Genomic DNA, 460,082 nt, shown 5'->3' on the forward strand with positions numbered 1-460,082 from the left:
GGGGCGAGGCCTGTGGCGTCGGCAGTGACGCGCAGGCGGCGCAGCCGGTCGGCAAGGTCTACGGGTCGGCCCATCGACGTCTCCTTCAGACCCCAGGATACGGGCGACGTCGAGCGACGTCGCCCGGGGAGTTCGGTGAAGTTCACCTTCGGACCCGAACGAGTCCGGTCGGGTCGGTGGAGCCAGGGTTCAGTGTGCGCTCATCGCCAGCAACAGCAGCGCCGCCATCACCGCCGCACCGAGGAGCGTGGCCCAGAGCGCGGCCCGGACCCGGGCCATCGTCAGGTTCCACTCCATCCGCACCACGTCCCGTGCGGAGCTCAGCCACTGCTTGAGCAGGAAACCGGCGGCCACGACGGCCAGCGCGGCGAGCACCGGAACGGCCGGACCGGCGCCCTCGCCGCCCGCTGCGGCGGCCGCGTCGGAGCACCCGGCGAGGGCCGGGAGGGTCAGCAGCGCCGCGCCGAGGGCCGCCGCGCTCCGGGCGCGGCCGTTGTTTACTCGATGGCCGTGGGGAGTTAGGTTGGACATGGCCGGGTCCTCTCTGGAGTCGGTCGAGCGGGCCCGTGGTGCCTGGTCCTTGCCGGGAGAGGGCGCCACGAGCCTTGCGTTTGCCTGAATTTCTTTCCAGCTGCTGCACTTCGGTGAACTTCACTTCTCCTGCCTAATACGCTACGCCGCGACCCTCCCCCCGCTCAAGCGTTCGGACCATCTTGGTCGATGCTTCGGGGCACTGCCGAACCTTGGAAACGGCGAGGATTCCGATAGCAGTCCGGTTTGCCCTACCCGTATACTCAGGAGCCGACCGAAGTTCGGCGAACGAAGGTGGGCCGGTGCAGCCGACTGAAACGCCACCGAACCGCACCCTCGCGGGCTATCTTCGCGACCTCCGCCGCCACCAGTGGCCGGAGCGGCCGCAGCCCGTGACGCAGAAGCAGCTCGCGGAGGCCCTGGGCGGGGCGAAGCCGTTGAGCGTCTCCGTCATCTCCTCCTGGGAACGCGACACCGACCCGGTCACCCCGCCCGAGGCGCGGCTGGCCGGCTACGCCCGGTTCTTCGCCACCCGCCGCTCGATCGAGCAGCGGCCGGCCCGACTGCTCGACGAGGACGAGCTGACGGACGAGGAGAAGGCGGCCGAGGAGGTCCTGCACGCGGAGCTGGGCCGGCTGCGCGACCAGCTGGAGAGCGGCGGCGCCCCGGCGGGCTACACGAGCCCGCAGGACGTGCTGGCGCAGGGCGGCGAGATCCGGCTCAACGCGCGCGACACCATCGGCGGCGGCACCTGGTACTTCGGGCCGGACCCCACCCGGATCGTCATCGTGTGTGCCCGGCTGCCCGAGGACCTGCGGGCGCCCTACGCGCACAAGAGCGACCCGGACTACGTGCGGGCCTACACGTACGCCGACGCGGACTCGGTCATCGAGATCTTCGGGCACCTGCGGGCCGTCAACCCCATCGCCGACGTGCGGATCCGCACCCACGACAAGCTCACCGCGGACGACTACCACAGCCACCTGATCCTGCTCGGCGGCGTCGACTTCAACCCGGTCAGCCGGGAGATGGCCCAGCGCCTCGACCTGCCGGTGCGCCAGCACCCGCGCACCGACAAGGACTACGGCGGCTACTTCGAGGTCGACGGGCACGAGTACAAGCCGGTGATCGACGAGGAGAGCAGCGGCCGCACGCTGCTGGAGGACGTGGCGTACTTCTACCGCGGCCCCAGCCCGATCAACGTGAAGCGCACGGTGACGCTCTGCAACGGCATGTTTGGCCGGGGTACTTACGGGGCAGTCCGCGCGCTCACGGATCGCGGTTTCCGCAACCGCAACGAGGAGTACCTCGAGAAGCGCTTCGGCCCGGCCGAGAGCTTCGGCATCCTGTTCCGTGTCACGGTGATGGCAGGAGAGACAGTGACGCCCGACTGGACCGTCGCGCGCAACCGGTTCCTCGAATGGCCGGACGCGGGATGAGCGGCGGCGGGGCCGGCCCCGGCGGGCAGCGCGACCAACTGCTCGACCACGACGATCTGCTCACCTGCGCCGACGCGCCCGACCTCGGGGGCCGGCGGCCGGACGCCATCATCGTGCCGAGCGCCCGCCCGGCCTCCTCGCTGCTGCACGCGGCCGGGCTGGCCGAGGAGCTCAACACGCCGCTGCTCGTGCTGGCCAGCCGGCAGGCCCACGCGGCCGAGATCGTCCGGGAGATCGAGGACCACGGCATCGTCGCCGACGTCGTGGCGATCGACGTGACGGGCGCGCCCCGGCTCATGCCCGGGCTGGAGACGGCCGGCCTGTTCACCCGCGGGCCGTTCGGGCGCACGACCGACGTGAGCATGAAGCGCAACCTGGCGCTGCTGCTGTCCCGGGCGGCCGGCTGGGACCAGGTGATGTTCCTCGACGACGACATCCAGGTGCCCGACGCGGCCGACCTGCGCCGGGCGGCCGCGCTGCTGCCGACGCACGCGGCGGTCGGGCTGCACATCGACGGCATGCCCGACAACTCGGTCGTCTGCCACGCCCGCCGCGAGCTCGGCGACCGGCAGGGCACGTTTGTCGGCGGTGGGGCGCTGCTCGTGCCGGTCGAGCGCAGCGACGGGGCGTTCTTCCCGCACATCTACAACGAGGACTGGTTCTTCCTGCTCGACGAGGGCGGAATCCGGCCGGTGGCCCGGACCGGGCGGGCCGTCCAGCAGTGGTACGACCCGTTCGTCAACCCCGACCGGGCGCGGGGCGAGGAGCTCGGCGACACGCTGGCCGAGGGCGTCTTCGCCGCGCTGAGCCACGGCAAGCTGGAAGACGCGCTGAAGCCCGACTACTGGGTCGGCTTCCTGGAGGTCCGCCGGCGGCTCATCACCCGGCTGCTCCAGCGGGCCGCGGGCCGCGAGAGCATGGTCACCGCGCTGAAGGCGGCCCGGGGCCGCTCCTACCTCATCGAGCCGCACCTGTGCGCGCGGTTCCTCAAGGCGTGGGAGCGCGACCAGAACGTCTGGCGCCGGGCCGTGGAGGCGCTGAGCACCGGACGCGGAATCGCGGGGGCGATCAGCCACTTCGGCCTCCGCCGATCGGCCACCGTCCGACTCAACCGCACCGGGCCGGCGCCGCGCGAACCCCGCCTCCGCCAGCACCGCAAGCATCTGGACGCCCTTGATCAGGCCCGCGCCCGCGAGCTCGTGGTTACCGGGCGGTAGACACCGCGGCCTATGATTGACCTCTCCCGATTCGCCTGAGGCAGCGCCGCCGGCAGGCAGCCGACGGCGGTTGAGGGTCGAGGTCCGGCTTTGGTGCACATACGCCCGGCGCGCGCCGCGGACCTGCCCCGGCTCGTCGCCGCCCATGGGCAGCACCACTACTTCGAGCAGCGCATCGCCCGGCAGCCGACGCTGGGCATCGTGTTGATCGCCGAGCGCGCCGGCACCGTGGCCGGCAGCGCGTTCCTGCGGCTGGCCCCGGCCGAGGAGTGGGAGCTGCGCGAGCGGCTGCCCAAGGTGCCGATCTTCTCGCACCTCGAGGTGCTGCCCGAGCACCGCGGCAACGGCGTCGGCACGAAGATCCTCGCGGCGGCCGAGGGGCTGGCCCGCGGGCAGCAGCGCCGCCGGATGGTCCTCGGCGTGAAGCCCGACGATCGGACGGCGTTCGACCTGTACTCCCGCAACGGCTACGCGGACTGGGGGCTCGGCGTGATCAACGCCCTCGTCGTGGACTACGACGACCAGGGCCGCCGCACGCACAGCACCGAGCGCTGCCACATCATGATCAAAGACCTCGGGCGCTGAGCGGCCGGCGGGCGGGCGACAGTTGCGGGTTGTCCAAAGGCCCGCAAAAGCGACTTATCCTCGCGTACCGTCGCACCCATGGCGGGAACCGCGTTACTCAAGATCGCAAATGTGAACCCCGCCAGCGTGCGCACCCACACCGACCGGGCGCTCTACGGGTCCATCGGGATCTTCATCGTGCTGTACGGCGTGTACGCGATCGTCGGCGCGGCGAGCTTCGTGGACGCCTCGACGAACTACGCGCACCCCTGGTGGCAGTGGCTTGTCGGGCCGCCGGTCGCCCTGGCCGTCATCGCCTACGACCGGGCCGTCGTCGGCCGGGTCGCGGTCAACTTCGAGCACCTCGACTCGGCCGACCCGCACCAGCTGCTCAAACGGCGGACCTTCGGGCTGTACGCCGGGCGCATCGTGCTGGCCCTGCTGTTCGCTGTCGTCATCACCGAGCCGCTCATGCTGGCCCGCTACAAGGGCGAGATCGACGCCTACCTCGGCACCGTGCACAACCGGCAGCTCATCCAGCTCGAGCAGGGCGGCGCCATCGCGGCCTTCCAGAAGCAGGTCGACGGGCTGCGGGCCCAGGACGCGGCCGACGACACCGCCGTGGCCGACCTGCACAGGCTCGCCGCCGACAAGCGCAAGGAGTCCGCCGCCGTCTACGACCAGGCCCTCGCCGACTCCCGGGCCGACGGCGTGTCCCGGCGGGCCGGCTGCCCGGCCGGCGGCTACTGCGACACGCTCGTGCAGCAGTCCCGCGCGCTCATGGACGAGGCCACCCGCCTCGACGGCGAGGCAGTGGCCCTGCGCACCTCCCAGGACCCCGCCCGCAAGACCCGGGCCGACCAGGTCGCGTCCCTGCTGGCCCAGATCGCCGAGCAGCGGACGGACAATCGCGCCTCGGTCGAGGCCGGGGCCGGCTTCGGCGCCCGCACGACAGCGATGTGGCACCTGGTGACGAGCGACTTCTGGGGCTTCGGCTTCTTCTACCTGGGCGTCGCCGCGCTGCTTGTCTGCCTCGACTGCGCCGCGGTCTGGCTCAAGCTCGTCTCGCACGGCAACGGCTACGAGCGCACCGAGGCCCGCGAGGCCCGCCGCCGCGAGCTGTCCGAGACCAAGCGCCACGAGCAGGAGCTGCTGGTCGCCGAGCAGGCCCGCAGCCTCGCCGGGGACGGGATGCAGACAGTGGTGGCCGAGCGCCGGCTCATGGACGCGGCGGTCAGCCGGGCCACCGAACGGCTCATGGCCGAGCTCGAGGACCAGTCCCGCCTGGTTCGTTAGGGCCTTTCTTCGCACAATGTCTTGCTTTCGCCCCCGGCTCCCAGGGCAGACTGTGCCGGTGCTCCCCCGCCTGCCCGAACGCACGTCGGCGCTGCCGCTCGTGCTGGGCATCGTCCTGGTCCTCGTCGGCGGGGTCGGCGTGGCCCGGATGGTGTGGGACCGGGCCGGCAGCGCCTCGGCCGAGGCGCCCGGCGGCGTGGACCGGCTCGACCGCAACGCCGACCGGGCCGACCGGGCCGCCGACCCGCGGGCCGCCCGCTGCGACGGTGCCCCGCTGACCGCGCCCCGGGAGCTGCGCGGTGTCTGGATCACCACCGTCGAGAACATCGACTGGCCCAGCCGGCCGGGGCTGCCCGCGGACCAGATCAAGCAGGAGTACCTGGGCTGGCTCGACCTCGCGCAGAAGCTGAACCTCAACGCCGTCTTCGTCCACGTGCGCCCCAGCGGTGACGCGCTGTGGCCGTCGGAGTACGCCCCCTGGTCCGAATGGATCACCGGCGTCCGCGGCCAGGGCCCCGGCTTCGACCTGATGCAGTGGATGATCGACGAGACCCACCGCCGCAACCTCGAGTTCCACGCCTGGTTCAACCCGTATCGGGCCAGCCAGCCCGCCCCCGCCGGCGCCGGCCCGGACATCAACGCGCTCGCCCCCGACCACCCGCTGCGCAAGCATCCGGAGTGGGCCGTCGTCTACCCCTCGGCCGGCACCACCGGCAGCCGCCTGCACTTCAACCCCGGCATCCCCGAGGCCCGCCAGTTCGTCGAGGACTCGATGCTGGAGGCGGTCAAGCAGTACGACATCGACGGCGTGCACTTCGACGACTTCTTCTACCAGTATCCGGTGGCCAAGCAGGAGTTCCCGGACGACGGCGCGTTCCAGATCTACGGCCGCGGCAAGAGCAAGGGCGACTGGCGCCGCGACAACGTCAACCTGCTGGTCAAGGAGGTGAGCCAGCGCATCAAGCAGGTCAAGCCGTGGGTCAAGTTCGGCATCAGCCCGTTCGGCATCTGGCGCAACGACGCCACCGACCCCGCCGGCTCCCCGACCCGCGGTCTGCAGAGCTACGACGAGATCTACGCCGACACGCGCCTCTGGGTGCGCGAGCAGTGGCTCGACTACATCGTGCCGCAGCTGTACTGGAACATCGGCTTCGAGGTCGCCGACTACGCCAAGCTCCTGCCCTGGTGGGCCGACGTCGTCAAAACGACGAGGGTGCAGCTGTACATCGGGCAGGCCGACTACCGCGTAGGCCAGCCGGGCCCGTGGTCAGACCCCGGCGAACTCGACCGCGAACTGGCCCTCAACCGCAAGTATCCACAGGTCAGCGGCAGTCTCCACTTCAGCGCGAAGAACCTGCGGGCCGACGCTCTGGGCGCGGTCAGCAAGTACTCCGCACACTTCTACTCCACCCCGGCCCTGCCCCCGCTGATGAAGTGGCTGCCGAACAACGCACCGGCCGCGCCGAGCGTGACGACGGCTGTCGAGGGCGGGGGCGTGAAGGTGACCTGGAAGGGCAAGGGCACCTCCTCGGCCGTCTATCGCGTGGCCGACGGTACCGCCAAACTTGTCGCCACCCGCCGCGGCGGCGACGGCGACTACACCGGCCCGAAGGGCACCTACTGCGTCACCGAGCTGGACCGCTCCTGGAACGAAAGCGCTCCCGCGGGGTGATCACCGCTCATCCGCCCGTTGCCGAGGCTGGCGGCCATGACGAGCTTCATCTCGGACCAGGACTTCACCACCCCCGCCCACGCCCGCACGCTCGAACCGGACAAGCCGGCCCGGACCGCACGCTTTGTGCCCTCGACCGTCATCTTCCTGGCCGCGGTATGGCTCGTCGTCTCGTCGGTGCCCTTCGGCTACATAGGCGCGGGCCGCTACGACATCTTCTGGTGCGACGCCGTCACGGGCGTCACGCTGGCCGTGGTGACCGCCATCCGCCTGCTCAAGCCGGGGGTGGCCGGCTTCACCGCGATCACGGGCGGCCTGGCCGGGTGGCTGCTGATGGCGCCGCTGGTCCTGCAGTACGGCCTGTCGCCCTCGGCCGTGAACGACGTGGCGCTGGGGCTCCTGGTGCTGACCTGCGCGGCCCTCTCCTAGCCCGGAAACGAGGCGGGCCGCCCCCGAAGGGGGCGGCCCGATATCCGTCGCTGGAGGCGATCAGCGCTTGAAGGCGTCGGCAACGTCGTTGCCCGCGTCCTTCACGTGGTCGCCGGCCTGCTTGGCCTTCGCGGCGGCGCGCTCGGCGGCGCCCTCAGCCTGCAGGCTCTCGTTGTCCGTGGCGTCGCCGTACTTCTCCTTGACGGCACCCTTGAGCTCTTCGGCCTTGTGCTCGACCTTGTCCGTGAAACTCATCGCGTATCCCTTCCACGTATTCCAGTCACGCCTTGCTGATTACTGGATGCCCGCCGCGCCGAGTGCGCAAACGTAGGCGTCGCGCCACCGTCGTCACACCCGTCACGAGGAATGACAGGGTGATCCCCAGGCCGGCGGCGGCGAGTGGGTTGTCGGTGAACACGTTGCCGCCCAGATAACCGAGGCCCACCACGTAGACGCTCCACAGGACGGCCCCGATCGCGAACGCGGGCAGCAGCCGGCGCCGGGGAAACCGGGCGTAGCCGCTGACGAGCGCGACGGTGGTGCGTCCGAGGGGGACGAAGCGGCCACCCGCGACGATCGCGCCGCCGTGGCGGTCGAGGAGGCGGGCGACCCAGCTGACGGCCCTGGCGTACCGCTCGCCGCGCAGGAAGCGCTCCACGAACCGCCGGCCGCCGCGGCGGGCCACCTCGTGCATGAGCACGTCGCCGGCGAACACCGCGGACGCCGACGCCAGCAGGACGGCGGCCAGGTGCAGGTGCCCGTTCGCGGCCAGCGCCCCACCCGCGATCACGCTCGTCTCCGCCGGGACGGCCGGGATGAGGCAGTCCAGGACGAGCAGCACAAAGATCAGCAGGTACGCCCAGCCGGCCATCGCTTCCATGCTTCAACCCTGCCGGTGCGCGCCTCCGGAGTCAGCGGTGCCAGCCCGCCGATCGAGCGGGGGGTTTCCCCTACCCCTGAGAGCCGCGGCCGCGTCGGGCAAGATGAGGCCGATGTGGGCGGACTTTCGCGAGCACGTGATCCTGGAGGACGAGGCGATCCTCGTCCTGAACAAGCCCCCGGGCATCTCCGTCATGGGCGAGCGCCACGAGTCCGACCTGGTCCGCCTGGCCGCCGACGCGGGTGAGGAGCTGTTTCCGGCCCACCGCATCGACAAGGTCACGTCGGGCGTCATCCTCTTCGCGAAGAACCTCCCCGCCCACGGCGCCCTGACCCGCCAGTTCAACAAGCGCACGGTCGAGAAGTCGTACCTGGCCGTCGTCTCCCCCGGCGGACTGCCCGAGACCGGCCACATCGACCTGCCGTTGAGCGTCGGGCGCAAGAACCGCGTCCGCATAGCCGCGCCGCGCGAGACCATCACCGAGACCGGCGGCCGCTGGGGCGTGCCGGCGTCGGCGGTGTTCGACACGGTCTCGACGTACCCGTCCCAGACGAGCTTCACCGTGCGCACCCAGACGCCGGACCGCGCCCTGCTGGAGGCCCACCCCCACACCGGCCGCCGCCACCAGATCCGCGTCCACCTGGCCTGGATCGGCCACCCGATCGTGGGCGACCCGCTCTTCGAGAAGCACCCGGAGGGCCGCACCTATCTGCACTCCTGGCGTCTGACCTTCGACCACGCCGGCACCCGCGTGACAGTCGAAGCCCCGATGCCCGCCGACTTCGCCCGCTGACCACCCGGCCGAGCGGCCCTGGCCGACACCTCCGGTCAGCGCAGCGCGGCCCGCTGCTCGGCGGTGAGGCGGTTGGTGCCGGCGACGGCGAGGTAGCGGCCGCCGGGCAGCGGGTGGGGCGCCACCGGATCGGCGAAGTCCGGGCGGTCGGCAGCCAGGGACAGTGCGGCCTCGACCCGCGCCGCCGGCCAGTCCAGGGCGGCCGCCAGCTCCGCGGCCGTGCGGGGGGCGGCCGCGTGCACCAGGGCGGCCAGGACGGTCAGCATGTCGTCGGCGACCGCGGGGTCGTAGTCGGCGGCCATGTCGCGGCTCAGGGTGTCGAAGAAGCGGGCCATGCGCTCCAGGCGGACTCCCGCGGGCGTGGCTGCGCCGTACAGGTCGGCGCCCTCGCGGGCGGCGGCGGCCCATTTGGCGTGGGCCTGGGCGCTGGTGAGCCAGGTCCGGAGCCAGACGTCGTCGTCGATGACGTAGCGCTCGCGGCGGCCCGCGGGGCGTTCGCGGCGGACGATGTCCATGGCCTCCAGGTAGGCGATGGACTTCGAGACCGAGGCGGGGCTCACGTTGAGGCGGGCGACCAGTTCGGCGGCGGTCAGGGCGCCGGTGTCGGTGGTGACGATGGCGGTCAGGACGCGGGCGGCCATGCGGTTCAGGCCGGTCTCGACCATCAGCGCGGCGAAGCGGTCGTCGAAGGCGGCAACCCCCTCCGCCCCGGCGACGGCGGGGCGCGGCGACAGGCTGCGGGCCGGGCGGCGGGCGCGGTGGGCGTCGGCCGCGCGATACGTGCCCTGGCGCAGGTTGCGGCCCACCTCCCGGGAGACGGTCGACGTCGGGCGGCCCAGGCGGCGGGCGATCTCGGCGTAGTCGAGCCCGTCGGCCAGCCCGGCCGCGATGTGCTCGCGCTCCTCGCGCGTCAGGCGGGCTCCCGGCATGGGACCCATCGTTGCATTCAGTCACCCCCCATTGCAACGCTGTGCAATTCATTGCAGTGCGGTGCAACGGGCGCTTGCCTGCGGTACCAGCAAATTTCTAGTTTCAAAAAATGGAAACTAACGTGATCGAGATCGACGGGCTGCGGATGCGGTACGGCGACCGGGACGTGCTCAGCGGTGTCGGCTTCGCGGCGCGGCCGGGCGAGGTGGTGGCGCTGCTCGGGCCCAACGGGGCGGGGAAGAGCACCACCATCGAGATCCTCGAAGGGTTCCGGATTCGCACCGGCGGGAGCGCGGCCGTGCTCGGGACCGACCCGGCGCGGGGGGACGAGCGGTGGCGGGCCCGGGTGGGGATCGTGCTGCAGGCGTGGCGCGACCATGCCAGGTGGCGGGTGCGGGAGCTTGTCGGCCACCAGGCCCGGTACTACCCCGGGCGGGCCTGGGACCCGGATGTGCTCATCGCCGCCGTCGGGCTGACCGGGCAGGCCGGGCAGCGCATCGGGCTGCTCTCCGGCGGGCAGCGGCGGCGGCTGGACCTGGCGCTCGGGCTGATCGGGCGGCCGGAGGTGCTGTTCCTGGACGAGCCCACGGCCGGGCTCGACCCGCACGCGCGGCGCGAGTTCCATCAGCTGATCCAGGACGTGATCGCCGAATACCGCACGACGGTCCTGCTGACCACCCACGACCTGGACGAGGCCGAGCGCCTCGCCGCGCGGATCGTGATCCTCGACGCGGGGCGGGTGATCGCCGACGGTACCGCGGCCGAGCTCGCCCGCATCGCCGGGCCGGACGAGGTGCGCTGGCGGCTCCACGGCGAGCAGCACATCGAGACGACGAGCGACGCCACCGGGTTCGCCTACGAGCTGTTCCGGCGGCACGCGACGGCCGTGGAAAACCTGGAGATCCGCCGCTCGTCGCTGGAGGACACCTACCTCGAACTCGTGCGCCGCGCCGAGGACAAGGCGGCCCGGCCGTGAGCGCCGGGTGGCACCGCGGCCTGATCGAGCTGCGGCAGTCGCTGACCCAGCCCGCCGACCTGTTCAACCACTGCTTCTGGCCCACGCTGATGCTCGTCACCCTCTACTTCCTGCGCGGCCACGCCGCGCTCCTGCCCTCCATCCTCGGCATGAACGCGGCCATGGGCATGGTCACGATGAGCCAGGGGCTGACCGCCGACCGCGAGGACGGCACGCTGCTGCGGGCGCGGGCGACGCCGAACGGGCTGCGGGAGTACCTCATCGGCAAAATCATCAGCGTGAGCGGCGGGCTCGTCGTCGACCTCGCCATCTTCCTGGTGCCGGCGCTGCTCATCGTCGACGCGGCGCCCGCCGTCGACATCGGCACCGCGCTGTGGGTGCTCGGGCTCGGGCTGCTCGCGACGCTGCCGCTCGGGGCCGTGCTCGGGGCGCTGTTCCCGACCGCGCGCGGGCAGGGGCTGCTCACCCTGCCGATCCTGGTCGTCATCGGCATCTCCGGGATCTTCTACCCGATCACCGTCCTGCCCGGTTGGGTGCAGGCGGTGGCGCAGGCGTTCCCGGTGTACTGGCTGGGGCTCGGCATGCGCACCGCGTTCCTCCCGGGCGAGGCGGCGCACCCCGTGGCCACCGCCGCGGTGCTGGGCGCCTGGGCGGTCGCCGGCCTCGCCCTCGCGCCCTGGGTGCTACGCAAACGCCTCATCCGCCAGCATCGCGTGCAGCCGAGCCGCCCCGGCCGGGTCGAGGCTCGGTAGCGACAGCGGCAGCTCCCGCCCGCGGTCCAGCGCGGTCAGCTGGGCCGCGGGCGGCGCGTCGATGAGCTCCACGATCGGCGCCACCGACGCCGCGACCGGGCGCGCGGCGACGGCCGCGAGCAGCCGCAGCCCGCCGCGCAGCACGGGGTTGAGCGGCGAGTGGTCGCCGCTCTTCGTGAAGCCCGGGTGGTAGAGCACGTAGCGGGCTTTCCCGCGGTACCCGGCGCCGAGCAGATCGTTGAGCCGCCCGGCCTGCATCTGCGCCCGCACCATCGAATAGCCGCTGCGCAGCTGCAGGTCGTCCCACGCGATCACACCCTTCGTGACGCCGACCCCGCCGACGTTGACGATGACCGGGGCGGCGGCCGACTCCAGCAGCGGCCGGAGTCCTTCCGCGAGCCGGTGACGAGCCAGAAAATAGAGCCCGAAGGTGTACTCGAAATGCTCCGACGTCTCCCGCCGGGCCGGGCCGACCCGATTGGCGCAGAGCACGAGCGCATCCACCGCCGCGACCCGCGAGCGCAGCTCCGCCACGACTTCACGGACGGCCGCGCCCTCGCTGAGGTCCTTGCGCAAGAAGGTGATGCCGGACGGCAGCGTCCGGCCCTTCAGGGGATTGCTGCCGATCACGTACACGTCGTCGCCGCGCTCGAACCGGGCCAGCGCCGTCGCCCGGCCCATCCCGTCCGTACCGCCGGCGATCACAACCGTTTTGGGGCTCATACGACACATCTCAGTACCCTTGGGCCAGGCGCATAAGGAGGCACTTCAATGTTGGATACGCACACCCGTGTGCCCGTCGCCGAGTACGACGCCTGCCCCGTCACCGGCATCGTGCGCCGCATGGGGGAGCGCTGGACCCTCGTCGTGCTGTCGCTGCTGTCCCGGCGCCGGTACCGCTTCAACGAACTCCACCGCGCGATCGAGGGCATCTCCCAGCGCATGCTGACCCGCACACTGCGGACGCTGGAGAGCGACGGTCTCGTGGAGCGCACGGTGTACCCGACAGTGCCCCCGTCCGTCGAGTACTCCCTCTCGGCGAAGGGGACGGCGCTCATGGCCTCCCTCGCCGGCCTGATCGACTGGGCCGTGGCCCACGGCGGGCCCGCCACACCGGCGCGCCGATAGCCACGGGCGGCCCGCTCACCCTCGGCCGCGGCGGGAATGCTGCCGGCGGCAACATTGTGATCAAGGCGGAACCGGGCAACGACACAATCGAGACCGAGGGCGGCCACGATGTGATTGCGGGGCGGCGGGCCGGCACCATCACCGTCGGCCACCCCGGTGCGACACCACACGAACCTGAGCGCGCGCTGCGAGTCCGGCCCGGACTGGGGCGCGCCCTACATAGAAGGAACGGCCTCCCGGCACCAGCGGGGGGCCGTTTCGCCTTCTCCCGGCCCGGCCGGCGGCATTGCGTGGTGGTCAGGTCGGGGTGGGCAGGCGGCGGGCCTTGGACCTGGTGAGGGCGGTGTCGGCCTCGGCCATGGCCTCGTCGGGGTTGGCGCCCGGGCTGCTTGTGGCGGTGGCTATGTGGGCCCTTGCGGCCAGGCGGCCCACAGTGGTGGGGAACGGCTGGTCGAAGGCGGCGCGCAGGGTGTGGGCCAGGTGGCCGGCCCGGTGGGTGTCCGCGCCGGGCAGGAGGATGGCGAACTCGTCGCTGCCCAGGCGGGCCACGACGGCGCGGTGGGGCGTGGTGCGGGTCTCGGCGTAGGCGGCGTCGCGGAGGCGGTGGGCCACGGCGGTCAGGAGCTCGTCGCCGGTCTGGTGGCCGTGGGTGTCGTTGACGGTGCGGAAGTCGGCCAGGTCGATCAGGAGCACCGCGTAAGGGTCGCTCGCCGCCGCCGCGCGGTGCAGGTGCTGCCACAGCATCGCGCGGTTCGGCAGGCCGGTCAGCGCATCGTGGTACGCGGCGTGGTGCAGGGACTCCTCGTAGACGCGCTGGGCGCTGATGTCCTGCAGGGCGTAGACGGTGCCGGCGCCCGGGTCGATGGGGATCGACTCGATGTGGATGTCGCTTACCGTGCCGTCGGCGCGGGTCAGGCGGGCCTCGCAGGTGTCGGGGCCGTTCAGGGCGAGCGTGCGCAGGTCAACCGGGCGGCCGTCGGCGGTGTGCAGCTGCAGCGCCTCGGCGGCCAGGGGGCGCTCCAGTGGCCAGCCCAGCAGGTCGAGGGCCGGCGGGTTGGCCGACTGGACAGCGCCCGCCGGGTCGGTCACGACGACCGGGAACGGAAAGCGGCGCAGGACCGTGTGGAGCAGGGCGGTCTGGGAGGTGTGCTGGTGTTGCAGGCGGTTCAGCAGCCGGTGCAGGGTGTAGGCGAAGACGGCCATGACGAGCACCGTCGCCAGGCCCGCCAGGGTGATGTGCACCAGGCTGATCGCCGTCACCGCGGCCAGCGCGAGAGCGACAGTCAGCCGCATCGTCCGCAGCACCGACCTTTGCATGCTGCATACATCGGCGCGCACCCGGCCCGCGTCAGTGCGGGCCGGGTGCAGGACGGGAAGTTCAGGGCAGCAGCGGCTGGCCGCTGGAGAAGACGTTCGTCGGGTCGTACGAGCGCTTGACCCGCAGGAGCCGGTCGCGGTCCGCCTGCGCCCAGTTGGCCTGGATCGCCTCGGGGCCGGCGCCGCCGCTGAAGTTCATCAGGCCGCCCGGGACGGTGTCGACGGCCAGGATCCGCTCGATCGCGGCGTCGACGACCGGGGCCAGCTCGGGCAGGCCGAGGCCGATGGCGAACAGGACGTACTGCGCGCCGCGTCCGCTCACCGCGTTGGCGACGGCCGGCGGGCGGGTGAACGCGCCGCCGAGGTGGCGGATCTCGACCATCGGCACCGGGATGTCGACGTCGGGGCCGGCCGCGGCGACGATCCGCTCGACCGTCTCCGGAGTGAGGGCGTCGAGCAGCACGCCGCGCTCGCGGGACGGCATCGGGTCGGTGGGGTCGCGGTGGACGGCGTCGATGGCGGCGTACGGGAGCACGGCGATGTCGTCGATGATCGACGGCGCGGCGGCGCGCATCGGGGCCAGCAGCGCCTCGCCCTCCTCCGGGCGGCCGAGGAAGCAGACGCGCAGGTGGACGGTGAGAGCACCGCGCAGGGGCGGGGGGACCATCGGCGCGTCCGGGAGCCGGAGCAGTGCGACCGAGGTGCTCATCTCCTCGGGGAGGCGGGCCGACCACTGGGAGTACACCTCCAGGATCTTGGAAGCGTGTCGGCCGGGGTAGTAGATGCCGCCGCCGAAGAACTCCGCCGCCGCAACGAGGTCGAACTCGATGGCGGTGACGATGCCGAAGTTGCCCTTGCCGCCCCGGACCGCCCAGAACAGGTCGGCCTCGTGGTCGGCGTCGACCGTGCGCAGCGCGCCGTCCGCGGTGACGATCTCGACCCGGCGCACGTGGTCGGCGGCGAAGCCGTGCTTGCGGCCCAGCGGACCGACACCGCCTCCGAGGGTGTACCCGACCACCCCCACCTGCGACGACGAGCCGCTCAAGGGAGCCAGGCCGTGCGGGGCGGCGGCCGCGATCACCTGGGACCAGCGGGCCCCGGCGGCGGCGCGGGCGACCCGGGCGACCGGGTCCACGCTCACCTCGGCCATGCGGGTCGTGGTGATGAGGATGCCGCCCTTCGCGGGGCGGACCGCGCCGTGCCCGGTGGCCTGGACGGCGACCGGCAGGCCGAGGGTGCCGGCCCAGCGCACCGCCTCGGCCACGTCCTGCGCGCTGGTGGCGCCGACGACGGCCAGGGGCTCGTGGGTGGTGGCGACGTTCCAGGAGAACACCTCGGCCGCGAAGCCTTCGTCGCCGGGGACATATACGGGACCGGCCACGGCCGGGAGGGAGGTCAGTGCAGTGGTCATGCCGTGAACGGTGCGGCGGCCCGGTTGGTCAGGACTTGGAGACCACTAGGTCGGCGACTTGTGCCTCGGATGCGGCGATCAGGTGGGCGGCCCCGAGGCGGCGGTGGGCGGCCAGCGCGGCCTCGGCGTGGACCAGGGCCTTCCCGGGCTCGCCCAGCCGCGCGGCCAGCCCGGCCAGCGCGAACCCGAGGGTGCCCCAGGTGGCGCAGCCGGTGCCGAGTGTCGGGAACCGGTCGGCGTAGGGCTCGATCTCGGCGTACAGCTCCCGGGGGTCCGGTGTGCCGAGCCGGGCGGCCACGAGGGCCCACTGGAAGGCCACGAAGTCCCAGCACCAGAGCTGCTCACGGGCCGTTCCCCAGCGCTCGACAAGCGCCCGCGCCAGCTCCTCGTCACCGGACTCGCACGCGGCCAGGACCGCTGTCGGCCGCAGGAGCTGCAGGTGCGGCTCGTCGGCCCGGCGGATCAGCTCGTCGCGCAGTTCGCCGGCGCGGCCCTGGAAGCGCCGGCTGGTGTACAGCATCGCCAGGCGGATCCACTGCGTGCCCCACAGCGAGGTGTGCTCCTGCAGCGCGAACGCCTCGCCGACCAGCCGCTCCCCGGCCTCCCAGTCGCCCGCCAGCACGGCCCGCCCGGCCTGCGCGTATCGCACCTGCGCCGGCAGCACCGGCGAGCGGATCTCCTCGGCCAGCCGGACGGCCCGGGCCAGGTCGGCGTCGAACCCGGCCACGTCGCCGACGCTGACCTCGGTGATCATCCGGTGCAGCCGGGCCATCACCTCGACGGTCCGCGGCAGGCCGGGGATCGCCAGCAGCTCGTCGGTTGTCGCCCGGCGCTCGGCCAGGCGCTGTGGCACCCAGGCGACGTTCCAGGCGTTGTTCAGGGTCCGCGCGAGCAGCTCCGGGTCGCCGAGCCCGCGGGCCAGGCGCACCGCCTCCGCCGCGTGGGCCTCGCCCTGCTCGCGGTCGGGGTGGTGGTACAACTCCACGGCGAGCGTGCCGAGCAGCACGGCCCGCCGGTAGACGTCATCGGGCCCGAGCCGGTCCAGCTGCTCGCGCAGGATGGCGATCATGCGCTCGTCGACGGTGAGGTACGGCCGCCACGTCCACAGCGTCGCCCCGCCGAACAGCGTCGCCGCGTCCATCGCGAGCTCGTCGTCGCCGAGCGGCCGGGCCAGCGTCAGCGCCTCGTCGAGCACGGCCCGCGTCCCGTCGAGGTCTCCGGCCGCGCGCCGGGCCAGCCCGAGCTGCACGAGCAGCCGGCCGCGCTCCCCCGCCGCGCCGGGCCCCGTCGGGTCGAGGGCACCGAGGGCGGACTCGAGATAACGGGCGGCCTCGTCGTAGGCCAGCTGCGCCATCGCCAGCTCGGCCGCCCGCCGCGCATACCGGACCGCGCGATCGGCCACACCCAGCCGGGCGGCCATCGTGAAGTGGTGCACCAGGCGCCCGAGATGCTCGGGGTCGTCGGGCCGGTCGAACGCCTCGAGCGCCTCACCGACCCGCTTGTGCAGCCGCGCCCGCTGCAGCCGGGTCAGGCTGCCGTAGACGGTGTCCCGGACGAGGGCGTGCGAAAAGCGATAATCCCAGCTGTCCGGTACCTCCAGCAGCATGCCGATCCCGATGACGGGCTCGAGCCCGGCCATGACCTGATCGTGCTCCCGGCCCGTGCCGGCCGCGAGGAGCAGCAGGTCGACGTCGCGCCCGATGACGGCCGCGGTCTCCAGCAGCTCCCGGGCCGGCGCCGGCAGCCGCGACAGCCGCCGGGCGATGACGTCGCGGACACTCTCCGGCACCCCGGCCGCGGCGACGGCCTGGGTGTCGCCCCAGCCGTCCGGATACTCGCTCTCCAGCAGCCGCAGCAGCTCCTTGAGGTAGAACGGGTTGCCGCCGGTGCGCTCCAGGAGGGCGTGCGCGACCGGGCCGGGGCGCTTGACGTACTCGGCGACGTCGGCCTCGGTGAGCGCGGCCAGCCGGATGCGCTCGGCGCCGCGCTCGTTGGCCAGCAGGGCCAGGGTCTCGCGGACCGCCGCCTCGGACGTCTCGGGCCGCAGGGTCGCCAGCACCAGGATCGGTCGCCGGTGCAGGGTGGGCGCCAGGTGGGCCAGCAGTTGCAGCGAGGCCGGGTCGGCCGCGTGGAGGTCGTCGATGACGATCAGCAGGGGCGTGTGGAGCGCCTCCGCGACCTGCTCGTGGAGCTCGAACAGGGCCGTCTCGGGATCCGCGTGGTCGGCAGCCCTCCGGCCGGCCAGGGCGTCGAGCAGGTCCTCGCTGCCGCCGATCGCCCTGAGGATCTGCGTCCAGGGCCAGAAGGCGGGAGTGGCGCTGGCTTCGGCGCAGCGGCTCCAGGCGACGGTGAGGTCGGGCCGGGCCTGCTCGGCCGCGTGCTCGGCCAGGCTTGTCTTGCCGAGGCCGGCCTCGCCGACGATGAGCAGGACGCCGCCGTTGCCCTTGGCCGCCTGGGCGATGCGGTCGGCGATGCGCCGCTGCTCGGCTTGGCGCCCGACGAGCTTGCCCGGGTCGTTGCCGGCTTTTCGGCCCGGGTCGGTGCCCGCGTCCTCGCTACGGGCTGATTGCGCTGTTCGGGCCGCCTGTGCGACAAGCGCGCCCCGCGGACCGGCGAGCTTCGGGTCGTGCTGGAGGATCGCCGTCTCCAGCGCCGTCAGCTCCGGCCCCGGCGGGAGGCCCAGCTCCTCGTCGAGCACGGTCCGGGCCTGGCGGAAGGCGGCGAGCGCTTCGGCTTGGCGGCCCTCGCGATACAGGCCGAGCATGAGCTGGGCCCAGGAGCGCTCACGGAACGGCCGCCGCTCCAGCAGCGCCCGGGCCGACGCGACGGCCGCGGCCGGGCGCCCGGTGCCGAGCTGGATCTCGGCCAGGTCCTCGAGGGCACCGTCGCGCAGCTCGTTGAGCCGCGCGACGGCCGCCGCGGCGAACGTCTCGTCGGCGAAGTCGGCGAGCGCCTCCCCGCTCCAGTTCGCCAGGGCCTGCGTCAGCAACTGCTCGGCCCGCTCCGGATCGCGCTGCGCCCGCGCGGCCTCGACGCCAGTCGTGAAGCGCACCGCGTCGATCCGGTCACCGGCGGCCGCGAGCAGATAGCCGGGCTCCTGGGTGAGCAGGACGGCGGGCGGGGTCCTCGGCGCCCGGTCCGGCTCCAGGGCACGGCGCAGCTGGGAGATGTACGCCTGCAGGGTCCCGGTCGCGCTGGCCGGCACGTCCGCGCCCCAGAGCCCGTCGACGATCCGGTCGACGGAGACCACCCGCCCGGGCTCCAGCAGCAGCATGGCCAGCACCGCCCGCTGCTTGCGGGCCCCCAGCTCGACCGCGCGCCGCTGCGGCGTCCACACCGAGAGCGGCCCCAGGATCCGGAACTCGAGCCGCGTCACGCGGGCCACGATAGTGGCCCGGACTCGCTACCGTAGTCGCCCATGGGGATCAGCCGGCGTAACGCATTGCTGGGCGGGAGCGTCCTTTTGGCGGTAGCGGCCGGCACGGGTCTCGAACTAGTGGATCACGCCGTCCTCCCCGGCAAGGGCAGGTTGGACGAGGCCCTGGGCCGCTGCGACGCGCCGCCTCCCGCCCTGCCCGCGGCCGCGCCACCGCCGCCGACAACCGGCTCGTTCGAGTCCCGCCTGCGCGGCCGGACCGTCGCCTACGCCCTGTCATCGGCTCCGTCCGGCGACCGGCCCCTCGGCGTGTGCCTGGCCCTGCACGGCTTCGGCTCCAACGCGCTCCAGGCGGTGAACACCGGCAACTACCCCCGCCTGCTGGCCGCTTCGTCCGCCCCGTTCGTCCTGGCCGCAGCCGACGGCGGCGACGGATACTGGCACCCGCACGCCACCGACGACCCGCTGGGCATGCTGTTCACGGAGTTCCTGCCGCTGCTGGCTTCCCGGCACGGCCTCCAGGTGGACCGGGTGGCCGTGGCCGGCTGGTCGATGGGCGGCTACGGGGCGCTGCTGTCGGCCCTCACGTACCGCTCGCAGATCCGTTACGTCGTGGCCTCGTCCCCCGCCATCTTCCGCGACTACGCCGACGCCGAGCGGGTCAACCCGGGGGCCTACGACTCCCAGGCCGACTGGGACCGCCACGACGTCACCGCCCGGGCCGCGGAGCTGGCCGGCCTACCGCTCCGGATCGACATCGGAGCCGCCGACCCGTTCGCTCCCGCGGTACGCCGCCTCAGGGACCGCTTGCCGGACCCGTCGGTCGTCACCTTCACCACCGGCTGCCACGATGGCCGCTACTGGGACTCGGTGGGCCCGAGCCAGGTGGAGAGCCTCACAAAGGCACTGGCGTGACAGCACCGCACCGGCCGCCGGGGCGGACTCATCGACGGGCCTGCCGGGCGGCCGTCCGGCCGAGTGCCGCCAGCACGCCGACGAGAGCCAGAGCGACCCAGGTCAGCGGCCCCGGACCGGTCGGCCGGTCGCCCTCTCGCAGCACGCCCATGAAGTTCAGCGGATCGGCGTCATTGATCATCAGGTACCAGAGGAGCGTGTACACGGCCTGAAACACCCGCGGCGCCCCGGTCAGCGTGCCCAGGGCCAGGGCCAGGCCCGGAATGAACAGCGCGCCGGCCGCCCAGGCGAGCAGGCCCGGCCCGTCGCCGCCGAAGCCCATCCGGATCGCCGCGCCGGCCCCGGTCGCCGCCGCCAGCAGGACGCCGGCTGCCCATTCGGCGAGCACGCGGCGGCGCGGCGACGGGTAGGCGTCCAGGATCGCCGCCGCGCCCGAGGTGGCCGGCTGGGTGCCCAGGCGGGACCAGATCAAGATCGGCCATATCCAGGCGATCGCCAGCACGGCGCCGCGCGGGACGGCCAGGCCGGCCAGGGTCAGCGCCGCCGCGCCCAGCCACCACCACAGTGGGGTGCCGGCGATCAGGATCCGGGTCTCGCCGGCCAGCAGGCGCAGCGCACGGGTGCCCCGCCTCGGCGTCATCGTCGGCCTGACCGCGCCGAGCCGAGTTGACCCTGGCGCACGGGTGGCCCGGTCGGGGTGGGCCGGGCTAGCGAAGCGGGTGAACCACAGCGAGGGCAGGACGGCCAGGACCGCGGCCAGGGCGATCAAGGTCAGGCGGGCGGCCACGAACGGCGCGTCCACCGACAGGCCCGGCCAATCGAACACCTTCAACGGCTCCTCGACGTACATCAGGCCCAGCCCGACGTCCCGTGACGCGCCGGCCGGGAGGGTCACCCGGCGCAGGCCCAGGCCACCCAGCGGGGCCTTCGACGACTGGCCGACTATCGCCGACACCATCCAGATGAAGATCCACAGAACGTTGCCCAGGCCGCCGCGGAGCAGCGGAGTGGTCTCGAACAGCACGGCTACGGCGCTCGTCACGACGAGCATCGGGAAGGCGATAAGCACGAACGGCAACGTGAGCGCTACCGGATCCACGGTCCGCGACTCGCCCCGCAGCAGCTGCAGCCCCACAGCGGTGACCGCCAGGACGGCCGTCATCGAGGCCAGGACGCCGACGTTGCTGAGCAGCTTCGCCAGCAGGTATGCGGGAGTGCGCAGTGGTGAAGCGGCGATCAGCTGGCCGACCCCCGTGCGCTCGTCGCGGGCCACGGCGTCGCGCACCAGGTAGAAGCCCACAAGCGTCAGCCACAACGCGCTGGTCAGGGCGGTCACCATCCCGACGTAGCCGCTCGTGTAGCGGCCGCGGTAGCCGCCCATCACCAGGACTGACCAGTGCGAGTCGACGGCCGGCACGGCCAGCAGACCCAGGCCGACGGCCGAGATGAGCATGAGGAGGTACGCCGGGCGCCGCACCCGTTCGCGGAAGTCGGCGAGCGCGGCCGGCAGCACCGAAGTGGCCTGAGCGATCATCGATTCACCGCCCCGACGTACGCGTCCTCGAGGTCGGGTGCGACAGGCTCCGCGTCCGGGAGCGGGCGGGTCGGCGACAGCATGCGCAGCCGTACCCCCGCGGCCGATCGGACCGCCCGGGTCGTCACCAGCCGCTGCTGCAGGTCGGCGGCGGCGGCAACCGGAACCGTCGCCTCCCAGACGTGGCCGGCCACGCTGCGGACGACCTCCTCCGGCGGGCCGTCCAGCCGCAGCCGGCCGGCCTGGAGCACGGCTACGCGCGCCGCGACCGACTCCACGTCGCTGACGATGTGGGTCGAGAGCAGGACGACCCGGGTGGCGGCGAGCGAGCTGAGGAGGTTGCGGAAGCGGACCCGCTCCTCGGGGTCGAGGCCGGCCGTCGGCTCATCGACGATGATGACGCGCGGATCGCCCAGCAGCGCCTGCGCGATGCCTATCCGGCGCAGCATGCCGCCGCTGTATCCGCCGAGCGCCCGCCGCCCCGCCGAGGTGAGGTTCACCAGCTCCAGCAGCTCGTCGATCTGGGTCCGGGAGGTGCGCGCGGAGAGCCCCTTGACCGCGGCCAGGTACGTCAGGAACTCCACCGCGTTCAGATGCGGGTAGACGCCGAAGTCCTGCGGCAGGTACCCGAGTGCCCGCCGCAGCGGGTCGGGCCGGGCCACCGCGTCGGCGCCGTCGAAGCGGACGGTGCCCGTCGTCGGGCGGGTGACGGTGGCGGCGATGCGCAGCAGTGAGGACTTGCCGGCGCCGTTGGGGCCGAGCAGACCGATCAGTCCGGGTGCCAGCCGCAGCGTCAGGCCGTCGACGGCCCGCTTGTGTCCCTTGTAGACCTTCGTGATGTCGAGCAGTTCGAGCATGCCCTCAAGGCTGCTGACCGCCGCCGCCGCGCACATCTGCCGAACGGGAGAGATCGCAGACGACTTCCCAGCGCCCGTCCCGCGGCCCGAAGGTGAGCGTCCCCCCGACGGCGGCCACCCGATCGGCCAGTCCGCGCAGACCGCTACCCCCGCCGGACCGCGCCGGAGCAGCGCCCGCGGTCGGCGGCCGGCCAGCCGTATCCGGCATGTCGGAAACAACCGAGACGACTCCCGTGGCCGACAGCGCGACGGCAACGCCGGCCGACGGTGCAGCGTGGCGGCGAACGTTCGTCAACGCCTCGACGACCACGGAATAGGCGACCGACGCGGCCGCCGGGGACAGCGACACCCCCGGCGCGATCGACAGCGAAGCGGAGGGCCCGAACCGGGTGACGACCGCCGGCACATCGGCGAACGAGTACACCCGCGAGGATCGCAGGGCGGCCACCATCTCGTCCATGGCCGCCAACGCCCGCTGCCCCGCCGCCTCGATCCGCGAATACGACGCGGCCTCGGGAGCCTGCGCCTCGATCACGATCCCGGTCACCTCGTGAGCGACGAGGTCGTGCAGGTCCTGGGCCAGTTCCAGGCGCTGCGCCCGCCGCGCCGCCTCCAGCGCCCGATCCCGGGCCCGCAGGTAGAGCCCGATTGCCGCCGCCGCCACGGCACCGGCGAACGCGGTGGAAACCGTCAGCACCTCACCGTTCAGCGGAAACGACATGCGAAGCGGGAGCACGGTGGCGGCCAGTCCGACGATGAGCCCGGCCCGACGGCCCCGCCGGGTCAGCCGGGCCAGCAGCACCAGCAACGGCAGGAACTCGAAGATGAACCAGAGACCGGGCGGCTGTGGTGGACCTTCGTAGACGAACCGGTAGGCCACGGTGACGGCCGGTGACGCGAATACCAGCCACCACCACGAGGGGCGGATGGCGGCGGCGACCGCGAGCATGGCCGCGATGCTGATGAGCAGGCCGGGCAGCCTGGTGAACGGCAGCCCGCACAGGACCGGCACGATCAGCAGGAGCGGCCAGAGCGCCTTCACGGCGCGACGAGCCCGTTGCTGTGGGCCCATACGGCGATGCCGACCCGATTGCGCACCGCGAGCTTGCGCTGCACGGCGGCGACGTGCGTTTTGACGGTACCGGCGGAGATGAACAGCTGCTCGCCGATCTCGGCATTCGTCAGGCCGGCACCGACCTGCGCGGCGATCTCCAGCTCGCGCTCGGTCAGTCGCCCGGGCGACGAGGGTTTCGGTGCGGACAGGTGCCGCAGGAGCTTCACGGTGATCGAGGGGCTGATCAGGCTCTCGCCGGAGTACGCGGCCCGGACGGCCTCGGTGAGCAGCGCCGGGCCGGAGCGTTTGAGGAGGAACCCGGCGGCGCCGTTGCGCAGGGCCGCGTACACGTACTCGTCCAGGTCGAACGTGGTGACGACGACCACTCGGGTAGGGCCCCCGGCAAGCGCCCGGGTGACCTCCAGCCCGTCCATCCGCGGCATCCGGATGTCGAGGAGGGCGACGTCCGGGCGCACCGCCCGCACCAGCTCCAGCGCCGCGACCCCGTCGGCCGCGTCCGCGACGACCTCGATGTCGGGGGCGGCCGCGAGGATGCGGCGCAGCCCGGCCCGGACCATCTCCTGGTCGTCGGCGATCACCACCCGAATTCCCACGATCAAGCAGCCTAGACTTCAGCGTCGTGAGCGAGCTGTCCCAGACGAGGCGGAACTTCGCGGCGCCCCTGCGCAGGTTCATCGCGACCGAGTCCGGCAGCGCCGGTGTGCTCGTCGCCGCGATCGTCGCCGCGCTGGTGTGGGCGAACGTGGACGAGGCCGGCTACGAGCGGCTGTGGAGCACCGAGCTCGCGCTCAAGGTGGGCTCGTGGGAGCTCGCCGACGACCTGCGCGCCTGGGTCAACAGCGGGCTGATGACGCTGTTCTTCCTGGTCGTCGGGTTGGAGGCGCGGCGCGAGCTGGACCTGGGTGACCTGCGGGACCGGCGGCGGTTCCTGCTGCCGTCGGCGGCCGGGGTGGCCGGGATGGTGCTGCCGGTCGGCATCTACCTGGCGATCAACGCCGGTGGCGTGGGCGCCCACGGCTGGGGTGTGGCCATGTCGACCGACACCGCGCTCGCGCTCGGGCTGCTGGCGTTGGTCGGCAAGGGGGTACCGGAGCAGGCCCGGGTGTTTCTGCTGACGGTCTTCGTCGTCGACGATCTGGTTGCGCTCATCGTGATCGCGGTGGCCTACTCCGAGCACATCGCGGTGATGCCGCTGGTGCTGGCCGCGGCGGTCTTCGGGGTGCTCCTCGGGCTGCGGGCGCTCGGCGTGCGCAGCGGGGCGATCTACGCGCCGTTCTGCATCCTGCTGTGGTACCTCATGCTGCGAAGCGGGGTCGACCCGGTCGTCGCGGGCCTGGCGATCGGGCTGACGGCTACCGCGTACACGCCGGCCCGCGGTGCGCTGGAGGCGGCCAGCGGCCTGTTCAAGCTGTTCCGCGAGCAGCCGACGGCGGAGCTGGCCCGGTCGGCGTCGGTCGGGCTCACCCGGACGCTGTCGCCGAACGACCGGCTGCAGCGCATGTACCACCCGTGGACGAGCTACCTGATCGTGCCGCTGTTCGGCCTGGCCAATGCCGGGATCGCGATCGACGGGGCGTTCCTGGCCCGGGCCTTCACCTCGCCGATCACCCTCGGCGTGCTGGCCGGTTATGTCGTCGGCAAGCCGATTGCCGTCGTGGGTACCTCCTGGGCCGTGACCCGCCTCTCGAGGGGGCGGATCCGGCCCGGGGCGGGGTGGGCGGCGGTCCTCGGCAGCGGCACGATCGCCGGGATCGGCTTCACGGTGTCGCTGCTCATCGCGAGCCTGGCGTTCACCGGCGACGAGCTCGCCGAGGCGAAGGTGGGCGTGCTGGCGGCCGCGGTCGTCGCCTCGCTGCTGACGTTCGTCGTGTATCGCGTGACGGCCCGCCTCCCCAAGCACAAGCGGGCCCGGGCCCTGCTGGGCGACGCCGACGTCCTGCTCGACCTGATCCCGCCCGTGGACGTCGAGGTCGACCACGTCCGGGGTGCCGCCGACGCGTCGGTGACGATCGTCGAATACGGCGACTTCCAGTGCCCCTACTGCGGCCAGGCCGAGCCCGTCGTGCGGGCGCTGCTGTCGGACACCGACCTGCGCTACGTCTGGCGGCACCTGCCCCTGACCGACGTCCACCCGCAGGCCCAGCTGGCCGCGGAGGCCGCCGAGGCGGCGGCCGCGCAGGGTGCCTTCTGGCCCATGCACGACCTGCTGCTGGACCACCAGGACGAGCTCAAGCCGGCGGCCCTTGTCGACTACGCGGAGCGCCTCGGCCTGGACCGCGAGCAGTTCCACGACGACCTGCGCCACCACCGGCACGCGGCCCGCATCGACCAGGACCTGGAGTCCGCCGATCTGAGCGGGGTCAGCGGGACTCCGACCTTCTTCATCAACGGCCAGCGGCACTACGGCGCCTACGACCTGGCCACCCTCACCGAGGCGGTGAAGGTGGCCCGGGCCCGGGCCCTCATCGGCAGGTCCACACGTACACATTCGAGCGATCCCCTACGCCCTTGAGCGCCCAGGTCCCGATGATCGTGTGGCCGTCGTCGCTGATGCTCATGGGCCGCGCGGGGTTCTCCTCCGGGTCGGGGGTGCGGCCGGGGATCGGCGACGAGAACTGCGGCGGCTCCGGCAGCGGCAGCCTGATCTCGGTGCCGCCGGCATACAGCGCCGCCCGGTTGTTCCCGCCGAACACCAGCCAGCCCGACGCGTTCGGTCCGTGGGTGTCGAACCCCCACACGTCCGGCATCACGATCGGCGGCCCGGCCGCGCGCAGGTTCCAGCGCACGAGCGAGTTGCCACTGCGGCCGATCACCCAGCCGTTGCGGATGGCGTCGGCGCCGTACATGGGCCTACCGGCCGGGGCCGCGAGCTCCCGGGCCGGGCCGCCCGGCGACCAGGCCACCGCGACCTCGTGGTTGTCCCGGTTGACGAGCGTGCCGACCACCGTGCCGTCCTCGTCGATGCCGCCCACCTCGGCGAGGTGCGCCGGCTCGTAGCCGGCCGGAATCGGCAGCGCGACCGGCTCGGCGTCCGGGCTCGCCCAGGTCACCGGCCGGCCACCGGACTCGCCGACGATCTGCCCGCGATCGTTGATCCCCGTCGCGAACGCCTCGACGCCGGCCAGCTGCCGCACCGTGCCGTCCCGGTACACCCAGGCGTGCTCGGTGCCGTCGCCGAACCGCAGCCGCCGCCCGACCACCGTGCCGGCCGAGTTGACGTCCGTCGGCTCCCCGGTGCCCGGCCCCAGCTTCACCACGCGGCCGCCGTCCCACAGCACCGCGATCTGGGCCTCGCCGAAGCCGACCATCCCGATCGCGTAACGCCCGGTCGGGTCCGCGCCCATGACCTGCGCGTCGCCAGGGAAGTCGGGCGGCACCTCCAGCGACTCGAGCGTGCAGGCGCGCGGCACCGGCGGCCCGGTCACCTCCGGCGCCGGCCGCGGCCGGTCCCGATCCGGCCTGGTCGCCACCCACACGCCACCGAGCAGCACCAGCACCGCCGCCCCGGCGGCCACGGCCCTCCGGGTCGCCCGCCGCCGCTCACCCTTGGCCACCGCCCGCCGCACGTCCACCCCCACCGGCCCGCGCGGCTGCCCCCGCAGCGGCGTCAGCAGGTCGATCCCGTACCTGTCGTCATCGTCCATCTCACACCGTCCTCTGCAGGTCATCGCCGACCAGCTGCCGCATGGCGGCCAACCCCCGGGCCGTCTGGCTCTTCACCGTGCCGGGCGAGCAGCTCAAGATCGCGGCCACCTCGTCGACCGGAAGGTCACACAGGTAGCGCAGCACCAGCACCGCCTGCTGCCGCCTCGGCACCCTCGCGAGCGCCGCCCGGATCACGAGCCGCGTCTCGACCTCCGGCCCCGCCGCCGGCGCGACCTCAGGCGCCCGCGCGAACAGCCCGATCCGCGCCCATGGCCGCCGCCGCTCGTCGAGGAACGTGCGCACGAGCATCCGCCGGACATACTGGTCAAGGTGCTCGACCGCGCTCACATTCGCCCACCGCAGGTAGAGCTTCTCGATGGTGAGCTGCACGATGTCGTCGGCCCGGTGCTCGTCCCCGCAGAGCAGGAACGCCAGCTGCCGGAGCACCCCGAGCCGCCCGCTGACGTACTCGACGTACTCCTCCTGCGCCTGTCTTCGCATCGCCCTCCCCCATCGGTCGGACTGAAACGAGCCCCACCCGGTGGGAGGTTGCACGGATACGCGATTTCGGTCGATGCCAGTCGTCCCCTAGACTCGGCAGGGTAGGGCCTCGTAGCTCAGGGGATAGAGCACCGCTCTCCTAAAGCGGGTGTCGCGCGTTCGATTCGCGCCGGGGCCACAGTGTTTCCTGGTCGGCCGGGGGAGGCTTCGCCTCCACCCGGACCCCGCACGATCCCCGCCACCCCGCTCCGGCCGCCCGGGTTCGGCCGCGGCCGAGCAAGGTGGGCGTCGGCATCCGGCCTCAGCGTGGCGCCCGGCTCGGCGGTTCGCCGCGGTTTCGGTGCCGGCGCCACGCCACGGTCAGACAGGCGACCATCGACACCGACGCGACAATCGTGAACGGCCATGGCGCCAGGGACGTCGTCTCCCGCAGGAGGAAGCTGCTGCACGGGTCGGAGGCCGAATAGTGCACCAGCGCGCGTCCGCCGACATGGATCTCGCGGGGCGGCGGTTTGGAGCCGGAGTCCACGCGGGACTCGCAGGCCTGACCCGCCGGCGTCGCGAACCGGACGTCATACACCCTCCGGCCCGGCACGTTCGTCGTGATGCCGACGACCTCCGCGTCGACCGTCGCCCCGCGGGCGTCGTCGATCGTCCGCCAGCCGGCCAGCACCAATCCGGCGGCCCAGACGAGGGCCATGATCAACATGACAACGACAGTCGTCTTCCGGCTCGCACGAAACCGGCTGCCACGCACCGTGAAAGCGTAAGCCGACATCGACAGCTCTCGCCGCCGGGCGGATCGGCGGGAGGGCCGTTCGCCATCACAGCTTCCGGCGGCCCGGACTCTGCCCCGTCCGGTCTAGGCAGTGCCTTCAAAAGGAACGCGGGTCGGGCATGATCTGATCTGTGGTCCGTCGATATGAACTCACTGATGGTGAGCGGGCGGCATCGTGTGGAAGGTGCGCTCCGGGGCGCCGTGGCGGGATGTCCCTGCCGGTACGGGTCATGGCAGTCGGTGTACACGCGGTTCCGGCGGTGGGCCTTGGACGGCACGTTCGATCGGATGCTGGCCGGTGCACAGAGCGACGCGGACGCAGCCGGTGACATCAACTGGCTGGTGTCGGTCGACTCCAGCATCGTGCGGGTGCATCAGCACGCCGCCGGCGGCGGCAAAGGGGGCGGGCAGAACCCGGCGAATCAGACACCCATGAGGGCTCGCAACCAGCTCACCGCGGTCATGGACTCGATCCACGTCGCCCGGCGCGGCCGGGGCCGGCCCCGAACCCGCCCCGACCACGTCATCGCCGACAAGGGCTACAGCACCAGCGCCATCCGAGGGTTCCTGCGTTCCCTCGGCATCGGTCACACCATCCCAGAACGAGCCGACCAGCAGGCCAACCGCCGCCGCAGAGGCAGCCGCGGCGGTCGCCCACCAACATTCGACCGGCACAGGTACCGGCACCGCAACGTCGTCGAACGCTGCTTCAACCGACTCAAGCAATGCCGATCCGTAGCCACCCGCTACGACAAGACCACCACGTCCTACCGGGCAACCGTCACCATCGCAGCAATCCTGCGATGGCTATGAACCCTTTGAAGACACTCCCTAACGGGTGGCCTCGCGGTGGAGGAGGGCGGCCTGGACCCGGTTGGTGCAGTCGAGCTTGGTCAGGATGCGGCTCACGTGGGTCTTGACGCTTGGCTCGGTCATGTGCAGGTGGGTGCCGATGTCCGCGTTCGACAGGCCCTCGGCGACCAGGCGCAGGACGTCCGCCTCGCGGGGGCTCAGGGTGCTCAGGCGGCGCGCTGCGGCTCGCCGGTGTTCGGCGCCGGCCGCGCCCGACGGGCCCAGCAGGGTGAGGACCTGGCGGGCCACCGGCGGGGAGAGGTACGCGTCCCCGTTGTGCGCGGAGCGGACGGCGCGGATCAGCTCGTCAGGGGTGCAGGTCTTCAGGACGTAGCCCGACGCGCCCTGGCTCAGGGCCCGCAGCACGCTCGGCTCGTCGCCGAAGGAGGTCAGGATCACCACGGCGGTGCCCGGGCTCAGGGCGGCCATCGCGTCCAGGCCGCTCAGCAGCGGCATCCGTACGTCCAGCAGCGCCACGTCCACGCCCAGCCGCCCGGCCGCGGCGACCGCGGCGGCGCCGTCCGTGACCGCGGCGACGACCTCCAGGTCGGGGGCCGACTCCAGGACCGTCCGGATGCCGGCGAGCATCAGCGGCTCGTCGTCGGCGATCAGGACGCGGATCCGCGCGGTCATCCGGCCACGCCGACCAGCAGGCTCAGGGGTATCAGGCCGAACATGATGCCGGCCAGCGCCAGCCGGACGAACGCGGGCTCGGCAACCTCGGGCCCGGGGATCGCGGGCGGGAAGACGGCCCACAGGCGGAACTGTCCGTCGGTCACCGCGTGGCCGGCCAGGCCGCCGACCAGCTCGGCCCGCTCCATCAGGCCCAGCAGGCCGCGACCCCGGGCCGGCGGGCGACCCGGCGGCACGGGATTGACGACGGACAGGAGCAGAGCGTCGTCCTGCCACTCGAGACGGACCGAGAGCGGCGCGCCGGGGGCGTGCTTGCAGCCGTTCGTGAGGCCCTCCTGCACCAGCCGGTACGCGACCGCCGCCACCCCCTCCGGGACCTCCCGGGGCGCCGGGGACACGGTCAGCTCCACCGGCACCCCGGCGGTGCGGGCGCGCGTCACGAGGTCCTCGACGGCGGCCAGGCCCGCGGACGGGGCGCGGAGGCCGCCGAGCACGTCGTGGAGGTCGCCGGCGGCGCTGCGAGCCGACTCGGCCAGGCGGCGGACGGCCTCCTGCTGCGGCGCCGGGAGTTCGGCCACCTCCAGGGCCGCGGCCTGCACGGACATCAGGCTCAGGCGGTGGCCGAGGGCGTCGTGCATGTCGCGGGCGATCCGCAGCCTCTCGTGTGCGGCGAGCGCCGCGCGCTGCCGGTCCTGCTGCGCCAGGTAGGCCCCGACAAGCAGCGGCAGCAGGGCGAGGACGACCGCGGTGATGATCACGGCGGTCGGGTTCGGGGCGCGGAAGAGCTGCACCCCGATGAAGAGCACAACCGCAGAACACAGTGCGGCGGGGGTACCGCGCGCGCCCCGACCGGCCCGGAACGCGGTATACGGCAGCAGGGTGCCCGCACCGCCGGTGACCAGGGCCGGGAGCAGGGCGGCGGCGAACGCCAGGGCCGGGCGGCGCTGCGACAGGGCCAGCAGCGCGGCCACGACCAGGGCCCACACCGGCAGCAGCCAGGGGCGGACCGGCGCCGGATGCGCGAACGTGAGCAGCGCGCTGTCGAAGCCGACGATGCCGGCCGCCGCGAGGTATCGGCGCATGTCCAGCAGGCTACTGCGACGTTCGTCGCGGCGGAGGCCGACTTTCGGTGACTGCGGGCGGCGGTGCGGCGCCCATAGCGTCCGGCTCGTGATCGTTGTGGAAGAGCTCACGAAGCGCTACGGGTCCACGGTCGCCGTCGACGGGTTGTCGTTCGCGGTCCGGCCGGGATGTGTGACGGGGTTCCTCGGGCCCAACGGGGCGGGGAAGTCGACGACGCTGCGGATGATCCTCGGGCTGGACCGGCCGTCGGGCGGGCGGGCGCTCATCGACGGCCGCGCGTACGCGGGGCTGGACCGGCCCCTGCACACCGTCGGGGCACTGCTGGAGGGGCGCTGCGCGCATCCGGGGCGGCGGGCCCGGGACCACCTGCTGTACCTGGCCCGCAGCAACGGCATCCGCGCCGCGCGGGTCGGCGAGGTCCTGGAGCTCGTCGGGCTCGGCGCGGCCGCGCACCGGCGGGCCGGCGGATTCTCGCTCGGCATGGGGCAGCGGCTCGGGCTGGCCGCGGCGCTGCTCGGCGACCCGCCGATCCTGCTGCTCGACGAGCCGGTCAACGGCCTCGACCCCGAGGGGGTGCACTGGCTGCGGACGCTGCTGCGGGGGTACGCCGCGCAGGGTCGCACGGTCCTCGTGTCGAGCCACCTCATGGCCGAGACCGCGCTGACCGCCGACCGCCTGGTCGTCATCGCCGGGGGCCGGCTCATCGCCGACGCCACCGTCGACGAGTTCGTCGCCGGGGCGCCGTCCCTGGAGGCCGCGTTCCTGAAGGCGGTCGGGCGATGAGCGCGTTCGCGGCCGAGTGGGTCAAGGTGCGCACGCTGCGCTCGACGTTCCTGACGCTCGGCGCGACGGTCGCGGTCGGCGGCGCGCTGGCGTTCGTCGTCGCGGCCGGCATGCGCAACGTCGAGGCCGCACACTTCGACGCCGTGTTCGCCACGTTCTACAGCCTGACCCTGGCCCAGCTCGCGCTCGTCGTGTTCGGGGTGTTCACGGTCGGCGGGGAGTATGCGGGCGGCACCATCCGGCCGACCCTGGCCGCCGTGCCCGACCGGCGCCGCTACTACCTGGCGAAGGTCGCCGTGATCGGGGCCTGCGCGGCGGTGACCTCGGCGCTGACCGTGGGCGTGGCGTTCGCCGTCGGCAGCGTCGAGCTGGGTGCCCGGCGGATGGGCCCGACGCCGGCCCCGATCGCCGGCGCCTTCCTGTATCTGCTGCTCATCACCCTGTTCGCGGCGGGCGTCGCGCAGCTCCTCCGGGGCTCGACGGCGGCACTGGCGGTACTGATGCCGCTGTTTTTTCTCGGATCGCAGGGCCTCGGGAACGTTCCCGGGGTGCGAGCGGTCGCGCAGTTCCTGCCCGATCAGGCCGGCCTCGTGGTGCTGCGCCTCTACGACCGGGACTTCGGGCCGTGGGGTGGGCTGGGGATTCTCGCCCTGTGGACGGCGGCGGCGCTGGTGGGCGGATATCTGACACTTCGCCGCCGGGACGCCTGACAGGGGGCTTAGCCCAGTTTTACGTTCGACTTAGATCTCGGCGGAAATCTTGAGAGAGCGCTCTCCGGCTGGTGGAGTACGAGGCAGTCGCATGCCTGCCACCCCTGGAGGGCCTTCCTCATGCCGACCGCGCGCAACCCGTACCTCGTGCCGCCCCGGCGCCAGCCGAAGCGGCGCCGGACCCTGCTGGCGCTGCTGGCCGTCCCCGTCGCCGGGGCGCTGGCCTTCACCGTCGTGCTGACCGCGACCGCCGGCGCCGAGCAGATCGACACCGCGGGGGTGGTCCAGGCCGAGGCGTGGAGCGCGCAGAGCGGGGCGCGCACCGAGAACACCGGCGACACCGGCGGCGGCCGGAACGTCGGCTGGCTGGCGAGCGGCGACTGGATGCGCTACGACGACGTCGACCTCGGCGCCGCCGGCTCGCTGACCGCCAGCGTGCGGGTCGCCGCGGCCAGCCGGGCGGGCGGGACGATCGAGCTGCGGGCCGGGACCCAGGACGGGGAGCTGCTGGCCGGCATCCCGGTCGGCTACACCGGCGGCTGGCAGAACTGGACCACGAAGGCCGCGGTCAGCACCACGGAGCTGACCGGCCTGCAGACCGTGTTCCTGGTGCTGAAGAGCGCGCAGCCGGCCGACTTCATCAACATCAACTGGCTGCAGTTCAAGCGCACGCCGACGGCCACGATCCCCGGCTCGCCCACCCCGGCGCCGCCATCGTCCCCGGCGTCGCCGTCGTCCCCGGGGGGCGCGGCGGACGGCGGCTGGCCGGCCGTCGACCCGGCCGCGCAGCAGGCGGACACCGCGGCGTTCTTCGCCCGCCGCCCGGCCCCGGTCACCAACAACCCGGTGAAGGTCCCCGAGTTTCACGCCACCTGCACGGTGAGCCACCACGCCGCCGACGACCCGATCGTGCTCCCGGGCCTGGCCGGCGCCTCGCACGACCACACGTTCCTGGGCAACCGGTCCACGAGCGCGACCTCGACGGCCGACTCGCTGCTCGCCGCCGGGACGACGTGCACGCCCGCGCAGGACCACTCCGCGTACTGGATCCCGACGCTGTACCAGAACGGCAAGGTCGTGGACCCGAAGGAGGTGACCGTCTACTACGGCTCCCGCCTCAAGGACCCGAGCCGGACGCAGCCGTTCCCGTTCGGCCTGCGCATGATCACCGGGGACGCCAAGAACCAGAGCGACACCCCCGACAAGCAGGGCAACCACTTCTGGTGCGCGGGTGCCGGCGGCGAGGTCGGGCGCACCGCCGACGGGCAGTATCCGGTCTGCGCGAAGACGGCCGGCCTCGTCCGCCAGGTCACGTTCCCGGACTGCTGGGACGGCGTGCACCTGGACAGCCCCGACCACAAGGCGCACATGGCCAACGGCGACTCCACGGGGGCCTGCCCGGCGAGTCACCCGGTGCCGATCCCGTCGGTGTCGTTCGTGATCGGGTATCCGCTGAACACCGACACGAGCGGCATCACGCTCTCGTCGGGCAACGGCTTCTCGATGCACGCCGACTTCTTCAACGCGTGGGAGCCCGACGCGCTCGCGCAGCGGGTCCGCGACTGCCTCGACCAGGGCTACAAGTGCAACGCCCAGGGCACGTTCTGAGCCCTGCCCCAAGGACCGGAGGAGCCACCCGCCGCCACGGGTGGCTCCTCCAGACCACCCGGCCCGGTGACGCTCCGCGATGACGATCCGCCCCGGCGACGCTCTGCAATGACGGCCCGGCCCCGCGATGTTCCGGCTAGCGGCAAGGTCGAATCGCCCGCGGCCGTGGCACCGTCGCAGGCATGATCCGCTGTGTCATCGTCGACGACTCCGAGCGGTTCCGGGCCAGCGCCCGCCGGCTCCTGGGCGCCCAGGGCATCGCGGTGGTGGCGACCGCCGCGGACAGCCGTCAGGCTCTGCGCGCGGTCGAAGAACAAGACCCGGATGTGGTACTCGTCGACGTCGGCCTCGGCTCGGAGAGCGGCTTCGAGCTCGCCGCCAAGATCCGCGACCGGGCCGTCATCATGGTGTCGAGCCTGGCCCCGGACGACCTGGCCGAGTTGCTGGCGGCCAGCCCGGCGATCGGCTACCTGCCGAAGCACGAGCTGTCGGGCGTGGCGATCACGGTCCTGCTGCGGACGAGGCCGCCTCGAGGAAGGTGAGCACGGCGAGCACCCGGCGGTGCGTCTCGTCGGTCTCGGGCAGGTCGAGCTTCGTCAGGATCGACCTGACGTGCTTCTCGACGGTGCCCTCGGTGACCCACAGCGTCTTGGCCACGCCGGCGTTCGAGCGGCCCTCGGCCATGAGCGCGAGGACCTCGCGCTCCCGGGGGCTGAGCACGTCGAGGGGGTCGCGGCGGCGGTGGGCGGCGACCAGCTCCTGGACGACGGCGGGGTCGACGACGGTGCCGCCGTCGAAGATGCGGTGCAGGGTCTCCACGAAGTCGTCGACGTCGGTGACCCGGCTCTTGAGCAGGTAGCCGATCCGCTCGCCGCTGGCCAGCAGCTCGATCGCGTGCTCGACCTCCACGAACGCCGACAGCACCAGGATCGCCACCCGCGGGAACCGGCGGCGGATCTCCCGGGCCGCGGCCAGCCCTTCCGTGCTGTGGGCCGGCGGCATGCGGATGTCGACGACGGCGATGTCCGGCGTGGCCTTCTCGACCAGCTCCAGCAGATGCGGGCCGTCGTCGGCGAGCCCGGTCACGGCGAACCCGTGCCGGTCCAGGAGGCTCGCCAGCCCCTCGCGCAGCAGCACGTCGTCGTCCGCGATCACCACCGACTGCCGCACCGTCTCGAATGCCATCAAATCCAACATATCCCCGCAGACGTGGGTAGACACCACCCATGCGCGGGGGGATGACCGGCCGGCTCGCGGCCACCAGTGCGCTGTTCGCCGTCATGATCTCCGCGGCGTTCGCGGCAATCCTGGTGTCCGTGTATCAGCTGCGCTCGTCGGTCACGGTCGTCACCCGGGCCGAGCGGGCGGTCTCGGCGTCGAACACCCTCGAACGGCTGGTGCTCGACGTGGAGGCGGGCCGCCGCGGATACGCCCTCACCCACGACCGGGCACTGCTCGATCCCTGGGTGCGGGCCCAGCGCCAGATCCCGCAGCGCCAGCAGGAGCTCGCCGCGGCGGTCGCGGGCAGCCCGGTCCAGGCCGCGCGGATGACCCGGCTCAACAGCAACGTCACCGCATACCTCGACAACTACGCCGACCCCGCGATCGCCGGCGACGAGGCCGGCGGCCCGACGAACATCGACTCGAAGTCCATCATGGACGGTCAGCGGCAGATCGCCGCGCTGCGCGCCGAGTTCGACGAGTTCATCAACACCCAGCGGCTGGCGGTGGACCAGATGCACGCCGCGGCGAACCGGGCCGGGCAGCAGGCCCTGATGGCGGGCGTGGCCGGGCTGGCGGTGGCGCTCGTCGCGGTCGCGATCCTCACCCGTTCGCTGGCGGTCATGGTGGTGCGGCCGCTGCACCGGATGGTCATGGCGGCCGACCGGGTCGCCGGGGGTGACCTGCAGGTGCGGGTAGCGACAGCGGCCCCCGCGGAGGTGGGCGCGCTCCAGCGCACGTTCAACGCGATGGTCGCCGCGCTCGACCGCAACCGGACGCAGCTCGGTGCGGTGGCGGCCGAGCAGGCGGCGCTGCGCCGGGTGGCCACCGTCGCGGCCCGCGGCCGATCGGCCGAGGAGGTGTTCGCCGCCGTGACCGAGGAGGCCGGGAAGCTCTTCGGGGCCGACGCCGCCGTCCTGCTGCGGTTCGAGGCCGACAGCAACGCCACGATCGTGGCCAGCTGGAGCCACGACCCCGCGCACCGCGTCGGCCTGGGCCGGGTGCAGGTGGCCGACGGCGGTGTCGCGGGCCGCGTGCTGCGCTCCGGGCGGCCGATCCGCATGGCGGGCGAGCACAGCGCCGACTTCCTGCGGCAGGAGTTCGGCGACGCCACCATCCGCTCGGCGATCGGGGCGCCGGTCCTGGTCGCCGGGCGCACGTGGGGCGCCCTGAAGGCCCTGTCGAGGTGCTCGAGGTCCCTGGAGCAGCACGACGCCGAGCGGGCCGCCGAGTTCACCGAGCTGGTGGCCAGCGCGATCGCCACCACCCAGGCCCGGGCCGACCTCACCGCGTCGCGGGCCCGGGTGGTGGCGGCCACGGACGAGAGCCGCCGGCGCATCGAGCGCGACCTGCATGACGGTACCCAGCAAAGGCTCATCGCTCTGCTCTTGGCGCTGCGGGCGACCGAGACCCAGGTCGGCGGGGGTCTGCACGACCGCCTGCACGGCATCGGCAGCGACCTGTCGGACGCCATCGACGAGCTGCGGGAGCTGGCCCGCGGCATCCACCCGTCGATCCTGTCGGAGGGCGGCCTGGGCCCGGCCATCCGCTCCCTGGCCCGGCGCTCGCCCGTGCCGGTGGAGGTGCGCCTCGACCTGCCGGCCCGGCTGGACGCCTCGGTCGAGATCGGCGTGTACTACGTGGTCGCCGAGGCCCTCACCAACGCCGTCCGCCACGCGCACGCCTCGGTGATCTCGATCCGCGCGGCGATCGGCGACGCCCGGCTGGCGCTCTCCGTCGAGGACGACGGTGTCGGCGGGGCCGACCCCGCCAACAGCATCGGCACCGGCCTGACCGGCCTCGGCGACCGGGTGGCCGCGCTCGGCGGCACCATGCAGATCGCCAGCCGCCCCGGCGCGGGCACCACGCTGACGATCACGATCCCCCTGGTCGCTCCTCCAGAAGGGTGAGGCGTGATGACCCCGCTATGGCGGCTGGCCGGTATCGCCGACTGCGGGTTTTCCGACCACGCAAACCCCGCTGGCCGCGAGGCCGCGGACACCCGTCCGCGGGCACGGTGGAACAGTCCTTCACACCCCCTTGAACAGGTGATCCACCATGACGACTCGCCCGGTCGACCCGGTGCTGTGCATGGCACTGTTCGTCTCCGACACTCCGTGCTTCTCCGACCCCGGCACGGACACCGTCCGCGCCACCGTGCACTCGACGCTCGACCGCCTCGGCCCCGACGAGTGCTACGCCCGCGCCGCCGAGGTGTTCGGCGACCGCCCCGAGGTGGCCTTGAACCGCATCCGATGGGCCCGCTCGCTGTGCTCGCGCGCCTTCGCCATCGCCGCGGCCCGCTAGTTCTCGAGTTTCCTGATGAGCGCGGCCAGCTCGTCCAGCTCTTCCGGGGCGAGGGCCAGCATCTCGGCCGGCGGGCGGCCGTGGATCTCCTCGGCCCGGGCGGCCTCGCGGCGGCCCTGGTCGGTGGGGATCACGAGCTTGGCCCGGCGGTCGGACGGGTGGGGCTCGCGGCGCACGAGGCCGCGCTTCTCCAGGTCGTCGACGACCACCGTCATGTACGGGGCGTCCGTCTGCAGCAGCGCGGCCAGCTCGCGCATCGTCATCGGCTGCCCGGCCAGCCGGCGCAGCGCCTTGATCCGCAGGTAGCTCATATCGAGGGCCTCGCTCACCTCCTTGCGCCGGTCGTGGCGCTCGAACACGAGGGTCAGCATGGCCTTCCAGACCGCGGCGGCCTTGGCGTCGTCTGTTTCAGGCATCGACCAGCTCCGCTTCCGGTTGGCGGCTGAGGGCTCGGGGGCTGGTTGTGAGGGTACCGATGAGCAGAATGGCGGCGCCGCACCCGGCGACGATCCACCAGCCGACGTGGCTGGCCGGGCTGAAGCCGTCGGCCATCGGGCGGCCGTGCAGCCCGGCCGTCACCACGGCGCCCAGGACCGCGATGCCCAGCACCGAGCCGAACTGGCGGCTGGTCGACGCGAACGCCGCGGCCACGCCGGCCTGGGCCATCGGCAGCCCCGAGACCGCCGTCACCGTGATCGGCGGGTTGACCATGGCAAACCCGATGCCGAACGCGACGTACGCGGCGACGACCTGCCACAGCGGCGTGTGCGCCGTGAGCCCGGTCAGCAGCAGCCCGCTGGTCAGGATGCCGGCCCCGCCGACGAGCAGCGACGGGCGCGGCCCGCGGGCGCCGACGAGCCGGCCGGAGAGGGGCCCCAGCACGACCGTGATCGCGGCGATGGGCAGGGTCAGCAGGCCGGCGTGCAGTGGTGACAGGTGCCTGACGTCCTGCAGGTACAGCGTGTTGAGCAGCAGGAACCCGGCCAGCGCCCCGAACGCGGCGACGGCGATCGAGGTGGCTCCGGCGAACGGCGGGCTGCGGAACAGGGTGATGTCGACAAGCGGCTCGGGGCGGCGCGGCTCGACCACGAGCAGGGCGACGAGCGCGACAAGGGCGACGGCACCGGCGATCCACTCGTGCTCGATGATGGCGAAGGTCGCGCTTGCGAGGAGTACCAGGACGATGATCTGTCCCGGCACGTCGACCCGCCGCGGCTTCGGCGCCCGCGACTCGGGTACGAACAGCGCCGTCAGCACGATCGCCGCGATCCCGATCGGCACGTTGATCCAGAAGATGGTCCGCCAGCCGACGGTCTGCACCAGCAGACCGCCGACGACCGGCCCGAGCGCCATGCTGATGCCCACGACCCCGGCCCACACGCCGATGGCCCGGGCCCGCTCCCGCCGGTCGGTGAAGACGTTTGTGATGATCGACATGGCCACCGGGTTGAGCATCGACCCGCCCACCGCCTGCACCACCCGGAACGCGATGAGCCACTCCAGCGACGGCGCCAGCCCGCACAGCAGCGACCCCAGCGAGAAGACCACCAGCCCGAGCTGAAAGATCCGCCGCCGCCCGAGCCGGTCGGCCGTCGAGCCGCCCATGATCAGGAGGCTGGCGAGCACGAGGGTGTACGCGTCGATCGCCCACTGCAGCCCGGACAGCGGCGCATCCAGGTCCCGCCCGATCGCCGGCACGGCAATGTTCACGATCGTGTTGTCGAGCCCGACGATGAGCAGGCTCATGCAGCAGATACCCAGAATGAGCAGGCGCCGGCCACGTGTTTGTACAACCATAATAGTTATGTTCGTACAACGAAGTGTCCGGCGCCATCGGTAGCGGCTTTTTGCGGCTCAGATCACCTCTCCGAGCGCCCGCCGCTCAATTGGTCGCCCCGTTGGCGGGCGGCCCGTTCTGCTGGCCCTGAGGCCCGCCCCCGCCCTGGTTGAGCGTGGAGTCGTTGATCGCGGTGGCCGTGGCCGTGTCGCCGCTGACGGTCCCGACGACCGTCACGGTGTCGCCCGTCTTGACGTCCGCGACCTGGTCGTTGCCGTTGTCGACGCTCGTGGACCCGTTGATGACGAACGTGGTCGCGTGGCCGTCGGCGCTCTTGGCGGTGATCGAGGTGGCACTGATGGCGGTGACGGTTCCGGTCTGGAGGCGCTTTGTCGCGTACCCGCCATTGCCGTCGGAGGCCGTGAAGTCCCCGTAGAGCGCGCCGGAAAGCCCAGCACCCGCGCCCATGCCACCGCCGCCGAAGTTCCCCATGCCCCCGGGCCCGCCCTGCCCGTTACCGCCGGGCCCGCCCTGCTGCGCCGTAGCGCCGGCGGAGGCACCACCGGCCGCCTTGATCACCGCAAACCCACCCCCGCCGATCACCAGCGCCGCCACCACGCCCACGACGACGGTCTTCACCTTGGACGACTTCGCCACCGGCACCGCCGCGGGCGCCACCTCGACCGGCTGGACCTCACCGGCCCAGACGGGGGCGGCGGCGGGCGGCTGCTTGTCGGTCATCTGGCTGCTCATGGCGCGGCTCCTGAGGTCCGGCGGCCCGCTCGGGGGGAACCGCTCTGGGGGCAACGATCGCGACAGTCCCTGTCACGCCGCCGCGCGGACCTTGGCAACCACCTGTGAGCCACGAGCCGGCCTCACGCCGACGTCGCACACGCCTTTGCCGGACCTCGCGCCGGCGGTGATGACCTTCCGGCGGGCCCTGTCCTGGCTCATTACTGGGGCTAGACGAGTAAGTCCTAACGGCCCCCGGAGGTCGACGAGCGGCAGGTCCCGGTCTGCTGATCGTCGCGGACAAGGGCTATGTGTCCGCGGAGCTGGACCGATGGCTGGCCAAGCGAGGAGTGCGGCTGCAGCGCCCGTCGTACCGCTCGGTCAACGACACGTTGAAAGGCCAGCTCGACCTCGAACTGCACGGCGGCCGCAGCATCGAAGGCGTCGCAGCCCGCGTCGCTCAACGCCTCCTGGCCATGACCGCCGCAATCTGGCACAGCCGCGCCATCGGACAATTCATGACCAGGTCACTGATCGCCTTAGAGAGTGTTGGGTTACTCGGTGACTACTGAGGGTCTTGGTTGAGTTCGTCTTGAAGACGTCGGGCCGCTTCGGTCTCGATAGGGCCTTGCGGCTCGATGTCCTCGCCGGCCAGGCGGGCGGCCATCAGCCGGATCATCGCAACCTTGATCATCGCTTCGGCGTGCGCAGGTTTGCGCTCGTAATCGCGGGCCAACCGTCTGCACCGTCCCAACCAGGCGAAGGTCCGTTCCACCACCCATCGGCGGGGCAGTACCTGGAAGCCTCGCACATCGGCGTTACGCGGCACGATCACCAGCTCGACACCAGCGTGGTCCCGCGCCCAGCCCAGCAGGCCCCGATCGACACGGTTCGCGTAGCCGGCGTCGGCCCAGACCAGCCCGAGCAACGGAAACACCGTGGTGATCCCGGTCAGGACGAGCTTGGCCCCGGCCCGTTCCTGTACCGAGGCGGCGTGCACCACCGCCCGGAGCAGGAGCCCGCCGGTGTCCACGAGCAGGTGCCGTTTGCGGCCCCGGGTACGTTTCCCGGCGTCCCAGCCGATCGCGTCCCCGCCTTCGTGGCTGTGCGCGGTCTGCGAGTCCAGCACCGCCGCCGACGGCTGCCGATCACGGCCTTCGGCCACCCGGACCAGATCACGCAACCGGTCATGCACCCGATCCCAGGTGCCGTCCGCGCTCCAGCAGCGAAACCAGCGATACGCGGCGTCCCACGGCGCCAGATCATGCGGCACATGCCGCAACGGCCGTCCGCCCCGGCGCGGATCCCGTTGCGGGAACAACGGTTCCAAGACGCTCCACTGACCATCGGTCAGCGACGACTCATACACCGGCTTACAGACACAACGACACACCCGTGATCTTCGCTGACAAAGTCAGCGAAGATCACATTGAGGTATCACAACACTCTCTTAGACCACTGACCAGACTTCGGACTTAATCGTCTAGGACTGTGACCGCGCTGGGCTCCGATAAAGTCGGGCACTCCGTGCCGCGACTTATCGGATTTATCGCCCGACGACCTTTAAACGCGATTTGTAGAATTTCGCGGTCAGAATCGGCGATCGAGGAGAGTCAGCGACGTGGTCATGGGGCGGCCTACCGTGCGCCGCCAGGGCGTGACGGTCGTGCCGATGTGACGTTGCTGGCGCAGAAGGCGGTCCGCCGCCGCGACTGGCTCAACCGCGCGCTTCGTGGCCGTCTGCGCCGCGACCGCCGCCACCACTGTGGTCCTGGCCGGCACCGACCTAAGCATCACGGCGGGGTGAGGGTGCTGCTGGCGTTCGGATCGGACAGTCCGGTGACGTCGCTTGAGCAGCGTCGGCACGCCCCCGTAGCGTGCACAGCGCCGGCCGGAGCGCCGCCCTCGCGCCGGCACCTGCACGGCGTGACGACCGCGGTGGTGCACAAGCGCGATGGGCAGCGCCGGCGGGACGGTCGCAACGGCGGTGCTGAACTGGCTGTCAGGCTGGGACGAGTTCGCGGTCGGGCTCCGGCGCCTGGCGGCTCCGGCTCTTGCGTACTGCGGCGAGCCCCACGAGGAGCAGCCCGAACACCGCCCACGCGGTGAGCACCCAGACGTGCTCCGCGGAGCCCGCGCCGTCGAAGAAGGCCGTGCTGCGCAGGAGGGAGCCGGCCGCGCCCGGTGGCAGGTACTGCCCCAACGTCCCCCAGCCCGCGGGCAGCATCTCGGGCGCGCTCGTCAGCCCGGACAGCGGATTGCCCAGCAGCATCATGGTGGCCGCGCCGAGCGCCAGCCCCCGCATGCCCAGCAGCGACTCCAGCCCGAGGATCGCCAGCGCCGTGGCCGCTATCGACAGCGCGACGACGCCGCTGTTGAGCCAGTAGTCACCGTCGAGGGAGCCCAGCCAGTACTGCAGGATCGCCACGAGCGCGAGCCCACCCGTCACCGCGAACGCCAGCGCACCCGCGACCCGCCGCCCCGTGCCGACGATCAGGCTGGTGAGCAGCCCGGCCGCGATGATCCCGCCGAGCACCAGCGGCAACGAGCCGGCCGCCAGCCCCGCGCCGCGCGGATCGTCGACGGGGAGCGGCACTAGGTCGCGGACCACGACGTCCGACTGGCCCGCCGAGAGCCCCTGGGCCACCTGCTGCAGGGCCTGCGCCACCGCGGGACTCGCCGCGGACGCGACGATCAGCTGGGGCTTGCCGCTGCTGAGGTCGATGGCTCCGTACACCTGGCGGTCCCGGATCAACCGCTCCGCCGCCGCCGTGTCGTCGACCACCTGAACGTCGAACGCCCCGGGCCGCTTGGCCTCGAGCTGCTTGACGACCTGGGCGGCGGCCGGCGCCGGCCCGGCCACGGCGAGCGGGATGTCATGCACGCCGGCCCGGGTGGCCGGCCACGCGAACGCCACCATGATGACGCTGAGCAGCGCGGTGAGCAGCAGTACAGCCCCGGCCACCCGCCCCCAGCCCGACGAACCCCGTTGCTCCTGAGCGGCCATGTCCATCTCCTAAAAAGAACGTCCGTTCGCTCTCTTTAGGGTCGACTCCCCTCGGGCTCGCGTCAAGAACGAGCGTTCGTTTTTAACTGCGACCCGCCTCACCTGCGGCCGGTTCGGCGATCGCGCCGGCAATACCGTGCATTGCCGACCGGTCATCGCCAGCCGCCGCCGGCGGTTCCGGTCAGCGCTTGCCCTCGCGCCTGGCCGCGGTGCGGGCCATCAGCGCCTGGTACCACCGGCGGCCCTTCTCGCCGCAGTTGGCGTTGATGGCGTCGCGCAGTTCGCCGGTGGCCCGGTTGAGGCGCTGGACGTCCTGGAGGTAGCGCTCCCGGTGGGCCTGAATGGCCGCGCGGTCCAGGTGCAGTCCGTCCAGGACGGCGCGCAGGGTGGGGACCTGCCGGCCGCCGCGGGCCCGATCGGCGTCGATGTGCCGATGGGTGTCGCGGATGCTGTCGGAGATCGCCTGCTCGGTGTTGCGGGCGCTGTCCATCGTGGCGTAGGCGAGGTCGGCGGCCTGCCGGGACTGGCTGTGCAGGCCGGTCAGTTCTTCGAAGTCCCGCTGCTGCTGGGCCTGCCGCATCCGGGCGGCGATCTTGCGCTCCTGCTCCAGGACCCGGGCCCGGAGCCGCTGCTGCTCGGCCTCCCACTGCACACCCAGCCGCCGCTGCAGGATGGCCCTCGTCTGCGCCTGGTTCGGCTTGGCCGGCTTGGCCGGCCGCACCGGCTGCTGCTGCGGCACGTGCGGTGGCTGAATGGGCCGCGCCGGTGGCGCCTGACGATTGCGCGGCCGGCGTTTTCGCGGCCGGCTCTTTTGCCGGATCTGGTTGCGGGCCAGGATCGGGCCGAAGATGATGGCGGCTCCGAGCAGCAGCATGACGAACGTGTTGAAGCTCATCGCGTCCGCAGCCCCGCCAGGTTGCCGAGGAGGGCGGCCACCGGATCCTGCTGGTGTATCTGCATCGTGCTCAGCGTCCGGGCCAGCGACTCGGTGGTCACGGCCGCGATCTCGGTGAACCGCGATCGGGAGCCCATGAGCCGGGTCGACTCGCGCAGCGCCGCGCGGATCTCCGCCTGCGCCGCCTCGGCGCTGCGCAGCCGCCGCCGCTGCTGAGCAAACACCTGGTCATCGTGGTGCCGCTGCCGGGCGATCGCCGCGAGCCGCACCCGCAGGTCGGCGTCGACGCGCTGGATCTGCGCCGCGTAGTGCCGGTCGATCTCGTGCCGGCGGATCGTGCCCTCCGACCGGATGGCCTGCATCGCGGTGTCGAAGTCGATCTCCAGCTGACGGAGGCTGACCGCGGCCTGGCGAATATCGGCTCGCTCGTCGGCCCGAATCCGTTCTCGTTCGACCCGGACCAAACGCTGCGAGTGCCGGTCGGCCACCCGTTCCTGCCCCTTTACCTGCGCCATGTGCAGTTCGTGGGAATTGCGATCCCGGCGCGACTGAGCCTGCAGGCGCTGGGATTCGACACGGGCGGCCATGACCTTGGACACGAGGCGCGACAATCCGACGAGCGGGTGGATGATCCCGGCGAAATCGGCGACGGTCTCGGTGAATGACGGGCCGTCGCCTTCATATCGCACCAGCTCCGCTGCCATGCCGAAGCCCCGCCCTGAGCGACGAACAAAGCGGTGCCGACGCTATCCGTGGCGCGGCCCGATCCGCTGCGGTCCATACGCCATTTCTCTACGGCCGTTCGGAGTACCACGGGCGGGATTGATCGATTTGACCGGCGGCTAGACAGCGGCGGGGGCGGGGGCGAGCTTCGACTCGGCCGGTGGAAGGGTGAAGGTGAAGCGGGAGCCGCCGGCCGGGTTGTCGGTGACGCTGATGCTGCCGCCGTGGCGTTCGACTATTCGCTTGCAGATGGCCAGCCCCAGGCCCGTGCCCGCGTAGCCGCTGGAGCGGTGGGCCCGGTGGAAGTTGGTGAAGATGGCGTCGTGGTGGCCCGGGGGGATGCCTATGCCGTTGTCGGTCAACTCGACCCGCACCAGGGCGTCCTCGTCGACGGTCGAGGAGATCGTGATCCTCGGGATCGTGCCCGGGGCTGTGTACTTCACCGCGTTGCCGATCAGATTGTCGAGGAGCTGGCGCAGGAGGACCGGGTCGGCTCTCACGTCGTCCAGGTGGCCCAGGGTGAACTCCGGGGTCGGGGTGCCGGCGGCGGCGGCCAGATCGGTGCGGGCGTTCGTCACCTCGTCGACCAGGTCGCGCAGTGCGACGTCGACCGGGGCTATCGCCGCGTTTCTGGCCGTGGTGTAGGCCAGCAGGTCGTTGATCAGGTGGCGCATTCTGGACGACGCTCTCGTGATTCTCGCCAGACTGTCGCCCGCGTCGCGAACCGCCGGGTCGTCCTTCGGCATGGTCTCCAGCGTGTCGGCCAGGTTCTCCGCCCAGCCGTCGATAGTCGTCAGGGGGTTGAGCAGGTCGTGGGCCACCACGCCGGCGAAGGAGGAGAGTTCGTCGCGGTGGCGGCGATCGGCGGTGACGTCGTGGAAGACGATTACCGCGCCGGCCTCGTCGGGCAGTGGGGTGGCGCTGATGCTCAGGATGCGGCCCTCGGGTATCCCGGCGTTGCGGACCAGCACCTCCTGGCCCCGGACCTCCTCGCCGGCCAGTGCCTGCGTGTGCGCCATCTCCTGCGGCGGCAGCGGAGAGCCGTCGGGCAGCGTGATGCCGTAGTAGTCGGGCCGGGCGACAGTGCCGTCGGCGCTCGTCACACCGCCGAGGAGGGACACCGCGGCCGGGTTGCGCATCGCCCAGGTGAGGTCTGGACGTACCACCGAAACGCCCTCGCTCATCGAGTTGACGATTGTCGTCACCAGGCGGGCCTGAGCCTCCGCCTCGCGGGTCGCGGCGGCCAGGCGGTCCATGAGCTCGGTGCGCTCGTCCCGGCCCAGGGCGATCGAGAGGCCTACGACGGCGATCAGGCCGACGAACCCTTGGGCGAGGAGCGCGCGGACGGGGTGCGAGGGCACCGCGGCGAACGGGCCGTTGCCGTGCAGGGTGAACAGGACGGCGATCGCGCCCAGGCTCAGGTCGTGCAGGACCACGAACGTGGTGTGCAGGCGCAGCGCGGCCCAGACCGTGACCGTCAGCAGCGGGAACGCGAGGGGCAGGTGGGAGACGCCGAAGCCGGCGCCGTAGGCGGTGAGGGAGCAGACGACGAGGGCCGCGTACTCGAACAGGCGCCCCGGTCGCGCGCGCTTCAAGGGCCAGCCGGTCGAGTGGTGGTACCCCAGCCGAAAACCGACGGCGCTGATGAGCAGGATGCTCACCACGTTGCGCAGCAGCCACACGGCCCCGTCGGACCACCGGTATTGGCCTGTCGTCAGCCAGACCGCGACCGGGCCGACAAGCGCGCCGGCCGCGGCCCCGGCGCAGGTGGCGACCAGCAGCCGCCACAGGTCGGCCGAGCGGGCCAGCAGCTCATCGCCGCCGGCGCCCCACAGGTGTGGGCACAGCCGCTCGAAGGTGCGCATGAACACGGCGGCCTGGACGAGGTTGGCGACCACGAACCAGAGGGCGAGGACGAGCGGCGCACCGGTGGCGACGTTGACGGCGACGGTGATCAGGGCGAGCGCGACCGGGTCGAGCCAGCGGATGCGGGCCTTGCGCTGGGTGGCGAACCACACGATGGAGACGCCCGCCGCCGGCCAGACCAGGCTCAGGCTGGAGCCCTCCATGATGGTCAGGCGGCCGGCGATGGTCGCCAGCAGATACAGGGCGGCCCAGACGGTGGTCCGCAGGAGTGAAGCGGTCATCCGGCGCCCTGCAGGGTCCGCTCCAGCCCGGCGCGCAGGGACTCGGCGGTGAAGGGCTTGCGGACGTACTCCGCGCCGGTCTCATGGGCCCGCGCCGCGACGGCACCGTCCCACAGCACGGTGAGGAACATCGCCGGCAGGTCGGCCCGGTGCGTGCGCAGGTGCCGCAGGAGCTCGATGCCGTCCATGCCGGGCAGGTCGACGTCGAGGATCGCGGCCTCGGGCAGCCCGTGCCGGGCCACGGCGGCCAGCGCGTCCGCACCGTTCTCGGCGGCGAGGACGTCGTGGCCGTCGGCCCGCAGCCGCTTCACGATCAGATCGCGGACGTCGGGCTCGTCGTCCACCACGAGCAACCGGGCCATCGCTACCTCCCGCCTCTTCGCCGACCAATCGGCAGCGAAGAGGCGGGGCTTACTGCTTTAGCCCTGGACGGGGAGAATGCCCTGCAGGTGGCGGCCGTTGGTCCGGCGGCCCGCGTCGACGTCGTTCTTCCAGGTGCGCACGTAGTTGGAGGCGGTCAGGCGCTCCACGTCGTCCAGATCGAGCAGGTCGCCGACCATCGTGGTCAGGGCGACGACGTCGCGACGGTCGTTCGGCGGGACGTTGTCGTGCAGGATCTGGTGCACCTGGTTGCGCAGGGACCCCTCGCGTATCACGGTCGGCGGGGTCAGCGTCGGCTCTTCGGCGATGTCCAGGACGTCGCCCGTCTCGTGGGTCACCGGCGCGGTCCGGGCCCGGCGCGGGCGCGGCGCGGCGGGCGTGGCCGGGAGGATGCCCTCCAGGTCGGCCCGCAGGCCGCCGAGCGGCGACGGCGCCGTGACCGGCTCCGGCTGGGGGACCTCGACGGTCGCGGCGGCCCGGGCGACAGCCTCGCGGGCGGCCCGGCGCTGCTCCTCCTCCGGGGCCGGGCGGACGGCGGCCGCCGGTAGCGCCTGCTGCTCCTCGGTGTCCAGGACCGGGAGCGGCTCCGGCTCGGGCAGCGCCGGCGCGGGCGGGGGTGGGGGCGGCGGCGGGGTGTTGGTCATCGCGGCCAGCCGGGCGGGGGCCAGGTCGGCGGCGATGAGCGCGGTCAGGCCCTCGTAGTCGGCGCCGTCGGCCAGGCGGACCGCGATCTCGTCGAGGTCGTAGACGGCGACCGCGATGTCGGCGGTGCTCGGGTCGACGGCCGAACGGATCTTGCGGTGCAGGACCTTGGCGATCGCCGACGTGCGCTGCTCCTTGCGCTTCTCCGCCTTCGCCGCGGCGATCGACGAGTAGAGCCCCAGCGACGGGTCGGCCTTGGCCAGGTTCTTGGCCCGCAGCGTCAGCCACGGGTGGCGCAGCCAGTGCCCGACCACCTCGTACGCGGGGGTGGTCGGCGGCAGGTCGCCCTTCGCCCGCAGCCGGTCGCGGCGCTGGTTCTCCGTGTGCATCAGCCACACCAGATAGCCCAGCGCCGACATGCCCGCGAAGAACCCGGCCATCAGCTTGTTGTCGTGCGCCATCCAGTTGAACGCGACGGCGAACGCGGCGATCGCGGCCGACAGGACCCGCGAGGCGGTGGCCTTCTCCCCCAGCCGGCGGCGCACGTCGGCGTTGGCGAGCACGACGATGCCGCCCAGCTCCAGCGCGCCGACCGCCGGGATCGCCCAGATCAGCGGGATGCCGAGCGCCTCGACCGCGCCGGAGACCTGCCCGGCCAGGGCGACGATCAGCACGACGAAGTAGAAGAGCTGACGCATGATCGAGGTCTGCCGGACCGTCTTGTGCAGATCAGCGTCGTACTCGTTGATGCCCGGCGTGCTCACCGGCTTCTCCCGTCGTCGTCCGCGGGGAGCAAGGGATAGCCCCGAGCCGCTAGGAACTCGGCCAGCGCGAGGTCCACGGAGCTCTGCACCGTGGTGTTGTGGTCGACCACGAACCGCTGCAGCGTCTGCTCGATCTCCACCCGCACCCGGGTGTTGAGCTGCACACGCTCGAACCGTGGCCGCTGCGGCGGCATCGCCACCGCCCTGTCCGTAAGGTCCACATCCACTCCCGCTAGCCGATTGCTAGCGCGCACGCTAGCAAAGCAACGGTCGATCTCTCGAATCCGACACGCCAAACACACGTTCGAATGCCGAAAGCCATTACGAACGTTGCGGTGCGGAGGTTCAGACTTACTTTAGGTAGTCATCCGGCCGCATTCTTGGCTCTGGGCGGCACCGGAACAGTTCGGTAATCTCACCGGCATGCGGCGCCGGACACTCACGCTCCTGGTTGCGGCGCTCATGATCGTCGGCGGCCTGACGACTCCGGCGGCCGCCGCGCCGGGCGACCCGACGGGCGCGCCGAACGAGGGTACCGACCTCACGCTCGGTGAGAAGCTCGACGCCGCCAACACGGAGTGGCTGCAGGCCCAGGCCGTGCTCGACGCGTCGAAGAAGCGCCAGGCCGACCTGGCGCTGCAGATGGAGTCGATGCAGAAGGAGCTGGAGCCGGTCCGGGCCAGCGTGAACGTCATCGCGGCCGCGGCCTACCGCACCGGCGGTGACATCCGGCTCTCCGCGGCGCTCGTCAACAGCGACTCCACCGAGCAGTTCATGGATCGCGTCCTGCTCGTGAGGATGGTCGCGCAGTACAGCGACAAGCAGATCGCCCGTCTGACGAAGCTGGAGAAGGATCTCGCGGCGGCCAAGAAGGCGGCCGACGAGGAGGTCGCCAAGCAGCAGGCGCAGGCCGCGATCCAGGCCAAGAAGAAGGCGGACGCCGAGGCCGCCCTGGCCAAGATGCGCGGCAAGGCCGACGGCTACGTCAACGTCAACTCACCGCTGGCCAACCCGGCCCCGCGCAACGCCGACGGCAGCTGGCCGGCCGAGAACTGCATCATCGACGACCCGACCACGACGGGCTGCATCACGCCGCGAATGCTGCACGCCGCCCAGGAGGCGCGCAAGGCCGGCTTCACGCACTTCTACTCGTGCTTCCGCCCGTCCGGGCCGTATGAGCATCCGAAGGGCCGGGCCTGCGACTTCTCGGCCGCCGCGGACGGCTTCGGGGGCACCGCTACCGGCGCCGACAAGACCTACGGCACCAACCTGGCCGCCTACTTCGTGAAGAACGCGTCGGCGCTCGGGGTGCTCTACGTCATCTGGTTCCGGCAGGTCTGGACCCCCGCCGCCGGCTGGCACGCCTACAGCGGCGGCAACGGGGATCCGTCGAGCGACCACACGAACCACGTGCACCTGTCGGTGCTCTAGGGCCGCCGGACCGACCAGCCGAAGGGGTCCTCGAGCCGGCCGCGCTGGATGCCGACGAGGGTGTCGCGGATCGAGGCGGTGACCGGGCCCTCCGCGGCGCCGGCGATCGTGAACTCGCCGTCGCGCGAGCGGGCCCGGCCGATCGCGGTGATCACGACGCCGGTACCGCAGGCGAAGGTCTCCCGCAGCGCCCCGCTCTCGGCGTCGGCCCGCCACTCGTCGACCGAGTAGGGCCGCTCCTCCACGGTCCAGCCGTTGTGCCGGGCCAGCCGGATCACCGAGTCGCGGGTCACGCCGGGCAGGATCGACCCGTTCAGCGGCGGGGTCACCAGATGGGAGTTCTCGTAGACGAAGAACAGGTTCATGCTCCCGGACTCCTCGATCCAGCGCTGCTCGACCGCGTCGAGGAACACCGTCTGGTCGCAGCCCGCGTCCTGGGCCTGGGCCTGCGCGCGCAGGCTCACCGCATAGTTGGCGGCCGCCTTCACGTGGCCCGTCCCGCCCGGCGCGGCCCGTGAGTAGTCTTGCGAGATCCAGACCGTGACCGGCTTCGCGCCACCGGAGAAGTAGGCGCCCGAGGGCGAGGCGATGACGGCGAAGAGGTACTCCGACGACGGCCGCACGCCCAGGAAGGGGTCCGTGGCGATCATGAACGGCCGGATGTAGAGGCTCTGCCCCTCGCCCGACGGCACCCAGTCCCGGTCGGCCTCGACAAGGGTCCAGACGGCCTTCAGGAACAGCTCCTCCGGCAGCGCCGGCATGGCCAGCCGCTCGGCTGTCGCGTTGAGCCGGCGGGCGTTGGCCTCGGGCCGGAAGAGCCCGATCTCGCCGCTGGGCAGGGCGTAGGCCTTCAGGCCCTCGAAGAGCTCCTGGCTGTAGTGCAGCGCGGCGGTGGCCGGGGAGAGCGAAAGCGGCCCGAACGGGATCAGACGGGCATCGTGCCAGCCGTCCTCACCAAACTTGATCGTGATCATGTGGTCGGTGAAGACCCGGCCGAACCCGGGGTCGGCGAGCAGCGCGGCACGCTCCTCCGCCGGGCGGCGGCGCGCCGGGACGATGTCGAATTCGAGCATTCCGCCAATGTAGGCGGTACCTGAACGATCCCTAAGCTTTGTCCCGGGGACTGGTCGGTAACAACCACCTAGAACAGATTGGCCGGCGGCGGCGGGGACGAGACGGCCGTCGCGTCGGTGACGGCCCTGGCCCCGGCCACGAGATCGGTGAGGTCGGCCCCGGCGACCAGGCGGGCCGGGAACGCGTCGCCGGCGCCGGCCCGCGCGAGGGGTGCCTGCGGGATGCGCCCCGGCTCGGCCGCGGCCACCAGGATCACGTTGCCGAACCGGCGGCCGCGCAGGACCGAGGGCTCGGCGAGCAGGACGACCTCGCCGTAGACCCGGCGCAGGGTCGCGACCTGCCCGCGGGCGAAGGCCAGCCCGGCGCCGTCGGCCAGGTTGGCCACGTGGACGCCGCCGGGGCGCAGCAGGCGAGCGGTCGCGCCGGCGAACTCCAGGGACGTGAGGTGGGCCGGGACCCGGGCACCGCCGAACACGTCGACGATCACCAGGTCGAAGCGGGCCGCACCGTAGCCCTCGACGGCGGCGCGGGCGTCGACGGCGCGCACGCGGATGTCGGCTCCTCGGGGTAGGGGGAGCTCTCGGCGTACGAAATCGATGAGGGCCTGATCCAGCTCCACGACGCGCTGGCTGGAGCCGGGGCGGGTCGCGGCGATGTACCGCGGCAGGGTCAGCGCCCCGCCGCCGAGGTGCAGCACCGACAGCGGCGTGCCGGCGGGGGCCATGGCGTCGATGACCGAGGCGATGCGGCGCATGTACTCGAAATCCAGCTGACGTGGGTCGCCGAGGTCCAGTGCGGACTGCGGATATCCGTCCAGCAGCAGCGTCCACCGCCCGGGCCGGCCGTCGTCCGGGCACAGCTCGGCGACTCCCCCGTCGACCTGCTGAGCGATTCCTGTCGCCCGCCTCCGCCCACCCACGCCGCAATCTTGCATCACCGGTCCTGAGACAACGCTCAGCGTGCGCCCGGTTTGTTATGCGCGCAGGTCTAGCATGCCGGGTATGTCCCGCATCCAGTCTCGCTCCGGTCTGCTCGTCGCCGCCCTGACGGCGGTGCTCGTGGCGGTCACCGGCTGCTCCGGTAACGACGACGACAAGAAGGATTCGGCCCCGGCCGTCGATTCGAACCTGCCGGCGGCGGACGGGCTGCTCAAGGACGCGTCGGCCGCCATGACCGACATCAAATCGACAAAGTTCCTGATCACCGCGGACGGCTCGATCGCCGGGCTGCCTCTCAAGCGCGCCGAGGGCGTGCTGACCAAGGACGGCAGCGCCCAGGGCACCGCGCAGGTCGAGGCGCTCGGAGCCACGACCGACCTCACCTTCACGATCGTCGGGCAGACGATGTACCTCAAGGGGCCGACAGGCGAATACCAGCAGCTCCCGCTGTCCATGGCGGCCACGGTCTACGACCCGTCGGCGATCCTCGACCCGCAGCGGGGCATCGCCAAGGTGCTCAGCACCGCGACCGAGGGCAAGACCGAGGCCGCGGAGAACGTCCAGGGGCAGAGCACCTACCGGGTCGCGGCCAAGTTCCCGGCCGAGAACCTCTCCAAGATCGTGCCCGGCGTGACCGGCCAGGTGCCCGGCAAGGTGTGGATCGCCAAAACGGACAAGCGGGTGCTGAAGGCCACGTTCGACCTGCCCGGCTCCGGCGACGCCAAGGGCGGGTCGGTCACGGTGACGTTCACCGAGTTCGACGCGGCCGTCACGATCACTGCGCCGAAGTAGCGCCGGGTGTCCGTCACCGAGCTTTCCGCGCCGACCGGGCAGCGGCGACGGCTGGCCATCGGGGTCGGCGGGGCCACGGTGCTCCTGGCCGCCCTCGACGCCTACGTGGTCGTCGGCGTGCTTACCGACATCCTCGACGCGCTGCACATCGCGACCAACCGGCTGGAGAAGGTCACGCCCGTCGTGACCGGGTTCCTGCTCGGGTACATCGCCGGGATGCCGCTGCTGGGCTCCCTGTCCGACCGGTTCGGTCGGCGGGCGGTGCTCATCTGGTGCCTGGTGGGGTTCGCCGCCGGGTCCGCGCTGACCGCCGCCTCCGGTGACTCGATCTGGCTGCTGACCGGCGGCCGGACGGTCCAGGGGCTGGCCGGAGGGGCGCTGCTGCCGGTGACGCTCGCGCTGGCCGGCGACCTGTGGGCCGAGCGGCGCCGGGCCGGCGTGCTCGGGGTCGTCGGGGCGGCGCAGGAGCTCGGAAGCGTGCTCGGGCCGCTCTACGGTGTCGGGGTCGCCGCGCTGCTGGGCTCGTGGCGGGGCATCTTCTGGCTCAACCTCCCGCTCGCGGCGGTCGCCATCGCGCTCGTCTGGGTGGCGCTGCCGAAAGCCGCGGCGACCGCGAAGACGCCTGTCGACGTCGTCGGCGGCCTCCTGCTGGCCGGCACGCTCGGCGCGGCCGTGGTGGCGCTCTACAACCCGGACCCGGAGCGCGCGGTGCTGCCGCCGTGGGGCTGGTGGGCGCTGGCCGGGGCCGGGCTGGGCGCGGTGCTGTTCGCGGGCTGGGAGGCGCGGGCCCGGACCCGGCTGATCGACCTGCGCGGCGCGCGGCCACGGCCGTTCTTCGCCGCGCTGGGCGCCAGCTTCTGCGCCGGCGCGGCACTCATGGTCACGCTCGTCGACGTCGAACTGGTGGCGCAGACGCTGCTCGGGCGCAGCGGGGTGCAGGGCACGCTGGTGCTTACCCGGTTCCTGGTCGCGCTGCCGGTCGGCGCGGTGCTCGGCGGGTGGCTGGTGGCCCGGCTCGGCGAGCGGGTGGTCGCGGTGACCGGGCTGGTCGTGGCGGCCGCCGGGTATGTGCTGATCGCGGGCTGGCCCGCGGACGTGCTGAGCCGGCAGTACCTCGGGCTCCTGCCCCGCCTGGACACCGACCTGGTGATCGCCGGGTTCGGCCTCGGGCTGGTGATCGGGCCGCTCTCGTCGGCGATCCTGCGCTCGACGCCGCCGGCCCAGCACGGCGTGGCGTCCTCGGCGGTGGTCGTGGCCCGGATGATGGGCATGCTTATCGGCGTGGCCGCGCTCACCGCGTGGGGCCTGCACCGCTTCCACGAGCTCACCGCGAAGCTGAACTTCCCGCTGGTGTTCGGCAAGGCCCCGGACGAGCAGCGCCGCCTGCTCGACGCCTACAAGGAGGCGCTGCAGGCGGCGCTGCGCACGGAGTATCGGGAGATCTTCATCGCGACCGCGGTGATCTGCGCCGTGGGGGCGCTGTGCTCGGTGCTCCTGCCGGGGCGCGTCAAGGCTTAGACGAGCCCACCGGCCCGGGCCAGGGCGCAGATGGAGATCAGCCGGAGGGCGGGCCACTCGAGGTGGGCCCAGTCGATGTCACCGGTCGGCGGGAGCTGCCACTGCGCCTCGATGAGGGCGTCGCGCACGCCTGTCGCGTAGCCGGCGAGCGCGACGGCGCCGGGGCCGTGCTCGGGGTCGCCGAGGGCGTCGCGCACGCAGGCAGCGTGCTGGTCGATCGTCGCCTGCAGTCCGGCCGACTCGCGGGCCGCGGCCAGGCCGGCCGCGCCGAGCCACGTCATCAGCCCGTTGAGCGTCGATCGGGCGGCGCTGCGGGTGGCCTCGGCGTGGTCGCCGTAGGCGCCGGTGCCGGCTGCGGTGTAGCTCGTGTCGTTGGACATGCCACCGACTTCGGCCGCGGCGGGACCGCCTGAAACCGGCGAACCGGCCCGCACCCCATCAGACCCACTCCGCTACCGAACCGTACAAACGTCGCATCACGCCAATCCGGCTCTCCCGACCATGAAGATGCGTCATATTCGGACTTAGCAGGCAAAGGGGAGGCCCGGGCCGCACCCCGGACCTCCCGTACTGAGTCCACTGTGGAGAGAGAGGAGCGGACTCAGTTGTACGTGCGGGCCTTGGACTCATCCGGCATGAGCACCCACAGCACGATGTAGATGACGAACTGCGGGCCCGGCAGCAGGCACGAGAGCACGAAGATCAGACGCATCATGTTCGGGGAGATGCCGAAGCGGCGGGCGAGGCCCGAGCAGACGCCGGCGATCCAGCGATTGTCACGGGGCCTGTAGAGACTGGACATTGCACTGGCTCCTTCGTCGATGTGTACCTCAACGGTAGAAATGCCCGCGCCGGCCGCCCTCCAACCTTTGGGCGAAATCCGGGGTGCCGACCACTAGGGAAGATGCACCGAGGCCGAGTCCGTGGTAGCCGGTCGGTTGCTCGGGGTTGCATGGCGGTTCAGCAGCTCAGACGGGGTGTGACGGGCCCGATACCCATTGCGTCAGACATCACTGTCCCCGCAACGGAAGGCCTCGAACAGTGACCCGATTCGCCCGCCGCGCCACCACGATCGCCGCCGCGCTCATCGCGGCGCCCCTCGGCTTCGCGCTCGTCACGACCACCGGACCACAGGCCTTCGCGGCCGGCGCGCCCGTCACGGCCAGTGTCGCCCACGTCGCCGAGGCCGTGGGGGCCAGCGCCGCGGACGATGCGGCCGCCAAGGCGTCGTACACCGCCAAGAAGAAAAAGAAGAAGAAGTCGGTCGCGAAGAAGAAGCCGGTGACGACGCCGACCACGACCCCGACGACCGCACCCGTCACCACCTCGCCGAGCACTGTCGAGACCGAGGTCGTGACGCTCACGAACAACTTCCGCACGGCCAACGGCTGCGGCGCGCTGCGCATCGACACCCGCCTGGTCACGGCGGCCCGCGACCACAGCGCCGACATGGTGACGAAGAACTTCTTCGACCACACCGGCTCGAACGGCAGCAACTTCGTGCAGCGCGAAGAGGCCGCGGGCTACACCAAGGGCGGGGCCTCGGCCGAGAACATCGCGTGGGGCTACCGCACCGCGCAGGACGTGGTGAACGGCTGGATCAACAGCCCCGGGCACCGCGCCAACATGCTCAACTGCCAGAGCGTCGCGGTCGGCGTCGGCCTGGCCTACAAGGCCGACGGCACCCCGTACTGGACCCAGGACTTCGGTCGCGTCTGACCAACCGAACGGCCCCACATCGACAACCCGTGACATTCGGGATAGTCCTGCGGGTCACCGACCGTGTAGAAAGCACGGGTGACCACCACCCTGTCAGGCGACACAGTCCTCGTCGGTGGAGACCGAGCCGGCCGGCGGCGGCTTCGTAAATTGCTGCTGCTGGCGAGCGCCACCCTGGTGCTCGCCGGCTGCGGCGACGACAAGGCGGCCGCACCACCGGACGCGAAGTCCAACGCGGCCGCCTACGACTCCGTGGACGTGTGCTCCCTCGCCGGCGACGACCAGTACAAGGCCGCTCTGGGCGAGGCCGCCGCCGGCAAGGAGCGGCGCGACACCGACAGCCTCAAGGCGTGTGCCGTCGACGGATCATCCGGCGCGTTCTACATCTTCCTGAGCGTCATGCGCCCCTCGATGGGCGCGGGCGAGCAGGTCAGCTTCGACAAGGCGGCCGTGCAGGGCGCCAAGGACGTCGACGCCAACACGTTCTCGTTCTTCGATGACGGCCAGGCGTACGTCGAGACCTCCGACGGGGCCCTGGTGCTGCGCGCGTCGTTCGTGTATTACGTCGACAGCGGGAAGATCACCGATGGACCGGGCGTCGTCAACCGCCTACACACGCTGCTAGGACAGATGACACAAAAAGTCTAGGCGGGGTTCACGGGCCGTCCCTAGCGTCCCGACCCATGAAGAATCTTCGACGTGTTGGCCTCGGCGTGGGCGTCGGCGCGCTGGCGCTCACGCTTGCCGCGCCGTCCGCCTCCGCATCCGGCTCCGCCGACTTCGGCCACGGGGGCTTCGGGACGGCCACGCTCACCGGCTGGGCCGCGCTGCCGGCGGCGACGTTCGTCTCCGCCAGCGACCCGTCCGGCGCGCTGCTGGGCGGCACCCCGTCCAACGGTGTCACCCCGCCCTTCGACGACCAGCCGATCCAGGGCTTCAGCGGCATCGTCAAGAACGGCGACGGCACGTTCGACGTCATCTCCGACAACGGCTACGGCAACAAGGCCAACAGCGGCGACTTCGTGCTGCGCATCCACCACCTCGCGCCCGACTACAGCACGAAGACCGTGGACGTGCTCGGCGGCATCAACCTGACCGACCCGAACCGCTATGTGCCGTTCGCGCTCACCCGGCCGGACCGGGTCCTGACCGGCGCCGACTTCGACATCGAGTCCATCCAGCGGGTCAAGGACGGCTCGTACTGGATCGGCGACGAGTTCGGCCCCTACCTGCTGCACTTCGACCGGGCCGGACGCCTCCTGCAGGCCCCGATCCCGCTGCCCGGCGTGCGCGCCCCGGAGAACCCGGAGGGCAGCCCGAACCTGAACAGCAGCAAGGGCTTCGAGGGCATGGCCCAGTCGCCCGACGGGCGCACCCTCTACCCGCTGCTGGAGGGCACCGTGGCCGGCGACCCGGCCGGCACCCTGCGGTTCAACGAGTTCAGCCTGGTCAAGCAGCAGTACACGGGCAAGGTCTACACGTATCAGCTCGAGGACCCGGCCAACTCGATCGGCGACGCCATCGCCGTCGACGACGACCGCTTCCTGATCATCGAGCGCGACAACGGCCAGGGCGCCACGGCCAAGTTCAAGAAGATCTACATGGCCGACAAGCGGGACCGCAACCGCGACGGCAAGATGGACAAGACCGTTGTCGCGGACCTCATGCACATCGCCGACCCGCGGCACCTGTTCGGCCCGGCCGACGTCTTCACGTTCCCGTTCCAGACCATCGAGGACGTCGTGATCCTCGACGACCGCACGCTGGGCGTCGTGAACGACAACAACTTCCCGTTCTCCAGCGGCCGCACGCCGGGCCGGCCGGACGACGACGAGTTCATCACCATCCGCCTGACCGACAACCTGCACGCGGACAAGCGCTTCCTGAAATGACGCCGCCCGGCGCGGCCGGTGAAAGTTACGGGACGAGGCTGCACACGGCGAGCAGGCGCAGCATGGCCCACGACGGCTTCGACCAGTCGTCGAGCGGGTCCTCGGCGTCGCGGGCCGCGTCGCGGATGGCGGCCGAGTAACCGGCCAGCGCAACCGGGTCCAGCAGCGCTCCACCGAGGGAGTCACGGATGGCGGCCGCATGCTGATCCACGCGGGCCAGCAGGTCCGGCCGGGCGGCAACCGCCGCTCGGCCGGGGCGGCCGATAGTGGCGTTGAGCTCGGCGAGTCCGGCCCGTGCGATCCACGCGCGCCGGCCGGCGGTCAGCTCATCGAAGGGGGCGCTCACGTCGCGACGATAAGCCGAGGCGGCGAGCTTGCCCAGCCCTGACATGCGGCCCGGGAAGCGGGAACGACCCAGGACTGCCCGAACCGCCACGTTCATCTGGGTGAACAGCTGGGTAACTGCGCCCTTATGGCCGATCGCGACGAGACCCCGGATGAGCGGTTCGACCGGAACTGGAACGAGCTGCTCCAGGAGCTGCGGGTCGCCCAGACGGGCGTGCAGATCCTGTTCGCGTTCCTGTTGACGCTGCCGTTCAACCAGCGGTGGACGGTGGTGACGGACACGCAGAAGGCCACCTATGTCGCCACGCTGCTCTGCACGGCGGTCGCCACGCTGTGCCTGATCGCCCCGGTCAGCCACCACCGCATTCTCTTCCGGCGCGGCCGCAAGAAGGAGCTGGTGGCCACCAGCTCCAACCTGGCCGGCGTCGGCCTGTGGTTTCTGTGGCTGTCGATTGTCGGCGCCGTTTTCCTCATCTTCGAGGTCGTCGTGGGCACGTCCTGGGCGATCGGTGTCGCCGTCGCATTCGCTGCAGCTTTCATCGGGATCTGGTACATAATGCCCACCATGAAGCGTTGAAGCGCTTCGGTATTGACACCCCCGACGGCCTCCGGCAGCGTGGGAACGCTCCCATCCAGCGAGCACAACCTTCCGCCAAAAGAGGTGTCTGTGCAGCGCAAATTTGCCATTGCCGTCGCCGCGGCGCTGCTTCTCTCGCCCGTCGCGGCATCATCCGCCAATGCGGCCGACCCAGCCGAACAGATCGTCAACGGTACCTTCGACAGCGGCACCGATCCCTGGTGGTGGACCGGTAACTCACCGGGCTCCGTGGTCGACGGCCGCCTATGTGCGCCGATTCCCGCGGGGACGACGAACCCGTGGGACGCCATCATCGGGCAGAACCAGATCCGGCTCCAGGCCGGGGAGTCGTACAAGCTGCAGTTCGACGCCAGCGCGAGCGTCCCCGTGACCGTCCGCGCGAACGTGCAGCTGGCCGACCCGCCGTACACCCAGGAGATCTCCGAGGCCCCGCAGCTCACGCCGGCGCCCCAGACGTTCAGCTACACCTTCACCGCGGCCGCCGACACCGCCGCCGGCCAGGTCGCGTTCCAGGTCGGCGGCAGCGCCGCGGCCTACACGTTCTGCGTCGACAACGTCTCGCTGCAGGGAGGGGCACCGCCGCCCGTGTACGTGCCGGACACCGGCCCGCGAGTGCGGGTCAACCAGGTCGGCTACCTCGCCAACGGCCCCAAGCAGGCCACCGTCGTCACCGAGGCGACGGCGGCCCTGCCGTGGCAGCTGAAGAACGCCGCCGGGACCGTGGTCGCCAGCGGCAGCACGACGCCGCGCGGAGTCGACGCGACGAGCGGGCAGAACGTGCAGACGGCCGACTTCTCGCAGTACAAGACCCAGGGCAAGGGCTTCACGCTCACCGCCGACGGTGAGACGAGCGTGCCGTTCGACATCGGCGCCAACGCCGCCTACGAGCAGCTGCGCACCGACGCCCTCTCCTGGTTCTACGTGCAGCGCAGCGGCATCGAGATCTCCGACGCCATCGCGCCGGGCTACGGCCGCAAGGCCGGGCACCTCGGGGTCGCGCCCAACCAGGGCGACACCGACGTGCCGTGCCAGGCCGGGGTCTGCGACTACCGGCTCGACGTGCGCGGCGGCTGGTACGACGCCGGTGACCACGGCAAGTACGTCGTCAACGGCGGCATCGCGGTGGCCCAGCTCATGAGCACCTTCGAGCGGTCAAAGGTCGCCGCCAGCGGCAAGCCCGGCCAGCTCGCCGACGGCACCCTGCGCCTGCCGGAGCACGGCAACCAGGTGCCCGACGTGCTCGACGAGGCCCGCTGGGAGCTGGAGTTCCTGCTGCGCATGCAGGTGCCCGCGGGGCAGCCGCTGGCCGGCATGGTCCACCACAAGATCCACGACCAGAACTGGACGGGCCTGCCGCTCGACCCGGCGGCCGACCCGCAGCCGCGCGAGCTGCACCCGCCGTCGACCGCGGCCACGCTCAACCTCGCGGCCACGGCGGCGCAGGGCGCCCGGCTGTTCGCGCCGTACGACAAGGCGTTCGCGGCGAAGCTGCTGACCGCGGCGAGGACCGCCTACGCGGCGGCGCTGGCCCACCCGGCGATCTACGCGCTGGGCAGTGACAGCACCGGCGGCGGCGCCTACGACGACGCCGACGTGACGGACGAGTTCTACTGGGCCGCGGCCGAGCTGTACATCAGCACCGGCGAGAAGACCTACCGCGACGCCGTCACCGCGTCGCAGTGGCACACCGCTGACATCTTCAAGCCCGAGGGCTTCAGCTGGGGCTACACCGCCGCGCTGGGCCGGCTCGACCTGGCCACCGTCCCCAATGGACTGCCGGACCGCGACCGGGTGCGCAAGTCGGTGGTCGACGGCGCCAAGGGTTACCTGGCGGCCGTGCGGGCCAACCCCTACGGCATCGCGTACGCGCCGGGCACCGGCAAGTACGAGTGGGGCTCCAACAGCGCCGTGCTCAACAACCTCGTCGTCATCGCCACGGCCTACGACCTGACCGGGTCGGGCGAGTTCCGCGACGGCGTCGTGAGCGGCATTGACTACATCCTGGGCCGCAACGCGCTCAACCAGTCGTACGTGACGGGCTTCGGCGAGCGCAACTCGCACAACCAGCACACCCGGATCTACGGCCACCAGCTCAACGCGGCCCTGCCGAACCCGCCGTCCGGCTCCCTCGCCGGCGGGCCGAACTCCTACCTGCAGGACCCGCTCGCGCAGAAGCTCCTCACCGGCTGCGCGCCGCAGTTCTGCTACGTGGACGACATCAACTCGTACTCCACCAACGAGATCGCCATCAACTGGAACTCGACGCTCTCGTGGGTCGCCTCGTTCCTGGCCGACCAGGGCGAGGGCGGCGCGCCGGCGGCGTCGGGGTGCTCGGTGCAGTACAGCACGGTGATCAACCTCGGTGGCGTCTTCATCGCCCAGGCCACGATCAAGAACACGGGCCGGCAGACGCTGAACGACGTCAAGGTGCGCTTCGCCTACACCGGCACGCAGAAGGTCGAGCTGGCGGTGAACGGCACGGCGAGCCAGACGGCGGCCGACGTGGTGCTGACGCCGCGCGACGCCCGGCTGAAGCCCGGTGAGCAGACCACGGTCCTGCTTGTCGGGACGGTCCCGTGGGGTCCGAACGCCGCTCCGGCGACGTTCCGCTGCTAAAGGCTCCAAACGATCAAAGGCCCCTTGTCCGTACTCCCAGAGGCTGGGCGTCGGGCAAGGGGCCTTTCGTCTGCGCCGGTGCCGCCCGGCGGCGCTCAGCGCCCGGCGAGCAGCTCCGCCACGGCCCGCCCCGACGCCGCAGTGGCACCGAAGGTGGCGATGTGCACGTCACCCAGCGGCGCGGCCGGGACGCCCATCTCGACGACCACCGCCTCTGGACGTACCGCCAACGCTGCCTGCAGCGCCTGGGTCATCCAGGCGTAGCGGTGCGGGTCGCGCACGACCAGGACGAGAGGGCGACCCTGGGACGCCTCCAGGGCGGCGGGCAGGCCGTCGGGCGACGAGAGGCGGGCGCCGGTCGTGGCCGGGACCAGCTCGGCCAGCGGGGCCAGCAGCCCCCAGGGCGTCTCGGGCGCGATGGCCAGGTTGAGCTCGGGCTGGAACTCGAGGACGTACGCGGGGACGCCCAGCGGGAACAGCGCGTCGGGCGCGGAGATGCGCAGCGCGCGGCGGGCGGCGGAGAGGCCGACGGCCGTCGCGCGGGGATCGGGGGCGGTCTTCGGGGCGGCGGCCGACCAGGCGGCCAGGCGGGCGACCCGGGCGGCCGCGTCGGCCAGGCGCTCCTCGGCCAGGTCACCGGCGACCACCGCGGCACAGATCGCGTCGCGCAGCGCGGCCGCGGTCTCCTCGTCGGCGTGCTCACCGCCCACGCAGATGGCGTCGGCCCCGGCCGCCAGGGCGAGGACCGTGGCGTTGGCCAGCCCGTAGCGCCCGGCCACGGCCCGCATCTCGATGGCGTCGGTGACGATGAGGCCGTCGAAGCCCAGCTCGCCGCGCAGGAGGTCGGTCATGATCCGCCGGCTCAGGGTGGCCGGCAGCTCCGGGTCGAGCGACGGCACCCGCAGATGCGCGCTCATCACCGCCTGCACGCCCGCGGCGATCGCGGCGCGGAACGGCACGAGCTCGATCGCGTCGAGCTCGGCCCGGCCGGCCTGGATCAGGGGCACGTCGAGGTGCGAGTCGACGTTGGTGTTGCCGTGGCCGGGGAAGTGCTTGGCGCACGCGGCGACGCCGGCCTCCTGCAGCCCGGCGATCCAGGCCGCGGTGTGGCGGGCCACCCGCTCGGGCTCGGCACCGAACGCGCGCGAGCCGATGACCGGGTTGCCCGGGTCGTTGTTGACGTCCGCGTCGGGCGCGTAGTCGAAGGTGATGCCGGCCGCGGCCAGGTCGCGCCCGATGTGCCCGGCGACCTCGCGGGTCAGGGCCGAGTCGTCGATGGCGCCGAGGGCCAGGTTGCCGGGCCAGGGGCTGCCGGTGTGCGCGTCGATGCGGGTGACGTCGCCGGCCTCCTCGTCGATGGCGACGATGACGTCCGGCTTCTCCGCCCGCAGGGCCGCGGTCAGCTCGGCCACTTGGTCGCGGTCGACCACGTTGCGCGCGTAAAGCGCGACGCCGCCAAGCCCTTCGGCGAGGCGGCGGCGTAGCCACCGTGGCGGCTCCTTGCCCACGAATCCCGGCTGCAGCACGGCGTTCGCCATGCCGGCCAGATCTGCCCCCGTACGTGCATCCATGCCCGTGACCCCACCCTTTCGCTGTCAGGCGACACAGGCCTCGTCGATGAGACGTCGTCGGCCGGCGGCGGCTGCCTGGCGAGAATGGTCACATCACGACGGAGAAATAGTCAAGAAACCTTCCAGTAGTTAACAGGTAAGTGCCAGCCGCAATCACCCGTGCGGGCGGATGGTCCACACCACCGTCATGGTCGTCGTCACGGCGCCGTCGGCCCGGGTGATCTCGATGTGCACAGGGAACTCGGGGCGCTCGCCGGCGGTCAGTTCGGCGACGACGTCGGCGACCGGGCGGCCCAGGGTGGCGGCGGCGCGGACCGGGCCGCGGGCCAGCTTGGCGTAGGCGATGTCGGAGCGGACCGCGAGCGGGGTGCCCAGGTTGAGGTACGGGCCGAACGCGCCCATCACCACGGCGCCGGAGGCGGTCTCGCCGAGGGCGAACAGGGCGCCCGCGTGCGGCCCGGCCACGTGGTTGTGCAGCCGCTCCTCGTCCGGCAGGGTGGCCACCGCCCGGACCCGGTCGCCGTCCAGGTCCAGGTCGGTGATCTCGATGCCGAGCGTCCGCGCGAACGGTACGGCCGCGATGAGGTTCGCGGCAACGGCCTTCGTGTCGATCGTCATGACCCGATGTTACCGGCGAGTAGGGGTTCGCCGGCTCAGGTGAACAGCCGACCGATCGAGCGGACGATCTCGACGTAGAAGTTGCCCTCGATCTTGCGGAAGATCTCGAACGGCTCGTCCGGCGAGCCGAAGAACGGCCGCAGCGTCCAGGCCAGCTGGGTGCCGACGAAGCCGAACAGCAGGATCCAGACGTTGAGCAGCGCCATGCTGGCCGGCCGCTCCCCGGGGGCGAGCTGCTCCTGACGCTGGGGCAGCGGGCGTGGCGCCAGCTGGTGGATGACGGGGTACATCGGCCGGCCGTCGGGACCCACCATGATCTGCGGCTGGGGCGGCGCCACGATGGTGGAGACCAGACCGTTGGCGGCCGGAGCGGGAGCCGGAGCCGGAGCGGGGACCGCGGAGACCGGCGAGACGGACTCCACCGACCCGTCGGCGGGGGCCGGAGCCGGCGCCGAGAGCGCGGCCAGGGCGGCCGCCTCCTCGCGGTCCTTGCGCTCCTGCTCCTGCCGCCGGGCTACGGCCAGGGCGGTGGTGTGCTCGTTGAGCGCGCGCATGCCGCTGGTCAGGAAGCGCAGGCCGACGAACGCGGTCAGGGTGAGGATCGCGACGTTGAGCACCTTGTAGAAGTCGTAGCTGTACGCGGTGATCAGGAAGAAGAGGCTGATCGGCGCGAACGCCAGCGACAGCACCGACATCACGGTGATCGTGACCATGACGAGCGACAATGCCTGCTTCACCTGCAGCCGGGCCCCGAAGACCAGGTTGAACAGGTACAGCGTGGGAAGACAGATCGCCAGGGTGGCCAGGAACAGCAGCGGGAGCTTCACCGCCGAGATCCCCGCCATCGCGACACTGTGGGAGGCGCCGAGCACAGCTCCGTAGCAGGCCAGGGCCACTACGGAGCTGTACAGCATCTGCCTCGTCAGCTTGCCGAGCTCCCGCTCTTCACCGATCTGCCGCCAGATTCCGTCGCGATCGCGCAGAATCCGCTCGATGATGAGCAGTCCAGAACTGGATTCGCCATAGGCTGCCATCGGCGCAGGCTAAGCGACACTTAATACTCAGCGCCACCCCACGTCGATACGTTGTCCTCTTTCGTCGAAAAAGTGCAGTGCTTCCATGCGCACAGCGACGGTCAAGGGGTGACCGTGCGTGACATTCGGGTAGGGCGCCAGGCGCACGGCGAGCTCCGCCGGGCGCCGGTGGTGCCGGCCCGGGTCACTCAGGACGCTCTCGCGGTTCTGCGGGCGGCGCTGGGTGCCGCCGCGGCCGTTGACGCCGGCCCCGACGAGCTCGTCCTCGCCGCCCCGACCGGTGAGCTTGCTGACGAACCGCTTCAGGCCGCCGCCGTTGATCGGGACGTCGGTCGGCGGCTTGCCGATCTCGTCGACGATGACCGCCGTCGCGCCGATGTCGAGGAAGGCCAGCGACTCGTGGCCGTGGTGCTCCAGGTAGCGGATGCGGCCCCGTAACACGTCGCCCGTGGTCGAGTCGGGCACCGGTGTCAACGCCTCCGCCCGGACTCCGATGACGATGCGCTCGCCGTGGAAGTGGGCGACCTGGCGCGAGCGCAGGTCGTTCCAGGGAAGGTGCAGGACCTGGTCGCCCATGTGCAGGGCGATGTGGCGGTCGAGGTGCACGTACACCTCGGCCTCGAGCAGGTTCATCCGCGGGCTGCCCAGGAAGGCGGCCACGTAGAGCGTGGCCGGGCGCCCGTAGACCTGCGTCGGCGTGCCCACGTCCTGCAGGACGCCCTTGCGCAGGATCGCGACCCGGTCGGCCATGGTGAGCGCCTCGGCCTGGTCGTGCGTCACGTAGATGGTGGTGACGCCGAGCTCCCGCACGAGGCCGGAGATCTCGGCCCGCAGCTCGGCGCGCAGGCCGCTGTCGAGGTTCGACAGCGGCTCGTCCATGAGGAACAGCTTCGGGCGCCGCACGATGGCCCGCCCCATCGCCACGCGCTGCCGCTGCCCACCGGAGAGCTGCCCGGGCTTGCGCGCGAGCACGTCTCCGATGCCCAGCGCACTGGCCACCTCGGCCACCTGCTCCGCGCGCGGCTCCGGCTCGATGCCGGACAGCCGCAGCGGGAAGCCGATGTTCTCGCCGACCGTCATGTGCGGGTAGAGGGCGAAGTCCTGGAAGACCATCGCGACCCCCCGCTCTCGCGGCGGCAGGTCGTTGGCCAGTTCCCCGTCCATGATGATCGCGCCCGAGGTGGGGTCCTCGAGCCCGGCCACCATTCGCAGCAGCGTCGACTTGCCGCAGCCGCTCGGACCGAGCAGGACCATGAACTCGCCCTGCCCAACATCAAGGTTCACTCGGTCGACGGCGACCGTGCCGTCGGCGAACACCTTCATCACATCTTTGAGTGCGACGGTAGCCACCGTCACCTCCACCCCAGGTCAGCAGTTCGCGGTTCGGCCAGGTACCCCGAGTCAAATACTGTGATGAGGCACACGCAAGTTGGTCCATCGGGTAAATGACCAGTGTTCGCCGCGTTACCGCGTGATTACCGAGGTGCAATGTCCCTGCTCACGGCCGTGTCAGCCGGCGGGAAAATTCACGGTGACCGAAGTGTAGCCCAGGGCGGTGAGAAACTGCTGCAGCATCTTGCGGGTGTTGTCCTCGGCCCGTTTCTGCAGGCCGGCGTCCTTGGCCGCGTCGCCGATCTTCGACTCGGCCAGCTTGTAGACCTCCTGGAGCCGGTTGGGGTCGGAGCTGAAAGCGTCGCCGATCCGGTTGAAAGCGCCGCGCTCCTCCTCGTAGACGTAGCTCTTGTCGTTGTCGATCCGGACCGGCCGCAGCTGCGGGGCGGGCAGGTTGATCTCGGCCGAGCGGCGGTCCTCCGACTCCTTGACCGCGCCCTGGCCGATCGACGTGAAGTCGACGTACACCTCGACCGAGCCGGCCGCGACGAACAGGATGCGCTCGTTGAGCAGGAAGTCCGGAATGTACTTGCGGTCCTTCTGCACATCGACGATGACCTGGAAGTTGCCCTCGGCCGCGACGAACTGGTTGAGGTCCTGCACGGACTTGAGCAGCGCCGGGCCGGAGCGGTCGGTCTGCTCCTGGGCGAACGGGTTCTTCAGCCCGGGGAACAGCCCGATCGTCTTGGCGCCCAGCACGAGGGCGACGACCAGGCCGATGGCCGCGACGAGCCAGAACAGCCCGCGCATCGCGCCGCTGCCCTGCTTCACGATCACCGGCTGGGGTGGCTCGGCGGCGCGGGGCGGATCGATGGGGTCACCGATCTGCAGGCTCTTTCCAGGACCAGAGGTGACCTCGGGATATTCGGAAGTCTTCGACTCGTCGTTGTCGGCCATCGCTGACTCCTGGATCGGAGGATCTCGTACTGACAACGTTAAGGGTGTCAGTAAAGGCCCGCGAGTCGATCAGTGCCCCGCGCTCAGGCGAACGCGGCGAGCCCGGTCAGGTGCTGACCGATCACGAGCTGATGGATCTCCGACGTGCCCTCGTAGGTGAGCACCGTCTCGAGGTTCGCGGCGTGGCGCATCACCGGATACTCGGCCGAGATGCCGTTCGCGCCAAGGATCGTGCGGCACTGGCGGGCGATCGCGAGGGCCTCGCGGACGTTGTTGAGCTTGCCCACGCTCACCTGCTCGGGCCGCAGCTTCCCGGCGTCGGCGAGGCGGCCCAGGTGGACGGCGAGGAGGTACCCCTTCTGCAGCTCCACCGCCGCGTCGGCCAGCTTGGCCTGGGTCAGCTGGAATCCGGCGATCGGCCGGCCGAACTGCTCGCGCGCCCCGGCGTAGTCGATGGCCGTGTGAAGGCTGTCGCGCGCCGCCCCCAGCGCGCCCCAGACGATGCCGTAGCGGGCCTCGGTCAGGCAGGACAGCGGCGCCTTCAGGCCGCGCGCCAGGGGCAGCTGAGCCGATGCGGGCAGCCGGACCTCGTCGAGGAAGATCTGGCCGGTGCAGGAGGCCCGCAGGGAGAGCTTGTGGTGGACCTCCCGGGCGGTGAAGCCGGGCGTCTGCGTGGGCACCGCGAAGCCGCTTATCCCGTCGTCGGTGCGGGCCCACACCACTGCCACGTCGGCGACCGGGGCGTTGGTGATCCACATCTTGCCGCCGGAGAGCACCCAGTCGTCGCCGTCGCGCCGGGCCCGGGTCGCCATCGAGGCCGGGTCGGAGCCGTGGTCGGGCTCGGTGAGCCCGAAGCACCCGATCGCGTCGCCGGCCGCCATGCGGGGCAGCCACTCGGACTTCTGCTCCTCGGAGCCGTACTTCCAGATCGCGTACATCGCCAGCGAGCCCTGCACCGACACGAGGCTGCGCACGCCGGAGTCGCCGGCCTCCAGCTCCAGGCAGGCCAGCCCGTAGGCCACGGCGCTCGCCCCGGCGCACCCGTAGCCCTCGAGGTGCATGCCCAGCAGCCCGACCTTGGCCAGCTCCCGGGCCAGCTCGCGGACGGGCACCGCCCCCCGCTCGTACCACTCGGCCACGTGGGGACGGACGTGATCGTCGACGATCTGCCGCACGACGGCCCGGATCGCCAGCTCCTCCTCGGAGTGCAGTCCGTCGAGGTCGAGCAGGTCGAGGGGGCGCGCCGGCGTAGTCGTCACGCCCCCCAGAATATGCACAGCGCCTGCGTGTAAGCCCTAAGCCTGCAGGACTCTCGCGTGGATCGAGGTCCGCTGCTGCAGGGCCGCGCGCAGGGCGCGGTGCAGCCCGTCCTCCAGGTAGAGCCCGCCGTCCCACTGCACGACGTGCGGGAACAGGTCGCCGTAGAACGTCGAGTCCTCGGCCAGCAGGTGGTCGAGCTTGAGCTCACGCTTGGTGGTGATGAGCTGGTCGAGGCGCACGGGTCGCGGTGGGATCTCGGCCCACTGTTTCAGCGTCAGCCCATGCTCCGGATACGGCCGACCGTCTTTGACCGCCTTGAAGATCATGAACGCGTCACCCCCCTGACCGTGCCAGGGTACCGACTGGGTGCGACAAGATTTGCGTCACGAGGCGGCTCGGTCACCCCAGTTGCCGCGGTGCGTGACGCTCGGTGACTCGCGCCGGCCCCGCTTGAGGGATGGCGAGCGCTTGTCCTCGGCGCGGTACCCGATGGTCATGGCCCCGATGGGGGTGTACGCCTCGGGGACGCCGAACTCGGCCCGGAACTGCGCGACGCGGTCCGGGGTGATGCCGAAGAAGCACGCGCCGAGGCCCTCGTCGACCGCTCCGAGCAGCACCAGCAGGCTGGCCATCCCGGTGTCGATGTGCCAGTAGGGCACCGGCCACCGGGCCTCGTCGCGGTCGGTCCAGCCCTTGTCCGGCTGGGCGTAGCGGTCCAGGTAGGCGTCCCGGTGACTCAGCGGCACGATGATCACGGGCGCCCGGGTCATGCCCTCCATCCACGTCCCGGGCAGCTCCTCCTCGGGCGCGGTGGCGCTCCAGAAGCGCTGGACGTCGGCCGGCGTGTCGAGCAGCAGGAACTCCCAGCCCTGGGAGAAGCCCGCCGACGGGGCGTGCGTGGCGTAGCCGAGCAGCTTCTCGACGAGTTCCGCCGGCACCGGACGGTCGGGGTCGTAGTTGCGCACCATCCGCCGCCGGCGGATCACCTCGGAGAGTTCCACCGGAAAAGCCTAGATCGTCAGTGGGCGCGGATGCCCCAGGTGCCGCGCCAGGTCGTGCCGGGCTCGAGGACTATCACGTCGCGGCCGGAGCGGAAGGCGTCCGGCGGGCAGGTCATCGGCTCGATGGCCAGGGCCTTGCGCAGCCGCTCGGGGGGCAGGGTGTCGGAGGAGTACACCTGCCACCAGGTGAAGGCGGAGTCGGCCCAGACGGTCACGCCGCGCCCGTCGGGTGCGGCGATGTCGACCTGCGAGCCGCCGTCGGCGTTGGTGTCCACCTCGCCGAAGGCGGTGTCGAGCACCGTGGCGCCGAGCCGGCGGCTCTCCACGAAGTCGAACTCGGTGCCCGTCACCGCGGCCGCACCGATCGGCAGGAGCCGGGCGTCGACGAGCACCCGGCTGCGGGCCGGCACGCGCAGGGTCAGGTCGTCCACGGGCACGCCGGGCACGAGGACGTAGGGGTGCGTGGCCAGGCCGAACGGGACCGGGGTGCCGCCGGTGTTCGTCACCTCGTGCTCGGCCCGCAGCCCGGCCTCGCTCACCGACCAGCGGGTCTGCAGCCGCAGCGGCCACGGGTAGCCGGCCTGCGGGACCAGGTCGTGGGCGACGGTGATGCTGTCCTCGGTCGCGTCGACGGCGGTCCAGCGGACCCAGTTGACCAGGCCGTGGATGGCGTTGTGCCGGTCCGGCTCGGTGAGCGGCAGCTGCAGGTGCTCGCCGCCGAACGTGTACTGCCCGTCGCGGATGCGGTTCGGCCACGGGGCCAGGACGTGCCCGGCCGAGCCGACCGCGTGCTCGTGCTCCGCGTAGCCGGAGACGACGTCGCGACCGTCAGCGGTGAAAGTGCGCACGCCTCCGCCCACCTCGACGATGACGGCCTCTTGGCCGCCGGAGCGAATCGTCCACTGTGTACCGGAGGGCGCATGCTTGAGCTGCGCGGCGGCGGCGGTTTCCATGGTGAGTGACAATATCGTCACGGCGTCTTGTCGGTGTAGCGGAGGAGCACCGGGAAGGCGGCCCCGAGCAGCACGGCGACGACCGCGGCGGCGATTCCGCCGGCGACCCACGAGAACGTCGCGTCCGTCCAGTCGGCCACCGATCCGGCCCGAAGGTCACCGAGACGTGGACCTCCGGCCACGACGGCGAAGAAGACGCCCTGCAGCCGGCCGCGCATCTCGTCCGGCGCGCCGAGGAGCACCGTCTGGCGGTACACCCCGCTGATCATGTCGGCCGCCCCCGCCAAGGCCATGAAAGCTACACAGGCCCACAGCCACGGCACCGCTCCCGCCGCCGCGACCGCCAGCCCCCAGCCGACCACGGCGCCCACGAGCGCGATGCCCCGCCGGCGCACGCGGTTGATCCAGCCCGATGTCAGCCCGGCCAGCACGGCGCCGATCGCGATGGAGGAGTACAGCCAGCCGAGCGACGACTCCCCGAAGCGCTGGTCGGCGACCACCGGGAACAGCGCCTTGGGCATGGCCAGCACCATCGCGGCGATGTCGATGGCGAACGTGAGCAGGATCAGCCGGTGCCCGGCCAGGAAGCGCAGCCCGATCCCGATGTCCCGCAGTCCGGCGGAATGCTTGTCGCCGGTGGGTGGCAGGGCGGGCAGGCGCAGGGTGGCCCAGAGCACGACGGTGAACATGATCGCGTCGACGAGGTAGGCCGCCGAGAAGCCGAACGCGGGGATGACCAGGCCGGCGCCGACCGGGCCGCCGATCGCCGCCGCGTTGGAGATCGTGAAGCCGAGCGTGTTGGCCGAGGCCACCTCCTCCGGGCCGACAAGCGACGGGATGATGGCCTGGCGCACCGGGCTGTTGATGCCGAACGCGGCCGACTGCGCCGCGATGAGCCCGAGCATCAGCCAGGCGTTGTCCAGGTGCAGCACGGCCTGCGCCAGCAGCCCCAGCGTGGTGAGCCACATCATGGTGGAGCTGACCAGCAGCACCTTGCGCCGGTCGAACGCGTCGGCGATCGCGCCGCCCCAGATCGAGAACACGATGAGCGGCACCAGGCCCACGAAGCTGGCCACGCCGACCCAGAGTGCGGACTTCGTGATGGCGTAGACCTGCACGGGTACCGCAACCGCCGTGAACTGCACCCCGAAGAAGGACACCGCGTTGCCGATGAAGATCCGGCGGTAGGCACTGTGGCGAAGCGGCCGCACATCGATCGCGTGGCGCCGCAGCCAGCCCTTCGGCTCTTCCCGCTGCGCCGCGTCCTCGACCGCCGTCACGGAGCCAGCCGCTCGATCTTGCCGTCCGCGGTGTAGCGCAGCCTGTCGTGCAGGCGATTCTGCCGGCCCTGCCAAAACTCGACCTCGTCCGGCTCGACCCGGAACCCGCCCCAGTGCGGCGGGGGCTCGATGGCGCCGTCGCCGAAGCGCCGCTCCGCCTCCGCCAGCCGCTGCTCGAGGTCGGCCCGGCTGCCGATCACTGACGACTGCGGGCTCGCCCAGGCGCCGAGCTGGGCGCCGCGGGGCCGCACCGCGAAGTACTCCGCCGTCTCTTCCCGCGACACCTTCGCCACCGATCCGCTGACGATGACCTGGCGTTTGAGGTGGTACCAGGGGAAGACGAGCGTGGCTCGCGGGTTCCCGGCCAGATCGTTGCCCTTGCGGGACTCGTAGTTCGTGAAGAACGTGAACCCGCGCTGGTCATAGCCCTTGAGCAGGACCGTGCGGGCGGACGGGCGACCGTCGGCGGAGGCGGTCGCGAGCAGCATCGCATTGGGCTCCGGCAGGCCGGCGTCCATCGCGTCGCCGAACCAGGTGGCGAACTGGTCGAGCCAGTTGTCGGCGAGCGTGGTTTCATCGAACTCACCCGAATACTCGGTGCGCATCCGTGACAAATCTTGCGGTGATGTGCTGGGTCTCACGCTCACATCCTTCCTCCGCGAGTCGATTTTGCGTGAAGATGTGTCGTACAGGACACATCTGAGCCACCGTTCAGGCGGCAGCCGCCACGCCGACCAAGCGACACAAGTCTTGTCTAAGCGGACGCAGTCTGCCCGCGCCGCGAAGATGTGTGGGAGTTCGACACCCCGATCTGATCAGGAGTGCATGATGTCCGATTTCAAGCCGGGACTCGAGGGCGTGATCGCCTTCGAATCCGAAATCGCGGAGCCCGACAAGGAAGGCGGCGCGCTGCGGTATCGCGGCGTCGACATCGAGGATCTCATCGGCCAGGTGTCCTTCGGCAACGTTTGGGCATTGCTCGTCGACGGAAAGTTCGGCCCCGGCCTGCCGCCGGCCGAGCCGTTCCCGGTCCCCGTGCACTCCGGCGACATCCGCGTCGACGTGCAGTCCGCGGTCGCCATGCTCGCGCCGTACTGGGGCCTGGGCCAGCTGCTGGACATCGAGACCCCGCAGGCTCGCGAGGACCTGGCCCGGGTAAGCGTCACCGCACTGTCGTTCGTCGCGCAGGCGGCCCGCGGCCTCGGGCTGCCGGCCGTGCCGCAGAAAGAGATCGACAAGGCCGAGACGATCGTCGAGCGGTTCATGCGCCGCTGGCGGGGCGACCCGGACCCGCGCCACGTCAAGGCCGTCGACGCCTACTTCATCTCGGCCGCCGAGCACGGCATGAACGCCTCCACGTTCACCGCCCGCGTGGTCGCCTCCACCGGCGCCGACGCCGCGGCCTGCATCTCCTCCGGCATCGGAGCCCTGTCCGGCCCGCTGCACGGCGGCGCGCCGTCGCGGGTGCTCGGCATGATCGAGGCGGTCGAGCGCAGCGGTGACGCGGAAGGCTACGTGAAGAGCGTCCTGGACCGCGGCGAGCGGCTGATGGGGTTCGGCCACCGGGTGTACCGGGCCGAGGACCCGCGTGCCCGCGTGCTGCGGCGCACGGCCAAGGAGCTCAGCGCGCCCCGCTTCGAGGTCGCCGAGGCCCTGGAGAAGGCCGCGCTGGAGGAGCTGCACGCCCGCCGGCCCGACCGCGTGCTGGCCACCAACGTGGAGTTCTGGTCGGCCGTCGTCCTCGACTTCGCCGAGGTGCCGGCCCACATGTTCACCTCGATGTTCACCTGCGCCCGGGTGGCGGGCTGGAGCGCCCACATCCTGGAGCAGAAGGAGCTCGGCCGGCTGGTCCGCCCGTCGGCGAAGTACGTCGGCCCGGCCCCGCGCAAGCCCCAGGACGTCGAGGGCTGGGAGAAGATCCCGCACGGGGTCTGAAACGCAACGCTGTGTGACGCTCGTTAATTTTCGCGGGGCGGCGGCGGGAGAGATGGCAGGATCCGCGAGGTACCCGCCCGCCCGCCGCACCCCGGAGTACTCACATGGCTGAAATCCGCATCCCCGACGAGATCAAGCCCAAGGACGGACGCTTCGGCTCCGGTCCGAGCAAGGTGCGGCCCGAGGCGGTGCAGGCTCTCGCCGGGGTCGCCTCCACCTGGATGGGCACCAGCCACCGGCAGAAGCCGGTCCGCGACCAGGTCGCCCGGCTGCGCCGCGGCCTCGCCGAGCTGTTCAGCCTGCCGGAGGGCTACGAGGTGGTCCTCGGCAACGGGGGCAGCACCGCGTTCTGGGAGATCGCGGTCTTCGGCCTGATCCGCGACCGGGCGCAGTTCGCGAGCTTCGGGGAGTTCGGCGCCAAGTTCGCGTCGGCCGCCAAGAAGGCCCCGTTCCTCGGCGAGCCGACCGTGATCAAGGCGGACCCGGGCACCGGCGCCCTCCTGCACGCCGAAGCGGGTGTGGACGCGTACTGCTCGCCGCACAACGAGACCTCGACGGGCGTCGCGGTGCCGGTGCGGCGGCTGGGCGGTACCGATAAAGGCGCCCTGCACCTGACCGACGCAACCTCGGGCGCCGGCGGGCTCGACGTCGACGTGAGCCAGACCGACGTCTACTACTTCGCGCCGCAGAAGGGGTTCGGCTCCGACGGCGGGCTGTGGATCGCGCTCATGTCGCCGGCCGCCATCGCGCGGGCGGCGGAGATCAAGGAGTCCGGCCGGTACATCCCCGACTTCTTCGACCTGCAGACGGCCATCGACAACTCCCGGCTGGAGCAGACCTACAACACCCCGGCCCTCGCCACGATCTTCATCGCCGCCGAGCAGGTCGACTGGATGCTGGCCGGCGGCGGCCTGTCCTTCGCGGCCAAGCGCAGCGCCGAGTCGGCCGCGCACCTCTACGGCTGGGCCGAGCGCTCCGCGGTCGCCACCCCGTTCGTCACCGACCCGGCGGTGCGCTCCAACGTCGTCGGGACCATCGACTTCGCCGACTCCGTCGACGCGGGCGCGGTGGCCAAGGTGCTTCGCGCGAACGGGATCGTCGACACCGACCCCTACCGCAAGCTGGGCCGCAACCAGCTGCGCGTCGCGATGTTCCCCGGCGTCGACCCGGCCGACGTCGAGGCGCTGACCGTCTGCATCGACTACGTCATCGAACGTCTCTGATCAGCTTTTTGTCGGCGCGGCGTGCGTCTTTCCAGCTACGGTTGTCGTACTGTGACTGGAAGGCGCCGGCCGATGGCGCCTGAAGCGGGTGGGACGGAGGCACGCGATGCGGCCTGTGCGATTCGTCGCCCTCTCGGAGGACGGGCAGGCGTTCGTCCTGGCCGACGAGGTCGGGCGGCTCCTGGCGCTGCCGATCGATGAGCGTGTCCAGGGCGCCCTGCGCCCCGACCACAGCCACCCGACGAGCGTTCCCGAGACCGGCTCCTCGCAGCTCGCACCGCGCGACATCCAGGCCCGCATCCGCTCCGGCGAGTCGGCCGAGGAGGTCGCGCGGGTCGCCGGCGTCCCGGTGGACCGGGTCCTGCGCTACGCCGGCCCGGTGCTGCAGGAGCGGGCCATGCTCGCCCAGCACGCCCGGCGCACCCGGCTGAAGACGTCCGACCGCGGCTCCTCGCTGGCCGAGGTCGTCGACTCGCGCCTCAGCCAGCACGGGATCGACACCGAGAAGATCTCCTGGGACGCGTACCGCCGCGAGGACGGCACGTGGCGCATCACCGCGACCTGGCCCAGCGGCAAGGCGACCGCGCAGGCCGTGTGGGAGCTCGACAAGGCCCGGCAGCTGGTCGCGCCGCACGACGACATGGCGCAGTACCTGTGCACCGAGCGCGCCCCGGCCGGCCTGGAGCCGCCGGCGCCCGAGCGGGCCACGCCCAGCCGCGGCGAGACGAGCCGCGGTGACCTCGGGATGCGCTCCGACTCCGGCCGCGGCGGCGGGCACGAGCCGATCCGGCCCATCACGCCCGAGCGCCGCCCCGGCGGCCGCACGCTCGGCAACGACCCGATCCGGGCCGGCCGCGACGCGCTGCTGGCCTCGCTTGACCGGCCGCTGGGTTCGCAGCCCGGCGAGGAGCAGGCCCCGGTCGTGACGCCGCCGGCGAAGCACGAGAACCGGGCCCGTGGTGCCGCCGCGCTTATCGGCCGTTCGCCGTTCGACGAGGACTCCGACCAGGCGAAGGAGATTCCGGCGGTACCGTCGCTGGCCGTGCTGCGCCCGCGCCGTAACACGGTGTCGGCGGCGGCCGCGGTCGAGCAGCCGTCGGCCGCGGCGGAGAAGCCGCGCAAGCGCCTGCCCAGCTGGGACGACGTGCTGTTCGGCGGCGCCCCGGCGGCCCGCGAGACGTCCTGAGGGGTATCCGCAGGGACTGTTTGGGCCTGCTGTACCGGGATAGGTTGATGTACATGGAGTACACCAACCTCGGGCGCACCGGGCTCTCCGTGAGCCGCCTCTGCCTGGGCACCATGAACTTCGGGCCGAAGACCACCGAGCCGGACAGCTTCGCGATCATGGACCGCGCGCTGGAGCACGGCATCAACTTCTTCGACACCGCGAACGTGTACGGCTGGAAGACCGGCGAAGGCGTCACCGAAACGATCATCGGCAACTGGTTCGCCCAGGGCAGCGGCCGGCGCGAGAAGGTCGTCCTGGCGACGAAGGTCTACGGCAAGATGCAGGAGTGGCCCAACGGCCAGGGCCTCTCCGCGCGGCACATCATCGCCGAGGCCAACGCCTCGCTGCGCCGCCTGCAGACCGACTACATCGACCTGTATCAGATGCACCACATCTCCCGGACCACGCCCTGGGAGGAGATCTGGCAGGCGATGGAGGTGCTCGTCGCGCAGGGCAAGGTCCTGTACGTGGGCTCGTCCAACTTCGCCGGCTGGCACATCGCGGCCGCGCAGGAGTCGGCGAAGGCCCGCCACTTCCTGGGCCTCGTCGCCGAGCAGTGCATCTACAACCTCATGGCCCGCACGGTCGAGCTCGAGGTGCTCCCGGCCGCCAAGCAGTACGGCCTCGGCATCATCCCGTGGTCTCCGCTGCACGGCGGCCTGCTCAGCGGCGCGCTGGCCAAGGCCGCGGCGGGCACGGCCGGCCGCTCCGCCGAGGGCCGCTCGGCCGAGGACCTGGAGAAGCACCGCGCGGCCATCGAGGAGTTCGAGAAGCTTGCCGCGTCGATCGGCGGGGACCCGGCGAACGTGGCCCTGGCCTGGCTGCTGGCCCAGGAGACGGTGACCGCCCCGATCATCGGCCCGCGCACGCTGTCCCAGCTGGACAGCACGCTGGGGGCGCTCGAGCTCTCCCTCGACCAGGCCACGCTCGACCGCCTCGACGAACTCTTCCCGCCGGTCGGCAAGGGCGGCCCCGGCCCGGAGGCGTGGGCCTGGTAGCCGGTCTCGTCGCAGTCGCTACCGCAGTTGGACCGCGGCCAGGACGTCATACTCCGGCTGCGGTCCAAGGCGACTGCGCATCAGGTGTACTTCCTGCAGGCGCCACTGCGGCGAACGGTACTCGGCGAGCAGCCGCAGATCGTGCGCCAGCTCCTCGGCGCTCAGAATGTCCGACGGCCGCGCGATCGTCACGTGCGGCTGCCAGTCCCGCCGGTCATAGGGCAGCCGCCGCCGCTTCAGCGCCTTCCTGGCCTGCTCGCCGAGCCGTTTGAGCCCGGCTCCCCCGTCGTCGGTCTCGATGCCGGTGACGAGGTGGCGAAACCGGCCCCGCCCCAGCGTCCTGCCGCCCGTGATGTGCACCGCGGGCGCCGGGACCTCGGCCAGCTCGCCGAGCGCGTCGACGGCCGCGTTCTCGTCCTCGACCTCGCCGAGGAACGCCACGGTGAGATGCCACCGTTCGGGCGGGGCGAGCCGGACCGACCGCTCGCGCGGCCGGGCCACGGCCAGCCGGTCGACGACTGCCTGGAAATGTTCGCGGATCTCGATCGGCGGATAGGCCGCCATGAACAACCTCAACCTCTGCTCTTTCTTTCGCCGCCAGACCGCGGCGTCATCCGTGTCGGGCCGGCGTTACTTCTGCTGGGCGCCGGCGTTGCGCAGCACCAGGCCGGCCCGCTGCAGCTCCCCCTCGACCCGGAGCCGCTCGACCTCCAGATCGATGCCGGTGAGCTCATCCAGATGCTCTTCGACGCTGAGCTGGGCACACGCGACGTGCAGCCCCTCGTCGTACGCCTCCTGCACCGCCACGAACCACACCCGCGACCGGGTGGCCACGCTTTCCCGCAGCCGGTTGAGCCGGCGCAGATCGCCCGCGACCTGCTCGATCGGCGGCCCGACCACCTGCAGCTGCGGCTCCACCATCGCGTCGTCGATCTCCTGCCGCACCCGCCGCCGCTCCAGCCAGCGCCCGATCCGGGTCCTGCTCTCGTGCTGCTGTTCGAGCTCCGACGGCCGCGGTGCGGGGATCGTCGGGTCCTCCCACCGCTGCCCGAACTGCGTCTCCCGCGACCACCTGTCGAGCCGCGCCCACCGCTGATCCCGGGCGAGTCGCTCCTCGTCGAGCCTGCGCTGCCGAGCCGCCAACCGCCGCCTGACGGGCCGGGGCAGCAGCCACCGCACCCGCCCCCACACCTTGGCCGCTACCTCATCGGCCGACATGAGCAGCACACACACGAGGCACGGAGCAACGGCGATAAGCCCGATGACTCCGGCCACCAGCAGTCCGTGCAGGACGCCCACGATCTGAGACTAAGCTCACATCGAAACGATCGCCACCGATTTCCGCACGTTCCCTGCGCCAACCTTCGCCGGACCCGCCGCGCAGCCTCGGCCGCGCCTACGTTGCGGCCGCCCGTCTTCTGCGGCTCCGAGCGGATCTTTCAGGCGCCGACGAGCGGCGTTGCGGGGACGAGGCCCTCGGCGGCGGCCCGGTTGAGCAGCGCGTCGACGGCGGCGTGGCCGTCGGGGCCGAGGGAGGAGGTGAACTCGTTGACGTACAGGGCGATGTGCTGGTCGACGACCGACTGCTCCATCTCCTGGGCGTGCTCGAGCACGAACTCCCGGCTGGCCCGGGGGTTTTCCCAGGCCAGGCGGACCGACTCCTTGATCCAGGCGGTGGCCTGCTCCGGATCGACGCGGTCGCGGTGGGCCAGGATCGCACCGAGCGGGATCGGCAGCCCGGTGTCGGTCTCCCACCATTCGCCGAGGTCGGCAAGCGCGTGCAGCCCGTACCGCTGATAGGTGAACCGAGCCTCGTGAATGACGAGCCCCGCATCGAACCGCCCCGCCGCCACCGCCGGCATGATCTCGGCAAACGGCACAACCGTGATCTCGGCCGGCGGCTCCCCGGCCGACCAGAGCCGCATCAGCAGGTACGCCGTGGTCCGATCCCCCGGCACCGCCACCCGCCTCCCACCGAGCGACGTGATCGACTGATCCTTGACCAGCACGAGCGGCCCACACCCCCGCCCGAGCGCCCCACCGCAGGGCAGCAGCGTGTACTTGTCGAGCAGCCAGGGCAGCGCCGCGTAACTCACTTTCACCAGGTCAAACTCCCCACCGAGCGCCGCCGTGTTCGTGACGTCGACATCAGCGAACGTCACCTCGAACCGGGGCGCCCCGGCCACCAACCCGTGCGTGAGCGCATGGAACACGAACGTGTCATTGGGACACGGCGAAAAGGCCAGTGAAAGCGTCACAAACCCGAATCTAGCCCGCACGCCGACCCCCGCACCCCGAGTCCCGAATCCCTTGCTGTGACACTTCCGACTCTCAACCCCCACCCAAGATCCCTAACCCTTCCCCCGCCATGCCGAGGAACCGCAGCCAAACCACCGAGGACCAAACCACCAACGCCCGGGCCCTCCGCACGCCGACCAGCGACCGCGCCCGCACGACGGACAGCGACGCAAGCCCCCACCGCCGGGGCGACACACTTGAACCCGCAGCGGCGAATAGCGGCACGAGCCCGACCGCAGCCGAACGACGGCCGGGCCGTGGTCGCGGGGATCACCTCCGCAAACCCCGGTCGCGCCGTCCTCGTCAGGGTCCAATGGGACGGCCCAGGGGCGCTGCCGACCAAGCTCCCGCCGCACTTCAGCAGCCGATCGCGGCCGACTGGGTCGTCCCCGCTCAGATGCACAACAAGGGCCTTCGACCCCCACCGACCCGACCGCATTCCGAACCCGCCGAACGAGCCGCCCAACCGCGCGTTGAGCCGTCCACCCGCCACCAAAGCCCCCGAACCTTGCCGCACTCCAGCAGCCGAGTCGCGGCCGACAGCCACGCCGAACCCGGCACACCGCTGCGCGCCCACGGCGCCCACTCCACCCCCGCAGAATCCGGCTGACCACGAGCGGGAACGAGCGGGCGCTCGGCTGAACCGCACGCGCACGCCGAACCGACCGCGCCAGGCCGGACCGCTCAGCAGCCGGACCGCAGCCGACAGCCACGTTGGGCCGGCACCAAGCTGACCACGGGCGGGAGCGAGCGAGCGCTCAGCTGGCCGGACATGCACACCAAACCGACCGCGCTGGGCCAAGACGGCGCCGGGCCGCGACCGCGGGCCAGCTGAGACCGGGCCGCGCTGGGCCGGGACCGCGGGCCGGGCCGGGCTGGTCTCGCAGGCCGGGCCGGTCTCGCAGGCCGGGCCGGGCTGGGTCGGGCTGGGCTGGGCTGGGCTGGGCTGGGCTGGGCTGGGACCGCGGGCCGGGCTGGTCTCGCAGGCCGGGCCGGGCTGGGTCGGGCTGGGCTGGGCTGGGCTGGGCTGGGCTGGGCTGGGACCGCGGGCCGGGCCGGTCTCGCAGGCCGGGCCGGGCTGGGTCGGGCTGGGCTGGGCTGGGCTGGGCTGGGACCGCGGGCCGGGCCGGTCTCGCAGGCCGGGCCGGGCTGGGCTGGTCGGGCTGGGCTGGTCGGGCTGGGCTGGGCTGGGCTGGTCGGGCTGGGCTGGGCTGGGAGCGCGGGCCGGGCTGGTCTCGTTGGGCGGAGCGGTCAGCGGGCGACCAGGGCCCCGAACACGTCGCGCAGCGTGGCCAGGGCCTGGGGGATTCGCCAGGCGGCTCGGTCGCGGGGGCCGACGGCGTTGGAGATGGTGCGGATCTCGCCGAAGGTCGCTCCCGGCCACAGGCGCGCGGCGGTTCCGACGCCGAAGCCCTCCATTGCCTCCGCGACGGCGTCGGGGTGGCGTTTCTGAACGAGTTCTTTGGAGTGGGCCGTCCCGGTCACCGTCGACACCGTCAGCACCGGACCTCCGACGGCCTCGGGGAGCGCCTGGCGGAACGTGCGTAGCAGGCCCGGGTCGGCGTCGATCCGGGACGAGCCGAATCCCAGGTCGTCGACGCTCTGGAAGCCGTCGGGCCCTTCGGCCCCCAGGTCGGCCGCGATGGACTCGGTCGCGACGACCAGGCCGCCGATCTCGACCCGGCCGGCGAACCCGCCCGCGATGCCGGCGGAGATCACTACGTCGAACGGCGCGCCCTCCTGCATCGCGATGCTCATGTGCTGGGCCGTCACCGCCGCCGCTGCGGCCGGGCCCACCCCGCAGGCGGTCACGACCACCGCCGCGCCGGACTCGAGTGCGTCGGGCCCCTGCTCGCCGAGCCCCAGGCCGTCCAGCACGCTCGCCCGCTCCGCCTCGACCGCTGTCACGATCAGCGCTCGCGAGTATCCCAGCAGCGACCTCATCGCTCGTCGTCCTCCAGCCGCGTCGTCGGGTCGGTCCCCGACGGCCGATACAGCGTGTACCCCGGCGGTGCCAGCGGCGAACCGTCCTCCACGTCCACCGCTGGCATTTTCTTCGTCTGCCCCGGCCCCCCGGCCCCCGACGAACCCGCCGATCCACCGGACGGCGCCGGCTGCGGTGGAGCCATCGGCGCAGCGGTCGCCGATGCCCCGGCTTCACGCCGCCGCCCGAACCCGAACCGCCGCCGTCCGCTCTCCTCGGCCGCCCGCGCGGGCTGCGGCACGGTCGGCGCGTCCGACCCGCCCGGGGCTCTCGGTGCCGTCGTCGCCCCCGGACCGGCACCCGCGGCCGGACCGCCGCCGGAGGAAGGGGCCGGCGGTGGCGTGGAAGGAGCAGCCGGCGCGACCACCGTCGTAGCCTCGGCGTCAGGTACATCCGCCGGCGCCCCCCGCAGCCTCTCCTTCCGCAGCGCCAGCGCGGAGTACAGCGCCCGCACGGCACCCAGCGTCACGAACCCGGCGGCCAGGATCAGGCCCCAGGCCGAGTGGAACGGGAAGAGCCCGAACGCCCCGCCCAGCACCCACGCGATCATGAGCAGCGTCTCGGAGTGGGCGAACGCGCTGGCCCGGACCTGCTCGTCGATCCGCTCCTGGATCGAGGCGTCGACGGCCAGCTTGGCCAGTCCGCTGGCGACCGCCGTGAACAGGCACAGCAGCGCCACCGTGCCGAGCGAGTTGCGATCGGCGGCCAGGACGGCGACGAATGCGACGAGCACCAGCCCGATCGCCTGCAGCAGCGCGGGGCGGTGGATGCGCAGCCGGGTCCCGATCGCCGTGGCGAGGAAGGTGCCCACGCCCAGCGCCCCGGCCGCCATGACCACCGCCGCCTGCTGGGACAGCTGCCAGGCCAGCAGGCGTACCGGGAGCGAGCCCTCCTTGATCGCGAAGGCCAGGTACAAGGTCAGGAAGCCGTAGAGCGCCCGCAGCGTGGCACTGCCGACGAGCGCGGACGTCACCACCCGCCCGCTGAGCACCTTGATCGGGCGGCGGCCCATCGCCCCTCGCAGCACGCCCGGGACCGTCTCCGGCGGGTCGGAGTCGGCGCGGGCCGGCAGCCGCAGCGCGGTGACCATGCCGAACACGAAGACGAGGATCGACAGCCGCAGCGGCCACTGCGGGCCCCACTGGCCGGCGAGCAGCCCGAGCGGCAGGGCGACGGCCCCGGCGATCGTCCCGAACACCGACGCCCGCGCCCCCGCCTCCGACAGCCCCAGACCGGGCGGCAGCACCCGGGGCACGGCGGCGCTGCGGGCCACCCCGTATGCGCGGGACAGCACGAGCATCCCGAACGCGGCCGGGTACAGCAGCCAGCTCGCAAGGTGATCGGAGAGCAGGAAGGCCAGGGCGGCCCGCCCGAGCATGGTCACCGCAAGCGCATAGCGGCGGCCGTGCCGGAACCTGTCGAGCAGCGGCCCGATGACCGGGGCGAGCAGCGCGAACGGCAGCATCGTGACGAGCAGATAGAGGGCTACGCGGCCGCGGGCCTCCCCGGCCGGTACCGAGAAGAAGACCGTACCGGCCAGGCCCAGGGTGACCAGGGCGTCGCCCGCGCACGAGGCCGCGTGCAGGTCGAGCAGGCGCAGCATGCCGGCCTCGCCACCCGCGCCGCGCTCGCGAACGCGCAGGATGTTGCGCCCGAGGTATCGACCAGCCCGCGTCGTGCCGACCGTCGCGACCCGGGCCGCGCGGGCGGTGGTCACCACGGTCTGGGCCACCCCTCGAATCACCGACATGCCACCATCTTGGACCACGGGTACGACAAAATTCCGAGCGCGCCGGGGCGCCGTGTCGGGTCGGCGTGGCGATGAGCAAGAATGGGGTCGTGACTGCCTCGACTGCGCCCACGCGAGGAAGCGGCCGTGCCGCGAAGCCCGACCAGGTCCTGACCGACGCGGTCGAGGTCGCGCTGCAGGGCCTGGACGTCGTCGACCCTGAGCACATCGGTGCGCATTTGGGCGTTGTGGCAGAAGGCGAACGCCTGGTCACCCACTTCTTCGAGTGCGGGCTGCCCGGGTACCGCGGCTGGCGCTGGGCCGTCACCGTCACCCGCATCCCGCGCAGCAAGCAGGTCACGATCTGCGAGACCGCCCTGCTCCCTGGCGCCGACGCACTGCGCGCCCCCCAGTGGGTGCCATGGCAGGAGCGCCTGCAGCCCGGCGACCTGGGCGTGGGCGATCTGCTCCCGACCCCCGCCGACGACATCCGCCTGGCCCCCGGCTATGTGCTCTCCGACGACCCGGGCGTCGAGGAGGTCAGCTGGGAGCTCGGCCTCGGCCGGCCCCGCGTGCTGTCGCGGGAGGGGCGCCTGGACGCGGCCCAGCGCTGGTACGACGGCGACCGCGGCCCCAACGCGCCCATCTCCGTCGCCGCCCCCTCGGCCGCCCGCTGCGGCTCGTGCGGCTTCTACATGCAGCTGGCCGGCTCGATGCGGCAGGCGTTCGGCGTGTGCGGCAACGAGTACGCGCCCGACGACGCCCAGGTCGTCTCGGTCGACCACGGCTGCGGCGCGCACTCCGAGGTCCTGGTCGAGCAGGTCCAGGCGGTCGACGAGCTGCCGACGGTGTTCGACGACAGCGAGGTCGAGGCGGTCGCGGTGAGCCGGGCCGCGGGCTCGGTCGACAGCGATGAGCCGGCCGAGCCCTACGGGCACGGATAACCCCCAAAAGCCCGGCAAAGCCGGTCAAAAGAGGAAGACCCTTTTACTCGGGTCCGCGATGGCTTGCGACCGCCGCTCCCGTCAGCGCCTGCTCTGGGTCGGTCAATGCGAAGCCCACCGAGCCAGAGTGGGCGAAGCGGTCGGCGCTGGAGCGCCTTCCCTTCCGGGTCCGCGATTCCTCGCTTCAGGGCAGCGCCGCATAGAGATCCACGCCGTTGCCGTCGGGATCGTGGACGACTGCGTACCGCTGCCCCCAGAACGCGTCCCACGGCTCCTTGTGGCCCTCATAGCCGGCCGCCAGCAGCTCGGAGTACACCCGGTCGACCTCGGCCGGCGAGTCGCACTCGAAGGCGAGCCCCATGCGGCCCCCGCCGACCGGTGGCACCCACTCGGGATCGAACGAGTGGATCGTCTCGATGGTGTCCCAGGCCAGCTTGAGGCCGTTGGCCAGCACGTACTCCACGTGCGGCGCCTTGTCCTGCGCCTCCGGCACGTCCAGGCCAAGACGGCGGTAGAAAGCCAGCGCGCGCGGCATGTCGGCGACGACGATGCCCACCACATTCAGTCGAAGTCCCATGGGCTCCAACCTAGGGAGCGGCCGACGCGTCCGTCTTGAACGAATCGGACGTCCCGATGCCCGCCCGCGCCCGGCGCCGGCGGCGGTTGCGGTCGTGGATCAACATGAACGACAGGCCCGGAATGCCCCAGATCGCGCCCGCGACCGCGATGCCGAACCAGTTGCCGTGGCCGTGCGCGGCCAGCTCGTCGCGGAACGGCAGCATGACCAGCGCGGTAATGATCCACAGCACGATGCCCCCGATGGCGAACGGCACCATCGGCGGGTCGAGCGGCTTCGGAGGGGTGGGCGGCGCGGTCACGCCGCAAACGGTACCCGCCGGATACCCGTCCGGGTGACCGAACCCACAGGTCGTTAGCCAGGCTTATTAGATAAGCTAACAATCGTGATGGTACGCGTGCCCAAACTCGCCGCCGCCCAGCTCGCGGCCGCACTCCGGGACAGCATCACCCGCCTCAACCGCCGGCTGCGCCAGGCCCGGCCCATGGGCGATCTGACAATTACGCAGCTGTCGGCGCTGACCAGTCTTGAACTGTCCGGCGCGTTGACTCCGCGCGAACTGGCCGAGATTGAGCGGGTACAACCGCCGACTTTGACGAAAATCGTCGCAAAACTCGAGGATCGCGGGCTCGTGCAGCGGTCCCCGCACCCGACCGACGGGCGGCAGGTCATCCTCGCCGCCAGCGAGTCGGGCCGCGCCGTCGTCGCCGAGCACCGTCGCACCCGCGACGAGTGGCTGGCCAAACAGCTCACGGCCCTGACGCCGGAAGAGCGGGATGTCCTGACCAAGGCCGCCGAGATACTGGGGAGGATCGGACGCAGCGCATGAGAGGCAGCACGTTCGGCTCACTGAAGGTCCGCAACTACCGTCTGTTCACCATCGGCCAGCTGATCAAGCTGATGGGCACCTGGATGCTCTTCACCGCGCAGGACTGGCTGGTCCTGCAGCTGTCCGACGATTCGGCCTCGGCTCTCGGCGTCGTCACCGCGCTGCAGTTCGCGCCGGTGCTGCTGCTCACGCTGTATGGCGGCCAGCTCGCCGACCGCTTCGACAAGCGCCGCCTGCTGCTCTTCGCGAACGCCGCCTCGGCCGTCGTCGCCACCCTGCTCGGCGTGCTCGTCGTCACCGGCGTGGTGACCCTGTGGTGGGTCTTCATCACCGCCGGCCTGTTCGGCGCCATCAGCGCCATCGAGACCCCGGTCCGCCAGTCGTTCGTCTCCGAGCTGGTCGGCAAGGATCTGCTGCCCAACGCGCTGTCGCTCTCGTCGGCGACGTTCAACACCGCCCGCATCGTCGGCCCCGCGATCGCGGGCGTCGTGATCGCCGCCCTGCACGACCGGACGGGCCCGATCTTCCTGCTCACGGCGGTACTGTGCACGGCCCCGCTGATCTCGCTGGTCCGGATGACAGCGGCCGAGCTGTTCCGCGTCGAGCGCGACGCGATCGCGGCGAGCCAGGCCCGGACGATCGACGGGCTGCGGTACGTGCGCGAGCGCCCCGACCTCAGCCTCACCATCCTCCTCGTGTTCCTCGTGAGCCTCTTCGGCTTCAACTTCCAGCTGACGCTCGCGGTGCTGGCGAAGGTCGAGTTCCACGTCGACGCGAAGTACTTCGGCCTGCTCTCGACAGCCATCGCGCTCGGTGCCCTGGCCGGCGCTCTGGCCAGCTCGCGGCGCCGGAACCGGCCCTCGGTGTACCGCGTCCTGACCGCCGCCATCCTGTTCGCCGGCTTCGAGTCCCTGGTCGGCGTGGCCCCGACCTTCGCGGTCGCCGTCGGCCTGCTCGTCCCCACCGGCTTCTTCATGATCTACTTCGCGCAGGCCGCCAACCAGCGCGTCCAGCTCGGCGTCGACGCGGCTTTCCGAGGCCGCGTGATGGCGCTGTACGTGCTGGTCTTCCTGGGCAGCACCCCGGTCGGCTCCCTGATCATCGGCTGGTGCGCCGAGCGCTTCGGCCCTCGCTCGGGCCTGTGGACGGGCGGACTCATCTCGCTCGTCGCCGCGGTACTGCTCGGCATCATGCAACTGCGCCGCACCGGCGGTCGCATTCACGTCGCTCTGCGTCCGCGCCTGCACGTTCACGTGCACGAACGCAGCTCGGGCGTGCCGGCCGTACGTCCGGCTGTGCGCTGAGATCTTACGATCGCAACGGGGTGGTGCGAGCACGGGGATTTTTGTCGTACCCATGTGGTTGAGTCACGGACATGGAGCGATCGCGACTGCTGCAGTGCCTGTCCGCCGACTACATGCGCCTCCGCGAGGTGGCCGGCTCGGGCCTGACCGCTAAAGTGCCCAGCTGCCCCGGCTGGACCGTGGCCGATCTGGTCCGCCACGTGGGTCAGGTGTATCTGCACAAGGCCGAGGTCATGCGCATCGGCTCCTGGCCCGACCCGTGGCCGCCCGAGGAGGTCCGGATCGAAAGCCCGATCGCCCTGCTCGACCGCGGCTACGGCGCCCTGACCCACGAGTTCTCCCGGCGCGGCGTCGACTCCCCGGCCACCACCTGGCACCGCCCCGACCAGACGGTCAAGTTCTGGATGCGCCGCATGGCCCAGGAGACCGTCATCCACCGCATCGACGCCGAGCTGGCCCACAAGATCGACTCTGCCCCGATCCCCGACGACCTGGCCGCCGACGGCGTGGCCGAGGTCCTCGAGCTCTTCGTCGGCTACGGCTCGACCGCCTGGCCGGACGACTTCAACCAGGTCCTGGCCGACGCGAAGGGCCACACCATCCGCGTCGACCTCCTCTCACCGGACGCCACCTCGTGGCTCATCCGCGCCGACACCGACCGCGTCCACGTCACCAGGTCCACGCCGGACCCCGCCCCCACCGACCCCGCTCCCGCGGCAACCGTAGCGGGCGATCCGGCGCCGTTGCTGCGGTGGCTTTGGGCACGCGAATCCAACTCAACGACCGATGTGCATTCACCGATCGAGGTGAAGGGTGACGAGGAGGCCCTGACCGAACTCCGCACCTTACTGAGGGCCGGCACCCAGTAACACCCCAGCCGTTCCGGGCGGGCCCCCGGGACACCAGCAGTGAGGCCGGGCCAGGCGCGACGAGGGGGCGCCGCCTGCCCCGGCCTCACCAGCCGTTCCCTGTCGCCCTCACCGACTCATCAGCACGCCGCGACTAGGCCCACTGCGAATCACCCGCCCTCGCGACCAGGCCCGCCGCGAACCGCCTCGGCCAGGGCCGCTGCGAACCGCCCGGCTAGGCCCACCGCAGACCGCCCGACTCGCCGTGACCAGGGCCGCCGCGAGTCAACGACCGCCGTGACCAGGTCCGCCGCGAACCGCCCCGGCCAAAACCGCCGCACACCGCCCGGCCAGGACCGACGCGGACCGCCCGGCCAGGACCGACGCGGACCGCCGTGACCAGGCCCGCTGCGAACTGCCCGGCCAGGCCCACCGCGAACCGCCCGACTCGCCATGACCAGGGCCACCGCAAACCGCCCTCGCCAGGCCCGCCGCGAACCGCCCGCTCCGCTGCGACAGGGTCCATCGCGAACCGCCCGGGCCAGGCCCACCGCAGACCGCCCGACCGCCATGACCAGGGCCGCCGCAAACCGCCCCTGCCAGGCCCGCCACGGACCGCCCGGCCGCCGTGGCCAGGGCCGTCCGGCCGCCGTGACCAGGCCCGCCGCAGGCCGCCCAACCGCCGCGGTCACACCCGCCCGGCCAGGCCCACAGCGAAGCGCCCGGCCAGGCCCGCCGGAAACCACCCAAACGCCGCGGCCGAGCCCCGCTGCGAACCGTCCGACGGCCACGGCCAGGGCCCCCGGGAGCCGCCCACCACACCGCGGCCCGGCCGCCGCGGCGTGGGCCTCGGCCACAACGGGCAGCCGATGGGCGCCCTTACGCCATCTCCTCCTGACTTTTGTGAAGTAGATTGCAATTGACTGTCGCACTTAAATGATAGTTACTGTCAAAATATGGATGCTGTCACTTCCAGCCCCCGTCGGTGGTGGGCGCTTGTCGCGATCGTGCTCAGTGTGCTCACGGTCGGGTTCGATACCACGATCCTCAATGTGGCGCTGCCGACGCTTGCCACCGCGCTTGACGCCGGCAACGACGACTTGCAGTGGATCGTGAACGCGTACGTTCTGGTTTTCGCCGGCCTCCTGCTGCCAATGGGCGCGCTCGGCGATCGGTACGGGCGTAAGCGGCTGCTCATGGGCGGGTTGGCGATGTTTGCCGGGTCCTCGCTCATCGCCGTGTTCGCCAACGACTCGGCGCAGGTCATCGCGGCTAGGGCGCTGATGGGGGTCGGCGGGGCGATTCTCACGCCGTTGACCATGGCGGTGCTGCCGGTGCTGTTCGACGACCGGGATCGGGGTAAGGCGATCTCGCTGCTCACCATGGGGATGGGGCTCGGGCTGCCGCTCGGGCCGATCATCGGGGGGTACCTGCTCGAGCACTTCTGGTGGGGCTCGATCTTCGTGATCAACATTCCGGTCGCGCTCATTGCGCTGGTGGCGGTCGGGTTCTTGGTGCCGGAGTCACGTGCGGCGGTGGCCAAGCGGGTCGACCTGCTCGGGGCGGGCCTGTCGACGCTGGGGCTTGTCGCCCTCGTGTACGGCGTGATCGAGGCGCCCACCCGCGGCTGGACGGACCTCTGGGTCCTGGTGGGGCTCGTCGGCGGCGTGGTGCTCCTCGCGGTCTTCGTGCTGGTGGAGCGGGCGGGCGCCGCGCCGATGATCGATCTGCGGCTGTTTCGCAGGCCGCGCTTCGCGTGGGGTACCGCCGCGGGGACCCTTGCCTCGTTTGCGCTCTTCGGCGTGCTGTTCATCGTCCCGCAGTACCTCCAGGCGGTCCGCGGCGACGACGCGCTGGGCGTGGGCCTGCGCCTGCTGCCGCTTATCGGCGGCCTGTTCGTGGGTGCGCCCCTCGGTGAACGCATCGCGAGCGTCACCGCGACCCGGCTCCCGGTCGCGGCCGGACTGCTGATTGGCGCCGTCGGGCTCGGGCTGGGCGCCCGGACCGGGGTCGGCGACGGGTACGGCCCCGTCGCCACCTGGCTGGCCGTCGCCGGCGCGGGCATCGGGCTGGCCATCACACCGGCGATGGACGCGGTGATGGGCGCACTGCCCCGCGACGAAGCCGGCTCCGGTACCGCGATCACGATGACGTTCCGCCAGGTCGCCGGGGCTCTGGGCGTCGCGCTGCTGGGCAGCCTCACCAGCGCCGTCTACCGCGACCACCTCGGCGCCGCCCCGGAGGCCGCGAAGCGCTCGGTCGCCGCGGGTGTGGCGCTGGCCGCGCGGACCGGCGACGCGGGGCTGGCCCTGGCCGCCCGGACCGCGTTCGTCGACGCCATGGGGACGGTTCTGCTGGTCTGCGCCGCGATCGGGCTCGCCGGGGCCGTCCTGATCGCGTTGTTCCTGCCCAATGCCGAGCGGCGGCCCGGTGCGGAAGAATCGGTGGATGAGCTCACCCGGGTTGCGTGAACGCAAGAAGCAGAAGACCCGCTGGGCGATCCAGGAGCACGCCGTGCGCCTGTTCGTCCAGCAGGGGTACGACGCGACCACTGTGGAGCAGATCGCGGAGGCGGCCGAGATCTCCCCGAGCACGTTCTTCAGGTACTTCAAGACCAAGGAAGACGTGATCATCCAGGACCGCTACGACGAGCTGATGGCCGAGCAGATCCGCACCGCCCCGGCCGAGCTGAGCCCGCTGGAGGTCCTGCGCCGAGCGTTCGCCCGGTCGTTCCAGGCGATCTCCGACGAGGAGGCCGACCAGGCCCTGCAGCGGGCCCGCCTCCAGCTGAGCGTCCCGGCGCTGCGGATGCGAGCCCTGGACAACCTTCAGGACTCGATCCGCTACCTGGCCGCCCCGCTGGCCGAGCGCCTGGGCCGACCGGCGGACGACTTCCGCTGCCAGGCGTATGTCGGCGCCTGCGTGGGCGCGCTGATGAACGCCCTGATGGCCTGGGTCCGTGAGGGCGGCGACGCCAAGCAGGCCCTCGCCCTGATCAACGAGGCCATCTCGGTGCTGGAGGAAGGCCCGTAAAGGACTTCCGCGGCCCGGCCCGGACGCACATCAACCAGGGGGCAAAGGACGCAGACACATCCCCTGCCCCCGGAACCGAAAAGCCTGGAGCTCCTAGGCGAGCACGTCGTCAGCGTCGGTGATCGTGTAGGCGTAGCCCTGCTCGGCCAGGAACCGCTGCCGGTGTGCGGCGTATTCGGTGTCGATCGTGTCGCGGGCCACGACTGTGTAGAAGTGCGCCTGGCGACCGTCCGACTTGGGGCGCAGCACCCGGCCCAGTCGCTGGGCCTCCTCCTGGCGCGACCCGAACGTCCCGGACACCTGGATGGCCACCGCCGCTTCCGGCAGGTCGATCGAGAAGTTGCCGACCTTCGAGATGACAAGCGTCTTCAGCTCACCGGTCCGGAACTGGTCGAACAGCTTCTCGCGCTCGCGGTTGGTGGTCGCGCCCTGGATGATCGGGGCCTGGAGGTAGTCGCCGAGTTGGTGCAGCTGGTCGATGTAGCCGCCGATCACCAGGATCTGGTCGTCCTTGTGCCGGTTGACCAGGGCGCGCACCACCGGCAGCTTCGTGCGGGCCGTTGCCGCCACCCGGTAGCGCTCCTCCGGCTCCGCCACCGCGTAGGCCATCCGCTCCTCGTCGGTGAGCGTGACCCGGACCTCGACGCACTCGGCCGGGGCGATCCAGCCCTGCGCCTCGATGTCCTTCCAGGGCGCGTCGTAGCGCTTTGGGCCGATCAGGGAGAACACGTCGCCCTCGCGGCCGTCTTCACGGACCAGTGTCGCGGTCAGGCCGAGGCGGCGGCGGGCCTGCAGGTCGGCGGTGAAGCGGAAGATCGGGGCCGGCAGCAGGTGGACCTCGTCGTAGACGACCAGGCCCCAGTCGCGGGCGTTGAACAGGTCCAGGTGGGCGAACTGGCCGCCGCGGCGGGTCGTCAGCACCTGGTAGGTGGCGATCGTGACGGGGCGGATCTCTTTGCGCTCGCCGGAGTATTCCCCGATCTCCTCCTCGGTCAGGCTCGTGCGGGCGATCAGCTCGCGCTTCCACTGCCTTCCCGCCACGGTGTTGGTAACCAGGATCAGGGTCGTCGCCTTGGCCTGGGCCATCGCGGCCGCGCCGACGAGCGTCTTGCCGGCACCGCAGGGCAGGACGACGACGCCGGAGCCGCCGGCCCAGAAGGACTCGACCGCCTCGGCCTGGTAGGAGCGCAGGACCCAGCCGTCCTCGGCCAGGTCGATGGTGTGGGCCTCGCCGTCGACGTAGCCGGCGAGGTCCTCGGCCGGCCAGCCCAGCTTCAGCAGCGCCTGCTTGAGGCGGCCGCGCTCGGAGGCGTGCACGATGATCGTGTCGGGGTCGAGCTGGGCGCCGAGCATGCCGGCGAGCTTCTTGCTCTTGGACACCTCGATCAGCACCGCCCGGTCGGAGGCGCGCAGGACCAGGCCGTGGACGGGGTCGTTGACCAGCTGGAGCCGCCCGTAGCGGTCCATCGTCTCGGCGATGTCGACAAGCAGCGCGTGCGGCACCGGGTAGCGGGAGTAGCGCAGGAGCGAGTCGACAACGCCCTCGGCGTCGTGGCCCGCGGCGCGCGCGTTCCACAGGCCGAGCGGAGTGAGGCGGTAGGTGTGCACGTGCTCGGGCGAGCGCTCGAGCTCGGCGAACGGTGCGATGGCCATGCGGCACGCCTGGGCGTCGGGGTGGTCGACCTCGAGCAGGAGCGTCTTGTCGGACTGGACGATCAGTGGACCTTCAGGCACCGGACCAGTGTCGCATGCAGGTATGACACTTCCCGCATACTGGGAAAGATTCACACCCATGCAACCCCGCCACCCGTTGTGTGCGTTCTCTGCTTACGGGTCGGACGCGCGTGTCCGTGATCGCTCGCAGCCGGAGCCGGGGCAGCCGAAGGTGGCGGCCGGCATCGGCGGGGGGTGGGCGGTCGAATCAGTTCGGGGGCGGGCACGCCGTCCGGTCCGGCCAAGGGGGATTCTCCCGGAGTTCACCCGGCCGCAGCGCACCTACCATCGATGCATGGAGGTGCTCTCCACCCGGGCCAAGTGCACCATTGCGGTGATCGCAGTAGCCGCCGTGACCTGGTTCCTCGTCTCCTGGCTCGTGCTCGGCAGCCCGCTGACGGACGCGATCGGTGAGACGGCGGGCAGCCTGGCCGCGCTGATGCTCATCGTCTCCATCGTCGGCACCGCCAGAGCGACACGTGAGCCTTAGCGGTGCTCGCCGGTCGGCTGTCGCTAAGCCTCCGACTCCGGCACGGCGCCGGTGATGCGGTGCAGGGCGAACGTGTGCAGCATCTCGGTGCGCTCGTCCTCCGCGCGCAGGTAGCCCGAGCCCATCGACACCGGCCGGACCAGGCGGGACGCGGTGGCGCCGTGGGCGTCGACGTAGCCGACCCAGACCCGCGTCTTGTCGCGCAGCGCCTGCTGCAGCACCTCGAGAGCCTCGGTGTGCGACGCGCCTGACGCCCCGTTGGCCCGGACTGTCACCGGCGCCCGCCGCGCGGCCCGAGCCGCCGCGTCACCCCGGCGGATCTGGTCGACGACCCCGGCCAGCCGGGGCGCGGACAGCCGCACGGCCGCCGTCGGGTCCTCCACACCGCGCGCCGCCCACGTCGGGCGGGGCGCACCGCGGCGGGCCTTCGGCCGGGCCAGCACCGCGGCGCCCGTCGAGTCCTCCTGCACCGGCGGGTAGCCGGCCTCGCGCAGCGCCTCCAGCAGCCGGTTCGGCGTGTGGCGGCAGGCCAGCACGGTCGGGGCCAGGCGGCGCAGGCCGAGCTGCTGCAGCCGCCGGTCGGCCAGCACCTCGGCGATCAACGACTCGTCGTCACTGCGCACGTAGGAGTTCGCCGAGCCGATCCGCATGCCGCCGTGGCGCCTGGCGATGTCGTCGATGAGGTACGTCAGCGTCTGCGGCACGGGCGTCCGCGACCGCCGGGCGAGCAGCGCGTGCAGGTCGGCCGCGGAGTATCCGGCGTCGAGGCTGCGGCGGACGGTCTCCGCTGTGATGCGGTACACGCTCGCCGACTCCTGCTGCCCGAGCAGCTCGAGCTCGCCGGCGAGTGTCGGCTCGGGCGGGCCGGGGACGATCACGGACAGGTCGGCCTGCAGCAGGACGTGGTCGACGGGGGCCGGCAGGAGCGTGTCGAGCAGGGCAGCCGAGCCGGAGAGGGCGTACCCCTCCGGCGACCCGATCCCCAGCGGGTCCTCAGGGTCGGGCGCCTCCGCGGCGAGCTCGGCCAGCAGCAGGCGGCCGAAGCCGGTCACCCCGCCGAAGCCGGTCAGCCCCACGAACGCGGCCTCGGCCAGGCTCGCCTCGATGCCCGCCGACGTGCCCCGGGAGATGCGCCGCGGCGCGCGCCAGCTCAGCGTGGCCACCACCGCCGCCGGGTCGGCCGTCTCGCCGGGGGCCAGGTCGGCGAGCACCTGCAGTGCGGCCCGGCGCTGGGCCGGGGCGCCGGGGCGGGACAGCTCGGGCGCGAGGGCGTTGATGGGCCGGTCGCGGTCGTCGCGCTGGCCGACGAGGGCCGGCGCGCGGGTCATGGTCAGCCAGGCCACGGCCAGCCGGTGCCAGCGGGCGGCGATCCCGAAGGCGCGCCAGGCGTCATAGGCGACGGTGGGCAGGAAGACGCTCTCCACCCGCTTGTTGTCGACGATCTCCTCGCCGATCAGGCCGGCCGCGGTGACGATCTCCACCAGGAGCGCCGCCTGCTGCTCGTCGATGCCGACAATCTTCGCGTATCGGCGCAGTTCGCGCACGCCGAGGCCGCCTGAGCGGAGTACACCCGGAGGCTCCTGACCGATCGCCTCGACGAGAGCCTCGGCGTTGCGGACCAGCTCCAGCACCTGCCCCGCACCCGCCCGGTCCAGCTGGGCCGGGTCGCGCCGCGGCGTCTCCATCGGCGGCGGGTCGGGGTGCAGCTGCCCGAGCGGCCCGGCCTCGCGCCGCAGCACCAGAGAGACCTCGACCGGCAGCTCCACCGCGTCGCGGCCGACGACCGCGAGCAGGTGGCGGTCGACCAGCCAGCGGACCGGGGAGTCGGAGCCGGGCTGGAGGCTGGCCGCGGCGACCGTGCCGACCGGCGGGCCGGCGGCGAGGCGGTCGAGCACGGCCCGCGCGGCCGGTGACGCGGCCAGCAGCGTGCGGCGCAGCCCGGCGGCGTCGGCGACAAGCGCGCCGGCCAGCGGGTCGAGCTCCTCGGCGGGGCGGCCCAGGCCGGCCGGGTAGGGCGAGCACACCTCGTCGACGGCGCCCACGATCCGCACCGCCGCGTCGGGCCCGAAGACGACCGCGTAGGCCCGCAGCCGGTCGATGGCCGCGCGGACGCGGGCCGCCTCGACGCCGGACTGGGCGGTGAGCGCGAGCACGGACTCGACCGACGAGCTGTGGCCGACCCGGGTGTAGCGCAGCGCGTCGAGGATCTCCAGCGTGAACTGGTCGAGCGCGTCGAGCGCCCGGGCCACGGCCACCCGCGACTGGGCCCGGTGGGCCAGCGCGGAGAAGTCCGCAGGCGGGGGGATGACCAGGTCAGGGCGCAGGCGGATGAGCGCCGTCAGCTCCTCGTCGGGCAGGGCGCGCAGAAAATCGGCCAGCGAAGTCGTCGTCATCTCGCCTCATACGCTAACCGCCCGGTACGACAAAAGAGGGCGGGCCCGGCGGGCCCGCCCTCCATCACTTGCGCGGTGTTACTTCAGGCCGTTGCTCACAGCCGTGATCAGCTCGCCGTTGCTGGTGTCACCGGAGAGCTCCCAGAAGAACGCGCCGCCGAGGCTCTGCTGCTTGGCGTACGTCATCTTGCCGGAGATCGTGGACGGCGTGTCGTAGCTCCACCAGTTGTTGCCGCACTTGGCGTAGGCGGTGCCGCCGACGGTACCGGTGGCGGGGCAGCTGTTCTTCAGGACCTTGTAGTCCTCGATGCCGGCCTCGTAGGTGCCGGGAGCGGCGCCGGTGGCCGTGCCGCCGGGGGCGTCCTGCGTCACACCGGTCCAGCCGCGGCCGTAGAAGCCGACGCCCAGGAGCAGCTTGCTGGACGGGATGCCCTTGCTCTTGAGCTTCTGGATCGCCGCGTCGGAGCAGAAGCCGGCCGTCGGGATGCCCGAGTAGCAGGTCAGCGGCGAGTGCGGGGCGGTCGGGCCCTGCGCGTTGAACGCACCGAAGTAGTCGTAGGTCATCGGCATGAACCAGTCGAGGTTCGCGGCCGCACCGGCGTAGTCGGTCAGGTCGATCTTGCCGCCGTTGCTGCCGTCCGCGGTGATGGCCGAGGTGATGAGCTTCGACGAGCCGAACTTGGCGCGCAGCGCGGCGATCACGCTCTTGTAGGCGTTCGGGCCGGAGCCGTCACACTGCAGGCCACAGGCGTTCGGGTACTCCCAGTCGATGTCCATGCCGTCGAAGACACCGGCCCAGCGCGGGTCGTTGACCAGGCTGTAGCAGGAGTCCGCGAACGCCGTCGGGTTCTGCGCGGCCTGCGTGAAGCCGGCCGACCAGGTCCAGCCGCCGAACGACCAGATGACCTTGAGGCCCGGATGCATCGCCTTGAGCTTCTTCAGCTGGTTGAACGAGCCCCGCAGCGGCTGGTCCCAGGTGTCGGCGACGCCGTCAACCGAGTCGGCCGCGGTGTACGCCTTGTCGTAGTCCGCGTAGCTGTCACCGATCGAGCAGCGCCCGCCGGTCGTGTTGCCGAACGCGTAAAGGATGTGGGTGAGCTTGGCGGCCGAGCCGCTCGTCTCGATGTTCTTCACCTGGTAGTTGCGCCCGTAGACGCCCCACTCCGCGAAGTAGCCGACGACCTTCTTGCCACCGGTGGCCGGCGGCGTGCTGGTGGTGGGCGGCGGGGTCGTCGGCGGCTTGGTCGTGCTCGTCGGCGAGGTGGTCACCGGCGGCGTCGTCGGGGGCTTCTGGGTGGTCGGCGGCGCCGTGGTCGGGGAGCCCCCGCTACAGCTCACGCCGTTGATCGTGCAGTTGGTCGGCGGCTTGGCGCCGGAGCCGTTCATGCCCCAGCTGAAGGTCGCGCCGGCGGCCAGCGTGTTGGCCCACGACTTGTTCTTGGCGACGTAGTGCTGACCCGTGCGGGTCACGTCGGCGTCCCAGAAACTGGTGATCTGACCGCCCGCGGGCAGGTCGAACTCGAGCGTCCACCCGTTGACCGTGCTCGAAGTACCATTCGTGATCTTGTAGGTGGCACCCCAGCCCGTGCCCCAGTCCTGGTCGACCGTGAACGTCGCACTCAGGTTTCCGGCGGCATTGGCGGTGCTCGTGACAATCGGAACGACAGCCCCGGCCACCGCCAGAGCGGCGGCGACGATGAGGCCGTTGCGGACGGATCGTTTCATCGCGTCTCCTGGATGGTCTCTTAGGAAACTTTCCTAAAAGTTGTGATGACGGTAGTGGCCTGGATCTCACTCGTCAATAGGAGATCGTCGGGTTGTTTCGATGGCATACCTACTGTGACCTGGGCATCCTTAAAGGTGTCTCAACAACCGGTTGTCATTGGCTTTGACCTTGACATGACGCTTCTCGACACCCGCCCCGGCATCCACGCAGCGTTTCGAGCGCTCACCGAGCGCACGGGCGTCCACGTCGACGCTGACCTGGCCGTAAGCCGCCTGGGCCCTCCCCTGCGCCAGGAAATCGCCGAGTGGTTCCCACCCGACCAGGTCGAAGAAGCGGTCCGGATCTATCGGGCGCTCTACCCGGACTACGCCATAACTCCTTCAATCCCTTTGCCAGGAGCAAAAGCAGCATTGGCCGCTGTACTGCAAGTGCCTGCGGAAATCGCCATAATCACCTCGAAATTGGGCCGACTGGCCGAGCTCCATCTGGCCCATTCGGGCATTACGGCCGACCACCTCTACGGCGACGTCTTCCACGCCGGAAAAGCCCAGGTCCTGCGCGACATCGGCGCCGCACTGTATGTGGGCGACCACGTGGCCGACATGCAGGCCGGCACCCTGGCCGGCATCCCCGTTGTGGGCGTCACCACAGGCCCCTGCTCGGCCGCCGAACTCCAGGCCGCCGGCGCCACGGCGGTCTTCGCCGATCTGCGCCCTTTCCCGGCGTTTCTCCAAGGCATGATCTCGGTTGGCCGGGCCGATTCGGGTGACTAGATTTGGTGTGCAATCCCGGGTGCGCGCACGATCGCCGCAAGCCGGGGGGACGGGTCCGACACTGGGGAGCAGGGCAGCGTGCCGACGGGTCGAGTGAAGTGGTACGACCAGGAGAAGGGTTTCGGGTTCCTCACCAGCGACGACGGGGGAGACGTCTTCGTACACAAGGCGGCCCTGCCGTCGAACGTGGGTGAGCTGAAGACCGGCCAGCGGGTGGAGTTCGGGGTGGTGGAGAGCCGCAAGGGCAGCCAGGCCCTCCAGGTCAAACTCCTGGAAGCCCCGCCATCGGTCGTCGAGGCCCGAGCCGTAGCCAGCCGCCGCCCGCCGGAAGAGCTGCACGGCCTGATCGAAGACATGATCAAAGTCCTGGAGGCCAAGGTCCAGCCCGACCTCCAACGCGGCCGCTTCCCGGACCGCAAGACCGCCCGAACCGTAGCCGAGGCCGTCCACCTGGTCGCTCGGGAGCTCGAGGTCTGATCGCCTCGTGGAGGAAGGCTTCGCCTCCACCGAGGTTTCCGCACAATCGACGCCGACGGAGACCGGCCACCCGGCCAGTTTTCACCGCGCACCGGCGAAACCTCTATGCCGTCGAAGGGCAGGCACGCTGGGAGACCAGCCGGCCTGCCCTTTGCCGTACGGTGCCATCCCCCAGGGCCGCAATCCCCTGACTGCCGCCAAAGCCAGCCACGAGCGCCGCCCACCCCGGACGCACAACGGGGCAACACGAGCATGGGCGCATTCACGGGGCACGGCGCACACGGGACGCCCGGACGCCCGGACGCGAGCACAGGACCGCAGACCCGCGGACGCGGACACAGGACCCGGGCACGAGACGCGGGCAGAGGACGCGGGCACGAGACGCGGGCAGAGGACGCGGGCACGGTCGTTGTTGGGGAATGCGCACGCGCAGAGCACAAGCCAGAATCGACGCGCGGACACGAGCCGCGGCCGGCACGGGCACGGGCACGGACGCGGACGCGGACGACAGGCACGGCGCGACGCAGGGCACGGATGCGGGGCGCACGGACGCAAGGCATGGACACGAGCGCTGAGCGCGGCACCGGCACTGGGCGCGGCACGTGCACGGACGCGGACGCGCGGACGCGGCACGCGCGGACGCGGCACGCGCGGACGCGGCACGCGGGCGGTGGGCGCCGCACAAGCACGGACGCGGACGACGGGCGCGGCATGGACTTGGCACGTGGCACGGTGGACGCGGCACGGGCACGGCTCGGAGGCCGGGCACGGACGCGGCGCAAACGCGGACACGGAATCGGCGCGGACGCGGGCGCTCTGCGCGGCGCGAGCGCAGAGGCAGCACGACACTGGCACGGACGGGGACGCGCGCGGACGCCGGGCGCGGATGCAGCACGACACTGGCACGGGCGCGCGGACGCGGGGCGCGCGGAGGCCGAGCGCCGGGCCTTGGACGCGAGACGCGCGGACGCGAGACGCGCGGACGCGAGACGCGCGGACGCGAGACGCGCGGACGCGAGACGCGCGGACGCGAGACGCGCGGACGCGAGACGCGCGGACGCGAGACGCGCGGACGCGAGACGCGCGGACGCGAGACGCGCGGACGCGAGACGCGCGGACGCGAGACGCGCGGACGCGAGACGCGCGGACGCGAGACGCGCGGACGCGAGACGCGCGGACGCGAGACGCGCGGACGCGAGACGCGCGGACGCGAGACGCGCGGACGCGAGACGCGCGGACGCGAGACGCGCGGACGCGAGACGCACGGGCGCGAGACGCACGGGCGCGAGACGCGCAGACGGGGAACGCGCAGACGCGGGCGCCGTGCCTTGGACACGAACGCCGGGTGCGGGGTGCGACATGGGCGCCGGGCGGGCAGAAGCGCGCACTCGGGCCGCGAACTGCGTGCTACCGCGGTCGCGAGCCAGCGCACGGCGCTCGACGCAGGCACCGCGCGCGGACGCGAGGCGCACGGCGCACAAACCCGAGACGGAAGACGCACGGGCGCGAGACGCGCGGACGCGAGATGCACGGACGCGAGATGCACGGACGCGAGACGCACCGACACGCGGGCGCGGACGCGAGACGCACGGACACGAGACGCGGGCATGGGCCGGGGCCGCGAGGCGCGCGGACTCGAGACGCGCGGAGGCAGACGCGGAGGCACGGGCAGGGGCGAGGCATGGACGTGAGCGCAAAACGCAGACCAGCATCGGCGCAGAGCACGAGCAGGGCCGCGAGACACGGACCTGCGGGCAGAAGGTGACGGAAGTGGGTGGTTGCTCGGCGGTGTGAGGGTTGTCCGGACGTGGTGTGGGCGGGGGGCAGCAGGTCAGGGCCTAGCTGGCGGTTCGGAGTTCCTTCGAGAGCAGCTCCGCGATCTGGGCGGTGTTCAAAGCCGCCCCCTTGCGCAGGTTGTCGCCCGTCACGAAGAAGTCCAGCGCCCGCGGGTCGTCCACCGAGCGGCGGATGCGGCCAACCCAGGACGGGTCGGTGCCCACGGCGTCGATGGGCATCGGGAACTCGCCGGCGGCTGGGTCGTCGACCAGGATGACGCCTGGGGCGTGGCGTAGGACCTCGCGGGCGCCCTCGGCGTCGACTTCGATGCCGAAGACGGCGTGTACGGCGACCGAGTGGCCGGTTACGACAGGTACGCGGACGCAGGTGGCGGAGACTTTCAGGTCCGGCAGGCCCAGGATCTTGCGGGACTCGTTGCGGAGTTTGAGCTCCTCCGAGGACCAGCCGGCCTCGCGCAGGGAGCCGGCCCACGGTACGACGTTCAGCGCCAGCGGGGCCGGGAACGGGCCCAGGTCGTCGCCGACGGCTCGGCGGACGTTGCCTGAGCGCGAGCCCAGGGTGCGGTCGCCGCTGACTCGGGAAAGCTGGTCGAGCAGCGTGTCGACGCCGTCCTGGCCGGCGCCGGAGACGGCCTGGTAGGAGGCCAGGACCAGCTCCTTGAGGCCGTACTCCCGGTGCAGCGGAGCCAGCGCGACGATCATCGTGAGCGTGGTGCAGTTCGGGTTGGCGATGATGCCCTTGGGGCGGTTGCGCACCTGCTCGGGGTTGATCTCGGGCACGACCAGCGGCACGTCGGGGTCCATGCGGAAGGCGGCCGAGTTGTCGACGGCGATGGCGCCGCGCCCGACGGCGATCGGGGCCCACTCCGCGGAGACGTCGTCGGGCACGTCGAACATGGCGACGTCGATCCCGTCGAACGCCTCGGGCGTGAGCTCGTGGACGGGCAGTTCCTCGCCGCGGACGGTGAGCCTCCGGCCGGCCGAGCGCTTGGACGCCACGAGCCGGATCTCGCCCCACACGTTCTTGCGCGACGACAGCAGCTCGCACATCACGGAGCCGACGGCTCCGGTGGCCCCGACAACGGCAAGGCTCGGCAGACCGTCGACACCCTGAAGGTCCATAAGGGGACGAACCTACCTTCCGGTCCCCGCGTAGACCACGGCTTCTTCGTCTCCACCCAGCTCGAAAGCGTCGTGGATCGCCCGGACGGCGACATCCAGGTCGGTGTCGCGGCAGACGACCGAGACCCGGATCTCCGAGGTGGAGATCATCTCGATGTTGACGCCGGCCTCGGCCAGGGCGGCGAAGAGCTTGGCCGCGACGCCCGGGTTGGAGCGCATGCCCGCGCCGATCAGGGAGACCTTGCCGATGTGGTCGTCGAACAGGATGTTCTTGAAGTCGACAGTCGACTTGATCCGCTCTAAAGCCGCCTTGGCCGCGGCGCCGTCGGTCTTCGGCAGCGTGAAGGAGATGTCGGTGCGCCCGGTGCTCTCCGTCGACACGTTCTGCACGATCATGTCGATGTTGGTCTCCGCACCCGCCACGGTCTCGAAGATCCTCGCGGCGACACCAGGCTGGTCCGGTACCCCCACGATCGTGATTTTCGCCTCGCTCCGGTCGTGTGCGACGCCGGTGATGAGTGCTTGCTCCACGGAAAGGTCCTCCATCGATCCGGTGACCATGGTGCCGTTGGCGGTTGAGTACGAGGAGCGGACGTGGATCGGCAGCGAGAACCGCCGCGCGTACTCCACGCTGCGCAGGTGCAGCACCTTGGCGCCGCACGCGGCCAGTTCGAGCATCTCCTCGTAGGTGATCTGCTTGATGTGCCGGGCGTTCTTGGCGACCCGCGGGTCGGCCGTGAAGATGCCGTCGACGTCGGTGTAGATCTCGCAGACGTCGGAGTGCAGCGCCGCGGCCAGGGCCACCGCGGTGGTGTCCGAGCCGCCCCGGCCGAGGGTGGTGATGTCCTTGGTGTCCTGGGAGACGCCCTGGAAGCCGGCCACGATCGCGATCGCGCCCTCGTCGAGCGCGCTGCGCAGGCGGCCGGGGGTCACGTCGATGATCCGGGCCCGCCCGTGCGTCGACGTGGTGATCACGCCGGCCTGGCTGCCGGTGTAGGAGCGGGCCTCGTACCCGAGGTTGTTGATCGCCATCGCCAGCAGGGCCATGGAGATCCGCTCGCCGGCGGTCAGCAGCATGTCCAGCTCGCGGCCGGCCGGGACCGGGCTGACCTGGGAGGCGAGGTCGAGGAGCTCGTCGGTGGTGTCGCCCATCGCGGACACGACCACGACGACCTCGTTGCCGGCTTTCCGCGTGTCGACGATCCGCTCGGCGACGCGCTTGATGCGCTCGGCGTTGGCGACGGAGGAACCGCCATACTTCTGCACGATCAGCGCCACGCCGCCGCACTCCTAACCGAGGTCGTCACCGCTCACCAGGTCAACGCAGCCGAGCGTACCGGGGTTGGAAACCACTCGGGAGTGGCGTTCCACGATCCGGCGGCCCGGCCGGGCGAGAATACGCGGGTGCGGGAGCGTCGGGTCGGCCATCATGTGATCACTGTGACCACCGGCACGGCCCTGTCCGTGCTGACTGTGCTGCTCCTGGCCGGGTGCGGCTCCGGCGGCACCCCCGATCCGGGCCCGACGACACCCGACGGCACGCCGGTGGCGGCCCAGCCCGACCCGCGGGGACTGCTCGCGGCGCGGGTGGCGGTGGCCAAGGACCAGCGGTACGTGGCCGCGTACACGCTCACCGTCCCCGGGAAGGGGCCCCGCTCGGTCCTGGTGTCAATCGCGACCGACCGGACCTGGCGGGTCGACATCCAGGGTGGTGCCCTCGGGGGTACCGCCGACGTCGCCATCGCCGGCCGCCCGGAGGGCGTGTACCAGTGTCCGATCAACCCGGCCTCGAGCTGCGTGAAGGTCGCCGCGGCCGGGAAGAAGCTGCCGCCGGCTATCGATCCGCGCGTGCAGTACGTCTTCGTGGGCTGGCTCGACGTACTCCTGGACCGGCAGATTCCGCTGACCGTCAACCCGGCCGAGCCGCTGGCCGGCACCTCGGCGCCCTGCTTCGCGGTCGAGCCGGGCGTCACCGCGATCGCCCCGCCGATCGACCCCGGCACCTTCTGCTACAACGACAACGGCATCCTCACCGCGGCCAAGCTGCCTCTCGGGCAGCTCATGCTCACCGGCGAAGTGGTGGCCGCCCCGTCGACGATCTCCCTGCCGGGACCCGTGGCCGACGATGCGCCGCTGGGGACCGCGACCCCGCCTCCATCGCCGCCGAGCGCCTCGGTGTCGGCGTCCGCTCCCCGTTAGGTCTCAAAGACCGAGACCCGATTTGGCGGTACTCGCTGAAGGCGTACTGTGACTCTTGACATGTGGCAGACGCTTCTTCTTCGTCGCCGCGACGAGGCCCATCAGGCCGGCACCTCGTCGCGGGGATGATGCGCGTCTGCGCTCCTGCCGGTCTGCCTTGACCAGACCTTCCGCGCGTTCGAGCGCGACAACCCAGGAGCCGCGAGAGCATGTCCGAGATCGCCCGCCAGACCGCCAGCCGCATGCCCATTCACCGCTACCGGCCTTTCTCTGAACAGTTCCCGATCCCGCTGACCGACAGGCAATGGCCGGGTCAAGAGGTCACTGTCGCGCCCCGCTGGTGTGCGGTGGACCTGCGCGACGGCAACCAGGCCCTGATCGACCCGATGTCGGTCGAGCGCAAGCGGCGGATGTTCAACCTGCTGGTCCGCATGGGCTACAAGGAGATCGAGGTCGGCTTCCCGTCCGCCTCGCAGACCGACTTCGACTTCGTACGCGCCCTCATCGAGCAGGACATGATCCCCGAGGACGTCACGATCCAGGTTCTGACCCAGTGCCGGGACACCCTGATCGAGCGGACGTTCCAGTCGCTGATCGGCGCCCGCCGGGCCATCGTGCACTTCTACAACTCGACGTCGACGCTGCAGCGGCGCGTGGTGTTCGGGCTGGACAAGGCCGGGATCACCGACATCGCGACCTCGGCCGCGCGGCTGTGCCAGAAGTACGCCGAGGCGATCACTCCGGACACCGAGATCTTCTACGAGTACTCCCCCGAGTCCTACACCGGCACGGAGCTGGACTACGCGCTGGAGGTGTGCAGCGCCGTCATCGAGGTCATGCAGCCGACGGCCGACCGGCCGCTGATCGTCAACCTGCCGGCGACGGTGGAGATGGCCAGCCCCAACGTGTACGCCGACTCCATCGAGTGGATGTCGCGCAACCTGCCCCGGCGCGAGGCGGTCGTGCTGTCGCTGCATCCGCACAACGACCGCGGCACCGCCGTGGCCGCCGCCGAGCTGGGGCTCCTGGCCGGCGCCGACCGGGTCGAGGGCTGCCTGTTCGGCAACGGCGAGCGCACCGGCAACGTCGACCTGGTGACCCTGGGCCTGAACCTGTTCTCGCAGGGCATCGACCCTCAGATCGACTTCTCCGACATCGACGAGATCAAGCGCACCGTCGAGTACTGCAACCAGCTGCCGGTTCACGAGCGCCACCCGTACGCCGGTGACCTGGTCTACACCGCGTTCTCGGGCTCGCACCAGGATGCGATCAAGAAGGGCTTCGAGGCCCTGAACCGCGACGCGGCCGCCGCCGGGGTCGACGTCGACCAGTTCACGTGGGGCGTGCCCTACCTGCCGGTCGACCCGAAGGACCTGGGCCGCTCCTACGAGGCCGTGATCAGGGTCAACTCGCAGTCCGGCAAGGGCGGCGTGGCGTACGTGATGAAGTCCGAGCACCACCTGGACCTCCCGCGCCGGCTGCAGATCGAGTTCTCCGGCGTCGTGCAGCGGCACACCGACGACGAGGGCGGCGAGGTCAGCCCGCAGCAGATGTGGCAGTTCTTCTCCGGCGAGTACTTCTCCGACCGCCGCTTCACCCTGACCTCCTACGAGGCCAACACCGCCGACGGCAAGGTCTCGCTGGCCGCGGAGATCACTGTGGACGGCGAGGCGCGCAGCGTGGCCGCGACCGGTAACGGCCCGATCGACGCGTTCGTGCACGCGCTGGGCGACGTCGGCGTGGACGTGCGGGTGCTGGACTACGCCGAGCACGCGCTCACCTCGGGTGAGGGTGCGCAGGCCGCCGCGTATGTCGAGTGCTCCGTCGACGGGGAGACGTTCTGGGGTGTCGGCGTCGACGCGAACATCGTGACCGCGTCGCTGCGCGCCGTCCTGAGCGCGGCCAACCGCGGTTAGTCGGCAATCGGACCCGCCCGTGGTGATCGACACGGGCGGGTCCTCCAACACTTGTTCGCATCGATGGCGCACAGTAGTGGCGTGCGCCCCTCCAAGAACGGCAAAGCCGTCCTCATCGCTCTCGCGCTCGCCACGGTGCTCACCGGCGCCGGCAGCTGCGACGTCTCCTCCACCCCCGGCGCGGCCGAGGGTTCCACCGGCACCGGCTCCAATACGGGGACCGGCGGCGGGAGTGGCGCCGGGAAAGCGTCGCTGGACACGTTGACCGTAGCGGCGGCCAGCTCGATGTCCGGGTACAGCCGCGAGAAATTCACGCATTGGATCAGCCAGGGGAACGGCTGCGACACTCGTGACGTCGTATTGAAGCGCGACGGCAAGAACGTCAAGGCCACCGCCGACTGCAAGATCACCGCCGGCGCCTGGCACAGCCCCTACGACGACAAGGACCTGACCGACCCGCAGGCCCTGGACATCGACCACATGGTGCCGCTCGCGGCCGCGTGGCGCTCCGGCGCCGGGAAGTGGACCGATGACCAGCGCAAGGACTTCGCCAACGACCTGACCCGGCCCCAGCTGTTCGCGGTGAGTCTCCAGTCGAACCGATCCAAGGGCGACCAGGACCCGTCGACGTGGAAGCCGCCGAACCACGCGTTCTGGTGCACGTACGCGACGGATTGGGTAACAGTGAAGGCCTACTACAAGTTGTCCGTGACCCAGGCCGAGAAGACGGCGCTCGCGGACATGCTGGCGACCTGCTGATGCGCTTTTGGAGGAACCGGATGCCGGAGACGACGGAAACACCCGCTACTGCGACTCCGGTTCCTCCCCCTGCGCCGGCCGCCTCGGACCCCGCTCCGGCGGCCCCTGCTCCGGCGGCCCCTGCTCCCGCGACCCCGGCCGCGGCGGACGCCCCCTTGCGGACCGACATCGTGGCCGGCCCGGGCGGGGTCATGACCGACGAGGTGGGTGTCGTCACCGGAGAGTTGACCCTGGAGTCCTCGGTGGGTGCCGACGGGTCCTTCGTCGTCAAGGTCCAATACAAAGACGCTGATGAGTGGTACCACGTGACGGGCGCGAAGGGCACCCTGAAGGATCCGGCCGACCTGGCCGCCGTGCACGCGGTAGTGGTCGGCGTGCTGAACCGGCCCGAGGGCTAAACCGCCCGGCGGCCCTCGAAGGCGCGCCCCAGCGTGATCTCGTCGGCGTATTCGAGGTCACCGCCGACGGGTAGGCCGCTGGCCAGCCGGGTCACGTTCAGGCCCATGGGCTTGACGAGCAGGGCGAGGTACGTGGCCGTGGCCTCGCCCTCGGTGTTGGGGTCGGTCGCGAGGATGAGCTCCTTGCACGTCCCCTCGGCCAGCCGGGTCATCAGCTCGCGGATCCGCAGGCTGTCGGGGCCGATGCCCTCGAGCGGGTTGATCGCGCCGCCGAGCACGTGATAGCGCCCGCGGAACTCCCCCGTGCGCTCGATCGCCACGACGTCCTTCGGCTCCTCGACGACGCAGAACACGTCGTCGCTGCGGCGCGGGTCGCGGCAGATCCGGCAGAGCTCGGCCTCGGCCACGTTGAAGCAGCGGGTGCAGAACCGGACGAGTTCCTTCACCCGCTGGAGGGCCTGCGCGAGCCGCTTGACGTCCGCAGGGTCGGCCGAGAGCACGTGGAACGCGATGCGCTGCGCGCTCTTCGGCCCGACCCCGGGCAGGCGCCCAAGCTCGTCGATCAGGTCTTGAATGGCGCCTTCGTACATTTAGAAACCGGGCAGCCCGAGGCCGCCGCCCAGACCTCCGAGGCCGGCGGTCAGCGGGCCCATCTTCTCCTCGGTCAGCTCGCGCGCCGCCTGTGCGGCGTTGTGCAGCGCCGCGACGATCAGGTCTTCGAGCGTCTCGACGTCGTCCGCGTCGACCGCCTTGGGGTCGATCTTGATGGACACGACCTCGCCGCTGCCCTTGACCGTGGCGGTGACGAGCCCACCGCCGGCCGTCCCGGTGAGCTCGGCCTCGGCCAGCTCCGCCTGCGCGGCGACCATCTGCTGCTGCATCTTCTGCGCCTGCTTCATCATCTGCTGCAGGTTGGGCTGTCCACCGGGCCGCACAGGGCGCTCCTTCGATTCGTGGTGAGCGGTCGTCACACCTCGGACCAGCTTAGGCCCTGCCCCGGCGCGCAGCCCGCCGCGCCGCCCCGGCGGCGGGGATCGCTGCGGCGTCCGGTCGATGTCCGGCCACGGGTCGTCCGTCAGGGTCTGCCGGTCAGGGTCTATTCGGTAGGGGCTTGTCGTTCAGAGCTCGTCAGCCGGTCGAGACCACGGAAATTCCATTTGCGCCGATCGGTCCGGCTCCGCGACGCTAGGGTGGCGTTCACCAGTACGAACCACCCTGAGTGACAGCAGTCGCACGGCGGGTGGGAGTTGCGCAGGTTGCGATATGGCACCTTGTGGCCTGGCGATCTGTGACGCAGCCGACTCATACTGTTTGACGAGGCTAAGGGGGGAACCGATGCCGATCGTCTTCTACAAAGATCACGATATCGTCATCACCGACGATGTCTACGCGGTCTGGAAACCCGAGCCCCAGGTGTATGACCTGGAGGCCCTCGAGGACCTGCACATCGAGCACTGCGCACGCCCCGGCCGGGTGGCCGCGCTCGCCGCCGGCGCCCTGGCCACCGCGGGGGCGGCGGCCGCATTGACGATCACCGACGGCGCCGGCCAGTTCATGATCGCCGCGGCCGTCCTGTCCGTGCCGCCGCTCACCGGGCGCGCCATCCGAATCCTCACGCCGGTCGTCTGGCTCCTGAAGGCCAACTACGCCGGCGCCGGGGTCACCCTATTCTCATCGACAAACGTGATTTCCATACTGCGCGTCCACCGCAGCCTGATGCGAGCCTTCGCCGCCAACGCCGCGAGCGTCGAGCGGCTGGACCGGACGGGCTACGCCGACGCCTACAGGAGGCTGAACTCCCTGCTCTGAGCGCCCTGCACACGGACAAGCCCGCGGGACTGTGGTCCCGCGGGCGAAGCTCGTCGCCCGGTTTGCCAGATATGTGCATTCATGGGCCAACTTCGCATACTCGCGTGTCGTGTTTCAACACGCTACGTATGCTGAAGGTTCACGTCCTAGGGTTAGAAGGAGGCCGACCCGATGGCCGAGAACAGCAGGGCCCTCGTTTGGCGCAAGTCCCGTTTTTGCGGAAGCCAGTCCTGTGTCGAGGTTGCGCACGGTCTTGGCGCGGTGTTGATCCGGGATTCGAAAGACCCGGAGGCGGCGCCATTGCAATTCCAACCGGACGCCTGGCGGGACTTCATCGCCGGCCTGCGCAACGAAACCCTGTCCGACTGAGCGCGACCACCAATAGGGTGAGATCACGTCCCATTGTGCCGGTGCCCGACGGTGCGGCCCGCCGCACCGCATTTGGCCAATCGGGCGGCCGGTCCGGACGGATCACCTACTGCCGGTCGCTCTAGCCGCGGTCCATTTCGCCGCGCTTGACGCCGTGCAGAAACTCCCGCCACGGTCCGGCCTCGAAGAAGAGGACGGCGCCGTCCGGATTCTTTCCGTCGCGAACGTGCACGCTGTTCGCGGTAGCGACCTCGACACACGTCGAGTTGCCGCAGTAGCTGCTGCGGCGAAAGACGCGAGGCATGGCCGGTTCGTGCATGGTCCACCTGTTTTCTGACAGGGAGGCAGCCGCCTTGCGGTCAGCCTCCGGATCGGGTCCTCCGGCACCGGGCCGGAGATCCTTCATCGGCGCGAATTGCGGGTCCGCCTGGGGAAGAACCCCTTGAGGGGAGCTACGCGGCCCTGGCAATCCGTTCAGCCGATTCGACTTCCCCGATCGAGGCGTCCCACATCCGATCCCAGCCCTCGCGATGACGCGCGATTCGAGGCGGATCGTCGACAATTTCGTCGATGGTATAGCTCTCTCGGTACAGCACGGCGTGGTTGTCGTCCTCGCTCGACAGGTACAGCAGATCGTATTGGCCAAATGCTGGATATGGGCTCTCGAGCGGATGAATCCGAACGCTGAGCCAGCCTTCGGCAATCGCCGAACTGACCGCTGACAGCGTCTCACCGAGAGCTTCCGCTCCACCGTATTGGCGCAGAAGTACCGACTCGTCGAACAATGCATAAAGCTGTGGCCGCGGTGACCGGTCGCGCAGCGCCTTGCGGCGTGCGGCCCGGATCGCGGATCGGGTTGCGATTTCCTTGTCAGACAACTCGTCGGCGAACACACTGGTGACGGCCAGGGCGTAAGCCTCGCCCTGGAGCCAGCCGGGGATGACCGCCGGTGCGAAGCTGCGGATCACCGTCGCCTCGGCCTCGAAGCTGATCAGCTGGCGCATCGCCGGGGTGAGCATCCCCTGGTATCGCTGATCGTCCCACCACTGCTTCTTCTGCTTCGACGCCTTCGCGGCATGAATGAGGTCTTCAACTGTCTGGCGGTCCCTGATGCCGAGGTGGGAGAGGAGCGGCCGGAGGTCGTTGGCCGAGATCGTGACCTCGCCCGACTCGATCCGCATCACCTTGGAGAGGGACCACTCCATGGCCTCCGCCACCTGGGACTGCGTGAATCCCTGGGCGAGACGGGCGTCCTTGATCGCCAGCCGAACCCTCCGGCGCGCGACCGCGGGCGTGTCACCCGGACTCATCGTGTCCCTCATTGGACGTATGCCTAGTAGCCATATCGCTGGTCGTGGTTCACCCTACTGTGCCGGTGGGCTTTGCGGGTCCAGACATGAAAAGACGCGAGTGCTGACATACCCCACGTTGTCGCGAAATATGGTCGCCCGTTCGGGTGGCCCGATCGGGCCGGAACTAGTGTAAGACCAACCTGCGATACGGCTGACGGGTATATGGCGGATTCGCCGGATCGTTACCTACCTGACAGTAGGCTGACAACCCGGCGAATCCGGTGCGCGCTGTATAGATCGGCCGGGCGACTCTGCCCTCGCCGAACGTTCCAGGCAGTGACCTTGGGGACAACCCGAACGCGGCCCGGCGGCGGCTCAGAGGTTAGGGCTCCGCCCAAGGATCACGCTTCCGCCGGCGGCTTCAGGCTTCGGCCGACGTCGCGTAGTGGGCCCGCCACTCCAGGGCGCGGATCAGCGCGCGGCGCACCTGACCGAAGGTCTGACGGTCGCTGGTGTGGAAGAGGCGCACGTCGTGCACGCCGTACTGTGCGCGGATCTCCTGGGCCGGGCGGGTCCGGCCGGAGCGCGGGTGCTGCAGGACGTAGACGCCCTCGAGAAAGTCCAGGCGATACTGGACGTGGGCCGGGCGCAGGATCACGAAGTGATCCATGGTCACGACCAGCTCGGGGCTCTCGTAGAAATTGCGCATTTCCCTTCCCCTCGTCTTGCGAGCGGGGCCGGAACTGCGGCAAGGATGACACCGGATATCGATGTGGCCTCTCCGCGTGACCGGAAGGCGGTAGTGGCTGAAACAGCGCCCGGTGTCCGCCGGGCGCTGCTGCGTTTCGCCACTTGCCCCCTCGTGGCTCTCCTTCGATGGTCCCATGGCTGCCTACCTAGGCGCCAGCTCACAACCTGCCATATCGCAGATTGCCGAAAGGCTGGTTGCCGGCGCCTCAAATCGGCAGCGGGTCGGTCCGGTTCTCCAGGGCGCGGATGAGCGCCCGCCGGACGCTGCCGAACGTGGCCCGGTTGGTGGTGTAGAAGATGCGCACGTCGACCGCGCCGATGCGTGCGCGGATCTCGTGACCCGCCCGGAAGCCGGCACCCCGGCCGTGCTTGACGATGTACGGCGAGCGGATCTCCTCGAGCCGGAAGCGCTGCTCCCCGGGCCGCAGGAGGACCACGTGCGTGCTGGTGATCAGGATGTCCGAGCTTCGATAGAACATCGCCGCCCCCTCCAACAGCGTGCCTGTACTTGAGATGGTCGCATGGGTATGCACGCGGGAATAGGCGTCAACCTGCCATATCGCAGATGGCGACATGACCTCTGCCCATCCGGTGGATGGCGTTCCGGGATCGCTCACGTGGCACGCGGAGGGCGGCCTTCAGGTCACCACGATTTCGAGAAGATCGGCACCGCCCGGACGCCGAAGTCACTCGTTGGAGTCGTCCGATGACGAATCCATGGGCCCTACGGCTGTGAGACGCGCGCCACACGCGAGCACCGGCCGGAGCCGACAGTGCCGCAAAAGCCGAACGCCGGGCTCCCCTGATCGGGCGGCCCGGCGTTTTGCCTGGTGGAACGGCGGAGGATACGAGATTCGAACTCGTGAGGGTTTTATCCCAACACGCTTTCCAAGCGTGCGCCCTAGGCCTCTAGGCGAATCCTCCGTGCGCCAGGATACCCATGACCGACGGGGTTCGTGCACCGGGTATTGTTGTCGGCAAGCCGCTCGTGCGGCGACACCTCATGAACCTCCCCAGGGCCGGAAGGCAGCAAGGATAAGTGAGCTCTGTCGGGTGCACGAGCGGTGTCTTCTTGCCCGGACAGGTAGGCGACGCGGACCTCGGCGGGTAGGTGACGCAGACCTCGGCGGGCGCCGGCTTCCCTCGAAAAAGTGTCGGTGCCCGGGAGTACGGTGGTCCCGGCTCTACTCGGAACGGAGGACCGCTGGTGGCGCTCGCGCTCTACCGCAAGTACCGGCCCCGGACGTTTGCCGAGGTCATCGGCCAGGAGCACGTCACCGAGCCGCTGTCGCAGGCGCTGCGCTCCGGCCGGCTCAACCACGCGTACCTCTTCTCCGGCCCCCGCGGCTGCGGCAAGACCAGTAGCGCGCGCATCCTGGCCCGGTCGCTCAACTGCGAGCAGGGCCCGACCCCGGAGCCGTGCGGCGAGTGCCAGTCCTGCCGCGACCTCGCGCCCGACGGCTCCGGCTCGATCGACGTCATCGAGATCGACGCGGCCAGCCACGGTGGTGTCGACGACGCCCGCGACCTGCGTGAGCGGGCGTTCTTCGCGCCGGTGTCGAGCCGCTTCAAGGTGTACGTCATCGACGAGGCCCACATGGTGTCCTCGGCCGGCTTCAATGCGCTGCTGAAACTGGTTGAAGAGCCGCCGGAGTACGTCAAGTTCGTCTTCGCCACCACCGAGCCGGAGAAGGTCCTCGGGACGATCAAGTCCCGGACCCACCACTACCCCTTCCGGCTGATTCCTCCGGGCGTCCTGCGGCCCTACCTGGAGCAGCTGACTATCTCCGAGGGCGTGCAGGTCGAGCCCGCCGTCTTCCCGCTGGTGGTGAGGGCCGGGGCCGGCTCCGCCCGTGACAGCCTCTCCGTGCTCGACCAGCTGATCGCGGGGGCGGGCGAAGGCGGCGTGACCTACAACCGTGCGGTCGCTCTCCTCGGCGTCACCGACGTGGCCCTCATCGACGAGATGTGCGAGTCCCTGGCCGCCGACGACGGCCGCGGCGCCTACGGCGTGATCGACCGCGTCGTCGAGGCCGGCCACGACCCGCGCCGCTTCGCCTCCGATCTCCTGGAGCGCCTGCGCGACCTGATCGTCCTGCAGCAGGTGCCGGACGCGGTCGCCAAGGGCCTGCTGGACGCCCCCCAGGACCAGCTCGAACGCATGGGCGCCCAGGCGTCGCAGCTGGGCCAGGCGACCCTGTCCCGCTACGCCGACATCGTGCACAACGGCCTGACCGAGATGCGCGGCACCACTGCACCGCGGCTGCTGCTGGAGCTGATCACGGCCCGCATGCTCCTGCCGGGCGCGGACGACTCGAGCTCGGCGCTGCTGCAGCGACTGGAGCGGATGGAGCGGCGCCTCCAGGCCGGGGGCGTCCCGGCCGCTTCCCCGCCGATCACCGCTGCGCCGATTGCCTCTGCCCCGGTTGCCTCTGCGCCGATCGCTTCTGCGCCGGCGCCGATGGCCGCTCCCGCCGAGCCGGTCCGGGCGCCGGCCGAGGGCGGCAACCGCGGGATGGACTACATCCGGGAGGCCCGGCCGAGCAGCGCTCCGGCGGCTCCCGCTCCGGTTTCGCCAGCCCCCGCCCCGGCACCGTCGTCCTGGGCGCAGGGCGCGCCGGCGCCCGTCTCCGCGCCTCCGGTCTCGGCTCCGCCTGCTGCCGCTCCCCCGATCTCGGCACTTCCGACTTCGGCACCTCCGGCCTCGGCGCCTCCCGTGGCCGCGGCACCGCCGGTCGGCGGTGGCGGTGGACTGGACGCCGACGCGATCCGGCGGGTGTGGCCGGACCTGCTGGCCCTGGTGAACGACAAGAGCAAGAAGGCCGGCGCGATCATCCGCGAGGCGACAGTGCAGGCCGTCGAGGGCACCACGCTGGTGCTCGGCTTCAAGTACTCGACCCACGCCGACATGCTCAACGCCTCCCCGGACGTGCTGCTCAAGGCGCTCCAGGAGCTGTTGGGCGGCCGCTGGCAGGTGCGCTGCGAGGTCGGCGGCCAGCCGGGCGGCGGGGGCGGCGGCAACCGGCCCGCGCCGCCGAAGCCCACACCGCAGCCCGCGGGCCCGTCGTCCTCCCCGCCACCTTCTCCGACGTCGGGCGGGCCGGGGAACGGGGGCGGTGGCCAGTCCTACGGTCCACCGCAGCAGGCCCGGCCGCAGAGCGCTCCACAGCCGGTCGCTTCCGCGGTCACGTCGTCCTCCCGGGCTCCGGCGGCTCCGTCCGCGTTATCGGGCCCGTCGGCTGGGCCCGGCTCATCGGGCTCGTTCGCCCCGTCCGGCCCGGCGGCGTCGTCGAGCCCGTCGGCTTCGTCGGAGTCTTTCGATGGGGACGATGGGTGGCCGGTGGCGGCGGTTCCGGGCGGGGCGGTGAGCGCCGCTTCTTCGGCGTCCGCGGCATCCGCCACCCCGGTGGCCTCGGACTGGCCGACTCCGGCCATCCCCGGCAGCTCGGCTCCGACATCGTCCGGGGCGCCGGCCGCGCAGCCGGCCGCGAACGCGGCCGGCTCGGGTCATGCGGCAGCCTCTGCGCCTCCCGCCGTATCCGCGCCGCCGGCCTTCACTCCTCCGGTCGCCGCCGCGGCCCCGATCACCGCTCCACCCGCCCCGGCCGTTGCACCGCCGCCGACGGCGACCGCCCCGTCCAGTTCGTCCACATATGCCGGGAACGCCAGCTCCACTCCGGGCGGCAGCGCGTCAAGCGCCATCGAGAAGGCGCGAGCGGCCGCCAGCCGGGCCGCAGCCGCCGCCGGTGGTGCCGCCCGTCGCGGCGCGGGCGCCAATGCCGGTCCCGCGACACCGCCCGCGGCTCGATCGGTGGCTGCTCCAAGCTCTTCAGCGGGCGGCGGAGCCTGGGAGGGCACGGGCGCGGACGAGCCGCCGTTCGACCCCGAGTACGACGCACCGGTCGCCGCCGATCCCCGCTTCCCCGGCCTCGACCCGGGCGACGAACTCCTGGACGACGCCTCGGAGGTCCGCGAGACAAGCGAGGAAGCCGCCCTGCGCCTGCTGATGGAGACCCTCGGCGCCGAGAAGATCGGCGAGACCACCGGCGGCTGACCCGGCCCTCTGTGATCTTGCAGCCCCGGAACCTGCGCGCTTCAACCCGCGCTCCTCGGCCTGCGCGCCCGGGCCCGGCAAGCCACGAACCGGCGGGCCATCGACCTGCGGGCCATCGACTTGCGGGCCTTGCACCTGTGCGCCCGGGTCTGCGGGCTTCTGGACCTGCGAGCCCGCCGTCTTGTGGCCTGTTGGCTGCGGCACTTGGGCTCGCGAACCTGCGGCGCGGGGATGTCCCGGCTTGCGCGCAGGTTCGCAAGCCTGCGGTGCGTCGGCCGCGCGATCGTGAACCCGATGGCACGCGGCTTGTCAGCTTGCGGCTCGGGCCCGCGGGCTGCGGTCTTTCGGCCCGATGGCCCCGCGCTGGCTCGGCGGACGCGGGGTCGGGGGTTCGCAGCTCGTGGCGGGTGGGCCGGCCGGGTCAGGCGCGGGTGGCGCGGTGTGGGGAAATTACGGTTCGCGTGCGGGTTAGGGTGGCGAACGGGTTGGCGAACTGGAGGACAAGTGTGGCCAGTTCCGCTCCCGGGCGGCACTGAATGATGAGGAGTTGGTCGCCTCGGCGGACGTCCCAGAATGTGTCGCCGTGTACGCCGGCCGTGATGATGCCGTTGAGGTGCAGCGTGTGCCGGCCGGTAGGGAGTGGTGGCGCCTCGGAGCGGGGCGCGATGCGGATCGAGGCGACCGCGGCGAGCGGCACCTCGATGCGGTCGCGCCTGGTCCAAAGGCGGTCCAGGCCCTGCGGTTCGATGACGAGTGCGCTTTCGGTAACCGTCAGCTGGAGATTCGTCGGGACCTTCATCAAAGCTAGCAAACCCGCGGCCAGAACGATCGGGACCGCCGCGAGCACCAGTGCGGAGCTCATGGAAACCGAATGTACGCGCGTCGACGTCAGCGCCCGGCACTTTCGCGCAAACCGAGCCGGAAACCGAGGCCGGACTGGCCGAAAGCCGGGCCGATTCCGGGTCGTGACCATCCACGAAGATCTGAACGGACGAATTCCAACGGGCGACGAGAGGGTGGGATTGATTGATGCGCACCATTGACTGGATTGACGGGGCCGTCGTCCTGGTGGACCAGACCCGACTGCCGGGCGAGGAGGTCTACCTGCGCCTGGACACCGTTGCGGAGCTGGTCGAGGCGATTCAGCGGCTGCGTGTGCGCGGGGCGCCGGCCATCGGGGTCGCGGGGGCGCTGGGCGTTGCGCTCGCGGCGAAACAGTATGCCGACCCGGCCGAACTCGCCGCGGCAGTACACCTTCTGGAAACGGCCCGGCCGACGGCGGTGAATCTGGCTCGGGGAGTGCGCCGGGTGGCGGCGCTGCTGCCGTCCTTCGATGCGGCGCTCGGTGAGGCGCTGCGAATCCGCGACGAGGAAATCGCCAGTTCGAAAGCGATGGCGCGGCTCGGGGCCGACCTCGTCGAGAAGCTCTGCGGACCGGACGCCCGGCTGCTGACGCATTGCAACACGGGCGGCCTGGCCACCGTCGTGGAGGGCACGGCATTGTCGGTCGTCTTTGAGTTGTACCGCCGCGAATCCCTCGGCGGCGTCATTGCCAGCGAGACCCGCCCGCTGCTGCAGGGTGCTCGCCTCACCACCTGGGAGCTGCGACGCGCGGGCATTGCCCACCGGCTCGCCGTCGACTCCGCCGGGCCGTTCCTGATGGCCCGGGGCGAGGTCGATGCGGTGATTCTCGGCGCCGACCGGATCTGCGCGAACGGCGACGTGGTGAACAAGGTCGGCTCCTACGCCCACGCGCTCGGCGCGAAGGCGGCCGGCATTCCGTTCATCTGCGTGGCCCCGGAGTCGACTGTCGATCTCTCGACCCCGTCCGGCGCGGAGGTGGAGATCGAGGACCGCGGCTCGGCCGAGGTTGCGGGCACCACCGCGCCCGAAGGAACCGAGGCGATCAACCCGGCCTTCGACGTCACCCCGGCCCACCTGGTCACCGCGATCGTGACGGACGAGCGCGTGTTCTCGGGCCGCGCGGACGGCGCCCCGGCCGGCTGAGCGCGGCGCGCTGCGTTCGTGGTGCGACCCCGGGCCGGCCGGCGACCGCGGCCCCCGACGACACCGGCGGGCGGCGAGCGGGCTCTCAGGCGGGGCGGACGGCGCGGATTGTCTTGCGGTCGGCGGAGACGGACTCGATCCAGCCGCCGACTCGCCCGAGCCGCAGCAGTACGTCGGCGCGGGCGGGTAGGTCGGCCGACTCGCCCGGCTCCGGGGGCCAGGACAGCCGCGCGGTGTGGCCGGGGGTGAGCCACGGGGTGAGCGCGCCTATCGGGTCGGCGCCGTCGAGCGCGGCCCGGGCGGCGGCCAGGTCGGCCAGCACGGCGTCCAGGGCGCGGCCGACCGCCGGCGCGTTGCCCCCGCACATCGCGGCGGTGAGCTCGGGGCGGGAGGCGGCGACACGGGTACCGTCGCGGAACGAGCCGGCGCCCAGGGTCCCGGCCAAAGGGTCGTTGGAGATCAGGGCGGCCACGGCCGCGGCGACCAGATGCGGCACGTGGGAGATCGCGGCGGTGGCGGCGTCGTGCTCGTCCGCGGTGGCGGGAACGACGCGGGCGCCGAGGCCGGTGACGAGGGCGGCCAGGTCGACCCAGTCCCGGAGCCCGGCGCCGTCCTCGGAGAGGCACAGCACCCAGGCGCAGCTGTTGAACAGCCGGGGATCGGCCGCGGTGAAGCCCGACGTCTCCCGGCCGGCCATCGGGTGGCCGCCGATGAACGTGGCGAGCGCCTGCCCGCCGGTGCGCAGCCGGTCCGCGGCCAGGTCGCGGACGGGGCCCTTGACGGAGGTGACGTCGGTGACGACGCCGACGTACCCGAGCGAGGCCAGCTCGTCGAAGACCGCTCCCACGGCCGGCAGCGGCACCGCGACCACGGCCAGCTGGGCGTCGCGGACGGCGTCGGAGATGGAGCCGGTCACGTGCCAGCGGGCGTTGGCGGGGGCCTGGGCCGCGGCCGTGCGGGCGGTGGCCCTGGTCGCCGGATCGGCGTCGTAGCCGCTCACCCGGTGCCCGTGCACCGCGAGCGCCCGCAGGAGCGAACCGCCGATCAGGCCGAGGCCGATCACCGCCACGTTCAACGTCGCATCACGCACTGCGGAACTCTCGCACACAACCCGGTCCCCCGTCCGGTTCGGGACGCTCGCCGGACGACTCACCCTGACCTATTTACGGCTTTTGGAATACTGCATCCCCGGCACATCTTGCGTGAGATCCGGGAGCTGATGGCGGTCGCCGGAGCGAAGCGGATGACAGCGGCGAAGCGGTGATCATGGGGAGCTGGAAACGGCTCGCCGCCCCCGGCCGACGCTGCGGGCTATTCTGCAAATGTGAGCGAGTCGCAGTGGAAGGAGCCCGGGGGTCCCGCGGTGAGCCAGGCCCAGGCGACCGCCGCGCCAGGGCCCGGGCCGTGGCCGGGTGCCATCGGCCCGCCCGTGGTCGGGCCGCCGCCGCGCCTGAGCGCACAGATGCCGGCGTCGCGTCCGCCCACGCCGGCCGCGACCATGGGCACCTGGCAGGGTGCGCTGCGTCCGCCGGTGTTCCGGGTCAGTCAACCGCGGCCGACGTACCGTGAACCCTTGCCTGTCCGCGGTCAATCCGTCGCCATCGGCGGTGCGGCCGGAGCCGCCTGGATGCTGCTGTTCGGGCTCATCTTCAACGGCTCGGCCCGCTCGTACGTCTGGGCGAGCCTCATCGCCGGCCTGGTCGGCTGGGGCGCGGCCGCAGTGCTGGCTCGCTTCGGCGATCGCGGTGTCGCTGTCGGCGTGGCCGCCTCGACAGGTGTCGCGGTGGCGATCGCGGGCATTCTCGTTGCGTACCGTCTCGCCGGTGGTGACTGGCTGCTCTGGTAGCCGGGCGCCTCTTGACGAGCGATGCGGCGAGGATCACTCTCGCAGCATGGCTTTGAGGCTGCAGCGGCTCGATCCCGAGCGGCGGCGCCGGCGGCTCAGGCTGCTGGTCGAGATCGCGGACGCCAAGGCGCTGCGCGAGCGGCTCCACCGCCGGCTGCGCGCCGATCGCCTGCGCGAGCTCATCGCCACCCGCCGACGCATCACGGGCTGAGCCGGCGCGACCGGCCGCGACCGGCGAAAGGCAAAGTTAAGACGACTCGCCGAGGCGAAGTCGGGGGCCCTTTGCCATCAACAGGCAACCCGCTCGAATAGTGTTCACGCGTACCGACGAGCACTGACCGGGGGGACCGTGTCGCACTTCGCTGCCGCTGTCACGCGCGGCGCTAAGGGCTGGGCCGCAGCCGAGCTCGACCTCAGTGGCGTTGCCGACATCGAAGAGATCACCGATCGCCTGCGGGACACCGATCCCGAGGCGGCCGTTTCGCTGCTCTTCATCGAGTCCGACGATGCGTACCTGGTGATCCTCCGCCTCGACGAGGGTGAGGATCTGCGGGTCTTCGGCTCCGATCAGGTCTTCGCCGAGGAGTCGCGCTTGGGCGCGATCCTCCTGGGTGACCTCGAGGAGCAGGTACCCGAGATCATCGACGCCGACGACGACGAGTCAGAGGACGACGAGGAGGAGGACGAGCGCCCCAAGGTCGAGGCCGACATCGAGCCGGCCGGCGACCCGGAGCTGCTCGCCGACCTCGGCATGCCCGGCGGGCGGCTCCTCGAGCTGTGCGCCCAGGAAGGCATGCTCCCGGCCGACCTCACCGCCGAGATCTGCCAGGCCATCGGGGCCGGCGACGAGATCGAGGAACTCCGCGAGGTCTGATGCGCGGCCGGTCACTGTGAAGCACCGCTGGGAGCCGGCCATGCGCCGCGCCCTCGAGGTGGCCGCCGCGGCCGGGGACGACGTCCCGATCGGGGCGGTGCTGCTCGGCCCCGACGAGGCCGAGCTCGGCGCCGCCCACAACGAGCGCGAGCTCACCGGCGACCCGACGGCGCACGCCGAGATGCTGGCCCTGCGCCGAGCGGCCGGGGCCGGCGGCTGGCGCCTGGAGCACTGCACCCTGGTCGTCACCGTCGAGCCCTGCACCATGTGCGCGGGCGCGATAGTGCTGGCCCGGGTCGGCCGGGTCGTGTTCGGGGCGTGGGAGCCCAAGACGGGCGCCGCCGGCTCACTGTGGGACATGCTGCGCGACCGACGCCTCACCCACCGCCCCGAGGTGATCGCCGGAGTGCTGGAGGCCGAGGCGTCAGCGCTGCTGCGCGACTTCTTCCGCACCCACCGCCAGTAGCGGCTCGGCGGTACGGCGGGCATCATCGGTCCACGGAGCCGGCCGCAGCGTCCGCGGATCAAGCTTCACGTTGACCCGGCGCCCCTCGGCATGCACCGTGCCGCCGTCCGGGGACAGGATCCGGAAGCCGTAGACGGCGCTACTTTCGCCCAGGTTTTCAAGCCAGAAATGCACGCCTATCTCTCCGGTACCGCGAACAGGCGCCCGATACGAGATGCAGTACTCAGCCACGGCGTGCACAGCGTCCGGAGTGCTCGGCCGCCCACCCGCGAACGAAACCCCACGCTCGCCCCACCACCGCGACAGCGCCCGCTCAAGAAACACGGCGTACCGCGAGTTGTGCACGATCCCCATCGGATCGAGATCATCGAAGTGCACGGTGAAGGGTTCGACATGGCCGGGCCTGCATTCGATGGACATCACGCCTCCGGGAGAAGTTGAGGAGCGGAACCGACACTGCGCAGCCTGCCCACAGCGGCCGTGTGCGCAGGCACCACAGCGACCAGCCACGCCCCGCACCGGACACGACCGCCACCACACGCTGAGGAGCAAAGCTCAGACCCCGCAGCCGAACCAGCGCCGCGATGCGCGCAGGCGCAGCCGTGCACGCGGGCGCAGCCGTGCGCGCAGCCACCAGCCGCGGCCCGATCAGAACCGCCGGCCCACCGTCGCCCCGCACGACTGGCATCACGCCTCCGGAAGCAGCTGAGGAGCGGGGCTCAGACTGCGCAGCCGGACCAGCGCAGCCGTGCGGGCATGCGCGTAGACCCTCGTCGCAGCCAGCAGCCGCGACTCGTAGACGGCGGCCGTACCGTGCGCGTTGAGCTCGAAGGACAGCTGCTGCGGGTCGGTGTCCGGGCGCAGTTCGCCGAGCTCGACCGCCTCGGTGATCAGCCGCTCCAGCAGCACGTGCCAGCGCTCCAACGCCGCGGCCAGCCGCTCGTGCACGACGCCGGGCCGGGCCACGAACTCGAACTGGGCCAGGCAGAAGAAGCAGCCGCCGGGCAGCTCACCCGAGGCGATGTCGGCCAGCCGGTGCTCGTGCAGCGCCCACAGCCGCCGGATTCCCCGCGGCTCGTGCAGCGCCGGCCGCACGACGCGGTCGGTGAACCGGGCCTCGGCGTGCGCGGCCGCGGCCAGCTGCAGGTCCTCCTTGGTGCGCCAGTGCGCGAACAGGCCGGACTTGCTCACCCCGAGCCGCTCGGCCAACTGGTTGAACGACAGCCCGTCGAGGCCGGACTCGGTGGCCAGCACGACGGCGGCATCGAGTACGGCGTGGCGGGCCCGCTCTCCGCGGGCCAGGCGGCCGTCAATCACGCCCTGACGGTACCAACTAAACGTGCGATCGGTCGGTTGGTTTTATTGTGGGCAGCGTCACGCACACCCAGAGTCCTCCCTCCTCACGCGCCTCCGCTTGGACCGATCCGCCGTGCGCGACGGCGACCGACCGGACGATCGACAGCCCCAGCCCGGTGCCCTCGGCCGAATCGGTTCGGGAGCGCCGGCGGCGGAACGGCTCAAAGAGCCCTTCGATCTCGTACTGCTGGATCACGACCCCCGTGTTCTCCACCACGAGCCGCGCCCAGTCTTCGCTCTGCAGCGTCGCCACCCAGACCTTCCCGCCCGGGACGTTGTACTTGATCGCGTTGTCGACGAGGTTCTGCGCGATCCTCTCGAGCAGCACCGGGTCCCCGGCCACGGTCGCCGTCTGCAGGTCGGCGACGACGTCCTTGCCGGCCACCACGTGCCGGGCGACTGCCGCGAGGTCGACCGGATCGTGCACGGTGAGCGGCTGCTCGGAGGCGACGAGCGTGAGCAGCCCGTCGATGAGCCGCTCGTGACGCGCGTTGACCGTCAGCAGCGTCTCGCCGAGGAGGATCAGCTCGTGCGGCGGGTTGGGCCGGGCGAGGGCCACCTCGATGAGCGTCCGGTTGATCGCCAGCGGCGTCCGCAGCTCGTGCGAGGCGTTGGCGGCGAACCGGCGCTGCCCGTCGAACGCCTTGTCGAGCCGCTCCATCATCGTGTCGAAGGAGTCGGCGAGCTCCTTGATCTCGTCCTTCGGCCCGCCGAGCGCGATTCGCTCGTGCAGGCTGCCGCCGGCCACCCGCCGGGCCGTCTCGGTGATCTGCCCGACCGGGCGCAGCGCCCGCTCGGCCATCATCCAGCCGAATCCGACCCCGATCAGCGTCATCACGCCCAGCGCGATCGAGCCCTGGGTGATGACCGCGTTGAGGGTTTCCTGCTCGATCCGCTTCTGTCGCTCCTGCAACTGCTGGACGAGGTTGAGGAAGTTCTGCTGATCAGCGCCCAGCAGAGCCTTGGTTTCGGCCGGTAGGTCCGCGACGGAGGTCTGGCCGGAGTTGCGTTGCTGGATGTTCTGCTTGACGAGGATGTAGGTCAGGCCGAGCAGCAGCGTGCCGCCGGCCAGGAACAGTGCGCCGAACAGTGCGGTCAGGCGAACCCGGATACCCATACGCTTCATCGGATTCGGTACCCCACTCCGGCCATCGTCTCGATCACGGCCGGCTCGCCCAGCTTGCGGCGCAGCGACGCTATCGCCACCCGCACCACGGTGGTGAACGGGTCGGTGTGCTCGTCCCAGGCCCGCTCCAGCAGCTGCTCCGCCGAGATCCACGCACCCTCGGCCCGCAGCAGCTCCTCGAGCACCACGAACTCCTTGCGGCCCAGATTCACGTAGTGCCCGTCCCGGAAGACCTCCCGCCGGTTGGGGTCCAGCCGCAGGTCGCCGCGCTCCAGCACCAGCGGAGCGGCCGGACGGGCCCGGCGGGCCAGAGCGCGGACCCGGGCCACCAGCTCCGTGAACGCGAACGGCTTGCCCAGATAGTCGTCGGCGCCGAGCTCGAGCCCGGCGACCCGCTGGGCCACGGCGGACGACGCGGTCAGCATCAGGATCCGCGTATGAGGAAGGGCGGCGGTGACGTGCTTGCACACGTCGTCGCCGCCGACGACTGGCAGGTCGCGATCGAGGACCAGCACGTCGTACTCGTTCACGCCCAGCCGCTGCAGCGCACCGTCGCCGTCGTAGGCCACGTCGACCGCGAACGACTCACGGCGCAGCCCCTCGGCGACCGCGTCGGCGAGCAGCTGCTCGTCCTCGACCACCAGAACTCGCATGCGTCAATCGTGCCGTGTCCGATGTGAGCCGGGCGTTAGCGATTGCGCTAACGCCCGGCTAACGCCGGCCCGGTTTGACTGGCCGCCATGAGAAAGCTCGCGGTCATCCTCTCCTGCCTGTTGCTCTTCGGCTGCTCGTCCAAGCCGTCCGGACCGTCGATCGCCTCGGCCGACAACGGCAGCGCGAAGCCCTCGGTCTCGGCGACGATCGACAAGGCCGAGGCCAACCGCCAGTTCGCCAAGTGCATGCGGGAGCACGGTATCGACATGCCCGACCCCGGCCCCGACGGCAACATCCAGTTCGATGCGAACGCGGCCGGCGGGGATCGCAACAAAGCGGTAGCGGCCACGTCGGCATGCCAGCATTACCTGCCGAACGGCGGCACGCTCGAGAACCTCTCGCCCCAGCAGCTGGAGACTGCGCGCGCATTCGCCAAATGCATGCGCGAGCACGGTGTCGACATGCCCGACCCGGACCCGAACACCGGCATGTCGGCCATCCTGAACAGCGGCATCGACTTCAACTCGCCCACGTTCAAGGCCGCCACCGAAGCGTGCAAGAGCGTGGTCGGCCGGTGAGGCGCCTGCTCTGGGCCGGACTGGCGGTCGTGGTGTGCGGCGGCGCCTTCTGGGCCTACACCGGGTTCAACCGCAGCACGGCTCCGGCCGCCGACCCGCCGCCCCCGCACACGGCGACGATCGCCAAGGGGACGCTAACCGCGACCGAGCAGGTCGACGGCACCCTCGGCTTCGGCGACCCGGTGACGGTCAACGGCCGCCTGCCGGGCACGGTCACCGCACTGCCGGCCGAGGGGTCCACGATTCACCGGGGCGAGGTGATGTACCGCGCCGACGGCCGCCCGATCGTGCTCTTCTACGCCGCCGCCCCGTTCTACCGCGCGTTGCGGGCGGGCGACGAGGGTGAGGACGTGCGGGCGTTCGAGGCCAACCTCGCCGCGCTGGGATACCGGGGCTTCACCGCCGACGACTCCTACACGGGCGCCACCGCCGACGCCGTGCGCGACTGGCAGGAAGCGCTCGGCCTGCCCGAGACCGGGACCATCGAGCTCGGGCGGGTCGTCGTCGCGCCCGATGCGGTGCGTGTGGGCGAGGTCAAGGCGCACCTCGGCGACAGCGCGACCGGCCCGATCCTGCAGTGGACCGGCTCGACCCGGCTGGTCACCGTCCAGCTCGACGTGACCGAGCAGCGGCTCGCCGCGGTCGGGGCCGAAGCCACCGTGAAGCTGCCGGACGACAGTGAGGTACCGGGGAAGATTTCGGCTATTGGAGCGGTGGCAACGGCAACCGTCCAGAACAATCAGACGAAGGTCACCGTCGACGTCACTGTCACTGTCGCCGACCAGGGAAGGCTCGGCACGTATGACGCGGCGCCGGTCCGGGTCACGCTGGTGTCGGAGCAGCGCAAGGACGTGCTGACCGTGCCGGTGAACGCGTTGGTGGCGCTGGCGGAGGGCGGATACGGCCTGCAGATCGTCACCGACGGCGCCACGCGCACGGTGGCGGTGAAGACCGGGCTGTTCGCCTCCGGCCGTGTCGAGGTGTCCGGCCCCGACCTGGCGGCGGGCCTGACCGTCGGAGTCGCCGGATGATCGCGCTGCAGAACGTCCGGAAGGTGTACTCCGGGCCGGTCGTCGCGCTCGACGACGTCTCCCTGACCATCGCGGCCGGCTCGCTGGTCGCCATCGTCGGCCCGTCCGGTTCGGGCAAGTCGACGCTGCTGCATCTGATCGGCGCGCTGGACGTACCGACAAGTGGCACCGTCTCGATCGACGGCCGCGACGTCGCCGGGCTCTCGGATGCGGGCCTCTCCCGCCTGCGGGCCACGACGATCGGCTTCGTGTTCCAGCAGTTCCACCTCTCGCCCGGGATGTCGGCCCTGGACAACGTGGCCGACGGGCTGCTCTATGCGGGCGTGGGGCTGGCCGAGCGGCGCCGTCTCGGGAAGGCGGCCCTGGAGCGCGTCGGCCTCGGGCACCGGCTGACGCACCGGCCGCACCAACTCTCGGGCGGCGAGCGGCAGCGGGTGGCCATCGCCCGGGCGGTGCTCGGCGACCCGCCCCTGATCCTGGCCGATGAGCCGACAGGCAACCTCGACAGCGCATCCGGGGCCGCCGTCATGAGCCTGTTGCACGATCTCCACGGCGCGGGCACCACCGTCGTGGTGATCACGCACGACCGGGACATCGCGGCCTCGCTGCCGCGGCAGATCACGATGCTCGACGGGCGGCTGACATGAAGTTCTCGGACGTCTGGCGCCTCGGCGGGATCGGCCTGCGCACGCGGCCCCTGCGGGTGGTGCTCTCCGCACTGGGCATCGCCATCGGCATCGCGGCCATGGTGGCGGTCGTCGGCATCTCGGCCTCCTCCCGGGCCGAGGTGGACCGCCGCCTGGCCGCACTCGGCACCAACCTGCTCACCGCAGGGCCCGGCAAGTCGTTCTTCGGCGACGCCTCCCACCTGCCCGAGGACGCCGAGGCCATGGTGGCGCGCATCGGGCCGGTCACCGGGGTATCGGCGACGGGCCGGGTGGCCTCGGCGCACGTGTATCGCAGCGACCGCATCCCGTCCACGGAGTCCGGCGGCATCGCGGTGCTCGCGGCCCGGAGCACGCTGCCGGCGACCGTCGGGGCGACAATCCACTCCGGCACCTGGCTGGCCGCGCCGACCTACCCGACCGTCGTGCTCGGCGCGCGGGCGGCCGGAATTCTGGGCCTCACCGACGGCCTGGGCCTGAACGTGTGGCTCGGCGGGCACTGGTTCACGGTGGTGGGGATCCTGGATCCGGTACCGCTCGCCCCCGAACTGGACTCGGCGGTCCTCATCGGCTGGCCGGTCGCCGCGTCGGTGCTGGGCTTCGACGGGTACGCGACGACTATCTACAGCCGCATCCGGGACGACGCCGTGGAGTCGGTGGCCGGGGTCCTGGCCGCGACCGCCAACCCCGAGGCGCCCAACGAGGTGCAGGTCTCCCGGCCGTCGGATGCGCTCGCGGCGAAGGCGGCGGCGGACCAGGCGTACACCGGGCTGCTCCTGGGCCTGGGCGCCGTCGCGCTGCTGGTCGGCGGGGTCGGGGTCGCGAACACGATGGTCATCTCCGTCCTGGAGCGCCGCCCCGAGATCGGCCTGCGCCGGGCCCTGGGTGCGACCCGTTCCCACGTCCGCCTGCAGTTCCTCGCGGAGTCGCTGCTCCTGGCCGGCCTCGGCGGCGCGGCAGGCGTGCTGCTGGGCTTCCTGGTGACGTCGCTCTACGCCGCCGCCCGCTCCTGGCCGGCAGTGCTGCCGCTGTGGGCCCTGGCCGGCGCCTTCCTGGCCACGCTGGCGATCGGCGCGATAGCCGGCCTGTACCCGGCCATGCGCGCCGCCCGGATGTCCCCGACCGCGGCCCTCAGCTGATGGCCGCCGCAGCTGACGGCCGCCAGCAGCGCGACTTCACCCACCTCGCACGACCACCGACCCGTAGGGCAACCTCGGCCACTCGCCGCGGGCCGCCAGCCCGACCTGGCCACGCGGACCCGCTCGCGGGGACTACTCGCCCCGCACCCGGCCGCCTGGGCTGCGAGTCTGCATGCGGCCATGTGGACCGCTGGGCGTACCTGGGTGCGGGCGCGGGCCGGAAGTCGTTGGGCGGGGTGGTCAGCTGATGATCGTCTTCAGGGCCACCTCGACCATCTGGCTGAAGGTCTGCTCGCGCTCCTGGGCGGTGGTCCGCTCGCCGGTCTTGATGTGGTCGGACACCGTGAGCAGTGTCAACGCGCGCGCTCCGAAGCGGGCCGCGATGGTGTAGAGCGCCGCGGACTCCATCTCCACGGCGAGCACGCCGTAGTCGGCCAGCCGGTCGTAGAGGTCGGGGCGGTCCGTGTAGAACGCGTCGGCGGCCAGAATCGGCCCGACCCGCATCTCGATGCCCTTCTCCGCGGCCACGTCAACCGCCGTCCGCAGGAGCCCGAAGTCGGCCACGGGCGCGTAGTCGATCAGCCCGTCGAAGCGCACGCGGTTCATGTTCGAGTCCGTACTCGAACCGATCGCCGCCACGACGTCGCGCAGCTTCAGCTCGTCGCGGATCGCGCCGCAGCTGCCGACCCGGATGAGCGCCTTGACCCCGTAGTCGTTGATCAGCTCGTGCGCGTAAATGCTGGCCGACGGCATCCCCATGCCGGAGCCCTGCACCGACACCGCGACACCCTCGTACGTGCCGGTGAACCCGAGCATGTTGCGGACGGTGGAGTAGCAGTAGGAGTCCTTGAGGTATGTCTCGGCGATCCACTTCGCCCGGAGGGGGTCTCCGGGCAGCAGGACCCGCTCAGCAATCTGCCCGGCCTCAGCGCCGATGTGCGTGCTCATACAGAAGATCCTGCCAAACGGCGAGCCCCTGTGCGGACGCCCGGTGGCAGTCAGGTAACCTCTTCGGCGGTGGCGTGTCCGAGTGGCCTAAGGAGCACGCCTCGAAAGCGTGTGAGGGTGCAAGCCCTCCCGGGGTTCGAATCCCCGCGCCACCGCACTTTGGCCAGCGAGAACGCCCGGGCGTCCGAGCAGGACGAAACCGGGCGTTCGTCGTTTATGTCCGCTTTCCCCAGCACGGTGGCGCTCAGCGTCCGGTTGGGCTGACGCGGCAACGCCCGGCCCCCGCGTCGCTGGGGTCGGGCGTCGGCTCGCGGGCGTCAACGGGTGGGCTCGAGGGTGGCGCGCAGGGACGGGCGCAGGAGCGTTGTGGCCAGGGCCAGCAGGACCAGGCCCTGGGCGGACTGTTCGAGGCGGAACCACAGCGGGAACGGGCTGTCCGGGAGCAGGGCCAGGGCGGCGATGCCGAGGGAGCCGGCGATCGAGACCCACAGCAGCCGGCGGTACGCGCCGCGGTGGCCCCGGCGTAGCTGGGCGGCCCAGCGCAGGCTCAGGAAGGACAGGGCGAGGATGCCCGCGGCGCGGATCCAGACGACGCCGTTCACCGCGGGCGGGTCGACGGCGTAGAGGAGGGCACAGGCGGTCAGGAGGGCGGCGGAGAGGGCGGTGAACAGCTGCATGAGGCGGAGCGGCGTGGAAGTCATGCCATAGACGCTATGGAGCACGGGGGTCCGCCAGTATCCGTCTGGGCCCAGCATCGGGTGGGGCCAGGCCCACCTTCGGCTAGCGTGGGGGCATGCCGTCAGCGCGTGATCCGATTGCCGACCTGCGGCGCATTGCGTTCCTGCTCGAGCGGGCCCACGAGAAGACCTATCGGGTGCGGGCGTTCCGGGGTGCGGCGGCGACGCTCGGGAAGCTGGCCGAGGGGGAGCTGGCCACGCGGGCGCAGGCGGGGACGCTCACTGACATCCAGGGGATCGGGGACGTGACCGCGCGGTGCGTGGTCGAGTCGCTCAACGGGGAGGAGCCCGTCTACCTGCGGCGGCTCGAGGCGACGGCGGGGCAGGACCTGGACGCCGAGACGGCGGGGCTGCTGCACCGGCTGCGCGGGGACTGCCACTCGCACTCCGACTGGAGCGACGGCGGGTCGCCGATCGACGAGATGGCGATGGCCGCCGCGCAGATCGGGCACGAGTACCTCGTGCTCACCGACCACTCGCCGCGGCTCACCGTGGCCCGGGGGCTCAGTGCCGAGCGGCTCGAGGAGCAGCTCGGCGTGGTCGCCGACGTCAACGCCGGGTTCCGGCAGCTCGGCATGTCGTTCCGGCTGCTGACCGGCATCGAGGTCGACATTCTCGCCGACGGGTCGCTGGATCAGACCGACGAGCTGCTCGACCGGCTCGACGTCGTTGTCGCGTCCGTGCACAGCAACCTCAAGGACGAGCCCGAGGTGATGACCCGGCGGATGGTGAACGCCCTGGCCAACCCCCGGATGGACATCCTCGGGCACTGCACCGGGCGGCTCATCACGGGCGGGCGGGGGACGCGGGCCGAGTCACGGTTCGACGCCGAGGCGGTGTTCGCGGCCGCGGTCGAGCACGACAAGGCGATCGAGATCAACTCGCGGCCGGAGCGGCTGGACCCGCCGAAGCGGCTGCTACGCGTTGCTCTTGAGGCGGGGTGCCGGTTCACCATCGACACCGACGCGCACGCTCCCGGGCAGCTCGACTGGCTCGCCAACGGGTGTGCCCGGGCCATCGCCTGCGGCGTCCCGGCCGACCGGATCCTCAACACCCTGCCCGCCGACGACCTGCTGGCCTGGGCGGCGTCGCACAAATAGGCCCTGTGAGATGCCGACGCCGCCGAGCACGATCAGGCCGCCGACCGGCTGGTGCCAGGTCAGGTGCTCGCCGAGGAAGAGTACGCCGGCGATGGCGGCCACGAACGGCGGGAAGTACGTGACCATCGAGCCCGTCGTCACCCCGGCGGTCTGCACCACGTGGAAGTTGAGAGCGAACGCGAGGCCGGTGCCGAGCACGCCCAGCGCCAGGATCGCGATCCACACGCGCGGGCTCATGCCACCCAGAGCGGCGGGACGCCCGGCGATCAGCGGGGCGGCGATGACCAGGTGCAGCGTCGACATCAGCAGCTGGCCGGCCGAGAGCTGGAACGCGGAGATCTCGAAGTGCTGCAGGAGCCACCGCGTGTAGTTGAACGCGATCCCGTAGCAGGTGACCGCCGCGAGCAGCATGAGCTGGCCGGTCAACGACGCTCCACCCACTCCCTCCCATACGCCGAGCACGACGAGTACCCCCAAAAAGCCTGTCAGCAGTCCCCAGATCTGGCGTCGGGCCGGGCGCTGCAAGCGAACGGCGACAAGCGTGACAAGCAGCGTCGTGAGCGGCGCGGTGCCGTTCCAGATGCCGGCCAGCACCGACGGCACCCGCTGCTCGGCGTAACCGAACAGGACGAACGGGACGGTGGACGCGAAGATCGCGAACACGAACAGGTGCATCCAGAGGCGCAGACCGCGGGCCGGTGGCAGCCGGCGAACGGCGAGGAAGAGCACGAGCGTGAGTGCGCCGAGGGCGATGCGGTACAGCGCGATGTACGCCGGGGCGAGGTCCGTCAGCGCATCCTTGATGAACATGAAGCTCGTGCCCCAGATCAGGGCGACGGCGGCGAAAGCGGGTAACCAGCGCTTCACGTCAGGAGCGGGGCTCGTCATGGGCCTTACTGTGCACCCGGCCGGGGCCGGTTGTCGCGCGGGATTCGGACGTCGGAAGGGTGGCCGGGCCACGCGTTTGCAATTGGCCTTCGGCGGTACCGCACCGATCCGGTTCGTACCGTAGGGTCGGCGCGTGGGTTCTATCGATGACATCGCCAACAGGTATGTCGAGCAGTGGGCGCCCCTCGACCCGATCGGGGCGACATTCGTCGGCGTGGCCGGCCACGACCACGAGATGAGCGATCTGTCGCCCGACGGGTTCGCGGCGCTCGCCGACCTCGACCGGGCCACGCTCGCCGCGCTCGCCGCCGAGACACCGGGCAGCGAGACCGAGCGCGTGGCCAAGGAGGCCATGCAGGAGCGGCTCGGGCTGGCCCTGGAGCGCTACGAGGCCGGTGACCTCACCAGCGACGTCAACGTGATCTCGAGTGCGCTGCACGGGGTGCGCAGCTCGTTCGACCTGATGCCGACGACCGGCGACGAGGCGGCACTCAACATCCTCAAGCGTTTGGCGGCTGTACCGCTGGCGCTCGCCCAATGGCGCGAAACACTCATGCACGAGGCCCAGCGCGGCCACGTCGCCCCGGCCCGGCAGATCATCGAGGTCGCCAAGCAGTGCGAGGTGTGGGCCGACCTCGAAGGGGACAACTTCTACCCGGACCTGGCCGCGCGGATCGGCACCGAGAACCCGGCGCTCGCGGCCGAGCTCGCCGTCAACGCCGAGGCCGCCCGGGCCGCGACCGTGGAGACCGGCGAGTTCCTGCGCCGCGACCTCGCGCCGCTGGGCCGGCCGAAGGAGGCCGCGGGCCGGGAGCGTTACCAGCTCGCCTCCCGCTACTTCCTGGGCGCGACGGTGGACCTCGACGAGGCCTACGCCTGGGGCTTCGACGAGCTGGCCCGCCTCGAGTCGGAGATGCGAACCGTCGCCGACAAGATCGTGCCGGGCGGCTCGGTCGACGAGGCGGTCGCCGCGCTCGACAGCGACCCGGCCCGGGTGATCCGGGGCAAGGAGGCGTTCCGGGACTGGATGCAGCAGCTCGCCGACGCCACCGTGCGCGAGCTCAACGGCCGCCACTTCGACATCCCGGAGCAGGTGCAGCCGATCGAGTGCATGCTCGCCCCGACCTCGGACGGCGGCATCTACTACACGGGCCCGAGCGAGGACTTCACCCGCCCCGGCCGCATGTGGTGGGCCGTCCCGCAGGGCGTCGACAGCTTCTCGACCTGGCGTGAGGTCACAACCGTCTACCACGAGGGTGTACCCGGCCATCACCTGCAGATCGCCCAGACGTACGTCCGCGCCGAGCTGCTCAACCGCTGGCGCCGGGTGCTCGCCTGGTCGTCCGGGCACGGCGAGGGCTGGGCGCTCTACGCGGAGCGGCTGATGGACGAGCTCGGCTACCTCGCCGACCCCGGCGACAAGCTCGGCATGCTCGACGGCCAGGCGTTCCGGGCCACCCGGGTCATCGTCGACATCGGCATGCACCTGGAGCTGGAGATCCCGCGCGACAACCCGTTCGGCTTCGCGCCCGGCCAGCGGTGGACGCCGGAGCTGGGCTGGGAGTTCCTGCGCGCGCACTGCCGCGTGGAGGAGAAGAGCCTGCGCTTCGAGCTCAACCGCTACCTCGGCTGGCCCGGCCAGGCCCCCTCCTACAAGCTCGGCGAGCGCGCCTGGCTGGCCGCCCGGGCCGACGCCCAGGCCCGCAAGGGCGCGGCGTTCGACCTGAGGTCCTTCCACCGCGACGCGCTCAACCTGGGCTCGCTGGGCCTCGACCCGCTCCGGGCGGCCCTGGCCCGCATCTAGGAGGCTCGGGCGTATCCCAGGAGCAGCGCGTCCTTGAGGGCGGCGGGCTCCTGGGACTCGCCGAGCTTCTGCATCGTCGCGTCATAGATCGTCGTCAGGCCGTTGCCGTGCACGAGCACGAGCCCTCCAGCCGTGAAGCACACGCTCGACTCCTGGCTGACGACGGCTTTGCCGGTTGTCGTGTCCACGATCGCAAACGTCGAGAGTGCCCGGCTCGGGTCGGTGCCGGACCAGCCCACCGTGATGTACCGCCCGTCCGCCGAGACCCCGCGAGCCCCCCAGCCGTCATGGTGCTCGGCCTCCGCGGCCGGGGGCTTGTACGTGTAGACCCGCTTCTGCTGCCCGTTTGTCACCAGGCGCTGGCTGCCGACCTGCTTGGCCGTCCACTTGCCGTCGGCCGAGGCGGCGTCGAACTGCTCGCCGGCGGGCAGCTTGGTCTTGCTGCCGGCCGGGATGTTCGCCATGAACGCCCCGCCGTCCTTGCTGCTGAAGTACAGCTGGTCGTCGCCCTTCCACCGCAGTGCGCCGGCCCCGAGGCAGACGGCGCCGGCGCTGAGGGTCTGCACGTTCTTGCCGTCGACGCCGGCCACCTTGAGCGTGCCGCTGAAGCTGTCGCCGCTGCCCTCGGCCCAGGCGATCCGCTTGCCGCCCGGCGAGACGGTGAGGGTCTGCGAGACGCAGCGGGCCTCGTCGTTCTCGTCGATGGGAATGCGCGCCGTGACCGTGTCCCGGCCCTTGCTGTAGGCATGGACCTCGCCGCCCCGCAGATACCAGCGCGTGCCCGCCTCCACGTCGGCCACCTGGTAGCGGGCGGCGGCCGTGGAGCGGTCCTCACTCGGCGCCGTCTGTGCGGCGCTCGTTGTCGTCGTCGACGCCGAGTCGGCCGGCAGCGGCGCCGTGGCCTCGGGCGGGCGCAGCGCATAGACGATGCCTGCCGCCCCCGCCAGCACAACCAGCACGGCCGCCCCCGTCGCCAACGCGGCCCGCCGGTTGCGCATCTTCCGCGACGTCTGCCGCGCCCGAGCGGTCAGATCCACGTTGACCACCTCGTCGGCCAGGTCCGCCAGGTCGTACCGCAGCCGGTTCATCGAACTGCCCCTTCCAGGCGGTAGATCTCGCGGAGCTTGGCCAGAGCCTTGGACGTCTGGCTCTTGACGGTCCCGACACTGACGCCGAGCAGGTGGGCGGCCTCGGTTTCGGTGCAGTCCTCGAAGTACCGCAGCACCAGCACTGCCCGTTGTTTTGCCGACAGCTTCAGCAGCGCCGCCCGCAGCACCATCCGGACGGCGGACTGGTCCGCGTGATCGACCCCTCCGCGCGGCTCGGGCAGCTCACCGGGCATGGCCTCCGCCCGGTGCCGACGCCACCAGGACACCTGGAGGTGATACATGGTTCTGCGGGTGTACGCCTCCACGTTGCCCCGGTCGCGCAGCCGTCCCCAGGCCCGATGCGTCCGCGCCAGCGCCGACTGCACCAGATCCTCGGCGAGGTGCTGGTCTCCGGTCAGCAGGTACGCGGATCGCAGGAGTGCGGCGCTACGAGATCGCACGAACGAGTCGAACTCATCCATGTGGGGTTGGTCCTCGGGGGTAGGCGGTGCGTGCGCGAACAGACGCACACCAAGACGCGATTCGCGGCCGGACCGTTGCCGCCGTTGCCGAGAAATTTTCGGCCGAGTGCCGCAGGCGCGCAGCCGGGCCCGGTCGCGTGGACCGGACCCGGCTGCGGGGTGGCTATCTGGCGTACTGGATGTCCAGGTCCGGGGCGGTCAGGACGTTCGACTGGACGTAGACCAGCTCGATCTCGCACTTCGTGTAGAAGCCCGGTAGCGGGATCGGGGGCGGCGGGAACGACGGCGTGAAGGTGAGGGGGATCAGGCCGAGGACGTTCGCGGAGAACTTCGACGTGTAGAACTTCACGTCACCCTCCACCGTCAGCTTGGAACTCCTCGTGATGAGGAGCTTCGGGCCACCCGGGGTGTCGAGCTGAAACGGCGTGGAGATCGAGTTCTTCATCGAGAAGGCCAGGACCTTCACCGTCGTGCCGTCCTTGCGGGGCAGGTCGGCCACGCCGTCGTAGGTCAGGGAGTCCATCGTCATCACGTCGGCCCGCAGGATCGAGGGCTGGTTGGCGACGTGGGGCTGGCCGGCGGCCAGCTTGGCCTTCTTGTCGTTCGGGGTCGGGGAGGCGCTGGTCAGGCCGCAGGCCGGGGTCGACGACGGCTTGCCCGACGCCGGCGCCTTGGTGGTGGCCGGCGCGGCGGTGGTGGCGGCCGGGGGTGGGGGTGTGGACGAGCTCGACGGGGCGGCCGCGGTGGTCGCCTTCTTGTCGCCACCGGTGAAGAGGTCGTGCAGCCAGTCCAGGATGCCGGGCTTCTCCTCCGCGGTGGCGGTCGGCGTCGGGCTGGGGGGCGGTGAGGCCGGCGGCGGGGCGGGCTGGGTCTTCGTGGCCGGCGGCGACGCCGGGGACGCCGGGCGGGCCGACGACGAGGACGGGCAGGTCGCCGGGGCGGCGTAGGCCTCGCCGCCCCGGTTGGACAGCGTGGCGAAGACGGACAGGGCCAGGAACAGGGCCATCAGGAGCGGGCCCAAGTGACGGCGCTTCGGCAGGTCACCTGGGCCAGACAGTGGGGGGAGCTGCTCATCGGCGCTTCCAGCACCGGTCCCCTCGTGGTGGGCGTGCAGCGGGCTTACCTGGTTCGTCGGTATCTCGTCGCGCAGCACGCCCGACGGCGGGCGGTCGTAGTCCGCGGCCGGCGAGGCGTCAGCGGTGGTGGAGGACCAGTACGAGGAGGTCATCATGTCGTCGAGAGGGGCGTCCTCGTAGTACGTGTCCTCCGCCGCGGCGGGCGGCTCGGCGACCGCCGGCTCGGCCTCGGCGGGCGGCGGGGACCAGGCGACCGCGAGGCCGCCACCCACCAGGCCCAGGACCGTGCCGAGGAAGAAGCCGCCGAGGTTGAGACCGATCAGGGAGTACAGCGCCGTGACCGTGCCGAGAATGCCGTAGAACAGCCGCTGCGACGGGCTCACCCAGGTCAGGGCCCCGCACAGCAGCATGATGAGCGGCAGGACGTAGGACAGGAAGCCGGTCGGTCCGAAGTGGACCTCCAGGGCCAGCTTCAGATTGCCGCTGAGAAAGAGCTCCAGACCCGACAGGATCAGGAACAACCCGCCCCAGAATGGCCGCTGGGCGCGCCATCCGCCAAAGGTCACCGGGTCCTCCAAGAACAGGGGCCCGCGGGTGTTACCCCGCGGGCCCGGAAAACGCTTGTTAGAAGCACTCTTCGGCGTTCGGCCCCGTCGAGAGGCTCAGGTCGAGGCCGGTCAGCTTGAACGTGCCGGCGGTGGTGGACCAGGCGACCTGCTTGAGGCCGGTGATGACGACGCCGTCGGCCTGCTGGGCGAAGCTGCCCTGGAGGCCCTTGGCGTTCACGCCGCCCTTGCTGAGGTCGGACGCGTCGATGCCGATCTGGATGTTGTCGAACGTGGCGTCGCCCTTGAGCGACGTCAGGTCGATCAGCAGGTCGGTCGCCTCGGCCGGGGCCTTCGGGTCCTTACCGGCGTGGATCACCATCGTGACCGGCAGGTTCGGGACCTTCACCGACTGGCAGAGGTTGAAGAGCTTGGCCTTGGCGATGCCGGAGACGGCCACCGCGTGGTTCTTCGGGTCGGCCGGGTTGCGCGGGTCACCGCCCTTTTCCGTGGCGAAGCCGCCGTACTGGACGAAGCCGGTGCCCTCGAGGCGGTCGGCGGACACCTTGAACTGGCTGCCGGAGACGTTGAACGACGCGGCGATCGCGCCCGTCGCCTGGCCGAAGACGATGGCGCCGGCGATGAAGCTGGCCGGCACGACGACGGTCGCGAAGCGCTTCCACCGTGTGCCGCCCTTCACCGTGCTGCCCTGAGCTACGGTCACGTAGGGCTCCCTTTGGTCGCGGGGTTGCCTCGGCGGTGCCGGTCTCTGGTGCTGCCGGGGGGTGTCCAGGGCCGGGCGAGGCGTGCGGAAGATGTTGCCCCGTCCCCCTCAGGTGGACAAGGGCACTCGTTACTGGCCGGTAACTGGCCGGGGCCCAATTTCCCTACGGTGCGTGACGAATCTCCGGATCGACCGCCGGGCAAAGCCTTCAAAGCGGACACCAGATAACTGTGATCACTACCACACGTAGCAATATCACGGTCTTATAACGAAAAACTCCGGAGGTTCTTTTCTACCCGACCCGTCGACCTTACGAAGATCGTCGATCGGACGAGTTGCACCGCCCAGTAATACGTGCCGGTAGATGTTGACACTTCTCGTTGGAACATGAGTGGATGTGTTGGTCCGTGGGGGTCCATGTGCCCTCACGGATCGGCTACGGCCGCCACCGTTGCCTCGAGGAGATTGCATGCGTCTCTCCAGACGGGTCGCGCTCGCGCTCGCCCCGATCGTCGCCACCACCGGCCTGCTCGTCGCCTCCGCCCAGCCGGCCAGCGCCTGGACCCCCAAAACCCCGCCGATGACCACGCCGTGGACCAACTCGGTGTCCACGACCAACCCGCTGCCGGAGTACCCGCGTCCGCAGCTGACCCGGGCCGACTGGCAGAACCTGAACGGAATCTGGGACTTCGCCACCACCGGCAGCGGGCAGACGACCCCGCCGGGCTCGTTCGGCGAGCAGATCCGCGTCCCGTATCCGGTCGAGTCGGCGCTCTCCGGCGTCCAGCGGAAGATCACCGAGAACGACCGGATGTGGTACCGCCGCACCTTCACCGTCCCCGCCGGCTGGAGCGGCCGCCGGGTGCAGCTCAACTTCGGCGCCGTCGACTGGCAGACGACTGTCTGGGTCAACGGCACCCAGGCGGGCGCGGTGCACAGCGGTGGCTACGACGCCTTCACCTACGACATCACCTCCCTGCTCAACGGCGGGACGAACACGATAGTCGTCGGCGTCTACGACCCCACCGACGCCGGCAGTCAGGCCGTGGGCAAGCAGCGGCGCAACGACGTCCTGCCGCACGCCGGCGGCGGCATCTTCTACACCGGCGCCTCCGGCATCTGGCAGACGGTGTGGCTGGAGCCGACGCCGACCGCCCGGATCACCCGGGTCGACCTGGTGCCGGACCTCGCCGGCAACACGCTGTCAGTGAACGCGCTCGGCGCCGGCCTGTCCGGCCAGACCGTGACCGCTACCGTCTCCACGGGCGGCACGACCGTCGGCACCGCCAGCGGCAGCGCCGGGGCCGCGTTCAGCGTGCCGGTGCCCAACGCGCACCGGTGGACCCCGAACGACCCCTTCCTCTACGACGTGAAGGTCGAGCTCAAGAGCGGCTCGACGGTCGTGGACTCGGTCGGCAGCTACGCCGGCATGCGCTCGATCGCGATCGGGAGCGTCAACGGCAAGCTGCGCATCCTGCTCAACGGTCAGTTCGTGTTCCAGAGCGGCACCCTCGACCAGGGCTACTGGCCCGACGGCATCTACACCGCGCCGACCGACGCCGCACTGCGCTCCGACCTGCAGGCCCACAAGGACCTCGGCTTCAACATGGTGCGCAAGCACATCAAGGTCGAGCCGCAGCGCTGGTTCTACGCCGCCGACCAGCTCGGCCTGCTGGTGTGGCAGGACATGCCGGCCATGCCGACGGGCAAGGACCCGAGCGCGGCCGCGCGCACCCAGTGGGAGGCCGAGTACGACCGGATCATCGACCAGCACCGCAGCTCCCCCTCGCTCGTCATGTGGGTCGACGAGAACGAGGGCTGGGGCCAGTACGACCAGGCCCGCATCGCGAGCCACGTCAAGGCGTACGACCCGTCCCGCCTCGTCGACAACATGAGCGGCATCAACTGCTGCGGCTCGGTCGACGGCGGCAACGGCGACGTGCTCGACAACCACATCTACGTCGGCCCGGGCGCGACCCGCTCGTCCGGCACCCGGGCCGCGGTCCTCGGCGAGTTCGGCGGCCTCGGCCAGCGGGTCGCCGGCCACGAGTGGTCGCCCGGCAACGGCTTCTCCTACGAGGACCAGCCGAGCACGGCCCGGCTCAACGATCGGCTGAACGGGCTCTACGAGCAGATCCGCACCGGCGGGATGCCCCAGGGACTCTCCGCCTCGGTGTACACCGAGATCACCGACGTGGAGAACGAGGTGAACGGCCTGCTCACCTATGACCGGCAGGTCGTGAAGGTGGACGCGGCCCGGCTCCGGGCGAGCAATCAGGCGCTCATCAACGCCTCGTCCAGCCCGGTCGGCACGGCCACGCTGCAAACGGGCGTCTACAAGTCGCTGCGGGCGACGACCGCCTGCTGCACGACCCGCTACGCGCGGCATCGGGACAGCCTCGGGTACACCGACGTCGTCGACGCCAACAGCACGGCCCTGCTGAAGCAGGACGCCACCTGGCGGGTCGTGCCGGGCCTGGCCGACTCGTCGTGCTACTCGTTCGAGTCGCGCAACTACCCGGGCCGATACCTGCGGCACCAGGCGTTCCGCGTGCGTTTGGACACCAACGACAACTCCTCCCTGTTCAAGGCCGACGCGACCTTCTGCGCGCAGCAGGGCAACGGCGGCGTGCGGCTGACGGCCTGGAACTTCCCCGGGCAGTACCTGCGGCACTACAGCGCCGAGCTCTGGCTGGCGACACCCGGCGGCCCATCGGCCTACGACGGTGCCGGGCTCTTCGTGGAGGACACCACGTGGAGCGTCGACGCCCCTTGGGCTCCATGACCGGCCCCATAACTGGATAGTGCGTGGCCGGCTCCGTTTCGTGCAGCGGAGCCGGCCACTTTCTTGCAACCGGGCTCCACCCGGCCCGAACGAAGGCGGGGGCCGGCCGCGCCGATCTAGGCGGCACCGGAACCCCCCGTTAGGAGCACGGATGCGCCTTCTCAAATCGGCCCTCGGCCTCGCCCTTGCCGCGACCGGCGGCACTGTCGCCGCCGCGCAGCCCGCACTTGCCGACACCGCCGGCCTCCCCCACGCCGTCGGCGGCTTCGCGGCCCCCACGACCCGGGTGAACGCCAAGACCCCGAGCATGCGCGCGATGGACGTGCTCCCGGACAGCGCCTCGCTCGTGACAAACCTGCCCCCGGTCGGTGACCAGGGGCAGATCTCCTCATGCGTCGCGTGGACGATCGCGCACTCGATCATGGGGTACTACGCCAAGCGCGACGGCGGCACGGGCGCCCCCTACGCCCCGCTGTACCTCTACATGCGCTCGGTCGCGAAGGGCGGCGCCCCGAACGCCGGCCTCAACCCGGCCGCGACGCTGCAGGAGGCGACCGCGAACGGCGTCGACACCCAGGACGACTACATCCAGGGCATCTACGGCTACCAGACCGCCCCGACCGCGGCCGAGATCGCCAACGCGGCGAACTACAAGCTTTCCGGCTGGACCACGCTGTGGACCGGCGACAGGCAGGGCGACAAGGCCAAGACCGCGATCAAGACCGCCATCGCCGCCGGCTCACCGGTCGCGATCGGCATGCCGGTCTTCAAGGACTTCATGTACCTCAGGGGCGACACGCTGTACAACACGATCACCGGCTCCAGCCTCGGCGGCCACATGATCACGGCGTACGCGTACGACGCCGACGGCATCTGGATCCGCAACCAGTGGGGCACCGGCTGGGGTGCGAGCGGCGACGCCCACCTGTCGTGGTCGTTCGTCACGACCGACGTCCAGGCGGCCTACACCGTCGGCGGCGTGAAGACCCCGGAGAAGGCGGTCGTCCCGGCCCCGGCCGTCACCTCGCTGTCGGTCGTGCGCGGCCCGGTCGCCGGCGGCACCCAGGTCGTGGTGAACGGGGCCAACCTCGCCTCCGCCACCGCCGTCACGTTCGGCGGCGTGGCCGCCAAGTTCACCAAGGCCGAGGCGAACGGCGTCACCACGCTCACCGCCACCGCGCCCGCCCACACCAAGGGCATCGTCGACGTGACGGTCACCAACGCGACGGGGACCAGCGCGCTCAACGCCCTGGCGAAGTACACGTATGTTCCGGCCGCTCCGGCGGTCACGAAGCTGTCGGCCTCCTCGTCCTCGACCGCGGGCGGCGACGTCATCACCGTCACCGGCACCGACTTCACCGAGGCCAGTGTCGTGAAGCTGGGCGCGGCCGCCGTGGCCGGCTTCAAGGTCGTCGCGCCGACCACGCTCACCTTCCCGGTCCCGGCCGGGCTGGCCGCGGGTGGCTACGACGTCACCGTCACCACGCCCTACGGCACCAGCACCGCCGTCCCGGCCGGCCGTCTCACGCTCGTCGCCCCGCCGGCACCGACCGTCAGCGCGCTCAGCGTCAACAGCGGCTCGACGATCGCGCCCACCACCGTCACGGTCACCGGCACCGGCTTCGGCTCGCTGAAGGCCGTCACCGCCGGCGGCGTGGCCGTGCCCTTCACCAGGCTCTCCGACACGCAGCTCACGGTGACGATGCCGATCCACGCGGCCGGCAAGGTCACGCTCAAGCTGACGAACGCGGGCGGTTCGTTCGAGGCCAACGCGCTGCCCTTCACCTACGTCGCCCCGGCCGTACCCACCGTGGCCACGCTGTCGCCGAACGCGGGCGGCACCAAGATTTCCACCACCGTCACGCTCACCGGCGCCAACCTCGGCGGCGCGACAAAGGTGACGGTCAACGGCGCCGTCGTGTCCTTCACGAAGATCTCCGACACCCAGCTGAAGATCGTCCTCCCGCCGCACGCGGCCGGCGCGGCGACCGTGCAGGTGACGACGCCGGGCGGCACGAGTGCCGCCGCGGCCGCGGCCACCTTCACCTACAAGGTCTGACCCTCTGCTCACCCGCCCCGTCCCCCATTGCGGGGGACGGGGCGTTTTCCATTGCATCCCCCGGACGGGGCAGCGGCGTCATACCAGTGGCGGTTAGCTTCTATGCCGGGGGTTGCGGATGCGACGGATCTTGCTTGTGCTGGCGGCGCTCGGCCTTCTGGCCGGGTGTACCGAGGCGGCCTCGAACGATCCACCACCCGGCCTCGCCGACCGCGGCACGCAGGTCACGACGGCCAAGCCGAAGCGCCAGGACCTCACCAACAGGGTCAGCCTGAGCGGCAAGGTCACCCTCAACCCGACGTTCGGGCTCGTCGCCCCGATCGACGGCGAGGTCCGCTACCTGGACGTCAAATCCGCGTCCGGCACGCCGACCAAGCCGACAAAGGTCGCCAACATCTGGGTCAGCGGCAAGGCCACCCCGGTCGAGGTCCCGGCCGGTGCGGTGTTCGCGGGCCGCCTGGTCGACGACCGCTCCAAGGTCACCGCCGGGATGCCGATCGTCTCGGCCCGCCAGACCGGCTACGGCATCGTCGCCGACATCGACGGCACCCAGGCTTACCAGGTCTCCGACCAGCTGCAGTCGGTCCAGGCCCAGATCAAGAGCGGACCCGGACCCTTCCCTTGTACTGTCCTGGGCACGCTTGCCGCGCTTCCCAGCGGGACGATCCCCGAGCCGAAGGCCCCAGCCGTGAACCCGTCGAGCAGCGCGCCCCCGGTCGCGCAGCCGACGCAGGGGCAGCCCCAGCAGCCGTCGGAGGCGACCGGGATGCGCCTGGTGTGCGTGGGCCCGGCCGACGCCAAGCTCATCAACGGCGCCGCCGCCACCGTCGAGATCATCACCGCCAAGGTCACCGGTGCGCTCGTCCTGCCGGTCGAGGCGGTCGCCGGCTCGCAGGGCAAGGGCAAGGTCGAGGTGATCAAGGACGACCAGACCCGGGAGATCCGCGACGTCGTGCTCGGCCTGACCGACGGCAAGGTCATCGAGATCAAGTCGGGCCTCACCGAGGCCGAGACGGTGGCGATACCCGGGCCGAGCATCCCGGACGCCAAGGGCGGCGGCCAGCAGCCGGGGATGGGCAAATGACCGACGCTCCCCTCACGCCCGCGCCGATCATCGCGCTGAGCGGGATCACCAAGACGCTCAAGGGCCAGAAGCAGCCGCGCACGATCCTCGACGGCGTCGACCTGACCGTCGGCGAGGGCGAGAGCGTGGCAATCCTCGGCCGCTCGGGGTCGGGCAAGAGCACCCTCCTGAGCCTCATCGGGCTCTTCGACCGACCGGACGCGGGGACCTACGTCATGGACGGCCGCGACCTGGCCCGCATCTCCGAGCGCCGGGCCGCCCGCCTGCGCAGCGCCGAGTTCGGGTTCGTCTTCCAGCGTTTCTTCCTGCTCAAGCACCTCACGGCGGCCCAGAACGTGGCGATGGCGCTCGTCAACGGCCAGGGCTGGCTGCCGCGGCGCAAGCGGCGGGCCCGGACCCTGGAGGCCCTCGATCAGGTCGGCATCGCGCACCTGGCCAAGAGCCGCCCGGCCCGCCTCTCCGGCGGCGAGCAGCAGCGGGTCGCCATCGCCCGGGCCCTCGTCCGCGGCCCCCGGATGCTGCTGGCCGACGAGCCGACAGGCGCGCTCGACACCGAGACCGGCAACCTGGTCATCGAGGTCATGCGGGCCGCCACCGACCGCGGCTGCGGGCTCATCCTGGTGACCCACGACCAGGCCCACGCGGCCAAGATGCAGCGCGTCCTGCGCCTCGAGGACGGCGTGCTGAAACCGGCGGCTCCAAACCCGGCGGTGGTACCGGCATGATGCGCCTCTCGGGCCGGCTCCGCTCGGCGCTCATCATCGGCTTCCAGGGCATCCGCGCCCGCAAGATGCGCACGTTCCTGTCGATGATCTCCCTGTTCCTGGGCGTCCTGGCCGTCGTCACCGTCCAGGCGTCGGCCGTGACCGTGCGCACCCTGCGCCTGGCCGACATCGAGCTCCAGGCGGGCCGCGACGGCACCCGCACGATGTTCGTCCCGCCGGTCGGCGACTCGGCCAAAATCACCGCCGACACGATCAAGGGCAAGCCGGGCGTGGCCGCCTCCTACTCCCTGCAGGCGATCATCGGCGAGCCCAAGGTCCGCCCGATCAACCCGGGCGCCCAGCCGTTCGAGCACCTCGACGAGGCCGCCTACGGCCCCGAGGGGTACGACGGCCCCCGCTTCGCCATGAGCTGCGACGAGTCGGGCAACTGCCGCCCCATCGCCATCCAGGGCGCGGGCACTCCCGCCCCCAAGGGCGCCGCGATCGAGGTGAGCCTGGTCGCCATGATCAATGACATCCGCGACTTCCGGCCCTTCCGCCCGGTCGCCGGCGCCTGGCTGAGCTTCGACGGCGAGCCCTCGTACTCCCCCCGGCTGGTCATCAACAAGGCGGCCGCGGTGGGCTTCTCGAAGTACAGCATCCCGGCGGAGATGCGCCTGGACGACGCCATCGCCAACCCCACGCCCCGCATCATCGGCGTGGTCGACGACGGCAACTCCCAGCCGACCGCCTACGCCCGCGCCGACGAGATCGACAACTGGCTGAAGCCGCCGGAGCCGGTCGACAACCCCCAGCCCGGCGCCGCCCCCGACGCCAAGGCCATGAACGCGGTCTCCGGCAGCGGCCTCCAGGTCGACTTCGCCCCCGGCCACGCCGACCTGGAGGCCCTCCTCACCCGCAAACTCCTGGCCGCCGGCGTGCCGCGCGAGACCCTGAACATCAACACGGTCGACGTCCGCAAGCACATCGAGAAGGAACTGGCCATCCTCAACTACGTCTTCCTGGGCATGGCCGGCCTGGTACTCCTGATCGGCGTGGCCGGCATCCTGAACGTGGGCCTGGCCACGGTGGGCGAGCGGGTGGAGGAGTTCGCCCTGCGCCGAGCCGTGGGCACCCCAAGGGTCCTCCTGGCCGGCATAGTCCTGGCCGAAACCCTGCTGACAGGCCTGCTCACCTCAGCCGCCGCCATCGGCGCCGCAGTGGCCGGCCTGAACCTGGCCCGCCGCGTCCTGGGCGGTCAGATCATCCAGCTCCAGGAGATGACCTTCCCCTGGGAGGCCGGCGTAGCCGGCGTAATCGCCGGCCTGGTAGCCGGCCTGCTGGGCGGCCTGATCCCAGCCATACGAGCCGCCCGAATCCCAATAGCCACCGTAATGCGCGCCTGACTCACGCCCCTTTCTTGCCCGCGGAGGCCGGCAAACCCGAACAGCCGCCGGCCTCCACGGGCCACCTCCACCGCGCCGTCAACTCCCCGGCCCGCACGCAGATCCACGACGGCCCGCCGCCCGACCGCACCGCGCCCACCGGCAAGACCTGAGCGGCCGCGGCAGCCACTGACCGCCGCCGCCGACAACCAATACGCCGCACAACACCACCACCGCGCACACCCAACACCGCCGCCGACGCCCCCGCACGCCGCCGCGCACACCCGACACCGCACGACACCACCGCCGCCCACGCACGCCGCCGCGCACGTTACTGGCCAGCGCCGTCGACACCAATACGCCGCACAACACCACCGCCGCGCACACCCGGCGACCCCACCAAAGCCCTCGGCGCCCTCTCCGAAGACATCGCCGCCGCGCACGCAACCCCCACCGACCGACGCCGTCGACTGCCAATACGCCGCACAACACCACCGCCGCGCATACCCGACGCCACCGTCGAAGCCGCATGACGCCACCGACGCGCACGCACGCCGCCGCTGCGCACGCACGCCGCCGCCGCCGCTGCGCACGCACGCCGCCGCCGCGCACGCCACTGGCCGGCGCCGTCGACTGCCAATCGGCGCACGACACTACCGCCACGCACATCCGACGCCGCCGCGGACGGAAGCCGACGTGCACGGCGCCGCCTACGCGCACGCTGTGGACCGGACGGGTCTGCTTCCGGATTCGAGGTGCTTCAGGCCGGGGTCACGGGGCTCGCCGGGTCAGCCCCCATTCGTACGCGACCACCACCAGCTGAGCGCGATCGTGCACGCCGAGCTTGGTCATGGCCCGGTTGACGTGGGTCTTGGCGGTGTGCGGGCTGACGAAGAGCAGCGCCGCGATCTCCTCGTTGGACATCCCGGTGGCGACCAGCCCGACGACCTCGCGCTCGCGTTCGGTGAGCAGGCCGATGAGCCGCACATCGCCCCGCAGCACCGCCCCCGAACGCCCACCCCCACCCTGCCCCGAGCCGATGACCGCTCCCCCACCACCCGGACCCGCACCGGCACCGGCACCGGCACCGATGGAGTCGACCCGAGCGGTGGTGGAGGATCCGGCCGCCGTAACGGCTCCCCGAGCGGCGGCAGTGGCTCCGCCGGCGCGAACGCCGGACCCAGCGGCGGTGGCCGCAGCTCCTGGGTTGGCTACAGCTCCAGGTAAGCCCGTGGCTCCAGGCAAGCCCGTGGCTCCAGGCATGGCACTGGCTCCAAGCGCGGCGGTGGCCCCAAGCGGCACCGTAGCTCCCGGCAAGCCAGTAGCTCCCGGCGCGGCAGTGGTTCGAGACGCGGCAGTGGTTCCAGGCGCGGCGGTGTCGGGTGCGGAGGTGGTGGTGGCTATCGGCTCGGCGAGGAAGCGGGCGATCAGGCTGCGGGTGGCGGCCGGGGAGAGGAGGGAGTCGCCTCGGTGGACGGTACGGATGGCGGCCAGCAGTTCGTCGGGCTCCGCCCCCTTGCCGAGGAACCCGCTGGCGCCGGCCCGCAGCGCCTCGAACACGTATTCGTCGACCTCGAAGGTGGTCAGGATCAGCACTCTCACGCCGGCCAGGTCCGGGTCGCCGACGATCAGCCGGGTGGCGGCCAGCCCGTCCAGGTCCGGCATCCGGATGTCCATGAGCACGACATCGGCCCGCGTGCTCCGGGCCAGCTCCACCGCCCGCCGCCCCGTCGCCGCCTCCCCCACCACCACAACGTCGGCCGCCGCTTCGACGAACACCTTGAACCCGCTGCGGATCAACGCCTGATCGTCGGCCAGCACCACCCGGATCGGTGCGCTCACAGCCCCACCCCACGATCCACCACCGGCGCACCGATCGGCAGCACGGCCTCGACCCGAAACCCACCATCCGGCCGCGGCCCCGACACCAGGCTCCCGCCGAGCGCCAGGACCCGTTCCCGCATCCCGACCAGCCCCAGCCCGCCCACCTCCACCCGATCCACGTGGTGAGCCCGCGCCGTCCGATCAGCGCGATCGACGGCTGGTGGTTGCGGCGGGCCGTTGTCGATGCGGATGCGCAGGGCGCCCGGCTCGTAGAGCAGCGCAACGTGAACCGGCGCCGATGGGGCATGTTTGCAGGCGTTCGTCAGGGCCTCCTGCACCACGCGGTACGCCGTCAGGTCGATCGGCACGGGCAGGACCGCCTCGACGATCGAGGTGTCCGGCGCCGCCGAGACGGAGGTGTCGATGGACTGGCCGGCCGCCCGGTGCGAGGCCAGCAGCTCGGGCAGCCCCGACAGGCCGGGTAGTGGGTCAAGCGGCGCCACGAGCTCGCCGGGCCGGCGTAGCAGGCCGATGGTGTCGCTCAGCTCGGCGAGAGCGATCCGGCCCGCGCTGCGGACGTTGCCCAGTGCCTCGCGGGCGCGCGCCGGCTGGGAGTCGAGCAGGTGGGCGGCCACGCCGGCCTGGACGGTGATGAGCGCCAACTGGTGGCCGACCGCGTCGTGCAGGTCGCGGGCTATTCGCAGGCGCTCCTCGGTGACGCGGCGCAGGGCCTCGGCCTCGCGGGCCTGTTCGGCGCGGTCGGCGCGGGCCTCCACCTCGGCCAGGTATTCGCGGCGGCTGCGGGCCCCGTCGCCCGCCGCGACCGCCAGCCCGCCCAGCGCGGCCAGGGCCAGGTTTTCCACGCCCAGCCACGAGGCGGGTTTGACGAGCATGTGCAGGCCGGCGAAGGCCAGGACGGCCAGGACGCCGATGATCAGGGCGCGGCGGCGGACCTGCGACTCGGCCACCGTGTAAAGGGCGATCAGCGGGGCGGTCAGGATCAGCGTGCCGTTGGTGCTGCTGTGGTTGAGCACCAGGTAGCCCTCCGCCGCGACCGAGCTCACCAGGAACACGGTCAGCGGGTGGCGGCGGCGCAGGGCCAGGGAGCCGCAGGCCACGATCACGGCGGTCAGCGCGGCCGGCTCGACCGGGATGGCCGTCGGGGAGCCGTGGGTGGTGGCCAGCACCACGAGACCCACCACGATCCCGATCACCAGGTCGACTCGCATGCCCCTGACGCTAGTCCGGGGGTACGACAAAAAAGTCCTCCAGCCGCGGTATTCGGATGCCGCGGCCGGATGACGACGGCGGGTCCGCGACCGCGAAGAGTGGTCCGGCATGACACAAGTGCAGTTCCGGGGGCTCACCAAGCGGTACGGCGATCGCACCGCCGTCGACGCCCTCACCTTCGACGTCCCGGCCGGCGCGGTGACCGGCTTCCTCGGGCCGAACGGCGCCGGCAAGACGACCACGCTGCGCATGCTGGTGGGGCTGGCCCGGCCGACGACCGGGGAGGCGCTCATCGACGGCCGGCGCTACACGCAGCTGTCGCAGCCTCGCCGGACGGTCGGCGCGCTGCTGGAGGCCAACGGCTTCCACCCGGGCCGGCGCGGCCGTGACCACCTGCTGATCCTGGCGGAAGAAGCCAAACTGCCAAAAGCCCGAGTCGATGCAGTACTCGATGAGGTAGGGCTGACCGACGCGAAGCACCAGCGCATCCGCACGTACTCGCTCGGGATGCGCCAGCGCCTGGGGCTGGCCGGTGCCCTGCTTGGCGACCCGGGGCTGCTGGTGCTCGACGAGCCCGCGAACGGCCTGGACCCGGCCGGCATGGCCTGGCTGCGCGCACTCCTGCGGCGCCGGGCGGCGGAGGGGAGCACCGTGCTCATCGCCAGTCACGTGCTGGCCGAGGTGGCACAGACGGCGGACCGGATCGTCATAGTCCACAATGGACAACTGCGCCACGCGGGACCCGTGGAGCCGGATCTGGAGAGCACGTTCCTGAGCATGACCGGGGCGGAGACGGGGGCCGGCCATGCGGGCTGAGATCCGGAAGCTCACGACGGTACGGACACCGCTGCTGCTGCTCCTGGCCGCCCTCGCGCTCGTGGCCACCGGCGCCGGGAGCCGGATCGCGAAGCACCCCGAGGACGCAGTGGGAGCCGCGGCCCACGCCGGGCTCGCCGCGCTGTTCCCGCTCATGCTCGGGATCATGGCGATGGCCGGCGAGTATCGGCACCGCACCATCGCCGACACGTACCTCGCCACGCCCGGGCGGACAGTTGTCCTGCTGCGGAAGTTCACGTTGTACACGTTCATCGGAGCCGGCTTCGGCGTCCTCGGTGCCGGCATCGCCGCGATCATCGCCGACAACGTGCCGTTCAAGGTGCTGGCCGGCGTCGTGGCCTGGAACGCACTGTTCGCGGCGATCGGCGTCGGGCTCGGCGCGCTGGTGCGCAGCCAGGTCGGGGCGATCGCGGGGGCGCTGGCCTGGCTCGCGCTCATCGAGGGGGTCGCGGCGGAGCTGGTGGGCGCGGACGCGGCCCGGTGGCTGCCGTTCCGGGCGGCCATGTCGCTCGGTGGCATGGACGCCGGGCTGGGCCAGGGCACGGCGGCGGCGGTGCTCGGTGCCTATGCGCTGGCGTTCGTCGTCGGGGCTTTCGCAGTACAGATGCGGGATCTGCCTTAATCGGACCTGGCCGCGTCGTAACGCTCCTGGGCGAGTGTGATCTGCGGCATCTCGGCCTCGACGAGCTCGATGAGCTCCGAGAGCTTGGCGGCGATCTTGGCCCCGGCGTCGGTAAGGCTGTATTCGACCCGGGGCGGGATCGTGCTGCGCACCTCCCGCACCACCAGACCGTCACGCTCGAGGGCGTGCAGCGTCTGGGACAGCATCTTCTCGCTCACCCCGTCGACGCGGCGGCGCAGCTCGTTGAAGCGGTGGGTGCCCTCGTGCAGCGCGGCCAGGGTGAGACCGCCCCAGCGGCCGCTGATGTTCTCCATCACAGGCCGTGAGGTGCAGTTGCGCGCGAACACGTCGAACACCAACGGGTCGTTGGCCATGCCCACACGATAACTCAGAGATCGCACTTTCGCTGGGGTTGCACTTTCCAAAAGTTAGTGCCTACGATTCAGAAATGACGATCACCGTAACCGGCGCGACCGGACACCTTGGCCAGCTGATCCTGAGCGAGCTGCAGGGGCAGGACGTGCGCGCGGTCGCCCGCCGGCCCGAGGCGCTCAGCGGCGTCGAGGCCCGCCTCGGCGACTACGACCGCCCCGAGACCCTGGTCAACGCGTTCGCCGGCACCGACGTCCTCGTGTTCGTGTCCGCGAGCGAGGCCGGCAAGCGCCTGCCGCAGCACCGCGCCGTCGTCGACGCGGCCATCGAGGCCAAGGTCGGCCGGATCGTGTACACGAGCATCACGCACGCCGACACCAACCCGATCCCGCTGGCCCCCGAGCACAAGGCGACCGAGGAGCTCATCAGGGACTCCGGCATCCCGTTCACGTTCCTGCGCAACAACTGGTACCTCGAGAACTACACCGGCAACCTGGCCGGCACCCTCGAGCACGGCGCGGTGCTCGGCGCCGCGGGTGACGGCCGCATCGCCGCCGCGACCCGGGCCGACTACGCCGCGGCCGCCGCCGTCGTGGCGACCACCGAGGGCCACGAGGGCCGGGCGTACGAGCTCGGCGGCGACCGGGCCTTCACGCTCAGCGAGCTGGCGGCGGCGATCGCGGAGCGCTTCGGCAAGCCTGTCGTGTACCGCAACCTGCCCGTCGACGACTACGCGGCCGCGCTGGAGAGCTTCGGCGTCCCGGCCGGCTTCGCGCGGGTCCTGGCCGACGTCGACGTGACCATCGAGCACGGCTCGCTCGACGTGGTGACCGGCGACCTGAGCCGGCTCATCGGCCGCCCGACCACGACGCTTGCCGAGTTCCTGCAGAAGCTCTGAGCCGCCGCTCGAGCGCCCGCGTCCTGGCACGCGGACGCTCGATCACGCTTGCTCGCCCGCGTCCTGGCACGCGGACGCTCGATCACGCTTGCTCGCCCGCCGCCTCAGCGCGGGTTTTCGATCAGGTCGGCGACGCGGACGAGGGGGCCGAACCGGGCGGGGATGCCGTCCGGTTCGGCCAGCCGTCCGCTCTCGACCACCATGAGGTCGCCGCCGTACAGGCTCCACTCCGGCAGCCGCCCCGAGAGCTGCTCGGCCACCAGGTCCCGGCCGAACACCGTCCGCACCGTCTCGGGCCGGGCAGCGCGGATGCGGAACGCGCTGTCGAACGGCTCGTACCCGAGCGCCGTGGCCCGGTCCCCGAACAGCGTCCGCCCGAACCGTGACACGGCCCCGCGCCGATGCACCGAGAGCTCCGGCCAGGAGCCGCGGACCCGGACCACCCAGACGATGAAGTGATGCGTCTGGCTGCTGGTCGAGGTGCTGCCGTCCGGCCCCGAGGTGGTGCTCGTCGTCGTGTACGAGTATTCGGCTACGGACACCGCCCGCCCGCCGACGACGCCGCTGAGGGCCAGGCTCACCCCGCGCTTGTTGTGCCCGGGCAGCCGCCGCCACCACTCGTTCACCGGCCGCGGCACGTACTGCCAGCGGTGCTGCACCGCCCAGACCTCGAGCCGCTCCCGCCGCTCCCGCTCCCGCCGCCGCGACACCACGGCCGCCAGCACGAGCAGCACGAACACCGCTGCGATGCAGACGAGCCCGGCCACGATCACCGACGAGTCCATGCCCCCACGCTAAGCAGGGCCATCAACCTCCGCCCGCCTCGGCGAACGGCCGGACTCCAGGTAGGGAAATGACCCACGGCCGCGCCGCCCTCGGGTGAGAGCTGGGAAAGGAGCCGGGCCCCCGGCGAACGAGTCATCGGGGGCCCGGCGCGCCGTTCCGGTACGGCCTAGACCGGAGCGGCGAGCACAGCGGCCAGCGCCTCCGCCGTCGCGGCGTGCGTTGCCAGCAGCGGCAGCGGTTTCGCGGCGCCCGGCGCGGACGCGATGGGCTGCCAGGTTACCGGTAGATCCAGGGCCGAGGCCAATGCGTCGGTCGTCGCCGGGTGCGCGGCCAGGAACGCCGCGACCGGACCGGCCGCCGCCGCCGCCGAAGGAGCCGCGACCACCGGAGCGCCCGACGCCTTCGAATGCCACGGCGGCACGAACGAGTCCACCGCGGCCAGCGTGCCCGGGAACGTGCGGCCCGCCTCGCGGATCAGGACGGGGACGAGCTCCGCTGCCTGCTCGCGCAGCGTGGTGATGAGCGTCGGCAGCCAGGGCAGCAGGACCGGGTCCGGGAGCTTGCCGAAGGCGTTCGACATGAACTCGACCACGAACGGCGTGAGCTTCGGCACCGGGTCCAGGGCCTGGATGAACCCGCTCAGGTACTTCGGCACCGACGGCACCACCAGCGGGTTGCCCAGCAGCTCGGCCCCGCGGGCCCGCAGGTCGGCCAGCGGCAGCAGGCCCAGCTGATGGTGGGCCGACCACAGCAGCGCCAGCTTCGCCGGGGACTCCGGATGCGACTGGCGCACCGCGATCTCCAGCTGGGCCCGGTCGCAGCCCAGCGCCAGGGCGAGGCCCTCCATGGTGAACAGGAAGCCGAGCATCGCCGCGACCTGGCGCACGCCCGTCTCGTCGTCGACGAAGGCGGTCGGCAGCAGGGTGCAGTAGTGCGCGTAGCCGGCGGTGACGAACGACTCGGCCCAGGCCGGCAGGTCGGGCTCGGTGGCCCGGTAGTGCGCCAGCAGCCGGCGGATGCGCTTGAGCACCTCCGGCGCCTCGTCGACGGTGCGCTCGGCCGCGAGCAGCTCGACCGCGCGGGCGCCGAGCTCGTCGGTGAAGCGGCGGCTGCCGAGGAACAGGATCGAGTCCTCGACCGCCCGCAGCGCCACCGCGGCCGTGGCGTCGGCCGCCCACACCGACCGGCGCAGCCGCTGCTCCACTACCTGCTCGACGGTGACGCCCTCGTAGCCGAGCTCGATGATGTATCGCTGGTGCTTGCCGATCGCCAGGTCCCAGCTCTCCTGGATCGACTTCTCGCCGAGCCGCCGGCTGCCCATGATCGGGCGGACGGCGCCGTCCGGCAGCAGGTAACGCAGCATCCACAGCAGGTGCGATGCGGGCCCGAGCTCGGGCCGCCCCGCCAGGTCGAGCAGCGCCCGCTGCACTGTCGACTTGGTCAGGTCCAGCCCGATCGGGGACAGCCGGTCGTAGACGTCGCGGGCCAGCGGTGGCAGCGCCTCGTATCCCACCTGCCCCACCCGGTCGCCGCCGAGCAGGATCTCGCAGAGCCGCCGCACGTCCCGCCGCCCCGGCACCGCGTCCTTCTCGATGCAGGTGACCGCGGCGTCCTGGAAGTCGTAGGGCGTCGGCCGGGCCCGGTTGCGCATCCCGGCCAGCAGGATCGACGTCTCGAACACTGCGATCGCGTCGGCCGTGCTGGACAGGTATCCGTTGCGCCGGGCCAGCCGCACGATGTCGACGCACCAGCCGAGCAGCTCGTCCTCGTCGAGCCCGTCGAGCACGGGCGGGCTGGCCAGGAACCCGGTCAGCCTGTCGGCGACCGGCTCGGCGGCCATCGCGCCGGCGGTGTTGGCCACCGCCTTGCGCTTGCGGCTGCCCTTCTGCCCCTCCAGTTGGAAGGGCGTGAGCCGGGTCCGGGCGAGGGCCTTCTGCCAGGTCGCCGCCGCGATCGACACGGAGCCCGAGGCCAGCCCGAACTGCGCCTCGATCGCCGAGTGGCTGGACGGGATCAGCCCGTAGAGCCACTTGGTCTCGGTGCGCGGGCTGATCTCGAAGTCGGGGACGCCCTCGGCGGTGCCGAACTCCGCGACCCGGCTGGCCGCGTGGAAGGCGCCGCACACGTAGAGACAGTCGGCCCGGTCGACCCCGGTGCGGGCGAGATGCTCGCGCATCCGCGTCCACATGTACCGCTCCCGGTCCTCGTCGACGCTGAGCCGCCGGGTGCCGGACGGGGCAAGCCGGCGGAACAGGCTGCCGATGAGGACCATGACCTGCCGATACGTCTCGTAGTCGGCGCCGGCCAGCGGCTGCTCGACGTACTGGTCCCACCACTCCGACCAGTGCCGCACCTTGCCGTGGTGCAGCAGATGCTCCTCGAGCTCGGCGAAGCGCGGGCGCAGGTCGCCGATCTCGATGCCGACCGCGTCACCGTGCAGGTCGGTGTCCTCGGCCTCCTCGGCGTCCCCGGCAGCGGCGGTGTCCGCCTCCTCGCGCGGCTGCCACTGGAAGACGTGGTCCGTGGAGCGGTCGACGAGCACGAGCTCGACGCCGGGGGTCTCCAGGGCGTAGGCGATCGCCTGGTATTCCGCCGACGCCTCGGTGATCGGCGCGACGATGCTCAGCGGCCCCCACTCCTGCGGAAACCCGTCAAGTTGCGACGCGAACGCCTGCAGCGCGACGGGCAGCCGGCAGTTGCGCAGCTCGGTCAGCAGCGGGCCGAGGTCCTCGCACAGCTCCAGGTAGATCACCTTCGGCTGCTTCTCGCGCAGGCGGCGGACCATGGCCAAGCCCGACGCCGGCGAGTGGTGACAGACCGGGAAGATCTCCAGCTCCTCGCGCAGCGCCCGGTCGACGTCATCGACGATCCCGGCCAGGATCTCCGGCACCACTCCCGGCCCGGTGGCGAAGGCGGTGGCCGCCTCCACCAGCTGGGTCCGCAGCGCCCCGAACGGCTGTGGCTCGCTCATGACAGGGTGGCGATCGCCTGCCGGCCGCCCTCGAGGAACGCCGGCCACTCGCCGCCGTCCTCCTTGCTGCGCGGCTCGACGACCCCGTGCCAGTACTTGTTGAGGATCGCCAGGTCCTCCGGGCTGCGCCGGGCCAGGGAGCCGACGAGCGACCCGGCGAGCGTCTCGGCCTTCAGGCTGCGGTCGCCGAAGAACGTGCTGTGCAGGATCGCGTCTTCGAGCACGCCGATCTGCTCGGCCGTGGACAGCGCCGACTCGAGCTTCTCGTCGTCGCTTGTCGCCGAGGCGGCCGCGGCCCGCAGGTCGGCGAAGCTCTGCAGCAGGATGTCGAGCAGGTTCGGCGGCACGTCGAGGTCGATCTGGTGGCGGCGCAGCAGCTCGGTGGTGCGGAAGCGGACGATCTCCGCCTCGCTCTTCTTGTTTGTCACCACCGGGATCCGCACGAAGTTGAACCGCCGTTTGAGTGCCGAGGACAGGTCGTTGACGCCCCGGTCGCGGCTGTTGGCGGTGGCGATGATCGAGAAGCCGGGCTGGGCGAAGACGATGTTGTCGTCCTCGAGCTCGGGGATGGAGACGTACTTCTCCGACAGGATCGAGATCAGCGCGTCCTGCACGTCACTTGTCGAGCGGGTCAGCTCCTCGAACCGCCCGATGACGCCCTTCTCCATCGCTGTCATGATCGGCGACGGGATCATGGAGGCCCGGGACTGGCCCTTGGCGATGACCATGGAGACGTTCCACGAATACTTGATGTGGTCCTCGGTCGTGCCGGCCGTGCCCTGCACCACAAGCGTCGAGTTGCGCGAGATGGCCGCCGCGAGGAGCTCGGCGAGCCAGCTCTTGCCGGTGCCGGGGTCGCCGATGAGCAGCAGACCGCGGTCGGAGGCGAGTGTCACGATGCTGCGCTCGACGAAGCTGCGGTCGCCGAACCACTTCGGGGAGATCTCGCGGTCGAGGCCGTCGGCCCGTTCGGAGCCGAGCACGAAGAGCCGGACCATGCGCGGGCTGAGCCGCCACGAGAACGGCTTGGGGCCGTCGTCGACCGACTCCAGCCAGTCGAGCTCCTCGGCGTACTTGACCTCGGCGGGGGCGCGAAGCATTTCAGTCATGAGCGGGGTCTCCTAGGCGAGGAAGCTCTTGAGCTCGGACACGAGTTTGCGGACGTGGCCGGACAGCACCGGCGTGCCCAGATCCTTGAAGCGCTGGCGGAACCACGGGTTGACGCTCTGCTCGCCGCCGCTGCCGACCGAGCCGACCGGAATGAACTTCACGCCGGAGCGGTACACGGACTGGATCATGTCGAAGAGCGGCTGGGAGCGGTCGAACTCGTAGAAGTCGGAGATCCAGACCATCACCGTGTTGCGCGGGTCGGTGATCTTCGGCTGGGCCATGGCCATCGCGACCGGCCCGTCGTTGCCGCCGCCGAGCTTGGTGCGCAGCAGCACCTCGAACGGGTCGTGCACCCATGGCGTCAGGTCGAGCGCCCGCGTGTCGTACGCGATCAGGTGCACGTCCACCTTGGGCAGCCCGGCGAAGATCGAGGCCAGGATTGTGCAGTTGACCATGGCGTTGACCATCGAGCCGGACTGGTCGACGACGACGATGAGCTTCGCCGGCGTGGTCCGCTTCGCGGTCTGCTTGTAGAAGAGCCGGTCGACGTAGAGCCGCTCGTCCTCGGGGCTCCAGTTCGTCAGGTTCTTCCAGATCGTGCGCTCGATATCGAGGTTGCGGAACACCCGCTTCGGCGGCACCGACCTGTCGATCTCGCCGACGCTCGTCTGCTGGACCTGGGTGCGCAGGACCGCGGCCACCTCGTCGACGAACTTGCGGATCAGGGCCTTGGCGTTGGCCAGCGCCACGCCGGACAGGTTGCTCTTGTCCCGCAGGAGCTGCTCGATGAGCGACATGCTCGGGGTCAGCTGCTTGGCCAGCGCCGGGTTGGCGAGCACCTCCCGCAGGTGCATCCGCTTGATCAGGTCGCCCTCGATGCCGCCCAGCACCCCGCCGAGCCCGCCCGCGTTGGGCTTGCCGCGCAGCTCGCCCGGGTCCAGGCCGAGCGCCTTCTCGAACCAGCCGGCGTCGGCCTGCCAGTTGCTCAGCTGGGTCGCGCTGACGTTGCCGTGCCCGGTGTTGAAGACGTTGATGAGCAGCTTCGACACCAGCGCGGCCCGCCGCACCTCCAGGCCGTCGCCGGCCGCTGTCTCGTTGGCCAGCAGCCCTTCGAACTCGGCCGCGAGCTCGGGATGGCGCTGCACCAGGTTGTCGACCGACACTCCGGGGTCGAGCAGCGCCGGCGGCAGCCCGATGTCGTCGACGATCGCGACGCTCGCGGACTCCAGCGACATCTGCTCGTCGGCCTCGAACAGCCGCCCGAGCATCCGCCAGTACAGAACCTGGCGCCGGTTCTCCGCGGCGCTCATCTGCTCCGGAGTGGTCGTCTGTTCCGGGGTGGTCGTCTGCTCCGGGGTGGTCATTTGCGCAGCAACCTTCCGGCCCGCTCACGCAGCACCTCGACCGCCTCGCCGGCCGCCTTGGCCAGCTTGGCGTCGGTGGGGCCGAGCGCCCAGTCGGCGGTATGCGCGGCGACCGCCTTCTTCTTGACAGTCGCCTGCACGCCGAGCGGCTGCACCGTCCAGGCGCCGTCGTCCCACCGCAGCAGCCCGATGCAGGCGGTCGCGGCCCGGACCGTCGCCGGGGTCAGCGGCCCACAGGCCGGCAGCCGGGTCGTGTCGAGCGTGATCGCGGAGACGTCCTCGACGAGCACCGGCTCGGCGATGCGGGCCGGGTGCCGCTCCAGCGGCGGCGTGGCCGGGGCGACAGCGGTGGCGAGGTGCACGCGGGCGGTGGTGAACGGATCGGCCTCGTCGCCCGGCCGGGCCTGCGCGTCGCGCCAGATCAGGTCGCCGCCGGCCAGCAGCGGCATGTCGGTGACGTCGAGGGCGCGGTGCTCGGCCAGCGCGGTCAGCAGCATCGGGTGCCCGCTGAGCAGGCGCCAGATCGCCGGGCCGACGATCGTGTCGACCTTCGCGGCGGAGACGCTCGCCCGCACCAGGCGGGTGGCGCCGCCGGCCTCCAGCACGCCATGGACCTGCACCTGCACCGCGGTGGGGTGCTCGTGCACGTCGACGCCGAGCGGGAACAGCCGCCCGGTGACCGGCTCGGCCTGGGCCGCCTTCTGCGCCCGGCCGCCGTCGCGGGCCAGCAGCAGCGCGCGGCTCCACAGATCGGCCCAGCGCCGGATCGGCACGTGCGCCATCGTCGCGATCGGGCTCCCGGCCCGCAGCTCCGCGGCGAGCCCGTCGAGCAGCACCGCGAGGCGGCGCAGCTCCGGCTCGGCGAGTGCGGCCTCGACGGCCTGGCCGGCCGCGGCGACCAGGTCGTGGTCGACGCCCCGCCAGCCGGTGATCGCGAGCTCGCGCAGCCAGGACCGGGCGCCGCCGAGCAGGTGGGTGGCGGCCGCGGCCGGCCCCGGTTCGCCCAGCCACTCGGCCCGGGTGCGCCCGAGAGCGGCGTCGGCCCGGGCGAGCAGCGCGTCGTGGACCGCGCCGAAGAGCGCGATGCGGGCCGCGGCCAGCGCGAAGAGGTGGTCGTCGGCGACGGAGCCGGCCACGATCTTGTCGACCGCCTCGGCGACGGGCTCGCGCAGCGGGCTGCCGGCGAACGCACCGGCCAGGGCGCTCAGCGCGGCGGCCCGGTCCTCGTCGATGCGCGCGAACCCGTGCAGGAGCCCGTCGTCGACGGCGCCCGCGGCCGCGAGCGCGTCGGCGATGCCGTCGTCGCCGGGCGCGTCCGTGAAGAGTGTGGTCAGCATCAGCGCTCCCCGGCCGGCGCGACGGACGGGAACCAGTGCAGCTCCGGGATCGGCTCGTCGCTGCCCGGGAGCTCCAGATAGGCCAGGTGGCGCAGGAATCCGCTGAACACCGTCGCGGCGGGCGTCGGCTCGTGGTGCGCCTTCAGCCCGTGCAGCAGGGAGGTGTGCTCGTCGACCTCGATGCGCAGGTAACGCGCCACGCGCTCGCGCCCGTACTGCAGCTCGGCCTCGTCCAGCAGCGCCTGCAGGTGCTTGCACGGGAACGCGCCGCGCAGGCCGCCGCACGGCCGGTTGTTGTTGGTGCTGCAGCTGAGCCCGTGGGTGCTGGCGCCGATCGAGGAGACGTAGACCCGCTCGATGTCCGATCCGCTCGACACCACGCCCTGCAGGCGGCCGTCGGTCAGCTCGACGAACGGGACCTTGGCCAGTTTGCGGGGCTGTACGGGCGGTATCACGACCGCCGTCGAGCGCGTTTCGACGCTCAAGACCATCAACCTCCAGCATCTGCGATGATCGGGTGTCCCCGACGCCAGAAGTTGTATCGCATGGGTACGACAAAAAATCGTCAGCCCTGCTCAACCGCCATTTTCAGGCAGCGCGGGACGTCGTCGGCGTGGTAGGGCCACTCGCTCGGTTCGATGTTCTCCACGAAGGTGCTGTAGATGACGGCGCCGTAGAGCGCCGACAGCGGCTGCAGCAGTCGCACCGCCCGCACCGGATCGCTGCCCGGCACGGCCTGCCGCCAGAGTGCGGCCCAGTGCTCGGTGAGCTGCTCGGACTCGTGCGGTGTAAGCCCTGCGCTCAGACTGAGCACGTCGAAGCCCGGATTGCCGAGGAACGAGTCACCCCAGTCCAGGGCGGCAGGTGGTACGGACGCCGAAAAACGGACGTTGCCCGGATGGAAGTCGGCGTGGACCAGGCTGTCGGGCAGCCCGCACGCCTCCAGCTCGGCGAATTGGTTCGGCAGCCGCTCCAGCAGCGCCTCCAGGCCGGGAATCTCCTCGAGCCAGGGCAGCGCGGCCGCGACCATCTGGTCGGCCAGCAGCGGCCCACGACGGTCCCGCACCCCGCGCGCGGCCAGGGCATCCACGTCTTGGATCGCGCGCCGCTGCAGCCCGTGCAGCAGGTCCGCCATGCCGTATCGCACGCTCAGCGGCGCGCCGAACCCGTCCTCGCCGGGCAGGTGCCCGATCAACTGCCGGCCGGTGCCATCGGCGGCGATAAGCGGCGGCGCGGAGCCCGGCGCGACAGCGTTGAGCCACTCCAACACCACGCTTTCGGCCCGCAGAAACGGCGGCAGGTGCTTGAGCCAGACCGTCCCGCGCGCCGTTTCCAGCCGCCACAGGCCCGACAGGTTCCAGGTTTTTCTTTGCCTGACCGCATCGGGGGTACCGTAGCCCGCCGCGACGAGCGCCTCACGCGCCCACGCGAGCGAGGCGGCCGGGCCGCCCACTTCGGCGTAGGGCGCCCGCAGCGGATGCGGCTCCAGGCGGAACGACGTGGGAGCGAGGGCCGGATCGCCGCCGTCGAGCTGCGCGAGGTAGGTCACCACGCCCCCGACGTGCCCCGGCCCGTCGGCGCTCAGGAACCGCAGCACGCTGATCTCGGCACCGAGCGCGCGGGCCCCGTCGATCAGGTCCTCCGTCTCGGGCCAGAACGGGATCCGCACGTCGAACGGCGGCAGCTGCCCGAGCACCGCGCCGTCCCCGTCCACCAGGACGAGGACGGCGGTGCGCGTCGGCAGGCTCACAGCGATCGGGCCAGCCGGTCCGCGAGCAGCCGGGTGAAGCGCGACGGGTCGGCGAGCTCGCCGCCCTCGGCCAGCAACGCCATGCCGTACAGCAGTTCCGCGGTTTCGGTGAGCGCCGGCGCGGTGGAGTCGGCGGTGAACGCGTCACGCAGTCCGGTGACGAGCGGGTGCCCCGGATTGAGCTCCAGAATCCGCTTGGTGTGCGGCATTTCCTGACCCATTGCCCGGTACATCTTCTCGAGCGTCGGCGTGATGTCGTGGGCATCGCCGACAATGCACGCGGCCGAGGTCGTCAGGCGCGTGGACAGCCGGACCTCCTTGACGTCCGCCTCCAGCGCCGTGGTGAGCCAGGAAAGCAGCGGCGCGAACTCCTCGGTGCGCTCTTCGGGCACATCCTCCGCGCCGAGGTCGACCTGACCCTTCGCAACGGACTGGAGATTCTTCCCGTCGTACTGCGAGACCTGCTCCACCCACACCTCGTCGACCGGGTCCGTGAGAATGAGCACCTCATACCCCTTGGCCAGGAACGCCTCGAGGTGCGGCGAATGCTCGACCGTCGCGCGGCTCTCACCGGTCATGAAGTAGATGTCGGTCTGCCCCTCCTTCATGCGCTCGACGTAGTCGCGCAGCGAGGTCGGCTCGTCCGGGGAATGGGTCGACGGCAGGCGCAGGAGATCGAGCAGCGTCTCGCGGTTGTCGGCGTCGTCGAGCAGACCTTCCTTGAGCGCGCGGCCGAACTCGTTCCAGAACGTGGCGTAACGCTCCGCGGGCAGATCCTTGAGCGTCGACAGCACCTTCTTCACGAGGCGCCGCTGGACGACCTGGATCTGGCGGTCCTGCTGCAGGATCTCGCGGGAGATGTTGAGCGAGAGGTCGTGCGCGTCGACGACGCCCTTCACGAAGCGCAGGTAGCGCGGCGTGAGCGCCTCGCAGTCGTCCATGATGAAGACGCGCTTGACGTACAACTGGACGCCGCGGTGTCCGTCGCGCATGAAGAGATCGAACGGCGCGCGGGCCGGGATGAAGAGCAGGGCCTCGTATTCGAAGGTGCCCTCACCCTTCATGTGAATGGTCTCGAGCGGGTCGGTCCAGTCGTGGCTGACGTGCTTGTAGAACTCGTTGTACTCCTCCTGGGCGACCTCGCTGCGCGGCCGGGCCCAGAGCGCCTTCATCGAGTTGAGCGGGGCGGGCGCCGCCTGCTCGCCCTCTTTCTGCTCACCCTCGTCTTTGGTTTCGCCGCTGACGAGCCGGATGGGCCAGGCGATGAAGTCGGAGTACTTCTTGACGATCTCGCGGACTTTCCATTCCGCCGTGTAGTCGAAGAGCTGGTCCTCGCTGTCCTCGGGCTTCAGGTGCAGCGTCACCGCCGTTCCCTGCGGCGCCTCGTCGAGGGTCTCGATCTCGTACGTGCCCTCGCCCGCCGACTCCCACCGCGTGCCCTGGCTCTCGCCGGCCCGCCGGGTCACGAGCGTCACCCGGTCGGCGACCATGAACGTCGAGTAGAACCCGACGCCGAACTGCCCGATCAGCTCGGCCCGCTGCGTCTGCTCGGCCGATTCGCGCAGCTGCTTGAGCAGCTCGGCGGTCCCCGACTTGGCGATCGTGCCGATGAGCGACACGACATCGTCGTGCGACATGCCGATGCCGTTGTCCCTGACGGTGAGGGTGCGCTGATCCTTGTCGATCTCCAGCTGAATGTGCAGGTCGCTGGTGTCGACGTCCAGCTCCTTGTTCACCAGCGACTCCAGGCGCAGCTTGTCCAGCGCGTCCGAGGCATTCGAGATCAGCTCACGCAGGAAGATGTCCTTGTTGGAGTAGATCGAATGGACCATCAGCTGCAGCAGCTGGCGCGTCTCGGCCTGGAACTCCAGCGTCTCGCTCACTTCGGCTCCTTCATCGAATGCATTGGCGCCGAAAAGAATACTGGGAACGGCTCAGGCGAGGGCGCGCTGCATGGCGGCGACGTTCTGATACTCGCGCCAGCGGGTGATCCGGCCGTCCTTCGCGGTCAGCACGACCACGAACCCGGCCGTCGAACGCGCGCCGTCCTTGAGGGAGGTACCGGACAGCTCGTACTCCACGACGATCGTCCCCGGGTCGGCCGTGTCGTGCACCGCGATGGTCCGGCACCCGTCGATCCGGCCCGGGAACGCCGCGCGCTGCGGCCGGGCGAAGTCGAGGAAGTCCTGCCTGCTCTCGAACCGGCCGCGGGCACCCGGCGGCGCGAACGGCATCTCGATGACGACATCATCGGCGAACTGGTCACCGGTCACCTCGCCGGGCCGGGTCATCCATTCGTCAGCCATCCGCTCGAACAGTTCACGCGGGCTCGGGTCCATCGGCGATTCGCCTCCTAATATGAGTACAAACTCAGCTTCTGCAAGATAATGAGTGGAGACTCACTTTGTCCAGACCGATGCGCGCGGACGCGCAACGCAACCGCGCGCGCATCCTGGCGGCGGCCGACGCGGTGTTCGCCGAGGGCGGAGCGACGGCGTCCACCGAGGAGGTGGCCCGCCGGGCCGGGGTGGCGATCGGCACCGTGTTCCGCCACTTCCCCACGAAGGACGACCTGGTGCGCGCCCTGCTCAAACGGCTGCTGGAGGAGCTGACCGCGGCCGCGGCCGATCTCGACGGCCGGCCGGGCGGGCTCCTGGCGTTGTTCGAGCTGATCGTGGAGCGCACGGCGGCGAACCGGACGGTGGTGGAAGTGCTGGCGGCGGAGGTACCGCTGGCCGGCCCGCTCGGCACCCTCAGCGCCGCCGCCGACCGGCTTTTGCAGCAGGGTCAGGCCGCCGGTGAGCTGCGCGAGTCCGTGCGGATCGACGCCGTGATGGCCCTGCTCGCCGGCGTCACCCAGGCCGCGCTGAGCAGCCCGCCGGACCTGCGCCGGCGCGCGCTCGACATCGTCTTCACCGGGCTTCGTCGAACCCCGTCAGCAGCGCCTCCACCGCAAACGCGAACCGTGTGAAGTCGTCGCCGCCGGCGTTCGTGGTCGCGGCGGCGAGCAGCAGCGGGTGACGCTCCGCATCGAGCGTCGGGGGTGCCGTCTCACCGATGGCGACCTCGGCCGCGGTATGGCTGATCACGAACAGCGTCAGGGTGTTGATGGCGTCGAGGGCGGTACCCAGGCGAAAACCGGCTCCGGTGAGCACCTGCAACCCGGTCTCGACCGCGTCGAGCGTGGCCGGGGTGGCGGCCGGCCGCACGATCACCGGCAGGACGCCGGGGTGCTCCAGCAGCAGCATGCGCAGCTCGTGCGCGTAAGCCCGCAGGTGCTCACGCCAGTCGTCACCGGCCGCGGCCGGCGTCGCCGCGGTGAAGACGCGCTCGACGAGCCCGTCGATGAGCGCGTCCTTGTTGGGGACGTAGTGGTACAGCGTCATGGCCTCCACGCCCAGCTCCGCCCCGAGCGCGCGCATGGTCAATCCGCCGAGCCCGACCCGGTCGACGAGCTCGAGGGCCTTGTCGAGTACCTGCGCGCGGGTGATCCCGGCGCGCTCTCCACGCTGGCGCTTCGCGGCCACGGGCGTGCCTTCCCGTCGGTGGGGTTGCGCTTTCTTACTTCGTAAGACTACCCTGGGCCCAGCAAACATACGTTGTAAGAATGAGGAGGATCGTCGTGAGCGCAGTGATCGAGGCCAACAAGCAGGTGGTGGCCGGGTTCTTCGCGGCGGTGAACGAGCGGCGGGTGGGCGACTGGCCGCAGTACATGGCCGAGGACGTCGTGGACCACAACAAGGTGATCTTCGGCGAGGAGGACCGGCCGGGGGCGGCGTTCGAGGCGTTCCGGCAGCAGCTGGAGGCGTTCGGCTCGGGCGGGATGTATCCGCAGCAGCTCATCGCCGAAGGCGACACCGTGGTGGCGCGGCTGATCGTCCGGGGCACACACACCGGATCTCACCCGCGGATGCCGGAGCCCACCGGGCGGTCGTGCGAGGTGGAGCAGATCTGGATCCTTACCGTGCGTGACGGAAAGATCTCCGAGATGCGGGCGGTAAGCGATCGTTTAGGGATGTTCCTGCAGCTCGGCTGGGACTGGCCGACGGTTTGACGCGATGGTCAGCGGCCCTGGTGGCCGGCGACGGTACCGATGACGATGCTCAGGGCGAGGAACGCGATGAGGCCGAAGAGGCTCTGCCAGACCCGGCGGTGGCCGAAGTTGAGGGTCCAGCCCAAACCGAGGCGCTTGGGGACGAAGAGGTTGGGGTCGTCCGGGTTGGCGTAGATGATCCCGCCGTACCAGTAGCGCTCGTCGTCGTGCCGCTGCTGCGGCCGGTTGCGAGTGCTGATGGGCGCGCCGCGGCGGTTCAGGGGAATGACGACGACGGCCAGTGCACAGATCGCGACGATCAACGCGATCGCGAGCAGCTCGGCAACCACCGGTTGAGTCATCGTCCAAGTTTCCCACTCGGCAGCAAGATGGTCGAGCGCTGCACCGAACCGCGACCCAGTTCGCACGAAATCATCAGGAACAAGAAGCTAGCGAATCGGTAACGAGGGGGGTTTGCTTCACCCGACCAGGGCCTTACACCGGGTAAAGGGAAAACCGCAATTCGTGACCGATGCGTACCACTGGGGCTCACCTCCGGGTAAGCGCCCGGCCAGCCGCCCGCCGCGCTGGCGCGCTCGCCATGTTCGCCGCCATTCGCGCCGCCCCGCCTGATCCGGCCACAGTCCGCACGCCAACGCCAACGCCAACGGCTTAGACGTATTCGCCCTCGCCGCTGTGGCTGTGCCCGCTTTCGCCCCCGCCGCTGTGCCCGCTTTCGCCCTTACTCGCCCTCGCCGCCGCGCTTGCCTCGCCCTCGTCGCTGTGCCGCTTTCGCCCTCGCCGCCGCGCTCTGCCGCCCTCGCCGCTGTGCGCTTTCGCCTCGCCGCCGCGCTTGCCCGCCCTCGCCGCTATGCCGCCCTCGCCGTCGCGTCCGCCCTCGCACTTGCCGTCGCGTCCGCCCTCGGCCTCGCCGTCGCACTCGCGTCCGTCATCGCCGTGCCGTGGTTCGGGGCTGTGTGACTTTGTTGGCGTCGTGAATTCCTGGCGTCGGGCGGTATGGCTGGTCCTTGGGCCTGGCGGGGCTGGGCTGCGTCGTGACCTGTTGGCGTCGGGCGGTATGGCTAGTCCTTGGCCTGGCGGGGCTGGGCTGCGTCGTGACCTGCTGGCGTCGGGCGGTATGGCTAGTCCTTGGCCTGGCGGGGCTGGGCTGCGTCGTGACCTACTGGCGTCGGGCGGTATGGCTGGTCCTTGGCCTGGCGGGGGTGGCCTGTGTCGGGCGGGGGCTGGGCTGTGTTTCGGGCGGCGCGGGGTGGTTCCGGTCTGGGCGCGGTGCCAGCTGCAGGACGCGGTGCCGGCTGCAAGAGAGGTGCGGTGCCGGCCACAGGAGAGGCGCGGTGCTGGCTACCGAAGACCTGCTCGTTGGGCCTGTAGGTGGGCTCGTTCTGCCTCGTTGGAGGTCAAGGCGGCGGCCCTCGTGTAGGCGGCTGCGGCCTCGTCGAGGCGGCCGGTTCGGCGTAGGAGGTCGGCTCGTACGGCGTGGTAGACGTGGTAGTTCGGCAGCGGTAGGTCCTCGATGAGCCTTAAAGCTGCCGCGGGGCCTGCTACTTCGGCTACGGCTACCGCGCGGTTCAACTGCACCACCGGGGACGGGGCGTAGAGGAGCAGCTGGTCGTACAGCTGGACTATCTGCGGCCAGTCCGTTGACTGCGCGGAGGGGGCGTCGGTGTGGACTGCGTTGATGGCGGCCTGGAGTTGATACGGGCCTGGGTTGGCGCGGCGCAGGCACTCCCGGACCAGGCGGTGGCCCTCGGCTATTGCCTGCCGGTCCCACATCGAGCGGTCCTGGGCCGGGAGCGGGATGAGGTGGCCGGAGGCGTCTGTCCTCGCCGGGCGCCTTGCGTCGGACAGGATCATCAGGGCGAGCAGGCCCGTCGCCTCGGGCTCGTCGGGCATCAGGGTGCGGAGCATGCGGGTCAGGCGGATGGCCTCGGCGCACAGGTCGTCGCGGATCAGGGGGCCGGTGCTGGCCGCGTAGCCCTCGTTGAAGATCAGGTACAGGACGGCCAGGACGGCGGCGAGGCGGTTCGGGAGGTCGGCTTCACGGGGGATGCGGTACGGGATGCCGGCTTCCCGGATTTTGGTCTTCGCTCTCACCAGGCGCTGGGCCAGCGTTGCCTCGGGGACCAGGAGTGCTCTGGCGATTTCCGGTGTCGTCAGGCCGCCCAGCAGGCGGAGCGTCAGCGCCACCTGGGCGTGCCGGGCCAGGGCGGGGTGGCAGGCGGTGAAGATCAGGCGGAGGCGGTCGTCGGGGGGCTCCGCGGGAGCGTTGTACAGCAAGTCGGCCTCCGCCTGCTTCTCCGCGCGCTTGGCCTCCCGGCGGAGGCGGTCGATCGCGTGGTTGCGGGCCGTGGTGATGATCCAGCCCGCCGGGCTGGGTGGGGTGCCGTCCTCGGGCCAGCGCTGGAGGGCGGCAGTGAACGCCTCCTGGACCGCCTCCTCGGCGAGGTCGATGTCGCCGAGGGTGCGGACCAGGACGGAGACGGCCCGGCCGTACTCCTCGCGGAAGACTCGCTCGATCGCCGGGCCGTTCACCACCGGAACGGGCGCACCTCGATCGGGAGGGTGGTCGCCTCGGCGGTGCGGCGGCCCCACTCGAGGGCCTCGTCCAGGTCCTCGCACTGGATGATCATGATGCCGCCCACGTGCTCCTTGCCCTCGACGAAGGGGCCGTCGGTGATCAGGACCTCGTCGTTCTTGGGGCGCAAGGTAGTGGCGCTGGCCGGCGGGAACAGGCCGCCGCTGAAGAGCCAGACGCCGGCCTCCTTCGCGGCGCGTTCGTTCTCGGCGACGCGGGCCATGATCTTCTCCATCTCCGGCGGCGCGGGCGGCTCACCGAAGCTGGGCTCGACGACCGTGAGCAGGTACTGCTTCATGTTGACCTCCAGGGAAGCGCTGACGTGTACCGCCTACACGAACGGGCCCGGCCCCCGATCGACACAGCGCGCGGCAAACCGCCGAAAAAAGTCAGTGCGCGCTCGAACCCGCCCACAGGTTGACGCCGGACTCGGTGGCGTACCTGTCGATCTCGGCCAGCTCGTCCGCCGAGAACTCCGGGTTGTCCAGCGCGGCCACGTTGTCCTCCAGCTGGGCGATGCTGCTGACGCCGATGAGCGTCGACGTGACCCGGGGGTCGCGCAGCGTCCAGGCCAGTGCCATCTGGGCCAGGCTCTGCCCGCGCCCGGCGGCGATGTCACGCAGGGAGCGGATCTTGCCCAGGTTCTTCTCGGTCAGCCACTCCGGCGACAGGGAGCTGTTCTCGGCGGCCCGGGAGTCCGCGGGCACGCCGTTGAGGTAGCGGTCGGTGAGCATGCCCTGGGCGAGCGGCGAGAACGTGATGCAGCCCATGCCCTCCTCGGCGAGCACGTCGAGCAGGCCGTCCTCGATCCAGCGGTTGATCATCGAGTAGGAGGGCTGGTGGATGAGGGCCGGCGTGCCGAGCTCGCGCAGGATCCGGGCCGCCTCCGCCGTCTTCGCGGGCGAGTACGACGAGACGCCCACGTAGAGCGCCTTGCCCGCCCGCACCGCCGCGTCGAGCGCGCCCATGGTCTCTTCCAGCGGAGTTTCGGGGTCGAAGCGGTGGGAGTAGAAGATGTCGACGTAGTCCAGGCCCATCCGCTTGAGGCTCTGATCGAGGCTGGCCGTCAGGTACTTCCGCGAACCCCAGTCGCCATAGGGGCCCGGCCACATGTCGTAGCCCGCCTTCGAGGAGATGACGAGCTCATCGCGGTACCCACGGAAATCGCTCTTCAAGATCCGGCCGAAGTTCTCCTCGGCGGAGCCGTAGGGCGGGCCATAGTTGTTGGCCAGGTCGAAGTGCGTGATGCCCAGGTCGAAGGCGCGGCGCGCGAGGGCGCGATGGTTGTCCAGCGGCCGGTCGTGGCCGAAGTTGTGCCACAGCCCGAGGGAGACGGCGGGCAGCTTCAGGCCGCTGCGGCCGGTCCGGCGGTACTGCATGCGCTGGTAACGCGAGTCGTCGGCGCTATAGGTCACCAACCCACACTAGGGCCGCGTCAGCCGATCGTCCGGACGATGTTGCCTTCCTGGTCGCGGATCTCGGTGGGGACGATCTCGACCACCAGCGGCTCGGCGCCGGGGGCCAGCCGCGTGCCGGCGACGGGTACGAGCACCTGGAGCAGGCCGTCGAGGGCCTCGCTGGTGAGGACGACGTCGAGGTGGTTGACCGCGTCCTCCGCGGTGCCGACGAAGAAGTTGCCCGACGAGAACTCGGCGCTGCTGCCCGGCCCGTCGAGGCGCAGCGAGCGGCCGAACGGCAGCCGGCCGAGCAGCGTCTCCGCCACCCGCGGGGCCACGTGCGCGCCGATGACCAGGCGAATCAGGTCACCGTCGGGGCGCCAGCCGAACTCGGCGAGGGCGAGGGTCGCGGTGGATGAGCCCTCGAGCTGCCGGCCCTCGAGGACCGCGTCGGCGACGTCGAGATCGTCGGTGATCGAGGCCCGGTCGAGGTCGGTGACAAGCAGCGGCAGCCGGGCCGCGAGCAGCTGGAGGAAGCCGACGACGCTCCACGCCTGGGTGGCCGCGTACTCGTCCGCGGTGATGCCCACGACCTGCAGAAACTGCACCGCACCGTTGGGCGTCTCGATCGCGGCCAGCTCCGGGTCCTCCGTGAACACGACGGCCCGGATGAGCGTCTCGCGGTCGAGCGCGATGGGGCCGTTGAGGTCCATGTGGTGGTTGGGCTCGAACCAGTTGCCTGTCGAGAACACGTATCGGGCGAGGTTCTGCAGGAAGTTCGCGGCCCAGATCGGCGGCTCGGCCTCGTCGGGGTGCCGGCGGATGCGGAACGTGAACTCGAAGCCCCAGCCGGAGTCCTCCGGATTGTCGGACTGCTTGCCGTAGAGCTCGCTCATACCGAACGTGACGGCATGCCAGTGCGGCACCGGATCCGTCCGCGGGTAGAAGCTGATGCCGTCAAGCGGGTCGGGCCCGCCGAGCGCCCACTTGATGATCGTGCCGAGGTGGCGGGCCCGGACGCCCGGATACAGCCGCGCCAGCGCCGCATCGATGGCGTCCCAGCCGGGCGTTTCGGAGGTCATGTCGTGATTAAACCCGCTCGATGAAGATCCGGCATGCCCGCGATCAAGGCAAGAACCGTCAAGGCCGAAGCTTCTACTCGGGTCCGCGCGCATGACGGTCCGAGCCTCCCGCGAGACACCGGTCGGCGCCGGGGCGCCTCCCTGCAGCGTCCGCGAAACTTCCGGTCCAGATCCACGAACCCGGCGCCGGGGGCGCCTGAGGCCGGCCTCCGCGGAGGTTGCTGTCTAGATCCCGAGGCGGGCCGCCACGGTGGCGGCGGACGGGTGGCCGAGGCGCTCGTAGATCGCGTGGGCCCGGCGCCACAGGCCGATGGCGGGCGCGCCGTCGAGGGCGTCGCCGAGGCGGGTGGCGGTGTGGGCCTCGTCGAGGCGGTCGCCGAGCTCGGTGAACCGGTCGAGAGCCGCCCGCAGCCGCTCCAGCGAACGATCCCGCTCCCCCAGGGCCGCGTGCACCCGGCCGAGGTGGGCGAGGGCGGCCGCCACCTCGCGCCGGTCGCCGCGCCCGCCGTGCAGGGCCAGCGCCTCCTCGCCGTGCGCCACCGCCTCCACCGCCCGCCCGGCCAGCGCATAGTGCCAGGCGGCCGCGGCGTGGGCGGCGGCCCGCCCGGGAACGTCGCCGGCCCGGCGGAACAGCGCGAGGGCCAGCTCGTCGTGGACGATCGCCTCGGCGAAGCGGGCCATCGACTCCAGCAGCGCGGCGAGGTCCTGCCGGCACCGGGCCGCGGCCGCCGGGTCGCCCTGGGCGAGGAAGCAGTCGGCCGCCTCCCGCAGCCGCCGGAGAGCCGCCTCGTGCTGGCCGGTCCGCAGGTACGCCGCCGACTGCGCGCGCTTGGCCCGGGCCAGCAGCGCCGGATCGCCCAGGTGCTCGGCGGCCCGGATGGCGACCCCCTGCGCGGCGATGCGCTCGTCCCAGCGCCCCTCGGCGTCCAGCTGCCCGTCGACCTCGTCGGCGATGCGCCAGGCGTCGCGGTACCGCCGGCGCCGCATGGCCAGCCCCAGGATCGCGAACTCCGACCCGTGCTCGACCAGCCGGTCCTGCAGGGTCTTGCGCTCTTTGGCCGGGGTACGGCCGGCCGCGTGCTCCCGCACCAGGGCGGGCATCGCGAAACGCCCGGCCCGGACCGCCCCGACGAGCTGCGCGCGCACCAGCTCGGCCAGCGCGTCGGCACCGGAGCGTCCGATGAGGATGGTGGCGTCAGCCGCGCTGAAGTCGGGCCCCGGATGCGCCCCGAACCCGCGAAGCAGCTCCCGCGCGGCCGGGCCGAGCCGCGCGTAGGTCCACGCGAGCGCGCCGACCTCGGCCACCGCATCGCCCACGGCCCCGAGCCGGAACTCCGGCTGCAGCGCCACCCGCGCCGAAACGATCGCCAGCGCCAGCGGCGACCGCCCGCAGGCCGTGATGATCCGATCAGCCCCCTCCGGCTCGCCGCCGACCCGCTCGACCCCGACCCGCGTCGCCAGCATCGCCCGCGCCTCGGTCCGATCGATCACATCCAGCGAAACCGCCCCAACACCGTCCACTTCGGACAGCAGTGCGGGCGACACGGGACCGGTCGGCGGCCCCGTACCGTCCTCGCCGGCCGCGGCCGCGAGCCCGGTGAGCGGGGCCCGGGCGGTGACGAGCGCGATGCTGTCCCCGGCGGCCGGGAGCAGCGGGCGGACCTGGTCGGCGTCGGCGGCGTCGTCCAGGAGGAGCAGTACACCGCGGCGGGCGGTCAGGCTGCGGTAGAGGCCCGTGCGGGCGGCCATGCCGAGCGGCAGGTCGGCCGGGGCCACGCCGAGGGCGGCCAGCACCATGCGCAGCGCGTCGGCCGGGGGCAGCGGGCCGGTCGGGTCGCAGCCGCGCAGGTTCAGCAGGAGCGCGCCGCCGGGAAAGCGGTCGGCGATTCGATGTCCATAGTGGACGGCCAGCGCGGTCTTCCCGACGCCGCCGGCGCCGGTGAGGACGACCGCTCGCACGCCCGGCACCAGCCGGTCCAGGCGGGCGATCGCGCCCGCGCGCCCGGCGAACCCGATCGGCGCCGGCGGCAGCGGCAATCCGGGCCCGGCCGCACCCGCGGGAGCCGCTCCGGACGGGGCCGGACCCGCGGCGGGAGGTCGGGGCGGAGCCGAGCCCACGGCGAACGAGCCGGACGGGGATGCATCCGCGGCGAGCGGTCCGAGCGGGGCCGGGCCCACGGCGGGCAGCAGTGATCGGGCGGGAACGCGCTCGGCGAGGGCCTCGATCCGCGAACGCGCCGAGGCGAAGGCGCCGCACTCGGCGGGGGTGGCACCCAGCAGTCGCAGGAGCGCGTCGAGGCGCTCGGCCGGGGGTAGTGCGCGGCCGTCGAAGTAGGCGCCGATGGCGGCGGACGGCCAGCCGGTGCGCGCGGCCAGCTCACCGACGCCCAGCGGGGACGAGCGGACGCGGCGCGCCTGCCGGCGGCGCAGGTCGCGCAGGAGCCCCGAGAGCTCGTCCAGGGTGGAGACACCCGACGGATCTACCACGCCCGGAAGCCTGCCACAGGCAAACAACTTCAGCCTGCCAGAACACGACGCCCCGCTCTGCTTTGACGCAGAGCGGGGCACCGGATGACGCAGCGTCAGCCGCGGTGGAAGTTTCAGGCGCAGAGCGTGTCGATGTCCTTGCCCGCCGCTTCCAGGTCGGTCGCGAGCTTGTTGATGTCGGCCGTGGAGTTGAGCTTGGCCAGGTAGTCCGGGGAGCCGAACATCTGGATCGCGGCCGCGCCCTTGTCGAGGGCGGCCTGCACCTTCGGGTCCGCGGCCTCGGCCTTGAGGTCGGTGATCTGCTTGGCGATGCCGTCGGCGAGCTCCTTGGCCTTCGCCGCGGCCGCGGTCTCGGCCGCCTTGTTGCCGCTCTGCCGGGCCTGGATCATGAGCCCGAGCTGCACGCCGATCGGCTTGAACGCGTCAGCGGTCACGATCGAGTCGAACTTGGTGCAGACCTGCTTCGTGTTCGCCTTGAGGTCGACCGTGGGGCTCGGCGAGGCGGTGGCGGTGGTCGCCGCGGTCGTGGGCGCGGCCGCGGTCTTGTCGTCGCTGCTGTCACCGCAGGCCGCGGACGTGCCGACCAGGGCCGCCAGGATGGCAACGGTCATCAGACGTCGCACTGTGGAGGTCTCCTCACATGAGTTGGCAGTGGGCGGACGGTGGATCGTAACCGACAGAATCCGCCCATACTGTCGTACATCCGCACCTACATTCGCTCGGGTGCCTCGATGCCCAGGAGATCGAGGCCGGTCGCCAGCACGCGGGCGGTCAGCCGGCACAGCGCGAGCCGGCCGGCGCGAACGGGCTCCGGCGCGCGCAGCACCTGACACTGCTCGAAGAACGCGGTGAAGGCCACCGCGACATCGTGCAGGTGCGCGGTGAGCCGATGGAGCTCGAGCGTCTCACCCGCCCGCGCGACCGCGCCGGGGAAGGCGAGCAGTTCCAGCGCGAGCGCGTGCTCGGCCGGGTGCGCGATGACGAACTCGCCGTCCGCGCCGTCGATCCCGCCCCGGCGGAAGATCGACGCGACGCGGACGTGGGCGTACTGCAGGTACGGCGCCGTGTCGCCGTTGGTCGCCAGCATCCGGTCGTAGTCGAACGTGTAGCCCTTGATCCGGTCGCTGGAGAGGTCGGCGTACTTCAGCGCCCCGATCCCGATGGTGGCGCCGCCGGCCCGCTCGACGGCCTCGGTGAGCAGCTCGGTGAGCTTCACCGCACCGCCGGTCCGGCTGCGCAGCATCTTGCCGTCGGCGCCGAGCACCGAGCCGAACGCGACGTGCTCGGCCCGCACCGGCGGGGCCAGCCAGCCGGCCGCGCGGGCGACCGCGAAGACCATCTCCAGGTGCTGGCGCTGGGGCGCACCGACGACGTACAGGAGGCGCGTCGCCTTGAGCTCGTCGATCCGGTACCGCAGCGCGGCGAGGTCGGTCGCGGCGTACCCGTATCCGCCGTCGCGCTTGCGGACGATCAGCGGCAGCGGCGCCCCGTCGCGGGTCGTGAAGCCCTCCGGGAACGCGCACAGGGCCCCGTCGCTCTCCCGCAGCAGCCCGAGCGCGAGCAGGTCGTCGACCACGCCGTCGAGTGCATCGTTGTAGCCGCTCTCCCCGGCGAAGTCACCGTCCTGCAGGCGGACTCCCAGCTGGTCGTAGAGGCCCTGGAAGTACGACTTCGAGGTTTGCACTATGGAGCGCCACAGCGCGATGGTCTGCGGGTCTCCGGTCTGCAGCAGCACCACCCGCCGGCGGGCGCGCTCCTGGAACGCGGGGTCGGCCTCGAACTTGCGGCGCGCGGCCGTGTACAGGGTGGCGAAGTCGAGCTCGCCGCCGTCGGCGAGGTGCTCGACGAGCATGCCGAAGTTGGTGCCCCAGTCGCCGAGGTGGTTCTGCCGGATGACGGTGTGTCCCAGGTACTCCAGCACCCGCACCGCAGCGTCCCCGATGACAGTCGAGCGCAGGTGTCCGACGTGCATCTCCTTGGCCGCGTTCGGCCCCGAGTAGTCGACGACGACCGTCTCGGGCTCCACAGTGGACACCCCGAGCCGGTCGTCGGCCGCGGCCGCGGCGAGCCACTCGGCAAGCGCCGCATCGCTGAGCGTGAGGTTGATGAACCCGGGCCCGACCACTGTCACGTCGGAGCAGAGATCGGCCAGGTCGACCGCCTCGACGACGGCGGCGGCGACGGCCCGGGCGCCCGGCTGCCCGAGCGCCCCATCGGCCTGGAAATCGGCGTGCCGGGATCGCCGCAGGACAGGGTCGAGAGTCGATCCGGTCACGGTCCCGAAGGCGGCCGCGAGTCTGTCCCGCAGCACTTCGCCGATGTCAGCCATGCCCCTGGACGGTACCGACCAGCTCCGGCCCGCGCTCCTGGATTTCCACGCCGGAGCGACCGGGCGCCCACAGGAACACGATCGCCGCGACCTCGCACACCAGCGACAGGGCCTGGAGCACGACGATCGGCACCGCGTAACCGGGCATCTGCGCGATGACGCCCGGCAGCGTGGCGTGCGCGACGATCTGGATACCGAGCACGACCGTGAGGATGCGCCGCGCCTTGGGCCGCCCGCCGCGCAGCTTGTAGGCCCGCAGCGGCAGCAGCACCGCCAGCACGAGGTGCGGCACGATGGCCCCCGCGCCGGCCGGACCGAGCGCCAGGAGCGTCACCCCAATGGCCAGGACGTGCAGCGCGGCGATGGCGAGGACGGCGACGAGGGTGCGGTTCACGTTCTTCTCGGTCATGCCGATGACGGTATGGAACCGCACCCTCCACCACGCCTGCCCGCCGTCACCACCGCGCCATGACGGATGTCATGCGCTCACCACTGCTGTGGGGCCGGGGTCTTCAGGGTGGCGTTGATGCGGTTGAAGAAGTTCGTGGTGGCGATCCACAGCACGACCGCGATCAGCTCCTCCTCGGTGAAGTGCTGCGCGGCGGCGTCCCAGATGGCATCCGGCACGGCGTCGCCGCGATCGGCCAGGCGGGTGGCGGCCTCGGTGAGGGCGAGGGCGGCGCGCTCGGCGTCGGTGTAGTACGGGGTCTCGCGCCACGCGGCGACCGAGAAGAGGCGCTCGTCGGACTCGCCGTGCTTGCGCATGCTGCGGGCGCCGGAGTCCACGCACGGGCTGCAGCCGTTGATCTGGCTGGCCCGCAGGTGGACGAGCTCCAGGACGGCCGGGGCCACGCCGGACCCGTGGGCCGCCTTGTACAGCAGGTTCACGGCCTTCGGGACGTCGGTCGCCAGGACACCGGGGTTTGTCAGTCGAGCCTGCATGATGCTGTCTCCGATCGTTTGTCACAACGGCGTCGTTTGCTTCGTCGCGCTGTTGACGCCCCAGGCCGGGGTGCTGTGACATATGTGGCGCAGGCCACAAAAGGAGCAACATGAGTGACGAGGCGCTGGCGCGGGAGTTCGAGGCGCAGCGGCCCCGGCTGAAGGCCGTGGCGCACCGCATGCTCGGCTCGGCCGGCGAGGCGGACGACGCGGTCCAGGAGGCGTGGCTGCGGCTCACCCGCCAGCAGGACAGCAAGGACAACCTCGCCGCCTGGCTGACCACCGTCGTCGGGCGGATCTGCCTCGACATGCTGCGGGCCCGGGCCGGCCGGCGCGAGGACCCGCTGCCGATCACCGCGGAGCCGGTCGCGGCGGCCGACCCGGAGCAGGAGGCGCTGCTGGCCGACTCGGTCGGGCTGGCGCTGCTGGTGGTGCTGGAGACGTTGACGCCGAGCGAGCGGCTGGCGTTCGTGCTGCACGACCTGTTCGCGGTCTCGTTCGACGACATCGCCGTCGTGGTGGGCCGCAGCCCGGCCGCCGCCCGGCAGCTGGCCAGCCGGGCCCGCCGCCGGGTACAGATGCGGGAGCCGGTGGCCGGCGGCGAGCGGCCGGAAGCGGTCGTCGAGGCGTTCCTCGCCGCCTCCCGGGGCGGTGACCTGGGGGCTCTCCTGAAGCTGCTCGACCCCGACGTCGTCATGCGGGCCGACGAGACCGCGGCCCGCATGGGTGGCAGCGGCGAGACCCGCGGGGCCGAGGTCGTGGCCGCGTTCTTCAACGGGCGCGCGCGGGGAGCCCGGCCGGGCGGTGGACCGGTCGCCCTGGTCTTCGCGGGCCGGCGGGTCAAGCTGGCCCTGGTGTTCGCCATCACCGGCGGCCGCATCACCGCCATCGACGCGATCGCCGACCCTGCGGACCTGGCCGAACTCAGAAGCTCCTGAGCGCCGTGCGACCACCCGCCCGGCCATCGATCGTTTTCGAAGTGGAGGGGCAACCGCGCCGGCCGATCTCTGGAACACTCGCGCTCGCCCGATCATCGATCATGGGAGTGCTCATGCTGCTCCGCCGGATGGCGGTAGTCGCGATTGCGCTGGCCGTGGCGGTCCCCACGGGACCGGCCGCCTTCGCCGCGCCGCCCGCCGAAAGCAAAATCATCAATCAGAACCCGCCGAAGCCCGACCGCTCACCGGGCAGTCACGAGCCCAGCTTCGACCCGCACGCGGTGTTGGTGCAGTTCAAGCCGGGCGCGTCCGCGGCGGCCACGGACCGCGCGGTGAAAAGTCGCAATGCGCAGATGGCGGGAGCCGTCGCCGGGACCCGCTTCGTCCGGGTGACCGGTCAGGCTGCGGCCCCGGACCTGCTGCACGCGCTCAGCCAGGACCCGGCGGTCGCGGCCGTGTCGCTCGACTACAAGCGCCGGGCCAGCCGGTTGCCCAACGACCCCCTGTACATCAGCAACCAGGCGGCCTACCTGCACGAGATCGAGCTGGACTACGCCTGGAACCGGTCGATCGGCTCGACCGACCAGGTCATCGCCGTGATCGACTCCGGCGTCGACGGCACCCACCCGGACCTCGCCGGACGCGTCCTGGCCGGCTACAACGCCATCACCAACACCGGCACGGCCGTCGGCGCCAACAGCGACGACAACGGCCACGGCACGATGGTGTCCGGCGTCGCCGCCGCCAACACCGACAACGGCATCGGCATCGCCGGCGTGGCCTGGAACGCCCGGGTCATGCCGGTCAAGGTGCTCGACTCGGCCGGCACCGGCAACGACTCGGACATCGCCGAGGGCATCACCTGGGCGGCCGACCACGGCGCGAAGATCATCAACCTGTCCCTGGGCGGCCCCGGCGACAGCGCCGTTCTGCACGACGCCGTCACCTACGCCACCAACAAGGGTGCGATCCTGGTCGTGGCGGCCGGCAACACCGGGGACGACACCGTGCAGTACCCGGCGGCTTACCCGGAGGTGCTGGCGGTCGCCGCGACCGACAGCTCCGCGCGGATCTCCGACTTCAGCACCCGGGGCGACTGGGTCGACGTGGCCGCGCCGGGCTTCCGCATCGTCTCCACCGGCCCGAACCACAACTACTACTTCGCCAGCGGCACGTCGTTCGCGGCGCCGATGGTCTCCGGCGTCGCCGCGCTCATGCGGGCCAACAACCCGGCGCTGACCCCGGCCCAGGTGATGGCGACCATCAGGGCGAAGGCCCAGGAGGCCGGTCCGCGCGGCCTCGACCCGTATTACGGCACCGGCGTCCTGGACGCCTCCGCCTCCGTCGGTGGTGTCATCCACGGGGGCTCGTTCCCGGTGTTCCCGCTCGGCGCCAACGAGCCGAACGACGTCCCGGCCCGGGCCACGGCGTTCACCAACTCCGTCACCGGCACGATCGCCGTCGAGGGTGACGTCGACTGGTACCGGTTCGACAACGCCACCGCGCGCTCGGTGGCCGTGCGGGTGACGCCGCCCGCGTACGACTCCGCCTGGTCGCGAAACCTCGACCCGGTGGTGGAGGTCTACGACCAGGACCTGCGGCTGGTCGGCGCGGCCGACGACGGGGCGGCCGGCGATCCGGAGAACGTCAACCTGAGCCTCGGCGTAGGCGCCTACTACGTCGCCGTGCGCAACTACAACGGTTCGGCGGACGACTTCCGGACCTACACACTGGCGGTCGTAGCGGCGACCGCATCGGCAGCGACGCCCGGGGCGCCGGTGGCGGTCAGGTCCACCGGGATCGCCGACTTCGCCACCGGGGTCGCCCTGGACGCGAAGCCGACAGTGACGTTCGGGCGGACGGTGGACCCGGCGACGGTGAAGCTGCTCCACGGCGTCACCGGCCAGGTGGTACCGACGACGACGGCCTTCGACGCCGGCACGAACACGGCGACGCTGACGCCGGCCGCGGCGCTGCAGGACAACACGCCATACCGGCTGGTGGTCGAGGGGCTGTTCACGTCGACGTTCAAGACCGTCGACATCGCCCCGGCGCCGGTCACCAACCTGCAGGCGGACAGCGCCACGGGAGTGGTCTCGTGGACCGCGCCGGCGATCACCGACCTGAAACGGGTGATCGTGCGGTCGATGGCCGGTCCGACCGGCGGGACCTCGCTCTACGCGGGCACCGGGACCAGCTTCACCCCGGCGAACCTCAAGCCGGGGACCGCGTACACCCTGCAGGCGTTCACCGAGGACAACTCCGGCAAGATCACCGCCGGGCCGTCGGTGTCGTTGACGGTAAACGCGTACAAGTTGAAGGTCGACTTCGACGGCGACGGCAACACCGACGTCGCCGGGATCGACGCCAACAGCGACATCAAGCTGTATGCGGGTGACGGCACGGGCAAGCTTGACGGCTTCGACGATTACATGTGGCCGCCCGGCGGTCTCTGGGGCGGGTTCAAGCACATTGTCGCGGCCGATTTCGACGGCGACGGCAAAGTGGACATCGCCGGGATCGACGCGAACAACGACATCAAGCTCTACACCGGCGACGGCGCCGGCAAGCTCGTCGGCAACGGCAGCTACATGTGGCCGACAGGTGGCCTGTGGGGCGGGTTCAAGAAGATCGTCGCCGGCGACTTCAACGGTGACGGGAAGGTCGACATCGCCGGGATCGACGCCAACAGCGACCTGAAGCTCTACACCGGTGACGGCACCGGCAAGCTCACGGGCACCGGCTCGGCGATGTGGCCGCTCGGCGGGCTGTGGGGTGGCTTCAAGCACATCGAGGCGGCCGACTTCAACAACGACGGCAAGACCGACATCGCCGGCATCGACGCCAACAACGACATCAAGGTGTACTTCGGGGACGGCGCCGCGAAGCTCACCGGTGTCGAGATGGCGATGTGGCCGCTCGGCGGCCTGTGGGCCGGCTTCAAGCACATCGTGGCCGGCGACTTCAACAACGATGGCAACGCCGACATCGCCGGGATCGATGCGAACAACGACATCAAGTACTACACCGGCGACGGGTCCGGGAAGCTGGTCGGCAACGGCTTCGGAATGTGGCCGACCGGCGGGCTCTGGGTCGGGTTCAAGCACCTGACCTGACGCCGCGACCAGCCCTTGGCAATTCCTGGTTTTCGAACAGCAAACGCAAAGCGGGCCCGTGCCGGATGGCACGGGCCCGCCTGTTCGTCGGGTGGGATCAGGTGAGCTGTTTGAAACCCACCCAGAGGCCGCCCTGCGGCCACATCGGGAAACCATTGCCGACGAGTTTGCCGGTGCCGTCGCCGGTGTAGTACTTGATGTCGTTGTTGGCGTCGATGCCGGCGATGTCGGCTTTGCCGTCGTTGTTGAAGTCGCCGGCGACGATCCACTTGAACCCGGCCCACAGGCCGCCGGTCGGCCACATCGCGGCGCCGTTGCCGACGAGTTTGCCGGTGCCGTCGCCGGTGTAGTACTTGATGTCGTTGTTGGCGTCGATGCCGGTGACGTCGGTCTTGCCGTCGGTGTTGAAGTCGGCCGCCTCGATGTGCTTGAAGCTGTTCCACAGCCCGCCGGTCGGCCACATGTAGGAGCCGTTCCCGACGAGCTTGCCCGTGCCGTCGCCGGTGTAGAGCTTCAGGTCACTGAACGCGTCGATGCCGGCGATGTCGACTTTGCCGTCACCGTTGAAGTCCCCGGCGACGATCTTCTTGAATCCGCCCCACAGCCCACCGGTCGGCCACATGTACGAGCCGTTGCCGACGAGTTTCCCGGCGCCGTCGCCGGTGTAGAGCTTGATGTCGTTGTTCGCGTCGATCCCCGCGATGTCGACCTTCCCGTCGCCGTTGAAGTCCGCGGCCACGATGTGCTTGAACCCGTTCCACAACCCACCGGCCGGCCACATATAGCCGTCGTTGCCGACCAGCTTGCCGGTGCCGTCACCCTTGTACAGCTTGATGTCGCTGTTCGCGTCGATCCCGGCCACGTCGGTGTTGCCGTCACCGTTGAAGTCGACCTTCAACTTGTACGCGTTCACGGTCAACGACACCGACGGACCCGCGGTCACCTTCCCCGAGCGGTCCCGCGTGAACGCCCGCACCGTGTAGGCCGTGCCCGGCTTCAGGTTCGCCGCCGTGAAACTCGTCCCGGCCCCCGCGTACAGCCCGAACCCGTCCGTCACCGAACTCGGCGCGGTCGTGCCCGCCGCGGCCCGGACAACCACCTGGTCCAGGTCCGTGACGGCCGGAGCCGTCCAGGAGACGACCGCCGTGGCGCCGTCGGCCTGCAGACCGGTCACCGCCGCCGGAGCGTTGTCCACCGTCCGGAACGTCGTTGAGAACCCGCCCGCGGCCACCACGCGGTACGGCGTGTTGTCCTGCAGCGCCGCACTCGGCGAGATCGTCACCGTCTTCGTGCCGGCGTCATAGGTCGTCGCGGCCGGCACTGTGGCTCCCGTGACGCCGTTGACCAGGTGGGCCGACGACGTGTCGGCGGCCCGGGCGAACGTCACAGTCGGCTTCGCGTCGAGGGCGACCCCGGTCGTGAAGTCGGCGATGCTCGTCGACTTCACCCACGCCTGCTCCCCGCCCGGCGTCACACCGCCCGCGCCGCGGACCACGAGGAGCCCGTAGTAGTTGTCGGCTACCACCGCGTCGGTCCGGCCGTCACCGTTCACGTCGCCAAGCGTCAGGCCCTGCGCGTCGTACATGGCCCCTGAGGTCGGAAGACTCACGGGGACCGGCGCGTCGAGCGTGCCGTCCGACTTCTGCGGGCTGACGCTCAGCGCGTTCCAGCCCAGGTGCACGGCGACGACGTCATTGCGCCCGTCGCCGGTCATGTCGGCCGCCTCGACCGCCGAGGGGATGTCCAGGATCGGGTAGATCACGGGGGTGTCGAGCCCGCCCGTGGCGTTCTGCTTGAACACGTTGAGCCGGGAGACGGGGCGGTTGCCGCCGAGCGTGGCCACGATGTCGGCCTTGTTGTCGCCGGTCACGTCCGCGACCTCGATGCCGCTGATCGCCCACGAGTCGTGCAGCGTGTCGTGGTTGGTGCGGGTCCAGCCGGTGGCGTTGTGGTGGTAGACGTTCACCTGATAGCCGGTGTAACCGACGACATCGAGCCGGCCGTCGCCGTCGACGTCGCCGACCTCGACCTCCGGGCTGGTGGTGTCCGTCGACACGGCCGACGACGTGAAGGTGCCGGCCGGCCCCTGGGTGAGCAGCGCGATGCTGGCGCCGCCATTGGCGACCAGGTCGGTGTCGCCGTCGCCGTCCATGTCGACCGCGACGATCTCCGACGAGCTGGTGCCGGCCAGGACGCCCTGGTCAGCGAGCGTGCCGTTCGCCGACTGGGTGAAGATCTGGATGCCCGCGTACGTGGCCAGCGCCACGTCCTTGCGGCCGTCGCCGTTCGCGTCGAGCACGGCGATCGAGCCGCCGCCGCCGGTCGCCAGCTGCGTCGGGTACTTGACGGGCGCGGCGAGCGTGCCGTCCGCGTTCTGCGCGTAGACCCACAGCTTGTAGTTGGTGGTGGCGTCGCCGTTGTCGAGCGTCGACACCAGCACGTCGTTGCGGCCGTCGCCCGTCACGTCGCCGATCGCCACGGCCTGCGCCCGGGCCCCCGTCGTGTAGGTCTGCGCCGGCTGGAACTGCTGTGCGGCCGGGCCGTCGGTGAGCGCCAGCGTGTAGGGCCGCGTGTCGGCGGCGCCGTTGTAGCTGCGCACGGCGATGTAGTAGCTGCCGGCGCCCATGACGAAGTCGAGCTTCTCGGCGACTGTCGGGTCCGCGCTGTCGGCCGTGCCGACGAGCTTCAGGTCCTTGTCGTAGACGGCCAGGACCGGGTCGAAGTTCTGCCCGAGGTCGGGGTTGAAGGCCGGCGGCGTCACCTTCACGGTGACCGAGCGCACGCCGGTGGAGTCGAAGCGGTACCAGTCCACGTCGCCCTCGACGCCGATGATGCCGGTGGTCGAGCCCGTGAACGCGGTGGCCCGGGCCGGGACGTCGTTCGGCTCGTTCGGACCCGCCGACGGCTGGGTGAACTCGGTCGTCCAGGCGCCGCCGGTCGCGGCGTAGGCGTCGAGGACGCCGGCGCCGTAGTACGGGTCCAGGCCGCGCGGGCCGGCGTCGCGGGCGGTGCCCTTGATTGTCGCGATCAGCTGGGCCGGGGTCAGCGCCGGGTTGTTGGTGCGCATGAGCGCCGCGACGCCGGACACGATCGGAGCCGCGAACGACGTGCCGTCGCCGATGAAGTACTCGTTCGCCCCCTGCGGCACCCCGGTGGAGACGATGCCGAAGCCGGGGGCGGCCACGTCGACCCAGTCGCCGTAGGTGCTGAAGTCGGTGACCTTCCCGGCGCCGTCGGTCGCGGCGACCGCCAGGACCTCGGGGTAGGCCGCCGGGTACTGCACCGTGCTGTTGCCGTCGTTACCGGCCGCGACGACGAGGAGCGCGCCCTTGTTCGTGGCGTAGGTGACGGCGTCGTGGAGGACCTGGGCGTCGCCGGGGCCGCCGAGGGAGAGGTTGATGACCTTGGCGCCGTGGTCGGCGGCCCAGATGATGCCCTCGGCGATGTCCGAGTCGTAGCCGTTGCCGTTGTTGTCGAGCACCTTGACCGGCAGGACGCGGGCGTTCCAGGCCGCGCCCGCGACCCCGACGCCGTTGTTCGTGCCGGCGGCGGCGATGCCGGCCACCATCGTGCCGTGGCCGTAGTCGTCGCTGTTGACCCCGGCCCCGATGTTCGCGTTCGTGATCGCGTTGTAGCCGGCCAGGACACGGCCGCTCAGGTCCGGGTGCTGCCCGTCGACACCGGAGTCGACAACGGCGATGACCTGGTCGGCCCCGCCCATCGAGCGGTCCCACGCCTGCGGCAGGCGCACCGTGTTGAGGTAGTTCTGCAGACCCTGGGTGTAGCCGGGGTCGTTCGGCGTCGTGCTGGCCGTGCGCTTGTAGTCGAGCGAAACGCTCGCGACGGCGGGGTCCTTGCGCAATTCGCGCAGCAGGTCGGGCGCCGCACCGGTGGTCTTCACCTTTGTGTAGCGGGTTCCCGTCACATTTCCGGACATTTGTGCATTGCGGCTTTTCACCGCCCGGTCCGTGCTGGCCGCGGAGGCATTCGGTTTGAATTGCACCAAAACGGCGTGCGGGTCATAAGCCGCATCTTTGGGGCCGCGCGAGCGGTCCAATTCGGGGAGGTGTTGAGGGGTGAGCGTGTGATCGGCGTTCGGTGCCGCGGAAACCGCCGAACCGGTCAGGTTCAGCGCCGCGGCACCGAGAACGCACGCCACAACCACCGCGCGACGGAGCAGCATGGAAACAGAAACCCCCATGATCAGATGATCGGGCGGGGGTATTCTGCCAGATAAATCAGCCCTGTTGCTGGGTGGGGCGGACCAGCATTTCATTGACTGCCACATGGCGGGGGCGCGTCACAATGTATGCGATTGTGTCCGCAATGTCCGGCGCCTGCAGCCGCTCGACGCCTTCAAAACGCTGCGTAATGGTTTCGTATACCTCGGGCCGATTGTGGCCGGCCAGCTCGGTCTCCACGGCGCCCGGCTCGACCAGGGAGATGCGCACGAAGCGGCCGGTGACCTCCTGGCGCAGCGCCTCGCTGAACGCGCCCACCGCGTGCTTCGTGGCGTTGTAGACGCCGCTGCCGCTGCGGGCCACGCGGCCCGCCACGGAGCTGACGTTCACCATGTCGGCCACCTGGCGCGGCCCCTCCGCCGCGGCCGTCAACAGGTGCGGCAGGGCGGCCTTTGCGCAGTACAGCAGGCCCATGATGTTGACCGAGACCATCGTCTCCCACTCCTCGACGGGCGCGTCGAGCGCCGGGCCGAGCAGCATCACCCCCGCGTTGTTGACGAGCGTGTCCAGGCGGCCCAGCTCGTCGACGGTGCGGCCGACGGCCGCCTCGGCCTGGGCCCGGTCGGTGACGTCGGCCTCGATGACGAGTGCGTGGCCGCCCGCGGCCCCGATGCGCTCGGCCAGGTCGGTCAGGCGGTCGGCCCGGCGGGCGGCGATGGCCACGGCGGCGCCGCGCTCGGCGAGTGCGAGCGCGGCCGCCTCGCCGATGCCGCTGGAGGCGCCGGTGACGAGCGCCACAGTTCCCTGCAAAGTCCCCATGCCCTCACGCTACCCACTCAGCGAGAGGTATCCGTCCTCAAGGTTCGGTTCCAGGGCGCGGGCCTGCGGGTCGGGTGGCCCCGGCGCCACGATGCGGTAGCGCATCCCGTCCTCGTCGGGCAGCGCCGACACCACTGTCCCCTCGGCCGGCGGGGGACCCGCGGTGGTGACGGACCAGACCCGGCCCTGCGCGCGCTGGGTGAGCTCGGCGACGGTACCGCGGAACCTGAGCCTTCCCTTGGCCAGCACGGCGACTTCCCGGCAGGTCTGCGCGATGTCGTCGACGATGTGCGTGCTGAGCAGGACGGTACGGCGGCCGGCGAACTGGGACAGCAGGTTGCGGAAGCGGATCCGCTCCTCGGGGTCGAGGCCGGCGGTCGGCTCGTCCACGATCAGCAGCTGCGGGTCGGCCAGCAGCGCCTGGGCGATGCCGACCCGCTGGCGCATGCCGCCGGAGAAGCCGCGCAGGCGCCGGTCGGCCTCGGCGGTCAGCGCGACCACCTCGAGGAGCTCGCCGACCCGCCGCCGCCGGACCGCCCGGTCGTCGAGGCCCTTGAGCAGGGCCACGTAGTCGAGGAACTGCCGGGCCGTCAGGTCCGGATACACGCCCAGGTCCTGCGGCAGGTAGCCGAGCTCGCGCTGCACGGCCGTCCGCCCTGCGCCGGTGGCCAGATCGTGGCCGCCGACGGTGACCCGGCCGGCCGTCGGGCGGGCGATCCCGGCCAGGATGCGCATGAGCGTGGTCTTGCCGGCGCCGTTCGCGCCCAGCAGCCCGAACATGCCGGTCGGCACCTCCAGGTCCAGCCCGTCGAGCGCGGCGACGCCACGCGAGTACCGCTTCACCAGGCCGGAAATTTCGATCTTCACGAAGACTCCATTCAGCGCAGCCGGCGGGCCCGCAGCGCCGCGCCCCCGTAGAGGGCGGCGACGGCCAGGGCCAGCAGCACGGCGATCGACAACAGTGCGGTGAGCGGCGTCGGCTCCGGCCGCAGGAAGTTCAGGGCGGCGCCGGGGACCGGGCCGGCAAGCGTCTGGTCGCCCTCGATGCCCCGGAAGCCGAGAAGCCCGGTGAACGCGTAGCCGCCGAGCGGGTGGACGAGCGTCCCGGCGAGCGTCGGCATCAGCTCCGGCCCGGCCAGATTGCCCCAGAGCCAGTAGCCGACGAAGAGGACGCGAAAGAGCGGAGCAGGCATTGTCACGGGTACCGCCAGTGCAAACCCGCCCACGAAGAGCAGCCCCGGCACCAGCACCGCGCCGCCGGCCGCCAAGGCCCAGAGGAGCGCTTCCGGCGCGCCGGTGTTCACGGCGTAGGCGGCGGAGAACCCGAAGTACACCAGAAAGATGGGAATCGCCGTCGCCGCGGCCGTGCCGAGGTACTTGCCGGCCAGGCGCACGCCGGGGCCGGTCGGCGTCGCGTCCAGGATCGGCGCCACCCGCAGCCGGTCGTCGCGGACCAGCCGGTCGGCCAGCAGGCACCCGAAGCCGATCGCCAGCAGCGCGTGGACCTGCAGCGCCAGGCCGAACACGGCGGTACGGGCCAGCGGCGGGCGCTCGCCGGGGTCGAACAGGTCACGCAGCAGGCTGCCGCCGATCAGGATGAACAGCAGGATGGACAGCGCCGGCACGATCCAGACCGAGCGCTTGCGGACCTGCATCCGAAACTCGTAGCGCAGGCACGCCCAGAACGTGGTCATTCGTCTTCCTCCCCGATCAGCCGCTCCGAGCGGCGCAGCACGGTGAAGGCCACGGCGGTGAGGACCGCGCCGGTGGCGAGCAGCGTGAGGCGGTTCGCTGTCCACTCGTCCGGCTTCGCGCCGCGGGTGGTCGCGAAGAGGTACAAGAGGCGCCCGGGCAGATGCTCTTGCGCGGGGCCGGCGAAGCACTGCTGGATCGTCCAGAGCGTGGTCACAAGCGCGCCGGCCGCCGCCGGGCTGCGCAGCAGCGCACCCGCCGCGAAGCCGAGCCCGCTCAGCCCGGCGGTCGGGGCGGCCCAGATCAGCTGGCCGACGAGCGGGCCGTGGCTGGCCGGCCAGCGGTCCCACCAGCCGGTCGCGATCAACACGGCCGCGCTCAGCAGCGCGATCGCCGCGGTCCAGCCGAGGGTGACGGCCATCCGCCGCAGGAGCGTGACACGGTACGGCGTCGGCGCGGTCAGCTGGATCTCCGTCGCCGGATCCCGGCCGACGAGCGACGCGCACGCGACCCCGGCGGCCAGCGGCACCGCCATCTCCAGGCCACCGAGCAGGATCCGGGCCGTCGTCGACTCGCCGGGCAGGGGGCTGGCCAGCGCGGCGGCGACGCCGAGGGCGACGGCGATCGGCGGGCCGAGCAGCGCCGCCCAGCCGGCCCGGCGGGCCTCGTACCGCCACAGGCTAAGTGGTCTCACATGGGGTTGGTTGCACGCCAGCCGTCGCGGGGTTCACCGCGCCCGGCAACGATCACGGCGACGACCGCGAGGCCCGCGCCGATCGCGAGCACCGCCGCGTTCGTCGACCAGGCGGCCACGATGTATCGCGCCGGCCGGCCGTCGGCCGCGAGCACCCCGCCGGCCATCACGCGCACGACCCACAGCCCGACGACCGCCCCGAGCGCCACGTCCGGCCCGAACCGCACGGCGAGCAGCAGGCTCAGCGAGGACAGCAGCACCATCGGCCCGAGCCAGGCCCCGACGAGCCCGTCGAGCGCGGCCGAGGCGCCGAGCGCGAGCACCAGGTTGTAGCCGAACACGAGCGCTATGCGCACGAGCAGCAGCCGCCTCCCGGACGTCGGCGTGGCCGCGACCAGCTCGGCCGCCGGGTCGAGCCGCGACCGGTAGGTGCCCGCGATGCCCGCGGCGGCCACGATCGGCGCGACGAGCGCGAGCACCATGTCGGCCCCGACGCCGTTGGCCCGCTGCAGCAGGACCGTCGCCACCCCGAGCGCCATCACCAGCGCCGAGGCCACCGGCACGGGGAACCGGATCAGCCGGGCCTCGGCCACGAGCAGCGCGGCGAGGTGCCGCAGCCGTCGGCGGCGGCCCCGCACCAGCGGCTCCGCGAGCGCGCTGCGGGTCAGCACGGCCCGCACCAGGTGCTGCGGGTCGGGCCCGGGCGCGGCCGGGGTGAGCGCGTCGGCGATGGCCCGCCAGGCGGCTCGGTCGTCGTTCACCTGGGCACCTCCTGGGCGTTGAGCGCGGCCGCGACGGCGGACCGGGCGTGGTACAGCCGGCTCTTGACCGTGCCGACGGGGATGCCGAGCACCTCGGCCACGTCGGCGAGCGGCAGCCCGGCCACGAACACCAGCGCGATCACGTCCCGATGGTGCGCGGGCAGCCGGTCGATGGCCGCGGCCACCGGCGTGCCCCCGGCCGCCGCGATCGCCAGCTCCTCCGGCCCGGCGCCGCCGTCGGGCCGCTCGGTCAGCTCGATCCCGGAGGGTGCGGGGGCACCTCGCCCGCGCAGCCGGTTGTGGGCCTGCCGCCGCGCGATCCCGAACAGCCAGGTCGACACCTTGGCCCGCCCCGCGAACGTCCCCGCCGACCGCCAGACCGCGAGCATCGTGTCCTGGAGGATCTCCTCGGCGACCATCCGGTCTCCGGCGAGCCGGTGCAAATAGCCGAAAAGCCCGCGTTCGTACCGCGAGTAGAGCCGCCCGAGCGCGCCGGCGTCCCCGGCCGCGATCAGCCGCACCAGGGATTCGTCGCCGCCGGCCTCCATGCCCGATGAGTAGCAGCCCACCCGGCCCGCGGTTCACTGCGCCACAGCGCGGACTCAGGATGTCTGGCACACTCTCCCTCGCCCGATCACTCGATCATGGGGGTAACTCTTTCCATGCTGCTCCGCCGCGCGGTGGCTGTGGCGTGCGTGCTGGGTGCCGCGGCGCTGAACCCGCTGGGTTCGCCCGCCTCGGCCGCACCGCCCGCCGACCACAAACTCACCCCTCAGCACCTTCCGAAGCCGGACCGCTCGCGCGACCCCAAGGCCCTCTCGTTCGACCCGCACTCCGTGCTCGTGCAGTTCAAGCCGGGCGCCTCGGCCGCTTCCACCGACCGGGCCGTCACGAGTCGCAACGCCAAGGTTGCCGGTGCCGTCGCCGGCACCCGGTTCACGCGTGTCACGACCGCCGGCGCGGCCACCGACCTCGCCCGCGAGCTGGGCAAGGACCCCTCGGTCGCCAGCGTGTCGCTCAACTACCGGCGCCAGGCCAGCACGACACCGAACGACCCCGGCTACACCTACGGCGACCAGAGCTACCTGAACACCGTCCGGATGCCGCTGGCCTGGGACCGCTCGACCGGCTCAGCCGACCAGATCATCGCCGTGGTCGACACCGGCGTCGACGGGCAGCACCCCGACCTCGCCGGGCGGGTGCTCGCCGGCTACAACGCCATCACCAGGACCGCCATCGCGGCCGGGGCGAACAGCGACGACTACGGCCACGGCTCGATGGTCGCCGGCATCGCCGCCGCCGACACCAACAACGGCATCGGCGTCGCCGGGGTCGACTGGAACGCCCGCATCCTGCCCGTCAAGGTGCTCGACCAGGACGGCAACGGCTACGACGCCGACATCGCGGCCGGCATCGTCTGGGCCGCCGACCACGGCGCCAAGGTCATCAACCTGTCCCTGGGCGGGCCCGGTGACACGCCGATCCTGCACGACGCCGTCACCTACGCCACCGGCAAGGGCTCGCTGCTCGTGGTCGCGGCGGGCAACTCGGCCGACAGCGAGCCGCAGTATCCGGCGGCCTACCCGGAGGTCCTCGCGGTCGCCGCGACCGACGCCAACGGGAAGCTCACCGACTTCAGCACCTACGGCGACTGGGTCGACGTGGCCGCCCCCGGCTTCGGCATCGTCTCGACGAGCGTGCCGCAGAACGGGTACGAGTACTTCATCGGCGACGGCACCTCGTTCGCGGCGCCGATCGTCTCCGGCGTGGCCGCGCTCATGCGCGCCAACAACCCGGCGCTGACCCCGGCCCAGCTCCTCGCGACCATCAAGGGCACCGCCCGCGACGCCGGCCCCCGGGGCTTCGACAAGTACTTCGGCAACGGTGTCCTCGACGCCTACGCCGCCCTCGGTGGCGGCTGGGCGCCGGAGTTCCCGCAGGCGTCGCTCGGCGCCGGCGAGCCCAACGACGTGCCGGCCCGGGCCACCGCGTTCACGGCGCCGGTCACGGGCACCATCGGCATCGAGGGCGACGTCGACTGGTACCGCTTCGACTCCACCGGCATCCGATCGGCGACGGTCACGGTGACCTCGCCGTCCTACGACTTCGACCGCGCGCAGAACATCGACGCGGTCCTGGCCGTGTACGACAAGGACCTGAAGCTTGTCGGCCAGGGCGACGACCCGGCCTCCGGCTCGGCCTCGGTAAGCCTCACGCTCGGCGCCGGCACCTACTACGTCGCCGTGCGCAACCGCGGCGGCGACGCCGACGACCGCCCCTACACGCTCGCCGTCACCGACGGGCCGGGCACCCCGCAGCAGTTCCAGCCGTGGCAGGCGACAGCGACCGGCTCGCGCCCCCAGGTCGTGACCGTCGGCGACGTGACGGGCGACGGCCGCAACGACGTGGTCCTGGCGACCGGCTACTACTTCGACCCGGACAACGACTACAAACTCTTCGTGTTCGCGCAGAACGTGGACGGCACGCTTGCCGCGCCGGTGAAGTACACGACGCAGCTGCAGTCGCCGCTCGACAGCCCCGCACTGGCGCTGCTCGACACGAACGGCGACGGCCGCAAGGACGTGGCCCTGACCAGCAACGCGGGCCTGCAGCTCTTCCGCCAGACCGCGGCCGGGGCGCTCACCGACGCCGGTCTCGTGGCCGGCACCGCCGGTGCGACGCGCGTCACGGCGGCCGACATCGACGCCGACGGCGACGCCGACCTGATCGTGGCCGACACCGCCGGCAGCCAGCTGCTCACCCAGGGCCCGGCGGGCACCTTCACGGCGTCGTCCGTGTCGGCGAACGGCAGTGCCGAGTATGAGGTCGGCGACGTCGACGGCGACGGCCGGACCGACATCGTGAGCTTCTCGAGCACGGCGGTGATCGTCTACCACAACACCGCCACCGGCTGGACGGAGACCGACCACGCCGCCGTCCACGGCACTTCGAACGTCGGCGGCGTCGAGGTCGCGGACCTGACGGGCGACGGCAAGGCCGACATCGCCGCGACGGTCACCGGCAACCTCCAGGACGCCAAGGTCAACGTCTTCAAGCAGAACGCGGCGGGCGGGCTCGACGCGCCTGTCACCTACGCCACGGTGGACCTCCCGCAGGCGGTCGAGGCGGCCGACATCACCGGCGACGGCCGGACCGACCTCGTCACCGCGCACCCGGGCTTCAACAAGGTGAGCGTCCTGCCCCAGACCACCGGCGGCCAGCTCGGCACCCCGATCACCGCGTTCGTCCCGTTCCAGGGCAGCGACACCCAGGCCCTGGCGCTCGGCGACGTCAACGGCGACAACCGGATCGACGCGGTCGTCGTGGACCCCAACTCCGGGCTCGAGGTGCTGCGCAGCGCCTTCGGGCCGACGCCGGGCGGCGAGGCGGCGTGGGTGAAGTCCACGAGCATCGCCGACTTCGCCACCGGGGTCGCCCTCGACGCGAAGCCGACGATCACGTTCGCCCGGACGGTGGACACGTCGACGGTGAAGCTGGTGCACGGGGTCACGGGTCAGGCCGTGCCGGCGACGGTTTCGTACGACGCCGGGACCGCGACGGCGACGATCACGCCGGCCGCCGCGCTCCAGGACAACACCGCCTACCGGGTCGTCGTCGGGAACGTGTTCTCCTCGACGTTCCGGACGGTCGACACGGCTCCGGCCGCGGTGACCGGCCTGCAGGCCGACGGCGCCACGGCGGTCGTCTCCTGGACGGCTCCGGCGATCACGGATCTGGACCAGGTAATCGTGCGGGCCGGGACGACGCTGCCGGACTCCGTGACGGCTGGGATCGGCCTGTATGCGGGGGCCGGGACCAGCTTCACCGCGGCGAACCTCAAGCCCGGCGTCGCGTACACCGTGCGGGCGTTCACGCGGGACCGGTCGGGGAAGATCACGGCGGGTCCGTCGGTGTCGTTGACGGTGAACGCGTACAAGTTGAAGGTCGACTTCAACGGTGACGGGAACACCGACGTGGCCGGGATCGACGCGAACAGCGACATCAAGTTGTACAAGGGTGACGGCACGGGCAAGCTCGTCGGCAACGACGGCTATATGTGGCCGGCCGGTGGGTTGTGGAACGGGTTCAAGCACATCGTGGCCGCGGACTTCAACGGCGACGGGAAGGTCGACATCGCGGGGATCGACGCGAACAACGACATCAAGCTCTACACCGGCGACGGCGCCGGGAAACTCGTCGGCAACGGCTCGTACATGTGGCCGACCGGTGGGCTGTGGGGCGGATTCAAGAAGATCGTCGCCGGGGACTTCAACGGTGACGGGAAGGTCGACATCGCGGGGATCGACGCGAACAGTGACCTGAAGCTGTACACGGGTGACGGGGCCGGGAAGCTGACCGGCACCGGGACGGCGATGTGGCCGCTCGGCGGGCTGTGGGGCGGGTTCAAGCACATCGAGGCGGCCGACTTCAACACCGACGGCAAGACCGACGTCACCGGCATCGACGCCAACAACGACATCAAGTACTACACCGGCGACGGCACCGGCAAACTCGTCGGCAACGGCGCCGCGATGTGGCCGACCGGCGGCCTGTGGGCCGGGTTCAAGTGGATCGTCGCCGGCGACTTCAACAACGACGGCAAAGCCGACATCGCCGGCATCGACGCCAACAACGACATCAAGTACTACACCGGCGACGGCACCGGCAAACTCGTCGGCAACGGCTTCGCCATGTGGCCGCAGGGCGGCCTCTGGGTCGGCTTCAAACAGCTGACCTGATCTCTTCCAGCAGCGTGCGGGCCCGTACCAGTCGGTGCGGGCCCGCGCCGTTGCCCGACCAGTCGATCATTGGGGTATCCATGCTGCTCCGCCGTACGGTCGCGGTGGCCTGCGTGCTGGGCGCCGCGGCGCTGAACCCGCTGGGCTCGCCCGCGTCCGCCGCGCCGCCCGCCGAACACAAGCTCGCGACCAAGGACTTTCCCGGGCCGGGCCGCGAGGACCTCGCCTACGACCCGCACGCGGTGCTGGTGCAGTTCAAGCCGGGCACGACCGCCGCGTCCTCGGACCGTGCGGTCAAGAGCCGCAATGCCCAGGTTTCGGGTACCGTCGCCGGCGCCCGTTTCGTGAAGGTGACCACGGCCGGGACCGCCACCGACCTGCTCCGGGACCTGAGCCGGGACCCGGCGGTGGCGAGTGCCTCGCTCGACTACCGGCGCCGGGCCAGCACGACACCGAACGATCCCGGCTACACCGAGGGCGCCCAGGACTACCTGAACACGGTCCGGCTGCCGCAGGCGTGGGACCGCACGACCGGCTCGGCCGACCAGATCATCGCCGTTGTCGACTCCGGCGTCGACGGGCAGCACCCCGACCTGACCGGCCGCGTCCTGGCCGGCTACAACGCCATCACCGGCACGACCATCGCGGCCGGGGCCAACAGCGACGACTACGGCCACGGCACCATGGTCGCCGGCATCGCCGCCGCACGCACCGACAACCTGGAGGGCGTCGCCGGTGTCGCCTGGAACTCCCGCATCCTGCCGGTCAAGGTGCTCAACGCGAGCGGCGAGGGCTACGACTCCTCCATCGCCGCCGGCATCGTCTGGGCGGCCGACCACGGCGCGAAGGTCGTCAACCTGTCGCTCGGGGGCCCCGGTGACTCCGCGGTCGTGCACGACGCCGTCATCTACGCCACCAACAAGGGCGCGCTCGTCGTGGCCTCGGCCGGCAACGACGGCGACGCCGGCAACGCGACGAACTATCCGGCGGCGTTCCCGGAGGTCCTGGCGGTCGCCGCGACCGACGGCGCCGGGAAGGTCACCGACTTCAGCACCTACGGCGACTGGGTCGACGTGGCCGCCCCCGGCTTCGACATCGTCTCCACCGGCCTGCCGGACGGCGACGTCGAGTACTACATCGGCGCCGGCACGTCATTCGCCGCCCCGATCGTGTCCGGCGTGGCCGCGCTCATGCGCAGCACCAACCCGGCCCTGACCCCGGCCCAGCTGATGGCCACCATCAAGGGCACCGCCCGCGACGCCGGCCCGCGCGGCCTGGACCCGTACTACGGCGCCGGCGTCCTCGACGCCTACGCCGCCGTGGGCGGCCCGTGGGCCCCGCAGTTCCCGCCGCCGAACCCGGGCACCGACGAGCCCAACGACGTCCCGGCCCGGGCCACCCCGTTCGCGGACTCGATCGCCGGCACGATCGGCGCCGAGGGCGACGTCGACTGGTACCGCTACGACTCCATCTCCCGGCGCAAGGCGTCGGTGCGGGTGACGCCGGCCGCGTTCGACGCGAGCCTCCCGCAGCACCTCGACCCGGTGCTGGAGGTGTACGACCAGGACCTCCGGCTGATCGGCACCGCCTTCAACCCCGACCCGGCCGTCGCCACACAGGTCGACTTCGAGATCGGCGCCGGCCCCTACTACCTGGCCGTGCGCAACCACAACGGCGCCGCGGACGCCCGGCCCTACACGCTCGCGGTCACGCTCGGAGCGGACGCCCAGTTCGGCCCGGCGCAGACGGTCTCGCCGGGCTCCCGGGCCCAGTCCGTGGCCATCGGCGACGTCACCGGCGACGGCCGCGACGACGTGATCCTGGCGACGAACGCCTGGTCGGGCTCGGCGAACAACTACAGGCTGTTCGTCTACCCGCAGAACACCGACGGCACGCTCGGCGCACCCGCGATGTATCCGACGCAGCTCGAGTACATCTCCACCGCCCCGATCGCGGTGCTCGACGCGAACGGCGACGGGCGCAAGGACGTGGCCCTGGGCACGGTGCCGGGCGTCGAGCTCTTCACCCAGACGGCGGCCGGCGCGCTGACGGACAGCGGCCTGGTGCCCGGCACCGGCGGCGTGCAGTTCCTCACGGCCGCCGACATGGACGGCGACGGCGACGGCGACCTCGTCGCATCCTTCGGCCTCGGCGTGCAGCTGCTCACCCAGGAGCCGGCCGGGACCTTCACCGCCTCCACCGTGACGCTCGACGCCGGCCTGACCGAGGACATCGCGGTCGGTGACGTCGACGGCGACGGCCGGCCGGATGTCGTCGGCTTCGGCCACACGGCGATAAACGTCTACCACCACACGGCGACCAGGTGGATCCGCACCGATCACAACGCGGTCCAGGCCGACCAGGAGCACATCGCGAGCGTGGCGGTCGCGGACGTGACCGGGGACGGCCGGGCCGACGTCATCGCCGGCGTCGGCGCGGCGGTCGAGGTGTTCGCCCAGACCGCCGCCGGTGGGCTCGCCGTGCCGGCGGTCCACCGCTCCGTGAGCGGCGCCGGCCGGGTCGAGGCGGCCGACTTCAACGGCGACGGCCGGGCCGACGTCATGGTCCGGGCCGGGGGCGGGTTCGGCGTGCTGCATCAGAGGGCCGACGGCTCGCTCGGTCCCATCGCCCTCACGTCCGGGGTGAACTCCGACGGATCGGGGCCCAACGACACGGCGGTGGGCGACGTCGACGGCGACAACCGCATCGACGTGGCGATCGCCGCGGGCACCTACGGGCTGGGCGTGATCCGCAGCGCCGCCCCCGGCCCGGCGGCAAGCGGGGAGCAGGCGTACGTCCGTTCGACAGGCGTCGCCGACTTCGCCACCGGCGTCGCCCTGGACGCCCGGCCGACGGTGACGTTCGCGCGGGCGGTCGACGCTTCAGCGGTGCGGCTGGTGCACGGGGTCACCGGGCAGCCCGTGGCGGCGACGGTGGCGTTCGACGCGCGCACCGGCACCGTGACGGTGACGCCGGCGGCCGCGCTGCAGGACAACACCGCATACCGGCTCGTCGTGGACGGCGCGGGCTTCTCGTCGACGTTCCGCACCGTCGACACCGACCCGGCAGCGGTCACGAACCTCCAGGCCAACGGCGCGAGCGCGGCGATCTCCTGGACGGCCCCCGCCATCACGGACCTGGACCAGGTGATCGTCCGGGCCGCGGCCGGCTCGGCGGCGCCGTCATCGGTGACCGCCGGGATCGGCCTGTACGCCGGTAGCGGGACGGGTTTCACGGCGGCGAACCTGACGCCGGGTACCGCGTACACCGTGCGGGCGTTCACGAAGGACCGCTCGGGCAAGGTGACGGCCGGGCCTTCGGTGTCGCTGACGGTCTCGGCGTACAAACTCCGGGTCGATTTCAACGGTGACGGGAACACCGACGTCGCCGGGATCGACGCCAACAGCGACATCAAGCTCTACAGGGGCGACGGCACCGGCAAGCTCGTCGGCAACGACGGCTACATGTGGCCGGCCGGCGGTCTGTGGAACGGGTTCCGGCATATCGTCGCGGCGGATTTCAACGGTGACGGCCGGGTGGACATCGCGGGAATTGACGCGAACAACGACATCAAGCTCTACACCGGCGACGGCACCGGCAAGCTCGTCGGGAACGGCTCCTACATGTGGCCGACCGGTGGGCTGTGGGGCGGGTTCAAGAAGATCTTCGCCGGAGACTTCAACAACGACGGCAAGGTCGACATCGCGGGCATCGACGCGAACAGTGACCTGAAGTACTACACCGGCGACGGCACCGGCAAGCTCGTCGGGAACGGGGCGCCGATGTGGGTGAGCGGCGGGCTGTGGGCCGGGTTCCGGCACATGGAGGCGGCCGACTTCAACAATGACGGCCGGACCGACATCGCCGGAATTGATGCGAACAACGACATCAAGGTGTACTTCGGCGACGGTGCCGGGCACCTCAACGGCATCGAGCAGCCGATGTGGCCGACCGGCGGGCTGTGGGCCGGGTTCCGGTACATCGTGGCCGGGGACTTCAACAACGACGGCAAGGCGGACATCGCCGGGATCGACGCCAACAGCGACATCAGGTACTACACCGGCGACGGCACCGGCAAACTCGTCGGCGCCGGCAATGCGATGTGGCCGACCGGCGGGCTCTGGGCCGGGTTCAAACAGCTCACCTGACGCCATAAAAGCCAGCAAAGCGGACCCGTGCCGATCGGTGCGGGTCCGCTTTGTCGCCCGGGGTGTTCTGCCCCATTGATCTCTGGCACACTCGCCCTGACCCGATCACTCGATCATGGGGGTAATCCTTTCCATGCTGCTCCGCCGCTCGGTGGCTGTGGCGTGCCTGCTCGGTGTGGCCGCGTTGAACCCCTCCGGTTCACCCGCTGCCGCCGCACCGGCTGCCGATCACAAACTCACCCTTCAGCACCTTCCGAAACCGGACCGCTCGCACGAGTACAAAGACGCCCAGTTCGACCCGCACGCCGTGCTGGTGCAGTTCAAGCCCGACGCGTCAGCGGCGAATACGGACCGGGCCGTCAAGAGCCGAAACGCGCATCTGGCGGGTACCGTCGCCGGCACGCGCTACGCGAAGGTCACCACGCCCGGCTCGGCCACCGACCTGCTGCGCGACCTGGGCAAGGACCCCTCGGTCGCCGGCGTTTCCCTCGACTACCGGCGCACGGCCAGCACGACACCGAACGACCCCGGCTACACCTACGGCGACCAGGACTACCTGAAGACGGTCCGCCTGCCGCAGGCGTGGGACCGCTCGATGGGCGGGGCCGACCAGGTCATCGCCGTTGTCGACTCCGGCGTCGACGGCTCCCACCCCGACCTCGGCGGCCGGACCGTCGGCGGCTACAACGCCATCGCGAAGACCACGACGGCGGCGAGCGCCAACACCGACGACTACGGCCACGGCACGATGGTCGCCGGCATCGCCGCCGCCAACACCAACAACGGTGACGGCATCGCGGGCGCGGCCTGGAACGCGCGGATCATGTCCGTCAAGGTCCTCGACAGCCAGGGCCACGGCTTCGACTCCGACATCGCCGCCGGCATCGTCTGGGCGGCCGACCACGGCGCGAAGATCATCAACCTGTCCCTGGGCGGTCCTGGGGACGCGACGGTGCTGCACGACGCCGTCACCTACGCCACCAACAAGGGCTCACTCCTGGTGGTCGCGGCCGGCAACACCGGGGGCAACGCCCCGCAGTACCCGGCGGCGTACCCCGAGGTGCTCACGGTCGCCGCGACCGACTGGGCCGCGAAGCTCGTCGACTTCAGCTCCTGGGGCGACTGGGTCGACGTGGCCGCGCCCGGCTTGAGCATCGTCTCGACCTACCCGGGCCAGCGGTACGCGGTCGGCGACGGCACCTCGTTCGCCGCGCCGATCGTGTCCGGCGTGGCGGCGCTCATGCGCGCCAACAACCCCGCGCTCACCCCGGCCCAGCTGATCGCCACCATCAAGGCGACGGCCCGGGACAGCGGCCCGCGCGGCCTCGACCCCTACTACGGCGCGGGCGTGCTCGACGCGTACGCCGCCACGGGCGGCCCCTGGGCGGCGGAGTTCGCGCAGCCGTCGCTCGGCGCCGGCGAGCCGAACGACGTCCCGGCCCGGGCGACCTCGGTCACGACCACTGCCACCGGCACCTTCGGCATCGAGGGCGACGTGGACTGGTACCGCTTCGACCCCACCGGCGAGCGCACCGTGACAGTCACCGTGACACCGCCGGCGTTCGACGCCAACCGCGGGCAGAACATGGACACGGTCCTGGCCGTGTACGACAAGGACCTCAAGCTGGTCGGCCAGGCGGACAGCCCGGACCCGGCAGTGGCCGAGCAGGTCACCCTCACCGTCGGCGCGGGCGCGTACTACGTGGCCGTCCGCAACTACAACGGTGCCGCCGACGATCGGCCCTACACGGTGGCCATCGCCGACGCGCCGAGCACCCAGTTCCAGCCGGCGCAGTCGACCGCGACGGGCTCCTGGGCGCAGACGGTGGCGATCGGGGACGTGACGGGCGACGGCCGCAACGACGTCGTCCTCGCCACGACGTACTACTTCGACGAGATCAACGACTACAAGCTGTTCGTCTACGCGCAGAACGCCAACGGGACGTTCGCCGCTCCCGCGAAGTACTCGACGCGGCTGGCCTACGGCAACATCGCCGGCCTCGCGGTGCTCGACACGAACGGTGACGGCCGCAAGGACGTGGCGGTCGGCACCGCCGCCGGCGTGCAGATCTTCCGGCAGACGTCGACGGGCACGCTGAGCGACACCGGCCTCGTGGCCGGCACCGAGGGCGCCAGCCGGCTCGCCACGGGCGACCTGGACGGCGACGGCGACGCCGACCTGGTCGTGACCGACACGGCGGGCATCACGCTGCTCACCCAGGGAGCGGGCGGCGCGTTCACCGCATCGTCCGTCTCGGCCGAGGGCGGCCTGGAGCTCGAGGTCGGTGACGTCGACGGCGACGGCCGCAACGACGTGGTCGGCTTCATCGGCACCACCGTGAACGTCTACCACAACACGACGACGGGCTGGACCCGCACCAACCACGAGACCATCCACGGCGACGACTTCGCCCCGATCGCCGGCATCGAGGTCGCCGACGTGACAGGCGACAACAAGGCCGACATCATCGCCACGGTGGGCTACAACCCGCCCTCGGCCCGGGTCAACGTGTTCAAGCAGAACGCCTCGGGCGGGCTCGACACGCCCGCGGTCTACCTCATCCCCGCGGACTCGCCCGGGCCGGTCGAGGCGGCCGACGTGAACGGCGACGGCCGCCTCGACGTCGTCACCGTGCACGGCGGCACCCAGCTGAGCGTGCTCCGGCAGAACACCGACGGCACCCTCGCCCCGGCCGTCTTCTCGCCGGTGCCGTACGCGACGCGCCTGGACGCCCAGGGTCTCGCCCTCGGTGACATCGACGGCGACAACCGCATCGACGCGGTCATGGCCAACTACAACTCCGGGCTCGTCGTGCTCCGGGCCGGGACCGGCCCGACGCCGGGTGGGGCGCAGGCGGCGGTCCGGGCGACGGGCATCGCCGACTTCGCCACCGGGGTCGCGCTTGACGCCAAGCCCACGGTGACGTTCGCCCGGGTGGTGGACACGTCGAAGGTGAAGCTCCTCAACGGGGCCACCGGGCAGGTCGTGCCGGCCGCGGTGTCGTACAACAGCGGCACCGCCACGGCGACGGTGACGCCCTCGGCGGCGCTGCTGGACAACACGCCGTACCGGCTGGTCGTCGAGGGTGAGTTCTCGTCCACGTTCCGGACGGTCGACACGGCCCCGGCCGCGGTCACCAACCTCCAGGCCAACGGCACCACAGCGGTCGTCTCCTGGACGGCTCCGGCCGTCACCGACCTGGACCAGGTAATCGTGCGGGCGGCGGCCGGTGCCACCGCTCCGGACTCGGTCACCGCCGGCTTCGGGCTGTACGCCGGCACCGGCACGAGCTTCACCGCGGCGAACCTCAAGCCCGGCGTCGCGTACACGGTGCGGGCGTTCACGCGGGACCGCTCGGGCAAGGTGACCGCGGGTCCGTCGGTGTCGTTGACCGTCAACGCGTACAAGTTGAAGGTCGACTTCAACGGTGACGGGAACACCGACGTGGCCGGGATCGACGCGAACAGTGACATCAAGCTGTACAAGGGTGACGGCACCGGCAAGCTCGTCGGCAACGACGGGTACATGTGGCCGGCCGGTGGGTTGTGGAACGGGTTCAAGCACATCGTGGCCGCGGACTTCAACGGCGACGGGAAGGTCGACATCGCGGGTATCGACGCGAACAACGACATCAAGCTCTACACCGGCGACGGCGCCGGGAAACTCGTCGGCAACGGCTCCTACATGTGGCCGACCGGTGGGCTGTGGGGCGGGTTCAAGAAGATCGTCGCCGGGGACTTCAACAACGACGGCAAAGTCGACATCGCCGGCATCGACGCGTTCAGTGACCTGAAGCTCTACACCGGTGACGGCACGGGCAAGCTCGTCGGGAACGGCTCCTACATGTGGCCGACCGGCGGGCTGTGGAACAGCTTCAAGCACATCGAGGCGGCCGACTTCAACACCGACGGCAAGACCGACGTCACCGGCATCGACGCCAACAACGACATCAAGTACTACACCGGCGACGGCACCGGCAAACTCGTCGGCACCGGCGCCGCGATGTGGCCGACCGGCGGCTTGTGGGCCGGGTTCAAGTGGATCGTCGCCGGGGACTTCAACAACGACGGCAAAGCCGACATCGCCGGCATCGACGCCAACAACGACATCAAGTACTACACCGGCGACGGCACCGGCAAACTCGTCGGCAATGGTTTCCCGATGTGGCCGCAGGGCGGCCTCTGGGTGGGTTTCAAACAGCTGACCTGACCTTGCGTCGGTAAAGCGGATGCGGGCCCGTGCCAATCGGCACGGGCCCGTTTCGTGAGTAATCAAAAATCTGGCAGACTCTCATTCGCCCGAACATCGATCATGGGGGTATTGATGCTGCTTCGCCGCATGGCGGCGGTGGCGAGCGTCCTGGCCGCGGTGACCCCGCTGGGCCCGGCCGCGTTCGCCGGACCGCCCGCCGGGGACCGGCTCGACGTGCGGAGTCTGCCGCGGCCGCAGCGCTCGTCCGGCGATCTCGGGCCGGTCTTCGACCCGCACGCGGTGCTTGTGCAGTTCAAGCCGGACGCGTCCGCGACGGCCGTGGATCGCGCGGTCAAGGGTCGCAATGCGCAAATGGCGGGAAACGTGGCCGGCACCCGATTCGTCAAGGTGACGACCGCCGGTCCGGCCGCCGATCTCGCCCGCGAAATCGCCAAAGATCCCGCGGTTTCCGGCGTTTCCCTGAATTACCGGCGAAAAGCGAACTCGACCCCCAATGATCCGGGATATACGTTCAATGACCAGGATTACCTGAACACGGTCCGGCTCCCGCAGGCGTGGGACCGGTCGATGGGCTCGTCCGACCAGGTCATCGCCGTGGTCGACGGCGGCGTCGACGGCACCCACCCCGACCTCGTCGGCCGGGTCCTGGCCGGCTACGACGCCATCGCCAACACGGCAATCGCGGCCGGGGCCAACAGCGACGGCAACGGGCACGGCACGATGGTGGCCGGCATCGCGGGGGCGAACACCAACAACGGGGCCGGCATCACGAGCGTGGCCTGGAACGCCCGGATCATGCCGGTGAAGGTGCTCGACGCGGCAGGCAGCGGCTACGACTCGGACATCGCCGAGGGCGTCGCCTGGGCGGCCGACCACGGCGCGAGGATCATCAACATGTCGCTGGGCGGGCCCGGGGACTCCCAGGTGCTGCACGACGCGGTCACCTACGCCACGAACAAGGGCGCGCTCATCGTGGCGTCGGCCGGCAACGACTTCGACGACACGGTCCAGTATCCGGCGGCCTACCCGGAGGTCTTGGCGGTCGCCGGGACCGACGCGAGCGGGAAGGTCACCGACTTCAGCTCGCGCGGCGACTGGGTCGACGTGGCCGCGCCGGCCTTCGGCATCGTCTCCACCGGCGCCGACCACGGCTACTTCAAGGGCAACGGCACCTCCTACTCGGCGCCGATCGTGGCCGGCGTGGCCGCACTCATGCGCGCGAACAACGCGGCCCTGACCCCGGCCCAGCTCATCGCCACCATCAAGGCCACGGCCCGCGACGCCGGCCCCCGCGGCCTCGACCCGTATTACGGTGCCGGGCTGCTTGACGCCTTCGCCGCCGTCGGTGGTGCCTGGGCGCCCGAGCTCCCGCTGCCCGCGCTCGGGGCCAACGAGCCAAACGACGTCCCGGCCCGGGCGACGGTGTTCACGGGCTCGGCCACCGGCACGATCGGCGTCGAGGGCGACGTCGACTGGTACCGCTTCGACTCCACCGCCGCCCAGTCGGTGAGCGTGCGCGTGACCCCGGCCGGCAACGACGTGAACTTCGCGCAGAACCTCGACGCGCTCGTCGAGGTCTACGACCACGACCTGCGCGTGGTCGGCACGGCGAACGCCGCGACGAGCGGCGGCGTGGAGAACGTCTACGTCACGCTCGGCGTCGGCACGTACTACGTCGCCGTGCGCAACTCCAACGGCGCGGCGGACATCCGCACCTACACGGTCGCGGTGGTGGCCGTGCCGAGCACCGTCCTCGCCGACTTCTACGATCTGCCGGTGCCGGCCGGGCTCAAGACCGTGGCCGCCGGCGACGTCACCGGAGACGGGCGCACCGACGTCGTCGCGGTGACCGGCACCACCGCCCAGTCCGCCGACGCCCGGAAGCTGCTCGTCTTCGCCCAGGGCCGATACGGCGCGCTCGCCCGGCCGGCGATGTACCCGACCCAGCTGCAGTCCACCGACGTGGGCAACGGCCTCGCGCTGCTCGACACGAACGGCGACGGCCGCCGCGACGTGGCTCTGGCCACCGCGGCCGGCGTGCAGCTCTTCCGGCAGGCGGCGGACGGCCGGCTGACCGACAACGGGCTGCTGGCCGGGACCGCCGGCGCCTGGCACCTGGCCGCGGCCGACATGGACGGCGACGGCGACACCGACCTGGTCGTGATCGGCTCCGCGGGCATCCTCCTGCTGAGCCAGGACCCGGCCGGCACCTTCACCGCGTCGACAGTGGCGACGGGCACCGCCCAGGACGAGGAGGTCGAGGTCGGTGACGTCGACGGCGACGGCCGGCCCGACATCGTCAGGCCCCGCAGCGGCGTGGTGAACGTCTTCCACAACAGCGCTTCCGGCTGGAGCCGCACCGATCACAGCCCGGCCACGACGGGCCCGGCCATCGCCGGGGTCGAGGTCGCGGACGTGACGGGCGACGGCCGGGCCGACATCGTGGCCACGATGAACGTCAACGGGGCCGGCGCGAAGGTCGACGTGTTCGCGCAGGACGGCGCCGGCGGGCTCGCGGCCGCGGTGGAGTACGCGACGGCGGCCTCGCCCATGGCCGTCGAGGCGGCCGACCTGACCGGCGACGGCCGCAGCGACGTCATCGCCGTGCACGGGTCCGGCTCGGGCAAGGTGAGCCTGCTGAGCCAGAAGGCCGACGGCACGCTCGACGCGGCCGCGGCCTTCACCACGCCGGCCGTCGGCGCCTACGACCCGCAGGGCCTGGTCCTGGCCGACGTCAACGGCGACAACCGGCCCGACGTGGTCACGGCCGACGTGGGCCGCGGGCTGCGCGTGCTCTACGACACGGCCGGCTTCGCGCAGGGCGGCGAGACGGAGTGGGTGAAGTCGCTCGGGATCGCCGACTTCGCCACCGGGGTCGCGCTCGACGCGGTGCCGACGATCACATTCGCCCGGGCCGTCGACCCGGCGAAGGTCAAGCTCGTGAGCGGGGCCACGGGGCAGGTCGTGCCGGCCGCGGTGACCTACGACGCCGGGACCTTCACGGCGACGGTGACGCCTTCGGCCGCGCTGCTGGACAACACCGGCTACCGGCTGGTCGTCGAGGGTGTGTTCACGTCCACGTTCCGCACTGTCGACACGGTCCCCGCCGCGGTGACGAACCTTCAGGCCAACGGCGGGACCGCGGTGGTCTCCTGGACGGCGCCGGCCGTCACGGACCTCGACCAGGTGGTGATCCGGGCCGCGGCCGGCGCGACGGCGCCGAGTTCGGTCACCGCCGGGATCGGGCTGTACGCCGGCGCGGGGACGAGCTTCACGGCGGCGAACCTGACGCCGGGCACCGCGTACACGGTGCGGGCCTTCACCCGCGACCGCTCGGGCAAGATCACCGCGGGGCCCTCGGCTTCGTTGACCGTCAGCGCGTACAGACAACGGGTCGATTTCAACGGGGACAGCTTCACCGACATCGCCGGCATCGACGCCAACAACGACATCAAGCTCTACACCGGCGACGGTACGGGAAAGCTCACCAACGGCGGCGCGATGTGGGCGACCGGCGGTCTGTGGGCCGGGTTCAAACACATCGTCGCCGGAGACTTCAACAACGACGGCAAAGTGGACATCGCGGGGATCGACGCGAACAACGACATCCGGCTCTACACCGGCAACGGGACCGGCCAGCTCGTCGGCACCGGTGCCGCGATGTGGCCGACCGGCGGCCTCTGGGCCGGGTTCAAGAAGATCGTGGCCGGCGACTTCAACGGCGACGGCAAGGTCGACATCGCCGGCATCGACGCGAACAACGACCTGAAGCTGTACCTGGGCAACGGCGCCGGCAGCCTCGTCGGGCCGGGCTCGGCCATGTGGCCGACCGGCGGTTTATGGGCCGGGTTCAAGCACATCGAGGCGGCCGACTTCAACGGCGACGGCAAGGCCGACATCGCCGGAATAGACGCCAACAACGACATCAAGCTCTACACCGGCAACGGGGCCGGGCTGCTCGTCGGCACCGGCTCGGCGATGTGGCCGACGGGCGGTCTGTGGGCCGGCTTCAAGTACATCGTGGCCGGCGACTTCACGAATGACGGCAAGGCCGACATCGCCGGGATCGACGCCAACAACGACCTGAAGTACTACACCGGCGACGGCACCGGCCAGCTCGTCGGCTCCGGCAACGCGATGTGGCCGCCGGGCGGGATGTGGGTCGGCTTCAAGCAATTGACGTGAAGTGCGAAGGGCCCGGGCCGATCGGCCCGGGCCCTTCCTGGTTCTGCGGTGCGAATCGGATGGCGGCTCAGGTCAGGTGCTTGAAGCCGTTCCACAGGCCGCCCGGCGGCCACATTGCCCAGCCCGGGGCGACCAGGGAGCCGGCGCCGTTGCCGGGGTACACCTTGATGTCGCTGTTCGCGTCGATGCCCGCGATGTCGGCGTTGCCGTCGTTGTTGAAGTCACCGGCGACGATGTACTTGAAGCCGGCCCACAGGCCGCCGGTCGGCCACATCGCCGCGCCGGTGCCGACGAGCAGCCCGGCACCGTTGCCGGTGTAGTACTTGATGTCGTTGTTCGCGTCGATGCCGGCGACGTCCACCTTGCCGTCGTTGTTGAAGTCGCCCGCCTCGATGTGCTTGAAGCCGGCCCACAGGCCGCCGGTCGGCCACATCGCCGAGCCCGGCCCGACGAGGCTGCCGGAGCCGTTGCCCGGGTACAGCTTGATGTCGCTGTTCGCGTCGATGCCCGCGATGTCCGTCTTGCCGTCGTTGTTGAAGTCGCCCGCGACGAGCTTCTTGAACCCGGCCCACAGGCCACCCGTCGGCCACATCGCGTTGCCGTTGCCGACGAGCTGCCCGGCACCGTTGCCGGTGTAGTACTTGATGTCGCTGTTCGCGTCGATCCCGGCGATGTCGACCTTGCCGTCGCCGTTGAAGTCGCCGGCGACGATGAACTTGAACCCGGCCCACAGGCCGCCGGTCGGCCACATCGCGCCGCCCTCGGCCAGGTGGCCGGTCCCGTCACCGGTGTACAGCTTGATGTCGTTGTTCGCGTCGATCCCGGCCACGTCGGTGAAGCCGTCACCGTTGAAGTCGACGCGGGCGCGGTACGCCGTCACCGTCAGCGGCACTGTCGGACCGGCGGTGACGGTGCCGCTCCAGTCCTTGGTGAACGCCTGGAGGGTGTACGCGGTGCCGGGGATCAGGTTCGCCGCCACGATGCTCGTCCCGGTGCCGGCGTAGATGCCGATGCCGGCGGTCGCCGAGCCCGGCGCGGTGGTCCCCGGCACTGCCCGGACGATTACCTGCTGCAGGTCCGTGACCGGCGGGATCGTCCAGGACACGACGCCCGTGGCGCCGTTGGCCTGCAGGTTGGTCACTGCCGGCGGCGCCGTGTCGACGGTGCGGAACGTCGACGTGAACGGCGTGCCGTCGACGACGAGGCGATACGGCGTGTTGTCCAGCAGGGCCGCCGCGGGGGTAAGCGTCGCGGTGTTGCTCGGCGCGTCGAACGACACCGTGGCCGGCACCGTCTGGCCCGTGACGCCGTCGACCAGCCGCACGGCCGAGGCGTCCACCGTCCGGGCGAACGTGACCGACGGCTGGGCGTTCAGCGCCACACCCGTCGCGAAGTCGGCGATGCCTGTCGTCTTCACCCACGCCGCGTCGGTGCCCGGCGTCGGGCTGGCCGACCCGGTCGCGGACTCCACCGCGACGGTGTAGTTGCGGCTGTCGGCGGCGCCGTTGTAGCTGCGCACCTTGACGTAGTAGGTGCCGACGCCGACCGTGAGGTTGACGATCTCGGTGGCCGCCGGGTCGTTGCTGTCGGCCGCGCCCACGAGCTTCAGGTCCTGGTTGTAGACCTCGACGACCGGGTCGAAGTTCTGCGGCCAGTTGACGTTGTACGCCGCGGGGGTCACGCGAACGTTCACCGCGCGCTGGGTGGTGGAGTCGTAGCGGTACCAGTCGACGTCGCCTTCAATGCCGATCTGCCCGCTGATCGAGCTCGTGAACGCCGTGGCCCGGGCCGGGACGTCGTTGGGCTCGTTCGGACCCGCGCTCCTCTGCCCGACCAGCCGCGGGTCGTTGCCGCCCACGGCCCGGTAGGCGTCGAGGACACCGGCGCCGTAGTACGGGTCAAGGCCCTGCGGGCCGCCGTTCTCGTCGGCCGTCGCCTTGATCCGGCTGATGACCTCGGCCGACGTGAGCGCCGGGAAGTTGGTGCGCACGAGCGCGGCCACGCCCGAGACGAGCGGCGCACTGAACGACGTGCCGTCGCCGCTGAAGTACTGCTGGGCCGGGTAGGTGGAGATGATGCCCCAGCCGGGTGCGGCCACGTCGACCCAGTCGCCGTAGGAGCTGAAGTCGGTCAGCTTGCCGGCGCCGTCGGTCGCGGCGACCGCGAGGGCCTCCGGGTAGGCGGCCGGGTACTGCAGCGTGTCGTTGCCGTCGTTGCCGGCCGCGACGACGACCACCACGCCCTTGTTCGCCGCGTAGGTGACAGCGGTGTGCAGGGCCGCGTTGTCCCCGGGCCCGCCGAGCGACAGGTTGATGATCTTCGCGCCGTGGTCGGCCGCCCAGGTGATGCCCTCGGCGATGTTGGAGTCGGTGCCGTCACCGTTGCTGTCGAGCACCTTGACCGGCAGGACGCGGGCGTCCCAGGCCGCACCGGCGACGCCGATCCCGTTGTTGGTGGCGGCCGCGGCGATCCCGGCCACCATCGTGCCGTGCCCGTTGTCGTCGCTGTTGGTGTTGGCGGCGATCGCCGTGTGGGTGATCGCGTTGTACCCGGCCAGCACGCGCCCGGTCAGGTCCTGGTGCGTCCCGTCGACGCCGGTGTCGAGCACGGCGATGACCTGGTCGGCCGAGCCGTGCGAGCGGTCCCAGGCGGCCTGCATGTGGATCTGGGTCATGTAGGCGGCCTGGCCGCTGCCCCCGAATGCGGGGTCGTTCGGCGTCGTGTAGCTGGCCTTGCGCCGGTAGTCGAGCGAGGCGCTCGCGACCGCCGGGTCCTTCTGCAGCTCGGCGAGCAGGTCGGCGGCCGAGCCGGCGGTCGTCACCCGGACGAACCGGGTCCCCGGCACTGACCCCGCCACCTGCGCGTTGCGGCTCTTGACCGCCCGGTCGGTGCTGGCCGCCGAGGCGTCCGGCTTGAACTGGACAAGCACCGCGTGCGGGTCGAACGCCGGCTGGCGGCTGACGTGCGAGCGGTCCAGTGCGGGCAGCTTCTTGACGGGGAGTTTGTCCTCGGTGGGCGGCGCGGCCGACGCGGCTGATCCCAGCGGGACCGCCACAGCCAGCACGCACGCCGCAACCACCGTACGGCGGAGCAGCATGAATACCCCAATGATCGATTGATCAGGCGAGGGAGAGTCTGCCAGAGATCGACGGCGCGCGACGCCCCGCCCGCGCATCCATCGGCGAGACCGGTGGCGGCGCTGTCGATTCGTCGGGCGGCAGGCGAGGTCGCCCGCCGCTGGTCGGAGGTCGGGTCAAGCGGTGAACGGGTCACGCCAGGGTCGGCGCGACTTCCCGGACGCGATCCTCGGCTTCGGGCTGATCCGGACCGCCGGCCGGGGTGGCGGCGAGCAGCGCGGCTTCGACCCGGCGGTTGCTGGTCATGGACGCCGTGACGGCGGTCATGGTGAGCAGAAGGCCGGCTGCGGTGTAGAGCGGGGTGCGCACGTCGAACGCGGAGGCCAGCCAGCCGCCGAGGAAGGCGCCGAGCGGGGCGGCGCACATGGCGAGCATGCGGGAGGTGGAGGCGACCCGGCCCATCAGGTGGGCGGGGACGATCGCCTGGCGCAGGGAGGGTGCGAGCACCATCGTGGCGCCCATGCCCGCGCCGCAGACGGCGAGCGCGAGGCCGGCGACGTACGGGTTCGGGGCGGCGGCCAGGCCCAGGATGGCGAGCCCCTCGACGGCGGCGGTGACGGTCAGTGCGGTGCCGGTGCCGAGTCGCCGGCCGAGGGTGGAGGCGATGCCCGCGCCCAGCAGGCCGCCGGTGGCCTCGGCCGTCAGGAGCAGGCCGAAGCCGTAGGTGTCGATGCCGAGGCGGTCGTGGGCGAAGAGGGCGAGGACCGTCTCGATGGCGACGAAGGCGATGTTCCCGACCGCTGGGCGCAGCGCGAGCCCGAGCAGCACCCGGTCCCGAAAGACGTACGAGGCGCCGGCCCGCGCCTGCCGCAGCAGCGACTCCCGGGCCGGCGTCGCGGGCCGGGGCACGGCCGGAAGTGACCGGACGAGCAGCGCGGAGAGCGCGAACGACACCGCGTCGGCGAGCAGCGGGACCGCTCGCCCGAGCGCGAGCAGGGCGCTGCCCGCGGGCGGCCCCACGAAACCGGACATGGCGGTCTGGGCTCCGCGCAGGCGGGAGTTGGCTCGCTCCAGGAGCACGGGCTTGCGGTCCAGCAGGTCCGGCAGGTAGGCCGTGGCGGCCGTGTCGAAGAAGAGGCCGCCGACGCCGAGCAGGAAGGCGACGACCGCGAGCAGCGGGATGCTCAGCACGTCGAGCGCGGCCGCCGCGGCCGGTATCGCGAGCAGCAGCGCACGCGCGGCGTCCGTGACCCACATCGTGTGCCGGCGGTCCCAGCGGTCCACCAGCGCACCGCCGAGCACCCCGAACAGCAGCCACGGCAGTGTCCCGGCGGCCGTGACGACGGCGAGGGCCATCGGGTCGCGCGTCAGCGTCAGCGCGAGCAGCGGCAGCGCGGCGTGTGTCACCCCGTCGCCGAGCGATGAGATCGTCTGTGCGCTCCACAGCCGCCCGAACCCGGTCGGCAGCTTGCGAGTGTCCGCGCTCATTCGGCGCCCCCTTCGGCCTGCTCACGCCACGCCGGGTGGAACAGCGCGAAGACGAGCGACGCGTCGGGCAGCGCCGGGTCGGACAGCTTCCGGTACTCGTCGGCAAGCGCGTGCAGCCGCGCCCCCAGCTCCGCGAACTGTTCCTCGGTGAGCCGCAGATGCGCCATCCGCACGTGCCGGACGCCATCCGCCGGCGACGCCTCCAGGTCCGCCACGGCGTGGCGCATCAGCACGTCCGGCCCGCCCTCGCCCGGGTCGGGCAGCTCGATCGACCGGGCGGCCATCGCGTAGTACCGCTCGACGACCCCTCGCACCTTCCGCGTCCGGACCACCTTCACCAGGCCGGCCCGTTCGAGCAGCCGCACGTGATAGCTGGAGCTGCCCTTGGCCAGCCCCACCCGCTCGGCGATCTGCGTGATCGTTGCCGGCTCGAAGCGGAGCACGGCCATGATGCGGTGCCGCGTGAGATTGGAGACGGCACGCAGCTGCTCGTCGGTCGTGACGTGGAACGTCTCGGGCAGATCCTCGGTGGGCATGCACTCAATGGTCAACGATTCTTGACCATTGCGCAAGAGGGTGCGGTGCGCGTCTTCACAGCGGCGCTCAGAACTCGGCGCAGGCGACCGGTGACAGGCGCATATGGCGGGCGGCGCCGGCGCGGGCCCCGGCAAACGAAGGTCGGCCCCCTTCCGGTCCACTGTGGACGAGAACGAACGGCGGCCTGAGCGCCGTTCTAACAGTCGTCTCAGATTCGGTCGATATGAAAGTCGGGACCGGATAAGCGATGCGACCGTATGTGGGAGGCTAGTGATGGCAGGCGATGCAGCACCGTCCGGAGAAGCACCGGCCGGCCGGTTGGCCGGCCGGTGGGTGCCGTGGCTGGTGATCGGCTTGTGGGTGGCGCTGGCGGCGGTCATGGTGCCGCTGAGCGGAAGGTTGAGCTCGGTCACCAAAGACAGGGCCGTGGACGCCTTGCCCGCCAGTGCCGAGTCCACCAAGGTGGCGGCGTTGGAGGACAAGCTTCCCGGTGGTGAAGAGAACACGTTCGTCTTCGTGTACCACCGTGCTGGCGGCTTGACCGCCGACGACAGTGCGGCGGTCGAGCGTCATTACAACACCTTGGCCAAGCAGTACCCGCCGAAGGTGGCGCCGCCGGCCGGCGAGAACGACGCGGGTGCGCCGACGCAACGCTCCGACGACGGCAAGGCGATGGTGTTCACCCTCAACGTGAGCACGACCTACGGCGAACCAGCGGTCCTCATCGGCCCGATGCGTGACGCCGCGAAGGATCGCCCCGCCGGCCTGGACCTCGACGTCACCGGCCCGGCCGGGATCGACGCCGATATGGACGCCGTCTTCGACGGCATCGACGTGCAGGTCTTCCTTACGACCATCATCGTGGTCACCGTCCTGCTCATCCTCACCTACCGCAGCCCGGTGTTGTGGATCATCCCGCTGGTGGCCGTGGGGGTGGCCGCGCTGACCGCGATGGCGACCGTCTACCTGCTCGTCAAGGGCTTCGGCATCGTGATCAACAGCCAGAACTCGGCGCTGCTGACGATCCTGGTGTTCGGCGTCGGCACGGACTACGCGCTGCTGCTCATCGCTCGATATCGGGAGGCACTGCACCACCACGAGAACGTCCGGGTCGCGATGGTCCACGCACTGCGCGGCGCGGCGCCGGCCATCATCGCGTCCGCGGCCACCGTGGTCGCCGGCATGCTTTGCCTGCTCGCCGCGGACCTGAACGAAACCCGCGGGCTGGGCCCGATCGGTGCCGCCGGCATCCTCTGCGCCCTGGTGGCCATGCTGACGCTGTTCCCGGCGGTACTCGTGGTGCTCGGCCGGCGGATCTTCTGGCCGGCCATCCCACACTTCAACACGGCAATGCAGGAGAAGCCGGGGCCGTGGGGACGGCTCGGCACCGCGATCAGTCGCCGCCGGTGGGTGGCGACGCTCGCTTCGCTCGGAGTCCTTGGCGTGCTCACCGTCGGGCTGGCGGGCAACACAAGCATCCTGCGGGAGCAGGACCAGTTCCTGTCCACGCCGGAGTCGGTCACCGGCTTCACCGTTTTGCGTCAGCACTTCCCGGAACTCGGCGGCCAGCCGATGACGGTCTTCACGCGGGCGGCGTACCAGGAGCGAGTCCTCAACGTCGTCAAGGGCGTCCCCGGTGTGGCCCAGGCCCACCCGGGTGAGACCAAGGAGGGCTGGGTCGACATCTCCGTGTACCCGACCGACGCGCCGGACACCACCGCGGAGTACGACACGATCAAGCGGGTACGCACCGCCGTGCACACGGTGAACGGGGCGGAAGCGATCGTCGGCGGGCCGAGTGCGGAGCACCTCGACACCGACATGACCACCAGGCGCGACCAGAAGGTGGTGATCCCGCTGGTGCTCGCCGTCGTCCTCATCATCCTCGGGCTGCTGCTGCGCGCAATCGTCGCCCCGCTGGTGCTGATGGCCACCGTGGTCGTCTCATTCGCCGCAGCCTTCGGCGGCAGCGTGTTCGTCTTCGACACGATCCTCGGGTTCAAGGGCATCGACTATTCGGTGCCGTTGCTGGCCTTCATGTTCCTGGTGGCGCTCGGCGTCGACTACAACATCTTCCTGACCCACCGGGCCCGGGAGGAGGCCGTGCGCCTTGGCACCAGAGACGGCATGCTCAAAGCCCTCTCCGCCACCGGCGGCGTGATCACCTCGGCCGGCCTGGTCCTGGCGGCCACGTTCGCGGTCCTCGTCTCACTTCCGCTGGTGATGCTGGTCGAGCTCGGGTTCCTGGTCGCCTTCGGCGTGCTGCTCGACGCCCTGCTGGTGCGGTCGGTCCTGGTGCCCGCCCTCACCCTGCTGATCGGCCGACGCATCTGGGCGCCGAGCCGGCTGTCCCGTCCAACGGCGCAGCCGCCGACCGCGCAGCAGTCGCTCGCCGACGACGGGGAGCCCGCGCTGCAACGGTGAACGCAGCGGTACTGACGAGATCCGGGACGGGCCTGCGCCCGTCCCGGATCTTCATCGTGACCTGGCGGCCCTGTCCGGCGCCGCCCGCTGCGGCGGACCCGGCGCCGGGCCGGGTCAGCGCACCGCGGTGTCGTCCCCGGCGGCGCGGCGCGCGATCGGAGCGGCCGGGGCCGCGGCGGCCGGAAGGTCGACCCGGAGCAGCGCGCCGCCGCGGGCGGAGCGCGCGACGGTGGCCCGGCCGCCGTGGGCGTCGACGACCCGCTGCACGATCGACAGGCCCAGACCGGACCCGGGCAACGCCCGGGCGCTGTCGGCCCGGTAGAACCTGTCGAACACCCGCGGCACGTCGGCGGCGTCGATGCCCGGCCCGGCGTCGTCCACCTCGAGCACCGCCGACGCGCCCTCGGCGCGGAGCCGGACCTGGATCGGCTGGTCGGCGGGAGACCACTTGCCGGCGTTGTCGATGAGATTGAGCACCGCCCGCTGGAGCGCGGCGGGGCGCCCGCGCACCCACACGGAGGTCAGGTCGAGCGCGACCTCGATGTCGGGCCCGCGGGAACTCGCCCGGGTCGCAGCGGCCCCCACCACGTCGGCGAGATCGAGCAGCTCGGTGCTCTCGTCGCTGACGTCACCCCGCGCCAGGTCGGTCAGCTCGGCGGCCAGGGTGCTCAACTCGGCCACCTGCGCGCCGAGATCGTTGAGCAGCCGGGTCCGGCTCTCCGCCGGCAGTGCACTGTCCAGGGTGCCGCGCCGATCGAGCCGGATCAGCAGCTCGACGTTGAGGCGCAGGCTGGTGAGCGGGGTCTTCAGCTCGTGCGCGGCGTCTTCGGCGAGCAGCCGCTGGGCCAGCCGGGAGTCCCGGAGCGCGGCGAGCATGTCGTTGATCGACTGGATCAGCCGCCGGATCTCCCCACCGCCCTCGTCCGGAATGCCGGCGTCGAGGTCCCGGGTGTGCGCGACACGGACCGCGGCGGCGGTCAGCCGGTCGATCGGCGCCAGCCCGGTCCGCGCCACGGCCCGCCCGACAAGGGCGCCCCCGGCCACGCAGAGCAGCCCGATCAGCAGCATGCCCAACCCGAACTGGTTGACCGGGGTGTCGTCGGCGACCCGGGCCACCTGGACCGCCCCGTCGCCGGCCCGCAGCGTGTAGACGATATAGCCGTCCTCGTCGCTGTCGTCCGACTCCATCAGGTCGGCCGACCCGCCCTGGGCCACCCGCCTGGCCTGCTCGCTGACCGGAGGCAGCGCGGGTTGGCCGGCCGGCGTCCGGGTCGAACCGTCGGGCAGGATGACCCGCACCAGCCGACCGGACCCGGGATACGGCGGCAGCTGGACCTGCGCCAGACCGGCGCGCTCCGCGTCCGCCGCCAGGACGCGGGAGTCTGCGCGCAGCTGATGCTCCGCGGCGCCCCGCAGCTCTCCGCCCAGCAGCTCGCTGGCCACCTGGAAGGCCACGAACACGCTTACCGCGATGGCCGTCGCCGCAATCACCGTCAGCCGGGTCCGCAGGGACTGCCGGCGCCACCATCGGGTCAGCCGGCGCGGTTCCCGGCCGGCGCGCCTGCTCACGGAGGAGTCTCCCGCAACGTGTATCCCAGGCCCCGCAGCGTGTAGATCAATCGCGGCTCACCCTCGGCCTCCATCTTGCGGCGCAGGTAGCTCACGTACACCTGAAGGTTGTTGGCGGTGGCGCTCATGTCGAAGCCCCAGATCGCCTCGAACAACGCGTCGCGGGTCAACACCCGCGTCGCATTGCGCACGAGGACCTCCAAGAGGGAGAACTCGGTGCGGGTCAGCCGCAGCGGCCGCTCGCCCCGCCACGCCTCGAACCTGTCGGGATCGAGCCGGACGTCGGCGAACGACAGGACCTGCGACTCGCCGTCGCCCGCCGCGCGCCGACGCAGCAAGGCCCGCACCCGGGCCAGCAACTCCTCGGTGGCGAACGGCTTGGGCAGGTAGTCGTCGGCGCCCGCGTCAAGCCCCGCGACACGGTCGGAGACCTGGTCACGAGCGGTAAGCATCAGCACCGGCAGATCCCGGCCCGCCGCCCGCAACCGCCGGCAGGTCTCCAACCCGCCGAGGCGCGGCATCATGATGTCCAGGATCAGCAGATCCATTGCGTCGCCGCCGAGTCCTTCGAGCACGGCGAGACCGTTGGCGACGGTGCTGGTGTCGTAACCCTCGACCTGGAGCACCCGCTCCAGCGACTCACGGATCGCCGCGTCATCGTCCGCAATCATGACCCGCACGCCGCCCGCCTCCTCCAGTTGAAGCCTTTCCTGCCACCATCGCCGATGAACCTGAGAACAGGATTAGCGCCGCCACCGGGACCGACGCCGTGACCGGCACGGCGGGCCGGCGCCCACCCCGCCGTCGCCGTATGGGCTGCCGGTGGTTCGCCGGCCGGCGCCCTGGCGCACCCGCAGAAGATTCAAGACCAAGGCCCGCAAGCCCCCCGGCCGCGGTCCACCCACGTCGGGCACACCGGACAGACGACAATGGCGCCCGGCCCGCGTTTCCGCAGACCAGACGCCAGTCGATGAAGCGCGCCCGAAGGGACTCGAACCCCTAACCTTCTGATCCGTAGTCAGATGATCCGCGTAGTCTCCTACTTATTTACCTTCTCACGAAAGCATGCTGTTTCGCAAGGGGTCCGTGCTCGAACGGTGCGGCGCGTATCCGCAGGTCCACGCGATCTCAGATTCCGCCGGCATGACCAGGCTCGCTATCCCCGGGTGTCCGTGCTGGTTTGGTGCGGATCGTGCTCGACAATCGCGCTACGTCCGATCACATCAGGAACACAACGTGATCCCGCACCGACCCCGTGGTCGGCCCGGCCGCCCCCGCTCGGTGCAGCTCTGTGCGGACGGACCAACAGGTGTGTTCCACCCATGCCGGTGACCGCCGACGACATGCAAGGCGACCGCATCCCGGACCCGTTGTCCGCGTTGGACCAACCGGAGGCTTTGGACATGTGCTGCAGGTGGAGCGTGAAGATCGCCCGTCGCGCCGGTACGGTTGAGACGTGACCCGACAGGACGGCGCCGAGCGGCGACCTTGGGGCTCGCTCGAGGCGGACGTGCTCGCCGCGCTGCGTGACGCCGACGAGCCACTCACCCCGGCCCAGGTGCTGAAGCGCTTGGACAATGCCGTGGCGTACAACACCGTCCAGACGATCCTCACCCGCCTGTTGGAGAAGGGTCTGGCGCAGCGCGGTCCGAGCCCGCACGGCGGACGCGGGCACATGTACTGGCCCACCCATGGCACCGCAACCGCGATCGCGCAGCAGATGCGGGCACTGCTCGACGGTCCCGGCGACCGCCGCGCCGTGCTGCGCGAATTTACCGCCGAGCTCGATCCGGCCGACGCGGCCGTGCTCCGTAGGCTCCTCGCCGGGGTAGACGATCAAGCGTGATCTGGCTCGTCTACCTGCCTCTGGTGCTGCCGGTACTGTTGATTCCGGCTGCGCGCCGTGCCATTGCCGCGAGCCGCCCGGAGGCGGCCGCTCGGGTCCTCACCGGGGCGGCGCTGCTCATCGCCGCCTGCTCGAGCGTCTGTCTCGGCCTGCTCGGCGCCACGCTGTTCGATGACCTGCCGGTGTCGGAGCGGCACGAAGACCACGCAGCGGCGCTCGGCCGGGTGCTGCCCGAGCCGGTCCCGGACTGGTTGGCGCTCATTGCGGCGCTACTGCTGGTGTGGTGCGCCGTTCGGCTGGTGCGCGAGGCATGGCGCAGAGACCAGGCCGCCTCCGTGCTGCACGGGGCGGGGCGCCCGACAGCCGGTCTCCTGGTCGCCGATTGGTCGGCCGCCCGCGCTGTGGCGGTGCCGCCACGGCGGGGGCGCAAGGGTCACATCATGGTGACTACCGGTCTGCTGCAGCTTCTCGACTCGCGGGAACGCGCCGTCGTGTTCGCGCACGAGCAGGCTCACCTGCGGCGGCAGCATCATCGCGTGGCGGCACTGGCTTCTGCCGCGGCGGCCGTCAACCCGCTGCTGCGGCCGATCCCGGCGGCGGTGGACGTCCTCATCGAGCGCAGCGCCGACGAAGACGCGGCCCGTGACATCGGCGATCGTCTGCTGGTGGCTCGCACGATCGGCAAGGTCGCCCTCGGCGACGACGCCGCCGGACGGGACGAAGGCGGCCTGCGGTTCAGCGGTTCGTCCGTTATCCGCCGTGTGACGGCACTGCTCACGCCACCGTCGGACCGGGCCACGCCGTTGCTGGCGCTCGCCGCCGCGGGTCTTGCCGTCGTCGCCACCGGTGCCGCGATCGTCGAGTTCATCGAACTCGCTCGGGCCTGGATGCCTCCGCACTGACCTGTTCAACGGTGCGGCACCGTACGCCATGTTCCGCCGCCGGCCGGGTCCTCACGGGATCGCGACCGTCCGCCGAGAGGGCTTCGCAACCGACCGCCATGGGGCGTGGCGGCGACGTGATCGTGTGCGGCTCCTGCGACACGTGTTCCGTGGCCAAACGACGCGGTTCCGCGGATGACCACGCCTCTCCGCGCGTGCGGCTGGGCCCGCTCAGCGACGGATGAGGGTAAGGGCGCGGTGCCACGGCTTGGCGCCGCCGCCGGTCGGATCTTGTTGTGGCGGTCCGTCCGCGGTGACGGCGCGCAGGTCGGGACAGCGGCGACGGAGTCGGTCCTCCAGCTGGTGGCGCAGCGTGGACTCGGCGGCCGGGCAGCCGTGGCAGGCGCCGGTGAGCCGGACCGTGACCACGCCGTCGTGCACGGTCACGAGCTCGATGGCGCCGCCGTGGGAGCGGGCGAGGTCGCCGACGGCTCCGTCGATGAGTTCCCGGGCGGTGGCGTGCAGGACGTCGTCGGCGGTCGCGGCCCGGCCGGCCGGGAGCCAGCCGCCGCGGTCGGCCAGTGCGGCGTGCAGCGCGGAGCGGATCCGGGCGCCGTCGCGGGTCCAGTCCCGTCCGGTGCCGAGCACTGTCACGATGGCGTCGGGTTCGACGTGCACCTCGGCGAGCGTGCCGTCGGTGAGCAGGCCGGCGAGCGGATCCGGGACGGCTGCGGCGGGCCCTGTGAAGGTCAGGACGCCGGCCGGGGTCATCCAGCGCAACCGGTCGGGCTCTCCCGGGCAGGACTGCGGGTGGATCGGGATCATCGTCACGGCCAGGCCAGCGCGGTCACCGTGTGGGCGAGGTACGCCATCACCCAGGCGAGGCCGGTGAGGTAGGTGAAGGCGATGGCCGGCCACTTCCAGCCGCCGGTCTCCCGTCGCATAATCCCGACGGTGGCCATGCACTGCAGCGCGAACGCGAAGTACACCAGCAGGGCGGCGATCGTCGGCGGCGTGAACACCGGCCGGCCGTCGTCGTGGGTCATCGCGCGCAGTGCCTGGGCCGGGTCGTCGGGGTTTTCGGCGGCGGCCACCTGCCCGAGGGTGGCGACGAACGTCTCACGCGCGGCCTGCGCGGAGAGGATGCCGATGTTGATCCGCCAGTCGAAGCCGAGCGGCGCGAAGACCGGTTCGACGAAATGCCCGACGCTCGCGGCATAGCTGTGCTCGGCGGTGTACGCCGACACAGCAGTGCGGTCGTTCCGGTCGACGCCGTGTGCGCGCAGCTCGGCCGGCGAGTGCAGCGGCAGGTTGAGCAGCAGCCACAGCGCAAGCGTGGTCAGCGCGATGATGGTGGTGCATTTGCGCAGGAACGACCGGGCCGAGTGCCACATCGCGGTGAGCACGCTGCGCACCGATGGCAGCCGGTACGGCGGCATCTCCATGTAGAACGGCAGCATCGCGCCGCGGCGGTCGCCGAGCTTCTTGAACGCCCACGCGGCGAGCATCGCCGACACCGATCCCAGCAGGTACAGGCCGAACATGACCAGGCCCTGCGCCCCGAACGGCCCGAACCGGCTCGCGGGGCTCACCAGCAGACCGATCAGCAGCACGTACACCGGCAGGCGGGCCGAGCAGGTCATCAGCGGTGCGGCCATCATCGTGGCCAGCCGGTCCCGGGCCGAGGGTAGTGTCCGGGTGGCCATGATCCCCGGGATCGCGCAGGCGAACGAGGACAGCAGCGCGACGAACGCGCGGCCTTCCAGACCGGCCTTGGCCATCACCCGGTCCATCAGCAGCGCCGCCCGCGACATGTAGCCCACGCCCTCGAGCAGCGAGATCATGAGGAACAGCAGCATGATCTGGGGCACGAAGACGAGCACCGCGCCGATACCGCCGATGACCGCCTCACCGATCAGCCCGGCCAGCCACGCGTTGCCGATGCGCGCGGTGGCCTCGCCGGACAGCCAGCCGAAGAAGGTCTCCACGTACCCCTGCAGCGGCGCGGTGAGGCCGAACAGGATCTGGAAGAACGCCACCATCACCGCGAAGAACACCACAGTGCCCCAGACCGGGTGCAGCAGCACCGCATCCACCCGCTGGGTGATCCGGTGCCGGTCCGGCGCCCGGTACCCGGCGAAGGCCAGCACGGACTCGGCCCACGCGTCGAACTCGGCGGCCACGGTGGGCGGCGCGAGCGCCGGGATCGGCCAGGACCGCCACTCGTCGAGGCGTTCGCGGAGCCGGTCGACGCCCCGGCCCCGGTTGCCGATCGCGGCCACGACCGGCACGCCGAGCGCCTGCTCCAAAGCGTCGACGTCGAGGTGGCCGGCGCGGGCCTGCAGCTCGTCGGTGAACGTCACCACCACGCACGTCGGCAGACCCCGGCCGAGCACCTGCGCCACGAACCGCAGCGACCGGCGCAGCGTCGTCGCGTCGGCCATGACCAGGAGCGCGTCCGGTGGCGGCGCACCGTCGAGCCGCCCGTCGAGCACGTCGACCATGACCTGTTCGTCGGGGCTGATCGGCTCCAGGCTGTAGGCCCCGGGCAGGTCCTCGATCACATACCGGTGGGCTCCCGAGCGGCTGGTGCCGACGAACCTGGAGACCGTCACCCCGGGATAGTTGCCGGTCTTGGCGTGCAGCCCGGTCAGGGCATTGAAGATGCTCGTCTTACCGGCGTTCGGGCTGCCGACCAGGGCGACGCGCGGCACCCCGGCCTCAGCCGCGGCGGCACCGCCGGGGCCATGGCACCCCGGCTCCGTCACTGGACCTCCCGGGCCAGCACGTACGCCGCCTGCTCGCGGCGCAGACACAGCTCGTAGTCCTTCACCCGGTAGACAACCGGATCGCGCAGCGGTGCCCGCCGAACCACCTCCACCGTGGTACCGCCGGTCAGCCCGAGATCCTCGAGGCGGCGCGCGACCAGGGGAGGCGCGTCAGCGGTCATGCCGACCACCACAGCGCGCCGGCCGGGTGTGAGATCGGCCAGCACACGGCAGTCGGCGGCCTGACCGTCGCGGGTCGCGAGCAGGGCTGCCGCCGGTATTCCTCGAGCCATCCACCCACCATAAGGTAAGGCTTACTTTATTTACCACCCGGTACGCACCGACGCTCGGGGTCACGCGACGACGAGCCAGATAAGGCTGCCAAGGCTGGTGACACCTTGCAGGAGGCCGACGACGATCGCCTCGGGATAGGTCAGCTGGTGCACGCCGGGCATCCTGTCGCAAGCGGTGCTGAGCACGGGAACATCAGGAACCCCCGCGGCGGGCGCGGGCCCGCCCACGGAGCAGCTCAACCGCGATCGGCACGACGGACAGCACGACGATCCCGATGAGGATGAGTTCGATGTTGGACTTCACGAAGGTGACCTGTCCGAGAAAGTAGCCCAGCACCGTGACGCCGGTGCCCCACAGCGACCCGCCGATGACGTTGTAGAGGCTGAACGTGCGGTAGTGCATGCGTGAGGCGCCGGCGACGATCGGGGTGAAGGTCCGCACGATCGGCACGAAGCGGGCAAGGACGATGGACCGCGGGCCGTAGCGGGCGAAGAACTCCGTGGCCCGGGCGAGATTCTCCTGCCGGAACAGCCGGGAGTTCGGACGGCGGAACAGCGTCGGCCCGACTCGTCGGCCGAAGGCGTAGCCGACCTGGTCACCGGCGACCGCGGCGACCACGATCAGCAGGATCACCAGCCACAGCGGCAGGTGGAGGTATCGGCCGCCCGCCACCAGCAGCCCGGTGGTGAACAGCAGTGAGTCGCCGGGCAGGAAGAACCCGATCAGCAGGCCCGATTCGGCGAACACGATCGCGAGGATGCCGATCATCCCGAAGGTGGAGATGAGCCATTCGGGATCCAGGAACTGCACAGGCGCTCCTCGCTTCGGGGGTGCGGCCGTGGTGTCAGCGGAGACACCGCGGTACACCTACATATTGTAGGAGTACGTTGGTGCCGGTGCACAACAACCTGCTCGGGCGCGCGGTGCCGACGGCGACCGCGGTGCTGTTCGTCGTCCTGACCGGACTGGTCACGATGCGATCTGCACCGCTGGTACGGCTCGATACCCACGTCAGCGACGCCGCACACGCCCTGGCGCTCGGACACCCGGCGTGGCGGGCCGCGATGTCGGCTGTCACCCACACCGCGGACAGCGCCGTCATCTGGGTGCTGGCGCTGCTGGCGCTGCTCGTCCTGCTGGCGCGCCGGGACCGCTCCGCCATCGTCCTGCTCGTCGCGACCGCCGCGGCCGCGACGGTCGTACGGCACGGGGTCCTCTGGCTGGTGCACCGGCCCCGGCCCGCTGACCGGCTCACTGCCGCCAGCGGGTTCTCGTACCCGTCCGGTCACACGACATCGTCGGCCGTCGCGGCCGGCCTCGTCATCGTGCTCGGCTGGAGGCTGCTGCCGAACCGCTGGTCACGTCTGACCTTGGCCGGCGTCGCCGGCGGATGGGCCGTGCTGGTCGGCGTCAGCCGGGTCGCACTGGTCGCGCACTGGCCGACCGACGTGATCGGCGGCTGGCTGCTCGCCACCACGGTGATCGTCACGGCCACGCTGCTGTGGCGCCGGCCCGCAGGGGTGCAGGGCGACGCCAGTCCGCCGAACGACCCCGGCTGACGCAGGCGTCCGCCGGGATTCACGGCCACCGCAGAGAGCGCCCACCACCAGCCGGTGGCGTGCGAGGTCAGCGACGGCTCAGGACAAGGGCAGCGGCGTGGCCTGCGCGGCCGCGCCGAGCGGCGGCAGGCCATAGGCGTCCTCGATGGTGCGCAGCACCGCGTAGTGGTCCACGCGCTGTGTTCGGTCACCGGGGCGGACGCCCGCACCGAGGACCAGGGTCGGGATGTGGTTGCCGTCTGTGCCGTTGTCCTCGTCGAAGGTCAGGATCAGCAGGCTGTTGTGCGACTCGGCCCAATCTGCGTAGGAGCCGAGTGTCTGCCGCATCCACCGGTCCGCGTCGGCCTTAGGGCAGTTGTGCATGTCGTGGCACAGGTCGGGGACGACGAACGCAACCGTTGGCAGCTGCCCCCACCGTGAGGGCAGGTCGCGCAGCGGGCGGTTCAAGTCCGCCGGCACGTCGGCGAAGTCGACCCACGGGTTGTGGCGGCGGACGTATGTACCGGCCGAGCAGCCGGTGAATCCTGTCGACGGCAGTGCCTCCGCGTACCCGGTGAAGGTCAGGCCGGCGTCGAGGAGCTGGCGGCCCAGGTTCGGCGCGTCGAACGGGTGGCGGATGCAGGCGTTGTCGGTGACGCCCTGGGTGGAGCCGGAGAACAGCGCGAGATAGTTGGGCTGGCTCGGATGGGTCTCGCCATAGGCGGCGGTGAAGTTCGCGCCGCGCCGTGCCAGCGCTGTTATGTAGGGCGTCCTGCGGTGCCCGATGACGGCGTCGTACCGCTTGTTCTCCATCACCACCACGACGACGTGATCCGGCCGCTGCGCCGCGGTCGACGCGGTGGCATTGAGCGGCGCGGACGCGGCGACCGGTGAGGCGAGCAGGGGCGCAGTAGCGGCCACGGCCGCCCAGATCCATCGCATTCCTACATGTTGTAGGATATGGCGAATTCGCAGGTCGTGGCGCGCCAGCACGTCATCCGATGGGCGACGCATGTGGTCCGGCCGACTGGAAGCTCCGCCATCAGGTCCTCCACTGCACTCGAAGGGTTCAGCGACCTTTCAGGGTAATTCACGTACGTTTCACCCTAATTCTGGGGATTTGACGTCCTACGACCGTCGTGAGGAAGAGCTGTGTCCATTACCGCTGACAGGCCGGCGAGTACGCGCGGGTGGCAGACCAAGGTGCCTGCGATCACCGCCACCTTCTGGGTCATCAAGGTGCTGTCCACCACGATCGGGGAGACGTTCGCGGACTACCTCGCCGTGAATGTCGGGCTGGGTCCCGCCGTGACCGACGCGATCATGTTCGTCCTGCTCGTGGCCGCGCTCGTCGTGCAGCTGCGCACCCGCAGCTACACGCCGTGGATCTACTGGCTCTGCGTGGTGCTGGTCAGCATCGTCGGCACGCAGATCACCGACTTCTGCACCGACACACTCGGTGTGCCGCTCGCCGCAAGCACCGCCGCGTTCGCGGTCCTGCTCGCCGTGGTGTTCACGATCTGGTACCGCCAGGAGCGCACCCTCGCGATCACCTCGATCAACACACCCCGCCGCGAGGGCTTCTACTGGGCGGCGATCCTGACCACCTTCGCGCTGGGCACCGCCGCCGGCGACTTCGCCACCGAGGCGCTCAACCTCGGCTTCCGCAACGGTGCGCTCATCTTCGGCGGCCTGATTCTGGCCACCTGGATCGCGTCGCGCCTCGGCGTCGGCCAGGTGCTGACGTTCTGGATCGCCTACGTCCTCACCCGGCCGCTCGGCGCTTCCCTCGGCGACCTGCTGACCCAGGACAAGGACCTCGGCGGCCTCGCCCTGGGCGCGAGCATCACCAGCGCGCTGTTCCTCGCCGCCATCGTCGTGCTCGTGGCCCGGGAGCAGGTGCTGGTCGGCCGCCACGGGGTCGTGGAGAAGGGAGCCGGCCCAAGGGGCGGGCGGGGTAAGGATCTGGCATGGGCGAGCGCCATCACGATGGCCGTCGCTGTCGCCGGTTTCGCGTTCAGCCTGGCCCAGGGGTCGCCGCCGGTTACGGACCCGCAGGCCGACGCCGTCCAGACCGCGGTCACGGCCGGCGGGACGGGCGCCTCCGTCGCAGCGCAGCCGGTACATCCGAAAACCAAGCTGGGCAATCTCAGCCGATTCGCGGTGATCGTCGCCGACGTGCAGGACAAGATCACCCAGAACGATCTCACGGGCGCCAAGACCCGGGTCAAGGACCTCGAGGTGGCCTGGGACGACGCCGAGGCGGGGCTCAAACCGCGTGACGCCGGCAAGTGGCACCAGCTCGATGACCAGATCGACGCCGTCCTCACCGCCTTGCGGGCGTCGAACCCGAGGCAGGCGGACTGCACTGCCGCGGTGAACAGGCTGATGCAGACCCTGAACTCGTTCGACGGCCGTTGATGCGGCTCAGGTGACAGCCGGCCGGTCGAGGTTCCGTCCGGCCTGCAGGGTCGCCGCGGCCAGCAGCGCGAGCGCCGCGCTGACCCACACGCCGCCGGTGACGGCGGTGTGCACCGCGACGAGCGCGCCCTGCGCGGCGGCCAGAGCCGCACCCGCACCGGCCAGCAGCAACGCACTGCGCAGCCGGCGCTTCGTCGGTACGACACAGCTGGGCAGGACGCGGGCGACCAGTGTGCAGGTACGCAAGGCGACGTAGGCGAGGGCGCACCAGTAGTAGGCCACCAGGGCAACGTCACCGACCCTGCCCGGATGCTCGACCGCGCCGCTGTTGGCCAGCATCACCATGCCGAGCATCAGCACGACCGGCAGCGCCATGGTGCGGGCCGTGAGCGCTGCCAGAACCCGGGCCGTATGCCAGGTCAACGGCGGCAGCGGCGCGGCGATCAGCGCACCGGCGGTGAGCGTTGCCAGGCACAGCAGGGTCAGCTGCGGGGGCGGTGCCGGCTCGGCGGCCCGCAACAGCAGCGTCGCGGCAGCGGTCACGGCGAAGACGGCAACGGCGAGCACCCGGCGGGTCTGCCCGGCGGCGGTCTCCGGCCAGTCACCCGGGTGCAGCCAGAGCCGAACCGCACCCACGACCGCGTCGGGCCAGGTGCGTGCTCCCCGCTCGGCAACCTCCCGGCCGATCTCCGCGCCCCACCGCTCGCGCACGGCCGGCGGATACAACGCCACGATGATTCGCGAGGCGCTCATGCGGTCACCTCCGCTTCGCTCCGGACCGCTCATGCCGGCTCCGCCCCGAGTGCCCGCAGACCGGCCCGCGCCACCCGGGAGAGCTGCTCGAGCTCGGCCCGCAGCGACTCGCGGCCCGCGTCGGTGATCCGCATGATGCGCTGCCGTTCCTGACCGTCGTCCTCGGCGACCGGCTCGACGAGGCCGCGGGCCTCCAGCCGGGTCAGCGCCCCGTAGAGGCTGCCAGGGCCCAGCTTGCGGCCCGTGAGCGTCTCGATCGCCGCATTGATGGCGTACCCGTGGCGCGGCCCGTCCGCCAGGACGGTGAGCACCACCAGCTGCGCGTCGGTGCTGTACATCGGCCTCCCGTTCGACAAGCGGCAGAATACTCCGCACCGCGATACTACTTGCCTCGTACTACGAGGTGCGTACTATGGCGCCATGAAGTTCACCGCCGTCCTGGCGGCACTCGCCACGGCCGTCGCCTTCGAGGCGCAGGCGGTGCTGGCCACCCAGGACAAGACCGTGCGGGCTGTCAGCCCCTGGCAGGACGACCCCTACGACGCGTTCGTATCGTTCGCACTGGTCGCCGTGCCGCCGCTGGTGGTGGTCATCGCCGGGCGCCTGCCGTTGTGGCGGGCACCCGGCGGCCCGGACCGGCAGCAGCAGACCGCCCGGGCGGCCGGCGCGCTGACCGGCCTGGTCGGGCTGACGCTTGCCGCCGAGTGGGCCGCCGTCGGGGCCTGCGCACACAGCGCCGTCTGGAGCGGCCGGACGACCGCACTGATCGCCGGGCTGGCCGGGCAGACGATCCTGACGGCGGCCGTGGCCGGCACACTGTGGCTGCGGCGCGCCCCTCGTGGCACCGCCCGTGGCTGGCGCCATGACTGGCTCGGCGATGTCGTCCTGCTCGCCGGACGGGTGCCGCTCGCTCGGCGCTGGGCGACGCCGCACGTGGCCGTGTGGGTCCGCGGTCACACCACCGGCGTGTTTGCCGCCGCCAGTCTGCTGGCCGGGATCGGCGTCATCGGCGCGCAGGCGCTCGGCGAGGGCTGGACCGATCCGCTACTCATCGGCTGGGCGGTGACGGTGGTCGCGACGAGCATGTTCGCCTTCAGCGTCGCCACCAACGCCGTCGCCGGCTTCATCACCCGCCCGGCCCGGACCCGCACCGCCCGCACGGCGGAGGCGGCGGTGCTCGCCGGCAGCGTGGCGCTGTCGTTGATGACCGCGATCCGCGATTCCGTGTGGACCGCGGTCACCGGCCGGCCGGTCGGGTCCGTGCTCGGCCTCGTCTGCCTCACCGTCGGCGCCGGGCTGGCCGCGTCGGCGCTCACGGCCGCCGTGCTGGTGGCCCGTTCGAACGGAGATACCGGATGATCGAGGTCGCGTCGCTGACGAAACGCTACGGCCGCCGCACGGCCGTCGAGCGGCTCAGCTTCACGGTCCAAGCAGGTCAGGTCTGCGCCCTGCTCGGCCCGAACGGCGCCGGCAAGACCTCGACCATGCGGGTCCTCGTCGGGCTGTCCACGCCGAGCGAGGGCCGGGTCAGCGTCCTCGGCGAGCCGGTCGGGCTCGGGGTCGCGGTGCTGGGCCGCGTCGGCGTGCTCATCGACGGGCCGGCGTTCGTACCGCACCTGAGCGGTCTGGCCAACCTGCGGCTGCTCTGGTCGGCCACCCGGCGGGCCTGGCCGCCGCCCGCGCTCGACGAGGCCCTCGAGCTCGCCGGTCTCGGCACCGCCCTGCAGGAGAAGGTGAAGCGGTACTCCATGGGCATGAAACAACGCCTGATGCTCGCCCAGGCGTTGATGCGCGCGCCCGACCTGCTCGTGCTCGACGAGCCCGCGAACGGCCTCGACCCGGCCGAGGTCCGGGCGCTGCGCGGGTACCTGGCTCGGTTCGCCGAGCGCGGCGCGGCGGTGCTCATCTCCAGCCACCAACTCGCCGAGGTCCAGCAGGTCGCCACCCACGCGGTGGTCATGGACCGCGGCAGACTCGTCGCCGCCGGCCAGCTCGGCACCCTCCTCGGCGCAGCCGACACCCTGCGCTTCGAGGCCGACCCCCTCGACCGCGCCGTCGCCGTCCTGCGGGCCGTGCCCGGGGTCACCGCCGTCACGGCCCGCGGCGGGTACGCCGAGGTCACCGCGCCGGGCGTGCCGTCCAGCGACCTGGTGCACGCGTTGGTCACCGCCGGAGTCCGGGTCGGCGCTGTCCACCGGGCTGGCCGGTCCCTGGAAGACGCCTTCCTGGCCATGACCATCACGGGAGAAGCCGATGCTGCGCGTTGAACTGCGAACCCAGATCCTGCGGCTGCGGACCCTCATCGCCCTGGGCTGCGTGGCCGCCGTGCCGGTCGCCGCGGGCCTGGCCACCGCCACGTCCGCCGGTCACCGGTACAACAACCAGGACGGCCTGTTCGGCGCGTCCACCTACTCCGCGCTCAACCACGCCATGGCCAGCCTGCAGTTCACCGGCCCCCTGCTGCTGCCCATCGTGGTGGCGACGCTGGCCGCCGCCATCGCCTCGGCCGACCGGGACTGGGGCATCCTGCGCTACCTGTACGTCGCCCCGGTCACCCGGACCCGCCTGCTGATCGGCAAACTGACCGCCGTCACGATCGCCGCCGTCACGGCCGTCGGCGGCAACGTCCTCGCCGGGGTGCTCACCGGGCTCGCCGTCTTCGGCTGGCACCCGTTCCACATCATCGACGCACCCGACCTGCCCACCGCAGCCGCGCTCGGCCGCGCCCTGGCCGCCACCGCCTACCTCACGCTGTGCATGCTCAGCATCGCCGCGATCGCCTTCGCGCTCGGCGTGCTCCTGCCACGCGGCGCCGAGGCCGTCGCGATCACCATCGGATTCCTGGTTGCGGCCAGCATCCTCAACGGCCAGGCCGACCCCGACGGCGGCGTCCTGCACACCATCGCGGTCGCCCTGCCGGTGCACTACTGGCAGAGCTGGCCCCAACTGCTCGAACGAGCCGGCTCCCCCGACGTGACGTCGCTGCCCAGCATGGCCACCGGGGCGGTGGCCCAAGTCGCCACCATCGCCGTCAGCGTGGCCCTCGCCGTGCTGGTACTGCGCCACCGCGACCCGGCCGCCTGAGCGTCCGCCGCCCCGGTCCCCGTTTCCACCCGTTGCCCTACACGTTGTAGGTACAGCACCACCGCAACGATCGGGGACCGGCTTGGCCAGCAACTACGCGCGGGTGTTCCAGAACACCGACGCGGTCGAGAAGTACGAACACGTCACCTACGCGCCCGGCAGCTACGCCTCCAGCATCAACGCACGGCAGCGGGCCTATCTGCGGGACCTGGTCCGCCGGGCATTCCCGGCCCGGCCGCCGGTGCAGCACGACTTCGCCTGCGGCACCGGCCGGGCGATCCGCAGCCTGCACGGCCTCGTCCGGGCCGCCCACGGCTACGACACCTCCGTTGACATGCTCGCCAAGGCCGCCGAGCTCGGCACCCAGGCGACGCTCCACCCGATTCCGGCCGACGGCCCGCCGCCGCTGCCAGCGTCCGCCGAGCAACCGGCCCTGGTCACCATGTTCCGGCTTCTCCTCAACGTCGACCCGGCGGTCCGCGACCGGGCCCTCACCTTCGCCACGCGCGCGCTACCCGACGCCGACGCCGGGCTGCTGGTACTCGAAAACCACGGCAACGCCCGCTCACTGCGCCATCTACGAGCCCGCCGGCACCGAGGCAGCCGCTGGTTCGCGGAACTGTCGCATCAGGAACTCGACCGGCTCCTGCACCAGCACGGCTTCGAGATCATCGAGCGGCGCGGCTTCACGATGCTGACCCAGGGCTGGTACGAACGACGGGGGCTGCGCCCGATCGCCCGCAGCGTCGACGCGGCGGCCCGGCTCCTGCCCGGCACCGACGACTACGCCGTCAACGTCGTCTACGTCGCTCAACGCATCGCCCAGCTCCGATCGTGGCAATAGCGGCAGGCGGCGCCCTCTTTCTCGTGGCTGGGCGGCGCGTCGCCGCTCGCAGCGGCGGGACACCCAGCACAGGTACCCTGAGGACGATGCCGACGGTGGTCAATCTCAAGCCGAGATGGCGACGTCCGGCCGCCGCCCTGTCCACGCTGCTCTGCCTCGTCGCCGGGTGCAGCCCCGCAGCACCGCCGGCCACGAGGACGCCGACGGTCACGCCGTCCGCCGTCACGCCGCCGGCCGCGGCGACGCCGGGGCCCGGGCACGTGGTCGTGGCGGTGTTCGAGAACAAGGCCTCCCAGCAGCTGGCCGGCAACCCCGACGCGCCCTACTTCAACGCGCTCATCGCCGGGTCCGCCGTGTTCGACGACGCGCACGGCGTCGCGCACCCCAGCCAGCCGAACTACCTCGCGCTCTTCTCCGGCTCGACCCACGGCGTGACCGACGACCATTGCCCTGTGCGGGCCGGCTCCGCACCCAACCTCGCCCAGCAGCTCCTCACCGCCGGGTACACCTTCACGGGCTTCTCCGAGGACCTGCCCGCTCCTGGGTACCGCGGCTGCTCCAGCGGCCGGTACGCCGCCAAACACAACCCCTGGGCGGACTTCGACAACATCCCGGCCCAGACCAACCAGCCATACACAGCCTGGCCAGCCGATTTCGCCCGGCTGCCGACCGTTGCGTTCGTGATCCCCAACCTCTGCAACGACATGCACGACTGCTCCATCGCCACCGGCGACGTCTGGGCCCACCAGCACCTGGAGCCCTACCGTCAGTGGGCGCAGGCCCATGACAGCTGGCTCATCGTGACCTTCGACGAGGACGACGGCGGCTCCGCCAACCGCATCCTGACCCTCGTCAGCGGCGCCGGCATCACCCCCGGCCCGCGTACCGGCACCGTGGACCACTACTCCGTCCTGCGCACCATCGAAGACCGGTACGAGCTGGAGCCGATCGGCCTGGCCGCCGGCGCCACACCGCTCCCGGGGCTACACTGACGCCGCACCAACCCCGACGACCTGCCGTTGCCGTGGCGGCCGAGACCGGCGGGTAGCGGTCAGGCGGTAGCCGGCCCATCGTCGAGGCGGTCGGTGCCGGGCAGTGTGATGGTGATCGAGGTGCCCTGTCCGGGTGTGCTGCGTAGGTGCATGCTGCCGTGGTGGCGGGCGATGATCTGTTGCGTGATGGTCAGGCCGAGGCCGATACCCGGAACGTGGTGGTGGCGGGCGTGGGCGCCGCGGTAGAACGGCGTGCCGAGCTGAGCGAGTTCGTCGGCGGGGATGCCGACGCCGTGGTCGATGACGGTCAGGTGCGGCTGCGGGGTAGCGCTGACCTGGACTTCGATAGCGGTTGGGGTTGGGCTGAACAGCTCGGCGTTGGTCAGGATGTTGTCGACAGCGATGTGCAGCTGTGCTGTGTTGCCGTGGACCGGCACCGGCTCGGCTGGTAGGTCCAGGTGGACCGGGTGGGCGGTTCCTGCGCGGCGGGCGCAGCTGGCGCGGACCAGGCCGGCCAGGTCGAGCAGTTCCATGTTGGTGTGATCGCTGGTGGCGGCGGCATCGGCGGCGAGGATGAGCTGGTCGACGGTGCGGCACAGGCGTCGGACGTTGCGGTTGATCGGCTCGAGCAGCGGCCGGTAGCGGGGCGCGAGCGCGTCGGGGTCATCGGCGATGACTTCCAGGTAGCCCTGGATCGTGGTGACCGGTGTGCGGATCTCGTGGGAGATCTGGGCGACAAGGTTCTGTCGATACCGGGTGGCCTGGGCGATCAGCGGTTCGGCGTCCTGGAGGGTTTGCCGCACCTGCAGTTCTTGGTCGAGGTGGGCGGCGATGGCGGCCAGGATCGCCAGCACCCGGTCGTGGTCCTGGGCGATGGTGGTGTTCAGCACGCACAGGGTGCCCACCGGTGTCCCGTCGGTGTGCAGCGGTACACCGACGAAGCTGCGGATGCCCGGCGACCCGACCACCAGCGGGTGGGTGCGGAAGCGCGGGTCCCGGTGCGCGTCGGCGATGACCACCGGCGCGTCGGTGGTGACGACGAGGTCGCAGAAGGTGCCCTTGCGCGGCAGCGGTTGGGTGGCGTCGACGCCGACCGCGGCCAGGGTGTGCAGCCATTGGTCGTCGAGCATTCGCACAGCGGCGATCGGTGTCCGGCAGGCGTCGGCGAGCAGGGTGACCGTGTCGTGCAGGCGCATCGACATGCTCGCTGCGGCGCAGCGGCGGACCGCGTCACGGCGGGACTGGGTGGTGCCGGTCAACGCGGTAGCCATCGAATCCACCTGAGGGTACGTCGCGGGGAAGTGGGCGGCTCACGTGCTCGTCACGGTGCCATGACTGAGCATCGACCGACCGTGGGCCATCGGGAGTCGCTGGTCGGATGCCAGTTCGGTGCAATCCCCCGAGATGGTCGACCCGAGTCCGTACCGGCGAGTGCGCGCGATTGGCTTCGTCGGTGGGCATCGACGCGCTCGTACGCGCCAGCCGCGTCGCCGGCAGCTGCATCGGTACGGTCGGGCTACGCCGAATCGTCAGCTCCGGTCTGCAAGGGGGCAACGGTCGACGACGACCATAGCGGCGGCGCGGCTGAGGCGGCAGTCGGCGAGGCGGTTCCAGTCTGAGGAGCCGCAACGCTATGTCCACCAGATGGTAACGACCTGTTGATCCGCCTGCCCGACGCGAGCGGACCACCTGGGGCGGCATGCTCGTCAGGCAGGTCATAGGACGTCGGGAGTGCAGGTATGGCAAGGTTCGGTCGTTCGTTGCCGCGGGCGCGGCGGGCTAGCGTGGCATTCGCGCTGGCGGTACTGGCGTTCGCCGGAACCGTTGTCGTGGCGGGGTCGCCGGCGAGTGCGGCGGAGACGGGCTCGTCGGTGCTGGACGGCGCGGTGCTGCGGCCGAACGGGGCCAAGTGGAACGTCGAGTCCGGGGCGTACACCATGGCGGACATCAACGCCATCACCGGTGCGCAGCAGGTGTGGGGCATGACCGACAGCGCCGGGCGGAAACTCACCGGCGCCGGGGTGGGTGTCGCCCTCATCGACTCGGGGATCGCGCCGGTTGCCGGGCTCGCCGACCCGGCGAAGGTGGCCAACGGGCCGGATCTGTCGTTCGAGTCGCAGACGCCGGGCCTGCGCTTCCGGGATACATTCGGTCACGGCACGCACATGGCCGGCATCATCGCCGGCCGGGACCCCGCCACCCCGGACACCGCGCTCACCGACCCGTCCCGGTTCGCTGGCGTCGCCCCCGGCGCGCACCTGGTCAACCTCAAGGTCGCCGCGGCCGACGGCGCCGCCGACGTGTCACAGGTGATCGCCGCGATCGACTGGGCGGTCGCGCACCGCGACGACCCCGGCCTGAACATCCGCGTCATCAACCTGTCCTACGGCACCGCCTCGACTCAGGACCCGCGCGTCGACCCGCTGTCGTACGCGGTCGAGGCGGCGTGGCGCAACGGCATCGTCGTGGTCGTCGCGGGCGGCAACGACGGCCCGGCCGCGACCCGGCTGACCATGCCGGCCCAGAACCCGTATGTGATCGCGGTCGGCGGCGCCGACCCGCAGCGCAAGGTCGACACGAAGGACGACACCGTCGGCGCGTTCAGCAGCCGCGGCAACGCCATCCGCCACGCCGACCTGCTCGCGCCCGGCCGGTCGGTCGCCTCGCTGCGTGACCCCGGCTCGACCATCGACGTCGCCTACCCGACCGGGCTGCTCACCGGCGATACCGCCGGGCGGTTCTTCCGCGGCAGCGGCACCTCCCAGGCCGCCGCCGTCACCTCCGGCGCCGCCGCGCTGCTACTGCAGCAGCGCCCGAACCTGACCCCCGACCAGGTGAAGAAGCTGCTCACCAGCACGGCCACGCCGCTCAAGGGCGCCGACCCGGTCAGTGCCGGCGCCGGCGAACTGGACATCGCCGCCGCCGCCCGGGCCGCAACCCCGCTCACCGCCCAGACGTTCCCGGCCGCGACCGGCACCGGCTCCCTCGAGCTCGCCCGCGGCGGCTCGCACGTCGCCGACCCGGTCAACGACATCGAACTCACCGGTGAACAGGACATCATGGGCCGCGCCTGGAACCCGGCCACCTGGGCCCCGGCGGCCCTGGCCGGCACCGCGTGGAACGGCGGCACCTGGAACGGCAGTACCTGGACCGGCGCCGCCTGGACGGGCACACCGGCCACCGGCCTCACCTGGACCGCAGCGAACTGGACCGGCCGGACCTGGTCCGGGCAGTCCTGGTCAGGCCGGACCTGGAGCGATGCCGTCTGGGACGGCCGGACCTGGAGCGGCCGGACCTGGAGCGGGCGAACATGGTCGGGCCGCACCTGGAGCGGCACCGCCTGGACCTAGACCTCCGCACCGGCGCCGTCGGCAACCACCCGGCATGGCCGCTGTGGCGTGACGCCTGGGGCCGGTCACGGGTGTGCCGGGTCAGCTTCGGGGATGTAGGCGGCGGCGATGGGAGTGCGGACCGTCCAGCCCAGGCTGCGGTAGAGGTCGCGGCCCTGATCGGTGGCGACGAGGATGCCGTGGTGCAGGCCGAGCTCGGCGGCACGGTGGCTGAGGGCATGCATGACGGTGCGGCCGAGGCCGCGCCGGCGGTGCGCAGGGGCGGTCTCGACCTGGTCAATGATCCCGGCGTGGCCGACAGGTGCGAGCCGGCCCGAAGCGGCGACCTCGCCGGCGGCGTCGAGCACCGAGGCGACCACGACGTGCTCGCACACGGCGGTGCGGACGGTGTACGGCGCCGGGGGTGCTGCGGGGCCGGCGGTGAATCGGGTCGTCATGAGATGGCCGGTGTCGGCCATGGTCCAGGCAGCGGGCAGTGCAGTGCGCAGGTCCGCCGGGCCGGCCGCGAGTTTGATCCAGGTTCCTGGTGCGGCGTGGCGCCGGGCCAGGTCGGCCAGCGACGCGTTGGTGTGGGCGGTCAGGACGTAGCGGACGCGATGTCCCACGCGTCCGACGTGCAGGCGCCAGCCACCGGGGACCGCGGTTGGGCTCGGCACGGCGCGTGAGACGGCCCACCCGTGCACCCAGGCTGCGAGCAAATCGGGCAGGTCATCAACGGCCGGCACGGTGACATCGGTGCCAACAGTCATGATTACGCGTTCTTTCCGCTCGGGGCGCGGCCGCAGTGACCGGCCGGCGAGGCAGGCCGCGGCCGTGCCGGGCCGGTGGGGCCAGGCCGGGGGCCTGTGCCGTGTGCGCTCCTGCAATCAGGTCATGGTTCCGCTGCCCGGTCTTGGCCCGTACCAGCGCCACGGCCAGACCGGCCAACAGCCAGGACCCGCTTGGTCGGGCTGGGTGGTCGAGGACCCGCGAGCGGGACCTCGGCGCCGGCGAGGTCCCCGCGGTGCTGGGCGGCGATGACGCAGGCTGGCTGGGCGTGGTCGAACCGCCTGCCCGCGGCCGGGGTCCATCGGGCGTCCCGCCGCCCACCCGCCGACCACATCGAGGACGCGCCAGTTAGCGCGGCCCCAGGGGCCGCCGGTCTCCGGCGCGATCACCGCCAAGACCGGCATCCTGACGACCGCACTCCACGTTCCCGCACCGCTGACTCCGCGGCGGATTCCCCGCGTTGCGGCGCTCAAGCACGCCGACGATCACCCCGTAACCTGCCGGGCAGGGAGCACCCGTTACCTGCTGACCGTCGCTACGCCGGTTCGGTCGGCCTCGGGCTGAGTCGCGCGGTCCAGCGGTCCTCGATCCGGCCGAACTTCCATACGGCGATCGCGACGGCCCAGGCGAGCACGAACAGGCCGACGATGGCGTAGCCGGCGTAGTCGAGGGGGATGTCGGCGATGGCGGCGAGGGGGCCGGTGGTGATGCCGGCCTGGTCGGCGAGGACGCCGATGAGTTCGATGGTCCCGATGATCAGGGCGACGGCCACGGAGATCGAGGTGATGGTGATGTTGTAGAAGACCTTGCGGACGGGTTTGGCGAACGCCCAGCCGTAGGCGGCGTTCATGAATACCCCGTCGATGGTGTCCATGAGGCACATGCCGGCGGCGAACAGGATCGGCAGGACGAGGATGGCGTAGAACGGCAGGTTGAACGCGGCGGCGCCGCCGGCGAGGACGAGGAGGCCGACTTCGGTGGCGGTGTCGAAGCCGAGGCCGAACAGCACCCCGATCGGGTAGATGTGCCACGGCTTGCGGACCGATTTGGTGAGGCCGCCGAGGATGCGGTTCATGAACCCGCGCTTGTTGAGCTGGTCTTCGAGTTCCTGTTCGTCGTAGTAGCCGGCCCGCATCCGGCGGAACACGCGGATGATGCCGAGCAGGACGACCAGGTTGAGGATGCCGAGGATCCACAGGAATACCCCGGACACCGACGCGCCGATGACGCCGGTGACCGAGTGCAGTTCGGAGTCGTCGTTCTCGACCTGCCCGGCGAGGGTCTTCACCCCGACGGAGAGCAGGAACGCCAGGGTGAACACGATGGTGGAGTGGCCGAGGGAGAACCAGAACCCCACGGACAGCGGTTTGCGGGCGTCGGGGATGCCGGTGTTGTCGGCCATGAGCTTGCGGGTGGTGTTGTCGACGGCGGCGATGTGGTCGGCGTCGAAGGCGTGGCGCAGGCCGAAGGTGTAGGCGAGGATGCCGACGCCGACGGTGAAGACGGGGTGGTCGCCGCCGAGCTGGAAGTGTTCGGGGGCGACGAGGCCGAACAGCACGCCGAAGCCGATGACGTGCAGCAGGGCGATGAACGCGGCCATGCCGGACAGGGAGCGCCAGTCGTGGGGGTTGAGGCTGCGGCGGAACCGGGTCGGGCCGGAGCCGTCCACGGCCATGGTGTCGGGGGCACTCATGGGAGACCTTCTTCACGAGTAAAGGTGATCGGCAGGAGCACCGGCGCTCCACTGTTGCAACTTACTGGCAAATACAGCACAGTGGCAGTGGTGGAGCGTGACGATCGTGGCCGGGTCCGCGTCGAGGTGCTGATCGTGGGGGCTCGCGACGGGGCGGTGTGGTACCGCCCGGTCGCGGGTGAGCTGCCCGCAGGCGTGCATCCTGATGCTGCGGCGACGGGGTTGGCCGCTGCACCGTTGAGCGCTCGGGCGGTGGTGGTGCCGGCCGGGCAGGGCGGCGTCCAGTGCGATGGTCCTCAGCCTGTCTGGGCGCCGCCCCCTCTGACGATTCTGCACTCCACCTCCTGGCGCTACACCGACGGCGTGGTCGTGCTCACCTACGTCGCGGTCCTCGACGGCGAGCCTGCGCCAGGCGCGGTCCGGCTCGGCCCGCATGGCATCGCTCGCTCGGCTGACCCGACCGCGCCGAGCCCGGCGCAGGTGTGCCTGGACGCGGTCGCCACCCACGCCGCTCGGCACCTTGCCTGGCTGCGCGTCGGCGACGAAGCCGTGGCGACCGCCCTGGCCGGGCATCCCGCCCTGTGGCGGGCCCTGGACGGCTACGAGCCGGCCTTGGCCGGCGGGCTCGGCGTCACTGAGCCGGTCCCGGTCCGGTAGCCGGCGGCGCGGCGAGGGCCTGCTCGACGAGGAGGCTGAGCTCGCGGACGAGGTCGTCCATCGACTGGCCGGTCTGCGCCCGGACCAGGCCAAGGGCCAGCTCGGCGAGCAGCGCGAACGCCTGGGCCTGCTCGGCCGGCGTGGTGAAGGCCGCGAGGAGGGCCTCGGCGCCGTCGAGGTCACCGCGCGCTTTCGCGGCGATGACCCCGGCGGCACGTTGGACCGCCTCGGCCGCGCGGGCCGGGGACGGTGCACCCATCCGGCTACGCGGCCGGGTTCGCGGTCGCGGCGGCGTAGCGGGCCTGCACATCAGCCCAGTTGACCAGGTTCCACAGCCGGTCGACGTAGTCCGGGCGGACGTTCTTGTACTGCAGGTAGTAGGCGTGCTCCCACGCGTCGAACACCAGCAGCGGCGTGGAGCCCTGCCCGACGTTGCCGTGGTGGTCGTAGACCTGCTCCACGAGCAGCCGCCGGCCGAGCGGCTCCCACGCCAAGACACCCCAGCCGGAGCCCTGCACCGACTTCGTCGCCGCGGACAGCTGCCCGGCGAACGCCTCGAACGATCCGAAGTGCTCGGTGATGGCGTCGGCGAGGTCGCCGTCGGGGCGGTCACCGCCGTCCGGGGACAGGTTGTTCCAGAAGATCGAATGCAGGACATGTCCGGACAGGTTGAATGCCAGGGTCTTCTCCACCCCCACGAGGGCGGCGAAGTCGCCACGCTCCCGCAGCTCGGCGAGCTGGTCGAGCGCGTCGTTGCTGCCCTTGACGTAGGCGGCGTGGTGCTTGTCGTGGTGCAGCTCCAGGATCTGCCCCGACATCGCGGGCTCGAGGGCGCCGTAGTCGTAGGGCAGATCGGGCAGCGTATAGCCGGCCATGCGCAGTCCTCCCGAGGGTTCTGCAACTTGTTTGTTTCTGCCACCATATTGCAATAAGACTCGAGCTGGAGGTGGAGGGAGGGTGATGCGGACCGCAGACGAGCGCATCGCCGCCGCGCTGAGCGCCCTGCGCGCCGCTGGCGGCCGGGCGACCAGCGCCCGCGGAGCGGTCCTGCGCGTCCTGGCCGCCGCGACCCACCTCAGCGCCGCCGAGGTCCATGCCCGGCTCACCGCCGACGGCCTCCCGGCCGACCTGTCCACGGTGCACCGGGTGCTCGCCGCCCTCACCGACATCGGCGTGGTCCACGTCGTGCCGATCGGCGGCGTCCTCACCTACGGTCTTGCCGACCGGCCGCACCATCACACCGTGTGCCGCCGCTGCGGCACCGTCCGCCGGCTCCCCCGGGCAGCCGTCGCCGCGGTCATCGCGGCCGCCACCGCCGACGGGACGTTCACCACCGACAGCGACGGCCGCGACGGCGGCGTCGTCGTCTACGGCAACTGCACCGCCTGCCCGACGCGACCCGCCCGATGAGCACCCAACCCACCCAGCTCGCCCGCCCTCTGCTCCCGGGCGGCCGGTCAGGCCGGCTGTTGACGGCATCGAACCTGGTCTTCACGCTCGGCAGCGGCATGTACCTCACCGCCGGCGTGCTGTACTTCACCGAGGCCGCCCGACTCCCCGCCGGTCAGGTCGGGTTCGGCCTCGCCGGGCTCGTCCCCCTCGTCCTGGGCATCGTGGTCGGGCACCTCGCCTCGCCGGGACGGCGGTACCACTCGCCGTCCGGCACGCCACTCGCAGGCCCAGCCCCGCTGCACGCCAGCTGGAAACTGTGACCACACCGTGCAACGGGACCGGGGGGTGCACCTGCCGGATCAGCGGCGGTCGGGACACCGTAGGTGTCAACCAGCGCCTCCTGACTGCCGGGGTACCGAGGTGCAGCGCATACAATCAGGCAGTGCACACACGGCAGACGGCGTCGTCTACCTGGGGCAAAGTCCCGGCTACCTGAGGCTGTCAGCGCTTCCGCAAAATTGACCCCGTGCGAGTTGGCGGGTTCCAAGACCGCCCGGGGGTCAGTCTTCCGGGAGCGCCGACAGAAGCAGGTCGACACTGGATCCGGCATCGCGTTCTACCTATAAACACCGAAGCTTGCGTAGGCTCGGCACCGCCCGCCTGGATCTGCGCGAAGGGTCCCGACCCATCTGTCGCTCGTCTGGGTGACGTGCATCTGCCGTGGCCCACGCACCCTGGATGCCACAACGGCTTCAACGAAGGGCGCGGTCATGGCGGACACAGGTGTGATCTTCAAACGGTGCGGATGCCGCAACGACGCCAACCGCCGACTTGAACGGGCCTGTCCGCGGCTCTCCGAGCGTGGGCACGGTTCCTGGTACTTCCACTGCTCCGCCACGAACCTGCTCGGCCGCCCCGAACGCGCCCGCCGGGGCGGCTACCGGTCGCAGGCCGCGGCCCGCCGCGCCCGCGACGAGTGGCTGGCCACCACCGGCGAAGACCGCACCGCCCGGTCCTGGACAGTGGAACGTTGGCTGCGGTACTGGCTGTCCAGCCGCACCAGCATCCGCCCGACCACCAAACTGCACTACACCCGCGACGTCGAACGCGTCCTCATCCCGCACCTCGGCCGGCTGTGCCTGGCCGACCTCGACGCCCGCCGGCTCCGCACCATCTTCACCGAGATCGCCCAAACCACGAACACCAAAGGCCAACCGCAGTCAGCCTCGGCCATGCAGCACCTGCGCACCACCCTGCGCGCCGCGCTCAACCTTGCAGTCCGCGAAGGCGTCATCGCCACCAACCCGGCCCGACACATCGAGGTTCCCTCCTACCGCAAACCCCATGCCAAGGTCTGGACCGACGGCCGCGTCGCCGAATGGCAACGCACTGGCGAACGACCTTCCGTCGCGGTGTGGACAGCCGACCAACTCGCCACGTTCCTGCACGGTGTCACCAACGACGCGTTGTTCGCCCTGTGGTGGCTCACCGCCCTGCGCGGCCTGCGCCGAGGGGAGGCGTGCGGGCTGCGCTGGTCCGAGCTCGACCTCGACCACGGCGTGCTGTTCGTCGTCCGCAACCGCACCACCGCCGGCTACCAGGTTGTGGAGGGCGAACCGAAGACCGCCGCCGGACGCCGGGCCGTCGCCCTCGACCGGCGCACCGTGAAAGTGCTCCGCGAGCACCGCCGCCGCCAGACCCAGCAGCGGGAACGGCGGCTCGCCGCCGGGAAGGTGTGGCACGACTCCGGGTACGTGTTCGTCGGCAAGGAGGGCAACCCGATCCACCCCAGCTATGCCAGCGGACGGTTCCGGCTCCTCGTCAAACGCGCCGGCATCCCACCCGTACGGCTGCACGACCTCCGCCACGGCGCCGCGTCCCTCGCCCACGAGGCGGGCGCGGACCTCAAGACGCTGCAGGACCTGCTCGGACACTCCAGCATCGTGATCACCGCCGACACCTACACCAGCGTGCTACCCCTCGCCCAGCGCAAATGCGCCGACGCCACCGCGAAGCTAGTCCTCGCCGCCGACCGCCGCACCCGGGAGAAGATCCGCGGCAAGAGCCGACGGAACCGACGCCACCAGCGACCCGCGAAAGGTGTGCCGACCCCGGCACGGCCCGCCAACGACAAGAAGCCGCAGGTCACACCACCGACGACCGGAACGGCATCACGGACCGTCACGACACCACCATCGCACCCGCGTGACACCCACCGTCCACAGAGGACAGAAACGACAAGAGGCCTGAACCGCATTCCCGCAGGTCAGGCCTCTGACGATCTTGCGCGCCCGAAGGGACTCGAACCCCTAACCTTCTGATCCGTAGATCCGGAACACATCGGAGCACGCAGCTGGGCCGGGTGGGCGGCCACGACACCTATGGCCGAGGATGCCGAGCCTGTGGGCGGCTACTCGAGGACGATCCGGAGAACGGTGTTTTTGTCGGTTTCGCTGAGCGCGGCGAAGGTAGCGAGGACGAACCGGGCGGCGAGTTCGTGGGAGGACGCTTTGGCGTAGGCGTCGCGGAGGATGGTGATTGTGATCGGTAGCGGGTCGGCGGCCGGCGGTTGGTCGGGGTCGTCGGTGTCGGCAAGTGCCTGTCGGGTCGCGGCCACCAGGTGTGCGACTTGGTAACCGTGGCTGGCGGCGGTTTCGATGGTGGCGGCGAGCAGGCACGCAGCGACCCCGGTGGCGGCATCGGGCCTGCCCAGCAGGACGGTGGCGCCGCGTGCAGCTGCGTAGAGCCAGTCCGGCAATGACGTGGGAGCGTGGGTGCGCGCCTGGGCGATGAGGCGCCGGTAGAACGTCAGAGCGCGCAGGGGGTCGGCCCAGACCGCTGGCCGGGCGAGTGCGGCTCCGACGGCGGCGGGGCGCCAGCTGTCATCTTCGGCGAGTTCGAACAGGCGCGGTTCGTTGAGCGGCAGCTGGCCAATTCGGGCCTTGATCAGCCGTCGGAGACAGCCTTCGTGCTGGTCGTCGGTGATCGCGCCGACGGCGCGGAGACGACGGAGGACGGCGACGGTGGAGGTGGCAGGGATACCCATGCCGCGGGCGAGGGCCCGAACGACCGGGTCGTCGCTCCAGAGCGCGGCATGTTGGACTCGGGCAAGGTCAAGGGCCGACGTCCAGATTCGGTCCTCGGCCTCATCGAAGGTCCGCTCGGGCGGAGTGCTGAGGCGGGTGAGCGCCTCGACTGCCGTATGCAGTCGGTCTGCCTCCTCAGCGAGTCGGTCCGCCTCCGCTTCGGAGCCCTCGTTGAACTGGAGGTGATCGTGTTGGCTGTCATAGCGCATGGACCGGGTGGACCGAAACGCCAGGGTGTCCTTGGCGGCCAGTGTGTCGAGCATCACGTCGTCGGTGGTGATGACGCGAGTGAAGCGGCTCATCGCGGTTGCGCGGATGTCGTCTGGCAGCGTGAGCAGGACGGCGACTGCCGGCGTGTCGATGATGATGTCGTGGTCCTCGGCCGTCGTCGCCGCCTCGACGCATGCGTCGAACTCGGCCTGTTCGGGGACGTGAGCGGCCAGGACGCCGTCGCCGCGACGGAGACAGATCTCCGCGTAGCTGCGTCCAGCTACGGTGGCGAGCAATCCGAGCGGTAGCTGGCCGCGGGCCAGTCCCTGCACGATGCGCCGCCACACCTCTTGCTCATCGTCGCCGCGCCGCATGATGGTGATCATGTCGGCTCGGAGCTGATCAAGGTCACCTGCGCGAAGCCGTCGCAGGTGCGGGCTGTTGGGCCAGCGCTGGAAGAACTGTTCGGACTCGGCGGCGAGCTGCTGGCGGAGTTGTTCGGGCAGTTCCACGGGCTCGGGCCGGGGCAGCATCAGATTCGTCAACGCCATTGCAACGAATCGCTCGTCGTCGTTGAACCGGCGCAGCAGGCGTAGGCAGCCGGCGACGGTTTCCACCGGCTGGCCGCGTCGGCGGTAGAGCTGAATCCAGGCTCGGGCGTCGGTCGTGCTGGACGGGTCGAGCGGCTCGGGCGCGTCATGCAGCACGCGCCACGCTTCGTTGACGTCACCGCGGTTGAGCAGGGTCCGGATCAGGGCCCAGCGGGACGTGGTGTCTTCGGGATGGATCTGCAGCACGGTGCGCAGCAGGTGGCTGACCCGGTCGAGCCGGCCGGCGTTGCTGGCAAGTTGCGCGGCCAGCCGCAGTGCATCGGCTCGGCCGCTCCAGTCCGGCTCCGCGGTAGCCAGCAGGGTATCGAGTTCGCGTTCGGCATCGGCGGCGCGGCCGGCGCGAGCCAGGACCTCGGCAGCCGAGTGGCGCAGTGACCGGTCGCCGAAATGATCGGCGGCGTCACGCAGGGTCTGGACCTGATCGTCGATCCGGCCGACCGCCTGGTATGCCTGGGCCAGGCTGAGGGCGGCGGCCACGGACGAACGCCGCCGCTCCCGTAGCTGCCCGATCGCCGCCCCCGCCCGCCCGGCGCCGAGCTCGGCCATGGCTCGAAGCTCGACCGCCTCGCCCGGGTGCCGCTGCGCGAAATCGGGGTATCGGGCCACACCGTCGGCACCGGTCTGCGCGAGACCGAGCAGGGCTTGGGCGAGTTGCTCGTCGTCGCCAGCCTGCTCAGCCGCGCGCCACCAATGCGGCTCGGGGTCCTGACCGGTGGCTTCAGCAAGGTATGCGTCGATGCGGGTGCGGGCGTGCCCTTCAGGAACGAGTTCGGCCCGTTCCCGAGCGAGGTCGAGCTGGCCGAACTGGATCGCGGCGAGCGCGACCAACGAACAGACCTCTGGCGCGGCAGCCTCCTCGGCGGTGACGTCCCCACCGGGGGCGCCGAGCTCCAGAACCCGCCGTAGGTCCATGAGCAGCACGCTGGCGTGGCAGGCGAACGCGACCGCCTCGGCGCTGTCGGCCCGGTAGGTGCGCCGTTCGTCCCGGGCGCGGATCGCCAACGTCCGGGCTTCACGCAGATCGGCGTCCCAGTTCGGCGACTCGCCACGTCGCGCACGCAGGATCAGCAGCCGGGCCCGGGCGACGGCCAGACCGGCGGTCCACTGCTCGCGCAGCGCCTCGGCGAGGACCTGCAGCCCTCGGTCGATCATCTGACGGTACAGGTCGGCATCTGGTGCCGCCGGGGCGGCGAGTCGCAGGCGGAGGACGGCTCGCAGGCTACGGTCGCTGGGCTCATCCGGAGTCCAGGCATCAGCGATGCCCGCCGCGGTGTCCCGTTGACCGTTCAGCTCTGCTCTGACCGCAGCGGTGAACGGCTCATCGTCGGCGGATGCCGCCGACATCGCCGCGAGTGCGGTCTCCCGGGCGTCGTCGTTGCCGTTCTCGTCGTAGATCATGGCGGCTCGGGCCAGCCAGAAGCCACGGCGCGGCGCACCTTCGTCAGCTGCGGCGGTGAACAGGTCCGCCGCCAGCAGACCGGCCCCGTAAGATGCGGCCAATTCACCGGCGGCGAGTCGGACCTGCCACGACGCCGTGTCGAGCCAGGCCGGCCGGTGAACCTGCCATTGCCGCAGTACAGTCGCGGGTCGGGCGTCGATCGTGGTCACCGCGCTGATCAGCCGCCAGGCCATGGCCTGGTCGTCGCGCCACGCCGCGAGCAGCGGGGGGCCGCAGATCACCGGGAGCTGCCGCAGCCGCTCATAGAGCTGGTTGTCGGTGACGCCCGCCGCGGGCCGACCCGAAGCCGGGGTGGGGCTGGCGATGTGCAGCACCGGTGCCACGTCGCGCACCAGCATGTCGTAGGTGACGACCGCAGCGTTCTGCGCGTACTCGGCCGACAGCTCCCGAAGCCGACGCCACAGCGCGCTGGCCCGTGCCGCGTCACCGGCCAGCGACACCAGCATGCTCACCACGACGGTACGGTCGGCCTGATCGTCGCCCTCCAGCCGCAACTCGATGATGCGCAGGGCCGTGAGCAGCTGCCAGGTCAGCGTCTCCTGCGCGGCAGTGTCGGCGAGGGCGATCCCGCACTGGGCGGCAGCGGCCTTGACCGCGTCGTCGAGGTGCTGCAGCCGGGTCCGGACCTTGCCGTTGGTCGCGCGCGGTGCCGCCACTGCTTGGCGGAAAGCGATGCCGTTGGGCTGCTTGCGCGCCAATGTGGCCAGCTGGCCCACCTCGCCCGCGCCGGTGTGGGGTGCCGCGACGGCCAGCCCGAGCCGTTGCCGGTCAGCGGCGAGTTCAACGTGGCGGGCGTTGACCATCCGCAGGTAGTCGGTCAGCAGCGTAACGAAGGAGGTGTTGCCGCCGGCGATAGTCGGCGCGCGCCGGACCCCGATGTACAAGGTGCGGGAACTCCCGAGGCAGTCGCCGACGACGACGAGATCGTCGACGGTGCTAGTGGCGCCCTGCTGGAACCGGACCTCGCCAACGGTGAACTCGTCACCCAGCCCGACCACGGGATGCCGCAACAGCAGCGCGGCGAGCAACACCGCGCCATATGCGTGTTCCAGGGTGGTGCCACCCCCGCCTGTGGAGTACGGGCTGGCGTACCCGCCGCCGGTCGCCTCCACCAGCTCAGGCCACCCTTCCCATCGCTTCCGTCCGCCAGGCTCCCGGCGGAGCCGCGCTGATGCTTCATCATCGCTTACGCGTACGACAGCTCACGGATGCAGGCGTCGCGCCTGGCTTGGCCTCGCACGTGGTCGCCTCAGGGCTGCTGCGGTACTCGGCGCGTGTCCTCAGCATGCCGGAAGCGTTCTCGTTCGTCGGCGCCGGCATCTCGCATCACCGGTCGCCCGGACGTCGTCTGACCTGGCGGGTACGAACGGTGGTCGGACTCGAAACGGGTGGGCGAACCCGGATGGGTGAAGCGGTAGGCATCGACCCGCTCAGCTGGCGGTTGACGGACCTGCACAGCAACAGGCTGTACACCGCCGCCGAACCTGACGCGGTAGAACCGCTGGTCCGCCGCGGGCACCGCTACCCGGCGTGATCGATCGGATCCCCGTTGCCGACAGCCGGCACCGCGCTGGACACTGGCGCTGCCGCACCAACCGCGGCCACACCTCTGCGCCGCAGTCCCGGCGTTCCTCGAACAGGAACCTCGTCCCCGCGGAGGCTAGTAGCTCTCGCTGCCACGGCGTCGCGGTGCGGGTGCGACGATGGGCGACGCGTCGGTGCACACCGGCGGGGAGCGTGGTTCGGCGGGCGTGGGAGGTTTGGTGACGACGTACGCGCTCGATCTGCAGGCGGGGTCGCTTCTTGCGGTCTGGGCGTCTGGCGTCGGTCACCACGCCACGACGGTCTGCCAGCTGGGGCCGGTGGTGCCGGAGCTGGCCGCGCAGATGTGTGAGGCGTCGACCCGGCTGTCCACGACGTTGTGGGACACCTACCAGCGGCCCGCTCCGCATGATGCGGACGACACCGACGAACGTGAGCTGCTGGAACGCGAGCGTGGCGACGGCTTCGCCGGAGTCCTCGCCGCGATCACCGCACCGAACCTGCCGGACGAGCACGGGCTGCTGATGGTGTCCTACGACCCGATGCTGGAGTACGCGCACACCGTCGGCCGAGCGCTGCACGCGATCGCCGACCCCGAGATCACGGCGGCGGTGACTGCCGACGTGCGAGCTGAGATCGACGCGGTCGCCCGCGCCGGCCTCGGCGACCTGTCCGGTCGGGCGGTCCAGGCCGTCGCGCTGGACCGTCTCGACCCGTCACCGCTCCAGGTCGCCGCCGCCGACCGGCTTCTGCACGAGCAGCCGCTGGGCTGCGACGAGCTCTACACCACCATCGACCCGGCCGCGGCGTGCGTGGCCGCCACCCACTGGCTGGTCGCCGCAGCGCAGGTCACCGCCGAGGCCGCCGACGTCGAGCCAGCCGCGGTGTTCAGCGTCGCCGACGACATCGAGGCGGTGTCGGTGGAGGTGCCCTCCTACATGGTCGACGTGGTCGTCGACCGTTCAGCTACACCGCGGGAGGTCGTCATCGGGCTCCTTGCCGAGGCCGACGCGGTCCGCCACGGCCGCGTCCCAGACCCGACCGGGCTGCTGCAGCGGGTCGACGCCGCCCGCGAGCAGATCCGCCGCATCGACGTCGGCCACCGCGAACAGGCACTGTCCGCGCTGCTGGAGAGGCTGACCCCGCTCGATCCGCAACGTCCAGCACATGACCTGCTCGAGCACCTGCTCAACGGGGTGCGAGCCTGCCTGCTGGTCTACCGGGAAGAAGCCATCGACGCATCGGCAGCACCTCCCGACCGCGATGACGACGAAGGCGACGACGATGAGTTCGACCGGATGATCGCGGCAGCGACTGCGGCGTTTACCGCCGCAGTTCGCGACCGCGCCGCACGGGACCGTGACCGGCTCATCCGGTAACGCGGCCCGCCAGTGCCGCCGCCCGTTTACGTGGCCATCAGCAGACGCCCGCGAGTTGCGAGGCGCAGCAGCGCTTCCACCCCGGTCGACCGCTGCTGCGCAAATGTGATTGCCCGCACCAGCGAGAATTGAGCCGTGGAACAGCGCCGGTTCGGGTCAGACTTCGTCGCCGCGCACCAAGCCGCGCATGGCGGGCGCCGGCGGGAGCAGCGGCAGTTGACCTATGACATTGCCGTCGACGCTGACTTCGCCCACTGGCGCACCTGGTATGACGAACAGTTCGCCCTGCTGCCGCCAACGCTGGGGGACGCGCTGGCCCGACGCCTGTGGTTGGACGAGCACTTCTTTCCGGTGACGTTCGAACTCGCCGCTGGCGCCGCGATCCGGGCCAGTGGTTACACCGCGGTCTACGAGCAGGACCACGGTGGCCTCACTCCTGACTGGACCGCTCTCACACCCGACGGCCAGGTTGCGTTCCTGCTCGAGGTGCACACCGATCAGCCGACGAAGGAGACGTTCGGCCGCATCCGTGGTTGGCAGGCGCTCGAGCGCCGCATCGCGGAGATCCCGGTCGGGGTGGTACTGATCCTGCAGGGAAGCCGCCACGTGGCGCTGCGGCCGCCCGACTCAGGAACTGCGAAGAAGATCGCTCGTGAACTGCGCTCAAGGCTTCTCGGCTCGCCGGGCATCGCCCGGATCCACTCGCACGGCTACACCTTCAACGTGATGGCCAACAGGTTCGGGCCACTCGCATCGGCGAAGGGCCTCTATGCGCAGTTCGCGGCACCAAGCGGTGTCGCAGGGCCTGTCGACACCAGTCGTCTTACCCGCGCTGTCGAGGAGAAGGTGAGCAAGTACGCCGCGCTGGCCGACCGGTACGACGTGCCGCTCGTCGTCGCCGCCGGTGCACATCGCTTCACCAGCGTCGATCTCGATGACCTCGACGCCGTACTCAACGGCGATCCCACGATCAGTTTCCACTTCAACATCGGTGACGGCTACCTCGGCAGCACCTCGGTCAACCCGGCGAGTCCGGCCCACTGGGTCATGCCGCCCAATCTCGCCGGACTGATCTGGCTGCACAACCAGCCGCCGTTCGGTGCCACCGCACGTCCCAATCCGTCCGGAAATCGCAGCATGCCCATCGCCCTGCGCGAACTGGCCGCCATCGCGGTGAACTCCGGGTAGGTGCGCCCGTTCTGTTGGCGTCCAAGGGTTCGGTCCTCAGATCGGGGATCGACAAGGGTCCCGACCGGACAGCGGGTGCTGTCGCCGTGCCGCAGCCTGCCGTCGGGGCTTGCGTGAGGACAGAGTGCGTGCTGATGGACTATGCGAGAAGTTGACCTTGGACCGCTGTGATGTTCGCGCGGGCGGCTTCCGAGAAGTCGTCACCGAGTTCGAACCCCAACGCCCGGCGTCCCGACGCTAGTGCGACTGTCAGCGAGCGGCCAGTTCCGCAGAACGGGTCGAGTACGAGGCCATCCGGCGGGCACGAGCTGATGATTCGCGGCCTGATCAGCTCCGGCGGGAAGGTCGCTGAATGCCCGTCCGAGCCGGACCGGACGTTCACGGTCACCACGTCGCGACCGCCCTCTTCCAAGGGCGTCGTGTCGTAGTAGTAGCTGGGTCGGCCTTCTTTGGCTCGCTTCACGAAGTGAAAGAAGTGTTCATGAGCCAGCCGGAGGCGGTCCTTCTCCGGTCGCGGCGGCACGTTGGGTTTGTGCCAAATGAGATCATTGCGAACGATCCACCGCTTCTGCTGCATAGCGATCGCGAACCGCGCCGGCACCAGCAGCAGCTGCTTTTCTTGGCGGTGCCCCCCCATGGGGGTCTTTCGCCGCTGACGCGGGTTTCCGCCCAGTCCTTGCCGGCCGTTCATGCGGATGCTCGACCAGCGGGCGAAGTAGGTGTCGCCGATATTCACCCACATGCTCCCTCGGGCCTTCAGGGCAGCTGCGCCCCGCTGAAGGATCTCGACGAGGTGATCGACGTACCACTCGGGTAGGGGTTCGAGTCCGAGCATTCCGCCGTGGAGGCGGTACCAGTCGTAGCTGGGCGTCTCCAACTGGTCGTTACCCTCGGCAATCCACTCCTTGAGGATGTCTTCATTGTGATCTTGCCCGTAGGTGCGGAGGCCCCAGTACGGCGGCGACGTGATGATCAAATCAACTGACTCGTCCGGGAGCTTCGCCATCAGGTCGTAGGCGTCGCCCTGCCAGACCTCGCCAGAGACCTCATCCAGATGATCTGGTTTGTCCGCTTCGGGCTCCGCTGTCATGCCGCCGATTGTATGGTCGCCGGCCCGGAAGATCGCGGAGGGAGCACCAGCGAACTCTGCGCTTCGAGCCTGACCAGCGTCACACACCACCCCCTCCCTGCCCTCGGACGTGGCTGGATGACTACCGCGGCCGGACCGGCGAGCGGGCTCGCCCGCTGCTTGCGAAACCCTGGCTGTTCGCCGCGTCGAAATTGAGCCTTCTTCGCTCTTCATGCTGATCGTTGCCCACCTGTCTGCCTAGATCGATGCGGCATGAATGTGCTGGCCTTTTGCGACGACGTCAAGCGCACTGCGCAGACCTGCCGTTGCACTGCACCGCTGGCGACTTCGCCCCCGACGACCCGCACTCGACGGACGATCGGCAGCCCCAGTACTGGCGCCCGGCCTACCTGGCAGGCTGGCGTGAAGTGGGGTTGGTGAGAGCCGTTCGCCGGCAGCTTGCAGCGCAACGGGACATCTCCGTCCTGCAATCGTCTCGCGTACTCTTGCGCAGTGACCCAAGCGGACCCCGAGGCAGCGCCAGTCCTGGAGATCCAGCCGGACTATGCCGAGCTCCAGCGGCCACATGTTGCGGAGTGGTTTGGCCACCGGGTCTTCCCGGTCGTCTCTGCCTCTCGTACGGCGCTTCGCGACCAGACGGAGAAGCGGTGCCCGTTCCTGTCCAAAGCGTTTCACGAAGACCGGCAGTGCATCAAAGTCAACAAGGACGGCACGGGGCCGTCCCAGGGTGTCTGCACCATCAGCACGACCAGCAACGGCTCGCGGCAAGATTGGCTGGTATGCCCGGTACGGGCGTTGGACCAGGACCTGCTCCGTCCGATTGTCCGGCACCTGTACGCCGTGGCGCCGAACGACGAGATCATGTTGACCGCCGCATCCGGCTTGCAGAAGGCCGATGTGGCCGCGTCCGTCATTGCCGCCGTACGCCAAGGCCGGCAGCGCGTCTTCGTATATTTCGAAGCGAAGGCCGGCGGTGAGATCCAGTTCAAGGCGACCGCAGCGTCCCCGCTCATGTCGCTGGACACCACGGTCATCGAGTTGGTTGCACCTGCCGCCAACTCGACCGACCGCATGCCCTTCGCGCTGGGCCGCTACGCCGCGGTTGAGCTGCAGACCGCCGACATGCACGGCACATACGCCAAAGCGGTGCAAGCGCTGCGGAGCGCGCTCGACCTGCACCCGGCGCAGTTCCACCGCCAGCTGGCCGAAAATCCGGAGTGGCCCCGCCGGAAGATCGAAGGACCCAACATCGCCAACGTCTTCAAACGCACCTTCTACCAGATCGTCTTCAAGTTCCAGGTCACGAATCAAGATGATTCAGCAGGGAGCGTCCTGGCGCTGCCGCAGCCGGTTTGGGACTCGTGGCGGAAATTCCTGGGCGATCCGCAGATTTCCCGGAATCTTGACGGGACAGGCACTCTGCTCGACGATCCTTCCGCGGAGCCACGGAGTTGGATCTACGTCTTCGACGTTGCTGACCGGCCGGGACCCGGCGGTGGGGCGACTCCCGTCGAAGTTCGCGACCGCATTCGTACAGACGGGGCGACGCTGGCGCGGTTAGCGCTCGTCGTGTCTCCTGCCAGGGCGGTAGAGTTCGAAGTCCACCGCGGGGTCGTCACGATCGCAAGGGACCGGCTGCGGAAGATGCTTCCGGTCCACCTCAGAACGGTCGACACGCAGGCTGATCTGCTTTCCGGCTTGGAGTAGAGCTACGGGGTACTGACAGCAGTACCAACCGGCCGGGCGGGTTCCGCCGTCAGCTCCATGCCCGCTGCTCAGCTTTTCCGGCCCGCTGGCGACGTTGCGGTGGCGGGCAGGTGCAGCAGGTCAGCACGTACGGCGGCGAGGACACCGGCGTCGGTGTCGTCTTGGCCGTGGTGTTCGCCGCAGGGGCAGAACGTCCACGCGCCGTCCTGGAGTTGGTCGCGCAGGACTTCCAGGGTCGCGCGGGACCAAGCGGCTACGTCGGCGCCGACCGTGACGAAGGGGGTGTCGGGCGGGGCGTCGCGGATGGCCAGCCCGAGACCCGACACGGCCTCGCCGGCACGGCGGAGGTCCAGCACGGGCTGTGGCCGCTGCTGGTCGCCGTTGATCGCGGCGTAGATCACCGCTTGGCCGAGCGCGGCGAGCAGCCGGGCGGCGACCCGCACCGCGAGATGCTCCGGCGGCCCAGTGGGCGCAGCCCGTTGCTGCACCTCGGCCATCATCGCCGTCGCGGTGGCCCGGCCCCAGTCCTCGTCGATGTAGCTGCGCAGCACAGTCTGCGGAGTGATCCGCAGTTGGGCGGCGATGGCGTCGATCCGCTGCTGCAGTTCTTCGGCCACCACGGCCTGGTCGACGCTGCCGCCGAGGGCGTCGACGGTGGCAATGAAGTCGTCGACGAGCCTGGCGAACTTGCCTCGTCGGGCCATGCGGTCCTCCAGATTGGCGGTTCCCCAGTGTGGCACCACCTTCAACATCCAGGACACTACGAGGGCATGCTGGCCGCCGGAACGGATCGCTGCGATCCGGGCCGGCTGGCCGAGAGCCGCGGCGGGCGCCAGGCAGCGTACGGTGCGCAGACGGTGCGATCAGGCACATGGGGCCAGGAAGGGACGAGCCGTGGCAAGAGCACGGGGAAGCGGCAAGCGACCGGGCATCCGCTCGCTCAGCGTGGCTGACCGGGTGATCGTGCTCGGCCGTGCCGCTCGGCTGGTTAACCAGGTCAACGAGGGCCGGGCAGGCTGTATCGAGGGCGTGGCGCTGCTGGACCGCGTCGCTCGGCTGGTCGAGGTCCGGGCGGAGCCGCTCGCGGTGGCGGTCGCCGCGCAGGGCCCTGCCGGCACCTGTGTCCTCGGCGACGCCGTCCGCGACATGGTCCCGCTCGCCGACGGCGGCCGGGTGGTGCGCGGGCCGCACTTCGACCCGGCCCGGTGGAACGGCGCCGGTCACCTGGTCCTGTACGCCGCGCAGGCTGGCTGGTGGTTCGACCCGACGCTAGACCAAGTGAGCCGGATGACCGGCCTGCCCGGCGGCACCCTGATGCAGCAGATCACGCCCGAGGAGATCAGCAGCGGCGACCTGCCGTTCGAGATCGGCGGCGGGCAGGTGCTCTACCGGGTGGTGCGGGCCGACACGACCTGGCAGGCGGCGTACAACGCCGAATACGCCCGCCTCGGCGGCATCGCGCGAGCGGCGACTCAGCGGGCGCTGGAGTTGGAGGGCTTCGACGAGGACCTGATCTGAGCTGCGGCAAGTTCGTCGCTGCTGGTGACCGGTCGCTCTCGTCGGCCTCCGATCGGTTCGGGACTGTAGACCTTGACCCGCCAGCGGGCCTGCTCGCGTCGATCCGGGTCCCAGGTCGGCAGCGGCGCCAGGTGCCGGCTGAGGGCGTAGATCGCCACGGTGGCGGTCCGCGCGTCCGCCTCACAGCTGTAGCGGTGCATTACGTGCCCACCGTCGCTGGCGCGCCGCCGGCAGTCCGCAAGCTCGAGCGTCCACACGCCGGAGCCGTCCATCGTCTCTTCCAGCCGGATGAACAGGTGCCGGACCGGGTCACGGTCGTTCCCAGTGATCAACCAGCCGGCCTCACGCAGCTGCGGGATACCCACCATCCGACCACAGTATCGAACACAGGTTCGACTGCGGCATCGTTTCGGGGCGTCACCTATCGGCCGATCCGGGGTGACTGTCCACGCTAAATGACGGATCTCGTCCATCAGAGTTGGCGGATCGGCCAGCTGGTAGAAGCTAGATCGAGCCGTCCGGCTGCGGGGTGAAAGCCAGTCTGCAACCCGCGATCAAGTCCGGGAGTCAGGCCGCAACCAGCAGCTGTACCCTCAATGGGGTCAGATGGCCATCGATACGACGTCTTCCCGTTCAGCCGCCGTAGCCCACCGCAAGCACGGAAAGGTGACACGATGAACAGCGACGCGGCTGAGCCGTTGATGCCGCGGGACATCGAATTGTTGAGACTGGCCGCCGACGTGCGGGTCGTGCCCGAGACGCTGGTGCTGCCCTCGGGTCGCGTACTCGGCGGAGCCGAGCTACAGGACCTCCTTGCCTTCTACGGCCCGGCGCCCGGCCAAGCCTTTTGGTCCGCCGAGCGGAGGCGGCGCTATGAGCAGGATCTCGCAGACCTTGAGAATCCCGTGGAGGCACTCCGCAAGGCCCGACGACGGTACTGGACAGGGACCGCAATGCCGATGATCGGCACGATCGCAGGCGTGCCTGTCGTGGCGGCGATGGTCGTTTGGCTGGCACCGGAGTATGTCGAGGCGTACGCCCGATGGCCGGGGCTTCTGGTTCTGGTCGGTTGCATCGGCCTCTTCGGGTTCGCGGCTTGGTTCAGCGGTAACACGGTCTACAGGACCCTTGGATCCTATCGACGGCTCCTGGAGCATGGCCTCGACCAGCAGCGGACAAGCCCAAACAACCCGTAGCCGACACGCGCGCAGCCTTGGGTGTGAACGAGGTCATCGTCGCGATCAAGGCACACGAACACCCCAGTACGAGCCGTGACCGTACGACGATCGGGACGACGTCTCCACGTTCTCGCCGTAGCGTGTCGCCGGCTGCTCGCGCACCGTGCGGGTCGCCCGGATCGCCGGCAACGCACACCGATGCCGCCACCGAGGTCGGTACGGTGAACGGGACGCACTCGGCAACCGGCCGACGCATGAAGGCACCTGTGGATTCCACGTCGAGTTCATTGCCGGCGGAACAGCACGGGCGGAAGGCGGGCATTTGTGAGCAGACGCAAAGGCACCGGCGCGCGGCGAGTCGGCAATCCCGCGAACCGCCCCGGCGGCGGCCCACGCGTCGGTCCTGCCACCAGCTCAGGCCCTGCCTCTGAACTCAAGCAACTCGGTGCCCAGTTCGCAGCCGTGACCGGTGCTGCGATGCAGCCGGTGCAGATCGCGTGCGGCGTGGTCCACGCGACATGGCGCGCCGCGCTCGAACCCTGGCACGCCCGACTGATCCACGATCACGAGATGGCTTACCTCAACATCGCTACGACCATCCACGTCACTTCGCACTGCGACCTAGACGCCATCGCATGGGACGCGATCGGAGCCGTGCTGCAGGACCCGGACCGCGATGCGCTGCCCGGCCGGACCGCTGGCGCACTGCTCGGTGACAACTGGTCGGCGTTCACCGCCGACCTCGCCGACCTGATCGACGACGCTCGGGCCAAGCCGCCGCTGGCGATGGCTGCCTGGGCCCACCTCATGTGCGGCGACTGGTGGGGCATGCCCGGCTTTGACGAGCAGGTCGACGCCGTCGTCCGCTCCGGCCGGGTCACCCGGTTTCCCGGCACCGGTGAGGCGTTGGCGCGCCTGCTGCGCGACGACCCGCTTGCGGTGCCGCTGCAGGTGTGGCAGGAGATCGTTCCGGAAGGCAACGGCTTGCGCTGGTCCGACCATCAGTCCGGGTAGCCCGGAATCGCATCCGACTACAGGAGCGCGGCGAGTCCCGATCGGTTGTATACCCTTGGGTCAGCCACGGGCGCCGACGCGATGGTGCGGCAGGCCGCGTACGGAGGGGTCGTCTCAGGTCAACCGGTCCGCCAGGTCGGGGACAGGTCGTCGAGTGCGGTGATGCGTTCGGTGGGCATCCGGCCGTCGCGAAGAGCGCGCCGCTGCTGAGCTAGCCACCGGCCGAGCGGGTACCCGTCGCCGGTGCGGTACGCGCTCGGCACGTGCAGATGGCCGTGGGTCTGGTGGTAGCGGCGGGCGGCGGCCACGCCGACGTTGAAGCGGTGTGTGCGGTTGTTCCAGATCATGCCGACGGCTTCCAGCGCGGCGATGCGGTCGGCGGCGAGGCTGCCGCGCTTGTAGAGCATGCGTTGGGCGACGATGAATTGGCCGAGGCGGTAGCCGTCGGCCTCGGTGTGCTCGTCGGGGACCTGCAGGTGGTGGTGGCGGGCGTGGTAGGCGGTCGCGGCGGTGATGCCGCGCTGCCACATCGCCTCGTACGGGTGCCATTCGATGCCGAGCGCTTCGAGGACGGTGGCGCGGTCGGCGGGGATCCGCCCGGCGGTGTACTGCTTGCGCTGCATTCGGATCCAGGACCCGAGCGGGTACCCGTCGGCGGTGACGTGGTCCGGCGGGACTCGCAGGTGGCCTTCACGGGCGCGGTAGGCGGTGGCGTGGTCGAGACCGGCCTGCCAGCGGGTCCCAGCGCATGCCGAGGGAGTCCAGGGCGGTGATGCGGGTAGCGGGCAGAACGCCTTGGCGGCGGGCTTTGCGTTGGTGGTGCAGCCACCGGCCGAGCGGGTAGCCGGTGTCGGTGACGTGCTCGACGAGGACGTCGAGGTGGCCGTGGGCGGCGTGGTAGGCGGTGGCCGCGCCGTAGCCTTCCCACCAGGGTGAGGTGGTCGCGGTGACGAGCCGGACGGTGAGATGTTGTAGGTACTGCTCGACGTCATAGCTGTCCGGCACCCTGACCACAATCTTGTCCGGCAACCTCCACCGGTCGGCGTCGCCGTATTGGCGTCGCAGGTCCAAGGCGGCGGCGAGGGTCTCGTCGTGGGCCCGCATTGCGCGTACGACGTCCCAGACGGTGTGGTAGCCGGCCAGGTCGGCCTCTGCGGCGGCGTGCGCGTCGGCGGTGGGTGTGTCGGCGGCGAGGACCGGCACCAGGATGGTCGCGATGCCGCTGCCGGCCGGGTTGCGGCGTAGCGCCCGTCCGACGGCCTGGACGATGTCGGTCGGCGAGGTCTTCGGGTGGGCGAACACGACCGAGTCGACGGCGGGGACGTCGACGCCTTCGCCGAGGCAGCGGGCGTTGGACACCACGCTCCACCCGCTGCCGGGTGGGTCGGCGAGGTCGGTCAGCACCGCTCGGCGGTAGGCGGTGTCGTGGCGGCCGTCGATGTGGTGGCAGGTCAGCGGCCGGTCGGGCCGGATGCCGTCCGGCATGGCGGCGAGGATCTCGGGCATCGCGTCGGTGAACGCGCGGGAGGTGGCGATGCGTGGGTGGTAGACGATCGTGCGGCGGAGGTCGAACTCCGTCGCGGCGCGGGCCAGCGCGGTGACGACCATCGCCATCCGCAACGGCCCGTCCTCGCCCTCGGTGCCGTCGACGGTGACGCGGGACCGGCCGGTGCCGGTGAGCGTGCGCAGCACGGGCAGCAGTTCGGCCCGGGTGACCGCGACGATCGCGATCCGGTAGTCGTCCAGCCAGCCATCGGCAATGGCCTGGGCGAACGGGTAGCGGGCCAGCACCGGTCCGAACACGGCGGGGTCGTCCATGGACAGCACCGCTTCGCTGTCGCCGGTGTCGCCGAGGCGTGGGGTGGCGGTCAGGTACAGGCGGCGATGGGCCGGCAGCGTGGTGTCGCTGTGCAGCAGGGCGGTGTGTTTGCTGTCGCGGCCGGCGGTGTGGTGGGCCTCGTCGACGACGAGGATGTCGGCGCTGCGACCGGCGCGGCGCAGCCCGTCTCCGAGATGCCCTGCGGACACCTGGGTGGTGACGATCAGCCGCCGGCCAGGTGCGGGTTCGGCGAGCCAGGCGGCGATCCTGTCGGGGTCGGTGGTGGTTGCGGCCGGAAGGTCTGCGGCTAGCACGGCGGGGTCGGTGACGCCGTCGTCGCCGCACACCGCCAGGACGCGGTCGGTCGCGGTGTGCCAGGCGTGCAAGGTCTGGGCGAGCAGCGTGATGGTCGGGCAGGCCACGACCGCGATGCCGTCGGCCGGGCACACACGCATCGCGATGTGCGCGGCGGCGATCGTCTTGCCGGTGCCGCACGCGGCGATGATCTGTCCCCGCCCGCCCACGGCCAGGGCGGCGGAAGCCGCACCGACCGCGGGGATCTGCCATCCCTGCGCGTCCGGCAACCCGGTGATGTCCCGTTGCATCGCGCCGCCACCTTCGCCACCTCATCGGCCCGTGTCGCCACCTGGCGCGCCGCCATCCGCACCCCATGTCAGGGGCGCTGCGATAGGGCGTCACGCGCACATGTACGGCGGATCGGGCCACACACGTCATCGATCGGCTTGCATGGAACCGTGGTTGCGGGCAGGGTCCAAGTCGTCGGGTACATCGCGTCGGTGTGGCGGCGCGACCGGCGCCGCTATGCGTGACTGGGCTGCGCCCTCGCGTCGCGCTGGCGCGGTGAAACGGGTGGCCGGTCCCAGCTGCGGCGGGTCGTTCCTCGCCGGTCCCGACACGATCTGGATCTGGCGTCGGGGTTCGCGGCGTCGGTGGGTTCGTTGGACGGCGAAGACCGGCACCACCCCCGTGGGTGCCAGTCTTCGCGAGAGGCTTAGGCGTGCGCGTCGTGCTGGCGGTCGGCGTTGGGCGATCTGCCTACTGGGTGGGCCGGGGGTCGGGCTGCACGGCAGTGGCGATGGCGGCCAGGATCGCCTGTTCGTCGCCACTGTCGACGTGCAGGACCGCGTGCAGGACGATGCGCTGCACGGCGGGAGGCACGTCGGGGGTGAGCCGGACCATCCAGGTCGGGTCGCCGTCGTCGTTGCGCCAGCGCAGTCGCGCTTCCAGGTGGCGGATCTCGTCGATGGTGGCCAGGACACCGCCGCCGTCCGGGTGGGCGTAGGTGATGATGCCGTCGACGGCGTCACCGGCGGTGTAGCCGAGTGCGGCGAGGTCGTCGATGAGGGCGCCGTACGGGTCGTCGGTGGTGGGGTCGTCGGGGTCGATCCTCGTAGCGATCACAAGCGGTCCTTCCGTCGCGCCGACACCGTCGTGTGCCGGCTGCGACGAATGAAGCGACGACTTCCACCGCGAAGCCAAGTCAACCCTCGTGCCGCCTTGACGTGTGGTACCCGCCCCGGCCCGTGGGACGGCCGGGACTCTGCCGCAAGTCGGCGCGGCGGTGACGCGTTGGCTCAGGTGACCCGCAGCAGCGCCCGGACGCGGTCGTGGTGGAGGTGCAGGGCGGCGAGCCGGTCGGTGCGGACCGCCCCGTGTGGCAGGGCGCGGTGCATGCGGACCTCACGGCAGTACAGCAGGGCGGCGTTGACGGCGAAGGCGGCGTCGATGCCGGTGGCTGCGGCCCGGTCGGTGATGGCGTGGGCGAGGGTGGGTGCGGCGTGCGCGCCGACGGTGTACAGCACCGCGAGATCCCAGCCGGGCAGGTACCGGCCGGCGTGTTCCCAGTCGACGAGGCTGACGGTGCCGCGGTCGAGGAGCACGTTGGCCGGGAGCGGATCGCCGTGCGCTCCGACCAGATGCCCACCGGACCGGGTGAGCATCTGTGCGAGTGCGGTGTGCTCGGTGTCGTCGAGCAGGCCGGTGTCGTGCTCGTCGGCGAGGCGGGCCGGGTAGTCCACGGGGTCGGGCAGCGGCAGTTGCGGTTGCCAGGCGGCGACGCGGTCGAGGGTGTCCAGGAGCCGGTCGACGGCGGCTGATGGCAGGTCGGTGTTGAGGTGGCGGTGGTCGTGCAGGCGTTCGCCGGGGAGCTGGGTGAGGACGGTGAGCCGGTCGTCGTAGCCGAGGAGCCGGGGTGCAGGTACCGGTGGCGGGTCGGTGTCGAAGCGGCGGTAGACGGCGAGTTCTTGGTCGCGTCGGGCGACCCAATAGGCGTCGTCGGTGGTGCACAGCTTGGCCACGACCGGGGCGCCGTCGCGGATGCCGGCGGCGACGATGGCCTTGTCGGTGTGGTGCAGCCGGGCGGTGAGCCGTACGCCGGCGCGGTCGGCGCGGTGCCGCAACTCAGTCCAGTCGTCCTCGACCGCGGGGTCCGCGAGGCGGTCTGGGTCGGTGCTGCTCGTCATCCGGTGATGATGACGGCCGTCACCGCGCCGGCGGCCAGGAACGGCCCGAACGGGATGTGCCGGTTTCCGCCGCCGCGGCGGTACTGCACGATCGCTGAGGGCAGGCCGAGCAGGTAGGGCAGCATGGCGGTGAGTAGGAGGGTGTTCCAGCCGGTGGCGGCGGCGAGGCCGCCGGTGAGGGCGGCCAGGCGGACGTCGCCCATGCCGGGGCCAGCCGGGGTGAGGACGGCCAGAGCGAGGTAGGTGCCGCCGACGAGGGCGGCGCCGGTGAGCGCGGCCAGGATCGGGCCGGGGTCGTGGCCGGCGGCGGCTCCGATGAGCAGGAGTACGGACGCTGCGGCTGCGGTGGCGGCGATGGCCGAGGTGGGGAGGCGGCGGGTTTCGAGGTCGGCGATGGTGAGTAGCAGGCCGGCCTGGAGGAACAGCAGCCACGCCGCCAGTAGGCAGGCGGCCGGCACCGGCGTGGTGGGCAGTCGCCAGACCAGCACGGTCCCGGTCAGGCCGGCGACGCCGGCAGCGGTGAGGCTGCGCCGCCAGGGTCCGCCCACGGCGGTATTGACGGCGTGTGGTGTTCGGGTCAGGTGGTCGGCGAGGCGGGGCGTCCACACCGCTGCCGTCGCGCTGGCAAGACCAACGGCGGCGAGCAGGCCGGGATGGGTGGCGCTCATCGCGGTCGCGCCGGGAACAGCGACCGGGCAGGGCCCTGGTCGAACGGCCCTGCCCGGTGGTGGCTGGTGGTCTCTGGTGTGAGTGACCGCGTTGCAGCCAGAGCACGCTCCAGGACCCAGCCCGGGGAGCTGCCGCACGGCGTTGCCGCAGAGGCAAGAGGCGAGTGACGGAAACAGCTGAGCGTCCCGGACCGCCCTACCGGAGGTTGCCCTCCATTCGGGTAGTGACGGCACGGTAGCGTCGCTTCACGGCCGATGGCAAGTCGTCGGCTGGGCAGTCTGAACCCGGTCCGGGCTGGGGTTCCGTGTCGACCAGCCGACGGAAGCCCGCTGTGGCAGGCGGCGCGAGGCGGTGGCCTGTCCGCGGTGCCGCGCGCCGACCGCGTCAGATGCGGTCGGCGATGCCGCGACGGGTTGACCGGCATGTCAGCGGTCCGGTTGAGGGTCGGCCGTGGGTGGCAAGTACCGGCGCACCGTCCGCTCGGACCGTCCGATGCGGGCGCCGATGTCACGCGGGTGCAGCCCGGGTTCGCGCTGATGCCAGTACGCGACCGCGGCTGCGGTCTCCTGCGGCACCGAGTCGCCGTCCGTGCCGTCCTCATCCCCGCCCCCATCCTCTCCGCCGAGCTCGTCGCCGGGGTCGTTAGGCCCACCGCCTTCCCCGTTCCGAGCGTCGCCGTCGTGCCGGTCATCGGAACGCTCGACGTCTTCGGTGCGAACGGCGGCGACCCCATCGGCTGCATCGGCCGGCTCGGCGAACTGCGTCGTGCCGCCGGGCAGTCCGCCGGCCAGCGGTGTGCGGGCGAACCAGGCGTTCGCGGCGCCAGCACCTGCTGCCGGCTGCCACGGATGTCCACCGATAGCGGCGTCCGGGGCCGGACCGGCATCGGTACGCACCAGCCGCAGATGCTGCGCGGTGATTGCCGACGGGTGGTGCGGCGCCGGCAAGGGCTGCGGAGGTTGCGGCTCGGTGAGGTGCGGATCGGCGTCCGGCGGTGTCCGCAGCACGGCGGAAGCCTGTTCCGGGTGCAGTAGCACCGGGCTCGCCGCTGCCGGCGCGTCGGCGCCAGGGGCGCGGACGTTGGAAGCGGCGGCCGGTGCCGCAGCCCGTGCCGGCGTGCCGGCCGCGGGCGGCAAGGTCACCGGCACGGCGTGCGGGTCCGCGAACGGTGGCGCCGGTTCGGCGGCGGCCGGCACGGCGGGGATTTCGGCGCCGGTTCGGGCGCGCCGCCACCAGGGTCGGGGACGGCGTCGTGGTGCGGCGGGTACGGCGGCCAGTCGGGCCGGGGTGAGATCGTCGGAGATGAGGGCGGTCAGGCCGTCGTAGTCGGCTTGGTCGGCGAGCCGGTCGGCGATGTGGTCGAGGTCGTACACGTGCACGGCGATGTCGGCCGTGACCGGGTCGACCGCTGCCCGGATCTTGCGGTGCAGCACTGTGGAGATGGCGGCGCGGCGGCGTTCGGCGCGCAGCTGTTCGCGGGCAGCGGTGAGTGAGCCGTACAGGCCGAGGGTGGGGTCGACTTTGGCGAGGGACCGGGCACGGCGGGTGAGCCACGGGTGGGCCAGCCAGTGCCCGACAATCTCGTAGGCGGGGGTCGTGGGTGGAAGGTCGCCGAGGGCGCGGAGCCGGTCGCGGCGGGAGTTCTCGGCGTGCGTGGCCCACACCAGGTAGCCCAGCAGTGACATGCCGGCGAAGAACCCGCCGGCGAGGTGGTTGGTGTGGGCGAGCCAGTTGAAGGTGACCGCACCGGCGGCGATGGCGGCAGACAGGACCCGGGAGCCGAGGGCGCGTTCGCCGAGGCGTCGACGGACGTCGGCGTTGGCGAGCACCACGACACCGCCGAGTTCGAGGGCGGCGACGGCCGGGATCGCGGCCATCAGCGGGATGTGCAGCGCCTGCACGGCGCCGGTGACCTGCCCGGCCAACGCCACGAGCAGGACGACCACGTAGAAGCCGCGGCGCAGATGTCCGGACTGGCGGACCGCCTTTTGCAGCTGCGCGTCCACTCCCGGCACAGCGGCGCCTGCCGTGGCGCGCGCCGCACCCGGGGGTGTCGGAGCGGTGAGCGGCCTGGCCGCGCCGTTGACGGTGGCGGCGTTGACGGTGCTGGACTTCGGTTCGGTTTCGCTGGGGTGGTGCACGAAGGTGGTCATCAGGCGGCGGCGTCCTCACCGGGGTCGGCGGCGGGACGGGGTCCGGTACGCCGGGGCGGGGCCTGCAGTCGCGCGATGAGCTGGTCGGCCAGCGCAGTGGTCTCCTCGGCCGGTTCGGTGTCGATCTCGGCCAGGCGTTGGGTGAGGGTGCGCCGCAGCCGGCGGACTGCCTCGATGTCGCGGCGGGCGGCGTGGGCGCGCATCGCCGCCTGGTACAGCGCCTCGGTGTAGGGGCTGTGCGTCAGGGCCGTTTCGAGGATGTCAGCGGCCTCGGTGGGTTGGTCGGTCAGGGCGTCGGCGAGGGCGAGGACGGCGTCGAGGACCTGCTGGCGGGCGGCCTCCCGGTACGGCTCCAGCCACTCGTAGCCGCTGTCCTCGGCGAGGTCGCCGCGGTACTCGTCCACGGCCCGACGCCACGCGGCGACCTTCACGGCCGGATCGGTGGCCTGTTCCGCCTCACGCAGGGCATGCTGCATCCGCCACAGGTCCACGTCGAGCAGGTCCCGGTTGAGGGTGTACCGCTCGCGGAGACGGGGCACGTACTCGCCGGCGCCGCCGGTGCGGCGCAGCACGTCGCGCAGGGCGGACACGTAGGTGTGCAGCCGGTGCGGCGCGCGTTTGGCCGCCGCGTCGGGCAGCACGTCGTCGAGGATCGCCTCGTAGTGGATCTGCCCGTCGTGGACGGCGAGGTAGACCAGCACCTCCATCGACTTGCGGCGGGTCCCGCCCTTGCTGGTGTCCATGTCGACGATCTCCGGCTGGCCGAGCACCCGCACCCGCACCACCCGCGGCGGACGGCCCTTCGGCTGCCCGCTGTCCGAGCTGTCGAGGTCCGCCGCGGCGGTGCCGGCTTCGGCGGGGGCCTCCGCAGGCTCGTCCTTGGCCTCCGGCTCGTCCTGTACCTCCGGCTCGTCCTGCGGCCTCGGCGCCACCGGTGTCTCCGGCTCGTCTGGCGCATCCGACCGGTGATCCGGTCCCGGGTCGACCGGTACGTCTTGCAGGTCCGGCCGGGCTTGCGGATCCTGCTCGCGCGGGGTGTCCGGGTCGTCGGCGCCGGCCGCCACCTCGTTGGTCGCAGCGCCTGACGGGGCGTCGGGGTGGGCGGGGGCGGGGTGCGACCGCCCGTTGGACGCGTCCGGCGGGCCGGGCGGTAGATCCGGGGCACGCAGGCTCGGGACCGGCAGGCTCGGGGGTGGCGCGTCGGACGAAGAGGTCGACGCGGGGTCGGGTTGCTCCGCGATGAGGATGGCGCCACCGGAGGCTGCAGGTTGGGCTGCGGCAGTGCCCGATACGACAGGTGCGGGCTGCGGTTCCGTGGGGGCGGGGGCGGGGGGCAAGCCGGTGTGGGATTCGGCGAGTAGCGCGATCAGGTCGGCGGTCTCGGCGGGGGTGAGGACGGCGAGGCGGCCGATGTCGCCGGGGTGGTGCCCGTGGCGCGCGTGGTCGCCGTCGCGGGGGCGGGTGGTGCCGTCGGCGTTGACGACGACGGTGTTGCCGTCGGGCCAGACGCCGAGGAGCACGCCGTGGATGTCGAGGCGCTGGCCTTGGGCGAGCAGGGCGGCGATGCGTGCGCGGGCGTGGCCGGTGGTGGCGTCGGCGAGCAGCAGCAGCGGCTCGACGGGTTCTTCGAGCGGGTCGGCGGCGCGCAGTTCGGCGACGGTGTCGACCTCGTGCCTGTAGACCAGGCGGGTGCGGTTCAGGGTCTGCGCCTCGAGCAGTTCGAGGGCCTCGTCGAGACCACCGGTGATGGTCAGCCGCGGCGTGTCGGGCAGGCCGACCGCGGCGGCGCCGAGGAGAGTGGCCGCGGTCGCTGACGGCATCACCACGTGGGTGCGGGCGTCGGGTTCGTCGACCCCGCCGGCGGCGAGGGCGGCGGCGAGGAAGCCGCGGGCGGCGTCTTCTGCGCGAGGGCCGGTCAGGCCGAGCCCGGCTGGCGGCCAGACCGCCATGACCGGGTTGGTCAACGCGGGCACCACCGGCACCGGTTCGGGTTCAGGCTCGCTGCCGACTTCATCGTCATCGGCGTCGGGGTGCGGCCCGCTATCCGCCTCGATGTCGTCGTCGATCAGGTCCCGTACGTACAGCCTGTCGCCGTCGTCGTACGAGGAGTCATCGTCCTCGTCGTCCTCGTCGTCCTCATGGTCGTAATCGTCCTCGTCGAGGTCGAGGTCGAACCTGGGCAGCGCGGTGATGGGGTCGACGGCAGCTTCGGGTCCGGCGAACCCGTCGTCGCCGTCGAGGTGGCGGTGGGGTGTTTCGGGGTCGTCGCTGAACAGGCCGAGGTCGTCGTTCGCCGACTGGGGTTGCGGGACTGCTCGGCGCAACCGCTCGCGCAGTCCGCGGCGCACGCCGGTGACGACCGGGGGCATCGGGGCGAGGTCCGGGTCGTCCAGCCGTGGCTGCGCCGTCGGTGGGCGGGGCGTGTACCGGCGGCGGCGGTGTGCCCAGACGAGCGCGGCGGCGGCGATGACAGCGAGGGCGAGGCCGACGTCGAGCCAGCTTCCGGACAGCAGCGCCACCCCACCGTCGGTGTCGTCTCGGCCGTCGTCTGCGGTGGGCGCGGCGGTGCCGTCGCTGCCGGCCGGCGCCGGGGCCGTACTAGCGGCCCCGGAAGCGGCCGGGCCGCTGGTTGAGGCGCCGGGCGGGTCGAATACTCCGTCGTCGCCTGGCGCATGGGTGCCGGGTGCGGCGGTCGACGGCGGGATCGTCGACGGCGCTGTGCTTGGCGGGGCGGTGCTTGGGGGCGCGGTGCTTGGGGGCGCGGTGCTGGGTGGTGCGGCCGGCTGCCCGGGGTCTTCTCCTGCGCCGGGTGGCGATTGGCTGCCGGGCGGTGGAGCGGGCTGGGCGCCGGGCGGCGGGGTGGCGTCATCGGGCAGTACGAGGACCCAGGTCGGTTCGATGTGGTCGCCGCCGCGCATGCGGCCGTGGTCGTCGTAGCGGTCGGCGTTGAGCTTGTAGATCTCGGGCCAGCGGTGCGGGTCGCCGAGCCACGCCTCGGCGATCTCCCACAGCGTGTCGCCACGCTGGACGGTGACGGTGTACTGCTGCCCGCCGGCGGTGAGGGTGAGCGGGCCGGTGTGTGCCACGGCGGCGAACCGGGGCAGGCCGGCGGAGGGGTTGCTCGTGCGCAGGGTCGCAGCACTCGTGTTGGCGGTGGGAGCGGCGACTGAACCGGTATCGGCAGCGATGGTGACCACGAGGGAGGTCGCTGATCCCGTGCCGCTGGCGCCGTTCGGCTGGGTGGTGATGTTCAGCCAGGGCAGTGTGCCGGCCGCGGGGTCGGCCGTGTCCGGGCTGGCTGTGGTGTTGGTGGGTGCGGCGGCGGGCACGGTTTGGCTGACCGCCGGGGGCGGCGCGGCGACGATCGCGACCGACGCCGCCGCGGGGGCGGTGGACAGCCCGGCGATGAGCAGCGCGGCGAGGGCCTGCATCGGGGAGATGACCCGCACGTGACGGGCGGGTCGGCCGCGCCGCACGGCGACGACCTCGCCGATGAGGCTGTAGCAGAACGCGGCCCAGGCCAGCCACAACGCGACCGCGAGGAGGTTGATCACGGCGGTGTCGGGGAAGCCGCCGGTGAGCAGTGCCGACCAGCCGGCCCAGTCGGTCGGGACGGTGGACGGCAGCGGCCAGCCAACGAATCCGGTCAGGGCGATGGGCAGTCCGGCGACCAAGGCGAGCAGGGCCAGGGCACTGGCGAGCTGGATCACGGCCCGGCCGAGCCGGTGCGTGAGCATCACGGGCGCTCCAAACAGATGGCTGGGCGGGTGGTCAGGCCGGTGGGCCGGTGGTGGGTGTGGCTGACGCGGTCGAGGTGACGGTGACGGTGTCGTAGCCGAACCTCGCCAGCATTGGGGTGGCCTGGTGGCTGGTCGCGACGACGGTGATCTTCGCGGTGGTGACCTCGACGGTGCCGGTCGCGCCAGCTCCGGCGAGGAACTGTTTGGCGGCCTGGGCGGCCTTGGCCGGGTCGAGGCGCAGTTGTCCGGTGGCGCGGTAGGTGGCGGTGTCGATCTGCTGGGCGCCGGCGCGAGCGGCGGACTGGGCCAGGTCGAAGCCGGTGGCGCGGGCGGCGAACAGGGCGCCGCCACCGATGAGGGCGGCGACGAACATCACCACGAGCAGGCCGATGAACAGCATGGTCACGCTGATCGCTCCGCTGTCGCCGCGCACCCGCTCGTCCCAGCGTGCCTGCGTGTGGGCATTCCCGCCGCGGCCTAGGGAGTCCGGGGATCGACCGACATCTGAACTTGGCGAGCTTGGTCCGGCTGTGCGCGGGCATCGCCGGCCGGGGTGGGCACGGGCGACGGTGCGGGCCCCCGGCTGGCGGTCGTCGGTGCGGAGCTGACGTGGACGGTTCATCACCTTGCTGAACGGGTCGGGCTGGTCTCCGCGGAGCCTGTCGGGCTGTGCGGGACGGTCGGCGCGACGCGGTGCCGCGGTGGCGCCGTCGCCGGCACCGCTGGGCCGGTGCTGGTCGTTGTAGGGCATGCGCGGGGGGCTGCCTCGCTCGGCGCTCGGCGTCACGACCGGCCTCCGCCGCTGTTCGGTGCACCGTTGGCGTCGGACGGCAGCCCGAGGGACAGGTTGCGGTAGACGTCGACGGGGCTGCTCGAGGTGGCCGAGAGGGTGATCTGGCCGGGGACGTCGACGCCGGTCAGGCCGTGGGTGGTGACGGTGCATCCGACGGTCACGGTGAGTTGGCCGCCGCGGTGGAATTGGCTGGTGTCCACCGTGACGGCGACGGTGGCGCAGTGCCCGGCGAGGTTGGCGGTTGCCGCGCCTTGCGCAGCGGTGCTGGCGGCGGCCGGGCTGCGGGTGATCGAGCCGGCGCGGGCGGCAGCGGTTGCGGCGGCGTGGACGTCAACGTTGGCTCGGGCGAGGTTGAGCGCGCCGATGACGAGGAACAGCAGCAAGACCACCAGCGGCACGGACAGGGCGAGCTCGACGGAGATCGAGCCGCGGTCGTCGGCCGGACCGGAGGCAGTGCGGGCGCGGCCACGGCGGCCGGAGCGTCGGCTCGGTCGACGGCTGTGCGGGCTGGTCGCGCGGTTCAGGGTGCCGCCCATGGTGCTGCTCATGGTGTGGTGAACCGTTCGGTCGGAAGTTGCACGGTGACGACGATCGGGATCGGCAGTCCTTGCGCGGTCCCGGCGATCGTGACGGTGGTGGTCTGCGCGGTGCGGGTGACGGTGACGGTGGGGTCGCCGACGAAGGTGCCGCCGAGGTCGGCGAGGAGTTCCTCGGCGTCGGTCTGCCCGGCCGCGGCGGTGCCGCCGACCACGCGGGTGGTCTGAGCCGCGTGGTCGGCGGCGGCGTGCGCGGCGAGATATCCCATGCCCCAGAAGAACACCTGCGTGAGGATCACGATGATCGCCACGATCAGCGGCACGGCGAGGGCGAACTCGACGGCGACCGCGCCGCGGTCGCCGTCGAGCCGGGCACGCAGCCGTGACCGCCGGCTGGCGGCGACCGGGGCGCTGCTGCTGGTGGGCATGGGATCGTTCACCCGAAGAACCAGGCGGCGACGATCGCGTCGATGCCGAGCTGGTAGGCGCCGAACAGGGCGATGATGACGGCGGCGGCCAGGCCGATGCCGATGGCGTACTCGGTCGCGTGGCTGCCGCGCTGCGGGTTGGCCCGCAGCTCCGCCAGCCGGTGCCGAACACCGGCATCGAGCGCGGCGCTGCCGGGCTTGATCGTGGATGTGGACATGGACGTGCCTCCTGCGGTTCTGGTCAGCGACCAACCGGGTTGGTCGTCGACGGTTGTTGGTCGTTCCCATCTCGCCGCGGCTGCTGCCGCAGCGAGGTCACGGCGACGCGACGGGCGCGCCGGCCGAGCCTGTTGGAGTGCCTGTGGATGAGCCTGTGGATGGCGGTGTGGACAAGTGAGGGGATCGCCTGGCCAGCGCTGTGGACGATGGTCATGTGCCGACTCCGATCGCGGCGATGGCCGGGTAGATCAAGAACAGCAAGAACACGAAGGTGAGAGCCATGAGCGGGATGCTCATGCGTTCGGTGGCGGACTCGGCGTGGGCTTCCATCTCGGCGGTGAGTCGCTCGGTAAGCGCCTCCCCGCGCTGCAGCAGCGCCTCACGGATCCGGGTCCCCTCGCCCGCCGCTAGCTGGAGGGTGCCGGCGAGCTGTTCGAGCTGGATGACTCCGGTGGTCTCGCCGAGCTCGCGCAACGGCTCCCACAGCGGCCGGCGTTCCACCCGGGCGGTCGTCAACGCGTCGCGGATGCGGCGGGCGGCCCATCCTTCGGCGATGCTGGATGCGTCGGTGAGCGCCTGTTCGATCCCGGCACCGGCGGCGAGAGCTGGCGGAACGACGTCGAGGAGGGCGCCGAGGGTGTGCCGCATGAGCAGCCGCCGCGCCTCCGCCTCCTCCCGGATCGACAGCTCCGACACCGCGAACGCGCCTGCACCGAGGAGCAGGCCGAGCCACAGCGGGACGGTGTAGGTGATGGTGGCGCCCAGGGCGTTGAGCGCGCCGACGGTAGCGGTTGGGGCGAGCAGCCCCAGCCCGGCCAGGCCGACCTGCCCGGCCAGGAACGCCGTCGGGTCACGTTCCAGGATCGCCAGATCCTTGCGGGCCCGTTCACGGGGCAGGCCGAGCTGGACCAGCGGGGCGGCGAGGCTGTGCAGCAGCCGGGCTCGGCCGACCGGCCTGGCCGGCGGGGGCTGGCGCAGCGTCGCGATCGCCACCGCCAGGGACGGCCGGGCCGGCACGAGCGCCCACAGCAGCACCGCCACACCCAGGCCGACACCTGCGCCGGCGTACAGCAGCCCGGTCACGACGGGACCTCCTCAGCGGTACCTGTCAAGATCCTCGGCAGGTCGGGGATTCGGCCGGTGCGCACCATCCACGCCAGCGCCGCGGCGAACAACGCGCCGAGCACCGCCAGGGCGAGCTGCCCGACGGCGGTGCCGTACGGGGCGAGGAAGTCTGACGCGAAGATCATCAGCAGGACGACGGTGCCGAGGACGACCGCGACGACGATGCGGGTCGAGGTGCGGGTGCGTGACCGGCCGGTCGCCACCCGCAGCCGGGACGACGCTTGCCGGCGGGCGGCGCGGCCGACGCCGGACAGGCCGGTGGCGATGTCGCGGGCCTGGTACTGGGCGGCCTGCAGCAACACGTTGACGACCATGTCGGCGGTAGGGTCGGCCAAGTCCTTCGCGAACGCGCGTAGCGCGTCGGGCAGCCGGACCCCTGCCCGCAGTGCCGCGGCAAGCCCGGACAGCTCGGGCCGGATCTCGGCCGGGGCCACGGCGGCGGTTTGCAAGATGGCCTGCTCGATGCCGGCGGCGGCGCGCAACGTGCCGGCGAGGTCCTCGGCCCAGGCGGCGATCGCCTCGACCCGGGACAGGGTCCGGCGGGCGTCCCGGTCAGCGCCGAGGACCGCCGGCAGCGTCCACGCCCCGATCCCGGCCAGCAGCGCCGCGATCGGCCAGCGGGTCGCCGCACCGACCGCCGCAGCGGCGGCCAGCGCCGCGGCGAGGCGGGCGGCGGACACGCCCGTGCGGGCGCGGCGCTGTTCGGCGCGGCCGGGCCGATCCGGCCGGACCGGGGCCCGTAGGCCGGTGACGATCAGCAGCAGCGCGGCGCCGGCACCGGCGCCGAGCAACGCGTACAACGCGGCCATCGCGTCCTCACCAGCCCGGGATCGCGTCGGGGTTGAACCCGGCCGCGACGAGTTCGTCGAGGGTGTCGGTGCGCAGCGGCGCCGCCGGCACCGCCCGCCGGTCCGGGCCGGGCTTGAACACCTCGTTCGAGATCACCTCGACGCCTTCGGAGTGCAGCACCTCCCGGATCGACGATACGACCCGCTGCCCGTCGACCGACCAGGTCAGATGCACCACGAAGTGCACCGCCCCGGCGACGAGCGGCGCCGAGGATTCGAACGGCAGCCGTTCCGCCGACTGCGCCGCGTAGGTCATGAGCCGGGAGAACGCCTGCCTCGACGACGAGGTGTGAATCGTGGCCAGGGAACCGTCGTTGCCCTGCGACATGGCGTTGAGCAGCGCGACGACCTCGCCGCCGCGGGCCTCACCGACGACGAGCCGATCCGGGGACATCCGCAGCGCCTGCCGGACCAGCTCGGCCTGGTCGACGCCGCCGACACCTTCGATGTTCGGCTCGCGGGCCTGCAACGCCACACAGTCCGGGTGGGACGGGTCGAGGTCGAGGGCGAGCTCGTCGGTGTCCTCGATCGTGATCAGCCGCTCGTACTCCGGGATGGCCTTCGCCATCGCGCGTAGGAACGTTGTCTTGCCCGAGTCGGTGCCGCCGCAGATGATCACGTTCTTGCGGGCGAGGACCATCGCGGTGAGCAGGTCCCGCATGCCGAGGTCCATCGCCCCGTGCCGGCGGGCCAGGTCGTCGAGGGTGACGTTGAGCAGGGTGTGCCTTCGGATAGACACCGACGGATGCCTGCCCAGCAGGGTGGCGAACAGCCGTGAGCCGTCAGGAAGCCGGACACTGACGCGGGGTACGCCGCGGTCGAAGCGGCGTTCGTCGGCGCCGGCGCGGGCGGCGATGTCGCGCACGAGCGCGACGAGTTCGTCTGCGGTGGAGGTGATCGCCGGCATCTGGGACTTGGTCCCGTCGCTGTGCCGGCACCACACCACTGGCCCGTTGATGAAGATATTCGTGATGCTCGGATCGGCCAGCAGCGGTTCCAGGCCGCCGAGGCCGGTCAGCGCGTCCCGCACCGCCTGGGCGATCTGCGCCTCCACCGGCGGATCGAGGGGCATCCGCCCGTCGGCGAGCTGGGTGCGGGCGTGCTCGTTGAGCGCCGCGGCGATCAGTTCGTCGACGCGCTGCTCCCGCTCCGCGCCGGACAGCCGGGCGCCGGTCGCGGCAAGCTGCGCCGCGACCTGCTGCCGCAGCTGGTCGATCAGCTGGTGGTGCGGTGTCCCTGCCTGCCAGCCATCGGCGTGCGCCGCGCCGTTGCCGGCCGCGATCGTCGGGGCGGTCACGGCCGCACCTGCACCGGCTCGGGCCGCTGAACCGGCCCCGACTGCTGCTCCGCTGGCCGCGGTTCCATTCGCTGCTGTGCCCGAGGCTGGTGCGCGGCGGCCTGGATCACCGGCGGCACCGCAGCGACCGGTGGAGCGTAGTGGGCCCGGACCGCAGGATCGGTGGACATGATGGACCCGACCGGTTCGGCGGCGAGGATCGACGCTGGCTGCGCCGTGGTCAACGTCAACGCGACGCCGCGCACCGCCCGCGCCAGCCGCAGCCGCCGCCACGCCGGCGCTCGCAGCCGTCCCGCCAGGGCGCCGGCGCCGAGCTGGCTGTCGGGCAGCTCCCACAGCACCGGCACCCCGAGATCGCGGGCGATCTCCCGCCCGGGATAGCCACCGGCGCCGGTGCGCACCAGCCACAACCGGCCCGTCACCACCGACCGCACCCAACCCAGCCGGGCCTCCACCTGCGTCTGCGCTGCGAGCTCACCGTCGGCCAGCACCAGCACGTGGTCGGCGACGCCGAGCAGCCCGGCCGCCGGACTGGACTGCTCGAGGCGTCCGACATCGACGAGGACCGGCTGCTGCTCAGCCAACCGGCGCAGCGCCTGCAAGCCCCGTGTGGCGAGGGTGAACGTCGACGCCGCGACCGTCTCACCCGCCGGGGCGAGCACCACATCGGCGCCGACCGCCAGTCGCTGCGTGAACGGGGCCAGGGAGGCCAGGGTGCCGGTGTGCGCCTGCGCCGCCAGCCCGGTCAGGCCCGGCTCCGGGCTGTGCCCGAACCGGGCGGCCAGGTCTCCGCCGGCAGGGTCGGCCTCGACGAGCACCGCGTCCGGCTCCGGCCACAAGGCCGCCAGCCCCACCGCCAGGGTCGTCACTCCGGGAGCGCCTTTCACCGAACTGATCACAATCAGCATCGCGTTCACCGCCCCACGCCGCGCTGCACAAGCGCCGCCTCACCGGAGGTCGAGGCGACCGTGACCGCGTCGGCGGCCGACAGGAGCAGCGACACCACGCTCACGCCTGACTGGTCCGCCGCCTCGCTCACCGACACCACCGTCGCGTCGGCCCGCACCACCTGCGGCCCGCTACCGGTCCCGGAGCCGCCTGTAGCGCCGCCGGCGGCGCCACCTCCGCCGGGCGCGGTCGACGGAATCACGATCACCGTCACCTGCGTCCCGGCCGTCAGTCCGGCGGGTGCCCGGCCCGGCTTGAGCCCGACCGCGATCACCGACTGCCCCGCTGGCGGCCATGCCACGTCGCCGAGCTGCTGCGCCGAGACCAGCACACCGGCCTGCAGCGGCATCGCCGCCGTCCGGCCGACGACCGTGCCGCGCTGCGCGGCCGGCACCGTCGCCACCTGCGCCTCGGCAGCGACCCGCACCACGGTCAAGTCCGCGTCGGTGATCGTCTGCCCGGCCGCGACGGGTCGGGCCGTGGCCAGCACCGGCAGCCGCGTGTCGATCCGGTTCGCCACCGCCGCGCCCGCCAAGGCGCAGCCGACAATCAGCAGCACACCGAGCAGGACCCGCGGCACGCTGACCCGCCGTCGAAGCACCGGTCCCCGCACCGTCGGCACCGATGCCTGGGCGCCATTCACCGTCTCGGTACGCCGCTGCGTACCGAGTGTCGTCGAAGCCATCTTCGGTTTGCTCCTATGGATTGGTGTTGAGCGCTTGGGACTCCGTCACCTCAAGCGCCACCGTCGACGTCGTCACCAGGTCCGGCACCGTGCCGGTCTGACCGCCACCGGCCCACGAGATCTGCCAGGTCACTGTTGCTGTCAAGCTGTAGCTGCCGGGCCGCGTATAGGTGTGTCCGCACGTCGGTGACGGCTTCTCCGGATCCGTCCCGCGTGTCCACTCGGTGCCCCGACCCGCACAGGTCACCGACGCGCCCTCACCAGTGGAGAACACCAACTTCGCCGGCTTCGCTGTCGCCGTGACCGACAGGCCAGGCACCGACGCCGTCGCCGACTTCGCACCCCACGACGACGCGTCCAGCCACAACCACGTCGGCAGATACGCCAGCTGCTTCGCCGGCGGCGAAGGGTTCACCCGGATCGCCGGCAGCGGCAGGTTCAGCTCCCTCACCGCCCGCGCAGCAAGGACCGCCGGATCCGGCACCACCCCACCGGCAAAGATCCGGAACCGGGTCAGCGTCGCCGACGGCGGATACCCGCACGAGCCGATATACCAACGGTCCGGCGGCGTCACCGGCCCACCCAACGCCTCCGCCGCCCGCAACTCCTGACCCACCGCGGGCCGGTAGTAGCAGCCGTCATCGGCCAGGTCGCCATACCCGGGAACACTGCACGGGATCTCAGTACCGGTCAGCGGGTTGTGGCACACCCGCGGGCCGTTGCCTTTTCCTGGACCACCAGGACCGCCAGGGTCAGCTGGATCTTCGACCTCGACCTTGCATTTCGGATCGTTCGGAGTCTTCGAACAATCCACGGGGTCGATGCCGCCCGCCTGAGCAGGTGGCGTGAAGGAAGCCGTCAGCGCCACGGCCAAGCCAAGGGCGGCCAGCGAGCGACGGAGCGTCAGCATGTTCCCACCTCACGCGCTCCGAAGCTGGTGACCTTCCAAGTGCCGTCGGGCTGCCTCTGCACGGTGGCCTTCGTCAGGCGGCGCCCGCCTGGCTTGTCACTGAAGGCTGGTCCCGGCGACGCCCGGAGGAGTTTGGAGCCGCTGTCGTCAAGGCAGTCCTCAAGGTCGACCGATGTTGGCTGGTTCGCAGGTGCAGCCCCAACAACGCGCGGTGAAGTGACGATCTGGCCCTCGCCTTTCAACCCTTGGTCCTTCACCGACTGCAGGCCAGAGGTGAGGTTCTTCAACGCGTCGCCGGTGGCGTACTTCGCCAGCTCGGAACTCGCGGGGTCCGGAACGGCCAGCGCCGTCTGGTAGGCGCGCCACATGCCGCGGTAGGTGTCCAAGGCGGTGCGACCGATCGACGCCGGATCGGTGGCGGCCGGCGCGGTCGTGGACGGTGCGGTCACGGAAGGTGGACCAGAGGTGTTCGGCGTGTCCTTCTTCTGGGTACCGCACCCCGCAACGAACTCGACCCTTACGCGCACATTGACAGAACTCGCCGACATTTTGGCGCCTACAAGACAGTCGGATCCAGTTCCGGCCGGTACTGGCGAGCCGCGGCAATAGCCCCGATCTGCGCACTCTTCACGCGTGGTTGCAGGTCACGGCCTTTTAACGGGCATGAGAAAGGTACTCACGTCCGTCTACACTTCCCCCGGGGGACATCGACATACGGGATGCCGACGGGGGGAGGCATGGGTGGACTACGGCGCGATCTACGGCGCTCTCGAGTTTCTAGCCCACCGCTGGACGATGGAGATCTTGGCGTCACTAGCGGACAAGCCGAAAGGCTTCAACGATCTCCAACGATCGGTCAACGTCGCGCACCCGACGTCGTTCAACATCGCATTGCAGCGCCTAGTTGATCATGGACTGGTTCGCAAGCCGAGCAGACGAGGGCAGTCTTACGCCCTGACACCAGCCGGCGAACGCGCGTTGCCTCTGGTGATTCGATTCGTCGAGGAGCTCGGCCTCTGGTCAGAAGACGAGGTCAGCCATGACCGCCAAGCGCAGGGCTCATCGTGAATTCCGTCGGCTCTCTGCCGTTGGCTAATGTCGGTTGGTGGGCGGGCTGCCGACCATGCGCGGGTCATGGTCCGCGTTCCGCTCGTATGGAGTTGTCCACCGGCGCAAAGCTGAAAAGCGTCGCGTAAGCGGAGGCCGGGCAGCGGGTGGTATGGGTAACCGGTCGTCGTACCAACGCAGGTCATCCCCCACCGCCACGCTGACTTGCGCAGCGCTGGACCGGACACGGCATGGGGCACGGTTGCTGTAGGTTCCGCAGTTGCGGTTGTCAGTGGCAGAGTTGCGACCTGGGCGTCCAAGGTTGCCAGCCAGCCAACGATGGCTCGGGCGCCCAGGATCGAGCAGCAGCCGTTAGCCGCTTGTCGTGACGGTGCATCTCAACCGCTCCCAGCGAGGGCCCGCCGTCACAGAAGCGCGCCGACGCACCCGATCTCCGCTCTGCCCGAGCCGCCGGCAATCAGCCCGTCGGCACAAACGCCACGACGCCGAACTTCCCACTTCCCCTTGCGGGTGCAAACACCGGGTCACAGGGAGCATTCGGCTCCTGGCGGCAGGCTCAAGGCCGAGGTCGGCGGAGAATCCGCGGTCAGGACTCAGCCCTCCAGCTAACTCAGCCCTGTGGAGGTGTGTGATATCCTCGGAGCATGGCGGATACAGCCCAGCCCGCGTACCTGACCGTCTACCGAAAGTTGCGCACCAGCATCGCCGCTGGCGAGTGGAGCATCGACTCAGCCATCCCATCCATCTCAGAGCTGCAGGTCCGGTACGGAGTGCGGTCGCTGAACACCATTCGCCGCGCCCAGCAAATGCTCGTCGGCGAGGGGGTGCTTCGCACCGTCAGCGGTGTTGGCGCGTTCGTTGTCAAGATCCCGGAACAGGACCGCAGCCCCGCCGACATGATCACCGAGGCCAAAGACCTGCTCCGCCGGGCGATCGCCTTGCTTGACGCAGCCACTGACGACTAGCCACACACGCGTCCGACAAGGGAGGCACCGATGGCCACCATTCAGCCGTCCGCACTCACCGCCATCCGATCCGCAGCCGCCGAATACATCGCCGCCCTACGTCTTGAAGCCGCCGGCGGAGACGTGACATGGCGCGGTGGCCGAACGCGCGGCCACGATGTACTCGTCACTTCCGACGACGGGCACCTGCTCGTAGACGCGAAGCTGCTCACGCCAACCAACGGTGCCGCCCGCCGCCACGGATACAACTACCAGGTTTTCCGGCGGGGACACCTCCCATGGGGCACCGACGGCCGTACGCACCTCGCATTGGTAACGCTTCCCGAGCAACGTCCCACCGTCGCCTTCACCGGTGCCGAAGTCCGCTTCACCGTCCCGGTCGCCGGCGCAAGCACGCGACTCGTGCCAGTGGCCGAGATGAACGAATGCCTGCAACCGCAACCCTTGGACTGGCTTTGGCTCGACGACACATGGCTGGCGGAACGACTCCAACTCTGAGACACAGGCTCAGCAACACCTTCAGCACCTCGTAGTCCGACCCGACGACGGCGGCGGCGTTGGACGGGTATGTGGTGCGGGTGGGGGCGCGTGTCGAGCCGCAGCAGGTAGATCGACATTGCTGGCGTGGCAACGAAAAAGAGCTTCAACTTCTTACTCTGTACCGATGAGGCGCCGGATCGGCATCCGTCGCCTCATCGGGTGTCGTCGTCCTGCCGTCCGTTGCCGTTCATGCTGGAGATCTGCCGGCGGCTGGCAGCGTTGCTCGACTCGATGATCTCGTAGGCCGGTTAGCAGGTCCCGATCAGTGGCTGACTGTCGAGCCCGAGGCTGTAGCCAGGTTCCCACGGCAACCGGCCGTTCGGGTCGGGCCAAACGACCTGTTGCAGCCGGACCTGGTCGGCGCCGTACCGAGCGATCGCGGCGCTGGGGATGATCTGGTCGGTGGGGGTGCCGTCGATGATGACGGCGTCGAACCCGGCGATGAGATCGGCCACGCGGGTGTTGTGGGCGATGGTGCCCGCGCCGTGGTGGACCCTTCCGGCTATCTCGTTGAGCAGGTGCTGGGCGGTGTCGGGGTGCAGACCGGTGATGACGAACTCCGGTGCGATTCGGGCTGTTAGTCCGACGGTGTAGGAGTAGGGGGCGACGGTGTCGGCGTCGTCCTCGGTGGGCAGGATGTGCATCACTGCCCATCCGACCCGTTGGATGATCTCGGTCTGGCGGCGCACGAAGTCTTCGAGGCCAGGCATGGTGCAAGTCTCCTTCACAGTTGGCGCGATCATAGGTTGCCCCGCGTTGCGGTCCGGTCCGATCGATCTCGCGGGCGTGGGATGAATGCGCTGGATGGCAAACGGACGGCCGCGGCGCCGTGGGCAAGAGGCGACGCGGCCGGACGGAGGATCGGGGCTCTGGTTCACAGTCCGAGCGGCGTCGGGTCAAGCGGCGGCGAGTGCTTCGCCGGGTACGCGTCTGGGGAGTTGGGTGCGCCACCGGTTGACTGCCGCGGTAGCGGTTTGGGTGAACCAGCCGGTGAACCGTCCGGCGTTCGGCGGAGGAACGGCGGCTTGGCCGATGGCCCGGCCGGGGTGTGGGTTCGGGACCACCGTGGGCGGGGACGCGGTGGCCTGGGTGGTCTGCGGCAGGGCTGGCCGATGCGCTGCCGTGGGTCGCCGCGCGGCGCGCAGTGCTCGCTGCGCCTGGACTGCGGCGTCACAGGGTCCACGTTGGCCGGCGCAGCGCAGGTTGGCGCAGTCGCCGTCCGGGCCGCGCTGGTGTTCGACGGCGACGTCGAACGCCAGCTGCCACAGCAGCACGTCGGTGACGTCGTCCGGGACGGCCACGTTGGCGGACGGGCGGATGCGGGCTGCGATGGCGAGCATGGAGGGCATGGCGTCGACTCCCCGATGTTGGTCCGATGAGCTGGGCAGCCGTCCATCGCCGGTCGCTGGTGCCGGTACCGGCCGGGCGGCTATGCCGATCGACGCTCGACTTTCCCTCGCAGGTCAAGTCATCGCGGATGTGGTGGCTGTTCGGCGGCCGGCTTCCAGTGGCTCAGTCGGCGCTGTTCTCGGTCGTCGTGCTGGCCGGCTCGCCGGGTGGGGGCACTTCGACGAAGCCGAACAGGCGGGCGATCACCTGCAGCCGCCAGGTGGTGTAGCGGTCGGCGAAGCCGCGGCAAATCGCCGGCTGCACCTCGGGATGCTCGCCGTACGGGAGTGTCGCGTGGCAGATCACGTAGCTGCCTTCGGTGACCGCTTCGTCGACAATCTGCTTGAGCCGGCCGGGGGCGAGGTGCATGCGGTTGCCGGGATGGAAGATGCAGGTGCCGCACTGCCGGGCGAGCAGGCGGGACTTGCCGAGGACGGGGTCGCCGACGCTGAGCGGCGGCGGTCCGTCATCGGGTTCGGGCACGGACGTCATGATGACTCCTGGAGAGGTACCACACGGCAGCGCGGCCGTCCCGCTGGTGCGAGGACGGCCGCGCAAGCGGTGCGGATCAGCTGGTGGCAGGGCGTCGCCGCCCGTCTGGACCGGGCAACCGGTGCAGCCACACGCGGACGGTGTCGATGTCCGAGCGGCGTAGGCCGGTACGCGGGTTGACCGGCACGAGCAGGGTCGGCGCGCCGCGGCGGGTGCGGTATTCGGCATGGTCGGGGTCCTTGCCGCCGAACGCGTCGTCGAGTACGGCGACCGGACGGTCGCCGACGGCTTGGTAGAGGTCGAACAGTTTGTGTTGGTGGCCCCAGCGGACGCCGGCGGCGGTGACGTCGATGACGGCGAGGTCGGTTGGCAGGCCGAGCCGTGCCGCGATCCAGGTGGCGGCGAGGTGCCGCCAGCTGGTGCACCAGACGAGTTCGGCTCCGGCGGTGACGAGTTCGGTCAGCCAGTTGCCGTGGTCGGGATGCAGCCACACGGTGCCTTCGGTGTGCTGCCCGTCCGGGCCGGGGCCGGTGTAGTGGTGCGGCTGGTAGCCGGCGGCAGCCGCGACGGCGGGGACGTCCGGGTTGAGCACACCGTCGACGTCGACGGCGACCACCGGCCGCAGCGCGGCCGGTGGTGCGATCGAGGCCGCGGCGGTCGCGGTGGTCATGGCAGCGTCGGCGTCGCGGGTGGGATCGGCTGGAGCGCGACGACGTGCTGTTCCACGGTCCCGCTGGTGGGCCGCCACCGCTCGGCCGTGTCGCGGTTGGGGAACGGGCCGATGACGGCGAGCCGGTCTCGTTCGCGGTCGATGAGCACAAGCGCGACGGCGCGGGCGCCGTCGCCGTCGTAGGCCGCGGCCGTGACGGGGTTCGGGGGCAGGTCGATCCAGGCGGTCTCGGGTAGATCGGCGCTGGCCGGGGCGTGCAGCGGCACGGTTCCGGTGGCCTGGAGCGCGGTGCCGGTGACGGCGAGGTGCGTGCCGTAGTCGGTGACGGCGGCGACGCCATCGGCCGGGCCGTGGACGGTGAGTTCGCCGGTGGTGGACAGCGCGAGCAGCACATGCGGGTCGCGGACTTCCAGGGAGTCGAGGACGGCGACGGTGAACGTGTCGCCGGTGTGCAGGTCGACGAGGCTGACCATGACGGGCCGATCGTCGGGGCGGGTCCAGGTGACCACGTCGAAGTGGTCGGCGGCGACGGTGGTGAACCGCTGCCAGGCGTGGTTGTCGGTGTCGAACGGCGATCCAGCGTCGATGCTGGTGCCGGTGCCGTAGCGCATGAGTGGCTCCTTCGATGCGTGCGTGCCGGTGGCCCCGGGTGAGCTCCGGGGCGGATGCATGCACGCTTGGCTGCGCGGTGAGGTCAAGTTGCCGGCACCGCACCGTCCCTGCCCGGTGCGCCTGTAGGGCGGGTTGCGTGCGTGGCGGTCGCGGTGCCGGGCACTTGTGGTTCAGCAGCTCGCCAGGCCGAAGAACAGCCATCCGTCGGGCCGGGTCTGGGCCTGCAGGTCGGCGGGGCTGCGGCGCACGGTGAGTTCGGCGACGCCGCCGGTGTAGCCGGGCCGTCGGCCGGCACGGTTGCGGGTGGCGGTGATCAGGTGCCCGGCGGTGACGGTCTCGCCGGGGGTGATCAGGCCGCGGGTACGGGCGATGCCGGTGATGCGGTCCAGTTCGGCTGGGTCGAGGAGATAGCTGGTGCCGCTGCCGGTGAGGTCGTCGACGCGGACGGTGCGGGTGGGCTGGCGGACGGGGATCGCGCCGGCCGGTCCCCACTTGTCGGCGATGCGCGGGTCGTCGTTCTCCATGAGCGTCCCGGCGAGTCGTTCCGCCTCGTCGAGATCGGTGATCGTGTAGGTGATGACGACGTAGGAGTCCTTCTCGGCGATGGTGCCGCTGTAGCCGCCGTGGCCGTGCTCGAACGCGGCGTCGCTGCGGGCGGTGTTGAACGCGGTGCTGGCGTCTTCGCCGTCGGCGTAGGTTTCAAAGGCCCAGGTGCCCATGCGGGTGTTCTCCTGTCGTCTCGGTCTGTTCAGCGGTGTGGGTGCTGGCGGCGGTCGGGCCGTCGCCGGGGTGCGCGGGCGTCGACGCCGGTATGCGCGGGTCGGCGTCGGGGGTGGTGCAGGCGCGGATGAGCGCGGCAAGGAACCGGGCGGGGGTGCTGCCGGAGGCGGTGATGTGCCATGGCGGGCTGCCGTCGTGGCCGGTGCTGTGCAGCGTGAAGCTGCCGTCTACGGCGAGGTCGGCGTGGACGGTGTCGCCAGCGACGACGGCCTGGTAGCGGCGGGCGGCGCGGTGTTCGGTGAGTTCGGCGAGGAATTCGGCGTCGACGAGCGCGGCGAGCACCGCAGTGCGGCGGTCTGCCTGGCCGCCGCTGTGCCAGGTGATGTCGGCGGTGACGGGTGTGGTCATGCCGACGGCGTGGAGAGCCTCGCAGGCGTCGCTGACATCTGCGGCTGCCTCCTCGCGCTGCTCGCGCATCCGTCCGCGCAGTTGCAGCAGCGTGAGCAGCTGCAGCAGGTCTCCTTCGTGGTTGTCGATCGGGCCGTCGCCGATGACTTCGAGCAGGAACGACAGGGGCGCGTCGAGGAGGTGCCAGAGGTGGGTGGCGGCGGCGGAGCGGGCGGTGGCTTCGATGAGCGTGGTGACGAGGGAACCGAGCCTGGGATCGGTGGGGTCCAGGGCGTCGGGCCCGATGTGCCAGCCGGCCGATGTGGTGTGGGCGTCGAGGTGGTGCTGCAGCGGGAATCGCAGCGGGTCGGTGTGTTCGGGCATGCGTGTGCTCCAGGTTCTGGAGTCGGGCGCGCAGCGCTGCCCCGGCCGCAGCCGGGGCAGCGCTGCGGCGCAGATCAACAGTGGTGGTTGTTCAGGTCACCGGTGCCGGCTCGTGTCCTCACGGATCGCTGACCCAGCCGGCTCTGGCCGATGGGGTTCGTGGACGGGGCCGGGTTCCGGGCGGTGTCAGCGCCTGGTTGCGTGGATGAGGAAGCAGTCCGGTGCGGCTGGGTTGTCGTGGCGGTAGTCGCCGAGCCGGGTGTCGTAGTGGGCGGGTTGGCCGCAGTCGGTGCAGCGCATCGGCGCCGGAGTGTCCAGGTCGGTGCCGTCGTCGGCCTGGGTGGTGGTGTGGTCGTGGCCCGGGAAGCGGCAGGTGCCGTGCGTGCACCAGGGGCGGCCGGGTGCGCGCAGCGCGGCGGTGACGGCGTCCTGGACGGCGACGGTGAGCTCGATGGTGGCTTCGGTGCCGTCGTACGGGACGCCGGCGTCGATGAGGAAGTCGTTGGCGTCGCAGTGGTCGTGCAGGTCGGTGAAGGACCGCACGGTGGCGGGCAGGATGCCTTCGGCGATGCTGTCGTCGACGGCGGTGAGGATCTGTCCCGCCCAGCCCGCGATCCGTGGATCGGTTGCTGACATTGGGGTTGCTGCTCCTGTCGTCTGGGTCGCTGTTACGCCGTGGTGAGGGCGGTGACGGCGGCGTCGGCGATGACGTTGATCGCCGTGACCGGGTTGGTGACGGCGACGGTCGTGGTGTGGGTGTAGGTGTGGCAGCCGTCGCTGTCGTTGGGGTGCAGCCACAGCACCGCGCATCCGCTGCGGTGCAGGGTGGTGATGAGGCGTTGCGCGGGCTCGGTGCCCTGGACGAACCGGCCGTCGGAGACCACGGCGAGCATCCGCACGGTGCTGCGGTGGCGCAGGCTGAGCAGCTGGTCGGCGAGTTTGACCGCCTCGGTGAACCGTTCGTAGCCGTCGTCGGCCTGCATCTGCTGGACCTGGGCGGGCTTGTGGTGTGGCGGGACGAGCAGCGTCACCGCTTCGCCGAAGGCGAGGGTGGTGACGGTGGCGTCGGTGCGTCGGGCAGCGTTGGCGAGGATCCACGCCGCCGAGGACATCGGCTCGGCGAATGCCCACATCGAGGCGGACACGTCGACGAGGACGGCGAGGTGCAGCTTCGGTTTGTGCGGTGGCAGGGTGGCCCGTTGCTGCCACGGCTGGGCGGTGGGCAGCTGCCCGGCGGCGCGTTGGGCGTCGGCGGTGATCGCGGCGCGGGCCCGCAGCCGCCCGGGCGGGATCGCCGACGGGCGGGTGCCCGGTTCGACGCTGCTGGTCCGCGCCGTGCGGAGCCGGGCGGCGAGCGCGTTGGCCGCCTGCCGTTCCTCGGTGGTCGGGTCCCGCAGCGTCCATGAGGCCGGGGCGCCGTGACGTTCGGCGATGCGCTGCTCGGTGTAGGCGGCCGGGGTGAGCCCGGCCGCTGCGGCGAGGATCCCGCCGATCGCGGCGGCGAGTGCCCCGGCGAATGCACCGTCGTCCGCGACCGGGGTCGCCGGCTGGGCGGCGGGGTCGATGCCGAGCAGCCGGCACCATCGCCACGCCAGCTCGATCATCGTTTCGGCGTCGGTGTCGGCGACGGCGTGGGCTTCCCGCCAGATCTCGCGCAGCTGCGCCAGCCGTGTGCGGCCGAGGATGCCGGTGACCGCAGCGCGGACGGCTTTGACGTCCTTGGCGGTGAGGATGCGCGCATCGACGCGGGCCAGCAGCAGCCCGGCGGCGTAGGCGGCGTGCCAGGGGTCGTCGACCGGGGCGTCGTCCTCGTTGACCAGGACGTTGACCATGTGCCGCAGCCAGCGCCGGTCGCCGCGGCGGCGGGCGCGTTGGCGCCCTTCGGCCCTCGACTCCTCGAGCACCATGGCGATGTCGGCGACGACGGGCGGGGTGCCGGGCGGCGCCGTCCAGAGGCTGTGGGCGGCGTGGCCGGCTTCGTGGACGAGGGCGCCGTAGCCGGTGGGGACGAGCTTCTTGTGTGCGGCGCGGCGCGGGTTGGCGATGTCGGGGGCGCCGATGTGGGCGGCGTCGACCTCGATCCGGCGGAAGTGCGGGTAGAAGCAGGCCGGTGCGCCGCCGCCGGCGCCGGGGGCGACGACGACGGTCAGGTCGGTCCGACCGGTCAGTTTCACGGCTTCACGGGTCCATGCCTGGTCCCACTCGGCCCAATCCGGGTGAGTCTCGGCGAGTCCGGCTGGGCGCACATGGCTGCTGGGATGTGGCACTGTGGTTCCTCCTTCGATGCTGGTGTTGGTGGTCTCGTTGGTTCGCCTCAGCGCTGTTTGCCGAGGGTCAGTGGCGCGACCGGGGTGCCGAACGCGGCGGTCAGGGCGGCGATGACGGCGGGACGGTCGTCGAGCGGGGCGCGGCCGGCGAGGTTGGCCACGGCGGTGGGCAGGCCGAGGGTCTTGCGGACGCGGGTGAAGCCGAGCAGCTCGCGCAGTTGCGGCGCCCAGGTGACCTTCCCGGCCTCGGCGTCGGCGTTGAGGGCGACAGCGGCGATGATCGCCGCAGCGGGGACGCCGAGGTGCTTGGCGAGGTCCCAGTCGGTGGTGACTTCGATGTGCACGTCGAAGCGGCTCGCGAGGGCCTCGGTGAGGACGGCGCCGTGGACGCCGGGGTTATGCCCGGCGATGACGTAGAACCCGTCGACGGCTTCGGCGCGTTCGTTGCGGTAGCCGGGGATGTGGATGACGCGGCGGCCGTCCATCGCCGGGTACAGCACGGCGAGGACCTTGGGCGGGATGAGGGTGGCGTCGTCGATGAGCAGCGCCCGGCCTTGGCGCATCGCCTGCACGAGCGGGCCGTAGACGAACTCGTACCCGCCGTCGGGCAGCGGGATGAAGTTGCCGAGGAAGTCCTCCACGACGGTGTCGCCGGTGCCGGTGATGGTGAGCAGGTCCGAGAAGGCGGCCTCGACCATGGCTGTCTTGCCGGTGCCGGGCGGTCCGTACAGCAGCACCGGGATCCGCTTGTCCCGCAGCCGGCGCAGCACGTCCACGTCGGTGGCGCCGGCCAGTTTGCGGGGGAAGTACTGCTCGCCGTTGGGGCGGGTGACCGGCCCGCGCCGCCCGGACCGGCCTGCCCCGCTTCCGCCGCCGGTGGCGACGCGGGGCGCGGAGGGCGGCATGGTACCGGCGGCGTCGATGCCGGCCTGGGTGATCCGGAACCGGTGCGGACCGGTCTCGTGGGTGGCGTGGCCGGCAGCGGTCATCTTTTTGAGCACCTCGGACACCGCGCCGGACGACGGGACACCGAGGGCGTTCTTGATCGCGCCCGGTTGGTGGAACTCGTCGGGGTGCTCGACCAGGTACATGGCGACCAGGGGGTACAGGTAGCCGGGCCGGCTTCCTGTCGGCTCGGAGCTCGGGTCGGCCGCGGGAGCTGCGGCGGGCTCGGCAGCGTCGGCGGCCGGTGCCGTTGGTGGTTCCGGCGTGGCCGGGCTCGGGGTTGGTGTGGTCATGGCGTGCCTCGATTCGCAGGAGAAGGAGGCCCGCGCACCCGTCTCCGGATGCGCGGGCGGATGGATCCGCGCAGCGGAGACGGGTGTGGTGTTCGCCGTGCCGTCCTTGGCCGGGTTGGCTTGGAGCGGACGGCGGGTGACCACACCCGGTGGTGCGTGCAACAGCGGGGGCTCGGCCTGCCCCGCAGGTCCAGGCCGCTCGTGCGGTTCGGCGCCGTCGGGTTGCCCCTCGCTGCTGGCGGTTGCCCACCTCACGCGGGGTGCGGCAGGCGGTGGATCAGCAGGTCCGGGTCGGCGGACACGGGCTAGTGGCGCAGGTGCACCTCGATGGAGGGGCGGCGGGAGACGGTGACGGTCAGGCCGAAGGCGCTGCCGTCGGACATCTCCAACCAGATGCCGCGGTCGAGGGTCAGCACACCGGCGTCGGGGTAGGTACGCGCGGTGACGGTCACCGGCTCGCCGGTGTCGTCGACCAGCACGGGCAGGTCGGCGTCGACGCAGAGCTGCTCGAGCGTGTCGTCGCTGAGCAGCCGGCTCACGAGCGCCTCAATGAGCTGCTCGTAGCTGAGTTCGTCGCCGGTGTTGGGGTCGATGGAGTCGCAGGTGTCGGCGTCATCGCGCCGGTCGTGGTGGTGCCGCATGGCACGTTTCCCTTCAAGTTCTGGTCGTGGTCGTGGTTCGGGTGGTGGCGCCACGCGGCCGTCGCCTCGCCCAAGCCCCAGCTGGGCGCCGGCGCGCGGCGCGGCCGGTGACGGTTCAATGGGTCGGGTCGACCCAGAGGTGGACTCCGGCAGGACAGGTGCGGTCGTGCACGGCGAGGAGGGTGTCGGTGACCGGGTCGGTGAGCCGGGTCAGGCGCAGGGCCAGCCATACCGCGGTGGGCCCGTCGCCGCCGACGACGGTGGTGAACGTGTCCGGATGCGCGGCGCGGAGGGTGTCGAACGCTGTCCGCTCGGCCGTGGTCTGCCAGGGCCTCGTGGCGTCCCAGCGGGTGAAGTGACCGAGGTCGAGGTACCGGGCCCCGTACACCGACAGGACCCCGCCGGAGAACTGCGGGCCGAACGCCACCAGCGGCAGATCCGGGATGTCGCTGCGCTGCTGGCGCACGGTCAGCGGGATCCGCCCGTCGAGGCGCCACCAGCCGTCGGGCATCCAGTCCCGGCCCTCGTCGAGGGTGTAGTCGTCGTCGATCACGCCGACGGCTCCTGCCCGCTCGGCCTCGCGCCGGGGGTGGAGGCGCCGGGCTGCGGCGGCCAGGGTTTGGGGTGGGCCCGCTGGCCGAACATCGGGTCGGAGCCGTCCCACGAGCCGCAGACCGTGCAGGTGATCGCGGTGTCGAGGCCGTAGCCGACCATCGACGGCATCTCCCAGAAGTCGACCTCGCCAACGGCGCCGCACATGCCGCAGCGCAGGCCGGTTCCGTCGGCGCCGTACGGTTCGAACACCGACTCCGCGCCGCTCCAGCCGTCGTCGGCGCACAGTGACGCTGTCCAGGGCAGCTGCGGGTGGGCGATCGGCCACCAGCCGTCGGCGTCGGCAGTGACCGGCCTTCGTTCGCCGAGGTCGTCGACCAGCCACGGCCGACCGTCCTCGAACACGGTGGTGACCATCCGGTGCAGGCGATGGCTGCACAGCGTGTCGGCCAGCAGCTGGTACATGACTTCGGTACTGAACCGGGCGGGTGCGCCGCCGTGCACCTGGTAGCCGGGGCAGGTCTGGCCCCGGTACCTGCTCTGGTCCGGGCCCTGAGGGCCGTGCGAGATGATCGCGTCGCGCCAGGTCGCTGACGCGGGCGGCGCACTGTCCCGCACGGCTCGGGTGGTGACGGCGCCCAGCCCGACGTTGTCGATGTCGATGGTGAACCATGCGTGTCCGGCGTGCGCGGCGCGGCGCAGCACGTCGCGCAGCGGCTCGACGGTCAGCGCCGTTCGCGCCTGCAGCGGCAGCCGGAGCATCCGGACCGCAGTTGGGGTGGTGGGGGCGCCCGCGGCATCCGCGGTTGCCGTGTCAACGGCGCCGTCTGTAGCGGTGCCGCTCGTGCCGGCTGCCGTGCGATCGGTGGCGACGGGGTGCTCGGCGACGGGGTGCTCGGCGGTCGGGTTGTCGATGTGGGTCGCCGCTACCGGCGGAGTCGCCGCCAGCATCGGGATGCCGTTGCTGGCCAGCAACGGGCTAGGACCGTCCCGCAGGACGAGCGCCGGTTGGAGCACACCGGGCTGGGTGTGGGTGTCCTCGGCACGGGTGAGGGCGTGTTCGGCGTGCAGCACCGTGGCGTACAGGTCGAACCAGAGACGTCGGAACATGCGTGGTGCTCGCTTTCCGGTGGGCCGGCCTGGCTGCGCCCGCCTGGGCGAGCGGCAGCCAGGCACGGCGGGGAGATGTTCAGGCAGGCGACGCCGTCGCGGATGCGGACCGCTGCAGCGTCTGGTCAGCGTTTGATGAGCGTCTTGGTCGCCGGGTTGTGACCGCGGGATGGTGCCGCCGGGGCGGTCACGCCATGTCCGGTCGGCTTCCGGGTCGGCGGGCAGGTCGGAGGGTGGGAACGGCTGGCGGTTCGTCGGCCAGGCCGCCCGCGATCGGTGTGTCGACGTCGTTGACGTCGTATCCGTCGACGATGTCGGCGTCGTCGAGGAAGTTCTCGACCAGGTCCCGTGCGGTGTCGACCGCGTCGTCGCTGTCGGTGGCGGGGACGGTCACGGTCATCGCGACGAGGAGGTTGACCGTCCAGTACCGCGGCAGCGGCTCCAGTCCGAGCCGTTCGAGCAGATCGTTGGTGACGTCGAGGTCGAAGTTGCCGGCGGCGACGCCGTCGCGGACGTGCTGGCGGACGTGTGCTGCCTGGGCCTCGATTTCGGCGAGGCGTGCCTCCGCGGCTTCGGCCCGCTGTCGGCAGGTACACGGCGGCGCGGTGGCAGCCGCCGGTGAGGCGGTGGTGTCGACGGCGTCCGGCGACAGCTGCCCGGTCGTTGCCGGGTCCGCCGTCAGACGGGGGAACAATCCGGTGGACAGCAGGTGGGCAGGTCCGTCGGTGGACAGCACGGCGAGGGTGTCCGCAAACGGGTCGATCAGGTAGACCCACCGGGCGGGGAGCTCCCCCAGCCGGGTGACCGACAGTGTGGTGGGCGGCTCGACGTCGTCCTCGCCGCGGATGGTGCCGACCCCGGCGACCGGCGTGTCACCGGCGGCGCAGGTGCGCTCGGCGGTGGTGGCGGCGTCGAGGCGGGTCCAGTGGTGCTCGAGCAGCGCGGCCGCGGTCGCGGCGGCGTCGCCGGCGAAGGTGCGCTGCCGGATGGCGTGGATCGCGGGAACGACGGTCTCGGGTGCCGCGTCCGCGTCGATGCGGCGCAGGTGCAGCATGGTTGGGTCGGTCGGATCGGGCCGGCCGACATAGGCTCCGTTGTGCATGACGGATGACTCCTTATCGAGCGCGTTTGACTGGTCGCTGGTGCCGGTGACGGAGTCCGGGAAGGTCCGGGACACGTCGACGGTTGGGCGGCTCGGCCGCTGGGATTGTCAGCGGGCCGCCGGGTTCGGCCGGCAGAAGGCGGCGAGCTGGCCGGCGGTGAACACCGGCACCGGCGGGTCGTCGGTCCAACTGCCGGCGAGAGGGCGCGGCAGGATGACGGTGCCGGCGTCGGGGTCGTGGCTGATCGGGGTGACGAGCAGGGCGTGGCCGTCGGTGAGCAGCCACACGTGGTGGCTGGTGACGCCGTCGGTGGGGGCGAGGACGCCGATCCGGCCGCCGATCCCGCCGCTGACCCCGGTGCTGAGCGCGCGCAGCGCCGCGGCGAGGACCGGCAGCGGGTAGCGCTGCAGGGTGGGGTGGCAGGCGTGCAGGGCGGCCTCGGTGGCCCACTCCACGATCGGTGGGGTGCCGTTGCGCAGGTGCCGCGCGTCGGCGCCGGGGTTCGGTTCACCGGCGAGAATCCACGGCAGGATGTGCGGGCCCACGACGAACCGGCCGCCCGTGTCCGCCTCAGCGCCAGAATCGGTGTCCGCGGCGATGGTGTGCTGCTGGGGATGGCCGGTACCGGCAAACCAGGTCACCGTCAACCGGGCGCCGTCCAGGCGCAGCTGCGGCAGTCCGGAGCCGGGCCGCCGCTCGGCGTACCAGGCGTCGGTGTCGGCGACGACCCCGGCGAGGGTGCCGGCGTCCAGGCGGGCGACGATGACGCCCCGGTGGTACTCGACGGTGCAGATCTGGGCGTCCCAGGCAGCGGACCAGCCGTCGAGGGACACCCAGGCCGACCGCCATCGGTGGACGTGCCGGGCGGTGGCGGCGTCGCCGGTGGTGGCGATCGTCGCGGGGAGCGGTTCGGGCCGGGTCAGGCGCAGCGGGTGGTGGCTGTGGCGCAGCCAGCGGCCGTGGACGGTCGCCTCGTACACCACGACCGTGTCGTCGCGCGCGTCGAGCAGGTACAGCCACTGCGCCGTCCCGGCTTGCAACGGCTCGCCGAGCCGGACGTGGAACGGTGCCGGCGGATCGGCGTAGACGACGCCGAGCGGGGTGTGGGTGAGGGCGCCGGCGAACGTCGCCTCGGCGGTGGCGCTGGTCGGCACGTCGATGCCGAGCTGTAGCCAGCCGTGGGTGAGCAGCCGCTGGACCATTGACGTGGTCTCGCCGTCGAACGCGACGGAGTGGACTTCGCGCAGCAGCGGCAGCATCTGCTCGGGTGAGTGCCCGGCGGATACTGGCACGACGGTGACGGTGCGCCCGTCCGGGTGTGGGCTGCCCAGTAGGCAGGATGTGGACATCAGCTGGTCCTCCTTGTGAAGGGGTTGAGGCCGGCGGAAGCCCTGGCGGCCTGGGTTGTGGTGGGTGTCGTGGCCCGGGCCGGGGTCAGTGGCCGTCGGCGAGCTGGTTGAGGCGGTGCAGTGCGGTCAGGACGCCGTTTGCGGCGATGCGCCGGCCGGTGCGATCGCCGGTGTTGATCTCGGGGCCGGGGGCGCCGCGGCGGCGGATGAGTTCCCAGGTGTGGCCGTGGCTGTCCAGGGCGGCGATGACGCGGACCTCGGTGCGTTGCCCGGGCAGGTCGGCGGCGAGATCAGCGGTGAGGTCGCGGTGCCGGTCGCCGGGCCGGATCCCGCGCTGCCAGCCCTCGAAGCACAGCCCGAACCCGACAAGTCGGCGGCCGTCGCGGTGCAGCCATTCGCGCAGCCAGGGCCGCATGGCGGGTGCGGTGAGTTCGTCGGGCAGACCGAGCAGCACGTCGAGCGGGTGCAGGTTGACCGCAGGTGCGGCGGGGTCGGGTCGGTGCCAGGTCTGCGCCGTGACCAGGGTGGTGTCGACCTCAACCATCCGACCCATCGGCACGTCCGCACCGCGGGGACGCAGGATGGCGGATGCACCGGGCGAGGCCTGCTGCAGCCGCGGACGGTGGAAGATCCCGAGCAGCGCCGGCGGCTGGTCCCAACCGTGCGGGGCGAGTTGGCCTTCCAGCCGGGTCAGGACGGCGGTGACGGCGTGGCGCAGCGTCGTCGGACGCCCGGTCCGAGGGCGAGGCCGAGGTCCGGTCCGAGGTTCGGTGCGCGCGCTGTCGGGGTGGTGGATCGTCAACGGGTACTCCTTTCGTGCCGGTTCGGGGATGCCGCAGCACCCCGACCGGCGGTTACTGTGGGTGAACGGCAGGCGGGCGGCGCCAACCGTGTCGATCGACGCTTGGCGGCCCGCGTGGCATCAAGTCACTCCGGCCGATTGGCGCGGAAGTACTTGCGGCTCAAGGGGATGTGGTCGGCTCCAGGCCGAGTGGGGCGCCGACAGCGGCTTGCCACCACACCGGGTCCTTGGCACTGGCGGAGCTGTGGTCGTGGCTACCGTCAGTCGTCACATGGACCTCGTAGTGCAGGTGCGGTCCGGACGAGTGCCCGGAGGTGCCGACGACGCCGATGACCTGGCCGACGGCGACCGGTTGGCCTTCGGCGACCATCGGGTGGGTGAGCATGTGGCAGTACCGGGTGACCACGCCGCCGGGGTGATCGATGTCGACGTACCAGCCGCAGCCGCGGGTGAGGTCGGGGTCGCCGTCGCGGTCGCAGCCCCATGGCTGCCCGGTGCGCACGTCGGTGGCGTTGCACCGCACCCGGCTGACGGTGCCGGCGGACGCGGCGTGGATCGGGGTGCCGCGGTTGGCCATCAGGTCGACACCGTCGTGCGTCGGCCGGTCCGCGGTGCGGAACCCGGAGCCGGGTTTGGCCTTGACCGGCTGGGTCCAGCCTTCCGCGCTGATGGTGATGCCGCAGGCGGCAAGGCCCCCGGTGAGCCCGGTGAGGGTCTGCACGATGGTGACCGCGTCGGGTTCCCACCGTGCGTACGCGTCGGGCAGGGCGCTGATCTGTACGGCCTGGGCGGCCTCGGTCAATGGCAGGGTCTGCCAGTTGGGGATCGTGACGAGCTTGTCGTAGAACTTCCCGGCCGCGTAGACGGGGTCCATGAGCTGTTCGACGGTGCCCCAGCCTTGCGAGGGGCGTTGCTGGAACAGCCCGACCGAGTCCCGGTCCCCGCCGGACGTGTTGTGCAGGCTCGATTCCTGCATGGCGGTCGCGATGGCGATCACCCAGGCTCGGGCCGGCAGCTGCCGCTGCACGCCGACGGAGATGATGGTGGCGGCGTTGCCGACCTGGGTGCTGTCCCACGGGCCGACCGCCGGGAACGGCCCGCTCGGCGCGGACGGTGCCGGCTGGCCGGCAGGCTGGCTCGCTGGCTGCACCGGGGCGCAGTTCGCCGAGGCGCTGCCGCCGGTGAACACCACACCGGCCAGCCCGGCACAGGCAAGGACGATGCCGCAGACGAGCGCGGCGGCGAACGCGAGCACGCGGCCGGTCATGACGGCCCCGAGGTGGCCGGTGGTCCGCCGGTGCGCATCCGCGCACGGGATCGGCAGGCGACGCGCCCGCGGGCTCGCGGTTGGCTGGGGCCGGTGACGTGGCCGGCGGCCGGCGCACCGCAGTGCGAGCCGACGGGGAGATGGACGTGGAGATTACGGACTCGGCGGTGCATCAGGGGTTTGCCCTTTCGGTGATGGCACGGGAAGGCGAGCGCAGCGCCCAGCGCGTTGGGGTTGCCGGGGTTGGCGATCCAGCCGGTGCTGGGCGCCGCGCGGTACGGCTTCGGGTTGCGGTTGGCGGTTCAGGTGTTGAGGAGGTGGTGGCTGACGAGGCCGCCGTCGCCGCTGTGGACGGCGACGCTGTCGCCGGCCGGGTCGAGCAGGTACAGCCACGCCGCGTCGAGCAGGTCGAGATGCGCCAGCGGCACGACCATCACCGGGTCGCTGCCGACCGGGTCGCCGCCGGCCGAGGTGTCCGTGGTGTCCGTGGTGTCGAGGCCGAACGGGGTGTGGGTGATCCCGACACCGGCGATGACCCGTCGTCCGTGGACGACCGGCTGATCACCGCCCGCGGCGACCCTGGCTGCGGTCGGCGACGCCGACGCAGCGGCGGAGATGGCCGGGATGCCCGGGTCGAGGTAGTGCCAGTCGTGGGCGAGCAGTCGCGCGGCGAGGCGGACGGTGTCGCGGCCGGCGGCGGTCCAGAGCCGGCGCAGGACGGGCAGCATGACGCGCGGGTGCCCGCCGGCGTCGACGCTGCGGGCCTGCAGCAGGCCAGGCCGGTCCAGGTCGCGCACCCCGATCAGGCAGTCGCTGTCGACGTACTGCGCCCGCACCGTCCGGCGCGGCTCGGCTGACAGCGGGCGGCCGGCCCAAGCAGCGGCGCCGTGATCGTGGTCGTGCTGTGCGGGGACGAGGTCCGGGGTCGGCGCGACGACGCGGGGTGGTGCGCCGTACCGGCCGGCGGTGCTGTGCACGGACGGGCCCGCCGCGGTGCCGGCTTCCCAGGCCGGGTTGGTGGTGCGGTAGGTGGCCGGGCGGGTCGTGCGATACGACGCGGGCGTTCGGGTGTCACTGCGGCCGTGGGCTGACATGACGAGGTCCTCCGTGGATCGGAACGTGACAGTCGGAAAAGGGGTCGCGTGGACATGGCGACGACCGCGCCGCCGCCAAGGCGGTGACGCGGTCGTCGGGCATCAGTCCGGCTGGCCGCCGGAGATCGGTGGGCGGGCCGCGGGGCCCGCTGATCAGGTGGTGGCGGCGCCGCCGCCGGTGGGTGGCTGGTCGGTGTCTGCGGCATTGGTCAGGTGCCGCCACGACCGGCCGTTCCAGTACTGCCAGGTCACCCCGCGCGGGTCTCGGCGGGACGCACGCAGCCGGTCCTGCAGAGCGAGGTACGTCTCCGGCGTGCCCGGCGCGGGGTGAATCCGCTCGAGGTGCAGGATCGTGCCGGTGTCGTCGAGGAGCCGGGCCAGCGTGCCTCCGGCGGCGACCGCCTCGGCCGTCTCCGCGGCGAGCAGCGTCTCCTCGGCGAGGGCGTCGAGGACCGCGGCCTCGGTCATCGGTTCGCCGCAGTGGCGCGCCGCCGCCACGAACGCCCGCCAACCCTCGGCGTCGAATCCAGCGGTCGTCGCGGTCAGCTGGGCCGCCGCAGCGGCGTTGGTGAACACGCTGATCTCGACGACCGTGGCGACCCGTTCCGCGCCGTGGCGCAGCTGCCCGGCGAGCCCTTTGCCTGGGCCGGTGCCGGCCAGGCCGCCGATCGTGTACGGCTGCGGTCCGACCCGGGTGGAGGGGGCGTGGGTGAGCAGGATCCATTCCTGGCTCGCGTCCCCGTCGGGCAGGTCCCCGACGATGCGAGCGCAGTCGTACGGGTCGACGGCCTCCCAGGTCCACGACCAGCCCATCACCACGTACCGGCCCTGCTCGTCCGGTGCGATCCGTTCGAACGCAGTCGGGTCGTCCTGGCGGGTGGTGGAGTCCGCGACGATGACGTCGCCGTCCCACCACAGCCGCGTGTACGCCTCGTCGGTCTGCCGGTCCAGGTCCGTCTGCGGCACGCCGGCCGCGGCGAGTTCGGCGCGGTAGGCGTCGCGGACCTGCTGCTGGTCGGCGACGATCGCCTCCGCGACATCTTTGGTGCAGCCGAACACGGCCCAGCCGTTCCACCGGTCGATGAGGGTGCCGACGTAGCCGGCGGTCAGCGGATGGGCCGCCATGACGCCGGCGTCGTTCCAGTCGCCGGAGAACACCCCGACACTGCCGAACGTGACGTGGTCCGGGTGCAGGTGCGACAGGTCCCGGTCGTCTCCCGTCGGGTGCAGCCGGCGCCGGCACGCGGCGGCGATGATGTCGGTGACCGCGGTGGCGTACCCGTCGCAGTAGGCGTCTTGCGCCTGCCGCCACTGCTCGCCCGTCAGCGATGTGGACCGACCGAGCTCGTCTGCGAGGTGATGCCGGATGGTGCTGGTGCCGAGCCAGTTGGCGTCCGCGGCGGGAAAGGTGTCGAGGACCGCGGCGTCCTCGTCGTCGATGCCGTCGAGGATCCGACGGGCCGATGCGGCGGTGTCGCCGCTGGCGCGTCCGCCGATCGCGTCCTGCAGCCACCATTCGGCGGCCGACGTCCCGTCGGCGATGCCGACCGTTCGCACAGCGTCCAACAGACTGGGCCAGACGTCGCCGCCAGGAGTGGCGGGGTCTGCCGGTTGGGCAGGGATGTCCGGGTCAGCCTGGTCGGCGGAGACAGCGGTGGGGACAGCGGTGATGGCGTCGCCGTCGTCGAGCAGCATGGACAGGGTGGAGCCGCTGTCCCAGGTGACGTCGACACGACGCTGGCCGGCGTCGTAGCGGCGGACGGTGCCCTCGTCGCCGGGGCGCAGTTCGGTGTGCGGGTCGCTGGTGTGGACCAGCGCGACGCGCTGGCCGGGTTCGTACTGCATCAGTTCCTCCACTGGGGATGGCCGGCGGATCGCCGGCGCGGAACGGGATGGGATCGGGTGCCCGCGGCCCGGACGAGCCGGCGCGGGGACGTGGCGGTGCACCCGGGCCGCTGGTGCGCGGCCCGGGTGCGCGGAAGTCGGGGCCTGCCTGGACAGCAGGCTGTGCGGTGGTCCGGCTCCGCGGGCGCTGCAGTCGCGGCGGCATCGGCCGTGACCCTCGACGCCTGGACCGCGCAGTTGTCGTGCGGCGGTGCGGAACCTGGTTGGTTGGTTGGTTGGGTGCGGTCAGTCGGTCTGCTCGTCGTGGTCGAGGTGCAGGCGTTGCCGCTCGAGGGCGATCAACGCGCGGGCGGGTGCCTGCCAGCTGTCGTCGCCCATCGGGGCGGGTGTCGTGCCGGCGGCGAGGGCCTGCAGCGCGGGGATCTGCGTGGCGTAGGCACCGCCGAGGGCCTGCAGGTCGGCGCAGGCGCGCTCGACGTGGTCGCGGACCTGCTTCGCCCACCGGCCGGGCCGGCCCCACTGGTCGCGGCGGCGGCCGTGCAGCGGCCCTTCGCACAGGTTGGACGCCAGCCACACCACCGGCGGGTGCACGCCGACCGCTTCGGCGAGCAGCGCGACCTTCTCGTAGTCCCAGGCGGTGCTCACGCCCTGGTTGCGGCGGAACCCGGCTGCTCTTGGGCGGATGAGGAGGTTCCAGTACACGGTGCGGACCGCGGTGGAGGCGACCAGGTCGCGCTCGTCGGTGAACCCGCCGGCGGTCAGGGCGTCCGGCAGCCGGTCGGTGAGCAGGTGCGCCAGCTCCCGGCGGCTGACCGGCACGGCCGGGTCATCCGCGGAGGTCAGCCGGACCCGCCGCCCGGAGCCGACCGGCGGGGATGGCATGGCCGGCTCGGGCAGGGCGCCGCCGTCGGCGACGTCGGCCAGCAGGGCGAGCAGCAGCCCGCCGAACTCGGTGAGCATGTGCTCGAAGCCGCGGCTGCGGTCGCTGTAGTCCTGGCTGGGGATCCACCGGCCGCCGCCGCGGTGCCGGACCCGGTGGGCCGCCTCGTGGAACAGCACCGCCAGGGTCCGGTGCCGGTCGGTGAGGACGTCACGATGGACGGCGACGTCGCCGTTGCGCGGGGTGTAGAACCCGTCCGAGCAGGGGGACTCGTCGCTGTCGCTGTAGACGCGGACCCGGTCCAGGGCGAACGGCCCGATCACCCGGCAGACCAGTGCCTTGCCGGCGGTGAGCAGGCCGCGTTCGGCTGGGTTGAGGTCCCGGTCCGGGATCCAGGTGGTCTTGTCGTGGTTGCGTTCGTAGTGCCGCTGCTGCCGTACCCGGGCGACCTCGACGCCGAGCAGCGTCATGAGGACGTGTTCCTGGTAGGCCGGCAGGCCGCTGGCCGTCACGCGGATGTAGTCCATGTCCTGCAGGTCCAGCACCGCCTCTTCCTGCCGGGCGCTGGCGTAGAACGCGTTGGCCGGCAGGTGTGTCCGTCCCCACGTCCGCCATGCGGCGCGGGGCCGGGCGGCTTCGACTCTGGCGAAGAACTGCTCGGGTTCGCGGAGTTTCCCGCCGGCGAGGGCGTGGGTGGCGAACCGGTCGACCACCGCCTGATCCTCGCTGGCGCCCAGGATGGCTTGGACCGCGTCGCGCAGTGCGCCGGCTTCGATGACGGTCCGGTCCCTGTTCTGCAGACCTTTGTCGTCCAACGGCAGGTCGTAGGAGGCGAGCAGGCCCGGCATGGTGGACACGAGGACACCGCCGATCCACACCCGGCCCGGTGTGCCGGTGAGCACCGCGGCGCCCGGCGCCGCGGGTGGCCGGTAGCCGGGTTCGCTCAGCGCCCGGAACCGTCCGACCGCCTCGTCCGCCAACTCCTGCGGGCATTCGACGGTGAAGACGGTGCCGTGGGCGCGGTCGTTGCGGTGCAGGTGGTAGACGAGGACCTCCGCGCCCTGCCCGGACCGCGACGGGATCAGCCCCTCGAGCAGCCGGCGCCGCTCGACGGTCGGGACGAACCCGTAGCCGACGGTCTCGCAGCGCACCGCGCCGATCTCGGAGCTGCGGGCCAGGACCAGGCAGGCGAGTTTCTTGCCCTCACCGAACTGACCGATCTGCTGCGCCGACTTGGTGGAGTGGCCCAGGATCATGCCCTCCTCCGGGATGCCCGGGCCCTGGTCGGTGATGGTGAGGACCCCGTCGGCCCATCCGATGGTGGCGTCGCGGTCTTCGTCGAGGGCGTTGGCGATGAGCTCACACAGCGCGCGGACCGCTGTCCAGGACTTCACGTAGTCCGGCGAGATGGGGTAGGTGAGGATGTCGACGGTGGCGCCGACCGCGCCGATCGCGTCGGCGGTGGCGCTGGTGTCGGGCTGTTCCGGTTCGGTGTGTCCGTCGGGCCGGTCACCGCTGGTCATGGGATGTCTCCTTCGAGGTGGTGTGGGCGCTGCCGGGTGGCGACGCCGTGGTTGGTTGCGGGCATGGCTGCGCCACGGACCGGCGGTGTGCCGGTCCGTGGCGGTGGTGCGGGAACTGGGGTCTGGATGGGTTGTCCGAGCCGCCTGTGCCGGGCTCAGCGGGCGAGGACGGCGACCTTCTCGCCGAGCAGCAGCGGCGCGCCGTCGGGGCCTTTGATGTGGGTCTGGACCCACACCCGGTACGGCTGGCCCTGTTTGTCGATCAGACGGCGCCAGTGACCGCGGACGAAGAACCGCACGCGGTAGTGCCACTTCGCCTCGCCGTCGGCCGGTGCGACGGTGGGGCTGGTGCGGCGCAGCATCACCACCCGCGTCTCGTGCACGATCGACGCCCGCATGGCGCGGCGTCGGGCCGGCCGGTCGGCGGGGGTCTTCGGTGCGACGGTGATCGGCTGGGCCTGGATGCGCCAGAACGCGTACAGCACGGACGCGACGACGTCTGTGCGGCGCCCGTCGTCGGTGATGACGTACCGGCCTTCCGGGGTGCTCTGCCAGTCAAGGTCGTGCTCGTCGACGGGGGCTGTGTCCGGCGGGGCCGGGACCGGCCGGGCGACCGGCAGTTGGGCGATGTCGTTGAGCAGGTACGGGCCGAGGCCGGTGCGGACCTGCTGGTTACGGGCGAGGTCGCGGCGCACTGCTGCGGCGGCCGGGTCGTCGGGGTCATCGACGGGGCTGTAGGAGCAGATGAGCCAGAACCGGTCGCCGCTGACGGTGCTCAACGACGCCCAGGTGATCGCCCCGATCGCGGCCACCACGCCGGTCGGGCGGCGGTGGTAAATCGGTTCGGGCAGGAACAGCACCCCGTGGTCGCACGGGGCGGACTCGGCGGTGAGCAGGTCGCCGGTGAGGTCGAGGGCTTCGCCGGCGGCGGCGACGACCGCGGTCATCGCCGGGGCGAGGACGAAGCTTTCCCCGACGCTCCAGGCGGCCTTGGCGCCGCGGGCGACGGCGTCGACGACCGAGGCGACCGCGGCCTGCGGGTCGTCGCTGCCGGGGGCGTCGGCGGCGGCGAAGCGGCCCGCGAACAGTTCCTGCAGGTAGGCGCGGTCGACCTTGCCGCCGGCGGCCTCGGTCATGCGGATGCGCAGGTCGACGGCGGTGCGGGCGTAGTCGGTGAGGGTGTTGACGTGGTGGAAGGACAACGGACGCCTCCGGACCGGGGTCGGCCGGCGGCATCACGCCACCGGCAGCGGGCTTTCGGGCTGCGTGTCGCCGGTGGTGCGGCAGGGTCGAAGTCGGACGGTCGTTCGGGAGTTCGGCGCTTCGTGCTGGATCGCGATGCGGTCCTCGCGGACCTGGACGCGTTGGTGCATAACGTGTTTTGGCCGGCGACGCGCAGATCGACGCTTGCCTTCCGACGGAGGTCAAGTCGTCGTCGCGGTCACAGCGCACAGGGCCGCCGTTGTGCGTGGGTGCGGCAGTTGGTCGGCGCCGTTGCGGCGCGGGGAAGTCAGCCGCCGATGGCGGGTGTCGCGGTGGTGTGTTCGACGGCTGCGGCGAGCAGGGCGGTGAGGCCGGCGTAGGTGGCCGGGGTGTCCACCGGGTCGGGTTCGTCGTCGACCAGGACGGTCGCGTGCGCGCTCGGAAGGAGGACGGCTTGGTACACCCGGCCGTCGACGTCGACGGCGTCGATGCGTCGCACCATCAGGATCGGGTCGCTGCCGCCCGCCGCGCCGAGGTCGACGTCGGTGTGGACGTCGTCGTAGGCGATGGCGCAGGCCACCAGCCGCATGCCCGGCTGTGGAGGGGTGAACACGCCGGTGAGCCTGTCGGCGGCGCGGCGTTGGATGAGCGCAGACAGTTCGTCCGGCCGCAGCGCTGCGCCGTGATCGGACGGCGCGAGGGCTGCGGCGAGGTCGGGCAGCAGGTCGATCAGGCCGCGGCGGTAGCTGCCGACGAGCACTGGGTGGATCGCGACCGCGACCCCGGCGAGGCAGCGGGTGCCGGGCGGCGCGTCAACCGCGTCGCCGTCGTGCAGGACCAGCAGCGTGTAGGGCGGCTCACCGTCCTCGATGTCGGTGGTGCCGCCCGCGGGGTCGCTCGTCGCGATGCTGTCGGGCCGTGCTGCGGGGATCCGCGGCGCGGTGGGTGCGCAGGGATCGGCGGCGCTGACCAGCCAGCTGGTGAGCGCGCGGATGGTGTCGGGCGTCAACATGATGCTCCAGGTGGGCTATGGGGCCGGGCGGCTGGCGGAGGGTCGGCTACTGGGGGCCGGTGCGCGACAGCCGAAGGGTGAAGGTGTCTTCGTTGGGCACGTCGATGACGAGGTAGCGGTAGCCGCTGGTGGCGGCAGCCCGCATGGCCTGCAGCAGGGTGGAGCCGGTGCCGGCGGCACGGGCGCCGTAGTGCTCGTGCAGGTGCAGGTGCTCGACGAAGTCGTCGCCGCCGAGGTCGCTGTGGTGCCGGTCGTCGCTGTTCAGGTCGTCTTCGCCCCACCCGTCGGCGTAGACGACCTCGTGGCGGCTGGTGTCGTCTGCCGGGTCGACACGCAGGCCGGGGATGCCGCCGGACATCAGGTAGACGCCCAGGTCGGCGACCCACAGCAGTGCACCCGGGCAGGCGGCTCCGTCCTCGGATTCGGTGAACGACAGGCTGTGCTCGGCTGCTGCGGCGGCGTGTTCGGCCAGCCGCAGCGCGGCGGGCAGGTCGAAGTAGAGCGTGGTCATGTCGGAAGGGCTCCTTCGGACGCGCGGGCCGCCGCCCGGCTCCACGACGGTGGAGGCTTCGGCGGCGGCCCGGATCCAGACGTTGGTTCGGAACGTGAGGTCGGGGAACGTGGCGTGGATGAGCTCGCGGGTCAGCGGCGGTCGCGGCACCGGCCGTGTGGTTCGGTGGCCTCGGTGACCGGCTCGTAGCGGTAGACGGGTCTGGCTCCACGTTTGGCCCGGTACATCGCCGTGTCGGCCTCACCGAGCAGGTCGCGGGTGCTCACGCCGAGCCGGTTGGTGGTGTAGCCGACGCTCGCGGAGACGGCCACGGTGACGCCCTTCTGCAGGGCGATCGGTGTGGCGGCGATGACCGTCGCCGCCAGCTGCGCGGCCCGGTAGGTGGCGTCCGCGTCGCCGCGGACGAGCAGCGCGAACTCGTCGCCGGAAAGCCGAGCGGCCAGCCGGACCGGGTCGGGCTGTCCAGCGAGCCGGTGTCCGACTGCGGTGAGCAGGTCATTGCCGGCGTCGTGGCCGTGCACGTCGTTGACCTGCTTGAACTTGTCGAGGTCGAGCAGGACCAGCCCGAACGCCTGGCCGCCGCGTTGGACGTCGTCGACGGCGGCGAGGAACGCCCGCCGGTTGGGCAGGCCGGTGGTGTCGTCGTGGTGAGCCTGGTGTCGTGCGGTGCGCAGGGCGCGGAGCAGCCGCCACAGCGGTACTGCGGCGAGCAGCAGCCCGGCGAGCACGCCGGCGGCTGCTGCGGCGGACAGAGCGGCGAGAGTGGACACTGGTGACGCTCCTTCGTTGCGGGAGCGCCGAGGGTGGGCGTGGCAGGCGCGAAACTTCCGACGCCCGCCCTCGGGCACTCAGGAGAACCGGAGGGCTGCCGGCTCAGCCGACGATCGCCGGGTCCACGGCCCCAGCCGGGGTCTCGGACTCGGTGTCGAACGCGGTGTCGGTCTGCGTCTCGGCGGTGGTCTCCTGCGCGGTGGGCGCGGCAGCGCCGGCGGTTCCGGGCATGAGCTGGAAGCTGGCCGGCTTCTCGACCGCCAGGATCGCCTGGTTCCGGGCGACGAGGCGCTGGGCGGCGAGCACGACCGCGCCGGGGCTAGCCGGGGGGAACCCGGTGCCCTCCTCCGCCTTGTTGATCAGCTTGCACAGTTCGCCGACCTTGTACACCAGGTCCGGTCGGGCCTGCAGGATCGCCAGCACCGCCGTGTCCAGGCTGCCGCTGGGCCGCCGGACCTTGCCGGTCGCGGCGTCACCCGTCGGCGCGGCGGCCGGGGCGGCGGCATCGTCCGCGAGGGCCGGTCCGTCGTCGTCGGTCGCCGAAGCCGGTGCGGTGCCGTCGGCGGCGCTTTCGTCAGTGGCCCCGTCAGTGGCCCCGTCAGTGGCCTCGTCGGTGGCCTCGTCGGTGGCCTCGTCGGTGGCCTCGCGCAGCGTCCGCTCGGCCGTGTCGGCTTCATTCTCGCCTGCTGACTCCGGGCCGGGGGCGCCGTCGGGGGCACCGTCGCCGACGCCGCTGTCGGCGCTGTCGGCGCTGTCGTCTGCGGCGGCCGGTTCGTCGACGGTCGGGGTTTCGGCGGCCGGGGTTTCGGCGGCCTCGTCGGGTGCGCTCGATGCCGTCGGGGTCGTGTCCTGCTCGGTGCGGCGGTCCGCGTCGTCTGCGGGCTCGGTGATCGTGGCTGTGTCCTGCGGCAGGGTGCTGTCGGCGCCGTCGGCGGCGGTGCCGTTGTTGCTGCTGGTGGCTGCGGGGTGGGCGCGGCCTGCGGCGGTGAGTCGCCACACCGTCTGGCCGTTGTCGGCCTTGTCGGGCTCGGCCAGGCCGTGGTCGTTGAGCTTGCGCAGCTTCGGGGTGGTGGTGGAGTAGCCGATGCCGATGTGGGTGGCCAGGCCGGCAGCGGTCGCCTCGCCGAGGTCGGTGAGGGCGGCGAGGATCTGCTGGGACTTCTCATCCAGCGGCGGCACGTCGCCGGTCCCGGCAGCGGGGCCGGTGTTGTGGTCGCGGCCGGTGTTGGTGCGCTTGGGCATGTCAGCCTGCTTTCTCCTGCGTGGCAGGGGTTTGCGGGTGTGGGCGCGTCTTGATGGACGCTTGACCGGCGTGGACAAGCAAGTCCGTGCCGGGAACGTGGTGCGTACGGGCCGCCGGGAGGTCGGCGGCTGTCATCCGGCGTTGTCGTTGCCGGTCGGGGTGACGGCGATCCGTCCGTCGGGTAGCCGGCACGCCACGATCAGACCGGCGCGCAGCGCGTCGATCAGGACGGTGTCCAAGGCGACGGATCCCTTCGCAGCCTCGGTATGGTCGCCGGTGACGAGCATGGCGATCGCGTCGTCGACGTCGAGTTGTTCGGCTCCGGCTGGAAGGTCGGGCGGTTGCACCCGTCGTGCTCCTCTCGGTAGTAGGTCACGTGCCCGGCGGGCAGGTACGCGGGCCGGGGTGTGTGGACGCCGAAAGCGCCCCGCCACCACGGATCGGTGACGGGGCGTGCGGTGTGGATGTTGGTCGGCCGCAAACCGGTCAGGCCGAGCTGGCCACGGCAATGCACAGTGCGTGCAGGCTGCGCAGGGCTCGGTGTTCCAGCCAGCGGACCGCGCCGACGGTGCGGCCCATGCGGGCGGCGACCTCGGTGCGGCTGTGCCCGTCCAGGAAGCGCAGTTGCACGGCGCGGCGCTCGTCTGGGGTGAGCTGTGCCAGGGCGTCGGCGAACCCGCCGCTGCGGGTGTTGCTGCGGCTGACGGCGGCGATGGTGCGCCGGTCGACCGGCCCCGTCGCCGGTTCGTTCGCGGCAGCGTTGGTGCGGTCGGTGTAGAGCGTGTGGGCGGCGCGCAGGTAGCGCCGCTGGGACCAGCTGTGGTTCGTCATCGCCCGGGCGGCGAGGGAGTACATCGACCCGATCAGGTCCGGGTCGACGCGGTACGGCTCGGCCAGGGCGAGGCAGTACGCGTCCTGCACGAGGTCGTCGACCAGGTCGAGGTCGCGGCGGTAGACGCGGGCGGCGACGAACGCCGTCACCCGCTCCACCGTCGAGCGGTACAGGGCGGCGAAGGCGTCACGGTCGCCGGCCCGGACGCGGGCGGCCAGCACGACGTCAGCCTCGGTGACCGGTCGCCGGAACCGGCCGGCGAAGGTCGACGTCTGCAGGTCGGTGACGGGCGCGTTCGATGGCGTGCTGGACTCGGCGGTGCTGATGGTGGCCATGTGCGGATTCCCTTTCGGCAGCGGCCCATCGCGGGCCGGGAACGGAATCCGGGCACGGCCGTGCGGCCGTGCCCGGAACAGATGCGCGGGTGCGCGGGTGGCCGGGCATCGGCCAGAGGTCGTGCGGTTGGGCGCGCGGCTCAGCGGCCGGCGTCGCGCCAGGTGAGGTCAGGCGGGGTCACGGCCGGGAGCGGCTGTCACCGTGTGGGGCGGCAGCTGGGCAGCGCCGGGCTTGCTCGTCCGGGGCTGTGCGTCGCCTACGCGGCGATGCGGTGCGGCCGGCCGCAGTCAAGCGGTCGCCGATCAGTCGACGACGTAGATGGCGTTGCCGTCGGCGTCGCGGGCTTGGCGCAGCTGCAGCGGCGACACCGGCTGGAGCCATTCGCGACGCTGGTTGCGCCACTCGAGCCCGTCACCTCCGAGGGCCGCCATGGCGAGCCGGTCCGGCCAGAATCCGTCGATGATGACGAATGCCTGATTGGGCGGGGTGTCGCGGTGCACGTCGTCGTCGCAGCGCACGGTGACAATTTCACCGGGATCGAGTGGCCGGTCGGTGGCCGGCGTCTCGGGTGCGCGTTCGGGTTGATCTGGTGTGGTCATGGCTGCCCTTCCGGCGGTGATGGAGCCGGGCGCGGCCAGATGGCCGGCCCGGAAGTTGGTGCGGGTGGCCGGGCAACGGCCGGGTCGTGCGGTGCGGGTGCGCTCAGCGGCGACGCAGTCGCGCGACGTGTGGGGTGATCCGGAGCCGCACCTGGGTGCGCAGCGGCAGCCGCGCATCGACGACCTGCCAGCGCCACAGATACGCGCCGACGGCGTAGAGGCCGTCGCGGTCGGGGTGGCAGCGGTCGACTTCGACGTAGCCGACCTGGGTGCCCTCGTCGGTCTCCTCGAGCAGGACGAGGACATCGCCGTCGAGGCGCAGCACCGGCAGCTCACCGGGCATGAGCCCGGCGCGCACGACGGTGCTGAAACCGGCGATCATGGCGGTGACGGCGTCGCGATCGAACCGGGCGATCGCCGACCCCTGGTCGGTGGTGTAGCGGTCGGCGACCAGGGCCGGGTACCGCAGCGGCAGCAGCCCGGTGGGGTATTCGACGACGGCCGGTCGCCAGCGGGCACCGGCCGGGACGAGTTCGGTGCGGTGGTCGGTAATGCGGACCGCGTCGGCGAAACGCAGCGGCGGGGCGTTGCGGTCGAGCGCGACCCAGTGCTGCTCCAGCCAGCTCGCGGCCCGCAGCATGTCGATCAGGGGCCGTTGATCGCCGCTGGTGTGGCGCGTCGGCAGGTAGCCCAGCACGCGCCGGCTGGTCGGGTTCGCTGCGTCTGCGGTGGGTCGCCAGGTTCGGGCATGGACGGTGTGTTCGGTGCCGGTTCGGTCGTACCAACCGGGCACGCCGTTGGAGGTCAGGACGGCATGGTCGTCGGTGCCGGTCAGGATGAGCGCTGGGCCGTCGGGGCCGAACGCGGTGACCTGTGCCCGGGTGACTCGGTGCTCGGCGCAGCCGTCTGCGTGGCTGGCCAGGCGCAGGACGTCCTCAAGGCGAAACCACCAGTGATCGTTCATCGGGAACTCCTTCATGGGGGCGGCCGGACGGCCGGTGATGGACAGGACATGGGCGGACGGAGGCTGGGACGAGGGCGGGTGAAAGGGGCAAAGGGCGGCCGTTCGCCGGCCGGGCTTGGACGCGCGCCCCGGCCCGAGGCGCCGGGCAGGACGGGGGTTCAACCGCAGGCGGGCGCTTGGAGCTCGCCGCCGGGGTGGCGGCGGGCGACTCCAAGCACGACGTTGTCGGCGGAGAGGGTGAGGGTGAACAGGTCGTGGTTGGTGGCTGTCGCGCGGAGCCGGCGCAGGACCGGTTCGGGGATCGGGAGTGCGGTCAGCAGTTCGCCGGACACGCCGGTCATTGCGTCGCGGGCTGTCGGCGGGGTGCCGGGTCCGTAGCCGTCGGCGTAGACGGCGCGGATGCCGTAGGCGTGCGGCTCGCCTGCTGCGGCGTCGAGCTGCGGCAGGCCGTTGGACAGCAGATAGATGCCGTCGTCGGCGGCGAGCAGCAGCGCCGGTCCAGGCGGTTCGCCGGCGGCCGGTGGTGCGCTGGACGGTGCCGCGGCGGCGTGCTCGGCGAGGACGAGCACCTCGTCGAGCGGGAAGATCAGTTCGGGCATGGGCAGGGTTTCCTCCGTGTCTGGGTGTTCGCCGGTCGAGCGGCGAAGGCGGGTGGGCGCCGCGCAGCGGCGGGCGTGGGCGGCACGTTGGGGTGGACCGCTCAACGTGCGCCGAGCGCCTTCGGGCTGCAGTGGTTGGACCGATCGGTTGGTGGAGCCGGTCGGGCAGCACACGCGTTGCGTCCCCCGGGTACAGGGATGCGGGTTGCGTGGGCTGGCCCGGCCGGGTCCGTGGTGCGGGTTGGTGTTCAGAGGGCGACGGCGAGCAGCCGCTGGGTCTCGTCGATGCCGGCGAGGTAGCGGGTTGCCTGCTCGAGGTAGGTCACCCGGTGGGCGAACGCGTCACTGGCCGGGGCCAGCCGGGTGCCGTCGGCGGTGATGACCGTGTCGGCGGCGAGCGCCGTGGTGGCGCAGTAGTGCTGGTAGGCCACCGGGCCGGCCTGGAACATCTCCAGTTCGCGGAGATTGAGTTGGCCGGCGCCGAAGGTGACGGCGTTGTGCATCCGCATCGCGATGACGCGGGGTTGGTTGTTGTACCGGTTGATGGCGTCGGCCATCGGCAGCTTCGCCGGGTCGGCGAGGTGCTGCTGCAGCAGTTGCGGCCACGGCATCGCCGGGCGGGTGCCCTGCACGACGCGGGACCACACCTGGTAGCGCACCCCTGCGCCGAGTCCGGCGGCGTGGCGCATACCGGCCAGGTCGAGGAACCTCGCGGGTCCTCCGGCGCAGTAGATCGGCTGGCCCTTGCGGGCGTCGACGAGCTGGCTGCGCTGCCACATCCACATGCTGGGGGTGGCCCAGAAGCGGGGTGACAGGGTGCCGGTGACACCGAAGTGCTTGTCGAGCTGGCGGCTGTTGAGCGCCTCGCTGGGCAGCTCGTCCGGCACGCAGACGATCATGACCTTGACGGTCGGGGTCGGCGTGGCCGGGACAGTGCTGGTGGCACTGGCGACCGGGTTGGCGGTCGAGCTGCTGGCCGGGTTCGCGGCGGTGGTCGAGTTCGCCGGGATGGCGCGCTTCTTGGACATGAGGGGTGCCTCCTTGAGGTTTGGGCGCCGGATGGCGCGCGGAAGTGGCCGGCCCACGGGGTGCATGGGTCGGCTTGGGTGAACGGGTTGGGTTGGTGGGCGCTTGGGTGCGGCGCCGCGATGTGGTGCAGATGAAGCGGTGGAACGAGGTGGTCCTGGATGGTGCTGGGTGGTTGGTGCGACCTGGGTCGCCGCATCGGGTGCGGGTACCGACCGGCCGGTGAAGGCGGGTGGGTGACAGGCACCGGTCTGGTGCGGCGAGGGTCCGAGGTGGGACCGAACCGGGTGGAGCGATATATGAGGTGTGATGTATTGCCGTGAACGGTAGCGACCTCCGCTCACAGACCAGCTCGGCCGAGGTACGGCCCCGGCAGCGGGGTTGACGTGCGCTGTGAGCGGTTTGTGAGCGGACGGCCGCGTCGTGCGTGGTGCCGCTGTGAGACGACACCACGCTCACAAAGGATCTTGTGGGTGCCTGTGCCTGGCCGCGGCCACGCACGGGCCGGTCAGGGCCAGGCGGCGACCGGCTACGGGCTGGGCCGAAGGTCGGCCCGTTGACCTGCGCTGTGAGTGCGTGCTGTCAGTCGCGGTGACGGCCGGGGTTGGTGCCGGTGCGGGGGCCGTGGTCGGAGGGCAGTTCGTGCAGCCGCCGGCGCCGGCCGGGGCTGGCGGGCAGGTCGGCGGCGAGGGTCCAGACCCGCCCGGCCGGGTCGGGGCCGTGCACGGCGGTGGCGACCGGCATCGGTGTGCGGACGCCGGTGAGCAGGCGCAGCACGTTGGCCTCCCGTTCGGCGGACGGCAGCCACAGCAGGACCGGGTAGCGGGGGCCGAACTCGGCGAGGCGGGCGTAGCCGCGCAGCTTCGCGACCACCCTCGGCAGGTCCTCGGTGCCGCGGTCGTGCTCGAGGAAGAACCCGACGCTGCGCGTGCCGGTGTGGTCGCGGGCCTGCCAGATGCCGTGCCCGTCGGGGCGGATGTTCGCCTGGGCGTAGACGTCGGTGGCGTGCTGCTCGGACCACCAGCGCACCAGCCGCGCGTCTGGTGTGCCCAGCGCGCTGCTGTGGCGGGCGGTGGTGAGCAGGTCGATGAAGAACTGGTTGACGCCGAGCAGGTGCGCCGCGGTTGCCGACACGGCGATCCGCCGGGCCAGTTCGATTGAGGTGCGCGGCGCCTTGGTGTGCCTGCCGTCGGGGTCGATGTAGGCGTCGGGGTGCAACTGCAGCCCGACCGGGCCGAGGGTGTACAGGTACGGCACGGCGGTGTTCTCGGCGTTCGGATACGCGAAGCGGTGCACCACCCCGAGGCGGTGCAGCGTCGTCAGGCGTCGCTGCGCGACCCGCCGGCTGTCGAAGAACGCCGCCGCGATCTGCGGCGTGGACAGCAGGTAGTGCTCGGCCAGCAGGGCCAGCAGCGCCCGGTCGCGGGGCACGATCCGCCGGAACACGGCCAGGGACTCAGACATCGACGACACCACCATCGGCGGGCACGTCGTCCGGGTCCGAACCGAAGCGCACAGCACCCGGACGCGAAGCGCCGGAACGCATGGAAGCGAGCTCACCGCGAGAGAGAGCCGGGAGCAAGGTGGAGAAGCCGTGGCTGGTCGGACCGAGCACGTGAGCGCCGCCATCGGAGGAACCAGACGAGCAGCCGGGGAACGAGCGCACGGAATCGGAAAGCACGTCGGACAACGGATTAGGCGCGGAACCAGGAACAGAACGACAAACGGAATGGGAACGGATCGAGTGAGAACGGTCGTCGGACGACATGGGTACTGGTACTCCTAGGGGAGAAGGAATCCCTCGTTTGCGAGGGGTGTCTGGCAGGTCAAGGGAGCCGGACCGGCCGCTGTCAGGCGCACGTGCTGCACTGACAGCGCAGGTCAGGCATGGTTCGTGGTGTCGTGGCGGGACGCGGGAACGTCCCCCACCGCGATCAGGTCGACGACCACCTGTGCGACACCCGCTGACAGCGAGGTGTCGCACTGGGACGTCCGGCGCCGGCGACGCGCTGCGGGGGCGGTGACGGTCAGGCTCTGGACTGCTTGGGCCGGCCCTGCCGACCCTGCTGGCGCTCGCCACCGCTCTTGCCCCCGTTGCCGCCTGGCTGCTTGGGTTGGGACAGCCGCTCGACAAGTTCGTCGATGGCGCTGGTGTCCTGGACGGGCACCGCCGCGGCGGCGGCCTGCCGCAGGGCGAGCGCCTCCCCCACTTCCGGTTTCGGCGGCCTGGTGCGCATCGTGAACGCCGGCGTCTGCCGCCCGTTCACGACCAGCCGCGCGGCGGCCGTGTACGCGTCGAGGTGGGACAGGTCGTGCTCGTCGAGCTCCGGCAGCGTGTGCCGGCCCAGCACCCTGGCGTCTTCCGGCGCCACCGTGAAATAAATCTTGTTACGGGCGTTCGACGACGCTGCGGCGAGGAGGTCTTTCGGGAACTGCGCGAGGTCCTGGTGGGCCAGCACCAACGAAAGCCGGTACTTGCGGGCTTCGGCAAGCATCGTGTCCAGCGAATTGGCCAGGGTGAGGAAGTTCTGCGCCTCGTCGATGATCAGCGTGGCGTCGCGACGCCGGTCGGGGGCGATGGTGGCGCGGGCGGTGGCGGCCTGCCACACCTGCGCCAGGACGAGGGAGCCGAGCAGCCGGGTGGTGTCCTCGCCGAGCTGTCCTTTCGGGATGCGCACCAGCAGCGCGCCGCCGTCGAGGACCTTGCCCATGTCGAAGCTCGAGCGCGGGAACCGCATCGTCTTCTTCACGAAGTCGCGCAGCAGGAACGCCCGCAGCCGGGCCAGCACGGGGCCGATGACCTGGGAGCGCAGCGCGGGGTTGAGCTCGTCGTACCACTGCCAGAAACCGCTCAAGCCGGCCGGGTCGTCGAGGTCGACCGTCATCGCCGACCGGAACTGGGCGCTGTTGAGCAGCGGCGGGATGTGCTGCAGGGTCACGTTCGCGTGCCGCAGCAGGGTCAGGCAGGCGACCCGCATGACGTCGTCCATCCGCGGCCCCCACGCTTTGGCGAAGATGTTGCCGAAGATGGACACGAGGTTGTCCACGACGAGGTCGGGGTCGTCGCCTTCGAGGGGGTTGAGGCAGGGCGGGTTCGGCTGGTCCGGGTCATAGATCACAAGCCGGTCGCCGACGCTCGCGGGGAGCCGGTCGAGGATGTCGGTGACCATGTCCCCGTGCGGGTCGATGACAACCGTCCCGCGGCCCGCCTTGATCTCGTCAACGGCCATGTTGACCAGCAGGGTGGTCTTGCCGGAGCCGGTGGAGCCGACGACGTGCAGGTGGTAGCGGCTGTCGGTGACGGACAGGCCGACACCGTGGCCGCCGACCTCGGCGTCGCCGAGGACCTTGATCCCGCGCCCACCGCCGGGGACGGCGACCGGGGCGGGCATCGGCTTGGCCCGGGCGCGGTCCAGGCCGGGCACCGCGAGGTCGCGCGGGAGGGCGGCGAGGGCGGCGAGTTCGCCGCCGTTGACGAGGAACCCGGCGCCGAGGCGCCGGGCGGCGACCACGGCGACCGGCTGCGCCATCCGGGCCCGGTGGGCCAGGCGGTTGCGGGCTGCGTACACGGCGAACGACGAGGCGACCGCGTCGGCGATCCCGCGCAGCCTCCCCTCCGGTGTGGATCCGCCACGCTCACTGGTGCTGGCCAGGCAGTAGCGGATCCCAGCGGTCCACAGCGGCTGCGCGGTCTTGTCGAGGATCGCGCGGACGTCGCGTTCGACGCCGGGATCCCGCCGTGACGCCGCCGGGGCGCTGCCGCCGCCGGTGCGCGGGGTGCGGGAGAGCCGGCCGGGCATGAACTCCTCGAGCAGCCACAGCGCCGGCGCCGCGGGGTTGACGACCGGCGTCGCCGTCTTGCCGTCGCGCAGCCGCCCGGCCGCCCGCCGGGCCCGCGCCGCCCGCCGCGGCGGGGCCGGGCGGGCGAGGACCTGCACACAGGCGTGCTCGCCGGGGCGCAGTTGCGCGCCCGCGGCCATGAGCGCGCGGAGCGGGTCGGCGTCGAAGTCGGTGTTGAACGGCAGCCACTCCGCCGCCTGCGGCAGCAGGTGCCCGCCGGTGGCCGGTGCCGCCTCCAGCGGGATCGGCGGCGGGGCGTCGGGTTCGGTGGTGCAGGCCGCACCGGGCCAGGCGGCCCGGATCGCGGCCTCGACCGCGCCGAGCGGGACGGTGCCCGGCACCCACACCTGGATGCGCAGCTGCCGGCCGGTCCAGGTGTACTGCCACACCACGTGCGGGTTGCCGTACACCAGCCGCCGCTTGCGGGAGGGCGTCAGGACGCCGTGCAGGTTCGCCCACAGCGCGGCGGCGCTGTGTTCATCGACCTCAGGCGGGGGCGCGATCGTGATCAGCCGGGCGTCGGCGGCGTGGTAACCGTGCCGCCACCCGTCGAGCAGGTTCCGGCCGGCCACCCAGACGACGAGGAGCGTGGCGGCGACGGCGAGCAGCCACGGCCGCCCGGCGGCCCAATGGACCGCGTCGATCAGCCACGCCGCGACCGGGGAGGGTGGAGAAACGAAACCGGCGCCCGGCCCGGATGGGCTGGGCGCCGGTGACGGCGACGCGAGGAGCACGATGTCGGGTGGCGGGCTCACAGCAGGTCCTCCTCGTCGTCGAGGTCGAGCAGCTCGCTCGGCTTCGTCGTGGCGAGGGTGTGCTCGGACGGCGATGCGATCGACTCGAACGCCGTGCGGTTCGTCCCCGAGATCAACAGGCCGTGACCGGTCCGGGCGGACAGCAGCATCCGCCGCTCTCCGACCGTGAGCCCGAACGCGTCACCGACGGCGTCGATCGCCTGCGGGGCCTGCTTGAGCAGGATCTGTGTGGCCGCGTTGGACACCACGGCCATGCCGAGGTCGGTGCCGAGGACGTCGGCGACGTCCTGGGTGATCACCGACAGGCCGGCGTTGCGCTTGCGGCCGGCCTTGGACATGGTGAACAGGAACCGGGCGCCTTCGCCGTCGCGCATGAGCAGCCACGCCTCGTCGACGACGACCAGGCGGCGCACGGCGAGGCGGCGGCTGCCGGGGGCGTCGACGCTGCGCCAGATCGAGTCCAGCGCGAGGAGCGTGCCGACGGTGCGCAGCTCGTCAGGCAGGTGCCGCAGCGACCACACCACGAGGTGCCCGTTGGGGCGGGTGGTGGTCGGGCCGTTGAACAGGTCGGCGAACGACCCGTCGACCCACGGCGCCAGCCGGGCGGCGAGCTGCGTCGCCGCCGGGTCGCCGTCGGCGCGGAGCGCGGCGGCGAGGTCGGCCAGCAGCGGGGCGGGCCGGTGGTGGGTGGCCGGGTCCGGGGTGATCCCGGCATTCCGGTAGGTGGCGAGGATCGCCCGGTCGAGGGCGGCGCGTTCCTGCGGCGGGGGCTGGTGCCCGAGCAGCACGCTGATGAGGGTGTGCAGGAACAGGCCGCGGCGGGTGAGGACGTCCGGGCGGGTGTCCCCGACCGGCAGGTCCAGGGGGTTGATCTTGACGCCGGGCTGGCCGAGCCGGACGACGGTGCCGCCGACGGCGTCGGCGAGGCGCAGGTACTCGTCTTCGGGGTCGACGATCGACACGACGACGCCCTGGTAGAGGTTGCGCAGGACGTCGAGTTTGACGAAGTAGCTTTTGCCGGCGCCGCTTCTGGCGAGGACGACGCTGTTGTGGTTCTCCTGCGCCCACCGGTCCCACCACACGATCCCGGAGCTGTCCGGGTTGAGTCCGTACAGGACACCGCCGGTCCGGAGCTCGTCGCCGGGCAGCGGCGCCGGCAGGTCCGCGGAGGCGAGGGGGAACGCCGCTGCGAGGGCCTGGGTGTCCATGGTGCGCAGCATCTGCAGGCTGTCCGTGGCCAGGGGCAGGGTGGTGGTCCAGCCGGGCAGGTGCCGCCACGTCGCGGGCTGCACCTCGATGAGCGTGGACGCGGCGGCGGCTTTCACCTGCGCGCACGCGTCGAGGAGCTCGGTCTCGGTGCGGGCGTGCACGGTCAGGTACAGCCCGACCCGGAACAGCTTCGCCGCGCCCCGGGCGAGGCGTTCGGCGAGGTCGGCGGCATCTTCGGCGGCGGCTTCGACATAGGGGTCGGTGAGCTTGCCCTTCTCGGCGTCGGCGCGGCGGGACGATTCGAAACGGGCGCGCTGGGTGCGCAGCCGTTTCGCCGCGACCGGCGCCGGCAGCGGGTCGATGTGCAGGGCGAGGTCGAGCCGGCCGGGCCAGGACAGGAGGGGTTCGAGCCAGGCGGGGCCGACCTCTGCGGGGTAGCCGGTGACGACGAGGGTGGCGGCGTAGCCGTCCCCGACGCGCAGCATCCGCGGGGTGACCTCGACTGAGGCGGGCGCGACGGCCGCCGCCAGTCCCGCGGTGGGCGGGGTGGCGGCGGCCGGCGCCTTCGGGGTGCGGGTCCGCAGTTTCATGACGGTGGCTTTCTGAGGGTCTTGGGTGCGGCCTTCTTGGTGGCCTTCTTGACCGGCTTGGTGGCCGGGGTTGCGGTGATGACCGCGTCGGGGGCGGCGAGCCCGCCCGGCCGCGGTGGCCGGTACGGGTCCGCGGCCGCGGCGAGCGCAGCGGTCACCGCCGGCCCGTCGAGGGCGCGGGTGGTGACGCCGAGGCCGGACAGCGCGCGGACGGTCTCGTCGGCGCGGCGGCGTGCGGCGTGCTCGCCGCGCTCGCCGGAGCTCGCGCGGGTGACGATGAGGACCTGTCGGCGCAGCGGATCCCGCCGCTCGGCGAGCTCCGCGAGGAATTGGGCGTGGTCGGTGCACGCCGACGCGAGCGCGGGGTGCGGCAGCCGGTCGGCGGCTTGGGCCGCCGTACGGGCGGAGGAGGCGAGGTCGACCGGCTGCGCGGACACGACGATCTGGGTCGGCGTGGCGAGGCTGTTGAGCCACCGGCCGAACGTGTCGATCAGCGCCGCCTGCTCGTCGGCGGTGCGCAGGGCGAGGTTGACGCTGGTCGCGGCGACCATCGCTGCCTTGGCGCCGCCAAGGCTGATCTGCCCGTCGTCGCCGATCGCGTCGGCGGGCAGTTTCAGCGGCGCGGGCAGCATCACCTTCGTCGGTGGGGCCTGCACCCAGTCGGGGACCTTGGCGGTGGTGTCGGTCGTGGTCAGCGCCCGTGGGCTGCGGGAGTGCCGCAGCCCGGCGAGGATCCACAGGTCCATCGGCAGCCCGTCGCGGCGGCCGACGGCCAGGCCGAATACGACGCCGCCGAGGACGACGGCGCAGCCGAGGAGTACCGGGATCGGCAGGAGGGTGTGCAGGGCGTTCCAGGCGCCGTAGCCGATGAGTGCGGCGACGGCGAGGATGGCCAGTTGCCGGAACGTCAGGCCGTAGACCACTTTGTCGGGGGCGTCGACGTCTGCCGGCATGCGGGCGCGGACGACCTCTTCGTCGCGGCGGCTCATCGGGCCACCGCCCTGACCGCCTTGCCGAGACCGGGGACGTTGCGGGTGATCTGCTGCACGATCACGACCCGCACGATCGTGCCGAGCATGTTCGGTCGCTGTCCGCCTGCGGACAGGAAGCGGCGCATCAGGCCGGGGATCTTCACCGTGGTCCACAGCAGGACCATCACGATGAACAGGTTCATCATGCCGCCGGGTTCGAGCGTGCCGATCCCGAAGACGGGCAGGAAGTGCTCGCTGTCCAGCAGCATCCATTGCCCGGCGTAGAGGGTCATGCCTTGCCCGACGGGGATGGCGAGGGTGACGCCGTAGGAGCGCCACCACAGCCGGGCGGCCGGATCGGTCTGCGGCAGGGCGTGGCAGGCCAACGCCAGCGGTGCGATGACGGTCAGGATCAGCACGGCCGCGAACCGGGTGATCATCGAGAAGGCGGTCGAGCCGAGCAGGATCAGGATGATGACCGCGCAGACGCAGAACAGCATGCCGGCGCTCTTGTCGCGGGCGGCGAGCATGTGGGTCTTGATCGCGCCGATCGCTGAGGGGCGCAGCTCGCCGTCGCCGGCGAGGTCGTCCTGCACGAGTGCGGCGGTGAGCGCGTTGGCGAGTTCGATCATCTTGGCGCACCACAGCTGGCTGAAGTGCGAGGCGATGAACCCGACGATGCAGCGGGGTACGAGGTCTTTGGCGGTGTAGCGGGCGCGTTCGTCGCCGCCGGCGGTCATGGTGAGCACGCCGGCGGCGACGAAGAACAGCACGAAACAGATGTCGACGATCAGGACCGACCGGCCGGTCAGGGCCTGCACCTGCGGCAACGTCGTGACGTCCGGGGTCTTCAGCAGCGCGTTGGTGATCACGCCGATGAGCCCGTCGAAGCAGGCCAGGATCGCCTTGGCGAACCAGTCGATGATGCCGTCCAGGAGCCAGCCCATAGTTCGATCAGCCCCCGACGATGCCCTTGACGACCTCGAGCAGGATCGGCGCGAGGACGGCCAGGCCGTAGCCGATCAGCGCGTTCTTCAGCGCGCCCTTGGCCTTGTCGACCTGGGCGGGGTCACCGCCGGCGGTCGCCCAGTACACGCCCGCGAGGACGAGGAACAGGGTGGCGACCGCAGCCAGGATCCCCATGACCCAGGTCTGCAGGTTGGCGATGACGACGGGCAGCGTGTTCGCCGCCAGGACGACCGGGGCGCCGGGGTCGGCCGACGCGGCCGACGGCACTGCAAGCAGCGCGATCGCCGCCCCGGCGACGGTCGCGGTGGCGGCCAGCGCCCGCACGACGGTGCGGTGGCCGCGCTGGACGTGCTGGTCAGCGGTCGCACGTACCGCGTTCTGCGGCGCGGCGACGGACAGGGGCGTGGACAGTGCGGTGAGCGGCTCGGACGCGATGACGCTCGACGCGTCGACGGAGAAGTTGGCGGCCGGGCGGGTGGAGGGGTTGGTGGAGTGCGGGTTGTGGGCACGCGGGCGTGCCCGCTGGATGCGGGACATGGTTGGGGTCACCTCCCGCCCCGCACGCCGACGCGGGCCGGCGCGTACGCGCGGGCCGGGGTCAGGGCGTGCGGGGCGATTGCTCGAAGCAGCGGACGGATGAGGCCGCCGCCGAGCGGGATCCCGATGTGGTGCGAGTGCCGGTGGGTGCAGCCGCGACGCGCTCGGGGCAGAGCGCGTCCTCCCTTACGGGTCGGGGTGGGATGAGGTGTCAGCGCATCACGATGGCGCGGCACCCGGGTGCGTGCGGCTGGCACGGGCACCCGCGACCGGGGATCGCCCGGCGGCGGGCAGAACCCCGATGGCGAAGGCGGGCCGCGGAAGCGGTCCGGCCGGAGGAGTCCTGCACCCCCCTATCCGGGTTTGTGTGCGGTGGCGAACGCCCCCTGCCGCTCACAGCCGCTCACAAACGGCTCACAGCACCGGCGGCCCGCCGCTCACAGCACCCGCCCACTCACACCGCGACCGATGGCGACTTGTCCGGGGGTGGAGCGCACGGCGTCGCTGCCACACCTGCACCCGGAGCGCAGCGACGCGACGCACAGACAGCGAGCGGGCCGTGCCGCCGCACCCGGGTCAGGGGTGTGGCGGCACGGCCCGTAGTGACTGGTATCTCGACCGTGCGGCGTGTGCTGCTGGCCGGCCGGCGTCAGCAGGCGGCGGCGAGCTGCATCGGCGCAGCGCTGGACACGGGGCTGGGCACGGGGCTGGGTGTGCGGTTCGGGTCGGCGGCGACGGCGGTGCGGGTTGCCTGGCGGTGTTCGGCCTGGCGGGCCAGGGCCTGCTGGGCCTGCGGGGAGGCGGTGCCGGTGAGGATGCCGTCGGCGAGTGCGCGGGTGAGGCGTTCGTCGACGCGGCGCAGCCGCATCCGCAGCGCGTCGACGGTCACGTCGAGGCGGGCGGCGATCGGCTCGATCGCTCGCCGGCCGAGCCGGGTGTCGATGTAGGGCTGTTCGTCGCCGGGGTCGAGCAGGCCGAGCTCGACGGCGCGGCGAACGAGGAGGTCGGGGTGGCCCCAGGGGCGGTGCGGGGTACGGGGGCCGGCCGGGATGGCGTCGATGTCGTCGACGAGGACGACGTCGCGCTGCTGGGCGACCAGGGCCAGTCCGGCGCGCTGGGCGGCGCGGCGCAGGCCGGCGTACGGGGCGGGTCTCGCCGTGTCGACGGTGTCGCGCAGGGCAGTGAGGAAACCGGTGAGGACTTCGGCGTCGACGTCGTCGGGGTCGCCGCGCCAGCCGCCGGCGACCAGGTCGGCGGCGGCGCGGACCAGGGCGGGCAGGGCGAGAGCGGTCGCGGCGACGACCCAGGCCGGGCCGTCGAGGCGGGCGCGGGTGATCAGCTCCCGCCAGACCGCGTCCAGGGCCGGCCAGTCCCGGCGGTGTTCGGCGAGCCAGGTCCGCAGGTCGGCGAGGTTGATCGGGCCGGCCGGGACGCCGAGGGCCGGGTCGAGGTGGGACAGGTCGATGCGCAGCGGATGCGGCTCGCTGGTCAGCGCGGTGAACGCGGCGTCGACGCACGCGAACGGCGACGACGGCCACGCCCCGCCGTCGCTGGCGGCGTCCGCGATGTCATCGGCGGCAGTGCCAGCGGTGCCGGCGAGCGGCGCCGTGCCGATGTCATCGGGCACGTCGCGGCTGGTGTCACGGTCGGCGCGGTGGGCGGCGGTGGCGGACACAGTCATGTCACAGCTCCTATGACAGTGAAGTTCGTGGATTGACACCGGCGACATGTCACGGCGGCGTCCGAGAGCGCCAGTACGCCAGACGGCGCTCACGTGGCGCCCACAGTGCTGCTCAGGACACGTGCGGACCGCCGTCGGCCGTCGTGTCACCGGCACGGCGGCGGTCGTGTCACACGATCTTTGACATCGACTGTGATCGTTGACATTTCGTCGTGTCACAGCACCCGAACTGCGCATTGACACGCCGGAAGGGCTGTGACACGGGGGCGGCGGTGACCGTGTCACGGCAGCGGCGGCGCCCGCGCCGTCTGGCCAGGCGTCGCACGCGGTGGACTGCCGCGCCGCTCACAGTCCCTCACAACCCGCCCACAGCCGCGACGGCGGGGAGCCCGCCGGGATTGGGCGTCATGCCGGACGCGGCGTTGTGACAGTGAAGATCACCGATTGACACTCCATCCAATGACAGCGACGAATGTCGATTGACACTGCCGATGTCAACGATGCCCGTCGATGACACGACCGCGGCGCCGCGGTCGACGCCCCGCCGTTCCATAGCGCCGTCATCGGCTCGATCCTGACGATGTGACGCCCGAACACCGGCGACCTGTCGCTTTCCCGGACCAGCCAACCGCGCGGCCAACGCGCCGATCCGGCCCAGGGGGCGGTGGGGCGCGACGCGCCTTTTCGGTCCGGCTCAAGGCGCGGGGTCGCGAGCGGCTGCGACAGCTGTGTGTGCGAGCGCCGGGCCGCTGGTGATCCTGGGCGTCGCCGGTGTGAGCGGGTTGTGTGCGGCTGTGTGCGGGCGGGGCTTGACAGAAACGGCCGCTGTGAGCGCCGCCGTGCCGTTGCCCGTCACGTTCGGTTGCTGTGAGCGTGCGCAGCGCTGCTGTGTGTGGGGTGTCGGTCACTGTGAGCGGCTGTGATCGGGAGGGGGCGTTCGCCACGGCTCACAGATCCGGATAGGGGGTTGTCAGCGCTTCCCGGCGCGGCGCGGAGCCGACAGTCACATGACGACGCACCCGCCGCACCACTCCAACCACCCCACCAACTCCGAACCCGCCACCGGGCCCGACGTCGAGCGCGACGCCGCATTCGACGGTGACGACGACGGCCGCCCGCTGGTCGACCTGGTCGCCGGTGACCCGCCGGTGCCGATCAGCGTGTGGCGCACCGCCCGCGCCGGCGGCGACCACGGCGCGTCCATCCCGGCCCGGCTGGCGCGGCGGCTCGTGGCCGCCTACAGCCGGACGGGCGAGGCCGTCGTCGACCTGACCGACGACCACGCCCTCACCACCGCCTGCGGCGCCGGCGACCGGCGCCACCACCGCGCGTGGTTCACCGACGTCGCGTCCCTCATCATCGGCCCCGCCACCACCGGCGAAGGCGCGCACGACGGCGTCGACGACGAGACCGACACCGACATCAAGGCCGCGACCGGTCGGCCGCTGCACCACGGCGCCAGCCCGGGCCGGTCCGTGCGCACCGGCCCGGCCGGTGACGAACCCGGCATCGACGACATCGGCGAGCTCGCCGATGTCGAGCCGGTGTGGGCGCTGGCCGACTGGTTCGGTGACGACCTCACCGACCCGGACCTGCCGCCCGCCGACGGTTCGGTCGCGCCCGTCGCGCCGGTCCCGGACGGTGTGTCGCTGTCCGGGCAGACCAGCCTGGTCGTCGCCAGCTGGCCCCTCGACCCAGACCCGGCCGCCGGCCGGGTCCGGCTGGCCTGGCTGCTGACCGCCTGCCGTGAACTGCTGCGGCCCGGCGGCTGCCTCGTCCTCGTCGTCGCCGTGCCCGCCGGGCACCCGGCCGCAACGACGGGGGATGCGGCAGGTCGCGGCGTGACCCCGGAGGACTTCTCCCCGATCGTCGACGCCGCGGCCCGCACCGGGCTGGGGTACCTGCAGCACATCGTCGCCGTCTCCGCCGACATCGGCGGCGAGCACGGCGACACGTTCGTCTACCACGTCGACGACGAGGAGCTGCTCGCCCTGTCGAAGGCCCGCGCGCAGTCCGAGGGCCAGACCTGGGCGGTGGCGCATCTGCGGGTGCACGCCGACCTGCTGGTCTTCACTCCCAGCCAGGTCCCGCCGGCCCGCACCCGCCGCCGCACCACCCGCTCTGGCGGGGACGGCAGCAGCGACGGTGGCGGGAAGGGTCGCGAGGGTGGTGGCCGACGTGGCTAAGACCCGCACCGTCATCGCCGCCGCCGACCCGGACGAGCCCGGCCGCGACCACCCCGAGCACCGTGGGGAGCCCTCCGGCGCCCCGGCCGACGGCACGGCCGACCTTGCCGCGCTGCACGCCGCTGCCGCCGCCGCGGCGCGGTTGTCGGTGTGGGCGACGGCGCAGCGCACCGGTCCGGTGCAGCGCCGCGGCCGGTATGTGCCGGACTCGACCGCGCATCCGGCGCGGATGCTGCCGGCGATCGCCGCGCACGCCATCGACGCCTACACCGACCCGGGCGACCTCGTGCTGGACCCGATGTGCGGGATCGGGACCACCCTCGTCGAGGCGGTCCACGCCGGCCGGGACGCGCTCGGGATCGAGTACGAGTCGCGGTGGTCCGACATCGCCGACGCCAACCTGCGTCACGCCCGTGAGCAGGGCGCGCCGGGACGCGGCGGGGTGATTCGCGGTGACGCCACCGCGCTGCTGTCCCTCGTCCCGGCCGCCCTGGCCGGGCAGGTCGCCCTCGTGGTGACGTCGCCGCCGTACGGGCCGACCGTGCACGGGCACGTCGCCGTCGGTGACGAGCTCGACATCCGCGACAACCGCTACAACGACGGCACCGACAAGGGCAACCTCGCCTACCGCGACCTGACCGGCCTCGCCGACGGGTTCGCGGAGATCCTGCGCGGCTGCGCGGTGCTGCTGCGCCCGGGCGGGACCGTCGTGGTTACGGCCAGGCCGTGGCGCAAGCGCGGCGAGCTGGTCGACCTGCCCTCGGCGGTGATCGGCGCCGGGATCCGCGCCGGCCTGGTGCCGACCGAGCGGTGCGTGGCACTGCTCACCGCGGTCCGCGACGGGCAGCTCGTCGCCCGGCCATCGTTCTTCCAGCTGCAGTCGGTGCGGCGGGCGCGGGCGGCGGGCACGCCGATGCACCTCATCGCGCACGAGGACGTGCTCATCTTCGCCAAGCCGGACGCCGCACCGAACGACGGCGACGGCGACCGAACGTCCGCTTCGGACGATCCCGGAGGGCGCCGATGACCGTCCGCCACCGCTACCTGTCGCTCGGGGCCGGGGTGCAGAGCTCGGCCGTGTTGCTGCTCGCCGCGCGTGGCGAGATCCCGCCGTTCACCGCGGCGGTGTTCGCCGACACGGGCTGGGAGCCCTCCGCCGTCTACAAACAGCTGGACCGCCTGGAGCGGATCGCCGTCCCGGCCGGGATTCCGGTCGTTCGGGTGTCGGCCGGCAACATCCGCGCCGACGCACTTGACCCCGCCCACCGCTTCGCCTCCATGCCCCTGTTCACCCTCGGGCCGGGTGGCGAACGGGGTATGGCGCGCCGGCAATGCACCTCCGAGTACAAGATCAAACCGATCAAGGCGGAGGTACGCCGACGGCTCGGCTACCCGCACCCCGCGCGGGTGCCGACCGGTGTCGTCGCCGAGATCGCCATCGGCATCTCGGTCGATGAGGTCCATCGGGCGCGCGACGCCGACGTCGCCTACATGCGCAACGTCTTCCCGCTGCTCGACCTCGGCTGGCGGCGCGGCGACTGCGTGACCTACCTCGAGCAGCACGGTCTGTCCGGTGTCGGCAAGAGCAGTTGCCTCGGTTGCCCTTTCCACGATGATCATTTCTGGGCGTCGCTGTGGGCCGGCAGCCCGGCCGAGTGGGCCGACGCCGTCGCGTTCGACGCCGCGATCCGGCACGGCTCGGCCCGGGCCAACGCCGACGGGCACCCGCTGCGCGGGCAGTTCTTTCTGCACCGGCAGCGGGTGCCGCTCGACCAGGTCGTCCTGCGACCGAAATCGGCCATCAGCGACACCGGCGACGGTGATGGTGACGCTCCGGGGTGCGGGCCGTGGACCTGCCCGCACCCCAGCGACTCCGCCACCGAACCGGCCACCGAGGCCCCCGCCGAGCCGCTCGCTGGCCGAAGCGATGGGCGCGACGGCGTGCGGGAGGTGGCGTGAGTGCCTATCCCACCGGCGCCGCGTCCGGCCACAACCGCACAGCCCGAGTCCCCGGCGCCGCCGGCGAGTATCACGGCGGGCCGCGGATCGGGTCGTTGTGCACCGGCTACGGCGGGCTCGACCTCGCCGTCGAATGGGTCCTCGGCGGCCAGCTCGCCTGGTACGCCGAAACCGACCCGCACGCCCGCACCGTCCTCACCGCCCGCTGGCCCGACGTCGCCAACCTCGGCGACATCCGCACCGTCGACTGGGCCACGGTCGAACCGGTCGAGATCCTCACCGCCGGGTTTCCGTGCCAGGACATCTCGAATGCAGGGAAGCGCGCCGGGATCACCGGCGAACACTCCAGCGTCTGGACCGCCGTCGCTGACGCCGTTCGCCACCTTCGACCACCACTCGTGTTCGTGGAGAACGTCGCCGCGCTCCTCCGCCGAGGCTTCGACGTCGTCCAGGCCGACCTGGCCGAGATCGGGTACGACACGCGCTGGCAGTGCCTACGCGCGTCCGACATCGGCGCCGCCCACCGCCGCGACCGGCTGTTCCTGCTGGCCGCCGACCAGCACCGGCTCAGACCAGGTGCCGGCAAGGGTGCCGACGTTGCCGACGCCCTGCGCCCGTGACGGGCGCGGTGTCGGCCTACCGTACGGGCTGCCCGACCTGATCGAGCCCGGCGGTACCCGCCATCACCTGCTGCCTACCCCGACCGCGGTGCCGTACGGCACCAACCAGTCGCCGTCAGCGGGCGCGGCTGTTCGACCCAGTCTGGACAGCCTCGCCCGCGGGCAGTTGTTGCCGACCCCGACGGTGGCGGACAGCCGATCCTCGGCCAACGCCACCGCCGGGCGGACCGTCCCGCTCGTCGGGCACGCCGGCCGGACGTTGACCGACGCGGCGCGGCTGCTGCCCACCCCACGGGCCACCGACGGCAGCAAAGGCTGCCCAGGGCAGCGCGGCTCGCACGGCGATCTCACCCTGCCGTCGACCGCGGTGCGGTTCCTGCCCACACCTCGCGCCTCCGACGGCCACGGCGCCAACCACCACGGCGACGGCGGGGAAGACCTGACCACCACCATCGCCGGGCTGGCCACCGAACCATCGGCGCAGCTCGGCATGCTCGACGAAGGGCGCTGGGGCGAGTACGCCACCGCCGTCGCCCGCTGGGAACTGCTGCTCGGCCGGCCGGTGCCGGACCCGTCGCAGCCCGGCAGGCACGGCAAACCCGTGCTTGCGCCGCCGTTCGTCGAGTGGCTGATGGGGCTGCCCGAGCTGTGGGTCACCGACCCGCAGCTCGGGCTGCCCCGCACCCGCGCCCTGCGGGTCCTCGGCAACGGCGTTGTCCCGCAGCAGGCCGCCGCCGCGCTGTGCCTGCTACTGGACACCCAACGCTGGGCGGTGCCGGCATGAGCACCGGCCCGATGACGTCGCCGTCCGACGGCGATGCTGCGTTGTCCGGGTACGAGTACCGGCGCGCCGCCCCGGCGGCGCTGTATCTGGGCGACGCCGCCGAGGTGCTCGCCGCGATGCCGGACGCCAGCGTCGAGTGCGTCGTCACCTCACCGCCGTTCTGGCAGCTGCGGGACTACGGCACCGGCCGCTGGAGCGGCGGCGACCCCGGCTGCCCGCATCGGGTCCGAACGCCCGCGGCCGGGACGCGATGCCCGGCCTGCCAGGCGGTGTGGACCGATCCGCAGTACGGCCTGGAGGCCACCGTCGAGGACTACGTCGCGCGGCTGGTCGCCGTGTTCGACCAGGTGTGGCGCGTCCTCACCCCGACCGGCACGGTCTGGCTCAACCTCGGCGACAGCTACGCCACCGGCGCTCGCCGTACCCGCCCCCGCGTCGATGACGCGGGGGTGGGCGGCGGACCGCTTCGTGGTGCGGCTGCTGGTGGTGAGCTGGCGGCGAAGAACCTCAACGGGGTGCCCTGGCGGGTGGCGTTCGCGCTGCAACGTTCCGGCTGGTGGCTGCGCAACGCGATCATCTGGTCGAAGCCGAACCCGATGCCGGAGTCGGTACGGGACCGGCTGACCGCCAGCCACGAACTGCTGTTCCTGCTGACCCGCTCGCAGCGGTACTTCTTCGACCTCGATCCGATCCGGGTGCCGCTCGCGCGGCCCCACGCCGCTGACGGCAGCCGGGTCTTCGGCGGCGCCCGCAAAGGCGCCACCGGCGGGGTCGGGTCGACCGCCCGCCGCCGCGGCAGCCGCTACGGCAAGCACAATCCCGGCGGCAAGCAGCCGGACGGCACGCAACCGGCCAAGGCCAGCGGCAGCAACCTGGTGCCGCTCGGGCACGCCCACACCGCCGCCAACGTCCGGGGCCGCAACCCCGGCGACGTGTGGACGATCGCGACCCGCCCGTACCACGGCGCACACGTCGCGCCGTTTCCGATCGACCTGCCGCTGCGGGCGATCGCCGCCGGCTGCCCCGCCGGTGGCGTCGTGCTGGACCCGTTCTCCGGCGCGGGCACCACCGGTCTCGCCGCCCTGCAGCTGGGCCGCCGCTACCTCGGCGTCGACGTCAACCCGGCGTTCCACGACGAAGCATGGCGGCGGCTCCGCCCGCACCTGCCGCCCGACGACAGGCCGAGCTGATGGGCGACACGAACCTTGGTACGGAGATCAGTACGGAGATCAGCACGGACACCGTCACCCACGCCGTTACGCGCACCGTCGAAGACTCCGTCGCGGTGGCCCGGCTGCGGCTGCGGCTGGTGCCGGTCACCTTCGCCCAGGCATGCGCATTCGTCGAGGCCCACCATCGCCACTATCGCCCGCCCCGCGGACACAAGTTCTCCGTGGGCGTCGCCATCGGCGACCAGCTCGTCGGGGTGGCGATGGTGGGCCGGCCGGTCGCCCGGCTGCTCGATGACGGCCACACCCTCGAGGTGGTCCGAATGACCACCGACGAGACGCCCAATGCGTGCTCGAAGTTGTACGCCGCCGCCTGGACCGCGGCCAAAGCCCTCGGCTACCGCCGCCTGATCACCTACACCCAGACGGGCGAGTCCGGCGCGAGCCTCCGCGCCGCCGGCTGGCACATCGTCGCGCAGCTACCACCCGCACCGGGCTGGTCCAGACCCAGCCGCCCCCGCACCGACCACGGCACCGCCGGCATCGCCCGCCAGCGGTGGCACGCACCGACTTGATCACGCCGCTCGATCGCGGCCCGTTTCCCGAGGTCCCCCGCGCGCCTCGTGCTGTATCCGCAGCGCCGGCGCGCGGGCGTGGCGACCGCCACCAGCTGGACCTTCCTCGACGGCTACGGCGACGCTGAGGGGGACGGGGGGCACTACCTCGACTTCTGCTTCGACGAGGATCCCAGCGTCCTCGGCGTTGGCATGGACCGAGATGGTCGCCCACGTCCTGCCGAGACCACTTGACCGGCTACACCGCACTCGCGACACCACCGCATCCCAATCGGATCTTCCAGTAGGCCACTGCGTCGTCGGCGCGGTGGCCTACTGGCGCATTCACTGCCCTGAAAGGACTTCGTCCGTGACTACGACCTCCCGCCCATACGCCGCCGATCCGGCCAGCGCCACAGTGCGCGGGTCCCACCGCAGTGCACCGGCAATGGTGGCGCCGGTCCTGGCCTTCGTCGCCACCGTCGTGGCCGCCAACGTCCTGACCGCCGTCTTCGGGTTGGTCCCCGTCGGCTTCGGGCTGACGGCGACCGCCGGGACCGCTGCCGCCGGGGTGACCCTGCTGGCCCGCGACTGGGTCCATGACGTTGCCGGCGGCCCTGCGGTCCTGGTGTGCATCGCCGCCGGGGCGCTGCTCAGCGCCGGACTGGCCGGGCCGCGCCTCGCGCTGGCGTCGGCGACCGCGTTCGCGGTGTCGGAGCTGGCCGACCTGGCGGTGTACCAGCCGCTGCGCCGCCGTGGCCTCGTCCGGGCGGTGCTGGCGTCCAACGCCGTCGGCGCCCCGCTGGACACCATCGTGTTCCTCACCCTGGCCGGCCTGCCGGTCTGGGCGGCGCTGCCCGGCCAGCTGTGGGTCAAGGCGTTGACCACCGCCATCCCCGTCGCCGTCGTCTGGACCGCCCGTGCGGTACTACGCCACCGCCTCCGGCCCGGCGGTTCGTGAGGCGATGCGGGCCGGGCTGCTCGGGCAGATCGCGACCCCGGCCGCCGGGAACCGGGTCGAGCCCGGCGTCGACTGGATCGCCGACAACGCCGCGTTCACCGGTCGGTACCCGGGCGACGAGGCGTATCTGGCGTGGCTTTCCGCCCGCGCCGTCCACCGCGGACGGTGCGCGCTGGCGACCGCACCCGACGTCGTCGCCGACGCCGCGGCGACTTGGACCCGGTCCCGGCCCGTCCTGCCCCGCATCCGCGCGCTCGGCTTCCCGGCGGCGCTCGTCGCTCAGGACGGCCTCGAACATCTCGACATCGACTGGTCGCTGTTCGACGCAGTGTTCATCGGCGGGACGACGGCGTGGAAACTCGGCCCGGCCGCCGCCGAAGTCGCCTCCCACGCCCGCTCCCTCGGCCTGCAGGTCCACGTCGGTCGCGTCAACAGCCTGCGCCGGTTGCGGTACGCCGCAGCGATCGGCGCGCACTCCGCCGACGGCACGCACCTCGCGTACGGGCCGCGGCGGAACCTTCCGCAGCTGCTGGGCTGGCTCGAGCAGGTCAATGCCGAAGCACCGGACCAGTCCGGGCCGCGCTGACGGTCTACGGCTCGCGGCGCCGGTCCGCCATCCGGGCGTACACCTCACCGACGGCTTCCGCGCCTGCGGCGTCGAGCTCCGCCCGCCGGCGCAGATACACCAACCAGCGGACCAGGGTCAGCAACAGCCCCACCAGCGAGACAGTGACGGCGAACGAGCCGACGACCCACAACGTCCGGATCAGCCACGCCGGCGCTGCCGTCCCGTCGGCCACCTGCAAGATCAACACCGTCGTCACCGCCGCGGCCAACACGACGGCCAGCCCGGTCCCGAAATACATCGCCGAGCGCGCCAGGTCGGCGCGGATGTGCGCCGTGTGGTCCGGGCGGTACACCTTCCCAGCCATATCGGCAGCATGGCACACCCGCAGCCGACCATGTCACCCCGTCGACGGCGCAGCCCCGTCGACCCTCGTCCATCCCCATCACCGCTGAATGGAGTGGCCTCGTGACCACGACCCCTTCCTTCCACAACTTGCCGACGACACCCCCCGCACCGCCGCAGCCGTCGACGCCCGCCCGCCGCGACGACGGGCCGTGGACCGCGGAGCGCATCCGCGAACTCGGCGTCGTCACCGACCTCCCGACCGCGGCGAAGGTGTTCGGGCTCGGCCGTGCCCTGGCCTATCAGCTCGCCCGCGACGGGCAGTTCCCGGTCCCGGTGCTACGCGTCGGCAACCGCTACCGCGTCGCGGTCGCCGCCATCCTCGCCGCGCTGCACCTGCCCACCGCACCGGACACCGTCACCGACCCGGTCACCGAGCCGGACCGGTCCGGCGGATCGGGTTCGGTGGACGACTTGATCGTGCCGCCGCAGTCGAGCGTCGATCACCACGACGAAATCAGACGCTCCGGCCCGCAGCCGCTGCGGGCCGCACCGACCCGAGGAGTTCCGTGAACACCATCCCAGAGGGATCCGTCTACAAACGCTGCGGATGCAAGGACGCCAACGGCAAGATGCTGAACGGAAAATGCCCGAAGTTGCGCCGCGCCGGCGGCGGGTGGCACCCCACCCACGGCAGCTGGGCGTACCAGATCGAACTGCCGACACGGCCCGGCGAGAAGCGGCGGCCGTTCCGCCGCGGCGGGTTCGACGGCCGTGATGACGCCAACGCCATGCGCGATCACGTCAAGGCCCTGCTCGACCTCGCCAAGGGCGACTGGAACGTCGCCTTCCAGATCAGCGACCTGATCTGGAACACCGGCCGGGGCGAGGCGCTGCCCGACCCGGCCACAATCACCGCCCGCCTGCGCGCCGGGGTACCCGCGTCGGCGGCGACGACCACCGGCGACTACCTGACCCAGTGGATCGACGGGCGGCGCGGGCTGTCCCCGCACACCATGCGTAGCTACCGCGACCACATCACCAACTACCTCGTCCCGCACCTCGGCGCCGTGCCCATCCAGGCCCTCGCCGACCGGCACATCACCGCCATGTTCACCAACCTCGACCAACGCAACGCCGACATCGTCGCCGCGAAAGCCAGCCCCGACCCCGCCGTCCGCGCCACCGTCAACGGCGTTCGGCCGATGGGACCGGCCAGCATGCAGCGGCTGCTCGCCACGCTGCGCAAGGCCCTCAACGACTGCGTACGCAAGGCCAAGCTCATCCCCACCAACCCCGCGATCGGCATCGAGCTACCGTCCGGGAAGCCGCCGACACCCAAGGTGTGGACGCCGAAGGCCGTTGAGCGGTGGCGCACCACCGGCGAGCGCCCGAGCCCGGTGATGGTGTGGACCCCGGCCCAGGCCGGAGAGTTTCTCGACCACGCCGAGTCGCACGACATCATGCTCTACGCGATGTTCGTGCTCATCCTGCACCGCGGCCTGCGCCGCGGTGAGGCGATCGGGCTGCGCGACTTCGACGTCGACCTCGACGACGCCCACCTCACCGTGGCCGAGCAGATCACCGCGGTCGGATACAAGCCGGTCACCAAGGACGTCAAGAGCGACGCCGGGGAACGGGTCATGCCGCTCGGCCCCTCCACCATCACCGTCCTACGCGAGTACCTGACCCGCCGCAGCGGTTGGCAGCAGGTGTGCGGCGACGACTGGCCCGACACCGGCCGGTTCTTCGTCCGCCCCGACGGCCAGCCGTGGCACCCGGACACCGTCAGCAAGCGCTTCGACGCCCTCGTCGACGCCAGCGGACTGCCGCCGGTCCGGCTGCACGACCTGCGCCACTGCGCCGCCACCTTCCTGCGCGCCGGGGGCGCCGACATCAAAGAGGTCCAGGAGACGCTCGGCCACGCCAACGCCGCGCTCACCTCGGACACCTACACCTCCGTGCTGCTGGAGTTCCAACGCGCCCACGCCGACACCGTCGGCGACCTCATCCCCCGCAAACCCCGCGCCGCCTGAACCCGGCGTCGCGAACGACCCGCGCTCCGCAGCGGCGTCCGCCCCGCGCACGAAGACCGGCCCCTCTCACGCAAGGTGGGAGGGGCCGGTTTCGTCGTCCAGGCCTACCCCGCCACCGTTCGGAACTGTTCAACCCTCTGACTGCAGGCCGTGACACTGCCGCGGTCGGCATCGCGAGCAAACGACGAAAGTCGATATTGCACGATCGGGTAGGATTTGGATTGGTTCGTCAACATTGGAGGGTACGTGTTCGAACGCAAGATCAGCTACCCGGTGTACTACGTGCCGTTCGACACCCCGTACCCCGAGGACGTCGAGCTCGGCGCCGGCTGGTTGGAAGCGCAGCCGGGCGAACGCTGTCTCCTGGTCGCGTCCGGCAGCCCGTCGGCGGGTACGGCGCTGGGCCGGCTGGCCGCCTCGACGCGCACGGTCAGCCTGTCGCAGCGTCGGGGAGCGTCCGCCCGGGGTGCGGTACTCGCGCCGCAGCCGACCGAGACGGTGATCGGGGCGCTGATCGACGAGTTCGTCAACAAGGTCACCGCGTTGTGCGTGATCGAGAACGGGGACGAGTTCTGCGAGGCGTGGCTCGCCGACCTGGGCGCCACCCACGTCACGACCGGCGAGGCACATCCGCCGGCCGAGCCGCTGCACGCCGTCGCGGTCTACGCGATGACGAAGGTCGCCAGGGCGGTCAACCACAACAACGCCCTGCTCCAGGCCGAGGACAAGTCCTACGCCGTGCTCACGCTGCAGGAGCTGCACCGCGGCGGCTACCTGCCCGACCCGACCCGACTCGCGGCGTGGGCCGCGGCCAACGGCTTCACCGGCGCCGAGATCGGGAACCTGCGCGACTACGCCGCCACCGTCCACGCCGGTCGGACGTTCCGGCTGCGCGAGACGCGCGGACCGCAGGAAGGCGCCCGCACGCAGTGGGAGGCAGCGGTTGCGGGCGAGGCGACCGCCGCACAGTCGTAACCTGCCGCCCAGGTCGTGCTGACGCTGCCGCCAGGCAGGAGCGGGCCCGGGTCGGCTCCCTGCTGCCCGCGCATCGGGAGCCGGGCCGACGGTCCGCGCTCGGCGCGGGTGTTCAGGTCACGATGCGGTAGCCGGCGTCCAGCAGCAGGTAGCTGCGGTCGGTGGCCCAGGGGACGGTGCTGCCGGACCGGGTGACGGTGAGTGCCTGGGGTCGCCAGGTGTTCGGGTCGAGAATGAGCACTGCTCGGTCGACGGAGTCGCTGTCGTAGTGGTGGTCGCCGGACACGGCGATGCCGGGGCGGCCGGCCTGGTCGACCGCCGGCCCGTCGAGGTGCAGTCCCGGCGTGGTGCACAGCACGGCGAGCGCGGCGGCGTGCTGCGTGATGGTGGGCAGCAGGCGGCGGTAGCGCGACTCGATGCCCTGCAGCAGGTAGGTCAGGCGCCGGTCGTCCGGATCCCACATCGCCACCTGCTCGGCCAGTTCGGCGGGGTCGGTGGACCATCCGTTGGCGGCGATCCACAGCGGATCGGTCCGGTCCGGTGGCGGCCTGCGGACGGCGGGGTCGGCGCTCCATCCGCGGTATACGTGCGGGTCGTCGAGGTTCCACCGGTAGGTCAGGTGCCGCACGGTCGCCCCGTCGGCGGCTTGCCACGTCGCGACGTCGCTCTGCTGCAGCGGGTAGTACCACGGTCCCGTCGAGCGGTTTCGCCACGGGTGCTGGTCGTACTGGAGGTATCGCACGACGAAGTAGGTGTACCGGCCGGGCCGCAGCCAGACCGGCTCACCGCCGAGCACCGGCCCACCCGCCGGTAGTTGCAGGCTCACCGCCGCCAGGGGGCCAGCTCCCGCCGCGGCGGGCTGACGCAGCAGCGGCGACGCCGAGCCGGTCCCGCGCAGCGTCGAGGCGGCCCACTGGCACATCGAGGGTATCGGCCGCATCTGGGCCAGGGTCCGCGCCGCCGCGGAGGCCGCGGGTGTCGACGGTGCCGGCACGACCGGCGGCACCACAGCGACGGCACCAACCACGGTGGCCACACACAGACACCACCGCCGGCTCACGCCCGCCGGCCTACGGCGACGCAACCCGAGTCGCAGGAAGTGGGTCATAGCGACAGGCATGGATCACTCCAGGATGAGGAAGCGGGGGGAACGCGTCGGTCGCACGGCCGGTGCCGAGGGCCGCCTCGTCGCGCGGAACGGCGGTCGGGACCGTTGAGCGGCAGACGTCACGCTGCAGAGGGCCTCGGCCCGCCGAACGACATCCCCGCCCGGCAAGCAGGAGCACAACGCGGAACGGTGGCTGTACAGCGGCTCGACGCGTCATGGCGGCGCTCCTGGCGGGTGCCGGTCGTCCGGCGGGGCCAGTCGCTCGGGCACGTCACGCCTGACGTCCGTCCCGAGCGGGCCGAGGTGCTCGAGTGCTCGACCCGGTTGCCTGGGAACCGGACCGGCGCGGCGGGGCCGGCCGGGCTGGTAGCGGCGGCCGGTGATCTGCCAGTTCATGCCGAGGGCGTCGGCGGCGGCGATCTGGTCGGCGGTGAGCCGGCCCTCGTCGTGGTCCTTGCGCATCTTGAGCATGAACCGGGACAGCACGACCCCGTCGTGGCGGTCGCCGGTACGCGCTCGCAGGTGCCCCTCCCGGGCGTGGAACCGTTCCAGCGCGGCGAATTGCTCCCACCACTGCTGCTCCCGCAGATTCCAGATCATGCCCATGGCGTCGAGCCGGGCCCGGTTGGCGGCGGTGAGGCGCCCCTCGCGGACGTCGACCCGCCGCATCGTCAGCCAGTGGTGTACGTCGATGCCGTCGATGATCGTGCCGTTCGGTGCCCGAAGGTGGCCGTGCTCGCGGTGGAACGCCTGCGCGGCGGCGAACCCCTCCGCCCAGGTGGCCTTCGTCTTCCAGATCATGCCGATCGCGGTGAGCGCAGCAGCCCTGGCCGGTGTCAGGGTTCCGCGTTGGTAATCACCGCGGCGTCGCAGCAGCCAGGCGGCGAGGTCGACGCCGTCGCGATGGTGTCCGGTCGGCACGTTGAGGTGGCCGTGTTCGCGGTGGAAGGCGGTCGCGGCGGCCAGTCCTTGCTGCCAGGCCGTCTCGTACGGGTCCAGGTCCAGACCGAGGTTGGTCAGCAGCTGGCGGCGGTCGGCGGGTAGGTGCCCGGCTTTGGCGGCGGCGCGTTGTTGGCCGATCCAGCGGGCCAGCCAGATGTCGTGTTCGCGGTGGCCGGTCGGGACGCGGACGTGACCGTGCCGGGTGTGGAACGCGTGCAGGGCGGTGTAGCCGACCAGCCAGTCCGAGGTGGTGCCTTCCAGGATCCGCAGCGTGATGTGCTGGACCAGGTCCTCGGTGGCGTAGCCGTCGGGCAGGCGGAGCAGGACGCGGGCCGGAAGTTCGGCCCGGCCGGTGCACGCACTGCGGCGGCGCGTGTCGAGCTCGTCGCCGAGGACCTCGTCGTGGGCGCGTAGAGCCCGCAGGATCTGGCACACCGTCTCCCAAGCGCCGAGGTCGGCGTCCGTGGTGCCGCTGTCCGACGTGCGGTGCTGCCCGTCGGGTACGAGATCGGGCAGCAGGATGGGCAGCAGGATGGTGGCTGTGCCGGAGCCGCCGACGCTGCGGCGCAGCGCCCGGCCGACGGCCTGGATGACCTCGATCGTGGCGCGGCGCTGTCCGGCGAACGCGACCCCGTCGACGGCGGGCACGTCAACGCCGGTACTCAGGCAGCGCACGTTCGACACGACCGTCCATCCGTCCTGTGGCGGGGCGGTGAGGTGCTCGAGGTGGATGCGCCGTTGCGCGACGGTCTGTTGCCCGTCGACGTGGCCGGTCGTGAGCGGGCCAGGTGGCAGTTCCCCGCCGGCCGCCTCGACGGCCCGCACGGTCGTGGGCAGGGTCCGGGCGAACTCGCGGCTGGCCTCGATGCCGGTGTCGAAGACGAGCATCCGGCGCAGCCCGAACTCGGCTGCCGCCCGGATCAGCGCCAGTTGCAGCACCACGGTGCGGGTCGTGGCGAGACCGTCGTCGTTGAGGGCTTCGCGGCCGGTGGCGTGCAGCAGCTGCATCACCTCGCGGTTGGTGATGCCGACGGCGACGATGCGGTAGTCGTCGAGCCACCCGTCGGCGATGGCCCGGGCGGTGCTGTAGCGGGACAGGACCGGCCCGAATACCTTCTGGTCGTCCATCGACAGCAGCGCCGCATCGTCGACCCGGCCGCGCCGATCGGTGCCCAGGATGCGCGGTGTCGCGGTCATGTACAGCCGCCGCCGTGCCGGGAACCGATCGTCGTCGTGGATCGCGGCGACGTCGGTGTCGACCCGTCCGGTCGTTTCGTGTGCCTCATCGATGACGAGCAGCTCAGACACGGTCCCCGCGGCGGCGAGCGCGGCACCGACCAGGTGCGCCGAGACGTGCGTCGTCAGGATCAGTCGCCGCCCGGGAGCAGACCGGCGCAGGAACGCGACGATCACGGCCGTGTCCGTGGTGACGTCGCAGGCCAGTTGCGCGGTTACGCGAACGGCGGCGTCTCGGACCGTTGCGTCGCTGCACACCGCGAGCAGGTCCTGCGCCGCGCCGGTGTGGGCCCACACCGCCAGGGTCTGCGCGATCAGCCCCAGTGACGGACAGGCGATGACCACCGGCCCGTCCTGGACGAGCTCGACCGCGGCGTGGACCGCGACGAGGGTCTTGCCCGTGCCGCACGCCGACAGGTACTGGCCTCGCCCGCCGGTGCGGAGCGCGCTGACGGCTGCCGCCCCTCCAGCCGTCTGATAGTCCCGGAGGTCGGGCAGCCGAGGACGTTCCCGCCGATCTGTCGTGCCGGTGGCCGACCGCACGGCATCGGCTGGTGCAAGGGAGGGTGCCGCGGTCACCGGCCTGCCCTCCAATCGGCGGTACGTGGGGTGCAGGCTCCGAACCGCCGAACGAACGTGATCTCGATGGGTGTCACCAAGCTCCTTCAGGCGAACGCCCGCTCATCGCCGTGGTCCTTTACACGCGCTGGTCGTCAGGCAGCACGCACGCGACGGGTCGCGCGCAGGCCCTCGGTGCGCATCGTGCGCAGGCTCGGTCCGGTCCCGACCGGCGTCGCGTCCGAGCCGGTCGGCGGCCGGACCGAGCCTTGCGTCAGTGCTCGTCCCAGGTGCGCGGGTCAGGCGACGATGTACGGCCTGAGCAGGTTCATCCGGGTGGCGTCGGGTGCGCCGAAGGTTTGCACCGGTGGGCAGGTGCACGGCTGGAGCTTTGGCTTGACGATCATCGTGGCGATCCAGATCTGGAACGGGTGGTAGGTGATGTCGGTGTAGACATCCGGCCCGTTGCAGGGGTCGGCTTCGCTGGTCTCTCGGCTCGCGATCCCGACGGACGCCCATCTGCGCGCGTTGTAGTGGCCGCCGGCGGTGGGCTGCAGTGCTGGGCCGCCGGAGTCGCCGAAGCACGCGCCGGCGCCGAGGCACAGTTCACCTGCGCCGATGAACCCGCCAGCGCAGGAGGTGGTGGGCAGGCGGGTGGTGTCGCGCTGCTGCAGGAGGGTCGGGATCGTGGTTCCCGGCGGCGGTGGGTACGCGGTCAGGCCCCAGCCGATGAGCCGCCGCGGCGTGGTGTCGGCCTGCCGGAAAGCGACGGGCATGAGCCGTGCCGGTACCGGGCCGGTCAGCTCGACGAGGGCGAGGTCGGACACCGGCGCACCGGCTTGTGCGCCCCACATCCAGTCCGGGTGGAGGTAGACCTGCTTGCCGGTGACGACGACACCGCCGGTGGTGCGGTCGTTGGAACCGATGCGGGCGGTGACGTTTCCGCCAGGTGCGGCGACGGGCGTCGGCGCCACCCGCTGGTCGGAGACGCAGTGCGCCGCGGTCAGCAGCAGGCGAGGGGTGATGAGCGCGGCGCCGCACTTGGCGGTGCCCAGGCCCGGGTACTCGACGGACAGCGCCGCCATGCCGGGATAGACCTGGGTGGCGTCGCGCCCGCCGACGATCGCAGCGGCTGGCGCGGACCCGGCGGCGACAACGACGCCGAGGGTCACCGCCATGATCGTCGACCGTGTGAGGAGTTTCATCGAGACCTTTCTCTTCCGTGGTGTGGTGTTGCGGCCCGGCACCGCTTGGTGGTGCCGGGTGTCGAGGGGCGGGCGTCGGCGCGGCCGGCTCACGCCCTGTCCGCCGCCGGCAGGTTGCGCTGGTCCGGGCCGGAGCCACGAACGGGTGTGTGCCGAGGGCTGGCGTCGCGCCGAAGTGCGCTCGATCGTCCGCTGCGGTTCAGCTACCGGATCCGGGCGAGCAGGCCGTAGCAGCCGGTCTGTTCCGGCGGGATGACCTGGTCGTCGGGTCCGTCGGGCCGCCACTGGCTGACCGGTACGATTCCCGGCTCGACGAGTTCGAGGCCGGCAACGAGCGCTTCGACCTCCTCGCGGGTCCGGGCCCGGTACGGTCCATGGGCGCCGCTGGCGGCCATCGCGGCCAGCATCGCCGTGGTGTCCGGGTCGAAGAAGTCGCTGGTTGCATGGGACAGCGCGACGTAGCTGCCGGCGGGCATCGCTTCGATCAGCGCCCTGATCTGCCGCCTGGGTTCGTCGGCGTCGGTGAGGAAGTGCAGGACGGCGATGAGGAGCAGCCCGACGGGCTCGTCCCAGCGCACTGTCGCGCGCAGCTGCGAATCTTGGAGCAGGGCGGCGGCGTTGCGCAGGTCCGCGTCGACGTAGACGGTCTGCCCGTCCGGGTGACCGGTGAGCAACGCCCGTGCGTGGACCAGGACGAGGGGATCGTTGTCGACGTAGACGATGCGGGCGGCAGGGTGGATACGCTGCGCGATCTCGTGGGTGTTGTCGGCGGTCGGCAGGCCGGTGCCGATGTCGAGGAACTGCGTGATGCCGAGGTCCCTGACCAGGTGCGTGACGACACGCTGCAGGAAGGCCCGGTTCTCCCGCGCGGCCACGGCGACGTGCGGGAACACCTTCGTCACCTCATCGCCGGAGTCGCGGTCAGCGGCGAAGTTGTCCTTGCCGCCGAGCCAGTAGTTGTACCGGCGGGCCGGATGCGGACGCGTCGAGTCGATTGCCGAGGTCTCGGACGCGCGGGTGTCCGCGGCCGGCGCACCCGGCCGTGCACTGTTCTGCGCCAACGAGTCGGCCGACGGAGGATCAGTCGGCGAAGCGGTGGTGTCCGGTTGGGTCATGATCCGTTCCGTTCAGCAGGTCGTGTGAGGTCGCGGGGTGGGTCTCGGATCGCCGTCGTAGCGGGTCAGGGCAGGAGGTCACGCCAGACGGCGGCTCGGTCGGGCGGGTGCAGGACGGCGGAGGCGTCCGTCGCGGCGCAACGGCCCGACGGGCAGCAGCAGATGGCGGCTCGCGCGCCGGGAGCGGTGATCGGACGTCGCCGTCCTCGCACATCGGGGGTGCGTGGTCCGGGCTGCGCCGCGGTCGGCCCGTCAGTCGTCGCCGCCGAGTCCGATGCGGTCGGGTGCTGGCCTCGCCGGTGTCGGCGCCGCAGAACGGGCCAGGGTGCGCAGCGGGTGGGATGCCGGCGGCGGGGCGTGCCGCTGGGCCGGTACGCGGCCGGTGTGACCGCTGCTGGCGAGGTTGCTGCGGCCGTGGCAGCGGACGTCGAGCCGGGCGGCTGGGTGCATGCCGGTGCGGCGGCGACGGTCAGGTTGGTGCTGTAGACCAGCGCGATCCGGACGCAATACTCGCGGGTGCGGTGCAGCCCCGTGAACTGGTGTTCGGTGGTGCCGGCCGGCGTCGTGGTGTCGGCGACGGCACCGCCGTCGGAGCGGGTGAGGCGCAGCAGCGCCGGGCTGCTGGCGGTCGGGTCACGCCAGGCCACGGTGAGGGTGGTTGGCGGGTTGCGAACGAGCCGGATCTGCTGCGGCGCCGCCGGCGAGGCAGCCGCCGATCTCGCCGATGCGCTCGGTGCGGAACTCGCCGGCGGTTGGCCGCCGGTCGGTCCGGCTGCGGTGGGCGTGGCCGGATGCGCCCGCCGGTCGTCGACCGCCGCGCCCGGCACGCTCCAGGCACTGGCGGCGAGGGCCACGACGGAGACCACGACGAGGGCAGCGACGGCGATCATCGCCCGGGTGTGCCACCGCGGTCGTTGGCGCCGCTGTGGGTCCGGCGCGGCGGGTGGGGGCACCGCCCGCTGTCCTGGGCTGTCTGGCCCGCGGTCGCGGGTCGGCGCCGCACGCCCGGCCGGGTCGTGTCTGGGCTTCGATGCCGTGGCGGGCGTGGTGTAGCTGGTGAGCAGGCGCTCGACGTGGGCGGTCAGGGGGTGGTCCGGACCGAAGACGCTATGGGCCTCGGCGGCGGCGTCGTCGAGGACGTCGGCCGCAGCGGCGGGGGTGCCGAGCCGGTCGTGCAGCGCGGCGAGGTGCAGGCTGTAGCGGGCGGCGACCGCGGTGTGCTGGCGGGTCGGGCCGTGCAGCGCGGCGACGGCGGCGCTCAGCAGCGGCACGGCCCGGCCCGGGTCGCCGCGGTCGGCGATGAGCTGGGCGCGGTCGGCGCGGGCCAGGCGCACGGCCCACCCGGCCAGGTCGGCGTCGTCGGTGGCGCCGCCGAGGACGACGCGGTAGAGCCGGTCGGCGTCGTCGAGGCGGCCCTGGGCGTGCAGAATCCGGCCGAGGACGCCGGTGGCGCGGAGCGCCGCCGGGTGGCGCGGGCCGTAGGTGGCGGCGAGGTCGTCGACGAGGTGCCGGGCCAGCCGGTAGGCGGTGTCGAGGTCACCGTTGCGGCACAGCAGGTCGGCGTGGCGCCAGGTGACGACCGCGGCCAGCAACGGGTCGGTGACGGCGCTTGCGCTGGAGCCGTCGCTGGGGCTGTCGAGCTGCTGCCGGGCCCAGCCGAGCACGTCTGCAGCGGCGGCCAGGTCGCCGGCGGCGTCGTGCTCGGCGGCCCTGGACAGCAGCGCCCGGATCTCCTCGTCGACGCTCACGCCGGCCGTCCCTCGGCGACGCCGGAGGCGAGCCGGCCGGGGATGTGCGGGGCCGCCAGGGCCAGCATCCCGCGACCGCCGCCGCGGGTCCGGCGTCGCCGCGGTGGGGTGATGCCGGTCAGGCCGGCGGTGTGCAGCAGCGTGCGGAACTGCCGGCGGGTGCGCAGGTACAGCGGCTGGCTGGTGCCGGCGTACAGACGGGTCAGCGAGGCGGCCGTGGCGGCGGGCTGGTCGTCGGTGACCAGGTGCGAGATCACCAGCCGGCTGCCCGCGGGCAGCCGGCTGCTCAGCACGGCGAGCAGCCGGCTCGCGGCGGTGTCGGGCAGGTGGTGCAGCACGCCGAGGCACAGCGCCAGGACCGGTTCCCGCAGGGTGAGGGTCTGTCCGGCCAGGTCGAGCAGCGTCTCGGGGTGGCCGGGGTCGGCGTGCACGACCGTGACGTCGGGCCGGTCGGCGTGCACGAGCCGCTGCTGCTCCACGGCGACCGGGTCGGCGTCGACAGCAACGACCCGCACACCGGGCGGGATGTGGCGGTGGTCGACGCCGGCCACAGCGTTCGGGACCGCCATGCCGGCACCCAGCTCGAGGATCTCGCTGACGCCGCCGGCGATGGCGCGCAGCACGAGATGGCGGCGGAAGGTCCATTCGGCGTGCAGGGCGGTCCGCAGCTGCGGTGCGGCGCGCAGGATCGCCGCGCCGACCGTCCGGTCGTCGGCGAAGGTGTGCGCGCCGCCGCGGAGGAAGTCGAGGATCCGGGCCGGGCTGGGCCGCTCGTCGAGGACGGGCCCGTCGCCGCGGACGGCGGCGCCGACCAGCCGCTCGCGAGCGGTGCCGATCGGGCTGATCGGGCGGGTCGCTGTCATGCCGGTGCCGATCCGGTGCGGGCACCCGCTCGGGGCGGGCGCAGCATGATCCAGCACGGGTGGGCACCGGCGACGACTGCCTGCTGGGCGGGCCGGTAGCCGTGGCGCTCAAGCAGGCGAACGGTCGGCTCGTCGAAGGCGTACGCGGTGGCGGCGGCGCCGGCCCGGTCGTCGGCGGCGTGGCGGTGGGCCAGTAGGGCGCTGGCGCGGCCGATGCGGCGGATCCCGGGTTCGACGGCGACGAGCAGGAGCTGCCAGAACGCGTCTCCGGCCGTCGCCTGCGGCTCGCCTGGTCGCCCGACCGGTGGCAGGGTCGCGGCCAGGGTGGTGATGCGGTGGATGTAGGCGGTGTCGGGAGCGAACCCGCCCGACGCGCCGAGCGGCGGCCAACCGCCAGCGGCGGGCTGCTGCAGCCACACCGCGACCGCGGAGCGGTCGTCGCACCAGTCGACGGCTCCGCAGGCGATGGCGTGCCGGGCGACGGCGGTGATGTCGGCGCGGAGCTGGTACTCGGTCGCGTCGCCGAGCAGCCACTGCCGTAGCGGATGCCCGGCCGTGGCGGCGAGGATGGTGTAGCCGACGAGTTCGGCCTCGCCGGGCAGTGCGGTGCAGATCTGCGGGACGTTCATCGGCTGCTCCGGGCTGCGACGCCGAGCGCCTGGTCGAGCCGGGTGCGGACGGCCGGGTCGTCGACGGTGGTGGCCGGGGTGTCCAGGACGATCCGCCCGCGGTCAAGGACCAGCACGTGCTCGGCGGTGTGCAGGGCGAACGGCTGGTGCTGTTCGGCGAGCAGGACGGTGACGCCGCCGGCGGCGATCTGCCCGATGGCGGTGGCGAGGTCCGCGACGACAGCGGGGGCGAGCCCTTCAGTGGGTTCGTCGAGCAGCAGCAGTCGGGGCCGGCCGAGCAGGGCGCGGGCCAGGGCGAGCATCTGTTGTTCGCCGCCGGAGAGCCGGGCAGCGGGCTGTGCCAGCCGGGCGGCGAGGGGCGGGAACATGCCGAGGAGGTCGTCGCGGGTCCATGTCGGTGCTGCACTGGTGTCGGTGCTGCGGCGTCGGGCCGTGGCGGCGGCGAGGGTGAGGTGCTCGCTGACGGTGAGGTCGAACAGGCGCCTGCCTTGCGGAACGATGCCGATTCCGGCTCGCGCGGCCTGATCGGGCCGCCCGGGCAGGGGTGTCGCGTCGAGGTGGACTTGGCTATTCGGGTGGCGCGGGTGTAGGCCGGCGACGGCGTTGAGCATGGTGGTTTTGCCGGCGCCGTTGCGGCCGAGGACCGCCACGACCGCCCCGGCCGGCACGTCGAAGGTGATGTCGTGCAGGACGGCCGCGCCCTGGTAGCCGGCGCGCAGGCCGCGAACCTGCAGCAGTGATGGTGGTGTGCGGCGGTTGGTGATGGCCGCGGCGGTGGCTGTGCGAGGGGCCGGTTCGTCGCCGCGGGCGGCGGTGACGGGTGCGGTGAGGTAGGCGGCGTGCACGTCCGGGTCGGTCCGCACGGCGTGGACCGGACCGGTGGTCAGGTGCCGGCCGTGGTGCAGGACGGTGACGGTGTCGGCGAGGTCCCAGACGAGGTCGAGGTGGTGGTCGATGAGCAGCACGGTGAGGTCGGCGGGCAGCGCCCGGATGGTGGCGGTGAGCCGGGTGACCTCCTGCGGGTCCAGGCCGGCTGAGGGTTCGTCGAGCAGCAGCAGTCGTGGCTGGGCGGCGACGGCGACGGTGAGTTCCAGCCGGCGGCGCAGTCCGTACGGCAGCTCGCCCGCCGGTGTTGCGGCATGCTCGCTCAGGTCGGCGGCGTCCAAGACGGCGGCGGCCTCGTCGCGGCGGCGGCCCGGCCGCGGACCTTGCAGGCGGCGGGTGAGGGCGAGTTCGACGTTGGCGGCGGCAGTCAGCGTGTCCACGACGGCGGGGTGCTGGAAGGTGCGCCCGACACCGAGGCGGGCGCGGGCGGCGGCACCGCTCGCGGTCACGTCGACGCCGTCGAAGGTGATCCTGCCGTTGGTGGGGCGGACGGTGCCCGCGATGAGGTGGAACAGGGTGCTCTTGCCGGCGCCGTTGGCGCCGATGATCGCGTGCCGGGCCCCGGCCGGGATGGTGAGGTCGAGCTCGTGCAGGGCCAGCAGGCCGCCGTAGCGTCGGCTTACCCGGTCCAGGTGCAGCAGCGGCACGGTCACGGCCACCACCTGCGCAGGACCCCGGGCCGGTGCGTGGCTGCGGTGCCTGCGGTGCGCAGCAACGGCCGGGTGTACGCGACGGCCAGGAACAGCACGCCGAGCAGCGCGACGCCGTGGCCGCTGGTCATCCCGCCGAGCAGATCCCGGGTCGCGACGATGACGGCGGCGCCGGCCACCGCACCGGTCATGGTGCCGGCACCGATCGCGGCGGCGAGCAGGCTCAACGCCGCGACGTCGAAGCCCATGTCGGCCGGGGACACGTACCGGTTGACGGCGACGAGCAGCGCCCCGGCGCCCCCAGCCAGGGCGCCGGCGCTGGTGTAGCCGGTGGCGAGCTCGGCGGTGACCGGATGCCCGAGCGCGGCCATCCGAGGTTCGTGCCCGGCGCAGCCGCGCAGTACCAGGCCGAGCCGGGAGCGCAGCAGCACCGCCACGGCGGCACCGGCCAGCAGCAGCACGGCCAGGACGTACCAGTAGACGCCGGCGGCGCCGGTCACCGCGCCGACGCCCGGCAGCTTGACGGGTGGGGTGTGCAGGCCGTCGTCGCCGCCGGTCAGCGACCGCCATTGCGCCGCACCGGTCGCGGTGAGGCTCTGCACCGCGAACGTCGTCATCAGCAACGCGGTCGCGCGGGTGCGCAGCACCAGCGGCGCGGTGACCGCCGCCGCGACCGCGCCGGCGGCGGTCGCGGCGGCGAGCTGCACCAGCGCATCGCCGACCCCGGCCCGGGCGAGCAGCGCGGCGGTGTAGGCGCCGATGCCGAGGTAGGCCGCCTGCCCGAACGCGGGCAGGCCGGCGACCCCGACGAGCAGTTGCGTGGACAGGGCGAGGACGGCGAAGACGACCGCGGTCGAGGCGAGAGCGACGGTGTAGGCGTCGGCGACCCACGGCAACCCGACGGCGGCTGCCACCACGAGGCTCAACGCGCCGACCCGTGCCCGGCCCACCCGCCCGGCGCCGGCCCGCGGGCGGTCGGTGGAGTGTGCGGTGGCGGCCGGGGCGTTCACGCGGTCCTCGCGGCGGGTGCGGCGGCGCCACGGCCGCGGATCAGCAGCACGATGAGCAGCGCGCCGAACAGCACGAACGGCGCGGCCTGCGGCGCGGCGAGGACCCCGACGGTCTGCACCTGCCCGACGAGCAACGCTGCGGCCAGCGTGTGCGGCATCGAGCCAGCACCGCCGAGGACCACGACGATGAGGGACAGGATGAGCACGGTCGTGTCGACGCCGGGAGCGGGACCGAGCAGCGGCGCGCCGAGGACCCCGGCGGTGACGGCGAGCGCTCCCCCCGCGGCGAGCGCGGCGACGCGGACGGCGCCGGTGCGGATGCCGGTCGCGGCGGCCATGGCGGGGTCGGTGACGGTCGCACGGAGCATCAGCCCCGCCGTCGTGTGCCGCAACGTCAGGTGCAGTACGACCGCGATCCCGGCGGCGACGGCGATGAACACCAGCCGGTAGATCGGATAGCCGTGTCCGGCGACGTCGACCCGGCCGGTGAGCACCTGCGGCGGATCGGTGGGCAGCGGCACCGCCCCGAACACGGTGGTGAACCCGTCCGCGGCCAGGAACGCGATCCCGAGCGTCACGAGGGCCTGGTCGAGGTGGTCGCCGCGGCGCAGCGGGCGCAGCAACCCGGCCAGGACGGCGCCGCCGCTCGCCCCGGCCGCCGCACCGACCGCGACCGCGGCGAGTAGCCCCGCCATGCTTCCGTCGGTGAGCAGATACGCCAGGTACGCCCCGGCCAGGTACAGCGTGCCGTGCGCGAGGTTGAGCACGTCCATCACGCCGAAGATCAGCGCGAGGCCGGCGGCCACCGTGAACAGCAGCAGCCCGAACGCGACCCCGTCCAGCCCGGTCACCGCGACCGTCCCCATCTGCCTCGCACCTCCGTTCCCTGTCGCCTCATGCGTGCCGTGCCCTGTGCCGTGCCCTGTGCCGTGGTCCGTGCCGTGGCTGTGTGCGGTCGTGTCGCGGGGTCAGCGCTCCGGGCGGCGACCGACGGCGGTGACCATCGGGTAGGACCAGGCGAAGGTGGCCGGGTCCTGCATCCCGTCGCGGAGTACGGCGAGCTGCTCGGCGGTCACACCACGGCCGAGCAGTGCGGCCTCCATCTGTCGGCTGTTGCTCGCGTGCAGCAGGCAACCCGCAGTGCCGCCCTGCCACAGCTCGTTGTGGACGCGGGCGGTCACGTCGACGAGGCCGGCGTCGGTCATCGCGAGGGGGATGCGGTTGGCCCACTCCGCGGAGGCGCCGTTGTCCACCGCCAGACCCACGAGCGCCGTCTGGAACGCCAGGAACGCCGCAGCGACCTCGGCGGTGGACCGCAGCAGCATCTCGTCCAGGCGGCGGCAGTCCCAGTCCGACACGACCAGCACCCCGCCCGGCTTGAGCGCCGCCGCAGCCCGCCGCAGCACCTCCTCACGCTGTGGCAGGTGCATGAGCAGCAGCCGGGCGTGGACCAGGTCGTAGAGCTCCTTGCCGAGGTCAGCGACGGTGAGGTCGGCCTTGACGACGTTGATCAGGTCGTGGGTGCGGATGTGCCTCGGGTCTTGGTCGACGGCGACGACGAGCCCGGACGGGCTGACCTGGTCAGCCAGCCAGGTCGCGACGGTGCCGCCGCCGGCGCCGAGGTCCAGGCAGGCCCAGCCGGCCTCGACGCCCTGCAGCGCCAGCACGTCGGTGGTGTGCGCGTCGAGGATCTCGGCGAGGAGCCGGACCTGCTGCGCGGCGTCGGGGGTGGCGTTGTCGAAGGTGTAGCGGCCCGGCGGGACCGTGGGCGCGCCGGACATCGTGGTCATGGTCATGGCTGGTCTCCGAAACGGTGAGAGGGACGGTGAGCGTTGAAGGGATTCAGCTGCCGAGCGTGGTCAGGTTCTGCACGACGACGTTGGCGCGGGCCCGGCCGTCGTTCTGCACCTCGCGCAGGTACCAGGGCTGGATCGGCGAGTGCGCGGTCCCGAACCGCCAGCTGCCGCGCGGGGAGTCGATCGCGCCGAGCTTGCCGATCGCGGTGTTGATGCTCTGGCTGGTCGGCGTGTCACCGGCAGCGGCGATGGCAAGGTCGAACACGAGCGCGGCGTCGTAGCCGGTGACGTTGTAGATGTTCGGCGCGGCCGAGTACTTGGCCTGAAACGCCGGTGCGAAGGACCGGTTGGCGGCGTTGTCGACGTTGGCGGCGTAGTTCAGGACGGTCCGCACCCCGTCGGCGGCCGGGCCCTGCGCGGCCAGGACGGCGCCTTCGGTGAGGAACCCGGCCGCGTACAGCGGCACCTTGCCCTTGAGCCCGGCCTGTTCGTACTGCTTGACGAAGTCGACAGCGGCGGTACCGGCGTAGAAGCAGTACACCGCCTTCGCCCCGCTGGTCTGGACCTTGTTCAGGTAGGGCAGGAAGTTCGTGGTCGCCGGCCACGGCGTCCAGGCCGGTTTGCCGTCGTCGTTGGCGAGCTTGCCGCCGGCGCCGGTGTAGGCGTCGACGAACCCGCCGATCTGGTCGTGCCCGCCGACGTAGTCCGGGCCGATCACGTACACCGTCCCGTCGACGGCGGTCCGCAGATGCTGCGCGATCGCCTGCCCGGTCTCCCGCGACAGCCAGCTGGTGTGCCAGATGTAGCTCAGGTCCGTCAGCGTCGACGGACGGCCGCCGGTGCCGACGAACGGCACCTTCCGCTCGGTGACCAGCGTTTTGATCGACTCGACGGAGTCGGCGGTGCCGGTCCCGGCGATCGCGACGACCCGGTCCTTGTCCAGCAGCTTCTTCGCCGAGTTGATCGCGGTCTGCTTGCCTTCGGCCTCGTCGGCGGTGACGACCTCGACGGCGTGCCCGCCGAGCTTGCCGCCGTGGGTGTCGAGGTAGAACTGCCAGCCGCGGCCGATGTCGTCACCGATCGACTTGTACGGCCCGGACTGCGGCAGGATCAGCCCGAGTTTCAGCGGACCGCCGGTGGGCTGCTGGTCGCCGGAGGCGGCCGAGCCGGAACAGCCGGCCGCCGCGGTCAGGGCCAGTACGGCAGCCGCCGCCAGGATGCGGGTACGCAGTTGGTGTCGTCGCAGGGTCACGGTGCTCCTTCGAAGGGTTCGCGGTGCAGGTCGGTCAGGAGGGCACGCCGGCGGCGTGCCGGGGATTGCGGCGGGCGAGGACGTGCTCGACCAGCGCGATCAGCGTGTCGCGGACCTGGCCGCGGTCTCGGGCGTCGCAGTGCAGCACCGGCACATCAGCGCTGATGTCGAGCGCTTCGCGCAGTTCGTCGTCGCTGAAGGCGGGAGCGTCGGGGAAGGTGTTGAACGCCACCGCGAAGGCGATGCCCCGATGGGTGAAGAAGTCGACGGCGGCGAAGGAGTCCTCGATGCGGCGGGTGTCGGCCAGGACGACCGCGCCGACCGCACCCTGGACCAGCTCGTCCCACATGAACCAGAACCGGTCCTGCCCGGGGGTGCCGAACAGATACAGGATCAGGTCGTCGTCGATGCTGATCCGGCCGAAGTCCATCGCGACCGTGGTCGTGGTCTTGTCCGGCACCGCGGCCGTGTCATCGACGCCGACACTGGCGCCGGTCAGCACGGCCTCGGTCGTCAACGGGGTGATCTCCGAGACCGCCGCGACGAACGTGGTTTTGCCCGCCCCGAACCCGCCGGCGATGACGATCTTCGCCGACGTCACCCGCCGCGTGCCGGTAACGGTGCTGGTCATGTGCTGCGCTGGGCTGGTCATGCTCGCTGCGGCACCCGCTGCTGCGGTGTGAGCACGGCGCCGACCCGGTTGATCAGCATCGCCATCTCGTAGGCGATCTGCCCCATCTCGGCGTCCTTGGCGGCCAGCACGGTCAGGATCGAACCGTCGCCGATCGCCATGACCACGATCCGGCCACCGGCCATGTCGACCACGACCTGCTCGACCGGATTGGCTTGCATCAGCTTGGCGATGCCACGGGTCAGCGACTCGATCCCGGTGGTGAACGCGGCGACCTGCTCAGCGGAGTCCTTCTCCAGGCTTTGGCTCCTGGCCAGGCACAACCCGTCCGACGAGACGGCGACCGCGTGCGCGACACCGTGCACTGCGGCGAGCTGGTCGAGCAGGAACCCCCACTCGTGTCGCGGCGCGTCCGGCGCCCCGGCGCGGGAATGGCTGGCATAGGGATGGGTCATCGTGCTGCCTCCTGGACGTGGATCTGGCCATGGACCCGGTGGCTGCGCCGCCCGGCGGCGACCAGCCCGGTCTGAAACGCGCTGACCTGCCGGCGGACCGCCTCCGGGTCGCGCCGCAACGGTTCGGGCTGCCCGGCCGCCGCCAGCGCTGGGATGAGCCGCTGCCCGGACCGGCGAACCGGCAGCCCGTTCGCTGTCGTCCGCTCCGGTACGGCACGGGCGGCCTGCGCCGCCGCCGTCGACGCGGCCTGCCAGTCCGGCGGCACGAGGGAGGACACGACACCGCCGTGACCGCTGGTGACGAACCACGACCGCACCTCGTCGTAGATCGCCAGAGACGGCGTCGCCGCAGCGGAACTCATCGGTGGAGCAACCGGCGCTGCCTCCATCGGCGGCCACGCTGCCGGAGGCGGCCCCTGCGGGCGGCGCGGACCGACCGCCGGCAACTCCCTGGTCGCGCCGGCCTCGACCGCTGGCGGCACTGCCGAGGGCGGCGGAAGGACCCTTGAGGTCGCGGTGGTGAACAGGGCGGACGGGACGGTGATGTCGACGGTCGTGCCCCGCCCTTCCGAGCGCACGCCGACGCCGATGCCGTGCCGCTGGGCGATGCGTCCCACGACCGGCAGGCCCATCTGCTGCGCGGTCCGCGGATCGGTCAGATCCGGCCGGGCCACCCGCTGCCGTACCGCGGGCAGGTCCTCCACCCGGATGCCGATCCCGTCGTCGCGGATCTGGATGTGCAGCCGGTCGCCGACCCGTCGCCCTTCGATCACGACGTGTGTCTCCGGAGGGGAGAACTTGGCGGCGTTGTCCAGGACCTCGGCCAGCAGATGCACCAGGTCCGGCGCGACGTCCGCGGCGATCTTCACGCCGTCGTCGGCGGCGAGCAGGTCCACCCGCTGGTAGTCGTCGATCTCGCTCATCGCCGCGCGGAGCAGGTCCTGCAGCGGCACGGCGCGCGGCATGCTGCGGCCCGCGCTGGTGCCCGACAGCACCTGCAGGCTCGCGATCAGCCGACGGATCAAGGTGGCGACATGGTCGAGCTCGAACAGCTGGGCGAGGCGGTCCGGGTCGGTCTCGTCTTTCTCCAGCCGGTCCAGACTGGCGATCATCCGATCGACCCGCTGCTGCAACCGCCACGACAGCGCCTCGAAGATCGACGCGACCGACGCTCGGATCGCCACCTGCTCACCAGCGATGCGCACCGCCGCCTCGACGACCGTGTTGAACGCCGCCGCGACCTGGCCGACCTCGTCGCGGCCGTCCACCGGCAGCGGCTCCGCCGCCCGCCGCATCGCTTCCCGCGCCGCAGCCGGGTCCGATCCACCGGACTCCACCACACTCACCATGCGTGGCAGCCGATGCCCGGCGACGGCCTCCGCGCCGGCCCGCAGCCGTGACAGCGACGCCGCCAGGGACCGCGCCACCCACCACGCCAATGCCAAGACCACGACCAGCGCGGCCAGCACGACCGCGCCGAGCAGCACGATCGAGCGACGCTGCTGATCACGCTCGGCGGTGACCGCGGCGAGCAGCTCGGCGTCCAGACCCGCTTCGACGGTGTGCATCGCGGCCATCCGGGCACCGACCGTTTCGGCCCACCCCGTCGCGTCGACCTCCAGCCGCAGTGCCTCACCCGGCCCGGCCCGCACCATCGAACCCTGCAGCCGCTCCGCCCGCAGCACCTGCTCACCGCCGACCTGGGCGGTCAACGCGCCTCGCCAGCCGGGCGGGGCCAGATCGCGGAACGCCTGTGTTGACTCCACGAACCCGGCGTCGGCCGCCAGCACCTCCTGCTGCCCGGCCGGGGTCAACGCGCCGGCATCCACGGCCCGGACCCCGGCAACCTGCAGCAACCCGAGCGACTCCACGGCCTGCGACAACGCCGCGCTCGCCCGTAGGCTGTTCGCGGTTGCGGCGTCCACGCCGGTCAGGCTCAGCCCCTGCCGATACGCGATCAGGTCCGCGACGATCGCCCGGTACCGGAACAGCGCAAGGCTCGCCCGCACATCCGGCGCCGCCTGCACCTGCTGCCGCAGCCCGGCCAACGCCGCCAGCTGCGTCTCCACCCGGTCGACGGGACCGGCGAGCCCGGCCGGGATCCGCACCGACGCCCGAGCCGTCCGGAACCGGCCCACAGCCGTGTCCGTGGCCACGGCCCGCTGTCGATACGCCTCCAGCGCCGCCGGCCCACCGCCGCGGGTGAAGACCAGCGCCGCGCCCGCCCGCTCCAGCTGCAACTGCCCGGCCAGCTCTCCGGCGATCCCGCCCAGCGCCACCACCTGCCGGGCCTGATCAGCGCGCATCGCCCCGGACGCCACGCTCGCCGCGATCACACCGGACAACGCCAGCACCGCCGTGACCGGCAGCATCAGGATCAAGGTCAGCTTGACCCGGATCCGGCGATCCCGCAGCCGCCACCCCCGCCGCCGGGACACCGCGGTCGGCTGGTGGTGCGTCATCGCACACCCGCCAGCAGCCGACCCACGCCATCGACATCGCTGTCGGGAATGGCCATCGTGGCCCCCGGGCGAACGGCCGCTGTTCCGTCAGGAACCGGCAGTCCGCACGACCGCGCGTCATGCCGGGCCGTCCACCGCTGCACCCACGCCCCGCTGCTCGCCACCATCAGCCGTCGAGCAAAAGGCCGAACCCAGCACGTGCCACGCCCGCCCGTTCGGCACGCCAGTTCGACGCAGCCGCTACCGGTTGCCGGATCAGGGCGATGCCGCTCGACCAGCTCGGCGCCGTGCAGCCACAGCGCCGTGTCCACGACATCGGCGGACGGATCTGCAAATGCTGCGTCGGACACGGCCGTGCGCATCAGAACAACCTCTTCCGGATCGGCATGATCACTTGTTGGGGCGGCGACGTGCAGGACGGCCGCGGCACCGTCGAGCCGGTCACCGGCGCGTGCCCCAGGCGCACCGAGGGCTGCCCACGTCAGGTGCTGGGGCGCCGATCGGCGGGCTTCGCTGGCACCGGAGGGCCACGAGAGTCCGTTAGGCCGGCGTCTGCAGCGCCGAACGGCGGGATCGCACAGCACACGCGCCACAGCGCTGGAACCGACCGTGCACGGCGCGCACGGCCCATCGGGACCGGCCGTGCGCCGGCCGGTGGGGGACGACGTGATGGTGGAGCCGCCCACCGCATGCCTCCCGTACTGAGTCTGTGGTGATGTCCCGGCCGGGACGTCACAACGTGCTGGCGCGGCCCCCTCAGACCGCTTGCCGGACCGCTCGGCACGCGGCCTGGCTCGTGACGACCGCTCGCTGATGTCCGGGCCGTCGGTGTGGTGCTCGGGCACCGCCTGTTGCTCGCCGCAGCACCTGCCGTGCGGCGTGCGCGGTGGCCGATCCACGCCCGAGTCAGGCCCGAGCGGGCCATGAACCGACGACGCCCGTGCACACTCGCCGATGTCTATTTGGTCGGCGCGGCCGTCGGCGCGCCAGAGGTCGGCGCGGTACAAGCGGCGGGGCGCGGGCTTGTACCGCGTGTGAGCGCCACGCGCGGTACGCCTGGTCAGTGGCGGACGCGTCCGCGTCGCGGCAGGTCGCGAAGCCTGCGGCCAGCGCGAGAGCCCACGATCGTCGCGGCGGTCAGCCACCCGGTCGATCCGGGCAGCGAGGGCCCGGTGCGAGCGTTGCTCGGCACAAGTGCCAGCGAGGGGAATGTCCGGCTCTTGGCGCCGCCTCGTCGGGTCTGCCGGTACGTGGCCGGCTGCAGTGGTCGTCGTCCGTACGGCATGCAGTTGCCCACCCGCGTCGAGTGCTGCGTCGGCAGCACGAGCAAACGCCTCGGTGGCTCGCCGGTAGCCGTTCTCGACCAGGTTGACCAGCGACCGCGAATACATGATCTGCTGCGCCAGCGCCGTCTGCGACAGCCCGCGGGCCAACCGCCACGTTCGCAGCGCCGCGGCGAATCTCGCCGCTCCCGGCTCGGACGGTGTCCTGGACGGCGTCGTGGACGGCGCGGCGTGCGTAATGGCGCATCCCGTTGTGTCCAACGCATCCACCTCCTCACGGCCATGAACCGCAGCCCCGGCCACCCGGTGGTCGGCCGGTGGCGTCGCGCGGAACACTGGTGACCGTATGTACGGCGATGGATGGGTGCAGGCACGGTGAGGGAGGGACACTGCCAGTGCCCCTCGACCGCCTATGGGCGGGTTACGGTGTCAGACCGGCCGCTTCGAGCAGCGGGTCGAGGTCGGCGCGGATCGACGGAGTGCCGCGGGCGCCGAGCTGCCGCAGGGTCTCCCGGGCGATCGGGTTGAACCGCAGCTCGTCCCGCGAGTCGCGCAGCACGCGGCCCATCATGTGCACAGCGGCAACAGGGTTGTCGCGACGGACATAGCAGCGAGCGGCGTCGATATGGAAGGTGAGGCGGCGCTCCACCGACGCGGCGTTGCGGGCGTCGGTCCGTTCGACGAGGTCGAGGGCTTCGCGGGTCCGACCGAGTTCGATTGCAGTCGATATCCGGTGCAGGGCCACGTTGGTCGGCCCGAACACCATCCGGTGATGGTTCGTCTCGCCGGTGCGAGCAGCGATCGCCGCCGCGGTGTCCAGCAGGTTCCACGCATCCTGGGCATCGTCCTCACGAGCGGCCTCCGTCGCCCCGAGCAGGTGTAGGCCACCGAAGACCGCGAGCCGGCCCGGGGCGGGAGCGTCGCCGAGCTGCGCGCCGAGGTGCGTGATCGCGGTACGGACGACACTGCGTGCCTGCTCGGTCTTGCCCTGCGCGGACAGGATCATGGCAAGGTTCCACGCCGCCGCGCCGGTCAGATCGGGGTCATCGGCGTCGAGGGCGCAGGTGACGGCTCGGTCGGCGACGACCCAGGACAGGTCGTACTCGCCGACCCGTTTGGTCCACGTCCGGGCCAGCTGGTAGACGGTGCTGGCCAGGGCGAGCGCCTCCCGGCGCTGCTCGCCGGCTGACGTGTTGACCTGCGCCTGGGCGAGGCGGATCACCTCGGTGAGATACTGCCCGACCGCGTCGTAGCGGAAGCTCGACGGCTCCTGCCAGGTACCCCAAGCGCGGCCGACGAGGCGCCGCAACGGCTCCAACCCCACCGGTTCGGTGCCGTGGCCGCGTTCGAGGACGGCGGTGCGGACGCTGTCAGCCGCCGCATGGCCGCGCCGGGCGTCGGGCAGCATCGACATCGGCACCCCGGTCAGGTCCCGCAGATCAGCGACGCGGAGGATCTGGGCGAACAGCACCAGTTGCGCGAAGCGGGTCACGGTCCGCGCGCCGGACTCGATCTTCTTCATCATCGACAGCGAGATACCGGCCAGCCCGGCGAGTTCTTCCTGGGTGAGGCCTCGGCGCATCCGGTGCTGGGCGATGCGCTGCCCGATCGCCCACTCGTCGATCTCCATACCGTCACCCCACCGCCCGTCTGGACCGGTTGTACCCGTGCAGGTTCGGCGCAGCCTGGCAGACTCGAAGGATGATCGCTTCTGGGTCCGGCCGTCGGCTGATCCTCTGGGATATCGACCATACGCTCATCGAAACCCGTGGGCTGGGCTCCGAGCTGTACGCAAACGCGTTCCGCACCGCCACCGGTAGCCCGATGGTGCACAAGGCGGAGGTGACCGGGCAGACGGAGCCGTCGATCCTGACTGCGACCCTGCGCCTGCACGGCATCGCCGAGGACGAGCCGCACCTGTCCCGGTACGAGGCGGCGCTGCCGGCCGAATACGACCGGCGCCGCGCCGACCTGGCCGAACGTGGACGGGTCCTGCCCGGCGCGCAGCAGATCCTCGCCGCGCTCGCCGGCCGGCCCGAGCTGGTGCAGTCGGTGCTGACCGGCAACCTCCGCGAGGTCGCCCGGATCAAGCTCGAGGTATTCGACCTGGACCGCTACGTCGACCTCGACGCCGGCGCCTACGGCGACGACGACACCGACCGGCCCAAGCTCGTCGCCGTCGCCCAGCGTCGGGCGTCGGCGAAGTACGGCACCGTATTCGACCGCGACAACACGGTTGTGATCGGCGACAGCAGCCACGACATCAACACCGGCCTGACCGGTGGCGCCCACGCCGTCGGCGTCGCCTCGGGCGGCGAGTCCGTCGAGCAGCTGCTCGCCGCCGGTGCCGTCACCGCGTGGCCGGACCTCACCGACACCGACGCGATCGAGGCGTTCCTGCTGTCCTTCCCGGTATGACGCAGCAGCCTCCCTGGGTGAACGCCGGCCGCGCTGCAGCGCCGGCCGACGTACCCGACGGTGCTGGTTTCGAGGCGCTGATCTTCGACTGGGACGGCACGCTCGTGGACTCCCGCGAGGTCTGCTACCGCGGTCTCGCACAAGCACTCGACGGGGTCGGTGTCACCCTCGACCCCGGCTGGTACTGGCCGCGGCAGGCGATCGCGTCACCGGACCTGCTGGTGCTGTGGGAGCAGCAGTTCGGGCCGTTGCCCGCACCGATCGAGGCGATCATCGCCCGGTGCCGGGCGAACGTCATCGCCGCTGCCGCGCAGCTTGTCGTCGTCGACACCTACGTGCAGATCGCTCGGGCCGCACGCGACCGTGGCCAGCGCACCGCGATCGGCTCCAACGCCTCCACCGACACGATCACGGCCGGGCTCACCGCGACCGGCCTCGCCGACCTGTTCGACGCCGTCGTCACCTGGAGCGACGTGCCGGCTGGCCGGGGCAAGCCCGCGCCGGACATCTTCCTGCTCGCCGCCCAGCGACTGCAGACGCCTCCAGGCCGCTGCCTGGTCTACGAGGACGCGGACGCCGGTGTCGCGGCGGCCCTGGCCGCCGGAATGACCGCCTACAACGTGCGGACCGGGCGACTGCTGCACCCGTGATCGTCCGGCCGTCCCGGACGCTCACGGGTACACCGCACCCCTCGCACAGGTGTACCAGCCGATCAAGGCCGACGCGCCCATGTATCCACATACGTTGCGAGAGTGACGCCCCTACCGTGCATCACTTCACAGATCCGCCGCACCCAGATCCGTCCATCGATCGCCGCCGGCACCCCGGCTCGAGCGCATCGCGGTGCGTCGCCAGCGACTGATCGGCTCAGCGCAGCTTGCCCGGTCGGACTCCCGACCGGAGCTCCTGGACGGGGCACCGGTCATGGATGAGATCGCCGCGTTCAGGGTGCGGTTCCCGGCCGAGGTCGTCGAGGAGTTCCTCCGGCGAGCGGCAGCGGTGCTGGAGACCGGCCAGCTGATCCCCGGGACGAACAACGCCGAGTTCGAACTCCGGTTCGCGGAACTGGTCGGCGCCGAGCATGCGGTGACAGTGTCCTCGGGTACAGCTGCGCTGGAGATCGCACTTCGAGTCGCGGCGGTCGAGGGCCGGCCGGTGCTGGTGCCCGCGAACACCAACTATGCGACCGCAGAGGCGGTGCTGCGGGCCGGGTGCCGCCCGGTGTTGTACGACGCGGGCCTGTACCCGGACCTCGCGGCGATCGGCGCCGCCTGGACACCCGAGATCGCGGCGGTCGTGGTGGTGCACATCGGTGGCTACCTCACCCCGGAGCTCGTGCGGATCCGGCGCTGGTGCGACGAGCGCGACGTCCTGCTGATCGAGGACGCCTCGCACGCGCACGGCGCCGCGGTGGACGGGCGCCGGGCCGGCACGTTCGGGCACCTGGCGGCGTTCTCGCTGTTCGCGACGAAGGTCCTGACCACGGCCGAGGGCGGGGTGCTGACCACCGGGTCCGGCGTGCGGGCGGCGGCGGCGCGCCGGTACCGCGACCAGGGCAAGGCCGACGACGGGCTGCACAACGTGGTGTTCGGCAGCGCGTGGCGGATGTCGGAGCTGCACGCCGCGCTCGGCGTCGCCCAGCTCCTCGGGTTCGAGGCAATCCTTACCCGGCTCGACCGGCTCGTCAGCCGATACCTCGACGGCATCGACCATCCGGCAGTGCTTGTGCCGCGGCTGCCGGGAGCTCGCTGCAGCGGCCACAAGTTCATCGTCACCACCAGCGGCGCCGCGGCTCGGGAGTCGTTGCGCGCCCATCTGCGGGCGTGCGGTGTACAGCCGGGCAAAGGCGTCTACGACGTGCCGTTGCATCGGCAGCCCGCCCTGCGCCTGACAGACCAAGGGCCGTTTGCCGCAGCGGAGCACTTCGCGGCATCGCACGTGTGCCTGCCGCTGTGGCACGGGCTCACCGACAACGAAGCTGACCGGGTCGTCGAGGCCGTCAACGGGTGGCGCTATGACGGCTGACACCGGCCCGTGGGCCCCGGCGACGCTGCTGGCGGCGTACCTGGCGCGGGTGGACTGGGCGCAGGTCGCGGTGCTGGACACCCCTCGCTACGCCCCGGACTACCTGCCCGCCGCAGTCGCCGACCAGATGCCGTGGGACCGCTTCCGTGACCTCGCACCCACGATCGCGCAGACGCCGGTAGCGGGCACCGCGCTTGAGGCGCTCGTGGTGCCGAAGACGGTCACCTGGAGCGACCGGGACATCAACATCTTCGTCGGTGCCCCCGCCACTCCGGATGCTCCCAACGCTGTGCCGCTGCGGTCGATGCTCGACCTGGGCGCGGCGGCGTTCATCGCGGTGTTCGGCTGGCACATCGTGGTCGCCCGGCGGGTCTCGGCGGCGCTCGGCCGTGACGTGTACGTCACCCACGGGTTCAACCCGACCGATACCGCCCCGGACGCGCACTCGGTCGCAGCGAAGTTCCACACCCACATCCACGTCCCCGACCTGACACATCGGCGCCCGGTGCGCCCAGCCGAACTGACCCACTTCGAACGCCTCGCCTTGATCGAACCGTGCGCGAGCATCGCGACTGACCTTGTCCGGCACTGCCTCACGACCTGCGGCTCAGCGGACACGTCGGTGGTGTGCCGGTGGACCGTCACGGGCGGGTTCGGTCATGTCAGCATCAGCACGCCGCTGGATGGGCGCCTTGACGAGGATCTCTGCTGTCTGCACGCCGTCCTCGCCGTGCTCCACGACCGCTACCACGAACTCGTCGGCGTGTTCACCGACGGGCAGGTGGAGCAGGCCACCGGCCACTGCCGGTTCGTGCCAGTGGCGCCGGCTGAGCGGCTGCGGCGGCTCGATGCGTTCGAGGCCATCTGCCAAGTCAGGTGGTCTGCGGAGTCGCTGGCAGTCCTGCGCCACCTTGCCAACCGGCTCGTCCCCGCCACGGCTCGCGATACACCACGCTCCACTCGGATCCGATCTGCCGCCCAGGCGTGGCTGGCGAAGGGACTGTCCGGCGCGCTCAACCTCGTGGTCCCCGCCGACGGGTCAACGCTGCGGATCGACTTCGCCCCACGGGTGATCAGCACCTCCGGCGCGACCAAGGTGATCTCCGTGGGACCGACGCTGATCCGCAAGGCCCAAGGCGCCGCGACCGCCGGTCAGCGTCAGCGGCTGCGTGACTTCGAACAGCTCGTCGTCGCCGCGACCAGCGGCACACCAGACATCCCATCGCAGGGAAGGAGTCCGTCATCAGCAACCTCGTCATCCCCGGCGCGGCCGGGTTCATCGGCGTGAACCTGCTGCACCGCCTGCAGACCCGCCCCGACGTCCTCGACCGGTTCGCCACGATCGTGCTGGTCGACCCGCTGCAGTACGGCGAGCAGAAGATCCCGCCGCACGTGCTCGCCGACCCGCGGTACCGGTTCGTGCAGGGCTCGATCTACGACCCGGCCGTCGCCGACGACGTCATCGCAGCCGGTGACACGGTGCTGCACCTGGTCGCGCAGGTCAACAGCTTCACCGCGCCCCAGACCACGACGGTCGACGACCCGCCTCGGTATCTGCATCACCTCGCCGACCGGCGAATCGCCCGGCTGCTGTTCCTGTCCACCGCCGACATCTACGGCGACAACGACGCCGACGACCTCCAGGAGGACGCCCCGGTCCGGCCGAGCACCATCTACGCCGCGGCGAAGGCCGCGTTCGAGGCGTACCTGTCCGCCGTCCACGCCATGCGCGGCCTGCCCTACGTGGCGTTCCGGCCGGTCACCATCTACGGGCCGCAGCAATACCCCGGCTGGCTCATCCCCAGGGTCATCACCCAGGCCCTGGCTGGGCAGCCGATCACGCTCACCGGCGACGGCTCCGTCCGCCGCGACTGGATCTTCGTCAGCGACGTCTGCGACCTGCTCCTCGCCGCCCTGCGCTACGACGGCGACGACATCAACGGGCAGGTGTTCAACGTCGGCACCGGCACGGAGACCGACGTACTGACGCTGACCCGGCAGATCCTCGCCAGCGTCGGCGCCGACGAATCCTTGATCCGGTTCGTGTCGGACCGGCCGGGCGACATCCGCCGTCAGGTCGCCACCGCCGCTCGGGCGCGGCAGACGTTCGGCTGGGCACCGGTGGTGCCGCTCGCTGACGGGTTGGCCGACACGATCGCCTGGTACCGGGAGCACCCCGCGCCGCCAGCCGCCTGACCCAGGCAACCTCTGGCGACCTGGCACCTCCACGAGCACCCCTGCGCGGATCACCGAGCTGGAAGGGCACGACGCGATGTACATCCTCGGCATCCACGGCAACCTGGGCAAAGCCGAACACGACCCCGCAGCGGTCCTGCTCCGCGATGGCGACATCGTCGCCGCCGCGGAGGAGGAACGCTTCGCCCGGTTCAAGCATGCGATCGGGCTGATGCCCGACGCCGCGATCCGGTTCTGCCTCCAGCAGGCGAAGATCAGCATGCGGGAGGTGGACGTCGTCGCGTTCCCCCGGGCGACATGGGCGGACTTCCCGCCCCGCCTGGAGGCGTATCTGCGATACACGTTCGGCTGGGCCCCGCCGGTGGTCTACGTCGATCATCACACCGCGCATGCCGCGTCGGCGTACCTGATCTCCGGGTTCGACGACGCCCTCGTCGTCACCGCCGACCAGGCCGGGGACGGCACCTCCTGCGCGGCGTTCCGCGCTCGCGGGCGCGAACTGGAGCTGCTGGAGGCGGTGCCGTTCCCGGACTCGATCGGCCTGTTCGCCGCCCTCGTCACCCAGTATCTGGGGTTCCGCAGCAACCACGACGAGTACAAGGTCATGGGTCTCGCCCCGTACGGCAACCCGACCATGGACCTCACCCGACTGCTGCACCACGTCGACGGACGACCGCGCCTCGACCCGCACGCACTGCACCCGACGGTCCTGCAGCGGCATCCGGTCTTCCACACCGACCAGCTGCCGATGTTCGCCACCGACGAGTTGCCCGGCCTGCCACCACGGCGGCTGCCCGACGGGGAGCTCACCGCCGCGCACCGCGACCTCGCTGCGTCCGCCCAACACAGCATCACCGCCGCGCTGCTGGGCTTCGTCGACCGGCACCGCACCGGCACCGACCGGCGGCTGTGCCTGGCCGGGGGCGTCGCTGAGAACTCCGTCGCCGCCGGCGCACTCGCCGCCGCGGGCGGGTTCGACGAGGTGTACATGACGCCGGCCTGCGGCGACGCCGGCACCGCCCTCGGCGCCGCACTGCTCGTCGCCGCCCAGCACGGCCACCGGCCCGCCCGTCTCACCCACAGTCAGCTCGGCCCGTCCTTCACCGACGGGCAGATCGCCGACGTGCTGCGCGAGTGCGGGGTGCCCTACGTCGAGACCGCCGACCCAGCCGCCACCGCCGCGGACCTGATCGCGCAGCAGCAGATCGTCGCCTGGTTCCAAGGCCGAATGGAGTTCGGGCCCCGCGCCCTCGGTGCCCGTAGCCTGCTCGCCGACCCGTCCACCGACGCCATGCGCGCCCAGGTCAACCGCATCAAACGCCGCGAGCAGTTCCGTCCGTTCGGCCCCTCCGTCCTCGCCGAACACATCCCCACGCTGTTCCCCGCCACGGTCGTGGCGCCGTTCATGTCGTTCACCCTGCCCACCACGAACCCGACGCCGATCATCGCCGCGACCCACGTCGACGGCACCAGCCGCCCCCACACCGTGCCCGACGACGGCACCCTCTACCGGCGCCTCGTCGAACACGTCCACGCCCGCACCGGCACCCCGGCAGTGCTCAACACCAGCCTCAACAGCGGCTGGGAACCCATCGTCACCAGCCCCGAACAGGCCTTGGCGTTCCTGTACTCCAGCACCGCTGACGCCCTCGTCATCGGCCCGTTCCTCGTCACCAAACACCGCGCCACGATCAACAACACGAGCAAGGAGCGCCGGTGACCAGCTACGACACCATCGTCATCGGCGGCGGCGTCGCCGGCCTGCTCACCGCCCTGCGCCTGGCTCGCGCCGGGCAGGCCGTCGCGCTGTTGGAGGCCGACCAGCTCGGCTCCGGCGCCACCTGCGCCAACCACGGCATGCTGCACTCCGGCGCCCTCTACGCCCGCCGCCACCCGCACGTCGTCGCCAACTGCCGCCAAGCCCAGGCCGCCTTCACCACCCTGCTCCCCGCCGCCGAATTGCCGACGCAGCCCGCCGTCTACGTCGTCCACCGCGCCGACGCCGACGGCTTCCGCAGCCACCTCGACCAGCACGGCATCGCACACCAGCCGGGCGCCACCCACGACCTCGCCACCGACGCCAATGGCGCCAGTGGCGGCAACGCCTACCAGCTGGTACAGGTCGCCGAGCGGGTCTTCTCGTCCTGGCGGATCGTCACGATCCTGGCCGGCCAAGCCCTGGCCGCCAGCGTCACCGTGTGCACCGGTGTCACCGTCCAACAGATCAACCACGAGTCCGGCAAGGTCACCGGCGTCGCCCTGTCCACCGGCGAGCGTCTCGCCGGCCGCACGGTCGTGGTCGCTGCCGGCATCGGCACCGCCACGCTGCTGCGCGCCTGCGGCAGTCGCGACAGCGAGCTGCTCAAGTCCCGGCTCGACATGATGATCCATCTACCTGCCACCACGATCCGCCAGGGTCTGATCTTCACCGAGCTGCACCGGCCGGTCCTCATGCCCGCCCGCGACGGCGGCACCCTCACCTCATACTTCGGCGGCACCCAACCCGACATCACCGGCCGCCGCGCGTACGCCGTCGACCTGGACAAGGCCACCGCACTGCTCGAGCAGACCCGCCGCGCCTGCGCCGACGGCGTCGTCGACCCCACCGGCGCCGTCGCCTACGTCGCCGGCAAGACCGACTACATCGGCACCGCCCACGCCGAACACGGCCGGATCAACCCCGGCTTCCACGTCATCCACCACGAACACACCGACGGCATCCACGGCCTGCACACCGTCATCACCGGCAAGATGACCCTCGCCTTCCACGCCAGCAAAGCCGCCGCGGACGCCATCCTCGGCACCGACCTACCGCTGCTGCTCACCCCAGCCACCACGGTCGACGTCCCGCAGGCACTGGTAGCGGTCGAGCCATGGGCTCCGACCGCCCACCGGTAAAGTCAGTCCTTGTGCAAGATCCCGAACGGCCGATCATCACCACCGCCACGCGGCAGGTGTACGCCAGCCGCTGGTGGCAGGTCGAGGAACACGACGTCGTCCACGCCGACGGCACACCCGGCATGTTCAACGTCCTGCACTGCGGCGACGGCGTCACCATCCTCGCCGTCACCAGCGACGGCGACCTGTGCCTCATCCGCGAGTACAAGTACGCCATCGGCCGGCACATCCTGCAGCTCCCCAGCGGCGGCGTCGACGACGGCGAACAGCCGCTGCAGGCGGCGATGCGCGAACTGCTCGAGGAGACCGGCCTGGCCGCCGCCACGTGGACCTCGGCGGGGATCGTGCACCCATACCCGACCAACGTCGCGGCGACCGTCCACCTGTTCATCGCCCACGACGCCCGGCCCGTCCAGGACCCCGAACCGGGCATCGACCTGCTCCGAGTCGACCGCGACACCGCGCTCGACCTGATCACCAAGCACGAGGTCACCCACGCCGCTTCGCTGGCGTGCCTGCTGACCTACCTTCTGCGCGAACGAGTGCATCCGCCAGCCGGCGGCGGCTGAGCCGAGAGGGTCAGCGGCCGAGGACCTGATACTTCGCCTCGGTGGCCTCCTTCTGCGGCTTCCACCACCACTCATTGGCCCGGTACCAGTCGATCGTCGCCGCCAGCCCGGCCTTGAAGTCGCCGTACACCGGCGCCCAGCCCAGCTCGGTGCGCAGCTTCGTCGTGTTGTTCGAGTACCGCAGGTCGTGCCCGGGCCGGTCCGGAACGTGGTCGTAGGCGTCCGGTGCCTCGCCCATCAGCTCCAGAATCAGCTCCAGGATCTGCTTGTTCGACCGCTCGTCACCTGACCCGATCAGGTACGTCTCGCCCAGCCGGCCGCGGGACAGGATCGCGTGCACGGCGGCGTTGTGATCGTCGACGTGGGTCCACTCCCGTACGTTCACCCCTTCGCCGTACAGCTTCGGCCGCTGCCCGGTCAGCACGTTGGTGATCTGCCGCGGGATGAACTTCTCCACATGCTGGTACGAGCCGTAGTTGTTCGCGCAGTTCGACAGCGTCGCCTGCACCCCGAACGAGCGGGCCCACGCCCGCACCAACATGTCCGAACTGGCCTTCGACGCCGAGTACGGACTCGACGGGTCATACGGCGTGTCCTCGGCGAACTGATCGGCGCTGTCCAGCGGCAGGTCACCGAACACCTCGTCGGTGGAGATGTGGTGGAACCGGCCGCCGTGCCGACGCAGCGCCTCCAGCAGCGTGAACGTGCCGATGATGTTGCTGCGGATGAACGGCTCCGGATCGTGCAGCGAGTTGTCCACGTGCGACTCCGCCGCGAAGTGCACGATCACGTCCGACTCCGCGACGATGCCGTCGACGACGCCGGCGTCGCAGATGTCGCCGTGCACGAACCGCACCTGGTCCTGCACCGGCGCAAGCGTCGTCCGGTCACCCGCGTAGGTCAGCGCGTCGAGCACGACGACCTCGTACTCCGGATGGTGCCGAGTGGTGTAGTGAACAAAGTTCGCACCGATAAATCCGGCACCGCCGGTGACCAGCATCCGCGTCATGCTCACGCATCCTACGGAAGGGGGCCGTTGGGTTCCGCCTCCAACTGCATGGTCACCCGGTACAGTTCCGGCGCAACTGGCTTGTGCCTATAAGGCTTGAAGCGCTCGGCACCAAAGAGCCAACGCCAGGACGTGATGTTTGCGCGTGATCGTACTGTCGGCAGCAGTCCCAAGACCTAGGGCACGGTGGCGCCGAGGGGATGATGAACGATGCTGACCGCCCGGATCGCCTACGATGCGCTGCCAGCTGGTGTCAAGGCCGCGATCGAGGAGGTCATTGGTCCGGTCGAAGCTACGGTGTCAGCCAACGGTGGGTTCAACAGCGCCGTCGCAGCAAGGCTGTGCACCGCTACAGGTGACGTCTTCTGTAAGGCCCTGCCCGCCGACCACCGTTGGGTGTGGACCCAGCGCCGTGAAGCCGACATAGCTCCATACGTGATCGGGCTGGCGCCCGACCTCGTCGCCCGGCTCGCCGTCGACGGCTGGGACGTCCTGCTTTTCGAAGCCCTCGATGGTCATCACGCCGACTACAGCCCCGGCTCACGCGACCTACCCGCTGTTGTGGCGCTTCTGGAAGCTGCCGCGAGCACACCCTGTCCGCCGATCGAGCTCCGCGATGCCGTCGACCGACTCCGCAGCTACGTCAATGACCCAGCCGACCTGGACCAATTCGCCGGGACTGCGCTGCTACACACCGACCTCAACAACGCCAATCTGATCGTTCACGCCGATCAGGCCCGGCTCGTCGACTGGGGCTGGGCCACGCGCGGCGCGCCATGGCTCGACGCAGCGTACTGGGTGCTGTGGCTCGTCGCGGCCGGACACCACCCGGCGCGGGCCGAGCACTGGGCCGGCAAGGTCTCTACGTGGGCCACCGCACCGAAGGTAGGACTGCGGGCGTTCGCCGATGCGCAGGCCAGACTCTGGACAAAGATCAACGATAGGAGCCCTGGCGACACGTGGACCGCCCGCATCGCCGCCGCTTCTCGACGCTGGATCGCCTACCGCCGCAACCTGTCCTGACCACCGCTTGGACACACCAGGCCGTAGACGTCGGTGCGAGTTGCTGAGGGCCGGCGTACGGAATGCGCGGCGACGTACCCGGGACGCAGGGTTGGCTGATCCTGAAGTCGCATCGGACCTACCGACTACTGAGTCGGCACCAGTAGTCCCTAGGGCCCAAATCGGGTTGGTACAGAAGTCGGTCAGCAGCGATGTACCCGACGTGAGTGGGCCAAAGGTTCACGGACGCGAATATGTTGCGGGGACGACTGAGGCGGGTGCGCTCCGACACTGACGGTCGCATCCTGGCGAGAGGAGTCCGAGATGCAGGGCAATCGGCCGGGCCTGTCCCTGACCGGCGGGCTGGCGCAGCAGCCGGTGGAGGGTGCGGGCCGGTTCGAACTCGACGTGCGCATCGTCGAGTCCGGCGAGCTGGATCGGGTGCTGCTGGCCAGCACCGACGACGGTTGCGACACCCAGAAGCAAGGCGACTGCTGAGACCGGAGCTCGCCCGGACCGGGCCACCCGGCCGGGCGAGCCCCATCGCATTGCGGTGTTGGTGTCCATCATCGAGTTCGGGGAGTCGGGCATGCACCGTCGGTGGTATCAGTCCCGTGACACCGCGCTTCTGCGGGCCAGCACGCACTTGCCGGATGCCGGTGGCGGAGAGCCGTGGCCTGCTGCGGGAAATGCGGATCGACTCGAGGTATGGGTCGGGTGGCTGGGCAAGGTTTGGCAGGACCGTCGGATCGTGGAATCGGTCGCCGTGTCGAGTCCGGTGTTCGCCGAGCAGATCACGGCCGCGGTCGACGGCGGCGGGAAGAGCGACGCGGCGCGGGTACGACGGCTCGCGGTGTCGCTGGGACGATACCTGGCACGAATGCGCGGGCGGGCGACACCATTCGGGTTGTTCGCCGGTGTCACCCCGCTCGGCTTCGCTGCCACGGGGTCGCTCCTGGGGTCCGAGGCACACCGGACCTGGGTACGTGCCGACGCCGCGTGGCTGGCTGAGGTCGTTACCCGGTTGGAGGCATACCCGCAGCTACTGGCGCGGCTGAGTGTCGTGGGCAATGGCCTCGCGGAGATCCGCGGTGGGCGCGTGACCATTCCGGGAACGCGGGTGGCCCAGGCGCGGTTCGGTGCGGGCCGCCATGAGGTGTCGGTGATATACAGCGCGGCGGTGCGAGATGTGCTGCGGGCCGCGACCGCCCCGGTGGTCGTCGCCGACCTGGTCCGCGCGGTGTTTCCGGCCGATGCCGCGGCAGCCTCGGCGATGCTGCAACAGTTGGTGGCGCATGGCGTGCTGATCACCAACCTCCGCCCGCCGTCCACGACCGTCGACGGCCTGGCTCATGTTCTTGACCAGCTCGCCGGCGTGGACGCCGATGGTATCGAGGAGGTTGAGGCCTTGATGTCGGCGCTGCGCGAGGCCCGTACCGCCGTCCGGATGCTGTGCCAGACGCATTGGCTCGACGGGGGCGGCCGGCATGCGGTTGCTGCGCGGCTGCGGCGGATCGCCGAGGTGCCGCAGCCGCTGATGACGGACGTGCGGCTGGACTGCACGGCGACGCTGCCGCGTCGGGTGGCGACCGAAGCGGCAGCCGCTGCTAGCGCACTGACGCGGCTGGCGCCGCACCCCGAAGGCGACCCTGCATGGTGTGCGTACCGGCAGCGGTTCCTGGACCGCTTTGGTCTCGGTGCGGTCGTGCCGCTGCTCGACATGGTCGACCCGGTCCGTGGGATTGGATTCCCTGACCACTTCGTCGAGCCCGCAAACTCGGCTCCGACGGCTCGGTCGGGGCAACTCGCCGCGCCGGCGGGGCTGACGGTGCGGAATGAGCGTCTGCTGGTGCTGGCTCAGCTGGCCGTCCTCGACGGTGCCGACGAAGTGGTGCTCAACGAGACCGCGATCGACGCGGTCACCGCAGATGGGCCGGCGCCTCGGCCGGTGCCGCATCTTGATCTGTGCTTCGACCTGCGGGCGGCGTCGCTGCCGGATGTGGGGGTGGGCCGGTTCGCGCTCGGGGTTACCGGGATCGGCCGGACCGCTCTGGCCACCGGCGGCCGGTTCTTCGACATCGTCCACGAGGTCCCCGCCGCCGTGGATTTGCCGGTTGTCGTCCTGAACGGCGAACCGGTGCAACTATCGTTTCCTGCGCTGGACGCACGCGGCGGCAACGTGCTGCGGGCGCCGCGACTGCTGCCGCAGGTGCTGCCGGTCGGTGAACATCGCGAACGTGACACGGACATAGACCTACGCGACCTTGCGGTCACCGGCGATCCGGACCGGTTGTGCCTGTTGTCGCTGTCCCGCCGTCGGGTCATCGAACCGGTGCTCGCCAACGCCGCCGCACGGCACGCCATGGCGCCGTTGGTGCGTCTACTGGCCGAACTGCCTACTGCATGGTGCACACCGATGTCGCTGCTGGACTGGGGCGCTGCCGACGTGCTGCCGTTCCGGCCGCGGCTGCGCTACGGCCGGAGCATCCTCTCCCCGGCCCGGTGGCGGATCAGCCCTGCCGATCTGCCCGCGGCGACCGCCGCCGAACCGGTGTGGGAGAAGGCGCTCGATCGGCTGCGGGAACGGCTGCAGCTGCCGGCGTGGGTATACGTGGGAACGGGAGACCAACGGCTGCGACTGCACCTGGACGAGCCTATGGACCGGGCGCTGCTGCGCGGCCACCTGCACCGCACCGCCGACCAGCCCGTGCTCACGGAGGCACCTACTCCCGAGGATCACCGCTGGTTCGGCGGCCGGGCCCACGAGATCCTCCTGCCCCTGGCCACCACGCTGCCACCGGCGCCACCACCAGTCGTGCTCCGCGGGCATGCTGACCTGCATCCGTTCCGTCAGGTGCAGGACATCCTCCCGGGCGACACGATCCTGTCCGCGAAGCTCTACGGCCCCGCGGAGCTGGCTGGCGCGATCCTCACCGAACACCTGCCACGGCTGCTCGCCGCCTGGTCGTCCCCACCCTTGTGGTGGTTCATCCGGTACGAGGACCCGGCACCCCATCTGCGACTACGGCTGCACCGGGTCGAGTACGGGCTGGCCGCCGAGCGGATCGGTGCGTGGGCAGCCGACCTGCGCCGGCTAGGTCTCCTCGCCGATCTGGCGCTGGTCACCTATCGCCCGGAGACCGGCCGGTTCGGCACCGGCGAAGCGATGGCCGCCGCCGAGGCGTTCTTCGCCGCCGACTCCGCCGCCGCCGTCGCCGAACTGGCCGCGGGCCGTCGGCTCGACGAGTCGTACCGGCAGGCGCTGACCGCAGCGAGCCTTGTCGACCTCGCAGCCGCGGTCAGCGGCGGCGAGGCCAACGGACTCCGATGGCTGCTGGACCATCCAGACCTCGCCGCCTCGCAGGGCCGCACCGACCGTATCGCCCTGGCACACACCATCACCCTCACCGATGCGAATACCGGCCCAGCGGCGCTTGCCGCCTTCGTCGGCGGTGCCGAGGTCCTTGAGATGTGGCAGGCTCGGCGGGATGCCGCCGCGGCCTACGCCGCCCAGCTGGAGCATCCCGCCACACACGTCACATCGGCGTCGGTGTTGACGGCGCTGCTGCACCTGCACCATGTCCGAGTCCACGGCATCACCCCGGCCTTGGAGGCCCGGACTCACCGCCTGGCCCGCGCTGCGGCACTCGCCCGCACCGCCCGGACCGGCGACGCCGGCCGCAGCAGGACGGCGTCATGACCGCACCGACGGTCGACCCGGGCGAGCGCGACCGCGCGGCGGCGGCGTGCGAGCGCCTCAGCGTCGCGCTGGCCGAACCGGCCAGGCCGGTCACCGGCGACGATGCGCGCGGCCGGCGGTGGCACGGCCAGTCGCTGTACCGTGGTGCGGCGGGCACCGCCGTCCTGCACGGCGTCCGTGCGCAGACCGGCGACGACCCGCCGGCACGGGTTCGCACCTGGCTGACGGAGGCGACCCGTGAGGACGTCAGTGCCGCATCCACCGCAGGGCTTTGGTTCGGCGCACCCGCGGTCGGGTTCGCCGTTGCCACCGCCGCGCCGGGGCTGTGCCCGGCCACCCTGCAGCAGCTCGACACCGCCGTCGCCCGTCTCATCGGCGCCCGGCTGGACGCCGCTGAGGCCCGCATCGTGGCTGGTCGACGCCCGCCCCTCGCCGAGTTCGACCTCGTCCGCGGACTGACCGGTCTCGGCGCCTACCTTCTGCATCGCACCCACTCCGATAGCCGGCCCGACCGACAGCCCAGCAGACCGGATCATGGCGTGGACGGCGACCTGGCTCGGCGGGTCGTCGCCTACCTGGTCCAGCTCACCGAGCCGCTGCCGCGGGCCGTCGATGAGTTCGGCGCTGACGTGCCGGGCTGGTGGAGCGGCGCGGTCCCGTCCGGAGAGACCGCGCACCGCTACCCGGGCGGCCACATCGATCTCGGCATCGCCCACGGCATCAGCGGACCGCTCGCCTTCCTCGCACTGGCGATGCGTCGCGGGCTCACGGTCCCCGGCCAGGCCGAGGCGATCGACCGCGTCTGCCGCTTCCTGGACCACTGGCGCCAGAACAGCCCGGCCGGAGCATGGTGGCCCGAACGCATCGGCCGCAACGAACTGCACCACGGGCGCCCGCGGCAGACAGGGCCGGCGCGACCGTCCTGGTGCTACGGCACGCCAGGCATCGCCCGAGCCTGCCAGCTCGCCGCAGTCGTCCTCGGCGACACCGCCCGCCAGCAGGCGGCCGAACGCGCCCTCGCCGACTGCCTCGACGACCCCGGCCAGCTCCGCAACGTCCTCGACGCGCGGCTGTGTCACGGCTGGGCCGGCATCGCCGCCACCGCCTGGCACGCCGCGCACGACGCTGCCACCGACCGCATCGCCGGCTACCTGCCACGTCTGCTGAGCAAGCTCACCGCGCTCGCCGAGCAGATCCCCGCACCGAGCCAGCCAGCCCGGGAAGGGCTGATCGACGGCGACGCCGGCATCGCCCTCACTCTGCAATCCATGATCACCACCACCGCGTCGGTCAGCTGGCCGACGTGCCTCCTGCTGGCCTGACCGCTACGAGTGACACCACCAGATGATGGGACACCGCACCGTGACAGCACACGCCGACGCCAACGGCTGGCGGCAGCTCAACCTCACCTTCGACACGTGGCAGACCGCCGAACGCACCGCCGCCGCCCAGCTCGGGCCGCTGCTACACAGCGCTGAGCACGACGACGTGCTGGGCCAGTGGTGGTTCGTCCGGAAGGGCCCGGCGTGGCGGCTACGGCTGCGCCCAGTACCGAGCACCGACACCAGCCGTGTCGCAGACCTCATCCAGCGCCTCACCGACGTCGCCGCCGTCACCGGCCTGCGCGCCTGGGCCGAGGTCATCTACGAACCAGAGGCCCACCGCTTCGGCGGAGCCGCCGGGATGGACCTCGCCCACACCCTGTTCCACGCCGACAGCCGGCACCTGCTCCAGTACCTCGCGGGCGCCGACCGAGACCACCGCATCGACCACCGCCGCGAACTCAGCCTGGTGCTGGCGACCCGGCTCATGCGCGCCGCCGCGCAAGACTGGTACGAGCAAGGCGACATCTGGCGCGCCGTCGCCGACCACCGCGCCGCCGCATCCGATGACGCCGGCGAACCGGTCCCGGCCCAACTCGCCGCCGTGCGGCAGCTCATCCTGGCCATCTCCGACACCGACACCAGCCCGCTGCATGCAGCGCCCGGCTGGCCGACCGCGTTCGAGCAGGCAGGCATCGCGCTGGCCGGCCTCTCCGAACGCGGCGGGCTCACTCGCGGCATCCGCGCAATCCTCACCGACCACGTGCTGTTCCTGTTCAACCGGCACGGAGTCGCCGCACCCGACCAGCAAACCCTCGCCAGCGCCGCTCGCCAGGTTGTCTTCGAGCGTGAACCGGCCGGTGATCAACCCACCACAGCCGACAGCGCCGCTACAGTCGCCCCGGTGACCACCACCGCAGCAGAAGCCAGCGGACCCGCCGAGCCCGCCGACGCTCGGCTGAGGGCGGCGCTCGCCGACGACATTCGCCGCCGCGGCACGTTCCGCACCCCGCCCGTCGAGGCAGCGTTCCGGACGGTCCACCGGCATCTATTCCTGCCCGGCGTCCCGCTCGATGTCGCCTACGGCACCAACCCGGTCGTCACGAAACGCGACACCGACGGTGCGTCGCTGTCCTCGGCGTCCAAACCGAACCTCGTCGCCGCGATGCTCGAACAGCTCCAGGCCCAGCCCGGACAGCGGGTGCTGGAAATCGGCGCCGCGACGGGCATCAACGCCGCCCTGCTCGCCGAACTCGTCGGACCGACCGGCACCGTCGTCACGATCGAACTCGACGAGGACCTCGCCGCCGGCGCCCGCGCCGCGCTCGACCGCGCCGGCTACCCCCACGTCACCGTCATCTGCGGCGACGGCACCCTCGGCCACCGACCCGCGGCCCCATACCAGCGGATCATCGTCACCGCAGAAGCGTCCGACATCACCGACGCCTGGTGGGACCAGCTCGCACCCGACGGACGCATCGTCGCCCCCATCCGCCTGCACGGCAGCGGCCTCACCCGCTCCCTCGGCTTCGCCCTCGACGACCACGGCGTGCTAACCAGCACCCACGCCGAAGTGTGCGGGTTCGTCCCCATGCGCGGCGCGACCACCACCGCCAACAGCCACGTCTCGCTAGCCGCCGGCGTCGCCCTGCGCACCGACCCCGACGACCAGCCCGATCACCCGTCCCTCAGCTACGCCCTCAACCATTCCGCCCACGCCCACCGCACCGGCATCCAGGTCCACGATGACCAACCCGCCCAGCATCTCGACCTGTGGCTGCTCACCCACACGACACATCCGTTCGGGCGGTTGTCGGTCACCGCCACCGCCCGCGGCCTCGCCGACCCCGCCCGCCGTTGGGCCGGCGCCGGCATCTACCGCGGCGGCACCATCGCCTACATCACCGCCTACCCCGTCACCGACACCCTCGATGAACTCGGCGTCACCGCCCACGGGCCCGACGCGGAGAAACTCGCCGCCGACCTCACCGACCTGCTGCACGAATGGGACCAGCACAGGGCCGCCCAGCCGACCGTCACCGCCCACCGGCGCACCAACACCGACCCTGCACCCGTGCCAGAGCCTGCCGGCCCGGGCGAGGTCGTCCGACCGGACACCCGGTTCAGCATCCGCTGGTAACTCTCCAGTCGCATCGCCGGGCCGCCAGCCTCAACACACCGGCGGCGGCCCGACGGAAAGGGCAGATCCATGACCGCCGGCCCGCCGCTGCCCGCCCGCCTCGGACCGCTCGACGACCTAATGGCCCGACACTTCCCATTACTGCCGCGTACCCGCCCGTCCTGCCGCCCCCTGCCATCCCGCGTCGCGCACGTCGAACACCTCGTCCAGCAAGCCGCCGGGCAGCCGCCCGCCGATGCGCTGCTCCGAGCTGCGGAGGCACACAACTTCGCCGCGTTGATCGCCAGCGACTGCGGCATGCCTGACCTCGCCCGAACCCTCTGCCTGCGCCAGTATGCGACGATCCGCGCCAACGCACCGGTGAGCATCGTCGCTGCCAAACTTGCCCTGCAACCCCTGGTCAACCTCGGCCGCCTGCATACCCGCGACGGCGACGGCGACGCCGCCCACCGCGTGTTCCAGACGCTGTTCACCACGGTCCGCGACCGCCGCCACGCCGACCTCGACGCTCTGCATTTCGACGCGCGCGCTCTCGTCGTCGATGCCGATCACGCCGAGCTCACCCAATGGCTGTGGGCGGTCGTGCTCGCCGATGGCAGCCGAGCGCTCGCCCGCGCCGGCCGGTGGCGCGAAGCCCGCGACGTTGCCGCAGCCCACCACGGCATCGGCGAGCGTCTGCTCGACGGCCGCCAGGTCGCGGTCATCGACGCGTATACCCGTGGCGACCCGGACGCTCAGGCCATGCTCGAGGCCAGCACCACACCAACGGCCTGGGAGCGCGCCGTCGCGAGCTGCCTCACCGCCGCATGGCACCTCAGGACCGGTCACCTCACCACCGACAACGTCGCTGCGGCGACCGACTCCTACCGCCAGGCCGTCGCTAGTGACGTCGACGCGACGTTCGCCGTCCGACTCGGCCTGGCGATCGCATCCCTCGCAGCCGACCACCCCGCCCCAGCGGCCGTCATCGCACACCTCGAGCACACCGCGATCAGCACCGGCGACGCCTACATTGCCCGCGACGTCCTGGGCGCGGCCCACGCCGCGTCGCTTACCCTCGGAGCAACCCACCACTTGACCACGGTCGTGGAGCACGCCGGACTGGACGTCGGTGGCATGCCTGAGCCGCTACTAACCCAGCTCACCAACGCCACTGACGCCGCCGAACACGCCATCGCAGCGGCCGTCGCCGTCGGCGATCGGCCGCCTCGCTCGTCGCACAACTGACCGTCGCCGGTGGGTGAGGAGAAACAGTGGATATCCGGACGGCCCAAGCACTCGCCTGGGAGAACAAGAAGGCCAAGGGATTCAACATCACCGACGTCGCCTACGAGTTCGGTCTGCTGCACGGCGAGATCGCCGAAGCGTTCAACGCCTGGCGTCGGCAGCATCCGGACCTCGATGACGAGCTCGCCGACGTCGCGATCTACCTGTTCGGCCTCGCGGAGATGAACGGCATCGACCTACAGTCAGCGATCGAACGCAAGCTTGCGACCAATGCCGCACGCCGGTATGCGCCAGACCCTGCCACCGGGGTCATGAACAGGGTTACCAGCTGAACGGCCCGACACCCAACCAGCCACAGGCTACGCCAGGCGCCAACAGGTCCCAGGGAGGTCAAGACTGCCGACGCACGCAACCCGCGGCGATCTGCAGCAGGCCTCGCCGCATCGCATGCGGCCCGATCGAATGGTTGAACGTGGCAAGCACGGAGGGGCGCGAGTGGTCCAGCATCCGGACTTCACCGCTGCCAGTTCGATGCGGTTGACCATCCGCACCAGCGCCTCATCCACATGCGTGCGACGTCCGACTTGGCATGGCAGCCGTACGGCTGGCCGGCGACCAGTCGCCGCCCTGCGCATTTTCGGCCGACCGGCCGGCACCGTGTCGTTGGCCGCCGAGCCGTATGACGTCACCAGATGGGCGACCTCGCCGCTGCCCGTCGCCGCCCCGACCTGACCCTGAACGGCGACTGGACCGAGCAGTTCGACAACGGTGGTCCAACCCTGCGCGGCGGTCGCATAGCCAAGTTCCGCCAGTGCGTCGACGATCATTGCGGCGAAGCGGGCGGCGAGCACAGCAGCCGATCTGTGCGGCGCGTCAGCCACCGGCCCGTGGAGCAGGTCGATGCACGCCTCGAGGGCGACGGCGGCAGCACGGACTCGGTCCTGCGCTGCGATGATCAAGTCACCGCCATCAGGCAGTCTCACATCCCTGTGCGGCAGACCGTCCAGTCGCGCTGGCGCCCCGTCCAGGCTCACGCCTGCGATGACTTCGCGCATCAGATGGTCGAGGAGCTTCGCCATCGCTGGAATGTCTCGGTGTTGCGATGCCGGCGCGCTGAACTCCGGATCGGCTCGCGCTGCTCCTGGTGACTGCGGTTGGTGACGGGCTTGCTGCCGCTGCGGGTCGGTGGCGCGCTGGTGTTGCAGCAGGGTGAAGCTGTTTCGTAGCGCACCATCAGTGCCAAGCGCGGCCTCGGCGCGCTCGACGAAGTTCGCGGTAGGCCGGCGTTCACCACGTTCGATTAAGCCGACGTATTCGCGGCTGAAGAAGGTCACGGCGCCGAGCTCGCGTTGGCTCCAGTTGCGCCGGTGACGCCACTGCCGCAGAAGGGCACCGAAGGGCACCACGTCGGTGTTCTGGCTTGCCCCGTGTTTCACGGTGGTCGCCACGAACCTCCTCCTGACAGTGCCGGTCTCCTGCTGATCTCCTGCTGACAGCCTCGCGGCGTTCGCCCAGCACGCTTCGGCCAACGCTAGAAGGCGGTTGCGGGGTAGGTCCACAATGTTGCGAACTGTTGCGAGTTAGTCCAACTCGCGGAGTACAGCGTTGATGATCGTGCGGGCGCGGCGACCGTAGACAGCGGCGGATTGCAGCCGGTCGAACATGCGACCGTATAGGTCGATTTCCTGAGGGCGGGTGACCTCGATACTGGCCGTGGGTGTCTCGAGCGCGACGAGGGTGTCGTCGAAGATCCAGAAGCCGGTGGATGCCACACCGGAGCGTTCGACCATCAGCGGGATGATGCCGACAGACACGCTGGGCAATGACATCACCGCGAGGAGCCGGTCGAGCTGGCCGGCCTGCACCTCGGCGTCGCCGAACCAGGTCCGCAGCGCCTGTTCCTCGAGCACGACGGCAAAGCGTCGGCCGCGCTCGTAGATCACCCGCTGGCGTTCCATCCGGACTGCGACGGCGGCGTCGAGGTCGTTGGGCGTCTGCAGGAAGTCGATCCAGAACGACAGCATCGCAGCGCAGTAGTCGGCCGTCTGGAACAGCCCCGGAACGACGTTGTGCTCGTAGACGCGAAACAGGGTGGTCTGCTCGTATAGGCCGATCGTGTGCGCCCCGAGCACCCGCTTCAGTCCGGACCGGCCCTGCCTGCGGAACTCCTGATAGGCCGACTCGACCGCCCGCAGGCTCGCCAGCAGGTCCGGGACGTGCGCCTGCGCGCCGCACGCCCGGCACCACCGTTCGATGTCGCCGGGCGTCGGCGACTGCACCCCGTTCTCGATCTTGCTGACGCGGGTGAAGTGCTGGCCGGTGGCCGCCGCCAGCGCGCGCCCGGTGAGGCCCGCCTCCTTGCGGATTTCCCGCAAGGAGGCGCCGAGGGCCTCCTGGGCCTGCCGGGCGGCGCTAGACGGGCTGGTAGTCACGGTGTGGGATGGCCAGTTTCCACACCGCCGCGAACGCCGACCGACACAGCTCGACATCCGCTGCATCGGTCGAGGTCACAAACTGCGCGTTGAGCCCTTCGCCGGTGTAGAGCAGGAAGATCACCAGGCGGCCGTCAAGCAGATAGAAGTCGTTGCCCGGGATGCCGATCGAGGACACCAACCGCCGGGGTACCCAGCGGATGTCTTCGCCGGCGTCGACCATCGGATGGGCGATGCTGTACGACCACCGTTGATAGGCGCTCAGCGGCTCGGAGACGATGCGTGCCCGCCGCACGGTCGCCCCTGCAGCGACGTGTGAGCGGAGAGTGTTGCACCAGTCCGCCAGCCAGGTCAGGTCGTCCGGTTGCCCCTTGGCCCACCGGTCCATGTACGGCAGCTCCGTCTGGGTGCCGTACGCGTCGCGCGTCTCCAGGTGCAGCGACTCTCGTTCGAAGGTGCGCAGCAGGTCGCCGAACTCGGCCTCAGTGATCGTCGGCACGGCCCTCCCTTGGCGACGCGGTGAAGAACTGCAGCATGCGGTCCGGAATCTCGACGCAGGTCTCCCCGTCCGGGATGTCCATGGCGGCGAGCGCGTCGCCGTCGGTGACCACCCAGCCCTGGACGACCCAACTGCCACGATCGGTGCGGTACACGGTCGGCGAACCTGTCGGGTTGGAGTCCGGATCCTTTCCGACGAACGTTAGGCGCATGGTCAGCTCCTGTCCTCGGCAGTTGCGAATTGTTGCGATGACAATGCTGATCGTTGCCGCCCGGAGGTAAGACAGTCAATGAAGTTGCGTGTTGTTGCGAGCCTCCGACACGGCATCCCGGCATGTCACCGTGCAGACGAACGCCAGCGGTGACAGCCGACTCAGGACAGGGCAAGGCAGGGGCGTGAACCACGTTTCTGGGCTCGCATCCGCCGCGGTTCCGGCTATCGTGCCGTCGCTTCGGGCGATCGGCTACGACGACCTCAACGCGGGGCATCACCACTTCATTTGTGCACCTGGAGACCCGCGACGCGTACGGCACTGAAACGGAGCTGCCGCACATGGCGGCGTGGCGCCGCGGCGAGCCCGACGACGACTTGTGGCTGTCGTGGTGGCTGCAGATGCTGCGCGGTCACCGGACCGCCGGTCGCAGCTGCCGCCGTGCCAGGGTGGTGTCAGAGCCGTTGAGTGAGTACCAGTAGTGGACCTTCAGTCACGTCGACCGGTTCGTCGAGGCCGGTGAAGACGTCCGCTACGTCTCCCGGCGCCGGTTGATCGACATCCTGCTGCCCGGCAGTGGAGACTTCTACGTGTTCGACGAGCAGCTCGCACTGTTTCTGCACTATGCGGGTAGCGGCACCAACAACGCATTCGAGGTCACCGAGGACCCGATGACCGTCCGGCGGTGCCGGGATGCGTTCGCCGCTGCATGGTCTCGCGGCGTTCCGGCTGGCGAGTACCGGTTGTAGCAACCCGGAATACCACCGCCGCCGTCGGCATCCGCGCATGCCAGCCGTTGCTCGACAGCACATTCCATTGCAACCGGTTACGTCGAAGACCCGCTGCCGTGGTGCTGCGGCAAGACCGCAGGCGACAGCCCGGTCTGCGATGTGAACGACAGCCAGTGGCAGATGGTGCGGTTAGTGGGCCGGCTGCCGGACGGTCAGCCGGCGGAGTGGTGCTGTGTGTCCGCTACCTGCGGTAGCCACGCGACGGCGGTGCCGCGGAAGGACTGGTTGACCGGTACAAGGCAGGGATCGTCTTGGTCGTCCAGCGCGCTGAGGTTGATCCCGATGGTGGTGTCGTTATAGTCGAAGGCAGCGATGTGGCTGCCGCAGGTAGAGCAGAAGCCGCGCTTAGTCTCTCCGGGAAATGTGTCGTACCAGGTCGGCTCGCCGCCGTCGCCGGTCCAGCGCAGTCCTTCGAGCGGGAAGCCGACCCACGACTGTACGGGTCCGCCAGCGCGTTTCTGGCAATGTGGGCAGCTACAAAGGTGCGGGTAGTCGGGCTCGCCGGTGACGACGAACCGGATCCTGCCGCACAGGCAACCGCCGGTGCGGCCGGCAGTGCCAACGGCGATGTCAGACATCTCGACGGACCCTTCGGCCGATGGGGAATGAAGCGTCAGTGTGCCAGCCACCGTCGGGGCGCCGGTGTTGTTGACGGCGCCTGCGCGCGGCGTGTCGAGCCTGGTGCAGTCACGCGAGTGTCGTTCGTTGCACCGTACGACTGCGCCAAGTCCTGATCCCTAACCGACCACCGATCCGCGTTCACCAGGGAGCACGCGAATGCCCGCATTGCATCACCTTGCCCTCACCGTAAGGGACGTCGGGGCGAGCGCCGCCTTCTACGACCCGTTCCTCACGCAACTCGGCTACCAGCGCAGTGGCGGCATCGAAAGTCCCCTTGTTTACCTTGGTGACGGTCCGGAGATTCTTGTCTACGTGGCCGAAGGCGACGGCGTCAGCCGGGCTCGGCATCAGCACGGCGCTCCCGGACTGCAGCACCTCGCGTTCAAGGTCGGCGATGCCGCGGCCGTCGACGCAGCGCACCGTGCAGCAGCAGGCGCCGGCGGCGCCGTCGTCCACCCGCCCCGCTTCTATCCCGAGTACGCCGACGGCTACTACGCGGTGTTCGTCGAGGACCTTGATGGGTCACGGTTCGAGGTCGCCTATATCCCGAGCAACTGACCCCAGCAGCGCGCGTTCGTCCGGGCTGGGCAGTCGGGACACACGCAGGGCGCCGTGCAATGCCCAGTCGGCCTCGTTGTGTCAAGGTCGGCGGTCAAGTACGCCAGGAAGGGCCACACCGACCGGGCCGCACCGCTGTCTCCGCGTTCATCAAAGCGTCGGATTGTCAGCTATGGCCCCGGGCGACGTCCTGATGGCGTGTTACGGTCCGCGGAGACCGTCGGTTCGGAGGCCGCCGTGTATCGACCGCATGCTTTCCCTGTGTCGGTCAAGGGCGTCTGCGTCCGGGCTGGCCAGGTCCTGTTGCTGCGCAACGAACGGGATGAGTGGGAGCTGCCTGGCGGCAAGCTCGAACTTGGCGAAGACCCGATGGCGTGCGTGACGCGGGAGATCTCCGAGGAGACCGGTTGGACGGTCACCGTCAGGACGATCCTGGACTGCTGGCTGTACCACATCCGCGACGGCGTCGATGTGCTGATCGTGACTTATGGATGCCGTGTCGACGCCGACTCGCCGGTCCAGGTCAGCAGCGAACACAAGGAAGCTCGCCTCTTCAGCCACGATGAAGTCGCTGCGCTGCGCATGCCGTCCGGATATCGCCGCTCGATCGACGACTGGTTCACCCGCCTCGACGCTGCGGTGCACGGCTAGGGGGACCCGCCGTGCGCTGCCGAGCCTGCGCAACGCACTGGACGAATCAGCGCCGGAGGCGCTGTGCGCGACCTGCCGCCTCCCGGAGCTTGCGAACCCGTTCCGGTGCCCGATGCGTTGCAGGCGAGGGCGGGTCTCGTGGTCCCCCGATTGGGTGATGACTGGTGACGCCAGGGCGGTACAAGCGGACGGTGGCGAAATGTACCCGTGTACGTCTGCCCTCTCCGGCGACGAGCCGAATACGTTCGTTCAGTGGTGTCGACGCATTGGCTCAGCATGCAGGGGCAGAGTCGTCAAGGAGAGCAGCCGTGACCCAATCGCCGCACTCACGCCCGGTGATGCACGGGTCGGAGGTGACAGCGAATGCCCAGGCGCGAGACGCGTGGCTGGCGGCCCTGACGGAGTTGCTGCCTCGGCATCTGTTTGTGGCAGGGGTGTGGCTCGTCGGGTCACTCGGACGAGGTGGGGACGACGGCTACAGCGACGTCGATCTCGTCGTCGCGGTCGACTCGACCGTCCCCGCGGCGGTGCTGGCGGACCCGGCAACGTTGCTGCGGGTGCCGGACACGGTGCTGCTGTACACCCGGCCGAAGCCGCGCAACGCACCCGCCGGCGGGGCCTACGAGGCGGTCTGCATCCGGCTGGCTGGCTTGCCGGTCCTGGTCGACCTGTACCTGTGGCCGGCCGCGACCGCGGCGGTCCCGGACGGCGCCCGGATTCTCTATGCCCGCACCGAACCGCCGCGCAGCGACCTGGCGTTCATGACGCTGCTGGACCGGCACCGCAGCGGCGACACTACGGGCGCCGACCCGGACCACCCGGCGACAGTCCTGTTGTTGGTCCAACTCGCCGCCAAGTACCAAGCCCGCGGTGACGTGTCTCGCCGCGACGGCATCCACCAGCAGCTACACCTTCCCACCGGCGGCACCCTGGCTGTGCTGCGCGACGTGCTCGACCAGCGCATCGACCTCGCCCGCTGGCCGGCGTTCCAACCTGCAGTCGCAGCGGTGCACCGCTTGCTCGACATCGTCGAGTCCGCTCATCGCCCCGATCGCCCAACCATCGACCCGACTGTGGAAAGGACGCCGAGCCGGTGACCGACCTCGCCACTGCACCGACCGCCGACATCTTGCGTCACCAGCTCGCCGACGCCCTGGTCGCGGCGGGCGCGATCACCTCCCCGGACGTGGAGCGGGCGGTACGGACCGTACCGCGGGAGGTGTTCGCCCCGCCCGGCACGAGCCTGGCCGACGCGTACGCCGACGACGTGGTGATCACGAAACGTCGTGCGGACGGCCAGCCGACCAGCTCGGTCTCGGCACCGTGGCTCCAGGCGCGGATGATCGAACAAGCCGGGGTAGGCCCGGGATCGAGAGTCCTCGAGGTGGGCTCGGGCGGGTACAACGCGGCGCTACTCGCCGAGGTCGTCGGCCCGACGGGTGCGGTGACCAGCGTCGACATCGACCTAGACGTGATCGGCTGGGCACGGCGCGGGCTCGACGCCGCCGGCTACCCGCAGGTGGCGACAGTCGTCGGCGACGGTGAGCACGGCCACCTGCCGGGCGCGCCGTACGACGCGATCATCGTCACCGTGGAGACCGCCGACATCCCACCGGCCTGGCGCGAGCAGCTCGCCCCGACCGGGGTGCTCGTAGCGCCGGTGCGGATGCGGGGCCTCACCCGCAGCGTGGCCTTCACCCGGGACGGCACCGGCGACAGCGCTGGCTCCGGTGACGGTCTGGTGGCCCGGTCGCTGCTCATGTGCGGGTTCGTGCCGATGCAGGGGCAGGGCAGCATCCCGGAGCAGCACCTCGACCTCACCGGCGGGGGCGGGGACGGTGGTGACGGCGTCGTCGTCCTACGCGTCGACGACGACACCACCACGGTCGACCCGGGCGCTCTCGCCGAGGCGCTCCGCGGTCCGCGGTCCGACGTGTGGTCCGGGATCACGCTGCCGGGCAACACGTCGTTCGAGACGCTACTGCTGTGGCTGACCGGCCAGCCGGTGCCGTACGGGCGGCTGTTCGTCGACCGCGACCGGGCGAAGGTCCACTTCGATGGGTTGCTCGCCCCATTTGCCAACGTCAGCCCGGCGTTCCTCACCGCTGACAGCCTGGCCTACCTCGTGTTGCGCAAGCTTGACAGCACCGTTCCCGGGGCGCAGCCGCCGGGGGAGTCGCGGTGGGAGTTCGGGGCGCACGGCTTCGGCCCCGACGCCACGCTGGTCGCCACCATGCTGTGCGATGCGGTCCGGGCCTGGGACCGCCACGCCCCCGACCCGCACATCGCCGTCCACCCCGCCAGCGCCGCGACGGACGCTGCGAGCGTCGCCGCCTCGGACGGCGCGGTGCGGCTGCTGGTGCCGCGCCGGCATGCCACGATCGTCGTCAGCTGGTCGGCGCCCGCACTGACGTCGGCTGCCACAGCATGACCCAGCCACTCACGGCAGTGTCGGGCTGCACCACGCCGGGTGTGGGAGCCCCGATGCTGCTGGTGATCCGCGGGAATTCAGCCAGTGGCAAGACCGCCGCCGCGCGGGAGGCGCGTCGCCGGGCTGGCCGGGGCACCGCCCTGATCGAGCAGGACCACTGGAGGCGGGTGGTGCTGCGCGAACACGGCGGCCTCGGCGACGACGCGGTGGCGCCGGGGTTCATCGACGTGTCGGTCCGGCATCTGCTCCGCGCCGGCTACCACGTGATCGTCGAGGGCATCCTGCACACCGGCGGCTACGGCCCAATGCTGCGCCAGCTGATCACCGACCACCCCGGCCCGAGTCACGTCTTCTATCTCGACGTCAGCTTCGAGGAGACCGTCCGGCGCCATCACGGCCGGGCCGAGCCGATCCCGGTCACCGCCGACGACATGGCCGGGTGGTACAAGGCGCTCGACGTCCTCGGGGTGGATGGGGAAATGGTCCTCGACGAGGACTCGACCCTCGAGCAGACCGTCGCCGCCATTCTGGACGTCAGCGGCCTGGCCATCGCCGCGTCGTTGACGCCGTGCCCGGCCCGTTGCCCGCGCTGCGCCGCGAAGCAGGCCGCCGGAGGCGGTGTGCTCGCCGTGCTGGGCGTCGAACGGTCCGGCGAGCTGGGCGGGGCCGGTGGTCCGGTGTGCTGATCGCGCCGATGAGTGTGGAGATGATCGACGACGTCGAGCGGCTCATGGGTCTGGGTGTCCCATACGTGCGGGCGCGGGGTGGGTCGGACTATTGGCTGTACGCGACGTTGTTCTCCGCGACGTGCCCGGTCGCGGTCGACGACGGGGTGCTCGCCGGTGCGGCGGTGGCGATGCGCAGCCAGGACGACCCCGGCGACGTGTACGTGCAGGACGTGATGGTCCACCCCGGTCACCGCCGGCGGGGTATCGCCACCGGCCTGCTGGGTGTGGTGACCGGGCAGGCACGGCGCTGGGGTGCCCGCCGGCTGTACCTGACATCGGAGCCGGGAAACACGGCCGCCGACGCGACCTGGCGGCGGCTCGGGTTCACCAACCTGCCCGGCGACACCACCACCGACGCCGGTATCCAGGTGGTCTCGGACTTCAAGGGCTGCGGCCGGCACCGCGCCGTGTACCAGCGCGACCTTGTGGCCGGCGCGATAGCGGGGCGGCGGAACGGAGACCCAGGTGAGTGAACCAGTGATGCCCCCGCGGCCCGGCGACCGCGGCGTCGTGCACGACCTCGTGGCTGGTGTCGTGCCGGTGGACGAACGGAGACCCAGGTGAGTGAACCAGTGATGCCCCCGCGGCCCGGCGACCGCGGCGTCGTGCACGACCTCGTGGCTGGTGTCGTGCCGGTGGACGAGCGGGAGGCCGCCGACCGCGCCGACATCCTCGCCTGGATCGCCTCCGGGGCCGGGCTGTACCGGCGGACACCGCCGGCGGACCCGCCGAAACACCTGGTCACCTACTTCCTGCCCTACCACGCCGGCACCGACGCGGTGTTCCTCGTCGAGCACCGCAAAGCAGGCCTCCTCTTGCCGCCTGGCGGGCACGTCGAGTCGGACGAACCGCCATGGGACACCGTTGTGCGTGAGGCGCAGGAGGAGCTCGGCGTCGTCGCCCGGCCGCACCCGCTCACCCCGGATCGGCGTCCGCTGTTCGTCACCGTCACCCCGACGGTCGGCCCGCACAGCCACCTCGACGCGACGCTCTGGTGGCTTCTCGACCTCGACCCGGCCCAGCGCATCGCTGCAGACCCGGGCGAGTTCAGTGGCTGGGGCTGGCATCCTCGCCGCGAGGTCGCCGGCTGGCCGGCCGGGCGGACCGACCCGGAACTGGGGCGGTTCCTGTCCAAGGTCGAGCACCTGACCACCCGGACCGGCCAAGGTGCGGTGACGCGATGACCGGAAGTCAGCCTCGCACCGCTGCCGCCCTGAGCGTGCCGTACGCGAGCCCGGTGGACTGCAAGCTGCTGTACACCAACGGCGATCGGGTGCTGTTGGCTTTGCGGAACGGCACCGGCTACGCCGACGGGCAATGGAACCTGCCGTCCGGCAAGCTCGACGCCGGTGAGATGGTCGACGCCGCGGTGTGCCGCGAAGCGGACGAAGAGGTCGGCCTGCACCTGGACCGGGCGGAAATGCGGCTGTCGGTGCTGCTGCACTGGCGCAACCCGGAAGGTCAGTACCGGCTCGGAGTGTTCTTCCACGTCGAGGCCGCCCCCGACCGGCACGGGGTGCCGGTCAACGCCGAGCCGCACAAGTGCGCCGCCATCGGCTGGTACCCGATGGACGCCCTGCCAGCGAACACCGTGCGCTACACCGCCGCCGGCGTGCACCTGCACCGCCACGGCATCCCGTTCGCCGCCGCCGTATGGCCGGCCACCGACCTGCTCGGCGACCTGCCGTGAACAGCCGCCGGCCAGCCCCAGTGGCAGCGGCATGGGACGCCGGATACCGCATCGGTCCGGGGCGGGAGGGCTGAGCTGTGCAGCGGATCGCGATCGTGGGTGCGGGCGGGGCTGGTAAGACCGTGCTGGCCAACCAGCTCACCGCCCTACTCGCCCTGCCGGTCACGCATCTGGACGCGCTGCGCTACGACGCGGACTGGAATGTCGTGCCGGAGCGGGAGTTCGTCGACGCGCAACGCGCCGTCGTGGCCGGCGATCGGTGGATCGTCGACGGAAACTCGACCGCGAGCATGCCGGTCCGGTTCGCCCGAGCCGACACGATCATCTTCCTGAATCTGCCGCCGCTGCTCTGCCTGTGGAGCATCCTGCGGCGACGGCTGCGCTACCACGGCGGCCGGCATCCCGACGGTGTGCACGACCGCATCACCGTCGGGTCGCTGCGGTTCGTGCTGACCTTCCGCCGCCGCTTCGCACCCGCCGTGCGGGCGCACATCGCCGCGCACGGCCAGCGCGCGGTGCTCATCGAGGTCACCAGCCGCCGCCAGGTCAACCTCCTCCTCGCCCGCCTCGACGGCCCGGCACGCAATGGAGGCACCGATGACGGTTGACCACGGCACCGCCCGCCCTGCCGGGCACGGCAGGCAGACGCGGCCGGGCGAGGACCCGCCGGGCCGGCCGGGTTCCGGCGCTGGCGCACCCACGTCCACCGTGCCCGCACCGCCGCCGGTGTCATGGCGTGGTGATCTGCGCCGGCTGTGGACGGCGTACTCCGTCAGCGAGCTGGGCAGCGCGGTTGGCGCCGGAGCGTTGCCGCTGATCGCGATCGTCGTCCTGGACGTGCCGGCGTGGCAGGTGTCGATGCTGGCGGTGGCGGCCGGGCTCACGAGCGCGGCCGTCGCGGTGCCGCTCGCGCCGTGGATCGAGGTCCACCGCAAACGCCCGGTCATGATCGCCACGGACCTGGCCCGGTTCGCGGCCTTGGTCACCGTGCCGGTCGCGGCGTGGCTCGGGGTGCTCACGTACGCCCAGCTGTGTGTGGTCGCCGCGGTGCAGACCGGCGGCGCGATCGTGTTCGCCGCCGCCGGCGGTGCGCACCTTAAGCGGCTCGTTCCCGAACCGCACCGGGCGCAGGCGAACAGCCGGTTCGAGACCAGCCTGTGGTCGGCCACCACGGTCGGGCCGCCGATCGGCGGGCTGCTCGTGTCGTGGCTCGGCGCGACCGTGTCCGTCGCCGTCGACGCGGCAACGTTCCTGCTCTCGGCGATCGGTGTCCGCCGGCTGCGCAGCCGCGAACCCGCCCCGCTGCCACCCGCCGCTGGGCGTCGGTGGCTCGGCGAGGTGACCGGTGGATGGCGGTACATCGCCGCCCACCACGACCTGCACCTGCTGTTCTGGAACGCCATGGCCTTCGGCGGTCTGATCATGGCCGCCGCCCCGTTGACCACCGTGTTGATGCTGCGCGACCTCGGGTTCACGCCATGGCAGTACGGCCTCGCTCTGGGTGTGCCGGGCGTCGGTGGGATCGCCGGTTCACTCCTCGTCGGCCCGCTGACCCTCCGCCTCGGCCTCGACGCCCGGACGGTGCTGCTGACCTCTGGGGTGGCGCGGACGGTATGGCTCGGCTTCGTCGCGCTCGCCCCGCCCGGCACAGCCGGCCTGGTGGTGATCATCGCAGCGGACACCCTGCTGCTGTTCTGCGCCGGCGTGTTCAACCCGACCTTCGTCACCTACCGGATGCGCGTCACCGCCGACACACACATGACCCGCGTCGCCACTGCCTGGTCGGTCAGCTCCAAGACCGTCCAACCCGCCTGCATCGCCGCGGCAGGGCTCCTCGCCACCGTCACGTCCGCCCGGACCGCGATCGCCGTCGCCGCGGTCGCTGTCGTCGCCTCCACCGGGCTGCTGCCCTGGCGCACCGCAACCGGCGGGGCCGGCGATGCTTGACCGATACGCGGCTGACCCCGCCGTGCGGGCGGCGACGTTCGTCGTGCTCGATTTCGAAGGCGCCACCCCAGCCGGGTACCCGGCCGAGCCGACCGAGGTCGGCGCGGTCCTGCTTCGCCTGCGACAGGAGCCCGCGGGGCATTGGGACCTCGCCGAGGCCGGCCGGTTCGAGTCGCTGATTCGGCCCCCGGACCATGCGCCGGTCACCGCGTTCGACACCCGCCAGACCGGCATCACCGCGGCGATGGTCGCCGGTCAGGCCGACGCCGCGACGGTACTGGCCAGGTTCGACGCGACGCTCACCCGCCCGCCGTACGTGACCGTGGCACACCACGCCCGGACCGAGGCCGGCATTCTGCGCCGCTACGCCACCGCCTGCCCCGCGCTCGCCGCCGCACCGATGCTCGACACGCTGCGGCTGGCCCGTCACGCCCATCCCGGGCTGGCGAACTATCAGCTCGACACCCTTCTAGCCCAGCTCGGCGTCCCGACCCCGCCGGACCGGCACCGCGCACTGCCTGACGCGGTCGTGACCGCCGCCGTCCTGCAGGCGCTGCTCGCCGACGGCGCCCGACGCCTGCGCTGGGCCACCCTGGCCCAACTGCAAGCCCTCGCCGGACTCGCACCACCCCACCTGGCCGCGGAACAGGCCACGCTGTTCTGAGCACGCGCCACACCCCGCCTCGACCCGATGCCGGCACGGCCTACGGAAGGAGACACCGATGGTGGACGACGAGTGGCGGCGATGGCCACAGGACTGGACCGCACGCAAGGCCGGCGACGGCTGCCAGCTGTGCGATTTCCTCCGCACCGAGGACCCCGCCTGGGGCCTGCCGGTCTACACCGGGCAGGTCGCGAACGGCTACCTGTGGGCGCGTGGGCAGATCACCGGCTACTGCGTCATCATCTGGCGCGGCGGGCACATCTGCGAACCGACCGACCTCACTCCTGCCGACGCGAGCCGGTACTTCGACGACATCTTCGCAGTCGGCCGCGCCCTGATCAGGCTGCTCGGACCGGCGAAAATGAACTACGAGACGCTCGGCAACGCGGTACCGCACCTGCACACCCACGTCGTGCCGCGCGGCCTGGACGACCCGAACCCGGGCGGGCCGCTGCCGTGGACCTACCTCGACGACGGTCACCAACCCGCCGGCCCGTTGCACGCCCTCGCCGACGACCTGCGCCGGCTCTTGCCCGCCGGCGCGACATGACTGGCGCCGACCGGATCCGCATCGCCGCCGTCCAGACCGAGGTCACCACCGATCCCGCCGTCAACGGCCGCGCCGTCCGCGACGCCCTGCGCCAGGCCGCCGACGGTGGTGCCCGGCTCGCTCACCTCTGCGAGGGCGCGCTCAGCGGTTACGTCGGTCAGGACAAGCCTCACTTCGACGGCTGGCACATCGACTGGGCACCCGTCCACGACGAACTCCACGCCGTCACCCAGCTCGCCGGCGAGCTCGGTATGTGGGTGGTCATCGGCGGCAACCACCGCCTGACCGGCGAACGGTGGCCGCACAACAGCCTGTGGTTCATCAACGACCGCGGCGAGCTCGTCGACCGCTACGACAAACGGTGGTGCTCCAACACTGAGGTCACCCGCTTCTACACTCCCGGCACAGAGGTTCGCACGTTCGACGTGGACGGGTTCCGGTTCGGCTGCCTGCTGTGCATCGAGGTCAACTTCCCCGAACTGTGGCTGCAGCAGCAGGCCCTGGACGTCGAATGCGTGCTGTTCTCCACCTTCTCCGAAGACCCGATCTTCGACGTCCTCGCCCGCGGACACGCCGCCGCGAACGGGTTCTGGGTCAGCGTCGCCGTACCAGCCCAGCACGCAGACGCGATGCCGTCCGGCGTCATTGGCCCGCATGGCTACCGCATCACCAGCGCCGAGTCTGGTCAGCGTCCCGCCGTCGTCTGCGTCGACCTCGACCGCACCGACCCGGACCTCGACATCGCCCTGCACAAGGCCCGACCGTGGCGGCGCGTCGCCCGCTCCGGCACGCTCTACCCCACTGCACCCGCCGACGACCCACGCAGCATTGACCGGACCGTCATCTGACCGCCCTCACGCTCCGAGGAAGCTGCCGTGCCGGGCCCCGTCACCCCAACTGCGGCCCGGTCGTCGCACCGACCCACCTCGAGCCCTACTCGGTCCCCGACGCGTTCGGTTGATCCTGACGGTCTGCGCGGATCACCCGTAGACGACGGCGCTGCGGAACCATAGCCAGTCGGGCATCCCGACCGGCTCCATGCCGAGGATGGTCAGCGCGGCGATTAGGGTGTCGTCCCAGTCCAGGTCCGGGTCGCCGACCGAGAACGTGTACGGATCGGGGTGGTAGTCCTCGCCGCTGTGCTGCGCGACGCTCTCCGCGTCGCGGTCGAACAGCGAGTCAGCGACGACGAGGACGAACTGGTCGGCCGTAACCCGATCGAGGGAACGGACCTCGGCGTCGGCGGGCAGGTTGTGGCCGAGCTGCGGGGGGCCGCTGGCCTCGCGGGTCCAGCCGGGTGGGGAGACCTCCAACGCCTCCTCAAAGCTGAATGGCAGCTCACCCACAACGTGACCCACGATCGGGGATCCGCGTTCGGCGCCGGCCACCATCGTCTCGAAGAACGACGACAGGTCGCCGACCGGCCGCTCAGCCGGATATCCGAGTTTGGCGCGGGCTGCTGTCGTCGCGCAGCGTGCGAACTGGCGCGTCGGATCGGTCTCGTCGTACCAGTCGGTGCGCAGCTCGTCGCCCGGCTTGAACCCATGCAGGTTCCAGGCTCGAGGGCCGCCGAGCCGGTACCCGTAGGCGCTGATCGTGCGGACCTGCTCCACCGGCATGTCCGCCACGGTATCGACGCCGCTGTCGGCTGTCGATGGCGCAGTCATCCGAACGGCCGACCCCGAAGGTTGCAGGCAGGACCCATGACTCGCGACCGGCCGCCACAACCTCGTCCCAAGCACGCCACCGTCTGGCCGACGGTCAACCTGTTGGGTCTTCTCCGGGAGATGGCGCAGGCGCGGCCAGCTGCGGTCAGCCGACTGGCTGGATGTAGGCGCGCACGAACCAGTCCCGGACGGTCGCCCGGTGCAGGTGCCCTGCGACGACGACACCGTCACCGCCGAGCGTGACATGCACGTGGACCTTGCCGTCGACAATTTCGCCGGTCCCGCTGAGTTCGAACGGCTGGTCGTAGTCGGTCAGGATGTCCTTGAGGGCGTTACCCTTCGGCATGACCGAGACGGTGCATTGCTGCACCGCGCCAATGAGGGTGAGCGCCGCGTCGGTAACGCCCCGCGCGATGACCTGCCGGGTGATCGACTCCAAGACTTCCTCGCCGCGGCCGATATGAACGATGAACACCGTCGCTCCCAAGGCCGACACCAGCGGACAGGGCGAAGACTACCGGCACGACGTCAACCGCTGGGCTCCCTGCGGCACCGTCGAGCGGAAGCGTGGCGGTGGCGGGACAGGCGGTGCGCGTCCGCTGCATCCCAGCCCGTTCCGGCCTTCGGGTACTCGCGCGGGCTCGACTCCGCTCGGACCCTTGCCGTCGCAGGTAGCACGATGGACGGGCATCGAGGTCGGCCGCATCGTTGGCCTCAACGTCTGCGCTGCGACACGGTGGAGCGCATCGTGGACCGCCGCTGCGGATGCGCCCTGTGTGGGTGCCATGTTCTCGATCGGCACGTGCGCTGAGCGGTGCTCAAGGGTGTCGGCCAAGCCGTACCATTCTTCCGCTCGGCGGTGCTGGTCGAGCATCAGCAGCGCGTCTGCGGTGAGCGCCGCGAACTGCCGTGCGACGGCCACCGCCCTTCGTGCCTGTCCGCTGGGCAACGATCGCTGCAACAGCGCACCGGCTTCCGCGCAGCCGAGCGCGGCAGCAGACGCCACTGCGGCCCAACCTGTGCCATCGCCGGCGTCCGCCGCGAGGCGGGCCCACCGCTGCTCGAGGCTCGCGATTTCGGCGTCGGCGTCGAGGAGGCCGAGTTCGTCCTTCAAGACGCGGTGGAGGTCGTCGAATGCCAGCCACCCGGACTCCGGCTGCTCGCTGCAGGGCGCACGGCGGGCTGCAGCACGAAACCGGCCGGCCACAATGGCGATCTTGCCTCCGCGTCGCTGCACGCGGCGGGTCTCGACGCGCTGCCGCGCGTCGTGTTCGAGTTCCCGTTCGAGTTGTGCGAACGCACCACGTAGCGCACCGTCCGCTTCCAAGGCGGTCTCAGCCCGCTCGACAAACGTCGCGGTCGGCTTGCGCAGGCCGCGTTCGACCATGGCAACGTGCTCACGGCTGAAGAACACTGCGGCGCCGAGCGTCTGCTGGGTCCACTGTTTCCGCTGCCGCCACGAGCGCAGGACGGCGCCGAAGGCGACGGCTGCGGGTGACAGCGCCTCCACAGCGACTCCTTCCCAAACGGTCAGCACCCGCACAAGGGCAACGGCGATCGACGCCGGCCTTGGCGGCACCTATGGTGGCTTCGACAGGGCGGAGGGACATGTCGTGCGCCTCCGCCCCTGCCAGTAGCCTCACAGTCACGGACCGGAGCGCCTAGTACTCCAACGTCACTTCGCGGCTGGGTGCGGCGTGGCGTGGGCATGAAGACGGCCACCGCGGTGATCATCGATGGTTTGTGAAGACAAAAGAAGATCAAGCGGTGGCCGCGTGCCACAGCGTAGACCCTGAGCGGTGGGGTGCGCTGCTCGACACTGGCATGGCCCGCATCGCCGGCCGGTTCGCCCGAGCCGAGGTCCGCCGGACCGCGGCGGCGTTCGTCGCGGGTCTGCTCTCCACGGTAGAACGCAAGACCTGCTGGTCCTTGGCCGAGCACGCCGGGCATCCGGATCCGCAGCCGATGCAACGGTTGCTGCGTAAGGCGGTGTGGGACGCCGACGCCGTCCGAGACGACACCCGCGACCTGCTGCTCGAACAGGTCAGTCACGCCGACGGCGTGCTGATCGTCGATGAGACCGGCTTCGTCAAGAAAGGCCGATCCTCGGTCGGGGTCCAGCGGCAGTACACCGGTACCGCGGGCCGGATCGAGAACAGCCAGGTCGCGGTGTTCCTGGCCTACGCCTCCCCGCGCGGTCGTGGTCTGATCGACCGGCGGCTCTACCTGCCCGAAGCCAACTGGTGTAACCAGCCAGACCGGCGCGCCCGAGCCGGCGTGCCCGACGACACCGTGTTCGCCACCAAACCGGCCCTGGCCCGGCAGATGCTCACTGCCGCGTCCGTCGCCGGCGTTGCAGCCAGCTGGGTCACCGCTGATGAGGTCTACGGCGCCGACCCCGACCTGCGCGCCGACCTCGAAGCCCGTGGTGTCGGCTACGTCCTGGCGATCGGCTGCGACCGGCGAGTCCGCATCAACCACGGCCGCACCATCATCCGCGCCGACACCCTGACCGCCCGTGTCCCCGCCGGCAGCTGGCAGACACACAGCTGCGGCCCGGGCGCGAAAGGACCACGCACCTACCAGTGGGCCTGGATCACCACCGCCACCCATCCCGGCGAGCATCGCTGGCTGCTCGTGCGCCGCAACCCGCACACCGGCGAAGTCGCGTTCTACCTGTGCTGGTCACCCCGGCCGGTGCCGCTGCGCGTGCTGGTCCGGGTCGCGGGCAGCCGATGGAGCGTCGAAGAACTTTTCCAGACCGGCAAGAACGAGATCGGCCTGGACCACTACCAGGTCCAGACCTGGACCAGCTGGCACCGGTTCATCACCCTGGCCATGCTCGCCCTCGCCCTGCTCACCACGCTCGTCCCAGCACCCGAGCCGGTCACCGAACCCGACCTGCAAAGCCCCACGATCGCGCTCACCGTGCCCGAGACCCGCCGCCTCCTCAACGCCCTGACCCTCCACCGACCCATCGATCCCAGCCACGCCCTGCGCTGGTCACTTTGGCGACGAACCGTCCAAGCCCGCGCCCGCCGATCCCACTACCAGCGCAGACTCACACGCAACGGCTGAAGTGACGTTGGAGTACTAGTAGTCGATACGTTTCGGAAGGTTTCAACTCATGGAAACGCCGGAAACGCTGCCCGAGATGCTGCGACGACTGCGTACAGCATCGGGCCGGAGCGCGGCCTCCATCGGGGTGAAGGTCAATCTCAGCCGTTCGGCATACTCCAACGTCGAAGCCGGTAGGCGCCAATTCACGCGTGACCGCGTGGAGATCCTCGACCGTCTGTATGGCTGCGACGGTGCCCTGACGAGAGCATGGGAGAACGACAACGTGAGGCGGCGCAACCTGCTGGCCGTGGGCGCGGCGATGGCCATGCCGGGTATCGCCGGTGGACTACGGCTACCGCCGCTGAGCCCGCAGCGCGTCACACCGGATGACCTCACCCAGATCGACGCGGTCGCGCACGCGCTCGTCACCTGGGACAACGCGTTCGGCGGAGGGCAGGCGCTGGCGGCCGGTCAAGCACAACTGGAATGGGCCGCGGCGCTGCTCGACGCCGAGTGCGACCCTTCCCTGCGGGAGGCGCTGTTCGTCGGTGTGGGTCGGCTGTCATCGCTGGCCGGGTTCATGGCGTTCGACGCGTTCGCGCACCAGCGGGCGCGGGAGCTGTTCACGTTCGCGTTCGACTGCGCCCGGCAGACCTCCGACTTCCACCTGCGGGCGTTTGTGTTGTCCTCGATGGCGCGGCAGGCGGTGTGGTGCGGCAGGCCGCACGACGCGATCGCCACCCTTGACCAGGCCACCAGCTTCGCAGACCGCCTCACCGCGACCGAACGCACCGATCTGCTGACGGTGCGGTCCCGAGCGCTCGGCAAGCTGGGGCCGGCCTATGCGGAGGCGGCCCTGCGGACCGTCGGGGAAGCCGACGAGCAGTTCACGCAGTCACGCCCTGACCTCGATCCCACCTGGATCGCGTTCTACGACACAGCCCAGCACCACGGCGACACGGCCCATGCCCTGTTCGACGTCGCGATCCACGGCCGCAGCACCGAAGCGGTATCGCGGTTCGACTATGCCGTCAGCAACCATCAGCCGGGCTATACACGCTCCCGCACCATCTCGCTGATCAAGCAAGCCACGCTGATGATGGCGACCGGGGATCCGCGGCAGGCGGCCAGCGTAGGCCAAGGCGCGGTACAGCCGGCAGCACGGTTGAAATCTCAGCGGGCCCGCACCGACTTGATCGCGTTGCGCAGCAAGGCCGAGGTCCATGTCGTGATCCCCGAGGTGGGTGAGCTGGTCGAGCGCATCGACGAAGCCATCGGACATGACGCCGGCAGCCGATAGCGCGGCGCGGTCGGCCCTCGATGCCGCCGGCGCCATCGCCGGTGTCGACACCGTTGGTGCCACGCTGATCCGCGCCAGCGAGAACGTGCTGTACCGGCTTGCCGGTGGTGTCGTCGCCCGCGTCGCACGACCGGGACAGGAGGACGCGGCTGCCAAGGAAGTCGCCGTGTCACGATGGCTCACCTCCATCAGGTTCCCGGTCGTGGAACTGGTGCCCGGTGTTGACGAGCCGGTGGTCGTCGAGCAGCGGGCGGTCACGTTCTGGCGTGAGCTTCCACCCCACCGGCCTGGCACGCCGGCGCAGGTCGGCGCAACGCTGCGGCAGCTGCATGGCCTCGCCATGCCACCTGATCTGCAGCTGCCGACGCTCGACCCACTCGTACGCCTCGACAGCCGTATCCGCGCCGCCCGTCTCCTCGACAGCGACGACCGTCGATGGCTTTGGGAGCATCTAGACGAACTCGCCGACGCCTGGGCCGCTTTGCCGTCCGGCCTGCCGTGGTGCGCAGTTCACGGCGATGCGTGGGGCGGCAACATCGTCGCCACCGACAGCGGGGTTGTCGTGCTCGACCTTGAACGATTCGCTTACGGCCCGCCCGAATGGGATTTGACCGCGATCGCCGTCGACTTCGAGAACTTCGGCGACATGTCCGCCCAGCAGTGGCGCGACGTCTGCGACGGGTACGGCCTGGACGTCACCACGTGGGCTGGCTACGAAACGCTCCGCGCGATCCGGGAGCTGCGGAAGGTTACCTTCGCGTTCCAGATCGCCGACGCCGACCCGCACGCCGAACCACAGGCGCGGTATCGCCTCGCCTGCGTGCAAGGCCAGGCCGGTCCCCGCCCATGGCACTGGAAAGGGGTCGCCTGAGGCCTCCACAGCAGCACCCCAACCATCTCGATCCGACAAACCCCGCCGACCCCGCCGACCGATCTCGCTAGGGAGCAGGCATGGCAGCCGAGTCATACACCGTGGAATCCATCGCCCACGTCGTCGGCGGCCGGGTTGAACCCACCGACGACTTCTGGGGCGGCACGCCAGCGATCATCAGGATCGACGACACCCGGTTCACGGCCGATGCCACGAAAGGCTTGGACGAGTTCTCCCACTTGGAGATCGTGTTCCGGTTCCACCTCACCGACCCGACCGACCTCAATCTGGGCGCCCGCCGCCCCCGCGACAACCCCGACTGGCCCGAGGTCGGCATCTTCGGCCACCGCAACATGCGCCGGATCAACTGGCTCGGCGTCTCCCGCTGTCGGCTGATCAAGGTCGACGGCCTCGACCTACACGTCGAAGAACTCGACGCCGTCGACGGCACCCCAGTCCTCGACATCAAGCCCTGGTTCGTCGAGTTCGGTCCACGCGGACCGGTCCACCAAGCAAGCTGGACCACCCAGATGCTGGGCAGGTACTTCGAGCGCCCCGAATAGGTGCGCGCGGATAATGTGGCGCGCATGAGCACGGAAGCCGATCTGGCGAGCGTATGGACGATCCACGGCGAACGCGTCATCGATGACAGTCGGCGCGCGGTGCTGAGCGTCGCCGATGTGGAATTGCCCGACGGCGTGCGGTTCGAGCAGTACGTCCTTCGCGTGCCACCGGCGGCGATGGTCGTCGTACTCGACGACGATGAGCGGGTGCTGATGATGTGGCGGCACCGCTTCATCGTCAACCGGTGGGTCTGGGAACTGCCCGGCGGCTACCTCGACCCTGCCGAGGACCCGATGGCGTGCGCGGCGCGGGAAGTCGAGGAAGAGACTGGATGGCGACCGCTGCGTATGCAACGGCTCGTCACGTTCCAGCCGATGATCGGCACGATCGATCAGGAGAACGTCGTGTTCCTTGCCCGCGGTGCCGAGAACGCCGAGTCGGCCCCGGACATCAATGAGGTCGCACGGATCGGCTGGATCCCGCTGGCCGGGGTACGCCAGCACATTGAAAGCGGCGCCATCATCGGCGCCGGGTCGGTGTCCGGCCTGCTAGCGGCGCTGCTACTCAAGGCCGAAGGTAAGCTCTAGGTGGGTTGCAGCATCGGCTCGAACCCGGTCGGTGAAGTCATGGACCGCTCGTAGGCCCGCATGTTTGGCGAGCCGGATCGCCAGGTCGGTCGGGTAGTCGCGGGTCCGTGACGAATGCAAACCTTCGGCCCGTCGGCAGCCTGTATCCCTACCTTGCTCGCCTCCTCGGCTCGCCGGTCTCGGCGTGCGCGACGGCGAGCAGTACGACGTTGAACTGCAGAACCACACGGCTATGCCGGCCCCGCCCCAAGCACCACGACGACACCATCGCCTACTGCCTGTTCATCCGGAGGAACAGCCGTGACCCAGCCACCGCGTCACTCCGTCAGCGTCGCTGCGGTGGTCACGGACAGACACAACCGCGTACTCGTCATCCAGCGACGCGACAACGGCGCCTGGCAGCTGCCGGGCGGCATTCTCGAACTCGACGAGTCTCCCCAGACCGGCGTCCGTCGTGAGGTACGCGAGGAGACCGGCGTGGACGTCGAATCCGAACGGCTGACCGGGATCTACAAGAACATGGCCCTCGGTGTGGTCGCGCTCGTCTTCCGCGCCCGCCTTATCGCCGGCACCCCGACCGAAACGGACGAGTCCGCGGCCGTTGCTTGGTGGACCGCCGACCAGGTGGTCGCGGATATGAGCGAGGTCTTCGCCGTGCGTATCCTCGACGCACTTCGCTCGGACCCCACGCCAGCGGTCCGCAATCATGACGGAACGCGACTTCTCAACGACTCCGCCATCACGGGACCCGCGGACAGCCCCGGCTCCACGAACGCGGATCTATAGCCGCCAACCGTGCTCACAACCTCCGACACCGGATCACCGTCAGGGCATAACGCCCAAATCGTCACGCTCGACGTCTCGGCGAACCCACCGCGCAGGGGTGGCCCAACCGAAATGATCTTGCTTACTCGCCAAATCCGACGACAACACGGAACACGCCATCGCCCAGCACTACTTCACCGTCGCCCCGGAGGCGCCGCCGAAGCTGACCACCCGCCGGCAGCTGGGCACGTCCGTCCTTACCGGTCACGCCAGGCAAGCGGCGACACGGTGACAGCCGCCACGGCCACACGACGGGCGGTCTCGGTCTTGAGGTCGTCGCGCGCTGAGTCGATCCAGCCGTCGACGCGATGGACGCCGGTGTTGCGATACTCCAGAGCTTGGAGCAGCATCTCCAGCTTGTCGGCGTCCTTGGCGCAAAGTGCCTCTAGGGTTTGCCGTGACTCGTACTCCTCGACCGCGCCGCGGACCGCCGCCTGGGTACGTTCGGGCAGGTGCGCTGTTTGGTCGGCGGTGATCCGACGTGGGTTGGGTGTGTCCATGTAAGTGGTGGCGGTGTGTGGCAGGTCGCCGGTACGGGTCTCCTGGCTGTCGTGCCACAACGCGAGGAATGCTGCGCGGGCGGGATCGCCGCCCTCTTCGGCTGCGATCATGGCGGCGAGCTGGGCGGTGCGCATGGTGTGCTCAGCTACCGACTCGGGGTCCCGTACACCGGCGTGCCACCAACCGGAACGCCGGATACGTTTCAACAGTCCGAGCTCGTATCCGAAGGCGGCGAGCGCTTCGGCGTCGTCCGGCAACAGCGTGGCCCTATCTCCTGGTCTACCGGTCTGCGTTACGGACCGCGTATTGCAGTCCGGCGCCACCTTCGAGTGCCACAAGCGTAGGCCAGCGGCGGGCAAGCCGCGGGACTGCGTCGCTACTGCAGTTATCGTCGGTCACTGCTGTGACGAGACGACGGGAAGCGGTAAATTCGGGCGCCTTCCGAATTGACCGGGCGAGCAGCGGACGCGGCCACCACGCCGTCAGTTCGGGCTGCTGGCACCAGCTCAGCTGTGACTCTGACCAGAATTGTCATCGGCGGTGAAGCGTCCGCCGCAGGCTTCTGCGTTGCGGCACCTGCCAAGTTGGCGGCCCTGCGCTCCTGGTAAACGGCGAACTCAAGGAGCCTGCCTAGCGACCCGCCGGTGTCCAGGATCCGGTCGCAGGCGGCGATGAGATCCGCGCTGGCGTTGCGGTGGGCAGTCTCCACTTTCTGCATCAGCTCACGACTGACAAATACGAGGGCAGCAAGCTGACTGGTCGACAGGCCGCGCGCCTGCCGCCAGTGCCGCAACTCCGCCCCGAGCAGGTGCCGCGGTGAAGCGTTCGCCGTCAACGCCGTAGAACTCACGATCGCCCTCCCTCAAGCACCGACCGCTTTCCCACGCGACCAGACCTGGCACACTGGCCGAGCAGTGATCGAGGACTGCTAGTCGGATCGTTGCCGAACTTCGTCGACACCTCCGCGCCCCCTCCTCCTTGATCGGTGGGATGGGTACTGGACGCCGTGCACCCCGCCGCTCTGCCACCTACCACCACGGCGTGCGTGATCCCCCTGATCACCACCCGCGGTGTGTAGCCACTTCGATGCCCTTCTTGAACGGAGCGCGCACCTCACAAGCGAGCGAGCTGCTCACTTGTGCGGCACGCGCTCCGCCGTCGCCCGCCACCACGGCGTCTCAGCGGTCACGTAGTAGCGGGGGGTCACGAAGTGGCATATGCCAGTTCAAGGCAGTCTGGCATATGCCACTTGTGATCGCAATGACGGACGCGATCCCACTCGGACCGTCTTACGCGATTGGGTACGTAGCATCGAAGGCCCATCGGCCGGGCGGATACACGGCTTCGGTGAACTCGAGCGGGCGGTCGTCGGCGTCGTAGACCAAGTGGTGGACCACCAGCACAGCCGCCGGCTCGTCGAGCCGCAATCGGGTGCGCTCCTCGGCAGTGGCCAATCGCGCACTCATCTCGTCGCGGGCGTAGCGTGCCTGCCGGCCGGTCGACTGCTCGACATAGACCAGCGTGCCGGGCCGGATTCGCTGGCGCTCCAGCAGCAGCGGTGCGAGTTGGCCGACCGCCGCCGGGTACCAGGCCGTTGAGATCTCGACCGGATGATCATCGGCATAGATGATCCGTTGGCGACGAGCAGCCTCACCGCCGGCCGCAATCCCCAACGCGGCGGCGACGTTGGCCGGAACGGGAGCGATTTCGGCAGCGATGATCTCGGCGCGTTCGTTCGGCGGGTAGATGAAGCCGGTTTCTTGAGCCCGCGAGTAGCGCTCCCGGGCCAGCCGGTTCGGTTGGCCCTGCTGGCGCACGAACGTTCCCGAGCCCTTCCGCGACTCAACGAAGCCCTGGTTCCGCAACGCCTCCAGCGCGCGGGCCGCCGTTGGCCGGGCAACCTCCCAGTCCACGGCGATCTGACGTTCCGATGGCACCTCGGCGCCGGGCGGGAGGTCACCACGAAGAATCTGATCACGGATGTAGTTCGCGATCTGGAGATACTTCGGCAGGACACGCTGCAACTCGGGCATATGAACTCTCTGTAACTGGCCTATTCCATTAGCCACCAGCGACCAAGATACCCATACGCTGACACGATGGGAACGCTCATGATCGCCGCAGGCGGCGGTGGCGATGCTATTGCAGCAGCCGTGCTGGGCGCCGCCACCGCGATTGACCCTGTAGGCATCGCCACGATGGCATGGGACCGCCTGCTCGTCGATCCGCTTCCCGGCCCTCGATGCGCCGCAGACTTCCGGGAACTGACCCGACGCCCCGGATACGACGTCGTAACAGTGAGCACTCACCCCATAGCGCCAGCTGGATCGGCCCTGCCCCGCCTCTCCGGAGAACTCGACGTACCGATCGTGCTGCTCGATCCGACTCCCGGCGCCGTAGGCATGCGTGAACAGCTTTCGAGTGCCGCCCGCGACCTCGGAGCCGAGGCCGTAACTCTGGTCGACGTGGGCGGCGACCTCATCGGTAGACCCGGCGACGCCGGTCTTCGTAGTCCCCTGGCAGACGCGTTGACAGCAGCAGCCTGCACGGACCTTCCCGCTAGAGCTTGGATAGCCGGTCCCGGTCTCGACGGTGAATTACCTGAACGAGTCGTTCTCGAACGGATCGGCGATCGCCCGCCGCGGGTGTTGCTCACCGCCGAGCACTGGAAGGACTTCTTGTCCATCCTCTCGTGGCATCCGTCCGAGGCCACCGCTCTACTGGCGGCGGCATCCCTCGGCGTTCGCGGCGCTGTAGAGATCCGCGGCGCCGGCCTGCTGGTGCCCCTCACGGACCTCAGCGCCGCCGTGTTCGAGTTGCCACTTGGCGAGGTGGCAGAGATCAATCCACTTATCCGTCCCCTCAGTGGATCAACCAGCCTGGCGCAAGCGGAGCAACGTGCACGGGATGTGCTCGGCTCGACCGAACTGGACGAGGAGCGATCAAAGGCCGCTCGACTCCAGCGACAGCGACCGGCCATTCCTGACGTACCGGCAGCGTTGCGCGCGTTCGAAGCCGAGGCACGCGACCGTGGTGCGGACTACGTCACGTTCCGCCGCCTCGGCGAGATGCTCGGCCAGCCCGACATGACCGCGTTACGAACGCTGCGCGCAGAGCCGGGCAGGGCGGGAGCGGCCACAAGCGTGTTGTGGGACCTTCGCCCGCGTCACGGTACCGGCCTCCAGCATCCAGACGAAGATCCACGAGCGAAGGAAGCCGGGTGATCGGCACCGCCGCTCGGAGTCGGCGCCATCGCTACGCGAGCGGCTTCCACCCGGCCTGGCGGTGGTGGGCAGACGAGCACCACCGGCCAGTAGGTGATCGGCGGACAACCCTCCGTCCCACCAGATCGACCCGTTCGGCGGATCGTTGACGATCTTCAGGTCGTGGGAATCCGAAGCCGGTCAGATGGCGACCGGCCCCCGGCAGCGGCCGTCAGACGGGCGCCGCCACAGTCAAGATCGAAAACCAGGCAGCACGGATCAACGCCCACCAGCACACACCGGCCCAGACGCTTCCGAAACAGCCGATCACATTTGGAACACAACAGGTCCATAGTGGACGGATGCCAAGAGGCGGTTGATCTACGTTTCCGCAGGTCAACCGCCTCTTGATGTTGCGCGCCCGAAGGGACTCGAACCCCTAACCTTCTGATCCGTAGTCAGATGCTCTATCCGTTGAGCTACGGGCGCTTGGTGCTCGCCTAGTGTACACACCCGCCACACCAGGTTTTGCGCGGAGGCTCCGGGATTCGAACCCGGGATGGGCTTTAAGACCCAAACCGCATTAGCAGTGCGGCGCCATAGACCGAACTAGGCGAAGCCTCCAGCAATCCCCGTCACCGGGGACCGCCGTCCGAGGATACAGGCAGGCTATGTACCCGGGCAAAGCGGGTACACCCATTGGCGGGTCGAGTGGTGGCCGGGCGCGACTGGCACAGAACGGGTGCTCAGGGCGGTTGGCCATTACGCTCGTGCAGATGGGAGAGGACGTGACTCCGCCGCCGCGTCGGAAAGAGCCTACGAGCCAGGAGCCGGATTCGGTACCGCCCAAAGGCCGGGCCCTCGGCGATACGGCTCTGCGGTTCGAGCCGCCGCCGCAGGATGCCCTGGAAGAGGAGGCGGCCAAGGCACCACCGCGTCCGCGCACGCCCGCTCCGATCACACCGTTCGCCCCGGCCCAGCCCACGGCGGCCGAGACCCCACTCCCGAAGGCCACACCCCCGGCGCAGCAGCAGGCCGCCCCACCAGCCCAGAAGAAGGCCGCTCCACCGGCGCAGAAGACCACCGCCCCACCCGCCCAGAAGGCCGCCGCGCCCCCGGTGCAGAAGAAGGTCGCGCCCCCGGTGCAGAAAGCCGCACCCGCCGCCGAACCGCTCCAGAAGGCCGCACCAGCCAAAAAGCTCGCCAAAAAGGCCGCCCCGCCGCCCGAGCCGAAGCCGGAGCCGCAGCCCGAGCCAGCGCCGCCCGCGGTGGCCATCGAGCCGCCCGCGCCCGAGCCGCCCGCCGTGATCGAGCCGCCCACCGCGCCCGAGCCGGCCCCCGCAGCGATCGAGCCGCAGCCTGCGAAAAAGACCGCAGCCAGGAAGGCCCCAGCCCAGAAAGCCCCAGCCCAGAAGGCACCGGCCAAGAAGGCCGTGGCGAGCAAGACAGCAGCCAAGAAGGCCGAGCCGGCCTCGGCAACACCACCCGAGCCGGTCAAGAAGGCGGCAAAGGCGGCCAAGAAGGCCGCCCCCGCCAAGAAAACCGCAGTGACAAAGGCCACTCCCCCGGCCGCCACCACACCCGAACCCGAGCCGATCATCGAGCCACCACGCCCGGTGATCGCCGCAGAACCCCCGGTAGCAAGCCCGGAACCCGCCGCTTCCGTTTCATTTGCTGAACAAAGTGACGAAACGAACGGCATCAACCCCGCCTACCTGCCGGAAACGCTTGCCGTCGCCGCCGTCGACCACCTCAGCGCCGCCGCCAAGCGCCGCGTCGGCTGGTACCGCCTCACCTACCCCGACGTCGACGGCGAGGCGATCTCCAGGGCGATCACCCGCGAGTTCGTCCGCCGCGCCCGCCGCCAGGGGTTCGCCGCCGGCCTCGCCGGGCCCACCGGGCTGGTGGTGGAGGCGGCCGGCGTCGCCTGGCTGCAGGCCAAGCTCGTGCTGCACCTCGCCGCCGCGTTCGGCCACGACCCAGGCGACCGCCGCCGCGCGGCCGAACTGCTGGTCCTGCAGCGCGTCCACGCCACGGTGGAGACGGCCGAGGCGGCGGTGCGGGCGGCCGAGCGGGCGGGCGGGCGGCGGGCCGATCCGCGGGTCGGGGTCGAGCGGGTCACGACGCCGCTGGCCCGGATGGTCGGGGCCGGGCTGCTGCGGGCGGCCGCGACCCGGCTGGCCCGGCGGGTGGTGCCCGGCGCGGGGCTCATCGTGGGCTCCGTCACGGCGGCCCGCAGTACGGAACGTTTGGCCGCGCGAGCCGTGCGTTACTACCGAGGAATGCAATCCTGACGGTCCGATTACGGCCCAGACCGACCCTGAACGCAGAGTGGCGCACCCGGGGTAGAACTACTTGTACGGGGAGTGAGGAGTGCCATCGTTGTGGGCTCGAATAGCGTTGTGGACAGCAACCCGAAACGAACTGGCAACGTCTTGGTCACTGTGGAAGCCGAACCGGGCCAAGACGGGGGACGCCAACGTGAACTGCGCTTATGTATAGTCCCACCCTGTGTCGCTCCCCTCTGGCGCTATCGAATCTGACGCCGCCGACGTGAACGATATCGACATCTACGGATTGCATACCGGGCGAGATCCGGTGAACGGCGAGGCCGGCCCCAAGGCCGTCGCCGCTCCCGCCGTGCCGGTGGACAGCCCCAAGGCGGCTGTCGGCGCACCCGTGCTCGACGACAGCCCGACCGACGAGCGTCCGGCGCCGCCGGTGCCGTCCGCGGCCAAGGACGTCGAGCCCGACGGGGACAACGACGACGAGCCGGCCGAGACACCCAAGTGGCGCGCGTGGATGCGCCCGTGGATGGAGCCGTGGGTGCGCTCGCTGCGGGCGGCGCTCGGGGTGTGGTTCGGCGCGATCGCGGCGTACCTCTTCGTGACGTTCTTCGCCTGGCGCTTCGTGCCCAAGCACATTCCGCCGGTGCACGACCTGATGGGCACCTGGTACAAGTACGACACCGTCTTCTACGTCCGCATCGCCGAAGACGGCTACCTGTGGAGCAAGTTCGCCCCGGCGTTCTATCCGCTCTATCCGGCGCTCATCAAGGCGCTGAACCCGATCTTCCCCGGTGGCGGCCTGCCCGCCGGCCTGTTCATCAGCATCATGTTCGGGCTTGTCGCGCTCGTGATGCTGCACCGCCTGGTCGACCACGAGTTCGGTGAGAAGGTGGCCAGCCGCACGACGTTCTACATCGTCGCGTTCCCGGCCGGCTTCTTCCTGTTCGCGGCCTACAACGAGTCGCTCTACCTGGCGCTGGTGCTCATCTCGCTCTACGCCGCGCGCAAGGGCAACTTCTGGGTCGCCAACGTCGCCGCCGCGTTCGCCGGCTCGACGCGGCTCTTCGGGCTGCTGCTGGCCGCGCCGCTGATCTACGAGTACATGCGGCAGCGGGGCTGGAGCCTCCGTAAGATCCGTTGGGACGCGCTGAGCTTCGGGCTCATCCCGAGCGGCGTCGTCGCCTTCGCGATCTTCCTGGAGCGCACGACCGGCGACTGGCTGGCCTTCAGCCACGCTCAGGACGGCTGGAAGCGCAAGTACGACTGGCCCGGCGTGCCGATGTGGAAGACGCTGAAGCTGCTCAACGACAAGCCGTTCCTGCAGGACTGGCGGCTGCTGCAGCTGGTCAACCTGGCCGTGGTGGCCGGCGCGATCATCCTGCTGCTGCTCGCGCTGCGCCGCCGCAGCCGGCTGAGCTTCCGCCCGGACCAGTACTACCTGCTGGTCTACGCGGCGGTGCCGATCCTGCTGTTCATCTCGACCGAGACCGGCTGGCCCAACTACCTGATGTCGGCCACCCGCATCGGCCTGGAGTGGTTCCCGGCCTTCATCATCCTGGGCATGATGGGCCGCAGCCGGGCGTTCGAGCGGTTCTACCTGCTGCTGGCGATCATGGCCCAGGGCATGTTCCTGGCCCCGATGCTGCTCAACATCCAGTTCACCGCGTAACGCGGGCAACTGCGCACGTCAGCGGGACCGCACGTCGAAGGGCCGTTCGTGGCCGGCCAGAGGCCACCCGCGAACGGCCCTCTCGCTACGGGATCGTCGGCCGCTGCGGCCCGATCGCCACGGTGGTCCACGCCCTCGCGGCAGTACCGTCGCCGAATTCGACAAGGCCCAGGTAGCGCTTCGTCGGATCAAGTCCCTGCCATGCCACATCGAAGTGCAGGGCGTCGTTCGGCGCCACCGGCCGCTGCTTCGGCGAGACTGTCAGGTTGCCGGTCAGCGGGGCGCCGACCACGAACAGGTGCGCCTTCACCACCTGGTCGGTGAGCGTCGGGGGCAGTCCGAACTGCACGACGTACACCTGGAAAGTCCCGGAACCGCCGTTGAGCGGCACCTCCTCGTCGGACGTCGTGCCGTCGCTGCGGCCGACGAGCTCGCCGTCCTGGTAGACGTAGAGGTCCAGGTCGGTGCCCGGCGCGACATCGGCGTCGTACGTGGCCAGCCGGGCCAGCTTCACCGCCGGCGGCAGCGTGAACTCGAAGCTGAAGATCGCCGGTGACAGCCCGGGCGCCGACGGCACGAACGCGGCCGTCGCACCGATCAGCTTCTGGCTGTGCTCGCTCGAGGCCGCGAGACCGTACGGGTGGGCCGTGACGATCCCGCTGTACCCCGAGACCAGGTCGATCCCCGCGTGGCCGGCCGCCCCGGTGCCGGTGATCTCGCCCGGGCCGGTCAGCGCCACCGGGCGAACCGCGATCGGAGAGCGCACAGCGTGGCCTCGCAGGTCGGTCCAGGTCAGGGCGCCGAAGGTGTACTGCCGGTATGTCGCATCGGTCCGCTTCACCGACACCTTGAACGTGGCCGAGCCACCGGCGGGGACGGTGATCGTCGGTGGGCTGACCTCGACGGTGGTGCCGGGCGGTGGCGTGACCGTGGCAACGTACACACTCGGCAGGTCGGTGACGTTGGTGACGGTCCGCGTCACGGTCTGGTCACCGGGCAGCGAGCCGATCCCGATCGACGGGTAGTTCAGATCGCTCGGATCGATCGCGCCGACCACCGGGCACCAGTCGCTGGCCAGCTGCATCTGGTCGATCCCACAGGCGTACCGCGCCCAGTCCGCCGCCCCCGAGTCGTAGACCAGGCCCGGGTCGAACGCGCGGGCCGGGCGGACCTGGCCGGAGCCGTCGTCGAACGGGTTGGCCGGGTGGGCGCCGCGCTGGATGGCCCCGCCCGTGTTGTCCACGTTGCCGGCGGTCGTCATCATCGCCGACTTCAGCGCGGCCGGCGACCACTGCGGGTGCCGGGCCAGCAGCAGCGCGGCGATCCCGGCGATGTGCGGGCTGGACATCGAGGTGCCGCTCTCGCCGTCCCACATGTTGCCGTGGTGCCCGGCCGGGGAGACGCCGGCGACGATGTCGACACCGGGCGCGGTCAGGTCGGGCTTGATGAGGTCCCCGTCGCCGGCGTCGGCCGGGCCGGACGAGGAGAACGCGGCCACGGCGGGGGCGCGGGCCACGGTGGTCGTGGTCGCGGAGAGCGCCGCGTGCGGGTTCGCGCCGCGGACGTACTCCTTGATCGCCGCCCCGGTCACCTCGTCCACGTGGACCGTGGGGATGACGTGGTAGTCGGCGTTCAGGGAGTTTTCGCTCGGGTTGTAGAGCACCATCCCGACCCCGCCGGCGTCGCGCACGGCGATGCTCTTGTCGGTGCGCGGGTTCACGCCCCGCTTGCAGAGCACGATCCGGCCCTTGACCTTCACCGGGTCCAGCGCGCCCGGGTAGCACAGCTCGACCCGGTCGGCCGCGGCCCCGGCCAGGCCGGCGTTCACCGAGTCGACGAGCGGCGCGTCCGGCACCGCGTCGCCCTGGCCGATCCCCTGGTAGGTCCGGCCGTTGCCGAGCGTCACGCTCTTGATCGCGCCGCGGTCGTGCGAGCTCGCGGCGACGGTGGTCACCCAGGGCGCGTTGTGCGCGACGGTGGACGCGTCCGGGCCCTCGTTGCCGGCCGACGCGGCGATGAACACGCCCGCCGCGGCCGCGTTGTAGAAGGCCAGGCTGACCGGGTCGACGACCAGCCGGGTGGAGCCGGAGACCGAGTAGTTGATGACGTCGGCGCCGTCGGCGACCGCGTCGTCGATCGCGGCGAGCAGGTCGACGGTGCCGCCCGAGCCCTCCCCGTCCTCCTGCCGCCACAGCGCCTTGTACACCGCGATCCGGGCGCCCGGGGCCATGCCGGAGACGCTGCCGACGGGCTTGCCGTTGATCGTCGCCGCCACGTCGTAGTCGCCGGCCGCCGTGGTCGCAGTGTGGGTGCCGTGGCCGTCGTAGTCCCGCGGCGAGCGGAACTCCCCGCTCCAGCCGCCGAAGCCGCTGCTGTCGTAGAAGCGCGCGCCGATCACCTTGTTGTTGCAGGTCACCTGCTGCTGCGGCGTCCCCGTGCCGGCCACGCAGGTGCCCTTCCACTTGGCGTCGATGACGGCCTGGTCGGGGCGCGGCTCGGGCAGCCCGGCCAGGCTGGGGTTCTCCGGCCAGAATCCGGTGTCGATGTCGGCGATGATCATGCCCTCGCCGGCCCGGGTGGGGTCGCCGAACTGCTTCGCCCACACGCCGTCGGCCCCGGCCAGCCCCAGGAACGCCGGCGTGCTGATGGTGTCGGCGGTGTGCCGCTCGTTCTTCCAGATCCGGGCCACGCCGGGCGTGCGCTCGACCTTCTCGCGCTGCGCGGCGGTGAGCGCGGCCGCGAACCCGTTGAACACGGTGTCGTAGTCCCGCACGGTCCGGCCGATGCCGGCCCGGCGCAGGACCGACTCCCGGTTGGCGCGCACGGCGGCCCGGGCGCTCTCGGTCCGCCGTGCCGGATCGCCCGAGAGCTGCACGATATAGAGCGTCGTGTCGGATTTTGCCAGAGCCTGCGTCGGTACTGCGAAGACGCCGGACAGCACCAGAGCGATGACGAGAACGATTCGACCCACAGGCTCAGGCTAATTGTCCTTATTTGCTCGAGTTCAGGAATCCGAGATGATCCTTGAGCAGCGCGTATCCGACGAACGACACGATGTCGAGGATCGAGTGCGCGATGATCAACGGCATCACGCGCTGCGTCCGGCGGAAGAAGTACCCGAACACCAGACCCATCACGAAGTTGCCGACGAACCCGCCGAAGCCCTGGTAGAGGTGGTACGACCCGCGGATCACCGCGCTCGTGACGACCGCCGACCACCAGCCCCACTGCATGTCGCGCAGGCGGGTCAGGAGGTACGCGATCATCACGACCTCCTCGAGCACCCCGTTCTCGACCGCCGAGAGGACAAGCACCGGCACCGACCACCAGTGGTCGCCGAGCGCCTCGGGCACGATCTGGGCGCTTACCCCGAGCCGGCGGGCCACCCACACGAGCCCGAGCCCGGGCAGCCCGATGAGCGCGGCCAGCCCCACGCCGCTGAGCAGGTCGAACCCGGGACGCCGCCCGTCGAGCCCCACCGCGAGGTCCTCGTGCGCACGCCGCAGCAGGTGTACCGCGAGCAGCGCCGGCACCACCCCGAGGCCGATGTTCGCCAGCTGATACAGCAGGTCGAGCCACGGCCGGTCGGCGACGACCGTCGGGTTGAGGGTCGCGGTCTGCTCGGACAGCGGCTTGACGTAGGTCAGCCGGTTGATGATGTTCAGGATCGCGTAGATCGCCGAGCTGCCGAGCGAGACGCCGAGCACGAGCAGGATCTCGGCCCTGATCCCACGCTTCTCGATCACGCGGGCAACTGTACTTACCCCGAGGGCGGGCGGGCGGCCACCGCACCTGGGCCGCCCACCCGCTCAGACATCACCGAAGGCGTCGTACTTGATGCGAATCGCCGGGACCTGCATCTCGGCGAGGGTTCGGAGGGTCGACTTCACCATTGTCGGCGAGCCGGAGACGAAGAAGTCGTGGTCGCGCCAGGGCCCGTAGCGGGCCACGATGTCGGAGACGTTGCCGTGCTCGCCGGGGAAGTCGGGGTCGTCGCTGGTGGCCGCCACGACCGAGAGCCACGGGTATCGGGCGGCCAGCCGGTTGAGGCAGGCCAGGTCGTAGAGGTCGTCGCGGTCCTTGGCGCCGAAGAAGACGTGCACCCACCGGGTCCGGTTGGCCCGGGTCATCTCCTCGATGAGCGCCTTGATCGGCGCCAGCCCGGTGCCGCCGGCGACGCAGACGATGTCCCGGGTCGAGCGGCGGTCGAGCGTCATCTGGCCCATCGGTGCGCCCAGGCGGATCATGTCGCCCGGCCGCACCCGCCGGACCAGCGCCGACGACACCCAGCCGGCCCCCACCGCGCGGACGTGGAAGTCGAGCGAGCCGTCCTTGCGCGGCGCGTTGGCCGCCGAGTACACGCGCCACAGCCGCGGCTGGTACTTGGTTTCGACGCTGAGGTACTGCCCCGCGCGGTACTCCAGCGGCTGCATCGGCTTGACGGTCATGACAGCGATGTCCCGGCTGCGCCGCTCGTGGTAGAGCACCTCCGCGTGCCAGTACGGCGGGTTGCTCAGGTCGGCCTCGGCGCCGGCGATCATTTTGTCGGCGATCACGGCGTAGGCGTCGCTCCACGCCTGGTCGAACTCGATCGACCACTGGTCACCGGCGAAGGTGCGCAGCGCCTCCATCAGCGCCGAGCCGACGACCTCGTAGTGCTCGGGCTGGACGTGGAACTTGCGGTGGTCCCGGCCGAGCGACTGAAGGTACTCCTCGAAGTGCTCCGGATCGTCGACCGTCTGCACGGCCGTCACGATGGCGCCCAGGAGCCGGGAGCGCTGGACGTCCATCTGCACCGGAAACAGGTCCCGCAGCTGCGGGTTGTTGAGGAACATGCGCGCGTAGAAGTAGCTGGCGAGCTTGTCCTGGTGCTCCTCGACGAGGGTCCAACTCTCCTTCAGTAATCGCGACAGATTGCTCATCGGTGCCCTTCGCGGTCAAACGTAGGTGCGGTCCGCGAATCAGCGTCACTACCTGCGAAGACCACGCGACGCACTGCCTGTGCGACCTGGCGTGTGCGGGCGCGAAATCCCCCGCGACGCGCCGGTGCGAAGCACTGGACATGCCCCGTCACATCCTCCGAACGGCGGCGTCGCACCGGCTGTCCGGCTGGTCCTGGGCCGCACGGCGCACGGTGGGCCACAGGCGTTCAGAACCCGGAGGTGCCCGTGCCGACAGTCCCTATTGCCAAACCGCACGCGGCGGATCGATCAGTCCTCGCCGCTCTCGACGAACGGATGCAAAGCTTCATCCGCCGCCAGGAGATGATGTTCGTCGCCACCGGTGACCCCGACGACGGCCATGACTGCACCTTCGTCACAGGCGGTGCGGGCTTCGTCCGGATACTGAGCGTGAATCGTCTCGCGTGGCCCGAGTTCGACGACGCGAGCCTTTCCACCGCGGTCGCCGACATTGCGCACGACCCGCGAATGAGCCTGTTGTTCGTCGACTTCGCCCGCGGCGCGATAGGTCTGCACGTCAACGGCCTGGCGAAGGTACTCGACGACGACGCCATGCGCCGGGCCTACCGCAAGCTGAACCTCGACCCCTCCTTCGACCTGGTAGCCGAGCGCCGGCCGGCCCGCTGGATCACCGTTTACGTAGCGGAGGCATACCTGTCGGCGGCCGGCGAACTGGACTGACGACCACGAAACTAAACGTTACCTAATCCCATAAGAATCGCACGATTCATTCACGTTCAACGAGACCTAAAGGGGTTCACACCCGGCTCACCGCCGCTCACACTGAGTGGATGGCGCTGAGCCGGGCCGACGCATTTCCGCAAGTGCACCCGTACGATTCTTGCCGCCGCGGTCCCGCCAGACCGCGGCTTTTGCACAACTGGCTCGCGTCCATTCACGTGGCGATTGCAGCAACCCGCCCATGAAGGAGCAGCGATGACCAGCGACGTGGCAGCCGACCGCACGACCGCGCCCGCCCCCGTGCCCCTCCGCCCGACCGGCACCCCCCGGCCCAGCGAGGTCATGGCGGCGCTCGGCATTGTGCAGTTGGGCGACCCGATGCTCACGACCGGGACCCGCCCGTTCGACCTGCCACGTGAGCGGGACGAGGCCCTGCGCATCCTGGACCGGCTCACTGCCACGGCCGACGCCGTCGAGCGGGTCCACGACTTCGTCGGCGGTCAGATGGGCCTGGCCGCCCCGCAGATCGGCGAGTCCCGGTCGATCGCCATCTTCCGCTCGGCCGGCGTCCCGCAGCTGGCGCTGATCAACCCGCAGGTGATCGAGGTCGGTCCGGCGTCGCACTCGGACTGGGCCGAGGACACGGAGGGCTGCCTCAGCTTCTTCGACTTCCGCTGCACGTTCCGCCGCCCCCGGACCGCGGTGATCAGCTACCTCACTCCCGCCGGCGACGAGGCCGTGGCCCGCTTCACCCACGGCCGCCTGGCCCGCGACGTCCTGCACGAGGTCGACCACCTGTACGGCGTCCTCTGCGTCGACCACATCGAGTCCGGCGCACCCGGCCTCTCGGTGGCCTGACCGCGCGGATCGATCCCGGCACCGCGATCGGCGGGTCAGACGTGCGCGTGCACCACGCCGAACTCGGCCGCGCGGCCGTCCGGGCGATGCGGCCGGATGCGCTCGCCGTGCCCGGCGTTGGCCCCGAGCGCGGCGTGGTCGGCGAAGGCGTCGACGCGGTGCAGGGCGGCGCGGTCGTGCAGCACGGCGCGCAGTTCGGAGACGCCGACGTAGAACAGCGACGGGGCCCAGGTGTGGGCGAGGTCGCTGCGCATCATGGGGGCGATGTTGAGCACCGCGCACCCGGCGACGTGGGCGCTCGCCACGCCGACCGCCGAGTCCTCCACGGCGACGCAGCCGGCCGGCCCGAGACCGAGGGCGTCCATCGCGGCGAGGTACGGCGCGGGGTCGGGCTTGGGCCGGTGGCCGTCGTCGCCGCAGACGACCGCGTCGAAGGTGCCGGGCCCGGCCTCCGCGAGCACGTATTCGACGAGCTCGCGGTAGGTCGACGTGACGAGCGCCACCTTGAGGCCGGCGGCGCGCACCGAGGCCAGCAGCGAGCGGGCGCCCGGAAGCCAGTGCACGCCGCGGGCGTAGGACTCGCGCACCCGCCGCTGCACCCAGTCGACGTCGGCCTGGACGTCGTAACCCACCCAGCCGTACTGCTGATGGATGCGCCGCATCGCCACCGTCGCATCGAGCCCGCTCAGGCTCCGCAGCAGCTCATCGGTGACCTCGGCGCGGCGGGAGCGCACCAGGGCGGTGTTCGCGGCGGCCCATACGGGCTCGCTGTCGATGAGCGTGCCGTCGAGGTCGAATAAGACCGCTTCCGCCACGCGGGCAATCGTAGCGACGCCTCTTGACGGTTCTCACGCGGCGTGCACGTTTTTCACGCGCTCGGTGTACAGAACGTAGTCAATTCCTCAGCATTATGTTTCAAACGCACAGAGGGTAGGTGTTCGCTTACCGGAATACAGCGTGCGCTTCAGAGCCGCTTTGGCCGTGCCGAAGGGCCGCCGCCAGCCCTCCGGTCCGGTTACGCGGAGAGCTGGCGAGCGGTGGGCGGTGCAAACGGCGGATCGGGCCAGTCGTCGGCGTCCTCGACCGCCCCCTCCGGCCGGCTGCCGCGGAAGCGCCACTCCAGCCGGTAGTAGTCGTGCAGCGTGGCCGCCTCCGTGTGCCAGGAGAAGACCGCGCGGCCGTCCTCGGACAGCTCCTGGGTGATCGGCGTGCGCAGCGGGACCTCCTCGGCCGACAGGGAGGTCTGGACGCCCCACACGACCGGGCGCATCCGGGCCGGGAACTCGACCTCCACCGTGAGGTGGCGGGTCGGCAGGCGGATGGCGCGCTCGAAGAAGTTGCCCCACTTGTCGATGCCGATGTGCCACGAGTAGGCGATCGTCGTGCGCTGGCCCGGGTACAGCGGAAACCGCCCTTGCGCATTCTCGAAGAGCAGCCAGAGCTCCTTGAGCGTGTCGCGGTCGGTCTTGGTCCGCCACTCCATCGGCTCACCGGCGCAGGAGGCGACCAGAGACAGCTCGTCGAGCGACATCGGGTGGTCGTGGTGGTGGCGATTGGACCGCGCCGGGTCGTCGGGGTAGCGGTCGACGGAGATGCGCACGAGGTACCGCGTGATCGGCTCCGTGCCGGCGTTGTACAGCGCACGGCGGACCGTGCAGCGGTACTTCCCGTCGACATAGGACAGCCGCGCGGTCTCGCGTTCGACGACGAGGCCCGTGCCCGGTGGCAGCCACTGGTCCGGCACCGGCGGATCGCGCCCCGGCACCCCGACCCGGCTGCGCGCGGTCGCCCGCAGCTCGTCGTACTCCTTGTAGCGCTGCCAGACGGAGCCGCCGCTCTGGAGGATCGCCTCGGCGCGGCGCGCGAAGTCCTCGGTGGGGCGGTGCCGACCGGCTTCCACGTGGCTGACGTAGGAGGCGTCGAAGCCCATGGCCGCGGCGAGCTGCTTTTTGGACATGCCGCGCTCAACGCGCCACCGCGCGAACTCTGCGACGAACGCCTCCGCCGCCCGTTGCACGGGAGAAGGGTCGCTCGTGGTCATGTCCGGTCCAGCCCTACAGGGAGACGGCCCCTGTCCGGTAAGTGTCCCCGAGTCCTCCGGTCGACCAGGTCAGGGGGACAGATTCCTGACAAAATGGTTGACACCACCGCCGGATCGGTGTTGATCAACCCGTTTCGGTCACTGACCGCTCCCAAGGCTGTAACGCAATGTCACAATTAGGCTGCGGCCGAAGTCCGACACGGCCACCCTGGTTAGCCTTACCTATCTCGCGTATCGTGGGCGCTTGGCAGGCACTTCTGGGGGTACGTCATGGTGGTGAGCACCAAGAGCAGGCGCGGACCGCACGCCGCAGCGCGGTGTTCGGCCACCCTGCCCACTGCCGGAAACGGCGACCCAACGTGACCGCCCTCATCAGCCGCGAGGGTGTCGAACCCCTCCGCCCGGTCGTCGCGACGCTCACCGCGCTGCAGAATCGGCACGGCAAAGATTCACTCCAGGGGCTGGCGCCCGGTCTGGTGGCCGACGACGGCCCGCAGTGGCGCCTCGCCGCGGATCTGGACGTAGCCGATCTTCTGGACACCGCGGCGGGCCGCTGGAGCGCCCAGCCGCACGCCGCCGCGGCACTCGCCTGGAAGTGCTACTCATACTGGTGCTCCCTGCCGGCCGTGCTCGGCTTCGCCGCCTCCCGCCGGGTCCCGCTGATGACCCCGGACCACGTCCTGGTCCGCTACCAGGAGCCGCGCCCCTTCCTGACGCTGGCCCTGCGCGCCCCGGTGACCGCCGTCCTGGCCACCGACCCGATCGTGGCGACCGACGCCCCGGGCCTGCTGATCGTGGAGGACGAGCGCGAGCTGCTGGGCGTCCTGCGCCGCTCGCTCGTCGTCGCCCACCTCGACCCGCTGCTCGACGAGTTCCGCCGGCACGCCCGCATCGGCCGCCGGACGCTGTGGGGCTCGGTCGCCTCCGGCATCGCCTACGGCCTGTCCCGAGCCGCCGACTCCCTTCCGGGCCCGACCCTGGACATCGCCAACCGCCTGCTGGCCGCTCTGGACGCCGAGGACCTGGTCGACCTGACCCCGCGCGCGGGCGGCGGCGTCGACATCCAGCGCCGGACCTGCTGCCTGGCCTTCACGCTGCCGACGCCGAAGGTGTGCACGACCTGCTGTATCCGCGCCCACTGAGGTCGTGTTTCACGGTCAGCGCGCCGTGGGTACACCATCTAGGTTGAATCACATCAGTGAACCGATCTCCACCACGCACGCCGGCCGGGTCCGGCCCGGCGATCACCTCTGCCTGCCGTTCGCCAGCGACGCCCAGCAACAGGAAGTCGTCTCGGCGTTCATCGCGGACGGGCTGCGCCGGGGTGAGCGCGTGCTGTACTTCGCGGATCGCACGCCGCCGGACGTCATCGACGCCTGGCTGGACCCGCGGGGTGTCGACGGGGCGCTCGCCATCGCCCGCGGCCAGCTCGAGGTGCGGGTCGTCGGCGACGACCGGCCCGAGCAGTTCGGCATCCGCGACGCCGTGCGCGACGCGCGAGCGGCCGGGTTCCAAGGGCTGCGGCTCACCGGCGAGATGAGCTGGGCGCTGCGGGAAAAGCGCGGCTCCACGGCGCGGGTGCACGAGTACGAGAGCGGCGTCGCCTCCACCGTGACCGACGTCAAGGATCTGGCCGCCGTGTGCCAGTACGACGAGCGGCTCTTCGAGCGCACCGAGCTGACCGGGCTCGTGTCCGTGCACCACGGCGTGCTCTGCATCGACCCGCTGCACGACGACCGGCAGCTGCGGATCGTGCCCACGTACTCCCCGCGCGGCCTGCGGATCGCCGGCGTCGTCGACGACGGGACCGCACTGCCGCTGGCCGCCGCCCTGGCCGAGGCGGAGGGCTGGAGCAGCGGCGAGCCGTTGCTCGTGCTCGACCTGGCCGAGCTGAGCTTCATCGACGTGGCCGGCATCCGGACGCTCGTGCGGTTCGCCGAATCGGTCGCGCCCGAGCGGCGGGTGCGGATCAAGGACATGCCGGCCTCCATGCGCAAGGTCCTGCACCTCACGCGCTGGTCGCTCGAGGACGTGGACGAGTCGCCGTGAAACTCATCCATCAGGCGCTGGTCTTCGACTCGGCCGCCCAGTTCCTGGATGCGGCGGTCCCGTTCGTGACCGAGGGGGTGCGTCGGCGAGACTCCGTCGTCGCGGTCACCACCGGCGAGAACGAGGCGCTGCTGCGGGAGCAGATCGGGGCGGACGCCGAGCAGATCACGTTCCTGACCCTCTCTGATTGGTACGACTCGCCCGGCCGGACGCTCAACGCCCACCACCGGCGCATCGACGCGCTGTCCGGCACCACGGGCATCCTGCGCGTGCTCGGCGAGCCGGTCTGGAACGGGCTCGACCCACTGGAGACGTCGGAGTGGGGGCGGTACGAGTCCGTCATGAACGTCGCGCTGGCCGGAGCCCGGGCGTGGATCATGTGCGGGTATGACAGCCGCAGCCTGCCCGCCGCGATCGTCGACGACGCCCGGCGGACCCATCCGGCGCTGGCGGTCGGGGCACGCAGTGAAGTCAGCAACGCCTACGCCGATCCGGCCTCCTATTACGCGGAGCGCAACGGGCCGCTCCTGGACCGTCCGGCGCTGGGCGTCGAACGGCTCCACGATTTCATCGAGATGGCCGCGGTGCGCAAATTCATCGCCGACCACGCCGTGCGTCTCGGCCTGCCGCCGGACCGGCTCGACGACTTCACGCTCGCGGTGAACGAGATTGCGACGAATGCGATCCGGCACGGTGCCGGCCGCGGCGAGGTGTGGCTCTGGGCCACCGATCACCGCGTCATCTGCGAGATCAGCGACGCCGGTGGCGGGCCGAAGAGCGACGACCTGTCGAATGGCTTTTTCGGCTTCCTGCGCACCGATCCGCAGGCCGGCCGCGGCCACGGGCTGTGGATCGCCCGGCAGATCTGCGACCTTCTGGAAATGCGCAGCGGAGAAAGCGGTACGACCGTGCGACTCCATATGCGCCGCGAATAGGCGGGCGACGGCACCCCGCGCGGACGCCGCCGCCCACCTCATCCTTCTCGTGGCCACCCCCAGCGCACGAGATGCAATCCGCTATCTGCACCACCCCTTTCAACCGCCATTTCGTCGTCGCATCACCTTGGCACCGGTGCGGATTCGGACACCATCAGCGAAGTTGTTCACTTCCGGCGGGCGTACGGCGTACCCCATTGGATGGACGAGCGCCCGGCTTGAGTAGTTGAATTCGATGCGATGAGCGATTCAACGGGCCCCTACGCGGCCGACTTCGAGCTGGACGGCCCACCCGAGGCCGAGTTCAATCCGGGCATCGCGCAGCGAATGGCGCACAAGACAGTGGCCGCGGGCGCCCTGATCAGGGATCCGGCCGGACGATTGCTCTTCGTGGTGCCCAACTACAAGCCGTTCCTGGACATCCCGGGCGGGATCGTCGAGCCCGGCGAGTCGCCGTCGGCCGCCTGCGCGCGTGAGGTCGCCGAGGAGATCGGGCTCGAGCTGACCCCGGGCCGGCTACTGGTGGTCGACTGGACGCCGGGGCGCGGACCGTGGAGTGATCAGGTGCAGTTCGTGTTCGACGGTGGTGTGCTCGATCCGGCCGCGGTGATTCGTCCGGCTGCAAACGAATTGACCGGCTTCCGCTGGGCCACGCTGGAGGAGGCCCGGCCCGATCTGCGGCCGTCCGTCCACCGCCGGTTCGCACTCGCATCGAGGGCTATCAGCGCAGGTCAGACCTTCCACGCCGAGTTCGGGCACTTACTCAATCCGGCTTGATCGCATACTCACCTACTAATAGGGGAATCCGGACGGTCGCCGTACCCAGACTGTTCGTGGTCTAACGATTCTGTCGTCGTCCCCGCACACTCTGTGTTGTGAACAGTCAAGAGAGCCGCATCGGCCACGTTGCCAGGCACCGGGCTGCCGGCCCGGCAACCCGGATGCTGCGCAAGGTGCGCTGGCTCCGGGTGACGCACCGGCGGGAGTCGGCACCGATGAGCTTCGAGCTCGACGCCGCCTGCCGCGCCGCCACACCCGACATCAGATAACTGCCACGGGGAACCCTTGCACATGATGCGACGACACACGAAGGTTCTGCGCCGGATGGACGAGGACGAGTACATCCCGCGGCACGCCGCGGACCTCCGCAACACCCGCAACGATCTCGACCTGCGCGACCGCTCCGAGCTGGAGCCGTCAGCGCGCGAGGCCGGGGACTCCGCCGAGGATGCCTGAGCCCTCGGAGTCGAAGCGCCCGCACAGGGCAGAAACCCCGGAGGGGCGGCACCTGGCCGCCCCTCCGAAACGCATTGTGCAGAACCGTCCGATCGGACCGACCTAGTCGTCGAGCCAGTCCAGCGAGCGCCGGTTGCCGTTGCCGCCGGCGCCGCGACCCGGGGCGCGGGCGTCGTCGTAGTCGCCGCCGCCGTTGTTGCTCGGGCCGTAGCCGCCACGCTGGTCGTAGTCGCCACCGGCAGCGCCACCGCCGGCGGGGGCACTCCCACCCGGGCCGTAGCCGTTGCCGGCCCGCGGGGGCTCCGGGACGCGCTCGTAGCCGTCGCGCTCGTAGCCCGACGCCGGCTCGTAGCCGGCGCCGCCGCCGCTCGGGCCGTATCCGCCGCGACCCGCATAGGGCCCGTCGTAGTCGCCGCCGCCGGCCGGGGGACCGTAGCCACCGCGGTCGTCGTACCCGCCGCCACCGGCCTGGGGACCATAGCCGCCGCGATCGTCGTAGCCACCCCCACCGGCCTGGGGACCGTCGTAGCCGTTGCCGGCCTGGGGACCGTAGCCACCGCGGTCGCCGTAGCCACCGCCGGCCTGCGGGCCGTCGTAGCCGCCGCCACCGGCCTGCGGGCCGTAGCCGCCCCGCTCGTCGTAGCCACCGCCGGCCTTGGGGCCGTCGTAACCGCCACCGGCCTGGGGGCCGTCGTAGCCGCCGCGGTCGCCGCCGGCGAAGCCGCCGAGGGTCGTGGGCGGGCCGCCGCGGTCGTCATAGCCGCCGCGGTCGCGCGGGCCGCCGCCGTAGTTGTTGCCGCCCGTCGACGGACCGTCATAGCCGTTCGCGCCGCCGTAGCCGCCCTGGCCGCCGGCGCCACCCGGGCCGGCGCCGGGGCCGTAGCCACCGGTCGGCGGGTTGTTGTTGTAGCCGTTCGCGCCGCCACCGTAGTTGTTGCCACCGGTACCGGGCTCGTAACGCTGCGTCGAGTCGGCGTAGCCGTTCGCGCCGCCGTCACCGTTGTTGTAGTCCGGGGCGTACGGGTCGACAGCGGGGCCGGGGGCCGGGCGGCCGTAGCCGTTGCCACCGCCGCCGTTGTACCCGCCGCTGGCGAAGCCGGCACGGTCGTCGTAGCCGCCCGCCGACGGGTAGCCGCCGGGGGCCGGCAGCGGCGCGCCGTAGGGGTCCGGCGGGACGTCGTCGAAGCCGCCGCGGGTGGGCCTGACGATCGCTGTGGCGTCGTTGCTGCCGCCGCGGCTGATCATCGTGGGGGCGCCCATGGCGCCGACCATCGTCGGGTCGGTGCCCGGGCCGACGTACGCCGGGCGCGGACCCGGGCCGCGGCGCGGGGCCGGCTCGTCCACGTTCTCGTCGTCGTCGTCGTCGCCGCGGCGGCGCAGGAGCATCACGATCGCCACGATGCCGAAGCCGACGAGCAGGACGCCGAGCGCGATCAGGATCCAGGAGACCCCGCCGCCGCTGTCGTTGGAGGCGTTGTTCGTCTTCGTGTTCCCCGGGTCGACCCCGCCCGCCGACTGACCCTGCACGATCGCCGGGTCGCCCGCCGTGGGCGGGGGCACCGGCGTGGCGCTGTCGGCCAGCAGTGTCAGGCCCAGCTTCACGCTCGCGGGCTTGCCGGCCGCGGCCGTGATGGTCTTGTCGAAGTTGTCGTAGCCGTTGGCTCCGGCCGTCAGCTTCAGCGTCCCCGGCGCGATCGGGTTGGCGTCGGTGGGGGTGAAGCGGAAGAAACCCTTGTCGTCCTGCGTCGAGGTCTGCCGGGTCTTGCCGGCGTTGTCCTCGAGCACGACCGTCGCGCCCTTGATCCCCTTGCCGGTGGTCGAGTCGGTGACGTTGCCGGTGACCTCGGTGACCGTCTGCGGCGCGGCCTGCGTCGTCGTCGGCGGCGCGACGACGGCCTGCGCCTTGAGGACCGCCTGGAAGTTCTTGGTGTCGGAGCCGCCGTCGGTGAGGATCACCTGCCCGCCACCGGACTTCTGCTGACCGGCCGGGATCGAACTCTGCGCCGGCGGCGCGATGCCGATCGGGAGGTTCTTCGTCTGCCCGGCGCCGAGGCCGGCGTCGATGTCGCACTCGACGTGGGTCCCGCTGCCGGTGCAGCCGTTCGGCTTGCTGGCGACAGTCAGGCCGAGATCGCCCGGAATGTCGATGGTGAGCGAGATCTTCAACGCGGGCAGGTCACCCTGGTTCTTGACCTGAACATTGACGGTCTGCGCACTGCCGCCTACCGTCAGTGTCACATCTCCCGCGCCGGCGATCACGACCTCGGGCCCGGCCGCGTGTGCTGGTGCCGCCAGGCCGATCAGAGCGCCCGCAGCTAGAACAGCCACCGTCCCCGCTCTGAACAGCAGGGCTCGTCGGTGCGCAGTCACGTCCACACCCCTCCGGATCTTGACCTTCACCCGAGCTTCGCCGCCGAGCATGTCTGTCTATGGTCCAGCATGCGAGCGAGACTCGCCTTGCATGGTGCGCCGCAGCAAACTATGCCCTGTCCGAAGGGGTCGGCGAAACCCGGAGAGTGTTGCGAGCCGCCGGGGGCCGGTCGTATCGTCCGCTTATGTCCTCTGCGCACCGATATTCCGGCACGGTGCAAAGCGTCCTTGATGCCCTGAATGACGGTACCGCTCCGGACCGGATCGCCGTCCGCGACGCCGTCCGAGAACTCCTCGCCCACCTGCGGACACGCGCACCCGGACGTTCGGTGGAGGTCCGGATTCCGCCATACGGCGCGATTCAGTGCATCGAGGGGCCGAGACATACGAGAGGTACGCCACCAAACGTCGTCGAGACCGACCCGGTCACGTGGATCGAGATCGCCACGGGTCGGAAATCGTGGCACGAAGCCGTCACGGCCGGGAAGATTCGAGCCAGTGGCATTCGGGCGGATTTATCCGACTATCTACCGTTGTAACCAGGGCGAACCACCGGCCGGAGTTCTCACCAACGGGCTTCGATATGTCGCTCTGCGTCATGCCCGCAACCTCGCGTACACTGGCTCCGCGACGGCGACCCAGCGTGTGGCGCCGACCAGCCCGCCGAGCGGTCACCATCCGTCCGGCGCGCGTCAACCTCAGAGCCACCCCCCTCACACACTTCAGCCACCCCAAGGCAACTGCGACGACAGGAGCGGCAAGTGCCCCGAGGCGATGGCCGGTTGAGCCACGAGCTCGACCCCCAGCGTCCAGGTCCCCAGGACAAGTGCGGTGTGTTCGGCGTCTGGGCGCCGGGCGAAGAGGTCGCCAAGATGACCTACTACGGGCTGTATGCACTACAGCACCGTGGTCAGGAGGCGGCCGGCATCGCGGTGTCCGACGGATCCGGTGTGGTGGTCTACAAGGATCTCGGCCTGGTGTCCCAGGTCTTCGACGAGCCGACGCTGGCCAGCCTGCGCGGCCACATCGCGATCGGCCACGCGCGCTACTCGACCACCGGCGGATCGACCTGGGAAAACGCCCAGCCGACGCTGCGCTCGACGCGGGCCGGCGGCGACCGGGCCGGCACCACGATCGCGCTGGCGCACAACGGCAACCTGGTCAACACCGCCGAGCTGGCCCGCCGGGTCGCCGAGCTGCCCGACGTCGAGCCGGACGCGATCAACTCCACCAACGACACCGCCCTGGTGACGGCGCTGCTGGCGGCTCGCCCCGACCTCTCCGTCGAGGCCGCCGCACTCGAGGTGCTGCCGACCCTGCGCGGCGCGTTCAGCTTCGTCTTCATGGACGAGGACACCCTGTATGCGGCGCGTGACGTCAACGGCGTCCGCCCGCTGGTGCTCGGGCGCCTCGAGCGCGGCTGGGTCGTGGCCAGCGAGACCGCGGCCCTGGACATCTGCGGTGCCAGCGTGGTCCGCGAGGTCGAGCCGGGCGAGCTCATCGCGATCGACGAGCACGGGCTGCGCTCCAGCCGGTTCGGCACCCCGGACCCGAAGGGCTGCCTGTTCGAGTACGTCTACCTGGCCCGCCCCGACACCAACATCGCGGGGCGCAACCTGCACGCGGCCCGGGTCGAGCTCGGCCGCACGCTGGCCCGCGAGCACCACGTCGAGGCCGACCTGGTGATCCCGGTCCCCGAGTCCGGCACGCCCGCCGCGATCGGCTACGCCCAGGAGTCGGGCATCCCGTTCGGCCACGGGCTGGTCAAGAACGCCTACGTCGGGCGCACCTTCATCCAGCCGTCGCAGACGATCCGCCAGCTGGGCATCCGGCTCAAGCTCAACCCCCTGCGCGACAACGTGCGGGGCAAGCGCCTGGTCGTCGTCGACGACTCGATCGTGCGCGGCAACACCCAGCGCGCGATCGTGCGCATGCTGCGGGAGTCCGGGGCCATCGAGGTGCACGTGCGGATCTCCTCGCCGCCCGTGAAGTGGCCCTGCTTCTACGGCATCGACTTCGCCACCCGGGCCGAGCTGCTGGCCAATGGGCTCGACCTCGAAGGCATCCGCCGCTCGATCGGCGCGGACTCGCTCGGCTACGTGTCGCTGCCGGGCCTGATCGCCGCCACCGAGCAGCCGGCCACCCGGCTCTGCAGTGCCTGCTTCGACGGGCACTACCCGATCGAGCTCCCGGCCGACAACGTGATCGGCAAGCACGTGCTGGAAGGTGTCGCGCGCGCCGCGGGGGCCGCGCCGACCACGACTGACGGTGTCCAGATCACCGCCAGTGTCGGTGGAGCTGACGCACTGTTGCGTCCGTGACCGCCACCCGTCAGAGCAAAGCCGCCGCAGAGGCAATTCAAAGGGGAGAAAGTGACGCACGTGGATGAGCGCGCCGACAAGACCGGACAGTCCGGTCAGGGCAGCACCCCCGAGCGGCAGCTGTGGTCGGCCGGCAATGGCCGGAGCCGCCGCAAGACCGTGACCTACGCGGATGCGGGTGTTTCGATCCACGCCGGCGAGAAGGCCGTCGAGCTGCTCCGCACCAAGGTGCACCGGACGCACCGGCCCGAGGTGATGGGTGACATCGGCGGGTTCGCCGGGCTGTTCCGGCTCGACCTGAAGAAGTACAAGAGCCCGATTCTGGCGTCTTCGACTGACGGCGTCGGCACCAAGCTGGCGATCGCCCAGGCGATGGGGATCCACGACACCGTCGGCATCGACCTCGTCGCGATGGTGGTCGACGACCTGGTCGCGTGCGGGGCCGAGCCGCTGTTCCTGCTCGACTACATCGCCTGTGGCGAGGTCGTGCCGGACCGGGTGGCCGAGATCGGCGCCGGCATCGCCGACGGCTGCCGCTACGCCGGGTGCGCCCTGCTGGGCGGCGAGACGGCCGAGCACCCGGGCGTGATGCGGCCGGACGAGTACGACATCTCGGGCACCGGCGTCGGCGTCGTGGAAGAGGACGCCATCCTGGGCCGGGACCGGGTCGAGGTCGGCGACGCGGTGATCGCGCTGCGCTCGACGGGCCTGCACTCCAACGGCTACTCGCTCGTCCGCCACGTGCTCCTGGGCGCCGGGCGGATGCGGCTGGACAGCGTCATCGACGAGTTCGGCTCGCAGCGCACGCTCGGCGAGGAGCTGCTCACCCCGACCCGGATCTACGCGAAGGACTGCCTCGACCTGATCAAGGAGAGCGACATCCACGCGTACGCCCACGTCACCGGCGGCGGCATCCCCGGTAACCTCGTCCGGGTCCTCCCCGAGCACGTCGACGCCGTTGTGGACCGCTCCACCTGGCGCCCCCAGCCCATCTTCGAGCTGGTCCGCACGAAGGGCCGCATCGAGGACATGGAGATGGAGAGCACCTTCAACATGGGCATCGGCATGATGACGGTGGTCTCGGCCGAGGACGCCGACCGCACGCTGGCCTTCCTGGCCGGGCGCGGCCTCGACGCCTGGCAGGTCGGCGAGGTCATCGAGGGCACCGGCACCGTGCAGATGGTCGGCTCGCACACCCGCGGCTGAAGCTAGCGAAGGGGCGGCCCGGCCGCCCCTTTACCAATACGTGCAACCGGGGCTTACCGCGGCGCAGTGATGGACCTAGGCTGGAGCGACACGTCCCTACGCCTAAAAGGAGGACGGGGCGGTGTCGTGGAGCGGCATGCAAGGCATCGCGCCGGTCCCCGGCTATGTCGTGATGCAGCCGACGACGCTGTGCAATCTTGACTGCACCTACTGCTACCTGCCCTTCCGCTCACGCAACGACCGCATGAGCCCGGCCGTGGCCGCGGCGGTCGCCGAGTCCGTGAACCCCTGGGCCGCGGCTTCCGACGGGCGATTCTCGGTCGTCTGGCACGCCGGGGAGCCCATGGCCGCGGGGCGGGCCGGGCTTGCCGAGCTGATGGCCCCCTTCGCCGGCGTCGAGCACCACGTGCAGACCAATGCAACGCTCATCGACGACGCCTGGTGCACGTTCTTCGCCGACCACGGCGTCCGCGTCAGTGTGAGCGTCGACGGTCCCGCCGAGCGCAACGGGCAGCGCATCAACAAGAGCGGTTCTCCCGTGTACCGCCAGATCATGCACGGCATCGAAGCGCTCCACCGGCACGGGGTGCCGTTCTCGGCACTCTGCGTGGTGAGCGATCCGCGGCCGGGGCTGGCGGCGGAGCTGTACGGGTACTTCCTCGATCTCGGCTGTGAGGTGCTCGGCATCAACATCGAGGAGCAGGAGGGCGTGAACGCCCGGGCCAACGCCTTCGCCGACGACGCCGTCCGCGCCTTCTGGGCCGAGCTCGTCGCGGCCTGGCGGGTCGACCCGCGAATCCACGTGCGCGAGATCGAGTGGACGCTCCGATACGCCGAGGCCGTGCTCACGGACCGGGCCGACGGCCTCCTGCCCGCCACCCTCGACCCGATCCCGACGATCGCCGCCGACGGCCGGGTCTTCCTGCTCTCACCGGAGCTGGCCGGCTTCACCGACCCTCACTACGGCGACTTCTCCTCGGGCAGCGTCCTGACCACCCCGCTGGCGTCGATCCTGGCCCGGGCGGCGACCTCGGCCCCGTGGATCGGCGAGTATCTGGACGGGGTCGAGTCCTGCCGCCGCACCTGCCCATACTTCGGCTTCTGCGGCGGCGCCCACGCGGCCAACCGCTACTTCGAGCACGGCCGCTTCGACGGCACCGAGACGAACCACTGCCGCAACAGCAAGATTCGCCTTCTGGAGGGAGTGCTGGACCATGCCGGAGCACGCTGACCCGAGCCTGGACACGGTCACCGAGCGCGTCCACCGGGCCGCCGACGGCCTGAGAGTGCTGCTCGACGAGGCCACGGCGGCGCGCGCCGCCCGAGCGGAGGCCACGGGCGAGGAGGGCTCCAGCGCCGTGTGCGCCTGGAACCACTTCGAGAACATCCCGACCTTCTACAACTGGAACAACCGCCCGCGCTGACCACGCCCGACTCCACCCACGCCCCTGGCGGCGTCCGCGGATCAGCACCGGGCGTCCGCCGCGACGAGGGGTGGGATCCGCGCGCCGCGGACTGGTGGCAGCCCGCCTTGCGCCCGGCCCGACGCCGGCGTACCGGCCGCAGCCGCCCGAAATGCGCACGCCTGCTCAACGCACGGTGCAGTGCGGCGCGGGCGCGGCGGTGATGACTGCGCGGCCTGGTGAGCGGGGTGGCCGCTCCCAGGGCGCGAACCATCGCGGCCTGGCCCTAGAGCCCGTGTCAGGGAACCGTGGACGCCACGTCAGAGGCGGTGCACCGATGCACCGCCTCAGGAGATGGGTCGTGGCCCTGCGCCGAGGGGTGGTGGGAACTGCACCCTGGCGGTAGCTACGCCGAGACACCCGCATGGCGGGCCGTCGAGAGAACGGCCGCCGTGCGGGTGTTGTGAACACGACTCGGGCACGTGGTTGTCCACGTGCCCGTGAGCCGGGTTGACCAGCGGTCAACGACCCCGTGAGCGCCAATCACTGTCGCTGGAGGGGTCGTCGTAGTCGTCCTCGTCGTCAGCCTCATCGTCGGCTCCGCCTTGATCGGCGTAGTCGTCGCTTGACTTAGGGCCGCCCGCCGCGAGCTCGCGTTGCAACGCTTCGAGGTCGGTGTTCGGTGAGTGATATTTCAACTCCCTGGCCACCCTAGTCTGCTTGGCCTTCGCACGGCCGCGCCCCATGGCTCGACCCCCTCGCACAGAATTACGGGGCAGCCATTACCGGCAGGCCCCGACAACGTCAGGCATCTCTCGTGGCTCTTACGGTACATGTCGAGGGCACCTTTCGGCATCTCGCCCCTGCCGACCATTTCGGTGGCGTTGCTTACCCGTCCGGCCGGTCGGGTTCCCGGCGGGTAAGCACCACCGCGGTCAACGGGTCGTCACTGCCGGGCGGTGCCCACGCACTGCCCCACGCTCAGCCCCACGCACCTGGTTACACCAGGATGGTACGGAGCCTTCCGACCTCGGCCATCCGCCGTTCGGCGAGCCGATCGGCGGCCAGCGCCGGCGGCACCCCGTCGGCCGCGGCGAGGTCGAGGATCTGCTTCGTGGTGTCGTAGATCCGTCCCGCGCGCTCCTTCGCCCGGGCGAAGTTGAAGCCCTCGATCTCGTCGGCCACCTGGATCACCCCGCCGGAGTTGACCACGTAGTCCGGCGCGTAGAGGACGTCCCGCTCGGCCAGGAGCTTCTCGATGCCGGGGTGGGCCAGCTGGTTGTTGGCCGCGCCGGCGATGATCCGGGCCTGGAGCAGCGGCACGGTGTCGTCGTTCAGCGCGCCGCCGAGGGCGCAGGGGGCGTACACGTCGATCGGGGCCGCAATGAGCTCGTCGTTGCTGTCCACGAGCTCGATCTGGGGGTACGTCGAGCGCGCCCACTCCCGCGCCCGCGCGGAAACGTCGGTGGCGACAACCGCGGCGCCGTCGTCGAGCAAGTGCTTGCTCAGGTGCTTGCCGACCTTGCCCAGCCCCGCGACGCCGACCCGGCGCCCGGCGAGCGTCGGGGTGCCCCAGCGGTGCTCGGCGGCGGCCCGCATGCCCTGGAACACGCCATAGGCGGTCAGCACCGACGAGTCGCCGGCGCCGCCGTGGGACTCGGAGCGGCCGGTGACGAAGCGGGTCTCCTTCGCCACGATGTCCATGTCCTGGACGTACGTGCCCACGTCGCATGCGGTGTAGTAACGCCCGCCCAGGGACTGCACGAACCGGCCGTACGCGCGCAGCAGCGGCTCGCTCTTGTCGCGGTCCGGATCGCCCCAGATGACCGCCTTGCCGCCGCCGAGGTCCAGTCCGGCCAGCGCGTTCTTGTACGCCATGCCGCGCGACAGCTCCAGCACGTCGTGCAGCGCCTCGTCCTCGGAGGCGTACGGGTAGAACCTGGTCCCGCCCAGCGCCGGCCCGAGGGCCGTGGAGTAGACGGCGATGATGGCCCGCAGGCCGGACTGCCGGTCGTGGCAGAAGACGACCTGCTCGTGGCTGTTGCTGAACACACTCATGGGCGCTCCCGGAGCGAGTTGGCGGCCCGTCCTCGTGAGACGGAGCCGGGCACGACGTTGTGCGGTGGTGCGGTACCGCGATTGTGGGCGGTGACTCGACCCTAACGCCGACACATGGAGATTGGATCGAGGGCACCTTCGCGCCGTTCGGCCGTTTCGTGCGACGATCGGGCCGTGCCGTCGCTCTTCGCGTCATACCTGCGGGTGTACGAGCCGCTGGCTGCCTTCGACCGTGACCACCAGCTGTACTGGCGTCGCTACGTCAAGGAGGGCCGCGCCGTCGCGCTGTCCGACGGGCCCGGGCGCCAGCGCACCGCCGTGCTCGAGGCGCTCGGCGCGGGGTGGACCCGGCTGCCGGCGCTGCCCGAGGACGCCTACGTCCTGGAGGCCGACGACACGCTGCTCGTCTGCCCCTGGAACCTGCGCATCCGGGTGGCCGAGGCGGCGCTGACCGCCCGTGACGGGGTTCCCAGCGTCATCGCCGATGCGTTCGTGCCGCCGGTGCTGGCCGGTCTCGCGCAGACCATCGTCGACGACTGGCGCAGCGGGGACCACGTCCTGGAGCGGGGCCTTCCGCGGGTGCACGAGCAGGTCGCGACGTGGGGCGTGCCGCTGCGCTGGTTCGTGTTCGTGGACCTGGAGGAGCGCGAACTGTCGCTGCGGCCCGGGCGCCGGGTGCTGCGGTATCGCACGGAGATCTCCAAGGCGCGCCGGCGTGCACATCGGGCCTACGCCGTGCTGCGGCGGGCCATGGGGGACGCGCCGATCACGGTGGCGGTCGAGGAGACGGCCCGGTGGCTGGAGGAGTTCCACTCGCGGTCGATCGTCGAGCTGGACTACGGCGGCCTCGTGAACCTCATGCCTGACGACGCGCTTGCGGAGGACGACTCCCCCGGGCTGGTGTCGGCCGGGCTGTCGAATGTGGCCCGGGGCGACGCCGACGCGGCGACCGAGGTCTACGAGAAGCTCGTCGAGCGGTGGCGGATCGTGCAGCTGCTGGAGCGCTGCAACTAGGGCCCGTTTCATAAGGTGCTGCCGGGTGGGGTTCCGGCGTGGCGGTGATCGATAACTGAAGAGGTCTCCGGTAGATGGTTCAGCGACCAAGCAGAACTTCATACCGGAGACCTCGTGGCCACCCTATCGGTGACGAGGCGGCACGACCTGACCGATGCGCAGTGGGCGGCGCTCGCACCGCTGCTGCCTGCGCAGCCGGTCCTGGGTCGGCCGCCGAAATGGGACAGACGGCAGCTCATCAACGGGATCCGCTGGCGCATCCGGGTCGGCTCGCCGTGGCGTGACGTTCCGGCGGAGTACGCGCCCTGGCAGACCCTCTACGGACTGTTCCGCCGCTGGCAGCGTGACGGAACCTGGGACACCGTCCTCGCCGCCGTCCAGGCCGGCGCTGACGCGGCCGGCCGTATCGACTGGGACGTCAGCATCGACTCCACCACCAGCCGCGCACACCAGCACGCCGCCGGTGCCCGCCGCGACGGGCATCTGCAGAAAGAGCCACCCGGTGGCGTCCACGACGAACCCGCCGACCACGCCCTCGGCCGTTCCCGCGGCGGCCTGACCACCAAGACGCATCTGGCCTGCGAACAGGGCCAGAAGCCCCTCGCGCTGCTCGTCACCGCCGGGCAACGCGGTGACAGCCCGCAGTTCATCCCGGTCCTGCGCAAGATCCGCGTCGCCCGCGTCGGCGGCGGCCATCCCCGCACCCGACCAAACCTTGTCCTGGCCGACAAGGCCTACACCTCACGAGCCAACCGAGCACATCTGCATTCCCGCGGCATCTCCGCCTGCATCCCCAGCAAGGCCGACCAGGACGCCCACCGCAAAGCCAAAGGCTCTAAGGGCGGGCGTCCACCCGCATTCGACCCGGTCCGCTACCGCCAACGCCACGCCGTCGAGTGCGGCATCAACCGCTTGAAACGCCACCGTGCCGTCGCCACCCGCTACGAAAAACTCGCCACACGCTTCCAGGCCATCGTGACCATCGCCGTCATCGGAGAGTGGCTCCGACCAACCTTATGAAACGGGCCCTAGTCGCGCCCGGTGGCCGGCCCGCCAAGGGCCGGCTCGGCTTCTTTGCGGCCCCTTCAGGGGGCCGCTGCTGTTTGTCCGGACCGTTTTGATCGCGGACCTGGCAGGGAGGCGCCCCGGCGCCGACCGGTGTCTCGCGGGAGGAGCGGACCGCAAGTGCCGCGGACCCGAGTCCGGCGCTTTCGCCCCTGTCTTGGCGCCTTTTTTGATCTTGGCATTTCGGCTGGTTGTGAAAGGTTCTCGGATTTCGATGGGGTTAAATGCCCGGTTCGTCACCTACCCGATCGAGTGTCACCCTCAGCAACCGAATCGCACCCCCGCCGTGTCCGTTATGCCTTTTTGAACAGACTTTGTGGGGTACCCATCACCCCGGAGAGTGAGCTAGATTCGTGGTGAGTCGCTCACCCTCCGTCAAAATGAGTCCGAATTTATCCGGTTTTGCGGTGTCAAAGTCGGAAAATTCACTTATTCATCATCCGTCCATACAGGGACCTTCAGCCGTTCGGCCCATGTCGGACATCGGGGACTACCCGGACCATAGGAAACGCGTCGACCGGCGGGACCCCGGCCGGCGTTCCTGGGTACCTGTGGAGGAGTGACCGATGCCATCTCGCACGCATGAGCCTGAGCCGTTGCTAACGCCGGCTGAGGTCGCGTCGATGTTCCGCGTCGACCCGAAAACCGTCACCCGTTGGGCGAAGGCGGGCAAGCTGAGCGCGATTCGTACGCTCGGTGGCCACCGTCGCTACCGGGAGTCTGAGGTGCGGGCCCTGCTCCAGGGCCAGATTCCCACGCAGCGCACGGGCGACTGACGAGACAGTACCTCGCGCCAACCCGCTGCGCCAAAACGACACGACTTCTTATCGCAACGCGCTCGGATCGTCACCCCCCGGTGATCCGAGCGCGTTGCTTTTCCGCCTGTACGAGGGACTTCGGCTTGCGCCGGGCAGGTCAGTCCAGCGTGATCCGGACGCCGACGGTGGCGTCCTGGCCCCGCCGGATGATGCTGGCCCACACAAACAGCCGGCCCTGCAGGCCGTACTTCCGCTTGATCAGATCGCGCACCCGCCGCCCGCCGGCCGGGTCGAGCACCTCCGCGTGGGCCGGATGCTCCTCCCCCGTCGGCTTGCCGCGAACCGTACATGGCGCGACAGTCACGCGGCCGTTGTTGCGAATGCGTTTGACCTTGCCAGAAGCGCCGACCGTCCAGACCACGAGCGCCTCGCCGTCGCGCGCCGCCCACACGGGTGTCGGTACTGGGGTACCGTCCCGGCGGAACGTCGTCACCAGGAGATACTGTTCTTCGCTCAACCGCTCCACCGTTGCGGGAGTGTTCGTCATACGACACACCGTACGAGCGGCTGCTCGGCAGCGGGAGGTTCACACCCCCGGGTGACGGGCCGCTAGTCTGATGGTCCAGTCAAAATGCCCCGGAGATCCCTGATGAAGCTGTCGATCCTGATGCCGGTCTACAACGAGGAAGCTCGTGTGGCCGACGCCGTGAAACAGGCGCTCGACGTGAACTACCCGACCGAGATCGAGTTGGTGATCGTCGACGACGGCAGCCGCGATCGCACGGCCGAGATCCTCCGCGGGCTGCACGACGAGCGGCTCAACGTTGTGGTCCACCCGCGCAACAAGGGCAAGGGTGCCGCGATCAAGACGGCCGTCGACAACGCGACGGGCGACTACATGGTCATCCTGGACGCCGACCTCGAGTACGACCCGCAGGACATCCCGAAGCTGCTCGAGCCGGTGCTCGACGGCCGGGCCACTGTCGTCTACGGCAACCGGACCTTCGGCTCGCACAGCTCCTTCTCGTTCTGGTACGTGATGGGCAACAAGGCCGTCACCACCGCCGCGAACATGCTCTACAACTGCTACCTCGGCGACCTCGAGACCTGCTTCAAGCTGATGCCCGTCGAGCTGTACCGCTCGCTGCAGGTGCGCTCGGCCGGCTTCGGCATGGAGGCCGAGGTGACCGGGAAGCTGCTGCGCAACCGGCACCGCCCCTACGAGGTGCCGATCAGCTACCGGGCCCGCACCCGCGAAGAGGGCAAGAAGATCACGTGGAAGGACGGGGTCGAGGCGCTGTGGATCCTGTCCCGCGAACGCATGCGCAAGCCCTCCCGCAGCATCGAGACCTCCTGACCATCGGCGAGCTCTCCGCGCGCAGCGGCGTGGCCCCGTCCGCGCTGCGGTTCTACGAGAAACTCGGGCTCATCCAGGCCACCCGGACCGGCGGCAACCAGCGCCGCTACGAGCGCACCCAGCTGCGCCGGGTCGCCTTCATCCGGATCTCCGCGCAGGTCGGCGTGCCGCTGGAGACGATCAAAGAGGCCCTCGCCTCCCTGCCGGCCAACCGGACCCCGACCAAGGCGGACTGGGCCCGGCTCTCCGCCGGCTGGCGCTCGCACCTGGACGAGCAGATCAAGCTCCTGGAGCGCCTGCGTGAGACGCTCACCGGCTGCATCGGGTGCGGCTGCCTGTCGCTGAAGAGCTGCAGCCTGGCGAACACCGACGACCGCCTGGCCGGCAAGGGCTCGGGGCCGGTCATCCTCACCCGACAGTAAGCAGCACCTTGCCGAAGTGCTCGTTGGATTCGAGCAGCCGGTGCGCCTCGGCCGCCTCGGTGATAGGGATCCGGGAGTCGATCACGGGGCGGATCATGCCCTCGTCGAGCAGCGGCCAGACCTCTTCCCGGACGCCCCGCACGATGGCCGCCTTCTCAGCCGCCGACCGGCCCCGCAGCGTGGTGCCGGCGACCAGGGCGCGCTTGGTCAGGAGCTGGCCCATGTCGAGCTCGCCGCGCCGACCGCCCTGCAGCCCGATCACCACCAGGCGCCCGCCGACCTTCAGGACGTCGACGTTCCGTTTGAGGTAGGGGCCGCCCATGATGTCGAGCACGACGTCGGCCTGCACCTCCTTGGCAAAGTCCACCGACGTGTAGTCGATGGCCCGATCGGCCCCCAGCTCCAGGAGCCGCTCGTGCTTGGCCGCCCGCGCCGTCACGACGACCTCAGCGCCAAGAGCCTTGCCCAGCTGTACCGCGAATGTGCCGATCCCGCTCCCGCCCCCGTGCACCAGCAGCGTCTCGCCGGGCTTGAGCCGGGCCAGGTCGACGAGGTTCGAGAACACCGTCGCCGCCGCCTCGGGCAGCCCCGCCGCGTCGACCAAATCAACCTTCTGCGGCACCGGCAGCACCTGGGTGGCGGGCGCGACGACGAGCTCCGCGTAGCCACCCCCGCCGAGCAGCGCGCACACTTCCTGCCCGACGTGCCACCCGTGCACTCCCGGGCCCAGCTCCCGGACCCGCCCGGAGACCTCCAGCCCCGGGTAGGGCGGCGCGTCCTTCGGCGGCGGATAGTTCCCCTGCCGCTGCAGCGCATCGGCCCGATTGACCCCGGCCGCCGCCACCTCGATCAGGACCTCGCCGTCTCCCGGAGCCGGATCGGCCACTTCCGTCCAGCGCAGCACTTCGGGCCCACCGGGTCGTTCAATCGTGATCGCATGCACACCTTCATTCTTGCCGCTCCCACCACGGCCGCCACTGGTGGCCGTCACCCCACCAATCGCTGTGCGCATCCCGCTGCCAGTTCCGCCCCTGGTCCTGGTCGATCTGATCCTGATCGCCCCCGGCCTGGTCGCCCCGGGCCTGATCGCTGCGGTCCCTGTCGCTCTGGTCCTGCACCTGGTCGTGGCGGTGCCGGCCGGTCGGCTGGGTCGGCGCCTCGACCGGCTCCTCCGTGGGCTCCTCGGTCACCGGCGGCGCCTCGATGGCCGGCAACTCAGCCACCGCGGCCGCCGCGGTCGTGGGCACCGCATGCCGCGGACCACCGGTGCTGCTCTCAACCGTCACCACCGCCCGCCGCCCGGTCTGCTGCTGCACCTCGTTGCGCGGCCCCGGCGACGGCGCCACCACCGGCACACTCCCGAGATCGAGAATCGGCACCGGCGCAGCCGGCACGGTACTCATCCCGAGCGGCCCACCAGCAGCCGCACTCGGCCCACCACCCGCCGCGACAGGCATCGCAAACCCACCGTCCGGCTCCCTGGCCCGCTCGGGCCGAACCCGACTGGGGTCGAACCCGGCCGACCCCACGATGACCCCGATAGCCGCCACTCCGACGCCACCGGCCAGGAGCGCAGCCAACGAGGGCCGCACAATCCTCCGATGCCGAGTGACGCACCCGGCCCGAGGATCGTTGAAGAAGAGGTGCACAGTCCCGTTCCCCCCGTCAGCGGTGTGCCGTACCTCGAGTCTGCGCAGCTCACCCCCTTCAGGCGCCCATTTGCGCCGCACCGCTTGCGGGTTCACCACCCCGCGTTCCCCCGAACGACGTCCCTCACGTGGGTGACACCGCACGGCGAGCGCCGATCTGGCACACTTAGCGTCGTTCCGCCGGGAGGGCTCGCCTAGTGGCCGATGGCGCCGGTCTTGAAAACCGGTGAGGCGTTCCGCGTCTCCGTGGGTTCGAATCCCACGCCCTCCGCTCCCAGACAGCAAGAGCGCCCGCTGAGCAGCAGGAACGCTGGCTTAGCGGGCGCCTTGTCTACCGGTCGCGGGTCTCTCTTGATCCCATTGAAACCCACTGCTTCTCACTGGTTGTGCATGAGCTGTGCATGGGACCGCGCATCTGAAACCGGACCTCACCTACAAGAACCACTGACAGAGTGCATGCCTACCTCTTCCTTGCGGTCCCACTCTTGACGCTCATCGAACGGCCCGCGCGAACCGCGCATCCGCGCCGGCGACGATGGCCTACCTGCCGCCACAAGGTTCGTTTGGTCGACGCGCCGCTTCGGCCTGTTCGATCACGCAGCCTCAGGCACCAGCGCAGACCAACTGGTAGTGCTGCGGCAATGAGTGCGGCGGGGAGCTCGGTCACGATCCCATTCATGATCAACGACACCGCGTGCGACAACAACTCCTGCGCTCCAATCCGTAGGTTCATACCTCTCGACAGTGGAGGGCGGTTCGGCGCGGCAGACGGAAGCAGACGACGGTAGACGTCAGCGGACAGCGACGGACAAGATAGGACCACTGGCCCTTATAGGCCCGGCTTTCGCCCATGCTTCAAGGAGGTATCCATGCCCCGCCTGGCACGCCCTGTTGGCCAGACTGGCGAGGGCAGGGCCCTCAACGAAGCGCTACATGAACTCCACGAACGCGCCGGCCTGCCGTCCCTGAAGGACATGGAACGGATGCTCGGGGCGGGCGTTGCGAGTCGTAGTCGAATCCACGAGGCGTTCTCACAACCTCGAATACCGAGTTGGGGTCTCGTTGAAATACTGGTCGAACAACTTGCCAGGAAGGTTCCGTCCGGGCCGCCGGAATCCAAAGAGGTTGAGCGTTTCCATAACCTATGGATTGCGGCATCAAGTCGAGCCGAAGTACGTCAGTCTCGTCCGACAGAAGTAGACTATGACTCTACCGGGGCGAATATAGTTTCGACTACGAAAGCGCCAAGTTCATCGCCCTCAACGCCGGCCCGCACTGCAGGAGGGCCGTGCGTGGATCTGCTCATGACTGATTCCGGGCAGAATGAGCCAACGCAGCCACTGATTGTGTCAGCGGTCGAGCTAGTCGGCGACGGAGCCGAGATAGAGCGACGTATCCAAGATTTGTTCCGCCGTCTTTCCGCTCGACGAAGCCTCAAAGGCCTTTCCAGTTTCGATCACTTTCGCCGGTACGGATTTAATGCCCTAACCGATCCCGATGAAGTGTCGGGGCCATTCCGAGAGTTGATGCACGAGTTCACTTTTAGAGCTTATGCTTACGTAACCAGCAGGATGAGCCCACGCGGTGGCGCAACAGATACGCAGATGCTCAATTTTATGTACACGGGCATGCTCGGAGATCTCGTGCTTAGACACAAGACGAGGCCCGAGCTTCGGTGCCGGATTGAGACCAGCAGCGAGAACCGTGACCTCCCCATAGAGGCGCTCTCAAATAGCGCTGTCCGCCGAGCGCGTATGAAACTTGGACGCCACGCCGATCTACCGCGGCTCGACATCGCCGCCAGCGTTAGGCTCGACGTAATGTCAATGGCGATGGCCGACTACATCGCACGGGACATCAGCGGGTGGCTCCAGTCCGGTTGTAGCACAGATCCAGCGGATCGCCCGTACCGCGCCTTCCGAGAAGTAGAACCATTTTTGTCAGTCTTGTACTCCCTGGAAGAGGGACGCATATCCGATCGAAAGACGCTTCTTCACTGAGATGTGGTACCTTCTACGCGGAGCAGGGCTGCGGTCAACTTTGTGCGCGAGTCCGCGCGCGTTGCCTAATAGCTCTAGCACAGGAGTGCGGCCCTGCTCCCTAGTCTTGAAGGCGGCGAACTGAGTGGCTATATTCTCGGTTGAGGATCTCGCGCAGCATGCCGGAGTATCTACTCAAACGCTCGAAGAGCTTGCCGAGTCCCTTCCGTCGGGTGCCGGAACTCTCTACAGCCGCCTGACTTTTCCGAAGAAGCGCGGCGGATTTCGAGAGGTCGTCTCACCACGAAAGACCCTCGACGTTGTGACAAAGAACTTGCATCGGAGCTTTCTCGACGTATTCCGTTACCGACCACCCGAACATGTACACGGTTTCGTTAAAGGCCGTTCAACGATCAGTAACGCCTCAGAACACCTTGGCAGAACGTGCGTTTTACGAGTGGACCTGAAGAGCTTCTTTCCATCCATTGATTCCACGCGCCTCAAAGCTGCTTTCCTCGAACGGGTCTACGACGAAAAAGCGGCCGAGCTGTGCGTCAGGGTCGTAACCATCTCCGACAAACTTCCTGTTGGGGTCAGCACTTCGCCCTTTTTATCAAATCTGGTTTTTCGCGCTACTGATTACGCACTGCTAGATTACGCCAGGGCAGAAGGTTTAGGATTAACGCGCTACGTTGATGACCTTTCATTCTCCGGCGAGGTGGAAGATAGGCACCTCAGTGATATTACGCGGATTCTTGAGGACTTGGGCTGGAGAGTCAATACTAGAAAAACTGCGTTCATGCGCCGCGGCGGCCCGCAGTACGTGACGGGACTGTACGTTGGAGCGCCGGATCGCCCGCGCATTCCCCGCAAGACAAAGCGTCGAATGCGTTGGATTCTGCACGTAATCTCGAGATTTGGCTACGAGACTTACATGACAGAGTTTGGCGGCCTGGAAGCCGGAATGATACCTCAACGCCTTTTGGGGTGGTCTTGCTACGTCGCGTCAGTTGAACCCGACGTCGGCTTCCCCTTGTTTCGCGCCTTTCGCGAGATACTTCCGGAATCTTACACTCCGCCGAGTTACTACGCCGGCGAAATCGCAGGAATCAGAATAATTCACGAGCTGGACGATCTCCGCTGACGCCGGAGTTTCTCACTTCTCGTCTTTCTAACCTGCTTCGGCAACGGTCTAGATGGAATCTCGCAGGTCGTTGACGTATGGGCGCTGAAGCGCTGCTTCAATACGATGCCTCGCGGCTTCATCTTGTCCGTCTATGCCGCGAGCGTAAACCTTCAGCAGCACATTTACGCTATGACCAGCCCATTCTGCGACTTGAGTCGCGGGCACGCCAGCGTTGAGCCACAGCGATACCGCGGCATGCCTGAGCAATTACGGCACCCTCGCTAGGGGCGAACGCTGTTGCGATTCGGTGAGTGCCGTCGCGCGTGCCTGCCGCCACACCCGGTTGTAGGTCTCCTTAGACACCGGCCCGTACTGGTAGTAGCGGCGAACGAACAGCCGTCCATCGGGGCCTGCTCCATATACGTCGATATGCTGCTGGAGCAGCCGCACCAACTCCGGAGCCGCCGGGACTATGCGAGTCGCGTTGGCGGGGCGATGCTTCAGCGCCCGGTCCTCCATAACCGCGCCGCTGTCGCTCCACTCCTGTCCGGCGCGTTGCGTTGACCCTGTTAGGTGGAGCGATCCCCAGCCGGTCTCCGGGAGTTTGCAGTCGTCCAAGCGCAGGTGCAGCACTTCTGCGGGCCGGAGGGCAGCGAAGTACATACAGCCGAAGAACGCGGTTAGCCGTGGGTCTTTCTGCTGCACCGCTTCAAGCAGCAGCCGAGCCTGCGCAGGATTCACGACAACACGGCGGTCTACCTCCTCGTCGTTCTTCGGGGCCGACCACTGCACGAAGTCCATCGGGTGGGCATCGAGCCGCCTCAGTTCGACCGCATATCGCAGCGCGCCGTAGAAGACCGCACGCTTTCGAGCGACCGTGTTCGGCGCCGCTGCCTTGCCGTCCGTCTTCAACGCTAACTGGTCGAGCACCTTCCGAACCAACGCGGCATCGGTCAACGCGTGAGCTTAACTGTGCTTTTCCTTAGCCACTCGATCGCGCGGAGGTGCTCCTCCGTGGGCGGGCCAACCTCTCGCTGGGCCTTGTTGAACGCCCACGCGTACAAGGTCCGCCGGATCGCGGAGTCTGTCGGTGCACCACGATCGGTTGAGAGCAGCGCCAGCGTCACCGTCGACAAACTTTCGGCGATCGACTTACGCTGCGTGGCCGCCGCCCGCGGCCACTTCATGTCCACGAACTCAATGGCGTGGTCGAACCACGAGCACGCTCGCAACTCGCGCGCCAACGCCATCGCCCCCGCCGACAAACTCGACGGCCTCTACGTCGGCCGACCCGCCAAACCCACCGGCCGGCTCATCTTCGAAGCCCTCGACCGACTCCGGCTCATCCCCGGCCACGGCAACGACCCGCCAGTGATCCCACAACCCGGACCACTACAAACCCGAATCCTCGACCTCCTCAACATCGACCCACTCCAACTGACCTGACCCACCCACACTCATGTGCGGAACACGGGGCTAGCGGGGCGAGGGTGTCCACGAAACGCCTCCTGCGGGCGGTTTGAGGGTGCACGGGGTCGGCGCTGCTAGGTACTAGCGCGCTGATCAGGGGTTGGTTCGGGTGCTAGCGGGGGTGCTAGGTCTAGCAGCGCGGGCTGCTAGACCTAGCAGCGTTCACGCGGCCGAATCGCCTCGGCGGCGGTTACGGTCGGCTATCGCCTCAGCGAGCGCGGCGCGGTCGATACCGCGCCGGTTGGCGCCCTTGCCGGTCGTCGGGTCGGTGCCCCAGACCTGGCCGGTGGCGATGCCGTACGGCTTCAAGGCCGCGCCGAGCTGATCGCGGGTCAGGTCGCCGTACACCTCCGGTCGCAGCGCGGCCAGGCGCTCGATGAGGGTCTCCATCCAGACCTTGGCCTCGTCGGTGCGGATAACGCTCAAGGCGTCTTCCAGCAGCGTTTCGCGGCGGCCGGCCGGATCGGCGGGCTGTCGGGTGGTCAGCGTGCCGGCAGTCTCGCGAACCGCGTACGCCCGGGCGCAGACCTTCTCGACCGTCGGACCGTCGAGGTAGAAGGTCCGTACGATTTGTGCCTCGTCGGCCGCGCCGACCAGGTAGCCGACGCCTTTGTCCTTCTTGGCGAACATCGTTGCTCGGATGCCGTTGCGGTAGCTGGACGTGCCCAGCACCATGTCGTTCTCAAGCTGGCCCATCACGCGCAGGCAGTAGCGGGTGCCCACGTTCGCGGAGACGCCGGTCGGCAGGCTCTTGGCATCAGGGCGCTGAGTGGCGAGTAGCAGGATCACGCCCAGGGCGCGGCCCAGCTTGATGATCTTCTCGGCCAGCTCGCCGGCTTCTTTGCCGAACTCGGGGTGGGCGAACAGCTCCTGGCACTCGTCGAATCCGGCGACGAGCCAGTGCAGGCCCTTGATGCGCCGCGCGAGCTCGGGCGTGACCTTATTGTCGGGGCACACGTCCTTGGGCAGGTTCTTGATGATGGCCGCGCGCTTCTGGCACTCGGTACGCAGCTCGCGCAGGGCGATGAGGCCGGCCTCGGCGGTGTCGTCGTCGGCGCCCGAGGCGTACCGGCTGCACACCTTCATCAGGGGGTCCAGGCCGCCGGTGCCCTTGAACTCATAGCCCCACAGCTCGGCGTACGGGTCGAGCGCGGCGACCAGCATCGGGAGCTGGATGGCGGCGGTCTCGCCGTAGCCGGGAATCGAGCCGATCAGGAGGTTGGTGTACGGCAGTTCCATGTAGACCACCCGGCCACGCGGATCCGTGCCGAACGGGAACGGCTTCGCCATGTCCACCGTGGATGCTTTGAGCAGCGGCCAAGCTTGCTGACGTGCGGCGGCCATCGGCTCATCGCCAACCCACAGGACAAGTCGCGACGGGCTGACGTCGGCGTTGCCCTCCGGCCAGACACAGCCGAGCGGGCGGCCGAGGCCGGACGCGAGCTTGTCCCGCCGGTCCATCACTTCCCCCACGGTCACGCCGGGCGGGAGGTCGACATCGGCGCGCCATCCGGGGCCATCCCGGGTGATCGGCGCGGGGAAGCCGATGGCCTTCGAGTCACGGGCGAGCGCCTGGGAGATGCCCGCCACGGACAGCACCGACAGCGCGCGGATGACGATGGCGGAGGTAAGCGCGGCGACCCGCGGCGCGACCACCGCCGTGTCGAGCAGCGGGCGATCGGCCGGCGCACCGACCGCGCCGCAGACCAGCACGGCGAACGCGAGCGTGCACCAGCGCGCCCAGTGCGGAGCGACGACCAGCAGGCCCGCGAGGGCCACGAGCGCGACGAGCAGGGACAGGGTCACCATGCCCCGCCACCGCACGCGGCGGTCCCGCTGGCGGGAAAGCTTCAGGTACGCCTCGGCGTCCTCCGTCCGCACGGTCGCCTGCCGCACGGCCTCGCCTTCGAGGTCGAACAGCCAACGGACGTAGCCGCCGAGGGACTTCAGCAGGCCGCTCGGTGCGCGCAGAGCGAGCTTGCCGGCATATTTCGGGAGTCGTACTGCGTGATAGGCGGCGACGTGCGCGGAGTACCCGATCGCCCACCGCAGGGTGTACGCGAACTCAGCGCGGGAACGGAGCCAGCTCGGCACGATCGGGCGGCGTTCGCCTCGACGGGCTGCGGTCGTGCGGGTGGTCGGCTGCTGGGCTTCGGGCGAATCGACGAGGGTAGGACCGTCCTCGGCGTCGGCGTCCTGGTGGAGCTGGACGACGTTGGCTAGGTCTTGTTCGTGCCGTTCCCAGTCGAACGGGGCGCGGTCCGGGTTGGGGCTGGGCATGATGAGCTTCCTCCATGTGAGGGGCCGGAGCGCGGCCGAGGTTCCTAGGCCGACAGGCCGCGCTCCGGGCATAGCTACAGGTCGTGTGCGGTGGCGTGGATGGCTGGTCGGGCACGGTTCGCGGTGCGGCCGGCGGGGGTCATGCGGCTTTGAGGGTTGGGGCCGTGGACGTCGACACGCTGTCGACAGGCTGTCGACGGTGGCGCTTGACGGTGGCCTCGCTCAAGCCGAGGCGTGCGGCGATCGTGGCGTCACTGGCCTTCGGGCTGCGGGCGATCGCGGCGGCGATGCGCTGGGCCGCACCTGGAGGCGGCGTTCGAGCGCGACGAGGTGTCCATCGACTTCGCCGGCTTCAGCGGCGAGACGTTGCAGGGCGCGCTCGCCGAGGTGCTCGACCGGGTACGCGCCGGCCAGCTGGCGTCCAAGCGCATCGCGATCCGCGTCATGGTCTCGGACATGGGCGTGCCGATGGCGATTCCAGCCGGCGCCGACACCGCCTCAGACGATCCGACGGTGCGGGAGCGCGCGGAGCGGATCACGAGCCGTTCGCTCGACGCCATCGTCGACCAGGTCCACGAGCTGGGCGAGCTGGGGCTGGTCGAGTCCGCGACCGTTCAGGCGCGGGTGCACTCGGCCTCGCCGCTGTTAAAGCTCTACATCATCAACGACAGCGAAGTGTTCTTCGGGTTCTACCCCGGTCACCGAACGAACGGTGGCGTTCAAGGGCGAGCCGCTGGCCATCTATGACCTGATGGGCAAGGACGTGCCGCTGTTCAACTACCAGGTCAGCGACGAGGACGCCTCGCACGGGACGCAGTTCGTGTGGGCCGCGAAGGAGTGGTTCGACTCGGTGTGGAACAGCGTGACGAGGGAGTACCAGGGATGAGCGACGACCTGCGGACGCTGCTCGCGCGCAGCCGCGCCATCCTGCTCGACTTCGACGGGCCGGTCTGCAGCATCTTCGGTGGCCACCCGGCGCCGCTCGTCGCAGCCGAGCTGCTCAACCTCCTGGAAGCGCGCGACGTCGACCTGACCGACGACATCCGGTCCGAGACGGACCCGATGGAGGTGCTGCGGTGGTCGGCGACGCTCGGCCAGCCCGAGCTGCTGCGCGAGGTCGAGGACGCGCTGTGCCGCGCCGAGCTGCTCGCCGCGGAATCCGCCATACCCGAGCCGTACGGGCGCGAGGTCATCGTGGCCGCCCGCGAGTCCGGGCGGCCGGTAGCGATCGTCAGCAACAACTCGGCCGGCGCCATCGAGGCGTACCTCAAGGCCCACCGCCTCGCCGGGCACATCGCGAACATCTCTGGGCGCGCCTACGCGCAGCCGGAGCGGATGAAGCCGAACCCTGAGCCGTTGTGGCGCGCGGCGACCGCGCTTGAGGTTGAACCGGCGGCGTCCGTGCTGATCGGGGATTCGCTGTTCGACATCGAGGGCGCCCAGGCGGCCGGCGTGCCGGTGATCGCCTACGCCAACAAGCCGCCGAAGGTCCAGCGCTTCACCGATGCGTCCGCCGACGTGGTGGTGACCAGCATGGGCGAGATCGCCTCGGCGCTGATGTCCCTCGCCGGCTGACCGACCTACGCCGCCGGCTGTTGCTGCACCACAGCGACAGCACGAGCAGCCCTACCTACCGCGTCGAGCGCGGCGCGCAGCTGGTCGACCTGCCCCAGGGTCAGGTCATGCACACCGCTCTCACCGAACTGCGTCACGAAGCTCAACGCCACGAACGGCACCCGACCGTGCTGGACGTACTCGACGTTCACACCGCAGCCGGAACGGTCGTCGTACAGCACGGTGCACTCCGGCTGAGGCTCCGGGTCAATGTCCTGGTCGATACTCACGTCTACCTCTTCTCAGCACGTAGGAACGGGACGGTCTGCGACCACCCGAGAAACCGGTCGTAGAGGCCGGCAGGCCACCCGCGCTGAGGTCGGCCGATGCCTCCGTAAGCCGGATCGTTAGCAGCAGAGCCAATGCAGCGGGATCGGCGGCGAACTCAGCGGCCAGCCGGCGACGCCCCCAGGGACAAGGCCAGGGTCGACCACACCCAGTGCAGGACCAACCCGGACGCGCCGCCACGTGCCGACGCGCCACTTCCAGCCCGACGGGTAAGGCGACGGCACGTGCCAGTTCGCGAGCGTAGGACGATGCTTCGCTGGCGACCTTCAGCGCGCCGCGAATCGCGTCCATGGAAGCGCCGCCAGGGCTGCTCGACAGGTACAGACGACTCGCGTGGTCGGTGACGACTAGGACCAGGCCGTTGCCGGTCTGCTCGGTCCACGCGCCAGCCGAGCACAAGTCGAGATCAACACTCGATGCTTGCCTGTCCACTCGATCATCCTGTTCAGGTCCGAAGCGCTGATGACGATGTGGGTGACAACGGCTTGGACGCCGCTGCCCTGCCCCAGACCAAGCGTAGGACTGTACGTCTCTGTACGTCCAGAGACGTAGCTGAAGGACTGATAATGTACCTGCACATTTACGTTGGCCGCATGGTCGATCCGGATGGTCCTACGCCGGTGTACGTGCAGATCGCTGACATCATCCAGCTGCGGATCGAGGCCGGCGAGCTACAGCCCAACCGGCCCATCCCGAGCGAATTAGCCCTTCAGCAGGAATTTGGTGTGGCGCGAGGCACAGCTCGCCGTGCCGTCGAACTCCTCCGCGACCGCGGCCTAGTCTTCACCGTCCCGCAGCGAGGGACATTTGTCTCCCAGCAGACACCCTAATGCTCTGATGATGCAGGTAAGAAATTGATCGACCTACTTCAGGCCCTGCAGGCGCGCCGATCGGTCACGGCGCTCATTTTGCGCCTTAACCCGAATCGACCTCTTCATCTCGGCAGCCATGGCCGCCTTACGTTGGTCAGTCACGTCGGTTCGGCGTTTACCGCCGGACAAGACGGCGGCACAATAGCTTGGCCCGTGAACTGCACACCAAGTAGCGGTGAGCAGTTTTCCCTCTCGACTTCCGTCGCCTTCCGGGATCTTTTCGATGGTCACGTCGTTCCAGATCGAAGGACTCGGCGTTGAACATTCGCATGTGACGGCTAGATAATCGTTGTCCGAGATCCAATCCCAGATCTCGCCAGTAACGATCATTTGGTGACGGTCAGCCAGCTGTGCGCACTTGGCGGCATAGTTCACAGCTCGTCCCGCCCAAACAGGCTCCTGATGTTTCGTTCGCGGAACACCAACCCTCTTGACCAATAATGGGCTACTTCCGATGCCCACCTTCAGCCCTGTTTCCGGCAAGGTTTCCCACTTTTTCTCAAGGCGAGGAACCAGATGCCTCTCACTGAAGGTCTTAATCGTAATACCCGCACAGACAGCTCGGGCCTTCCGACCGTCCCCCCAGAACAGTCCGAACGCTCCGTCGCCCTGAATGGCGACGAAGTCTGCCTCAAACTCGTCGAAGATCTTGACCACGCCACCGGTCGCCGCTTCGTAAATACTGGCCGTTGAGGCGGCCTTCTTGTTAAGACCTAGGCTTGTTGAGCTTTTTAGATCAGCAACAACAGCAACCGCGTCTTTGAGCTTGTGCCACTTCCTTGCTTCAATCGGCAAGCTGTCCAGATCGAGATCATGCCCCTTGTCGATCACGTCCGGCATGCTGGACAGCTCGGTCGCCACAGTCCCATCCACGGCACCCAGGAGCGAACCAAGGTCAACTTCAGTCACGAGCCCCTCCTCTCGTCGGGCAGAGCATAGAGGAGGGGTACGACAATTTTCGGAAGCAGACATCACGGCCCGAGTGACCAGCACACTCGACCCGAACCGGCGAGTGTCGCAACTGTCCACATCCCCCGAGCCGGGTACGGTGTCAGGCCGTGAAGACCGACGACGCATGGAAGTCCCTTGCCCAGGTCAACGAGTGGATTCGGTTCGCGGACGTCAAGGCCGGCGCCGTCCTTGCTGGCAGCGGCGTACTGGGTGGACTCTTGATCAAGGCAATACCGGACCGAGCCACCTTCCACCAACACCCGGCACGAGCTACCTTGATCTCTCTGGCAATCATCTGCGTCGGGTGCAGCGCGCTGATCACTCTAAGGACGCTGGCCCCCCGCTTGAGAACGGGGGAAGCGCGCTCCATGATCTACTTCGATCATATCGCTCGCAAGTATGCGAAGGACCGGAGCACGTTCGTCGACCGCTACATCAGTCTTGCGGACAAGGAAGAGGATCTCGTAAGGCAGCTGATTGATCAGGTGTGGTCCAACAGCATGGTCGCAAGGCGAAAGTTTCGGCGCGTGTCGTTTGCGGTGGTTTTTCTTGGCTCTTCCATGGCCTTCTCTGGAACATCGGTAATACTACAGAGGGTTTGGGATCTATGAAGAGCACAGGTACGCGCTACAGCCACCAGGATAGCTATACAAGGATGGTCCAGATCCTGAATGCTGCGGACGTGAGTTATGTGAAAACCGACTCTCTACCCCCGCGAGAACGTCTTACGTTCAACAACGGCTTCTACGCCTACTGTTCGGCAATGTTTGTCGACATTCGAGAATCATCGAAGCTACCCGATAAGTACCGGCGCCCCAAGCTAGCCAAACTGTACCGGGCTTACATCTCCGAGGTGGTTGCCGTCATGGATGGCAGTGCTGACTGCCGGGAGGTAAATATTGTTGGCGACGGGGTATGGGGCGTCTTCGATACACCGACTACCGATGAAATCGACGATGTTTTCGCAACCTCAGCCGAGGTTAGCTCGGCCATAATAATGCTGAACTATGCGCTCCGACGCCACGACTACGAGCCCATCCGAGTAGGGATAGGCTTATCGTACGGCCGCGCATTGGTCGTGAAGGCCGGCTACTCCGGGAGTGGCATTAACGACATCGTCTATATGGGCGATGTTGTTAACCAAGCAGCAAAGCTTGCCGCCCATGGCAATGAGAACTACGGTGACGGCAGAACGATGGTCTCTCAGATCTTCTACCAAAACCTCAAGTCGGAGAACCAAAGGCTTCTCACGTGGAGCGCTTCCCGACATGCTTGGCATGGCAACATCGTCGACAGTGCGATGGAGGCCTGGTTCGAGGAGAACTGTCAGTAGGCGCCCGGCGGCAGCAGTCCGGGGGGCGGCGAAGACCAACCACGCCGGCAGCGCGCTACGCGGTGGGCTGTAGCGGTCGACTTGCGCCTGGACCGTGCCTTAAAGCCGTCACTTGCGGACGTTTCAGCAGTTCAAGTGCGGCGTTGCACTCGGTCTGAAAACCGGTGAGGCGTTCCGCGTCTCCGTGGGTTCGAATCCCACGCCCTCCGCCGAAGATCAACAGCGATCCCTGGGCGTTGACGAACATACGTCTTACAATCCAGGAAAGCTGACCGTAGCATCGTTGCTACCTTCCGTAGGGGGTGGTCGATGCCACGGAGCGAGGAGCCCGGAGCCGGACAGCGCCGAGCCAAGCTCGCCCGGTCTGATGCGGGGCTACGGCCGGGATTTGCGCGCTACCTGGATCTCGAGGCGATCGCCGACGAGCTGCGATGCTTCGAGCTCGCGCTGATACCGGGCCTGCTGCAGACCGAGCGTTACGCGCGGGCGGCGATCACCGCCTTTGCCGACATCGACAGCTCCCGGGACCAGATCGACGTGCGCATCGCCACGCGTCTTGAGCGCCGGCGACAGCTCGTGGCGTCCGACGGACCGCGGGCCTGGTTCGTGCTCGACGAGGCCGCGCTGATGCCACGCATCGGCGATGCGTCGGTCATGGACGAGCAGCTCACACAGCTGCTGAGCCTGGCCGAGCAGCCCAATATCGACATCGTCGTGCTCCCCCGGACGGCCGGGCTCCATGCGGGTCTGACCGGCCCGTTCGTGCTGCTCGCGTTCGACGGCGGGACGACTGCGGAGGTCGTCGGCTCCGAAAACCTGGGCGACACCGTGCTGCGAACCGAGCCCGAGTTGGTCCGGGCCTATCGAGCACTCTTCGAGCGGATGCAAGGGGACAGCACGGCAGAGCCCATCGAAGCGAGCTTGCGTAGGCTCCGCGGCGAACACTGAGGGGTGACCACCGGAAGGTGGCCACCCCTCGTGCTTAGTGGCCGGACGGCGGGTCGAAGGCGCCCGACTGCACCGCCGTCAGGAATTGCCGCCAGGTTCCGGCGGAGCAGAGCAGCACCGGGCCGCGCCGGTCCTTGGTGTCCCGGATCGCCACGCCTCCTCCCGGCAGGGTCGTGGCGACCTCGACGCAGTTGGTGCCGCCGCTGCGGGTGGACACCTTCCATTGAGTGCTCGGGTCGCTGACTAAATACGAGAACATCGTCGTCTCCGTGTCTGTCGCTCAGATTGTTCTGGAGACTGCCTCGATGAGACGGATCGAGTCGTCAGGGCTGATGGCTATGGCACGAAGACGGTCGAAGGCTCGACGATAGCGGGCGATATCGGCAGGCTTCTCGAGGTAGAGGGAGCCGACAAGCCCCTCGACCAGGACGACTCCGGGTAACCCTTCCGCGAACTCCAGCCAGGCGAAGGCGCTGCTCATCGCCTGATGCGCGCCTGCGGCGAACGGGATGACCTGGACCGTGACGTGCCGATGCCCAGCCACTTCGGCCAGGAACCCCAGTTGACGGCGCATGACGTCAGGCCCCCCGACCTGTCGGTGCAGTACCGCCTCATCGAGCACCGCCCACAGTTCGGGCTCCTCGTTCTCCGTGATCGAGTGTTGCCGGACCATACGCACCTCAACGGTCTGCTCGACCTGGTCGCCGGTCAGCTCGGGCCGCACCGCACGCAGGACCGTGCGGGCGTAGTCCGCCGTCTGCAGCGGTCCGGGCACAATGGAGGACTCGAAGTTGTTAATCTTCAGCGCCTCCGACTCGAGGCCGAGATACTCTCCGCCCTCGATGTCGTACTGCTGCCACCAGCCCTGCTCCCTCGCCTCTCGGGCGAGCTGCAGGAGCTGCGCGGTGCGCTCGGCAGTCAGACCATAGATCTGACACAGATCACGCACGTCACGCAGGATGGGTGATCGCTCACCCGACTCGATTCTGCTGATCTTCGACGGGTGGGCCATGAGCCGTTCGGCCACGTCGGAGACCTTCAGGTCCTTCTCGATCCGGTATTGGCGCAGGAGGTTGCCCAACGCCCTTCGGCGCACCGTCGGGCTCTTGGCTCGCGGCACCGCGGATCCTTTCCGAGATCAATCTCTATCGGCGTCGCCGACACCGTGATCAAGTCGGCAACTTACTCCCGGCAAAGCATGTTTGGCAATTGCCAAAAGTACCGTGTCGTGTCCATCATGAATTGGGTGCTCCTTCTGCCCACCCAAATCCGGTGCGGACGTCGCGCCGATTCGTCCGGGCTCCAGGTTCACACCCAGCCGACAGTCCTCCCGATCTGGGCGGACAGTCCATGGGAGGCAGCCATGGCCAACCCGTACGAGCCGCTGCCCGACATGTGCCGTCCCGCGACGAGTGACGTGACACCCGCAGCGGCTGGCACGTGCGACAGACGGCATTTGCCGGACGACCTCATGCGTAACGGAGCGTACCGCCCTCAGACCGCGGCGGGCAGCCTCCCTCTGGAAAAAAGCGGCAAGCCTGACTGGATCAACCAGACGTCCTCACCGGCCGCCGGAGTCGGCTCGCAGCAGCCAGCCCACGTCATGCCGCCGGCGCTCAGCTTCATCGAGCACCGGTGGAGCCACGCCGAGCAAGGGTTCCGCTACGCGCTCCTGCAGCTTTTCATCGTCCACGGCGTGATCGCGGCCGCCGTCATCCCTGCCGTGTTGGTCATCAGCGGCGTCGGGCTGATCTTCCCCGACTGGCCGGCCGCCGGTGCCGCGGGCGGGCTGAGCTCGCTGCTCGGCGTCTTGGTATGGCGTCGCGGTCGCCGGCAGCGTCCGTAGAGCGGTCAGGCGGAGGCGAAGGACTCGCCGTTGGTCATGATGGGGACCGTGTGCGACGTGCCCGCCTGGGCGGCCAGGCGGACGTCCTCCGCGTAGCCGCGCTGGATCAGTTCCTGGCCGCTCACGCACCGCCGGACCGCGGCGGCCACGTTGCGGACCGCGGCCAGGGCGGCCAGGGATACGGCGGCCTCCACGGACAGGGGGGAGCCCAGCATGGACAGGCCGTCCAGGACGGCGGCCGCGCCCAGGAGGTCCTCCACGCACGGGCGCAGGGTACCGTCGGGCCAGAGTTCGCCGGCCGCTATGACGCCCACCGCGGAGGTCGGGGTTCCGTGGCCGTGGGCGTGCAGCCAGCGGGCTACTGCGGGGGCGTTGCGGAGGCAGGCGGCGACCACCGGTACCCCCGTGGAGGCCGCGGCCGAGCAGATGGTCGCGCCGTTCGGGGAGGGGAGCACGAGCTGGTCCACCAGCGGGGCTGACTGGAGGGCCGCCGGGGACAGGCTCCAGGGCTGGGCCGCCGAAGTCTGGCGGCGGCCCACCGCGACCGCCGCCCCGAGGCGGTTGGCGTAGTCCGGCGCCTGGTCGCTCCACGGGAACGGGTGGACGCGGATGCCGCGGGAGACGGCGACGTCCACCGCGGTGGAGAAGGAGAGGACGTCGACCACGACCAGGACCGAGCAGACGCGGGCCAGTTCGGCCGCGCCGGCCGGGCCCCAGTCGAAGCGGGCGCCCGAGCCGGGCTGGCTGTGGACGCCCTCCGGCATCGGCGTTACGACTCGGTGTCGAGCGGAGCGTGCGGTACCTCCGGAGCCTCCACCGGCTCGAAGTACGACTGGGCGTCCGGCGCGCGGTATGCGGGAGCCTCGGTCGACACCTCGCCGAAGAGGGCGGGCAGGGTGCCCATCCAGGCCGAGCGGAGCTCGTCCAGGGCGATCGTGAACTGGCCGCGGACGTCCAGGGCGCGGCTGCGGCCGTCGACGGTGCCGATGATGGTGACCGGCAGGCCGTGCTGGGCGCACAGGGCGGTGAACGCCTTCTCGTGGCCGCGGGGCACCGAGACCAGGGCGCGGGCCGTGGACTCGGAGAACAGCGCCACGAACGGGTTGAGGCCCTCGGGGAGGGTGATGTTCGCGCCGCAGTCGTAGCGGAGCGTGGCCTCGACCAGGGCCTGGGCCAGGCCGCCGTCGGACAGGTCGTGGGCGCTCGACAGGTGGCCGCGCTCGCCGGCCTCGGTGAGCACGCCGGCCAGGATGCGCTCGCGGGTCAGGTTCACCCGCGGGGGCTGACCGCCCAGGTGCTCGTGGGTGACCCAGGCCCACTCGGAGCCGGAGAGCTCCTCGGTGGTCTCGCCCAGGAGCATGATCAGGTCACTGTCGCCGCCGAAGCCCATCGGGACGCGGCTGCCGACGTTCTGCATGATGCCCAGGACGCCCACGACCGGGGTCGGGTGGATGGCCTGCGAGCCGGTGGAGTTGTAGAACGAGACGTTGCCGCCGGTCACCGGGATGCCGAGCTCGGCGCATCCGTCGGCCAGGCCGCGGACGGCCTCGGCGAACTGCCACATGACCTGCGGGTCCTCGGGGGAGCCGAAGTTGAGGCAGTTGGTGACGGCGAGCGGGGTGGCGCCCGCGGTGGCGACGTTGCGGTACGCCTCCGCCAGCGCCAGCTTCGCCCCGTTGTACGGGTCGAGGCGGGCGAACCGCGCGTTGCCGTCGACGGAGAGCGCGATGCCCAGGCCGGTCTGCTCGTCGATGCGCACGACGCCGGAGTTCTCGGGCTGGGCGAGGATCGTGTTGCCCTGCACGTAGCGGTCGTACTGCTCGGTGACCCAGCTCTTGTCGCACAGGTTCGGGCTGGCCGCGAGGCGCAGGAGGGTCTCGCGCAGCTCGACCCCGGTACGCGGCCGGGGCAGCGTCTCCGCCCGGTCGGCCTGGAGCAGGATGAGGTCGGCCGGCTCGCGCATCGGGCGGGCGTAGACCGGGCCGTCGTCGACGAGCGAGCCCGGCGGGACGTCGACGACGGTCTCGCCGTGCCAGGTGATGACCAGGCGGCCGGTGTCGGTGACGGTGCCGATCGCGGTGGCGATGACGCCCCAGCGGTCGGCGACCTTCAGCACCTCGTCGAGCTTGGCCGGGTCGACGATCAGGAGCATGCGCTCCTGCGACTCGCTGGCCAGGACCTCCTGCGGGTCCATCGACGCCTCGCGGAGCGGGACCTTGTTGAGGTCGACGTCCATGCCGGTGCCGGCGGCGGCCGCGGTCTCGGTGAGGGCGCAGGTGAGGCCGGCGCCGCCGAGGTCCTGGACGCCGACGATCAGGCTGCGCTCGTACAGCTCCAGGCAGCTCTCGATCAGGAGCTTCTCGATGAACGGGTCGCCGACCTGGACCGACGGGCGGCGGGCCGGGCCGTCGGCGTTGAAGGTGGCGCTGGCCAGCACGGACACGCCGCCGATGCCGTCGCGGCCGGTCTTGGCGCCGAGCAGCACGACGATGTTGCCGGGGCCGTGCGCCTCCTTGTTCTGCAGGCGGTTGACCGGCAGGACGCCGACGCAGAGCGCGTTGACGAGCGGGTTGCCCTGGTAGCAGGGGTCGAAGACGACCTCGCCGCCGATGTTGGGCAGGCCCAGGCAGTTGCCGTAGCCGCCGACGCCCGCGACGATGCCGGGCAGGACGCGCTTGGTGTCCTCGTGGTCGGCCGCGCCGAAGCGCAGCGGGTCCATGACCGCGACCGGGCGGGCGCCCATGGCCAGGATGTCGCGGACGATGCCGCCGACGCCTGTCGCGGCGCCCTGGTAGGGCTCGACGAAGCTCGGGTGGTTGTGCGACTCCACCTTGAAGGTGACCGCGATCTCGTCGGAGATGCGGATCACGCCCGCGTTCTCACCGATGCCGGCCAGCATGAGCTCGGACTTGGGCGCCTTCTCGCTGAACTGGCGCAGGTGGACCTTGCTGCTCTTGTACGAGCAGTGCTCGCTCCACATGATCGAGTACATGGCCAGCTCCGACGTCGTCGGCCGGCGCCCCAGGATCTGGCGGATCCGCTGGTACTCGTCCTCGCGCAGCCCCAGGTCCTCGTAGGGCTGCTCCTCGTCGGGGGTCTTGTCGGCCTGCTCGACGGTGTCGAACCCAGCGGCGGTCATACTCGCGCTCCAAGGTGAGCGAGCACTGACGTGAAGATGCCCAGGCCGTCGATCGACGGCCCGGTCAGCACCTCGACGGCGTGCTCCGGGTGGGGCATGATCCCGACGACGTTGCCGGCCGCATTGCTGATCGCCGCGATGTCGTGCAGCGAACCGTTCGGGTTTCCCCGGATGTACCGGGCCACGACCCGGCCCTCGGCCTCGAGCTCGTCGAGGGTGCGCTCGTCGGCCATGTAGCAGCCCTCCCCGTTCTTGACGGGGATCACGACCTCCTGGCGGGGCTGGAAGCCGACGGTCCAGGCGGTGGTGTTGTTCTCGATGCGCAGGCCCTGGTCGCGGTTGCGGAAGTGCAGGTGCTGGTTGCGCGTGAGCGCCCCCGGCAGCAGGTGGGCCTCGCACAGGACCTGGAAGCCGTTGCAGATGCCGAGCACGGGCAGCCCGTCGCCGGCGGCCCGCACGATCGAGTCCATGACCGCGGAGAACCGGGCGATGGCGCCGGCCCGCAGGTAGTCGCCGTAGGAAAAGCCACCCGGCAGGATGACGCCGTCCACCCCATAGAGGTCGGCGTCGGCGTGCCAGAGCGGGATGGCCGCGGCCCCGGCGAGGTGCACGGCCCGGGCGGCGTCGCGGTCGTCGAGCGAGCCGGGGAACGTGACGACCCCGATGCGGGCGGTCACTGTTCTCCACCCTCCGCGGCCGACGCGTCGGCCGTCGCGAGTGCCGGCTCCTCCTCCACCCGCAGGGTGAAGTCCTCGATCACGGGGTTGGCCAGCAGCTTGTCGGCGATCTCCTGAGCCCGGTCGAGGTCGGCGGAGCCCTCGAACTCGATCTCGATGCGCTTGCCGATGCGCACCGAGGACACGCCGTCCACGCCGAGGCGTGGCAGCGCGTTCGCGACGGCCTGACCCTGGGGGTCCAGGATCTCCGGTTTGAGCATGACGTCCACCACGACGCGGGCCACGGGGCACTCCTGACAGTTGAGTCGGGCGCTCGAGGGCGAGCGACACGAGCCTACCGGGCAGCGCTCCACCGCAGTTCACCGGCCGTGAAAGCATCGCCCGACACGCATCTTAACCGCCCGCCCGCCCGCCCAAGATCCACGAACTCAAAGGATGGGCGGCGGCACGTAGGCGGCCGCCGCGGGGTGGCGCCCCAAGACCTCGTCGACCTGCGCGGTGACGGCCTTGACCTGGGCAGATGCCGCGCCGACGAACTCCGAAGGGGAGGCGACGAGCGCCTGGACATCCCCCTCGGTAAGGCGCAGCCGCGAGTCACCCGCGAGCCGGGACAGCAGATCGTTGTCCGAAATGCCCTTTTCGCGCATGGCGAGGGCCACCGCGACGGCATGCTCCTTGATGGCTTCGTGAGCATCCTCACGGCCGACCCCGCGGCCGACGGCGGCGACGAGCACCCGGGTCGTGGCCAGGAACGGCAGGTACCTGTCCAGTTCGCGGGCGACCACTGCGGGATACGCCCCGAATTCATCAAGTACCGTCAAGAATGTCGCAAAAAGCCCGTCGACCGCGAAGAACGCATCCGGTAGCGCGACCCGCCGCACGACCGAGCAGGACACGTCGCCCTCGTTCCACTGGTCGCCGGCCAGCTCGCCGACCATCGACAGGTACCCCCGCACGATCACCGCCAGCCCGTTCACCCGCTCGCAGGACCGGGTGTTCATCTTGTGCGGCATCGCCGAGGAGCCGACCTGCCCGGCCTTGAAACCCTCGGTGACAAGCTCGTAACCGGCCATCAGGCGGATCGTCGTGGCCAGGCTCGACGGGCCGGCGACGGCCTGGGCCAGGGCCGACACCACGTCCAGGTCGAGCGAGCGCGGGTACACCTGGCCGACGCTCGTCAGCACGTTGCGAAACCCGAGGTGCTCGGCGACCCGGCGCTCCAGCTGGGCGACCTTGTCCGCGTCGCCGCCGAAGAGGTCGAGCTGGTCGGCGGCGGTGCCGACGGGCCCCTTGATGCCACGCAGCGGATAGCGCTCGAGCAGATTCTCGATCCGGTGGTACGCGATCAGCAGCTCCTCGGCCGCGGAGGCGAACCGCTTGCCGAGCGTCGTGGCCTGGGCCGGGACGTTGTGCGAGCGGCCGACCATCACCAGCTCGTCGTACTGCTTCGCCCGCGCCGCCAGCCGGGCGAGCGCGGCCACCATCCGGTCCCGCACGAGCTCCAGCGAGCGGCGGATCTGCAGCTGCTCGACGTTCTCGGTCAGGTCGCGCGAGGTCATCCCCTTGTGGATGTGCTCGTGCCCGGCCAGCTCGGAGAACTCCTCGATGCGGGCCTTCACGTCGTGGCGGGTGACCCGCTCCCGCTCGGCGATCGAGGGGAGGTCGACGGAGTCGAGGACCCGCTCGTACGCCTCGACGACGCCGTCGGGCACCGCGACCCCGAGATCGCGCTGCCCCTTGAGCACGGCGAGCCAGAGCCGGCGCTCGAGCCGCACCTTCTCCTCGGGCGACCAGATGTCGACGAGTTCGGGTGAGGCGTAGCGGGCGGCGAGCACGTCAGGAATCCGAGCCTTGGTCACGCCGCCCATTCTGCCTAAGACCTCGGCCGGGCTAAGTGCGCGGTGGGTGATCTCGCTCGGGCAGTCCGTACTGCAGCGCCACGCGGTCGAGGTACACGAGCTGCCCGGCGACCCCGATGATCAGGAACAGCAGCAGCATCGGCAGCGAGAGCAGCCGGCTGTAGGGCATTTCCCGGGCCGGCCCGTACTGCGTCAGCGTGTTGAAGATCGCAAAGAACCCGTTCGGCTGCTTGCCGGTGCCGCTGACGTACGGCCACAGCGCGTCCTGGGCGAGCACCAGCCAGGTGGCGAAGTAGGACAGGCCGAGCGCCGGCAGTCCGGGCCAGATCACCGACCACCACGACGCCGGGCGCCCCTCCTGCAGCAGCACCTCCCGGCGCAGCGCCTGCCCGCGGAACAGCATCGCCAGCAGGATGAGCACCGGGATCGTCACCCGCGAGGGCGGGACGAGCGCCGAGAACTCGCCGATCCGGTCGGCCGTGCGCCCCGCGGCGTATTCCCGCAGCACGAGCGGCCCGACCCCGACGAAAAGGAACAGGCCGAACGGCAGGAGGAGCAGCTCACTGTACTTCCCCAGGGGCCGCAGTCCGCTGATGCCGAACGCGGCCAGGGCGGCCACCGTGACCCCGACGAGCGCCGCGATGAGCGACGGGATCCAGGTGTTGACGAACGTCGCCGGGAGCCGGTCGCTGTCGCCGGTGATGTGGCTCAGCCAGGGCCACAGCCCGACGATCGTGACGATCAGCACGATCAGCAGCAGTGCGCCCAGCGGACCCCAGGCCCAGACCTTGCCCGGCCGGGAGTCGGAGGTGAGCTGAAACCGCAGGTTCGTCACGATGATCAAGCTGGTCGCGGCCAGCCCGAGCAGCAGCAGCGGGACCAGCAGCACCGAGGCGACGGCGCTGGCCAGCCCGAAGTCGGCGTAGACGAACCCGCTCTGGATCAGCTCCACCACCGGCGTGACGTGCCGCTCTTCCCGCGGCACGTTCTGGAAGATCTGCGTGAACGTGAACTCCTGGAGGGTCAGGGCGATCACGGTCAGCACGGCCAGCAGCCCGCCGAGGATCACGCCGGGCCAGGGGCTGCGGCCGCTGCGGAACGCGGCCAGGTAGAGCAGCACGGCCGACGCCGTGACGACGCCGAACGTGCCGAGCCAGAACGCGGAGAGCTGCGAGTGCCCGTCGACGAAGTGGGCGACGGCGATCCCGAGCGGCGCGAACGCGGCCAGCGGGATCGTCAGCAGGCCGCGGGTGACCCAGCGGCCGGGGCGGCCCGCGGCGTCGGCCGCCCAGGCCAGGGCCGGGGCGACGATGAGGACCACGACGAGCGGCAGGAGCGCCAGCAGCAGGCTCCAGCCGATCGCGCCGCCGAGGCCCTTGTCGAAGGCGGCGCGGTAGTTGTCCCAGCCGGCGGAGCCGTCGGTCCCGCCGTCGGTCAGGAAGCGGACGCCCCTGAGCTTGTTGAAGGAGCTTCGGAAGGTCCAGAAGACCGGCTCGACGTAGGAGGTGATGAGCAGCACCAGTGCGGGGAGCACCAGTACGAGGCCGACGACCACCTGCCAGGCGGGTCGGGGTGTGGCCGGGCGCAGCATCGTGGGCTGGACGGTCATGCCGACACCCTATGGGCCCGGTGCGATTTCAGCGCGACAGGATTGCCGTCACGCCCTGCCCGCCGGCGGCGCAGATCGAGATGAGCCCGCGGCCCGAGCCCTTCTCGGCGAGGAGCTTGGCCAGGGTGGCCACGATCCGGCCGCCGGTCGCCGCGAAGGGGTGCCCGGCCGCCAGGGACGAGCCGTTGACGTTCAGCTTGGCCCGGTCGATCGGCCCCAGCGTCGGCTCCAGGGCCTTCAGGGTGGCCAGCACCTGCGACGCGAACGCCTCGTGGATCTCGTAGTAGTCGAAGTCGGCCAGCTTCAGGCCGGCCCGCTCGAGCATCCGCGGCAGCGCGTACACCGGGGCCATGAGCAGGCCGTCGGCCCCACCGACGAAGTCGACGGCGGCCGTCTCGGCGGTCTCGAAGTATGCCAGGACCGGCAGCTTCTTCCGCGCGGCCCACTCCTCGGACGCCAGCAGCACCACCGCCGCGCCGTCCGTCAAGGGAGTCGAGTTGCCGGCCGTCATCGTCGCGCCAGGGCCGCGGCCGTAGACCGGCTTGAGCGCGGCCAGCCTCTCCAGGGAGGTGTCCGGGCGCAGGTTCTGGTCGCGGGCCAGCCCTAGATATGGCGTGACCAGGTCGTCGAAGAACCCGCGCTCGTAGGCCGCGGCCAGGTTGCGGTGCGAGGCCAGCGCCAGCTCGTCCTGCTCGGCCCGGCCGATCTCGAACTCGGCCGCGGTCCGCGCGGCGTGCTCGCCCATCGACAGCCCGGTGCGCGGCTCGGCGTTGCGCGGGATGTCCGGCCGCAGCTGGCCCGGGCGAAACCTGCTCACCGCACGCAGCCGGGCGCCGAGGGAGCGGGCCCGGTTGAGCTCCATCATGATCCGCCGGGCGTCCTCGTTGACCCCCAGCGGCGCGTCGGAGGTGGTGTCGACGCCCCCGGCGATCCCGGCCTCGATCTGGCCCAGCGCGATCTTGTTGGCCACCAGCGTCACCGCCTCCAGCCCGGTGCCACACGCCTGCTGCACGTCGTACGCGGGTGTCCGCGGGTCCAGCCGCGACCCCAGCACCGACTCGCGGGTCAGGTTGAAGTCGCGGCTGTGCTTGAGCACCGCCCCGGCCGCGACCTCGCCGAGCCGCTCCCCGGCCAGGCCGCAGCGGGACACAAGTCCATCTATGGCGGCGGTCAGCATGTCCTGGTTTGATGCAGTGGCGTATGCGCTGCCCGAGCGGGCGAAGGGGATGCGGTTGCCGGCGACGATCGCGACCTTCACGGGAGTCTCCTTCTCCACGGGCGGGGCGTTCTGGCGCTACCCTACTCGTGAGTAGGTTAGCGCGCGGAAGTGTGACTGGGGAGGCACCGCAATGACCGATCGCTACGCGACGTTCGCCCACTCGGGCGCCGGGAGGTTCCTGGTCAAACGCCTCGGCCTGCCCGACCCGCCGAAACTGCGCCGATACGGGCCCGGCAACGAGTTCGGCCCCGTCACGCTGGGTGGCTCCGGCCGGCTGGCCGAGCCGACCCGGCACATCCTCGACAAGCTGCCCACCGCCGGCGAGGGCACCTCCGCGGTGGTGTTCGACGCGAGCGGGATCGCGGACAGCGCGGGCCTCGGCGCGCTCTACGACTTCTTCCACCCGGTGATCCGCTCGGTGCGCCCGTCCGGCCGGGTGATCGTGCTGGGCGCCCCGCCCGAGCTGTGCACCAGCGCCCGGGAGGCGACGGCGCAGCGGGCCCTGGAGGGGTTCGTCCGCTCGCTCGGCAAGGAGATCGGCCGCGGCTCGACGGCCCAGCTCGTCTACGTCGCCCCGGGCGCGGAGGAGGCCACCGAGTCGACGCTGCGGTTCCTGCTCTCGGGGCGCTCGGCGTACGTCTCCGGGCAGGTCATCCGCATCGGCCCGGCCGCCGTCGACGTCCCCGACGACTGGGACCGGCCGCTCGTCGGCAAGACCGCGATCGTCACCGGGGCGGCCCGCGGGATCGGTGCGGCCATCGCCGGGGTGCTGACCCGCGAGGGCGCGCACGTGGTCTGCCTGGATGTACCGGCGGCGGGTGAGGACCTCTCCCGGGTCGCCAACGAGAACAAGGGCACCGCGCTGCAGCTGGACCTGACCGCCGAGGACGCACCGCGCCGGCTGGCCGACTTCATCGCGACCCGGCACGTGCACGCCGACGTGTTCGTGCACAACGCCGGCATCACCCGCGACAAGACGCTCGGCAAGATGAGCGCCGAGCAGTGGGCGTCGGTCATCGACGTCAACCTCGCGAGCCAGGAGCGCATCAACGACGTACTGCTGGCCGAGCGGCTCCTGGGTGACAACGGCCGGATCGTCGCCGTCTCCTCGGTCTCGGGCATCGCCGGTAACCGCGGGCAGACCAACTACGCCACCTCCAAGGCGGGCGTCATCGGCCTCGTCCAGGCCACGGCGGGCGCGGTCGCCGAGCACGGGCTCACGATCAACGCGGTCGCGCCGGGCTTCATCGAGACGAAGATGACCGCGGCGATGCCGATGTTCCTGCGCGAGAGCGGCCGCCGGCTCAACAGCCTGGCCCAGGGCGGCCTGCCGGTCGACGTGGCCGAGACCATCGCCTGGCTGGCCAGCCCCGCATCGGGTGGCGTGAACGGCAACGTCGTGCGCGTGTGCGGGCAGAGCCTGCTGGGAGCCTGAGGTGGAGCTCCAAAGACCCCCGAAGCTGCTTCCCCTGTACCGCGCGGCGCTGCTCCGGCGACCCAACGGCACGGTGCTGCCGGAGCGGGAGCTGCGCCTGGCGAACGTCTCCGTGGACGTCGCGCACCTCGCCGAGTACGACCGAGTGTGCGGTTTCCGCCTGCGCGACGAGCTGCCGGCGACGTATCCGCACGTGCTGGCGTTCCCGATGGCGCTGTCCCTGATGACGGCGGCGGACTTCCCGTTTCCGGCGATGGGAATCGTGCACGTCGCCAACGAGATCCGGGTCCTGCGGCCGCTGCGCTCCTCGGATTCGTTTGCGTTGTCGGTCCGCGCCGAGGACCTGCGCCCCCATGAACGTGGGCGGCAGTTCGACATGGTCGCGACCGCGTCGATCGCCGATGAGCCCGTCTGGATCGGGCGGTCGACGTATCTCAAGCGCGATGGCGGGCCGCACACCGCGCGCGAGAAGTCGGATGGCCCGGACTCGCCCCGATCAACGGCGATCTGGGGGGTACGGCGGCGGACCGGGCCCGACTACGCCAGGGTGTCCGGCGACCGCAATCCGATCCACATCAGCCGGCTGGCGGCCCGGGCGTTCGGCTTCAAGCGCACCATCGCGCACGGCATGTGGACGAAGGCCCGCTGCCTGGCCGCTCTGGAGGGCCGGCTACCCGAGCGCTTCACGGTGTCCGTGCAGTTCAAGCGCCCGATTCTGCTGCCCGCGACGGTGGCGTTCGCGAACGGCGGCGCTCGGTTCGCCGTCCACGATGGGGTGACAGGAGCACCGCACCTGACCGGCACGATCGTTGACCACGACTGTGCAGACCCTGACGAGGGCGCCCGCTGAGCCCATGACGGCGGCGCCCAAGGGTGCCGTCGCCGTTCGGTTCGCGGGCCCGGCCCTGCTGCTGGCCACGGTGTTCGCGGTGCTGTGGTTCTATCGCGTGCCACCGGCGACGACGGCCCTGTTCGTCACGTATCTCGCGCTCGGCGTCACGCTGCCGGGAACGCTCTGGTGGCGGCTCGGCCGCGGCCGCCGCGAGTGGCTCGTCGCCGATCTGGCGGCCGGGCTCGTGGTCGGGTACATCGGCGAGGTCTTCTGCTATGTCGTCGCCCGGCTGCTCGGCGCGCCGCTGCTGGTGCTGGTGTTCCCGCTGGCCACTGTCGCCGTGTTCGCCCTGGTCCCGCGGTGGCGGTCGTACTTCCGCGCGGCCCCCGATCCGGATCGCCCGTCGGTGCCGGCGCAGTTGGCTCTCACCGCACTGGCCGGGCTGACGCTCGTGTGGAGCGTCAAGTTCTTCCGGGTCTACGGGCTGCGGTATCCGGCGAACGCCTCCCCCGACACCGACAGCCCGTTCCACCTCGCGCTGCTGGGCGAGGCGAAGCACCACATGCCGATGACGATCCCGTGGATTCAGGGCGAGCCGCTGCTGTACCACTGGTTCGTCTACCCGGAGATGGCGGCGACGAGCTGGGTCACCGGCATCGAGCCGAACGTCCTGCTGCTGCGCCTTTCCATGCTGCCGATGCTGATGGGCTTCACGGTCCTCGTCGCGCTGCTCGGCCGCCGCGTCATCGGCGCCTGGTGGCCCGGCGTCGCCGCGAGCGCCGTGACATTGCTGGTGCTCGCCCCGAACCCGTACCAGTGGCAGCTCAACGCGTTCTACCGCGATCTCGCGTTCTCCGGCTTCGACGACGGCGCCTACTTGCGGCAGACGGCGTGGACCGGCCCGACCCAGACCTTCGGCGCGCTGTTGTTCGTGCCGGTGATGCTCGTGCTCGTCGACCTGCTGCGCGGCTCACGGCGGCAGTGGGCGCTGTTCGCGGTCCTGCTGGCCGGCGTCACCGGCGGCAAGGCGACATACCTGCCGCTGCTCGCCGCCGGACTGGGCCTGCTCATCGTCGTCCGCCGTCTCCACCGGGTGGCGCTCATCGCCCTGGGCGCGACGGTCGTGGCCTTTCTCACCGGCATGCTGCTGCTGTTCGGGGCCAGCAGCCAGGGCACCCGGCTGGCCCCGCTGACGGATGTCGCCACGGGCGGGATCGGCGTCACGACCGGGTTCAGCGCGGGCCGGGAGCCGTGGAAGCTGCTGGTGCTCGCCCTGCTGACGGTGCTCTGCTGGGCCGCGATGTGGGCCGGCATCGCGCTGCTGCGCCGCCCCTCACCCGAGCTCGTGGTGATGCTCGGCATCGGCATCGCGGGCGCGGCGGCGACGATGCTACTGGGCCAGGACGGCGACAGCCAGCGCTATTTCCTGGAGTCGGCGCGGCCGTATCTGTGCGTCGCCGCCGTCGCCGGGCTGGCTCGACTGGGTGGCCGGACCCTTATCGCGTGGGCGGTCGTCGGGGTCGTGGCGATTCAGGGAGTACAAACGCTGGGTCGAAATGCCATCCCCAAGCACGCGTCGGTCCTCGATCTCGCCGCTCCCTACGCTTTGCTGCTGTTGGTTCTCGGTTCTTGCTGGCTGATCGGCAAGTATGCGGGCTCGAAATATCCGCCGCTCCGCAACAAATATTTCGGACATATCATGATTTTTGGGTTGCTGCTGGGATTCGGGGTGAATACCAGCGTGCAGCACTTTCTCCTGATCGCCTCGGAGTCGCGGCAGAGTGGGTTCCGCGACGTCGTACGGAGCCCGCGCTACGTCAGCGCGGGCACCCTCGAGGCCGGGCACTGGCTGCGCGATCACTCGTCGCCTGACGACCTCGTCGCCACCAACGCGCACTGCCTGATGTTCCAGGGCGAGTGCAGCAACCTGCACTTCTCGATGACCGCGTACTCCGAGCGGCGGATGCTCGTCGAGGGCTGGGGCTTCGCCACGACCGCCCACGAGGAGGCGGCCCGGCTCGGGACGTGGGTCGGCGCGGTGCCGTACTGGAAGCCGGCGGTGCTGGCCGACAACGACGCCGTCTTCGCCGCACCGACCCCGGCAAACGTGGACGTTCTTCGCAATCGCTACCGAGTCCGGTGGCTGTTCGTTGATGAAACGCAGAGCAGCGTTTCGCCACGTCTCGCGGATTTTGCGGAGTTTCGCTACCGGTCCGGCGTCTGTGTGGTGTACGAGCTGCCCCGTCCCTGACGTTAGGTAGGCGCCCGCCAGTGAAAGCCACGAAGCAACTCGCCGTCCCGTTCAACAAGGGCTTCCTGACCGGAGCCGAGACCGGGTACATGCAACAGGCGATGGCCAACGGCCCGATGACCGGCGACGGCCCCTACACCAAGCGCGCCAACCAGCTGCTGAACCAGATCATCGGCTCACGCCACGCGCTGCTGACGACGTCCTGCACGCACGCCCTCGACATGACCGCGCTGCTGCTGGAGCTCGAGCCGGGCGACGAGGTGATCCTCCCGTCGTTCACGTTCTGCTCCACCGCCAACGCCTATGCCCTCCGCGGCGCCGTCCCCGTCTTCGTCGACTGCCGCCCCGACACCCTCAACATCGACGAGCGCCTGATCGAGGCGGCCATCACCGATCGCACCCGCGCGATAGTGGTCGTCCACTACGCCGGCGTCGCGGTCGAGATGGACGCCATCATGGCCCTGGCGCGGCGCCATGACCTGGTCGTCATCGAGGACAACGCGCACGGCCTGGGCGGCACCTACCGCGGCCGCAGCCTGGGCTCGATCGGCGCGCTGGCCACCCAGAGCTTCCACGAGACCAAGAACGTCCACTGCGGCGAGGGCGGCGCCCTGATCCTCAACGACGACCGCTTCTACGACCGCGCCGAGATCATCCGCGAGAAGGGCACCAACCGCGGCCAGTTCTTCCGCGGCATGGTCGACAAGTATCGCTGGATGGACCTGGGCAGCTCCTACCTGCCGTCGGACCTGCTCGCCGCATTCCTGACCGCCCAGCTGGAGGCCTTCCCGGAGATCCAGCGCCGCCGCCAGCACGTCTGGAACAGCTACCACAACCGCCTGGCCACGTGGGCCGTCGAGCACGGCGTCATCCAGCCCACGGTGCCGCAGGACCGGACACACCCCGCGCATCTGTACTTCCTGTTGTTGCCGGACCTGGAGAGCCGCTCGGCGATGCTGTCCCATCTGCTCGAGCACGGCGTGCTTGGCACCTTCCACTACCAGCCCCTGCACCTGGCGCCCGCGGGCCAGAAGTACGGCCGGACCGCCGGCTGCCCGGTCACCGAGGACGTAGCCGACCGCCTGCTGCGCCTGCCGCTGTACGCCGGCATGGACGACACCGACATCGACCTGGTCATCTCCGCTGTCGAGTCGTACCGCCCGATCCACCGCTCCAGGCCGACGGTCCCCTGCGCAAAGTGACGACAGCTGTCGAACGGGTCCTGGCCGACCGCCGCGTACGCTACGTGGCGGTCGGCGCCGTCTCCTCAGCGGTGTACTACGCCCTCTTCACCGCCATCTACCTCACGACCCGCGAGCACCTGCACTACCTGGCCATCCCGGTGCTGGCCAACCTGGGCTGCGCTTTCGCGACGTACCCTCTCCAGCGCCGCTGGGTCTTCCAGTCCAAGGGCCCGGTGGTGGCCGGCTTCCTGAAGTTCTACGCGATATGCCTGTGGGCCCTGGTCTTCACCTACGTGGGCCTCCCCCTCCTGGTCGAGCTGGCCCACGTCCCGGTCCTGCCGGCCCAGGCCATCCTCATCGTCACCGCCCCCCTGATCAACTACCAGCTCAGCAAGTGGTGGGCCTTCCGCCGCTGACCGTGCGTCTCACGTTCAGCGTGGGCGGCCGACGGGAGCGCGGCCGGAGGAGCGGCGGGTCAGGAGGAGTGGCGGTCGCGGGGGCGGGTCCAGGCTTGGGGAGCCGTCCAGTGGCGGAGCATGGCGGCCACCCGGAAGGTGAAGACGAAGACGGCGGCTACCGGGGCGGCCACTGCCATCGGTAACTCCAAGCGGTCGGCGGCGGCCAGTGCGGCGGTGCCCACCATCGCTGGGATCGAGTACAGGTCGGTGTCCTTCTGCATCAGGATGGGCGTGTCGCGGGCGATGATGTCGCGCAGCAGGCCGCCGCCCACCGCCGTCGTCACGCCCAGCAGGGCGGCCTGGACCGAGCCCAGGCCGAAGTCGAGGGCCTTCAGGGTGCCCGTCACGCAGAAGAGGCCCAGGCCGGCGGCGTCGAACAGCAGCATGGTGAAGTTGAGCCGGGCCACGACCGGGTGGGCGAAGAACGCGACAGTGGCCGCGCCCAACGGGACAAGCAGGTATGTGGTCTGGCGGAAGGCGGCCGGCGGGTTGTCACCGATGATGAGGTCGCGCAGCACCCCGCCACCGAGCGCGGTCACCTCGGCCAGGACAAGGATGCCGACGGCGTCGAAGCCCTTCTGGATGGCCGTCAGCGCCCCCGAAATCGCGAACACGAAGATGCCGACGTGCTCCAGGACGACAAGCGCGGTGTGACTCGACATCGCACAAGTGTCAGGCGTCGCAGTACACGGCGATCAAGGTCCTGGCCCGGTCCGCCTCCAGGGGGACATATGCCGCGCTCACCACCTCCCCGAAGTGGCTTCCCATGCAGTAGTCGCCGGCGTAGGCGACGGTTTCGCCGCCGATCACCGCGCCCGCCGGGTTGCGATAGACGAGCGTCACCGATCCCGATGACAGGCCGCGGCAGGGCCCGGAGCCCATGTTGGCCGGCAGCCGGAACTCGGCGTTGCGCGCCCGGTCGTCAGGGTGGTCGGTCTCCGCCACGGTGTCGTAGTGGATGAACAGCCGGTTGTCCGGCTCGCTGTCCACCCAGTGCGTCGTGCCCAGCTCGACGGACACGCGGGCGACCGCCGGCGCCACCTCGGCCGGCAGGTCGATCGACGCGCCCACCGGTAATCGCGAGCCCGGCAGCACGACTGGGAGCGTCTGCGCCGGCAGCGCCAGGACCGCAAGACCGGCGGCATCGAGCAGGCGCAGCGTGACGGTCGTGCGGTAGGCCGCCCGGGAGGAGGGGTTGGCAACGATCGCGCCGAGGCTGAACGACCACTTGTCGACCCGGCTGAAGCCCAGCTCGGCCGCCGTCAGACCGTCGCCCACGGGCAGAGCCGGTCCGACGCGGGCGGGGCGTGCGGCCGGTCGGCAGTCAGGGGGCGGCAAGGGGCGAGGAGCGGCAGCACAGGCGGAGCCGGAGACCAGGGCCAGCACGAGCACCGCAAAGCCTTGCCGCATCACGAAATTCAGCCTCGTCGCCGCCGGGGCGAGCCGCAAGCAGCAGTCCGAGCCTGTGGATAACTACCCCTCGCTCTTGAGGAAGTGCTCCCGCACGACGTACGTCGGCCGGCCCATCCCGTGGGCGTGCACGCGGCCCAGGTACTCACCCAGCACCCCGATCCCGATCATCTGCGCCGAGGAGAAGATGGTCACCAGCGAGGCCAGGGTCGTGAAGCCGGCCACCTTCGTGTCGCCCGTGAAGTACAGCCACACCAGCCGCAGCGTGAGCAGGACGCCGCACACCCCGATCAGGAAGCCCAGGTAGGTGACGAGCCGCAGCGGCTTGGTGGAGTAGCCGAGGATCATGTTGATCGCGTGCTTCATCAGGGATTTGAACGTGAACCCGGAGCGGCCCTCGCAGCGCTGGTCCATCCGGACGACCACCGAGCCCACCCGGGTCGTGGTCCAGGACAGGACGATGTCCACCGACACGTGCGGGCCGCTCACCTGGTCGAAGCCGGCCCGCAGGAAGGTGCGGAAGATGCGCAGCGCGCCCAGGACGTCGGCGTTGGGAATGCCCATGGTGCGGCCCATGACCAGGCTCTTCGCGCCCCACGACGTGAAGTTGCGCAGGGGGCTGTGCTCCTCGGTCTCCGAGACCGCGTAGACCACGTCCAGGTCGTCGGTGAGCGCCGCCGCCAGCTTCGGCAGCTCCTCCGGCGGGTGCTGCAGGTCGTCGTCCATCGTGATGATCCGCTCGCACGAGGCGGCGCGGATGCCGGCGATCAGGGCGTTGTGCTGGCCGTAGTTGCGGGCCATCCGGATCGCCTGGACGTGGGGGTTGTCGATGGCGAGCGCGCGGGCCGCGTCCCACGTGGAGTCGGTGCTGTCGACGACCAGAATGATCTCGTGGACCGGGTCGATCTCGGGGAGCACCGCGTTGAGCCGCTCCACCAGGCGGGGCAGGATGCCCGCCGAGCGGTAGCAGGGAACGACAACGGAGACGGACACGCGAGACTCCAAAACTACGCAGCGATCGTGATGATCCGGGTGAACTCGTGCAGCAGGTCCAGGCCGTCCCAGACGCCCGCGAAGGTCAGTGCGTGGCCGAGGGGCACGATGCGGTCAAGGCCGCGGCCGGCGACGAGCGTGACGAAGTCGTCGAGCTCGGCCCGGGTGAAGCCGAACTGGGCGAGCGTCTGGTCCTTGCGCTGGATGGCCGGGGCCAGCTCGGCCAGCGAGCCGACGGCGACGTGGCAGACGGTGCCGGCGCCGAGCCAGCCGCGCTGGAGCCGGCCCAGGCCGGCCAGGTCGACCTCGGCCAGGGCATTGCCGGCGAACGAGATGCGAGTGGCGGCGCCGGTGGCGGCCAGGCCGTAGGTGGCCACGTACTTCTCGACAGCCATGGCCGGGTCGACCGCCCAGCCGCGCAGGGAGATCTCCTCGGCCAGCAGGCCCGTGAACTCGGCCCGGCAGTCGGCGACCGCGGCGGCCTCCCCGACCCAGCACAGGTTTCGCGGCGACGAGCAGGCGGCCTGGTCGAACCAGAAGAGGTCGTTGGCGAACCCGGCCACCGCGGCCCGGCGCTCCTTCGCACCGGCCGCGCGCCAGCCCGCGACCGAGATGGCGGCGAGCGAACTGCGGTCGGGGAACGCCAGCTCGCGGGCGAGCGGCCGGATCGGGTGGCGGCGCAGCGCGGCCACCGACGCGTCCCCGCCCCAGAGCACCCGCAGGTCACAGGCGGCGCTGAGGGCGGCGGTCAGGGCGTCGTCGCGCTCGTACGTCACCATCCGCTGCGTCTGCGCGATGGCCGGGTCGGCGTCGGCGAGCACGTCGTTGAGCGCGTCGAGCACCGCCGACGCCGCGCCCGCCGAGCGGCCGGAGATCCGGACCACGTTGTGGTTCCCGGCGAGCGCCGAGAGGGCCCAGCTGTACACGAAGATGGTGTCCACGTTCGCCGGCGGGAAGTGCAGCACGAGGCCACGGGGCGCTCGGCGCTGCCCGCCCGCCCCGTCGCCGAGCCGGGCCACGGCCCGGGCCAGCTCCCCCTTGCGCAGGAAGAAGCCGAGGGAGCCCAGCTCCGGATGCCGGCGAGCGAGGTCCGGCCGCAGCAGACGCCGGGAGAACGCCGTCAGGAAGTCCCGCACCCGCTCGTCCCCGACAACCAGCCGGCCACCGGGCGGCGCGGCCGTCACCTCGGCGAGCAGGGAGTCCAGATCAACAGATGCCGAAAAATGCGGAAATTTTACTTGAAATGCCGCCGTCATACCGAGGCCCCCACAAACGTGTCGCTGCAGCCCCGGGCCTCGGCCCGCGGCAGCCGCCCGAGAATCGAGAACCGCTTCCCCGGCCAGGCCCCGTCGTCCACGCCGTGGACGACGCCCAGGTCCTCGGTCAGCAGCACGTGCCCGGGGTACGACTCGGGCAGCGTGGAAAGCACCTCGACCAGGCCGGGCCGCCCGGGTGGCAGGGGCTCCCACGTCGACGGGTCACGGATCACGATGTCCGCGAAGTCGGGGCAGTACAGCGAGTCCCCGTCCGGGCCCTCGAGGTACACGACCCCGATCTGCTCCACCATGCCGTAGAAGTTGTGGATGCGCGTGAGCCCGGTGTCCGCCCGGAACGCGCGGCGAAACTCCGCGTTGCCCACCCGGCGGTCGGCGAGCTTCTTCCAGCCGCCCGAGTGGACCAGGATGCCGTTGGACAGGTCCAGCGCGGCGTGCTTCGCGAGCTCGTAGAGGTACGACCACACCATGAACGTGAAGCCGAAGACCAGGAAGGGCCGGTCGCCGTACGCGGCCAGGAAGCCGCGGACCGCCTCCACGTCGGGCCGCCCGTCGTCGTCGAGGGCCCAGACGTGGTCCCGCCCGAAGGTCGCCATGCCCAGCACGCCGGCGCCGCGGGCACTGAACGAGCGGCGGTCCTTGATGACCGACTTCGTGTCGACGACGAGCATCGGCAGCCGGCGCGGGCCGAGGACGGCCTGGAGGGTCTCGCCGAGCATCCGGGTCTGCGCGGCCGCCGCCGCCTTGTCCAGGTAGATGCGGCTCACGTCGCCGGTGGTGCCGCTGGAGGTGAGGACCTTGAAGACCTCGTCGTCGGGGATGCTCTTGAGCGTCTGGGTCTTGAACAGCCGGACCGGCAGCCACGGCAGCTCTGCGGTGTCGCGGTAGGCGCGGCCGGGCGCGTGGCCGGTGGCGGCGAGAATGTTCGCGTACTCGCGGCTGCGGTCCCGGTGCCGCTCGGTCAGCTCGATGAGCCGGGGCAGCAGCCGGGCCTCGCGCTCGGGGCCCGACAGCGTGAAGACAGTCATCGCAACGCCTCCAGGGCGCGGTAGTCGACCTTGCCGTTGCTCAGCAGCGGGAACGCCTCGATCGAGCGCACGTCGAACCCCGACCAGTGCAGCTTGAGCCGGTCGGCCAGCGACCGCCGGAACATGAACGGCTCGCCCTGCGCGACGAAGACCACGACGCCGTCGTCGCACGACACGGCCGCCGCCGGCACCGGCAGCATCCGCTCGATGTCGTCCAGGTTGAGCCGCACCCCGAAGACCTTGGCGAAGCGCTTGATCCGGCCCTCCAGGAACAGGTACCCGTCCCCGTCCAGTCGGCCCAGGTCGCCGGTGACGAGCAGGCCGCCGGCGACGTCGCCGTGCGCGAGATCGGCGGCCGTCTCGGCGTAGCCGAGCATGACGTTGGGTCCGCGGTAGAGCACCTCGCCGGAGACGTCGGGCGCGGTCGTCTCCGTGCCGTCGGCGAGCCGGATGCTCAGCCGCCCGCCGGGCACCGCCGGACCGACCGACCCCAGCTTCTCGCCGAGCCGCCCGGCCGGGAGGGTGGTGAGCCGCGGCGCCGCCTCGGTCTGGCCGTACATGACGAACAGCCGGCCGCCGACCGCCGCCATCCGCTCGTGGAAGTCGCGGACGAGCTCGGGGCGCAGCCGCCCGCCGGCCTGGGTCAGGGTGCGCAGCGCCGGATAGCGGGCCGGGTCGAAGCGAAGACGGACGAGCATCTCGTACTGCGAAGGCACGAGCGCCAGCGAGGAGACCCCGAACTCGTCGACGGCGGGCCAGAACCCGCGCCCCAGCAGTCCTTCGGCCTCGACGACGAACGCGGCCCCGGCGGCGAGATGGGTGTTGAGCACCGACATGCCGTAGCTGTAGTAGAACGGCAGGGTGCTGATCGCCACCTCGGCGGCGGTGATGCCGAGCGCCTCGATTATCGAGTCGGTGTTGGACAGCACCGCCCGGCGGGACAGCCGGACGAACTTCGGGTCGCCGGTCGAGCCGGAGGTGGCCAGCAGCACGGCCAGGTCGGGATGCGGCGCGGTCTCCGGCGCCGTCTCGCGCACCCAGGCGTCGCCCGCCAGCTGATACCGCTTGGGCAGCTCCTGCGGGACGGGCCCGAACACGGCGGACGGCTCGAACCGCTCGACGAACTCCAGCAGCGTCTCGTCGGTGAGCCCGGGGTCGAGCAGCGCGACGGGCCGCCCGGTCTCGAACGCTGTCACGTAGTGGACCACCGACTCGACGCACGTCGGCATGCGCAGGAACACCACGCCCGGCGGGACGTCGGCGAACAGGGCGGGCCGGACCAGGTCGCGCACGACCTCCCCGCTCGCCGCATCGATGACCCGGGCGTTCGGGTGCAGTAACTCGGTCATACAACAACCCCGCCGTCGACGCCGATCACCTGGCCAGTGACGAACCGGGCCCCCGGCGAGAGCAGGAACGCGACAACGTCGGCCACCTCCTCCGGGCGGCCCAGGCGGCGCAGCGGGGTCGCGGCGATCCGCTCGGCCCGGCCGGCCTCGTCAAGCGTGGCGAGCATGTCGGTCTCGACGAACCCGGGCGCGACCGCGTTGACCCGGATGCCCGCCGGGCCGAGCTCCTTGGCCGCCGCGCGCGCCAGCCCGGCGACGGCCGCCTTCGAGGCGCCGTAGACGGCCTGCCCGGCGGCGCCCGAGGTGCCCATGACCGAGGCGACGAGCACAACGGCGGGTGTCGTACTCCGGCGAAGCAGCTTCACGGCCGCCTGCAGGGTGTGCGCGGCGCCGGCCGCGTTGACCGCGAACAGCCGGTCGACCGCCTCGGCGCTCATCATCCCGAGCAGGCCGGACTCGTGGACGCCGGCGTTGACGACGAGCGCGTCGAGGCGCCGGTGCCGCTCGAACACGGCCCGCACGATGGCGGCCACGTCCTCGGGCCGGCTCACGTCGCCGTGGACCAGCAGGTGGTCACCGGGGATGGCCTCGGCGGCGGCCTTCGCGGAGCCCTCCTCGCGGCCGTGCAGGACGAGCTCGTAGCCGTCGGCGGCGAGGGCGGCCGCGATCGCCCGCCCGATGCCGCGCGACGAGCCGGTGACGAGCGCGACCCGCGGGGACTCAGTGGGCGAGCGCAACGTCGTGCTTCCCCAGGATCTCGACGGCCTTGTCGAACGAGCTCAGGTCGATCACCTCGTCGGTGTCGATCATGACGTCGAACGCGTCCTCGATCTCGGCGACCAGCTGCAGGTGGGCCAGGGAGTCCCACTGCTCGATGCCGCGGTACTCCAGCCGGTCGACGTCCAGGTCCTCCGGCAGTCCCAGCGCCGTACGGAACGCGGCGCGGAGGCGGTCGAGGTTGCTCATCGGCGGTCCTATCGTTGTACGGGGCGAACACTGGGTTCAACGACCTAGGAGGTCCCGGGGTGCTACGCGAGGCGCGCGAGTCCGACGTGGAGATCATTCGCACCTGGCGCAACCACCCGAAAACCCGCGGCGCCAGCATTCACACCGCGTTCATCACGCCGGAGGGCCACGCCCG

Annotated in this window: 423 protein-coding genes, 6 tRNA genes, 1 other RNA gene and 10 pseudogenes (2 of these 440 running past the window's edge); 189 read left to right on the forward strand and 251 right to left on the reverse strand. The window is 71.1% G+C overall.

Features of this window, described 5'->3' with window-relative positions:
• Together Dvina_RS50275 and Dvina_RS50280 are read right to left on the reverse strand one after the other, a co-directional pair.
• Positions 1-74, reverse strand: partial view of a helix-turn-helix domain-containing protein gene (locus tag Dvina_RS50275; protein WP_223099210.1) — the 5' portion only. 976 nt of this gene lie to the left of the window's left edge; 74 of the gene's 1,050 nt are visible here — the first part of the coding sequence; its start codon is at positions 72-74; its stop codon lies beyond the left edge, outside the window.
• A gap of 115 nt (positions 75-189) precedes the next feature.
• Positions 190-531: a hypothetical protein gene (locus Dvina_RS50280; RefSeq protein WP_223099212.1), complete on the reverse strand. Its 342-nt coding sequence runs from the start codon at positions 529-531 to the stop codon at positions 190-192.
• A gap of 302 nt (positions 532-833) precedes the next feature.
• Between Dvina_RS50280 and Dvina_RS50285 the strand changes: the two genes are divergently transcribed.
• The 6 genes from Dvina_RS50285 (at position 834) to Dvina_RS50310 (ending at position 7,148) form a co-directional block, all read left to right on the forward strand.
• Complete coding sequence (locus Dvina_RS50285; RefSeq protein ID WP_223099214.1) at positions 834-1,970, forward strand: helix-turn-helix domain-containing protein; 1,137 nt, start codon at positions 834-836, stop codon at positions 1,968-1,970.
• The gene (locus Dvina_RS50290; RefSeq protein ID WP_223099216.1) at positions 1,952-3,187 is read left to right on the forward strand and encodes a hypothetical protein; all 1,236 of its coding nucleotides are present in this window, start codon (positions 1,952-1,954) and stop codon (positions 3,185-3,187) included. Before Dvina_RS50285 ends, Dvina_RS50290 begins: the two co-directional genes overlap by 19 nt.
• Before the next feature lie 93 nt (positions 3,188-3,280).
• Entirely contained in the window at positions 3,281-3,772 is a 492-nt protein-coding gene (locus Dvina_RS50295) for a GNAT family N-acetyltransferase (RefSeq protein ID WP_223099218.1), read from the forward strand.
• A 111-nt stretch (positions 3,773-3,883) separates the two neighbouring features.
• Positions 3,884-5,047 carry a DUF4407 domain-containing protein gene (locus Dvina_RS50300; protein WP_246655845.1) on the forward strand — a complete coding sequence of 388 codons (1,164 nt, stop codon included), beginning with the start codon at positions 3,884-3,886 and terminating at the stop codon, positions 5,045-5,047.
• Between the two features lie 58 nt (positions 5,048-5,105).
• Positions 5,106-6,719, forward strand: a complete 1,614-nt coding sequence (locus tag Dvina_RS50305) for a glycoside hydrolase family 10-like protein (RefSeq protein WP_246655846.1) — start codon at positions 5,106-5,108, stop codon at positions 6,717-6,719.
• A 36-nt stretch (positions 6,720-6,755) separates the two neighbouring features.
• Positions 6,756-7,148 (forward strand): SPW repeat domain-containing protein, encoded by a 393-nt coding sequence (locus Dvina_RS50310; RefSeq protein WP_223099220.1) that lies wholly within the window; start codon positions 6,756-6,758, stop codon positions 7,146-7,148.
• A 60-nt stretch (positions 7,149-7,208) separates the two neighbouring features.
• Here the strand turns inward: Dvina_RS50310 and Dvina_RS50315 are convergent, their stop codons facing one another.
• Both Dvina_RS50315 and Dvina_RS50320 read right to left on the reverse strand, forming a co-directional pair.
• Positions 7,209-7,403 carry a CsbD family protein gene (locus tag Dvina_RS50315; RefSeq protein ID WP_223099221.1) on the reverse strand — a complete coding sequence of 65 codons (195 nt, stop codon included), beginning with the start codon at positions 7,401-7,403 and terminating at the stop codon, positions 7,209-7,211.
• A gap of 25 nt (positions 7,404-7,428) precedes the next feature.
• The gene (locus Dvina_RS50320) at positions 7,429-8,028 is read right to left on the reverse strand and encodes a DedA family protein (RefSeq protein WP_223099222.1); all 600 of its coding nucleotides are present in this window, start codon (positions 8,026-8,028) and stop codon (positions 7,429-7,431) included.
• A 112-nt stretch (positions 8,029-8,140) separates the two neighbouring features.
• Here Dvina_RS50320 and Dvina_RS50325 point away from each other — a divergent pair, with 112 nt between their 5' ends.
• Positions 8,141-8,821 (forward strand): RluA family pseudouridine synthase, encoded by a 681-nt coding sequence (locus Dvina_RS50325; protein WP_223099223.1) that lies wholly within the window; start codon positions 8,141-8,143, stop codon positions 8,819-8,821.
• Positions 8,822-8,856: 35 nt separating this feature from the next.
• Here Dvina_RS50325 and Dvina_RS50330 read toward each other — a convergent pair whose 3' ends face one another.
• Complete coding sequence (locus Dvina_RS50330; protein WP_223099224.1) at positions 8,857-9,750, reverse strand: GbsR/MarR family transcriptional regulator; 894 nt, start codon at positions 9,748-9,750, stop codon at positions 8,857-8,859.
• A 110-nt stretch (positions 9,751-9,860) separates the two neighbouring features.
• On the opposite strand from Dvina_RS50330, the gene Dvina_RS50335 reads away from it, so the two are divergent.
• Complete coding sequence (locus Dvina_RS50335) at positions 9,861-10,727, forward strand: ABC transporter ATP-binding protein (RefSeq protein ID WP_223099225.1); 867 nt, start codon at positions 9,861-9,863, stop codon at positions 10,725-10,727.
• On the forward strand, positions 10,724-11,479 hold the full coding sequence (locus Dvina_RS50340) for an ABC transporter permease (RefSeq protein WP_223099226.1): 756 nt from the start codon (positions 10,724-10,726) through the stop codon (positions 11,477-11,479). Before Dvina_RS50335 ends, Dvina_RS50340 begins: the two co-directional genes overlap by 4 nt.
• Here the strand turns inward: Dvina_RS50340 and Dvina_RS50345 are convergent.
• On the reverse strand, positions 11,411-12,202 hold the full coding sequence (locus tag Dvina_RS50345; protein ID WP_223099227.1) for an SDR family NAD(P)-dependent oxidoreductase: 792 nt from the start codon (positions 12,200-12,202) through the stop codon (positions 11,411-11,413). The two genes, Dvina_RS50340 and Dvina_RS50345, sit on opposite strands and share 69 nt — an antisense overlap.
• A 48-nt stretch (positions 12,203-12,250) precedes the next feature.
• On the opposite strand from Dvina_RS50345, the gene Dvina_RS50350 reads away from it, so the two are divergent.
• Complete coding sequence (locus tag Dvina_RS50350; RefSeq protein ID WP_281428300.1) at positions 12,251-12,607, forward strand: winged helix-turn-helix transcriptional regulator; 357 nt, start codon at positions 12,251-12,253, stop codon at positions 12,605-12,607.
• 297 nt (positions 12,608-12,904) lie between these two features.
• Here the strand turns inward: Dvina_RS50350 and Dvina_RS50355 are convergent, their stop codons facing one another.
• The 3 genes from Dvina_RS50355 to Dvina_RS50365 form a co-directional block, all read right to left on the reverse strand.
• The gene (locus Dvina_RS50355) at positions 12,905-13,900 is read right to left on the reverse strand and encodes a sensor domain-containing diguanylate cyclase (protein WP_223099229.1); all 996 of its coding nucleotides are present in this window, start codon (positions 13,898-13,900) and stop codon (positions 12,905-12,907) included.
• Positions 13,901-13,985: 85 nt separating this feature from the next.
• Positions 13,986-15,335 carry an FAD-binding oxidoreductase gene (locus Dvina_RS50360; RefSeq protein ID WP_223099231.1) on the reverse strand — a complete coding sequence of 450 codons (1,350 nt, stop codon included), beginning with the start codon at positions 15,333-15,335 and terminating at the stop codon, positions 13,986-13,988.
• Between the two features lie 28 nt (positions 15,336-15,363).
• Positions 15,364-18,711 (reverse strand): ATP-binding protein, encoded by a 3,348-nt coding sequence (locus Dvina_RS50365; RefSeq protein WP_223099233.1) that lies wholly within the window; start codon positions 18,709-18,711, stop codon positions 15,364-15,366.
• A 120-nt stretch (positions 18,712-18,831) separates the two neighbouring features.
• Between Dvina_RS50365 and Dvina_RS50370 the strand changes: the two genes are divergently transcribed.
• Positions 18,832-19,626 carry an alpha/beta hydrolase gene (locus tag Dvina_RS50370; protein ID WP_223099235.1) on the forward strand — a complete coding sequence of 265 codons (795 nt, stop codon included), beginning with the start codon at positions 18,832-18,834 and terminating at the stop codon, positions 19,624-19,626.
• Between the two features lie 28 nt (positions 19,627-19,654).
• On the opposite strand, the gene Dvina_RS50375 is transcribed toward Dvina_RS50370, so the two are convergent.
• From Dvina_RS50375 to Dvina_RS50390, 4 genes are read right to left on the reverse strand one after another with little or no spacing between them, the layout of a single operon-like run.
• Positions 19,655-21,160: an ABC transporter permease gene (locus tag Dvina_RS50375; RefSeq protein WP_223099237.1), complete on the reverse strand. Its 1,506-nt coding sequence runs from the start codon at positions 21,158-21,160 to the stop codon at positions 19,655-19,657.
• Positions 21,157-22,017 carry an ABC transporter ATP-binding protein gene (locus tag Dvina_RS50380; protein ID WP_223099239.1) on the reverse strand — a complete coding sequence of 287 codons (861 nt, stop codon included), beginning with the start codon at positions 22,015-22,017 and terminating at the stop codon, positions 21,157-21,159. The genes Dvina_RS50375 and Dvina_RS50380 overlap by 4 nt, the downstream gene beginning before the upstream one ends.
• A gap of 4 nt (positions 22,018-22,021) precedes the next feature.
• Complete coding sequence (locus Dvina_RS50385) at positions 22,022-23,059, reverse strand: sensor histidine kinase (protein ID WP_223099240.1); 1,038 nt, start codon at positions 23,057-23,059, stop codon at positions 22,022-22,024.
• Entirely contained in the window at positions 23,056-23,685 is a 630-nt protein-coding gene (locus Dvina_RS50390; RefSeq protein WP_223099241.1) for a response regulator, read from the reverse strand. Before Dvina_RS50390 ends, Dvina_RS50385 begins: the two co-directional genes overlap by 4 nt.
• A 26-nt stretch (positions 23,686-23,711) precedes the next feature.
• Between Dvina_RS50390 and nhaA the strand changes: the two genes are divergently transcribed.
• Complete coding sequence (nhaA, locus tag Dvina_RS50395) at positions 23,712-25,604, forward strand: Na+/H+ antiporter NhaA (RefSeq protein WP_223099242.1); 1,893 nt, start codon at positions 23,712-23,714, stop codon at positions 25,602-25,604.
• On the opposite strand, the gene Dvina_RS50400 is transcribed toward nhaA, so the two are convergent.
• Both Dvina_RS50400 and Dvina_RS50405 read right to left on the reverse strand, forming a co-directional pair.
• Entirely contained in the window at positions 25,555-26,736 is a 1,182-nt protein-coding gene (locus tag Dvina_RS50400; RefSeq protein WP_223099243.1) for a hypothetical protein, read from the reverse strand. The two genes, nhaA and Dvina_RS50400, sit on opposite strands and share 50 nt — an antisense overlap.
• A gap of 1 nt (position 26,737) precedes the next feature.
• Complete coding sequence (locus Dvina_RS50405) at positions 26,738-27,238, reverse strand: SigE family RNA polymerase sigma factor (protein ID WP_223099244.1); 501 nt, start codon at positions 27,236-27,238, stop codon at positions 26,738-26,740.
• A gap of 105 nt (positions 27,239-27,343) precedes the next feature.
• On the opposite strand from Dvina_RS50405, the gene Dvina_RS50410 reads away from it, so the two are divergent.
• A tRNA-Arg gene (locus Dvina_RS50410) sits at positions 27,344-27,416 on the forward strand.
• A gap of 123 nt (positions 27,417-27,539) precedes the next feature.
• Here Dvina_RS50410 and Dvina_RS50415 read toward each other — a convergent pair.
• On the reverse strand, positions 27,540-27,947 hold the full coding sequence (locus tag Dvina_RS50415; protein WP_223099245.1) for a hypothetical protein: 408 nt from the start codon (positions 27,945-27,947) through the stop codon (positions 27,540-27,542).
• 516 nt (positions 27,948-28,463) lie between these two features.
• Between Dvina_RS50415 and Dvina_RS50420 the strand changes: the two are divergent.
• A pseudogene (locus tag Dvina_RS50420) lies at positions 28,464-28,829 on the forward strand (transposase); the annotation flags it as partial.
• Between the two features lie 18 nt (positions 28,830-28,847).
• Here the strand turns inward: Dvina_RS50420 and Dvina_RS50425 are convergent.
• Both Dvina_RS50425 and Dvina_RS50430 read right to left on the reverse strand, forming a co-directional pair.
• Positions 28,848-29,501: a response regulator transcription factor gene (locus Dvina_RS50425; RefSeq protein ID WP_223099247.1), complete on the reverse strand. Its 654-nt coding sequence runs from the start codon at positions 29,499-29,501 to the stop codon at positions 28,848-28,850.
• Positions 29,498-30,583: a sensor histidine kinase gene (locus Dvina_RS50430; protein ID WP_223099248.1), complete on the reverse strand. Its 1,086-nt coding sequence runs from the start codon at positions 30,581-30,583 to the stop codon at positions 29,498-29,500. The genes Dvina_RS50425 and Dvina_RS50430 overlap by 4 nt, the downstream gene beginning before the upstream one ends.
• Positions 30,584-30,671: 88 nt before the next feature.
• Here Dvina_RS50430 and Dvina_RS50435 point away from each other — a divergent pair, with 88 nt between their 5' ends.
• The 4 genes from Dvina_RS50435 to Dvina_RS50450 all read left to right on the forward strand — a co-directional run bounded on the left by Dvina_RS50435 (position 30,672) and on the right by Dvina_RS50450 (position 34,227).
• The gene (locus Dvina_RS50435) at positions 30,672-31,367 is read left to right on the forward strand and encodes an ABC transporter ATP-binding protein (protein ID WP_223099249.1); all 696 of its coding nucleotides are present in this window, start codon (positions 30,672-30,674) and stop codon (positions 31,365-31,367) included.
• Positions 31,364-32,077, forward strand: coding sequence for an ABC transporter permease (locus tag Dvina_RS50440; RefSeq protein ID WP_223099251.1), 714 nt, complete (start codon positions 31,364-31,366; stop codon positions 32,075-32,077). Before Dvina_RS50435 ends, Dvina_RS50440 begins: the two co-directional genes overlap by 4 nt.
• Before the next feature lie 120 nt (positions 32,078-32,197).
• Complete coding sequence (locus Dvina_RS50445) at positions 32,198-33,685, forward strand: DUF1996 domain-containing protein (RefSeq protein WP_223099253.1); 1,488 nt, start codon at positions 32,198-32,200, stop codon at positions 33,683-33,685.
• Positions 33,686-33,867: 182 nt separating this feature from the next.
• Positions 33,868-34,227 carry a response regulator transcription factor gene (locus Dvina_RS50450; RefSeq protein ID WP_223099255.1) on the forward strand — a complete coding sequence of 120 codons (360 nt, stop codon included), beginning with the start codon at positions 33,868-33,870 and terminating at the stop codon, positions 34,225-34,227.
• On the opposite strand, the gene Dvina_RS50455 is transcribed toward Dvina_RS50450, so the two are convergent.
• On the reverse strand, positions 34,187-34,870 hold the full coding sequence (locus Dvina_RS50455) for a response regulator transcription factor (RefSeq protein ID WP_223099257.1): 684 nt from the start codon (positions 34,868-34,870) through the stop codon (positions 34,187-34,189). The two genes, Dvina_RS50450 and Dvina_RS50455, sit on opposite strands and share 41 nt — an antisense overlap.
• 41 nt (positions 34,871-34,911) lie before the next feature.
• On the opposite strand from Dvina_RS50455, the gene Dvina_RS50460 reads away from it, so the two are divergent.
• Together Dvina_RS50460 and Dvina_RS50465 are read left to right on the forward strand one after the other, a co-directional pair.
• Positions 34,912-36,816: a sensor histidine kinase gene (locus tag Dvina_RS50460; protein WP_223099259.1), complete on the forward strand. Its 1,905-nt coding sequence runs from the start codon at positions 34,912-34,914 to the stop codon at positions 36,814-36,816.
• A 148-nt stretch (positions 36,817-36,964) separates the two neighbouring features.
• Entirely contained in the window at positions 36,965-37,213 is a 249-nt protein-coding gene (locus tag Dvina_RS50465; protein WP_223099260.1) for a hypothetical protein, read from the forward strand.
• On the opposite strand, the gene Dvina_RS50470 is transcribed toward Dvina_RS50465, so the two are convergent.
• The 3 genes from Dvina_RS50470 to Dvina_RS50480 all read right to left on the reverse strand — a co-directional run bounded on the left by Dvina_RS50470 (position 37,210) and on the right by Dvina_RS50480 (position 39,743).
• The gene (locus Dvina_RS50470) at positions 37,210-37,629 is read right to left on the reverse strand and encodes a MarR family winged helix-turn-helix transcriptional regulator (protein ID WP_223099261.1); all 420 of its coding nucleotides are present in this window, start codon (positions 37,627-37,629) and stop codon (positions 37,210-37,212) included. The genes Dvina_RS50465 and Dvina_RS50470 overlap by 4 nt on opposite strands.
• Positions 37,622-38,959: an MFS transporter gene (locus tag Dvina_RS50475; protein WP_246655847.1), complete on the reverse strand. Its 1,338-nt coding sequence runs from the start codon at positions 38,957-38,959 to the stop codon at positions 37,622-37,624. Before Dvina_RS50475 ends, Dvina_RS50470 begins: the two co-directional genes overlap by 8 nt.
• 136 nt (positions 38,960-39,095) lie before the next feature.
• Complete coding sequence (locus Dvina_RS50480) at positions 39,096-39,743, reverse strand: hypothetical protein (RefSeq protein ID WP_223099264.1); 648 nt, start codon at positions 39,741-39,743, stop codon at positions 39,096-39,098.
• 257 nt (positions 39,744-40,000) lie between these two features.
• Between Dvina_RS50480 and Dvina_RS50485 the strand changes: the two are divergent.
• A pseudogene (locus Dvina_RS50485) lies at positions 40,001-40,294 on the forward strand (IS982 family transposase); the annotation flags it as partial.
• Here the strand turns inward: Dvina_RS50485 and Dvina_RS50490 are convergent.
• From Dvina_RS50490 to Dvina_RS50525, 8 genes are all read right to left on the reverse strand, one after another.
• A complete protein-coding gene (locus Dvina_RS50490; RefSeq protein ID WP_246655848.1) occupies positions 40,288-41,091 on the reverse strand; it encodes an IS5 family transposase in 804 nt (267 codons plus the stop codon). The pseudogene Dvina_RS50485 and the gene Dvina_RS50490 sit on opposite strands and share 7 nt — an antisense overlap.
• A 633-nt stretch (positions 41,092-41,724) precedes the next feature.
• On the reverse strand, positions 41,725-42,729 hold the full coding sequence (locus Dvina_RS50495; RefSeq protein WP_223099265.1) for an ABC transporter permease: 1,005 nt from the start codon (positions 42,727-42,729) through the stop codon (positions 41,725-41,727).
• A gap of 181 nt (positions 42,730-42,910) precedes the next feature.
• Positions 42,911-43,624 (reverse strand): TolC family protein, encoded by a 714-nt coding sequence (locus tag Dvina_RS50500; RefSeq protein ID WP_223099267.1) that lies wholly within the window; start codon positions 43,622-43,624, stop codon positions 42,911-42,913.
• Positions 43,621-44,328 (reverse strand): hypothetical protein, encoded by a 708-nt coding sequence (locus tag Dvina_RS50505; protein ID WP_223099268.1) that lies wholly within the window; start codon positions 44,326-44,328, stop codon positions 43,621-43,623. The genes Dvina_RS50500 and Dvina_RS50505 overlap by 4 nt, the downstream gene beginning before the upstream one ends.
• Positions 44,329-44,466: 138 nt before the next feature.
• Complete coding sequence (locus tag Dvina_RS50510) at positions 44,467-46,494, reverse strand: ATP-binding protein (protein ID WP_223099270.1); 2,028 nt, start codon at positions 46,492-46,494, stop codon at positions 44,467-44,469.
• A complete protein-coding gene (locus tag Dvina_RS50515; protein ID WP_223099271.1) occupies positions 46,491-46,856 on the reverse strand; it encodes a response regulator transcription factor in 366 nt (121 codons plus the stop codon). The genes Dvina_RS50510 and Dvina_RS50515 overlap by 4 nt, the downstream gene beginning before the upstream one ends.
• 57 nt (positions 46,857-46,913) lie before the next feature.
• Positions 46,914-48,281, reverse strand: coding sequence for a hypothetical protein (locus Dvina_RS50520; RefSeq protein ID WP_223099272.1), 1,368 nt, complete (start codon positions 48,279-48,281; stop codon positions 46,914-46,916).
• Positions 48,278-48,502 carry a hypothetical protein gene (locus tag Dvina_RS50525; RefSeq protein ID WP_223099273.1) on the reverse strand — a complete coding sequence of 75 codons (225 nt, stop codon included), beginning with the start codon at positions 48,500-48,502 and terminating at the stop codon, positions 48,278-48,280. Before Dvina_RS50525 ends, Dvina_RS50520 begins: the two co-directional genes overlap by 4 nt.
• 202 nt (positions 48,503-48,704) lie before the next feature.
• Between Dvina_RS50525 and Dvina_RS50530 the strand changes: the two genes are divergently transcribed.
• On the forward strand, positions 48,705-49,712 hold the full coding sequence (locus Dvina_RS50530) for a coiled-coil domain-containing protein (protein ID WP_223099275.1): 1,008 nt from the start codon (positions 48,705-48,707) through the stop codon (positions 49,710-49,712).
• On the opposite strand, the gene Dvina_RS50535 is transcribed toward Dvina_RS50530, so the two are convergent.
• Positions 49,709-50,785: a branched-chain amino acid aminotransferase gene (locus Dvina_RS50535; RefSeq protein ID WP_223099276.1), complete on the reverse strand. Its 1,077-nt coding sequence runs from the start codon at positions 50,783-50,785 to the stop codon at positions 49,709-49,711. The genes Dvina_RS50530 and Dvina_RS50535 overlap by 4 nt on opposite strands.
• Before the next feature lie 68 nt (positions 50,786-50,853).
• The gene (locus tag Dvina_RS50540) at positions 50,854-51,705 is read right to left on the reverse strand and encodes a spermidine synthase (RefSeq protein ID WP_223099277.1); all 852 of its coding nucleotides are present in this window, start codon (positions 51,703-51,705) and stop codon (positions 50,854-50,856) included.
• Between the two features lie 82 nt (positions 51,706-51,787).
• On the opposite strand from Dvina_RS50540, the gene Dvina_RS50545 reads away from it, so the two are divergent.
• On the forward strand, positions 51,788-52,516 hold the full coding sequence (locus Dvina_RS50545; RefSeq protein ID WP_223099279.1) for an LppX_LprAFG lipoprotein: 729 nt from the start codon (positions 51,788-51,790) through the stop codon (positions 52,514-52,516).
• A gap of 6 nt (positions 52,517-52,522) precedes the next feature.
• On the forward strand, positions 52,523-54,034 hold the full coding sequence (locus tag Dvina_RS50550) for an MFS transporter (RefSeq protein WP_223099280.1): 1,512 nt from the start codon (positions 52,523-52,525) through the stop codon (positions 54,032-54,034).
• Here the strand turns inward: Dvina_RS50550 and Dvina_RS50555 are convergent.
• Both Dvina_RS50555 and Dvina_RS50560 read right to left on the reverse strand, forming a co-directional pair.
• Positions 54,031-54,414 (reverse strand): DUF6401 family natural product biosynthesis protein, encoded by a 384-nt coding sequence (locus Dvina_RS50555; RefSeq protein WP_223099282.1) that lies wholly within the window; start codon positions 54,412-54,414, stop codon positions 54,031-54,033. The two genes, Dvina_RS50550 and Dvina_RS50555, sit on opposite strands and share 4 nt — an antisense overlap.
• 221 nt (positions 54,415-54,635) lie before the next feature.
• Positions 54,636-54,836, reverse strand: coding sequence for a PspC domain-containing protein (locus tag Dvina_RS50560; RefSeq protein WP_223099283.1), 201 nt, complete (start codon positions 54,834-54,836; stop codon positions 54,636-54,638).
• A gap of 239 nt (positions 54,837-55,075) precedes the next feature.
• On the opposite strand from Dvina_RS50560, the gene Dvina_RS54990 reads away from it, so the two are divergent.
• The 3 genes from Dvina_RS54990 to Dvina_RS50575 all read left to right on the forward strand — a co-directional run bounded on the left by Dvina_RS54990 (position 55,076) and on the right by Dvina_RS50575 (position 57,645).
• Positions 55,076-55,753 (forward strand): CAP domain-containing protein, encoded by a 678-nt coding sequence (locus tag Dvina_RS54990; RefSeq protein ID WP_246655849.1) that lies wholly within the window; start codon positions 55,076-55,078, stop codon positions 55,751-55,753.
• Positions 55,754-55,831: 78 nt separating this feature from the next.
• Positions 55,832-56,401 carry a hypothetical protein gene (locus Dvina_RS50570; protein ID WP_223099285.1) on the forward strand — a complete coding sequence of 190 codons (570 nt, stop codon included), beginning with the start codon at positions 55,832-55,834 and terminating at the stop codon, positions 56,399-56,401.
• Between the two features lie 35 nt (positions 56,402-56,436).
• Complete coding sequence (locus tag Dvina_RS50575) at positions 56,437-57,645, forward strand: esterase-like activity of phytase family protein (protein ID WP_223099287.1); 1,209 nt, start codon at positions 56,437-56,439, stop codon at positions 57,643-57,645.
• 25 nt (positions 57,646-57,670) lie between these two features.
• Here the strand turns inward: Dvina_RS50575 and Dvina_RS50580 are convergent, their stop codons facing one another.
• Positions 57,671-57,991 carry a DUF6401 family natural product biosynthesis protein gene (locus Dvina_RS50580; RefSeq protein ID WP_246655850.1) on the reverse strand — a complete coding sequence of 107 codons (321 nt, stop codon included), beginning with the start codon at positions 57,989-57,991 and terminating at the stop codon, positions 57,671-57,673.
• A 126-nt stretch (positions 57,992-58,117) separates the two neighbouring features.
• Here Dvina_RS50580 and Dvina_RS50585 point away from each other — a divergent pair, with 126 nt between their 5' ends.
• Positions 58,118-58,567, forward strand: a complete 450-nt coding sequence (locus tag Dvina_RS50585) for a DUF6328 family protein (protein ID WP_223099288.1) — start codon at positions 58,118-58,120, stop codon at positions 58,565-58,567.
• Positions 58,568-58,657: 90 nt separating this feature from the next.
• Positions 58,658-61,204: a glycoside hydrolase family 9 protein gene (locus Dvina_RS50590; RefSeq protein ID WP_223099289.1), complete on the forward strand. Its 2,547-nt coding sequence runs from the start codon at positions 58,658-58,660 to the stop codon at positions 61,202-61,204.
• Between the two features lie 95 nt (positions 61,205-61,299).
• On the opposite strand, the gene Dvina_RS50595 is transcribed toward Dvina_RS50590, so the two are convergent.
• The 11 genes from Dvina_RS50595 to pdxH form a co-directional block, all read right to left on the reverse strand.
• On the reverse strand, positions 61,300-62,775 hold the full coding sequence (locus Dvina_RS50595) for a glycoside hydrolase family 3 protein (RefSeq protein WP_223099290.1): 1,476 nt from the start codon (positions 62,773-62,775) through the stop codon (positions 61,300-61,302).
• A gap of 153 nt (positions 62,776-62,928) precedes the next feature.
• A complete protein-coding gene (locus Dvina_RS50600) occupies positions 62,929-63,393 on the reverse strand; it encodes a DUF4442 domain-containing protein (RefSeq protein WP_223099291.1) in 465 nt (154 codons plus the stop codon).
• Between the two features lie 35 nt (positions 63,394-63,428).
• Positions 63,429-64,427, reverse strand: coding sequence for a hypothetical protein (locus Dvina_RS50605; protein WP_223099292.1), 999 nt, complete (start codon positions 64,425-64,427; stop codon positions 63,429-63,431).
• Between the two features lie 27 nt (positions 64,428-64,454).
• Positions 64,455-65,777 (reverse strand): ABC transporter ATP-binding protein, encoded by a 1,323-nt coding sequence (locus Dvina_RS50610; RefSeq protein ID WP_223099293.1) that lies wholly within the window; start codon positions 65,775-65,777, stop codon positions 64,455-64,457.
• Between the two features lie 159 nt (positions 65,778-65,936).
• Positions 65,937-66,716, reverse strand: coding sequence for a DUF4230 domain-containing protein (locus Dvina_RS50615; RefSeq protein ID WP_223099294.1), 780 nt, complete (start codon positions 66,714-66,716; stop codon positions 65,937-65,939).
• A gap of 83 nt (positions 66,717-66,799) precedes the next feature.
• The gene (locus tag Dvina_RS50620; RefSeq protein ID WP_223099295.1) at positions 66,800-67,975 is read right to left on the reverse strand and encodes an acyl-CoA dehydrogenase family protein; all 1,176 of its coding nucleotides are present in this window, start codon (positions 67,973-67,975) and stop codon (positions 66,800-66,802) included.
• A gap of 36 nt (positions 67,976-68,011) precedes the next feature.
• A complete protein-coding gene (locus Dvina_RS50625) occupies positions 68,012-68,302 on the reverse strand; it encodes a type II toxin-antitoxin system VapB family antitoxin (RefSeq protein ID WP_223099296.1) in 291 nt (96 codons plus the stop codon).
• Positions 68,303-68,359: 57 nt separating this feature from the next.
• Positions 68,360-68,977, reverse strand: coding sequence for a nitroreductase family protein (locus Dvina_RS50630; protein WP_223099297.1), 618 nt, complete (start codon positions 68,975-68,977; stop codon positions 68,360-68,362).
• 17 nt (positions 68,978-68,994) lie between these two features.
• The gene (locus Dvina_RS50635) at positions 68,995-69,930 is read right to left on the reverse strand and encodes an aldose 1-epimerase family protein (protein ID WP_223099299.1); all 936 of its coding nucleotides are present in this window, start codon (positions 69,928-69,930) and stop codon (positions 68,995-68,997) included.
• 17 nt (positions 69,931-69,947) lie between these two features.
• On the reverse strand, positions 69,948-71,210 hold the full coding sequence (locus Dvina_RS50640) for an MFS transporter (protein WP_223099301.1): 1,263 nt from the start codon (positions 71,208-71,210) through the stop codon (positions 69,948-69,950).
• Complete coding sequence (pdxH, locus tag Dvina_RS50645) at positions 71,207-71,815, reverse strand: pyridoxamine 5'-phosphate oxidase (RefSeq protein WP_223099303.1); 609 nt, start codon at positions 71,813-71,815, stop codon at positions 71,207-71,209. Before pdxH ends, Dvina_RS50640 begins: the two co-directional genes overlap by 4 nt.
• 223 nt (positions 71,816-72,038) lie before the next feature.
• Between pdxH and Dvina_RS50650 the strand changes: the two genes are divergently transcribed.
• From Dvina_RS50650 to Dvina_RS50665, 4 genes are all read left to right on the forward strand, one after another.
• Entirely contained in the window at positions 72,039-73,145 is a 1,107-nt protein-coding gene (locus Dvina_RS50650) for a citrate synthase 2 (protein ID WP_223106178.1), read from the forward strand.
• 104 nt (positions 73,146-73,249) lie between these two features.
• The gene (gene serC, locus Dvina_RS50655) at positions 73,250-74,368 is read left to right on the forward strand and encodes a phosphoserine transaminase (RefSeq protein ID WP_223099305.1); all 1,119 of its coding nucleotides are present in this window, start codon (positions 73,250-73,252) and stop codon (positions 74,366-74,368) included.
• A 106-nt stretch (positions 74,369-74,474) separates the two neighbouring features.
• Positions 74,475-75,554: a septation protein SepH gene (gene sepH / locus Dvina_RS50660; RefSeq protein WP_223099307.1), complete on the forward strand. Its 1,080-nt coding sequence runs from the start codon at positions 74,475-74,477 to the stop codon at positions 75,552-75,554.
• A 53-nt stretch (positions 75,555-75,607) separates the two neighbouring features.
• A complete protein-coding gene (locus Dvina_RS50665) occupies positions 75,608-76,594 on the forward strand; it encodes an aldo/keto reductase (RefSeq protein ID WP_223099309.1) in 987 nt (328 codons plus the stop codon).
• 18 nt (positions 76,595-76,612) lie between these two features.
• Here the strand turns inward: Dvina_RS50665 and thpR are convergent, their stop codons facing one another.
• From thpR to Dvina_RS50690, 5 genes and pseudogenes are all read right to left on the reverse strand, one after another.
• Positions 76,613-77,170 (reverse strand): RNA 2',3'-cyclic phosphodiesterase, encoded by a 558-nt coding sequence (gene thpR, locus Dvina_RS50670; RefSeq protein WP_223099310.1) that lies wholly within the window; start codon positions 77,168-77,170, stop codon positions 76,613-76,615.
• Positions 77,171-77,224: 54 nt separating this feature from the next.
• Entirely contained in the window at positions 77,225-77,893 is a 669-nt protein-coding gene (locus tag Dvina_RS50675; RefSeq protein WP_223099311.1) for a hypothetical protein, read from the reverse strand.
• 140 nt (positions 77,894-78,033) lie between these two features.
• Positions 78,034-78,852: a 1,4-dihydroxy-6-naphtoate synthase gene (locus tag Dvina_RS50680; protein ID WP_223099312.1), complete on the reverse strand. Its 819-nt coding sequence runs from the start codon at positions 78,850-78,852 to the stop codon at positions 78,034-78,036.
• A gap of 1,291 nt (positions 78,853-80,143) precedes the next feature.
• Entirely contained in the window at positions 80,144-80,836 is a 693-nt protein-coding gene (locus Dvina_RS50685; RefSeq protein ID WP_223099313.1) for a futalosine hydrolase, read from the reverse strand.
• A 269-nt stretch (positions 80,837-81,105) separates the two neighbouring features.
• Positions 81,106-82,626 (reverse strand): annotated as a pseudogene (locus tag Dvina_RS50690) (MFS transporter); the annotation flags it as partial.
• A 71-nt stretch (positions 82,627-82,697) separates the two neighbouring features.
• On the opposite strand from Dvina_RS50690, the gene Dvina_RS50695 reads away from it, so the two are divergent.
• The gene (locus Dvina_RS50695) at positions 82,698-83,549 is read left to right on the forward strand and encodes a DUF3027 domain-containing protein (RefSeq protein ID WP_223099315.1); all 852 of its coding nucleotides are present in this window, start codon (positions 82,698-82,700) and stop codon (positions 83,547-83,549) included.
• A gap of 184 nt (positions 83,550-83,733) precedes the next feature.
• Here the strand turns inward: Dvina_RS50695 and Dvina_RS50700 are convergent, their stop codons facing one another.
• The gene (locus Dvina_RS50700; RefSeq protein WP_223099316.1) at positions 83,734-84,126 is read right to left on the reverse strand and encodes a VOC family protein; all 393 of its coding nucleotides are present in this window, start codon (positions 84,124-84,126) and stop codon (positions 83,734-83,736) included.
• A gap of 10 nt (positions 84,127-84,136) precedes the next feature.
• Positions 84,137-84,385: a DUF2530 domain-containing protein gene (locus Dvina_RS50705; protein WP_223106179.1), complete on the reverse strand. Its 249-nt coding sequence runs from the start codon at positions 84,383-84,385 to the stop codon at positions 84,137-84,139.
• 129 nt (positions 84,386-84,514) lie between these two features.
• Between Dvina_RS50705 and Dvina_RS50710 the strand changes: the two genes are divergently transcribed.
• From Dvina_RS50710 to Dvina_RS50730, 5 genes are all read left to right on the forward strand, one after another.
• Positions 84,515-84,955 carry a MarR family winged helix-turn-helix transcriptional regulator gene (locus Dvina_RS50710; RefSeq protein WP_223106180.1) on the forward strand — a complete coding sequence of 147 codons (441 nt, stop codon included), beginning with the start codon at positions 84,515-84,517 and terminating at the stop codon, positions 84,953-84,955.
• Complete coding sequence (locus Dvina_RS50715) at positions 84,952-86,259, forward strand: MFS transporter (RefSeq protein ID WP_223099317.1); 1,308 nt, start codon at positions 84,952-84,954, stop codon at positions 86,257-86,259. The genes Dvina_RS50710 and Dvina_RS50715 overlap by 4 nt, the downstream gene beginning before the upstream one ends.
• Before the next feature lie 71 nt (positions 86,260-86,330).
• The gene (locus Dvina_RS50720) at positions 86,331-87,128 is read left to right on the forward strand and encodes a maleylpyruvate isomerase N-terminal domain-containing protein (protein WP_223099318.1); all 798 of its coding nucleotides are present in this window, start codon (positions 86,331-86,333) and stop codon (positions 87,126-87,128) included.
• Between the two features lie 935 nt (positions 87,129-88,063).
• Positions 88,064-89,578 (forward strand): MFS transporter, encoded by a 1,515-nt coding sequence (locus tag Dvina_RS50725; protein WP_223099320.1) that lies wholly within the window; start codon positions 88,064-88,066, stop codon positions 89,576-89,578.
• A complete protein-coding gene (locus Dvina_RS50730) occupies positions 89,556-90,140 on the forward strand; it encodes an acyl-CoA-like ligand-binding transcription factor (RefSeq protein WP_223099322.1) in 585 nt (194 codons plus the stop codon). The genes Dvina_RS50725 and Dvina_RS50730 overlap by 23 nt, the downstream gene beginning before the upstream one ends.
• Positions 90,141-90,233: 93 nt before the next feature.
• Here the strand turns inward: Dvina_RS50730 and Dvina_RS50735 are convergent, their stop codons facing one another.
• On the reverse strand, positions 90,234-91,874 hold the full coding sequence (locus Dvina_RS50735) for a DNA repair helicase XPB (RefSeq protein ID WP_223099324.1): 1,641 nt from the start codon (positions 91,872-91,874) through the stop codon (positions 90,234-90,236).
• Between the two features lie 274 nt (positions 91,875-92,148).
• Here Dvina_RS50735 and Dvina_RS50740 point away from each other — a divergent pair, with 274 nt between their 5' ends.
• Positions 92,149-92,343, forward strand: coding sequence for a hypothetical protein (locus Dvina_RS50740; protein WP_223099326.1), 195 nt, complete (start codon positions 92,149-92,151; stop codon positions 92,341-92,343).
• 23 nt (positions 92,344-92,366) lie between these two features.
• On the opposite strand, the gene Dvina_RS50745 is transcribed toward Dvina_RS50740, so the two are convergent.
• Positions 92,367-94,736: a helicase-associated domain-containing protein gene (locus tag Dvina_RS50745; protein WP_223099328.1), complete on the reverse strand. Its 2,370-nt coding sequence runs from the start codon at positions 94,734-94,736 to the stop codon at positions 92,367-92,369.
• A 78-nt stretch (positions 94,737-94,814) separates the two neighbouring features.
• Complete coding sequence (locus tag Dvina_RS50750) at positions 94,815-96,461, reverse strand: glycosyl hydrolase family 18 protein (RefSeq protein WP_223099330.1); 1,647 nt, start codon at positions 96,459-96,461, stop codon at positions 94,815-94,817.
• Between the two features lie 174 nt (positions 96,462-96,635).
• On the opposite strand from Dvina_RS50750, the gene Dvina_RS50755 reads away from it, so the two are divergent.
• Entirely contained in the window at positions 96,636-97,235 is a 600-nt protein-coding gene (locus tag Dvina_RS50755; RefSeq protein ID WP_246656698.1) for an HAD family hydrolase, read from the forward strand.
• Between the two features lie 78 nt (positions 97,236-97,313).
• Positions 97,314-97,712, forward strand: coding sequence for a cold-shock protein (locus Dvina_RS55465; RefSeq protein ID WP_223099332.1), 399 nt, complete (start codon positions 97,314-97,316; stop codon positions 97,710-97,712).
• A gap of 1,838 nt (positions 97,713-99,550) precedes the next feature.
• On the opposite strand, the gene Dvina_RS50765 is transcribed toward Dvina_RS55465, so the two are convergent.
• Positions 99,551-100,630 (reverse strand): aspartate-semialdehyde dehydrogenase, encoded by a 1,080-nt coding sequence (locus tag Dvina_RS50765; RefSeq protein WP_223099333.1) that lies wholly within the window; start codon positions 100,628-100,630, stop codon positions 99,551-99,553.
• Positions 100,631-100,642: 12 nt separating this feature from the next.
• Complete coding sequence (locus Dvina_RS50770) at positions 100,643-101,908, reverse strand: aspartate kinase (RefSeq protein WP_223099334.1); 1,266 nt, start codon at positions 101,906-101,908, stop codon at positions 100,643-100,645.
• Positions 101,909-102,070: 162 nt separating this feature from the next.
• On the opposite strand from Dvina_RS50770, the gene Dvina_RS50775 reads away from it, so the two are divergent.
• The 4 genes from Dvina_RS50775 (at position 102,071) to Dvina_RS55910 (ending at position 105,902) form a co-directional block, all read left to right on the forward strand.
• On the forward strand, positions 102,071-102,829 hold the full coding sequence (locus tag Dvina_RS50775) for a hypothetical protein (protein WP_223099335.1): 759 nt from the start codon (positions 102,071-102,073) through the stop codon (positions 102,827-102,829).
• Positions 102,830-103,038: 209 nt separating this feature from the next.
• Positions 103,039-104,745: a 2-isopropylmalate synthase gene (gene leuA, locus Dvina_RS50780; RefSeq protein WP_223099336.1), complete on the forward strand. Its 1,707-nt coding sequence runs from the start codon at positions 103,039-103,041 to the stop codon at positions 104,743-104,745.
• An 81-nt stretch (positions 104,746-104,826) separates the two neighbouring features.
• Complete coding sequence (locus tag Dvina_RS50785) at positions 104,827-105,504, forward strand: HNH endonuclease family protein (protein ID WP_246655851.1); 678 nt, start codon at positions 104,827-104,829, stop codon at positions 105,502-105,504.
• A 155-nt stretch (positions 105,505-105,659) separates the two neighbouring features.
• On the forward strand, positions 105,660-105,902 hold the full coding sequence (locus Dvina_RS55910; protein WP_380028034.1) for a hypothetical protein: 243 nt from the start codon (positions 105,660-105,662) through the stop codon (positions 105,900-105,902).
• On the opposite strand, the gene recR is transcribed toward Dvina_RS55910, so the two are convergent.
• Both recR and Dvina_RS50800 read right to left on the reverse strand, forming a co-directional pair.
• Entirely contained in the window at positions 105,899-106,492 is a 594-nt protein-coding gene (recR, locus tag Dvina_RS50795) for a recombination mediator RecR (protein WP_223099339.1), read from the reverse strand. The genes Dvina_RS55910 and recR overlap by 4 nt on opposite strands.
• The gene (locus Dvina_RS50800) at positions 106,493-106,813 is read right to left on the reverse strand and encodes a YbaB/EbfC family nucleoid-associated protein (RefSeq protein ID WP_223106181.1); all 321 of its coding nucleotides are present in this window, start codon (positions 106,811-106,813) and stop codon (positions 106,493-106,495) included.
• A gap of 424 nt (positions 106,814-107,237) precedes the next feature.
• Here Dvina_RS50800 and Dvina_RS50805 point away from each other — a divergent pair, with 424 nt between their 5' ends.
• On the forward strand, positions 107,238-107,711 hold the full coding sequence (locus tag Dvina_RS50805; protein ID WP_223099340.1) for a DUF6232 family protein: 474 nt from the start codon (positions 107,238-107,240) through the stop codon (positions 107,709-107,711).
• Positions 107,712-107,882: 171 nt separating this feature from the next.
• The gene (locus tag Dvina_RS50810; RefSeq protein WP_223099342.1) at positions 107,883-108,080 is read left to right on the forward strand and encodes a DUF397 domain-containing protein; all 198 of its coding nucleotides are present in this window, start codon (positions 107,883-107,885) and stop codon (positions 108,078-108,080) included.
• Positions 108,081-108,201: 121 nt separating this feature from the next.
• Here Dvina_RS50810 and Dvina_RS50815 read toward each other — a convergent pair whose 3' ends face one another.
• The 5 genes from Dvina_RS50815 to Dvina_RS50835 all read right to left on the reverse strand — a co-directional run bounded on the left by Dvina_RS50815 (position 108,202) and on the right by Dvina_RS50835 (position 111,046).
• Positions 108,202-108,384 carry a DUF397 domain-containing protein gene (locus Dvina_RS50815; protein WP_246655852.1) on the reverse strand — a complete coding sequence of 61 codons (183 nt, stop codon included), beginning with the start codon at positions 108,382-108,384 and terminating at the stop codon, positions 108,202-108,204.
• 148 nt (positions 108,385-108,532) lie between these two features.
• Positions 108,533-109,390, reverse strand: coding sequence for a helix-turn-helix domain-containing protein (locus Dvina_RS50820; protein ID WP_223099344.1), 858 nt, complete (start codon positions 109,388-109,390; stop codon positions 108,533-108,535).
• 403 nt (positions 109,391-109,793) lie between these two features.
• A complete protein-coding gene (locus Dvina_RS50825; protein ID WP_223099346.1) occupies positions 109,794-110,081 on the reverse strand; it encodes a hypothetical protein in 288 nt (95 codons plus the stop codon).
• Between the two features lie 247 nt (positions 110,082-110,328).
• Complete coding sequence (locus Dvina_RS50830) at positions 110,329-110,601, reverse strand: hypothetical protein (protein WP_223099348.1); 273 nt, start codon at positions 110,599-110,601, stop codon at positions 110,329-110,331.
• Positions 110,602-110,961: 360 nt separating this feature from the next.
• Positions 110,962-111,046: transfer RNA gene (locus tag Dvina_RS50835), tRNA-Ser, on the reverse strand.
• Between the two features lie 54 nt (positions 111,047-111,100).
• On the opposite strand from Dvina_RS50835, the gene ffs reads away from it, so the two are divergent.
• Positions 111,101-111,194: signal recognition particle sRNA small type (gene ffs / locus Dvina_RS50840), an RNA gene on the forward strand.
• Between the two features lie 135 nt (positions 111,195-111,329).
• Positions 111,330-114,176: a DNA polymerase III subunit gamma and tau gene (locus Dvina_RS50845; RefSeq protein ID WP_223099349.1), complete on the forward strand. Its 2,847-nt coding sequence runs from the start codon at positions 111,330-111,332 to the stop codon at positions 114,174-114,176.
• A gap of 421 nt (positions 114,177-114,597) precedes the next feature.
• Here Dvina_RS50845 and Dvina_RS50850 read toward each other — a convergent pair whose 3' ends face one another.
• Positions 114,598-115,038, reverse strand: coding sequence for a hypothetical protein (locus Dvina_RS50850; protein ID WP_223099350.1), 441 nt, complete (start codon positions 115,036-115,038; stop codon positions 114,598-114,600).
• A gap of 167 nt (positions 115,039-115,205) precedes the next feature.
• Here Dvina_RS50850 and mtnA point away from each other — a divergent pair, with 167 nt between their 5' ends.
• Positions 115,206-116,183 carry an S-methyl-5-thioribose-1-phosphate isomerase gene (gene mtnA, locus Dvina_RS50855; protein WP_223099351.1) on the forward strand — a complete coding sequence of 326 codons (978 nt, stop codon included), beginning with the start codon at positions 115,206-115,208 and terminating at the stop codon, positions 116,181-116,183.
• Positions 116,184-116,268: 85 nt separating this feature from the next.
• Here mtnA and Dvina_RS50860 read toward each other — a convergent pair whose 3' ends face one another.
• Positions 116,269-117,273, reverse strand: coding sequence for a prephenate dehydrogenase/arogenate dehydrogenase family protein (locus Dvina_RS50860; RefSeq protein WP_246655853.1), 1,005 nt, complete (start codon positions 117,271-117,273; stop codon positions 116,269-116,271).
• Positions 117,274-117,756: 483 nt separating this feature from the next.
• On the opposite strand from Dvina_RS50860, the gene Dvina_RS50865 reads away from it, so the two are divergent.
• The 4 genes from Dvina_RS50865 (at position 117,757) to Dvina_RS50880 (ending at position 119,369) form a co-directional block, all read left to right on the forward strand.
• Positions 117,757-118,029, forward strand: a complete 273-nt coding sequence (locus Dvina_RS50865) for a hypothetical protein (protein ID WP_246655854.1) — start codon at positions 117,757-117,759, stop codon at positions 118,027-118,029.
• A 46-nt stretch (positions 118,030-118,075) separates the two neighbouring features.
• Positions 118,076-118,240: a hypothetical protein gene (locus Dvina_RS50870; RefSeq protein ID WP_223099352.1), complete on the forward strand. Its 165-nt coding sequence runs from the start codon at positions 118,076-118,078 to the stop codon at positions 118,238-118,240.
• A 138-nt stretch (positions 118,241-118,378) separates the two neighbouring features.
• The gene (locus Dvina_RS50875) at positions 118,379-118,903 is read left to right on the forward strand and encodes a tRNA adenosine deaminase-associated protein (RefSeq protein WP_223099353.1); all 525 of its coding nucleotides are present in this window, start codon (positions 118,379-118,381) and stop codon (positions 118,901-118,903) included.
• A gap of 40 nt (positions 118,904-118,943) precedes the next feature.
• A complete protein-coding gene (locus Dvina_RS50880; protein ID WP_223099354.1) occupies positions 118,944-119,369 on the forward strand; it encodes a nucleoside deaminase in 426 nt (141 codons plus the stop codon).
• Here the strand turns inward: Dvina_RS50880 and Dvina_RS50885 are convergent.
• The 4 genes from Dvina_RS50885 to Dvina_RS50900 all read right to left on the reverse strand — a co-directional run bounded on the left by Dvina_RS50885 (position 119,328) and on the right by Dvina_RS50900 (position 122,504).
• Entirely contained in the window at positions 119,328-119,789 is a 462-nt protein-coding gene (locus Dvina_RS50885) for an acyl-CoA thioesterase (protein WP_223099355.1), read from the reverse strand. The two genes, Dvina_RS50880 and Dvina_RS50885, sit on opposite strands and share 42 nt — an antisense overlap.
• 267 nt (positions 119,790-120,056) lie before the next feature.
• Entirely contained in the window at positions 120,057-120,686 is a 630-nt protein-coding gene (locus Dvina_RS50890) for a TetR/AcrR family transcriptional regulator (protein WP_223099356.1), read from the reverse strand.
• 16 nt (positions 120,687-120,702) lie between these two features.
• On the reverse strand, positions 120,703-121,842 hold the full coding sequence (locus Dvina_RS50895; RefSeq protein WP_343217101.1) for a sensor histidine kinase: 1,140 nt from the start codon (positions 121,840-121,842) through the stop codon (positions 120,703-120,705).
• A 5-nt stretch (positions 121,843-121,847) separates the two neighbouring features.
• Complete coding sequence (locus tag Dvina_RS50900) at positions 121,848-122,504, reverse strand: response regulator transcription factor (protein ID WP_223099358.1); 657 nt, start codon at positions 122,502-122,504, stop codon at positions 121,848-121,850.
• A gap of 87 nt (positions 122,505-122,591) precedes the next feature.
• Here Dvina_RS50900 and Dvina_RS50905 point away from each other — a divergent pair, with 87 nt between their 5' ends.
• The 4 genes from Dvina_RS50905 to Dvina_RS50920 are packed head-to-tail and all read left to right on the forward strand — an operon-like array spanning position 122,592 to position 125,918.
• Positions 122,592-123,083 carry a hypothetical protein gene (locus Dvina_RS50905; protein ID WP_223099360.1) on the forward strand — a complete coding sequence of 164 codons (492 nt, stop codon included), beginning with the start codon at positions 122,592-122,594 and terminating at the stop codon, positions 123,081-123,083.
• Positions 123,080-124,114, forward strand: coding sequence for a peptidoglycan-binding protein (locus tag Dvina_RS50910; RefSeq protein ID WP_223099362.1), 1,035 nt, complete (start codon positions 123,080-123,082; stop codon positions 124,112-124,114). Before Dvina_RS50905 ends, Dvina_RS50910 begins: the two co-directional genes overlap by 4 nt.
• Entirely contained in the window at positions 124,111-124,761 is a 651-nt protein-coding gene (locus tag Dvina_RS50915) for an ABC transporter ATP-binding protein (protein WP_223099364.1), read from the forward strand. Before Dvina_RS50910 ends, Dvina_RS50915 begins: the two co-directional genes overlap by 4 nt.
• Positions 124,758-125,918 (forward strand): ABC transporter permease, encoded by a 1,161-nt coding sequence (locus Dvina_RS50920; protein WP_223099365.1) that lies wholly within the window; start codon positions 124,758-124,760, stop codon positions 125,916-125,918. Before Dvina_RS50915 ends, Dvina_RS50920 begins: the two co-directional genes overlap by 4 nt.
• 240 nt (positions 125,919-126,158) lie before the next feature.
• Here Dvina_RS50920 and deoD read toward each other — a convergent pair whose 3' ends face one another.
• Positions 126,159-126,866 (reverse strand): purine-nucleoside phosphorylase, encoded by a 708-nt coding sequence (gene deoD / locus Dvina_RS50925; RefSeq protein ID WP_223099366.1) that lies wholly within the window; start codon positions 126,864-126,866, stop codon positions 126,159-126,161.
• A gap of 68 nt (positions 126,867-126,934) precedes the next feature.
• Between deoD and Dvina_RS50930 the strand changes: the two genes are divergently transcribed.
• Positions 126,935-127,021, forward strand: a tRNA-Ser gene (locus Dvina_RS50930).
• Between the two features lie 162 nt (positions 127,022-127,183).
• Here Dvina_RS50930 and Dvina_RS50935 read toward each other — a convergent pair.
• Positions 127,184-127,567: a hypothetical protein gene (locus Dvina_RS50935; protein WP_223099368.1), complete on the reverse strand. Its 384-nt coding sequence runs from the start codon at positions 127,565-127,567 to the stop codon at positions 127,184-127,186.
• A 92-nt stretch (positions 127,568-127,659) separates the two neighbouring features.
• On the opposite strand from Dvina_RS50935, the gene Dvina_RS50940 reads away from it, so the two are divergent.
• Positions 127,660-128,703 (forward strand): PHP domain-containing protein, encoded by a 1,044-nt coding sequence (locus tag Dvina_RS50940; RefSeq protein ID WP_223099370.1) that lies wholly within the window; start codon positions 127,660-127,662, stop codon positions 128,701-128,703.
• Positions 128,704-128,775: 72 nt separating this feature from the next.
• Here the strand turns inward: Dvina_RS50940 and Dvina_RS50945 are convergent.
• Positions 128,776-129,744, reverse strand: a pseudogene (locus Dvina_RS50945) (DMT family transporter); the annotation flags it as partial.
• Here Dvina_RS50945 and Dvina_RS50950 point away from each other — a divergent pair.
• A complete protein-coding gene (locus Dvina_RS50950; RefSeq protein ID WP_223099372.1) occupies positions 129,725-131,395 on the forward strand; it encodes a DUF885 domain-containing protein in 1,671 nt (556 codons plus the stop codon). The pseudogene Dvina_RS50945 and the gene Dvina_RS50950 sit on opposite strands and share 20 nt — an antisense overlap.
• Here Dvina_RS50950 and Dvina_RS50955 read toward each other — a convergent pair.
• From Dvina_RS50955 to Dvina_RS50970, 4 genes are all read right to left on the reverse strand, one after another.
• Positions 131,392-132,483 carry a TolB-like translocation protein gene (locus Dvina_RS50955; protein WP_223099374.1) on the reverse strand — a complete coding sequence of 364 codons (1,092 nt, stop codon included), beginning with the start codon at positions 132,481-132,483 and terminating at the stop codon, positions 131,392-131,394. The genes Dvina_RS50950 and Dvina_RS50955 overlap by 4 nt on opposite strands.
• Positions 132,480-132,965, reverse strand: a complete 486-nt coding sequence (locus Dvina_RS50960) for a SigE family RNA polymerase sigma factor (RefSeq protein WP_223099376.1) — start codon at positions 132,963-132,965, stop codon at positions 132,480-132,482. Before Dvina_RS50960 ends, Dvina_RS50955 begins: the two co-directional genes overlap by 4 nt.
• Before the next feature lie 163 nt (positions 132,966-133,128).
• Positions 133,129-134,607 carry a DUF6114 domain-containing protein gene (locus Dvina_RS50965; RefSeq protein WP_223099378.1) on the reverse strand — a complete coding sequence of 493 codons (1,479 nt, stop codon included), beginning with the start codon at positions 134,605-134,607 and terminating at the stop codon, positions 133,129-133,131.
• A 58-nt stretch (positions 134,608-134,665) separates the two neighbouring features.
• Positions 134,666-135,310 (reverse strand): DUF6230 family protein, encoded by a 645-nt coding sequence (locus Dvina_RS50970; protein ID WP_246655855.1) that lies wholly within the window; start codon positions 135,308-135,310, stop codon positions 134,666-134,668.
• A 469-nt stretch (positions 135,311-135,779) separates the two neighbouring features.
• Here Dvina_RS50970 and Dvina_RS50975 point away from each other — a divergent pair, with 469 nt between their 5' ends.
• From Dvina_RS50975 to Dvina_RS51000, 6 genes are all read left to right on the forward strand, one after another.
• Complete coding sequence (locus Dvina_RS50975; protein WP_223099381.1) at positions 135,780-138,095, forward strand: AbfB domain-containing protein; 2,316 nt, start codon at positions 135,780-135,782, stop codon at positions 138,093-138,095.
• Between the two features lie 151 nt (positions 138,096-138,246).
• Positions 138,247-140,154 (forward strand): IPT/TIG domain-containing protein, encoded by a 1,908-nt coding sequence (locus Dvina_RS50980; protein WP_223099382.1) that lies wholly within the window; start codon positions 138,247-138,249, stop codon positions 140,152-140,154.
• A 118-nt stretch (positions 140,155-140,272) separates the two neighbouring features.
• Entirely contained in the window at positions 140,273-141,238 is a 966-nt protein-coding gene (locus tag Dvina_RS50985; protein WP_223099383.1) for an efflux RND transporter periplasmic adaptor subunit, read from the forward strand.
• Positions 141,235-141,963, forward strand: a complete 729-nt coding sequence (locus Dvina_RS50990; RefSeq protein ID WP_223099384.1) for an ABC transporter ATP-binding protein — start codon at positions 141,235-141,237, stop codon at positions 141,961-141,963. The genes Dvina_RS50985 and Dvina_RS50990 overlap by 4 nt, the downstream gene beginning before the upstream one ends.
• Positions 141,960-143,348, forward strand: a complete 1,389-nt coding sequence (locus Dvina_RS50995; protein WP_223099385.1) for an ABC transporter permease — start codon at positions 141,960-141,962, stop codon at positions 143,346-143,348. The genes Dvina_RS50990 and Dvina_RS50995 overlap by 4 nt, the downstream gene beginning before the upstream one ends.
• Positions 143,349-143,362: 14 nt before the next feature.
• Positions 143,363-143,500 (forward strand): hypothetical protein, encoded by a 138-nt coding sequence (locus tag Dvina_RS51000; protein WP_223099386.1) that lies wholly within the window; start codon positions 143,363-143,365, stop codon positions 143,498-143,500.
• A gap of 598 nt (positions 143,501-144,098) precedes the next feature.
• Here Dvina_RS51000 and Dvina_RS55000 read toward each other — a convergent pair.
• The 3 genes and pseudogenes from Dvina_RS55000 to Dvina_RS51015 all read right to left on the reverse strand — a co-directional run.
• Positions 144,099-144,299 (reverse strand): annotated as a pseudogene (locus tag Dvina_RS55000) (response regulator transcription factor); the annotation flags it as partial.
• A gap of 567 nt (positions 144,300-144,866) precedes the next feature.
• Positions 144,867-145,169: pseudogene (locus Dvina_RS51010) on the reverse strand (response regulator); the annotation flags it as partial.
• Positions 145,166-146,380, reverse strand: a complete 1,215-nt coding sequence (locus Dvina_RS51015) for a sensor histidine kinase (protein WP_223099387.1) — start codon at positions 146,378-146,380, stop codon at positions 145,166-145,168. The pseudogene Dvina_RS51010 and the gene Dvina_RS51015, both read right to left, overlap by 4 nt.
• 109 nt (positions 146,381-146,489) lie before the next feature.
• Here Dvina_RS51015 and Dvina_RS51020 point away from each other — a divergent pair, with 109 nt between their 5' ends.
• Positions 146,490-147,197: an ATP-binding cassette domain-containing protein gene (locus Dvina_RS51020; protein WP_223099388.1), complete on the forward strand. Its 708-nt coding sequence runs from the start codon at positions 146,490-146,492 to the stop codon at positions 147,195-147,197.
• Positions 147,187-147,840, forward strand: a complete 654-nt coding sequence (locus Dvina_RS51025; RefSeq protein ID WP_223099389.1) for a hypothetical protein — start codon at positions 147,187-147,189, stop codon at positions 147,838-147,840. Before Dvina_RS51020 ends, Dvina_RS51025 begins: the two co-directional genes overlap by 11 nt.
• Here Dvina_RS51025 and Dvina_RS51030 read toward each other — a convergent pair.
• Positions 147,837-148,214, reverse strand: a complete 378-nt coding sequence (locus Dvina_RS51030) for a winged helix-turn-helix transcriptional regulator (protein ID WP_223099390.1) — start codon at positions 148,212-148,214, stop codon at positions 147,837-147,839. The genes Dvina_RS51025 and Dvina_RS51030 overlap by 4 nt on opposite strands.
• Positions 148,215-148,288: 74 nt before the next feature.
• On the opposite strand from Dvina_RS51030, the gene Dvina_RS51035 reads away from it, so the two are divergent.
• A complete protein-coding gene (locus Dvina_RS51035) occupies positions 148,289-149,110 on the forward strand; it encodes an SDR family oxidoreductase (RefSeq protein ID WP_223099391.1) in 822 nt (273 codons plus the stop codon).
• 104 nt (positions 149,111-149,214) lie between these two features.
• Here Dvina_RS51035 and Dvina_RS51040 read toward each other — a convergent pair whose 3' ends face one another.
• The 9 genes from Dvina_RS51040 to Dvina_RS51080 form a co-directional block, all read right to left on the reverse strand.
• Positions 149,215-149,895: a hypothetical protein gene (locus Dvina_RS51040; protein ID WP_223099393.1), complete on the reverse strand. Its 681-nt coding sequence runs from the start codon at positions 149,893-149,895 to the stop codon at positions 149,215-149,217.
• Positions 149,896-150,062: 167 nt separating this feature from the next.
• On the reverse strand, positions 150,063-152,867 hold the full coding sequence (locus Dvina_RS51045; RefSeq protein ID WP_223099395.1) for a DUF5682 family protein: 2,805 nt from the start codon (positions 152,865-152,867) through the stop codon (positions 150,063-150,065).
• Complete coding sequence (locus Dvina_RS51050; protein WP_223099397.1) at positions 152,864-153,976, reverse strand: ATP-binding protein; 1,113 nt, start codon at positions 153,974-153,976, stop codon at positions 152,864-152,866. The genes Dvina_RS51045 and Dvina_RS51050 overlap by 4 nt, the downstream gene beginning before the upstream one ends.
• Before the next feature lie 12 nt (positions 153,977-153,988).
• Complete coding sequence (locus Dvina_RS51055; protein WP_223106187.1) at positions 153,989-155,287, reverse strand: vWA domain-containing protein; 1,299 nt, start codon at positions 155,285-155,287, stop codon at positions 153,989-153,991.
• A 50-nt stretch (positions 155,288-155,337) separates the two neighbouring features.
• Entirely contained in the window at positions 155,338-156,678 is a 1,341-nt protein-coding gene (locus Dvina_RS51060; protein WP_223099399.1) for a hypothetical protein, read from the reverse strand.
• Entirely contained in the window at positions 156,678-157,163 is a 486-nt protein-coding gene (locus tag Dvina_RS51065) for a hypothetical protein (RefSeq protein ID WP_246655856.1), read from the reverse strand. Before Dvina_RS51065 ends, Dvina_RS51060 begins: the two co-directional genes overlap by 1 nt.
• Positions 157,164-157,243: 80 nt before the next feature.
• Positions 157,244-158,428 carry an aminoglycoside phosphotransferase family protein gene (locus Dvina_RS51070; RefSeq protein WP_246655857.1) on the reverse strand — a complete coding sequence of 395 codons (1,185 nt, stop codon included), beginning with the start codon at positions 158,426-158,428 and terminating at the stop codon, positions 157,244-157,246.
• On the reverse strand, positions 158,425-160,260 hold the full coding sequence (gene htpG / locus Dvina_RS51075) for a molecular chaperone HtpG (protein WP_223106189.1): 1,836 nt from the start codon (positions 160,258-160,260) through the stop codon (positions 158,425-158,427). Before htpG ends, Dvina_RS51070 begins: the two co-directional genes overlap by 4 nt.
• A gap of 102 nt (positions 160,261-160,362) precedes the next feature.
• The gene (locus Dvina_RS51080) at positions 160,363-160,734 is read right to left on the reverse strand and encodes a nuclear transport factor 2 family protein (RefSeq protein ID WP_246655858.1); all 372 of its coding nucleotides are present in this window, start codon (positions 160,732-160,734) and stop codon (positions 160,363-160,365) included.
• 98 nt (positions 160,735-160,832) lie between these two features.
• On the opposite strand from Dvina_RS51080, the gene Dvina_RS51085 reads away from it, so the two are divergent.
• Positions 160,833-161,399 (forward strand): TetR/AcrR family transcriptional regulator, encoded by a 567-nt coding sequence (locus Dvina_RS51085; protein ID WP_246655859.1) that lies wholly within the window; start codon positions 160,833-160,835, stop codon positions 161,397-161,399.
• On the opposite strand, the gene Dvina_RS51090 is transcribed toward Dvina_RS51085, so the two are convergent.
• Complete coding sequence (locus tag Dvina_RS51090) at positions 161,341-161,955, reverse strand: TetR/AcrR family transcriptional regulator C-terminal domain-containing protein (RefSeq protein WP_223099405.1); 615 nt, start codon at positions 161,953-161,955, stop codon at positions 161,341-161,343. The two genes, Dvina_RS51085 and Dvina_RS51090, sit on opposite strands and share 59 nt — an antisense overlap.
• A 95-nt stretch (positions 161,956-162,050) precedes the next feature.
• Between Dvina_RS51090 and Dvina_RS51095 the strand changes: the two genes are divergently transcribed.
• Complete coding sequence (locus tag Dvina_RS51095) at positions 162,051-162,482, forward strand: ester cyclase (protein ID WP_223099406.1); 432 nt, start codon at positions 162,051-162,053, stop codon at positions 162,480-162,482.
• Positions 162,483-162,490: 8 nt separating this feature from the next.
• On the opposite strand, the gene Dvina_RS51100 is transcribed toward Dvina_RS51095, so the two are convergent.
• On the reverse strand, positions 162,491-162,823 hold the full coding sequence (locus tag Dvina_RS51100) for a DUF5808 domain-containing protein (RefSeq protein WP_223099408.1): 333 nt from the start codon (positions 162,821-162,823) through the stop codon (positions 162,491-162,493).
• Between the two features lie 466 nt (positions 162,824-163,289).
• On the opposite strand from Dvina_RS51100, the gene Dvina_RS51105 reads away from it, so the two are divergent.
• A complete protein-coding gene (locus Dvina_RS51105; protein ID WP_223099410.1) occupies positions 163,290-163,442 on the forward strand; it encodes a hypothetical protein in 153 nt (50 codons plus the stop codon).
• Between the two features lie 381 nt (positions 163,443-163,823).
• Here the strand turns inward: Dvina_RS51105 and Dvina_RS51110 are convergent, their stop codons facing one another.
• The 9 genes from Dvina_RS51110 to Dvina_RS51150 form a co-directional block, all read right to left on the reverse strand.
• The gene (locus Dvina_RS51110) at positions 163,824-165,017 is read right to left on the reverse strand and encodes an RNA polymerase sigma factor (RefSeq protein ID WP_246655860.1); all 1,194 of its coding nucleotides are present in this window, start codon (positions 165,015-165,017) and stop codon (positions 163,824-163,826) included.
• Complete coding sequence (locus tag Dvina_RS51115) at positions 165,011-165,355, reverse strand: YciI family protein (protein WP_223099412.1); 345 nt, start codon at positions 165,353-165,355, stop codon at positions 165,011-165,013. The genes Dvina_RS51110 and Dvina_RS51115 overlap by 7 nt, the downstream gene beginning before the upstream one ends.
• A 91-nt stretch (positions 165,356-165,446) precedes the next feature.
• Complete coding sequence (mgrA, locus tag Dvina_RS51120; RefSeq protein WP_281428420.1) at positions 165,447-166,436, reverse strand: L-glyceraldehyde 3-phosphate reductase; 990 nt, start codon at positions 166,434-166,436, stop codon at positions 165,447-165,449.
• Between the two features lie 56 nt (positions 166,437-166,492).
• Complete coding sequence (locus tag Dvina_RS51125; protein ID WP_223099414.1) at positions 166,493-167,536, reverse strand: suppressor of fused domain protein; 1,044 nt, start codon at positions 167,534-167,536, stop codon at positions 166,493-166,495.
• Positions 167,537-167,761: 225 nt separating this feature from the next.
• Complete coding sequence (locus tag Dvina_RS51130; protein WP_223099415.1) at positions 167,762-170,023, reverse strand: hypothetical protein; 2,262 nt, start codon at positions 170,021-170,023, stop codon at positions 167,762-167,764.
• A 113-nt stretch (positions 170,024-170,136) separates the two neighbouring features.
• Positions 170,137-170,634: a hypothetical protein gene (locus Dvina_RS51135; protein ID WP_223099416.1), complete on the reverse strand. Its 498-nt coding sequence runs from the start codon at positions 170,632-170,634 to the stop codon at positions 170,137-170,139.
• Between the two features lie 98 nt (positions 170,635-170,732).
• Positions 170,733-172,352 (reverse strand): arginine--tRNA ligase, encoded by a 1,620-nt coding sequence (gene argS, locus Dvina_RS51140; protein WP_223099417.1) that lies wholly within the window; start codon positions 172,350-172,352, stop codon positions 170,733-170,735.
• Complete coding sequence (locus tag Dvina_RS51145; protein ID WP_223099418.1) at positions 172,345-172,761, reverse strand: hypothetical protein; 417 nt, start codon at positions 172,759-172,761, stop codon at positions 172,345-172,347. Before Dvina_RS51145 ends, argS begins: the two co-directional genes overlap by 8 nt.
• A gap of 77 nt (positions 172,762-172,838) precedes the next feature.
• Positions 172,839-173,294: a carboxymuconolactone decarboxylase family protein gene (locus Dvina_RS51150; RefSeq protein WP_223099419.1), complete on the reverse strand. Its 456-nt coding sequence runs from the start codon at positions 173,292-173,294 to the stop codon at positions 172,839-172,841.
• 110 nt (positions 173,295-173,404) lie between these two features.
• On the opposite strand from Dvina_RS51150, the gene Dvina_RS51155 reads away from it, so the two are divergent.
• Together Dvina_RS51155 and Dvina_RS51160 are read left to right on the forward strand one after the other, a co-directional pair.
• Entirely contained in the window at positions 173,405-174,232 is an 828-nt protein-coding gene (locus Dvina_RS51155; RefSeq protein ID WP_223099420.1) for a sigma-70 family RNA polymerase sigma factor, read from the forward strand.
• Positions 174,233-174,333: 101 nt separating this feature from the next.
• Positions 174,334-177,348 (forward strand): S8 family serine peptidase, encoded by a 3,015-nt coding sequence (locus Dvina_RS51160; RefSeq protein WP_223099421.1) that lies wholly within the window; start codon positions 174,334-174,336, stop codon positions 177,346-177,348.
• Positions 177,349-177,445: 97 nt separating this feature from the next.
• Here the strand turns inward: Dvina_RS51160 and Dvina_RS51165 are convergent, their stop codons facing one another.
• The 7 genes from Dvina_RS51165 to Dvina_RS51195 all read right to left on the reverse strand — a co-directional run bounded on the left by Dvina_RS51165 (position 177,446) and on the right by Dvina_RS51195 (position 186,043).
• Positions 177,446-181,273: an FG-GAP-like repeat-containing protein gene (locus Dvina_RS51165; RefSeq protein WP_223099422.1), complete on the reverse strand. Its 3,828-nt coding sequence runs from the start codon at positions 181,271-181,273 to the stop codon at positions 177,446-177,448.
• Between the two features lie 313 nt (positions 181,274-181,586).
• Entirely contained in the window at positions 181,587-182,348 is a 762-nt protein-coding gene (locus tag Dvina_RS51170) for an SDR family NAD(P)-dependent oxidoreductase (protein ID WP_223099424.1), read from the reverse strand.
• A 9-nt stretch (positions 182,349-182,357) separates the two neighbouring features.
• On the reverse strand, positions 182,358-183,215 hold the full coding sequence (locus Dvina_RS51175; RefSeq protein ID WP_246655861.1) for an ATP-binding cassette domain-containing protein: 858 nt from the start codon (positions 183,213-183,215) through the stop codon (positions 182,358-182,360).
• An 11-nt stretch (positions 183,216-183,226) separates the two neighbouring features.
• Entirely contained in the window at positions 183,227-184,042 is an 816-nt protein-coding gene (locus tag Dvina_RS51180; RefSeq protein ID WP_223099426.1) for a hypothetical protein, read from the reverse strand.
• Positions 184,039-184,734 (reverse strand): hypothetical protein, encoded by a 696-nt coding sequence (locus tag Dvina_RS51185; RefSeq protein WP_223099428.1) that lies wholly within the window; start codon positions 184,732-184,734, stop codon positions 184,039-184,041. Before Dvina_RS51185 ends, Dvina_RS51180 begins: the two co-directional genes overlap by 4 nt.
• Positions 184,731-185,495, reverse strand: coding sequence for a hypothetical protein (locus tag Dvina_RS51190; protein ID WP_223099430.1), 765 nt, complete (start codon positions 185,493-185,495; stop codon positions 184,731-184,733). The genes Dvina_RS51185 and Dvina_RS51190 overlap by 4 nt, the downstream gene beginning before the upstream one ends.
• Positions 185,492-186,043, reverse strand: a complete 552-nt coding sequence (locus Dvina_RS51195; RefSeq protein ID WP_223099432.1) for an RNA polymerase sigma factor — start codon at positions 186,041-186,043, stop codon at positions 185,492-185,494. The genes Dvina_RS51190 and Dvina_RS51195 overlap by 4 nt, the downstream gene beginning before the upstream one ends.
• A gap of 96 nt (positions 186,044-186,139) precedes the next feature.
• Between Dvina_RS51195 and Dvina_RS51200 the strand changes: the two genes are divergently transcribed.
• From Dvina_RS51200 to Dvina_RS51215, 4 genes are all read left to right on the forward strand, one after another.
• Positions 186,140-190,234 carry a S8 family serine peptidase gene (locus Dvina_RS51200; protein ID WP_223099434.1) on the forward strand — a complete coding sequence of 1,365 codons (4,095 nt, stop codon included), beginning with the start codon at positions 186,140-186,142 and terminating at the stop codon, positions 190,232-190,234.
• Between the two features lie 80 nt (positions 190,235-190,314).
• A complete protein-coding gene (locus Dvina_RS51205; protein WP_223099436.1) occupies positions 190,315-194,382 on the forward strand; it encodes an FG-GAP-like repeat-containing protein in 4,068 nt (1,355 codons plus the stop codon).
• A 115-nt stretch (positions 194,383-194,497) separates the two neighbouring features.
• Positions 194,498-198,592: an FG-GAP-like repeat-containing protein gene (locus tag Dvina_RS51210; protein ID WP_223099438.1), complete on the forward strand. Its 4,095-nt coding sequence runs from the start codon at positions 194,498-194,500 to the stop codon at positions 198,590-198,592.
• 114 nt (positions 198,593-198,706) lie between these two features.
• Positions 198,707-202,780 (forward strand): FG-GAP-like repeat-containing protein, encoded by a 4,074-nt coding sequence (locus Dvina_RS51215; RefSeq protein WP_246656699.1) that lies wholly within the window; start codon positions 198,707-198,709, stop codon positions 202,778-202,780.
• A 67-nt stretch (positions 202,781-202,847) separates the two neighbouring features.
• On the opposite strand, the gene Dvina_RS51220 is transcribed toward Dvina_RS51215, so the two are convergent.
• The 3 genes from Dvina_RS51220 to Dvina_RS51230 all read right to left on the reverse strand — a co-directional run bounded on the left by Dvina_RS51220 (position 202,848) and on the right by Dvina_RS51230 (position 207,881).
• Positions 202,848-205,844 carry a S8 family serine peptidase gene (locus tag Dvina_RS51220; protein ID WP_223099440.1) on the reverse strand — a complete coding sequence of 999 codons (2,997 nt, stop codon included), beginning with the start codon at positions 205,842-205,844 and terminating at the stop codon, positions 202,848-202,850.
• Between the two features lie 205 nt (positions 205,845-206,049).
• Positions 206,050-207,345, reverse strand: a complete 1,296-nt coding sequence (locus Dvina_RS51225; RefSeq protein ID WP_223099441.1) for an MFS transporter — start codon at positions 207,343-207,345, stop codon at positions 206,050-206,052.
• Complete coding sequence (locus tag Dvina_RS51230) at positions 207,342-207,881, reverse strand: transcriptional regulator (RefSeq protein ID WP_223099442.1); 540 nt, start codon at positions 207,879-207,881, stop codon at positions 207,342-207,344. Before Dvina_RS51230 ends, Dvina_RS51225 begins: the two co-directional genes overlap by 4 nt.
• Before the next feature lie 163 nt (positions 207,882-208,044).
• Between Dvina_RS51230 and Dvina_RS51235 the strand changes: the two genes are divergently transcribed.
• On the forward strand, positions 208,045-210,306 hold the full coding sequence (locus tag Dvina_RS51235; RefSeq protein WP_246655862.1) for an MMPL family transporter: 2,262 nt from the start codon (positions 208,045-208,047) through the stop codon (positions 210,304-210,306).
• Between the two features lie 114 nt (positions 210,307-210,420).
• On the opposite strand, the gene Dvina_RS51240 is transcribed toward Dvina_RS51235, so the two are convergent.
• Positions 210,421-211,875, reverse strand: coding sequence for a sensor histidine kinase (locus tag Dvina_RS51240; protein ID WP_223099443.1), 1,455 nt, complete (start codon positions 211,873-211,875; stop codon positions 210,421-210,423).
• Positions 211,872-212,546, reverse strand: a complete 675-nt coding sequence (locus Dvina_RS51245; protein WP_223099444.1) for a response regulator transcription factor — start codon at positions 212,544-212,546, stop codon at positions 211,872-211,874. Before Dvina_RS51245 ends, Dvina_RS51240 begins: the two co-directional genes overlap by 4 nt.
• Before the next feature lie 785 nt (positions 212,547-213,331).
• Between Dvina_RS51245 and Dvina_RS51250 the strand changes: the two genes are divergently transcribed.
• Both Dvina_RS51250 and Dvina_RS51255 read left to right on the forward strand, forming a co-directional pair.
• Positions 213,332-213,721, forward strand: a complete 390-nt coding sequence (locus tag Dvina_RS51250; RefSeq protein WP_223099445.1) for a BlaI/MecI/CopY family transcriptional regulator — start codon at positions 213,332-213,334, stop codon at positions 213,719-213,721.
• Positions 213,718-214,623: a M56 family metallopeptidase gene (locus Dvina_RS51255; protein WP_223099446.1), complete on the forward strand. Its 906-nt coding sequence runs from the start codon at positions 213,718-213,720 to the stop codon at positions 214,621-214,623. Before Dvina_RS51250 ends, Dvina_RS51255 begins: the two co-directional genes overlap by 4 nt.
• A gap of 210 nt (positions 214,624-214,833) precedes the next feature.
• Here the strand turns inward: Dvina_RS51255 and Dvina_RS51260 are convergent, their stop codons facing one another.
• From Dvina_RS51260 to Dvina_RS51275, 4 genes are all read right to left on the reverse strand, one after another.
• Positions 214,834-215,427 (reverse strand): NifU family protein, encoded by a 594-nt coding sequence (locus Dvina_RS51260; RefSeq protein WP_223106194.1) that lies wholly within the window; start codon positions 215,425-215,427, stop codon positions 214,834-214,836.
• A gap of 2 nt (positions 215,428-215,429) precedes the next feature.
• Positions 215,430-217,370, reverse strand: a complete 1,941-nt coding sequence (gene feoB / locus Dvina_RS51265; RefSeq protein ID WP_246655863.1) for a ferrous iron transporter B — start codon at positions 217,368-217,370, stop codon at positions 215,430-215,432.
• Positions 217,367-217,663 (reverse strand): FeoA family protein, encoded by a 297-nt coding sequence (locus Dvina_RS51270; protein WP_223099448.1) that lies wholly within the window; start codon positions 217,661-217,663, stop codon positions 217,367-217,369. The genes feoB and Dvina_RS51270 overlap by 4 nt, the downstream gene beginning before the upstream one ends.
• A gap of 193 nt (positions 217,664-217,856) precedes the next feature.
• On the reverse strand, positions 217,857-218,432 hold the full coding sequence (locus Dvina_RS51275) for a VTT domain-containing protein (protein WP_223106196.1): 576 nt from the start codon (positions 218,430-218,432) through the stop codon (positions 217,857-217,859).
• Between the two features lie 128 nt (positions 218,433-218,560).
• Here Dvina_RS51275 and Dvina_RS51280 point away from each other — a divergent pair, with 128 nt between their 5' ends.
• A complete protein-coding gene (locus tag Dvina_RS51280) occupies positions 218,561-219,223 on the forward strand; it encodes a phosphatase PAP2 family protein (protein ID WP_223099450.1) in 663 nt (220 codons plus the stop codon).
• A 78-nt stretch (positions 219,224-219,301) separates the two neighbouring features.
• Here Dvina_RS51280 and Dvina_RS51285 read toward each other — a convergent pair whose 3' ends face one another.
• Positions 219,302-220,144, reverse strand: coding sequence for an alkaline phosphatase family protein (locus Dvina_RS51285; RefSeq protein WP_246655864.1), 843 nt, complete (start codon positions 220,142-220,144; stop codon positions 219,302-219,304).
• A gap of 261 nt (positions 220,145-220,405) precedes the next feature.
• On the opposite strand from Dvina_RS51285, the gene Dvina_RS51290 reads away from it, so the two are divergent.
• Complete coding sequence (locus Dvina_RS51290; protein ID WP_246655865.1) at positions 220,406-221,623, forward strand: COG4705 family protein; 1,218 nt, start codon at positions 220,406-220,408, stop codon at positions 221,621-221,623.
• A 6-nt stretch (positions 221,624-221,629) separates the two neighbouring features.
• Here Dvina_RS51290 and Dvina_RS51295 read toward each other — a convergent pair whose 3' ends face one another.
• On the reverse strand, positions 221,630-222,376 hold the full coding sequence (locus tag Dvina_RS51295; protein ID WP_223099454.1) for a hypothetical protein: 747 nt from the start codon (positions 222,374-222,376) through the stop codon (positions 221,630-221,632).
• Between the two features lie 29 nt (positions 222,377-222,405).
• The gene (locus tag Dvina_RS51300; protein ID WP_223099456.1) at positions 222,406-222,714 is read right to left on the reverse strand and encodes a PadR family transcriptional regulator; all 309 of its coding nucleotides are present in this window, start codon (positions 222,712-222,714) and stop codon (positions 222,406-222,408) included.
• Positions 222,715-222,796: 82 nt separating this feature from the next.
• Between Dvina_RS51300 and Dvina_RS51305 the strand changes: the two genes are divergently transcribed.
• The 5 genes from Dvina_RS51305 to Dvina_RS51325 all read left to right on the forward strand — a co-directional run bounded on the left by Dvina_RS51305 (position 222,797) and on the right by Dvina_RS51325 (position 227,296).
• Entirely contained in the window at positions 222,797-223,735 is a 939-nt protein-coding gene (locus tag Dvina_RS51305; RefSeq protein ID WP_223099458.1) for a hypothetical protein, read from the forward strand.
• On the forward strand, positions 223,732-224,643 hold the full coding sequence (locus Dvina_RS51310) for an ABC transporter ATP-binding protein (protein ID WP_223099460.1): 912 nt from the start codon (positions 223,732-223,734) through the stop codon (positions 224,641-224,643). The genes Dvina_RS51305 and Dvina_RS51310 overlap by 4 nt, the downstream gene beginning before the upstream one ends.
• Positions 224,630-225,460 carry an ABC transporter permease gene (locus Dvina_RS51315; RefSeq protein ID WP_223099462.1) on the forward strand — a complete coding sequence of 277 codons (831 nt, stop codon included), beginning with the start codon at positions 224,630-224,632 and terminating at the stop codon, positions 225,458-225,460. Before Dvina_RS51310 ends, Dvina_RS51315 begins: the two co-directional genes overlap by 14 nt.
• Positions 225,461-225,542: 82 nt before the next feature.
• Positions 225,543-226,304, forward strand: a complete 762-nt coding sequence (locus tag Dvina_RS51320; RefSeq protein ID WP_223099464.1) for a methyltransferase domain-containing protein — start codon at positions 225,543-225,545, stop codon at positions 226,302-226,304.
• 86 nt (positions 226,305-226,390) lie between these two features.
• Positions 226,391-227,296 carry an alkaline phosphatase family protein gene (locus Dvina_RS51325; protein WP_223099466.1) on the forward strand — a complete coding sequence of 302 codons (906 nt, stop codon included), beginning with the start codon at positions 226,391-226,393 and terminating at the stop codon, positions 227,294-227,296.
• 59 nt (positions 227,297-227,355) lie between these two features.
• Here the strand turns inward: Dvina_RS51325 and Dvina_RS51330 are convergent, their stop codons facing one another.
• Positions 227,356-228,567 (reverse strand): GAF domain-containing sensor histidine kinase, encoded by a 1,212-nt coding sequence (locus tag Dvina_RS51330; protein WP_223099468.1) that lies wholly within the window; start codon positions 228,565-228,567, stop codon positions 227,356-227,358.
• Between the two features lie 513 nt (positions 228,568-229,080).
• Here Dvina_RS51330 and Dvina_RS55470 point away from each other — a divergent pair.
• Positions 229,081-230,646: a S8 family serine peptidase gene (locus tag Dvina_RS55470; RefSeq protein ID WP_281428313.1), complete on the forward strand. Its 1,566-nt coding sequence runs from the start codon at positions 229,081-229,083 to the stop codon at positions 230,644-230,646.
• A gap of 65 nt (positions 230,647-230,711) precedes the next feature.
• On the opposite strand, the gene Dvina_RS51340 is transcribed toward Dvina_RS55470, so the two are convergent.
• Positions 230,712-231,251: a GNAT family N-acetyltransferase gene (locus Dvina_RS51340; protein ID WP_223099474.1), complete on the reverse strand. Its 540-nt coding sequence runs from the start codon at positions 231,249-231,251 to the stop codon at positions 230,712-230,714.
• Positions 231,252-231,949: 698 nt separating this feature from the next.
• A complete protein-coding gene (gene nicT / locus Dvina_RS51345; RefSeq protein ID WP_246655866.1) occupies positions 231,950-233,107 on the reverse strand; it encodes a Nickel transporter NicT in 1,158 nt (385 codons plus the stop codon).
• A gap of 90 nt (positions 233,108-233,197) precedes the next feature.
• Here nicT and Dvina_RS51350 point away from each other — a divergent pair, with 90 nt between their 5' ends.
• The gene (locus Dvina_RS51350; protein WP_223099476.1) at positions 233,198-233,764 is read left to right on the forward strand and encodes a hypothetical protein; all 567 of its coding nucleotides are present in this window, start codon (positions 233,198-233,200) and stop codon (positions 233,762-233,764) included.
• On the opposite strand, the gene Dvina_RS51355 is transcribed toward Dvina_RS51350, so the two are convergent.
• Together Dvina_RS51355 and Dvina_RS51360 are read right to left on the reverse strand one after the other, a co-directional pair.
• Positions 233,739-234,023, reverse strand: coding sequence for a superoxide dismutase (locus Dvina_RS51355; protein ID WP_223099477.1), 285 nt, complete (start codon positions 234,021-234,023; stop codon positions 233,739-233,741). The genes Dvina_RS51350 and Dvina_RS51355 overlap by 26 nt on opposite strands.
• A gap of 4 nt (positions 234,024-234,027) precedes the next feature.
• On the reverse strand, positions 234,028-234,639 hold the full coding sequence (locus Dvina_RS51360; RefSeq protein WP_223099478.1) for a superoxide dismutase: 612 nt from the start codon (positions 234,637-234,639) through the stop codon (positions 234,028-234,030).
• 85 nt (positions 234,640-234,724) lie between these two features.
• On the opposite strand from Dvina_RS51360, the gene Dvina_RS51365 reads away from it, so the two are divergent.
• From Dvina_RS51365 to Dvina_RS51375, 3 genes are all read left to right on the forward strand, one after another.
• The gene (locus Dvina_RS51365) at positions 234,725-235,174 is read left to right on the forward strand and encodes a Fur family transcriptional regulator (RefSeq protein WP_223099479.1); all 450 of its coding nucleotides are present in this window, start codon (positions 234,725-234,727) and stop codon (positions 235,172-235,174) included.
• A complete protein-coding gene (locus Dvina_RS51370) occupies positions 235,171-235,476 on the forward strand; it encodes a hypothetical protein (RefSeq protein WP_223099480.1) in 306 nt (101 codons plus the stop codon). The genes Dvina_RS51365 and Dvina_RS51370 overlap by 4 nt, the downstream gene beginning before the upstream one ends.
• A gap of 450 nt (positions 235,477-235,926) precedes the next feature.
• Entirely contained in the window at positions 235,927-237,477 is a 1,551-nt protein-coding gene (locus Dvina_RS51375) for a tyrosine-type recombinase/integrase (protein WP_223099481.1), read from the forward strand.
• An 89-nt stretch (positions 237,478-237,566) separates the two neighbouring features.
• Here the strand turns inward: Dvina_RS51375 and Dvina_RS51380 are convergent, their stop codons facing one another.
• Entirely contained in the window at positions 237,567-241,634 is a 4,068-nt protein-coding gene (locus Dvina_RS51380) for a PIN domain-containing protein (RefSeq protein ID WP_223099482.1), read from the reverse strand.
• Between the two features lie 290 nt (positions 241,635-241,924).
• Between Dvina_RS51380 and Dvina_RS55475 the strand changes: the two genes are divergently transcribed.
• The 3 genes from Dvina_RS55475 to Dvina_RS51390 all read left to right on the forward strand — a co-directional run bounded on the left by Dvina_RS55475 (position 241,925) and on the right by Dvina_RS51390 (position 244,631).
• Positions 241,925-242,056, forward strand: coding sequence for a hypothetical protein (locus tag Dvina_RS55475; RefSeq protein ID WP_281428314.1), 132 nt, complete (start codon positions 241,925-241,927; stop codon positions 242,054-242,056).
• A gap of 229 nt (positions 242,057-242,285) precedes the next feature.
• A complete protein-coding gene (locus Dvina_RS51385) occupies positions 242,286-243,443 on the forward strand; it encodes a hypothetical protein (protein ID WP_223099483.1) in 1,158 nt (385 codons plus the stop codon).
• Positions 243,444-243,578: 135 nt separating this feature from the next.
• Positions 243,579-244,631 carry a hypothetical protein gene (locus Dvina_RS51390; RefSeq protein ID WP_223099484.1) on the forward strand — a complete coding sequence of 351 codons (1,053 nt, stop codon included), beginning with the start codon at positions 243,579-243,581 and terminating at the stop codon, positions 244,629-244,631.
• 139 nt (positions 244,632-244,770) lie between these two features.
• Here the strand turns inward: Dvina_RS51390 and Dvina_RS51395 are convergent, their stop codons facing one another.
• On the reverse strand, positions 244,771-245,721 hold the full coding sequence (locus Dvina_RS51395) for a DNA-methyltransferase (protein WP_223099485.1): 951 nt from the start codon (positions 245,719-245,721) through the stop codon (positions 244,771-244,773).
• A gap of 492 nt (positions 245,722-246,213) precedes the next feature.
• Between Dvina_RS51395 and Dvina_RS51400 the strand changes: the two genes are divergently transcribed.
• Complete coding sequence (locus Dvina_RS51400) at positions 246,214-247,428, forward strand: PDDEXK family nuclease (RefSeq protein ID WP_223099487.1); 1,215 nt, start codon at positions 246,214-246,216, stop codon at positions 247,426-247,428.
• Between the two features lie 68 nt (positions 247,429-247,496).
• On the opposite strand, the gene Dvina_RS51405 is transcribed toward Dvina_RS51400, so the two are convergent.
• A complete protein-coding gene (locus Dvina_RS51405; RefSeq protein ID WP_223099489.1) occupies positions 247,497-248,180 on the reverse strand; it encodes a hypothetical protein in 684 nt (227 codons plus the stop codon).
• 193 nt (positions 248,181-248,373) lie between these two features.
• On the opposite strand from Dvina_RS51405, the gene Dvina_RS51410 reads away from it, so the two are divergent.
• Positions 248,374-248,946: a hypothetical protein gene (locus Dvina_RS51410; RefSeq protein ID WP_223099491.1), complete on the forward strand. Its 573-nt coding sequence runs from the start codon at positions 248,374-248,376 to the stop codon at positions 248,944-248,946.
• Here Dvina_RS51410 and Dvina_RS51415 read toward each other — a convergent pair.
• Complete coding sequence (locus Dvina_RS51415) at positions 248,901-249,314, reverse strand: hypothetical protein (protein ID WP_223099493.1); 414 nt, start codon at positions 249,312-249,314, stop codon at positions 248,901-248,903. The genes Dvina_RS51410 and Dvina_RS51415 overlap by 46 nt on opposite strands.
• Before the next feature lie 306 nt (positions 249,315-249,620).
• Here Dvina_RS51415 and Dvina_RS51420 point away from each other — a divergent pair, with 306 nt between their 5' ends.
• Both Dvina_RS51420 and Dvina_RS51425 read left to right on the forward strand, forming a co-directional pair.
• Positions 249,621-250,142, forward strand: coding sequence for a hypothetical protein (locus tag Dvina_RS51420; RefSeq protein ID WP_223099495.1), 522 nt, complete (start codon positions 249,621-249,623; stop codon positions 250,140-250,142).
• Between the two features lie 459 nt (positions 250,143-250,601).
• A complete protein-coding gene (locus tag Dvina_RS51425; RefSeq protein WP_223099497.1) occupies positions 250,602-251,138 on the forward strand; it encodes a hypothetical protein in 537 nt (178 codons plus the stop codon).
• 119 nt (positions 251,139-251,257) lie between these two features.
• Here Dvina_RS51425 and Dvina_RS55010 read toward each other — a convergent pair whose 3' ends face one another.
• The 18 genes from Dvina_RS55010 to Dvina_RS51520 form a co-directional block, all read right to left on the reverse strand.
• Positions 251,258-251,821, reverse strand: a complete 564-nt coding sequence (locus Dvina_RS55010; RefSeq protein ID WP_246656700.1) for a helicase associated domain-containing protein — start codon at positions 251,819-251,821, stop codon at positions 251,258-251,260.
• 7 nt (positions 251,822-251,828) lie between these two features.
• Positions 251,829-253,562 carry a DEAD/DEAH box helicase gene (locus Dvina_RS51440; protein ID WP_223099498.1) on the reverse strand — a complete coding sequence of 578 codons (1,734 nt, stop codon included), beginning with the start codon at positions 253,560-253,562 and terminating at the stop codon, positions 251,829-251,831.
• Between the two features lie 451 nt (positions 253,563-254,013).
• Positions 254,014-254,379: a hypothetical protein gene (locus tag Dvina_RS51445; RefSeq protein ID WP_223099499.1), complete on the reverse strand. Its 366-nt coding sequence runs from the start codon at positions 254,377-254,379 to the stop codon at positions 254,014-254,016.
• A gap of 173 nt (positions 254,380-254,552) precedes the next feature.
• Positions 254,553-255,440 (reverse strand): aminoglycoside phosphotransferase family protein, encoded by an 888-nt coding sequence (locus tag Dvina_RS51450; RefSeq protein ID WP_223099500.1) that lies wholly within the window; start codon positions 255,438-255,440, stop codon positions 254,553-254,555.
• A complete protein-coding gene (locus Dvina_RS51455) occupies positions 255,437-256,108 on the reverse strand; it encodes an A24 family peptidase (RefSeq protein ID WP_223099501.1) in 672 nt (223 codons plus the stop codon). The genes Dvina_RS51450 and Dvina_RS51455 overlap by 4 nt, the downstream gene beginning before the upstream one ends.
• A 426-nt stretch (positions 256,109-256,534) precedes the next feature.
• The gene (locus Dvina_RS51460) at positions 256,535-258,262 is read right to left on the reverse strand and encodes a hypothetical protein (RefSeq protein ID WP_223099502.1); all 1,728 of its coding nucleotides are present in this window, start codon (positions 258,260-258,262) and stop codon (positions 256,535-256,537) included.
• Positions 258,262-261,999 carry an AfsR/SARP family transcriptional regulator gene (locus Dvina_RS51465; protein WP_246656701.1) on the reverse strand — a complete coding sequence of 1,246 codons (3,738 nt, stop codon included), beginning with the start codon at positions 261,997-261,999 and terminating at the stop codon, positions 258,262-258,264. Before Dvina_RS51465 ends, Dvina_RS51460 begins: the two co-directional genes overlap by 1 nt.
• Before the next feature lie 34 nt (positions 262,000-262,033).
• Complete coding sequence (locus tag Dvina_RS55480) at positions 262,034-262,408, reverse strand: hypothetical protein (protein ID WP_223099504.1); 375 nt, start codon at positions 262,406-262,408, stop codon at positions 262,034-262,036.
• Positions 262,409-262,785: 377 nt separating this feature from the next.
• Positions 262,786-263,343: a TadE/TadG family type IV pilus assembly protein gene (locus tag Dvina_RS51475; protein ID WP_223099505.1), complete on the reverse strand. Its 558-nt coding sequence runs from the start codon at positions 263,341-263,343 to the stop codon at positions 262,786-262,788.
• Positions 263,340-263,771 (reverse strand): TadE/TadG family type IV pilus assembly protein, encoded by a 432-nt coding sequence (locus Dvina_RS51480; RefSeq protein ID WP_223099506.1) that lies wholly within the window; start codon positions 263,769-263,771, stop codon positions 263,340-263,342. The genes Dvina_RS51475 and Dvina_RS51480 overlap by 4 nt, the downstream gene beginning before the upstream one ends.
• Entirely contained in the window at positions 263,768-263,977 is a 210-nt protein-coding gene (locus Dvina_RS51485; RefSeq protein WP_223099507.1) for a hypothetical protein, read from the reverse strand. The genes Dvina_RS51480 and Dvina_RS51485 overlap by 4 nt, the downstream gene beginning before the upstream one ends.
• Before the next feature lie 211 nt (positions 263,978-264,188).
• Positions 264,189-265,061: a type II secretion system F family protein gene (locus Dvina_RS51490; RefSeq protein ID WP_223099509.1), complete on the reverse strand. Its 873-nt coding sequence runs from the start codon at positions 265,059-265,061 to the stop codon at positions 264,189-264,191.
• Complete coding sequence (locus Dvina_RS51495) at positions 265,058-265,912, reverse strand: type II secretion system F family protein (protein ID WP_223099511.1); 855 nt, start codon at positions 265,910-265,912, stop codon at positions 265,058-265,060. Before Dvina_RS51495 ends, Dvina_RS51490 begins: the two co-directional genes overlap by 4 nt.
• A 7-nt stretch (positions 265,913-265,919) precedes the next feature.
• Entirely contained in the window at positions 265,920-267,248 is a 1,329-nt protein-coding gene (locus tag Dvina_RS51500) for a TadA family conjugal transfer-associated ATPase (RefSeq protein ID WP_223099513.1), read from the reverse strand.
• A complete protein-coding gene (locus Dvina_RS51505) occupies positions 267,245-268,156 on the reverse strand; it encodes a CpaE/TadZ family protein (RefSeq protein WP_223099515.1) in 912 nt (303 codons plus the stop codon). Before Dvina_RS51505 ends, Dvina_RS51500 begins: the two co-directional genes overlap by 4 nt.
• 5 nt (positions 268,157-268,161) lie before the next feature.
• The gene (locus tag Dvina_RS51510) at positions 268,162-268,797 is read right to left on the reverse strand and encodes an SAF domain-containing protein (RefSeq protein ID WP_246655868.1); all 636 of its coding nucleotides are present in this window, start codon (positions 268,795-268,797) and stop codon (positions 268,162-268,164) included.
• Between the two features lie 97 nt (positions 268,798-268,894).
• The gene (locus Dvina_RS51515) at positions 268,895-269,791 is read right to left on the reverse strand and encodes a PKD domain-containing protein (RefSeq protein WP_223099519.1); all 897 of its coding nucleotides are present in this window, start codon (positions 269,789-269,791) and stop codon (positions 268,895-268,897) included.
• Positions 269,785-270,240, reverse strand: coding sequence for a hypothetical protein (locus tag Dvina_RS51520; RefSeq protein WP_223099520.1), 456 nt, complete (start codon positions 270,238-270,240; stop codon positions 269,785-269,787). Before Dvina_RS51520 ends, Dvina_RS51515 begins: the two co-directional genes overlap by 7 nt.
• A 292-nt stretch (positions 270,241-270,532) precedes the next feature.
• Here Dvina_RS51520 and Dvina_RS51525 point away from each other — a divergent pair, with 292 nt between their 5' ends.
• The 4 genes from Dvina_RS51525 to Dvina_RS51540 all read left to right on the forward strand — a co-directional run bounded on the left by Dvina_RS51525 (position 270,533) and on the right by Dvina_RS51540 (position 272,607).
• Entirely contained in the window at positions 270,533-270,859 is a 327-nt protein-coding gene (locus Dvina_RS51525; RefSeq protein ID WP_223099521.1) for a winged helix-turn-helix transcriptional regulator, read from the forward strand.
• A 644-nt stretch (positions 270,860-271,503) separates the two neighbouring features.
• Positions 271,504-271,824 carry a GntR family transcriptional regulator gene (locus Dvina_RS51530; RefSeq protein ID WP_223099523.1) on the forward strand — a complete coding sequence of 107 codons (321 nt, stop codon included), beginning with the start codon at positions 271,504-271,506 and terminating at the stop codon, positions 271,822-271,824.
• A 30-nt stretch (positions 271,825-271,854) separates the two neighbouring features.
• Entirely contained in the window at positions 271,855-272,322 is a 468-nt protein-coding gene (locus Dvina_RS51535; RefSeq protein ID WP_223099524.1) for a hypothetical protein, read from the forward strand.
• 126 nt (positions 272,323-272,448) lie between these two features.
• On the forward strand, positions 272,449-272,607 hold the full coding sequence (locus tag Dvina_RS51540; protein ID WP_223099525.1) for a hypothetical protein: 159 nt from the start codon (positions 272,449-272,451) through the stop codon (positions 272,605-272,607).
• Positions 272,608-272,612: 5 nt separating this feature from the next.
• On the opposite strand, the gene Dvina_RS51545 is transcribed toward Dvina_RS51540, so the two are convergent.
• From Dvina_RS51545 to Dvina_RS51730, 38 genes are all read right to left on the reverse strand, one after another.
• Entirely contained in the window at positions 272,613-273,074 is a 462-nt protein-coding gene (locus Dvina_RS51545; RefSeq protein WP_223099526.1) for a DUF4262 domain-containing protein, read from the reverse strand.
• A gap of 186 nt (positions 273,075-273,260) precedes the next feature.
• Positions 273,261-273,704: a hypothetical protein gene (locus tag Dvina_RS51550; protein ID WP_223099527.1), complete on the reverse strand. Its 444-nt coding sequence runs from the start codon at positions 273,702-273,704 to the stop codon at positions 273,261-273,263.
• Between the two features lie 172 nt (positions 273,705-273,876).
• On the reverse strand, positions 273,877-274,245 hold the full coding sequence (locus tag Dvina_RS51555) for a hypothetical protein (protein ID WP_223099528.1): 369 nt from the start codon (positions 274,243-274,245) through the stop codon (positions 273,877-273,879).
• A gap of 76 nt (positions 274,246-274,321) precedes the next feature.
• Positions 274,322-274,915 (reverse strand): HAD domain-containing protein, encoded by a 594-nt coding sequence (locus Dvina_RS51560; RefSeq protein ID WP_223099529.1) that lies wholly within the window; start codon positions 274,913-274,915, stop codon positions 274,322-274,324.
• Positions 274,912-275,526: a hypothetical protein gene (locus Dvina_RS51565; protein ID WP_223099530.1), complete on the reverse strand. Its 615-nt coding sequence runs from the start codon at positions 275,524-275,526 to the stop codon at positions 274,912-274,914. The genes Dvina_RS51560 and Dvina_RS51565 overlap by 4 nt, the downstream gene beginning before the upstream one ends.
• Before the next feature lie 171 nt (positions 275,527-275,697).
• On the reverse strand, positions 275,698-276,246 hold the full coding sequence (locus Dvina_RS51570; RefSeq protein WP_223099531.1) for a hypothetical protein: 549 nt from the start codon (positions 276,244-276,246) through the stop codon (positions 275,698-275,700).
• Positions 276,227-277,018 (reverse strand): hypothetical protein, encoded by a 792-nt coding sequence (locus Dvina_RS51575; protein WP_223099532.1) that lies wholly within the window; start codon positions 277,016-277,018, stop codon positions 276,227-276,229. The genes Dvina_RS51570 and Dvina_RS51575 overlap by 20 nt, the downstream gene beginning before the upstream one ends.
• A gap of 186 nt (positions 277,019-277,204) precedes the next feature.
• A complete protein-coding gene (locus Dvina_RS51580; RefSeq protein ID WP_223099533.1) occupies positions 277,205-277,654 on the reverse strand; it encodes a hypothetical protein in 450 nt (149 codons plus the stop codon).
• A 32-nt stretch (positions 277,655-277,686) separates the two neighbouring features.
• A complete protein-coding gene (locus Dvina_RS51585; protein WP_246655869.1) occupies positions 277,687-279,192 on the reverse strand; it encodes a VWA domain-containing protein in 1,506 nt (501 codons plus the stop codon).
• A 140-nt stretch (positions 279,193-279,332) separates the two neighbouring features.
• Entirely contained in the window at positions 279,333-280,523 is a 1,191-nt protein-coding gene (locus Dvina_RS51590; protein ID WP_223099535.1) for an AAA family ATPase, read from the reverse strand.
• A gap of 305 nt (positions 280,524-280,828) precedes the next feature.
• Positions 280,829-281,164 carry a hypothetical protein gene (locus Dvina_RS51595; protein WP_223099536.1) on the reverse strand — a complete coding sequence of 112 codons (336 nt, stop codon included), beginning with the start codon at positions 281,162-281,164 and terminating at the stop codon, positions 280,829-280,831.
• A gap of 115 nt (positions 281,165-281,279) precedes the next feature.
• Positions 281,280-281,717 carry a hypothetical protein gene (locus tag Dvina_RS51600; RefSeq protein ID WP_223099537.1) on the reverse strand — a complete coding sequence of 146 codons (438 nt, stop codon included), beginning with the start codon at positions 281,715-281,717 and terminating at the stop codon, positions 281,280-281,282.
• Entirely contained in the window at positions 281,714-282,826 is a 1,113-nt protein-coding gene (locus tag Dvina_RS51605) for a hypothetical protein (protein WP_223099538.1), read from the reverse strand. The genes Dvina_RS51600 and Dvina_RS51605 overlap by 4 nt, the downstream gene beginning before the upstream one ends.
• A 187-nt stretch (positions 282,827-283,013) precedes the next feature.
• Positions 283,014-283,928 carry a hypothetical protein gene (locus Dvina_RS51610; RefSeq protein WP_223099539.1) on the reverse strand — a complete coding sequence of 305 codons (915 nt, stop codon included), beginning with the start codon at positions 283,926-283,928 and terminating at the stop codon, positions 283,014-283,016.
• 108 nt (positions 283,929-284,036) lie between these two features.
• Positions 284,037-285,221 carry a hypothetical protein gene (locus tag Dvina_RS51615; RefSeq protein ID WP_223099540.1) on the reverse strand — a complete coding sequence of 395 codons (1,185 nt, stop codon included), beginning with the start codon at positions 285,219-285,221 and terminating at the stop codon, positions 284,037-284,039.
• 142 nt (positions 285,222-285,363) lie between these two features.
• Positions 285,364-285,831, reverse strand: coding sequence for a hypothetical protein (locus Dvina_RS51620; protein ID WP_223099541.1), 468 nt, complete (start codon positions 285,829-285,831; stop codon positions 285,364-285,366).
• 409 nt (positions 285,832-286,240) lie between these two features.
• The gene (locus Dvina_RS51625; protein WP_223099542.1) at positions 286,241-287,347 is read right to left on the reverse strand and encodes a M23 family metallopeptidase; all 1,107 of its coding nucleotides are present in this window, start codon (positions 287,345-287,347) and stop codon (positions 286,241-286,243) included.
• A gap of 302 nt (positions 287,348-287,649) precedes the next feature.
• A complete protein-coding gene (locus tag Dvina_RS51630) occupies positions 287,650-288,441 on the reverse strand; it encodes a hypothetical protein (RefSeq protein ID WP_223099543.1) in 792 nt (263 codons plus the stop codon).
• 153 nt (positions 288,442-288,594) lie between these two features.
• Positions 288,595-290,286: a DUF4314 domain-containing protein gene (locus tag Dvina_RS51635; protein ID WP_223099544.1), complete on the reverse strand. Its 1,692-nt coding sequence runs from the start codon at positions 290,284-290,286 to the stop codon at positions 288,595-288,597.
• Between the two features lie 285 nt (positions 290,287-290,571).
• Positions 290,572-292,689: an ATP-binding protein gene (locus tag Dvina_RS51640; protein ID WP_223099545.1), complete on the reverse strand. Its 2,118-nt coding sequence runs from the start codon at positions 292,687-292,689 to the stop codon at positions 290,572-290,574.
• A gap of 155 nt (positions 292,690-292,844) precedes the next feature.
• Complete coding sequence (locus Dvina_RS51645) at positions 292,845-293,891, reverse strand: hypothetical protein (protein ID WP_223099546.1); 1,047 nt, start codon at positions 293,889-293,891, stop codon at positions 292,845-292,847.
• 308 nt (positions 293,892-294,199) lie between these two features.
• Positions 294,200-294,904: a hypothetical protein gene (locus Dvina_RS51650; RefSeq protein WP_223099547.1), complete on the reverse strand. Its 705-nt coding sequence runs from the start codon at positions 294,902-294,904 to the stop codon at positions 294,200-294,202.
• A gap of 46 nt (positions 294,905-294,950) precedes the next feature.
• Positions 294,951-295,565, reverse strand: coding sequence for a DUF3085 domain-containing protein (locus Dvina_RS51655; RefSeq protein WP_223099548.1), 615 nt, complete (start codon positions 295,563-295,565; stop codon positions 294,951-294,953).
• Positions 295,547-296,185 (reverse strand): GGDEF domain-containing protein, encoded by a 639-nt coding sequence (locus Dvina_RS51660; protein WP_223099549.1) that lies wholly within the window; start codon positions 296,183-296,185, stop codon positions 295,547-295,549. The genes Dvina_RS51655 and Dvina_RS51660 overlap by 19 nt, the downstream gene beginning before the upstream one ends.
• 103 nt (positions 296,186-296,288) lie before the next feature.
• Positions 296,289-297,428, reverse strand: a complete 1,140-nt coding sequence (locus Dvina_RS51665) for a winged helix-turn-helix domain-containing protein (RefSeq protein WP_223099550.1) — start codon at positions 297,426-297,428, stop codon at positions 296,289-296,291.
• Positions 297,429-297,560: 132 nt separating this feature from the next.
• Entirely contained in the window at positions 297,561-297,776 is a 216-nt protein-coding gene (locus Dvina_RS51670; RefSeq protein ID WP_223099551.1) for a hypothetical protein, read from the reverse strand.
• Between the two features lie 139 nt (positions 297,777-297,915).
• Positions 297,916-298,596, reverse strand: a complete 681-nt coding sequence (locus Dvina_RS51675) for an RNA polymerase sigma factor (RefSeq protein ID WP_223099552.1) — start codon at positions 298,594-298,596, stop codon at positions 297,916-297,918.
• 303 nt (positions 298,597-298,899) lie between these two features.
• Complete coding sequence (locus tag Dvina_RS51680; RefSeq protein ID WP_223099553.1) at positions 298,900-299,196, reverse strand: hypothetical protein; 297 nt, start codon at positions 299,194-299,196, stop codon at positions 298,900-298,902.
• A 103-nt stretch (positions 299,197-299,299) separates the two neighbouring features.
• Positions 299,300-300,160 carry a hypothetical protein gene (locus tag Dvina_RS51685; protein WP_223099554.1) on the reverse strand — a complete coding sequence of 287 codons (861 nt, stop codon included), beginning with the start codon at positions 300,158-300,160 and terminating at the stop codon, positions 299,300-299,302.
• A 158-nt stretch (positions 300,161-300,318) separates the two neighbouring features.
• Positions 300,319-300,759, reverse strand: a complete 441-nt coding sequence (locus Dvina_RS51690) for a hypothetical protein (protein ID WP_223099555.1) — start codon at positions 300,757-300,759, stop codon at positions 300,319-300,321.
• 248 nt (positions 300,760-301,007) lie between these two features.
• On the reverse strand, positions 301,008-301,787 hold the full coding sequence (locus Dvina_RS51695) for a hypothetical protein (protein ID WP_246655870.1): 780 nt from the start codon (positions 301,785-301,787) through the stop codon (positions 301,008-301,010).
• A 580-nt stretch (positions 301,788-302,367) separates the two neighbouring features.
• Positions 302,368-303,249, reverse strand: a complete 882-nt coding sequence (locus tag Dvina_RS51700) for a replication-relaxation family protein (RefSeq protein WP_246655871.1) — start codon at positions 303,247-303,249, stop codon at positions 302,368-302,370.
• A gap of 563 nt (positions 303,250-303,812) precedes the next feature.
• Positions 303,813-306,380 (reverse strand): type IV secretory system conjugative DNA transfer family protein, encoded by a 2,568-nt coding sequence (locus Dvina_RS51705; RefSeq protein ID WP_223099557.1) that lies wholly within the window; start codon positions 306,378-306,380, stop codon positions 303,813-303,815.
• Positions 306,377-308,179 (reverse strand): VirB4 family type IV secretion system protein, encoded by a 1,803-nt coding sequence (locus Dvina_RS51710; protein ID WP_223099558.1) that lies wholly within the window; start codon positions 308,177-308,179, stop codon positions 306,377-306,379. The genes Dvina_RS51705 and Dvina_RS51710 overlap by 4 nt, the downstream gene beginning before the upstream one ends.
• Positions 308,176-309,168, reverse strand: coding sequence for a PrgI family protein (locus tag Dvina_RS51715; RefSeq protein WP_223099559.1), 993 nt, complete (start codon positions 309,166-309,168; stop codon positions 308,176-308,178). The genes Dvina_RS51710 and Dvina_RS51715 overlap by 4 nt, the downstream gene beginning before the upstream one ends.
• Positions 309,165-310,097, reverse strand: coding sequence for a TrbL/VirB6 family protein (locus tag Dvina_RS51720; protein WP_223099560.1), 933 nt, complete (start codon positions 310,095-310,097; stop codon positions 309,165-309,167). The genes Dvina_RS51715 and Dvina_RS51720 overlap by 4 nt, the downstream gene beginning before the upstream one ends.
• 7 nt (positions 310,098-310,104) lie before the next feature.
• Positions 310,105-310,443: a pilin gene (locus Dvina_RS51725; protein ID WP_380027626.1), complete on the reverse strand. Its 339-nt coding sequence runs from the start codon at positions 310,441-310,443 to the stop codon at positions 310,105-310,107.
• An 862-nt stretch (positions 310,444-311,305) separates the two neighbouring features.
• Entirely contained in the window at positions 311,306-312,337 is a 1,032-nt protein-coding gene (locus tag Dvina_RS51730) for a hypothetical protein (RefSeq protein WP_223099561.1), read from the reverse strand.
• Between the two features lie 1,007 nt (positions 312,338-313,344).
• On the opposite strand from Dvina_RS51730, the gene Dvina_RS51735 reads away from it, so the two are divergent.
• From Dvina_RS51735 to Dvina_RS51775, 9 genes are all read left to right on the forward strand, one after another.
• On the forward strand, positions 313,345-314,523 hold the full coding sequence (locus Dvina_RS51735) for a hypothetical protein (RefSeq protein ID WP_223099562.1): 1,179 nt from the start codon (positions 313,345-313,347) through the stop codon (positions 314,521-314,523).
• Between the two features lie 112 nt (positions 314,524-314,635).
• Positions 314,636-315,550, forward strand: a complete 915-nt coding sequence (locus tag Dvina_RS51740; RefSeq protein ID WP_246656704.1) for a TRM11 family SAM-dependent methyltransferase — start codon at positions 314,636-314,638, stop codon at positions 315,548-315,550.
• Positions 315,547-316,482, forward strand: coding sequence for an adenine nucleotide alpha hydrolase family protein (locus tag Dvina_RS51745; protein ID WP_246655872.1), 936 nt, complete (start codon positions 315,547-315,549; stop codon positions 316,480-316,482). The genes Dvina_RS51740 and Dvina_RS51745 overlap by 4 nt, the downstream gene beginning before the upstream one ends.
• On the forward strand, positions 316,479-317,102 hold the full coding sequence (locus Dvina_RS51750; protein WP_223099563.1) for a DNA cytosine methyltransferase: 624 nt from the start codon (positions 316,479-316,481) through the stop codon (positions 317,100-317,102). Before Dvina_RS51745 ends, Dvina_RS51750 begins: the two co-directional genes overlap by 4 nt.
• Positions 317,071-317,886, forward strand: coding sequence for a hypothetical protein (locus Dvina_RS51755; protein ID WP_223099564.1), 816 nt, complete (start codon positions 317,071-317,073; stop codon positions 317,884-317,886). The genes Dvina_RS51750 and Dvina_RS51755 overlap by 32 nt, the downstream gene beginning before the upstream one ends.
• Positions 317,883-319,076: a DNA-methyltransferase gene (locus Dvina_RS51760; protein WP_223099566.1), complete on the forward strand. Its 1,194-nt coding sequence runs from the start codon at positions 317,883-317,885 to the stop codon at positions 319,074-319,076. Before Dvina_RS51755 ends, Dvina_RS51760 begins: the two co-directional genes overlap by 4 nt.
• Positions 319,076-319,630, forward strand: coding sequence for an XF1762 family protein (locus tag Dvina_RS51765; protein WP_246655873.1), 555 nt, complete (start codon positions 319,076-319,078; stop codon positions 319,628-319,630). Before Dvina_RS51760 ends, Dvina_RS51765 begins: the two co-directional genes overlap by 1 nt.
• Positions 319,631-319,979: 349 nt before the next feature.
• Positions 319,980-320,570, forward strand: a complete 591-nt coding sequence (locus Dvina_RS51770) for a VUT family protein (protein WP_223099569.1) — start codon at positions 319,980-319,982, stop codon at positions 320,568-320,570.
• Positions 320,530-321,156 (forward strand): hypothetical protein, encoded by a 627-nt coding sequence (locus Dvina_RS51775; RefSeq protein WP_223099571.1) that lies wholly within the window; start codon positions 320,530-320,532, stop codon positions 321,154-321,156. The genes Dvina_RS51770 and Dvina_RS51775 overlap by 41 nt, the downstream gene beginning before the upstream one ends.
• A 4-nt stretch (positions 321,157-321,160) precedes the next feature.
• On the opposite strand, the gene Dvina_RS51780 is transcribed toward Dvina_RS51775, so the two are convergent.
• Positions 321,161-321,502, reverse strand: coding sequence for a hypothetical protein (locus tag Dvina_RS51780; protein ID WP_223099573.1), 342 nt, complete (start codon positions 321,500-321,502; stop codon positions 321,161-321,163).
• Positions 321,503-321,603: 101 nt separating this feature from the next.
• On the opposite strand from Dvina_RS51780, the gene Dvina_RS55020 reads away from it, so the two are divergent.
• From Dvina_RS55020 to Dvina_RS51795, 3 genes are all read left to right on the forward strand, one after another.
• Positions 321,604-322,053: a hypothetical protein gene (locus tag Dvina_RS55020; RefSeq protein ID WP_246655874.1), complete on the forward strand. Its 450-nt coding sequence runs from the start codon at positions 321,604-321,606 to the stop codon at positions 322,051-322,053.
• Positions 322,054-322,058: 5 nt separating this feature from the next.
• Entirely contained in the window at positions 322,059-323,516 is a 1,458-nt protein-coding gene (locus Dvina_RS51790; RefSeq protein WP_223106204.1) for a tyrosine-type recombinase/integrase, read from the forward strand.
• Between the two features lie 246 nt (positions 323,517-323,762).
• Positions 323,763-324,491, forward strand: a complete 729-nt coding sequence (locus Dvina_RS51795; protein ID WP_223099575.1) for a hypothetical protein — start codon at positions 323,763-323,765, stop codon at positions 324,489-324,491.
• 112 nt (positions 324,492-324,603) lie between these two features.
• Here the strand turns inward: Dvina_RS51795 and Dvina_RS51800 are convergent, their stop codons facing one another.
• From Dvina_RS51800 to Dvina_RS51880, 18 genes and pseudogenes are all read right to left on the reverse strand, one after another.
• Complete coding sequence (locus Dvina_RS51800) at positions 324,604-325,527, reverse strand: hypothetical protein (RefSeq protein WP_223099577.1); 924 nt, start codon at positions 325,525-325,527, stop codon at positions 324,604-324,606.
• 285 nt (positions 325,528-325,812) lie between these two features.
• Positions 325,813-328,320, reverse strand: coding sequence for a DEAD/DEAH box helicase (locus Dvina_RS51805; RefSeq protein WP_223099579.1), 2,508 nt, complete (start codon positions 328,318-328,320; stop codon positions 325,813-325,815).
• 314 nt (positions 328,321-328,634) lie between these two features.
• Positions 328,635-329,540: a S1 family peptidase gene (locus tag Dvina_RS51810; protein ID WP_223099581.1), complete on the reverse strand. Its 906-nt coding sequence runs from the start codon at positions 329,538-329,540 to the stop codon at positions 328,635-328,637.
• Between the two features lie 203 nt (positions 329,541-329,743).
• Positions 329,744-330,655 carry an SAM-dependent methyltransferase gene (locus Dvina_RS51815; RefSeq protein ID WP_223099583.1) on the reverse strand — a complete coding sequence of 304 codons (912 nt, stop codon included), beginning with the start codon at positions 330,653-330,655 and terminating at the stop codon, positions 329,744-329,746.
• Positions 330,656-330,720: 65 nt separating this feature from the next.
• Positions 330,721-332,403, reverse strand: a complete 1,683-nt coding sequence (locus Dvina_RS51820) for a tetratricopeptide repeat protein (RefSeq protein WP_223099585.1) — start codon at positions 332,401-332,403, stop codon at positions 330,721-330,723.
• Positions 332,400-333,266: an SAM-dependent methyltransferase gene (locus tag Dvina_RS51825; protein ID WP_223099587.1), complete on the reverse strand. Its 867-nt coding sequence runs from the start codon at positions 333,264-333,266 to the stop codon at positions 332,400-332,402. Before Dvina_RS51825 ends, Dvina_RS51820 begins: the two co-directional genes overlap by 4 nt.
• On the reverse strand, positions 333,263-333,895 hold the full coding sequence (locus Dvina_RS51830; RefSeq protein ID WP_223099589.1) for a hypothetical protein: 633 nt from the start codon (positions 333,893-333,895) through the stop codon (positions 333,263-333,265). The genes Dvina_RS51825 and Dvina_RS51830 overlap by 4 nt, the downstream gene beginning before the upstream one ends.
• On the reverse strand, positions 333,892-335,433 hold the full coding sequence (locus Dvina_RS51835) for an ATP-binding cassette domain-containing protein (RefSeq protein ID WP_223099591.1): 1,542 nt from the start codon (positions 335,431-335,433) through the stop codon (positions 333,892-333,894). Before Dvina_RS51835 ends, Dvina_RS51830 begins: the two co-directional genes overlap by 4 nt.
• On the reverse strand, positions 335,430-336,440 hold the full coding sequence (locus tag Dvina_RS51840; RefSeq protein ID WP_246655875.1) for a branched-chain amino acid ABC transporter permease: 1,011 nt from the start codon (positions 336,438-336,440) through the stop codon (positions 335,430-335,432). The genes Dvina_RS51835 and Dvina_RS51840 overlap by 4 nt, the downstream gene beginning before the upstream one ends.
• Complete coding sequence (locus Dvina_RS51845; RefSeq protein ID WP_223099593.1) at positions 336,437-337,306, reverse strand: branched-chain amino acid ABC transporter permease; 870 nt, start codon at positions 337,304-337,306, stop codon at positions 336,437-336,439. The genes Dvina_RS51840 and Dvina_RS51845 overlap by 4 nt, the downstream gene beginning before the upstream one ends.
• Positions 337,307-337,408: 102 nt before the next feature.
• Positions 337,409-338,236, reverse strand: a complete 828-nt coding sequence (locus tag Dvina_RS51850; protein WP_223099595.1) for a class I SAM-dependent methyltransferase — start codon at positions 338,234-338,236, stop codon at positions 337,409-337,411.
• Between the two features lie 46 nt (positions 338,237-338,282).
• On the reverse strand, positions 338,283-339,488 hold the full coding sequence (locus Dvina_RS51855; protein ID WP_223099597.1) for an ABC transporter substrate-binding protein: 1,206 nt from the start codon (positions 339,486-339,488) through the stop codon (positions 338,283-338,285).
• 34 nt (positions 339,489-339,522) lie between these two features.
• The gene (locus tag Dvina_RS51860; protein WP_223099599.1) at positions 339,523-340,119 is read right to left on the reverse strand and encodes a GTP-binding protein; all 597 of its coding nucleotides are present in this window, start codon (positions 340,117-340,119) and stop codon (positions 339,523-339,525) included.
• A gap of 17 nt (positions 340,120-340,136) precedes the next feature.
• Positions 340,137-340,574, reverse strand: a complete 438-nt coding sequence (locus Dvina_RS51865) for a roadblock/LC7 domain-containing protein (protein ID WP_223099601.1) — start codon at positions 340,572-340,574, stop codon at positions 340,137-340,139.
• Positions 340,571-343,036: a sensor histidine kinase gene (locus Dvina_RS51870; RefSeq protein WP_223099603.1), complete on the reverse strand. Its 2,466-nt coding sequence runs from the start codon at positions 343,034-343,036 to the stop codon at positions 340,571-340,573. The genes Dvina_RS51865 and Dvina_RS51870 overlap by 4 nt, the downstream gene beginning before the upstream one ends.
• Complete coding sequence (locus tag Dvina_RS55025) at positions 343,033-343,398, reverse strand: hypothetical protein (RefSeq protein WP_246655876.1); 366 nt, start codon at positions 343,396-343,398, stop codon at positions 343,033-343,035. The genes Dvina_RS51870 and Dvina_RS55025 overlap by 4 nt, the downstream gene beginning before the upstream one ends.
• A 981-nt stretch (positions 343,399-344,379) precedes the next feature.
• A pseudogene (locus tag Dvina_RS55915) lies at positions 344,380-344,709 on the reverse strand (helix-turn-helix domain-containing protein); the annotation flags it as partial.
• Between the two features lie 31 nt (positions 344,710-344,740).
• Positions 344,741-345,949 (reverse strand): helix-turn-helix domain-containing protein, encoded by a 1,209-nt coding sequence (locus Dvina_RS51880; protein WP_223099607.1) that lies wholly within the window; start codon positions 345,947-345,949, stop codon positions 344,741-344,743.
• A 71-nt stretch (positions 345,950-346,020) separates the two neighbouring features.
• Here Dvina_RS51880 and Dvina_RS51885 point away from each other — a divergent pair, with 71 nt between their 5' ends.
• The 8 genes from Dvina_RS51885 (at position 346,021) to Dvina_RS51920 (ending at position 354,425) form a co-directional block, all read left to right on the forward strand.
• The gene (locus Dvina_RS51885; RefSeq protein ID WP_223099609.1) at positions 346,021-346,737 is read left to right on the forward strand and encodes a haloacid dehalogenase-like hydrolase; all 717 of its coding nucleotides are present in this window, start codon (positions 346,021-346,023) and stop codon (positions 346,735-346,737) included.
• The gene (locus Dvina_RS51890) at positions 346,734-347,387 is read left to right on the forward strand and encodes an HAD family hydrolase (RefSeq protein WP_223099611.1); all 654 of its coding nucleotides are present in this window, start codon (positions 346,734-346,736) and stop codon (positions 347,385-347,387) included. Before Dvina_RS51885 ends, Dvina_RS51890 begins: the two co-directional genes overlap by 4 nt.
• Positions 347,388-347,661: 274 nt before the next feature.
• Positions 347,662-348,762 carry a DegT/DnrJ/EryC1/StrS family aminotransferase gene (locus Dvina_RS51895; RefSeq protein ID WP_223099613.1) on the forward strand — a complete coding sequence of 367 codons (1,101 nt, stop codon included), beginning with the start codon at positions 347,662-347,664 and terminating at the stop codon, positions 348,760-348,762.
• 127 nt (positions 348,763-348,889) lie between these two features.
• Complete coding sequence (locus Dvina_RS51900) at positions 348,890-350,050, forward strand: hypothetical protein (RefSeq protein WP_223099615.1); 1,161 nt, start codon at positions 348,890-348,892, stop codon at positions 350,048-350,050.
• Positions 350,047-350,958, forward strand: coding sequence for an NAD-dependent epimerase/dehydratase family protein (locus Dvina_RS51905; protein WP_223099617.1), 912 nt, complete (start codon positions 350,047-350,049; stop codon positions 350,956-350,958). Before Dvina_RS51900 ends, Dvina_RS51905 begins: the two co-directional genes overlap by 4 nt.
• Before the next feature lie 76 nt (positions 350,959-351,034).
• A complete protein-coding gene (locus Dvina_RS51910; protein WP_223099619.1) occupies positions 351,035-352,678 on the forward strand; it encodes a carbamoyltransferase family protein in 1,644 nt (547 codons plus the stop codon).
• On the forward strand, positions 352,675-353,856 hold the full coding sequence (locus Dvina_RS51915; RefSeq protein ID WP_223099621.1) for an NAD(P)/FAD-dependent oxidoreductase: 1,182 nt from the start codon (positions 352,675-352,677) through the stop codon (positions 353,854-353,856). Before Dvina_RS51910 ends, Dvina_RS51915 begins: the two co-directional genes overlap by 4 nt.
• Before the next feature lie 11 nt (positions 353,857-353,867).
• Entirely contained in the window at positions 353,868-354,425 is a 558-nt protein-coding gene (locus Dvina_RS51920) for an NUDIX hydrolase (RefSeq protein ID WP_223099623.1), read from the forward strand.
• 10 nt (positions 354,426-354,435) lie between these two features.
• Here Dvina_RS51920 and rfbB read toward each other — a convergent pair whose 3' ends face one another.
• Entirely contained in the window at positions 354,436-355,425 is a 990-nt protein-coding gene (rfbB, locus tag Dvina_RS51925; RefSeq protein WP_223106206.1) for a dTDP-glucose 4,6-dehydratase, read from the reverse strand.
• A gap of 219 nt (positions 355,426-355,644) precedes the next feature.
• On the opposite strand from rfbB, the gene Dvina_RS51930 reads away from it, so the two are divergent.
• The 7 genes from Dvina_RS51930 (at position 355,645) to Dvina_RS51960 (ending at position 365,157) form a co-directional block, all read left to right on the forward strand.
• The gene (locus Dvina_RS51930; RefSeq protein ID WP_223099624.1) at positions 355,645-356,457 is read left to right on the forward strand and encodes a phosphotransferase family protein; all 813 of its coding nucleotides are present in this window, start codon (positions 355,645-355,647) and stop codon (positions 356,455-356,457) included.
• Between the two features lie 303 nt (positions 356,458-356,760).
• Positions 356,761-356,934: an FxLD family lanthipeptide gene (locus Dvina_RS51935; protein ID WP_223099626.1), complete on the forward strand. Its 174-nt coding sequence runs from the start codon at positions 356,761-356,763 to the stop codon at positions 356,932-356,934.
• 61 nt (positions 356,935-356,995) lie between these two features.
• A complete protein-coding gene (locus Dvina_RS51940; protein WP_223099628.1) occupies positions 356,996-360,136 on the forward strand; it encodes a lantibiotic dehydratase in 3,141 nt (1,046 codons plus the stop codon).
• Positions 360,133-361,458 (forward strand): lanthionine synthetase C family protein, encoded by a 1,326-nt coding sequence (locus Dvina_RS51945; RefSeq protein ID WP_223099630.1) that lies wholly within the window; start codon positions 360,133-360,135, stop codon positions 361,456-361,458. The genes Dvina_RS51940 and Dvina_RS51945 overlap by 4 nt, the downstream gene beginning before the upstream one ends.
• Before the next feature lie 40 nt (positions 361,459-361,498).
• Entirely contained in the window at positions 361,499-363,598 is a 2,100-nt protein-coding gene (fxlM, locus tag Dvina_RS51950) for a methyltransferase, FxLD system (protein ID WP_246655877.1), read from the forward strand.
• Between the two features lie 69 nt (positions 363,599-363,667).
• Positions 363,668-364,825, forward strand: coding sequence for a hypothetical protein (locus tag Dvina_RS51955; protein ID WP_223099633.1), 1,158 nt, complete (start codon positions 363,668-363,670; stop codon positions 364,823-364,825).
• A 26-nt stretch (positions 364,826-364,851) separates the two neighbouring features.
• A complete protein-coding gene (locus tag Dvina_RS51960) occupies positions 364,852-365,157 on the forward strand; it encodes a nucleoside triphosphate pyrophosphohydrolase family protein (protein WP_223099634.1) in 306 nt (101 codons plus the stop codon).
• Between the two features lie 27 nt (positions 365,158-365,184).
• On the opposite strand, the gene Dvina_RS51965 is transcribed toward Dvina_RS51960, so the two are convergent.
• The 4 genes from Dvina_RS51965 to Dvina_RS51980 all read right to left on the reverse strand — a co-directional run bounded on the left by Dvina_RS51965 (position 365,185) and on the right by Dvina_RS51980 (position 367,967).
• Positions 365,185-366,273 carry a helix-turn-helix domain-containing protein gene (locus tag Dvina_RS51965; RefSeq protein ID WP_223099635.1) on the reverse strand — a complete coding sequence of 363 codons (1,089 nt, stop codon included), beginning with the start codon at positions 366,271-366,273 and terminating at the stop codon, positions 365,185-365,187.
• A 132-nt stretch (positions 366,274-366,405) separates the two neighbouring features.
• Positions 366,406-367,257 carry a helix-turn-helix domain-containing protein gene (locus Dvina_RS51970; RefSeq protein ID WP_223099636.1) on the reverse strand — a complete coding sequence of 284 codons (852 nt, stop codon included), beginning with the start codon at positions 367,255-367,257 and terminating at the stop codon, positions 366,406-366,408.
• Positions 367,238-367,756 carry a DUF6879 family protein gene (locus Dvina_RS51975; RefSeq protein WP_223099637.1) on the reverse strand — a complete coding sequence of 173 codons (519 nt, stop codon included), beginning with the start codon at positions 367,754-367,756 and terminating at the stop codon, positions 367,238-367,240. The genes Dvina_RS51970 and Dvina_RS51975 overlap by 20 nt, the downstream gene beginning before the upstream one ends.
• The gene (locus Dvina_RS51980; RefSeq protein ID WP_223106261.1) at positions 367,740-367,967 is read right to left on the reverse strand and encodes a hypothetical protein; all 228 of its coding nucleotides are present in this window, start codon (positions 367,965-367,967) and stop codon (positions 367,740-367,742) included. The genes Dvina_RS51975 and Dvina_RS51980 overlap by 17 nt, the downstream gene beginning before the upstream one ends.
• A 290-nt stretch (positions 367,968-368,257) precedes the next feature.
• Between Dvina_RS51980 and Dvina_RS55585 the strand changes: the two are divergent.
• Positions 368,258-368,716 (forward strand): annotated as a pseudogene (locus Dvina_RS55585) (DUF6879 family protein).
• A 194-nt stretch (positions 368,717-368,910) separates the two neighbouring features.
• On the opposite strand, the gene Dvina_RS51995 reads toward Dvina_RS55585, so the two are convergent.
• Positions 368,911-369,336: a GFA family protein gene (locus tag Dvina_RS51995; protein ID WP_223099640.1), complete on the reverse strand. Its 426-nt coding sequence runs from the start codon at positions 369,334-369,336 to the stop codon at positions 368,911-368,913.
• Between the two features lie 199 nt (positions 369,337-369,535).
• Between Dvina_RS51995 and Dvina_RS52000 the strand changes: the two genes are divergently transcribed.
• The 13 genes from Dvina_RS52000 (at position 369,536) to Dvina_RS52060 (ending at position 379,446) form a co-directional block, all read left to right on the forward strand.
• A complete protein-coding gene (locus Dvina_RS52000) occupies positions 369,536-369,937 on the forward strand; it encodes a VOC family protein (RefSeq protein WP_223099675.1) in 402 nt (133 codons plus the stop codon).
• 237 nt (positions 369,938-370,174) lie between these two features.
• On the forward strand, positions 370,175-370,588 hold the full coding sequence (locus Dvina_RS52005) for an NUDIX hydrolase (protein WP_223099677.1): 414 nt from the start codon (positions 370,175-370,177) through the stop codon (positions 370,586-370,588).
• Positions 370,589-370,896: 308 nt separating this feature from the next.
• The gene (locus Dvina_RS52010; protein ID WP_223099679.1) at positions 370,897-371,685 is read left to right on the forward strand and encodes a nucleotidyltransferase domain-containing protein; all 789 of its coding nucleotides are present in this window, start codon (positions 370,897-370,899) and stop codon (positions 371,683-371,685) included.
• Positions 371,682-373,019: a methyltransferase, FxLD system gene (gene fxlM / locus Dvina_RS52015; RefSeq protein WP_223099681.1), complete on the forward strand. Its 1,338-nt coding sequence runs from the start codon at positions 371,682-371,684 to the stop codon at positions 373,017-373,019. The genes Dvina_RS52010 and fxlM (Dvina_RS52015) overlap by 4 nt, the downstream gene beginning before the upstream one ends.
• 53 nt (positions 373,020-373,072) lie before the next feature.
• Positions 373,073-373,705, forward strand: coding sequence for an AAA family ATPase (locus Dvina_RS52020; RefSeq protein WP_246655878.1), 633 nt, complete (start codon positions 373,073-373,075; stop codon positions 373,703-373,705).
• An 8-nt stretch (positions 373,706-373,713) separates the two neighbouring features.
• Positions 373,714-374,220 (forward strand): GNAT family N-acetyltransferase, encoded by a 507-nt coding sequence (locus Dvina_RS52025; RefSeq protein WP_246655879.1) that lies wholly within the window; start codon positions 373,714-373,716, stop codon positions 374,218-374,220.
• Positions 374,221-374,307: 87 nt separating this feature from the next.
• Positions 374,308-374,931, forward strand: a complete 624-nt coding sequence (locus Dvina_RS52030) for an NUDIX domain-containing protein (protein ID WP_223099686.1) — start codon at positions 374,308-374,310, stop codon at positions 374,929-374,931.
• A complete protein-coding gene (locus Dvina_RS52035) occupies positions 374,928-375,437 on the forward strand; it encodes an NUDIX domain-containing protein (protein ID WP_223099688.1) in 510 nt (169 codons plus the stop codon). The genes Dvina_RS52030 and Dvina_RS52035 overlap by 4 nt, the downstream gene beginning before the upstream one ends.
• A 77-nt stretch (positions 375,438-375,514) precedes the next feature.
• Positions 375,515-376,045 carry a P-loop NTPase family protein gene (locus Dvina_RS52040; protein WP_223099690.1) on the forward strand — a complete coding sequence of 177 codons (531 nt, stop codon included), beginning with the start codon at positions 375,515-375,517 and terminating at the stop codon, positions 376,043-376,045.
• Positions 376,035-377,384 carry an MFS transporter gene (locus tag Dvina_RS52045; protein WP_246655880.1) on the forward strand — a complete coding sequence of 450 codons (1,350 nt, stop codon included), beginning with the start codon at positions 376,035-376,037 and terminating at the stop codon, positions 377,382-377,384. Before Dvina_RS52040 ends, Dvina_RS52045 begins: the two co-directional genes overlap by 11 nt.
• The gene (locus Dvina_RS52050) at positions 377,377-378,048 is read left to right on the forward strand and encodes a 3'-5' exonuclease (RefSeq protein ID WP_223099692.1); all 672 of its coding nucleotides are present in this window, start codon (positions 377,377-377,379) and stop codon (positions 378,046-378,048) included. Before Dvina_RS52045 ends, Dvina_RS52050 begins: the two co-directional genes overlap by 8 nt.
• Positions 378,049-378,106: 58 nt before the next feature.
• Positions 378,107-378,598 (forward strand): HIT family protein, encoded by a 492-nt coding sequence (locus Dvina_RS52055; RefSeq protein ID WP_223099694.1) that lies wholly within the window; start codon positions 378,107-378,109, stop codon positions 378,596-378,598.
• On the forward strand, positions 378,595-379,446 hold the full coding sequence (locus Dvina_RS52060; RefSeq protein ID WP_223099696.1) for a carbon-nitrogen hydrolase family protein: 852 nt from the start codon (positions 378,595-378,597) through the stop codon (positions 379,444-379,446). Before Dvina_RS52055 ends, Dvina_RS52060 begins: the two co-directional genes overlap by 4 nt.
• A 132-nt stretch (positions 379,447-379,578) precedes the next feature.
• Here Dvina_RS52060 and Dvina_RS52065 read toward each other — a convergent pair whose 3' ends face one another.
• The 3 genes from Dvina_RS52065 to Dvina_RS52075 form a co-directional block, all read right to left on the reverse strand.
• Positions 379,579-380,217, reverse strand: a complete 639-nt coding sequence (locus Dvina_RS52065; RefSeq protein ID WP_223099698.1) for a hypothetical protein — start codon at positions 380,215-380,217, stop codon at positions 379,579-379,581.
• 193 nt (positions 380,218-380,410) lie between these two features.
• Positions 380,411-380,740, reverse strand: coding sequence for a PCC domain-containing protein (locus Dvina_RS52070; RefSeq protein WP_223099700.1), 330 nt, complete (start codon positions 380,738-380,740; stop codon positions 380,411-380,413).
• A 39-nt stretch (positions 380,741-380,779) separates the two neighbouring features.
• The gene (locus tag Dvina_RS52075) at positions 380,780-381,775 is read right to left on the reverse strand and encodes a helix-turn-helix domain-containing protein (RefSeq protein ID WP_223099702.1); all 996 of its coding nucleotides are present in this window, start codon (positions 381,773-381,775) and stop codon (positions 380,780-380,782) included.
• 314 nt (positions 381,776-382,089) lie between these two features.
• Here Dvina_RS52075 and Dvina_RS52080 point away from each other — a divergent pair, with 314 nt between their 5' ends.
• From Dvina_RS52080 to Dvina_RS52105, 6 genes are all read left to right on the forward strand, one after another.
• The gene (locus Dvina_RS52080; protein WP_223094306.1) at positions 382,090-383,343 is read left to right on the forward strand and encodes an IS701 family transposase; all 1,254 of its coding nucleotides are present in this window, start codon (positions 382,090-382,092) and stop codon (positions 383,341-383,343) included.
• Between the two features lie 49 nt (positions 383,344-383,392).
• The gene (locus tag Dvina_RS52085) at positions 383,393-384,625 is read left to right on the forward strand and encodes a helix-turn-helix domain-containing protein (RefSeq protein WP_223099704.1); all 1,233 of its coding nucleotides are present in this window, start codon (positions 383,393-383,395) and stop codon (positions 384,623-384,625) included.
• The gene (locus Dvina_RS52090; RefSeq protein ID WP_223099706.1) at positions 384,606-385,496 is read left to right on the forward strand and encodes a phosphotransferase enzyme family protein; all 891 of its coding nucleotides are present in this window, start codon (positions 384,606-384,608) and stop codon (positions 385,494-385,496) included. Before Dvina_RS52085 ends, Dvina_RS52090 begins: the two co-directional genes overlap by 20 nt.
• Positions 385,497-385,576: 80 nt before the next feature.
• Positions 385,577-386,059 (forward strand): SAM-dependent methyltransferase, encoded by a 483-nt coding sequence (locus Dvina_RS52095; RefSeq protein ID WP_223099708.1) that lies wholly within the window; start codon positions 385,577-385,579, stop codon positions 386,057-386,059.
• A 24-nt stretch (positions 386,060-386,083) separates the two neighbouring features.
• Complete coding sequence (locus tag Dvina_RS52100) at positions 386,084-386,647, forward strand: NUDIX hydrolase (RefSeq protein WP_223099710.1); 564 nt, start codon at positions 386,084-386,086, stop codon at positions 386,645-386,647.
• Between the two features lie 300 nt (positions 386,648-386,947).
• A complete protein-coding gene (locus Dvina_RS52105; RefSeq protein WP_223099712.1) occupies positions 386,948-387,433 on the forward strand; it encodes an NUDIX hydrolase in 486 nt (161 codons plus the stop codon).
• Between the two features lie 236 nt (positions 387,434-387,669).
• On the opposite strand, the gene Dvina_RS52110 is transcribed toward Dvina_RS52105, so the two are convergent.
• The 3 genes from Dvina_RS52110 to Dvina_RS52120 all read right to left on the reverse strand — a co-directional run bounded on the left by Dvina_RS52110 (position 387,670) and on the right by Dvina_RS52120 (position 390,006).
• A complete protein-coding gene (locus Dvina_RS52110; protein WP_223099714.1) occupies positions 387,670-388,230 on the reverse strand; it encodes an HD domain-containing protein in 561 nt (186 codons plus the stop codon).
• Positions 388,231-388,358: 128 nt separating this feature from the next.
• Complete coding sequence (locus Dvina_RS52115) at positions 388,359-388,823, reverse strand: helix-turn-helix domain-containing protein (RefSeq protein ID WP_223099716.1); 465 nt, start codon at positions 388,821-388,823, stop codon at positions 388,359-388,361.
• A gap of 439 nt (positions 388,824-389,262) precedes the next feature.
• Positions 389,263-390,006, reverse strand: coding sequence for a GntR family transcriptional regulator (locus tag Dvina_RS52120; RefSeq protein WP_223099718.1), 744 nt, complete (start codon positions 390,004-390,006; stop codon positions 389,263-389,265).
• Between the two features lie 66 nt (positions 390,007-390,072).
• Here Dvina_RS52120 and Dvina_RS52125 point away from each other — a divergent pair, with 66 nt between their 5' ends.
• Positions 390,073-391,197 (forward strand): DUF1152 domain-containing protein, encoded by a 1,125-nt coding sequence (locus tag Dvina_RS52125; protein ID WP_223099720.1) that lies wholly within the window; start codon positions 390,073-390,075, stop codon positions 391,195-391,197.
• A gap of 395 nt (positions 391,198-391,592) precedes the next feature.
• On the opposite strand, the gene Dvina_RS52130 is transcribed toward Dvina_RS52125, so the two are convergent.
• Positions 391,593-391,665: transfer RNA gene (locus Dvina_RS52130), tRNA-Arg, on the reverse strand.
• A 44-nt stretch (positions 391,666-391,709) separates the two neighbouring features.
• Positions 391,710-391,800 (reverse strand) — tRNA-Ser (locus Dvina_RS52135).
• A 494-nt stretch (positions 391,801-392,294) separates the two neighbouring features.
• Between Dvina_RS52135 and Dvina_RS55485 the strand changes: the two genes are divergently transcribed.
• Together Dvina_RS55485 and Dvina_RS52145 are read left to right on the forward strand one after the other, a co-directional pair.
• Complete coding sequence (locus tag Dvina_RS55485; RefSeq protein ID WP_223099722.1) at positions 392,295-393,470, forward strand: hypothetical protein; 1,176 nt, start codon at positions 392,295-392,297, stop codon at positions 393,468-393,470.
• A gap of 259 nt (positions 393,471-393,729) precedes the next feature.
• The gene (locus Dvina_RS52145) at positions 393,730-395,133 is read left to right on the forward strand and encodes a mannosyltransferase family protein (protein WP_223099724.1); all 1,404 of its coding nucleotides are present in this window, start codon (positions 393,730-393,732) and stop codon (positions 395,131-395,133) included.
• Positions 395,134-395,218: 85 nt separating this feature from the next.
• Here Dvina_RS52145 and Dvina_RS52150 read toward each other — a convergent pair whose 3' ends face one another.
• The 3 genes from Dvina_RS52150 to Dvina_RS52160 form a co-directional block, all read right to left on the reverse strand.
• Complete coding sequence (locus Dvina_RS52150; RefSeq protein WP_223099726.1) at positions 395,219-398,104, reverse strand: S8 family peptidase; 2,886 nt, start codon at positions 398,102-398,104, stop codon at positions 395,219-395,221.
• A gap of 19 nt (positions 398,105-398,123) precedes the next feature.
• Positions 398,124-398,879 (reverse strand): CPBP family intramembrane glutamic endopeptidase, encoded by a 756-nt coding sequence (locus tag Dvina_RS52155; RefSeq protein WP_223099728.1) that lies wholly within the window; start codon positions 398,877-398,879, stop codon positions 398,124-398,126.
• Positions 398,880-398,942: 63 nt separating this feature from the next.
• Positions 398,943-400,055: a globin domain-containing protein gene (locus Dvina_RS52160; RefSeq protein WP_223099730.1), complete on the reverse strand. Its 1,113-nt coding sequence runs from the start codon at positions 400,053-400,055 to the stop codon at positions 398,943-398,945.
• 246 nt (positions 400,056-400,301) lie between these two features.
• Between Dvina_RS52160 and Dvina_RS52165 the strand changes: the two genes are divergently transcribed.
• On the forward strand, positions 400,302-400,775 hold the full coding sequence (locus Dvina_RS52165) for a pyridoxamine 5'-phosphate oxidase family protein (RefSeq protein ID WP_223099732.1): 474 nt from the start codon (positions 400,302-400,304) through the stop codon (positions 400,773-400,775).
• A gap of 255 nt (positions 400,776-401,030) precedes the next feature.
• Positions 401,031-401,633 (forward strand): peptide deformylase, encoded by a 603-nt coding sequence (locus Dvina_RS52170; protein WP_223099734.1) that lies wholly within the window; start codon positions 401,031-401,033, stop codon positions 401,631-401,633.
• A gap of 35 nt (positions 401,634-401,668) precedes the next feature.
• On the opposite strand, the gene Dvina_RS52175 is transcribed toward Dvina_RS52170, so the two are convergent.
• Positions 401,669-402,448: an HAD family hydrolase gene (locus Dvina_RS52175; RefSeq protein WP_223099736.1), complete on the reverse strand. Its 780-nt coding sequence runs from the start codon at positions 402,446-402,448 to the stop codon at positions 401,669-401,671.
• A 272-nt stretch (positions 402,449-402,720) separates the two neighbouring features.
• Positions 402,721-403,674, reverse strand: a pseudogene (locus Dvina_RS52180) (helix-turn-helix domain-containing protein); the annotation flags it as partial.
• Positions 403,675-404,033: 359 nt separating this feature from the next.
• Here Dvina_RS52180 and Dvina_RS52185 point away from each other — a divergent pair.
• The 5 genes from Dvina_RS52185 to Dvina_RS55490 all read left to right on the forward strand — a co-directional run bounded on the left by Dvina_RS52185 (position 404,034) and on the right by Dvina_RS55490 (position 407,894).
• Positions 404,034-404,816 (forward strand): hypothetical protein, encoded by a 783-nt coding sequence (locus Dvina_RS52185; protein ID WP_223099740.1) that lies wholly within the window; start codon positions 404,034-404,036, stop codon positions 404,814-404,816.
• Between the two features lie 43 nt (positions 404,817-404,859).
• Positions 404,860-405,723, forward strand: coding sequence for an MEDS domain-containing protein (locus Dvina_RS52190; protein WP_223099742.1), 864 nt, complete (start codon positions 404,860-404,862; stop codon positions 405,721-405,723).
• A 65-nt stretch (positions 405,724-405,788) separates the two neighbouring features.
• Positions 405,789-406,658 (forward strand): sensor histidine kinase, encoded by an 870-nt coding sequence (locus tag Dvina_RS52195; RefSeq protein WP_246655881.1) that lies wholly within the window; start codon positions 405,789-405,791, stop codon positions 406,656-406,658.
• Positions 406,659-406,898: 240 nt separating this feature from the next.
• Complete coding sequence (locus Dvina_RS52200; protein WP_223099746.1) at positions 406,899-407,435, forward strand: NUDIX domain-containing protein; 537 nt, start codon at positions 406,899-406,901, stop codon at positions 407,433-407,435.
• 327 nt (positions 407,436-407,762) lie between these two features.
• On the forward strand, positions 407,763-407,894 hold the full coding sequence (locus tag Dvina_RS55490; RefSeq protein WP_261961907.1) for a hypothetical protein: 132 nt from the start codon (positions 407,763-407,765) through the stop codon (positions 407,892-407,894).
• 102 nt (positions 407,895-407,996) lie between these two features.
• On the opposite strand, the gene Dvina_RS52205 is transcribed toward Dvina_RS55490, so the two are convergent.
• Entirely contained in the window at positions 407,997-410,222 is a 2,226-nt protein-coding gene (locus Dvina_RS52205) for a carboxypeptidase-like regulatory domain-containing protein (RefSeq protein ID WP_223099748.1), read from the reverse strand.
• Between the two features lie 227 nt (positions 410,223-410,449).
• Between Dvina_RS52205 and Dvina_RS52210 the strand changes: the two genes are divergently transcribed.
• The 5 genes from Dvina_RS52210 to amcA all read left to right on the forward strand — a co-directional run bounded on the left by Dvina_RS52210 (position 410,450) and on the right by amcA (position 415,215).
• Positions 410,450-410,803: a sterol carrier family protein gene (locus Dvina_RS52210; protein WP_223099750.1), complete on the forward strand. Its 354-nt coding sequence runs from the start codon at positions 410,450-410,452 to the stop codon at positions 410,801-410,803.
• Positions 410,804-411,025: 222 nt separating this feature from the next.
• The gene (gene purF, locus Dvina_RS52215; protein WP_223099752.1) at positions 411,026-412,585 is read left to right on the forward strand and encodes an amidophosphoribosyltransferase; all 1,560 of its coding nucleotides are present in this window, start codon (positions 411,026-411,028) and stop codon (positions 412,583-412,585) included.
• Positions 412,586-412,636: 51 nt separating this feature from the next.
• The gene (gene purM, locus Dvina_RS52220; protein ID WP_223099754.1) at positions 412,637-413,791 is read left to right on the forward strand and encodes a phosphoribosylformylglycinamidine cyclo-ligase; all 1,155 of its coding nucleotides are present in this window, start codon (positions 412,637-412,639) and stop codon (positions 413,789-413,791) included.
• Between the two features lie 136 nt (positions 413,792-413,927).
• On the forward strand, positions 413,928-415,022 hold the full coding sequence (gene amcB, locus Dvina_RS52225; RefSeq protein ID WP_223099756.1) for a cyclophane-forming radical SAM peptide maturase AmcB: 1,095 nt from the start codon (positions 413,928-413,930) through the stop codon (positions 415,020-415,022).
• Complete coding sequence (gene amcA, locus Dvina_RS52230; protein ID WP_223099758.1) at positions 415,006-415,215, forward strand: multiple cyclophane-containing RiPP AmcA; 210 nt, start codon at positions 415,006-415,008, stop codon at positions 415,213-415,215. Before amcB ends, amcA begins: the two co-directional genes overlap by 17 nt.
• A gap of 500 nt (positions 415,216-415,715) precedes the next feature.
• On the opposite strand, the gene Dvina_RS52235 is transcribed toward amcA, so the two are convergent.
• On the reverse strand, positions 415,716-415,940 hold the full coding sequence (locus Dvina_RS52235) for a DUF3073 domain-containing protein (RefSeq protein WP_223099760.1): 225 nt from the start codon (positions 415,938-415,940) through the stop codon (positions 415,716-415,718).
• Positions 415,941-416,193: 253 nt separating this feature from the next.
• Positions 416,194-417,252, reverse strand: coding sequence for a Glu/Leu/Phe/Val dehydrogenase dimerization domain-containing protein (locus Dvina_RS52240; protein WP_223099762.1), 1,059 nt, complete (start codon positions 417,250-417,252; stop codon positions 416,194-416,196).
• Positions 417,253-417,426: 174 nt separating this feature from the next.
• Here Dvina_RS52240 and Dvina_RS52245 point away from each other — a divergent pair, with 174 nt between their 5' ends.
• The 3 genes from Dvina_RS52245 to Dvina_RS52255 all read left to right on the forward strand — a co-directional run bounded on the left by Dvina_RS52245 (position 417,427) and on the right by Dvina_RS52255 (position 420,107).
• A complete protein-coding gene (locus tag Dvina_RS52245) occupies positions 417,427-418,266 on the forward strand; it encodes a DUF8083 family protein (protein ID WP_223099764.1) in 840 nt (279 codons plus the stop codon).
• Between the two features lie 114 nt (positions 418,267-418,380).
• A complete protein-coding gene (locus Dvina_RS52250; RefSeq protein WP_223099766.1) occupies positions 418,381-419,286 on the forward strand; it encodes an IS5 family transposase in 906 nt (301 codons plus the stop codon).
• 611 nt (positions 419,287-419,897) lie between these two features.
• Entirely contained in the window at positions 419,898-420,107 is a 210-nt protein-coding gene (locus tag Dvina_RS52255) for a BldC family transcriptional regulator (RefSeq protein WP_223099768.1), read from the forward strand.
• A gap of 139 nt (positions 420,108-420,246) precedes the next feature.
• On the opposite strand, the gene Dvina_RS52260 is transcribed toward Dvina_RS52255, so the two are convergent.
• The gene (locus tag Dvina_RS52260; protein WP_223099770.1) at positions 420,247-420,636 is read right to left on the reverse strand and encodes a PPOX class F420-dependent oxidoreductase; all 390 of its coding nucleotides are present in this window, start codon (positions 420,634-420,636) and stop codon (positions 420,247-420,249) included.
• A 102-nt stretch (positions 420,637-420,738) separates the two neighbouring features.
• Here Dvina_RS52260 and Dvina_RS52265 point away from each other — a divergent pair, with 102 nt between their 5' ends.
• Positions 420,739-421,446 carry a glycosyltransferase family 2 protein gene (locus tag Dvina_RS52265; RefSeq protein WP_223099772.1) on the forward strand — a complete coding sequence of 236 codons (708 nt, stop codon included), beginning with the start codon at positions 420,739-420,741 and terminating at the stop codon, positions 421,444-421,446.
• Positions 421,447-421,475: 29 nt separating this feature from the next.
• Positions 421,476-421,868 carry a redox-sensitive transcriptional activator SoxR gene (gene soxR / locus Dvina_RS52270; protein WP_246655882.1) on the forward strand — a complete coding sequence of 131 codons (393 nt, stop codon included), beginning with the start codon at positions 421,476-421,478 and terminating at the stop codon, positions 421,866-421,868.
• Here the strand turns inward: soxR and Dvina_RS52275 are convergent.
• Both Dvina_RS52275 and Dvina_RS52280 read right to left on the reverse strand, forming a co-directional pair.
• Positions 421,855-422,811, reverse strand: a complete 957-nt coding sequence (locus Dvina_RS52275) for an NAD(P)H-quinone oxidoreductase (protein ID WP_223099774.1) — start codon at positions 422,809-422,811, stop codon at positions 421,855-421,857. The genes soxR and Dvina_RS52275 overlap by 14 nt on opposite strands.
• Before the next feature lie 4 nt (positions 422,812-422,815).
• Entirely contained in the window at positions 422,816-423,247 is a 432-nt protein-coding gene (locus Dvina_RS52280; protein ID WP_223099776.1) for a hypothetical protein, read from the reverse strand.
• Between the two features lie 453 nt (positions 423,248-423,700).
• Between Dvina_RS52280 and Dvina_RS52285 the strand changes: the two genes are divergently transcribed.
• Positions 423,701-423,788, forward strand: a tRNA-Ser gene (locus Dvina_RS52285).
• 2,030 nt (positions 423,789-425,818) lie between these two features.
• The gene (locus Dvina_RS52290) at positions 425,819-426,640 is read left to right on the forward strand and encodes a reverse transcriptase family protein (protein WP_246655883.1); all 822 of its coding nucleotides are present in this window, start codon (positions 425,819-425,821) and stop codon (positions 426,638-426,640) included.
• 249 nt (positions 426,641-426,889) lie between these two features.
• Here the strand turns inward: Dvina_RS52290 and Dvina_RS55590 are convergent, their stop codons facing one another.
• A complete protein-coding gene (locus Dvina_RS55590) occupies positions 426,890-427,579 on the reverse strand; it encodes a tyrosine-type recombinase/integrase (RefSeq protein ID WP_343217112.1) in 690 nt (229 codons plus the stop codon).
• Between the two features lie 57 nt (positions 427,580-427,636).
• Here Dvina_RS55590 and Dvina_RS55595 point away from each other — a divergent pair, with 57 nt between their 5' ends.
• Positions 427,637-428,068: a hypothetical protein gene (locus Dvina_RS55595; RefSeq protein ID WP_223099780.1), complete on the forward strand. Its 432-nt coding sequence runs from the start codon at positions 427,637-427,639 to the stop codon at positions 428,066-428,068.
• A gap of 186 nt (positions 428,069-428,254) precedes the next feature.
• Here Dvina_RS55595 and Dvina_RS52305 read toward each other — a convergent pair whose 3' ends face one another.
• A complete protein-coding gene (locus Dvina_RS52305) occupies positions 428,255-430,372 on the reverse strand; it encodes a P-loop NTPase family protein (RefSeq protein ID WP_223099782.1) in 2,118 nt (705 codons plus the stop codon).
• A gap of 297 nt (positions 430,373-430,669) precedes the next feature.
• Between Dvina_RS52305 and Dvina_RS52310 the strand changes: the two are divergent.
• Together Dvina_RS52310 and Dvina_RS52320 are read left to right on the forward strand one after the other, a co-directional pair.
• Positions 430,670-431,258: pseudogene (locus Dvina_RS52310) on the forward strand (GntR family transcriptional regulator); the annotation flags it as partial.
• Positions 431,255-431,947 carry an HAD family hydrolase gene (locus Dvina_RS52320; protein ID WP_223099788.1) on the forward strand — a complete coding sequence of 231 codons (693 nt, stop codon included), beginning with the start codon at positions 431,255-431,257 and terminating at the stop codon, positions 431,945-431,947. The pseudogene Dvina_RS52310 and the gene Dvina_RS52320, both read left to right, overlap by 4 nt.
• A 5-nt stretch (positions 431,948-431,952) precedes the next feature.
• Here the strand turns inward: Dvina_RS52320 and Dvina_RS52325 are convergent, their stop codons facing one another.
• The gene (locus Dvina_RS52325) at positions 431,953-432,216 is read right to left on the reverse strand and encodes a hypothetical protein (protein ID WP_223099790.1); all 264 of its coding nucleotides are present in this window, start codon (positions 432,214-432,216) and stop codon (positions 431,953-431,955) included.
• Positions 432,217-432,867: 651 nt separating this feature from the next.
• Between Dvina_RS52325 and Dvina_RS52330 the strand changes: the two genes are divergently transcribed.
• Positions 432,868-433,104 carry a GntR family transcriptional regulator gene (locus Dvina_RS52330; protein ID WP_223106209.1) on the forward strand — a complete coding sequence of 79 codons (237 nt, stop codon included), beginning with the start codon at positions 432,868-432,870 and terminating at the stop codon, positions 433,102-433,104.
• Positions 433,105-433,137: 33 nt separating this feature from the next.
• Here the strand turns inward: Dvina_RS52330 and Dvina_RS52335 are convergent, their stop codons facing one another.
• Entirely contained in the window at positions 433,138-434,055 is a 918-nt protein-coding gene (locus tag Dvina_RS52335; protein ID WP_223099792.1) for a nucleotidyl cyclase domain-containing protein, read from the reverse strand.
• Positions 434,056-434,204: 149 nt separating this feature from the next.
• Between Dvina_RS52335 and Dvina_RS52340 the strand changes: the two genes are divergently transcribed.
• From Dvina_RS52340 to Dvina_RS52350, 3 genes are all read left to right on the forward strand, one after another.
• Positions 434,205-434,708: a Pycsar system effector family protein gene (locus Dvina_RS52340; RefSeq protein ID WP_223099794.1), complete on the forward strand. Its 504-nt coding sequence runs from the start codon at positions 434,205-434,207 to the stop codon at positions 434,706-434,708.
• Positions 434,705-435,430, forward strand: coding sequence for an adenylate/guanylate cyclase domain-containing protein (locus Dvina_RS52345; protein ID WP_223099796.1), 726 nt, complete (start codon positions 434,705-434,707; stop codon positions 435,428-435,430). Before Dvina_RS52340 ends, Dvina_RS52345 begins: the two co-directional genes overlap by 4 nt.
• A gap of 309 nt (positions 435,431-435,739) precedes the next feature.
• Complete coding sequence (locus tag Dvina_RS52350; RefSeq protein ID WP_223099798.1) at positions 435,740-436,378, forward strand: DUF5753 domain-containing protein; 639 nt, start codon at positions 435,740-435,742, stop codon at positions 436,376-436,378.
• A gap of 34 nt (positions 436,379-436,412) precedes the next feature.
• Here Dvina_RS52350 and Dvina_RS52355 read toward each other — a convergent pair whose 3' ends face one another.
• Together Dvina_RS52355 and Dvina_RS52360 are read right to left on the reverse strand one after the other, a co-directional pair.
• Complete coding sequence (locus Dvina_RS52355) at positions 436,413-436,637, reverse strand: DUF397 domain-containing protein (protein ID WP_223099800.1); 225 nt, start codon at positions 436,635-436,637, stop codon at positions 436,413-436,415.
• A 21-nt stretch (positions 436,638-436,658) separates the two neighbouring features.
• Positions 436,659-437,498 (reverse strand): helix-turn-helix domain-containing protein, encoded by an 840-nt coding sequence (locus Dvina_RS52360; RefSeq protein ID WP_223099802.1) that lies wholly within the window; start codon positions 437,496-437,498, stop codon positions 436,659-436,661.
• Positions 437,499-437,741: 243 nt separating this feature from the next.
• On the opposite strand from Dvina_RS52360, the gene Dvina_RS52365 reads away from it, so the two are divergent.
• Positions 437,742-438,224, forward strand: a complete 483-nt coding sequence (locus Dvina_RS52365) for a hypothetical protein (RefSeq protein ID WP_223099804.1) — start codon at positions 437,742-437,744, stop codon at positions 438,222-438,224.
• 5 nt (positions 438,225-438,229) lie between these two features.
• On the opposite strand, the gene Dvina_RS52370 is transcribed toward Dvina_RS52365, so the two are convergent.
• The 7 genes from Dvina_RS52370 to Dvina_RS52400 all read right to left on the reverse strand — a co-directional run bounded on the left by Dvina_RS52370 (position 438,230) and on the right by Dvina_RS52400 (position 446,766).
• Positions 438,230-438,988: a 2-phosphosulfolactate phosphatase gene (locus tag Dvina_RS52370; RefSeq protein WP_223099806.1), complete on the reverse strand. Its 759-nt coding sequence runs from the start codon at positions 438,986-438,988 to the stop codon at positions 438,230-438,232.
• 5 nt (positions 438,989-438,993) lie between these two features.
• Complete coding sequence (gene purL, locus Dvina_RS52375; protein ID WP_223099808.1) at positions 438,994-441,363, reverse strand: phosphoribosylformylglycinamidine synthase subunit PurL; 2,370 nt, start codon at positions 441,361-441,363, stop codon at positions 438,994-438,996.
• The gene (gene purQ, locus Dvina_RS52380; protein WP_223099810.1) at positions 441,360-442,040 is read right to left on the reverse strand and encodes a phosphoribosylformylglycinamidine synthase subunit PurQ; all 681 of its coding nucleotides are present in this window, start codon (positions 442,038-442,040) and stop codon (positions 441,360-441,362) included. Before purQ ends, purL begins: the two co-directional genes overlap by 4 nt.
• Positions 442,037-442,324 (reverse strand): phosphoribosylformylglycinamidine synthase subunit PurS, encoded by a 288-nt coding sequence (gene purS / locus Dvina_RS52385; RefSeq protein WP_223099812.1) that lies wholly within the window; start codon positions 442,322-442,324, stop codon positions 442,037-442,039. The genes purQ and purS overlap by 4 nt, the downstream gene beginning before the upstream one ends.
• Before the next feature lie 144 nt (positions 442,325-442,468).
• Positions 442,469-443,899 carry an adenylosuccinate lyase gene (gene purB, locus Dvina_RS52390; RefSeq protein WP_246655884.1) on the reverse strand — a complete coding sequence of 477 codons (1,431 nt, stop codon included), beginning with the start codon at positions 443,897-443,899 and terminating at the stop codon, positions 442,469-442,471.
• A gap of 31 nt (positions 443,900-443,930) precedes the next feature.
• Positions 443,931-445,508 (reverse strand): hypothetical protein, encoded by a 1,578-nt coding sequence (locus tag Dvina_RS52395; protein WP_223099816.1) that lies wholly within the window; start codon positions 445,506-445,508, stop codon positions 443,931-443,933.
• A gap of 28 nt (positions 445,509-445,536) precedes the next feature.
• Positions 445,537-446,766 (reverse strand): acetyl-CoA C-acetyltransferase, encoded by a 1,230-nt coding sequence (locus Dvina_RS52400; protein WP_223099819.1) that lies wholly within the window; start codon positions 446,764-446,766, stop codon positions 445,537-445,539.
• A gap of 91 nt (positions 446,767-446,857) precedes the next feature.
• Between Dvina_RS52400 and Dvina_RS52405 the strand changes: the two genes are divergently transcribed.
• Genes Dvina_RS52405 through Dvina_RS52425 form a run of 5 tightly spaced genes read left to right on the forward strand, consistent with a single transcriptional unit; the run spans position 446,858 to position 452,845 of the window.
• On the forward strand, positions 446,858-448,162 hold the full coding sequence (locus Dvina_RS52405; RefSeq protein WP_223099821.1) for a 3-oxoacyl-ACP reductase: 1,305 nt from the start codon (positions 446,858-446,860) through the stop codon (positions 448,160-448,162).
• A 1-nt stretch (position 448,163) separates the two neighbouring features.
• The gene (locus Dvina_RS52410; RefSeq protein WP_223099823.1) at positions 448,164-449,012 is read left to right on the forward strand and encodes a MaoC family dehydratase; all 849 of its coding nucleotides are present in this window, start codon (positions 448,164-448,166) and stop codon (positions 449,010-449,012) included.
• A gap of 4 nt (positions 449,013-449,016) precedes the next feature.
• Positions 449,017-451,245 carry a hypothetical protein gene (locus Dvina_RS52415; protein WP_223099825.1) on the forward strand — a complete coding sequence of 743 codons (2,229 nt, stop codon included), beginning with the start codon at positions 449,017-449,019 and terminating at the stop codon, positions 451,243-451,245.
• 20 nt (positions 451,246-451,265) lie between these two features.
• A complete protein-coding gene (rffA, locus tag Dvina_RS52420) occupies positions 451,266-452,447 on the forward strand; it encodes a dTDP-4-amino-4,6-dideoxygalactose transaminase (protein ID WP_223099830.1) in 1,182 nt (393 codons plus the stop codon).
• Positions 452,444-452,845 carry a GtrA family protein gene (locus tag Dvina_RS52425; protein ID WP_223099832.1) on the forward strand — a complete coding sequence of 134 codons (402 nt, stop codon included), beginning with the start codon at positions 452,444-452,446 and terminating at the stop codon, positions 452,843-452,845. Before rffA ends, Dvina_RS52425 begins: the two co-directional genes overlap by 4 nt.
• A 59-nt stretch (positions 452,846-452,904) precedes the next feature.
• Here Dvina_RS52425 and Dvina_RS52430 read toward each other — a convergent pair whose 3' ends face one another.
• The 8 genes from Dvina_RS52430 to Dvina_RS52465 form a co-directional block, all read right to left on the reverse strand.
• Positions 452,905-453,549, reverse strand: coding sequence for a trimeric intracellular cation channel family protein (locus tag Dvina_RS52430; RefSeq protein WP_223099834.1), 645 nt, complete (start codon positions 453,547-453,549; stop codon positions 452,905-452,907).
• 10 nt (positions 453,550-453,559) lie between these two features.
• Positions 453,560-454,165, reverse strand: coding sequence for a hypothetical protein (locus tag Dvina_RS52435; RefSeq protein ID WP_223099836.1), 606 nt, complete (start codon positions 454,163-454,165; stop codon positions 453,560-453,562).
• Between the two features lie 195 nt (positions 454,166-454,360).
• Positions 454,361-455,290 (reverse strand): glycosyltransferase family 2 protein, encoded by a 930-nt coding sequence (locus Dvina_RS52440; protein WP_223099838.1) that lies wholly within the window; start codon positions 455,288-455,290, stop codon positions 454,361-454,363.
• A 14-nt stretch (positions 455,291-455,304) separates the two neighbouring features.
• Entirely contained in the window at positions 455,305-456,546 is a 1,242-nt protein-coding gene (locus Dvina_RS52445) for an acyl-CoA reductase (protein ID WP_223099840.1), read from the reverse strand.
• A complete protein-coding gene (locus tag Dvina_RS52450; protein ID WP_223099842.1) occupies positions 456,543-457,592 on the reverse strand; it encodes a LuxE/PaaK family acyltransferase in 1,050 nt (349 codons plus the stop codon). The genes Dvina_RS52445 and Dvina_RS52450 overlap by 4 nt, the downstream gene beginning before the upstream one ends.
• Positions 457,589-458,941, reverse strand: coding sequence for an AMP-binding protein (locus tag Dvina_RS52455; protein ID WP_223099844.1), 1,353 nt, complete (start codon positions 458,939-458,941; stop codon positions 457,589-457,591). The genes Dvina_RS52450 and Dvina_RS52455 overlap by 4 nt, the downstream gene beginning before the upstream one ends.
• On the reverse strand, positions 458,938-459,678 hold the full coding sequence (locus Dvina_RS52460; RefSeq protein ID WP_223099846.1) for an SDR family NAD(P)-dependent oxidoreductase: 741 nt from the start codon (positions 459,676-459,678) through the stop codon (positions 458,938-458,940). Before Dvina_RS52460 ends, Dvina_RS52455 begins: the two co-directional genes overlap by 4 nt.
• The gene (locus Dvina_RS52465) at positions 459,662-459,907 is read right to left on the reverse strand and encodes an acyl carrier protein (RefSeq protein ID WP_223099848.1); all 246 of its coding nucleotides are present in this window, start codon (positions 459,905-459,907) and stop codon (positions 459,662-459,664) included. The genes Dvina_RS52460 and Dvina_RS52465 overlap by 17 nt, the downstream gene beginning before the upstream one ends.
• Before the next feature lie 59 nt (positions 459,908-459,966).
• On the opposite strand from Dvina_RS52465, the gene Dvina_RS52470 reads away from it, so the two are divergent.
• Positions 459,967-460,082, forward strand: the start of a protein-coding gene (locus Dvina_RS52470) for a GNAT family N-acetyltransferase (protein WP_223099850.1). Its footprint extends 385 nt past the window's final position; only the first 116 of its 501 coding nucleotides appear in the window; its start codon is at positions 459,967-459,969; its stop codon lies off the right edge, out of view.

This window comes from Dactylosporangium vinaceum, assembly GCF_019904175.1.
Taxonomy (GTDB): Bacteria; Actinomycetota; Actinomycetes; order Mycobacteriales; family Micromonosporaceae; genus Dactylosporangium; species Dactylosporangium vinaceum.

Coding starts and splice junctions, on each gene's coding strand:
- Dvina_RS50425 (WP_223099247.1), bottom strand. CDS start 29,501: ATGACCGCGCGGATCCGCGTCCTGATCGCCGACGACGAGCCGCTGATG.
- pdxH (WP_223099303.1), bottom strand. CDS start 71,815: ATGCGCACCGAGTATTCGGGTGAGTTCGATGAAACCACGCTCGCCGAC.
- Dvina_RS51710 (WP_223099558.1), bottom strand. CDS start 308,179: ATGAAACTGCGGACCCGCACCCCGAAGGCGCCGGCCGCCGCCACCCCG.
- Dvina_RS51300 (WP_223099456.1), bottom strand. CDS start 222,714: ATGTACAGCACCGACGCGCAGCTGGTGGTGCTCACCGTCCTGGCGGAC.
- Dvina_RS50920 (WP_223099365.1), top strand. CDS start 124,758: ATGAAGTTCTCGGACGTCTGGCGCCTCGGCGGGATCGGCCTGCGCACG.
- Dvina_RS51830 (WP_223099589.1), bottom strand. CDS start 333,895: ATGAACGTCCCGCAGATCTGCACCGCACTGCCCGGCGAGGCCGAACTC.
- Dvina_RS52050 (WP_223099692.1), top strand. CDS start 377,377: ATGCTTGACCGATACGCGGCTGACCCCGCCGTGCGGGCGGCGACGTTC.
- Dvina_RS50475 (WP_246655847.1), bottom strand. CDS start 38,959: ATGAGCCTGCTCATCGTCGGGCTCGACAACACGATCGTGAACATTGCC.
- Dvina_RS50695 (WP_223099315.1), top strand. CDS start 82,698: ATGAGCAAGAATGGGGTCGTGACTGCCTCGACTGCGCCCACGCGAGGA.
- Dvina_RS51420 (WP_223099495.1), top strand. CDS start 249,621: ATGAACAGCGACGCGGCTGAGCCGTTGATGCCGCGGGACATCGAATTG.
- Dvina_RS50470 (WP_223099261.1), bottom strand. CDS start 37,629: ATGCCTGAAACAGACGACGCCAAGGCCGCCGCGGTCTGGAAGGCCATG.
- Dvina_RS50725 (WP_223099320.1), top strand. CDS start 88,064: ATGGATGCTGTCACTTCCAGCCCCCGTCGGTGGTGGGCGCTTGTCGCG.
- Dvina_RS51460 (WP_223099502.1), bottom strand. CDS start 258,262: ATGACCACCTTCGTGCACCACCCCAGCGAAACCGAACCGAAGTCCAGC.
- Dvina_RS51550 (WP_223099527.1), bottom strand. CDS start 273,704: ATGCTCGCCATCGCAGCCCGCATCCGCCCGTCCGCCAACGTGGCCGTC.
- Dvina_RS52095 (WP_223099708.1), top strand. CDS start 385,577: ATGGCAGCCGAGTCATACACCGTGGAATCCATCGCCCACGTCGTCGGC.
- Dvina_RS51730 (WP_223099561.1), bottom strand. CDS start 312,337: ATGACTGTGTCCGCCACCGCCGCCCACCGCGCCGACCGTGACACCAGC.
- Dvina_RS51865 (WP_223099601.1), bottom strand. CDS start 340,574: ATGACCCATCCCTATGCCAGCCATTCCCGCGCCGGGGCGCCGGACGCG.
- Dvina_RS50355 (WP_223099229.1), bottom strand. CDS start 13,900: ATGCGGCTGACTGTCGCTCTCGCGCTGGCCGCGGTGACGGCGATCAGC.
- nicT (WP_246655866.1), bottom strand. CDS start 233,107: ATGAGTGCCCCCGACACCATGGCCGTGGACGGCTCCGGCCCGACCCGG.
- Dvina_RS51160 (WP_223099421.1), top strand. CDS start 174,334: ATGGGAGTGCTCATGCTGCTCCGCCGGATGGCGGTAGTCGCGATTGCG.
- Dvina_RS50705 (WP_223106179.1), bottom strand. CDS start 84,385: ATGGTGCCGTTCGCCATCGGGGGCATCGTGCTGTGGATCATTACCGCG.
- Dvina_RS51605 (WP_223099538.1), bottom strand. CDS start 282,826: ATGTTCCGACGTCTCTGGTTCGACCTGTACGCCACGGTGCTGCACGCC.
- Dvina_RS51285 (WP_246655864.1), bottom strand. CDS start 220,144: ATGCGATGGATCTGGGCGGCCGTGGCCGCTACTGCGCCCCTGCTCGCC.
- Dvina_RS50885 (WP_223099355.1), bottom strand. CDS start 119,789: ATGTCCATCGAATGCAGGCCCGGCCATGTCGAACCCTTCACCGTGCAC.
- Dvina_RS50915 (WP_223099364.1), top strand. CDS start 124,111: ATGATCGCGCTGCAGAACGTCCGGAAGGTGTACTCCGGGCCGGTCGTC.
- Dvina_RS50810 (WP_223099342.1), top strand. CDS start 107,883: ATGGCCGAGAACAGCAGGGCCCTCGTTTGGCGCAAGTCCCGTTTTTGC.
- Dvina_RS50445 (WP_223099253.1), top strand. CDS start 32,198: ATGCCGACCGCGCGCAACCCGTACCTCGTGCCGCCCCGGCGCCAGCCG.
- Dvina_RS50685 (WP_223099313.1), bottom strand. CDS start 80,836: ATGAGGTCGCTGCTGGGATACTCGCGAGCGCTGATCGTGACAGCGGTC.
- Dvina_RS50830 (WP_223099348.1), bottom strand. CDS start 110,601: ATGTTCTATCGAAGCTCGGACATCCTGATCACCAGCACGCACGTGGTC.
- Dvina_RS50375 (WP_223099237.1), bottom strand. CDS start 21,160: ATGATCGCTCAGGCCACTTCGGTGCTGCCGGCCGCGCTCGCCGACTTC.
- recR (WP_223099339.1), bottom strand. CDS start 106,492: ATGTACGAAGGCGCCATTCAAGACCTGATCGACGAGCTTGGGCGCCTG.
- Dvina_RS50585 (WP_223099288.1), top strand. CDS start 58,118: ATGGCCGATCGCGACGAGACCCCGGATGAGCGGTTCGACCGGAACTGG.
- Dvina_RS51745 (WP_246655872.1), top strand. CDS start 315,547: ATGACCGTCCGCCACCGCTACCTGTCGCTCGGGGCCGGGGTGCAGAGC.
- Dvina_RS50755 (WP_246656698.1), top strand. CDS start 96,636: ATGACGCTTCTCGACACCCGCCCCGGCATCCACGCAGCGTTTCGAGCG.
- Dvina_RS50600 (WP_223099291.1), bottom strand. CDS start 63,393: ATGACGATCGACACGAAGGCCGTTGCCGCGAACCTCATCGCGGCCGTA.
- Dvina_RS50345 (WP_223099227.1), bottom strand. CDS start 12,202: ATGAGCCCCAAAACGGTTGTGATCGCCGGCGGTACGGACGGGATGGGC.
- Dvina_RS51900 (WP_223099615.1), top strand. CDS start 348,890: ATGCCGTGGGACCGCTTCCGTGACCTCGCACCCACGATCGCGCAGACG.
- Dvina_RS50650 (WP_223106178.1), top strand. CDS start 72,039: ATGTCCGATTTCAAGCCGGGACTCGAGGGCGTGATCGCCTTCGAATCC.
- Dvina_RS50740 (WP_223099326.1), top strand. CDS start 92,149: ATGGAGGTGCTCTCCACCCGGGCCAAGTGCACCATTGCGGTGATCGCA.
- Dvina_RS51315 (WP_223099462.1), top strand. CDS start 224,630: ATGCTGCGCGTTGAACTGCGAACCCAGATCCTGCGGCTGCGGACCCTC.
- Dvina_RS51365 (WP_223099479.1), top strand. CDS start 234,725: ATGCGGACCGCAGACGAGCGCATCGCCGCCGCGCTGAGCGCCCTGCGC.
- Dvina_RS50380 (WP_223099239.1), bottom strand. CDS start 22,017: ATGCTCGAACTGCTCGACATCACGAAGGTCTACAAGGGACACAAGCGG.
- Dvina_RS52370 (WP_223099806.1), bottom strand. CDS start 438,988: ATGCCGGAGGGCGTCCACAGCCAGCCCGGCTCGGGCGCCCGCTTCGAC.
- Dvina_RS52000 (WP_223099675.1), top strand. CDS start 369,536: ATGCCCGCATTGCATCACCTTGCCCTCACCGTAAGGGACGTCGGGGCG.
- Dvina_RS52355 (WP_223099800.1), bottom strand. CDS start 436,637: ATGTTCTCGTATTTAGTCAGCGACCCGAGCACTCAATGGAAGGTGTCC.
- Dvina_RS50745 (WP_223099328.1), bottom strand. CDS start 94,736: ATGACGACGACTTCGCTGGCCGATTTTCTGCGCGCCCTGCCCGACGAG.
- Dvina_RS52055 (WP_223099694.1), top strand. CDS start 378,107: ATGGTGGACGACGAGTGGCGGCGATGGCCACAGGACTGGACCGCACGC.
- Dvina_RS51620 (WP_223099541.1), bottom strand. CDS start 285,831: ATGGGTCGGATGGTTGAGGTCGACACCACCCTGGTCACGGCGCAGACC.
- Dvina_RS51015 (WP_223099387.1), bottom strand. CDS start 146,380: ATGCGAGTCGACCTGGTGATCGGGATCGTGGTGGGTCTCGTGGTGCTG.
- Dvina_RS51910 (WP_223099619.1), top strand. CDS start 351,035: ATGTACATCCTCGGCATCCACGGCAACCTGGGCAAAGCCGAACACGAC.
- Dvina_RS51025 (WP_223099389.1), top strand. CDS start 147,187: ATGCGGGCTGAGATCCGGAAGCTCACGACGGTACGGACACCGCTGCTG.
- Dvina_RS51560 (WP_223099529.1), bottom strand. CDS start 274,915: ATGACCACCGCGACCGCCGCGGCCTCGATCGCACCACCGGCCGCGCTG.
- Dvina_RS52450 (WP_223099842.1), bottom strand. CDS start 457,592: ATGACTGTCTTCACGCTGTCGGGCCCCGAGCGCGAGGCCCGGCTGCTG.
- Dvina_RS52120 (WP_223099718.1), bottom strand. CDS start 390,006: ATGCCCGAGTTGCAGCGTGTCCTGCCGAAGTATCTCCAGATCGCGAAC.
- Dvina_RS50330 (WP_223099224.1), bottom strand. CDS start 9,750: ATGCCGGGAGCCCGCCTGACGCGCGAGGAGCGCGAGCACATCGCGGCC.
- Dvina_RS51275 (WP_223106196.1), bottom strand. CDS start 218,432: ATGATCGGCATCCTCGCGATCGTGTTCGCCGAATCGGGCCTGCTGATC.
- Dvina_RS51715 (WP_223099559.1), bottom strand. CDS start 309,168: ATGAGCCGCCGCGACGAAGAGGTCGTCCGCGCCCGCATGCCGGCAGAC.
- Dvina_RS52080 (WP_223094306.1), top strand. CDS start 382,090: ATGGCCCGCATCGCCGGCCGGTTCGCCCGAGCCGAGGTCCGCCGGACC.
- Dvina_RS52395 (WP_223099816.1), bottom strand. CDS start 445,508: ATGACCGTCCAGCCCACGATGCTGCGCCCGGCCACACCCCGACCCGCC.
- Dvina_RS55490 (WP_261961907.1), top strand. CDS start 407,763: ATGGACGAGGACGAGTACATCCCGCGGCACGCCGCGGACCTCCGCAAC.
- Dvina_RS50815 (WP_246655852.1), bottom strand. CDS start 108,384: ATGCCTCGCGTCTTTCGCCGCAGCAGCTACTGCGGCAACTCGACGTGT.
- Dvina_RS51640 (WP_223099545.1), bottom strand. CDS start 292,689: ATGACCAGCGGTGACCGGCCCGACGGACACACCGAACCGGAACAGCCC.
- Dvina_RS52465 (WP_223099848.1), bottom strand. CDS start 459,907: ATGAGCAACCTCGACCGCCTCCGCGCCGCGTTCCGTACGGCGCTGGGA.
- argS (WP_223099417.1), bottom strand. CDS start 172,352: ATGGCTGACATCGGCGAAGTGCTGCGGGACAGACTCGCGGCCGCCTTC.
- Dvina_RS51860 (WP_223099599.1), bottom strand. CDS start 340,119: ATGACCAGCACCGTTACCGGCACGCGGCGGGTGACGTCGGCGAAGATC.
- Dvina_RS51760 (WP_223099566.1), top strand. CDS start 317,883: ATGAGCACCGGCCCGATGACGTCGCCGTCCGACGGCGATGCTGCGTTG.
- Dvina_RS51930 (WP_223099624.1), top strand. CDS start 355,645: ATGCTGACCGCCCGGATCGCCTACGATGCGCTGCCAGCTGGTGTCAAG.
- Dvina_RS51395 (WP_223099485.1), bottom strand. CDS start 245,721: ATGACAGCGGAGCCCGAAGCGGACAAACCAGATCATCTGGATGAGGTC.
- Dvina_RS51180 (WP_223099426.1), bottom strand. CDS start 184,042: ATGACCACGTTCTGGGCGTGCCTGCGCTACGAGTTTCGGATGCAGGTC.
- Dvina_RS51310 (WP_223099460.1), top strand. CDS start 223,732: ATGATCGAGGTCGCGTCGCTGACGAAACGCTACGGCCGCCGCACGGCC.
- Dvina_RS52255 (WP_223099768.1), top strand. CDS start 419,898: ATGCCATCTCGCACGCATGAGCCTGAGCCGTTGCTAACGCCGGCTGAG.
- Dvina_RS50880 (WP_223099354.1), top strand. CDS start 118,944: ATGCGCCGCGCCCTCGAGGTGGCCGCCGCGGCCGGGGACGACGTCCCG.
- Dvina_RS52200 (WP_223099746.1), top strand. CDS start 406,899: ATGAGCGATTCAACGGGCCCCTACGCGGCCGACTTCGAGCTGGACGGC.
- Dvina_RS51405 (WP_223099489.1), bottom strand. CDS start 248,180: ATGTTGAAGGTGGTGCCACACTGGGGAACCGCCAATCTGGAGGACCGC.
- Dvina_RS51850 (WP_223099595.1), bottom strand. CDS start 338,236: ATGACCATGACCACGATGTCCGGCGCGCCCACGGTCCCGCCGGGCCGC.
- Dvina_RS50450 (WP_223099255.1), top strand. CDS start 33,868: ATGATCCGCTGTGTCATCGTCGACGACTCCGAGCGGTTCCGGGCCAGC.
- Dvina_RS55025 (WP_246655876.1), bottom strand. CDS start 343,398: ATGCGCACGGCCGTGTCCGACGCAGCATTTGCAGATCCGTCCGCCGAT.
- Dvina_RS50750 (WP_223099330.1), bottom strand. CDS start 96,461: ATGAAACGATCCGTCCGCAACGGCCTCATCGTCGCCGCCGCTCTGGCG.
- Dvina_RS51055 (WP_223106187.1), bottom strand. CDS start 155,287: ATGAGCGCCGCGGAGAACCGGCGCCAGGTTCTGTACTGGCGGATGCTC.
- Dvina_RS50980 (WP_223099382.1), top strand. CDS start 138,247: ATGCGCCTTCTCAAATCGGCCCTCGGCCTCGCCCTTGCCGCGACCGGC.
- Dvina_RS52060 (WP_223099696.1), top strand. CDS start 378,595: ATGACTGGCGCCGACCGGATCCGCATCGCCGCCGTCCAGACCGAGGTC.
- Dvina_RS50310 (WP_223099220.1), top strand. CDS start 6,756: ATGACGAGCTTCATCTCGGACCAGGACTTCACCACCCCCGCCCACGCC.
- Dvina_RS51080 (WP_246655858.1), bottom strand. CDS start 160,734: ATGGCTGACGAATGGATGACCCGGCCCGGCGAGGTGACCGGTGACCAG.
- Dvina_RS50870 (WP_223099352.1), top strand. CDS start 118,076: ATGGCTTTGAGGCTGCAGCGGCTCGATCCCGAGCGGCGGCGCCGGCGG.
- Dvina_RS50455 (WP_223099257.1), bottom strand. CDS start 34,870: ATGGCATTCGAGACGGTGCGGCAGTCGGTGGTGATCGCGGACGACGAC.
- Dvina_RS52405 (WP_223099821.1), top strand. CDS start 446,858: ATGACCGATCGCTACGCGACGTTCGCCCACTCGGGCGCCGGGAGGTTC.
- Dvina_RS51955 (WP_223099633.1), top strand. CDS start 363,668: ATGACCGCCGGCCCGCCGCTGCCCGCCCGCCTCGGACCGCTCGACGAC.
- Dvina_RS51440 (WP_223099498.1), bottom strand. CDS start 253,562: ATGCAACGGGACATCACCGGGTTGCCGGACGCGCAGGGATGGCAGATC.
- Dvina_RS51635 (WP_223099544.1), bottom strand. CDS start 290,286: ATGCAGTACGAACCCGGCCAGCGCGTCGCGCTGGTCCACACCAGCGAC.
- Dvina_RS52100 (WP_223099710.1), top strand. CDS start 386,084: ATGAGCACGGAAGCCGATCTGGCGAGCGTATGGACGATCCACGGCGAA.
- Dvina_RS51885 (WP_223099609.1), top strand. CDS start 346,021: ATGATCGCTTCTGGGTCCGGCCGTCGGCTGATCCTCTGGGATATCGAC.
- Dvina_RS51415 (WP_223099493.1), bottom strand. CDS start 249,314: ATGGTGGGTATCCCGCAGCTGCGTGAGGCCGGCTGGTTGATCACTGGG.
- Dvina_RS51880 (WP_223099607.1), bottom strand. CDS start 345,949: ATGGAGATCGACGAGTGGGCGATCGGGCAGCGCATCGCCCAGCACCGG.
- Dvina_RS51720 (WP_223099560.1), bottom strand. CDS start 310,097: ATGGGCTGGCTCCTGGACGGCATCATCGACTGGTTCGCCAAGGCGATC.
- Dvina_RS50710 (WP_223106180.1), top strand. CDS start 84,515: ATGGTACGCGTGCCCAAACTCGCCGCCGCCCAGCTCGCGGCCGCACTC.
- Dvina_RS51270 (WP_223099448.1), bottom strand. CDS start 217,663: ATGGCTCGAGGAATACCGGCGGCAGCCCTGCTCGCGACCCGCGACGGT.
- Dvina_RS50560 (WP_223099283.1), bottom strand. CDS start 54,836: ATGTCCAGTCTCTACAGGCCCCGTGACAATCGCTGGATCGCCGGCGTC.
- Dvina_RS51425 (WP_223099497.1), top strand. CDS start 250,602: ATGCAGCCGGTGCAGATCGCGTGCGGCGTGGTCCACGCGACATGGCGC.
- Dvina_RS51780 (WP_223099573.1), bottom strand. CDS start 321,502: ATGGCTGGGAAGGTGTACCGCCCGGACCACACGGCGCACATCCGCGCC.
- Dvina_RS51230 (WP_223099442.1), bottom strand. CDS start 207,881: ATGCCCACCGAGGATCTGCCCGAGACGTTCCACGTCACGACCGACGAG.
- Dvina_RS50975 (WP_223099381.1), top strand. CDS start 135,780: ATGCGTCTCTCCAGACGGGTCGCGCTCGCGCTCGCCCCGATCGTCGCC.
- Dvina_RS50510 (WP_223099270.1), bottom strand. CDS start 46,494: ATGACCGCTTCACTCCTGCGGACCACCGTCTGGGCCGCCCTGTATCTG.
- Dvina_RS50530 (WP_223099275.1), top strand. CDS start 48,705: ATGCGGCGCCGGACACTCACGCTCCTGGTTGCGGCGCTCATGATCGTC.
- Dvina_RS52455 (WP_223099844.1), bottom strand. CDS start 458,941: ATGACCGAGTTACTGCACCCGAACGCCCGGGTCATCGATGCGGCGAGC.
- Dvina_RS51690 (WP_223099555.1), bottom strand. CDS start 300,759: ATGCCCGAACTGATCTTCCCGCTCGACGAGGTGCTCGTCCTCGCCGAG.
- amcB (WP_223099756.1), top strand. CDS start 413,928: ATGCAAGGCATCGCGCCGGTCCCCGGCTATGTCGTGATGCAGCCGACG.
- Dvina_RS51330 (WP_223099468.1), bottom strand. CDS start 228,567: ATGGCTACCGCGTTGACCGGCACCACCCAGTCCCGCCGTGACGCGGTC.
- Dvina_RS51545 (WP_223099526.1), bottom strand. CDS start 273,074: ATGCCTGGCCTCGAAGACTTCGTGCGCCGCCAGACCGAGATCATCCAA.
- Dvina_RS51370 (WP_223099480.1), top strand. CDS start 235,171: ATGAGCACCCAACCCACCCAGCTCGCCCGCCCTCTGCTCCCGGGCGGC.
- Dvina_RS50595 (WP_223099290.1), bottom strand. CDS start 62,775: ATGGATGCACGTACGGGGGCAGATCTGGCCGGCATGGCGAACGCCGTG.
- Dvina_RS50505 (WP_223099268.1), bottom strand. CDS start 44,328: ATGGCAGCGGAGCTGGTGCGATATGAAGGCGACGGCCCGTCATTCACC.
- Dvina_RS51945 (WP_223099630.1), top strand. CDS start 360,133: ATGACCGCACCGACGGTCGACCCGGGCGAGCGCGACCGCGCGGCGGCG.
- Dvina_RS51225 (WP_223099441.1), bottom strand. CDS start 207,345: ATGAGCGCGGACACTCGCAAGCTGCCGACCGGGTTCGGGCGGCTGTGG.
- Dvina_RS52210 (WP_223099750.1), top strand. CDS start 410,450: ATGTCCTCTGCGCACCGATATTCCGGCACGGTGCAAAGCGTCCTTGAT.
- htpG (WP_223106189.1), bottom strand. CDS start 160,260: ATGGTCCATTCGATCTACTCCAACAAGGACATCTTCCTGCGTGAGCTG.
- Dvina_RS50500 (WP_223099267.1), bottom strand. CDS start 43,624: ATGAGCTTCAACACGTTCGTCATGCTGCTGCTCGGAGCCGCCATCATC.
- Dvina_RS51530 (WP_223099523.1), top strand. CDS start 271,504: ATGGCGGATACAGCCCAGCCCGCGTACCTGACCGTCTACCGAAAGTTG.
- Dvina_RS51995 (WP_223099640.1), bottom strand. CDS start 369,336: ATGTCTGACATCGCCGTTGGCACTGCCGGCCGCACCGGCGGTTGCCTG.
- Dvina_RS50460 (WP_223099259.1), top strand. CDS start 34,912: ATGCGCGGGGGGATGACCGGCCGGCTCGCGGCCACCAGTGCGCTGTTC.
- Dvina_RS51675 (WP_223099552.1), bottom strand. CDS start 298,596: ATGGCCACCATCAGCACCGCCGAGTCCAGCACGCCATCGAACGCGCCC.
- Dvina_RS50535 (WP_223099276.1), bottom strand. CDS start 50,785: ATGCTCGAATTCGACATCGTCCCGGCGCGCCGCCGCCCGGCGGAGGAG.
- Dvina_RS51665 (WP_223099550.1), bottom strand. CDS start 297,428: ATGCCCAAGCGCACCAACACCGGCCGCGACCACAACACCGGCCCCGCT.
- Dvina_RS52320 (WP_223099788.1), top strand. CDS start 431,255: ATGAGCGACGACCTGCGGACGCTGCTCGCGCGCAGCCGCGCCATCCTG.
- Dvina_RS51115 (WP_223099412.1), bottom strand. CDS start 165,355: ATGAAGCAGTACCTGCTCACGGTCGTCGAGCCCAGCTTCGGTGAGCCG.
- Dvina_RS52430 (WP_223099834.1), bottom strand. CDS start 453,549: ATGTCGAGTCACACCGCGCTTGTCGTCCTGGAGCACGTCGGCATCTTC.
- Dvina_RS51245 (WP_223099444.1), bottom strand. CDS start 212,546: ATGATTGCGGACGATGACGCGGCGATCCGTGAGTCGCTGGAGCGGGTG.
- Dvina_RS50850 (WP_223099350.1), bottom strand. CDS start 115,038: ATGAGCTCCGCACTGGTGCTCGCGGCGGTCCCGATCGTTCTGGCCGCG.
- Dvina_RS50430 (WP_223099248.1), bottom strand. CDS start 30,583: ATGCGCCGATACCTCGCGGCGGCCGGCATCGTCGGCTTCGACAGCGCG.
- Dvina_RS50765 (WP_223099333.1), bottom strand. CDS start 100,630: ATGGACCTTCAGGGTGTCGACGGTCTGCCGAGCCTTGCCGTTGTCGGG.
- Dvina_RS50545 (WP_223099279.1), top strand. CDS start 51,788: ATGTCCCGCATCCAGTCTCGCTCCGGTCTGCTCGTCGCCGCCCTGACG.
- Dvina_RS51100 (WP_223099408.1), bottom strand. CDS start 162,823: ATGACTCAACCGGTGGTTGCCGAGCTGCTCGCGATCGCGTTGATCGTC.
- Dvina_RS50360 (WP_223099231.1), bottom strand. CDS start 15,335: ATGACCACTGCACTGACCTCCCTCCCGGCCGTGGCCGGTCCCGTATAT.
- Dvina_RS50320 (WP_223099222.1), bottom strand. CDS start 8,028: ATGGAAGCGATGGCCGGCTGGGCGTACCTGCTGATCTTTGTGCTGCTC.
- Dvina_RS51050 (WP_223099397.1), bottom strand. CDS start 153,976: ATGACTGAAATGCTTCGCGCCCCCGCCGAGGTCAAGTACGCCGAGGAG.
- Dvina_RS51685 (WP_223099554.1), bottom strand. CDS start 300,160: ATGAACGATCACTGGTGGTTTCGCCTTGAGGACGTCCTGCGCCTGGCC.
- Dvina_RS51535 (WP_223099524.1), top strand. CDS start 271,855: ATGGCCACCATTCAGCCGTCCGCACTCACCGCCATCCGATCCGCAGCC.
- Dvina_RS51810 (WP_223099581.1), bottom strand. CDS start 329,540: ATGAAACTCCTCACACGGTCGACGATCATGGCGGTGACCCTCGGCGTC.
- Dvina_RS51980 (WP_223106261.1), bottom strand. CDS start 367,967: ATGCGCCTAACGTTCGTCGGAAAGGATCCGGACTCCAACCCGACAGGT.
- Dvina_RS50805 (WP_223099340.1), top strand. CDS start 107,238: ATGCCGATCGTCTTCTACAAAGATCACGATATCGTCATCACCGACGAT.
- Dvina_RS50325 (WP_223099223.1), top strand. CDS start 8,141: ATGTGGGCGGACTTTCGCGAGCACGTGATCCTGGAGGACGAGGCGATC.
- Dvina_RS50960 (WP_223099376.1), bottom strand. CDS start 132,965: ATGGATGAGTTCGACTCGTTCGTGCGATCTCGTAGCGCCGCACTCCTG.
- Dvina_RS50985 (WP_223099383.1), top strand. CDS start 140,273: ATGCGACGGATCTTGCTTGTGCTGGCGGCGCTCGGCCTTCTGGCCGGG.
- mgrA (WP_281428420.1), bottom strand. CDS start 166,436: ATGCAGTACCGCCGGACCGGCCGCAGCGGCCTGAAGCTGCCCGCCGTC.
- Dvina_RS52305 (WP_223099782.1), bottom strand. CDS start 430,372: ATGCCCAGCCCCAACCCGGACCGCGCCCCGTTCGACTGGGAACGGCAC.
- Dvina_RS50290 (WP_223099216.1), top strand. CDS start 1,952: ATGGCCGGACGCGGGATGAGCGGCGGCGGGGCCGGCCCCGGCGGGCAG.
- Dvina_RS51895 (WP_223099613.1), top strand. CDS start 347,662: ATGGATGAGATCGCCGCGTTCAGGGTGCGGTTCCCGGCCGAGGTCGTC.
- Dvina_RS51485 (WP_223099507.1), bottom strand. CDS start 263,977: ATGTCCACATCCACGATCAAGCCCGGCAGCGCCGCGCTCGATGCCGGT.
- Dvina_RS50955 (WP_223099374.1), bottom strand. CDS start 132,483: ATGAACCGGCTGCGGTACGACCTGGCGGACCTGGCCGACGAGGTGGTC.
- Dvina_RS55475 (WP_281428314.1), top strand. CDS start 241,925: ATGGGTGAAGCGGTAGGCATCGACCCGCTCAGCTGGCGGTTGACGGAC.
- Dvina_RS50335 (WP_223099225.1), top strand. CDS start 9,861: ATGGAAACTAACGTGATCGAGATCGACGGGCTGCGGATGCGGTACGGC.
- Dvina_RS50440 (WP_223099251.1), top strand. CDS start 31,364: ATGAGCGCGTTCGCGGCCGAGTGGGTCAAGGTGCGCACGCTGCGCTCG.
- Dvina_RS52160 (WP_223099730.1), bottom strand. CDS start 400,055: ATGAGCAATCTGTCGCGATTACTGAAGGAGAGTTGGACCCTCGTCGAG.
- Dvina_RS51030 (WP_223099390.1), bottom strand. CDS start 148,214: ATGGCCAACGACCCGTTGGTGTTCGACGTGTTCGCGCGCAACTGCACC.
- Dvina_RS51815 (WP_223099583.1), bottom strand. CDS start 330,655: ATGACCCAACCGGACACCACCGCTTCGCCGACTGATCCTCCGTCGGCC.
- Dvina_RS50465 (WP_223099260.1), top strand. CDS start 36,965: ATGACGACTCGCCCGGTCGACCCGGTGCTGTGCATGGCACTGTTCGTC.
- Dvina_RS52265 (WP_223099772.1), top strand. CDS start 420,739: ATGAAGCTGTCGATCCTGATGCCGGTCTACAACGAGGAAGCTCGTGTG.
- Dvina_RS51455 (WP_223099501.1), bottom strand. CDS start 256,108: ATGAGCGCCACCCATCCCGGCCTGCTCGCCGCCGTTGGTCTTGCCAGC.
- Dvina_RS51045 (WP_223099395.1), bottom strand. CDS start 152,867: ATGAGCGAGCCACAGCCGTTCGGGGCGCTGCGGACCCAGCTGGTGGAG.
- Dvina_RS50280 (WP_223099212.1), bottom strand. CDS start 531: ATGTCCAACCTAACTCCCCACGGCCATCGAGTAAACAACGGCCGCGCC.
- Dvina_RS51125 (WP_223099414.1), bottom strand. CDS start 167,536: ATGACCTCCGAAACGCCCGGCTGGGACGCCATCGATGCGGCGCTGGCG.
- Dvina_RS52330 (WP_223106209.1), top strand. CDS start 432,868: ATGGTCGATCCGGATGGTCCTACGCCGGTGTACGTGCAGATCGCTGAC.
- Dvina_RS51200 (WP_223099434.1), top strand. CDS start 186,140: ATGGGGGTAACTCTTTCCATGCTGCTCCGCCGCGCGGTGGCTGTGGCG.
- Dvina_RS50625 (WP_223099296.1), bottom strand. CDS start 68,302: ATGATCTTCAAGGCGGTCAAAGACGGTCGGCCGTATCCGGAGCATGGG.
- Dvina_RS52235 (WP_223099760.1), bottom strand. CDS start 415,940: ATGGGGCGCGGCCGTGCGAAGGCCAAGCAGACTAGGGTGGCCAGGGAG.
- Dvina_RS50605 (WP_223099292.1), bottom strand. CDS start 64,427: ATGGCAGCCTATGGCGAATCCAGTTCTGGACTGCTCATCATCGAGCGG.
- Dvina_RS50555 (WP_223099282.1), bottom strand. CDS start 54,414: ATGTCCAACGACACGAGCTACACCGCAGCCGGCACCGGCGCCTACGGC.
- Dvina_RS51260 (WP_223106194.1), bottom strand. CDS start 215,427: ATGATCCCGATCCACCCGCAGTCCTGCCCGGGAGAGCCCGACCGGTTG.
- Dvina_RS51570 (WP_223099531.1), bottom strand. CDS start 276,246: ATGGGCACCTGGGCCTTTGAAACCTACGCCGACGGCGAAGACGCCAGC.
- Dvina_RS51590 (WP_223099535.1), bottom strand. CDS start 280,523: ATGACCACACCAACCCCGAGCCCGGCCACGCCGGAACCACCAACGGCA.
- Dvina_RS52065 (WP_223099698.1), bottom strand. CDS start 380,217: ATGCCGGTGGAGCAGGTCCGCACGATCAGCGCCTACGGGTACCGGCTC.
- Dvina_RS50715 (WP_223099317.1), top strand. CDS start 84,952: ATGAGAGGCAGCACGTTCGGCTCACTGAAGGTCCGCAACTACCGTCTG.
- Dvina_RS50935 (WP_223099368.1), bottom strand. CDS start 127,567: ATGACTTCCACGCCGCTCCGCCTCATGCAGCTGTTCACCGCCCTCTCC.
- rfbB (WP_223106206.1), bottom strand. CDS start 355,425: ATGCTGGTCACCGGCGGTGCCGGATTTATCGGTGCGAACTTTGTTCAC.
- Dvina_RS52170 (WP_223099734.1), top strand. CDS start 401,031: ATGACCAGCGACGTGGCAGCCGACCGCACGACCGCGCCCGCCCCCGTG.
- sepH (WP_223099307.1), top strand. CDS start 74,475: ATGCGGCCTGTGCGATTCGTCGCCCTCTCGGAGGACGGGCAGGCGTTC.
- leuA (WP_223099336.1), top strand. CDS start 103,039: ATGTCCGAGATCGCCCGCCAGACCGCCAGCCGCATGCCCATTCACCGC.
- Dvina_RS50480 (WP_223099264.1), bottom strand. CDS start 39,743: ATGAGCAGCCAGATGACCGACAAGCAGCCGCCCGCCGCCGCCCCCGTC.
- Dvina_RS50635 (WP_223099299.1), bottom strand. CDS start 69,930: ATGGAAACCGCCGCCGCCGCGCAGCTCAAGCATGCGCCCTCCGGTACA.
- purL (WP_223099808.1), bottom strand. CDS start 441,363: ATGACCGCCGCTGGGTTCGACACCGTCGAGCAGGCCGACAAGACCCCC.
- Dvina_RS51205 (WP_223099436.1), top strand. CDS start 190,315: ATGCTGCTCCGCCGTACGGTCGCGGTGGCCTGCGTGCTGGGCGCCGCG.
- Dvina_RS50495 (WP_223099265.1), bottom strand. CDS start 42,729: ATGGCCGCTCAGGAGCAACGGGGTTCGTCGGGCTGGGGGCGGGTGGCC.
- Dvina_RS51845 (WP_223099593.1), bottom strand. CDS start 337,306: ATGGGGACGGTCGCGGTGACCGGGCTGGACGGGGTCGCGTTCGGGCTG.
- Dvina_RS52045 (WP_246655880.1), top strand. CDS start 376,035: ATGACGGTTGACCACGGCACCGCCCGCCCTGCCGGGCACGGCAGGCAG.
- Dvina_RS51935 (WP_223099626.1), top strand. CDS start 356,761: ATGCAGGGCAATCGGCCGGGCCTGTCCCTGACCGGCGGGCTGGCGCAG.
- Dvina_RS50400 (WP_223099243.1), bottom strand. CDS start 26,736: ATGGACGATGACGACAGGTACGGGATCGACCTGCTGACGCCGCTGCGG.
- Dvina_RS50940 (WP_223099370.1), top strand. CDS start 127,660: ATGCCGTCAGCGCGTGATCCGATTGCCGACCTGCGGCGCATTGCGTTC.
- Dvina_RS51765 (WP_246655873.1), top strand. CDS start 319,076: ATGGGCGACACGAACCTTGGTACGGAGATCAGTACGGAGATCAGCACG.
- Dvina_RS51355 (WP_223099477.1), bottom strand. CDS start 234,023: ATGGGTGCACCGTCCCCGGCCCGCGCGGCCGAGGCGGTCCAACGTGCC.
- Dvina_RS51495 (WP_223099511.1), bottom strand. CDS start 265,912: ATGGCCGCGTTGTACGCGTTGCTCGGCGCCGGTGCCGGCGCCGCGCTG.
- Dvina_RS52020 (WP_246655878.1), top strand. CDS start 373,073: ATGCTGCTGGTGATCCGCGGGAATTCAGCCAGTGGCAAGACCGCCGCC.
- Dvina_RS51610 (WP_223099539.1), bottom strand. CDS start 283,928: ATGCACAACGGAGCCTATGTCGGCCGGCCCGATCCGACCGACCCAACC.
- Dvina_RS51020 (WP_223099388.1), top strand. CDS start 146,490: ATGACACAAGTGCAGTTCCGGGGGCTCACCAAGCGGTACGGCGATCGC.
- Dvina_RS50575 (WP_223099287.1), top strand. CDS start 56,437: ATGAAGAATCTTCGACGTGTTGGCCTCGGCGTGGGCGTCGGCGCGCTG.
- Dvina_RS51195 (WP_223099432.1), bottom strand. CDS start 186,043: ATGGAGGCCGGCGGCGACGAATCCCTGGTGCGGCTGATCGCGGCCGGG.
- Dvina_RS51505 (WP_223099515.1), bottom strand. CDS start 268,156: ATGCTGATTGTGATCAGTTCGGTGAAAGGCGCTCCCGGAGTGACGACC.
- Dvina_RS52350 (WP_223099798.1), top strand. CDS start 435,740: ATGCCACGGAGCGAGGAGCCCGGAGCCGGACAGCGCCGAGCCAAGCTC.
- Dvina_RS51555 (WP_223099528.1), bottom strand. CDS start 274,245: ATGACGTCCGTGCCCGAACCCGATGACGGACCGCCGCCGCTCAGCGTC.
- mtnA (WP_223099351.1), top strand. CDS start 115,206: ATGCGCACCATTGACTGGATTGACGGGGCCGTCGTCCTGGTGGACCAG.
- Dvina_RS52445 (WP_223099840.1), bottom strand. CDS start 456,546: ATGACGGCGGCATTTCAAGTAAAATTTCCGCATTTTTCGGCATCTGTT.
- Dvina_RS51825 (WP_223099587.1), bottom strand. CDS start 333,266: ATGACAGCGACCCGCCCGATCAGCCCGATCGGCACCGCTCGCGAGCGG.
- Dvina_RS50730 (WP_223099322.1), top strand. CDS start 89,556: ATGAGCTCACCCGGGTTGCGTGAACGCAAGAAGCAGAAGACCCGCTGG.
- Dvina_RS50825 (WP_223099346.1), bottom strand. CDS start 110,081: ATGCGCAATTTCTACGAGAGCCCCGAGCTGGTCGTGACCATGGATCAC.
- Dvina_RS51625 (WP_223099542.1), bottom strand. CDS start 287,347: ATGACCGGCCGCGTGCTCGCGTTCGCCGCCGCGCTCGTCTGCGGCATC.
- Dvina_RS51565 (WP_223099530.1), bottom strand. CDS start 275,526: ATGCGCTACGGCACCGGCACCAGCATCGACGCTGGATCGCCGTTCGAC.
- Dvina_RS51360 (WP_223099478.1), bottom strand. CDS start 234,639: ATGGCCGGCTATACGCTGCCCGATCTGCCCTACGACTACGGCGCCCTC.
- Dvina_RS51210 (WP_223099438.1), top strand. CDS start 194,498: ATGGGGGTAATCCTTTCCATGCTGCTCCGCCGCTCGGTGGCTGTGGCG.
- Dvina_RS51515 (WP_223099519.1), bottom strand. CDS start 269,791: ATGCTGACGCTCCGTCGCTCGCTGGCCGCCCTTGGCTTGGCCGTGGCG.
- Dvina_RS51595 (WP_223099536.1), bottom strand. CDS start 281,164: ATGCGGCACCACCACGACCGGCGCGATGACGCCGACACCTGCGACTCC.
- Dvina_RS51155 (WP_223099420.1), top strand. CDS start 173,405: ATGAGTGACGAGGCGCTGGCGCGGGAGTTCGAGGCGCAGCGGCCCCGG.
- Dvina_RS52365 (WP_223099804.1), top strand. CDS start 437,742: ATGGCCAACCCGTACGAGCCGCTGCCCGACATGTGCCGTCCCGCGACG.
- Dvina_RS51580 (WP_223099533.1), bottom strand. CDS start 277,654: ATGTCAGCAACCGATCCACGGATCGCGGGCTGGGCGGGACAGATCCTC.
- Dvina_RS51650 (WP_223099547.1), bottom strand. CDS start 294,904: ATGTTGACGCCCGACACCATCCGCGCGCTCACCAGCTGGCTGGTCAGC.
- Dvina_RS50415 (WP_223099245.1), bottom strand. CDS start 27,947: ATGTTGATCATGGCCCTCGTCTGGGCCGCCGGATTGGTGCTGGCCGGC.
- Dvina_RS52415 (WP_223099825.1), top strand. CDS start 449,017: ATGACGGCGGCGCCCAAGGGTGCCGTCGCCGTTCGGTTCGCGGGCCCG.
- Dvina_RS50895 (WP_343217101.1), bottom strand. CDS start 121,842: ATGGGTATCCGGGTTCGCCTGACCGCACTGTTCGGCGCACTGTTCCTG.
- Dvina_RS50615 (WP_223099294.1), bottom strand. CDS start 66,716: ATGGCCGACAACGACGAGTCGAAGACTTCCGAATATCCCGAGGTCACC.
- Dvina_RS50990 (WP_223099384.1), top strand. CDS start 141,235: ATGACCGACGCTCCCCTCACGCCCGCGCCGATCATCGCGCTGAGCGGG.
- Dvina_RS51375 (WP_223099481.1), top strand. CDS start 235,927: ATGGCGGACACAGGTGTGATCTTCAAACGGTGCGGATGCCGCAACGAC.
- Dvina_RS51145 (WP_223099418.1), bottom strand. CDS start 172,761: ATGACCGAGAAGAACGTGAACCGCACCCTCGTCGCCGTCCTCGCCATC.
- Dvina_RS51215 (WP_246656699.1), top strand. CDS start 198,707: ATGCTGCTTCGCCGCATGGCGGCGGTGGCGAGCGTCCTGGCCGCGGTG.
- Dvina_RS51630 (WP_223099543.1), bottom strand. CDS start 288,441: ATGTCAGCCCACGGCCGCAGTGACACCCGAACGCCCGCGTCGTATCGC.
- serC (WP_223099305.1), top strand. CDS start 73,250: ATGGCTGAAATCCGCATCCCCGACGAGATCAAGCCCAAGGACGGACGC.
- Dvina_RS50515 (WP_223099271.1), bottom strand. CDS start 46,856: ATGGCCCGGTTGCTCGTGGTGGACGACGAGCCCGACGTCCGCGATCTG.
- Dvina_RS51890 (WP_223099611.1), top strand. CDS start 346,734: ATGACGCAGCAGCCTCCCTGGGTGAACGCCGGCCGCGCTGCAGCGCCG.
- Dvina_RS50995 (WP_223099385.1), top strand. CDS start 141,960: ATGATGCGCCTCTCGGGCCGGCTCCGCTCGGCGCTCATCATCGGCTTC.
- Dvina_RS52085 (WP_223099704.1), top strand. CDS start 383,393: ATGGAAACGCCGGAAACGCTGCCCGAGATGCTGCGACGACTGCGTACA.
- Dvina_RS52260 (WP_223099770.1), bottom strand. CDS start 420,636: ATGACGAACACTCCCGCAACGGTGGAGCGGTTGAGCGAAGAACAGTAT.
- amcA (WP_223099758.1), top strand. CDS start 415,006: ATGCCGGAGCACGCTGACCCGAGCCTGGACACGGTCACCGAGCGCGTC.
- Dvina_RS52090 (WP_223099706.1), top strand. CDS start 384,606: ATGACGCCGGCAGCCGATAGCGCGGCGCGGTCGGCCCTCGATGCCGCC.
- Dvina_RS51870 (WP_223099603.1), bottom strand. CDS start 343,036: ATGACGCACCACCAGCCGACCGCGGTGTCCCGGCGGCGGGGGTGGCGG.
- Dvina_RS50665 (WP_223099309.1), top strand. CDS start 75,608: ATGGAGTACACCAACCTCGGGCGCACCGGGCTCTCCGTGAGCCGCCTC.
- Dvina_RS50350 (WP_281428300.1), top strand. CDS start 12,251: ATGTTGGATACGCACACCCGTGTGCCCGTCGCCGAGTACGACGCCTGC.
- Dvina_RS51170 (WP_223099424.1), bottom strand. CDS start 182,348: ATGGGGACTTTGCAGGGAACTGTGGCGCTCGTCACCGGCGCCTCCAGC.
- Dvina_RS50315 (WP_223099221.1), bottom strand. CDS start 7,403: ATGAGTTTCACGGACAAGGTCGAGCACAAGGCCGAAGAGCTCAAGGGT.
- Dvina_RS51735 (WP_223099562.1), top strand. CDS start 313,345: ATGACGACGCACCCGCCGCACCACTCCAACCACCCCACCAACTCCGAA.
- Dvina_RS51700 (WP_246655871.1), bottom strand. CDS start 303,249: ATGTCTGAGTCCCTGGCCGTGTTCCGGCGGATCGTGCCCCGCGACCGG.
- Dvina_RS51060 (WP_223099399.1), bottom strand. CDS start 156,678: ATGCTGACCACACTCTTCACGGACGCGCCCGGCGACGACGGCATCGCC.
- Dvina_RS50900 (WP_223099358.1), bottom strand. CDS start 122,504: ATGCGAGTTCTGGTGGTCGAGGACGAGCAGCTGCTCGCCGACGCGGTC.
- Dvina_RS51325 (WP_223099466.1), top strand. CDS start 226,391: ATGCCGACGGTGGTCAATCTCAAGCCGAGATGGCGACGTCCGGCCGCC.
- Dvina_RS50905 (WP_223099360.1), top strand. CDS start 122,592: ATGAGAAAGCTCGCGGTCATCCTCTCCTGCCTGTTGCTCTTCGGCTGC.
- Dvina_RS51150 (WP_223099419.1), bottom strand. CDS start 173,294: ATGCAGGCTCGACTGACAAACCCCGGTGTCCTGGCGACCGACGTCCCG.
- Dvina_RS52125 (WP_223099720.1), top strand. CDS start 390,073: ATGGGAACGCTCATGATCGCCGCAGGCGGCGGTGGCGATGCTATTGCA.
- Dvina_RS51475 (WP_223099505.1), bottom strand. CDS start 263,343: ATGAGCAGCACCATGGGCGGCACCCTGAACCGCGCGACCAGCCCGCAC.
- Dvina_RS51295 (WP_223099454.1), bottom strand. CDS start 222,376: ATGAGCGCCTCGCGAATCATCGTGGCGTTGTATCCGCCGGCCGTGCGC.
- Dvina_RS51465 (WP_246656701.1), bottom strand. CDS start 261,999: ATGCTCACGCACCGGCTCGGCCGGGCCGTGATCCAGCTCGCCAGTGCC.
- Dvina_RS51575 (WP_223099532.1), bottom strand. CDS start 277,018: ATGCCCGAACACACCGACCCGCTGCGATTCCCGCTGCAGCACCACCTC.
- Dvina_RS50405 (WP_223099244.1), bottom strand. CDS start 27,238: ATGCGAAGACAGGCGCAGGAGGAGTACGTCGAGTACGTCAGCGGGCGG.
- Dvina_RS51680 (WP_223099553.1), bottom strand. CDS start 299,196: ATGACCACACCAGATCAACCCGAACGCGCACCCGAGACGCCGGCCACC.
- Dvina_RS50700 (WP_223099316.1), bottom strand. CDS start 84,126: ATGGGACTTCGACTGAATGTGGTGGGCATCGTCGTCGCCGACATGCCG.
- Dvina_RS52025 (WP_246655879.1), top strand. CDS start 373,714: ATGAGTGTGGAGATGATCGACGACGTCGAGCGGCTCATGGGTCTGGGT.
- Dvina_RS51035 (WP_223099391.1), top strand. CDS start 148,289: ATGACGATCACCGTAACCGGCGCGACCGGACACCTTGGCCAGCTGATC.
- Dvina_RS50720 (WP_223099318.1), top strand. CDS start 86,331: ATGGAGCGATCGCGACTGCTGCAGTGCCTGTCCGCCGACTACATGCGC.
- Dvina_RS51450 (WP_223099500.1), bottom strand. CDS start 255,440: ATGACGAGCAGCACCGACCCAGACCGCCTCGCGGACCCCGCGGTCGAG.
- Dvina_RS51695 (WP_246655870.1), bottom strand. CDS start 301,787: ATGTCCAAGAAGCGCGCCATCCCGGCGAACTCGACCACCGCCGCGAAC.
- Dvina_RS51135 (WP_223099416.1), bottom strand. CDS start 170,634: ATGACCGTTGCCATCCTGGCGGCCCTGGTCGGCACGTCCGCGGCCTGC.
- Dvina_RS51040 (WP_223099393.1), bottom strand. CDS start 149,895: ATGGACTCGTCGGTGATCGTGGCCGGGCTCGTCTGCATCGCAGCGGTG.
- Dvina_RS52240 (WP_223099762.1), bottom strand. CDS start 417,252: ATGAGTGTGTTCAGCAACAGCCACGAGCAGGTCGTCTTCTGCCACGAC.
- Dvina_RS50820 (WP_223099344.1), bottom strand. CDS start 109,390: ATGAGTCCGGGTGACACGCCCGCGGTCGCGCGCCGGAGGGTTCGGCTG.
- deoD (WP_223099366.1), bottom strand. CDS start 126,866: ATGAGCACGCACATCGGCGCTGAGGCCGGGCAGATTGCTGAGCGGGTC.
- Dvina_RS51305 (WP_223099458.1), top strand. CDS start 222,797: ATGAAGTTCACCGCCGTCCTGGCGGCACTCGCCACGGCCGTCGCCTTC.
- Dvina_RS52345 (WP_223099796.1), top strand. CDS start 434,705: ATGAAGAGCACAGGTACGCGCTACAGCCACCAGGATAGCTATACAAGG.
- Dvina_RS52035 (WP_223099688.1), top strand. CDS start 374,928: ATGACCGGAAGTCAGCCTCGCACCGCTGCCGCCCTGAGCGTGCCGTAC.